Source organism: Citrobacter sp. CK188, from assembly GCF_030333525.1.
Taxonomy (GTDB): Bacteria; Pseudomonadota; Gammaproteobacteria; order Enterobacterales; family Enterobacteriaceae; genus Citrobacter_B; species Citrobacter_B koseri.
This window is the reverse complement of sequence record NZ_JAOWFU010000029.1, coordinates 403,551-862,936: the sequence shown is the minus strand read 5'-3', so window position 1 is coordinate 862,936 and position 459,386 is coordinate 403,551. Positions and strand designations below refer to the sequence as shown.

Below are 459,386 nucleotides of genomic sequence, written 5' to 3'. Positions count from 1 at the left end.
GCGCAAATCGCCAGGGCGTTTAACGGTTTTAGCGATAAGCTGTCCGTGGTAATGGTACAGCTACGCGATGCCAGCGCCTCGGTGAAAATGGCCGCGCAGGAGATTGCCGCCGGTAACCGCGACCTTTCAGGCCGTACCGAGCAGGCCGCCTCCAGCCTGCGTGAAACCGCCAGCGCCGTTGAGCAAATCACCGCGTCGGTCGCCCAGTCCACGGAATCTGCCGCCGAAGCCAACGATCAGGCGCAAAAAGCCTCACAGGCCGCCACGCGCGGCGGCGACGTGGTCTCGCAGGCAATCACGACAATGCAATCCATTGAAGGGGCATCGGCGAAAATCGGCGATATCACCAGCGTGATCGACGGCATTGCGTTCCAGACCAATATTCTGGCGCTGAATGCTTCGGTCGAAGCCGCCCGGGCGGGAGAGCAAGGCCGCGGGTTTGCCGTTGTCGCGGGTGAAGTGCGCAACCTTGCCAGCCGCAGCGCGCAGGCGGCAAAAGAGATTAAATCGTTGATCGACTCCACAACCACCAGCGTCGCGACAGGTTCACGTTATGTTCATCTGGCCGGAGAAAGTATGCAGGAGATCCTGTCCAGCATCGGCCATGTCTCCGGCATCATGCATGAAATCAGCATCGCCACCAGTGAGCAGATGAAAGGCATTCAGGAAATAAATCACTCCGTGAACCACCTTGATCGCATGGTGCAACAGAACGCTGAACTGGTGGTGCAGTCTGCCGCTGCCGCAGGCGCCTTGCAGAGCCAGGCAGGCGAGCTGGCTGAAACTGCCGGGCATTTCCGAATTTAATCTTATAAGGGCGTGTTTTTGTCGAAAGTTACCACGCCCTTTCAATGATTTTCAGGCATTTTGTCATTTTTGTTTAATGGTTATGCCATTTTTTGATCAAAATCAGCATCCGTGAGCTCACCCTTTGGTGTTATGCAGTGAGTGAAATGTGAACAACATCACGCAGCACTTCCACAAGGGAGTACGTTGTTTTCAAGAACGGGGTGAAAAATGGCATTAGTGAAAGCAAGTTTGAAATTGTTTGGTGGGGATACGGTGATAGTGCGTTGTTCTGAACGCTGCCACATCCATTTAATGAGCGAGAAAAAACACGTCAAAGACACGCAGACCGATATTTTAAGCGTGCAGAACCGTGATAATGCCTGGCTGACCGTACCGTACACCGGTGTCTGGAACGTGCTGATCGACAGCCACAGCCAGTCACTGGAACACTCCATCAGTTATATCGCAGCCTGATGTTTTTGCCCCTGGATTCAGGGGCAACGCTCAGGCAAATCCGGGGTTGAATCCCCTTTCCGGCTGATTCTCGCCTAACAAGCCTCTGACTTTCGCCACCAGATCGTTCAGACAATCGTCCCGCATCCCCAGTCTGGCAAGCTCCTGTTCCAGCGAGAACAGATATTGCGCGTTGGTGCCCAACGGCCCACTGGCGGCAGCGATCAGCGGCGCGATAATCTGAGCGCGAGTATCCGACTCATACAGCGGGTGCCGCGGGTCCATAATAAACACCAGCGCATTGACCGTCCGGCCATCATCCAGCGCCAGCTGGCACCAGGTGGGAAGATAGCAGCCGGTAATCATTTCCCGCTTCCACAGCAGCGTCAGCTCCTGCTCCAGCGCGCTCTCCGGCAGTTTATAAGCCACGCCAGTAGTTCGCCCGCCCTCTTTCAGCGCCAGCATCCGTCCGGGCTGGCACACCGTTCCACGCCCTGCCGTCAGACGCAGACAAAACGCCCGGTGCCAGCCGACCAGCGTACCGGTACAGGACTCGTCAAATTCTAACGCCGGATTCCACATCAACGATCCATAACCGAAGATCCACACCGGTCCATCATCGGGCCTACAGGCAAGCGTCGCCGCCAGTGAAGCGGCCCGTTGTTCTGCTGACCAAAGTAGTGATTCTTCAATAGCGCCAAACGCCGTTTTACAATCGGCATTCAGTAAAAAATCACGCGTTAACACCTTACACCTCCGCCACTGCAAACTTCCCTGCAACACTTTTTTGACGCCTTCCGGGCATTTTAACTGCTCATTTTGAAACCACTAACAGGACAATATGCAATTCAATCGCCGCTTGCAAGGCAACAGACGCTCAACGCGCATCATTTGCCTGGTCTGGCACGAAGACGATCAGCGCTTTTTATGCCACTTATCATCATCCCCTTTTTGGTAATCATTTTTGACGGCAGCCCAGGCAACCTTATGCGCGGTCTCCTCCCGGCTGGCGTCGTCACGTCTGTCCGCTTTATCTTTATATTGTTCCCAGGCGCTATTAAACGCCTCTTTATAGATATCCTGCGCGTGCGCAGGCAGCACATTCTGAACGCTTTCCGGCAAATCGCTTTTCGTTTTATAAGGCATTGCTGACTCCTCTTTTTGCTGTAAACCTTTAGTGTGGTCAACAATGTTTTGTCTCGCCAGTCGGGTGCTATTTTACTTTTTATTTGTCACTAACCCACTGTTATTCATATACTCTCTAAACAAGACGTACTTTTTTATTCACTCTGCGGGGAAAAATAGCCCATGCCGTAAAATTACGTAAAAACACAATGATGAAGCCGCGATTTCTGTTATTTTTTACAATCTTTAATACATTTATAATTAAAAACACCTGCGGAGATGGAGAATCATAATGACACACGCACATGAGGCGGTGAAAACCCGCCACAAGGAGACCTCGCTTATTTTCCCGGTTCTGGCACTGGTGGTGCTGTTCTTATGGGGAAGCAGTCAGTCACTACCAGTGGTCATCGGTATTAATATACTTGCCCTTATTGGTATTTTAAGCAGCGCTTTCAGCGTTGTCCGCCATGCGGATGTATTAGCGCACCGACTCGGCGAACCTTACGGTTCCCTTATCTTAAGTCTTTCTGTCGTTATTCTGGAAGTGAGTTTAATTTCCGCATTGATGGCCACCGGCGACGCCGCGCCAACGCTGATGCGCGATACGCTCTATTCAATCATCATGATTGTAACTGGCGGACTGGTCGGTTTTTCTCTGCTGCTTGGCGGTCGTAAATTCGCCACGCAATATATGAACCTGTTTGGCATTAAACAGTATTTAATTGCCCTGTTTCCGCTGGCGATTATCGTGCTGGTCTTCCCTATGGCGTTGCCAGGGGCGAATTTTACTACGGCTCAGGCGCTGTTAGTGGCGCTTATTTCCGCCGCGATGTACGGCGTTTTCCTGCTGATTCAGACGAAAACGCACCAGAGTTTATTCGTTTACGAGCATGAAGATGAAAGTGATGACGATGACCCGCACCACGGCAAACCGTCCGCGCACAGCAACATCTGGCACGCTGTATGGCTGATCGTACATCTGATTGCCGTTATCGCCGTGACGAAAATGAACGCCAATCCGCTGGAGACACTGTTAACCGAACTGAATGCGCCAGTGGCATTTACCGGTTTCCTCGTGGCCTTGCTGATCCTCTCCCCTGAAGGACTGGGCGCGCTGAAAGCGGTGTTGAATAACCAGGTACAGCGAGCCATGAACCTGTTCTTTGGTTCGGTACTGGCAACCATCTCTCTGACCGTACCGGTGGTGACGCTGATTGCATGGGCCACCGGAAATGACCTGCTCTTCGGTTTGGGCGCCCCGGAGATGGTGGTAATGGTGGCCTCGCTGGTGCTGTGCCACATTTCCTTCTCGACCGGGCGAACCAATGTGTTGAACGGCGCGGCGCATCTGGCTCTGTTTATCGCTTACCTGATGACCATTTTTGCCTGACGGACAAAAAAGCCCGGTAGCGTTTACGCTTACCGGGCTTACGAAACCGCGTTTATTGTAGGCCGGATACGGCGTCAGACGCCATCCGGCACACATCATTCCCGCTTAGTGTTCGGTATCCAGCTCACCGAAGCTTTTCACCAGATCGTCAATCGCTTTAATTTGCTTCAGGAACGGTTCCAGCTTCGCTAACGGCAGCGCGGACGGACCATCACATTTCGCATGCTCCGGGTCCGGGTGCGCTTCAATGAACAGACCGGCCAGGCCTACCGCCATACCGGCGCGCGCCAGTTCGGTAACCTGCGCGCGACGACCGCCGGACGCGGCGCCAAACGGGTCGCGGCACTGCAACGCATGAGTGACGTCGAAAATAACAGGCGAGTTACCGGAAACTTTCTTCATCACGCTAAAGCCCAGCATATCAACAACCAGGTTGTCGTAGCCGAAGTTCGCACCGCGATCGCACAGGATCACTTTATCGTTGCCGCCTTCGTGGAATTTGTCCACGATATTGCCCATCTGACCAGGGCTGACGAACTGCGGTTTTTTCACGTTAATGACCGCGCCGGTTTTTGCCATCGCTTCCACCAGGTCGGTCTGGCGAGCGAGGAATGCCGGAAGCTGAATGACATCCACCACGTCAGCGACAGGCTGCGCCTGACTGGCTTCATGAACGTCGGTGATCACTTTCACACCAAACGTTTGTTTCAGTTCCTGGAAAATCTTCATCCCTTCTTCCAGACCCGGGCCACGGTAAGAGTGAATAGAGGAACGGTTGGCTTTATCAAAAGAGGCTTTGAACACATAAGGAATACCCAGCTTCTGGGTCACGGTTACGTAGTGTTCACAGATACGCATCGCCAGATCGCGTGATTCCAGCACGTTCATACCGCCAAACAGCACAAACGGCAGGTCATTTGCCACGTTGATGTCGCCAATGCTAACCACTTTTTGTTTCATAGGATCGCCTTAACCATGGGTAAAATGTCGATTAATTAATGCAAAACAATTTGCTTGTGCGCAATGGTATTAATCTGCGCACGAATCATTTCGCTGATCGGGTCTTCTGGACACTGTTCAACAAAATAACTTAAATCCGTCAACGCAACATGTTCACACTCCAGTTGCGCATAAATCAGGCCCCGGTCGCGGATCTCGTAAGGGTCTTCCGGGTTAAATTGCAGTAACGCTTCGCTGGCGCGCAACGCCAGTTCCATTTGCCGCTCTTCCATCAAGGAAGATTTCAGCGTATCCAGCAACTTGCGAATGACCTCAGCGTTATCCGCCTCATCCAGATCTTCGTTAAACAGTTCAGCGACCGGGCTAATATTGCCCTTCAGCCAGACTTCCAGCGTATGCTCATCGAGCGTTTCGCCGTTAAATGGGTTGATCAGCCACATTTCCCCCTCCAGCGATTCAATACGCAGAATCAACTGGGTCGGGAAAATGACCGGCACCAATGGGAGACCCAGCCGGTGAGCCAGCCACAATAAGATTGCGCCTAACGATACCGCGCTCCCCTGGCGGTTTTTCAGAACCTGATCGAGCCATAATGCATCAGAAAGACGGTAGACGCCGTGGGTATCTCTGAACCCCCACTCGCCATAAAAAAGTGCCAGCAATTTTTCCAGTTGCTCATCCTGAGACAGGAGCTGGCTAATTTCTTCATGCGCCAGACTGGCCAGACGTTCCAGTTCGTCATAGACCGCTTGCGTCGGAAAATCCAGGCGGATCGATTCCGATGCCAGGATCATCCCATCGCACAGTGGCGCTTTATTAAATTCGAAATCAGCTAACGACCTCATGACTTACCCCAGTAACGGTATTTTTGTGGTGGCGAGTTTAATGATGATGTACAGCACCACCAGCGCCAGCGGGAAGGCGATAACGCGCGCCTGCTGACTGCGCGCCTGACGATAATCAAGCGCAATAAAACCCAAAACGATGTAGATGATAACGCCAAACAACTTCTCAGTCAGCCATGTCCCCTGTTCGGTGAATGGCAGGATGTGCGTTTTTATGATCAACCCCGCTCCGCTAAGCAGCAAAACGGTGTCAATAATCGGCGGGACAACCCGCGTCCAGCGTGCGGATGCCAGCGCATGGCGAGTATAGCGCCACCAGAAACGCAGCACGAACAGGCTAACGGAAAGCGTAACGCTGGTCAGATGGATGCCCAGCAGCAGCGTAAATGTATTCATGGCGCGATCCGCCCAAGCGTGATTCGTTCGTTGTCGCCATAATCACGGCAGGTCTCAACCTGAACATACCCTGCCTGCGCCAACGCGGTTCTGACCGCCGCCCCTTGCTGCCAGCCGTGCTCCAGCAACAGATACCCCCCCGGCGCCAGCGCATGGCGCGCCTGCGCGATAATGTGCGTGATATCCGCCATGCCGTTATCGTCTGCGACCAGCGCCGACAGCGGTTCAAAACGCACATCGCCCTGCGCGAGATGGGGGTCATGCGCATCAATATACGGAGGGTTGCTGACGATCATGTCAAATTGCTGCCCCGGCAACGCCGCAAACCAGTCGCTTTGCAGTATGCGAACATTGTGAATCGCCAGATGTTGCGCATTACGGCCAGCCAGCGCCACGGCGTCCGGCATACGGTCTACCGCCGTGACCTCGCAGTCCGGTCGCTCTGTCGCCAGCGCCAGCGCAATCGCGCCGGTTCCGGTGCCGAGGTCGAGAATTCGACACGGCGAATCAGGCAGACGCGCCAGCGCCTGCTCGACCAGACATTCGGTGTCCGGGCGCGGAATCAGCGTAGCGGGCGAGACAAACAGCGGCAGTGACCAGAACTCGCGCATGCCAGTCAGGTGTGCGATCGGTTCGCCGCGCTGACGACGCGCCAGCAACTGCGCCAGTTGCTCACACTGCGTGTCGGTCAGTGCCGTTTCGCCAAATGCCAGAATAAAGGTGCGCGCCTTACCGGTAACGTGGCCCAGCAAAATCTCGGCATCACGTCGGGGGCTTTCACTCTCCTGTAAGCGGCTTATCGCCTCACGCAACCAGTGCTGGTAATCCATTATTCCTGCTCGGACAACGCCGCCAGTTGGTCGGCCTGATGTTCCTGAACAATCGGCTCAATGAGCATGTCCAGTTTCCCCTCCATCGCCTCATCCAGACGGTAGAGGGTCAGGTTAATACGATGATCCGTCACGCGACCCTGCGGGAAGTTATAGGTACGGTTGCGATCGCTGCGGTCGCCGCTGCCTAACAGGTTACGCCGGGTTGAGGCTTCAGCCTGCTGACGCTTCGCCGTTTCTGCGGCATGGATGCGCGCCCCAAGCACCGACAGCGCCTTCGCTTTGTTTTTATGCTGTGAACGTTCGTCCTGGCACTCCACCACAATACCGGTCGGTAAGTGCGTAATACGAATTGCGGAGTCGGTGGTGTTAACGTGCTGACCGCCCGCGCCCGAAGAGCGGAAGGTGTCGATACGTAAATCAGCCGGGTTAATATCCGGCAGTTCGGCCTCCGGCAGTTCCGGCATAACGGCGACGGTACAGGCGGACGTGTGGATACGCCCCTGCGATTCGGTCGCCGGAACGCGCTGAACGCGATGGCCGCCGGACTCAAACTTGAGTCGCCCGTAAACGCCATCGCCGCTGATTTTGGCGATGATCTCTTTATAGCCGCCATGCTCGCCTTCACTGGCGCTCATGATCTCTACTCGCCAGCGACGCGCTTCAGCGTAACGGCTGTACATGCGGAACAGATCGCCTGCGAACAGCGCGGCTTCATCGCCGCCTGTTCCGGCGCGCACTTCGAGGAAAGCGTTACGTTCGTCATCGGGATCTTTTGGCAGCAGCAGAACCTGCAACTGTTGCTCCAGTTGTTCACCTTTTTCTTTGGCTTCGCGCAGTTCATCCTGCGCCATCTCGCGCATTTCAGGATCGTCAAGCATCATCTGTGCCGTTTCGATATCATCCTGAACCTGTTGCCAGTCCGTAAAACAGCGAGAAACATCGCTTAATTGCGCATACTCACGCGACAGCGCGCGAAAGCGTTCCTGGTCTGCGATGGTTCCCGCATCACCCAACAGCGCCTGAACTTCTTCATGGCGTTCGTGCAGGGCTTCCAGTTTGGCAACGATAGAAGGCTTCATAGGCGTAAATACACCCTGTAAAAAATAGATTGGTGTGCTGCTACTCCAGCCCGAGGCTGTCGCGCAGAATATTCAGGCGTTCGTCATCCCCGTCACGGGCAGCCTGTTGAAGAGATTTAGTTGGTGCATGGATCAGGCGGTTGGTCAGTTTCCATGCCAGATCCTGCAAAATGGCTTGCGCGTCGCCGCCCTGTTCAAGGGCTGCCAACGCTTTAACTGTCAGTTCATCGCGTATGTGCTCTGATTGACTACGGTATTCGCGGATGGTCTCGCTGGCGCTTTGCGAGCGCAGCCAGGCCATAAATTCGCTGGCTTCCTGCGCGACAATCGTTTCGGCCTCCACTGCCGCCGCTTTACGCTGCGCCAGGTTATGCGAAATGATGCTTTGCAGGTCATCAACGCTGTACAGATAGGCATTCGCCAGTTTACCGACTTCCGGCTCCACGTCGCGCGGCACGGCAATGTCCACCAACAGCATCGGCTGGTTACGGCGGCTTTTTAATGCGCGCTCCACCATCCCTTTGCCGATAATCGGCAACGGACTTGCGGTTGAGCTGATAATAATATCGGCTTCCCGCAGACGTTCGTCGATGTCGCTCAACGAAATAACCTCGGCTCCCACTTCATCCGCCAGCACTTGCGCGCGTTCGCGGGTGCGGTTGGCGATGATCATTTTCTGTACTTTATGTTCACGCAGATGGCGCGCGACCAGTTCAATGGTTTCACCCGCCCCGACCAGCAACACCGTCACCGTGGAGAGGGATTCGAAAATCTGACGCGCCAGCGTACAGGCGGCAAAAGCAACGGACACGGCGCTGGCGCCGATGTCTGTTTCGGTGCGTACGCGTTTGGCGACGGAAAACGATTTCTGGAACATGCGTTCCAGCGCGCTGGCATGCAGATGGCCTTTTTGCGAATCCGCAAACGCTTTTTTCACCTGACCGAGAATTTGCGGTTCGCCCAGCACCAGCGAGTCCAGCCCGCTGGCGACGCGCATCAGATGGCTGACGGCGTCGTTGTCCTGGTGCCAGTAGAGGCTATTGCGCAGGTCGTCTTCATTGAGATTATGGTAATCACATAACCAACGAATCAGCGCCTCTTGCAGGTTATCCTGTTCTTCAACGCTGAGATACAGCTCAGTACGGTTGCACGTCGACAACACCACGCCGCCCTGCACCATCGGCTGCGCAAGCAGGCTGTCCAACGCCTGATCGAGCGTATCTGGCGAAAACGTTACGCGTTCTCGCAGCGATACAGGTGCCGTTTTATGGTTAATACCGAGCGCTAAAAGGGTCATGTGTGCGGGAATAGTACCAGCGTTGATAAGGTTAGACTGGGTGCATCATACAGGATGCTCGTGGTCAATAAAAGAGACAGCCTCCTTTTGGAGTAATAGCTTACTGTTTAAATTAAGATAACGTGAACGTAGACGATGTACCCGGTCAGCGCTAGCATTAAGGGTTATAACTGCAACCAACCGACGGGTTCAGTTTGTCGGCCTGATAAGCATAGCGCCATCAGGCAATTATCGCACCGTATTACAAGGATTCGTCATCACTATGACCCTGCCTGATTTTCGCCTGATCCGCCTGCTCCCGCTGGCTAGCCTGGTCCTCACCGCCTGTACGATCAATGCGCCGAAAGGTCCTGGCAAAAGTCCCGACTCCCCTCAGTGGCGTCAGCATCAGCAGGACGTGCGCAAGTTGAATCAGTATCAGACGCGTGGCGCGTTTGCTTATATCTCCGACGATCAGAAAGTGTATGCCCGCTTCTTCTGGCAGCAAACCGGTCAGGATCGCTACCGTCTGCTGTTGACCAATCCGCTGGGCAGCACCGAACTGGAGCTGAACGCCCAGCCGGGCAATGTGCAACTGGTCGATAATAAAGGGCAGCGTTACACCGCCGACGACGCCGAAGAGATGATCGGCAAGCTGACCGGGATGCCCATTCCGCTTAACAGCTTACGCCAGTGGATTCTCGGTCTGCCGGGCGACGCCACCGATTACACCCTCGACGACCAGTACCGCCTGAGCGAAGTGAACTACCGTCAGGACGGTAAAAACTGGAAAGTGGTATACAGCGGATACGACAGTAAAACGCAGCCCGCCATGCCGGCAAATATGGAACTCTCTGACGGCAGTCAGCGCATCAAACTGAAGATGGATAACTGGATTGTAAAATGATGACCCACTGGCCATCTCCGGCAAAACTGAATCTGTTTTTATACATCACCGGACAGCGTGCGGACGGTTATCACACATTGCAAACGCTGTTCCAGTTTCTTGATTACGGCGACACGATCGGCATTACGCCGCGCGGCGACGGCGAAATTCATCTTTTGACGCCTGTCGAGGGCGTCGAAAATGACGACAATCTGATCGTCCGCGCGGCGCGGTTGCTGATGAAGACAGCGTCCGCCCACGGGCGTTTGCCCGCAGGCAGCGGCGCGGATATCAGCATCGAGAAACGTTTGCCCATGGGCGGCGGTCTGGGTGGCGGCTCGTCCAATGCGGCGACCGTTCTGGTGGCGCTGAATCATCTCTGGCAGTGCGGATTATCGGTCGATGAACTGGCGGAAACAAGCTTAACGCTGGGCGCAGACGTCCCGGTGTTTGTCCGTGGACATGCGGCCTTCGCCGAGGGCGTGGGTGAAATCCTGACGCCGGTAGACCCGCCGGAGAAGTGGTATCTGGTTGCCCACCCTGGAGTAAGCATCCCCACGCCGGTTATTTTCAAGGACCCCGAATTACCGCGCAACACGCCAAAAAGGTCAATAGAAACGTTATTAAAATGTGAATTCGGCAATGATTGCGAGGTTATCGCAAGAAAACGTTTTCGCGAGGTTGATGCGGCGCTTTCCTGGCTGTTAGAATACGCGCCGTCGCGCCTGACTGGTACAGGGGCCTGTGTCTTTGCTGAATTCGATACAGAATCCGCTGCTCGTCAGGTGCTTAAGCAAGCCCCGGAATGGCTCAATGCGTTTGTGGCGAAGGGTGTCAACCTCTCTCCATTGCAAAAAGCCATGCTTTAAGCCGGGCAAGCTGAGTTTCGGTGACAACGTCACCCTGTTCCAGACGTTGCATCGCGCTCTTTAATACACCGCCTGGATAGGATATTGCCTGGCCCGCACAGTTTTCGGCAGATTCTATCCACCAATGGACGCATGCCTGAGGTTCTTCTCGTGCCTGATATGAAGCTTTTTGCTGGTAACGCCACCCCGGAACTAGCACAACGTATTGCCAACCGCCTGTACACTTCTCTCGGCGACGCCGCTGTAGGTCGCTTTAGCGACGGCGAAGTCAGCGTACAAATTAACGAAAATGTACGCGGTGGTGATATTTTCATCATCCAGTCCACTTGTGCCCCTACTAACGACAACCTGATGGAATTGGTTGTTATGGTCGATGCGCTGCGCCGTGCTTCCGCAGGCCGTATCACCGCCGTTATCCCTTACTTTGGCTATGCGCGTCAGGACCGTCGTGTACGTTCCGCTCGTGTACCGATTACCGCAAAAGTCGTCGCTGACTTCCTGTCCAGCGTTGGCGTTGACCGCGTTCTCACTGTTGACCTGCATGCTGAACAGATCCAGGGCTTCTTTGACGTTCCGGTTGATAACGTATTCGGTAGCCCAATTCTGTTAGAAGATATGCTGCAACTGAACCTGGATAACCCGATTGTGGTTTCTCCAGATATCGGTGGCGTTGTGCGTGCCCGCGCTATCGCTAAGCTGCTGAACGATACCGATATGGCGATCATCGACAAACGCCGTCCGCGCGCTAACGTTTCTCAGGTGATGCACATCATCGGTGACGTTGCCGGCCGCGACTGCGTACTGGTTGATGATATGATCGATACCGGTGGTACGCTGTGCAAAGCAGCAGAAGCACTGAAAGAACGTGGTGCCAAACGCGTATTCGCCTACGCGACTCACCCGATTTTCTCAGGCAATGCGGCAAACAACCTGCGCAATTCTGTGATTGATGAAGTCGTTGTCTGTGACACCATTCCACTGACCGACGAAATTAAAGCACTGCCGAACGTGCGCACGTTGACACTGTCGGGTATGCTGGCCGAAGCGATTCGTCGTATCAGCAACGAAGAATCCATTTCAGCTATGTTCGAACATTAATCGAACCCGGCTAAAAAACCCGCTGCGGCGGGTTTTTTTGTCTGTAACTCTTATTTGTATGACCAATGCCTCCTTCACCTGCCATTTAGTTGACAGATGATGCGCTCATGGATGAAACATTATTGTGAACAGAATATTTTCCTCACATGTGATGCCTTTCCGCGCCCTCATCGACGCTTGCTGGAAAGAAAAATATACCGCCTCACGGTTCACCCGTGATGTGATTGCCGGGGTAACCGTCGGGATCATCGCTATCCCGCTGGCGATGGCGCTGGCAATTGGCAGTGGTGTTGCACCGCAGTACGGTCTTTATACGTCCGCTGTGGCGGGGATTGTTATTGCCTTAACCGGCGGGTCGCGCTTCAGCGTCTCCGGCCCGACCGCCGCATTTGTCGTTATTCTCTACCCGGTATCGCAACAATTCGGGCTGGCAGGTCTGCTGGTCGCCACCCTCATGTCCGGGGTGTTCCTGATCCTCTTCGGCCTCGCGCGTTTTGGTCGTCTGATCGAATACATTCCCGTATCGGTCACGTTAGGTTTTACATCAGGGATCGGCATCACCATCGGGACAATGCAGATTAAAGATTTTCTCGGTCTGCAAATGGCCCATGTGCCGGAGCATTACCTACAAAAAGTCGGGGCGCTGGTTATGGCGTTGCCGACCATTAATCCGGGCGATGCCGCTATTGGCGTGGTGACGCTCGGTATGCTGATTTTCTGGCCGCGTCTGGGGATTCGTCTGCCAGGCCATCTTCCGGCGCTGCTGGCAGGCTGCGCCGTTATGGCCGTGGTTAATCTGCTGGGTGGTCATGTGGCGACGATTGGTTCACAGTTCCACTATGTGCTGGCCGATGGTTCGCAGGGCAACGGCATTCCTCAGTTGTTGCCGCAGCTGGTATTGCCGTGGAATCTCCCGGATTCAGATTTCACGCTAAGCTGGGATTCATTGCGGGCGTTATTGCCAGCCGCTTTCTCGATGGCGATGCTGGGGGCGATTGAATCCCTGCTGTGCGCGGTCGTGCTCGACGGCATGACGGGCACCAAACACAAAGCAAACAGCGAACTGATCGGCCAGGGGCTGGGGAATATTGTGGCGCCGTTCTTTGGCGGGATCACCGCGACGGCGGCGATCGCCCGTTCTGCGGCAAACGTGCGCGCAGGCGCGACCTCGCCCATTTCCGCCGTTATCCACGCAATTCTGGTCATCCTCGCCCTCCTCGCGCTGGCTCCCCTGCTGTCATGGCTGCCGCTTTCCGCCATGGCCGCGCTGCTGCTGATGGTTGCGTGGAACATGAGTGAAGCCCATAAGGTGGTCGATTTACTGCGACATGCGCCCAAAGATGACATCATCGTGATGATGATGTGTATGTCGCTGACGGTGCTTTTCGATATGGTGATTGCGATCAGCGTCGGGATTGTCCTGGCTTCCCTGCTGTTTATGCGCCGTATTGCCCGTATGACGCGCCTCGCGGCGGTAAACATCACGGTTCCCGATGATGTGCTGGTATTACGCGTTATCGGGCCGCTCTTTTTCGCCGCCGCGGAAGGGTTATTTACCGACCTCGAATCACGCATTGAGGGTAAACGCATTGTGGTGCTGAAGTGGGACGCCGTTCCGGTGCTGGATGCCGGTGGTCTGGACGCCTTCCAGCGCTTTGTGAAGCGTTTGCCGGAAGGCTGTGAACTGCGCGTCAGTAACGTGGAATTCCAGCCGCTGCGTACCATGGCCCGCGCCGGTATCAAACCCATTCCGGGTCGTCTGGCATTCTTCCCGAACAAAGATGCCGCGCTGGCGGATATCTAATCCCGACTGCCGGTCTGTATCTCAACAGACCGGCAAGTTTTCTTATTGAAAACTGGTTTTCTGCGTCTGGCTTGTTATTATCGTTTTCCTGATATTTGTTAGCGATAACCGATATGAAACCAACCTCTCCGTTTGTTTTTCGTGAAATAACGCGGGACGATATTCCTGCCGTACAGTCCTTTATTATTCGGCATCTTAATCTTTATTTTAATGCCGGAAGAGCATTACCCACTGCGAGTGACGACGTATTCGACCTCCAGGGAAATTATCTTGAGCGGGAAAGAAACCAATTGTTCGGCGTCTGGAATGAACAACAGCAGATAATTGGGACGCTGGCGATATGTCAGTACGATGACAGAATAGAGATGTTGCACGGTCGTTATAATTTACCGGAGACAGCTGAGATTTGTCGCTGCTATGTCGATCAGCATTATCGCAGGCAAGGTATTGGCAGCCAACTGGTCTCGCTGGCTGAACAATTTTGCGAGCAGCAACACTATAAAATATTATATTTGCACACCCATCATTTTTTACCCGGCGGGTATCAATTCTGGCGGCGAAATCTGTTTAACGTCTTCATGGATGTGGGCGACGAGTGGCAGATCGTGCATATGGAAAAACCGTGTAAATATATTGTTACCAGCGACAATATTGATAACATTCACTGTTTATAATAACGCCTTCTTTCTCATCGCGATTAATTGATCAACGTCAATCAATTCTCATTTGCCTTTCCGTTATTACTTGCGGTTGCAATAATCACCACTCCAACAAAAACACAACCATTTGAATTTAAATTAATTAATATAAAAATCACCATAAAGTATGATGTTTTTGTTCTTTTTTCATACGGTTGACGAGGTTATTGATTGCCGATACAGTCGCCAGTGACAGTATTCATAACACAGCCGTTGTTTTGAAAGGAATATGGTGCGGATTATTTTAATCTCATTCCATAGCTGCCCCCGCAACTGTAGGCGGATACCGAATATCTGCGTGTGGTTATTGTAACCACCGGTCACTGTAAAGATTTGCTTTATGGGAAGGCCGATATTCTGATTACCGTGAGCCAGGAGACCTGCTGTCAGGGTTGTACACATTGAGTGGACGGGATGGTCCATGGGATGATTTATTTGGCATAAATACCATTATGAATTGATGAGCCTGATGAGCCTATTCCTGCTGAGATTTTGCATTCTCATAATTTCATCATTCAATGTCATCTATCGTCATGTACCTGTCCCGATATATGGAACCAAATAAACCATGACCAGACGTTCAGATTCTGGCATGTACAGGACGATAACAATGTACGCAGACTTTACTTTACCTCATAAAAAATACCTTCTGGCTGTGGCTGGCGCAGCGTTATTATTCACATCAGGATTGACTCATGCGGCAAAAACAGTCTATCCGTTGACGATTAAAAACTGCGGCCGTGATATTACCTTCAATAAAGCCCCGGAACGCGTTGCCACGGTCGGGCAAAACAGCACTGAAATTCTTTATTCCCTGGGGCTGGCCGAGCGCGTTGTCGGCACATCGCTGTGGTTCGGTCCCGTCCCGGATGCTTACAAAGCGGCAAATGAAAAAGTGGCCGTGATTGCGCAGAACATCCCCAGCTTTGAAGGAATTATTGCCAAAAAACCGGATTTGGTCGCCAGTTAGTTTGAATGGCAAATTGGACCTGCCGGAACCGTCGCCTCTTACGAGCAGTTTAGCGAGTTGAACGTGCCGGTATATACCGCGCCTGCGGACTGCGCTAAAGACAACGAAGACGGTGGAGACGGTGTACGTAAAGGCATGTTTGATATTGCTATGGTTTATCAGGAAGTCTCCGATCTGGCGAAAATTTTTGACGTGCAGGACAAAGGCGATGAATTGATCGCCAGTCTGAAGGCCCGTGAAGCTGCCGCCAAAAATAAAATTGCCGGAATGGATAAGAACGTCTCCGCCGTATTCTGGTTTTCCAGCGCCGACCTGCAACTGGACCCCTATGTGGCCGGGAAATTTGGCCCTGCCGCATGGATCGCCCAAACGCTGGGGGTGAAAAATGTGATTGATTCTGCTGAAGAGTGGCCAACCGTTGGCTGGGAAACCATCGCGAAAGCCAGCCCGTCCGTCATTGTTCTCGGTGAAATGAGCCGTCGTCGTTTCCCGGCAGATGACTGGCATGTCAAACTGGAATATCTCAAGTCCGACCCCGTGACTAAACTCATCCCCGCCGTGAAGGAGAACCATCTGCCGGTGGTGGATGTGCAAACAATGAACGCCGGCATCAGAACGATAGATGGCGTCGAAAAACTCGCAGATGCGTTGGTTGAATACGGTCTGGCACATCCGAAAACGGCTCAATAATCTTTATGTCGCGCTATGTCTTACCGGGCATAGCGCGCCTCTGGCATTCAGGATTACAGGTAGATGATGAGCGAAACTCGCAGGACGCGTCGCGCTGTCGGCCAGTTAACGATAAGAATCGGGGGACACGCCCTTTGGGTCAGCGTGCTGATGTGCTGCGTTCTACTGGCGGGGATCTCCATTGGCGAGACGTTTATCCCCTGGCAGCATGTCATCCATACGCTTTCTAACCAGTTCTTTGATACGCGCTATGCCGTTGATGCGCTGGATGCGGGCATTATCTGGAACTATCGCCTGACGCGGGCGTTGGTTTCTGCCTGTTGTGGCGCATGTCTGGCGGTTTCCGGCGTCGTATTGCAGTCATTGCTACGAAACGCGCTGGCAGAGCCTTATCTACTGGGGATCTCTGCCGGCGCCTCGACCGGCGCTGTTCTGATCGCCTTAACAGGGATTGGCGCTGGGATCGTCAGCATGTCGCTTGGGGCTTTTATTGGGGCGTTAACGGCTTTTCTTTTCGTGGCGTTACTGGCGATCGCCGCCGGGGGGAGACAGGGAAGCGCCACCACACAAATCATCCTGGCCGGGATCGCCAGTTCACAGTTATTTAATGCCCTCACCTCGCTAATCATCACTCGTTCAGCGAATGCAGAACAGGCTCGTGGGATTATGTTCTGGCTGCTGGGCAATCTGAGCGGCGTTCGCTGGCCAGATGTCGTTTTGGCCGTCCCTACCGCGCTGGTCGGTGTGGCGTTATGTTTTTGTTACGCCCGTCATCTGGATGCGTTTTCGTTTGGCGCAGAGTCCGCAGCGTCACTTGGCATCCCGGTAAAACGCACGCGCGGAGTCCTGATTGCCGCCGTTACCGGGATGACGGCAATTATGGTCTCCATTGTCGGGGCGATTGGTTTTGTCGGCCTGGTGATCCCTCATGTAGCCCGCCTGCTGGTGGGTAATCAACACCATCGATTGCTGCCGGTCAGCGCCATGATCGGCGCCATTTTTCTCATTATCGCCGACGTAATCTCCAGGACATTACTTCCCGGGCAGGTGTTACCCATCGGGGTGATTACGGCGCTTGTAGGCGCACCTGCGTTTTCCATCATTTTGATCAGAGGAAACCAGACAAAATGACGGTAAATTCTGCTCTCACCGCTCCACGCTATCCTTCTGCAACAGTCCGAAGCCTGGTGCAGGCGCAGCAACTGCACTGGGAAGTAAAAGGCAAAGCCATCGTCAGCGACGTCTCTTTTCACGTCGCGCCCGGTGAGTTTGTCGGCATTATCGGCCCCAATGGCTCAGGCAAAACATCACTGATCTCATTGCTTGCCGGTTTACTGAAACCCTCGTCAGGCAGCGTAACGCTGGAGAATAAAAATATCCGCCATTACTCGCGCCGCCATTTAGCGCAAAAAGTGGCGCTGGTGGAACAACAAGCGGAAACCAGTGAACGTCTCACCGCATTGCAGGCTGTCTCTCTGGGGCGCACCCCGTGGTTGAGTCTGCTCTCGCCCTGGTCTAAACAAGATGACGATATTGTCCAGACCATGCTGGAGAAGGTAGATCTACAGCGCGTACAAAATCGCTGCTGGAATACCTTTTCTGGCGGGGAAAAACAGCGTCTGCATATCGCCCGGGCCCTGGCGCAGCAACCGAAAGTGCTGCTGATGGATGAACCCACGAACCATCTCGACATTCAACATCAGATAGGTCTGCTTAATCTGGTGAAACGCCAGAAGCTCACCGTCATTGCGGCTCTGCACGACCTGAACCATGCCGCCATGTTCTGCGACCGCATTCTCGTAATGAAAGCGGGTCAACTGGCAATGCAGGGCAGCCCTGCAACCATTTTTACGCCTGAAAACCTCAGCCAGTGGTTTGGCATTAATGCCATCGTTGAGCAGGCGCCGGATGGATTGAGCTGCTTCATCCGCTACCAACGACCGGAATAAACACCTAAGGGAGAACCCATGAAATTGATTAAGCAAAGCCTGAGCATGTTATGTCTGTTAGCGCTGACCACCACGGCTTTCGCTCAGACCCACGAAGTGCTGATGAAAAACAGAGGCGCGGGCGGCCCGATGGTATATGAACCGGATTATCTGGCGATTCAGCCAGGCGACACCGTGAAGTTTATTCGCAAGCATAAGAGCCATAACGCTGCGTCAATCGCAGAGCTTTCGCCAGCAGGCTACCCCGGATTTATCGGCAAGATTGATGAGGAAATTGAGGTCAAGTACGACAAACCTGGATTTTACGGTATTAAATGCACCCCGCATTACGCGCAAGGGATGGTGATGCTCATTAAAGTGGGTGATGCAACCCTGCCTGACAGCTATCGAACCTTTAAGGCGCCGGGGATCGCGGATAAGCGTTTCCAGGACATTTATACACGCATTGAGAAACAGTAATCCAGATACGCGAAAATGGTGAGGGGCGCACGGTGGCGGATAAAAAGCAGAGCAATGAAGACGTTCAGGTACAGCGGCGAGAATGCCTGTGTAAACTCACAAAATTTGTCGGGGCTGCGGGTGTCACCGCCGCCGTCTGGCCGCTCATCTCCGCACTGGGGCCGGATGATAAAACCGTAGCGGAAAACGAACCTGTCGATGTCTCTCTCGCCGGGGTTGCCGTCGGTCAGACGGTGAAAAGAGTCTGGCAGGGAAAGCTTATCCTTATTCATCACCGTACCCCGGAGGAAATTCGCTCAGCGCAGCAGGCGGATGTCCATCGTTTTATCGATCCGCAGGCTGACGGCGAACGTATCAAGACAGAGTATCCGCAGTGGCTGGTCATTCAAGGTTACTGCCCCCACGCAGGCTGTGTGCCCAATGCCAAACCCGGTGGGCAAGGCTGGGTATGCCCTTGTCATGGCTCGGAGTTTGACACTTCAGGGCGCGTCACGCGGGGGCCCGCTACGGCGAATCTCGCAATCCCCGATTACGCGTTTCATCCCGATGGCCTGACGGTGCGTATCGGCGCGAAGGAAGTCTGAAATGGCGGCAGAACATCTATCCATACCCCGACGAGAGCGAGTGTGGCGTATTCCCTTCCCTCGTACGGTCGCAGGCGTCTGGGTTTTTGCCGTCGGGATCATTCTGCTGGTGATGCTCGGAGTACAAATCCTTTCTGGTCTCGTTCTGGCGATGTTTTATGTACCCACGGAAGGGCTGGCCTTTGATTCAATCATTCATATTATGCGATCCGTGAGACACGGCGAACTGGTGCGCAACGCGCATTCTATTGGCGCATCGCTATTTTTCTTCGCCTGTTACCTGCACATCTTCCGCGCCATGTATTACAACGTGTACCGAAAGCCTTATCTCAAAATGTGGATGATAAGCGTGACGTTATACGTGTTACTGATGATCACCGCATTTCTGGGATATAGCCTGATTTGGGGGCAAAAAAGCTACTGGGCCGCCACCGTTATTACCGGATTCACTCGTGCGATCCCGTGGGTGGGAGATACGTTGTATTCGTTTTTAGTCGGCGGGTATGCTCCAGGAACACCCACATTAGGCCGGTTTTATGTGCTTCATTTTATTATCCCCTTCGTCATTGTCGGGGGAACGATATGGCATATCCGCACCGTGCAGTCCGCATTTGCGCAGGCAATGAAAAAGACATTTACGCAGAGCGAGTCCCGGAAACTGTTTTTCGATTATAAAATCACCGACAGTGATGCCATCAAGCTCACTCTTTTCATGATGCTGTTCGCCTGGTTTTTATTCTTTGCCCCGCACTATCTCAGCAGCGCCGATAATTTTATCCCGGCAGATCCCACCGTAACGCCCGCTGTCGTGGCGCCTGAGTGGTATTTTTTGCCGTTCTTTTCCATTTTGCGCTGCTTCCCAAACGAACTTCTCGGGATAGTCGCCATGTGTGCTTCAGTGCTGATTTTTTATTTTCTCCCCTGGCTCGACACTTCACGCGCCCGCTTTCGCAATTACAGCAAGCTCGTTAAATGTGGTTTTTGGCTCTGGGTTGCTAATGCATTCTTTTTAGGATGGCTGGGTTCAAAAGCGCTGGTCGGCCCCGACCTGCCTGACGGTTTCAGTAATGAAGAGGGCTGGATACGCGCGGCATCGCAACTTTCAACGCTGGTTTACTTCGGATGGTTTGTCATCGTACTGCCCTGCCGACGTTTTCTGGAAAAGCAGGATTAACCGCCATGAAGGGATTAGTAAGATATAGCGTTTTATGGCTGTGCATTCTGGGCGCCAGCGCTGTCTGTGCGCAAGAGACGCCACCTCGCCAGGCGTGGAGTTTTAGCGGCATAACGGGCCACTATGATAAAGAACAACTGCGGCGCGGTTTACAGGTCTACGAAGAGAAATGCCGCGCCTGCCACGGGATGGTTCATCTTAATTTTCGCACCCTGACAAAGCCAGGCGGGCCCGAACTCTCGCTCACAGAGGCAAAGCGTCTTGCCAGCGGTTACGTCTTTCCCGACATTCAGGATGATGGTCAACCCGGCGAGCGGGAAGGCAATCTCAATGATACGTTTGTCTCACCCTACCTTAACGATCAGGAAGCAAGATATCTTAATAATGGCGCCCTTCCCGTCGATTTAACCTATATCGTTCGCGCCAGAACATACGACCGGGGGTTCCCGCAATTTCTGTTCGATGCCTTCTTGCCCTATACCGATCAGGGGGCGGATTACGTCTATGCCCTGTTGACCGGTTATCTGCCTGACGACCCGGAAATGAAGGCAAACCGATACGCTCCCGGCGGCATAATTAACATGCCGAAGCCGTTGTCTGATGGGGAGATCAACTGGTCAGAAAAGGACGATATACCAGAAACCGAAGAGCAGTACGCGCGGGACGTTACGGCTTTTCTGGCATGGGCTGCCGATCCGGCGCTTGAACAGCGAAAGCATCAGGGCCATTACGTAATGAGTTATCTGGTCATTATGCTGGCATTGCTGCTGATTTTACGCCGATTAAAGAGACGCTCGTCAGAAAAAACGAGTGAGAATGGTTAAGACAATGACCAGTCAGTTCAACGCTGACTGGTCTTAAACCGACGCGATACCTTAGCTGTGACGGCGATTGTCGTTACGGCGGCAACGTTTGTCGTAGTGGCGAACCCACCAGTAACGATCGCTCACCTGTTCATGCCCACCAACGCGGGCGCCTGCCAGCCAGAGAATGGCACCGACAAAGATGCTCAGCACCGCACCATGTGCAAAAAATTGTGGCAGGTTAAACTGCGGTAACTGGTTTAAAATAGAATAACCAACACCAACCACCATGACCACTAACCCCAACCCCATGAGCACGTTACCGAGTAACGAAGCGTTTTTGCGTTTCATATGTCACCTCCGGAACTTTTGGGTTGTTTCAGGGAATACCCCTAATCCTTATGTGTAAAGTATAGACAACACTGTGCTTTATGAGTGCGTGGGCGATCACAATTACAACCTGTTATTCAACAAAACTTTACAAATAACCCTATGAACAGCTTGACTTTCCAATAGTTCAAACAGGCAATTATTCAGCTTCCGGCGCAATCCACGCTGTTTTTTGTCAAGCGCGGCCGCAGACAGTAAACTACGCGCCAGTTATGGACACACTCAGGACAAAAAACGTGACGATTAAATTGATTGTCGGCCTGGCGAACCCCGGCGCAGAATACGCGGCGACACGCCATAATGCGGGCGCATGGTACGTCGATTTACTGGCAGAGCGACTACGCGCGCCTCTGCGTGAAGAGCCGAAATTCTTCGGTTACACCTCCAGAGTGACCCTCGAAGGGGAAGATGTTCGCCTGCTGGTGCCGACCACGTTTATGAATCTGAGCGGTAAAGCCGTCGGCGCGATGGCCAGTTTTTACCGCATCATGCCCGATGAGATTCTGGTTGCCCACGACGAACTGGATCTCCCCCCTGGCGTCGCGAAATTTAAGTTAGGCGGCGGACACGGTGGTCATAATGGCCTGAAAGACATCATCAACAAACTGGGTAATAACCCTAACTTTCATCGCTTACGTGTCGGAATTGGTCATCCGGGCGATAAAAATAAAGTTGTCGGTTTTGTTCTGGGTAAACCGCCGATGTCGGAACAAAAGTTAATTGACGACGCCATTGACGAAGCGGCGCGTTGTACTGAAGTCTGGTTCAAAGAAGGGTTAACCAAAGCGACGAACCGATTACATGCCTTTAAAGCACAATAAGCAGTGATGTGCGGCATTTTTGCCGCGCGCTGTGTATAATAGGCAAAGTTGTTTACTTTTCTACAATCTGTTTTCTACAACAGGTTGATTATCAAGATATTAAGGTGATTTAAATCATGGGATTCAAATGCGGTATCGTTGGTTTGCCCAACGTCGGGAAATCCACCCTGTTCAACGCCCTGACTAAAGCCGGTATTGAAGCGGCAAACTTCCCGTTCTGCACCATCGAGCCAAATACCGGTGTAGTGCCGATGCCCGATCCGCGTCTGGACAAACTGGCTGAGATTGTCAAGCCGCAGCGCATTCTCCCTACCACTATGGAGTTCGTCGACATTGCCGGTCTGGTAAAAGGCGCGTCGAAAGGCGAAGGCCTGGGTAACCAGTTCCTGACAAACATCCGTGAAACCGAAGCGATTGGTCACGTAGTACGCTGCTTTGAAAACGACAACATCATCCACGTTGCGGGGAAAGTAAACCCGGCGGAAGATATTGACGTTATCAACACCGAGCTGGCGCTGTCCGACCTTGATACCTGTGAACGCGCCATTCACCGCGTGCAGAAGAAAGCCAAAGGTGGCGATAAAGACGCGAAAGCTGAGCTGGCCGCGCTGGAAAAATGCCTGCCGCACCTGGAAAACGCCGGCATGCTGCGCTCACTGGATCTGACAGACGAAGATAAAGCGGCGATCCGCTATCTGAGCTTCCTGACGCTGAAGCCGACCATGTATATCGCTAACGTCAACGAAGATGGCTTCGAAAATAACCCGTACCTGGATCAGGTTCGCGCCATTGCCGATGCAGAAGGCTCTGTCGTGGTTCCGGTTTGTGCCGCTATCGAGGCCGACATCGCAGAACTCGACGATGCTGACCGTGACGAGTTTATGGCTGAGCTGGGTATTGAAGAACCGGGTCTCAACCGCGTTATTCGTGCGGGCTACAAGCTGCTGAATCTGCAAACTTATTTTACCGCTGGTGTGAAAGAAGTACGCGCGTGGACGATTCCTGTCGGCGCAACCGCACCGCAGGCTGCGGGTAAAATTCACACTGATTTTGAGAAAGGCTTTATTCGTGCGCAGACCATCGCTTTCGACGACTTCATCACGTACAAAGGTGAACAAGGCGCGAAAGAAGCCGGTAAGATGCGTGCGGAAGGCAAAGACTACATCGTTAAAGACGGCGATGTGATGAACTTCTTGTTCAACGTCTAATTGTTGCCTTATGAGGTTTCAATAAACCTCGTAAAGTCCACAAAAACCCATAAAATCCACGCAATTGCGTGGATTTTTTATTTAAAGCGTATCCGTTGATATCATGGAAGCGCGATCGGAACTGAGTATAGCGGTGGTATAATCTGAATAGCCACCCATTTTGTAGACGCCTTAAGTGGTTGTAGTTATAAATTATCCTTTGTATGAGGCTTCTTGTCCGCAATGACAGGCGGAAGTCGGCTAAAAACGATATTACATGTTATTTGATCATATCCAGAATGTCTTGAGCCTTTTGAAATAGCTCGTCATAAGTGACAATCTCAACGTTTGTCATACTATTTCTGAATAGCTCAAATGATTTGTATTGACTATTATTTTTAAGCTCCGACTCAAGTGTACCAATAACAATTAAGCATTTAGGATTGAATGCCGAAAATGAATCACCTCCGTTACCTTCACTTAGTTTGAAATATTCCTTCATTAATTGGTCTTTATAATTTAACACCTGAACAAACGCCCCAGATAGTTCTTCGCTAATTGAATAGGCATTAGTTCTATATCTTCTCCCCAGTAATATCGTCTTTGGGGTCTTTATTTCGACCAATACTATATTTCCAGTCAGCCTGCTTGCGTAGATAAAATCGACAAGATTACCACCCGAATTGTTTATCGATTTTCCACCAACATAGCATTTACTGCCTAACTGAAACATACTTTGTGGAAATATCTGTGATAATACAGCAGGACATTTTTGTAGAAGAGTTTGCCAGAATTCCTCGGATGCATTTTCACGATTTACTTTCCAGACACCTATTGCTTCCTCTAAAGAGATTTCGACCTGCTCATCCAGCTTGACCTCTGCTACACACTTAGAGGCAGACACTATTTCTGATATTTTATTTAAATGTTCTTTCCTGGCCTTTCTTAGCCACTCAGTCGAATATATTTCCGGCTGTCTGTCAATAATCGCATGATGATTCGGGCACAACAGAAGATAGTTTTCTATTTGAAATAGTTGGTCTGCATTTTTAGAAGGGTTGTGTCTTGGTCCGTGAGAGTGAATGGCTTCAATCGAAGCTATTTCACCAATAAATGATGAATCCTGAAGCATGAGGTTTTGATCACAACCTGGAAACGAGCATCGATAGCCGCTCAATATAGCTACCTGCCGCTTCACGCTAGCGGAGAGATAACGTCTTATCTTTCTCTCAAAGGTTACTTGTTCCGCCTCAAATTCCATTAGCACAACCTCAACTTTCGCAGTGTATTTTATTTATCCTGAGCACATCTTGCAGATGCGTACAGCATATTCGAGTATCTTTACCTGCATCATACGATTTTGTCAGTAGATTTCCACTCACCGTTTTTGAGTGAAGATTCTCCGCAATGAGCATAAATCTGCCCGAAACGGGTATTCATGAACGGAAGCTTTACTCGTCATTGACCCATCTTCGTGAAAGAGACACCTTTCACGAATAACAAAAATCCACGCTCTGGCGTGGATTTTTTTCATAACGCTGCACTTCACATTAATAACCAGCCGCTGACTGCCAGGGCGGGCAATCTCACCCGACTACCCCTGCTCTGCCGCTATTAAATAGGGCGCAATGCTCGCTAATTTCTCCCGGGTTTCCGTCAGTTCGCGTTCCGGCATAGATTGCGCGATGATTCCCGCCCCCGCCTGTATCCAGCTGCGCAGGCTGTCCTGAAATACGGAACGCAGAACTAGCGCCGCATCAAAGCGCGTATCGTCCAGCAGCAGGATTGCGCCGGAATAAAGCTCTCGCGGCGTCTTCTCAATTTGCATAATCGCGTTCAGAGCAGCATTTTTAGGGATACCTGAGGCGGTAATCGACGGAAACAGCACGGTAAACGCATCCCAGGCATCCTTGTTTTCCGCAAGCTGACCGCTCACGCCAGACCCCAGATGCTGAACGCTGCCGCGCTGGCGAACCGACATTAAATCTTCAACCACCACGCTGCCCGGCTGGCAAACGGCCTCCAGTTCAGCAATAGCTTCTTTGACCGAAAGGATATGCTCAAGCACCTCTTTACTGTCGTGCAGCAGTTCTGCCTCTTTCGCCTTATTATGCTCCGGGTTTCCCATGCGATCGCGGGTGCCCGCAAGCGGTTCAGTGACCACTTTATTGCCCGTCACTGACATCACCAGTTCCGGGCTAAAGCCCAGCGCTTCGCGTCCTTCCTGACGGAACATAAACGACCGCACAGGTGTATTTGCCTGCCGCCCGTATAACAGCGTGGCGGGCATATCAATCCGCGATGGCAGGGGAATGGCGCGCGAGACAATCACTTTGACATACTCGCCACGGCGGATCTCCGCAACGGCGCGCGCAACCTGTTGTTTATACGCCTCGCCATTGAGGGCGGTATCCACCGCCAGTGGTGCGTTCTGCGTCGTTGTACTGGCCTCTTTTACCCACTCGCACAAACGTCGGCACCCGTCGGCGGAGTCCGCATAAACGGTGACATTTCCCTTTTCAAAAATAAGTTCTTCACGGGGAACGGTTAACGTCAGCAGCGGCCACTCCCCGGCGTCAAAGGTAATCCCCCGCGCATGCGCCGCAAAGTTGAACCCGACCTGTCCATATACCCGACGTCCTTTCACCTGAGGATGCGCCATAAAACGACGCGCGCAGTCGGCAATGGAATCCACCGCCCATTGTTGCTCCCCGGTATCATCAATAAATGTCGCCTGCGTTCCGTCGGCATTAATGTGCAACCGTGCCTGGCACCCTTTGCCTAAATACCAACAGGGTTGACGCTCATAGACATAACACTCTTCTTCTGCGAACTGGCGTAAAACGCCAGAAATCGTCGGCAGCCATTGTTCCTCTGGTAACGCCAGGTGTAGAAATTCACTGATTTTCATCCCTTACCTCTCTGTGTTATTCCCGGATCAATCAATTGCGCTGGTCATCAGTTCTCTTGCCGAATGCAGCCGGATATAAGCAACCCACGCCGCCAGCAACGTGAATGCCCCGGCAAACAGGAAGCAGGCCGCATAGCCAAAATGTTGAGCAACAACGCCGCCGATAACGCCTGCCAGAATGGCGATTGCCGCGTCAGTACATTGAAAGAGGGTGAAGTCGACACCGGCCTGCAAAGGCGATGAAAGCGACATCAGCGTGGCGTAAAGACAGACCAGCGCGCAGGCCAGCGAAATGGACTGGACAATGACCAGACACTGGAGAATCGGCAGCAGCAGATGACCCGGCGCCATCATGAGCGTCATCACCACCGCCAGCAGCGCGATCCCCTGGACGCCATAAGCCGTCAACAGCGCTCTGCCGGGTGAGGTGTATTTCATCAGCAATCCGCCAGCCAGCGTTCCTGCTATGCCCGCTGCAATATTGCCGCCGCTAAACAGCGCGCCCAACGCGGACATGCTCAACCCATGATCCAACAACAGCGGCGCCAGGAGAGGCAGCACAAACCGCATGCCTGAATTCAGCATCAATACCAGCAGTAAGCCCAGGCGTGCCTGTTTCCTCCTTAGCGCATAACCTAACGCCGGAACATGCGGGATAGTCGCTGTTCGCGTCGGCTCCGTAATGCGCCACAGCGGGAGTGACAGCGCCATAATCAGCACCGCCATCATCAGCATGGCGACAGGCCAGCCGGATGCTGCCGACAGCATCAGAAACACCCCGCCGCCGCACATCATTCCCAGATAGCTGCCGCCAACCTGCACGCTGTTTCCCCAGCCGTAACCCGCGCGGGTCAGTTGATCGACGCAAAAGCCGTCGCTGGCGATATCAATGGTGGAGGCGACCGTGCCTGCCACCATAAACAGAACAAATAACGCGACGATTTGCGTATCGGGAAATCCCCCTTCTCGCCCAAACCAGCCAATCGCTGCGGCAATCATCAGGATCGCCGCTAGCGCGACCTGACCACGCAGGATTAACATCCGCGAACGGCGTTCCTGGCTACCGGGCGGAAGCCGCCAGCGCTCGATCCACGGCGCCCAAATAAACTTCAGCGCCCAGGGCAGCATGAACAGGGTTGTCGCACCGGCAAGCGCCAGCGAGCCGCCAGCAGCGCGCACCAGCGCGGGTAAGGACTGCATAGACAGCGCCGATACCAGGCTCTGCGTCACATAGACGCCGGCAATAGCAAAAATCACCCGCCCGGTCGTCAACGTCAGCGGTTTCACATTCGACTGAACATCACTCATGCACCCACTCTCCAGACGCGGAAACCTCTTCGTCGCGCCACACGCGCGCGGCCATTTGCGCCTGCCACAGCGCCTGATAACGTCCATGACGGGAGATCAATTGCGCATGAGTACCCTGCTCCACCACCTGTCCCTCTTCCATCACCAGAATGTTTCCGGCCCCGGCGATGGTGGATAAACGGTGAGCGATGATAATCACCGTCCGGTTGTGAACCAGGTTATCGATCGCTTTTTGCACCGCCAGCTCGCTTTCAATATCCAGCGCGGCGGTCGGTTCATCGAGAATGACGACCGGCGCGTTTTTCAATAACGCTCTGGCAATGGAAATCCGCTGGCGCTCGCCGCCCGATAGCTGGCCGCCCATCTCCCCCATTGGCGTCAGCCAGCCTTGCGGAAGACGGGAAATAAACTCAAGGCACTGCGCCGCGCGGGCGGCCTCTTCCACCTCCTGTCGCGTCGCCTGTGGGCGCGCGATACGGATATTCGCCAGCAGCGTGTCATCAAACAGCCAGACATCCTGGAAAACAACAGAAATCAGGCTATTGAGCTGTTCCGGCGTCAGGCGGCGAATATCGACGCCGCCAATAGAAATCTGCCCTTGCTGCGGATCGGCATAACGCATTAACAGTTTAGTGACCGTGGTTTTGCCTGCGCCGGAGGCACCCACCAGCGCGCTCATACTGGCTGCCGGGAACGTCAAAGAAACATGATTAAGCGCGTGGCCGTCGCCTTCTTCGTAGCGATAGCTGACGTTGTCAAAGCGGATATCATAACGTTCCGGCATCTCGCTTTGCGCTGCGACGGGAAGCGGCGCTACCGCCATAAACTGCTCAATCCGTTGCAGGGCGCTGGCGATCAGTTCCACAACCGAGGTGTAGCTGATAAACATCGCCATCGGTTCTGCAAAGCGCATAATCATCGCGACGGCGGCAATCAGAAAGGCGAGGTTCAGAGTGCCCGTCACCACCCAGACGATCCCGGATAACACCACCACCTGTAGGCCCAACTCCACGACGCTGGCGATCAGCATCGTCGCGCCAGCGCCCTGACGGTGAGTGCGGGTCTGTAAGTTTTCCAGCGCATTGAAATGCGCCAGCAGCGCCCGGCTTTTATCGGCATCGCTGCCGCAGGTGCGCAATACCATCATCCCCTGAGCAAATTCAACGATATCGCCGCTCAGACGCTGGTGCGCTTCCCCCAGCGTCTGCATTTGTCGCCGCATCGCCGGGCGGCGCCAGTAATAAAACGGCACCAGCAGAGGGAAGATCAGCAACATCACCAGCCCCAGCCGCCAGTCTATCCACAATGTCGCCAGCGACGCCGTCAGCGGCGTGACAATGGTGAGCAGCAAAATATTGGCTATCGCAATAACATAATTAAGGTTTTCATCCACGCTGCCCAGCAGCAAGGCGTTCATTTCGCCCGCCCTGCCGCGCTGGAGCTTCTCCAGCGGCACGCGGCGTAACTGCTCGCCAAGTCGCAGGCGCAACTCATGGGTGGCCTGCGCCAGATGACCACGGTATTCAAAGCCCAGGCCATACCAGCGTAGCGCCAGCGTCACAATCGCGGCAACGCTGAAGGCCATAGCCCAGTTAAGAAGTTGCGGCGCGTCTCCCCGTAACAGCGCATCAATGATTGGATAAAGACAGGCAAAAGCGATCCCCTGCATGAATGCCGCCAGCAACAGCGCCAGCATACTGCGCCGCAGCATCCTGGCCTGACTGCCAACGCTGGAGATAAGCTGGCGCCAGATGACGCGCCAGGCCAGGTTATCCGCAGGATTATTGTCTTTCATTTTCCACCACCTCTTCCTGTGTTCCACCCGGCACCCAATGCTGCGCCTGCTGATAGTGTTGCCAGAGCCGTTGATACAGGCCGCCCTGCGCCAACAGTTGCGTATGGTTCCCCATTTCCCTGAGCTGTCCGTCGGAAAACAGCAATATCACATCGGCCTGAGTCACCATTGAGAGACGATGCGCGACCATGATGACCGTCCGGCCGCGCATGGCCGCCGCGAGCGCTTTGATAAGCGCCGCTTCGTTTTCCGGGTCAGCAAACGCCGTCGCCTCATCAAGCACCAGGATGGGGCGATCCTGCAAAAGCGCCCGGGCGATAGTGATGCGCTGCCGCTGGCCGCCGGAGAGAAATACCCCGCGCTCCCCGACTCGCGTGTTGTAACCTTCTGGCAGCGCGCTAATAAAATCATGGGCCTGCGCCACTCTGGCCGCCGCTATTACCGCCTCCAGCGGCGTATCCGGCGCGCCCAGACGAATGTTATTGGCTATCGTGTCGGCAAAAAGGAAGTTGTCCTGAAACACAAACGAGAGTTGCTTCATCAGGGTGTCCGTCTGCATATCACGCAGATCCACGCCGCCAATACGGATATGGCCTTTGTCCGGGTCGGCATAACGCAGCAGCAAGCGCGCCACGGTGCTTTTTCCGGCGCCGCTTGGCCCGACCAGCGCCACAATTTGCCCGGCAGGCACATGAAAGCTCACCTCCTGCAACGCGGCGCCAGTACGCGCTTGCGGATAATGAAAGCTCACCTGCTCAAAGGTAATGCTCGCCTCTTGCGGCTGCTGGTCAGACTGCGGCAGCGATAACTCCGGCATCGCGAGAACCTGATAAATACGCTGAATGCTTAAACGCGTTTGCGCGACCAGGTTATTGAGCATCATCATTGGCATTACGGCTTCGGCCATTCCGCTGCCCAGCAGTAAAACGGCCACCCACGCGATAAAATCGAGACTGCCATAGTGCAACAGGCCGTATCCCGACCAGATCAGGACAAACAGGGTCGGGAGAGGATTCAGAATCGAGAAGGAAAAACGCGCTGAAAAACCGGCTTTGCGATACCAGGTTTTGAGCACATCGACCCACTCTTCAAGGGCGCGTTGATAGCGCAAAAAACTGGTGCTGCCGCTATCAAACGTTCTCACCACGGGCATGGCCTGCACGAACTCAATAACCGCCGCACTGACCTGCTCGCGCGCCTTATGATAACGCTGAGCCATATCTTCCGAACGCTGGCGGGCGAGCACGAGAACAACCGATCCAAACGCCAGTACCCCCAGCGTCGCGATTGCCAGCCGCCAGTCCAGCCAGAACAAGATAACGATTGTCGCCAGCGGCATGATGATCGCGCGGGCATAGAGCGGCGTGCTGTCAGCCACAAAGATATGTAACGACTTCACGTCATCCAGCATCACTTTCGCCACTGACCCGCTACCCATTTGCTGTAACACACCAGGCGGAAGCTGCAATGCTTTACGGGCTAACCTGCTGCGCAGAATGTTCTCCAGATGAAAAGCCGCGTAATGAGAGGTGTTGAACGCCTGTAAGCGCAGAACAAAAGTTAAGACCACGCAGCCGATCACGCCGCCCAGCGGCCAGGCCGGAATAGCGTCAGGCGTCGCGCGAATGTCACGCAGGCTCCACGCCAGAAAAAGGAGCGCCCCCAGGCTGGTTAATGCCGCCAGCCCCGCCAGCGCCATAGCTAAAATAACCTTCCTGCGAACCGGTGTAATCACCTGCCAGAGAGGAAATCGGGACAGCGATTCAGTATTGGATGATTGAGATGACATGGGAGTAACTGAATTTCCTGATGAATTTTTACGGACGCCAAAAACGACAATTCAGGGTGGCGTTCTGAGAATTAATGTGAATAATAACCATTATCAATAACTCATCTACCCCATTCGGTTCTATTTATACCCTAAATAGTTCGAGTTGCAGGAAGGCGGCAAGCGAGGGAAGCCCCAGGAGCTTACAGAAGTAAGTGACTGGGGTGAGTGAGCGTAGCCAACGCACATGCAACTTGAAATATGACGGGTATATGCCCGCATTGGTCTAAGCCACAGGGAGATAACCAGGTCATGACGGAGTCACCGCAAACGCAATCTGAAATCTCTATTCACCAGTTGGTGGTCGGGAAACCTGCAAACGATGGCAATATTCCTGCTCAGTGTGAACTGCTGCGCTGTTCGTTGCAGGAAGGTATGGATATTTTGCTCTGGAGGGGCCATTTTGCGCGGCCTGAGACGTTGCAGCTACACGACGATCTGGGCAGGATTAACTTCTCGTGCATCCTGGAAGGCACATCGCGCTTTGCGATTCAGGGACTCAGGCGCCGCACCGACTGGGAGCTTGCGCGCAATCGCCATTACATTACCCATACGCCAGACTGCCGCGGCAGCGCCTCCTATTGTGGCCGATTCGAGAGCATTACCCTCTCCTTCAGCCCTGAAACCCTCGCGCTGTGGGTGCCGGATATTAGCGCGGTCATTAAGAATAAGATCGACTCCCACTGCTGTTGCCAGCAGCAGCGTTGTAATGCTGAAACCCACTTAACGGCTCAGGCCTTGCGTCACGCGCTGATGCGCATGCACGGCGGCTTCAGCCATGAACAAAAGCCGTCAACGCTATGGTTGCAGGGGCAAAGTCTGGTCATGCTCAGTCTGGTGCTGGATGAACATCGCGAAGACGCCAGTTGCCTCTCCTGCCACTTCAACCCGATGGAACGCCAGAAACTGCTGCGAGCGAAGGATCTGCTGCTGGCTGATCTGACGCAAGCGCCGGGCGTCGCGGAGCTGGCCAGAGAGTCCGGTCTGAGCGTTCTCAAAATTAAGCGAGGCTTCCGCGTTCTGTTCAACAACAGCGTCTATGGCCTGTTTCAGGCTGAACGAATGCAGGAAGCCAGAAGACGCCTGGCCAACGGCAATACCTCCGTCATGACGGTGGCGGCCGATCTGGGCTATGCCAACGCCAGCCATTTTTCTGCCGCCTTCCAGAAACAGTTTGGCGTAACCCCTTCGACCTTTAAACGCGTGATGTAACCGGGGTCGCGCCCCCCTAAACTCCTCCCTGACAGAGGCCCGGATACCCCATCCGGGCCTCTGTTCTTTCCGCCTGTTACCAACCCGAAACGGGCATAAATAAACCCGTTTCGGGTAGCATCCAATTGTTAATAATTATTATTCTCATATGAGCAATGTTTTTCGGTAAGACGTGCCATCAGGAGGAAGAATGATTTCTGGCGCACCATCTCAGGATTCGCTGTTACCGGACAACCGCCACGCGGCTGATTACCAACAATTACGCGAGCGGCTTATACAGGAACTGAATTTAACGCCGCAGCAGTTACATGACGAAAGCAACCTGATCCAGGCCGGCCTGGATTCAATAAGATTGATGAGATGGTTACACTGGTTTCGTAAAAATGGCTACCGCCTTACCCTTCGCGAGCTGTATGCCGCCCCCACGCTGGCGGCATGGAACCAGTTAATGCTCAGCCGGTCGCCGGAGAACGCGGAAGAAGAAACGCCGCCCGACGAATCATCCTGGCCGAACATGACCGAAAGTACCCCCTTCCCATTGACGCCGGTACAGCACGCCTACCTGACGGGCCGCATGCCGGGGCAGACGCTTGGCGGCGTGGGTTGCCACCTGTATCAGGAGTTTGAAGGCCATTGTCTGACGGCGTCGCAGCTGGAGCAGGCCATCACGACCTTGCTGCAACGCCACCCAATGCTGCATATCGCCTTTCGCCCCGACGGGCAGCAGGTCTGGCTACCGCAACCTTACTGGAACGGCGTCACCGTTCATGATTTACGCCATAACGACGCTGAAAGCCGCCAGGCCTATCTGGACGCACTGCGCCAGCGCCTGAGCCACCGTCTTTTACGCGTGGAGATCGGCGAAACGTTTGATTTTCAGCTGACGCTCTTGCCGGACAATCGCCACCGCCTCCATGTCAATATTGACCTGCTGATTATGGATGCCTCCAGCTTTACGCTTTTCTTCGATGAGCTTAACGCCTTGCTGGCCGGAGAATCGCTGTCGGCTATCGACACCCGCTATGATTTCCGCTCGTATTTGCTGCACCAGCAGAAGATCAATCAACCACTGAGAGACGACGCGCGCACTTACTGGCTGGCGAAAGCATCGACGCTTCCCCCTGCGCCCGTCTTGCCGCTGGCCTGCGAACCCGCCACGCTGCGTGAAGTCCGTAATACCCGACGCCGCATGATTGTCCCGGCAACACGCTGGCACGCCTTTAGCAACCGGGCCGGCGAATATGGCGTGACGCCAACAATGGCGCTGGCGACCTGTTTTTCTGCCGTGCTGGCTCGCTGGGGCGGCCTGACGCGTCTGCTGCTTAACATCACCTTATTCGACCGCCAGCCGCTGCACCCGGCGGTTGGCGCGATGCTTGCCGACTTCACCAATATTCTTCTGCTGGATACCGCCTGCGACGGCGATACCGTCAGCAACCTGGCGCGTAAAAACCAGCTCACGTTTACGGAGGACTGGGAGCATCGCCACTGGTCCGGCGTCGAATTACTCCGTGAACTCAAACGCCAGCAGCGCTACCCCCACGGCGCCCCGGTGGTATTTACCAGCAATCTGGGGCGTTCCCTCTACAGCAGCCGCGCAGAATCGCCGTTGGGCGAGCCGGAATGGGGCATCTCGCAAACGCCGCAGGTCTGGATAGATCATCTGGCGTTCGAGCATCACGGCGAGGTCTGGCTACAATGGGACAGCAACGACGCGCTGTTCCCTCCGGCGTTAGTCGAAACATTGTTCGACGCCTACTGCCAGTTGATTAACCAACTCTGCGATGACGAAAGCGCCTGGCAAAAGCCGTTCGCAGATATGATGCCCGCCAGCCAGCGCGCGATACGCGAACGGATCAACGCCACCGGCGCCCCCATTCCCGAAGGTTTGCTGCATGAAGGCATTTTCCGTATCGCTCTGCAACAGCCGCAGGCGCTGGCGGTAACGGACATGCGTTATCAGTGGAATTATCATGAGCTGACAGACTATGCCCGCCGTTGCGCAGGCAGGTTAATCGAGTGCGGGGTTCAGCCCGGCGATAATGTGGCTATCACGATGTCGAAAGGCGCAGGACAACTTGTTGCGGTTCTGGCCGTCCTGCTGGCCGGGGCGGTTTACGTTCCGGTTTCGCTGGACCAGCCTGCCGCACGGCGCGAGAAAATCTACACTGACGCCAGCGTCCGGCTGGTGCTCATTTGCCAGCACGACGCCAGCGCCGGGTCAGACGATATTCCCGTCCTTGCCTGGCAGCAGGCCATTGAGGCGGAGCCGATCGTCAACCCGGTGGTACGCGCCCCCACGCAACCGGCCTACATAATCTACACCTCCGGCTCTACCGGCACGCCGAAAGGGGTAGTCATTTCTCACCAGGGAGCGCTCAACACCTGTTGCGATATCAATACCCGCTATCAGGTTGGCCCACATGACAGGGTGCTGGCCCTCTCCGCCCTGCATTTTGATTTATCGGTTTACGACATTTTTGGCGTACTGCGCGCGGGCGGCGCGCTGGTGATGGTGATGGAAAATCAACGGCGCGATCCTCACGCATGGTGTGAGCTGATCCAGCGCCATCAGGTCACGCTCTGGAACAGCGTCCCGGCGCTGTTCGATATGCTGCTGACCTGGTGTGAAGGTTTCGCCGACGCCACGCCGGAAAACCTGCGCGCAGTGATGCTTTCCGGCGACTGGATCGGGCTTGACCTCCCCGCCCGTTATCGGGCCTTCCGGCCACAAGGACAATTTATCGCGATGGGCGGCGCCACCGAGGCGTCTATCTGGTCTAACGCCTGCGAAATTCACGACGTCCCCGCCCACTGGCGCTCCATCCCTTACGGTTTTCCGCTAACCAACCAACGCTACCGGGTGGTGGATGAACGGGGCCGGGACTGCCCTGACTGGGTGCCGGGTGAATTATGGATTGGCGGCATCGGGGTCGCGGAAGGCTATTTCAACGATCCCCTGCGCAGCGAGCAGCAATTTTTGACGCTCCCGGACGAGCGCTGGTATCGCACCGGCGATCTCGGCTGCTACTGGCCAGACGGCACAATAGAGTTCCTCGGTCGTCGCGACAAGCAGGTCAAAGTCGGAGGATATCGCATCGAGCTGGGCGAAATCGAAAGCGCGCTCAGCCAGCTGGCGGGGGTGAAACAAGCAACCGTTCTGGCGATCGGCGAAAAAGAAAAAACGCTGGCGGCATACGTTGTTCCTCAGGGCGAGGCTTTTTGCGTTACCGATCATCGGGACCCGGCACTGCCGCAGGTGTGGCACACGCTTGCGGGAACGTTGCCCTGTTGCGCCATCTCGCCAGAGATCTCCGCAGAACAGGTAGCCGATTTCCTTCAGCATCGCCTGTTAAAACTGAAGCCGGGTCACACCGCTGGCGCCGATCCTCTCCCCCTGATGAACTCACTCGCTATCCAGCCGCGCTGGCAGGCCGTGGTGGAACGCTGGTTAGCATTTCTGGTGACACAACAGCGACTGAAGCCCGCTGCTGAAGGTTATCAGGTCTGCGCTGGTGAAGAACGCGAGAATGAGCACCCGCATTTCAGCGGACATGACTTAACGTTATCGCAAATTCTTCGCGGCGCCCGCGACGAACTGTCGTTACTGAACGACGCGCAGTGGTCGCCGGAAAGCCTGGCCTTCAACCATCCGGCCAGCGCCCCGTATATTCAGGAACTGGCGACAATTTGCCAACAGCTTGCACAGCGCTTACAGCGCCCGGTACGCCTGCTTGAGGTGGGAACCCGCACCGGCCGCGCCGCAGAATCGCTGTTAGCACAGCTCAACGCCGGACAGATTGAGTATGTCGGGCTTGAGCAGAGCCAGGAGATGCTGCTGAGCGCCCGGCAGAGGCTCGCCCCCTGGCCTGGCGCCCGTCTGTCCCTCTGGAATGCAGACACGCTGGCGGCGCACGCTCACTCGGCGGACATTATCTGGCTTAATAACGCCCTGCATCGTCTGCTGCCGGAAGATCCCGGGCTCCTTGCAACATTACAATAGCTTGCCGTTCCCGGCGCGCTGCTCTACGTGATGGAGTTTCGCCAGTTAACGCCGTCCGCCTTGCTCAGCACGCTTCTGTTAACCGATGGGCAGCCGGAGGCCTTGCTGCATAACAGCGCCGACTGGGCGGCATTATTTAGCGCAGCCGCCTTCAATTGTCAGCATGGCGATGAGGTCGCGGGGTTACAACGCTTCCTCTTACAATGCCCTGACAGGCAGGTGCGCCGCGATCCCCGTCAACTTCAGGCCGCCCTCGCCGGGCGCCTGCCGGGGTGGATGGTGCCGCAACGGATCGTTTTCCTCGACGCCTTACCGCTGACGGCTAACGGGAAGATTGACTATCAGGCGCTGAAGCGTCGTCATACCCCTGAAGCGGAAAACCCGGCCGAAGCGGATTTACCCCAGGGCGACATTGAAAAACAGGTTGCCGCCCTCTGGCAGCAACTCTTATCGACTGGCAATGTCACCAGAGAAACCGACTTCTTCCAGCAAGGCGGCGATAGCCTGCTGGCGACCCGTCTGACCGGGCAACTTCATCAGGCAGGTTATGAAGCGCAATTAAGCGACCTGTTTAATCATCCCCGGCTGGCGGATTTTGCCGCCACGCTGCGGAAAACCGACGTCCCGGTCGAACAACCATTCGTCCACTCCCCTGAAGATCGCTACCAGCCCTTTGCGCTTACCGACGTGCAGCAGGCTTACCTGGTGGGACGTCAGCCAGGCTTTGCCCTGGGCGGCGTCGGCTCACATTTCTTTGTTGAATTTGAAATTGCCGATCTGGATCTCACCCGGCTGGAGACGGTCTGGAACCGATTAATCGCCCGCCACGATATGCTGCGCGCCGTCGTGCGTGATGGACAGCAACAGGTGCTCGAACAGACGCCCCCCTGGGTGATACCCGCACACACCCTCCATACGCCTGAAGAGGCGTTGCGGGTACGCGAAAAACTGGCGCATCAGGTACTCAACCCCGAAGTGTGGCCGGTATTCGATCTCCAGGTCGGATACGTGGACGGGATGCCCGCCCGCCTGTGGCTGTGTCTGGATAACCTGTTGCTTGACGGTCTGAGCATGCAGATCCTGCTGGCGGAGCTGGAGCACGGCTACCGCTACCCGCAACAGCTGCTTCCGCCGCTGCCCGTCACCTTCAGGGATTATCTGCAACAGCCCTCGCTACAGTCGCCCAATCCAGATTCTCTGGCATGGTGGCAGGCGCAGCTTGATGATATTCCTCCGGCGCCTGCGTTGCCGCTGCGATGCTTGCCTCAGGAGGTTGAAACACCGCGCTTCGCCCGCCTGAACGGCGCGCTGGACAGCACGCGCTGGCATCGGCTGAAAAAACGGGCGGCTGACGCCCATCTCACCCCGTCGGCCGTGCTGTTATCGGTGTGGTCAACGGTTCTCTCTGCATGGAGTGCGCAGCCTGAGTTCACGCTTAACCTTACGCTTTTCGACAGGCGACCGCTGCACCCGCAAATCAACCAGATTCTGGGCGATTTCACCTCGCTGATGTTGCTGAGCTGGCATCCCGGCGAAAGCTGGCTGCACAGCGCACAGTCACTACAGCAGCGGCTGAGCCAGAACCTCAACCACCGCGATGTGTCAGCTATCCGCGTGATGCGTCAACTGGCGCAACGGCAAAACGTGCCTGCCGTTCCGATGCCCGTCGTCTTTACCAGCGCGCTGGGCTTTGAGCAGGATAACTTCCTCGCCCGGCGTAATCTGCTCAAACCGGTCTGGGGCATCTCCCAGACGCCGCAGGTCTGGCTCGATCACCAGGTTTATGAATCCGAAGGCGAACTGCGCTTTAACTGGGATTTTGTCGCCGCGCTGTTTCCTGCCGGGCAGGTGGAGCGCCAGTTTGAACAGTATTGCGCATTGCTAAACCGAATGGCCGAGGATGAAAGCGGCTGGCAACTGCCGCTCGCCGCGCTGGTGCCTCCCGTTAAACACGCAGGGCAATGCGCAGAGCGCTCACCGCGCGTATGCCCTGAGCACTCTCAGCCACACATTGCGGCGGACGAGAGCACCGTCAGCCTGATTTGCGACGCCTTCCGCGAGGTGGTTGGCGAGTCTGTCACACCCGCAGAAAACTTCTTTGAGGCGGGCGCAACGTCGCTGAATCTGGTGCAACTGCATGTTTTGTTACAACGTCACGAATTTTCCACCCTGACGTTGCTTGACCTCTTCACCCACCCTTCTCCTGCCGCCCTGGCCGATTATCTGGCCGGCGTCGCCACGGTGGAGAAAACAAAACGTCCTCGCCCTGTTCGCCGTCGTCAGCGGCGGATATAGCGCGAAGCAAACTGATTTTCCCCGGAACGCCATCGCGAACGCATGGCGTTCCATTGACTTTGTGAATCTTAGGAAACGGGACCGATTATGGATAACTTGCGCTTCTCTTCTGCGCCGACAGCAGATTCCATTGATGCATCGATCGCTCAACACTACCCGGACTGCGAACCTGTCGCGGTTATCGGCTACGCCTGCCATTTTCCTGAATCGCCGGATGGCGAAACGTTCTGGCAAAATCTGCTGGAAGGTCGTGAATGCAGCCGACGTTTTACGCGCGAAGAGCTTCTGGCCGTGGGTCTGGATGCCGCCATCATTGACGATCCTCATTATGTCAATATCGGTACGGTGTTAGACAACGCCGACTGCTTCGACGCCACCCTGTTTGGCTATTCGCGACAGGAAGCGGAGTCGATGGACCCGCAGCAGCGCCTGTTTTTGCAGGCGGTCTGGCATGCGCTGGAACATGCCGGTTATGCCCCCGGCGCCGTCCCCCATAAGACCGGCGTTTTCGCCTCTTCCCGGATGAGTACCTACCCCGGTCGCGAAGCATTGAACGTGACAGAAGTCGCGCAGGTAAAGGGTCTGCAATCTCTGATGGGCAATGATAAAGACTATATTGCCACCCGCGCCGCGTACAAACTCAACCTGCACGGCCCGGCGTTATCGGTACAGACCGCCTGCTCCAGTTCGCTGGTTGCCGTGCATCTGGCCTGTGAAAGCCTGCGCGCAGGCGAATCCGATATGGCGGTTGCCGGCGGCGTGGCGCTCTCTTTCCCCCAGCAGGCGGGCTACCGCTACCAGCCCGGAATGATTTTCTCTCCTGACGGTCACTGTCGTCCCTTTGACGCCTCGGCTGAGGGCACCTGGGCCGGTAACGGTCTCGGCTGCGTGGTACTGCGTCGCCTGAGAGACGCGCTGCTGTCAGGCGATCCGATTATCTCGGTGATCCTCTCCAGCGCGGTCAATAACGACGGCAACAGAAAGGTCGGCTATACCGCCCCTTCCGTCGCAGGGCAACAGGCGGTCATCGAAGAGGCGTTAATGCTGGCGGCCATCGACGACAGGCAGGTAGGTTACATTGAAACCCACGGCACCGGCACACCGCTGGGCGACGCGATTGAAATTGAAGCGTTACGCAACGTCTATGCGCCTCGCCCGCAGGATCAGCGCTGTGCGCTCGGTTCCGTGAAAAGTAATATGGGGCATCTGGATACCGCGGCGGGCATTGCCGGACTGCTGAAAACCGTTCTGGCAGTCAGTCGCGGGCAAATTCCACCCTTACTGAATTTTCACACCCCCAACCCGGCGCTGAAGCTTGAAGAGAGCCCCTTTACCATACCGGTGTCGGCGCAGGCGTGGCAGGACGAAATGCGCTATGCGGGCGTCTCCTCCTTTGGTATTGGCGGCACCAACTGCCATATGATCGTCGCCTCGCTGCCCGACGCGCTCAACGCGCGCCTCCCCAATACGGATGGCGGCAGAAAAAGTACCGCGCTGCTGCTCAGCGCCGCCAGCGACAGCGCGTTGCGGCGGCTGGCGACGGATTATGCCGGGGCGCTGAGGGAGAATGCGGATGCCAGCTCTCTGGCCTTCACGGCCCTGCACGCGCGCCGTCTCGATCTTCCCTTCCGCCTGGCGGCGCCATTAAACCGTGAAACTGCTGCGGCGCTCAGCGCCTGGGCCGGTGAGAAATCGGGGGCGCTGGTTTACAGCGGCCACGGCGCCAGCGGCAAGCAGGTGTGGCTGTTTACCGGCCAGGGCTCGCACTGGCGCACTATGGGTCAGACAATGTACCAGCATTCAACGGCGTTTGCCGACACGCTGGATCGCTGTTTTTCCGCCTGTAGCGAAATGCTCACGCCGTCACTGCGCGAAGCGATGTTTAACCCCGATTCGGCGCAGCTGGACAATATGGCCTGGGCGCAGCCAGCGATTGTCGCGTTTGAAATCGCGATGGCGGCGCACTGGCGCGCTGAAGGACTGAAGCCAGACTTCGCCATTGGGCATTCCGTCGGTGAGTTTGCCGCTGCCGTTGTCTGCGGACACTATACGATTGAACAGGTCATGCCACTGGTTTGTCGGCGCGGCGCGCTAATGCAGCAGTGCGCAAGCGGCGCGATGGTGGCGGTATTTGCAGACGAAGACACGCTGATGCCGCTGGCTCGCCAGTTTGAGCTGGATCTCGCCGCCAACAACGGTACGCAACATACGGTATTTTCCGGGCCGGAAGCCCGTCTCGCGGTATTTTGCGCCACGCTCTCGCAGCATGACATTAACTATCGTCGCCTGAGCGTAACCGGTGCGGCGCACTCCGCTTTACTGGAACCGATACTCGATCGGTTCCAGGACGCCTGCGCGGGGCTGCACGCGGAGCCGGGGCAAATACCGATTATTTCCACGCTCACCGCCGACGTCATTGATGAGTCAACGCTCAACCAGGCGGATTACTGGCGCCGACACATGCGCCAGCCGGTGCGTTTTATCCAGAGTATTCAGGTGGCGCATCAGCTCGGCGCCCGCGTTTTTCTGGAGATGGGGCCCGATGCCCAGTTGGTTGCTTCCGGGCAGCGCGAATACCGCGATAACGCATACTGGATAGCCAGCGCCCGGCGTAACAAAGAGGCGAGCGATGTCCTCAATCAGGCTCTGCTCCAGCTTTACGCTGCCGGCGTCGCCTTACCGTGGGCCGACCTGCTGGCGGGCGATGGACAACGTATCGCTGCGCCATGTTATCCGTTTGATACTGAGCGTTACTGGAAAGAGCGCGTCTCCCCGGCCTGCGAGCCTGCCGACGCAGCGCTGTCTGCCGGGCTGGAGGTGGCGAGTCGCGCCGCGACAGCGCTCGATCTCCCCCGCCTGGAGGCGCTTAAACAGTGCGCCACGCGACTGCACGCCATCTACGTCGATCAACTGGTACAACGCTGTACCGGCGATGCCATTGAAAACGGCGTGGACGCCATGACCATCATGCGCCGTGGACGTCTGCTGCCCCGCTACCAGCAGCTACTCCAGCGCCTGCTGAATAACTGCGTGGTCGACGGCGATTACCGCTGCACCGACGGGCGATACGTCCGCGCCCGCCCCATTGAACATCAACAGCGGGAATCACTGCTGACGGAACTTGCCGGTTATTGTGAAGGTTTTCAGGCTATTCCCGACACCATCGCCCGTGCCGGCGATCGGTTATATGACATGATGAGCGGCGCGGAAGAACCGGTGGCGATTATCTTCCCGCAAAGCGCCTCCGACGGCGTGGAAGTGCTGTATCAGGAATTCAGCTTTGGCCGCTATTTCAACCAAATCGCCGCCGGGGTATTACGCGGCATTGTCCAGACGCGTCAGCCCCGCCAGCCGTTGCGTATTCTTGAAGTTGGCGGCGGAACCGGCGGCACCACCGCGTGGCTGCTGCCGGAACTCAACGGTGTTCCGGCGCTGGAGTACCACTTCACCGATATCTCAGCGCTGTTCACCCGCCGCGCCCAGCAGAAATTCGCCGACTATGATTTTGTGAAGTATAGCGAGCTGGATCTCGAAAAAGAGGCGCAGTCTCAGGGTTTCCAGCCACAGTCTTACGATCTCATTGTGGCGGCGAACGTGATTCACGCCACCCGCCATATTGGCCGCACGCTCGATAATCTGCGCCCCCTGCTCAAGCCGGGCGGGCGCCTGCTGATGCGCGAAATCACCCAGCCAATGCGTCTGTTTGACTTCGTTTTCGGCCCGCTGGTTCTTCCGCTACAGGATCTCGACGCCCGCGAAGGTGAGTTATTCCTCACCACCGCTCAGTGGCAGCAACAGTGCCGCCACGCCGGATTCAGCAAAGTGGCATGGCTACCGCAGGATGGCAGCCCGACCGCGGGGATGAGCGAACATATCATTCTCGCCACGCTGCCCGGTCAGGCGGTTAGCGCCGTAACATTCACCGCGCCATCAGAACCCGTGTTGGGGCAGGCGCTGACGGATAACGGTGATTATCTCGCCGACTGGTCTGATTGCGCAGGTCAGCCCGAACGGTTTAATGCCCGCTGGCAGGAGGCCTGGCGTCTGCTCTCACAGCGTCATGGCGACGCTCTGCCTGTGGAACCGCCCCCCGTCGCCGCCCCGGAGTGGCTGGGGGAGGTTCGCTTAAGCTGGCAAAACGAAGCCTTTTCCCGCGGTCAGATGCGCGTTGAAGCCCGTCATCCTGCTGGCGAGTGGCTGCCGCTATCGCCCGCCGCGCCTCTTCCTGCGCCGCAGACGCATTATCAATGGCGCTGGACGCCCCTCAACGTCGCCAGCGTTGACCATCCGCTTACCTTCAGCTTTAGCACCGGTACGCTTGCGCGCAGCGACGAGCTGGCGCAATACGACATCATTCACGATCCGCACGCCTCTTCGCGACTGATGATTGTTGAGGAGAGCGAGGATACGCTGGCCTTAGCGGAGAAAGTGATAGCGGCGCTCACCGCCAGCGCAGCCGGATTGATTGTGGTCACCCGCCGCGCGTGGCGAGTCGAGGAAAATGAGGCACTCTCTGCGTCCCATCACGCGCTATGGGCCTTGCTTCGCGTCGCGGCCAACGAACAGCCGGAACGGTTGATTGCCGCCATCGATCTCGCCGAAAACACCCCGTGGGAAACGCTGCATCAAGGGTTGAGCGCAGTCTCACTATCACAGCGCTGGCTCGCCGCACGGGGTGACACCCTTTGGCTCCCTTCACTGGCGCCCAATACGGGATGCGCCGCTGAATTACCGGCAAACGTGTTTATCGGCGATAACCGCTGGCATCTGGTGACCGGTGCGTTTGGCGGATTAGGCCGCCTTGCCGTGAACTGGCTCAGAGAAAAAGGGGCGCGACGCATCGCCCTGCTGGCGCCGCGCGTGGATGAGTCATGGCTACGCGACGTGGAGGGCGGGCAGACGCGCGTCTGCCGTTGTGATGTGGGCGATGCCGGGCAACTGGCCACGGTTCTTGACGATCTGGCGGCCAACGGCGGCATTGCCGGAGCGATTCATGCCGCTGGCGTATTGGCTGACGCGCCCTTGCAGGAGCTTGACGACCACCAGCTGGCCACCGTTTTCGCGGTAAAAGCGCAGGCGGCAAGCCAGCTGTTGCAAACCCTGCGCAACCACGACGGACGCTATCTTATTCTCTACTCTTCCGCTGCCGCCACCCTCGGCGCGCCGGGTCAGAGCGCCCATGCGCTGGCCTGCGGCTATCTGGACGGGCTGGCCCAGCAGTTTTCCCCCCTTGATGCGCCGAAAACGCTCTCTGTCGCCTGGGGCGCATGGGGAGAAAGCGGCCGGGCGGCCACGCCGGAAATGCTGGCGACGCTCGCCAGCCGTGGTATGGGCGCGTTAAGCGATGCCGAAGGCTGCTGGCACCTGGAACAGGCGGTGATGCGCGGTGCCCCGTGGCGACTGGCGATGCGCGTTTTTACCGACAAAATGCCCCCGTTACAACAGGCTCTGTTTAACATCAGCGCCACAGAAAAAGCCGCAACGCCTGTCATTCCTCCTGCTGATGACAACGCCTTTAACGGCAGCCTGAGCGATGAAACAGCGGTGATGGAATGGCTGAAAAAGCGGATTGCGGTTCAGCTAAGGCTGAGCGATCCAGCGTCGCTGCGCCCAAACCAGGATCTGTTGCAACTCGGCATGGACTCGCTGCTCTTCCTTGAACTCAGTAGCGATATTCAGCACTACCTGGGCGTACGCATCAATGCGGAACGGGCGTGGCAGGATCTGTCTCCTCATGGAATCACGCAGCTTATCTGTTCTAAGCCAGAGACGACGCCTGCCGCTTCGCAGCCGGAAGTGTTGCAGCACGACGCCGACGAGCGTTATGCGCCCTTCCCTTTGACGCCCATTCAGCACGCCTACTGGCTGGGGCGAACCCACCTCATTGGCTATGGCGGCGTCGCCTGTCACGTCCTGTTTGAGTGGGATAAACGCCACGATGAGTTCGATCTCGCCATACTGGAGAAAGCATGGAACCAGCTCATCGCACGCCACGATATGTTGCGCATGGTGGTTGATGCCGACGGGCAGCAGCGAGTCCTGGCGACAACGCCGGAGTATCACATCCAGCGTGACGATCTGCGCGCGCTTTCCCCGGAAGAACAGCGCATCGCGCTGGAAAAACGGCGGCATGAACTGAGCTATCGCGTTTTGCCTGCCGACCAGTGGCCTCTCTTTGAGCTGGTGGTCAGCGAAATCGACGATTGCCATTACCGCCTGCATATGAACCTCGACCTTTTGCAGTTTGATGTGCAGAGTTTTAAAGTCATGATGGACGATCTGGCGCAGGTCTGGCGCGGTGAAACGCTGGCGCCGCTCGCTATTACCTTCCGTGATTATGTGATGGCTGAACAGGCGCGCCGACAGACATCGGCATGGCACGATGCCTGGGATTACTGGCAGGAAAAACTGCCGCAGCTCCCCTTAGCGCCAGAGCTGCCGGTGGTTGAGACGCCCCCGGAAACGCCACACTTCACCACCTTCAAATCGACGATCGGCAAGACAGAATGGCAGACCGTGAAACAGCGCTGGCAGCAGCAAGGCGTCACACCGTCTGCCGCGCTGCTCACGCTGTTTGCCGCCACCCTTGAGCGCTGGAGCCGCACCACGGCATTTACGCTGAACCTGACGTTCTTCAATCGCCAGCCGATCCATCCGCAAATCAACCAGTTGATTGGTGATTTTACCTCCGTCACGCTGGTTGATTTTAACTTCTCAGCGCCGGTGACGTTGCAAGAGCAGATGCAACAGACCCAACAGCGCCTCTGGCAAAACATGGCGCACAGTGAAATGAACGGTGTTGAGGTGATCCGTGAGCTGGGCCGCCTGCGCGGGTCACAACGTCAACCGCTGATGCCGGTGGTGTTTACCAGTATGCTGGGGATGACGCTGGAAGGCATGACTATCGATCAGGCGATGAGCCATCTGTTCGGCGAACCCTGCTATGTGTTCACGCAAACGCCGCAGGTCTGGCTGGATCATCAGGTCATGGAGAGCGACGGCGAGTTGATGTTTAGCTGGTACTGCATGGACAACGTGCTGGAACCCGGCGCTGCCGGGGCGATGTTTAATGACTATTGCGCCATCCTGCAAGCCGTCATCGCTGACTCTGAAAGCCTGAAGACTCTCGCCAGCGGCATCGCCGGGCACATTCCCCGCCGACGCTGGCCGCTGAACGCGCAGGCGGACTACGACCTGCGGGATATTGAGCAGGCGATGCTCGAATACCCCGGCATCCGGCAGGCCAGAGCGGAAATAACCGAACAGGGCGCGTTAACGCTGGATATCGTGATGGCCGACGATCCGTCGCCATCAGCGGCGACGCCTGATGAGCACGAACTTACCCAACTGGCGCTGCCGTTGCCTGAGCAGGCGCAGCTTGATGAGCTGGAGGCGACCTGGCGCTGGCTGGAGGCGCGTGCGCTACAGGGGATCGCGGCTACGCTAAATCGTCACGGCCTGTTTACCACGCCGGAGATCGCCCATCGCTTTAGCGCAATAGTACAGGCGCTGTCCGCGCAAGCGTCTCACCAGCGTCTGCTGCGCCAGTGGCTACAGTGTCTGACGGAAAGAGCGTGGTTAATCCGCGAAGGTGAAGGCTGGCGCTGCCGCGTTCCGCTCAGCGAGATTCCTGAGCCTCAGGAAGCGTGCCCGCCAAGCCAATGGAGCCAGGCGCTGGCGCAGTATCTGGAAACCTGCATCGCCCGGCACGACGCCCTCTTCTCCGGGCAGTGTTCACCGCTGGAATTGCTGTTCAACGAGCAGCATCGCGTGACCGACGCGCTGTATCGCGACAACCCCGCCAGCGCCTGTCTGAATCGCTATACCGCGCAGATCGCCGCCTTGTGCGGCGCAGAACGGATTCTGGAGGTTGGCGCCGGAACCGCAGCCACTACCGCGCCGGTGCTGAAGGCCACGCGGAATACGCGACAGTCGTACCACTTCACGGACGTCTCCGCACAGTTCCTCAATGACGCCAGAGCCCGTTTCCATGATGAATCGCGGGTGTCTTATGCCTTGTTCGACATCAACCAGCCGCTGGATTTCACCGCCCACCCGGAAGCGGGTTACGACCTGATCGTTGCCGTCAATGTGCTCCACGACGCCAGCCATGTCGTCCAGACGTTGCGCAGATTAAAACTGTTGCTGAAAGCCGGCGGACGTTTGCTGATCGTTGAAGCGACGGAGCGAAACAGCGTATTCCAGCTGGCGAGCGTGGGCTTTATTGAGGGATTAAGCGGATACCGCGATTTCCGCCGCCGGGATGAGAAACCGATGCTCACCCGCTCCGCATGGCAGGAGGTTCTCGTTCAGGCCGGGTTTGCAAACGAGCTGGCGTGGCCCGCGCAGGAATCGTCGCCGCTGCGCCAGCATCTGCTGGTGGCGCGTTCGCCTGGCGTAAATCGCCCGGATAAAGAAGCCGTGAGCCGCTATTTACAGCAGCGCTTTGGCACCGGTCTGCCCGTTTTACAGATCCGGCAAAGAGAAGCGTTATTTACGCCGCTGCATGCCCCGTCTGATGCGCTGATTGAGCCAGCCAAACCCACGCCAGTTGCCGGGGGGAATCCGGCGCTGGAAAAACAGGTGGCTGAACTCTGGCAATCGCTGCTGTCTCGCCCCGTGGCAAGGCATCACGACTTTTTCGAACTGGGCGGCGACAGCCTGATGGCGACAAGGATGGTCGCGCAGCTAAACCGGAGAGGGATTGCCAGGGCTAACCTTCAGGATCTGTTCAGCCATTCGACGCTGAGCGACTTCTGCGCCCATCTACAGGCGGCTACGTCAGGAGAGGACAACCCGATTCCCCTTTGCCAGGGCGACGGCGACGAAACCCTGTTCGTCTTCCACGCTTCGGACGGCGATATCAGCGCCTGGCTGCCGCTCGCCAGCGCGCTGAACAGGCGCGTTTTCGGCCTGCAAGCAAAATCGCCGCTGCGCTTTGCCACGCTCGACCAGATGATCGATGAGTATGTCGGGTGCATCCGTCGCCAGCAGCCTCACGGCCCTTATGTGCTGGCAGGTTGGTCGTATGGCGCGTTTCTTGCGGCGGGCGCCGCACAGCGCCTGTACGCCAAAGGCGAGCAGGTTCGGATCGCGTTAATCGATCCCGTGTGCCGACAGGATTTCTGTTGCGAAAACCGGGCGGCCCTGCTGCGCCTGTTAGCCGAAGGACAAACGCCTCTGGCGCTGCCCGAACATTTCGACCAGCAGACGCCCGACAGCCAGCTTGCCGACTTTATCAGCCTCGCTAAAACGGCCGGTATGGTGTCGCAAAACCTGACGCTGCAAGCGGCAGAAACGTGGCTCGATAACATCGCGCATCTGCTGCGTTTACTGACTGGGCATACGCCGGGCGAAAGCGTTCCGGTCCCCTGTCTCATGGTGTATGCCGCCGGGAGACCCGCGCGCTGGACGCCAGCAGAAACCGAGTGGCAGGGCTGGATAAACAACGCCGACGACGCTGTGATTGAAGCCAGCCACTGGCAAATCATGATGGAAGCCCCCCACGTTCAGGCTTGTGCGCAACACATTACGCGCTGGCTTTGCGCAACCTCAACGCAACCGGAGAACACGTTATGATGCCGTCCGCCTCCCCAAAACAACGCGTACTGATTGTGGGCGCCAAATTTGGCGAAATGTACCTGAATGCCTTTATGCAGCCCCCGGAGGGGCTGGAACTGGTTGGCCTGCTGGCGCAGGGAAGCGCCCGCTCAAGAGAGCTGGCCCATGCGTTTGGCATTCCGCTGTATACCTCGCCGGAACAGATAACCGGGATGCCGGATATCGCCTGTATTGTCGTGCGTTCGACCGTCGCCGGAGGAACCGGTACGCAGCTTGCCAGACACTTTCTGGCGCGCGGCGTACACGTCATTCAGGAGCATCCCCTCCACCCGGATGACATCAGTTCCTTACAAACGCTGGCGCAGGAACAGGGCTGCTGCTATTGGATAAACACGTTTTATCCGCATACGCGCGCAGGACGTACATGGCTTCGCGATGCGCAGCAGGTGCGTCGCTGTCTGGCTAAGACGCCGCCGGTAGTCCACGCCACCACCAGCCGACAGTTGCTCTACTCCACGCTGGATTTGTTGTTGCTGGCTCTGGGCGTTGATGCCGCCGCCGTGGAGTGCGACGTGGTTGGCAGCTTTAGCGATTTTCACTGTCTGAGACTCTTCTGGCCGGAGGGAGAAGCCTGTCTGCTGCTTCAGCGCTATCTCGATCCTGACGATCCAGATATGCATAGCCTTATCATGCACCGCCTGCTGCTGGGCTGGCCGGAAGGTCATCTTTCGCTGGAGGCGAGCTACGGCCCCGTCATCTGGTCATCCAGCCTGTTTGTCGCAGACCATCAGGAGAACGCCCACAGTCTCTACCGCAGACCGGAGATCCTGCGCGATCCGCCGGGTCTGACGCGCAGCGCGGCGCCTCTGAGCTGGCGCGACTGCTGCGAAACCGTCGGGCCGGAGGGCGTCAGCTGGTTGCTACACCAGTTGCGCAGCCATCTGGCGGGCGAACATCCACCAGCGGCCTGCCAAAGCGTACATCAGATCGCGTTATCACGTTTATGGCAGCAGATTTTACGTAAGACCGGCAATGCGGAGATCAGACGCCTGACGCCGCCGCACCACGACCGGTTAGCCGGTTTCTGCAACGATGATGATAAGGAGGCGCTGTGACGCAACCTGCAATGTGCATCCCGCTGTGGCCCGCCCGGAGCGGCAATACTGCGCATCTGGTCATGTGCCCTTTCGCTGGCGGCAGCAGTAGCGCGTTTCGCCACTGGCAAGCTGAGCAACTGGCTGATTGCGCGCTTTCTCTGGTGACCTGGCCGGGGCGCGATCGCCTTCGCCATCTGGAACCGCTCAGAAGCATTACGCAACTGGCGGCACTGCTGGCGAACGAGCTGGAAGCATCCGTATCGCCTGACACGCCGCTTTTACTCGTCGGGCACAGCATGGGAGCGCAGGTGGCGTTTGAAACCTGCCGACTTCTGGAGCAACGGGGGCATGCGCCGCAAGGACTGATTATTTCCGGGTGCCATGCCCCGCATCTGCATTCTGAACGCCAGCTCAGCCATCGCGATGATGCCGACTTTATCGCTGAACTGATAGACATTGGCGGATGTTCTCCTGAACTGCGGGAAAACCAGGAATTAATATCGCTGTTTCTTCCTCTTCTGCGCGCTGATTTTTACGCCACCGAGAGCTATCACTACGACTCGCCCGACGTCTGTCCGCCGCTGCGCACGCCTGCGCTGTTATTGTGCGGCAGCCACGATCGCGAAGCCTCCTGGCAGCAGGTCGATGCCTGGCGTCAGTGGCTGAGCCACGTTACAGGCCCGGTGGTGATTGACGGCGATCATTTCTATCCCATTCAACAAGCCCGGTCCTTTTTTACGCAGATTGTCCGCCATTTTCCCCACGCATTTTCTGCAATGACCGCGTTGCAAAAACAGCCCAGTACTTCAGAAAGGTGACGCATGAATTCTTCCTTTGAATCTCTGATTGAACAGTATCCCTTACCCATTGCCGAACAGTTGCGCCACTGGGCGGCCCGTTATGCCTCGCGAATTGCCGTCGTTGATGCAAAGGGATCGTTAACCTACAGCGCGCTTGATGCACGGGTCGACGAACTTGCCGCAGGTCTGTCATCACTGGGTTTGCGTTCGGGGGAGCATGTGATTGTGCAGCTTCCCAACGACAACGCGTTTGTTACCCTGCTGTTCGCCTTGTTAAGACTGGGCGTTATCCCCGTGCTGGCGATGCCCTCCCAACGGGCGCTGGATATCGACGCGCTGATTGAGCTGGCGCAACCCGTCGCTTACGTTATTCACGGGGAAAACCACGCAGAGCTGGCCCGACAGATGGCGCACAAACACGCCTGCTTGCGTCATGTTCTGGTCGCTGGAGAGACCGTGAGCGACGATTTTACGCCGCTCTTCTCCCTTCACGGTGAGCGACAGGCATGGCCGCAGCCTGATGTTTCCGCCACCGCGTTGTTGTTGCTCTCAGGCGGCACAACCGGCACGCCCAAACTCATCCCGCGCCGACATGCCGACTATAGCTATAACTTCAGCGCTTCTGCTGAACTGTGCGGCATCAGCCAACAGAGCGTGTATCTCGCCGTCCTCCCGGTGGCGCATAACTTTCCGCTGGCCTGCCCCGGCATTCTGGGAACGCTTGCCTGCGGCGGAAAAGTGGTGCTGACCGACAGCGCCAGCTGTGATGAGGTGATGCCTTTAATCGCGCAGGAAGGGGTGACTCACGTCGCCCTGGTTCCGGCGCTGGCGCAATTATGGGTGCAGGCCAGGGAGTGGGAAGACAGCGACCTTTCGTCGCTGCGCGTCATTCAGGCAGGCGGCGCCCGGCTCGACCCGACGCTTGCTGAGCAGGTTATCGCCACCTTTGACTGTACCCTGCAACAGGTCTTCGGTATGGCGGAAGGCCTGCTCTGTTTTACCCGGCTGGACGATCCGCATGCCACCATTCTCCACAGCCAGGGTCGACCGTTGTCCCCTCTGGATGAAATCCGCATCGTTGATCAAGACGAGAACGACGTCGCGCCGGGCGAAACCGGGCAATTGTTAACGCGCGGCCCTTATACCATTTCAGGCTATTACCGCGCCCCTGCTCACAACGCGCAGGCCTTTACCGCGCAAGGGTTTTACCGCACAGGCGACAATGTCAGGCTGGATGAGGCGGGGAACCTGCACGTTGAGGGACGCATAAAAGAGCAGATCAACCGCGCCGGAGAAAAAATAGCCGCGGCTGAAGTGGAATCGGCACTGATGCGTTTAGCGGAAGTGCAAGATTGCGCGGTGGTCGCCGCGCCGGACACGCTGCTTGGCGAGCGGATTTGCGCGTTTATCATCGCGCAGCAGGTGCCAACTGACTATCAGCAGTTGCGTCAACAACTGACCCGTATGGGGCTCAGCGCGTGGAAAATTCCTGACCAAATCGAGTTTCTGGACCACTGGCCGCTCACCGCCGTCGGCAAGATAGACAAAAAACGCCTGACGGCTCTCGCCGTCGACCGTTATCGCCATTCTGCCCAATAAGCGCAAACCGACCCGAAACAGGTTGAAATAAACCCGTTTCGGGTAGCACCACTATTAGAAATAGTTATCATTTTCAATTCACCATTGTCGGTATTTTTGGCGTTTCGCCGTCTTACAGGGACTCACAACAATGAAAATGACACGGCTTTATCCTCTGGCCTTGGGGGGATTATTGCTCCCCGCCATTGCTAATGCCCAGACTTCACAGCAAGACGAAAGCACGCTGGTGGTTACCGCCAGTAAACAATCTTCCCGCTCGGCATCAGCCAACAACGTCTCGTCTACCGTTGTCAGCGCACCGGAATTAAGCGACGCCGGCGTTACCGCCAGCGACAAACTCCCCAGAGTGTTGCCCGGGCTTAATATTGAAAATAGCGGCAACATGCTTTTTTCGACGATCTCGCTACGCGGCGTCTCTTCGGCGCAGGACTTCTATAACCCCGCCGTCACCCTGTATGTCGATGGCGTCCCTCAGCTTTCCATCAACACCATCCAGGCGCTTACCGATGTGCAAAGCGTGGAGTTGCTGCGAGGCCCACAGGGAACGTTATATGGCAAAAGCGCTCAGGGCGGGATCATCAACATCGTCACCCAGCAGCCGGACAGCACGCCGCGTGGCTATATTGAAGGCGGCGTCAGCAGTCGCGACAGTTATCGAAGTAAGTTCAACCTGAGCGGCCCCATTCAGGATGGCCTGCTGTACGGCAGCGTCACCCTGTTACGCCAGGTTGATGACGGCGACATGATTAACCCCGCGACGGGAAGCGATGATTTAGGCGGCACCCGCGCCAGCATAGGGAATGTGAAACTGCGTCTGGCGCCGGACGACCAGCCCTGGGAAATGGGCTTTGCTGCCTCACGCGAATGTACCCGCGCCACCCAGGACGCCTATGTGGGATGGAATGATATTAAGGGCCGTAAGCTGTCGATCAGCGATGGTTCACCAGACCCGTACATGCGGCGCTGCACTGACAGCCAGACCCTGAGTGGGAAATACACCACCGATGACTGGGTTTTCAACCTGATCAGCGCCTGGCAGCAGCAGCATTATTCGCGCACCTTCCCTTCCGGTTCATTAATCGTCAATATGCCTCAGCGCTGGAATCAGGATGTGCAGGAACTGCGCGCCGCAACCCTGGGCGATGCGCGTACCGTTGATATGGTGTTTGGGCTGTACCGGCAGAACACCCGCGAGAAGTTAAATTCAGCCTACGACATGCCGACAATGCCTTATTTAAGCAGTACCGGCTATACCACCGCTGAAACGCTGGCCGCATACAGTGACCTGACCTGGCATTTAACCGATCGTTTTGATATCGGCGGCGGCGTGCGCTTCTCGCATGATAAATCCAGTACACAATATCACGGCAGCATGCTCGGTAATCCGTTTGGCGACCAGGGTAAGAGCAATGACGATCAGGTGCTCGGGCAGCTATCCGCAGGCTATATGCTGACCGACGACTGGAGAGTGTATACCCGTATAGCCCAGGGATATAAACCTTCCGGGTACAACATCGTGCCTACTGCGGGTCTTGATGCCAAACCGTTCGTCGCCGAGAAATCCATCAACTATGAACTTGGCACCCGCTACGAAACCGCTGACGTCACGCTGCAAGCCGCGACGTTTTATACCCACACCAAAGACATGCAGCTCTACTCTGGCCCGGTCGGGATGCAGACATTAAGCAATGCGGGTAAAGCCGACGCCACCGGCGTTGAGCTTGAAGCAAAATGGCGGTTTGCGCCGGGCTGGTCATGGGATATCAATGGCAACGTGATCCGTTCCGAATTCACCAATGACAGTGAGTTGTATCACGGCAACCGGGTGCCGTTCGTACCACGTTATGGCGCGGGAAGCAGCGTGAACGGCGTGATTGATACGCGCTATGGCGCACTGATGCCCCGACTGGCGGTTAATCTGGTCGGGCCGCATTATTTCGATGGCGACAACCAGTTGCGGCAAGGCACCTATGCCACCCTGGACAGCAGCCTGGGCTGGCAGGCGACTGAACGGATGAACATTTCCGTCTATGTCGATAACCTGTTCGACCGTCGTTACCGTACCTATGGCTACATGAACGGCAGCAGCGCCGTCGCGCAGGTCAATATGGGTCGCACCGTCGGTATCAATACGCGAATTGATTTCTTCTGATCCTTTAAATAAACAGGGATGCCGTGACGGCATCCCTGATGCGCTTATCCCGCCCAGGTTATCAATTGCCACATCCCCCCTGCCTCTTTGTCTATGATGTACGTTTAAGAGGATGCTATGGGTGTACAGAAATCTTCGCCTGAAAAGGTAGTATTGGAAGGTGTTATCCCTGGAACATCCCGTCTATCGCCCCCTCATTTGCGATGCAAATAACAATTGATCTTTACCCATTCAAGCTAAACCTGATTACTCAGTAAAACCAGGCAATGTCTTTTCCTTGTTTCGAAAACGATTTCCTTAAATGTGCGCTTATGGTGACTAAAAACTACACTTGTACTTAAATTTAAGTGTACACTTTTTACGAAAACGTTTTCGATAAATAACGGCAGGAGATGAGTATGAGCTGGAGTGGACGTGCAATACGCTCGACGATTGATAAAAGCGGTGAACTTGTGCTGTCTCTGGAGCAGGTCGAACTGACCGAACCGGGCGACGATGAGGTGATCGTCAGGATCGAGGCGACCCCGGTTAACCCCAGCGACAGCGGCATGCTGTTAGGCCCGGCGGATCTATCTGATATTCGGGAATTCGACAGCCGTGTCACGATGACTGTCCCATCAGAACGTCTGGCGGCTATCGCTGGCCGCCTGGGACAACCCATGCCTGTTGGAAACGAAGGCGCGGGTACCGTCGTGGCCGCAGGGAAAAATGCACAAGCCTTTATCGGTAAACGTGTCGGGATGTCCGGTGGTGGTATGTACGCCGATTACCGCAGGACAGATATGCACAATCTGATTGTGCTGCCCGAGGGCGTGGAAGCAGCCGATGGCGCCTCTATTTTTATTAATCCACTCACCGCACTCGGTTTTGTGGAGACGGCACTTCGGGAAGGCCATAAAGCGCTTGTTCATACCGCAGCGGCATCGAATCTTGGTCAGATGCTACAGCGCATCTGTCTGGCCGATGGTATTCCGTTAATCAATATCGTGCGCACCACTGAGCAGGAAAAAATCCTGCGCGAACTGGGTGCGACTTATGTGCTCAACAGCAAAGAGCCTGATTTTGCTGCCCGGTTGACCGATGCGATTGAAGAGACCGGCGCGACCGTTGCTTTTGATGCCATCGGCGGCGGCAAACTGGGTATTGAAATTATAAATGCTATGGAGCGCGCGGCCGCCCGCAAAACCGCAGCCTATAGCCGCTACGGTTCCACTCTCTTTAAGCAGCTGTATATCTATGGCGGGCTGGACAGTGCCCCGACAGTCCTCGATCGTGGCGGGCTCGGCTATGCCTGGAGCATATCGGGATGGCTGCTGTTTAACTATCTCAACACGGTTTCCCCGGCGGTTCTTCAGCGACTGCGCCAGCGGATCGTCGATGAACTGACGACCACCTTCGCCAGCCGCTACACGCGGACCATCGGCCTGGCCGATCTGCTTGATCCTGATGTCTTACGCGCGCTTGAACGCAAAGCGACGGGCGAAAAATTCCTGATTGATCCGCGAGTGGGCTGAATGCCCACCTGTGAAAAAACCACTTTAACCAGAATAAGCCTTCTCATGAGGCATGGAGAATCCGCATGACAAATTTAGTGAAAATTATCCGGTTCCACGAAAAAGGAAGCGCAGATGTTTTACGTATCGATGAGCTCACTCTACCAGAACCAGGTCCGGGTGAAGTTCGCCTGCGGGTAAAAGCCATTGGGCTGAACCGCGCCGAGGTGATGTTCCGCGAAGGGCAATATTTCCTGGAACCTACTCTACCATCAAACATTGGTTATGAAGCCTCCGGGATTGTCGAGGCGGTTGGCTCGGGCGTGGATGCCGGGCTTATCGGGAAAATCCGCTCCACAGTTCCTGCTTTCCCACTTAATCAATACGGCGTGTATGGCGAAGTCGCTATCGTGCCCGCCGAGGCGCTCGCCGCGTATCCTGAGCGCTTATCATTCGAGGAAGGAACAAGTATCTGGATGCAGTACATCACAACCTACGGGGCGCTGGTGCATAACGGCCATGTCACCAAGGGCGATTACGTCGTGCTGACAGCAGCAACCAGCTCCATTGGGATCGCGGCAATTCAGATTGTTAAAGCAGAGGGTGGGATTGTCATCGCGACCACGCGCGGCGCCGACAAACGGGATGAACTGCTTGCTGCCGGGGCGGATCACGTTATCGTGACTAGCGAAGAAGACGTTGCAACCCGAATTATGGAAATCACCCAAGGCGCTGGCGCGCGGATCATTTTTGATAGCGTAGCTGGTTCCGGTCTGGCCGAACTGGCGCGCGCGACGGCCAAAGATGGCCTGATCATGATTTACGGTAACCTTGCGCCGGAACCGACACCGTTCCCGATTTATGAATCCTGGGGTCAGGGAGCGCAGGGTAAGCCATTCAAAATGATGGGCTATACCATGTTCTCAATTACCGGCGACCCGGTCGCGCTCAAAAACGCGGAACTCTACATTTTCGAGAAGCTGGAGAGCGGGCAGCTGAAACCGCGCATCGACCGCACCTTCCCGCTTTCCGAAATCGCCAATGCACACCGCTATATGGAAAAAGGTCAGCAAATCGGGAAAATTGTTGTCGTGATTTGAGGTTGAGCCTTCGTAAAAGGAGGTTGCGAATCAGCTTATCTGCACTTCGCTGATTTGGGCGCGCTGATTCCCAAATTATTTCCATAGACAAATAAAGCCACCTGTATCTCAGGTGGCTTTATTATTATTCGATTTCCGTTACCCGGATTAATTTTCGGTTCAGGAATTCCCCCATCCCGATTTCCGATAACTCGCGCCCGAAGCCGGAGTTTTTCACACCGCCAAACGGCAGGCCCGGAGAGTCAGCAAAACAGGAGTTGATATAAACCATCCCGGAGTCAATATGCGACGCAATGCGCTGCGCGTTTTTCGTATCAGCATCAAAAACGTAACCGCCCAGGCCGTAAGGCGTCGCGTTTGCCAGACGAATCGCCTCTTCTTCGCTGTCGACAACATAAAAAGAGAGTACCGGTCCAAAGGCTTCCTGAGTATAGAGTGGGTTAGCCTCAGTAATATCCGTAATAATGGTCGGTTCAAGATAGAAACCCGGACGGTCGACTCTGTTGCCACCAAAAACAATGTTTGCCCCTGCCGCTTTCGCCTCTTCAATCTGTTTCAGCAACCCCTGCAACGCACGTTCGCTTACCAGCGGGCCGAGCAGCGTCGACGCATCCTCAGGATCGCCAACGTTGATTGCCGCAAACTTCTCTTTGAGCGCCTCCAGCATGCGTTCGCCACGCTCACGGCCAATCACAATGACGCGCTTAATATTGACGCAACCCTGCCCCGAGTTCCAGGTACGCCCCATCACAACCTGCTCTACAGCATGATCCAGCGGCGCGCCAGGCATAATAATCGCCGGATCGCTACCGCCCAGTTCAAGAATGACCTTCTTCAGATTTCTCCCGGCACGTTCGCCAACGGACGTTCCCGCCCGCTCGCTGCCCGTCAGCGCGACCCCGCGCACCCGGAAGTCGTCAATCAGGCTGGCAATCTGATCGATACTGCAAAACAGGTTGGTGTACGCCCCTTCCGGCGCGCCAGCTTCCTCAAACAACCGTGCGAACGCCAGTGCACACTGTGGGACGTTTTCCGCGTGTTTGAGCATAACGACATTACCGGCGATGAGCTGCGGCGCCGCCACGCGCACCAGCTGGTAATAAGGGAAGTTCCAGGGTTCGATCGCCAGGATAACCCCGATAGGTTCGGAGAGTAACGTCGCGCCTGGCTCGCCTGGAATAGCCTGTGCCGCGAGCAAACGCTCACCGTTGGTGGCATAGTAGTCGAGAATATCCGCGACTAAATCAATTTCCATATAGCCAAAGCGCGTCACTTTCCCCATTTCAAGCGTCGGGTAGGTCACATACTCATCGCGTTTCTCACGCAGGATTTTTGCCGCCTTGCCGACAATCGCAGCACGCTCAGCCACAGACCGTAAACGCCAGTCGTCGCGATAAAGCGCGTCGGCTTTTTCCAGAGCGGAAAAGACCTCAGCATCGGTCTGCAACGGGAAAGTTTTGAGTAATTCACCTGTTGCCGGGTTAATACTTTGAAAGCTCATAAAAGGCTCCTGATGATAAATGCATAAGAGAAAATATAGGGGAACGGCGAGCCTGGGCAAACCGCATCATTTTCCCCTGTTCGTTTTATATTTAACGAAAACGTTTTCGTAAAGAATTAAAAATAACGTCATCGTGTTCAGGCAACAGGGGCCTGAACGAACCGTACACAACCCGCGATCGGCGCGTGCCATTTAACAGCATACCGGGTATAAATTTCGGCCTGCGGGGAAAACTCTCCAGGGTTATCGAGCGTGCCGGCCTTAACCAGTAACATGCCGGGCATATTTGTCGCTTCGGTTACCACTGGCGAGCCGCATTCCCGGCAGAAGTGGCGGTGTGACGGCAGTCCGCTGTCGCCTGTATCGGTAAAGCATGCCGTTACTCCCTGCTGTTCATAATCACTTTTTTCCACCAGAAGGTTAACCGAGAATGCACTTCCGCTCGCTTTCTGACAATGGGTACAATGACAAACCACCACCGAGCGGGGCGGTGTTTTCATTCTGTAGCGGACGGCACTACACAGGCATCCTCCTTCCACCAACGTCATGTTCTTTCTCCTTTGTTAATTTTATCGAAAACGTTTTCGATAATTAAGTAGACAATACCCTGACCGCGTGTGGCCGTCAAGGCAGGGAAATTGGCAGGTTATGCTTTCTGGAAAAATTCACTACCGTGCGAGGAGCGCAGGATCAGCTCGGGCGACCACACCTCCTGTAGTGTTTCGACCGGTTTACCGTTCATGTGCGCCAGAAGCAACTGGACCATTCGCTGGCCCGCTTCCTGGGTTGGCGCGGAAAAGGTGGTTAACGGCGGATTCAGGTAAGGTCCGAGCGGGTGGTTGTCGCAACCAATAATTGCCACATCGGTACCGGGGCGCTTTCCGGTTTCCACAATGGCCTGCATCGCGCCGCTGGCAATCAAATCGTGGCCGCACATGATCGCCGTTGGCGGATTTTTCATCGCCAGCAGCTTTCTGGCACCCGCTAATCCGCCTGTTTCGGACAGCTCCCCGTCAACAATCAGAGCAGGATCAAAAGACAGATTTGCGGCATCCAGCGCCGCCATGTAGCCTGCCCGCAAGTGGTGGCTGAGCATGAGGTAGTCTGGAGTATTGAGAAGCCCGATGCGGCGGTGCCCCAGGCCGATAAAGCGCGCGGTGCCGTTGCGCCCGGCAACAGTGCGGTCAATATCAACGAACGGGAAAGGATTGCCCGTTTCACTTCGTCCGAGAGTGGCAAATGGCACGCTGCGATCCTGCAAAAACTGGATTCTGGCATCCTCTTTACGCGTTCTGCCAAACATCACCGCATCAACACGCTGTTGTTCAACCAGGCGTCTGAAGCTGTCTATCTCCGATTCAATGCTTCTTCCGGTGACAATAACCAACTGATAAGGCGTTTTTTCCAGTTCCTGGTCGATTCCGGCCATTAGATCGAGAAAAAAAGGTTGTGCAAAGTGGGCCTGAGGATACGAAAGCACAAACCCGATGGTTTCCGACGTTCCGCTGCGCAAACGCCGTCCCGCCGGATCGGGCGAGAAGCCCAGTTCAGACGCGGCGGCAAGCACGCGTTGCTTCGTGGCTTTACTCACATCCTCCCGGCCATTCAGCGCCTTGGATACCGTAGAGACGGACAACCCGAGGTGCTGTGCCAGTTTTACGATATTGATCCTTTGCTTCATCCCATGCCACCAGAATTGATTGATTTATCGAAAACGATTTCGATTAAATATAACAGATTGGCTTTTTTAAAACTATCAGGATGCCCTGTCCCCACATCATTAGTACCGTGCGGACATTAGCAATGTCCCCTCCTGGCACAACACAGTCAGTCTAAAGCGCCGTCAGGTCTGCCATAATCGTACAGCAGACCTTATACCTGAAAGCCCATTCCGAACCGCATTCTGGACGTTCTAGCGCAACAGTATCTTACCCAGCAGATAAGTTGTTGCCTGTCCGCCGATGTGGACTCGATCCCCCACTCGCTGGCAGCGTAAATCTCCGCCACGTTCGGCGCCCTGGCGCGCCAGCATCTGCGTTTTTTTCAGTTTTTCAGCCCAGTATGGAATTAGCATGCTATGTGCTGAACCTGTAACGGGGTCTTCCGGTACGGCTTCTCCCGGGCAAAAGAAACGGCTGACAAAATCGTATTTTTCTTCGCCGGGTGCGGTTATGCAAACCATTTTCCCCAGAGGGAGCATGGCATTAATGTTCGGGCGTAGCGCTTCTACCTGCCGTTGATTATCCAGCACGACCATGTAATCACGCGCCACGCGCACTTCTTTGCATTCCGTGATGCCCAACGTTTCCAGCAATAAGGACGGCGGCACGACGGGCTCGGTTTCCCAGGCAGGAAAATCAAGCGTCAACCACTCGCCGCTGCGTGCTACTGTCAATGGGCCAACAAACCGGGTATCAAAATGGATAGTCGCACCCGGGTAATCAAGATGTTCAAAGATGACGTGCGCAGCAGCAAGTGTGGCATGCCCACACAGATTTATTTCCCCCTGAGTGGTAAACCAGCGCAACTCGAAGCCGTTTTCATTTGGGACAAAAAAAGCCGTTTCTGACTGGTTATGCTGTTTGGACATTTTCAATAATGTCTCATCAGGCAACCACTCGGTGAGCGGACACACGGCTGCGGCATTGCCGCCAAAAGTAGCCGTGCTAAAGGCATCAACCATGTAAAAATCAATTTGTTGCATAGCGCAAACCTCGAATCATTCTTTGAGCCCCCCCACTCTACCATGCCTCGACAACGCGCAATCTCGTATTTTTCATCGTTTGATGTTCGGCTTCGGCGCCATTCCGTTGCTGGCGCTGTATCCCAATACCAGACGACATTTAAACAATGTCGCAACACCCCATTGACCTTCAAGTGAACTTTAAACTTATACTTTGAAAAAGGCCAATGGGCCGGGACACCCGTCTGACATTGTCGAAGAGGAAGTGAGATGCAAACGATTCTGGGGGCAAGCGGACAGATTGCCCGGGAACTTGCTCGCGAGTTAACGCATTCTTACAGTGCTGAACTGAGGCTTGTAAGCCGTAATCCACAGAAGGTAAATGACAGCGATAGCCTTATGCCCGCTGATTTACTGGATGCCCGTCAGACACTGGAAGCGGTTAAAGGAAGCCGCATTGTCTATTTTGCGGCGGGTCTGCCGCCGGATGCCGACCTCTGGGAACAGCAGTTTCCGGTAATGCTGCAAAACGCGCTGAACGCGTGTCGGACAGTGGGGGCAAGTTTTGTTTATTTTGACAATACTTATATGTACCCACAGGACAGCAGATTGCAGACCGAGGAAACGCTGTTCCTGCCGTCAGGGCGCAAAGGGCGGGTTCGGGCCCTGATGGCAAACAAAGTGCTGGAGGAGATGCGCCGGGGCGACATCCCTGTGCTTATCGGGCGCGCGCCCGAGTTTTATGGGCCGGGGAAAACCCAGAGTTTTACCAATGCCTTAATTTTAGACAGACTTAAAGCAGGGAAAAAGCCACGCGTGCCATTACGTGACGACACGTTACGTACGCTCATATGGACTCCCGATGCCAGTCGGGCTTTAGCGCGCCTTGGCAACACCCCTGATGCCTTCGGTCAGACGTGGCACCTGCCCTGTTGCGATGAACGGCTCACCTATGCGCAGTTTGTTTCTCTGGCCTGTAACGTGTTCGGGAAAGAAACGTCATGGTCTGTCCTGAGCAAATTCGCCTTGTTCGCCGCCGGTATCTTTTCCAAAGGCCCACGGGAACTCCGGGAGCTCCTGCCCCGCTATCAACATGATAACCTGTTTGATTCATCAAAATTTAAGCGGCGATTCCCGGACTTTCAGATAACAACGTACCGTCAGGGACTGGAAACCCTTTACCGTGAATGGAAAGCGCCACTCACCGTAAAGAAAGACAAATAAACAACCACGCAGGTAGTATCGCTAATCAACCCCTGACATTAAACAGGTAGAATCAGATGAAACTCATTGAGATAACAGAAGCTGGCGGCCCTGAAGTTCTGAAGGTAAGCCAGGGAAAAATGCCGGAATGTGGCGAGAACGATGTCCTGATCTCAGTTAAAGCGGCCGGCGTGAATCGCCCGGATATTATGCAGAGAGAGGGAAAATATCCCATGCCAGAGGGTGTTACGCCGGTTCCCGGGCTGGAAGTCGCGGGTATCGTACACACAATCGGGAAAAACGTTGTTCACTTTTCAGTTGGCGATCGCGTCTGTGCGCTCACCAATGGCGGGGGATATGCAGAATTTTGCGCCGTTCCGGCAGGTCAGGTATTGCCGGTCCCACAAAATTTAAGTTTTACAGAAGCAGCAGCGCTCCCGGAAACATTCTTTACGGTATGGGCCAATCTTTTTTCGTTGGGAAAAGTGAGAAAAGAGGATGTTGTTTTGATCCACGGTGGCGCAAGCGGCATAGGGACGACCGCGCTGGCGTTGTGTAATGCCATGAATATTAAAGCGTTCAGCACCGTCGGAAGTGACGATAAAATTCCGTTCCTGCAACAATATGGGGAAATCATTAACTACAAAACCCATGATTTTGAAGAAGAAATCCGCAGCAGAACCGACGGAAAAGGCGTTGATGTTATTCTTGATATTGTCGGCGCCGCTTATTTTAACAAGAACCTTCGCCTTCTTAAAAAGGATGGTCGGCTCGTACTGATTGGATTTATGGGGGGCAGGATGGTTAAGGAATTCGATATCCAGGAACTGATCCTTAAAAGAGCGGTGGTAACCGGTTCAACGATGAGGAGCCGGGACGCTGCTGAAAAGGAAGAAATCGCCCAACAGCTCATACAAAAAGTATGGCCTTTAATCGAAGCCGGAAAGTGTAAACCCGTCATTCACCAGACAGTTAAATTTGAGGATGTCCGTCAGGCACATACATTACTGGATGCCGGAACTCATATCGGTAAAGTTATCCTTACCCTTGAATAAGCGCAAAGGGCGGGAGCATCCCCTGTCCCGCCCTGCACAATTATACAATCCTCAGCGGGCCAGCCCCTGGTAACCGGGTTATCAGATTTGCGCCCATTAACGTTGCCGGCGTGTAGGCCCCTCCTGCAATCCGGTTCATCATCAGGTGCTCAACCACCGCTAACGACCCCATAATGGTCAGGGTATAACCATTCGGTGTACGGATACGGGCAGTTTTTTTGTCGCCACGGGCATTGATGGCCTCTCCCCACACAAAAGAGGGCGTCTGTTCACGCTTTATTTCTCCGGGGCCTTTCACCGTTCGGGATATATAAGCCTTGAGGAGCTTCTGCACCCACGCCAGTCGCAGCAATGGCCTGATGTAGTTTGCTCTCCGGGCCTGGGAAATCATGCGCGTCGACCCCGGCACAAAGACCTGAATGTCTGGAATACCTGTCGTGTAATACGCCGTGGACACGTCCCCCCAGGGGATTGTCATCGCGTCCTTCTCGCCATCGCCGAAGTCAATACGGCGAACTTCATAAGCAAGCGGCACGGTAATGATCTTCCCTCCTCGCCGAATTTTTCCGCCCTGCGCCAGCCCCTCGATCGCCGTTTTCGCCGTACCCGGAGAAAAAACAGAGCGTGAATCGAATCCCAGGTTAAGGCGGATCGCATCCGGCAGGGCCTCCTTCAGGGCGGCCGCCACGCAGTCCGTAGGAATAACGTCAAACCCGACGCCGGGGCACAATACAACACCGGCATCCCGGGCACGGGTATTCAGCAGTTGTGCCGCCTCGAACACGTCAATCTCCCCTGTAATATCAAGATAATGGGTTCGGGTTTGCAGGCAGGCCTCCATCAAAGGCGCCGCAGTGGCGGAGAACGGCCCCGCACAATTTAATACCAGAGCACACCCTTCGAGCTGTCTGAGCAGTTCAGCCGGGTTATCAAGGGCGAAGGCGTGAGCCTCAAGCCCGAGATTGCGAGCCAGAAAGTCTACCGTTTCTTGCCTGCGCCCCGCCAGAACTGGCCTGAATCCTCGCCGTACGGCCTCACGGGCAATCATTTCTCCGGTATAACCGTTCGCGCCATAGATCATCCAGCGCGGAAATTCTGGATGGGAATGTTGCTCATTCATTGCATTGACCCCTTTAATAAATAAATTGCCAGGCTTACGTCACAGCATAACCTTAAAGTTAACTTCAAGGTCAATATACCCGTCATACTTCACGTTGCATGTACATTGGTTGTGCCATAACGGTGACAGTTCAAATCTGAGCCAGGAGGCATAACGTAATGATTAAATTCACCAGCGAATGATAAAGCCAATACCATTACTTTTATTCCGCCTTATTTTTATTCGTCATTGATTGTCAGACGGCAAGATAACGATTAAAATAGTTTCTATCGCATTCACCCTTCGTTGAATCCTTCTCATTACATCTTCAGAGAAATCGTCAGTCATGATTATCAGACCAGAGCAACATTGGTTTTTTCGATTATTTGATTGGCATGGCTCGGTATTGTCAAAAATAACATTTCGGTTATTTTTAAACCTTGTCATGTCAGCTATCGCAATTATCATTTATCAATGGTATGAGCAACTGGGCATCCACTTAACCGTTGCCCCTTTTAGCCTGCTGGGGATCGCAATCGCTATCTTTCTCGGCTTTCGCAACAGCGCCAGCTACAGCCGTTTCGTTGAGGCACGGGGACTGTGGGGAACCTTACTGATTGCCGAGCGTTCCATCATCCGTCAGTTAAAAAATTTGTTGCCGAATGACGTTGAGCTACATAAAAGAATTTCAGGTTATCTGATTGCCCTTTGCTGGAGCCTGAAACATGAATTACGCAAAACCGACGCCGGATATGATATGTACCGAATTCTGCCCCGGCATATTCTTACCCAGGTCATGTTCAGCCCGATGAAAACCAACCGGATATTATTATTGATCGGCGATGAAATGGCAGCATTGCGTGAACAAGGCAAGCTGAGCGATATTACATTTGGCCTCATCGATAATAAAATAGATGAAATCGCCCACGTTATTGGCGGCTGTGAACGAATTGCAAATACCCCGGTGCCGTTTGCTTATACATTAATACTCCAGCGAACCGTTTATCTTTTTTGTACCCTTCTTCCTTTTGCGCTGGTTGGCGACCTGCATTACATGACGCCATTCGTGTCCGTTTTTATTTCCTATACCTTTTTATCCTGGGATTCCCTGGCGGAAGAACTTGAAGATCCCTTTGGCACATCGGCTAACGATTTACCGCTTAACGCGATTTGCAACACCATTGAGCGCAATCTGAAAGAGATGACCGGGCAACAGCCCCTGCCGGAGCCGCATCAGCCCGATCGCTACTTCAATCTGACCTGAGTCCATTGCCCGCTACCCACCAATGTACGACAGGTTCTGCGTAATGCCGGTGTTCCCCTGATGCAAAAAATGCGTCTGTTTTTTATGCGTCAGCGCATCGGCAATACGCATCTTAAGGGCATCCTGCTGCGTATCGTCTTGCAGCACGTCTCGTAAATCGACCCCGCCATCACCAAAAAGACATAAATGCAGTTTGCCGATGGAAGAGACGCGCAGCCGGTTGCAACTGGCGCAGAACGTTTTTTCATAGGGCATGATCAGGCCGATTTCGCCTGCAAAGTCCGGGTGGCAAAAGACCTGTGCCGGGCCATCACTGCGCTGGCGAATCTGGCGCACCCAGCCGCGTCGCAGCAGTTCATCACGCAGCACCGCGCCCGAAATATGATGGCGTTGAAACAGCTCGTTGCCCTCACCCGTTTCCATCAGTTCGATAAAGCGCAACTGAATGCGGCGAGGCTTAATCCAGGCCAGAAACGTGTCCAGTTGATGATGATTCACATCGCGCATCAGAACCGTATTCACCTTGACCTTTTCAAAACCGGCGGCAAACGCCGCATCAATACCGTTCATCACTTCCTGAAATTTATCCTGCCCGGTGATGGCATAAAACTGGCGAGCGTCCAGACTGTCCACGCTGACGTTGATGGCGGTTAATCCGGCCTCACGCCAGCGCGCGACGTCACGCGCCAGGCGATAGCCATTGGTCGTTATCGCAATCTGGCGAATCGCCGCATTTTCACGCACCGCCGCGATAATATCGATAAAGTCGCGGCGTAAGGAGGGTTCCCCGCCGGTAAGACGGACTTTTTCCGTACCCAACGCGGAGAACGCGCGGGTGACGCGGCGAACTTCATCCACCGACAAGAATGACTTGTTGCTCACGCCGCCGGGTTTGTACCCGTCCGGCAGACAGTAGGTACAACGAAAATTGCACACATCGGTAACGGACAGACGTAAATAGGTGAATTTACGCTGCCATGAGTCCATAAGCGGTTGCATAGATAACCTCGGGAGACAACGAACAGGCAGGCCACATCACGCTGATGTGGCCTGAGACAGGAAGTAAGACGTGTTAGTGGGTTTTCATCCCCGCCGCCAGCATCAGCAGCTTAAACCCGGATGCGACGACGGCCAGCGCCATAACGCTTGCCGCCCAGATGATGACCATCCAGCCCACCCTTTTCCACCAGGCGCGTGGGGCGGTATCCGCAGGTTTAGCGTGCTCTGTGTCTGATAGTGAAGCCATTAATGATACCCCTCATCAGGATTAATTTTTCCGCGAAAGACGTAGTAACTCCAGCAGGTGTACATCAGAATCACCGGGATAATCAGTAGCCCGCCCACCAGCATAAAGCCCTGGCTTTGCGGCGGTGACGCGGCCTGCCAGATAGAGATCGACGGCGGAATGATATTGGGCCAGATGCTGATGCCCAGCCCGCTGAATCCCAGGAAAATCAGTCCAAGGGTCAGCATAAACGGCCCATAGCTCGCTTTGCGGTTATAGGCGGAACGCACAATTCCCCAGCAGCAAACCAGCACTAACAGCGGGACAGGCGCAAACCAGATGATCTCTGGCAGGCTGAACCAGCGTTGAGCAATCGCCGGATGCGTCAACGGCGTCCACAGGCTGATAATGACGATGATCGCCAGCAGCAGCAGCGTCAGGATAATCGCCTTCTCCGACATGCTTCGGTGCAGCGGGCCTTCCGTTTTCATGATAAGCCAGGTGCAGCCCAGTAACGCATAGGCCACCACCAGCCCCACGCCGCAGAACAGCGGGAAAGGCGCCAGCCAGTCCATCGTCGAGCCGCTGAACGCCCGTCCGGTTACCTGCAAGCCGTTAACCAGCGTTCCCACGGCGACGCCCTGGCTGAAGGTTGCCAGCACAGAACCGCCGATAAAGGCTTTATCCCAAAGCGGACGGTGTTCCGGCGTCGCTTTAAAGCGAAATTCAAACGCCACGCCCCGGAAAATCAGCCCCAGCAGCATGGCGGTTAGCGGCACGCTGAGCGCATCGACAATCACCGCATAAGCCAACGGAAACGCGCCATATAACGCCGCGCCGCCCAGCACCATCCAGGTTTCATTGCCATCCCAGACGGGGGCCACGGTATTCATCATCATGTCGCGCTCTTTCTCGTTCTTATTGAACGGAAAAAGAATGCCGATCCCCAGATCAAAGCCGTCCATCACGATGTACATCAACGTTGCGAAGACAATGATGACGAACCAGATTATTGACAGGTCGATGCCCATTTTATTCTCCCCTGCGTGTGTTCATGGGTTCGCTCACCGCCGATAACGGACGCGCTGGCGTACCCCCCTGAGCGATATCATGCGCATGCTCGCGCACTGGCCCCTTTTTGATCAGCCGCACCAGGTAGAGGTAGCCCACCCCAAAGACGGACGAATAGACGAGGATGAACGCCAGCAGGCTGACGGACATGTGCATGTCGCCGTGTGCGGAAACAACATCACGCGTGCGCTGCAAACCGTAGACCACCCACGGCTGGCGGCCAATCTCGGTGGTAAACCAGCCCGCCAGAATAGCGATTAACCCCGATGGCCCCATGCAGAATACGAACCACAGGAAAGGACGACACTGATACAACCGGCCACGCCAGCGCAGCCACGCGCTCGCCACGCCGGTCAGGATCATCAGCATCCCCAGTCCCGCCATTATCCTGAACGACCAGAAAATGATGGTTGAGTTCGGGCGATCCTCTTTCGGGAACGACTTCAGCGCGGGCACTTGTTTGTCGAGGCTGTGCGTCAGAATCAGGCTTCCCAGATAAGGGATTTCAAGGCTGTACTTCGTTTTTTCCGCGTCCATATCCGGTACGCCAAACAGAACCAACGGCGTGGCTTCGCCTGGCGGGTTTTCCCAGTGCCCTTCAATCGCCGCAATTTTCGCCGGCTGATGTTCCAGCGTATTGAGACCGTGCGCATCGCCAATCACCGCCTGAACCGGTGCGACAAACAGCGCCATCCACAACGCCATCGAAAACATCTTTCTGATCGCGGGCGTGTCGTTTCCTTTCAGCAAATGCCAGGCCGCCGACGCGCCGACGAAGAAAGCGCTCGCCAGAAACGCCGCCGTGGACATATGCAATAAACGGTACGGGAACGACGGGTTAAAGACGATGGCCATCCAGTCCACCGGCACGACAACGCCGTTCTCAATCGCGTAACCCTGCGGCGTTTGCATCCAGCTATTGGAAGAGAGGATCCAGAACGTTGAAAACAAGGTTCCCAGCGCAACCATACAGGTCGCGAAGAAATGTAGCCCCGGCCCGACGCGCTTCCAGCCGAACAGCATCACGCCCAGAAAGCCCGCCTCAAGGAAGAATGCCGTCAGAACTTCATACGTCAGCAACGGACCGGTGATACTTCCGGCAAATTGTGAAAAGCCGCTCCAGTTAGTCCCGAACTGGTAAGCCATGACCAGGCCTGAGACCACCCCCATCCCAAAATTGACGGCAAAGATCTTTGACCAAAAATGATAAAGGTCGCGATACGTTTCATTTTTGGTTTTGAGCCATAGCCCTTCAAGGACGGCGAGAAAACTTGCCAGGCCAATTGTTATTGCGGGAAAAAGAATGTGAAAAGATACGGTAAAGGCAAATTGTATCCTCGCAAGGTGAAAAGCATCTATTCCAAACATAATTCCCCCCACGGAGTCGACATTGACTGATTTATTTTGTACAACGCTTTCATTTCCAGCCTTTTTCTTTGATTAATAGCGATTTTCTGAATATTTCAGAGCAGGTGAATCTAATAATTTTCGGCGTGTTTAATTAGTCTCAAACAATTATTCAAAAAGTTCAAATAGGTTAAATTTAATAAGTGATAGATAACATTTATTATGATAATGATAAAATCCTGTTATAATTTCTTTAAATCGACAGCGCAGACGCCGCATAATCCGGGCAAACCCCGCGAATTAACTGGGTTCCACCATCTGTTATATAAAGTTTTATATAACGAATAATAAAAGATGTTGCTGTTATCTCCCGGATAGAGACAACTGTTTGTATTTATTAACCATCACCATTACCCATTTTTTAAATAAGGTTAATGGCTTTTCAAATGGATATTTGTCCGGCTGGCTTTTATTTATATAACGCGCAGCCGCTAAACGTAATTGTTAAATACACTGGAATAACCCTACCTGTTATGTAGCTATTTCAGGATGCCAATGTGACCAGAATAGTCAGGAGTTCATATGAATAAGAAAAGACGTTCAGTTCCCGGAGTCAGACACTATGACGGTCCTGCTGGCGGCTGGGGCGCGTTAAAAGCAACGGCCATTGCCGTTCGTACACAAATGGACGCGCTTGAAGCACCCGTTACCCTGTTACGCACAAATCAGCCAGACGGCTTTGACTGCCCGGGATGCGCATGGCCGGATAAAGAACATAAATCAACGTTTCAGTTTTGCGAAAACGGTGCGAAGGCCGTCACGTGGGAAGCGACAAGCAAGCGCGTCACACCGGCGTTTCTGGCCAAAAATACCGTCAGCGCGCTGCTGAAGAAAACAGATTTCGAACTTGAAGGGTATGGTCGCCTGACTCATCCGCTGGCCTATCACAAAGAAAGCGACACATTTCGCCCTGTCGAATGGGAACAGGCCTTTGCCCGCATCGGCGAAGTGCTTCGCGGCCTCTCCCCTGAACAGGTGGAATTTTACACGTCCGGTCGCGCCTCCAACGAAGCAGCATATCTGTTCCAGCTTTTTGCGCGCGAATACGGCAGCAACAATTTTCCCGACTGTTCCAATATGTGCCACGAAGCCACCAGCGTAGGCCTGCCGCGCTCAATTGGCATCGGTAAAGGAACCGTATCGCTGGATGATTTTGAAAAGACGGAACTGGTGATCGCTATCGGCCATAACCCAGGGACAAACCATCCCCGCATGATGGGGACGCTGCACGAGCTTGCGCGCCGCGACGTGCCGATTATCGTCTTTAACCCGCTGCGAGAAAGAGCGCTGGAACGCTTTGCCGACCCGCAGAGCATCATCGAAATGGCGACCTACAGCTCAACCGACATCGCCTCAACCTATTTCCAGGTCAGGGCTGGCGGTGATGCCGCCGCGCTGAAAGGCATTGCCAAACATGTGTTGCAGCTGGAAGCCGAGCGTGGCGATGTTCTGGATCGCGAGTTTATCGCCGCCCATACGCTGGGCTTTGACGATTTTGCCGCAGATATTGCTGCAACCTCCTGGGAATCCATTGAGCGCGAATCAGGTTTAAACCGTGAGCAACTGGAAAAAGTCGCGGAAGCCTACGCCAGGTCCAACGCCACCATCATCACCTACGGCATGGGCATTACCCAGCATAACAAAGGGACGGCGAACGTGCGTCTGATTGCCGACCTGCTGTTAATGCGCGGCAATATTGGCAAACCCGGCGCAGGTATTTGCCCGCTTCGCGGACACTCCAACGTTCAGGGGAACCGCACCGTCGGCATTACCGAGAAACCGGCGCCAGAATTCCTCGAACGGTTAAGCGACGTTTTCGGGTTTGTTCCCCCGTCGAAACACGGACACGACGCCGTACAGGCGACGCAGGCCATGATCGACGGGCGCGCCAGGGCGCTGATCTGCCTGGGCGGTAACTTTGCCGTGGCAATGCCCGATCACGAACAGGGGTTCCCGGCAATGCACGGGCTGGACTTGAGCGTCCACATCGGCACCAAACTGAACCGAACGCATCTGCTGGTCGGGAAAGAGACGTTCATCTTCCCCTGCCTCGGGCGCACCGAACTGGATATTCAGCGTACCGGCAGACAATCCATCACGGTAGAAGATTCTATGTCGATGGTGCATGCCTCCTCCGGCAAACTGAAACCGGCGTCGCCGTTATTGCGTTCGGAACCAGCCATTATTGCCGGAATGGCGAAAGCCACGCTGACAAACAGCAAAATCGGCTGGATGGAGCTGGTTGCTGATTACGATCTCATCCGCGAACTGATTGAACAAACCATTCCCGGTTTCGACAATTACAACGATCGTATCCGGGTGCCTGGCGGTTTCCGTATGCCACTGCCGCCGACCGAACGCGTCTGGCCGACATCGACGGGCAAAGCTATGTTCTCCGTATTCCACGGCGTTAACGAGAACGTGACCGGCGAAGGTGAAAATACGCTGCGTCTGATTACCCTGCGAAGTCACGATCAGTACAACACCACCATTTACGCGATGGACGATCGTTATCGCGGCGTATTTGGCCGTCGTGACATTATCTTTATGAACGAAGGCGATATGGAGCAGTTAGGGCTCGAACATGGCGATCGCGTCGATATCCGAACGGCCCTGCCTGACAGCGATCTCTGCCTGGAAGATATCACCGTCGTGGCCTACAGCATTGCGGCAGGTTCTGTCGGCGCCTATTATCCTGAGGCCAATGTTCTGGTTCCGCTCAATTATATTGATAAAGAGAGCGGTACGCCTTCTTATAAATCCGTACCGGTAAATATCACCTTGCGCTCAAAAGAAATTCGCGCGCTGTAAAATTCGCCCCTTATTCATGACGTTCTGCTGAATAAGGGGATTTATTTTTCAGCCACTGACGCGCAGAAACGGTATTGTTACGCCGCAATTCGGTTACAAAATTTATACATTCATGCAATAATGTGAACCCATGTCGTAGCGCAAACGGCTGCCGGAGCCTCTTCTTTGCCCCCAACAGACCGTCTGCCGAAGAGATGAATGATGGACATAAAACAACTCAAATATTTAATCGCGCTGGATCAGACCCGTCACTTTGGTAAGGCCGCATCGCAGTGTAATATCACGCAACCCACCCTCTCCATGCGCATTCGCAATCTGGAGGAGGAGCTTGGTCTGGTGCTTATCGTTCGCGGGCAACGCTTTGAAGGCTTTACCCCGGAAGGCGAACGTATTCTGGCATGGGCAAAATCCCTACTGGCCGCGCACGATGGCTTACAGGCCGAGGCCGCGCTCTGCAAAGGACAGGTTGTCGGCGTGCTCCGTCTGGGTATGGTGCCGCTCGCCAGCGTCGATCCTATGCTGTTTATTCGCGAATTAACCCCCAAATACCCGGAACTGCAATTTAGTCTCTATTCCATGACCTCGGAGCAAATTGCCGAAGGCGTAAACAGCAACCAGTTGGAGCTGGGAATATGTTATCTGAATAACATTGATGTCAGTCCGTTTGATGTTATCCCGTTAGCGAAAACCCGGATGGGTCTGCTGCACGACACGCGCCATTTCAAAATAGAAAATGAGAGCCTCTCCTGGAACGATCTCATTAATTTCCCGCTGGGTTTTCTGACCAAAGGTATGCATTACAGAGAGCACATGGATATGAGTTTTAAATCAGCCGGAATCTCGCCTAAGCATATTTTCGAAAGCGATTCGACATTCCAGATTATTCAGGCCGTACAGCGTGGCATATGTTGCGCCATTATGCCGCTCAATAATGGGCTGGAGAATTTAAACAGTAATTTTCATATTACGCCGATCGTCAATTCCAACATTGAAGCCCCTGTCGGCCTGATCATGCGTAAGCAAGCGCCGGTTTCCTCGCTCGCGCTGCGCTGCTTTACGGACGCGCGCGACATCTACGCCGCCCACAACCCACAGCATTCGTAATACCCGCAATCCGCGCCTTTGCGTGGATTGCTTACACAAGCCATCCATCTTCATCATTGCAGGATTCGCACATGCCGTTTCTGTGCCGGTTTTTTTCCTTTACGGCATTTAAAAACAGTAATAATTCACGATCGGTTCTTAAGCGGAATTTCGTCATTAACGCGTTTCGATGCGCCAGCACCGTTTTCTGACCGATCGCCATTTTGTAAGCAATCTGCTTTGACGTCATCCCCGCATAAAGAAAGGCAGCGAGCTGGTTTTGTTGCCCGGTAAGCGTCTTATGCGGGCAATACCCGCAGTGGTGTACGGCATGGGGCGTTTTTGCCTGCTGTAAAGAAAACCAATGCTGCTTAATCACTTTACTGATCTTACTGACGCTTGCATTGAGCGGAATAAACACGATGTTTCCTATACAGGAGGGAATTTCTCCTCGCGCGGGAATATGTTTTTTATCCACCAGGCCAATCATCAGGCGTGGCGCACGAAATCGCATTTCAGCATGACAAATATACTGTTCACCGGGGTGCAGAATCAGAATTAAGATATCGGCACAGGCGGCGTTTGCGTAGTCATAGTCGTTAAAGGTGAGCGTGGTCCGATTCAGGTTCGGTGGAAATATTTCGCACAATAACGCGCGCAATCCGTATTGATAAAAACGATCCTGACATCTGATGACAATATTCATGTATACGCGGCTCCGGGTAATAATTACTGATAGCTCAATGAAACCGTCACAACCGAATCAATGGTTCCCGGTGAGACCTGCCCTTGTTCACTGTAGAGCCGGGCGCGTAAATTCCAGGTGTAACGCTGTGCGACAATTTCACTGGTCAGAACCTGACCGTCGCCCAGCGGTCGGCCGTCCGCCGCCTGCAACTGTATCGCGACAGGGGTAGCGGTTCCCAGATTGCGATACATATCATCGCGATGCATGTCATCAGCGTTGCCGTTAAACTGAATCATCACGCCGGTTGTGCCTTCCGGGCAATGTTCAATGCTGAAATCAAAACTGACCCACGGCGTCGTTGACCCTGCGGTATACATTGATGAGGCCGTTACCGGACTCCCCGCCGTTAAATCAACGGTTTTAGTGATGCTGTCGCTGCTCACCTGACACGGCGCGGCTTTCACATTCCCTTTGATGTTTAATGCGATCGGATCGCCCTGACCCCATACCTGACCAGTAAGCAGCATCAGGGCCAGCAGCCAGCGTTTTCTTCCAGGCATACTTTTTCCTTGGGTTATTGGTAGGTAATATTCAACGTGGCGGTGGCATTCGCGCTGCCCGGCTTCACCTGGCTTTTGGTCTGGTAATAACGCGCCACCAGCGGAAATGTCTCCTGCCCGCCTGCGGATTTTTTCAGTACGATGCGGTTATTCAGTTGCAGCGGCACATCGTTATAAACTATCTGGACTCCCACGCCGCCTGCCGTTTCGGGGCTACCCTGCCCGGTCAGCGCCAGAACGCTGGCGTCAGCCGGCGCATCAGGGTTTTGCGTTCCCGCCAGTTCAACATTGATATTCGCCCCCGGATCGCAGTTCAGCCCCAGATTTTGCGTATCGCTGTGCGACAGCACGGCTCCGGGCTGGCCGGTGAACTCAGCGGCATTAATATCACCGAGCTGAAAATTAAGAATCTGGCTGGAAAACGAACATGCGAGCGCCGTCACCTGGGTATCGGCGCCCATTGAAATCTGCATAAAAGAATGATCCGGCGTACCAAACCATCCCTGTGCAATCACTCCCGGCGTCAAATATCCCGATTGGATCGTTGCTGTTTTAATCAGCATCACGTCATAGTTACCGAGGTTATAGATATAGCTGGCGCCATTTGACGGCAGCACAAAATCCCCTGCGGGAATGGATAGCCTGATTCCCACCCCCTTCAGATTGGTGTTGTAAACATGATTTATCGGCGAAGGCGTCGCTGACAGGTAATTGATCGCATAAGCGCCGTTGCAATAGACGGCACCGCCAGGCGCCGTGACCAACAGTTTGGCATACCCGGAGACCCTGGCGCGGGCGATTTCTGCCCCTACCGGCGCATCTCGCTGCACGACAATATTCCCCATTGAGACGGTATTAAATAATGTCGTATTAACGGTACAGTCATCGGCAACGCTGAACCCTGAAAAAAGCATCAGTAAACTGAATAAGAGATAAGTTCGTTTCATTGTCAGATTCTCACGAGAGGTCAGCCCACTTAGCGGCAAAGAGAGCCGGTCACGCTAACGCCGCTGTAGTTCTCGGCTGCGGTTAATGAATAATTTGCCGTGCAGCGCTGCTCGCCGTCACGTCCCCAGACCACATTCAGCGTCCCTTCCGGCGGCATGCCGCTTAAATAGACCTGCCCCTCGTCACCAACAATAAATTGTTGTTCTTGCGCGCCTTTTAACGTCACCATCGCCCCAAATGGCACCGTCGAACCGTGGGGTCTGGTCAACGTCAACAGCACGCGCAGCCCAACATTAGCGACATAGTCCGCCCTCACGACCGCGCCACGGGTCGGCACAACGGTTTTGTTGGTGAGCGCCAGTTCAACATCGTCCGCAACGGATGCCGTATCCAGGCCGATATCATTTTTGCGATACGGTGAAACATTGGCGGAAACGGTGTAGCCACGAAAATCAGTTCGTACGCCGCTCTGGTTTTTAATCCCGACCCCCGATGCGCCAGGCGCGCCAATCAGCACGTTGGTTTCCCCCAAAGGCTGAGAGAACGTTACGCCATCGGCATATGCCAGCACGCCCCCCGCGAGAGCGTAATTCACGCGCTGCGAGTGGCGATCGTAACGATACCCCCCGCTAACATCGGCGTAAGTACCCTTATAATCCGCGCTCAGACTACCGGTATACCCTACGTCATCCGTGCCGTAACCTTGCTGAATATTCCAGTTCAGCGCGTTGCCAGCCAGCGCCGTTCCACTCAGCCCTGCGCTATGAGTCGCGCCCTTCCCGCTGCTGGCATTCATGCCATAACTGGCCCAGGTATTGCTCATAAAGCGATCCAGCAGAATGCTGATATTCAGCGCCAGCTGTTGGTCTTTATCATAACGATCGCCGCTGCCGTTTTTACTCAGCGTCCAGGCGACGCTATAGCTCACGCCGTTCCAGGCATTGTGATACCCCACGCTCCACGACTGCATCGGTTTTCCGGTATGCCAGTAGTCCTCCTGTACCGCGCTTAACGCCAACGATCCGCCGCCTGAGCCCAGGGACTGGTTGACGTTGGCTTCCATACGGTTACGTCGTTTCGTTATCTGCCCGGAACTACCGCCATACGTATCGAAAGTGTCCTGCATACCGTAGTAACCGCGCGTTGAATATCGGTAACCCGCAATCGAAAAGTTTGTTCCTGTCGCGACGCTATTTTTGCTATAGCGCACACGCCAGGATTGCCCCTGAGTCTTGCTGCCATCAGCGGGTTGCGCCCATGACTGGATTACGTCGGCAGAAAGCGCGCCAATCGTTCCCAGATTTTTACCGACGCCGGACGCTATAGCCCGATAGTTACGGGAAGTCTGGACGCCGCCATAAAGCGTGAAACCGCCCGGCAAACCATAAATCGCGGTTCCCTGGCCGAAATCGGTTTGTTCCACACGACTGTCGCTGGAGCGATAGCGCCCGCCGGTTAACGCATATTTGAACCGGCCTTCACGCTGTAACACCGGTAATGATGCGAACGGGACGGTGAAGTGCTGCTCACTGCCATCCGCCTCTTTAACCGTGACCTCCAGATCGCCGGCGCCTCCCGTGGGGAACATGTCGGTAATGTCAAACGCGCCAGGGGCCACGTAACTTTGGTAGATTTGGTAGCCATTTTGCCGGATGACGATCTGCGCATTGGTGCGGGCAATACCGCGCACCACGGGCGCATATCCCTTCAGCGAATCGGGCAGCATGTCGTCATCTGACGCAAGCTGGCCGCCACGAAACGGTATACTGTCAAAAACATCCGCAGGAGAGGCGCTGTCTCCCAGCACCAGTTGCGCTTTCAGCGGGACGATATTGCGCTGGACATAGGTATAAATCGAATCCCAGTCCTCATCGCCCTGACCGCTGCGCCGCCAGGTGGTGTAATTGCGCAAACGCCACGGGCCGATATTTATTCCGGGGCGTAAATTAGCGTACTGGCTATTACTGTTATCACCGCTCAGACTGTAGTTAAGCATCGCGGCGGTAATGCCCTCATCCCAGAGTTCCGGCGCGACATCCCCCCGCGCTCTGGCAGATAACGCCGCCTGCGGAATACTTAACAACAGCTTTTGCGTCGAAAACTGGAACTCACTTGAAGCCTGTGGAATAGCGGACAAATCGGCGCAATCCCCTTTGCCCTGCACACCCGGATACTGCGCGATGTTAACGCCATAGCGTTGCAACATTTCCCCCGACAGGCAGGGCTCAAGCACATCCTCACCAGAAGGCGTTGGTGTTTTATTGAATGCGATATCCTGCGTGTCCAGAAACTGCCCGTTGAGGATAATATCGACATGGTAAGTGCCCTGTGCCTGCCCTCCCATTTCAAAACCAGAAAGATCGATATTCTCGCTACCGGATGGTATATGCTCCAGTAGCGCCGGATTAAAGTAATCCCGACCCAGAACCTCATTCAGCACGCTGAATATTCCCAGGGAGATAAACAATACAAGCCTGGCCGGATACGGATTAATTATATATTTGGCTATCATCATTAACGTAATTCCGACCCGTCGCTACTTAAACAGAACCGCTGTACTCCTCGCTGATTCCACCGTAATCATTAATAATCCTGAATTTCACGCTTCCGCCATTTCCGCCCGAAGGCAGTGCAAAACGGGCGGTACTCCCCGGCGCCACAAACGTTACATTGTCAACTTTCTTACCGGATACGTTAATTTCATTGAAATTAACGTAATAAGGCGTGGGGTTATTTACCTGAATAAACGCCCCGCTCCGGCTCCAGCTTAACTTTCCGAGCTGCGCTTCAGGCGTTGACTTGCTTAGCAACGCAGGCCGATAAATCAGTTTTATTCGTGTTTTAACCGCAATCTGTAACGTATTATCCTTACGTTGGGCCGACGGTATCGATTTAATATTCAGCCAAAACAGGGACTCTTTATCCTCAGGCAGATTTCCCGCCCGAATAATACGCATTACGTTTTGCTGCCCGTTATCAAGTCGGTAAAGCGGCGGTGTAATAATAAAAGGGGCTTTGCCCTTACCGTCATTTTGCGTTTCGATCCACGACTGAATTAAATACGGAATATTATCGGGATTACTGACGCTTAATGACGCTTCTTTTTTACCGCCATCGTAAATAACCCGTGTTCCGCCAATGGAAACACCAGCATTCACACTGGAAACGCCGATAACAAACAGCGCCAACGCGGTGGCGCAAACACGTAATACTTTCATGGTAAACCTCTGAGAGGGCCGGTTATCGGCCCCCCAACAACATATGCTCGTCAGTTATAGTTAACGGTGAAGTTTGCTACGGCGTTCACGACGCCCGGCACAACAGGCACGCTGGTGGCGACATAGGCGGCGTAGAAATCCAGTTGGTTGTCAACCATATCTAACAGTGAATAGGAATAGCCATTGATCTGATTAAGGCCTAAAGGCGATCTGTCTGCCGTCATCAGTCGAATGGCCACCCCGCTTGCCGAACCGGGATCGGCGGAAAGCGCCAACAGATCGGTATTACCCGAATGATTAACGCCATCAAATTTCACCCGCGCGGACGTGACGGAAGAGGGGCAGTTAATCAGACGCAAGGTAAATTTGGTCGTTGACGCTTCATCCCCTGCGTTGGTAAACGCTGTTTTATAGACACTTCCCATATCAACGGTCATTGTATTATTGGCGCCAATATCTACGGTACAGGCGGTATCAAGAACCTGACCCACAAATTTGACCGTGCCGTCATACGCTATCGCATGTGATATTGACAAAATGGCCGCAGCGGAAAGCGCCATTGCTATCATATTTTTTTTCATCATCGCTATCCTTAACACCTGTTTATTTATCGCGTTACGACATAATGTCCATACATTTTCTGCTCTGGAAATGGGCTGTCGGGAAACGCTTATTTTTAGCTATCATCGTAAAGACAAGGAGATAAATAACATGCGATTTCCCCTTCATCATTCGGGCCGCATCACGTCAGCGGTTTGAATCCTGAATCAAGGCGCGATGTCAATTAAGTTCTCCTTAATTTAAATTTTCATATAAATGCACATATTTGCTCAAGTGATTTTTTGGTGTAATTTTACACCTTGTTCTGGATTCACTTATTTTTAGTCTGTCACCATAATTATTAGCTCAAGCAAGACGTTACGCTATTACAGAGACTATTATATGGGAGGACAGATCATGCCTGAAACCAAAATAGCTATTGAATCAAGTATGTATAAGGCTCTGCCTCTGAAGCCAATTGAACATGTAGAAAAACTGATTGCGCACCTGAAGCCACACGCAAACACACGAGAAACAAAATGCAGACAAATTATTAACAACGAAAATAATAGACCACATCAATGTTATTTATTGCTGAAGGGAACCATTGGGGTTTTCAGAGCACGGGACGGCTTCATGCTTAACTCAGAAGTCGCCCCCTTTATTTTTGGCCTCAGCAATCAACTGGTTGATGCTGAATATTTGCTGATGCGCAGTGAGGAGTGCTCTGAGATCGCCTTTATTCCACTGGAGAAAGTTAACGACGTTATAGCAAATGAGAATCTTTGGGAAAGTCTGGCGAAGGTGCTTATCTACACCGCCGGTCGGGTGTACGACCACTGTACGCGCATTTCAGCGCCGACATCCTATGATATTATTCGCGCTCAGTTGTATGAATTAATGCGCGAGTCTAATGAATTCAGGCAAAATATAACTGCCGCAAATTATATTCAGTCAAGAACATTTCTGTCGCGCAGCAGCGTGATGAAGATACTGGCCGATTTAAAAAAAGGCGGCTACATCGTGACCGATCGTGGTGTTCTGAAGCAAATTCAGCAGAATATTCCCCTGAAATACTAGCTATGCTCAACACGCATTAACGCAGAGCCACTAAAATAGAATGACAATGACAGTGACCGGATAACACCTACCATGCCCCTGGATTCTTCCTTTAATCAACTGAAGCAGCCTTCGCCCTATGCAATTGCGCTGCTCAACGCACTCACGTCAGAACAGGATTTCAAACGGTATCCTCGCGGAAGTCGCTTTGTCTTCGTCCAGGGGGGCGAGCACCAGTGCCTGTTTTTCCGCACGGGCGTCGTAAGCATTGAGAACATCGAAAATAGTCTGTTGCTGGGGATAGCTTCTGCCCCGGTCTCCCTGGGGTTCACCAGCGCCCTGTCGGATAAACTGCTGATTCGCGCGCTCGAAGAGTGCGAAGCGGCGACAATTCCCCTGGATGACGTGATGGAAACCATTGAGCGCAAGCACCTGTGGGAGATCATGGCAAAGCATATGATCATCGTCACCAATAAATTGTTTATCCAGAATGAAATGGCGACAGCGCCGACCGCTTACGATCTGCTGTGCTACCAGTTGCAGGCGCTAAGCCAGGAGCCGGAAAGCATCCGCTCTCAGATGGCGGCCTACCAGTATATTCTTGAACGTACCCGCCTTTCGCGCAGCAGCGTGATGAAAATGCTGTCAGCGCTGAAAAAAGGCGGCTATATCGAACTGGAACAGGGCAAATTAATCGCAATTAATCACCTCCCTTCTCGTTTCTAACCCCCCGTTTTTTACGCTTAAAGCGGCGGCATTCGTTGGTCGGGATCGCAATTCTGACGATTACCTCGCCTTTGCGTTCCATAATGAAACATGATTAAGCATAAATGTTCCGTTGATGAAACATGTTATGGCCGAATTTTCTTTTCCGCTCACTGTTGCACAATAAGGTTATCGGCAGTGAGTGGTAGCCGTGTCATGGTACACAACCGATACCCCTACAGCAGAAGATGCGGAGCAAAATAATGAAAAAGCTGATTAACCGTGTAGAAGAGGTACTGAACGAACAACTCGCTGGTCTGGCAAAAGCGTACCCGACGCTGACGCTGCATCAGGACCCGGTTTACGTTACCCGGTCAGATGCGCCAGTGGCAGGAAAAGTGGCGCTGCTTTCCGGCGGCGGCAGCGGGCATGAACCCATGCACTGCGGCTATATTGGGCCAGGCATGCTCTCCGGCGCCTGCCCGGGCGAAATTTTCACCTCACCGACGCCAGACAAAATGTTTGAGTGCGCCATGCACATTGACGGCGGCGAAGGCGTCTTACTGATCATTAAGAATTACACCGGCGACATCCTGAATTTTGAAACCGCCACGGAGCTGCTGCACGACAGCGGCGTAAAAGTCACCACCGTTGTGGTAGATGATGATGTAGCGGTCAAAGACAGCCTTTATACCGCCGGTCGTCGCGGCGTCGCCAATACGGTATTAATTGAAAAACTGGTGGGCGCGGCCGCAGAACGCGGTGACACGCTGGAAGCCTGCGCGGAGCTTGGCCGTAAGCTGAATAATCAGGGGCATTCAATCGGCATCGCGCTCAATGCCTGTACCGTGCCTGCGGCGGGCAAACCGTCCTTCACATTGCAGGATAACGAAATGGAGTTTGGCGTGGGAATTCACGGCGAACCCGGCATTGACCGTCGCCCCTTCTCTTCTCTCGATCAAACTGTCGATGAAATGTTTGACACGCTACTGGAAAACGGCGCATACAGCCGCACGCTGCGTCACTGGGATCATCATCAGGGAAGCTGGCAGGAAGATAAGCAAAGCAAACAGCCGTTGCAGCGTGGCGATCGCGTCATTGCGCTGGTCAACAATCTCGGCGCCACGCCGCTGTCTGAACTGTTCGGCGTCTATAACCGGCTTGAAAGCCGCTGTCAGGAAACCGGCATTACCATTGAACGCAACCTGATCGGCTCTTACTGTACCTCTCTGGATATGACCGGCTTTTCCATCACCCTGCTAAAAGTGGACGATGAAACGCTCGCGCTCTGGGACGCGCCGGTTCACACGCCTGCGCTCAACTGGGGCAAATAAGGAGATTATGTATGTCACTCAACAGAACACACATTGTTAACTGGCTCTACCGCTGCGGTGAGATTTTCACCAAAGAGAGTGATTATCTGACGGGTCTGGACAGAGAGATTGGCGACGCCGACCACGGGCTGAATATGCATCGCGGCTTCAGTAAAGTCGTCGAAAAATTACCCGCGATTGCGGATAAAGACATCGGCTTCATCCTGAAGAACACAGGGATGGTGCTGCTCTCCAGCGTCGGCGGCGCCAGCGGCCCGCTGTTCGGCACGTTCTTCATTCGCGCCGCCCAGGTGACACAGGCACACCAGAGCCTGACGCTCGACGAGCTGTACCAGATGATGCGGGAAGGCGCGGAAGGCGTGACCAGCCGAGGTAAAGCAGAGCCTGGCGATAAAACCATGTGTGACGTCTGGGGGCCGGTTGTGGAGTCGCTGCGCCAGTCATGCGAACAGCACCTGTCGGTGCAGGCGGCGCTGGATGCCGCCAGCGCCCAGGCCGAAGCGGCGGCGCAGAGCACCATCACCATGCAGGCCCGCAAAGGGCGCGCCAGCTATCTTGGCGAGCGCAGCATCGGCCATCAGGACCCGGGCGCAACCTCCGTGATGTTCATGATGCAAATGCTGGCGGCAGCGGCAAAAGAGTAAGGATAACGCGATGGTAAACCTGGTCATTGTTTCGCACAGCGCCCTGTTGGGTGAAGGCGTCGGGCAGTTAGCCCGGCAGATGTTAATCGGCGATGGTTGTAAACTCGCGATTGCAGCCGGTATCGACGACCCACAAAATCCGATTGGCACCGATCCGCTCAAGGTGATGGAAGCCATCGAATCCGTGGCTGATGCGGACCATATCCTGGTCATGATGGATATGGGCAGCGCATTATTGAGCGCCGAAACCGCCCTGGATTTGCTCGACCCGGCGATTGCGGCGAAAGTCCGCTTATGCGCGGCGCCGCTGGTAGAAGGCACGCTGGCGGCGACGGTCAGCGCGGCAATGGGCGCCGGTATTGATAAAGTCATCAATGACGCCATGAGCGCGCTGGATGCCAAGCGTGAACAACTGGGTTTACCGTCACCCACTCAAACCGGGGGCGTCGCCACAAAACCAGCATTTCAGGATAACGACGCCCACTCCATTTCTGTTGTGGTGAAAAATCCAAACGGGCTGCATGTTCGTCCGGCATCACGGCTGGTCTCCACGTTGTCGGGGTTTCGGGCCGACATGCTGCTGGAGAAAAATGGCAAATGCGTGACGCCGGACAGCCTGAATCAGATAGCGTTATTACAGGTGCGCTGCAACGATACTCTGCGCCTGATCGCCAAAGGAGAACAGGCCGACGAGGCGCTGGCGGCGTTCAAACAGCTGGCGGCGGAAAACTTTGGCGAGTCCGTGGAAGAGACGCCTGCCAGCAGCACGGCGCGTCAGCTCCCCGCGCAGGTCTCCGGCGTGGTGTTCTGCTATTCCCCCGCTGCACCGGACGTCGCAAATCCGACGACCGTCAATTTGCCGGAAGAGCAGCAGCGCCTGCAAACGGCGATTCGTCAGACGCTGGACGATCTCAACGCGCTGACCACGCTGGCGGAAGATAAATACTCCGCCGATCTGGCGGCGATTTTTTCCGGGCATCACACGCTGCTGGATGACCCCGAGCTGTACGAGATGGCGTGTGAGGTGATGCGTGATAAATCATGTCGGGCGGAAACGGCGTGGCGCAGCGTGCTGGACGATCTCCGCGATCAGTACCGACAGCTCGACGACGCCTATTTGCAGGCCCGCTATATCGATATCGACGATATTCTCCATCGGACGCTGAGGCACCTGAGCGGAATAAACGCGCGCTTGCCGGTATTCACGCGCCCGACAATCGTGGCGGCAGAAAATATCTTCCCGTCCACCGTGTTGCAGTTCGACCCACAGACGGTTAAAGGGATCTGCCTGAGCGCAGGCAGCAATGAATCACATTCGGCAATCATCGCCCGTGAAATGGGGATCGGCTGGCTTTGTCAGCAAGGGGAAGCGGTATATGCCCTGAGCACCGGCGAGTCGATTACGCTGGATCTCGCGGCACAGCGCATTCTCTTTTCTGACTGACCGCTCTCCCATCGCGCGTCCTCTTCTGAGGGCGCGCTGTCGCATCACCGCGCTCATCCCCACGCTTCAACCGGCGATAACGGGAAATGTTTACCAGTTCCCAAAATAGCGGTTCGATCACGCGCACATGACAATCCTGGACTAAGGTTTTGTCATGGTTCATGCCGCTGACTGCGGCACGCCGTTAAGGAGAATATTGATGATAACACCTGCGCTTCGCCATTCCGGCACGCTCTCTTTCGCCATAAAACTGACCGTTGCAAGCACCCTGCTGACATTCGCGTCGCTCTCGGCGCATGCTGAGGAACAGCCAGCCAGTCCTCCGCAGCCCCCGGATATTCTGCTGGGGCCGCTGTTTAATGACGTGCAGAGCGCCAAACTGTTCCCCGACCAGAAAACGTTCGCCGATGCCGTGCCTAACAGCGATCCGCTGATGATCCTCGCGGATTACCGGATGCAACGAAACCAGTCAGGCTTCGATTTGCGTCACTTTGTTGATGTGAACTTTACGCTGCCCAAAGAAGGGGAAAAATACGTTCCGCCGGAAGGGCAGTCGCTGCGTGAACATATTGACGGCCTGTGGCCCGTGTTGACCCGCACAACGGAGAGCGCCGGAAAATGGGATTCGTTATTGCCGCTGCCGGAACCGTATGTGGTGCCTGGCGGACGTTTCCGGGAAGTCTATTATTGGGATAGTTATTTTACCATGCTGGGACTTGCCGAAAGCGATCACTGGGATAAGGTCGCCGATATGGTGGCGAATTTCGGCTATGAACTGGATTCCTGGGGGCATATCCCCAACGGCAACCGTACCTACTATCTGAGCCGCTCGCAGCCGCCTTTCTTCGCATTTATGGTGGAATTGCTGGCGCAGCATGAGGGCGACGACGCCCTGAAAAAATACCTGCCGCAGTTGCAAAAAGAGTATGCCTACTGGATGGAGGGCGTGGAGAATCTCCAGCCCGGCGAGCAGAATAAGCGCGTGGTGAAACTGGATGACGGCACCGTCCTGAACCGCTACTGGGATGACCGGGACACGCCGCGACCGGAGTCGTGGATGGAAGATATCACCACCGCGAAAAGCAACCCGAACCGCCCGGCAACCGAGATTTATCGCGACCTGCGATCTGCCGCCGCATCGGGCTGGGATTTCAGCTCGCGCTGGATGGACGACCCGAATCAGCTGAGCACCATTCGCACCACCAGCATCGTCCCTGTCGATCTCAACGCCCTGCTGTATAAACTGGAGAAAATGCTGGCGCGCGCCAGCAAAGCGGCAGGCGATGACGCCAACGCAAACCAGTATGAAGCGCTCGCCAGCGCCCGTCAGAAAGGCATTGAAACGCACCTGTGGAACAATCAGGAAGGCTGGTATGCCGACTACGATCTGAAGAGCAAAAAGGTGCGTAACCAACTGACGGCGGCCACGCTGTTCCCGCTGTATGTCAACGCGGCGGCGAAAGATCGCGCCAGCAAAGTGGCTGCCGCGACCCAGGCGCACCTGTTGCAGCCTGGCGGACTGTCCACCACCTCGGTGAAAAGCGGGCAGCAATGGGACGCCCCCAATGGCTGGGCGCCGTTACAGTGGGTGGCGACCGAGGGGTTGCAGAATTACGGGCAGGACAACGTCGCGATGGATGTCACCTGGCGCTTCCTCACCAACGTTCAGCATACCTACGACCGTGAACAAAAGCTGGTTGAGAAATATGACGTCAGCAGTACGGGAACCGGCGGCGGCGGTGGAGAATACCCTCTTCAGGATGGTTTCGGCTGGACCAACGGCGTGACGTTAAAAATGCTCGACCTGATCTGTCCAAAAGAGAAACCGTGCGACAGCGTACCGGCCACTCGCCCCGCAGCGCCAGGCGCTTCCCAGCCTGCGCCGCAAAAACAGGTTGAAACCACGCCGTAATGTGACCCGACCATCATGCTGACAAAAATCCGCGCGCCGTCGCGGATTTTTCTTCCTGGCAATGCCGCGCGTTCATCTCTGCCCCTCATAGCTCTTAAGGGTTAGACCCCCTTTTCATCGGTGAGAATTTGATACTGAACAAGTTTTTTAACGTTATATATGCAAACATATAGCGATTTTTTAACCATTCAGGATGAAAACAATGCCGCTCACAAGACGGAGATTCGCTCAGGCAATGGCCTCTGCGCTGCTGTTTCGCCACCTCCCTGGCATTGCGCAGACACCGCTGACGTTTGCTATTGGCCGCCCGCCGGAAGGCAATATTATTCGCCGCGTGGTGAGCGCCGGTGCGCCCGCCGATGTGTTACTGCTGGCCGTCGCGCCGGAAAAGCTGGTGGGTTTCTCCTCTTTTGATTTCTCGCGCCAGGCGGCGATTCCCTTCCCCGAGTCCATTCGGGCGTTGCCCAAACTGGGCAGGCTGGCGGGGCGCGCCAGCACGTTGTCTCTGGAAGGACTGCTGGCCCTGCATCCCGATCTGGTAGTGGATTGCGGCAACGCCGATGAAACCTGGCTTTCGCAGGCGCGCCAGGTCAGCGCTCAGACCCGGATTCCGTGGCTGCTGATTAACGGTGAACTGCGGCAAACGCCGGAACAACTGCAAGCCGCAGGACAAGCGCTGGGAATGGAGGCGCGTACTGCCGCTCAGGCGGCGCTGGCTCAGCGCTTCATTGCGCAAGCGCTCGCGTTTTCCCACACGCCTGCTGCCGGTATTCGTTTTTATGCGGCGCGAGGCGCCCGAGGTCTGGAGACAGGATTACAGGGATCGCTGCATACGGAAGCGGCAGAGTTGCTGGGATTACACAACGTAGCGCGAATCCCCGGACGAAGCGGACTGGCCCAGGTCTCTATGGAAAACTTACTCACCTGGCAGCCCGACATCATTCTGGTACAGGATGCCGCCACGGCGCACTACCTGCGTCACGACCCCGTCTGGCAAGGCGTTAAGGCGGTTGCGGACAAGCGCATTCTTTTCCTGAGCGGTCTGCCGTTTGGCTGGCTGGATGCGCCGCCGGGCATTAACCGTTTACTCGGGCTGCGCCGGTTGCATGCCTGGCTGGACCCGAACGTTAATCAACATTTTAAAGACGACATGGTGCGTTATGCGCGCCTGTTCTGGCATACGTCGCTGACTGACGAACAGTATCAACAGTGGGCGATCATCTGATGAGAACGACCACCCTTTCTGTCCTGATGCTGGGGATTGCCCTTCTCTGTATTGCCTTTGCCACTGTATCGGGCGCTTATCACCTCGATGCCCGGCAGGTGCTGGCGATGATCTTCAGCCATGACACGGTGCCGACACAGGATCAAATCGTGTTCTGGCAGATCCGCCTCCCCCGCATTCTCGCCGCGCTGCTGCTGGGCGCTGCGCTGGCGGGCGCGGGCACGACGTATCAGGGGATGTTTCGCAATCCGCTGGTCTCCCCGGATATTCTCGGCGTTGCCGCCGGAGCGGGTTTAGGCGCATGTACGGCGATTTTGCTGGGCCTGCCGATTTTGTTTATCCAGCTCTACGCGTTCGGCGGCGGTCTGCTGGTGGTTGCTGGCGTCTGGCTGATTACCCGTCGGGTGACGCGTCACGACCCCGTATTAACCCTTGTGCTGGTGGGTATCGCGCTCGGTACGCTGTGCGGCGCGGGAATTTCCCTGATAAAAACGCTGGCCGATCCCTATACCCAGTTGCCCTCCATCACCTTCTGGTTACTCGGCGGGCTCTCTACCATCACGCTGCATGATCTTTGCTTCTCGGCGCCGCTGATTCTGTTCGGCGCCATCCCTTTGCTGCTACTGCGCTGGCGTATGAATTTACTGACGCTTTCAGATGATGAAGCCCGTTCCCTGGGCATCAACGTTACCCGCCTTCGGCTCGCGCTGATTGTCTGCGCGACGCTCATCACCGCCAGCACGGTGGCGATTGCCGGGATTATCGGCTGGATAGGGTTAGTCGTGCCGCATATCGGCAGGTTGCTCACCGGCAATAACCACCAGCAGTTGCTTCCTGTCTCAATGGCCGCTGGCGCCATTTTACTGCTGCTGACCGACACGCTCGCGCGCGCAATCAGCAGTACGGAGATTCCGCTGGGGATCCTCACCGCATTTATCGGCGCCCCTTTCTTTTTGCTGCTTCTGCTGCGCGGAGGACGCCAATGACACGACTGACGGTTCGCCACGCCAACCTGGGATACGCCCGACGCCCGGTTTTGCGCGACGTCTCTTTTACCGTACCGGCGGGAGAAATTTGCTGTTTACTCGGCGCAAACGGCAGCGGCAAGACCACGCTGATGCGCACCATTCTTGGCGTTCTCCCCTTGATCAGCGGCGACATCCTGCTTGATGGCGTGGCGGTGCGGCGTTTTTCAGACCGGGAGCGCGCCAGCGCCATTGCCTGGGTGCCACAGGCGCACGACGGCGCGTTCGCCTTCACCGCTCTGGATATGGTGATGATGGGGCTGACGCCGAAAATGGCGGCATTCGCCGTTCCCGGCGCCAGGGAGCGAGAGATTGCCCACCAGCAGCTCGCCGCGCTTGAAATCGTCCATCTGGCGCACCGACGCTGGAACACCCTGAGCGGCGGAGAGCGTCAACTGGTGCTGATCGCCCGCGCTCTGGCGCAACGCCCTCGCCTGCTACTGCTGGATGAACCCGCCTCCAGCCTCGACTTTGGTCACCAGATCCGCCTGCTCGACACGCTGGTGACACTGAAAAAAACGGGGATGGCGCTACTGATGTCAACACATCATCCGCTCCATGCCAGGGCGATAGCCGACAGCGTCGTGCGCGTGGAGTCCGATGGCCAGGTATCGCAAGGCGCGCCAGAGCGCCAGCTCACTGCCGACAATCTGGCCGCGCTTTATCGGGTCTCGCCCACACAAATCCACCGCCATCTTTTTGGCGATCAGCAATAAGGGACAGCCATGCTCATTGATGACATTGATTTTGCAGACCTCTACCGCCAGCAACTGTTGCAGGCGAAACGAACGGAAAAAACGCCCGACCATTGGGATAAACGGGCAGAGAAAATGGCAGAAAACTGCGCGTCGCCGACGGACACCTACCTGCAACAGCTGATGGAGAAAATGGATTTGCAGGGCGTGAACTCGCTGTTTGATATGGGCTGTGGCCCGGGCACCGTCTCGCTGGCGTTAGCGGGCAAAATACCGCATATCTGCGGCGTGGATTACAGCCCCGGAATGCTGCGCGTTGCCGCCCGTCGTGCGACAGAGCAACGAGCAACCCATGTTCACTGGGTGCAACGCGCCTGGGAAGATGACTGGAGCGATCTTCCGCGCTGCGATATCGCCGTGGCCTCCCGCTCAACGCTCGTTGCGGATATGCGCCAGGCGATGACAAAACTCAACAACCAGGCGCGGCTGCGCGTCTATACCACGCACCTGGTCAGTTCCTCTTTTGTTTCCCCCACTATCCAGCGCGCGTTGGGTCGCGAGGTTATCGAGCTGCCTAACTATATTTATGCCCTCAATGTCCTGTACCAGATGGGGATCTGCGCCCATGTCGATTTTATCCGTGGGCAGAACTGCCAGCAGGACAACAGCACCTGGGAACGCTTTGCTGAGAACGTTCGCTGGAGCATGGGCGACATCAGCGATGAAGAGCGTGAGCGTCTGTACCGCTGGTATCAACAGCAGGATGCCAGCGCCCTTGCCCCGGCCAGCCGGGACTGGGCGCTGATCTGGTGGGACAGCATTCCACAAAAGGCGCTGAAATGATCTATTTCTCACACGCACAGACGGACGCATTGCTGCTGGAGGATATTCAGGGAGGCGACCTGACCACACGCGCTCTGGGCATCGGCAATCTGCCAGGCCGCATGACCTTCCGCCATCGCCAGGGCGGCTGCGTGAGCGGCATTGCCGTAGCCAGACAAATGTTGCAGTCACTGGGGCTGACCGTCCTGGAGCAGATGAACGACGGCGAGCGCGCCGCAGCCGGTCAACAATTGATCAGCGTCAGCGGGAATGCGGCGGCGCTGCATCAGGGCTGGAAGGCCGTACAAAACGTACTGGAGTGGAGCTGCGGCGTTTCACACTATCTCGACAGCATGCTTCACATCCTGCATAGCCGTTACCCCGACGGGCAAATAGCCTGCACGCGTAAAGCCATTCCCGGCACCCGGCTGTTAGCCGCACAGGCGGTGCTCGCCGCAGGCGGAATCATTCACCGCGCCGGGTGCGCGGAAACCGTGCTGCTGTTTGCAAATCACCGCCGCTTTCTCGCCCCCGGTAACGACTGGGCCGGGGCCATTTCGCAGTTGCGCCGTCATGCCCCGGAAAAAAAGATCGTCGTCGAAGCAGACACCCCAGAGGAAGCCCTTGAAGCGCTCCGCGCAGGCCCCGACGTTTTGCAACTCGACAAATTTACCCCACATCAGGCGGCGGAGGTGGCCCGGACGGCGCCTTCACTGGCCCCCCATTGCACGCTGGCGCTGACTGGCGGCATCAACCTCGCCACTCTGGCGAGTTATCTCGACTGTGGTATCAGGCTCTTTATTACATCCGCACCGTACTACGCACCACCGATGGATATCAACGTCATCCTGAACCCGGACGAAAGTGACATATAACATTGATAAATGGAATAAAAACAATGAAATTCACTCAGAGTTGTCTTTACACGGCATTATCGGTAGCTTTTGCGCATAATGCGTTTGCTGGGCAAGAAAGCGACACCATGACCGTCTGGTCGAGCCCCGCCTCTGCGGCGACCACCACGGTGCTTGGTCAACAAACCATGCAGGATCTGGATAAGCAGAATGTGGCGCAGGCATTAAGCGTCATCCCCGGCGTGGCGTTGCAAAAATCAGGCAACCGCAACGAACAGCAGGTCAAAGTTCGCGGTTTTGACAGCCGCCAGGTTCCGATCTTTTTCGACGGCGTGCCGGTTTACATCCCTTACGACGGCAACCTCGACTTAGGGCGCTTCCTCACCTCGGACATTGCCTCCGTTGAGGTGTCCAAAGGCTACTCATCGCTGTTGCAAGGCCCTAACCAGATGGGCGGCGCAATCAACATCACCACCAAAAAACCGACAAAACCTCTCGAAGGGAGCATCGGTTATCGCCAGGGATGGAGCCGGAGCAAAGATAACGCCCACGATATGCACGCCTCGTTTGGCGCCAGTAATGAGCTGGGTTATCTGCAAGTCAGCGGTAGCCAGTTGAAGCAGGATTTCCTGGGTCTGCCGCACGGGGTGGACAACGCCATTGCAGGCAGCAACGGGAAGATGATCAACTCGTCGGCAGATGATAAACGGGGCATTGTTAAGCTGGGCTTCACGCCGCGCGAAAATGACGAGTACACCCTGACCTATATCAACCAGGACGGTGAAAAGGACAACCCGCCATACGCAGGCACCAGCAGCCAGAAGTCGCGCTACTGGCAGTGGCCGCAATACGATAAAGAGAGTTATTACTATCAGGGCACCACGCATCTGGGCGATCGCTTCACGCTGAAAAGCCGGCTTTATCGCGACACCTTTGAAAACACGCTGATGATGTACAACTCCCTTGCCGACCTGAAAAACAAGAAAGGCAGCTATAGCCACTATTCCGATTACAGCGATGGCGCAGGGTTACAACTCGCCGCCGAAATGCGTGAAAACGATCTGCTCTCGTTCGCCGTTAACTGGAAAGATGACGTCCACCGTGAAAAAGGCGCGCCGCATGCGGCATACGATCGCTATGAAGATCGCACCTGGTCGTTAGCCAGCGAATACCAGTGGGCCGCCGCCGATAATGTGGATGTCGTGGCCGGTATTAGCTATGACTGGCGTGACAGTCTGGAAGGGATGAAACACGAAAAAGACGGCAGCGTAACCCACTACGACGACAACAACCAGTCAGCGTTTAACTGGCAGGTCATGACCAAATACCACTTCGCAAACGAGGACACGCTGGCGCTCTCTTACTCTGACCGGACGCGTTTCCCGACGCTCAAAGAGCGGTATACCACGTCGAAACCGGCGTATAACCAGGTGGCTATCGTCAACCCGCAGTTAAAACCCGAACGCGCCCGCAGCGTGGATCTGACCTGGAACGGTTCGCTGACCCGCGACTGGGGATTCGAGGTCAGCGTGTACTATAACCGTGTGACCGACGCAATCCTGTCGCACAACATTGATGTCGATACGATCCAGAACCGCAATAGCGGCCGGGTGGATTACACCGGTCTGGATGCCGGAATCAAAGGCAATGTGTCTGAAATGCTGGATGTCGGGCTGAGCTATGGGCTGATCCACGCGGACGTCAAGCGTGATGAAATCGGTGAAATCACCGATTTGCCAACGCAGACGCTCACCGCATGGATGACGCTCAAACCGTGGGAACCGCTGAGTGTTACGCTGTCAGAAGAGGCGCGTTCCTCCAGCTACAGCAATTCAGACGGTTCACAGAAAGCGGGCGGATTTGCCATTACCCATATCCGTGCGGATTATGCGGTGGGCTACGGTTTTAGCGTCAATGCGTCCGTGAACAACCTGTTCGATACGAAGTATGCCTACAGCGAAGGGTTTATCGAGGAAGGCCGTAATTTCTGGGCCGGGGTGGAATATAAGTTCTGATTGTTCCGCCGAATGAAAACGAACCCGGCCTGCGCAATTGCAGGCCGGGTTGCTATCAGAAGCTGTAGCTGGCACCAACCTGAACGGTGCGGTCGCGACCAATCCAGCAGTTGTTGTCGTCGTAACAGCTAAACGTCTCTTTGTTGGTAATATTCTGCGCGCTGGCCTTCAGCGTCACCCCGCTCAACGATGGGATCGCCTCTCCCAGACGGTAAGAGACGGCCATATCATACTGCGTCGTACCGCCGAGTTTGCCTTTATCGTTAGCTGGCGAGATCTCCATCGGCCCGGTATAACGGACGCCCGCGCCAACGTTCAGCCCGCGCAGCGGCGTATTATCAAAGGTGTAATCGCCCCACAGGTTAAACGCGTTTTCCGGCACCTGAGTCGGACGTTTGCCTTCATACGTCTCATCTTCCGTGTTGATCGCATGGGTATAGGCATAGTTGGCGATCAGCGTGACGTTATCCGCCGGACGGCTGACAATCGACAGTTCGGCCCCTTTTGACTCAATCTCGCCGGTCTGACGGTAATCCCAGGTTGGCGTGGCGGAAAGCACATTTTTCTGGCGGATATTAAACACCGATGCGGTAAAGGTGGTCGCGTATTCCGCCAGCAGGTATTTCACCCCGCCCTCAACCTGCTTGCTGGTGGTCGGCTTCACCTCTTTCGAGGTCAGTGTCCCTTGCGGCGAGATCGGCTTAAAGCCTTCGGAATAGCTGATAAATGGAGAGATCCCATTTTCAAACGCATATAACGCACCGAAACGTTTGGTGACGCGATCCTGTGAAATCCAGGTTTTATCGCCGTTTTGCAGATAGTCGGTCGTGGCGGAACGATAGTCATCGTAACGCACGCTCGCCAGCAGGTTCAGGCCGCCAAACGCAATCTGATCCTGAAGATAATAACCATTCTGCTGATAAGAGAGACGGTTATTCTGCGCAGTACTCAGCCCTAAATCGTCGGTATGAATCTGACGATAGTTCGGGTGGCGCATGTCGATCCCCGGCGTGCTGCTGGCATAGCGGTAGAAGTAATGGCTGTCGAGCTTCTGGTAATCGAAGCCTGCCAGCAGATGGTGCTGCCAGTCGCCTGACACTACCGTTTTCGTAACCTGGTTGTCGATGTTAAAACTTTTCAGGTCTTCATCGGTCGTGTAGGCAAACCGGTTCAACTCCCAGACCGGATTCCCCGTATTTCCGGTGGAGTAGACGCTGCGCTGGTGGGTATCCACATCAAAGTAGCGCGCTTTCTGATTGAAGCCCCAGCCGCTGTCAAACTGGTGTTCAAAGCTGTAACCCAGCATCCATTGACGCTGCTTAAAGCCGCTCCACTCATCTCCGGCAAAATCACGACGCCCCGAATACTCTGAACGCAGATAAGAAATGGGCAGCGGGTTGGAAGGCGACAGCGACGGTGTATTCTGCGCCAGCGCATCAATCGTCAGACGCGTTTTGTTGTCCGGTTGCCAGGTAACGGACGGGGCAACCAGATAGTTTTCATAGCGGGAGGTATGCGGTTGATCATCCCCTTCCGTCGCTTTGCCGAGTAAACGGTAGTTCCAGTCGCTGTCGCTGATTTGCCCGGTTGAATCCAGATAACCCTCTTTCAGATTACGGGTGCCGGTGTTGAAGCCCACTTCCGTTTTCTGTTCCGCCTGCGGTTTTTTACTCTGGATGTTTACCAGTCCACCCGGCGAGCCATTGCCGTACAGCACCGAGGCCGGGCCTTTCAGAATATCCACGCTTTCAATCAGCAGCGGATCAATACGCGCTTTGGTATTCCCGGTCACGTTGTACGGCAGTTGCAGACCGTTGTAATACTCCTGATCCACCGTAAAACCGCGAATCTTATATTCGCTCATATAGGAGGTATTACCGCGAACTTCCGTTGACACGCCCGGCGCGTAGCGCAGAATTTCATTCACCGAGTTGGCGTGGCGTTGCTCAATCTCCTGCCTGTCGATGGTGTTGATCACCTGCGGCGTTTTGCTTTCCGGCACGGCGGATTTGGTGGCGCTGTTGGTCCAGGCCGGAAGAAGGCTCTCCTGCCCGGCGGCGGTGACCACAATGGTCGACTCTTTTGCCTCTTCAGCATAAGACGGGACCGTCAGGGCTAAGGTGATACATCCAGAGAGCGCGCGTAATGTGAAACGATGAGTTGTTTTCATGAGCAAATTATTATATGTGAAATGGAATGACAATTATTCTCATTTTTATTCACAAATCAAGCCAGCTTTCGCCGTTAATCCGGCCAGGCGTTGCTCAGGAATACAGATTGTTCTGACGTCTGTTGAATCCCCGTAAACGTGCCGGGAAGACGCCTCCCCTGACACGTTCACGACTGATAATGCGCCAGAGCGATAATGGGCATCAAGTGAACGGAAAACACGCCAGGGTAGCATGTCGCCGATTTACGCCCTCATCCCCACATCCGCTCAGTTCATTTAATTGCGCCGCAGAAGGCGAAAAACGCCGAGCACAACAATCGCCCCGACGACGGCCACCAGGAAACTGTGAAGATTGAACCCGCTGATGCTGCCGCCGATACCAAACATGGTTGCCAGCCAGCCGCCGACAACCGCACCAACGATACCGAGAATACAGGTCAGTATAAAACCACCGCCATCGCGACCCGGCATAATCAGCTTAGCGATAACACCTGCAATCAGACCAAAAATAATCCAGGCAATAATTCCCATATTCAGGCCCTCTTTCCAGTGAAAGCATGCGCAAGACGTTCTTGCGCCAGTCCCTTAAGTATAGGCAAATCAACCGGCCATGCTTTTCATCCTGCGACGTTATGCGCTGGCGTTGATAAAAATTTCACCCATTTGTCTTAAGTTCCGTCATGCCATGCCGATAACCAAACGATAATCTGTCAGGCATCCAGGAGTCATTACGCGTGAGTCACTACAGTGAGCAGTTCCTGAAGCAAAACCCGTTGGCGGTATTAGGCGTACTCAAAGATTTAAACAAGAGCCAGGTGCCGCTACGCATCTCCTGGGCCGGGGGGCAGTTCATCAGTAAGATTCTGGACGTTAACGCGGAAAAACTGGTGATGGATTTCGGCAGTCAGGACTATGAAAACATCGCCGTTCAGCGCGCCAGACAGATAACCATTACCGCAGAAACGCAGGGCGCGAAAGTGGAGTTCACGCTGGATCAGCTCACCCGCGGCGAATACCAGCAGCTTCCGGCATTTATTACCGCGCTGCCGCCCGAGCTGTGGTTCGTTCAGCGCCGGGAGTATTTCCGTATTTCCGCGCCTTTGCATCCCCCCTACTACTGCCAGGCGAAAATGCCGGACGACAACACGCTACGTTTTCGCTTGTTCGATCTCTCGTTGGGCGGCATGGGCGCATTGCTGGAAGCGACAAAACCCGCCGGATTAACCGAAGGCATGCGCTTTTCGCAAATTGAGCTGAACATGGGGCAATGGGGCGTTTTCCACTTTGACGCCCAGCTTATTTCCATCAGCGAACGCAGAGTGATTGACGGGAAAAATGAAACGATTACCACTCCCCGCCTGAGCTTTCGTTTTCTCAACGTCAGCCCGGCGGTGGAGCGGGAATTACAGCGGATTATTTTCTCTCTTGAACGGGAAGCGCGGGAAAAATCCAATAAGGTGCGTGAATAACCCCCGTGCGGGTTACATCGCATCCAGCGCTTGCTGGAGTTTCCAGATATAACGCGGCGCCTGTGGCGCAGGATGATTTTTGGCAACGTGCTCGAAAAACTCATCCGCGCTCAGATCGTTGATTTTCTCAATCGCTTTTTTGCGATCGGAAGAGAACGTGCGCAGCAGCGCGCCCGCGCCATTGGCATAAGAGACCACCAGCGCGTACTGCATCACCTGCGGATCGTTAATACCGGCCAGCGACCCGTGTTCCAGAATACTCAGGTACGCCGTCCCCATTGAGATATTCCGCTCCGGGTTTTTCAGTTCGCTGGTCGACGGTTCGCCGCTCCAGCCCATATGACGATAAACATCGCGCCCGGACGTCGAGGCCTTCAGTTGCATTAACCCAACCGCCCCGGATTTACTGACCACCGTCGGATTACCGCCCGATTCAATCGCGATGATCGCGGTAATCAGACGCGGGCTGACGCCCCAGGCTTCCCCGGCTTTTTCACTTATCGGCATCCACTGCATTGCCCGTTTAACCGGGACTTCGGCGTTCCAGGGCGGATTCTTGTAATCCTGCTTTGAACTACAGCCCGCCAGCAATACAACCAAAAAAGCAAACCATCTCAATTTCACGTCATCTATCCTTATAGCCGGAATTCGCCGCTGCGAGTGACAACGACATGCTCAATCGGCATGATATACATTTGGTTTTAGATGTCAGCAAGGAATTGCCATGTCCCTGTTTCACTTAATCGCCCCATCGGGTTACTGCATCAATCAGCAAGCGGCTTTACGCGGCGTACAACGGCTTATCGAATCCGGCCACCAGGTGGATAACGCCGCCGTCATTGGCCGCCGTGACCAGCGTTTTGCCGGTTCAGACGCCGAGCGTCTGGCGGATGTTAACGGCCTCGCCCGCCTGATGACGCCCGATACCATTGTGATGCCGGTTCGCGGTGGTTACGGCGCCAGTCGTCTGCTGGAGAGCATTGACTGGCAGGCGCTCATCGCACGGCAACAGGCGAACCCGCTGCTGATCTGCGGCCACAGCGATTTTACGGTGATTCAGTCCGCCCTGCTGGCGCTGGGCAAGGTGATAACGTTTAGCGGCCCCATGCTGGCGGCGAATTTCGGCGCGGAGGAGATGAACACCTTCACCGAGCGCCATTTCTGGCGGGCCTTGTGCAACGCGCAGTTCACGGTGGAGTGGCAAGGTAACGGCCCGACATGTGAAACGGAAGGTACGCTGTGGGGCGGCAATCTGGCCATGCTTATTTCCCTTATCGGCACCCCGTGGATGCCCGCCATTGAAAATGGCGTACTGGTGCTGGAGGATATTAACGAGCATCCTTTCCGCGTTGAGCGAATGCTTCTGCAACTGTATCACGCGGGGATTCTGGCCCGGCAGAACGCGCTGATATTGGGCAGTTTCAGCGGTAGCGCGCCGAATGATTACGATGCCGGTTACGATCTTGACGCGGTTTACGCGTTTCTGCGTTCCCGTCTCTCCATCCCCGTCGTGACCGGTCTGGATTTTGGTCATGAGCAACGCACCGTTACGCTGCCGCTCGGCGCCCACGCGGTGCTAAAGAATGGCGAAAATGGCAGCCAACTCACACTCTCCGGCCATCCTGTCCTCAAATCATAAAAAAAGCCGTCGCCTGGGCTAAGTAAAACGCTGTTTCTGTCGTTATTATGTTAGGGTTTATTATTAGAAACAGCGTAATTCAGGAGTAACATAACGTTGGATGCCGCAGCCATTATTAGTCTTTTCATTTTGGGTTCAGTCCTCGTAACCTGTAGTATCTTATTAAGTTCATTCTCATCTCGTCTTGGCATCCCTATTCTGGTTATCTTTCTCGCGATTGGCATGCTCGCGGGTGTTGATGGCGTTGGCGGTATCCCGTTTGATAATTATCCTTTCGCGTACATGGTGAGTAACCTCGCGCTGGCAATTATTCTGCTGGATGGCGGGATGCGTACCCAGGCCAGCTCCTTTCGCGTCGCCCTGGGCCCGGCGCTCTCGCTCGCGACGGTAGGGGTACTGATTACCTCCGGTCTCACCGGCATGATGGCCGCCTGGCTCTTTCATTTGAATCTCATCGAAGGGTTGCTGATTGGCGCCATTGTCGGTTCAACGGATGCGGCTGCCGTTTTTTCTCTGCTGGGCGGTAAAGGGCTTAACGAACGCGTCGGTTCGACACTGGAAATCGAATCCGGGAGTAACGACCCGATGGCGGTTTTCCTGACCATCACGCTGATAGAGATGATTCAGAAACATGAGACCGGCCTGAGCTGGCTTTTCGTGCTCGATATCATCCAGCAGTTTGGACTGGGGATCATGCTGGGGTTAGGCGGCGGATATCTGCTTCAGCAAATGATTAACCGGATTGCCTTGCCCACCGGGTTATATCCGCTGCTGGCGCTGAGCGGGGGAATTCTCGTTTTCGCCGTAACCACCGCGCTGGAAGGCAGCGGCATTCTGGCCGTTTACCTGTGTGGATTCCTGCTGGGCAACCGCCCTATCCGCAACCGGTTTGGCATCCTGCAAAACTTTGACGGCCTGGCCTGGCTGGCGCAAATCGCCATGTTCCTCGTGCTGGGACTGCTCGTTACGCCATCCGATCTGCTGCCTATCGCCGTTCCGGCGCTGGTGCTGTCGGTCTGGATGATTCTGGTGGCTCGCCCACTCTCCGTTTTCGCGGGCCTGCTGCCGTTTCGGGGCTTTAATCTGCGTGAGCGGATCTTCATCAGTTGGGTGGGGCTGCGTGGCGCCGTACCCATTATCCTGGCGGTTTTCCCGATGATGGCCGGGCTGGAGAATGCCCGACTGTTTTTTAATGTCGCATTCTTTGTGGTGCTGATATCGCTGCTGTTCCAGGGAACGTCCCTGACCTGGGCGGCCAAAAAAGCCAAAGTGGTGGTGCCTCCCGTCGGCTGGCCGGTTTCGCGTATCGGGCTGGATATTCACCCGGAAAACCCCTGGGAGCAGTTTGTCTACCAGTTGAGTGAAGATAAGTGGTGCGTCGGCGCCGCGCTGCGCGATCTGCACATGCCGCAGGAGACCCGCATCGCCGCCCTGTTCCGCGACAACGTGCTGTTCCATCCGACCGGAAGCACCCGTTTACGCGAAGGCGACGTTCTGTGCGTTATTGGACGTGAGCGCGACCTTCCGGCGCTGGGAAAACTGTTCAGCCAGTCGCCGCCGGTCGCGCTGGATCAGCGTTTTTTCGGCGATTTTATTCTCGAAGCCAATGCGAAATTTGCTGACGTCGCCCTGATTTACGGTCTGGACGAGGGAACGGAATATCGCGATAAACAGCAGACGCTGGGGGAAATCGTACAGCAGTTGCTGGGTGCCGCGCCGGTTGTGGGCGACCAGGTGGAGTTTGCCGGCATGATCTGGACGGTCGCAGAGAAAGAAGACAACGCCGTGCGTAAGGTCGGGGTTCGCGTCGCGGGGGATGAAATGGAATAATGGAAACGCTGCCGGATGGCGGCGTTGACACGCCTTATCCGGCCTACACTCTGCCCTCTGTAGGCCGGATAAGCACTGGCGCCATCCTACGGCGCCACAAAAAAAGTTACGCTGTCACAACCGAAACACGCGGCGCCAGCGCGCACATCAGTTCATACCCCACCGTTCCCGCCGCAGAGGCGACATCATCAATCTTGATCTCTTTCCCCCACAGTTCCACAGACGTACCGATACCCGCCTGCGGGCACGGCGTCAGATCCACCGCCAGCATATCCATCGACACGGTGCCAACCGTTCCGGTACGCACACCGTCCACCAGCACTGGCGTGCCGTTTGGCGCATGACGGGGATAACCATCCGCGTAGCCCGCCGCCACAATCCCGATGCGCTGCTCCTGGGTCGCGGTATAGCGTCCGCCATACCCGACCCGATCGCCCGCTTTCAGCGTCTGTACGCCAATAATCTGGCTACTCAGGGTCATAACCGGTTTCAGCCCGGTATTGGCGATATCCCGCCACTGCCCTGACGGCGATGCGCCATACAGAATAATTCCGGGTCGCACCCAGTCGAAATGGGCTTCAGGATGCCACAGCGTAGCCGCTGAATTCGACAGCGAGCGACGGCATTCAAGCCCTTCCGTCGCATGGGCGATTTTCGTCATCGCCTGGTCGATCCCTTCCGGGTGCTCAGCATCGGCAAAGTGCGACATTAACGTCATTTCGCCCACATTCGGCAGCGCCCGCAGTTGCTGCCAGACGGTCTGTACCCGCTCGGGTAAAAAACCCAGCCGGTTCATGCCGCTATTCACTTTGAGATAAACATCCAGCGGCGCGTTCAGGCGCGCGTTTTGCAACACTTTGAGCTGCCAGTTGCTGTGTATGCAGGTCGTCAGACGGTATGTGTCATATATGGCCAGCTCGTCGGCATGGAAGAACCCTTCCAGCATTAAGATCGGCCCTTTCCATCCCCGCTCTCGCAGCGTAATCGCCTCTTCGAGATTGAGCATGGCAAAGCCGTCGGTCGCCCCCAACGCCGTCCAGATACGCTCGATACCATGTCCGTAGGCATTGGCTTTCACCACCGACCAGACGCGAGCGTCCGGGGCGGCCTGGCGCACAATGCCAAGATTTTGTTTCATCGCCTGCAGGTCAAGGCTGGCCAGTATAGGGCGGGTCATCTCGCTTCCTTATTAGTTATGCGCGCCATGAAGATGCCGGGGTCGTGACGGCGTAAAGCCAGGGCTGTACCGCGCTACGCTCAGGTCGTCATAAGGAATAGCAGGTGTACGACCTGAAAGAATATCGCTCAGTAATTGCCCTGAACCGCAGGCCATTGTCCAGCCCAGCGTCCCATGCCCGGTATTCAGCCACAGGTTTTTGAAGCGCGTCCGTCCGATCACCGGCGTACCATCCGGGGTCATTGGCCGCAGCCCGGTCCAGAACGTGGCTTGTTCCACATGCCCTCCGCGCGGGAAGAGATCGCGTACGACCATCTCCAGCGTTTCACGACGCGGTTGTAATAATTCAGTGTTAAAGCCGACAATTTCCGCCATTCCCCCCACGCGAATACGCTTATCAAAACGGGTAATGGCGATTTTGTAGGTTTCATCAAGGATAGTCGAAACTGGCGCGCCATCGTCCTGTGCGACCGGAATCGTCAGCGAATAACCTTTAAGCGGATAGACCGGAATATCGACGATCCCTTTGAGCATCGCCGTCGAGTAAGAGCCAAACGCCATCACGTAAGCATCGGCTTTGATGATGTCATCCCCGCACTTCACGCCGTAAATTTGTTCACCTTCGTACAGCAGTTTTTCCACCGGCGTGTTGAAGCGAAACGTCACGCCCGCCTGTTCCGCCATCTGCGCCAGGCGCTGAGTGAACAGCTGGCAATCTCCGGTTTCATCATTGGGCAAACGCAGGCCGCCGGTCAGTTTGTGCGCCACTTCCGCCAGCGCAGGTTCAACCTCCGCCAGACGGCTGGATTCCAGTAGCTGATACGGTACGCCGGCATCTTCCAGAACGGCGATATCGCGGGTGGCGTTCTCATACTGTTGCGCGGTACGGAATAACTGCAATGTTCCGCCCTGACGCCCTTCATACTGAATGCCGGTTGAGGCGCGCAGCGCTTTCAGGCAATCACGGCTGTACTCCGCCAGACGCACCATGCGCCCTTTGTTCTCCATGTAATGGCGGGTGTCGCAGTTACGCAACATTTGCCACATCCACTTCAACTGAAACTGCGTCCCGTCCAGGCGAACAGCCAGCGGCGCATGGCGCTGGAACATCCACTTGATGGCCTTCAGCGGCACACCCGGCGCCGCCCACGGCGCGGCATAGCCCGGAGAAATTTGTCCGGCGTTCGCCGCGCTGGTTTCCAGCGCCGGGCCAGGTTCACGATCGATGACGGTGACGTCATGCCCAGCCTGACACAGATACCAGGCGCTGGTTACGCCAACGACGCCACTTCCCAGTATGACAACTCGCATAGCCACTCCGTTAACAGTAAAAGAACAATCTTCTAATTACATCTTGATAACTCAGTTGAAAATATTATTCAACATATGGCTTTTTTATGGTGACGCACCTCACATCTGCCTCTGTTGTCAGGGATCTCTCTGCTTTGGCATCTCCTGCTGCGCGTCATTTTTATCCAGCATAAAATATTGCAGCCATGCCATTTTCTGGCGTGCCGGCGCTGCGAAATCGCAAAGAAAAATTTTCTTCATCAGCACGTTTTTTAACACGGTGTTCTATGCTTGAAATGAGGTGCTCCAGACAGAGAGTGCCGCCAACAATGAGGGTGCGCGAATGGCTACGATTGATTCTATGAACAAGGACAGCACACGTTTGAGCGATGGACCCGACTGGACGTTTGATCTGCTGGATGTCTATCTGGCGGAGATTGACCGCGTCGCGAAACTCTACAAACTGGATACCTACCCGCACCAAATCGAGGTGATCACCTCTGAGCAGATGATGGATGCCTATTCCAGCGTCGGGATGCCGATCAACTATCCTCACTGGTCGTTTGGCAAAAAATTCATTGAAACCGAGCGCCTGTATAAGCATGGTCAGCAAGGGCTAGCCTATGAAATCGTCATTAACTCCAACCCGTGTATCGCTTATCTGATGGAAGAGAACACCATTACTATGCAGGCGCTGGTGATGGCGCACGCGTGCTATGGACATAACTCTTTCTTCAAGAATAACTACCTGTTCCGCAGCTGGACCGACGCCAGTTCGATTGTCGATTACCTGATCTTTGCCCGTAATTACATTACCGAATGCGAAGAACGCTATGGCGTGGACGAAGTTGAAAAGCTGCTGGATTCCTGCCATGCGCTGATGAACTATGGCGTCGATCGCTACAAACGCCCGCAAAAAATTTCGTTGCAGGAGGAGAAAGCCCGACAGAAAAGTCGCGAAGAGTATCTGCAAAGCCAGGTGAATATGCTGTGGCGTACTCTGCCGAAGAAAGAGGAAGAGAAAGCCGTCGCCGAAACACGGCGTTACCCGTCTGAACCGCAGGAAAACCTGCTCTACTTTATGGAAAAGAACGCGCCGTTGCTGGAGTCATGGCAGCGCGAGATCCTGCGCATCGTGCGCAAGGTCAGCCAGTATTTCTATCCGCAAAAACAGACGCAGGTGATGAACGAAGGCTGGGCGACGTTCTGGCACTACACCATCCTGAATCATCTTTACGATGAAGGTAAAGTGACCGAGCGCTTTATGCTGGAGTTTTTACACAGCCACACCAATGTGGTGTTCCAGCCGCCGTACAACAGCCCGTGGTATAGCGGAATTAACCCTTATGCGCTTGGCTTCGCGATGTTCCAGGACATCAAACGCATTTGCCAGTCGCCAACGGAAGAAGACAAATACTGGTTCCCGGATATCGCCGGTTCAGACTGGCTGGAAACCCTGCATTTCGCGATGCGTGATTTTAAAGACGAGAGCTTTATCAGCCAGTTCCTGTCGCCGAAAGTGATGCGTGATTTCCGTTTCTTTACCGTGCTGGACGACGACCGGCACAATTATCTGGAAATTTCGGCCATTCACAATGAGGAAGGTTATCGCGAGATCCGCAATCGGCTTTCGTCACAGTACAACCTGAGCAATCTGGAGCCGAATATTCAGATCTGGAATGTGGATTTACGCGGCGATCGCTCTTTGACGCTACGCTATATTCCTCACAACCGCGCGCCGCTGGACAAGGGACGTAAAGAGGTGCTGAAACATGTGCATCGCCTGTGGGGGTTTGATGTCATGCTGGAGCAGCAGAATGAGGATGGCAGCGTTGAGCTGCTGGAGCGGTGCCCGCCGAGAATGAACAGCCTGTAGTTTAATTGCCGGATGGCGGTGTAAACACCTTATCCGGCCTACAAACAGCACACCACCGTAGGCCGGATAAGCGGAGCGCCATCCGGCGCAAACAAACAGCACACCGCCGTAGGCCGGATAAGCGAAGCGCCATCCGGCGCGAACAAACAGCACATCACCGTAGGCCGGATAAGCGGAGCGCCATCCGGTACAAACAAACAGCACACCACCGTAGGCCGGATAAGCGAAGCGCCATCCGACGCAAACAAACAGCACATCACCGTAGGCCGGATAAGCGAAGCGCCATCCGGCACAAACAATCAGCACATCACCGTAGGCCGGATAAGCAAAGCGCCATCCGGCGCAAACAAACAGCACACCACCGTAGGCCGGATAAGCAAAGCGCCATCCGGCGCAAACAAACAGCACAACCGCCGTAGACCGGATAAGCGAAGCGCCATCCGGCGTATAACGATTAGCGGCCCTGAATGGCCAAATCGCCGGGCAAATTCTTCTGCATACGATGCCAAATCTCACCGCTGTCATGACCGTAACGGCGTACCGTTTCGTACACCTGGTCATGCGCGCCCTGCTCGCAAAGCGATGACAGCTTATGGTAGAAACCGAGCGCCAGGCTCCGGGCTTCCGGGTTGGCGAAATAGTGACGGCCAATGCGGGTATACAGCCCTTTCATCCCGTTCAGGATCAGACCGTAAATCGGATTACCGGAGGCAAACGCCAGACCGCGGAAAATGTTGTAATCCAGCTCCGCGAACGCATCGGCGTAGTCGGCCACTTCATTCGCCGTCGCCAGTACCTCCTGCGCCTTATCAGGATGCTGACGAAACGCGGTGCGGATAAAAATCGTGGAGATATTGGTTCGCACCGACAGCAGATTATCAATCAGTTGCGGCACGCTTTCATGATCAAGACGCGCGAGCGTTTCAAGAATATTCAGCCCGGACGTTTCCCAGAAATTGTTCACCTTTGTCGGTTTGCCGTGTTGAATCGTCAACCAGCCGTCTCGCGCCAGGCGCTGCAATACTTCGCGTAACGTGGTGCGCGTCACTCCGATAAGTTCGGAGAGTTCACGTTCGGCAGGCAAAATAGTGCCAGGTGGGAAGCGGTTATTCCAGATACTTTCAATGATGTACTCTTCCGCGAAACCCGCCGGGCTCTGCGCCTTAATGACCATAGTGAGATTTCCATTACACAGCAAAACATAGTTACACTCATCATACCAGACGGGTTTCATGGCTGATAGCGGACAGGATGAAGAAAAAGGGGATCAAGGCTTCATTTTCTGGATAACGCCGCGCCATCACGTTAAGGACTTGCCTGCTTTTACCCTGGCCGCTAAGCTTTGCGCCTAAACATAAAAACATGATTCTCACATTTACAGGTAAGGGAAACTGCCATGGAGCTCTCCTGGGGTCGCGCATTCTGGCGCAACTTTCTGGGCCAGTCGCCTGACTGGTATAAACTTGCATTAATCGCTTTTTTAATTGCTAATCCACTGATTTTCTTCATCAACCCATTTGTAGCGGGCTGGCTGCTGGTCGCTGAATTTATTTTCACGCTGGCGATGGCGCTGAAGTGCTATCCCCTGCTGCCAGGCGGATTACTGGCGATTGAAGCGGTCATCATTGGGATGACCAGCGCAGCGCATGTGCGCGAAGAGGTTGCCGCCAACCTCGAAGTGCTGCTACTGCTGATGTTCATGGTCGCAGGCATCTACTTTATGAAGCAGTTGCTGCTGTTCATTTTTACCCGCCTGCTGCTTAGCATTCGTTCCAAGATGCTGCTGTCGCTCGCATTTTGTATGGCTGCCGCCTTCCTGTCCGCTTTCCTTGATGCCCTGACCGTTGTCGCGGTGGTCATCAGCGTCGCGGTCGGCTTTTATGGCATTTATCATCGCGTCGCCTCTGCGCGCGGCGAAGAGAACGATCTCCAGGATGACGACCACCTCGACCAGAACAGTAAAGCGGTGCTGGAGCAGTTTCGCGGTTTCTTGCGCAGCCTGATGATGCATGCGGGCGTAGGCACCGCGCTGGGCGGCGTCATGACGATGGTTGGCGAACCGCAGAACCTGATTATCGCCAAAGCGGCGGGCTGGCATTTCGGCGACTTTTTCCTGCGCATGTCGCCGGTGACGGTTCCGGTGCTAATTTGCGGGCTGTTCACCTGCGTGCTGGTCGAGAAACTGCGCTGGTTTGGCTATGGTGAAACGCTGCCGGAGAAAGTGCGTCATATTTTGCAGGAGTTCGACGATCAAAGCCGTCAACGTCGTACACGCCAGGACAAACTCAATCTGTTTGTACAGGCGATTATCGGCGTCTGGCTGGTGACGGCGCTGGCGCTGCATCTGGCGGAAGTGGGCTTGATTGGTCTGTCGGTCATTATTCTGGCCACGTCACTCACCGGCGTCACCGATGAACACGCGATTGGCAAAGCATTTACTGAGTCCTTGCCGTTTACCGCGCTGTTGACGGTTTTCTTCTCCATCGTGGCGGTCATTATCGATCAGCATCTTTTCGCCCCGATCATCCAGTTCGTTTTACAGGCTTCCGAACATGCGCAGTTAACGCTGTTCTACCTCTTCAATGGCCTGCTGTCGTCCATTTCCGATAACGTGTTCGTCGGGACGATTTACATCAATGAGGCCAAAGCGGCTATGGAAAGCGGCGCAATCAGCATGAAACAGTACGAACTGCTGGCGGTAGCGATCAACACCGGCACCAATTTGCCGTCCGTAGCGACGCCAAACGGCCAGGCGGCATTTTTGTTCCTGCTCACCTCTGCGCTGGCGCCGCTGATTCGTCTCTCTTATGGCCGTATGGTCTGGATGGCGTTGCCATACACGCTGGTGCTCACCCTCGTTGGTTTACTCTGCGTCGAGTTTACCCTCACCCCCATCACGGAGTGGATGACGCAATCTGGCTGGTTAGCTACATTCTCATAACATCAAACCGGGCAAATCACTGCCCGGTTTGACTTTTTGCATGATAATTATCCGATTATACTTTATTTCATTTCCCACTACTGGCGCATAAATTGAATTGGTTTACACTGCGGTGTCTACGCATGTTGCAGGGAAATAATTATGTTGCGATTTTTAAACCAGTGCTCACGGGGTCGGGGCGCGTGGTTACTGATGGCGTTAACTGCCTTTGCGCTCGAAATGGTAGCGCTGTGGTTCCAGCACGTCATGCTGCTCAAACCTTGCGTGCTATGTATTTACGAACGTAGCGCGTTATTCGGTGTGATGGGCGCGGGTCTGGTTGGCGCTGTCGCCCCTAAAACGCCGCTGCGTTATGTGGCGATAGCGATCTGGATTTACAGCGCCTGGCGCGGGTTGCAGTTGGCTTATGAACACACGATGATCCAGCTTCATCCTTCGCCGTTCATGACCTGTGATTTTGCTGCGCGCTTCCCGACGTGGCTGCCGCTGGATAAATGGCTGCCGCAGGTCTTCCTGGCTTCCGGCGACTGCGCCGAGCGTCAGTGGTCGTTTTTAACCCTGGAGATGCCGCAGTGGCTGTTGGGGATTTTTGCGGCGTATCTGGCGATCGCGATCCTGGTGTTGATTGCTCAACCGTTTAAGCCGAAAAGACGCGATCTCTTTAGTCGATAACAGAACGCTCCTTCGGGAGCGTTTTTTTTCACCTGACGGCGTTGCTTCCGGGCATCTATAAGATGTATATTAAATACATCTTATAGATGCCCCCCACAAGGAGACGCCTTATGTCCCATTTACGCATCCCGGCAAACTGGAAAATTAAACGTTCCACTCCCTTCTTCACCAAAGAGAATGTGCCAGCCGCACTGCTCTCCCACCATAACACCGCTGCGGGTGTCTTTGGGCAACTCTGCGTGATGGAAGGCACGGTCATTTACTACGGTTTCGCTAACGAAGACGCCAAAGAACCTGAACTCAAAGTGGTCATTAACGCCGGTCAGTTTGCGACCAGCCCGCCGCAATACTGGCACCGCATCGAATTAAGCGACGATGCGCAATTCAATATCAATTTCTGGGTTGAAGACGACAACCACGGCGATGAAATGTATCAGGCGAAAAAAGCGTAATTAACGCTTGCTGAACAATGGGCGGTTCAGTCCGCCCATGAAGGTTTGTTTAAGATGTGATCCTGCCAGTCCCGCACTTCAGATTCTTTCACCGCAATATGGCGCACAGAAATACGCTCGCCGTGCATCGCCGCTTTCGACCCGGTCAACAACGGGTGCCAGCCCGGCAGCCCCTTTCCTTCCGCTAACAAGCGATAGGCGCAGGTCATCGGCAACCATTCAAAGGTTGGCAGATTATCGCGGGTGAGTTTAATGCAGTCTGGCTCGTACTCGAACCGACGTTCATAGTTACGACACTGGCAGGTTTTGATATTCAACTGGCGACACGCCACGTTGGTGAAATAGATTTCGTCGGTGTCTTCATCCATCAGTTTGTGCAGGCAACACTGGCCGCATCCATCACACAACGACTCCCACTCGGCATCGGTCATGTCATCCAGGGTTTTACTTTGCCAGAAAGGTATGTCGCTCATCAGGGTATCCGCCATTGCTGTAAAGCTGCACCTTATAACCAGTCTGGCACGCTGATGCAAGTTTTGCCGCCCGAAAAGGCGGCAAGCAGAGATTACAGGACGCGCGTCGTCAGCGTTTGACCGTTAAAACTGACTTCCAGCTCGTCGCCGCTTTGCAACGGGCCAACGCCTTCCGGTGTGCCGGTCAGGATCACGTCTCCCGCTTTGAGCGTGAAGAAACGGCTCATATAGGCGACGAGCGGCACGATGTGGTGGATCATCTCCGCCGTCGAGCCTTGCTGACGGATTTCGCCATTCACTTTCAACCCGAGCGCGGTATTTTGCGGATCGCCATGAAACTCCGAAACCGGAATAAAACCTGACAGCGGGCAGGAATTATCAAACCCTTTTGCTTTTTCCCAGGGCTGACCGGCTTTTTTCATTTTGCCCTGAATATCCCGCAGCGTCAGATCGAGCGCCACGCCATAACCGGCAATCGCCTTGCGGACATGGTCTTCCGTCGCCTGGCGCAGAGTCGAGCCAATCAATATCGCCAGTTCGACTTCATGGTGAACGGCGCCCATGTCCGTCGGAATCGCCAGCGGCTGGCGCAGATCGCACAGCGCCGTTTCCGGTTTAATAAAAAGAACGGGTTCATCCGGCGTTGCGCTACCCATCTCCTTAATATGCTTTGCGTAGTTACTGCCTACACAAACCACTTTACTTACCGGGTAATCAAGCAGAGCACCTTGCCAGTTGTGATGTTGATACATTATTTTCCCCTAACGTAATCGTGGATTTCAGGAACTGCATCGACAGGGCATTCGCGTTGCCGGATACAGTTTAACTTTTAGCGTCTGGTTTATTTTCGCCCGGCGCAGAAAGATGTTGTTTGAGTAAATCTTCCGGCGGTGGCGGCAGTTGTAAATAATACCCCTGGTCGGTTAACGCTTGTTTTACTTTCTCCAGGTCGGCATTCACTAATTTCTTACGCCCATCCAACGGCAGAATCATTGCCAGCGTTGGCTGCCCGAATCCCTTCATCAGATCTTCAGGAACCCGTGAGAAATCGTCTTTTTTTTCGACGTATAAATAGGTCTGGTCGCGTTTGCTACTTCGATAGATCACACAAAACATACTTTTACTCTGAATTAACGGGATGGTGACTTGCCTCAATATAATACTGACTATAACATGCCTTCTAGTCTTCGGAATATCGCCCCGCATTGGGGATGATAAATAGCAAATTGAGTAAGGCCAGGATGTCAAACACGCCAATCGAGCTTAAAGGCAGTAGCTTCACCTTATCAGTGGTTCATTTGCACGAAGCTGAACCCAAGGTTATTCGTCAGGCGTTGGAAGACAAAATCGCTCAGGCACCTGCTTTTTTAAAACATGCTCCCGTGGTCATTAACGTCAGCGGCCTTGAAAGTCCAGTAAACTGGCCTGCGCTGCAAGAGGTGGTGACGTCTACCGGTCTGCGTATTATCGGCGTTAGCGGCTGCAAAGACGCGGCGCTAAAAGCGGAAATTGACGAGATGGGTCTTCCTTTACTGACTGAAGGTAAAGAGAAAGTCGCTCGTTCCGCCCCGGTCGAAGCCCCGGCACCGAGCGCGCCGCCGCAAAATGTTACCCCCATCACAAAAACGCGATTAATTGACGTACCGGTTCGTTCCGGTCAGCGCATTTATGCTCCACAATGTGATCTAATTGTTACAAGTCACGTCAGCGCTGGCGCAGAGTTAATCGCAGACGGTAATATCCACGTTTATGGCATGATGCGGGGCCGTGCGCTGGCAGGCGCCAGCGGCGATCGGGAAGCGCAAATTTTTTGTACCCATCTGACGGCAGAACTGGTGTCTATCGCAGGTGTTTATTGGCTGAGTGATAAAATCCCGGCAGAATTTTATGGCAAAGCGGCGCGTCTGCGGTTAGCAGATAACGCTTTGGCAGTTCAACCGTTGAATTGATCCCTTTTTAACAAGGAATTTCTATGGCACGCATTATTGTAGTTACTTCGGGTAAAGGGGGCGTTGGCAAGACCACCTCCAGCGCGGCCATCGCTACTGGTTTGGCCCAGAAGGGAAAGAAAACTGTCGTTATCGATTTCGATATCGGTCTGCGTAACCTCGACCTGATCATGGGATGTGAGCGTCGTGTCGTTTACGATTTCGTGAACGTGATTCAGGGCGATGCGACGCTAAACCAGGCGTTAATCAAAGATAAGCGCACTGAGAATCTCTTTATTCTTCCGGCATCGCAAACCCGCGATAAAGACGCGCTAACCCGTGAGGGCGTAGCAAAAGTTCTCGATGACCTGAAGACAATGGATTTCGACTTTATCGTCTGCGACTCTCCGGCGGGCATTGAAACCGGCGCGCTGATGGCGCTCTATTTTGCCGATGAAGCGATTATCACCACTAACCCGGAAGTCTCCTCAGTACGTGACTCTGACCGTATTCTGGGCATTCTGGCGTCAAAATCCCGTCGTGCTGAAAACGGCGAAGACCCGATTAAAGAGCATCTGCTGCTGACGCGTTACAACCCAGGCCGCGTTAACAGAGGCGATATGCTCAGCATGGAAGACGTGCTGGAAATCCTGCGCATCAAACTCGTGGGGGTTATCCCGGAAGATCAGTCAGTCCTGCGCGCATCCAACCAGGGAGAGCCGGTTATTCTCGACATCACTGCTGATGCGGGTAAAGCCTATGCAGATACCGTAGAACGTCTGTTGGGAGAAGAACGTCCTTTCCGCTTCATTGAAGAAGAGAAGAAAGGTTTCCTCAAACGCCTGTTCGGAGGATAAGTTATGGCATTACTGGATTTTTTTCTCTCGCGGAAAAAGAGTACAGCCAACATCGCTAAAGAGCGACTGCAAATCATTGTTGCGGAGCGCCGTCGCAGCGACGCCGAGCCGCATTATTTACCGCAGTTGAGAAAAGATATTCTCGAAGTCATCTGCAAGTATGTGCAAATTGATCCAGAAATGGTCACCGTACAGCTTGAGCAAAAAGACGGCGATATTTCAATTCTCGAGCTTAACGTGACATTACCGGAAGCCGAAGAGTCCAGATAATCTCTTTTCGGATAACGCAACGCGATAAAAAGGCAGAGTATTCTGCCTTTTATTTGCTGCTGTGCCATAAACAATAACGCGGCGGTGCTTATTCCAGGCTGAACTTCGGGTAACGCTCCTGAAAATAGCGGCGCAGAAATTCAACCGTAATGCGAATTTTTGCCGACGAGGAAAGACGGGAAGCAGAGACCGCCCAGATATTGGCAGGCTGATAATATTCCGGCAGAACCTGCACAAGATGGCCGCTGGCAATGTTATCGCAGACATCCCACCACGACCGCAACGCAATGCCCTGCCCGTCCAGACACCATTGATGCACAATCTCACCGTGGTTGGAGGACAGTGACCCTGTCACTTTAATCGAATATTCCCGTTCTTTTGTGCGTAACTGCCAGATTCCAAAGGGATGGTCACGCTCTTTAATCACCAGACACGGAAAGGCTGCCAGATCGCTGAGCTGCTTCGGCGTGCCGTGCTGCGCCAGAAACGCCGGCGATGCGCATAAAATACGGTAATTGGTTCCAAGCTTATGCGCGATTAAATTAGAGGCAATCTCATCACCAATACGAATATCGAGATCGACCCCTTCATTCACCAGATCCACCAGCCTGTCCTCAACGTCAAACCGCAACTCCAGCTGTGGATACTGCTTCGCCAGCGCCGACAGCGCGGGCGCAACAATCCGCCGACCGAAGCCAAAACTGCTGATAATACGCAGCATACCTTGTGGGACTTGCCGCACGTCAGACAGCTCATCCATCATCTGATCCACATCCTGCAAAATGCGCTGTGCCCATTCGTAAATACGCTCGCCCTCTTCCGTGATCGTCACCCGCCGGGTCGTTCGGTGGAGCAGCACCACGTTCAGCGTCTGCTCCAGCAACGCCACCCGTTTGCTGATAAACGCCGGCGAAACGCCCAGCTCTTCCGCAACCGTGCTAAAACCCGCACGCCGGGCAACCCGCATAAAGACGCGTAAATCATTCAGGAGAGGCAGATTATTCATGATCTGTGTTTTATGTTTCACCAGTTGGAAGGATTAACTCTCAATCAGTCAATTATAGGATAAGGGGTAAGTCAATTTTGACTACTGATAAGTGAGAGCTGGTATGAAGAAAACCTGTCGTATTGCCGCTATTCCCGGAGACGGTATTGGTAAAGAAGTCCTGCCTGAAGGTATTCGCGTATTGCAGACCGCCGCCGAACGCTGGGATCTCTCGCTCAGCTTTGAGCCGATTGAGTGGGCCAGCTGCGAATATTATGCGCATCACGGTACGATGATGCCTGACGACTGGCATGCGCAGCTAAAATCGTTTGATGCGATCTATTTCGGCGCCGTCGGCTGGCCGGATACCGTCCCGGACCATGTTTCATTGTGGGGATCGCTGCTGAAATTCCGCCGCGAATTTGACCAGTACGTTAACCTGCGTCCGGTACGTCTGTTTCCCGGCGTTCCCTGCCCGCTGGCCGGAAAAAAAGCGGGAGATATTGATTTCTACGTCGTGCGCGAAAACACCGAAGGGGAATACTCCTCGCTGGGCGGGCGCGTTAATGCCGGAACCGAGCACGAAGTGGTGATTCAGGAGTCGGTATTTACCCGGCGCGGAGTGGATCGCATTCTGCGCTACGCCTTTGAGCTGGCGCAAAGCCGACCGCGCAAAACGCTGACGTCCGCCACCAAATCCAACGGACTGGCCATCAGTATGCCTTTCTGGGATGAACGCGTTGAAGCAATGGCGCAGCACTACCCGGAGATTCGTTGGGATAAGCAGCATATCGACATTCTGTGCGCCCGCTTTGTCATGCAGCCGGAGCGCTTTGACGTGGTTGTCGCCTCAAATCTGTTTGGCGATATACTGTCCGATCTTGGCCCGGCCTGTACCGGCACCATCGGCATTGCGCCTTCCGCAAACCTGAACCCGGAACGCACATTCCCGTCGCTGTTTGAACCGGTACACGGCTCTGCGCCGGATATATACGGTAAGAATATCGCCAACCCTGTTGCCACCATCTGGGCGGGCGCCATGATGCTGGATTTCCTCGGCAATGGCGATACGCGCTACCGGGAGGCACATGACGGTATTCTCGCGGCCATTGAACAGGTTATCGCCGACGGCCCGAAAACACCGGATCTGAAAGGCGCCGCCTCCACCCGGCAGATGGCGGAGGCTATCTGTCAGGCGCTGCGCTAATGACGGAGCGGCCGGATAGCGGCCATCATCCGTATTACAGCGGATATTCCTGCAACAGATTCCGCAGTTTTTCCGCCATCAGTTCCGCACGCCAGCCGGAGATGAGTTCCGGCTGTGTGGCCTGCGGTTTTAACTTCCAGTGCCAGTTAAGCAACTGGTTGATTTGCCGACGCGACGCCAGCAATTCCGCACTGACGTTGTGCGTCGCGCTAACGTCCGCCACCAGCGCTTTGATGGCTTTAAACGCCTTGCGATAGCCTGGCATATCCATCAGGTTCAGCAAGGGTTCCGGCAGCGTCTCTTCCGGCAGCGCCTGCGCCTTCTCCACTAACGCGATCAGCGTCTTACCGTGAAAACGAATTTCGCTGCCAGAAAGCCCCAGGCTGTCCAGTTCGCCCAGACTCCCCGGCATATAACGCGCCACCGCCCACAGGTGCTCTTCGCGCACCACAAAGTTGACCGCCAGATCGCGCTCACGCGCCTTGCGCAGTCGCCAGTCGGCCAACAGTTGCAGGCAGGCCAGTTGACGGGTACGCAACTGCCACGCATTGGTGATGTCACGCCAGGCCTCTTCCGGCGCCAGAATTTCCTGACGACGCTGCTGCATCAGACGGCACTCATCCAGCGCCGCAGGCAGCCAGCCGGATGCTTCGGTTTCGACCATCAGTTTTTTGGTGATCGGTAACAAATACCAGACGTCCGCTGCCGCATACTCGCACTGACGTTCGGTTAACGGTCTTGCCAGCCAGTCGGTACGGGACTCGCTTTTATCCAGCGCGACGCCCGTAAACTCCTCGACCATCGCGGCAAAACCCCAGGACAAGGGGCGGCCGCAAAATGCGGCAAGGATCTGCGTGTCGATCAGTGGTTGCGGCAGCTCTCCGAAGGTGTTGAGAAAAACCTCCAGATCTTCGCTGCCCGCATGCAAAAATTTGGTTATCGCGGTATCACGCAACACGGCGCGCAGAGGCGACCAGTCGGTAATGCCGTGAGGATCAATCAGGGCGACATGCTCGCCATCAAACAGCTGGATAAGCCCAAGTTGCGGGTAATAGGTGCGCGTACGGACAAACTCCGTATCAAGGGCAATCGCCGGAAATGCCCGAACCGCTTCACATAACGTCGCCAGCGCGTCGTCCGTAGTGATCATTTGGTAATTCAAATCATATTCTCTTTAGTTTGCGCCAAAAAAAACGCCGGCTTAACCGGCGTCTGGCGACTTGCTTAAAGCTCAGGCTTTATTGTCTACTTTGCCACGCGCTTCGTCACGTAATTCTCGTCGTAAAATTTTTCCGACGTTCGATTTAGGCAGTTCGTCGCGAAACTCCACCAGCTTCGGCACTTTATACCCCGTCAACTGGCGACGACAGAAGGTAATCAATGCCTCGTCGGTCAACGCCGGGTCTTTCTTCACGACAAAGATTTTCACGCTTTCACCGCTGCTACCCGAAGGTACGCCGACTGCCGCCACTTCCTGAACGCCAGGATGCTGCATCACCACGTCTTCAATTTCATTAGGATAGACGTTAAAGCCGGAAACCAGAATCATATCTTTTTTGCGATCGACGATGCGCAGGAACCCTTCGTCATCAATCACCGCGATATCCCCCGTGTAAAGCCAGCCGTCTTTGACGATTTCATCCGTCGCGTCCGGGCGCTGCCAGTATCCCAGCATCACCTGCGGCCCCTTCACGCACAGCTCGCCAGGCTCGCCTGTCGGCACCTCGTTGCCCTCGTCATCCACCAGTTTTACATCGGTAGAGGGAACGGGCAGCCCGATACTGCCGCTGTGATAATCGATATCATGCGGGTTCACGCTGACCAACGGCGCGCACTCGGTCAGACCGTAGCCTTCAAGCAAATATTGTCCGGTCAGTTTCACCCAACGTTCTGCAACCGCATGCTGTACCGGCATACCGCCGCCAGCAGAAAGGTGCAACGTAGAGAAGTCCAGTTGCTGGAATTCTTTGTTGTTCAGCAAGGCGTTAAACAGGGTGTTAACGCCGGTCATCGCGGTAAACGGATATTTCGCCAGCTCTTTCACCATGCCCGGAATGTCGCGCGGGTTAGTGATGAGCAGGTTTTGCCCGCCCAGTTCAATAAACAGCAGGCAGTTCATGGTCAACGCGAAAATGTGATACAGCGGCAACGCCGTCACCACCAGCTCTTTCCCCTCATGCAGCAACGGCCCGTAGGTGCCTTTTACCTGCTCCAGGTTTGCCAGCATGTTGCGGTGCGTCAGCATCGCGCCTTTCGCTACGCCGGTTGTACCGCCCGTGTATTGCAGGAACGCCAGATCTTCGGTGACCAGCTCAGGCTTCACGTACTGCATCCGATAACCTGCGTGTAGCGCGCGGCGAAAAGAGATCGCGTCCGGCAGGTGATATTTCGGCACCAGACGCTTAATGTATTTCACGACAAAGTTAACCAGCGTACCTTTCGCGGTAGAAAGCTGGTCGCCCATGCGCGTCAGAATTACGTGCTGTACGGACGTTTTATCGACCACTTTTTCCAGCGTGTGGGCAAAGTTAGAGACGATCACGATAGCCGCCGCCCCGCTGTCATTGAGCTGATGCTCAAGCTCACGCGGCGTATACAGCGGGTTGACATTCACGACGATCATCCCGGCGCGCAAAATACCAAACAGCGCGACCGGGTATTGCAGCAGATTCGGCATCATTAGCGCGACACGGTCGCCTTTTTTGAGGCCCAGCCCTTCCTGCAAATAGGCCGCGAATGCCCGGCTGCGCTCTTCCAGTTTGCGGAAGGTCATCACCTCCCCCATATTGACGAACGCAGGCTGGTCGGCGTAACGCACGACGGCATGTTCAAATAATTCAACCAGGGATTGATAACGGTCAGGATTGATCTCCGCCGGGACATCAGCGGGATATCGGTTAAGCCAAACCTTCTTCAAAGCATCACCTCTAAAATGAGTGTTCGTCGTCATCGCAACCCCAGTTAATAAACAAGTCGTTAACATAATATTAACTCAGCGTACCAGTTTATTAATCACTCAACGAAAAGGTTGCGAAGCGCGTCACTATTTATTTTTCTTATGTCCGTATTAATGCAGAAACAGCGGACCAGCCGCTGTTTCTTTTACTGATAAAACAAGGGGTTATTCAGTTACGATCGTTTGAACCTGTGCGGGGCCTGGGTTATACCATCCCCAACCGCCATAGCCGTACGGCCAGCCTCGTCCACCGTAGAACCAGGGATCGATCGGCTGTGGCGGCATGACGATCTGCTGAGTAAGGTGCCAGCGTTTATAGCCCGTTGCCTGCATCAGCATAAACTTATACGGCGTACTGCCGACCTTACCGTCCACCGTGCCGGTAATCGGCCCGACGACCGTCACCAGTTGCCCACGGAAGTCTACCGGGTCAAGGAAGCCGTTCACGTCGGCATAAATCCGCCCTCGCGAAGCCTCACCGAGGATCGGACGCGCGCCGTTATCAAGCGGCACGCTGGCGATTTCCAGCCGCGTTTTTCCCTGCTGGTTTTGCACATCCACCACTTTACCGCCAAAACGCGCTTCCTGGCCGACGTACAGCTGCGGCGCATTCATAACCCGCACCAGATCCTGCTGCGGCGTGGGACTGGAACCTTTGATGGCATCCGGGACGGTAACGCAGCCACTCAGCGTTAACGCGACCACTCCCGCCAGAATTCCTTTCATTACCTGTTGTTGAACCGCCATAGTGCGACTCCTTTTTTCTCAGCACATATTCTCGTCATACTTCAAACTGCCTGTGTGTAACAGCTACGTTCAAATTATTCAGGGTGATAATACTGAGATTCATTCTTTGCCCGGAAGTTTCTTCCACGCGACGTTGTTACGTAAATAAACCGGTTCGGCCTGTTCAACCGCGACGGTTTTCCCCGCTGCCAGCATCTGACTGGCGAGAGGCAGCATATCCTCCGCCGCCGGAAGCAGAACGTCGCCATCGCGCAAAGCCAGACCGCTGTCTTTACCCAGATCGGGCCATGCAGGCCAGCCTGTGCCAACAGTAGCCCACTCCCCGGAAAGCTGCTTCAACCGTTCGCTAACCAGCCCGGGATTTAACACGGCCTCGGTCTCTTCCCCGTGCCAGACGCCATTTTCATCACGCTGGTATTCCGCCCAGTAGACTTCGCCCATACGTGCGTCAATCGCCGCCAGCACGCGCGTCGCGCCGCTTTTACGCCAGGCGCCCTGCGCCATTGTCGCCAGCGTTGAAACGCCAGTCATCGGCAGGTTCGCGCCCAGCGCCAGCCCCTGCGCAATGCCAATGCCAATACGCACGCCGGTAAAACTGCCGGGGCCGCGACCAAACGCCAGCGCGTCGATATCGGTAAGCGTAATGCTGTTGGCGGCCAGGATATCCTGCACCATCGGCAAAATACGTTGGGTATGTTCTCGTGGGCAAAGCTCAAAATGAGCGTTGATATTACCGTCATTCCACAGGGCAACGGAACACGCTTCTGTGGCGGTATCGATAGCCAGAATTCGCATGGGTCTTCGTGCTTAAATCAATAAAATGGCGCGCATCTTACCATACTCCGTAACAAATTACTCGGCCGTTGGTATGGCGAGAAATCTGACGGCGCGGGCGATGTCCCGGGTGCGCGGCGTGGGCGGCAGGCTCGCCAGGAAGGTGGCGCCATACGGCCGCATCACCAGCCGGTTATCACAAATCACCAACACCCCACGATCGTCGGAATCGCGAATCAGACGCCCCACCCCTTGTTTCAGCGTGATGACCGCGTCGGGTAGCTGCACTTCATCAAACGGATCGCCGCCGCGCAAACGACAATCCTCCATCCGCGCTTTCAGCAAGGGATCGTCAGGAGAGGTAAAAGGTAATTTATCGATAATCACCAGCGACAGCGTATCGCCGCGCACATCCACCCCTTCCCAGAAGCTGCTGGTTGCGACCAGTAGCGCATTACCGGCGCTGACGAACTGTTGCAGCAGTTGACCTTTGCTGGTTTCGCCCTGCAACAGGACGGGCAGCGTCATGGTGGCGCGGAACTGTTCCGCCAGATCGCGCATCATGGCATGCGACGTACACAGCATAAAGCAGCGGCCATTGTTGGCTTCGATGATCGGTCTTAACATTGCCGCCAGCTGTCGGGCAGAGCCCGGCTGGTTAGTTTGCGGCAGGTTACGCGGCACGCACAACAGCGCCTGGCGGGTATAGTCGAACGGACTGGGCAACAGCATCGATTCGGCCTGTTCAATGCCCAGCCGCGCCGTAAAGTGATGGAGATCGTCGTTCACCGACAGCGTGGCAGAGGTAAAAATCCAACTGCCGGGTTTCTGCGCCATCACCTCTTTGAATTTATCCGCGACCGTAAGCGGAGTGAGCGCCAGCGTGAAATGGCGCGACGTGCATTCGTACCAGTAGCTGTACCCTGGCTGGTTGATCTCTTTTAAGCGCTTCAGGCGCGCACGATACAAGGTCGCACGCTCGAAAGCGGCATCCAGCAATGCGGAACGCCCCAGAGACAGTTTTGCCACGTCGTAGCAAAGCTCAAGCGTATCGTCGAGCAGCAATAGCGCGCGCTGTACCCGTGGGTCGGCCAGCAGCTCACGTAAATTTCCGCGATAGCCCGGCTCGCCCAGTTGCAGGCGAAAATCCTGCGCGCTCTGCGCCAGTCGGTCGGCGCATTTCTGCAACTGCTGGGTGTCTTTCAATTCCGTGCGGTAGGCGATGGTAAAATCTTTCGCCAGGTCGAGGAGCTGTCGGCTGGAGAGCGACTGGCCGAAATACTGGCTGGCGATATCAGGAAGCTGGTGGGCCTCATCGAAGATCATCACCTCCGCCTCCGGGATCAGTTCGCCAAACCCACTCTCTTTAACCACCATATCCGCGAGGAAAAGATGGTGGTTGACGACAACCACATCGGCGTCCATCGCCTTTTTACGCGCTTTAACCACAAAACAGTCTTTATACAGCGGGCAGTCGCTGCCCAGACAGTTGTCATTGGTGCTGGTGACCAGCGGCCACGCCTGCGAGTCTTCCGCTACGCTGACGCAGGTACTGATGTCGCCGTCATCGGTCTGATTCGACCACGACCGCAGCAAAATCACATCGCTTAAAATTTGTACCGGCAAATCGCCGCCCGCCAGCGCTTGCTGTTCGAGACGTTCCAGACAAAGATAGTTAGAGCGCCCTTTCAACAGCGCCAGTTTACCGGTGAATTTGAGGGCGTTTGAGACGGTGGGAAGATCGCGACTGTAGAGCTGATCCTGCAACGCTTTCGATCCCGTCGAGATGATCACTTTTTTTCCGGCGCGTAACGCCGGCGCGAGGTAGGCATAGGTTTTGCCTGTCCCCGTCCCGGCTTCGACAACAAGCGGTTGTGATTTTTCAATAGCATGCGTGACGGCAACGGCCATCTGCCGCTGTGGTTCGCGCGGTTTAAATCCCGGTATCGCTTTAGCCAACTGACCGTCTGCTGCAAAATCGTCCGTCACACTACCCCCTGTTGATTTGAACAGGGATTATGTCAGGACGCCGTCGCTTACGCCAGTTGAAGAGGTGACGGCAACGCAACATTATGGCAGTCTTGCCGCGTCGAACGGAAAGTTAACGAGGAATGATTTATGACTATCATACGTATTGATGCCGAAGATCGTTGGTCTGATGTAGTAATCCATAACAACACGCTTTATTACACCGGTGTACCGGAAAACCTCGACGCCGATGCGTTTGAACAGACCGCCAACACGCTGGCGCAAATTGATGCGGCGCTGGAAAAACAGGGCACCCGTAAGTCACGTATTCTTGATGCCACTATTTTCCTGGCCGATAAAAGCGATTTTGCCGCCATGAATAAAGCCTGGGACGCGTGGGTCGTTGCCGGTCACGCGCCGGTACGTTGCACGGTGCAAACCGGGCTGATGAACCCGAAATACAGAGTTGAGATCAAGATTATCGCCGCAGTGTAACGCGACGTTATTCGTCCTCATCCTCAAAACGCGCCACGATCCGCTCGCCGGTGTGGGTGGCGCGCAGTTCATCCGCCACCTGCGCGATTGCCTGTCCGCTGCTCATTCCTTGCGACATCAGTTCCTGAATGCGCTCTACCGCTTTTTGTTGCTGCTCGTGGCTGAGTGAAGGTAAACCTGCAAACATTGTTAACTCCTGCTAAATTGTCTGCGCTAATTATTTCATGCTACCCGGCACATAGCCAGTAGACCAGGACCGATGAAGACATTATCACCCGCTGTTATTATTTTACCGTGGCGCCCGGACGCCGCCGAGTACTATTTTGCCCCGCTGAGCCATCAGCCCTGGGCCATGCTGCTGCATTCCGGTCATGCTGAACATCCGCATAATCGTTTTGATATTCTGGTGGCCGACCCCGTGGCAACGCTGTCAACACACGGCGAAGAGACCCGCGTGCGCGATAAGCATGGCACGACCACGACCGCCGACGATCCCATGACCGTGTTGCAGGCGGCGCTGGCGTCTGCGGGCATCCAGCCGCCATATGACCCCAATCTGCCGTTTCAGGGCGGCGCGCTGGGGCTGTTAGGTTACGACCTTGGCCGCCGTTTTGAATCCCTGCCCACGCTCGCACAGCGCGATATCACCCTGCCGGATATGGCGATCGGCATTTACGACTGGGCCTTAGTCGTCGATCATCGCAGACAGACCGTCTCTCTGCTGAGCCATACCGATGTTCACGCTCGCCTTGAGTGGCTGGCGCGCCAGCAGGCGCCGGTGCGAAAGCCCTTCGCGTTGACCTCCGCATGGCAATCAAACATGACCCGCGCGCAGTACGGTGAAAAATTCCGCCAGGTGCAGAGCTGGCTGCACAGCGGCGACTGTTATCAGGTTAACCTCGCCCAGCGTTTTCAGGCTGACTATCAGGGAGACGAATGGCTGGCCTTCGTGCGGCTTAATCACGCTAACCGCGCCCCGTTCAGCGCGTTTTTGCGCCTGGAGGACGGTGCGATTCTGAGTCTTTCTCCCGAGCGCTTTATTCAGTCCGAAGAGGGCCACATTCAGACTCGCCCAATCAAAGGCACCCTTCCCCGGCTGGACGACCCGCAGGCGGATCGCCAGCAGGCGTTAACGCTCGCGATGTCGGCAAAAGACCGCGCAGAAAACCTGATGATTGTCGATTTGATGCGTAACGACGTCGGCCGCGTTGCCGTTCCGGGGTCGGTCAAGGTTCCCGAGTTGTTTGTGGTTGAACCCTTCCCGGCGGTACATCATCTTGTCAGTACCATTACCGCCCGTTTGCCCGATAATTTACATGCCACCGATCTGCTGCGCGCCGCTTTTCCTGGCGGTTCGATTACCGGCGCGCCAAAAGTCCGGGCGATGGAGATCATTGACGCGCTGGAGCCGCACAGACGCAACGCCTGGTGCGGCAGCATCGGCTACCTGAGTTTTTGCGGCAACATGGACACCAGCATCACGATCCGCACGCTTACCGCTGTAGACGGGCATCTCTATTGCTCTGCGGGCGGCGGCATCGTAGCGGACAGCCAGGAGGACGCGGAATATCAGGAGACGTTTGATAAAGTGAATCGAATTTTGCAGCAACTGGAGAACTGAGTCGTGGAAAACAGCAGCCTGACCCTTGATGATTTTTTATCACGCTTTCAACTTTTGCGCCCGCAGGTGAATGGTGAGACGTTAAACCATCGTCAGGCTGCCGTGCTGATCCCGGTGGTTCGCCGCGCCCGGCCGGGTCTATTGCTGACTCAGCGTTCAGCGCGCCTGCGCAAACACGCCGGTCAGGTCGCGTTCCCCGGCGGCGCCGTTGACAGCAGCGATGCGTCGCTGATTGCCGCTGCGCTGCGTGAAGCGCAGGAAGAGGTGGCGATCCCGCCGGAATCCGTCGAAGTGATTGGCGTGCTGCCGCCCGTAGACAGCGTCACGGGTTTTCAGGTTACGCCGGTGGTCGGCATTATTCCCCCGAATCTGCATTATCACGCCAGCGAAGATGAGGTGGCCTCTGTTTTTGAGATGCCGCTTTCAGAAGCTCTGCGTCTGGGGCGTTATCATCCGCTGGATATTTATCGACGCGGCGATTCACATCGCGTATGGCTTTCGTGGTATGAGCATTATTTCGTCTGGGGAATGACCGCCGGAATAATTCGTGAGCTGGCGCTGCAAATTGGCGTGAGACCCTGACTATACTTATCTTTACACGCGCAGAACACAACTTGAGATTCCCGTCCCAACATTAGTAAATACGTGGTTATCCATTAGTTTAATTCATGTGAATAGTTAAGCCGATCGCCGCGTTCCCTCTTACACTATGCGCAGTTATTACATCGTAACCGGGAAGCCCGGTCACCCTGTCAGGAGTATTATCGTGATTAGTCTATTCGACATGTTTAAGGTGGGGATTGGTCCCTCATCCTCCCATACTGTAGGGCCTATGAAGGCGGGTAAACAGTTCGTCGATGACCTGGTCGAAAAAGGATTACTGGATAGCGTTACCCGTGTCGCCGTCGACGTGTATGGTTCACTGTCGCTCACGGGTAAAGGTCACCACACCGATATCGCCATTATTATGGGTCTGGCGGGTAACGAACCTGCCACCGTGGATATTGACAGCATCCCTGGTTTTATTCGCGACGTTGAAGCGCGCGGTCGCCTGTTACTGGCGCAGGGCCAGCACGAAGTGGATTTTCCCCAGGATAACGGGATGCGTTTTCACAATGGCAACCTGCCATTGCATGAAAATGGAATGCAGATCCACGCGTACAATGGCGAAACCGTCATTTATAGCAAAACGTATTATTCCATCGGCGGCGGCTTTATTGTCGATGAAGAGCATTTTGGTCAGGACGCAGCCAATGAGGTCAGCGTCCCTTATCCGTTTAAATCGGCGACCGAAATGCTGGAATATTGCAACAGCACCGGTCTGTCGCTCTCCGGGATGGTGATGCAGAACGAACTGGCGCTGCACAGCAAAAAGGAAATCGAAGAGTATTTCGCCAACGTCTGGCAGACCATGCAGGCGTGTATCGATCGCGGGATGAATACCGAAGGGGTTCTGCCGGGGCCGCTGCGCGTTCCGCGTCGTGCTTCCGCACTGCGTCGCATGCTGGTTTCCAGCGATAAACTGTCCAGCGACCCGATGAACGTCATTGACTGGGTCAATATGTTTGCGCTGGCGGTAAACGAAGAAAACGCCGCGGGCGGGCGTGTCGTTACGGCGCCGACCAACGGCGCTTGCGGGATCGTGCCTGCGGTGCTGGCTTACTATGACCACTTCATTGAACCCGTCAGCCCGGATATCTACACCCGTTACTTCCTGGCCGCAGGCGCTATCGGCGCGCTGTACAAGATGAACGCCTCGATTTCCGGCGCCGAAGTCGGCTGCCAGGGAGAAGTCGGCGTCGCCTGCTCAATGGCGGCGGCAGGACTGGCGGAGCTGCTTGGGGCCAGCCCGGAGCAGGTGTGCGTCGCCGCGGAAATCGGCATGGAGCACAACCTGGGGCTGACCTGTGACCCGGTTGCCGGTCAGGTTCAGGTGCCGTGTATCGAGCGTAACGCGATTGCTTCGGTGAAAGCGATCAACGCAGCGCGTATGGCAATGCGCCGTACCAGCGCCCCGCGCGTCTCGCTGGATAAAGTCATTGAGACCATGTACGAAACCGGCAAGGACATGAACGCGAAATACCGCGAAACATCACGCGGCGGACTGGCGATTAAAGTCCAGTGTGATTAACAAAACATAGCCTGCCACTTCGCCCATCTCCCACTGATGGGCGAATTTTTCTCATCAATCTCGTCTGCGGTAAATTTCCCCACTACACTTGCTGTGTTGCAATTGGCTTTTGTGACCAACGGCTTATCAGGCGGCCCGCATGCAAACAGCACAACGGATCATTAAAAATTATCGCCGCAATCGTTTCATCGTCTGTACGGTCTGTGCGCTGATCACGCTTATCCTCACATTGAGTATCCGATTTATTTCGGAGCGAAATATAAATCAGCACCGCACCGAAACGTTCGCCGCTCACGCCGTAGAGACGCTGGATGAAGTGCTCCGCCCTCTACAGGCCGGGCGCGATCTCCTGCTGCCCCTGGTAGGACAACCCTGCCCGGCCGCGCATTTTCCCCTGCGTAAGCAGGTCGCCAGACTGCAAACCGTGCGTTCCATTGGTCTGGTTCAGAACGGTATTCTCTACTGCTCCAGTATCTTTGGCTCACGCGACGTGCCGATTCACCAGCTACAACCCGATCTGCCCGCGCCAAATAACCTGTTGCTGCTGTCTACCGATCAGTCCCTGCTCAAAGACAGCCCGATTCTGATTCAGTGGTATCCGTCATCACCTGATGGCAAAAACGGGCTCTTTGAGATCGTCAATATTGATCTTCTGGCGATGATGCTGCTTGAACCGCAACAGCCGCAGATCGCCAGCGCAAGCCTGACGGTCGGCAACCGCCACTTGCTCTATGGTCAGGGGGTGGTGGAGGCGCTACCCGCCCTGAACGGTGAAAAACGTTATCAGCGCGCGTCCCAGCACTTCCCCTTCACCATCAGCGTGACGGGGCCCGGCGCTGGCGAGCTGGCACTACGCCACCTGCCGACGCAGCTGCCACTGGCGGTGATGCTGAGTTTACTGGTGGGATACCTTGCCTGGCTGGCAACGGCCAGCAGAATGAGTTTTTCATGGGAGATCAATCTTGCCCTTGCCGCCCGTGAATTTGAACTGTTTTGCCAGCCGCTGTTAAATGCCCGTACGCAGCAATGCGTAGGGGTTGAGATCCTGCTGCGCTGGAATAACCCGCGACAGGGAGGGATTTCTCCCGATGTTTTTATTCCTATCGCTGAAGAACACAACCTGATCGCCCCCCTTACCCGCTATGTCATTGCGGAAACCATTCGGCAGCGGCATTTCTTCCCGATAAACAGCCAGTTCCATATCGGCATCAACGTTGCGGCCAGCCATTTTCGTCATGGCATGCTATTAAAAGATCTCAATCATTACTGGTTCAGCGCCCATCCTGTTCAGCAACTTGTGCTTGAGCTGACGGAACGGGACGCCTTACTGGACGTCGATTATCGGCTGATGCGTGAACTTCACCGCAAAGGGGTGAAGCTCGCCATTGATGACTTTGGCACCGGCAACAGCTCGCTGTCATGGCTGGAGAAATTGCGCCCGGACGTGCTGAAGATCGACAAATCATTTACCGCGGCGATCGGTACTGATGCGGTGAACTCCACGGTGACCGATATCATCATCGCACTGGGGCAAAGGCTGAATATTGAACTGGTAGCGGAAGGCGTTGAAACGCGAGAGCAGGCGCAATATTTGCGGGGACACGGCGTTCAGGCGTTGCAGGGATTTCTGTTCGCAAGACCTATGCCGCTTCACGATTTTCCTCAGTGGCTGGCGGGTAGCGCACCGCCGCCCGCCCGGCATAACGGACACATGACGCCCGTTATGCCGTTTCGTTAGATCCCGGTTTTACCGGGGAACGGCGCTTATTCGTCTTCGTGGTGAGCAGGTTGTTCTTTAACAATACGAACCAAATCAACACGGTAGTCGTTCGCTTCGACAATCGTGATATGAAGCGGCGCAACGTCGATAACATCGCCCACCTGCGGGATATGACCGTTTACGGCGATAACCAATCCAGCGACGGTGGCGATGTCTTCCTCGTCGTTCACCAGGTTATCGACATCCAGCGCCTGTTGCAGGGCATGCAGATCCGTTCCCCCCTTCACCAGCCAGCCGCCCGCTTCGGTAATGATCTCAGGCGTTTCGTCGGCATCCGGGAACTCACCGGCAATCGCTTCCAGCACGTCCAGCGGCGTAACCAGCCCCTGCACGACGCCAAACTCGTTGGTGACGATGACGAAGCTGCCGCGAGCGCGACGCAGGACGCCCAGCAGATTAATCGGGTCCAGCGTTTCCGGGACGACAATCGCTGGTGATTCTGAAGCAATCGCGGCCACATCCACGCCCTCTTCCAGCGCCACCAGCAGTTCTTTCGCACGAACAATACCGATGATCTCATCCAGTTCGCCGCGACACACCGGGAACAGGCTGTGCGGAGAAGAGAGTAACTGTTCGCGGATTTCATCCACGCTCAGGTCAGCATCCACCCAGCTGATTTCACCGCGAGGCGTCATGATGCCGCGCAGCGAACGGGACGCCAGGGTCAGCACGCCGTTGATCATATAACGCTCTTCTTCAGCAAACGCGCCTTCAGGTACAGGCACCGTCGCCGGGCTGTCAGACTCGTGCTGCGCGCTCGCCTGACGTTTACCGCCCATCAGTCGCAGGATGGCGTCTGCGGTGCGTGCACGTAGCGGTAACGTTGACTGATGGCGAATAAAGTTACGACGCGCAATCTGGTTGAACAATTCGATGACGATTGAGAAACCGATAGCAGCGTACAGATACCCTTTCGGAATATGGAAGCCAAAACCTTCCGCCACCAGGCTCAGACCGATCATCAACAGGAAGCTCAGACAGAGCACTACAACCGTCGGATGCTGGTTGACGAAACGGGTAAGCGGCTTAGACGCCAGCAGCATCACCGCCATCGCAATCACCACGGCAGCCATCATCACCGGCAGATGGTTAACCATACCCACGGCGGTAATCACCGCGTCAAGGGAGAAGACGGCATCAAGGATAACGATCTGCGTTACCACGACCCAGAAACTCGCATAGCCTTTGCCGTGCCCCGAGTCATGCTCGCGGTTTTCCAGGCGCTCATGCAGCTCCGTCGTGGCCTTAAACAGGAGGAAGAGACCCCCGATGAGCATGATCAGATCGCGCCCTGAGAAGGTGAGATCCCAGACGGTAAAGAGCGGTTTCGTTAAGGTCACCATCCACGAAATGATGGACAGCAGGACCAGGCGCATCACCAGCGCCAGCGACAAACCGATAAGACGCGCCTTATCACGCTGCTTTGGCGGCAGCTTGTCAGCCAGAATCGCGATAAAGACCAGGTTATCAATACCCAGAACAATTTCGAGGATAACAAGCGTGAGCAAACCCGCCCAGATTGAGGGGTCCATTAAGAATTCCATGACAAGCTCCTGCTTAAGGAATAGCGAACAGGCGAGAAAGCAATATGCGAATTAAGGTTGCGGCCAAAAGAGCCAGACAGACAGGCCTGATACGGCCTCAAAGTGAAATGACGTCGGTGACGATCCATACGGCGGGCTACTGCCCTATACTCCTTACTAATTAAACGGAAGCTAAACATAACAGAGACAATGTCTTTTTGGCAAAGATTTACCTTCCTTTGCAATGAGATGTTACAGGGATATTTTACACTACGAAATTTCTCTGATGTGAAAGCTAAATTGCGGATCTTCATCACATAAAATATTTTTTTCGCTATCTAAAATAATTCCCGGAAATAACTGTTTTTTCATTATAACCCTTATCTGAATCGATTCGAGTGCGGACGGCGATTCAAAATACATCTGTCACGTTGATGTGTTAACGATAATAAAGGAGGTAGCAAGTGACCATTGCTATTGTTATAGGCACACATGGTTGGGCTGCAGAGCAGTTACTTAAAACAGCAGAAATGCTGTTAGGCGAGCAGGAAAACGTCGGCTGGATCGATTTCGTTCCAGGCGAAAATGCCGAAACGCTGATTGAAAAGTACAACGCTCAGTTGGCAAAACTCGATACCAGCAAAGGCGTGCTGTTTCTCGTTGATACATGGGGAGGCAGTCCATTTAATGCTGCCAGCCGTATTGTCGTCGACAAAGAGCACTATGAAGTCATTGCTGGCGTCAATATTCCGATGCTGGTGGAAACGTTCATGGCCCGCGATGACAATCCGAGCTTTGACGAATTAGTCGCTCTGGCGGTAGAAACCGGCCGTGAAGGCGTGAAAGCGCTGAAAGCGAAACCGGTTGAAAAAGCCGCTCCGGCGCCGGTTGCTGCGCCAAAAGCGGCGGCGCCCGCTAAACCAATGGGACCCAACGATTACATGGTAATCGGTCTCGCCCGTATCGATGACCGTTTGATTCACGGCCAGGTCGCCACCCGCTGGACCAAAGAGACCAACGTCACCCGCATCATCGTCGTGAGTGATGAAGTTGCGGCGGACACCGTACGTAAAACGCTGTTAACACAGGTGGCACCTCCGGGCGTAACGGCGCATGTGGTAGACGTTGCCAAGATGATTCGTGTCTACAACAACCCGAAATACGCAGGCGAACGTGTGATGCTGCTGTTCACCAACCCTACCGATGTGGAACGTATCGTTGAAGGCGGCGTGAAAGTGACTTCCGTAAACATTGGCGGTATGGCTTTCCGTCAGGGTAAAACGCAGGTTAATAACGCCGTTTCCGTCGACGAGACCGATATCGACGCCTTTAAAAAGCTCAACGAACGCGGTATCGAGCTTGAGGTTCGTAAAGTTTCCACCGATCAGAAACTGAAAATGATGGATTTGATTGCCAAAGTGGCGAAATAACCACCCGGCATTTAATTAGCATTCACACTTAAGTCTGTATAGCAATAGGAGAAGTACAATGGAGATTACCACTCTTCAGATTGTGCTGGTGTTCATCGTCGCATGTATCGCGGGTATGGAGTCGGTACTTGATGAATTTCAGTTCCACCGTCCATTGGTGGCCTGTACGCTAATCGGTGCCGTTCTTGGGGACATGAAAACCGGTATTATCATCGGTGGTACCCTGGAAATGATCGCGCTTGGCTGGATGAACATCGGTGCTGCCGTTGCGCCTGATGCCGCGCTGGCTTCCATTATTTCAACCGTGCTGGTTATCGCCGGTCATCAAGGCATTGGCGCAGGTATCGCGCTGGCGATTCCACTGGCGGCCGCAGGTCAGGTGCTGACCATCATCGTACGTACCATCACCGTGGCATTCCAGCACGCGGCGGATAAAGCGGCCGATAGCGGCAACCTGACGGCGCTGTCCTGGATCCACGTATCCTCCCTGTTCCTACAGGCAATGCGTATCGCGATTCCGGCGGTTATCGTGGCGATTTCTGTCGGCACCAGTGAAGTTCAGGGCATGCTGAATGCGATCCCGGAAGTCGTGACCAGCGGTCTGAACATCGCCGGCGGCATGATCGTGGTTGTCGGTTACGCAATGGTCATCAACATGATGCGCGCGGGCTATCTGATGCCGTTCTTCTACCTCGGCTTCGTCACTGCGGCATTCACTAACTTCAACCTGGTTGCTCTGGGCGTAATTGGCGCGGTAATGGCCATCCTCTACATCCAGCTGAGCCCGAAATATAACCGCGTAGCCGGTGCGCCAGCTCAGGCTGCTGGTAACAACGATCTCGATAACGAACTGGACTAACAGGTGAACGAAATGGTTGATATGACTAAAACTACCACTGAGAAAAAACTCACTCCGAGTGATATTCGTGGCGTGTTCATCCGTTCTAACCTGTTCCAGGGGTCATGGAACTTCGAACGTATGCAGGCGCTGGGCTTCTGCTTCTCCATGGTGCCGGCGATCAAACGCCTGTACCCGGAAAACAACGACGCGCGTAAACAGGCGATCAGACGTCACCTGGAGTTCTTCAACACCCATCCTTACGTTGCCGCTCCGGTACTGGGCGTTACGCTGGCGATGGAAGAACAGCGCGCCAACGGCGCGGAGATCGACGATGGTGCCATCAACGGTATCAAAGTTGGTCTGATGGGGCCGCTGGCAGGCGTGGGCGACCCGATCTTCTGGGGTACTGTTCGTCCGGTATTCGCCGCGCTGGGCGCGGGTATCGCGATGAGCGGCAGCCTGCTGGGGCCGTTGCTGTTCTTTATTCTGTTTAACCTGGTGCGTCTGGCGACCCGTTACTACGGCGTGGCTTACGGCTACCGTAAAGGCGTCGATATCGTTAAGGATATGGGCGGCGGCTTCCTGCAAAAACTGACTGAGGGGGCGTCAATCCTCGGCCTGTTTGTCATGGGAGCGCTGGTTAACAAGTGGACGCACGTCAATATTCCGCTGGTGGTATCACGCATCACTGACCAGACGGGTAAAGAAAACGTCACCACCGTGCAGACCATTCTCGATCAGTTGATGCCGGGTCTGGTTCCGCTGCTGCTGACCTTCGCCTGCATGTGGCTGTTGCGTAAGAAAGTGAACCCGCTGTGGATCATCGTTGGCTTCTTCGTCATCGGTATCGCCGGTTACGCGTGCGGCCTGCTGGGTCTGTAATTCTGTTGTACACTACCGGGGCCCTTTGGCCCCGGTTTTTTATCTGGAGGATTAATGACTGTCACGGACCTGGTGCTGGTTCTTTTTATTGTCGCGTTACTGGCTTACGCCATCTACGATCAGTTCATCATGCCCCGCCGTAACGGCCCCACTCTGCTTGCAGTGCCTCTGCTGCGTCGTGGTCGTGTTGATAGCGTTATCTTCGTCGGCCTGGTCGCCATTCTTATCTACAACAACGTTACCAGTCACGGCGCGCAAATTACCACATGGTTATTATGTGCACTGGCGCTGATGGGGTTTTATATTTTTTGGGTTCGCGCCCCCAGGATCATCTTCAAACAGAAAGGTTTTTTCTTCGCCAATGTCTGGATAGAATATAACCGTATTAAAGAGATGAATTTATCGGAAGATGGCGTACTGGTGATGCAATTAGAACAACGGCGCCTGCTTATTCGCGTACGAAATATCGACGATCTGGAAAGAATATATAAGCTTCTTGTTTCATCTCAATGAGTTACAGATATAGCCTGAACTATGTTTTAAGTATATTCGCGATCAAAAAAACATAGCTAAGGCTATATTCATCCCGCCTGATTTGTTATTTATTTTAACGTTTTATTGATAATTAAATCTAAATGAAAATCGTTTTCAATTAGAAGTCAAATAATATTTCTCCATTGTTGTTTTATATTCTCAAAATATGTTAATGTTGCGCCGTCATTTGGGGAGTAGCCGATTTCCAGACTCAGGAAATGTACGTGTCAACATACTCGTTGAAAAACGTGGCGCGTACGGACTGATATCACTCTATTTTCAGTCAGGCGAGACCATATGCACATCAACTGCTATGCATAGCTTATGAACGCCATGTTCAGGTATGCATGTTCGCTGGGGGCAGTGATGTGTTTTATGGAACCCCGGTCAGGACGCTGTTATGAATATCACCGCAACTGTTCTTCTCGCTTTCGGCATGTCAATGGATGCTTTCGCGGCATCGATTGGTAAAGGCGCCACGCTACACAAACCTAAATTCTCCGAAGCCCTGCGCACCGGCCTTATTTTCGGCGCGGTTGAAACGCTCACCCCGCTGATCGGCTGGGGGCTGGGTATGCTGGCCAGTAAATTCGTGCTGGAATGGAATCACTGGGTTGCGTTCATCCTGCTGGTGTTTCTGGGGATTCGTATGATTATCGAAGGCGTTCGTGGCGGTAATGACGAAGATGACGAGCCGTTACGCCGCCACAGTTTTTGGCTGCTGGTCACTACCGCTATCGCCACCAGCCTGGATGCAATGGCCGTTGGCGTCGGTCTGGCGTTCTTGCAGGTGAACATTATTGCGACCGCGCTGGCTATCGGCTGTGCCACGTTAATCATGTCCACGCTGGGCATTATGGTGGGGCGCTTTATCGGCCCGCTGCTCGGCAAACGGGCGGAAATTCTTGGCGGGGCTGTACTTATCGGTATCGGCGCCCAGATCCTCTGGACACACTTCCACGGTTAACGCTCACGTTGCCAGATGTGAAGGCTGAAATCCGTCTGGCAATCAAACTGCTGGCAAGCCGCCAGCCGCTCCCATACGTCAGGTTTTGCACGCCAGGCGAAAGGCGTCATCTGGAGCAAAGCAACGGCCTCATTACCGCGCAACCGCATCTCATACCCTAACGCCATGCTTTGCTGCAACGTAAACCCTTCAAGCTGCTCAGTATGCGGGGCATGTAAGCGCACTTCATCATAGATCAGCCCTTTTAGCGCCATCAGATGGCGCGGCCCCGGCGTAGCGGTGATTACCCAACCACCCGGTTTTACCACTCGCGCTAACTCTTCAGCCTTACAGGGGGCATAAATCCTGACAATCGCATCCATAGAGGCGTCGGCGAAAGGCAGACGATGGCTTGACGCCACACAAAACGTCACCTGCGGATAACGTTTCGCCGCCGCTTTAATGGCGACTTTCGCGACATCCAGACCAAATGTGGTGCCTGACGCCAGCGTTTCGGCGAAGGCATGTGTGTAATACCCTTCACCGCAGCCGATATCCAGAATCGACGTTGCATTCTCGTCCAGCCGTTCGGCAAGTATCCTGACGATGGCATCGCGCAACGGCTGATAATGCCCGGCATCAAGGAATGCCCGACGCGCCTGCATCATTTCGGCGCTGTCGCCCGGGTCCCGTGACCGTTTATGCTGCACGGGCAACAGGTTGACGTATCCCTCTTTCGCCACATCAAACTGATGCCGTTGTGGGCAGATAAAACTGTTTTTCACCTGCGCAAGTGGCTGATGACAAAGGGGACAAGAAAACGACATGACAACTCCGGCCGGTAATTTTAGGGCGCAAGTGTAACGCGAATTGCGCCCTGGGAAAATAACTTACAGCGAGGGGGACGACAGGCGGTTGCCGTGCATCACTAACAGGTGGTCGGAGTCGGCGGGCATACCGTCCGGTTTAACGTTTTCCAGGCGCAGAACATCGCCCATAATCTGGCTGAACACCGGCGCCGACACCGCGCCGCCATAGTAAGAGCCGTTTTGCGGATTGTTAATCACAACCACCAGCGCAAACTGCGGATCGCTGGCCGGAGCCACGCCCGCCGTATAGGCCACGTATTTATCGACATACTTACCGTCATCGCCGATTTTCTTCGCCGTACCGGTTTTTACCGCCACGCGATAATCTCTGACTGCGGCTTTGGTTCCTCCCCCGCCGGGGAGCGCGACGCTCTCCATCATATGCTCAACCTGATGCACCAGTTCGGCGGGCATCACACGCGTCCCCACAACGGGCGGATCAATACGCGTAATGGAAAGCGGTCGGTAGATCCCAAAACTGCCGATGGTGGCATATACGTGCGCCAGCTGGAGCGGCGTCACCATCAGACCGTACCCGAAGGCAAACGTCGCCCGATCCAGATCGCTCCAGTAACGACGCTGCGGCAGTAAGCCGCTGCTCTCCCCGGTGAGCCCCAGTCCCGTAGACTGCCCAAAGCCAAAGCCTTTATACGTATCCAGCAGTCGTTGAACCGGCATAGCGAGCGAGAGACGCGACACGCCGGTATCACTCGATTTTTGCAGGATTCCGGTCAAACTCAGCTCCGGGTAATACCCCACGTCACGAATCCGGTGGCCGTCAAGATTGAACGGATGCGTATCAATCACGCTGTCGGGCTGGACAATGCCCTGCTGAAGCGCCGTCATGATCACCAGCGGCTTGACCGTGGAACCCGGTTCAAAGGTATCGCTGATGGCACGGTTGCGAAAATCATCCAGCACGGCGCCTTCCCGGTTATTCGGATTAAAGTCCGGGAAGCTTGCCATCGACAGAATTTCCCCCGTCGCGATGTTGACCAGTACCGCCGCGCCGGACTCCGCTTTGTTCCAGGTGACGGCGTTATCCAGCGCATCCTCCGTCACTGTCTGTAGGCGTTCATCAATACTGAGCTGAAGCTCATGCGCCGGCACAGGATTTGTTTCAGTTATATTCTCGATGACATGACCAAACTTATCTTTGCGAACAAGGCGGGAACCGGGTTTCCCCGTCAGTTGGGTATTAAAACTTTTCTCAATCCCCTCAATCCCCTGCCCGTCAATGTTGGTAAAGCCAATCAGGTTAGCCGCCACATGCCCTGCCGGATAAAAACGCCGGGACTCTTCACGCAGGTTAATGCCAGGAAGATTGAGCTTATCGATCCATTCGGCCTGCTGCGGCGAAATCTGGCGCGCCAGATAGATAAACCGCCCGGCTGGATTACTGTTTACCCGCTCAGCCAGCGTAGCCAGTGAAAGATGCAGCGTCTGCGCCAGCGCCTGCCAGCGTTGGTTATACCCCACGCCGCCTTTACTGACGATCGTCTTCGGGTCGGCCCAGACCGCATTGACCGGCACGCTAACGGCTAACGGACGCCCTTCTCTGTCGGTAATCATGCCGCGTGGCGACGCCGTGGTGACCTCACGTAACGAACGCCTGTCCTCTTGTTTAACCAGATTTGTCGGCGTGATGATCTGTAACCACGCCACGCGTCCCAGCAATAACCCCATGCTCAGCAAAATCGCCACGCACAGCAGAACAAAACGGATGGGAGCAAAATTACGCACGGCGCCGTCGCTTTTCTTTTTCACCTGGTCTCCAGCAAGGTCATTTTTCAGGTGATTGATTTAACGGGAATTGACGAGGGAAAGCGGGAAAAACAATGCTACGAACATCGCGGCTTTGCAACAAAGCGCTAACAGAAGTGTATTCAGAAATATTTTGAAGGAACCTGAATTAAAAAGCCCCGCACTGGCGAGGCTTTATATCTGAGGTTGATGCGCCTTGGCGCTTCAAATCAGTGGTGTCGATCAGATAGCTGTTACGTTAACAGCAGCCGGACCTTTCTGGCCGTCCTGAATTTCGAACTCAACGTTCTGGCCTTCAGCCAGAGTTTTGAAGCCGTTACCCTGGATAGCGGAGAAGTGTACGAACACATCTTTGCTGCCATCAGCCGGAGTAATGAAGCCAAAACCTTTAGACTCGTTGAACCACTTAACTTGACCTTTAATCTTTGCCATTTGCAAAATTCCTTAGAGTGTTTTCTTCGCCCGCAGGCATAACATAGATAAAACTGAGACATTACTGCTTGAGGCACTAATATAAGGTTCGGCAGAGAAGCGGTATTCAACGTCAACGTGTTTACTCAGGACTTCTTTACTGAAAATGCCACACATAAACAGAACTGTACCTCGTTTAACCCAAAACGTGTTATCACATACAACGTTAATTATGGCAAGCCATTTTTAAACGTGTCTCGATCAGTCGCACAAATCCAGAGAGATATCAAAGATCAACTGCACAGTTATGCGGCACAGTTCCCGACGATATATTCTCGCTTCTCCAGGCGCCTTTCGACAGGCTTACGCCCGTACAGCGGCTTTTCTACCATAGCTCAATAACTTCGGTTGTTCCAGGTCATGCGTTGATCTTATCGATACGGTAAACAGATATCACTTTTTATGCTTTGTAATGCATAAATTGTCACAACGCAAAAAAACCAATATTGTTTAAAAATGCGAAGTATTCGACCATTTTTCATCCGTTTCACTGATAGCCAATACGTGCTTTGGTCGTGCACCAAAATAATGAAAGAATGATGACAATGCACAAAAAAAGTGAGAGAAACGTTTCGCTATTAATAAAAACGATCGCTATCACAAAAGCGACATAATCACATTATTAGCGTATGGATAAATATATTTAAGGAGAGATTAAGTTAAAGCATTAAATGATCAATGAAATAACAGACCTGGTATACACAGGGTTACATTAATGAAAACAGGATGGGCCTGCCTGAAGGAATGGCTGGCAGACGCGCATCCTGTCTCTGCTTGTCGTTACCGTTCAGCGACCAGACGGATGATATCGTCATCCTCTTCCTGAGGTTTCGCTTCAGACTCGGCCTCAGCGACTTTTTCAGGCTCGTTAGCTTCGCACAGACGGCGTAGCAAGGCATTTTGCCGCTTTTGCTGATCCAGCAGCGCTTCAAGCAGCTCAATCTGCTCATTTGTTCTTGAACTTGCCCGGTTCACAAAAAACCACAGGACCAGCCCGACAATCAGAACCACCACCGATACAATCAAAGACGTAAAAGTCAGTACGCCAGAATTCAGAACTTCGTTCATGTTACCACCTCAATGTAGACGCCGTATTTTACCACTGCTACACGGGAAGGTAATCAACTGTTGTAAAAATGCTATCACCAGGGGATAAATTTATTGATGGCACAAATTCCGTTGAAAAATTGTACATCCTGATCGCACATTATGTTGAACACCTGCGCCCACAGCAGCAGACATACCAACGCAACAATAATCAGGATTACCCACCGAAACTTTTTCACTCCGCTCTCCGCATCCACATCTTATGCCATCAAATTACCACGCGTTATCTAAACCGGAACTAACTGGAGCGACATTATATACTTTTAGGAATGATACACTTGTTTCAGTGGGCGTTCAGGCTACCCTTATTCTAACCAAAAAAAGAAAAGAGGTAGTAATGCGTTTGATCATTCGCGCGATTGTTTTGATTGCTCTGGTATGGATTGGTTTATTGCTCAGTGGCTATGGGGTTCTGATTGGCAGCAAGGAGAACGCCGCCGGTCTGGGTCTGCAATGTCAATATCTGACCGCTCGCGGCACCAGTACAGCGCAATATGTCCATACTGACAGCGGCATCATTGGTCTGTCAGACTGTCCTGTATTCAGAAAAAGCGCCGTGGTGGTCGATAACGGCTAATCTGGCATCACATTCATTCATCTGCATAAATATCAGGCATAACGTGGTTATGCCTTTTTAATGCGTTTTTTAGCAGGAGAAACCTCTCTCCCGCCCCTTTTCAGGGCAATAAAAAAGCCAGCAGGTATCTTCTACCGGCTGGCTTCTGAACGCCTCAGGGCACGCTCACCTCAGAATGGATAGTCGTTGTAACCCATCTGCTCAGAGATTTTACGCGCTGCCGTGTGCAGCATAGCGACATACTCATGCAGACGTTCTTCGGAGAAACGCAGCGTCGGGAACGAAATGCTCAGACCGGCGATCACCACGCCAAAACGGTCGAACACAGGCACGCCAATACAGCGCAGACCTTCTTCCTGCTCTTCGTTATCTTCGCCGTACCCCTGCTCGCGCACCTGATCCAGCATCGGCAGTAACGCCTCGGTGCTGGTAATCGTGCGCGCGGTGCTACGTTTGTACTCCACGCCATCCAGTATCTGTTTGACTTCATCACGGTCGCGCCATGCCAGCAGCACTTTACCGATTGCGGTGCTGTACAGCGGGTTACGGCGGCCAATGCGGGAATACATGCGCAAATTGTACATGGAGTCGATTTTATGAATGTAGACAATGCTGTCTTCATCCAGCGCACCGAGGTGAATTGTCTCTTTGGTCAGACGGGAAATTTCACGCATCTGAATATCAGCGCTACGGATCAGATCAACGTTTTGCAGCGCACGGGCGCCCAGCTCAAACAATTTCAGGGTCAGCGAATATTTTTCAGATTCACCTTCCTGCGCGACATAACCCAGCGTTTTCATCGTTTGTAAAAAGCGATAAACGGTGCTTTTTGACATCATGACACGTTGCGACAGCTCGGTGATCCCTATTTCGCGCTCTTCACCCAGCGCTTGCAGAATGCCAAAAACCTTCAGCACAGAAGAAACAGAATCAGGTTGTTTATCCAGATCTGCGATAGCCATTTATCACCTCATTGCGAGTGTTTTATAAAAATCAGAACCGGTTTTTATTATAATTTCACGTCATGGCGGTCGCAATCCATCTTTGCTTACTTAGTTACAAATCTGCGACATAACCCCGCGATATCAATGCTAAAATCATTACTCTGATCATAATCCCCCGAAAGACATTGACTCTCTATGGACAAAATCCAGGCCGATGGCCTGCCATTACCCCAGCGTTACGGCGCCATTTTAACCATCATTATTGGTATCTCGATGGCCGTGCTGGATGGCGCAATCGCGAATGTCGCGCTCCCTACCATTGCAACCGATCTCCAGGCGTCCGCCGCCCGATCGATCTGGGTTGTTAACGCCTACCAAATCGCGATCGTGGTTTCTCTCTTATCGCTCTCATTTCTGGGAGACATGTTCGGCTATCGACGCATCTATAAATACGGCCTGGTCATTTTCCTGTTTTCGTCACTGTTCTGCGCGCTGTCGGACTCCCTGGAAATGCTGACGCTTGCGCGCGTCGCGCAGGGGTTTGGCGGCGCCGCGCTGATGAGCGTGAACACGGCGCTGATCCGGCTTATCTATCCGCAACGCCACCTTGGGCGCGGAATGGGCATCAACTCCTTCATCGTCGCGGTGTCTTCGGCTGCGGGGCCGACCATTGCGGCAGCAATCCTGTCGATAGCGTCATGGAAATGGCTGTTCCTGATTAACGTTCCGTTAGGCATTATCGCATTACTGCTGGCTATGCGTTTCTTACCCCCAAACAGCGCTCGCAGCGCCAAACCGCGCTTCGACTTGCCCAGCGCAGTGATGAACGCCTTAACCTTCGGCTTGCTGATCACCGCTCTCAGCGGATTCGCACAGGGGCAGCCTTTAACGCTGATTGGCACAGAACTGTCAGTTATGCTTGTCGTCGGTTTCTTCTTCATTCGCCGCCAGCTCTCACTCCCGGTGCCTTTGTTACCGATTGACTTACTGCGTATTCCGCTCTTTTCTCTGTCGATCTGCACCAGTATTTGCTCTTTCTGCGCGCAGATGCTGGCGATGGTTTCCCTTCCCTTCTATCTGCAAACGGTATTGGGGCGTAGCGAAGTCGAGACCGGGTTATTGCTGACGCCCTGGCCGCTGGCGACAATGGTGATGGCGCCGCTGGCGGGCTATTTAATTGAACGGGTTCATGCCGGGCTGCTGGGCGCGTCAGGACTGATAATTATGGCCACAGGACTTTTTGCGCTGATGCTGCTACCAGCCTCGCCGTCAGATATCAGTATCATCTGGCCGATGATCCTTTGCGGAGCCGGTTTTGGCTTATTCCAGTCGCCCAATAACCACACGATTATCACCTCTGCGCCACGCGATCGCAGCGGAGGGGCCAGCGGGATGCTGGGCACGGCACGTCTTCTGGGCCAGAGTACCGGCGCGGCGCTGGTTGCGCTCATGTTGAATCAGTTTGCGGACAACGGTACGCATATTTCCCTGATGACGGCGGGCATCCTGGCGACCGTAGCCGCCATTATCAGCGGTTTGCGCATCACTCAACCCCGCTCCGTGGCGTAAAAAAAAGCGCATCATCTGATGCGCTTTTTTAGAATGCCAGGCATACCGCCTTACTTCAGGTACTCGCCGCTACGCAGCGCTTCAATACGCTTATCCAGCGGCGGGTGAGTCATGAACAACTCGCTCAGTGACTTCGACTTGCCGTTGATGCAGAACGCCATCATGCTGTTGGCTTCCTGCGGCTCATAGCTGGTTTTCAGGCGCTGCAATGCGGCAATCATCTTTTCACGGCCGACAAGCTTCGCAGAACCGGCGTCCGCATGGAATTCACGGTGACGTGAGAACCACATGGTGATAATGCTTGCCAGTATTCCGAACACCAGTTCAAGAACCATCGCCACCGCGAAATAGATCATTGGGTTGCCGTTGCTGCTTTCACCCTCATCACGGTTTCCACCGAGGAAGCCCGCGGCGATCTGCGCGATAATACGCGAGATGAAGATCACAAAGGTGTTCACAACCCCCTGAATCAGCGTCATGGTGACCATATCGCCATTAGCGATGTGGCTGATCTCATGCGCGATAACGGCTTCGGCTTCATCCGGGCTCATGTTTTGCAGCAAGCCGGTGCTCACCGCAACCAGCGACGCATCACGGCGCGCGCCGGTCGCAAACGCGTTGATATCCGGCGCATGATAGATAGCCACCTGCGGCATAGCGATTCCGGCCTGACGCGCCTGCGTCGCCACCGTGTTCATCAGCCAGCGTTCTCTTTCATTACGCGGTTGCTCAATGACTTCCCCACCCACGGACTTTAACGCCATCCATTTGGACATCAGCAGCGAAATGAAGGAACCACCAAAACCAAACAGCAGCGCCATAATCAGCAAGCCTTGTACGCTGCTTGACTGTATCCCTGTCAGGCTCAGCACCAGCCCGAAAACGACCATCACGGCCAGGTTCGTCAGCAGGAAGAGCGCGATTCGCATCATAATTTTCTTTTAACCTCAACTTAACAAAACGCACTATGCGATACCCACATCGTATGGGTCTTGTGGCTATTTTCAAGCATCTGCGGGCTGTAAGTCACCAGAAAGACACAACTTTACATTTTGTTGCATAAGACTGACGGCTTAATGCGCTTGTTAAAAAAACAGGCACAATTTCTTGTGCCTGCTTGACGCTATTTGCTGGTTGCGGGTTGCTCCGCGGGCTTCTCTTTCTCAAGATGCGCCAGATCCAGCGCTATCCGTACCGTTTCATCCAGATACGGATCCGGCTCTTTATAATCCTTCGGCAGATCGTCCAGTTTCTTCAGAAGCGGCTTGCCTTCACGTTTAAACCGATCGTTGATACGCGCCAGACGCAGAGCATCGTCTTCGTTATTCTCTTTTTCGCGCTGGGCGAAATTGAGAGAGGCGATATTGCGCTTATCTTTCATCGCGTTAAAACGGGCAATGTCCTTCAGGATGTACTGGAACTCAGGATCGTTCGCGATGCGCGCGTTATGCTCTTTCAGCAGTTCCGGGCCAAACGGCGTTAAATCATCTGACTTCACGTACGTTGCCGCATCAATGCTGTCCCACGGCAAGGCGTTGTCTTCAAACTTCTCGCCGGTTTCCGTCTCTTCATTCCCCGTCGGCATGACGATATCCGGCGTGACGCCTTTACGCTGCGTGCTGCCGCCGTTAACACGGTAGAATTTCTGAATGGTGTACTGCACGGAGCCCAGCGCAGGCCATTCAGGACGCAGCATCTGATCATAAATACGGTTCAGAGAGCGGTACTGCTGTACGGTGCCTTTACCGAAAGTCGGTTCACCGACAATCAATGCGCGCCCGTAATCCTGCATCGCCGCGGCAAAAATCTCCGACGCGGATGCGCTGAAGCGATCGACCAGTACCACCAGCGGGCCTTTGTAATACACCACGCCATCGGTATCGGCGTCTTCACGCACTTTACCGTTGTTGTCACGAACCTGAACAACCGGGCCAGACGGGATAAACAGACCGGACAGCGAAACCGCTTCGGTCAGCGCGCCGCCGCCGTTGGTGCGCAGATCGATAACAATGCTGCTCACGTTCTGTTTTTCCAGTTTCTGTAGCTGGACTTTGACGTCATCCGTCAGCCCCACATAGAACCCCGGAATATCCAGCACGCCGACTTTCTCTTTACCGACCGTTTTCACCGTCATTTTAACAGCGCGGTCTTCAAGACGAATGCGTTCGCGCGTCAGCGTAATGGTTCGCGTTTTCGTGCCCTTACCGGCAGGCAGAATTTCAAGACGAACTTTGCTGCCTTTTGGCCCTTTGATCAGCGCCACCACGTCATCAAGACGCCAGCCGATCACATCAACCATTCCTTTCCCCGTCTGGCCTACGCCTACAATGCGATCGCCTACGCTTATCGCCTTGCTTTTCGCCGCCGGGCCGCCGGCAACCATCGAGTTGATGACCGTGTAGTCATCGTCCATTTGCAGAACCGCGCCGATACCTTCCAGAGACAGGCTCATTTCAGTATTGAACTGTTCGGTATTTCGCGGAGAAAGGTAGTTGGTATGCGGGTCGATTTCGCGCGCAAATGCGGTCATCGCCAGTGAGAACACGTCTTCACTGTTGGTTTGCGCCAGACGGCGAATCGCAGATTTGTAACGACGCGTCAGCGTTTCGCGAATTTCTTTATCGTTCTTGCCCGTCAGCTTCAGGCTAAGTTCGTCGAATTTCACCTTGCCATCCCACAACGCGTTCAGCTCAGCCTCATTTTTCGGCCAGGGCGCTTTGCTGCGGTCAAGGTTAAACGTGTCGTTACCGGTGAAATCCATCGGGCGTTCCAGCACGCTTAACGCGTACTGATAACGTTCGAAACGGCGTTTTTGCGCCAGGTTATAGAGGTCATAGAAGACATCCAGTTTACCTGTACGCAGCTCATCGCCGAGGACAGTTTTGCTTTTCGCAAACTGTTCCACATCACTCGCCAGCAGCACATTGTGGCTGTAGTCGAGCAGATTAAGATAGCGATCGAAAATCTTTGCCGAAAACGCCTGATCCAGGTTGAACTGACGATAGTGGGAACGTGTAAAGCGCGAAGTCACGCGCTCACTCACGGTCGCATGCTGCGTTTCTTCCTTCAGAACGGGAATTTGATCGGCGCGCGTAATGTCATCGACGGCGAAGGACTGGCCTGCTATTGCAAGCAAGCCAGCTAACGCGGTAAGCCTAAAAAAAGTGTTCATGCCAGGCCTGGCCTCCGTTTCAGAACACCAGGTGTTCTGCGCGTACAATCAAAGACATACCCGAATTCAGCTGCACACGGACGCCATCTTTGGTGACTTCTAATACGGTGGCATCCATCGCATTGTTGCCTGCTTTCACCTTCAGTGACTGCCCTACCGTCAGCGCTGAAATATCAGACACCGGGGTATGCTGTTCTTCGCGTGGTGCGCGTGGTGCTTTAGCCGCCGGTTTTTCAGCGCGAGGAGTACGCGGAGTCGTCTCTTTACGACGTGGCGCAGGACGCGGTTTACGCTCACGGCGCGGAGCGTCTTCTTTTTCGCCTGCCGCAGCGGCAGCTTCGCGTTTTTTCGCCTGCTGTTCCGCACGTTGCGCCTGGACGCGTGCTTTCGCTTCTTCAAGCTGCTTACGCGCATGTTCAACGTGCTGCTCATCCAGCTCACCGCAAGGGTTGCCGTCGAGATCGACACGCGTTGCGCCCGGCTTAACGCCGTACAGGTAACGCCAGCTTGAAGTATAAAGACGTAAAGCGGAACGAAGTTGTGTCTTGCTGAGGTTCATTTCGCCCTCAACACGCTCTACCAGATCCTGAAAAATGCCAATTTTCAGCGGGCGCGCTTCGCCTTCCGCACTAAAACACTGTGGAAAACGTTCGGCCAGAAACGCGATAACTTCTTTACTGCTATTCAACTTAGGTTGATTTTCCATGAAATTTCCTGATTACAACGGACGTAGCCAACAAGCCGCAGGCATGAACAGGCGTCATTATAATGACGCCATCAGTAATTGCTACGTTATCCGTTGATTATCCTGCAACGGTCGCAAAGAATTTTTTGTAATCCGTCGTTGCAAGCACGGTTTCAAGCCGCGCGACAAGCTCACGCAGGCCTTGCTCATCCTCTTCGGTAAAGCGGCCAAATACCGTGCTATCAATGTCCAGCACGCCGATTATCTGATTGTCTACCGTCAGAGGCAGCACAATTTCAGCATTGCTGGCGCTATCGCAGGCGATGTGTCCGTCAAACGCATGAACGTCCTCAATGCGCTGCACCTGGTTCTGCGCGACCGCCGTACCACAGACGCCGCGTCCAACCGGGATCCGCACACAGGCGAGTTTCCCCTGGAACGGCCCCAGCACCAGCGTGTCGTTTTCCAGCAGATAGAACCCCGCCCAGTTGACGCCCGAAAGGCGCTCAAACAGCAGCGCGCTGGTATTTGCCAGGGTAGCGAGAAAACTGGTTTCACCTGCCATTACTGCCTGAAAGTCGCGGTTAAGATCCGCGTATAGCTCTGTTTTGCTCATTATATAGTCACTTAGTTGTCTTACTCTAAAACTACAGCCTATTAAAATAAGCATTAAATGCGTTAATGCTCAAGATCATTCCCGTCATGAGTTAAGATTACATTAATCTAACACTTTGATTCACGATACATGGCCCTGAACACCCCGCGACTCACGCCAACAAAGAGAATAACGGTCTGGTCTATCAGTGAAGCGTTGCCCCGCGCCCATTATCAGCGCTGCCCCCAATGCGACATGCTGTTTAGCCTGCCGAAAATGCAATCGCACCAGAGCGCATATTGCCCGCGTTGCCAGGCCAAAATTCGCGATGGACGCGACTGGTCACTGACGCGTCTGGCAGCGCTGGCCGTTACGATGCTGCTGCTGATGCCCTTTGCCTGGGGCGAGCCGCTATTGCGTATCTGGCTGTTAGGGGTGCGTATTGACGCCAATGTGATGCAGGGCATCTGGCAGATGACCAGGCAAGGCGATCCGCTTACGGCCGCCATGGTGCTCTTCTGCGTGGCGGGCGCGCCGTTAATTCTGGTCACCGCCATCGCTTATCTATGGTTCGGTAATATTCTCGGCATGAATCTGCGTCCGGTATTGCTGATGCTGGAGAGGCTCAAAGAGTGGGTGATGCTCGACATTTATCTGGTCGGTATCGGGGTCGCCTCGATCAAAGTGCAGGATTACGCCTTCCTGCAACCCGGCCTGGGGCTTTACGCCTTTGTGGCGCTGGTGATCCTCAGTATTCTGACGCTGTCGCATCTCAATGTGGAGCAACTCTGGGAGCGCTTTTACCCACAACGCCCCGCCCGACGCCCGGACGAAAAACTTCGCGTCTGTCTCGGATGCCACTTCACCGGTTATCCTGACTCACGGGGACGTTGCCCCCGTTGCCATATCCCGCTACGCCTGCGCAGAAATCAGAGCATACAGAAATGCTGGGCGGCGCTGCTGGCCTCTGTCGTCCTGCTGCTGCCCGCAAACCTGATGCCGATATCCATTATTTACGTGAATGGCGGGCGTCAGGAGGACACGATTTTATCGGGCATTATGTCGCTGGCGAACAGCAATATCGCCGTGGCGGCCGTGGTCTTTATCGCCAGTATTCTGGTGCCATTTACCAAAGTTATTGTGATGTTTACACTGCTGCTCAGCATCCATTTCAAATGTGAGCAAGGGCTGCGTACGCGCATCCTGCTGCTGCGGATGGTGACCTGGATCGGCCGTTGGTCCATGCTGGATCTCTTTGTTATTTCGTTAACGATGTCGCTGATTAATCGCGATCAGATACTCGCTTTTACTATGGGACCGGCTGCGTTTTATTTCGGCGCAGCGGTAATATTGACTATTCTTGCAGTGGAATGGCTGGATAGCCGCTTACTTTGGGATGCACATGAGTCAGGAAACGCCTGCTTCGCCGACTGAAGCGCAGATAAAAACAAAACGTCGTATTTCTCCTTTCTGGCTGCTGCCGTTTATCGCGTTGATGATCGCAGGCTGGCTGATTTGGGGAAGTTATGAAGATCGCGGCAACACCGTGACGATCGACTTTATGTCGGCGGATGGCATTGTTCCGGGGCGGACGCCTGTGCGCTACCAGGGCGTTGAAGTGGGTACGGTGCAGGACATCAGCCTGAGTAAAGACCTGCGCAAGATAGAAGTGCGCGTCAGTATTAAGTCAAACATGAAAGATGCCTTGCGCGAGGAGACCCAGTTCTGGCTGGTGACACCAAAAGCGTCGCTGGCGGGCGTTTCGGGTCTGGACGCGCTGGTCGGCGGGAACTATATCGGCATGATGCCCGGCAAAGGGGCCGAGAAAGATCACTTTGTCGCGCTTGATACCCAGCCGAAATACCGTCTGGACAACGGCGACCTGATGATCCATCTTCACGCGCCTGACCTTGGCTCTCTTAACAGCGGGTCGCTGGTCTATTTCCGCAAAATTCCGGTGGGTCGGGTATATGACTATGCCATCAATCCCAACAAACAGGGCGTCACCATTGACGTACTGATTGAGCGTCGGTTCACCAGCCTGGTGAAAAAAGGCAGCCGTTTCTGGAATGTCTCCGGCGTCAATGCGGATGTCAGCCTTAGCGGCGCGAAGGTGAAGCTGGAGAGTCTGGCGGCGTTGGTAAATGGCGCAATCGCGTTTGACTCGCCCGACGATTCGCAACCTGCAACCGCAGATGACGCATTTGGCCTCTACGAAGATTTAGCCCATAGCCAGCGCGGCGTCATCGTCAAACTTGAACTTCCCGGCGGCGACGGCCTGAAAGCCGACTCCACGCCGCTGATGTATCAGGGGCTTGAAGTGGGCGAGCTCACCAAATTAACGCTCAACCCCGGCGGGAAAGTTACGGGCGAAATGACGGTTGACCCCAGCGTGGTAACACTCCTGCGTGATAAGACGCGTATTGAGCTGCGCAGTCCAAAGCTGTCGCTGAGCGATGCCAGTATCAGTTCGCTTTTGACCGGCAAAACGTTTGAACTGGTGCCAGGCGAAGGCGAACCGCGCAGTGAATTCGTCGTGGTGCCTGGCGAAGAAGCCCTGCTCCATGAACCAAATGCGCTGACGTTAACCCTGACCGCCCCGGAAAGCTACGGTATCGACGCCGGTCAACCGCTGGTTCTGCATGGCGTGCAGGTGGGCCAGGTCATTGAACGTAAGTTATCCAGTAAAGGCGTTGCGTTCACGGTGGCTATCGATCCGCAACATCGCGCCCTGATTCAGGGTGACAGCAAATTTGTGGTCAACAGTCGCGTGGATATCAAAGTCGGTCTCGACGGCGTGGAGTTTCTCGGCGCCAGCGCCAGCGAGTGGGTGAGCGGCGGCATTCGTATTTTGCCCGGCACAAAAGGCGAAATGAAATCCAGCTACCCGCTGTACGCCAATCTGGAAAAGGCCGTGGAAAACAGCCTCAGCGACCTCCCCACGACCACGGTGAGCCTCACTGCTGAAACGCTCCCGGATGTACAAACGGGGTCAGTGGTGCTGTACCGTAAGTTTGAGGTAGGTGAAGTAATCACCGTGCGCCCACGCGCTAACGCCTTTGATATCGATCTGCATATCAAACCGGAATACCGCAACCTGTTAACCAGCAACAGCGTATTCTGGGCGGAAGGCGGGGCGAAGGTACAGCTTAACGGCAGCGGCCTGACCGTGCAGGCCTCTCCCCTGTCGCGTGCGCTGAAGGGCGCTATCAGTTTCGATAACCTGAGCGGCGCAAGCGCCAGCCAGCGTAAAGGCGACAAACGAATACTCTACGCCTCGGAAACCGCCGCCCGCGCGGTGGGTGGGCAAATCACCCTGCACGCCTTTGACGCCGGTAAACTCGCGGCGGGTATGCCGATTCGTTATCTCGGCATCGACATCGGCCAGATCCAGACGCTGGAGCTGATTACCGCGCGCAATGAAGTTCAGGCGAAAGCGGTGCTCTACCCGGAGTATGTCCAGACCTTTGCCCGAAGCGGTACGCGTTTCTCGGTGATCACGCCGCAAATCTCCGCCGCGGGCGTGGAGCATCTCGATACGATTTTGCAGCCCTACATTAACGTGGAGCCCGGACGCGGCAACCCGCGTCGTGATTTCGAATTGCAGGAAGCAACCATTTCCGACTCGCGCTATCTCGATGGTCTGAGCATCGTCGTGGAAGCTCCTGAGGCAGGTTCGCTGAACATCGGCACGCCAGTGCTGTTCAGAGGTATCGAAGTGGGCACGGTAACGGGCATGACGCTGGGTTCGCTGTCTGACCGCGTGATGATTGCCATGCGCATCAGCCAGCGTTATCAGCATCTGGTGCGTAATAACTCCGTCTTCTGGCTGGCCTCCGGCTACAGTCTGGACTTTGGCCTGACCGGCGGCGTGGTGAAAACCGGCACCTTCAATCAATTCATTCGCGGTGGCATCGCGTTTGCAACCCCGCCAGGGACGCCGCTGGCGCCGAAAGCACAGGCGGGTAAACACTTCCTGCTGCTGGAAAGCGAACCGAAAGAGTGGCGCGAATGGGGCACCGCCCTGCCACGTTAACTCCCCCGCTCCGGCGTGCTCGCGCCGGAGCATTTATGCTACACTGCGCGCCTGTTTTATTGCCGGTGGTACCCAAGTGGCTCAACACGCTGTTTATTTCCCTGATGCCTTTCTGACGCAAATGCGCGAAGCAATGCCTTCGACACTCTCTTTTGACGATTTCCTCGCCGCCTGCCAGCGCCCGTTACGTCGCAGCATTCGCGTGAATACGCTAAAAATTTCTGTGACCGACTTTCTTGCCCTGACGGCGCCCTATGGCTGGTCGCTGACGCCTGTTCCCTGGTGCGAGGAAGGTTTCTGGATCGAACGCGATGATGAAGAGTCGTTGCCGCTGGGCAGCACCGCCGAACATCTGAGCGGCCTGTTTTATATTCAGGAAGCCAGCTCAATGTTGCCGGTCGCCGCGCTGTTTGCTGAAGGGAATACGCCGGAACGCATTATGGATGTTGCTGCCGCGCCGGGTTCGAAAACCACCCAGATCGCCGCGCGGATGAATAATCAGGGCGCCATTCTGGCGAATGAATTCTCCGCCAGCCGGGTCAAAGTGCTGCACGCCAACATCAGCCGCTGTGGGATCAGTAATGTTGCCCTGACCCATTTTGATGGCCGCGTCTTCGGCGCCGCGCTCCCGGAGACATTCGACGCTATCTTGCTGGACGCGCCCTGTTCAGGTGAAGGCGTGGTGCGCAAAGATCCCGACGCGCTTAAAAACTGGTCTGTCGAAAGCAACCTGGATATTGCCGCCACACAGCGGGAACTTATCGACAGCGCATTTCACGCGCTGCGCCCTGGCGGTACGCTGGTCTACTCCACCTGCACGCTAAATCGCGAGGAGAATGAGTCCGTCTGCTTGTGGCTGAAAGAGACCTACCCGGAAGCGGTTGAATTTTTGCCTTTAGGCGATCTGTTCCCGGAGGCGGAGCGCGCGCTGACGGCAGAGGGTTTTTTACACGTTTTCCCGCAGATTTACGACTGCGAAGGTTTCTTTGTCGCTCGTTTGCGTAAAACCGCAGCCATTCCCCCGCTTCCCGCGCCTGGCTATAAGGTCGGCAAGTTTCCGTTCGCGCCGATGAAGGGGCGTGAGGCGACGCAAATCACTCAGGCGGCTAACGCCAGTGGACTTCAGTGGGGAGAAAACCTGCACCTCTGGCAGCGAGATAAAGAGGTGTGGTTATTCCCGGCAGAGATTGAAGCGCTGATCGGAAAAGTCCGCTTTTCCCGCCTGGGCATAAAACTGGCGGAAAGCCATAATAAAGGTTATCGCTGGCAGCATGAAGCGGTGATCGCCCTCGCCGATCCACATCATGCCAACGCATTCGAGCTGTCTCATCAGGAGGCGGAAGAGTGGTATCGGGGGCGGGATGTCTACCCGCAAACCGCGCCGTCTGCCGATGATGTGCTGGTCACATTCCAGCATCAGCCCATTGGGCTGGCGAAACGGATTGGTTCCCGGTTGAAGAACAGTTACCCACGCGAACTGGTTCGCGATGGCAAACTCTTTACCGGTAACGACTGAAAGCGGTCAAAAATAGCGCACTTTTTTACTGGCGCTTTTGCTGAAGTTGGCTACGCTGAAATTTGGGCGATCAAACTGGTCGTACCACAATCAGCGAACTAACGGAGAGCACGATGATGAAAACCAGTGTGCGCATTGGCGCTTTTGAAATCGACGATGCCGAGTTACATGGCGAATCGCCGGGGGACCGAACGTTAAGCATTCCCTGTAAATCCGACCCAGATTTATGTATGCAACTGGATGCCTGGGATGATGAAACCAGCATTCCCGCCATTTTAAACGGAGAGCACTCTGTTCTATTCCGCACCCGTTACGATCGTAAGTCCGATGCCTGGGTCATGCGTCTTGCCTGACTCAAAAAGAACCCGTCGCCAGACGGGTTATTTATTTCGCCCTTTCCCCCTTGCGACAACCTCTCCTACACTATCGATACGGCAGGACAATTTGAGGATGGAATGTTCGCACTGGTACTTTTTGTTTGCTACCTGGACGGCGGCTGTGAGGACATTGTGGTGGATATCTACAATACTGAACAGCAGTGCCTGTATTCGATGGACGACCAGCGGATTCGTCACGGCGGCTGTTTTCCGGTCGAAGACTTTATTGACGGCTTCTGGCTACCCGCTCGCCAGTACAGTGATTTTTAATTACTGAAGTTGAACCAACGTCAGTTCCCCGCCAAATACCGCGCCAGTATCAATATAGTGCAAATTATCGATATCAACGCGATGACGCAGCGGCGTATGACCAAACCAGAAGTGATCGGCCCCGGCAATGCCGTTTCCCTGACCCGCATGCCGCTCGCTCAACCGGGAACGACGCCATAGCACCTGGTGTAAATCCACCTCTTTTTGCCAGGCATAGACCTGATGCGGATAATCAGCATGCGCCACAACATGCATGCCGTTCTGGCAGTGCAATTCCAGAATCCAGGGTAAACGCTGACAGTCGTCGAGCGCCTTTCTCGCCAGGCGCTGCTGGTTTGCCGACAATGCGGCATACCAGTCGCCGCCGTTCATAAACCATAACGACAACTGCGAGGCGGCCAGCGCGTCTAACGCCATCTGCTCGTGATTCCCTCTGACGGCAACCACCCACCGTTTGTGCAGAAGTTCCAGACACCGCAAGCTGTCAGGCCCACGGTCGATCACATCCCCCACCGACACCAGCAGATCCTGCCACGGATCAAACCGACACTGTCGTAGTTTCTCCATCAACTGCGAAAAACAGCCGTGGAGGTCGCCGACAATCCAGACATGCCGCCACTGACTCCCCTCAATTTTCTGATAGACGTTTTCCGGCTGTTTCATTGGTTCACCATCAGTAAAAATGAACCTGACATACTTAACCATAGCAGGAAATCTTCAGTCGCAGGCCCCCCCTCCTGAGACCATTAATCATTTTTATAGCAATAATTTAATCTGCAATAATTCTTGTTGATTTCAATAAAATCATATAAATGCCAACTTATGTAAAAGTGTAATGATAATTATTTTTATTATCATTTTCATGCATTATCTTATTGACTTTGCTTTTTTTAACAAAGGAAGTTCGATAATGCGTATTAAACCTCTCGCTTCACTTGTCTTATCTTGTCTGGGCGCCACAAGTTTTAATGTTTTTGCAGAAGATGTCATGGTCGTCACCGCATCGGGATACGAGAAAAAGATCACCAATGCGGCAGCCAGTGTTTCTGTTATTTCACAACAAGAATTACAGACCAATAAATATAATGATCTTGGCGATGCTCTCAGGGCCGTTGAGGGAGTGGACGTTGAAAGCAGTACCGGAAAAACAGGGGGGCTTGAAATAAGTATTCGTGGGATGCCTGCCAGTTATACCCTTATTCTTATTGACGGTATTCGTCAGAATGGAACATCGGATGTAACACCGAATGGCTTTTCTGCAATGAATACCAGTTTTATGCCCCCACTTTCAGCCATTGAACGTATAGAGGTTATACGCGGGCCCATGTCTACGCTTTATGGGTCAGACGCCATTGGCGGCGTGGTGAATATTATTACCAAAAAAAGCACCGATAAGTGGAGCACGGCCATCAATACGGGAGTGAACCTACAGGAAAGTAATAAATGGGGAAACAGCACAACCGCAAATTTCTGGTCAAGTGGTCCCCTGATTCCTGGCTCGCTGGATATGCAGGTTCGTGGAAGCACAACCCAGCGACAAGGCTCCAGCATTACATCACTGAGCGACACCGCAGAAACACGCGTTCCTTATCCCACTGAGTCGCAAAACTACAACATCGGCGCGAGATTTGACTGGAAAGCCAGCGCAAACAATACGCTATGGATGGATCTCGACACATCCAGACAGCGTTATGATAACAGCGACGGTCAGCTTGGTAGCCTCACGGGCGGATATGATAAAACGCTCCGCTATGAGCGCAATAAAGTGACGTTAGGACATGACACCGCCTTAACGTTTGGTACATGGAAATCGTCTCTTAACTGGAATGAGACAGAAAACAAAGGACGGCAGCTGGTTTCCTCCGCTCTGACGCCCGATCAAGCCTGGAGAGCGGGTGACGATCGTGAACTGAAAAATACCAATGTTATTCTCAACTCGGTGCTTCTCACGCCGCTGGGAGAATCACATTTACTGACGGTGGGTGGCGAATACTGGGACGCACGAATGAAAGATGGCGTCGTTCTGGCCAGTTCAGGTGAAAAGTTCCATCAAAAAAGCTGGGCGACTTACCTTGAAGATGAGTGGCATATCCTGGATTCTCTGGCGTTTACCGTAGGGAGTCGCTATGAACATAACGACGTATTCGGCGGTCATTTCAGTCCTCGTGGCTATCTGGTCTGGGATATGACAGATGAATGGACGCTCAAAGGGGGAATCACAACCGGTTATAAAGCGCCTTCTCTTAGCCAGTTACATAACGGCATCAGCGGTGTTTCTGGTCAAGGAACAATCAATACCGTCGGTAATCCAGATTTAAAACCTGAAGAAAGCACCAGTTATGAAACCGGACTTTATTACGATAATGGCAATGGGTTCAATGCCAATATAACCGGATTCTACACTGAATATCGCAATAAAATTGTTTCTTATTCGATTGATGACAATACCAGTAGCTATACCAATAGCGGAAAAGCACGTACCGATGGTGTCGAATTTGCAACATCGTTCCCGCTCTGGTTGGATAATTTGAGTCTGTCGCTCAACTATACCTATACTCAGAGCAAACAGAAAGATGGAGATAATAAAGGCGCACCACTCAGCTATACACCAAAACATATGGCAAATGCCCGCGTTAACTGGCAGGCGACAGATGATTTAAATGCCTGGCTTAGCGCCCGCTATCGCGGTAAAGCGCCCCGCTTTACTCAGACCTATGACAATCTCAGTGCGGTACAGCAGAAAGTGTATGATGACAAAGGCGCAAATCTAAAAGCATGGACAGTGCTGGATATGGGATTATCTTATAAACTGACTAAAGATTTAACCCTGAATACCGCCGTCAATAACGTGCTGGATAAAGACTTTAGCGACGTCAAATTATATCAATCTGGCCGTTCCAGCACCTATGCCGGTGATTATTTCCAGACTGCGCAGTCAACGACCGGATACGTTATTCCTGGTCGCAACTACTGGATGTCTTTAAACTATCAGTTCTAATAATACAGCAAGCGTCCATACACTCCGTATGCGGCGCTTGCTTATCTTTTTGTGAGTATAAACAGCCCAAAAACACACGGATATTAATTAATAAATATCTACCCTCACAATATGAATTACCCAATAAAATCAATCTGATTATCATTATCGCACATCTTGAAAAGATTCCAGGCATTAAAAAATAGAGAATAGTCACTGAACAACCCCACTCTTCAGTGTGGTATCGCTGAGGCATTCTTTGTTGCGACGCAATTCACAACCAGGAAACCTCGCCGTCATCACCGTTGATTTCATTGATGTAAATCAATTCCCTTCATGCGTAGTTACGCAAAAGTAACAGTGATGTGAATTAGTTGCGAGAAGCACCTTATGTCGATAAAGAACTTTACAGGCAAAACAGTGATAAAAAACATCCGTTTTTCATACAGTTTGCTGAAACAAATAGAACAAGTGATGGCAAAAGAAAAAACCAGCAATTTTTCTGCATGGGTAAAAGAAGCATGTCGTGAAAAAGCCCTGAATTCCAGTACGCCCAAAGACGTAAATAGAAACAAAAATTAACTCTTTATAGCTACGACCAAAATGAAAAGATGCTTATTTATTAGTAAATACACCTTTATCCTGATATCTATTGGGAATGTTATCTATTTCATTTTGAATTATCACGCATTAGACGCGGTATTGATCATACTGTTTTATGTCGCTCTGATTTTTACCCCCGTCATCCTCATCCTGCGAGCCTTCTGTGCGCAGCATGAGTAACTCATCGAGCATGATTCATAAACGTTCATCCATGTAAACCTGGCTTCACACGGCACTCTGACGCACAAAAATTAACATACCAATCAAAAAACCCTGGACGCACTCGGTACAGAGTATGTTATGGTTTGGACAGGATATGGAAAATTCGAGTAACTTTCGTGTGTTTTCGGGTTAGTATCTGAAAACACACTTCAAAACAAACAGATAAAAAGAGACCGAATACGATTCCTGTATTCGGTCCAGGGAAATGGCTCTTGGGAGAGAGCCGTGCGCTAAAAGTTGGCATTAATGCAGGCTAAGTCGCCTTGCCCTTTAAGAATAGATGACGACGCCAGGTTTTCCAGTCCACGACGAAAGTGGCCGGTAAAAAACGACCGTTGCCAGCCGCAACAACGAAAAAACCGCAAGTTCCTCTGCATGAGGCTTGCGGTTTTTTATTGGAAATCAGAAAGATACTTCTGGTAATTAGCAGAGCTTTTCCGCGCGTTCAATAAACGGCGCCAGGCTCATTTTTTCACCCGGTTTTGCCGGATCGTCAATCTGAATGACGGTGATAGCCTGCGCGTTGGTTTTGCCGCTTGCAACTTGCTGCTCTGCAACATCGTTCAGCGGGTATTGCACCAGCGTGCTCGGGTTGATGACATACAGGGCATGGCCCGGTCGGCAAGTCAGCATCACCTCTTCGCGGTTAAACGCCCACTTGTCTTTACCCACTTCAAAGCGGCTCACGGTGATAACCTGAGGCGCCGCCAGCGCAGCACCTGAACTTGCCAACAATAGCAGAGAGAGAATCATTTTTTTCATGAGTTTTGCCAGTCCATCAGAAGGGTTCCAGGGTTGCGAACAGGCTGACAATCGCCAGCACAACGGCTCCAATTCCCCATTCAATCTGAGTCATCCAGATAAACCAGAGATTCGCGCGGCGATTTTCCTGCCGCATACGTGGTACGAGAACATACCGGTTCGTTAGCGCAATTGCCACCATTAGCAGGACAAGGACACATTTTAACAAAAGAAACTGCCCGTACGCGGTATGCCAGGGGGCGGAAAACCCCGTAATAAAAAGCACATTTGCGATGCCGGTGCACAATACGCCCGCGACAAACAGATGACCATAGCGGGAGAAACGCATCATTGTTTCGATGGCCTGTTGTCGCCAGCGACCTTGCGCCATGCGCATACAGTAGATAACCGGCAGCAGGCCGCCAAACCAGGCCGCAGCGCACACCAGATGAGTCGCATGGTTAATCTGCTGTACCGCGCCCACCACGCCATCATTCAGCGTGGCGTGGCCAACGCCTGCCAGTAACATAAACTGGGCAATCATCAGGATGAACAGCAGACGCGGTAAATTTCTCGGCACAACCAGCGTCATGACCAACGTGACAAGCGCGAGAATAATCTGCCACAGCCATACGCCGCCAAATTGAGTCTGTAAAACCGCGCCCCATATCGAAACCGAGATCATGTCCTGCCAGCCCGCCCCCATTAGTCCACCCTGGATCGCCAGCATCAGCGTCGCGCTGACAAAGCTCCACACGGCAGCGTGCTGTTGCAGGCGCAGAAAGCGGCGCATCATCAGGCGACGAACAGAAATCGGCGCCAGCCACGCGCCATATAACGCGCAGCCAAACACCAGCATCATGGCGCTAAAATGGATAAAGCGAAGCGCTACCCAGGTAAACGTCAGCATGATTACTTCACGCTAAAGGTGTATTGCCCTTTTGTCTTATGACCGTCAACCGACACCACATGCCAGTTAACCGTATAGGTTCCGGGATTAAGCGTCTGATCCAGAGGAATAATGAGCTGTTTCGCATCCTGCTCATTGCGCTTCGCAGGCCGCGTTTTGATGCTTTCCTGCTTTGGCCCGGTCAGCGTCGCCCCGCTGAAGCCAGGCTCAATGCCTTCGGAGAAATTCAGCGTCAATGCCTGCGGCGCGGCAGTCACCTCAGCGTCAGCCGCCGGGTATTGATGCGTCAGATGCGCATGTGCCCAGGCCGCAGGCGCCGCCAGCGTTGAGGCGAGGAAAAGGAGAGCATAGCGCAAAGAAGGTGCAGTAGAAGCCATATCAATTATTCCTTTTTGTTATGTCTGATTTACAGAGAATAACCTTCTATAATGGTCGAGTCGAGAATCATCATTTCCGGCTTGCCATTGAGGCGCACTCTTAGTAACTTTTGCGCGCCATTGATGATAAGGAGAAGCGTATGCAAACGAACCTGGCTCAACTTGAACAAGCTGACATGGATAAGATCAACGTTGACCTGGCCGCAGCCGGTGTGGCGTTTAAAGAGCGTTACAATATGCCCGTCGTGGCAGAAGTCGTTGAGCGTGAACAGCCAGAACACCTGCGCGAATGGTTTCGTGAACGTCTGATTGCCCACCGTCTGGCGTCGGTTTCCCTGTCACGCTTACCTTACGAACCGAAAGTTAAATAAACTTATATAGCGTTACACTTCCTTACACATGAGTTGCTACAGTATAAGTACATTCTTAAACTAAGATTTAAGGATGATTGTAGACACTATGAAAAGGAAATCATTATGTCACACTGGAAAATCGCGGCGGCGCAGTATGAACCACCTCGCGCCACGCTGGCAGAACATGTCGCGCACCATCTGCAATTTGTTGAGATTGCTGCCAGCCAGCAATGCGAACTCCTGGTATTCCCTTCCCTGTCGTTAACCGGATGCAACGATACGGCGCAGGCGCTCCCTGTCCCGCCCGATGAGTCCTTATTACAGCCGCTTGCTTATGCGGCATCCGCGTACCGCATGACGATTATCGCCGGGCTGCCGGTTGAGCATAACGGCCAGTTAGTCAGAGGCATTGCCATTTTCGCCCCCTGGGTGACATCGCCGCTGATCTTTCATCAAAGCCACGGTGCCTGCGTGGCCCGCCACCGGAAAACGATAAGCGTGATGGATGAGCAGCCGGAAGGCATTGATATCGATCCCGCCTTTTCGTTATTCACCACCAGCCAGTGCGTCAGCGAACATGATTTATTTACCTCCACCTCCCGGCTGCAACGTTTTTCGCATCGCTTCGCCATTGCCGTGTTGATGGCAAACGCCGGAGGCAGCAGCGCGCTATGGGATGAAAGCGGCCAGCTCATTGTCCGCGCGGACAGCGGTTCTCTGTTGTTAACAGGTCAGCATACGACACGGGGTTGGCAAGGCGATATCATTCCATTACGCTAGGTGTTTTCGGTCGGGAGCACCCCATGTTGCGAGTTATAGATACGGAAACCTGCGGACTACAGGGCGGGATTGTTGAGATTGCCTCTGTCGATGTGGTGGCGGGGAGAATTGTCAATCCAATGAGCCATCTGGTTCGTCCCGACCGCCCCATCAGCCCGCAGGCGATGGCGATTCACCGTATCAGTGAATCGATGGTTGCCGATAAACCCTGGATCGAAGATATCATTCCGCTCTATCACGGAAGCGAATGGTATGTCGCGCATAACGCCAGTTTCGACCGGCGTGTGCTGCCAGAGATGCCGGGAGAGTGGATTTGTACCATGAAGCTATCCCGCCGGTTATGGCCGGGGATCAAATACAGCAACATGGCGCTCTACAAATCCCGTAAGCTAAGCGTGCAAACACCGCCCGGCCTTCATCATCACCGCGCATTGTATGACTGCTATATCACGGCGGCATTGCTGATCGATATTATGAACACGTCAGGCTGGACGGCGGAACAAATGGTCGACATTACCGGACGCCCGGCCCTGTTAACGACATTTACGTTTGGCAAATATCGCGGCAAAGCCGTTTCTGAAGTCGCCGAGCGCGATCCGGGCTATCTGCGCTGGTTATTTAATAACCTTGACAACATGAGCCCGGAGCTGCGTTTAACGCTTAAACACTATCTGAGCGACGCCTGAGCGCCTGCCTGCCCTGGCAACGTGCCCTGAGCGAGACCAATCAGAAAAGCGAATTCCAGCGCCACTCCCTCATACGCTTTAAAACGCCCGGACTTCCCGCCATGCCCGGAATCCATATCCGTACACAGCAACAGCAGGTGGTCATCCGTTTTCAGTTCGCGCAGTTTAGCGACCCATTTGGCGGGTTCCCAGTATTGCACCTGCGAATCATGTAACCCGGTGGTAACCAGAAGATGCGGATAGTCCTGCGCGGTAACGTTGTCGTACGGACTGTAGCTTTTCATATACGCGTAGTATTCCGCATCCTGCGGATTTCCCCACTCTTCGAACTCTCCCGTGGTTAAAGGGATAGATTCATCAAGCATTGTCGTCAGGACGTCAACAAACGGCACCTGCGCGATGACGCCATGAAAAAGTTCAGGACGTTCGTTAATCGCGACGCCCATCAACATGCCGCCCGCGCTGCCACCCATGCCATAGCAAAATGAAGGCGAGCCGTAGCCCAGTTTCAGCAACGCGTCGCAGGCATCAAGATAGTCATTAAACGTATTTTTCTTTTTCAGAAACTTACCGTCTTCATACCACTGATGACCTAACTCACCGCCGCCGCGAACATGCACGATGGCGTAAACAAACCCGCGATCCAGCAAACTTAACCGACTGCTGCTGAAATCGGCATCCATGCTGGCGCCATAGGAACCGTAGCCGTAGACAAGCAGCGGATTTTGCCCCTTGCGGAAATGTTTTCGATGGTAAACCAGCGAAACCGGAACCTCTACGCCATCCCGGGCGACAATCCACAGGTGCTCGCTCTGATAATTCACAGCGTCAAATCCCGGCACATCCGTTTGTTTGAGCACGCGCCGCTCGCCGGTATCCATGTCCAGCTCAAACAAGGTGTCCGGCGTCGTCATCGATGAATAACCATAACGCAAGCGGGACGTTTCCGGTTCAGGGTTATAGGCAAGCCAGGTGACGTAGGCCGGATCGTCGAACGCAATCCCCGTTACTTCACGCGTTTTACGGTTAATCTGCCGCAGGCTGGTCAAACCACGCTGGCGTTCTTCCACCACCAGCCAGTCGGTAAAAAGGGTAAACCCTTCCAGCATGATGCTCTCGCGCGGCGCAATCAGCTCTTCCCAGGCATTTTCATCACGTACCCGGCTGCGATACAGACCAAAGTTTTTTCCGTGGCGATTGGAACGCAGATAAAACTTATGCTGGTAATGATCGAGACTGTATTCATGATCTTTACGCCGTGGTAAAAACGAGAAGGGTTCCGCATCGGCCAGTTCAGCATCCAGCAACAGCACTTCACTGGTGGTCGCACTGGCGAGATGGATCACCACATAATGCTGAGAGGTGGTTTTGTGCAAACTGACGTAAAAAGCGTCGTCCTTTTCTTCATAGACCAGTTGATCCTGCGTGGCCGGCGTACCCACGGTATGACGCCATACCTGGTAAGGCAGCAACGTGGTGCCGTGTTTACGCACGTAGTAAAGCGTCAACGAATCATTCGCCCAGACAAACTCTGGCGCCACGTTATCCAGCAGTTCCGGGTACCAGTTACCGCTTTCAAGATTACGAAAACGCAGCCCATACTGACGACGGGAAAGATAATCTTCCGCCAGCGCCATGATGGTGTTGTCCGGCGTAATGGCCATTCCACCGAGAGTATAAAACTCGCTGTGGGCCGCTCGCTGATTCGCATCCAGCAATAAATCCCACGCATCCAACTCTTCACTTCGCGCCGGCTGGCGCGGGTAAATAGCATATTCACACCCTGGCTCATAAATCTGCCGGTAGCGATAACCATTTTTGACGTAAGGCGCGGAAACATCTCTGGGCGGAATGCGATCGATAATCTCTTTCAGCACGCGATCCTGTAACGCCTGCTGTGACGCCATGACCTGATGTCCATAGGCGTTTTCCTGATGCAGATAGTCAAGGACATCAGGCTGCGAGCGGGAGTCGTCTCGCAGCCAATAATAGTTATCGACACGGGTGTCGCCATGCAGCGTCATGGTGTGCGGAATACGGGTGGCTTTTGGTAGCATGTCTTTGTTCTTTTGTCTTTAAACACCCTATAAGGGTGGCAAAAGTCACGCACGATGCAAGCGAAACATGCTATGCAGGGGATTACGTTAGCCTGGCAGAGCCTGCTTTTGCTGTTGCAGATCCTGCTCGATGCCGTCCCGCACATCCTGAGGAATTTTCAGCGCATCGCCCAACGCATTCAGATAACTGCGCTCCATAAAATGGTCGATATCAATGGCGGCACAGCTCAGGAAGTAGATTTCCAGCGCCTCTTCCTCATTACGGATGCCTTGCGCCAGACGCTGCGGATCGAGCGGCTGTTCAATCGCCCGTTCGATAAGCACACGTCCCTGCTCCTCCACCCCAGCTTCACGCAACTGGCGTTCGATGGCTGCACGCTCCTGGCTATCGATATGCCCGTCGCTTTTCGCCGCAAACACCAGGGCGAGGAGCAACCGCTCGGTTCGTTGGTCCAGCGGCGAACTCTGCGCGCCGAATTGCGGCTCATCCTGATGCGCAGCACGTACCCTCTCTTTGTATTTGTTCCATAAGACGGTGCCTGCCACCGCGCCGCCGCCAACCAACAGGGCGCTGGTGCCATATTTAGTCAGTAACTTACGGGAAGATTTATTGGCGACCAGTAAACCGGCCAGACCGCCTAACGCGCCGGGAACCAGCAGTTTACTCAGCCCTTGTTCGCCTGAAGAAGATGCAGAGGCTCCGTTTTGCCCGAGAAGAGATTGTAATTGGTTTAGCCAGTTAGCCATTTTACCCCTCAAATACAAACGATGAATCGTCAAAGCGTACTTGAGGGGATGTCAGGAAGTGTCTAATTCAGCAAAAGATGCGCAAATTTGCCATTAGCGGGGCTGGTATTCCGCGGTTCCGGCTTTGCAATCAACCTTTACCAGATAATGAAGATCGGCACTTTTCCCGCGAACAGTCAGAGGAACCATCCAGTTACCCTCTTTGCCGGTAATATCCTGAGTGTTGACCCACACTACCGGATTCGCCTGTCCGACCTTTTTTTGGTCATCAGCCCAACGTACGATACGGTTTTGTTGATAATCGCGCTTCACGCTGGCGGCGATCCCATCAGCGTTCAGCCCTTCACAGGTCGGGAATTTCACCGATTTGCTGGCCGTATCGGCAGCGAAGACCGATACGCTGGCGGACAACAACAGCAGGCTCAACAGCGCTCCTCTTTTTTTATTCATACTTTTTCTCCTTATATCTCCTTCGTCTTTCAGGCTGCATGTTTGCAACGCGAAATCCACGGGCATAGCACAATGATTCAGGAAAAAGCATGGTACAAAACGTCAGGAGCGCAAGTCAGACTCAGGCCGCTTGCGTGTCATCCTCCGCCGTCGCATCGCTTTTAACCACCTGCGGCGACGGTAATTTGCCGGTTTTCAGGATCGTGCTCAATACGTCTTTTTGTTCAGCCAGCCACAGAGAAAGCGCTTCGCGCTGTTCGTCTTCCATCGCTACCGGAGACTGCTCAAGCCATGTGTCGAGCAGGTCTGCCGTATCAAGCATTTTGTCATACGCATCGGCGTCCTTTTTGCTGGTAAACGACATTTTTTCCTCACCTTCCCGAATGACCACGTATTTAACTTCAACCGCCATTTTTGCAGCCTCTCAATTACCTGTAATTATGTACAGTATATTACTTTTCAGTAATGAAATCAACCTGGCAATAAAGACAGACGCAAACGTTTTCGTATATACTGCGCCCAGTTAAATCAGGGGATATATTTTATGACGTTATTAGGCACCGCGCTGCGTCCGGCGGCTACGCGCGTAATGTTATTGGGTTCAGGCGAACTGGGAAAAGAAGTGGCGATCGAATGCCAACGCCTGGGTGTGGAAGTTATCGCGGTGGATCGTTACCCGGATGCGCCAGCGATGCACGTCGCCCACCGCTCACACGTCATCAATATGCTGGATGGCGAAGCGCTGCGCCGCGTGGTTGAACGCGAAAAGCCGCATTTCATTGTGCCGGAAATTGAAGCTATCGCGACGGACATGCTGGTAGAGCTGGAGCAGGAAGGACTGAATGTGGTGCCTTGCGCCCGGGCGACGCAACTGACGATGAACCGTGAAGGCATCCGTCGTCTGGCGGCAGAAGAGCTGGCGTTGCCGACCTCTTCTTTCCGTTTTGCCGACAGCGAAGAACGCTTTCGCGAGGCGGTGGCAGAGATCGGTTTTCCCTGCATTGTGAAGCCAGTGATGAGTTCTTCCGGTAAAGGACAGAGTTTCATCCGCAGCGCCGACCAACTGTCGCAGGCATGGGAATATGCCCAACAGGGCGGCCGCGCTGGCGCAGGGCGCGTGATTGTCGAAGGCGTGGTTAAATTCGATTTTGAAATCACTCTGCTGACCGTCAGCGCCATAGATGGCGTCCATTTTTGCGCCCCTGTCGGCCATCGTCAGGAAGACGGCGATTATCGTGAATCCTGGCAACCGCAGCAGATGAGCGATCTGGCGCTGGCGCGCGCGCAGGAGATCGCCCGCAAGGTTGTTCTGGCGTTAGGCGGCTATGGGTTATTTGGCGTCGAGCTTTTTGTCTGCGGCGATGAGGTAGTCTTCAGCGAAGTCTCCCCGCGACCGCATGATACCGGCATGGTGACGTTGATTTCGCAAGATCTGTCAGAGTTTGCCCTGCACGTTCGCGCTTTCCTCGGCCTGCCCGTGGGCGAAATTCGTCAGTATGGCCCTGCCGCGTCCGCCGTTATTTTACCGACGCTCACCAGCCAGAATGTAACGTTTGATAATGTACAAGCGGCCGTCGGAGCGGGTTTACAGGTGCGGTTCTTCGGCAAGCCGGACATCGACGGAACTCGTCGGTTAGGCGTCGCGCTGGCGACAGCGGAACGCGTCGAAGAGGCCGTTGAGCGTGCAAAACACGCGGCGGCGCAGGTGAAAGTCGCGGGGTAAAAAAATGCCGGATGGCGCTGCGCTTATCCGGCCTACAACCCTATAAAACGTAGGCCCGGTAAGCGTCAGCGCCACCGGGCATTTGAGCTTACTGTTTCGCGCCTTCTACCGCTTCGCGAGCCAGTTTCGTGATGCGATCGTAGTCCCCCGCTTCCAGCGCGTCAGCCGGAACCAGCCAGGAACCCCCGATACACAGAACGCTTTTCAGCGCCAGGTAGTCACGGTAGTTCGCCGGAGAGATACCGCCAGTCGGGCAAAAGCGTACCTGAGAGAACGGACCTGCGATCGCCTGCAACGCTTTGGTGCCGCCGTTAGCTTCCGCCGGGAAGAATTTGAACTCTTTCAGGCCGTAGTCCATACCCAGCATCAGTTCGGAAACAGTGCTGATACCTGGAATCAGCGGAATGGTGCCTTCGGTCGCCGCTTTCAGCAGAGGCTCCGTCAGGCCCGGGCTGATAGCAAACTGCGCGCCCGCTTCCGTCACTTCCGCCAGCTGTTGTGCGTTCAGAACCGTACCCGCACCGATGATCGCTTCCGGCACTTCTTTCGCGATAGCGCGGATGGCATCCATCGCACACGCGGTACGTAAAGTCACTTCCAGAACGCGCACACCGCCTGCAACCAGCGCTTTTGCCATCGGCACCGCGTGTTCCAGTTTGTTCACCACGATCACCGGTACAACCGGGCCTGTGGTCAGGATTGCTTCTGCACTTGTTTTCCAGTTTTTCATCAGAGTTTTCTCTCGCCTGAGTACAAAATTTGTCGTCTTAAAACGTCATACAGGTTGCGCCCTGCTCGGCGCCGGACAGTTTTTCACGCAACGCGCTGAACATCTCACGGCCTGTACCGATGCGCGATGCGCTCAGGTCAGGAATGTGAGGCTGGCGAGCAGCAAGTTCCGCATCATCAACCAGCAGCGTCAGTTCGCCTGTCTGTCCATTCACACGAATAATGTCGCCATCGCGTACTTTCGCCAGTAGCCCGCCATCATAGGCTTCCGGGGTTACATGGATTGCTGAAGGCACTTTACCTGAAGCACCGGAAAGCCGTCCATCGGTAACTAACGCAATTTTGAAACAACGGTCCAATAATACACCAAGTGGCGGCATGAGTTTATGTAATTCTGGCATTCCGTTCGCTTTTGGTCCCTGATGGCGCACAACCACCACGCAATCGCGGTCAAGCAGACCCGCTTCAAAAGCCGGTAAAACATCATGCTGACTTTCAAAAACAACCGCTGGCGCTTCAATAATTTGATTTTCAACCGGCACCGCAGACGTTTTCATGACCGCGCGGCCAAGGTTGCCGCTCAGCACTTTCGTTCCGCCGTGGTGGGAGAACGGCTTATCAAAGGTGGCAATCACATTGCTGTCCAGGGATTTCGCCACCCCTTCGCGCCAGTCCAGCTCGCCGTTGTTCAGCCACGGTTCGAAGGTATAGCGAGACAGACCAAAACCCGCCACGGTATTCACATCTTCATGCAACAGTCCCGCATTCAGCAGTTCACGCATCAGTGCCGGTACGCCGCCTGCCGCCTGGAAGTGGTTAATATCTGCCGGGCCATTCGGATACAGACGCGCCATCAACGGTACGATTTCCGACAGATCGGAGAAATCATCCCAGTTAATCAGGATACCTGCCGCCCGCGCCATCGCGACGAGGTGCATGGTGTGGTTAGTTGAACCGCCGGTTGCCAGCAGCGCCACAATGCCGTTCACGACCACTTTTTCATCAATCATCTTACCGATCGGCATCCATTCGTTGCCGTTACCGGTCAGGCGCGTCACCTGGCGCGCGGCGGCAGCGGTCAGCGCTTCACGCAACGGCGCGTCCGGGTGAACAAAGGATGAGCCGGGCAACTGCATCCCCATGAACTCCACCACCATCTGGTTGGTGTTGGCGGTGCCGTAGAACGTACAGGTGCCTGGCGCGTGGTAAGAGGCCGCCTCAGATTCCAGCAGCGCCATGCGATCGACCTTCCCTTCCGCATATAACTGGCGGATACGCACTTTTTCTTTATTAGGCAGACCGCTTGCCATCGGGCCGGAAGGCACAAAAACAGACGGCAGGTGGCCAAATGACAGCGCCGCCATCGCCAGACCGGGGACGATTTTGTCACACACGCCAAGGAACAGCGCGCCATCAAACATATTGTGAGACAGCCCCACCGCCGCCGACATTGCGATCACTTCGCGGCTCAGCAGAGAAAGCTCCATACCGTCCTGCCCCTGCGTCACGCCATCACACATCGCAGGAACGCCGCCAGCGACCTGGCCTACCGCATTCGCAGAATGCAGCGCTTTGCGGATGATCTCGGGATAGTGCTCATACGGCTGATGAGCGGAAAGCATGTCGTTGTAAGAGGTGATGATCCCGATATTGTTACGCAACATGCTCTTCAGTGACGCTTTGTCGTCAGGCTGGCAGGCGGCAAAGCCGTGCGCCAGGTTACCGCATGCCAGCTGCGAGCGATGAACAGTGGATGTTCTCGCTTGTTCAATACGGGCGAGGTAGGCAGAACGTGTCTCACGCGAGCGTTCGACAATGCGCTTTGTTACGCGTAACAAATCTGGATTCATAGAGGCTCCTGAAATTTATTTGTCTGTGCCGCCGATTAACAAAGAGTTTCAGTAAGGTTAAATATTGCTGAATCGCTTGTTATATGGCGCACTGGGGCAAAATCACTTCCGGCAGTGTAATAAAAAAAGCCCCGCGGGTGAATCCACGCGAGGCTTAAAAGTGCAAAAATTGTTCTACAATCTGTGTTAGATCATGTTACCGGTAAAATAACACCTATGGGCTAGATGGAATTTTACTCAAACTCATTCCAGGAACGGCCATCACGGGTGATCATCGCCACCGAAGCGACCGGCCCCCAGGTCCCTGCCTGATACGGTTTTGGCGCATCATTATCCATTTCCCAGGCTTCAGTGATGGAGTCCACCCACTTCCAGGCCTCTTCAACTTCATCACGACGCACGAACAGCGCCTGAATACCGCGCATGGTTTCCAGCAACAGACGCTCGTAAGCATCCGCCAGATGCGTTTGATTGAAGGTTTCGGAATAGCTCAGATCCAGTTTGGTGATCTGCAAATTATGCTTGTGGTCCAGACCCGGCACTTTGTTAAGCACCTGGATATCCACACCTTCATCAGGTTGCAGACGGATGGTCAGTTTGTTCTGCGGCAGATCCTGCCAGGACTCTTTGAACAGGTTCAGCTCAGGCGTCTTGAAGTAGACGACAACCTCAGAGCATTTGGTCGGCAGACGTTTACCGGTGCGCAGGTAGAACGGTACGCCCGCCCAGCGCCAGTTGTCGATGTCCACGCGAATCGCCACAAAGGTCTCGGTGTTGCTGCTCTTGTTCGCTCCCTCTTCTTCGAGGTAGCCCGGTACTTTTTTGCCCTGAGCAAAACCGGTGGTGTATTGCCCGCGAACCGTTTTCTCGCGCACGTTAGAGCGATCGATGCGGCGCAGCGACTTCAGCACTTTCACTTTCTCATCGCGGATGCTGTCGGCCGTCAGATCGGACGGCGGCGACATCGCAATCATGCACAGAATTTGCAGCAGGTGGTTCTGGATCATGTCGCGCATCTGGCCCGCCTGGTCGAAGTAGCCCCAGCGACCTTCAATGCCCACCTCTTCCGCAACGGTAATTTCCACATGATCAATCGTGCGGTTGTCCCAGTTATTCACGAACAGCGAGTTGGCAAAACGCAGCGCCAGCAGGTTAAGAACGGTCTCTTTGCCCAGATAGTGGTCGATACGGTAAACCTGGCACTCTTCAAAGTACTCGCCTACCTGATCGTTGATTTCACGCGAGGTCGCCAGCGAGGTGCCCAGCGGTTTTTCCATTACCACGCGAGCCGGTTTAGCGTTCAGCTTCGCTTCACCCAGACCTTTACAGATGGCGCCAAAGGTGCTCGGCGGCATCGCAAAATAGTTAATGGTGGTGCGCGATTTTTGATCCAGCATGGCCCCCAGACGACCGAACGCCTCAGTGTCGTTAACGTCCAGATTGCAAAAATCCAGACGGCCGCTCAGGGTATCCCACAAGCCTTCATCAATCTTTTCTTTCATGAAGGTTTCGAGCGCTTCGCGAACCACTTTGGTATAGGCATCTTTGTCCCAGTCCGCGCGACCCACCCCGATAATACGGGTATCCGGGTTAATCTGACCGGCTTTCTCCAGTTGATACAGGGAAGGCAGCAATTTTCGGCGCGCCAGGTCGCCTTTCGCGCCGAAAATGACCAGGTCACATGCCTGGGCTGTTTGCGTTACCGCCATGTCATTCTCCTCAGTTAAATATCCTGGTGCTTTTGCCAGGGTATAGTTGTAATTTTATTACAATGCACTGTACTGCTTTTACGTGAATCCCGAAACTGTAAACGCTTATCCACCCGTGCGATTCGGGCGATCTTCGGTTTTCCCGCGGTAAATAGCCGTAAAACAGATAAAAAAATTGTCGTTTTCGTACATGTGACAGACAGCTAAAATCAGACACCGATCATGTAATGAAAAAAAACAACAACTATTCTATCCATTTTGCCCCCTTCCCGGATGCTCAGGGGTAATATCTAACAAAATCGCATCTCGATTTCCCACATCATTGAAATCGTTATTAACTGTGAGCTTTTCTACATCATGAATATGCTAGAAAAAATCCAGTCTCAACTGGAACATTTGAGCAAGTCAGAACGTAAAGTAGCCGATGTTATCGTTGCCTCCCCCGACCGCGCGATTCATTCAAGTATTGCTACGCTGGCCCAGGAAGCGAACGTCAGTGAGCCTACCGTGAACCGTTTTTGCCGCAGCATGGATACGCGCGGCTTCCCTGATTTTAAACTGCATCTGGCACAAAGTCTGGCGAATGGTACCCCTTATGTTAATCGCAATGTGGATGAAGATGACAGCGTTGAGTCCTATACGGGGAAAATCTTCGAGTCTGCGATGGCCAGTCTGGACCACGTTCGCCAGTCGCTGGATAAATCTGCGATAAACCGTGCCGTCGATTTGCTCACCCAGGCGAAGAAAATCGCCTTTTTTGGCCTGGGTTCCTCTGCGGCCGTGGCGCACGACGCCATGAACAAGTTTTTTCGCTTCAATGTGCCGGTGATCTACTCCGACGACATTGTCCTGCAACGTATGAGTTGTATGAATTGTAGCGATGATGACGTGGTCGTGCTCATTTCCCACACCGGCCGAACCAAAAGTCTGGTGGAACTGGCGCAGCTGGCGCGCGAAAACGATGCGATGGTGATTGCGCTAACCTCTGCCGGAACGCCGCTGGCACGAGAAGCAACGCTGGCAATTACCCTTGATGTGCCGGAAGATACTGACATTTATATGCCCATGATCTCTCGACTTGCTCAACTGACCGTGATAGATGTGCTGGCAACAGGATTTACTTTGCGTCGTGGGGCAAAATTCAGAGATAACTTGAAGCGTGTCAAGGAAGCGCTCAAGGAATCGCGTTTTGATAAAGAATTACTCATCAAGAGTAATGACAGCTAAAAGCAATAACAATGTTCTATCCTTTTCGTCATTCGGATACGTTCATTTTTAACCGTTAAGGTCTCAGAACGACCGGATCAATGTTCACGCAACACCAAGTTGTTTCAGTCAACGGAGTATTACATGTCCAGAAGGCTTCGCAGAACCAAAATCGTTACCACGTTAGGCCCGGCAACTGACCGCGATAACAACCTTGAAAAGATTATCGCTGCTGGCGCGAACGTCGTACGTATGAACTTCTCTCACGGCACGCCGGAAGATCACAAAGTGCGCGCGGATAAAGTTCGTGAGATTGCCGCCAAACTGGGGCGTCATGTGGCGATTCTGGGTGACCTCCAGGGGCCAAAAATTCGTGTATCCACCTTTAAAGAAGGCAAAGTTTTCCTCAATATCGGCGATAAGTTCCTTCTTGATGCCAACCTGGGCAAAGGCGAAGGCGACAAAGATAAAGTCGGTATTGATTATAAAGGCCTGCCTGCTGACGTCGTGCCTGGCGACATCCTGCTGCTTGATGATGGTCGCGTACAGCTAAAAGTGCTGGAAGTTCAGGGCATGAAAGTCTTCACCGAAGTGACCGTCGGCGGCCCGCTCTCTAACAATAAAGGAATCAACAAGCTGGGCGGCGGTCTCTCCGCCGAAGCACTGACCGAGAAAGATAAAGCGGATATCGTTACCGCAGCGCAGATTGGCGTGGATTATCTGGCGGTCTCCTTCCCGCGCTGCGGCGAAGATCTGAATTATGCACGTCGCCTGGCGCGCGATGCAGGTTGCGATGCCAAAATCGTCGCGAAAGTAGAACGCGCGGAAGCCGTCTGCGACCAGAACGCAATGGACGACATTATTCTTGCATCAGACGTGGTGATGGTTGCGCGTGGCGACCTCGGCGTTGAGATTGGCGATCCTGAACTGGTCGGGATTCAAAAAGCGCTGATTCGCCGCGCTCGTCAGTTGAATCGTGCGGTGATTACCGCCACGCAGATGATGGAATCGATGATCACCAACCCAATGCCAACCCGCGCGGAAGTGATGGACGTGGCGAACGCCGTGCTGGACGGCACCGACGCCGTCATGCTGTCGGCGGAAACGGCGGCAGGACAATACCCGGCAGAAACCGTTGCGGCAATGGCGCGCGTTTGCCTGGGCGCAGAAAAGATCCCGAGCATCAATGTCTCTAAACACCGTCTGGATGTCCAGTTCGACAACGTTGAAGAAGCGATCGCAATGTCCGCCATGTATGCGGCGAACCACCTGAAAGGGGTAACGGCGATTATCTCCATGACCGAATCCGGTCGTACGGCGCTGATGACTTCGCGTATCAGTTCCGGCCTGCCGATTTTCGCCATGTCCCGCCATGAACGCACGCTGAACCTGACCTCTCTTTACCGTGGCGTTACGCCGGTTCACTTTGACAGCGCGGCGGACGGCGTTGTTGCGGCAAGCGAAGCGGTTAACCTGCTGCGCGATAAAGGCTATCTGGTTTCGGGCGATCTGGTTATCGTGACCCAGGGCGACGTGATGAGCACCATCGGCTCCACCAATACCACACGTATCCTGACCGTCGAGTAATCGTTGGTGATGAGCCTGATGGCGCCTCGCTTATCAGGCTTACAGGCCGGGTAACAAAAAAGCCTCTCTGACGAGAGGCTTTTTTTATTTGATGGGATACCACTCTTTGCGCTTATACGGCTGAATTTCACCCGGTTTGCGGGTCTTGAGCAGTTTCAGAATCCAGGTATATTGCTCAGGATGCGGTCTGACAAAAATCTCCACCTCTTCGTTCATCCGTCTGGCGATAGTGTGGTCATCCGCAGTCAGAAGATCGTCCATCGGCGGTCGCACCAGGATGGTCAGACGGTGCGTTTTACCATCATAAACCGGGAAAAGCGGCACCACGCGAGCACGACACACCTTCATTAACCGGCCAATGGCTGGCAGCGTCGCTTTGTAGGTTGCGAAGAAATCAACAAACTCACTGTGTTCCGGGCCATGATCCTGATCCGGCAGATAGTATCCCCAGTAGCCCTGACGGACAGACTGGATAAACGGCTTGATGCCATCATTGCGCGCATGCAGACGGCCGCCAAAACGACGACGGACCGTGTTCCAGACATAGTCAAATACCGGGTTGCCCTGGTTATGGAACATCGCCGCCATTTTCTGCCCCTGGGACGCCATCAGCATCGCGGGAATATCCACGCCCCACCCGTGCGGCACCAGAAAGATCACCTTTTCATTATTCCGCCGCAGCTCATCAATGATCTCCAGCCCCTGCCAGTCGACGCGCTTTTGCAGTTTTTCAGGCCCACGAATTGCCAGCTCAGCCATCATGGTCATCGCCTGTGGCGCGGTCGCAAACATTCTGTCGACGATAGCTTCACGCTCTGCTTCGCTGTACTCAGGAAAACACAGAGATAAGTTGATCAGCGCGCGACGCCGGGCGCTTTTCCCCAGACGTCCGGCAAAACGTCCCAGCTTCGCCAGTAAAGGATCGCGAAACGACGCGGGCGTTAATGCAATACCCGCCATTGCGGCCACGCCCAGCCAGGCACCCCAATAGCGTGGATGACGAAAAGATTTCTCAAACTCAGGGATGTACTCAATGTTATTTTTTTTCGTTTCCATGCTTTTCCAGTGTTTGATGCCACGAAAAGTAAATCTGTTGATAGTGTAGCGGCGCGCTGTGCGCCACACAAAATAAAAAAGCCGGTACGCATCGCGTACCGGCTCCATAAGCGTATTTATTAATCGAAGCGCAACTGCGGCAGGACTTCTTTAACCTGCGCCAGATAAGCACGGCGGTCAGAACCTGTCAGCCCTTCGGTACGCGGCAGTTTTGCCGTCAGCGGGTTAACAGCCTGCTGGTTAATCCAGACTTCATAGTGCAGATGCGGCCCGGTAGAACGCCCGGTATTGCCTGACAGCGCGATACGATCGCCACGTTTCACTTTCTGCCCAGGTTTCACCAGCAGCTTACGCAGGTGCATATAACGCGTGGTGTAAGTACGGCCGTGACGGATAGCGACATAATAACCTGCCGCGCCGCTGCGTTTCGCTACCACGACCTCGCCGTCACCAACCGACAGCACGGGCGTACCTTGCGGCATCGCAAAATCGACGCCTTTATGCGGCGCAACGCGACCGGTCACCGGGTTCAGACGACGCGGATTAAAGTTTGACGAAATGCGGAACTGCTTCGCCGTCGGGAAGCGCAGGAATCCTTTCGCAAGCCCTGTACCGTTTCGGTCATAGAACTTACCGTCCTCCGCGCGAATCGCGTAATAATCTTTTCCATCTGAACGCAGACGCACGCCCAGAAGCTGGCTCTGTTCACGTTTACCATCCAGCATTTCACGCGACATCAACACAGAGAACTCATCGCCTTTTTTCAGCTTACGGAAGTCCATCTGCCACTGCATCGCTTTAATGACGGCGCTGACTTCTGCGCTGGTCAAACCGGCGTCTTTCGCACTGGCGACAAAGCTTCCGCCAACTGTGCCTTTCATCAGGCTATTGACCCAGTCGCCCTGCTGCATTTCGCTGCTCATTTTGAAACCCGTTCCGCTACGATCGTAGGTACGCGTTTCGCGGCGTGAGACTTCCCAGGTCAGGCGTTGCAAATCGCCGTCTGGCGTCAACGTCCAGGAGATCTGCTGGCCGATTTTCAGATTACGGAGTTCCTTATCCGCAGCGGCCAGTCGGCTGATATCGCCCATATCAATGCCATACTGATTCAAAATGCTGCTCAGCGTATCGCCGGTGGAGACAACATATTCATGCACGCCCACTTCGCCAGACGTTTTGTCGTCCAGCTCATCCTGTGGGATCGCTTCATCTTCCTGCGCAGCCTGATCAATCGGTTCGCTGGCTTCAGGCAACAGCGAACGAATTTCACTCTTTTCCAGTTCGATGGTTTTGACGATGGGCGCAGAGTCAGGGTGGTAAACGTAAGGCCGCCATACCGCGACGGCCAGTGTCAGAACAGTAAGCGACCCCAGCATAACGCGGTGGGGTCGGGGCAGATTATTAAATGCCAGGGCGACAGAGCGGGCTATCTGTTGCACGTATTCACTTCCTCATTAATCTCCTTTCAGGCAGCTCGCATACTGGTTGGCTAATTGATTCAGAAACGCTGAATAGCTTGTTTTACCCAGTTTAATGTTCGTTCCGAGGGGATCCAACGTTCCCATTCGAACGGATGTCCCTCTCGCAACGGCTTCAACGACCGCTGGCCTGAACTGTGGCTCAGCAAAAACGCAGGTTGCTTTTTGCTCAACCAACTGTGTTCTTATTTCATGTAAACGCTGCGCACCAGGTTGAATCTCAGGGTTCACGGTAAAGTGACCAAGCGGAGTTAGCCCATAATGTTTTTCGTAGTAGCCGTAGGCGTCATGAAAAACGAAGTACCCTTTCCCCTTGAGCGGTGCGAGCTCGTTACCTACCTGCTTATCGGTTGCGGCTAATTGTGCCTCAAAATCCTTCAGGTTGGCGTCAAGTTTGGCTCGACTTTGCGGCATAAGTTCCACTAATTTTTCATGGATTGCAACCGCTGAAGCCCGCGCTATCTCTGGGGAAAGCCAAAGATGCATGTTGTAATCACCATGATGGTGATGTGCGTCACCTTTTTCACCGTGCGCATGCCCGTGCTCGTGATCGTCATCGTCGTCATCAGCGCCTTTCATGAGTAACGGTTTCACGTCGGCGAGCTGCGCAATCGTTACCTGTTTTCCGTCAGGAATGTTCTTTACTGACTTTTCCATGAACGCTTCCATCTCAGGGCCGATCCAGACAACTAAGTCCGCGCCCTGTAAGCGTTTTACGTCAGACGGACGCAGTGAATAATCATGCTCAGACGCCCCATCCGGCAATAAAACCTGGGTGTCCGTAACGCCATCGGCAATGGCGGAAGCGATGAAACCTAAGGGCTTGAGAGAGGCGACAACGGCGGCATTTGCGGCCTGTGTTGCACCACCCCATAGCGCAGCGGATAATGCTGCGAAAAGAAGCGTATTTTTATGTAACATAATGCGACTAATCATCGTAATGAATGTGAGAAATGTGATATTATAACATTCTATGACTTCTGCAAGCCTAAAATTGACATGACGACTTTGGTTTCACTGGAAAATGTTTCGGTCTCTTTCGGTCAACGCCGCGTCCTTTCTGACGTGTCGCTTGAACTCAGACCAGGAAAAATTTTGACGCTGCTCGGCCCAAACGGCGCCGGGAAGTCTACGCTGGTACGCGTAGTATTAGGGCTGGTAGCGCCTGATGAAGGGCTGATCAAGCGCAACGGTCAGTTGCGTATTGGCTACGTCCCACAAAAACTGTATCTCGACACCACGCTGCCGCTGACGGTAAGCCGCTTTTTACGCTTACGCCCCGGTACGCAAAAAACCGACATTCTTCCTGCCCTGAAACGCGTTCAGGCCGGGCACCTCATTGACGCCCCCATGCAAAAGCTGTCCGGCGGTGAAACCCAGCGCGTTTTGTTAGCCCGCGCGCTGCTGAATCAACCACAGCTGCTGGTGCTGGATGAGCCGACTCAGGGCGTGGATGTCAATGGTCAGGTCGCCCTGTACGATCTCATTGACCAGCTGCGGCGCGAGCTGGATTGCGCGGTGCTGATGGTCTCGCACGACCTGCACCTGGTGATGGCGAAAACGGATGAGGTGCTGTGTCTGAATCACCACATCTGTTGCTCCGGCACCCCTGAAATCGTTTCCATGCATCCTGAATTCATCTCTATGTTCGGGCCGCGCGGCGCAGAACAGTTGGGGATTTACCGTCATCATCATAATCATCGCCACGATTTACAAGGTCGTATCGTACTGCGCCGGGGAAATGGACACTCATGATTGAACTGTTATTGCCTGGCTGGTTAGCCGGGATCATGCTGGCCTGCGCCGCTGGCCCGCTGGGCTCGTTCGTGGTCTGGCGTCGAATGTCCTATTTTGGCGATACGCTGGCGCACGCCTCGCTGCTGGGGGTCGCTTTTGGGTTGCTGCTGGACATCAACCCGTTCTATGCGGTGATTGCCGTTACGCTGATGCTGGCAGCCGGTCTGGTGTGGCTGGAGAAACGCCCTCACCTCGCTATCGACACGCTTCTCGGCATTATGGCGCACAGTGCCCTGTCGTTAGGTCTTGTGGTCGTCAGCCTGATGTCCAACATTCGCGTGGACTTGATGGCTTATCTGTTTGGCGACCTGCTGGCCGTGACGCCGGAAGACCTGATTTTCATCGCCATCGGCGTGGTTATCGTGCTGGCGATCCTCTTCTGGCAGTGGCGTAATCTGCTGTCGATGACCATTAGCCCGGATCTGGCTTTTGTCGATGGCGTGAAGTTACAGCGCGTTAAGCTCCTGCTGATGCTGGTCACCGCATTGACTATCGGCGTGGCGATGAAGTTCGTTGGCGCGTTGATCATCACCTCATTGCTGATTATTCCTGCCGCCACGGCGCGTCGCTTTGCCCGCACCCCGGAGCAGATGGCGGGTGTCGCAGTAGGAATGGGTATGATAGCGGTTACAGGAGGTCTGACGTTTTCTGCGTTTTACGACACGCCGGCAGGCCCGTCAGTGGTGCTGTGTGCCGCGCTGCTGTTTATCTTCAGCATGATGAAAAAGCAGGCGAGCTAAGCGTGTGTTTCCCGGTGGCGCTCCGCTTACCGGGCCTACGTTCACAGGCAGGCCGGATAAGGCGCAGCCGCCATCCGGCCTAACGCACATAAGTTAAGGCATTTCCGGCGGCGTTATTCCAAAATGATTCCACGCCCGCACTGTCGCCATTCGCCCGCGCGGGGTTCGTTGCAAAAAGCCCTGCTGAATCAAATACGGTTCCAGTACGTCCTCAATCGTTTCACGCTCTTCGCCAATGGCTGCGGCCAGGTTATCGAGACCGACGGGGCCGCCAAAGAATTTATCAATTACGGCCAGCAGCAGCTTGCGGTCCATATAGTCAAACCCTTCCGCATCGACATTCAGCATATCCAGCGCCTGAGCGGCGATATCCGCAGAGATGGCGCCGTTATGTTTCACTTCGGCAAAATCACGTACGCGACGCAACAGGCGGTTGGCGATACGTGGCGTACCGCGAGCGCGCCGGGCAACCTCCAGCGCACCTTCATCGCTCATTTCCAGCCCCATAAACCGCGCGCTGCGCCCGACGATGTGTTGCAGGTCAGGCACCTGATAAAACTCCAGACGCTGAACAATACCGAAACGGTCACGCAGCGGCGACGTCAATGACCCGGCTCGCGTGGTGGCGCCAATCAGCGTAAAAGGCGGCAGATCGATTTTTATCGAACGCGCAGCAGGCCCTTCGCCAATCATAATGTCCAGCTGATAATCTTCCATCGCCGGATACAACACCTCTTCCACCACCGGTGATAAACGGTGGATCTCATCGATAAACAGCACATCATGAGGTTCAAGGTTGGTCAGCATCGCCGCCAGATCGCCCGCCTTTTCCAGCACCGGGCCAGACGTGGTGCGCAGGTTCACGCCCATTTCATTGGCGACAATGTTAGCCAGCGTCGTTTTCCCCAGTCCCGGCGGGCCAAAGATCAGCAGGTGATCGAGCGCGTCGCCGCGCAGCTTCGCCGCCTGGATAAAGATCTCCATTTGCGAACGCACCTGAGGCTGACCAATGTACTCTTCCAGCAACTTCGGGCGAATGGCGCGATCGGCAACCTCTTCCACCTGGGTTCCACCTGCTGAAATCAGGCGATCTGCTTCTATCATCCTTTACCTCATAACGCGGCGCGGAGTGCTTCGCGAATCAATGTTTCACTGCTGGCGTCAGGGCGGGCAATTTTGCTCACCATGCGGCTGGCTTCCTGTGGTTTATAGCCCAGCGCCACCAGCGCAGCAACCGCTTCTTGCTCCGCATCATCCGTTGCCGGACTTGCCGGAGAGGTCAGCACCAGGTCGGCGGCCGGCGTAAAGAGGTCACCGTGCAGGCCCTTGAAGCGATCTTTCATTTCAACGATCAGGCGTTCTGCGGTTTTCTTACCAATACCCGGCAGTTTCACCAACGCGGCGGGTTCCTCGCGCTCAACGGCATTCACAAACTGCTGAGCCGACATCCCGGAGAGGATCGCCAGCGCGAGTTTCGGCCCGACGCCGTTCGTTTTGATCAGTTCTTTAAACAGGGTTCGCTCCTGTTTGTTGTTAAACCCGTACAGCAATTGCGCATCTTCACGCACCACAAAATGGGTGAATACGGTCGCTTCTTTTCCAGATTCCGGGAGCTCATAAAAACAGGTCATCGGCATATGGACTTCATAGCCTACGCCGCCCACCTCAAGTAATACCAGCGGGGGTTGTTTTTCCAGAATAATGCCTCTGAGTCTGCCTATCACATTGCGCTCCTGCGTTGGGGCCGAAAAAGTAAAGTGGTATCATAAAAAAAGGCTGGATAGATATCCAGCCTCATTTGTCATTATCGTAGCCGCCCACGCGCCAGATTGAGCCGCGAGTCACTCATTTGCATCGCGTTCTGGCTAACGTGGCAGTGGGTGATGGCGATAGCCAGCGCATCCGCCGCATCCGCCTGGGGATTTGCCGGGAGTTTCAACAACGTGCGCACCATGTGCTGTACCTGGCTTTTCTCCGCGCTGCCGATCCCGACAACGGTTTGCTTCACCTGACGGGCGGCATACTCAAACACCGGAAGATCCTGGTTTACCGCCGCGACAATCGCCACGCCGCGCGCCTGACCCAGCTTAAGCGCGGAGTCCGCGTTCTTCGCCATAAACACCTGTTCAATCGCGAAATAGTCCGGCTGGAACTGGGTGATGATTTCCGTCACGCCCGCATAAATCAGCTTCAGACGAGACGGTAAATCATCCACTTTCGTGCGGATACACCCGCTGCCCAGGTAAGTCAGTTGCCTGCCCACCTGACGAATCACGCCATAACCCGTGACGCGTGAACCCGGGTCGATACCGAGAATAATAGACATCACGCGCCTCCGATTAGAACGGAATTAAACCACGTCATTATAACGTAGCCGCAACCTCATCAGAGATCTCACCGTTATGGTAAACTTCCTGCACGTCGTCGCAGTCTTCCAGCATATCGATCAGACGCATCAGTTTCGGCGCGGTTTCCACATCCATATCCGCTTTGGTGGACGGGATCATGGACACTTCAGCATTGTCCGCTTTCAGACCCGCAGCTTCCAGCGCGTCGCGCACTTTGCCCATCTCTTCCCATGCGGTGTAGACGTCAATCGCACCGTCATCAAAGGTCACAACGTCTTCCGCACCGGCTTCCAGCGCGGCTTCCATGATGGTGTCTTCGTCGCCCTGTTCGAAGGAGATCACCCCTTTTTTGCTGAACAGGTAAGCCACGGAACCGTCAGTACCCAGGTTGCCGCCGCATTTGCTGAAAGCGTGACGCACTTCCGCAACGGTACGGTTACGGTTGTCAGACAGGCACTCAACCATCACAGCCGTGCCGCCAGGACCGTAACCTTCATAGATGATGGTTTCCATGTTCGCATCATCATCGCCGCCGACGCCGCGCGCAATCGCACGATTCAGCGTATCGCGGGTCATGTTGTTCGACAGCGCTTTATCGACTGCCGCACGCAGACGCGGGTTAGCGTCCGGGTCGCCGCCGCCCAGTTTGGCCGCCGTCACCAACTCACGAATGATTTTGGTGAAAATTTTACCGCGTTTAGCATCCTGCGCTGCTTTACGGTGTCTGGTGTTGGCCCATTTACTATGACCTGCCATAAATAATATCTCCAAAAAGCGCGCCTTCTCAGGCGACGTTAATTACAAACTCTTCAATCGCCTGCCGGTTACTCCACGACTTGGTTAACTGCGCGGCTTCGTCCGCATTAACCCAACGATAGGTCAGATGTTCGGTGAACACGATCTCTCGTTCAGAGGGAAGTGCCAGGCAAAACCAGGATTCAGTATTACGCTCAATTCCCGGCGCGTAGCGATGACGTAAATGTGAAAAAATCTCAAATTCCACCGTGCGCTGACAGTCAATTAAGGTCAGTTGCTCTGCTGCAACATCTATTGTGACCTCTTCCTTTACTTCGCGCATAGCGGCTTGCGACGCGGTTTCGCCCTCTTCCAGACTGCCGGTAACCGACTGCCAGAAATCAGGATCGTCGCGTCGCTGTAACATCAGCACTCTCCCGGTGTCCTTTGCATAAATCACGACTAACACCGAGACAGGCTGTTTGTATGCCATATCAGTTATTCTCGGCCTTCTTAACGACATCAATACCCAGCTCAGCCAGCGCTGCCGGGTTCGCGAAACTTGGCGCTTCAGTCATCAGACAGGCAGCGGCAGTCGTTTTCGGGAAGGCGATAACGTCACGGATATTGTCGGTGCCGGTCAGCAGCATAGTCAGACGGTCCAGACCAAACGCCAGACCCGCATGCGGCGGCGTACCGTATTTCAGCGCATCCAGCAGGAAGCCGAATTTCTCACGCTGTTCCTGTTCATTAATGCCCAGAATACCAAACACGGTCTGCTGCATGTCGCCACTGTGGATACGCACGGAACCACCACCGACTTCATAACCGTTGATCACCATATCGTAGGCGTTAGCAACCGCGTTTTCCGGTGCGGCTTTCAGCTCGGCGGCGGTCAGGTCTTTCGGTGAGGTGAACGGATGGTGCATCGCCGTCAGGCCGCCTTCGCCGTCATCTTCAAACATCGGGAAGTCGATAACCCACAGCGGCGCCCATTTGGCTTCGTCGGTCAGGTTCAGATCTTTACCCACTTTCAGACGCAGCGCGCCCAGCGCATCGGCAACCACTTTTTTGTTGTCGGCGCCGAAGAAAATCATATCGCCGTCTTGCGCAGCGGTACGATCCAGAATCGCTTCCACGATTTCCGCGTTAAGGAATTTCGCTACCGGGCTGTTGATGCCTTCCAGACCTTTCGCGCGTTCGGTGACTTTAATATAAGCCAGCCCTTTCGCGCCGTAGATCTTAATGAAATTGCCGTAGTCGTCGATCTGCTTACGGCTTAAGCTTGCGCCACCCGGCACGCGCAGGGCCGCTACGCGACCTTTCGGATCGTTAGCCGGGCCGGCAAAGACGGCGAACTCTACTGATTTCAGCAGGTCGGCAACGTCCACCAGCTCCATCGGGTTACGCAGGTCCGGTTTATCGGAACCGTAACGGCGTTCGGCTTCGGCGAAGGTCATGATCGGGAAGTCGCCCAGATCCACACCTTTCACTTCCTGCCACAGATGGCGTACCAGCGCTTCCATCACTTCACGCACCTGCGGCGCGGTCATGAAGGAGGTCTCGACGTCGATCTGGGTAAATTCAGGCTGACGGTCAGCACGTAAATCTTCATCACGGAAGCATTTTACGATCTGATAGTAGCGGTCAAAACCGGACATCATCAGCAGCTGTTTGAACAACTGCGGAGACTGCGGCAGCGCGTAGAATTTACCTTTATGGACGCGTGAAGGCACCAGGTAGTCACGCGCGCCTTCCGGCGTCGCTTTGGTCAACATCGGGGTTTCGATGTCGAGGAAGCCGTGGTCGTCCATAAAACGACGCACCAGGCTGGTGATTTTGGCACGGGTTTTCAGGCGTTGAGCCATTTCCGGGCGACGCAGATCCAGATAACGGTATTTCAGACGCGCTTCTTCGGTATTGACGTGATTAGAGTCAAGCGGCAGAGAATCTGCACGGTTGATGATCGTCAAATCGGACGCCAGTACTTCGATTTCGCCCGTCGCCATGTCGGCGTTGACGTTTTTCTCGTCACGCGCACGCACGGTGCCGGTCACCTGGATGCAGAACTCATTACGCAGTTCAGAAGCCAGCTTTAACGCATCCGCACGATCCGGATCAAAGAAGACCTGTACGATACCTTCGCGGTCGCGCATATCGATAAAGATCAGGCTACCAAGATCACGACGACGGTTGACCCAACCACACAGAGTCACCTGCTGCCCCACGTGGGACAGACGTAGCTGTCCGCAATATTCTGTACGCATGAGATATCCCTTAACTTAGCCGCTGGCGGATTGTTGCCTGCTTTACAGGCGACGTTGTCGCAGCTTTAGCTGAATGTCACAACTGAATGAAAAAAGGCGGCTATTATACTGGAAATTCTGCCGCACGATAAGTCCGATACTGACTGTACGCGTGTTTGCTACGCGGTTATTGCGTATTCTCACAAAAATTAACAATATTTGTCGTCACTTTCCTTCGGGAACGCGCTTAAGGTGTAGCGGAATCATCTATTTTACAGGAGTCATCATGCTGGAACTGAACGCCGCAACCACTGCCCTGGTCGTTATTGATTTACAGGAAGGGATCTTACCTTTCGCTGGCGGCCCCCATGCGGCAAGCGATGTTGTCGCCCGCGCAGCGAAACTGGCCGCAAAATTTCGGGCAAACGGCTCGCCGGTGGTGATGGTTCGCGTCGGCTGGTCCGACGATTATGCCGACGCGTTAAAGCAACCCGTCGATGCCCGGGCGCCAGCCAACGCGCTGCCGGAAAACTGGTGGCGTTATCCGGCGGCGCTCGGTAAAGGTGACAGTGACCTGGAAGTCACCAAGCGTCAATGGGGCGCGTTCTATGGCACCGATCTTGAGTTACAATTACGCCGCCGGGGAGTCGACACCATCGTGCTGTGCGGCATCTCCACCAATATCGGCGTAGAATCCACCGCGCGTAACGCCTGGGAGCTGGGTTTTGGTCTGGTGATCGCCGAAGATGCCTGTAGCGCCGCCAGCACGGAACAGCATCAAAGCAGCATGACACATATTTTCCCGCGTATCGCCAGAGTGCGCAGCGTGGAGGAGATCCTTAACGCGTTATGATCTACATCGGATTACCACAATGGTCGCATCCTAAATGGGTGCGTCTGGGTATCACCAGTCTTGAAGAGTATGCCCGCCACTTTAACTGTGTGGAGGGCAACACCACCCTGTATGCGCTGCCGAAAGCAGAAATTGTCGAACGCTGGCATGCGCAAACAACGGACGATTTTCGCTTCTGCTTTAAGTTCCCCGCAACGATTTCGCATCAGGCCGCGCTGCGTAACTGCGACGATCTTGTGCAGGAATTTTTTACCCGCATGTCGCCGCTGGAGGCAAGAATTGGTCAGTACTGGCTGCAACTTCCCGCGACGTTTTCACCGCGCGACCTCCCTGCGCTCTGGCGCTTTCTTGACGCGTTGCCAAAGGCATTCACCTATGGCGTCGAAGTGCGCCATCCCGTGTTTTTCGCCAAAGGCGAGGAAGAACAACAGCTCAATCGCGGCCTGGTTGAACGCGGGGTGAATCGGGTGATCCTCGACAGCCGCCCGGTGCACGCCGCTCATCCTCATAACCAGGCCATTCGCGAAGCGCAACGCAAAAAACCTAAAGTGCCGGTCCATGCCATCGTGACCGCGAAGCATCCGTTGATCAGGTTCATCGGCAGCGACAATATGGTGCAAAATCAGACATTTTTTGCCGACTGGCTGGCGAAACTCCCGCTGTGGGAAACGACCTCTACGCCGTATCTTTTTCTACACACGCCAGATATCGCGCAGGCTCCCGAGTTAGTGAATACATTATGGGGAGATTTACGCGCGGCCTTGCCCGGCATTGGAACCGCACCGTCTATTCCACAGCAATCTTCTCTTTTCTGAAATTGCCACCTATCATAGACAGTGCCATCAGGCATTTTAAAGGGAGTTTGTATGGTAAGCGCGCTATATACCGTATTAGGTGCGTTGTTGTTGATGAAGTTCTCTTTTGATGTTGTCCGACTACGGATGCTGTATCGCGTTGCCTACGGTGACGGCGGTTTTAGCGAACTGCAAAGCGCCATCCGCATTCACGGTAATGCGGTGGAATATATTCCTATCGCTGTCGCGCTGCTGCTGTTTATGGAAATGAACGGCGCCGAAACATGGATGGTGCATATCTGCGGGATTATTTTAATCGCTGGTCGGCTGATGCATTATTACGGTTTCCACCACCGTCTGTTTCGCTGGCGGCGTTCCGGGATGAGTGCGACCTGGTGCGCCTTGTTGCTGATGGTGCTGGCGAATCTTTGGTATATGCCCTGGGAGTTGGTTTTCTCCTTGCATTAGCGCACAATACGCCACTTTATTTTTCCCGGATTTTTACGTTATGTCTCACCGCGACACGCTTTTTTCTGCGCCTATCGCCAGTCTGGGCGACTGGACCTTTGATGAACGGGTAGCTGAAGTCTTCCCGGATATGATCCAGCGCTCTGTTCCCGGCTACTCCAATATCATCTCCATGATTGGCATGCTGGCCGAACGCTTCGTACAACCCAATACGCAGGTCTACGATTTAGGCTGTTCACTGGGCGCTGCGACGCTCTCGGTGCGTCGTAATATTCATCATGCTAACTGTAAAATCATCGCCGTCGACAACTCCCCGGCGATGATTGAACGCTGCCGCCGTCATATCGACGCTTACAAAGCCCCGACCCCGGTTGAGATTGTGGAAGGCGATATTCGCGACATCAGCATCGAGAACGCCTCAATGGTGGTGCTGAATTTTACCCTGCAATTCCTTGAGCCGCTTGAGCGCCAGGCCTTGCTGGATAAGATTTATCAGGGTCTGAATCCGGGCGGCGCGCTGGTGCTGTCGGAAAAGTTCAGCTTTGAAGACACAACGGTTGGCGAATTGCTGTTCAATATGCACCATGACTTTAAACGCGCCAACGGCTACAGCGAACTGGAGATCAGCCAGAAGCGCAGTATGCTGGAAAACGTCATGCTGACCGACTCGGTTGAAACCCACAAAGCGCGTCTGCATCAGGCCGGTTTCGAGCATAGCGAACTGTGGTTCCAGTGCTTCAACTTTGGTTCGCTGGTGGCGCTGAAGTCCGGGGTGCCCGCATGATCGAGTTCGGTAGCTTTTATCAGCTGATTGCCAAAAGCCCGCTTTCTCACTGGCTGGAAACCCTGCCTGCGCAAATCGCGACCTGGCAGCGCGATCAGCATGGTCTGTTTAAGCAATGGTCGAACGCGGTGGAGTTCCTGCCGGAATTAACGCCGTACCGTCTGGATTTATTGCACAGCGTCACTGCCGAAAGCGAAACGCCGTTGAGCGAAGGCCAGCTTAAGCGTATCGACACCCTGCTGCGAAACCTGATGCCGTGGCGTAAAGGCCCGTTCTCTCTGTATGGCATCAATATTGATACCGAATGGCGTTCCGACTGGAAATGGGATCGCGTTTTGCCGCACCTGTCCGATCTGACCGGCCGCACCATTCTGGATGTCGGCTGCGGCAGCGGATATCACATGTGGCGCATGATTGGCGCGGGCGCGCATCTTGCCGTGGGAATCGACCCGACGCAGTTGTTCCTGTGTCAGTTTGAAGCGGTACGAAAATTGTTGGGCAACGACCAGCGCGCGCATCTGTTGCCGCTGGGCATCGAGCAGCTTCCGGCGCTGAATGCGTTTGATACCGTCTTTTCAATGGGCGTGCTTTACCACCGTCGTTCTCCGCTGGAACATCTCTGGCAGTTGAAAGATCAACTGGTGAAAGACGGCGAACTGGTGCTGGAAACCCTGGTGGTGGAAGGCGATGAAAACACCGTGCTGGTGCCAGGCGACCGCTATGCGCAGATGCGCAACGTCTACTTTATCCCTTCCGCGCTGGCGCTGAAAAACTGGCTGGAGAAATGTGGTTTTGTCGATGTGCGGATTGCCGATGTCTGCGTGACCTCCACCGAGGAGCAGCGTCGCACCGGGTGGATGGTCACCGAGTCGCTGGCTGATTTCCTCGATCCGAATGACAACAGTAAAACCGTCGAAGGTTACCCTGCCCCGCTGCGCGCGGTGCTAATTGCGCGCAAGCCGTAGTCTTTTTGCCAGAAAGCATATTTTCTCCAAAATAGTTCAAGTTGCAGCAAGGCGGCAACGCAGTAAGTTCCCGGGAGCGTAGATAACTACGTGACCGGGGCGAGCGAGGCAGCCAACGCCGCTGCGGCTTGAAATATGAAGGAGAAAAAAAGGCCCCTGTTGAAATGGCAGGGGCCTGGTACGAGCAAGCATCATATTGGGCGACATGATGCAACGGTAAAAATCAATTGGCCTGATGGCGCACAATGACTCCTTTCATTTCAGCAACCGCCGCCCCGTCTACCGCATAGCGCGAATACTCGTCCGCTTGTGCGTCAGTTGACATGGACAATCCATGATTGCGATAACGCATTGGTGAGGCTTGCCACGCTCCAGCGGAGCTGTGCACTTCCTGCACCCCGGCATCAAGGAAACGTTGCAGATTCTCTGAACGTACCCCTGCTCCGGCCATAATGATTGGAGCATCGCCCTGCGCAATAAGTTCCATAATTATTGGCAAACCGTGCACCGCATCTGATTTTTGCCCTGAAGTGAGCACTCTGGCGACACCCAAATCCGCGAGATTCTTCAGTGCATTGAATGGATTAGCGCACATATCAAACGCGCGATGAAAGGTGACGGCCAGCGGCCCGGCGGCGGCCATTATTTTCTCCATTCGCGCGAGATCCACATTGCCATCGACATCCAGCACGCCAGTAACCAGACCGGGAAATCCCAGTTCTCTGACGGTACGCACATCCTCAAGCATTGCGGCAAATTCACCATCGGTATAACAGAAGTCGCCGCCGCGAGGACGAATAATGGGATGCACCGCAATCGCAACATGCTGGCGAACCGTGCGCAGCACACCCAACGACGGCGTCAGTCCCCCCTCTTTCGGCGCCGCGCACAATTCAATGCGATCCGCGCCATTTTGCTGCGCGGTGAGCGCACATTCCATGCTGTAACAACAGATCTCCAGTAACGCCATGTTCACTCCTTTTTAGCGTTTTCGCGCGTCACGTCAGTCGGCTGACTGTTCGCTTGCCACAATGGCCTCAATTGACCAGGGATGAAATTTAATGGTCATCTTGCCGTCGGTCACGGCCAGCGTCGGGTTCGGCAGACGCTCGCGCGCCCCTTTCGGCGAACTGGTTTTCACGACAATGCCCGGCTGGCTCAGCCCCTCGTCGGACAACAGCGCCAGTGCCCGCGCGTTCAGGCTCTCCGGCTCGCCAGGGAGGACAATTTCGATATGTTCCCAGCCTTCATGCGGGTAGCGTTTTTCACCCGGCCACGGCAATTCAACAATCGAAAACCGCCAGTGTTCGACGCAAACAGGCTCATGTAATTTGAACAGGCAGATCGGCCTGCCGTTGATGATATTTTCCGACAGCAGCGCGCCGCACTGTTCAAATCCGCGACGCCAGCGCTCAGCGGTCGCATTCTGGTGGCAGCGCAAAGAAATGTGATCGGCTTCAAGCGGTGCGAAATCCAGACCGAGGCGAGTGGAAAGTTCTCTGAACGCCAGAGTGAATCGCGGTAAATCTGCGGAAATATCATGCAGTTCGTCAATAGTCTGCCAGTTCGCCATAATCAAAACTCTTATCGGTGTACAAAGTCGCTAATTTACTCTGTTGTGCATCGCCAACCAACCGCTGATTTCTTTGAATATAAAATGAATGCTTATGCATAATTTTATTGCGCATATTTCCAGCGATACGGCGCGCGCGCAATGCTGACGCCAACGGGCATTTGCAGTATACTCCCGCCCTAAATTCTTAAACTGGCGCGGACTCAGTTAATCCGCGTCTTACACGTAAGGTATTCCGGTGAATATTCAGGCTCTTCTCTCAGAAAAAGTTAGTCAGGCCATGATTGCAGCAGGCGCGCCTGCAAATTGCGAACCGCAGGTTCGTCAGTCAGCAAAAGTACAGTTCGGCGACTATCAGGCCAACGGCATGATGGCAGTTGCTAAAAAACTGGGTATGGCGCCGCGACAACTTGCAGAGCAGGTGCTGACTCATCTGGATCTCAACGGCATCGCCAGCAAGGTTGAAATCGCAGGTCCTGGCTTTATCAATATTTTCCTCGACCCGGCATTTCTTGCTGAACATGTTCAACAGGCGCTGGCTTCTGAGCGTCTGGGCGTGGCTAAACCTGCGAAACAGACCGTGGTTATCGACTACTCCGCGCCTAACGTCGCGAAAGAGATGCATGTCGGCCACCTGCGCTCCACCATCATCGGCGATGCCGCCGTGCGCACGCTGGAGTTCCTCGGCCATCACGTTATCCGCGCTAACCACGTCGGCGACTGGGGAACACAGTTCGGTATGCTTATCGCCTGGCTGGAAAAACAGCAGCAGGAAAACGCAGGTGAAATGGCGCTGGCCGACCTCGAAGGTTTCTACCGTGATGCGAAAAAACATTACGATGAAGACGAAGCGTTCGCCGAGCGCGCACGTAACTACGTGGTGAAACTACAGGGCGGCGACCCGTACTTCCTCGACATGTGGCGCAAGCTGGTCGACATCACCATGACGCAGAACCAGATCACCTACAATCGCCTGAACGTTACGTTAACCCGTGACGATGTGATGGGTGAAAGCCTGTATAACCCGATGCTGCCTGGCATCGTCGCCGACCTGAAAGCTCAGGGTCTGGCGGTTGAAAGCGAAGGCGCAACCGTTGTTTTCCTTGATGAATATAAAAACAAGGAAGGCGAACCGATGGGCGTGATCATTCAGAAGAAAGATGGCGGCTATCTCTACACCACCACCGACATCGCCTGCGCGAAATACCGCTATGAAACGCTGCATGCGGATCGCGTGCTGTACTACATCGACTCCCGCCAGCATCAGCACCTGATGCAAGCATGGACCATCGTACGCAAAGCCGGTTACGTGCCGGATTCCGTGCCGCTGGAACACCATATGTTCGGCATGATGCTCGGTAAAGACGGCAAGCCGTTCAAAACCCGCGCGGGCGGTACGGTGAAGCTGGCCGATCTGCTGGATGAAGCGCTGGAACGCGCACGCCGTCTGGTGGCCGGGAAGAACCCGGATATGCCTGCCGACGAGCTGGAAAAACTGGCCAACGCGGTTGGTATCGGCGCGGTGAAATATGCGGATCTCTCCAAAAACCGCACTACTGACTACATCTTCGACTGGGACAACATGCTGGCGTTCGAAGGCAACACCGCGCCATATATGCAGTATGCCTATACCCGCGTGCTGTCCGTGTTCCGTAAAGCGGAGATTGACGAGAGCGCCCTGTCCAGCGCGCCGGTCGTTATCCGTGAAGATCGCGAAGCCCAGCTGGCTGCGCGCCTGTTGCAGTTCGAAGAAACGCTGACCGTGGTCGCGCGTGAAGGTACGCCGCATGTGATGTGCGCCTACCTGTATGACGTTGCCGGTTTGTTCTCTGGCTTCTACGAGCACTGCCCGATCCTCAGCGCGGAAAACGAAGAGGTTCGTAACAGCCGTCTGAAACTGGCGCAACTGACCGCGAAAACGCTGAAACTGGGTCTGGATACGCTGGGTATTGAGACCGTAGAACGGATGTAATCACATCGGGTGATGTGAAAACCCGCGCTATGTCGCGGGTTTTTTATTTTCCCGAATGACCGCCCTCGTAGGCCTGATAAGCGAAGCGCCATCAGGCGGTAAGGCGCACCTTGCCGGATGGCGGCGTAAACGCCTTATCCAGCCTACGAGAAACGGCTACGTTAACTGTAATTTGTAACGACTCACAAGGAATGACACATTTCCGTAGAGAGATGGAACATCTTTTGTCTGTCATGCCGGTGACGCCTCCGTATTATTAGGCGGCGAATTTATCGGGTGTGGACAATGACGTTTAAAGATTTTGCTGCGGAAGAAAAACTCTTTCTGAGACGCGTGATAGTGGCCTTTGGCCTGGTGGTTGTCTGCTTTGGCGTCCTGATTGTCAATCTCTACGATTTACAAATCCGTCAGCATCAGTATTACACGACCCGTTCAAACGAAAATGACATCAAAATGCTGCCCGTCGCCCCGACGCGCGGCATCATCTACGATCGCAACGGTATTCCGCTGGTGCGTAATATCACCTGGTATGATATTTCCGTCACCCCATACAAAATTGCCGACATGGACGCGCTGTTACGTCAGCTTACCCCTCTCGTGGATCTCACGCCTGATGATATTGCGGCCTTTCACCATGCGTTGAAATCAGGCAGCCGCTATCGCCCGGTGGTATTGAAAAACGCGCTGTCGGACGTCGAAATTGCCCGCTTTTCCGTTAACCAGTTCCATTTCAACGGCGTGACGATCAACAGTTATGAAGACCGTCAGTACCCCTACGGCGCGGAGCTGGCGCATGTGCTCGGTTACGTGTCGAAGATTAACGACAGCGACCTGAAAGCGCTGGATGAAAAAGGTCTGGCTGAAAACTATTCCGCCGATCACAACATCGGTAAGCAGGGCATTGAACGCTATTACGAAAATGATCTGCACGGCAAAACGGGCTACCGGGAGGTCGAAGTGGATAACCACGGACGCATCGTGCGCCTGTTAAAAAATGTCCCGCCCGTTGCCGGTAAAGACATCCACCTGACGCTGGATTTACATCTACAGGAATATATAGAAAGCCTGCTTACCGGTCAGCGCGCGGCAGTGCTGGTCGAAGATCCCCACGACGGTTCAGTGCTGGCGATGGTCTCCACGCCCAGCTATGATCCAAACCCGTTTGTGAAGGGCATCAGCCATCAGGATTACGGCAGGTTACTGCATGATAAAGATCTGCCATTGATTAACCGCGTCACCCAGGGGCTATACCCGCCCGCCTCCACGGTGAAACCTTATATCGCGATGTCTGCGCTGTTAAACGGCGTTATCACGCCGCAAACCACCTTCTTCGGCGCGCCGACCTGGACGCTCCCCGGCACACAACGCCATTACCGCGACTGGAAAAAAACCGGCCACGGTATGCTGGATGTCACCAAAGCGATTGAAGAATCCGCCGACACCTTTTTCTATCAGGTCGCCTGGATGATGGGGATCGATCGCATTAACACCATGCTCGGTCAATTTGGTTACGGTAAGCCCACCGGTATCGATCTGGATGAAGAGTATAACGGCCTGCTACCCAGCCGCGAGTGGAAAGAGAGAGTACATAAAAAAGCCTGGTATCAGGGGGATACGATTTCAGTCGGTATCGGCCAGGGGTACTGGATTGCCACACCGATCCAGATGGTGAAAGCGATAGTAGCGCTGATCAACAACGGGAAAGTGATCGCCCCTCACCTGCTTCAGAGTAAAGTGTCCGGCAAGGCCGTCATGCCCTGGCAGGCGCCTCAGACGGAAACGCAGATTGCCGATGCCGCCTCGCCTTATTGGGGGCTGGTGCGACAGGCGATGTTTGGTATGGCGAATGCGCCGAACGGCACCGGTTATAAATTCTTCCACACCGCACCCTACGGTATTGCGGCCAAAAGCGGCACTTCGCAAGTGTTCAGTCTGAAAGAAAACCAGACCTATAATGCGAAAATGATCCCCATCCGTCTGCGCGACCATGTGTTTTACACCGCTTTCGCGCCGTATAAAAACCCGAAAGTCGCGGTGGCGTTGATTCTGGAAAACGGCGGCAGCGACGGCGTGACCGCCGCGCCGGTGATGCGGCAAATCATGGATCACCTTTTTGCGCCGCAATAACAGCACATGCCGGATGGCGGCGTAAACGCCTTATCCGGCCTACGGTGAATATACCGGCTAACATGCCGGATGGCGGCGTAAACGCCTTATCGGGCCTACGGTGAATATACCGGCCAACATGCCGGATGGCGGCGTAAACGCCTTATCCGGCCTACAAACTGCGTCGAACCGTAGGCCCGATAAGCGCAGCGCCATCGGGCGTCCCTCTCAAAAATACTTACGCAAATACTCCGTCAGACACAGTATCGCCATCGCCTGCCCGTACGGCATCGATGTCAGCGGAATGTCGCGATAGAAATCCAGATCGTGCCCCATTCCCGTGCCAAAGGACGTTTGCAGCAACTCGCCTTCCGGCGAAATGTGTTTCACGATACCGCGAATCGCGCTTTCAGCCGTCTGCGCATATTCCGCCCCAACATAGCGTTTACGCACCGCTTTCAGAATGCCGTAGGCGAACCCCGCCGTTGCCGAGGCCTCCAGATAGGAATCAGGATCGTCCAGCAGGGTATGCCATAGCCCACTCTCATCCTGACAATTTGCCAGCGCGGCGATCTGCGCGTTCAGAACCTGAATCAGATAGCGGCGAACCGCGTTCTTCTCCGGCAAATCGACCAGTTCCAGGAAATCTGGAATCACGATGGTAAGCCAACTGTTACCCCGCGCCCAACGAGCCCTGGCAAAGTTATGATGACCATCATAGCTCCAGCCGTGGAACCACAGACCGGTCTCTTTATCCATCAGATTCTGTACGTGCAGCAGGAACTGATAAATTGCCTCTTCCACATATTCCGGGCGGTTGAGCAGTTTGCCAATCTTCGCCAGCGGCATCACCGTCATCATCAGCGTGTCATCCCACATCTGCTGATGGTTTTCTTCCGCCAGCGTCATGTGCTGCATACCGCCATGATCGGTGCGCGGCATCTCATTCATCGCCCACTCCGCCCAGGACTCAAGCCAGGGCAGATACGCCGGGTTACGCGTCTCTTCATAGCGATACGCCAGCGTCAAAAACGGCGCCATCGTGTTAACGTTTTTGGTGGTCGCGCCTTCGGCGAAACGCTCGGCAAACCAGTTATCGATAATGTCGCGCATTTTCTCATCACCGGTCTGTTGATAATACTGATGCATACCGTACAGACCGACGCCATGCGTCCACTCCCAGCCTGCCCAGCCTTTGGTATCAATCACCCGGCCATCGTCCAGGCGCAGCAGAAATTGTCCGCTCTCATCCCTGATATTGACCAGATTGTTCGTCACCGTCTGAATCAAGGCTTGCAGCGCTTCCCGGGAGATAAATCGCGCCGGCTGACGTAATAATGGGCTGTGTTTGACGGGCCAAACTTTCATATCCTTAACCTCTGTTCAATGTCGAATTCAGCGCAGCGCCCTGTTGAAGCGAAGGCGCCGCAGGTTTATTACGGTTCAGATAACCAATATTGTTGTTACCCCACAGTGATTCATACGGCATACCGGAGAGCATCTCGACGGTCGCACGCGCCTGCGGCGTGATGGCTTCCGGCATCACCCGGCCCGACTCACGCATTTTGGCGGTCTCTTCACGCAGGGTGCCGTGCGTTTGCAAATTCAGTTTGAAACGCAAAGAAACCAGGAAACCAAAGGCCAGCACGGACAGCGTGCCGCAGCTCAGAATCAGCAGAATGGTATGACTGACCGCTTCAGGCTGTATGCTCTGCCCTGATACAAAACCAGACATCTGCATCACAATCCCGACCAGCATGACGGCCCCGGCCTGAGAGGCTTTACGGGTCAGCGTCATGATGCCCGCGAAGATCCCTTCCCGCCGTTGACCGGTAATCACCTCATCAACATCGGCAATATAGGTGTAGGTATTCCACGGCACATAGTTGATCCCGCCGCGACCAAGCCCCGCCAGCGCTGAGATCAGCAGCAGCAGCGAATAAACATCGCTTAAGCCCGCATAATAAAGAACGGCATAAGAGAGAGAACTCAGACCAAAGAGCACCACGACCATCCGGTATGACGGCGCAGGCCCGAAGCGAATGCACAGCGGGATCATGGCAATCACCGCAATGAACTGGAAGATAGCCATCGTACCGAGCAAATTCGACGCCAGTGAGGCTTCCTGCATCAGGACAAAAACAACATACCAGGTAAAGACGGCGTTAAAGACGTCCTGTGCGATATATCCCCCAAGATACATCCCCAGATGCTGGCGGAAAATCTTGATGCGCAGCGTCGAGCTCAGCTCAACAAACAAACGGCTCATACTCTGGCTGAACGTCAGGCTTTTCTTCTCTTCTTCCGCGCGCAGCGCCGCCTCCGTCCACTCTTCGCGCGGGCGCTCCCAGGTAAAGAACCACACAAAAGTCAGCATCAGCGCGCACAGCACCGAGAACACCAGGCTGGCATAGAAAAAAGAAATGGGGTTGTCTTTACCAAAGGCAGTCAGCAGGATACCCGGCAGGAACGAGGCCAGAATCGCAGACATCTGCGCCATTGAGATACGCGCCCCGGAGAACCGGGTCTTCTGTTTGAAGTCATCGGTCATTTCCGGCACCAGCGTCTCGTAAGGGACAAGAATCATGGTGTAGACAATGTCGAACAGCAGATAAGTCAGCAGGTAGTACCAGAATCCCATATCGCCAACCCACATGAGCGAGTAGCTAAAGACGCATGGAATACCAAGCAGAATAAAGAACTTACGACGGCCAAAGCGTCTGCCGAACCAGGTCGAACCGAAGTTATCGGTCAGAAAGCCCATCAGCGGGCTGACGACCGCATCCAGAACCCTCGCGGCAGCGAAAATGAATGTCGCCTCAATCGGCGTAAGGCCACAGAAGGTCGTGTAGAAATAGAGTAACCATGCGGCGGTTAATGCAGTGGTTCCTGCGCCCAGAAAATCGCCCGAACCATAGGCTAAATAATTCGCCAATCCAATTTTACGTGTTTTCATGCCGTTAACCCTGCAAATTGTTGGGAGACCCCCGGCATATTGGCTTCGCCAAAGGGAGTTTTTACACGGCCACAGTAAAAGCTAACAGAAAGTGAAACCTTTTCATTTTTGCCACACCATCAGATGAGATGGCAAAAATACAAAGAGTCTGGCAACGCGCGTCACCGATTTATAAAACAGCGTTTCTATTGAATCAAAAGATGGGGTCAAAATTGTGAGACAGCCAGCACGTTGTCTGCTGGCTGCTGTTGGCGCGGGGAGTTAACGATAGTTTACAATCACCTGATTACGCTGCACTTTTAATGCGGGAATCAGTCGCCCGCCGCCCGGCACCTCCCACACGAAGCGCAACGGTTCAGCGGCAGGCACATTCGCGAACCCGTGGGTGGTTCCGCTCTGTCCGTCCAGCTCCACGCAACGGGACTGTGAACACAAACGCGCCCGAAGCCCCGCCGGCGTCGGGCCATTCAGTTCATAGCGCCAGGCGACCAGCGTCATTAAACCGGACACCGGCTGGCCTGACGACAATGGAGCAGACGACGCCGACACCCCACGATGGTTCAGGGTAATGCCGATACTGCTGGCCTGCCACGCCCCTTCTCCGGCGGCCTGCACCGCCAGCGGAAATAACAATAAGCCGAGTAATTTACGCATTATTTCCCTCCAATTGTCGCCGTCATACGGATGTTGCGATTGTCAGAAAGCTCCATGTTCGACAACACCACCAGCTGCGGCAAACTCCGGCGTAAAAAGCGCGACAGCAGCGGGCGTAGCGCGTGGTTCACCAGCAGAACCGGCGGCGCGCCCAGCATTTCCTGACGGGACAGCGCCTCCTGGGTTTGCGCCAACAAGCGATCGGCCAGCCCCGGTTCAAGGCCGCCACCGCCCTGTAACGCCTGCAACAGCAGGCGCTCCAGCGGAGTATCCAGCCCAATCACCTGCACTTCGTCATTGCCCGGGAACCACTGCTGCGTAATCGCCCTGCCCAGCGCCACACGCACCACGGCGGTTAATTCATGCGGATCGCTTTGCAACGGCGCATGTTCCGCCAGCGTTTCCAGAATCGTGCGCATATCACGGATCGGCACTTTTTCATCCAGCAGGTTCTGCAACACTTTATGCAGGGTCGTGAGCGTTACAACGCCAGGCACCAAATCTTCCGTCAGCTTTGGCATCTCTTGTGATACGCGATCCAGCAGTTGCTGCGCCTCCTGGCGACCAAACAACTCTGCGGCAAACTGACCAATCAAGTGGTTAAGATGCGTCGCCACGACGGTACTGGCTTCCACCACGGTGAAGCCCTGAATCTGCGCCTGCTCTTTCAGCGCGCTTTCGATCCAGATGGCGTCCAGGCCAAAAGCGGGATCGACAGTCTGTTCGCCCGGCAGCGTTCCCGCCGCCGTGCCTGGGTTAATCGCCAGCCAGCGTCCCGGATAGGCGTCGCCGCTGCCAATTTCTACCCCTTTCATCAGAATGCGATAGCGCGCTGGCTGTAAGTCCATATTGTCGCGAATGTGTACCACTGGCGGCAGGAAGCCCATATCCTGGGCGAACTTTTTACGAATACTGCGGATTCGCCCGAGCAGTTCGCCGTCCTGCTGGAAATCCACCATCGGGATCAGGCGGTAGCCCACCTCCATGCCCAGCGAATCTTCAAGCTGTACATCGTTCCAGGTGGCTTCAACTACTGAATTATTTTCCGGCATCTTGACGGCCTGCGGCTCTGCCGGTGGTTTTTGTTCACGCCCGCGCAGCCACCAGGCAAGGCCCAATAGCGCCGCCGTAAACATCAGGAACACCAGGTTTGGCATCCCCGGCACCAGGCCAAGCAGGCCGAGAACCGATGCGCTAAGCAGCATCACACTCGGGTTGCTGAACAGTTGCCCCACCATCTGTTCGCCCACATCCTGGTCGGTGCTTACGCGGGTGACGATAACGCCCGCCGCCGTAGAGATCACCAGCGCCGGAATTTGCGCCACCAGGCCGTCGCCGATCGTCAGCAGGGTGTAACTTTCCGCCGCGTGCCCCATGTCCATCCCGTGTTGCAGAACCCCCACCAGCAGGCCGCCCACGATGTTAATGACCATGATTAAGATACCGGCGATGGCATCCCCGCGCACAAACTTACTCGCACCGTCCATTGACCCGTAGAAATCCGCTTCCTGCGTCACTTCAGCACGACGTTTTTTCGCTTCATCTTCGCCAATCAGACCAGCGTTCAGGTCGGCGTCGATCGCCATCTGTTTACCGGGCATCCCGTCCAGCACGAAACGTGCGCCCACTTCCGCGATACGCCCGGCGCCCTTGGTGATAACCATAAAGTTGATGATGACGAGAATGACGAACACCACAATACCGATCGCAAAGTTGCCGCCGACCAGGAAGTGACCAAACGCCTCGACCACTTTCCCCGCCGCCGCTGCACCGGTATGCCCTTCCATCAGGATGATACGGGTTGACGCCACGTTCAGCGCCAGGCGCAACAGCGTGGTGAAAAGCAATATTGTCGGGAATGCGGCAAATTCCAGCGTGCGCTGGGTGAACATCGCCACCAACAGCACCATGATCGACAGCGCGATATTAAAGGTGAACAGCAGGTCGAGGATGAAGGCGGGCAGCGGCAGCACCATCATCGACAAAATCAGCAGGATGAGGATCGGTCCGGCAAGAATTTGCCATTGCGTGGATTTCAGGTTGCTGGGCAGGCGCAGCATCGCGACCAGATTAGCCATCAGTATTCTTCTCGTTCATAAAATCCAGTGCTTCAGGCACAGGAAGATTTTCAGGTTGTGGAGGACGTTGTCCACCGGCAAGACGCCAGCGTTTGAGCTGCCATACCCATGCCAGCACTTCTGCCACTGCGGCATAGAGCTGGCCGGGGATTTGCTGACCAATTTCAGCATGCCGATACAAGGCGCGCGCCAGCGGGGGCGCTTCTAAGGTCGGCACCCGATGTTCCGCGCCGATTTCGCGAATGCGCAGCGCCACCAGTCCCGCGCCTTTGGCGACCACTTTTGGCGCACTCATTTTGTTTTCGTCGTACTGCAACGCAACCGAGTAATGCGTCGGGTTAGTCACGATGACATCCGCTTTAGGCACATCTTCCATCATGCGCCGCTGCGCAGCCGCACGCTGCATCTGGCGAATTTTCCCTTTGATGTGCGGATCGCCTTCACTCTCTTTAAATTCATCGCGAATATCTTTACGCGACATCCGCAGTTTCTTCAGGTGGCTGAAGATCTGGAAGACGACGTCAAACGCCACCATCGGAATCACGCCCAGCACAACCAGAAGCGCGCACAGCCCGACTAAATCAAGCGCGTTGCCCATCGCCGTAACCGGAGATTCCGCCATCAGGCGCATCATCTCCGGCCAGTGATGCCAGAGATAAAATCCCGCCACGCTTCCCACCAGCGTCGATTTCAGGATTGCTTTCAGCAGTTCCGCGCCGGTCTGGGCGGAGAACATGCGTTTAATCCCCGATAGCGGATTCAGTTTTGAAAATTTGGGTTGCAGTGATTTACCGCTGAAAATCAGGCCGCCGAGCATGACCGGCGAGATCAGCGCGACCAGCACAACGCCGGTGATGAGCGGCAGCAACGCAATCATCGCCTCTTTAATCAGCAAAATAATCTGCCCGAGGATCAAATTGGGGTCGTTCACCATGCTGTGATCGAAACGCAGCCCAGCCGACAACATCCCCGCCAGGCGACGCGCCAGCGACTCACCGCCGATCCAGATAATGCAAACGCCCACCAGCAAAATCAGCAGTGAGGTCAACTCCTTCGATCGGGGGACTTGCCCTTCCTCCCGCGCTTTTTCAAGTCGGTGGGGTGTGGGGGCTTCTGTTTTGTCGTCGTCGCTCTCTTCTGCCACTGCATACGCCTGCTGCCATTACGTTGCATCGATCATGCCAGAACACGCCGCAGTCAATAGGCGGAATAGCCCCCATAACGCCCTCTTTTTGTCTTGTTTGTCAGCAAGCGGATTTTCTCTGCCGGTCAGGCGTCTTATTTTCGGAATAAGGGAAGTGGGATCACATTTCATTGACATAAAATACAATGAGCATTTATATAAACCTGTATTACGGAGGTTAATTTCGCCTTCTGTCATCAAGATTAAAGAAGTCTTTAAAATATATTACCTGGTTTTCATTTCTTCAATTTATCTTTTCACCAGAGAAAAAATACTTTATTACAATATTTATGCACAGAAAGCAGGCGACACTGACGGTATAATAGCCTTCATTGATTCACAGAATATATTTTAAATTCACACATATAGATATAATTTAATATTGACCCCGTTTTCTATTTGCAATAAATTCACCCCATCTGAAACTGAACAATTTCATATCATGGATATCACCGTTAAGGAACTATAGCTATGAACGCAAGAGGACATATTATATCAGGCGCGCTGCTGGCACTGGCGTCAACGGGAACCTTCGCCGCCGAACTGAATGCCGGTACGATTCACTTCACAGGACAAATTATCGAACCCAGTTGTGAGATTCAGGGCGATGATGGAACGAACAGCACCGTGCCATTAGGTACTTACCCCACCTCGCTTTTTTCCACTCCAGGAACTGAATCAACGCTTGCCCCCTTTTCCATTGTATTAGTGGATTGCCCACTTAAAAGCGATGGTCTGCCCGCCGTTCAGTTAACGTTTAACGGGACAACCGCCCTGACAGGTTCTTCGACATTACTGGATGTCAGTAAAATCACTACCGCCGGAGATACGGCGGCAACAGGGGTCGGTATTGCCGTTAGCCCGGAAAATAAAGACACGCAACTCATTACAATGGATGGTGGAGAAGGACAGGTGTTTATCGAATTACCCACTCTGACGGGCGACTCTGTTCAGGCGAATTTCAATGCCCGTTATAAATCATTCGCGCAAACCGTCACTGCGGGCCCGGCCGATGCGGACATGACCGTAAATATACTTTATCGTTAATAACCTGACTTTACTCATTGATAAAATCCATAGCATCTTCTGGCATTAACAGATTTATTTCAGGAAGGCGAATCTGATAATAGTCCGAAAATGGACCCGGACTATTATCTCCCCCGCTTTTATATGTCCACTTAATATAAGTTAAGGTTATGCGTACTGTATCTCAGGTTTTATTATGCCTCCCTGTAATATTAACATCATTTAGCCATGCCGCTGGAATTCAGGTTGGCCGCACGCGCATTATCTATGACGCAGGGAAAAAAGAGGTCGCCCTTCCGCTGGTCAATAAAGAGAAGGAACTGCCGTGGCTGATCCAGTCATGGTCCGATACCGGCGACGGTAAAACGCGTGGGCCTTTTATTGTCACGCCGCCACTGTTCCGTCTTGACCCGCAGAAAGAACAAAGCCTGCGTATTGCCTGGAATGGAACCGCGCTTCCCACAGACCGGGAATCCCTGTTCTACATGAATGTGCGCACAATTCCCGGTACGGCCAAAGAAGACGATGATAAAAACGTGTTGCGTCTGATTTACAAAACGCGTCTGAAATTGTTCTGGCGTCCGAAGGGCTTGCAAGATACGCCCACCGAGACCTGCAAGAACCTGCATTTTGTTCGTCACGGCGAAATGTTAACGGTGGTCAATGAAGGCGCGTTTCACAGCATCTTTGACAGTCTGCTGCTCGGCAACACCAGACTTGAGAAAGCCGATATGGTCACTCCCAGGTCCAGCGTGCAAATCCCGGTGCCGAAAAGCGCCTCGGGAAACACCGTTAGCTGGCGTTGCATTACGGATTACGGCAACGCCTCTGACAAATATACCGTCACTCTGGCTCGGGATTAAACCACCTTATGGCTTTTGGCCCACCTCTTTTACGTCAGCGACTCACCCCGCTGGTGCGTTGCCTTGGCGGTATGTTGCTGGTCTCTTCCTGTGTCGCGAACGCGCGCGAGTATCGCTTTTCGCCTTCTGCGCTGGAGGGGAATATGCTGACGCAGCAGGATATCGATCTTTCCTTATTTTCTAAATCCAGTGCGCAATTGCCCGGCGTCTACGCTTCCCGGGTTATGATTAACGATGTGCGCCTGGATGATGCGGATATCCTACCTCGGCACGCCTGGCGGCGAACTGACGCCGCAGCTCACGCCGGATATGCTAAGAAAATGGGGCGTGGCGGTCGATAAATATCCTGAATTAGCCGCACTCAATGCGGCGAAGCCACTGCCTGAACCGTTGAGCGCGTATATCCCACAGGCGCTGGCAACGCTTGATTTCTCCGTTATGACGCTGCGCCTTAGCATCCCGCAGGCCGCCATTGCCGGCACGGGTAAAGGCTATATTGATCCGTCACGCTGGGATGACGGCGTCCCCGTCGCCTTTGTCGACTACGCCTTTTCCGGTTCACAAAACCAGGACGACACGCAAAACAGCACCACTAACCAGTACCTGAATATGCGCAGCGGCACCAATATCGGCGGCTGGCGGCTGCGCAATTACGCCACCTGGAGCGACACTGACGGCAGCCATCACTGGGAGACCATCAACACCTATTTGCAGCACGATATTGACGCCCTGAAAGCGCAGTTTACCGGGGGAGAAAGCAACACCCGGGGCGACGTTTTTGACAGTCTGCAATACCGTGGCGTCAATATCGCCTCTGATGAAGAGATGCTGCCTTACAGCCAGCGCGGCTACGCGCCGGTGATTCGCGGCATCGCCAGCTCCAACGCCGAAGTGTCGGTACGTCAGAACGGTTATCTCATCTATCAGCAAAACGTCGCGCCCGGCGCATTTGAAATTAACGACCTTTATTCCACGACCAACAGCGGCGATCTGGAAGTCACGGTAAAAGAGGCCGATGGCACAGAGCGCCACTTTACCCAGCCTTATTCCAGCGTCGCCGTGATGCAGCGCCCTGGGCATATGAAATATGAAGTTACTGCGGGTCGCTATCGCGCAGACAGCGGGAGCGAACAAAATGAACCGGACTTCGTGCAGGGTAGCCTCATTTATGGCCTGAACAATAGCGTCACGCTGTTCGGCGGCGTGACTGCCGCGCAGGATTATCAGGCGATGAACAGCGGGGCTGGCCTCTCCCTTGGCATCGTCGGGTCGCTTTCCGCCGATGTGACGCTGGCGAAAACCCGGCTTGATGATGACACTCAGCACACCGGCCAGTCTTATCGCCTGCTCTACTCCGGGAAAATTGACACCACGGAGACGAACTTTACGCTGGCCAGCTATCGCTACTCTACCCGTGGTTATTACAGTTTCGCCGACGCGAATCAAAAGTACGACGATCATGAAGATGATCTGCTGTTTCGCTTTAACAAACGCAACCGGATTCAGGCCAGCATAAGCCAGAACGTGTCCGGCGCCAGCCTTTACCTGAACGGTTATCAGCAGGATTACTGGGGCACCACCTACAAAGAGCGCAGTATTTCGGCGGGCCTGAATACCACGATTAAAAATATCAGCATCCACCTTGCTTATACCTACAGCAAAAGTAACGGCGAAGAGAGCGACCAGATGATCGCCTTCGGCTTCAGCGTGCCGTTAAGTCAGTGGCTACCGGGAGCCTGGAGCAGCTACAACATCAGCAATAACAAGCATGGCTACACCCAGCAAAATATCGGGTTAAACGGTACGCTGCTGGACGATGAACGCCTGAATTACGCCTTCCAGCAGAGCCATTCCAACCATGACGGCGCAGACACCAGCAGCGTATACGGTAGCTATCGCTCACAATATGCCAACCTCAATGCGGGTTACTACACCTCCTCTGACGATACGCAGCGCTTGAGTTACGGCGTCAGCGGTGCGATTGTCGCCCATCCACACGGTGTCACGCTGGCTCAGCCTTTAGGCAGTCAGTTTGCTATCGTCAACGCCAACGGCGCATCGGGCGTACGCTTCCAAAACCAGCGCGGCATTCAGACTGACTGGCAGGGCAACGCCATCATCCCGTCATTAAGCCCCTATCAGGAAAACCGGATTCGCGTCGACACCAGCAGCCTGCCGGAGGACGTTGATACCAGTGAAACCGCCGTGACGGTGATTCCTTCGCGCAATGCCGCCGTTTCCGCCGCTTTTGATGCGCATGTCGGTTATCGCACGCTCATAAAATTAACTCGCCCGAATGGCATGGCGGTGCCTTTTGGCGCGATGGCGACGGTCGACGCCCTCGCCATCAGCGGCATCGTGGATGATACGGGTACGCTTTACCTGGCCGGGGTCGCCGACGACGTTCAGTTAAGCGTCAAATGGGGAAATTCACAGGATCAACAATGCACAGCCCACATCACGCTGAATCGCGAACACCACGCGGTCAGCCCGACCGGCATCCATTACCTCAGCGCGACTTGTCAGCAGGAACCGCAAAATGTTAAGTAAAATGGGAAAATACGCACGTCTTTCATTGTCCGCAGCAGGTCTTTGCCTGATGGCGTCCGCAACAGCCCAGGCCGCGACCATTCTGCGTGACTGCTTTACCGCGCCACAGTATTACAGCGTCACGTTCAGCAACGAAATCAACGCAAACGACAACACGGCCAACAATATTGTTAAATTTGATGAGCATATTGTCGGGAACGGCGTTGAAATGGCGGCAAACTGCACATGCCCTGGCAATGTGTTTGAATCAACGGCAATAATGGAATTGACGCTGGCCGGAAGCCCGCTTAATGCCGGTATCGCCGGGTACGGTTATCTGACTGAAAACATAGATATTGATGTTGCAGGTTATAGCGATGCCGTTAATTCTCTGGACGGTACCGGCCTGATTCAGATCAACATTAACCAGTATCCGACGCCGGTGTCGTCGATGGGGAAAGTGATCGAGTCAATGAAACCCACCGAAGGTTCCGCCAGCGTCTGTAGCGACAGCACCCATCCTGGCGCGCCCGCCCCCGCGAAGCGAACGTTCAGATGGAATGTTATCGCCGCCACGTTTTATATCAAAAAGCCCATTCTCGGTATCGAAGTCATTCCCCCAACGATACTCGTGCAAAACTACGCCTGTCTCTATTTTGGCTCAGGAAGCTGCGACGCTGGCAGCGCACAGCACGTATCAAATATCTGGCTGAGTGGCTCACTCTCTGCCCCGCTGAGCTGTACGATTAATGCCGGAAGCACCATTGAGGTTGATCTGGGGAAAATAGTGAGTAAACAGTTTGTCACCAGGGGTCAGCCTCCCGAAGGCTACGCCCTGAAAAACGTTGATATCTCTTACCACTGCGACGGCAACGCCGTGGGAAATACCGACAGAATCAAGCTAACGCTCAGCGCCGACCAGGGGGTTGTAGACAGCAGCGATCCCCTGATAGCCAAAATGCTCGGCAGAGACGACCTGGGAGTGAGAATTTTTAGTGAGGACAACCAAAATGTTGCGCTGGACGGCACCTTTGAATTTCCGGTGACGATGGATGAGCAAGGTAACGGCGCGGTACACATCAAAGCCGCACCGGTGAGCACGACCAGCGCAACGCCAGCGCCCGGCGAATTTGAGGGCAATGTGACGGTAAAAATGGATCTGCGCTAAACGTTCCTCAGGTTGTCGGCACAACCTGAGGATACCTTACCGCATCAGAACCCGAGGCTATCCAGCAGGTCATCCACCTGATCCTGGCTGGCGACAACGCCGGCTTTGGTGGTGTCGACCTGTGGGCCATTGAGCAGGCTTTCATTCTCGCGTTTCGGACGTGAATTTTGCTCAGGGATGTTTTCCAGCAATACCATCAGCAGCTGACGCTCAATCTCCTGGATCACATCCATCATGCGCTTGATAACCTGACCGGTGAGATCCTGGAAATCCTGCGCCATCATGATGTCCAGCAGTTGCGCATTGGTGAAGCTGGTATGCCCCGGCACATCACCGAGGAATTTACGCGTATCCGTAACCAGTTCGCGGGCGTCGGCGAGTTCAATCGGGTTTTCGAACCACTCATCCCAGCGTTTGGTCAGCGCTTTTGCGCCCTTCTCCATTTCATCCTGGTGTGGCTGAGAGGCTTCAACGCTGTTCAGCGCACGTTCCGCCGCCTGCGCCGTCATCTGTACAACATAGTCCAGACGATCGCGCGCGTCAGGAATCGCTTCCGCCGCTTCTGCTATCGCCTGATCCAGCCCCAGTTCACGCAGGCTGTCACGCAGCATTCGGGTCAGACTGCCGATGCGCGCAATGATGTCCCCTGCTGAATGCTCATCAACAGGTTTAATTTGTGGTTGCATCATACTCAGACCCTCACATGCCCAGTTTCTCAAAGATTTTGTTGAGTTTCTCTTCCAGCGTCGCCGCAGTGAACGGTTTCACCACATAGCCGCTGGCACCCGCCTGCGCAGCCGCGATAATGTTCTCTTTCTTCGCTTCTGCGGTCACCATCAGCACCGGCAATGACGCCATTGCACCATCAGCACGAATCGTTTTCAGCAGTTCCAGACCGTCCATGTTGGGCATGTTCCAGTCAGAAATTACGAAGTCAAAGCCGCTTGCCTGCAATTTGTTCAGTGCGTCAACGCCATCTTCGGCCTCTTCGACGTTATTGAAACCCAGCTCTTTTAGCAGGTTGCGCACGATGCGACGCATGGTGGAAAAGTCATCCACAACCAGAAATCTGAGCTCTTTGTCCGCCATAAAAAAATACTCCTCGTTAAATACGTATTGCCTGTCCGGCACTGATTTTCGCCAGCATCTGCTGGCTTACCTGGCTAAGATCGACCACTTCGCTCACGCCACCCATATTGATGGCCTCGCGCGGCATGCCGAACACCACACAACTTGCTTCGTTTTGCGCGATAGTCCAGGCGCCAGCCTGGTGCATCGCTAACATTCCGGCCGCGCCATCGTTGCCCATGCCGGTAAGGATGACCCCTACCGCATTGCGCCCCGCATGTTTCGCGACCGAATGAAACAGCACATCCACTGACGGGCGATGGCGGTTAACCGGCGGCCCGTCATGAATTTTGATTTGATAGTTCGCCCCGCTGCGCGTCAGCTCCATATGCTTGTCGCCGGGGGCGATGTAGGCATGGCCTGGCAACACGCGTTCGCCGTCTTCCGCCTCTTTCACGCTAATCTGGCAGAGCTTATTTAACCGCTCGGCAAACGAACGGGTAAAACCGGGCGGCATATGCTGGGTGATGATCACCGCCGGACTGGAAAGCGGCAGCGGTTGCAGCACATGACGTATGGCTTCGGTTCCCCCCGTCGAGGCGCCAATCGCGATCAGTTTTTCAGAACTGAGCAGCGGCCCCGCTTTTAGCGTCACAGGCGCAGCCATCGGCTTATGCGCTGCCAGGCGAGCGCGTGACGCGGTGCGGACTTTCTCTGCGATCATCTCGCTGTACGCCAGCATCCCCTCGCGAATGCCCAACTGGGGCTTGGTGACAAAATCAATCGCCCCCAGTTCCAGCGCGCGCAGCGTCACCTCTGAACCTTTCCCGGTCAGAGAGGAGACCATAACCACCGGCATCGGACGCAGGCGCATCAGTTTCTCAAGAAAATCGAGACCGTCCATGCGCGGCATTTCCACATCCAGCGTCAGCACATCGGGGTTATATTTTTTGATTAAATCCCTGGCAACCAGCGGATCGGGCGCCGTCGCCACCATTTCCATATCGCTATGGCTGTTAATAATTTCGGTCATGATTTGGCGCATCAGCGCTGAATCGTCAACCGACAACACCCTGATTTTACTCATGCTTTGTCCTTACTTAGCGCATACACCGTCTGTCCGCGCAGGCTAAAGTCGCGCACGAGGTTGCTAAAGTTTTCTGAGTGACCCGCAAACAGCAGTCCGTCAGGCTTAAGGAGTGGAACAAAACGACGCAGAATGTCCTGCTGCGTTGTTTTATCAAAATAGATCATGACGTTACGGCAAAATATCGCGTCGAATGGCCCGGGAACGTTGTACTGTTTATCCAGCAGGTTGAGGGTGGAAAACTCAACGTAATTAGCCAGTTCCTGTCGCACGCGCACCAGCCCTTCATGCGGGCCTGTACCGCGCATGAAATAACGCTGCAACTGTTGTGGCGACAGCGTTTTCAACTCGTCCTGACGGTAAATCCCGCTTCTCGCCTTTTCCAGTACTTCGGTGTCGATATCGCTGGCGAAAACTTTCCAGCGCCCCGGCGCCATCCCTAAGGCATCCGCCAGCGTAATGGCGATGCTGTAGGGTTCCTCTCCGGTAGAGGCCGCCGCGCTCCACACACGGTATTCCCCGTTGCGGCGACGCGCGTGATCCGCCAGTACCGGGAAGTGATGCGCTTCACGGAAGAAGGCCGTCAGGTTAGTGGTCAATGAGTTAATAAAAGCCTGCCACTCAGCGCTGTTCTGGTTGGCTTCCAGCATGCTGAGATAACGGCCGAAATCATCCAGCCCCAGCGTTCTCAGGCGACGAACCAGGCGGTTGTAAACCATATCCCGCTTGTGGTCCGCCAGCACGATTCCCGCGCGCTGGTAGATTAATTGACATATCCGACGAAAATGCGCGTCAGACAGCGCGAGGCGCTGTGTCATCTGTAACAATAATGACGTTTGCCCGGTGGGCAGCGATGATGTCATAGCGCCTTCTCAATCACATTCAGGATACAACGGGTACCGCCTGCGGCGGCGCCGACTCTTGTTGTGTTACGACTTGCTCTTCAAGCTTAAATACCGCGACACGGGCAGAGAGATGGTCTGCCTGGTTCGCTAACTGATCGGTGGCGGCGGCAGCTTCTTCGACAAGCGCGGCGTTTTGTTGCGTCACCTGATCCATCTGGCTGACGGCTTGCGCCACCTGCTCAATTCCTCTGCGCTGTTCATCGGAGGCCGAGGCGATTTCGCCCATGATGTCGTTCACCTGGGTTACCGAGCTGACGATCTCCGTCATGGTATTCGCGGCGGTGTCCACCAGTTGCGATCCCTGATGCACACGGTTTACGGACTCCTCAATCAACCCTTTAATCTCTTTGGCCGCCTGTGCGCTGCGGCTCGCCAGGTTACGCACTTCGCCTGCGACAACGGCAAAACCGCGCCCCTGCTCACCGGCCCGCGCCGCTTCGACCGCCGCATTCAGCGCCAGAATATTGGTCTGAAACGCAATGCTGTCGATAACGCCGATGATGTCGCCAATTTTCTGCGAACTGGCAGCAATATCCTGCATTGTGCTGGCCATACGCGAAGCCTGGTCGCCGCCTTTTTTCGCGGTATCCGCCGCGCTTTTCGCCAGACCGGAGGCCTGACGGGCGTTATCGGCGTTCTGCCCGACCGTTGCCGTTAGCTGCTCCATACTGGCTGCGGTTTGCGCCAGCGACGCCGCCTGCTGTTCGGTACGTGACGACAGATCGTTATTGCCCATCGCGATTTCCGAAATGCCGGTATGCATCGCTAAACTGCCCTGCCGCACGTCGCTGACCGTTTCGCGCAGCGCCTGCTGCATGGCCTTCAGGCTGGCGAAAATAGCGGAAATCTCGTTGCGCCCATACACGGCGATCGGCCGCGCTAGGTTTCCGTCCGCAATGCTGTCAAAATGGCTGCCGATAATCGCCAACGGCTGAACAATCATTTTGCGTGACCAGAACAGCGCCCCGGTGGTTAACAACGCCGCGACGATCACCATCGTGATAAAAATGATCGCCGAGCGGTGATAATTGTCTTTCCCCTGTTCGCTGGCCGTCTCCAGAACATGGTTGATATTCTGCTGCCAGGTAGTGACGTTGGCGTCAAAGGCGTCCTGCGATGCCTGTACCGGCGCGGTCAGAAAATCCGACAGCTGGTTGCTTTCAAGCCAGGTGGCCTGATGCTCCAGATCGCTATACCACTGCGTATAACTCTTTTCCGTGGCGGCCTGTAACGCTTTCCCCTCTTCCGTATTCGCCTCTGTCGCCATAAAACCTTTAAACACAACGCCGGACTGCGCCAGGCTTTCCCGGGCGGTGGTCATCAGCTGTTTGATATCCTCGGGCGGATAGCTCAGCGCGGTTAACGTCCCGGCTTTATTCAGCGCGGTACTGGCCTGTAATAAAACGGCGCGTGTTTGCGCCAATGCTGCGCGTTGCTGATTACTCTGCTCGACCTGGTTCAGACTCTGAAAACCATCGCGAAATGCCCAAAAGGACAAGCCATTACTGCCAATCTGCAAAACACCGCAGAGGATCAAGATTAAAAACAGCGTGGTCGAGATTCGAATACGATTAAACATCAACGCTCCCATTAGGCGGCAAAGGCCACGATTAAAAGACGATCAAAATGTTTCCCAGTGAGTATCTTGTTCAGTTGCAAGCTGGCGCGGTTGCGCTGTACGCGGCGCCGCTGCGGTTGTATTCAGGTCTGTTTTTACGGTTAATGAACGAGATGCCAGACGAAACGCGGATACCGCCATCGTTAAACGGCTGGCCTGCTCTTCCAGCGCGGCCGCTGCGGCCGCCGACTCCTGCACCAGCGAGGCGTTCTGCTGCGTGACGCGATCCATCTCAGAGACGGCCAGCGCCACCTGATCGATCCCACGGCTTTGCTCATCGGAAGCCGACGCGATTTCACCCATGATGTCCGTCACGCGGGTCACGGCGTTGACAATGTCTCTCATCGTTTCACCGGCGCTTTCCACCAGCACGGAGCCGGTATCCACCCGCGAAACGGAATCTTCAATGAGCGCTTTGATCTCTTTCGCCGCCTGCGCGCTGCGGCTTGCCAGGTTACGCACTTCCCCTGCCACCACCGCAAACCCGCGCCCTTGCTCCCCGGCGCGCGCGGCTTCAACCGCAGCGTTCAGCGCCAGAATATTGGTCTGGAATGCAATGCCGTCGATAACGCTGATGATGTCGGCGATTTTCTTCGAGCTGTCGGCAATTTCATGCATGGTGTTGACCACGCCATCCACCACTTTCCCACCGTGTTGCGCAGTGTCGGAGGCGCTTTGCGCCAGGTGCGACGCCTGACGGGCGTTGTCGGCGTTCTGTTTCACCGTCGCGGTGAGCTGTTCCATGCTGGCAGCCGTTTCTTCCAGCGCCGACGCCTGCTGCTCGGTGCGGGAGGAAAGATCGGTGTTGCCCGTAGCGATTTCGCTGGTGCCGGAATAGATGGCGTCAGACCCTTCACGTACCTGAGTCACCGTCTCTATCAGCGAACGCTGCATATGATCAACGGTTCCCGCCAGTTCGCCGATCTCATTGCGCCCGGAGACGGTCAGCGTATTGGTCAGGTTGCCGCTGGCGATGTCACGAATATGGGCAATCACTCGCGCCAGCGGATTCAGCAAGGTATGACGAATGCCGTACCACACCACAACCAGAATCAGCACCAGGACAACCGCCAGAATACCCAATTGCCACTGGGCAAAATGGTAGTCACGCGCGCTCTCATCAAACGCCTTGCTGTACAGTTTTTCGCTCACGCCAGCGTATTTGCCCAGCGCTTCGCCAAGTGCGTTCTGCATCCCCTGGGTTGGCTGCGCGAAGTAGGCATCCATGTTGCCGTTTTCGAGGAACTGAACCAGTTCCGCCAGCGCCGCATGGTATTGCTGGTATTTTTCATCCACATTGCCGCTGGCTTCCGCCATCTCCGGCAGCGGATTGATATTTTTGAAGTTGGCATAATGCGTTGCCGCCTGCTCCAGCGTGCTTTTGGCGTTTTTCAGCAGGTCGTTTTTCGCGCTGCTCTGCTGATTAGAGGCATCCATCATCATGCGGGCCGAAGAACGGCTCAGGTTAATACGCGTTTGCAGCATGAGATCCCATGTCGAGGTCAGTTCGCTCTGCTGCTGGCGTAAATCATTTGAAATAACAAAACTTTGCTGGTTCTGCTGTAATGACGAAAACAACAGACCACCGGAAACAAGCTGTAGCAGTGCGAAAACCCCCAGCACCATCATCAGCATTGTGACAACGCGGATACGGTTAAACATAAGGCACCTTCCTGAAAACGAGTTATCAACGTTATCGGCACCAGAGAAGAGAACTTTACATTTGCGAAAAGGAAATAGAAGCAGGAAGCGCGATTGGCGGATCGCGGCTGGCGGTTTTGGGGCGGCAACCAGACATTGACAGAAAAACATCATTATTATCATTATATTAACATTCATCACCTTCCTGGACAGTTTGCATTTTGCCGACAAAAACGATTCTTATGTGACTCTGATCACATAAGCACAGCCGTCAGAACACAACAAAATGAATAAATAATAAAAAATAGTTGTATCCCCCTGCGCTTTAATTCAATTTATATGATGAATATTTCAGTGCGACTCAATAAATAAAACAAAAGCGTTACTGACAACAACATGTTAAATCCAGCCAGAGGGCTTTTCAGTGGCAAGTGCAAACAAACTCACGTTATTTATCGTGATCTTCATGCTGGCAGGCATCCTGTCAGGCGCGGTGATTCACTCTTACGCGTCACAGGAGGCGATCGCCGCCTGGTCCGATAACATCACGCTCCTCACCGATATTTTCTTACGGCTCATTAAAATGGTGATTGCCCCGCTGGTTTTCAGCACGCTAACCGTGGGCATCATGCGTCTGGGCGAAACCGCCACTATCGGCCGCGTTGGCGGTAAAGCGATGGTCTGGTTTATCAGTTCTTCCGTGTTGTCCATTCTGGTGGGGCTGTTTATCGTGACGATTGAGCATCCGGGCAGCGGTCTGAATCTGGCAATTCCGGCAGAATCGGTCGACACCGGGCTTGCAGTGGGCGGCATGAGCTTAAAAGGATTCCTGTCGCACACCATTCCGACCAGCATTGCCGGGGCGATGGCCAATAATGAAATTTTGCAGATCGTCGTGTTTTCCATGTTCTTCGGTATTGGCGGCGCGTCGCTTGGCGAGAAATTCAACGCGCCGCTGGTCGCCGCCCTGGATGTGGTTTCACATATTATGCTGAAAGTGACCGGCTACGTGATGTACGTTGCGCCGCTGGCCATTTTTGCCGCGATCTCCTCGGTGATCGCCACCCAGGGGTTGGGGATTCTGCTTAACTACGCGTCGTTTATCGGCGGCTACTATGTGGCGATCCTGCTGACCTGCCTGGTGCTGTTGGCCGTGGGCTATATGGTGCTGAAAAAAGAGGTGTTCCGGTTAGTCAGCATGTTGAAAGATCCGGTGCTGGTCGCCTTTACTACCAGCAGCTCTGAAGCCGCTTACCCGAAAACGCTGGAACAACTGACGAAGTTTGGCTGCTCACGTAACATCGTGTCGTTTGTGCTGCCTATTGGTTACTCCTTTAACCTCGTCGGCTCAATGGTGTACTGCTCTTTCGCGTCGATGTTTATCGCGCAGGCTTATAATATTCATCTCTCTTTTGCGGAAATTACGGTGCTGATGCTGACGCTGATGCTGGCGTCAAAAGGAATTGCAGGCGTACCGCGTTCTGCGCTGGTGGTGCTGGCCGCCACGATTCCGAGCTTCAATATTCCTGTGGCGGGCATTTTGTTGCTGATGGGGATTGACCATTTTCTTGATATGGGACGTTCCGCCATTAACGTGTTAGGAAACGGGATTGCCACCGCGATGCTGGCGCAGAATGAAGGTTTGCTGGAAGAGGACGCGGAAGAACGCGTTCCGCAGCAGTTAGTAGGGTAATGTATTTGCCGGATGGCGCTTCGCTTATCCGGCCTACACATGACTCATCGCCGTATATAGGCCGGATAAGGTGTTTACACCGCCATCCGGCACAGGCAGTCAACGGTTATGCAACGTGGGAAGCAGCGATATCAAGCAGCGCCATCTCATCGCTGTTCAGCAGTTTCTCAATGTTCACCAGGATCAACATACGTTCGCCAAGCGCGCCCAGACCGGTCAGATATTCCGTAGACAGGGTAACGGCAAACTCCGGCGCCGGACGAATTTGCTCCGCCGTCAGCGACAGCACGTCAGACACGCCGTCCACCACAATCCCTACCACGCGTTGTCCCAGATTCAACACGATGACCACCGTGTTATCGTTATACTCAACGTCGCCCTGGCAGAACTTCACGCGCAGATCGACAATCGGCACAATCACGCCGCGCAGGTTCGTCACCCCTTTAATAAAAGAAGGCGTGTTGGCGATGCGCGTGACCTGATCGTAGCCACGGATCTCCTGCACTTTCAGGATGTCGATACCGTACTCTTCATCTCCCAGTGTAAATACCAGGAATTCCTGACCTGACGGCTCGCCGGCCAGTTTGGTTACATTACTCATACCGGTCATATAATTACCTTTCTCACTCAATCAGGCGGCTGTGATCGCCATACGTTGTTCACGGTTTAAACCCTGCAATGCGGAGACATCAACGATCAGCGCCACGCTGCCGTCGCCCAGAATCGTCGCCGCAGAAATGCCAGGCACCTTGCGATAGTTGCTTTCCAGGTTTTTCACTACCACCTGGTGCTGTCCAATAAGCTGATCAACCAGCAGTGCGTAACGGCGACCGCCGCTTTGCAGGATCACCACAATGCCCTGCGTGGCTTCAGTTTTGGCGCCAACGACATCAAAGACTTTCCACAGTTCCACCAGCGGCAGATACTCGCCGCGCACTTCCAGTACGCGCTCGCCTCCGGCCAGCGGGTGCAGATCGTCTTCACGCGGTTGCAGCGATTCCATTACCGCATTCAGCGGCAGAATGAACACTTCGCCCGCCACGCGGACGGACATCCCGTCCAGAATAGCCAGCGTCAGCGGCAGCAGAATGCGAATGGTGGTGCCCGTCCCCTGCTTCGACTGGATTTCAACGTGGCCGCCCATCTCCTGGATGTTACGTTTCACCACGTCCATGCCCACGCCGCGACCGGAAACATCCGTCACCTGCTCGGCGGTGGAGAAGCCCGGCGCAAAAATCAACATGCCCACTTCTTCATCGGTCATGTTTTCGTTGACCGCCATCCCCTGAGAGACAGCTTTCGCCAGAATGCGCTCGCGGTTCAGCCCCGCACCGTCATCGGTCACTTCAATGCAGATATTGCCGCCCTGGTGTTCAGCGGAGAGGATCAGATTACCGATCGCATTCTTCCCGGCTTCAAGGCGTGTTTCCGGCATCTCGATACCGTGATCGAGGCTGTTGCGCACCAGGTGGGTTAATGGGTCGATAATGCGTTCAATCAGACTTTTATCCAGTTCCGTCGAGCTGCCGACGAGGGTCAGTTCGACCTGTTTACCCAGCTTACCTGCCAGGTCGCGCACCAGACGCGGGAAGCGGCTGAAGACATACTCCATCGGCATCATACGAATCGACATCACCGACTCTTGCAGATCGCGGGCGTTACGTTGTAACTGACCCATGCTGGTGATGAGATCGCCATGATTAACCGGGTCCAGTTCATTAGAACGCTGGGCCAGCATTGACTGAGTAATCACCAGTTCGCCGACCAGGTTGATCAACTGGTCTACTTTCTCAACCGCCACGCGAATACTGGTCGACTCTCGCTCACGGGCCGGCTTTTCACGCTCGGCGCGCCCGGACTGCGGTTCGCTGGCGGCGGCTTTGGCAACAGGTACCACTGCGGTCGGTTGCGGCGTTGTTGCCACGGCAACAGGCTCTTCGACCTGCGCGACCGGGGCTGAGGAGACCGTCTCAAAGGCTATCTGATCGGCTTCAATCACAAAGCAGAGCACCGCAATGATGTCATCTTCCGCAATCGTGCCGTCGAGGGTCGCGGACAGCGAATCCTCGCCTTTCACCACATCCGTTAAGGTGGCCAGGTTGCCCAACTCTTCTTCAAGCAGATCGACTTCATTGGCTTTCAGGCGCGAAAGAACCACGCGCAGTTTGCTCTCTTCCGCGCTGTTTTCCTGTGCGACCGCCTCTTCCTGTATCGCCGTACCGTCGACGACGCTCAGTTTGGCAGCGTTAACCACCGCCGGAGCGGTTTCCCCTTTCGCCTCGAGCGCTAACTGACGTAACGCGTTGCAGATATATTCGAAGCTTGCGGCATCCGGCTCTTCCGAGCTTTTATAGGCGTCGAGCTGTTCCTGCATAATATCTTTCGTTTCCAAAAACAGGTTGATAATGTCGGTATTGAGCTGCATCTCACCGCGCCGGGCTTCATCCAGCAGGTTTTCCATCAAGTGGGTTGTTTCCTGCAAAACGGTAAAGCCGAAAGTACCTGCGCCGCCTTTAATGGAGTGCGCCGCACGAAAAATGGCATTCAGTTGCTCAGAGTCCGGGGCTTCAGGCGCCAAATCAAGCAGGTGCTGCTCCATGTCAGCCAACAGCTCGTCAGCTTCATCAAAAAATGTCTGATAAAAATCGCTAATATCCATGCTCACGCTATCACCTCGGATTGGCTGGTGGCGATGTGGGAACGCTTACCGGCGGGAGTGCCGCTGGCTGTTGTAAGACACTTACCGGCTCATTCTGGCTTTCAGCGTTTTCATGCAAAATGGCCTCTTCTGCCTGCTTGTTCAACACCAGCAGACTTATACGGCGGTTGATGGCGTCATCAGGACCGCGATCGCTCAGACGCATCGTGGCGGCCATGCCTACCACCCGTAATACTTTTCCATCATCCAGACCGCCAACCACCAGCTCGCGACGCGAAGCATTGGCGCGGTCGGCCGACAATTCCCAGTTGCTGTATCCCCGTTCGCCGCTGGCGTACGGGAAATCATCCGTATGACCGGAAAGGCTGATGCGGTTAGGAATACCGTTCAACACCGGCGCAATACCACGCAGAATGTCACGCATGTAAGGTTCAACCTCCGCGCTGCCCGTCTTAAACATCGGGCGATTCTGGCTGTCGATAATCTGAATGCGCAACCCTTCCTGAACCAGGTCAATCTTCAGGTGCGGCCGCAATGCGCGCAGTTTGGGATCGGACTCAATCAGCTGATCCAGGTCGCCGCGCAATTTGCTCAGACGGCTCTGCTCCATACGCCTTTTCAGTTCATCAATATTGGGTTGCTTGTTCACTTCACCCTGCTGCTGGGTGTAGTCCTCGCCGCCGCCGGGGATCGGACTTTCACTGTTCGCGATGCGATGTCCGCCCGTTATCGCTGTTGCCAGCGGCGTACGGAAATATTCGGCAATTTGAATCAATTCTTTAGGACTGGAGATAGAAATCAGCCACATGACGAGGAAAAAAGCCATCATCGCCGTCATAAAGTCGGCGTAAGCAATTTTCCAGGAGCCATGCGCCCCGCCGTGACCCTTATGTTTCCGCCGTTTTACGACGATAATTGGATGGGGCTGATTCTTCATGCTTCCTCGGTCGTCGTCTGCTGCTGGTTCGGGTTTCTCACTGCGCGTACGTGCTCTTCCAGCTCAATGAACGAAGGACGTTCGCTGGAATACAATGTTTTACGACCAAATTCGACGGCGATCGGCGGCGCATAACCGTTCAGGTTAGAAAGCAGTGTGATTTTTACGCACTGCATCATTTTGGTGGTTTCAGCGCTCTTTTGACGCAGCACGCTGGCGAGTGGCGAGATAAACCCATAGGCCAATAAAATCCCGAGGAATGTCCCCACCATCGCATGGGCGATCAGCGCCCCCAGTTCAGCCGCCGGACGATCGGCGGAAGCCAGCGCATGGACAACCCCCATGACCGCCGCAACGATACCAAATGCCGGTAATGAATCGCCCATCAGCGCCAGGCTGTTGGCAGGAACTTCCGCCTCGCTTTCGTGGGTTTCAATTTCCTCATCCATCAGCGCCTCAATTTCAAAGGTATTCATGTTGCCGCTGATGATCAGGCGCAGATAATCGACGATAAAATCAAGCATGATCGCGTCGGCCAGAATACGCGGATAGCTGGCAAAAATTTCACTCTCTTTCGGGTTTTCAATGTCACGTTCCAGCGAGAACATCCCCTGCTGGCGCGATTTGGCCATCAGGCGATAGAGCAACGCCAGCAAATCCATGTACATCGCTTTTGTGTATTTCGAACGACGAAACAGTAACGGGATCGCCTTTAACGTCCCTTTGATCGCTTTGCCGTTGTTACCGACAATGAATGCCCCGATCCCCGCACCACCGATGATGACGAATTCAGCCGGTTGATAGAGTGCTCCAAGGTGTCCGCCGGTCATCATGTAACCACCGAAAACTGTACCGAGAACTACCAGGTAACCTAATAAGATAAGCACGACATCATCCTTCCGCTGTTGACTAAAACAGGATGTACAGTCGGGCGAATAACACGTCGGCAAGGCAAAAAAAAGCAGCGGTAATTACTTACCGCTGCTGGAGTGTTTGTCCACACCGTATCGGTTAAACAGCCTGTTCGATCTGTTCATCCAGCAGTTGTGGAATAATATCGGCAGCATTTTGGGAAAGTTTACGTCTTTTTACTGCGCGGGACGGCGGCTGGCACAAACTACAGGCAAAACTCCCCGCAGGCTGATGCGCATGGGTAATAAAATTCCCGCCACAGCAATTACAGGTCGATAATTCAAGCAGCCCGCTTTCCACGAAACGCACCAGCGTCCATGCGCGCGTTAACGCCAACAATGGCCCGTCTTCCGCCTGCGGGCACTGTTCCAGATACAGACGGTACGCTTTAATGACCGCATCCACACCGCTGCACAGACCGGTTTTGAGTAAGAACTGCCAGGCGTTGCAAAACATGGAGGCATGAATGTTTTGCTCCCATGTCATAAACCAGTCCGTTGAAAAAGGAAGCATACCTTTTGGCGGAGGACTGCCGCGTAACTCTTTGTATAATTTGATGAGGCGACCACGACTTAACTGCGTTTCGCTTTCCAGCATTTGCAAACGGGCGCCCAAAGAGATCAATTCCATCGCTAACTGGATATCGCGAGCTTCCTGAACAATGCTTTTTTCACTCATCATCAAGCCCTTTTCTTACGCGCCGCATCATCGGCCTGATTCACATCGTGTAACAGGCGTGTTGAAAGCATGATACCGGTATGAATTTGCTGAAGATCGTCAACGCGAGAATCCTGGGTCAGCTGGGTAACTGTCTGGTGGTTGTCAAAACGGAAATGACATACCAGCTGGTTCGTTTCGGCCAGTTTAACCATTTGTGGAAGAGTCAGAGTACCCAACGTGTTCGCCATCTCTTCACTGATACCAAGGCGGAACATCGCGGATGCTTTGTCCTGAACGATCAGACGCTGTGCAAGGAGTAAATATGACAGATTGATGTCATAAATGTGTTTCAGCAACTCGGATGTATGCATTGTTCCCATCCAGAATAACCAACTTTATTTTTATGCGGTGTAACCGCACCCCGTGATGTCGCCGGGAATCCCCGGTAAAAAAAGCAAAAAGGTCAAATGCATAGCCACGCCCAGGCACCGATGCATACAGTAAAACCCCCCTTAATGGGGTGTCAGGTTTTTACACGTTTACATGATTTATTACAAAATGCCTAAGATTTTTCCTAATTCGACGCAACTCTACTCGTCAGCACGAACACATACAACGGAGCCGGGCTGCGAATTTGAGAAATATGTGATCCAGATCACATAAACCATCCAAATACTTAACATAAATCCATCAGTTGAACTTTTATTTTGATTATTTTTTAGCCTTTCGTTCAGTTTTTCTATTCCAGATACACGAATATGTGCGTAAATAATCACTCATGCGTTATGTTTAGCACCGTTAAAATAACATCTGAAAATATCCCCCTTCCTGAATATTCCTGTCGGGGACGTAAAATAATTTAATCGTTTCTAAACAACCACTTAAATATTAAGCAGGGTTAACCAATAGACGGTATCTATGATGCATAACAAGTTAATTTTTGTTACATCGTAATTAACATTTTGTTTTCATAATTGGTCGATTTAAGTTAAAGCGCGTAATAACGTTTACAATGTGCGTTATGCCACTATTCCATTTATAAGAATAATTAATGAATTATTATGATAACCTTCACACTATCGTCACAGGAAAACATTGCAGAATTCGACTAAACAGAGTAAAGCTGAAGAAGAAACCTCATATTCTTGCAATAAGGAGCGAGTTATGAGCTATACGCATATTCTTGTCGCCGTCGCCGTTACCCCCGAAAGTCAGCAGCTGTTAGCGAAAGCTGTCTCCATTGCTCGTCCCGTCAATGCCCGCATTAGCCTGATTACCCTCGCCTCTGATCCAGAGCTGTATAATCAATTCGCCGCCCCCATGCTGGAAGATTTGCGGGAGGTGATGCATGAAGAGACGCAGGATTTTCTCGACAAACTGAGTGTGAAGGCAGACTACCCGATTGAACAAACGTTCATTACTTACGGGGAGTTAAGCGCGCATATTCTGGATGTGTGTCGTAAGCAGCAGGTGGATTTGGTCATTTGCGGCAATCATAATCACAGCTTCTTTTCGCGAGCGTCCTGCTCAGCGAAAAGTGTCGTTAGCGCCAGTGAAGTTGATGTATTGCTGGTCCCGCTTGCCGGTGATTAGCGGGCGTCAGGCAAGCTTTGGGAAGGTGGCGACCTTATTGCGATGCAGCGTTTCAGCGCTACGTGGCGCGACATCCTTTAGGTCGCGAATAAACCGTTGCTGCCAGTGATTAATATCATTTTTAATAATCGTCTCAAGCATTTCCGCGTGGCGTGAAATGCGTTCGGCAAGCGGCATGGTCAACGCGCGGTGGAGCGCCACGGCCACATCATCCCGATCATAAGGGTTAACAATGAGCGCGGACGTCAACTCATTCGCCGCACCGGCAAACTGCGACAAAACGAGAACGCCGGGATTTGCCGGGTCCTGCGCGGCGACAAACTCTTTCGCGACCAGATTCATACCATCCCGCAGCGGGGTCACTAACCCGACATCCGAGTAGCGGAACACCTTCATCAGCAGCTTGCGATCAAAGTGCTGGTTAAGATAGTAGAGCGGCGTCCAGCCAAGCTGTCCATATTTACCGTTGATACGCCCTGCTTCCGTCTCCAGTTGGTGGCGGATATCCTGATAAGCCTGCACTTCACCACGCGAGGTCGGCGCTATCTGCGTATAGCGAATTTTCCCGTGGTGCTGGGGGTATTTCTCCAGCAGCGCTTCATACGCCTGGAAACGCTCCGGTAATCCTTTGGAGTAATCCAGACGCTCGACGGAAAAAATGTTTTGCACATTTTTCAGCTCCGCTTTTAGCTGCGCCAGTTTCGGCGGCAACGGCCCGGAAGCCTGTTGTGCGATCTCGTCAGGTTCAATGCCAATAGGATAGACCTCAGTGCGGAAGGATTTTCCCCATGCCGAGTGGCTCTTACTGCCGCGCGTGGTTACTCTGGTCTGGCTTGACAGACTGTCCAGAAACGCCAGGCGGTCGTTTTCCGTCTGGAATCCCAGTAAGTCAAAATCACACAGTTGTTCCAGCAGCGTATCGTGCGGCGGCAAGGCATTGAAAATTTCCGGCGTCGGGAAAGGAATATGCAAGAAAAAGCCGATGCGATTATTCACGCCCCGCTTGCGCAATTCACTGGCAAACGGCAATAAATGATAGTCATGAACCCAGATAATATCGTCATCTTTCAGTAAGGGCAGCAGCTTATCCGCCAGCAGCGCATTCACCCGTGAATACCCTTCCCACGCGGGGCGCTGGAACTGCACCAGATCGAGTCGATAATGGAAGGCAGGCCATAAGACCGCATTCGAAAACTGGCAATAATATTCCTCGTAGTCCTGCTCGCTCAGATTAAAAGACGCCCAGGTCATATTGCCTCGTGTGACCTTTTTTAACGGCTTATCCTCGTTGCCCGTCTCGCCACTCCAGCCGAACCACAATCCGCCCGCCGCTTTCAACGCGCCCAGTACGCCAACTGCCAGGCCACCCGCGCCGCCTTTATTATCCGGGGGAGCAATTCGATTAGATACTACGACTAAACGACCCATAGCCATCTCTCCTGTCATTCATTAATTTTTTTTCTTGTTGTGGATTGTTAATTTCTTCCAGCCAGCGCCAGACCTCAGGAACGCCTGCCAGACGTCCTGTTGCCCGGGTCGCCCCGGCACCCACTTTGACTGAAATCCCTCCCAAATTATTGACGACGTCAAAGCCCGCCTCATCCGTCAAGTCATCGCCCACAAAGACAGGGATACGCCCTGCAAATGGCGCTTCTTGCATAAACGCGGCAATGGCCTCCCCTTTGTTCGCGCCTTTCGGTTTAATCTCCACCACGCATTTACCCGGCTGAAGCGCAAGCTGCGGCCATTTCTGCGTAATGTGCTGCGCCAGCGCCAGCAACGTCGCCTCATGCTGCGGCGCCTGCCGGTAATGCAGCGCAAAGGCCATGCCTTTCGCTTCCAGTTCCGCCCCTGGAAGATTTCCCAGCGCGGCGTGCAGCTGCGCGCTGACATCGCGTGCTATCGCCTGCGGAAGGCGCACGATATGGGTATTACCATTGATGTCACGGCGTTCCGCCCCATGCACCCCGGCGAGGGGAAAGCAAAAGGGGGCTGAGAGCGCATCAAGTTCAGCCATTGAGCGCCCTGAAATCAATGCCAGCGCCCCTGCGTTATGCGTCGAGAGGCGGTGTAACAGCTGGAGAATATTGTGCGGCACCACCACCTGATCCGGGTGTGGTTTAATCTCCGCCAGCGTCCCATCAAGATCGAAAAAATAAGCATAGTTTGCGGACAGTTCGGGGGATACGGTTAACGGTTCTGCCACCCTGTTCTCCTCCTTAATCATCGTTTTTGAGGCGCGCGGATCGGCCCCATTAGCCATGTAAGTATAGACAGTGTGACGCTGCTCGCCATTTAGAAAGACAATAGCCAGCCGGGGTAGCGGCTGGCTATCGGGAGGAGCTAAACTGAATAGTTACGGTTTATTTCATTAAACGGTGCGCTTCGCCTTTTGTTTGTAACGGTCGAAGATTACCGCTGCCAGCAGGATTAAGCCGCGCACGACGTACTGTGCAAAGGGGGAAATGTTCAGCAGGTTCATGGCGTTTTCCACCGTCCCCAGGATCAACACCCCCGCGACCACATATGAGATTTTTCCGATGCCGCCCTTGAGGGAGACACCACCTAATACGCAGGCTGAAATCACAATCAGTTCATAACCAATGGAGGTCATTGGCTGGCCGCTGGTCATACGCGACGCCAGGATAATCCCCGCCGCCGCCGACACCAGCCCGGAGAGAACGAAGATAATGATCTTCGTGCGTACTACCGGCACCCCGGCCAGACGCGCCGCTTCTTCATTCCCGCCAATCGCCAGCGTATTGCGGCCAAACGTGGTTTTATTCAGCAATAAACCAAAGATAACCAGGCACCCTACCGTTAACCAGATCGGCGCAGGCAGCCCAAACCAGTTGGCATACCCGAGGGTGAAGAAGCGCTCATCTTCAATCCCTACCGCTTTACCGTCAGAGATGATATAGGCCAGACCACGAACAATCTGCATCGTGGCGAGCGTGGTAATCAGGGCGTTGATCTTTAAACGCGCGATAACAAAACCGTTCACCAGTCCACAGAGTATGCCCAGCAGCAGCCCGGCAGCCACACCAATCCACAGGCTTTCGGTCATATTGATGACCACGGCGGTGGTGACGCCGGCACAGGCAATTACCGAGGCGACGGAGAGGTCAAAATCGCCGGACGCCAGACAAAACAGCATCCCGCACGCCACCATACCCGACATCGAAATCGCCAGCCCGAGCCCCTTCATGTTGATGAATGTGGCAAAGTTAGGCACAAAGATCGCACACGCCAGGAACAGGACGGCGAACACCACCAGCATGCCGTATTGATCCCAGATACGCCCGAAGCTAAACGGCGACTTAGGTGCGCCAGAACCGGATGTAGTTACAGAAGACATCTTACTCTCCTTTACTCAGGCGACAGCCTGGCTGACTTTAGGCATAGCAAGGCTCAGGGCCTGCCGTTCATCCGCCTGTTCGTGAAGTAATTCACCGGCGATCTCACCTTCACGCATCACCACAATACGGTCGGCAACACCAAGAACTTCCGGCAGATCGCTGGAGGCAAACAGCACGGCCACACCGCGCGCCGCCAGCGCGTAAATAACGTTGTAGATCTCGTGTTTTGCGCCGACATCGATACCGCGCGTCGGCTCATCAAGCAAAATGACCTTCATCTCTTCCGATAACCAGCGTCCCAGAATCGCCTTCTGTTGATTCCCCCCGGAGAGATTCATAATGAGTTGCTCAGCACCTGGCGTTTTTATATTGAGGGAGCGAATATGGTGTTCGGCATTGCTCTCTTCCCAACCGTTATTGATCAGGCACCCGCCCAGCACATGCTTACGTCGGGCGCTGATGTTGATATTGTCGCGAACCGAATGCACAGGAATGATCCCCTCCGCTTTGCGATCTTCCGGGCACAGCATCATGCCCGCCGCAATCGCGTGCGCCGGTTTGCGGATATCAATGGGCTGCTCATCAATGAACACCTGCCCTCCGGTGATGCGCGTTCCGCCGAACAGCCCTTTCATTAATTCACTGCGCCCGGCGCCAACCAGACCAAACAGTCCGACAATTTCGCCGCTGCGTACGGATAAGCTGACAGGCGCGCGAACGCCCGGCGCTTTCACCTCTTGCAGCCGCAGCCGCTCTGCGCCACAGGCGCGAGGCTGCCAGCCGTAGATATCGCCGAGATCGCGCCCAACCATCGCCTGAACCAGCGCGTCATGGTTAACCTGCTGCATATCGGTAAACGTTTTAACGTAGCGGCCATCTTTAAACACGGTAATGGCATCGCTCAGTGCAAAGATCTCTTCCATACGGTGCGACACATACAGAATGACGCGCCCTTCTTTGCGCAGTTCGCGAATTACCCGGAACAGGTTCTCGATCTCCCTGGCGGAGAGCGAGCTGGTCGGTTCATCGAAAGCGATAATTTTGGCGTTACGCGCTAACGCTTTCGCAATCTCTACCATTTGCCACTGGCCAATCGAGAGGTATTTCAGCGGGGTATCCGGGGAGATATCCATCCCCAGATGTTGTAACTGAAGACCGGCTTCGTAGTTGAGCAGCGTCCGGTTAACAATCCCCCCCTTATGCGGGAGCTGGCCGAGATAGATATTCTCCGCAACGGTCATTTCCGGCACGAGGTGCAGTTCCTGGTAAATAATGGCGACACCGGCATTCAGTGCAGCCGTGGTGTCGGCAAAGGTCATCTCTTGCCCACGGATCGCCAGCGATCCCGTGGTTGGCGCATAGTTGCCGCTGAGAATTTTTAAGAGTGTGGACTTCCCGGCGCCATTTTCGCCCATCAGCGCATGCACCTGACCGGCATAACAGTCAAAACTGATATCCGTCAGCGCCTTAACGCCAGGGAACGTTTTCCCGATGCCGCGAAATGAGAGATATGGGGTGGGCTGTTGCATAACGTCTCCGTGAGTCAGGATTTTGCCGGATGACGGCGTTGCCTTATCCGGCCTACTGAATACGCAATTCGCAGGCCGGATAAGCCGTTTTCGCGTCGCCATCCGGCATTTGTGTTACTTGCCGCCTAAACCTTTTTTCGCCAGTTCTTCTTTGAAGTTGTCACGGGTGATCAGCACCACGTCGGTCACTTCAGTGAATTTTGGCGGTTCCGCATCTTTGGTTACCCAGTTGTAGAGCATTTCACTGGATTTATAGCCGTGTACGTCCGGGCTGGGCAGCAACGAGCCGTAGAATCCTGTCGCCTGCGCTTTTGACAGTTCGCTGATCGCATCCACACCGTTAATGCCGATGCCGATAACGTCCGCCGCCTTAAAGCCCTGACCTTCGGTGGCGCGCACGCCGCCCAGCACGGTGTTATCATTCATGCCGACAATCAGCCAGTGTTTCACTTCAGGGTGTTGAACCAGCATAGAGTTAGCGGCATCGAATGCGCCGGGAATATCATTGGATTTCGTTGGAACCTGATAGATCTGTTTTTCCGGGAAGCCCGCAGCTTTCAGCGCTTCCATCGAGCCGGATGTGCGGCGACGCGCGGTATCCAGTTCATTAGCGGTAATCGCCATCACCGCCGTTTCCTTTACATCCCAGCCGCGGTTTTGCATCTCCTTATACAGCTCCTGCCCCTGGCGCTCGCCAATTTTCGTGGCCGCCATCATCACCAGCGGTACGGTGTCCATTGGCTTACCTTTCGCGTTGACGAACTGATCGTCCACAGCGATTACCTTCATGTCATACCCACGCGCTTTTGCAACGATCGCTGAACCCAGTTTCGGGTCCGGGGTACAAATAACGAAGCCTTTTGCCCCACTCGCCGCCAGGCTGTCGATGGCGTTCAGGGTTTTCTCACCGTCCGGCACCGCAATTTTAATGACCTCAAAACCCAGATCTTTCCCGGCTTTATCGGCAAATTTCCATTCTGTCTGGAACCAGGGTTCCTCCGGTTGTTTCACCAGAAAACCGAGCTTCATGGTTTCCGCGATAGCGGATTGTGACATAACGGCAGCCAGACCGATGGCTGCCAGCGCTTTAGTAAATTTGTGCATGGTTAACTCCAGCTTTAGCGTTCTTTTATGTAGGGTAAAATCGAACGATTCTTTGTAATTTAGCCGTAAAACAAGGTATTACCTTAAAAGCCAAGGATTGATACCCGTGCTGGTGTTAGTTGTAGCGGGAAATTGATTCTCCATAGGAGAGCGGCATCACACCGCAGAATTACAGTAATTGCGTACATAAATTCAGCGGAAAATGACATAAAAAAAGAAGGTTTTGTCAGACAAATAAAAAAGGGGTAGCAGATTAGTCCATAACATCAGCCAGCAAATCCTTGTCCCCGAATGCAGGCGCATCCGGGGAAATATGCTTTACCAGGCATAGTAAATATGATCGGCATGATCGCGAACAGAAGCGTCATCCCCTGACAGACGAGCAGCCAGCATCAGCGCAAAATCAAAAATATGCCCTAACCCTTTGCCGCTCAAGAGATTGCCATCTTCCACGACCGGCGCATCAACATATTCACCGTCAGTCACATTTTCCCATAGGTCGCCAGAGCAAACGTAACGGCGCCCTTTCAGCAGACCATTGCCCCCCAGCACCCGCGCTGCGGCGGAGCAGACCGGACAGATCAATTTACCCGCAGCGTCATGGCGGGAAACGAAGTCGATCACCTGCGCGCTGGCGGCCAGATTAGCGCTCCCCTGCGGGCCGCCGGGCAAGACGATGGCGTCATACAACGTGTCCAGACGCCCGGCGAGGGTGTTGTCCGCAACCATTGGAATATCGTGATAACTCACTACCGCGCGAGATTCCGCGCAGGCCAGCGTTTCAACATCAATATTCAGGCGACGCAGAATATCAATAGTGACCACGGCTTCTGCTTCTTCGAATCCTGGCGCCAGCAGGACAGCGACCTTTTTCATTTACGACTCCTCGCTTTACTCGTGTTAATCACACCGAAATGACGAATTGTTCATTCGGTTATATTTAAAATAATGGGCAAAAATGATCTGGCGCAAAAAACGTTGTCGATAATTTCGGCCAGAACTGTTTCGCCCGCTAATTATTCGATCCTAACACGCCGGTGTATTTTCTTTTGTGATATGAAACATCATTTCAAAAAATAAATATCAATTTAAAATCACGTAAAATCAATCATGTATATCAACATCCGTTATATTCTTACATTCTCCGTCAGCGATATACCTTCAGCAAACTGTAAAAAAATATAAACATTTGGATTTAAGGATTTTCTTATAGCCGTACTGGCGCTATGCTTATTTTCGATCGGCAACGGAATCAGCTTTTTGATCACATAAAGGACCGGCAGAACGGATTTATTCTGCTAACAGTATTCATTGCGCATACATGAGTAACGCGCATCACCCTTTCTGGAAATAAGGATATTGATATGGCGACAGCTGGAATGGTTCATAAGCTCAACACCCAAATGAACCTTGAGTTTTACGCATCTAACCTCTACCTCCACCTGAGCGACTGGTGTTTTGACCACAGTCTGACCGGCACGGCGACCTTTCTTCGTACCCAGGCGCAGGGAAACGTGACCCAGATGATGCGCATGTTCAATTTTATGAAGAACGCAGGCGCCAACCCCATCGTGAGAGCCATTGATGTTCCCGGCGAAGAGTTAACCTGTCTTGAAGAGTTATTTCAAAAAACGCTGGATGAGTATCAGCAACGCGCCAGTACGCTCTCACGCTTAACCGACGAAGCCAAAGCAATGAATGACGCGCCAACGCTCAACTTTCTCCACGACCTGGAAAAAGATCAGCAGCAGGATGGCGTTCTGTTACAGACGATTCTCGATGAAGTTCGCAGCGCAAAACGCGCGGGATTGTGTATGGTGCAAACGGACAAACACTTACTCAACGTCGTCAACTATCAACACCACTAACCGCTATATTGCCACGGCGTTACGCCTCCCGTGCCGGGAGGCTGTTACGCAGTCGCTTTACTTTAGTGCGCTTCGTCCTGCGGCGTGAATTTCAGTTCAATCAACGCAATCGCCTTTTGAATGGCCCGCATAGTAACCGGGTCCGCAGCGGCAGGGTGGCTGGTAAAATCGATGTTTTTCAACTGGCTGGACATCTTCTCCCGAACTTCAACCGGGGCAATAACGTCAATAACATCCAGAATCTGTTTGATAACTAACTGGCAGGCAACAACGTCAGAGACCAGTTCCTGATCGGCGTTCAGTGGTTGGGACATAGTAAGCTCCTTATAGAAAGGCCGCCATAGTACCCATTCAGGAGAAGAAACGGTAGCAAAGCAAACGCGGTAAGCCGGATAAACGCCGCGTTATCCGGCTGGCATGACAGATTAACCGAGAAGGTCGCGAACGAACGCTTCGATCTCTTTATCCTGGCAATTGTCAAAGAAACACTGCTGGAAACGTGGGCCGGAGACCGCCGTTTTCACCAGTTCAGGATCGATAGCGCGCAGCGTATCCAGATAGTTTTCTTTCACCACCGCCGCTTTCACCTGGTTCAGAATGCCCGCGTTACGCACCTGCGGTTCTTTACGTTCTGGTGGATACCCTTCCCCGTTACGGCCGGTGAATGCTTTTTCAAAGATGAAACGCACATTCAACTCCGCCCCCCAGCCAAAGCCTTTTGCGAATGGCAGAGAAAGCGCATTACCGTTGTTAATCTGCGCAAACAGGAACGCATCCGCCGGGTCGATGCAGTAGCCGCACACCACGCCCGGATGAATATTCAGCGACATCAGCGCGCCCTGCCCGGTGCCGCAACCCGTCACAACAAAATCCACCGCTTTGGCGTTAAGCAGAATGCTGGCCATAATACCAAGGTGGATATAAGTCAGATGATGGTCGTTTTCATCGCTCATCCCGACGTTGAAAACAGGGAATCCCTTTTCATCCGCTACCGCTTTAAGCTCGCGATGAATGGTGGCATTTTTAGCTGCCTGGCTGTTTTCCATCATCAGTGCAATTTTCATTCTGTCTTCTCCTGAATGCGTCGCGGGAACCCCCGCCGTGAGTCGTTGACGTATACGTCACATTACTATCTCGCAAACATACTTTCAAATTTAGTGAAAAATGGTTTTAAAAAATTAAGATGTGCTCACACTTTTCCCGTATCGCACAAAGAGCCGGTGTCGTTGGGATTAATCATGGGCAATTCTTAAGCTATTCAGGCCATTGAATGTCTACTGTTCAAGATAGGATGTGCTGTCACCGGATTCTCAGAGCGATATTATGAAAACCTTTATCCTTGGCCTCTCACTCATAGCCCTGACGGGATGTACCCTCACCAAGCAAGCGCAGGTCAGTGAAACCAACCCGACAAGCGGGATTGTCCGCCTCAGTTATAACCAGGCGATGATGCAAACAGCGCGCGCGGATGATTATGTTGCGCACGGTACGGCGACACGCGAATGTCAGCAGATGGGATACGCCAACGCCATCGCATTTGGTCAGCCAGTGTCAACCTGTAGCGTTTATGCCGGTTCGCTGTGTATGAACACCAGAATCACGCTGTCTTATCAGTGTCAGGGCGTAGCCATCCAGCCAATATCCGCTGGCGGATATTAATATCTTTAGCCAGCATGACGCTGCTGGCTTTAATTATTCTCATTGCATATTTTTATATTTAATAGCGTTAATGCGTTTTATTCCCATTCGCATTTTTAATAATTAAATTTATTATTTTACCTTTTGCAAATAATTAAATAACAAATTATAGTGACGCCACATCAACGTATAATGATTCTTTGTGGAGCGGAACCATGCTGAAAACAGAAATGATCGACAAACTGAATGAGCAAATGAACCTTGAATTATATTCTTCTCTGCTCTACCAACAGATGAGCGCATGGTGCAGCTACCATAGCTTTGAAGGGGCGGCAGCGTTCCTGCGTCGTCACGCGCAGGAAGAGATGACGCATATGCAGCGTCTGTTCGATTATCTGACCGATACCGGTAGCTTACCGTGCATCAATACGATCTCTTCGCCTGCTGCCGAATATGCTTCACTGGATGAACTGTTCCGCGCCACCTACGAACACGAACAATTAATTACGCAGAAAATTAATGAACTGGCGCATGCCGCGATGACCAACCAGGATTATCCGACATTCAACTTCCTGCAATGGTATGTCGCTGAACAGCATGAAGAAGAGAAGTTATTTAAATCTATTATTGATAAATTAACGCTGGCAGGGAAAAGCGGTGAAGGTCTGTACTTCATCGATAAAGAACTGTCTACGCTTGATACCCAAAACTAAAATTAAACGGTGAGGCCCCCTCACCGTTTACGCTCAATGACGGCAGATCTTGCTTTCGTGCGTAGAGAAGCCGTCATCCTTCGCAATAAACTTACCCTTCGCCGCCAGAAACGCCACCAGCTCCGCCGCCGTCATATCAGCAGCCGAACAGGTATGAAAACGCGCCTGTTCACCAAAACGCGCCGTAATCGCCGCTTCCAGGCTGGCATTCGAATACTGCTCGCCTGACTCAATCATCATATTCAGCACTTCGTGGCCGTGAATAGAATCCATACATCCTCCTCAATAAAGCCTGTAGCCTACCGGGAGCCGGCGAATACCGCTTTGCGCTAACGCAGGTTTACATGCACAGCCGATGCAATCGTGGTGGCGCATGCCTTCATGCCAATTTTCGTAAACAATGGTATACACATGTTGTAACGGTCATTTGACGAAAATAATGTTATGCCTTACCCTGCGCCGCAGATATAACCGTTGATTATCTCTGGGACAGAGGAAAGCGTGAAAAATAGAACTCTGGGTAGTGTTTTTATCGTGGCGGGCACCACTATCGGCGCCGGTATGCTGGCGATGCCGTTGGCCGCCGCTGGCGTTGGTTTCAGCGTCACACTGGCGTTATTGATTGGGTTATGGGCATTGATGTGCTACACCGCGCTGTTGCTCCTGGAAGTATATCAACACGTTCCGGCAGATACCGGGTTAGGAACGTTGGCAAAACGCTACCTCGGACGTTATGGGCAATGGATCACCGGCTTTAGCATGATGTTTCTGATGTATGCGCTCACAGCGGCCTATATCAGCGGGGCTGGCGAACTGCTGGCCTCAAGCATCAGCGACTGGACGGGCGCCGATATGTCTCCGGCGATGGGCGTTTTGCTGTTCACCGTGGTTGCCGGCGGCGTCGTGTGCGTCGGAACCTCGCTGGTCGATCTGTTCAACCGCTTTCTCTTCAGCGCCAAAATTATCTTCCTGATCGCCATGCTGGCGCTGCTGATGCCGCATATTCATAAAGTGAATCTGCTTACGCTGCCGCTGCAACAGGGTCTGGCGTTATCAGCAATTCCGGTCATTTTTACGTCGTTCGGTTTTCACGGCAGCGTACCCAGCATCGTCAGCTATATGAACGGTAATATTCGCAAACTGCGATGGGTATTTATCACCGGTAGCGCAATCCCGCTGGTGGCATACATTTTCTGGCAGCTTGCCACGCTCGGCAGTATCAACTCCTCTACCTTTATGGGTTTGCTGGCCGATCATGCCGGGTTAAATGGCCTGTTGCAGGCCTTGCGTGAGGTGGTTGCCTCGCCGCACGTTGAACTGGCGGTGCATCTGTTTGCCGACCTGGCGCTGGCGACATCGTTTTTGGGTGTGGCACTGGGATTATTTGATTATCTGGCAGATCTGTTCCAGCGACGCAACACCGTCGCCGGGCGTCTGCAAACCGGCGCGATTACCTTCCTGCCGCCACTGGCATTCGCACTCTTTTACCCGCGCGGCTTTGTGATGGCGCTGGGATACGCTGGCGTCGCGCTGGCGGTACTGGCGTTGCTGATCCCTTCCCTGCTCGCGTGGCAAAGCAGGAAGCATAATCCGCAGGCAACGTATCGCGTAGCGGGCGGCGTTCCGGCATTAGCCCTCGGCTTTACCTGTGGGATAGTGGTGATCGGCGTACAGTTCTGTATCGCCGCCGGGCTGCTGCCTGAAGTGGGATAAAACAAAAGGGGCGCTAAGCCCCTTTTTTGTGTTTAGTGCAGACAGCACTGTTTATATTTTTTACCGCTGCCGCAGGGGCAAGGATCGTTGCGCCCTACCTTTACTTCCGCCCTTACCGGCACCTGCACCGGCGTTTCCTGCGGGTGCGCCATCCAGTACGCGTGTAAATCCAGGGCCGCCAGACGAATCGCGTTAACGCTCTCTTCAAACGCTTCTGGTGACATTTTTTCAACCACGGCGAAGTTCTCTTCCGTACCGTGCAGCGCAATGGCTTTCAGCGCGGGTTGTAGCGTATCCGGTAAGGTGGACCAGTCAGAGAGTGTGACCCCGCGCATATAGCCAAAGCACCACTCTTCCACGATGGTCAGCTCATGACCTTCGACTTCACGCAGACCGAACAGCGGCTCAAACTGTTCCGGGAACTCATTAAGCCTGTCTGACGTATCCGCCATATGCTGAAACGCCAGTTCCATAAAACGCGTCATCTCCTTTTCAGAGGACCAGCGCGGAACATACTGCGCCCCACCCCATACCGCGACCAGCCATTGCTCTGGCTCAATCTCATACGGCGAACTGAGTACAGCCGTCAGTAAACCATCCAACTCTGACACATCCAGAATCGCGTGATCGGTATTGTACTTTGTCAGTACATCATCCAGCCATTCCAGCTCGCTTTCGTTTAACGGTCCTGTTTTCATAACGCTTTTCCTCAGTGAAATACTCTCGCCCGCAATTATCTTACATGGCTGACGAAGTAAGGGATACTTATTGGGGAAGGAATGGCAGACAAGATCATCAGCGAACAGATGACAGACACAAAAAAACCACCCGGAGGTGGTTTTACGACACTGCTTATTGCTTTGATTATTCTTGTCTTTCCCATGGTACCCGGAGTGGGACTTGAACCCACACAGCGCGAACGCCGAGGGATTTTAAATCCCTTGTGTCTACCGATTCCACCATCCGGGCTCGGGAAGAAAGTGGAGGCGCGTTCCGGAGTCGAACCGGACTAGACGGATTTGCAATCCGCTACATAACCGCTTTGCTAACGCGCCATATTCTTCAGGCTTTTCAGCCAGACACCCGCTATTGCCGATGTCTTTAAACTGGAGCGGGAAACGAGACTCGAACTCGCGACCCCGACCTTGGCAAGGTCGTGCTCTACCAACTGAGCTATTCCCGCATCATCAAGTAACTTTGTTAATCACTTGATTTTGTTATCGTCTGGTAACCTGCGCCGCCGTTCGATGCGTTGCATTCTACTTACCTGACGCAACGAGTCAACGATATTTTTCGCCACCCACGATCGTTTGCTGAAATTTGCGGCGAAACGATCACTGATCAAGCAAATCCCCGCGTGCAGCGCTCAAATACTGGAACATAGACCACAGCGTCAGCACGGCAGCAACGAAGAAAAGCGCGATCCCGGCATATTCCACCCAAATGTTTGGACGCCACAGCAGCCACGCCAGCGCCGCCATTTGCGAGGTGGTTTTCACTTTGCCGATCCAGGAGACCGCCACGCTGCTGCGTTTGCCCAGCTCGGCCATCCATTCACGCAGCGCGGAAATAATAATTTCACGCGCAATCATGGTCGCGGCAGGCAGCGTCACCCACCAGCTGTGATAATGCTCCGTCACCAGCACCATGGCGATCGCCACCAGCACCTTATCCGCCACCGGATCAAGGAACGCGCCAAAACGCGTGCTCTGGTTCCAGCGACGCGCCAGAAAACCGTCGAACCAGTCGGTCACGGCGGCGATACAGAAGATTAGCGCAGTAACGAAGGGAGCCCATGTAAATGGCAGATAAAACACCAATACAAAGAATGGGATCAGAATGACGCGAAACAGCGTGAGCAACGTAGGGATATTAAATTGCATAGTGACGGGTAACTATCTGTTGTCAGAGAAATTACCCCTATGTTGCTACAGAGACCTCAATGTTTCAACGAGTAGAAGATCTTTTCTGCCAGACCTTGCGAAATACCCGGCACTTTTGCAATTTCCTCAACACTCGCGTTACGTAGTCCTTGCAAACCGCCCATATATTTCAACAGCATTTGTCGACGTTTTGGCCCGACGCCTTCGATAGTTTCCAGCGTGCTGGTGTTTTTCACCTTCGCCCGTTTTTTGCGGTGCCCGCTGATGGCGTGATCGTGCGATTCATCGCGGATATGCTGAATAACGTGCAGCGCAGGCGAATCCGGCGGCAGGCTAAAGCCCTCCCCTTCGGGTTCAAAGAACAACGTCTCCAGACCGGCTTTACGATCGGCGCCTTTAGCAACGCCCAACAATAAAGGATGATTTTTATCCCACGGCACATCCAGTTCAGCAAAAACGGTCTTCGCCTGACCAAGCTGGCCTTTACCGCCATCAATCAGAATAACGTCAGGAATCTTACTTTCTTCAATCGCCTTGCCATAGCGTCGGCGCAGAACCTGATTCATCGCCGCATAATCATCGCCCGGCGTAATTCCGGTAATGTTGTAGCGACGATACTCCGCACGCAGCGGCCCGTTAGCGTCAAAAACCACGCAGGAGGCCACCGTCTGTTCTCCCATCGTGTGGCTGATGTCAAAACACTCCATCCGCTTCACCGCAGGCAGCTTCAGCACGCTTGCCAGCGCGGTCAGACGATGCGTGATCGTCGATTGCTGCGACAGTTTGCTGATCAGCGCCGTCGCGGCATTGGTTCGCGCCAGCTTCAGGTAACGAGCGCGATCGCCGCGCGGTTTGGTCTGCACATTAATACGCCGCCCGGCCAGTTCGGACAAAGAATCCGCCAGCAGCGTTTTATCGCTCAGGTTGAAATCCAGCAGGATCTCTCCTGGCAGCGTGCGCATCTGGCTGCCTTGCAGATAGAACTGGCCGACGAACGTTTCCACCACTTCGCCCAGTTCCGTCCCGTTCGGCACTTTCGGGAAATAGCTACGGCTGCCCAGCACCTTGCCCTGGCGGATAAAAAGCACATGCACACAGGCCATACCCGCATCGAACGCCACGCCGATAACGTCCAGATCGTCGCCAGTATTGGAGACAAACTGTTTCTCAGTAACGCGGCGCACAGCCTGAATTTGGTCGCGTATGCGCGCGGCCTCTTCAAATTCCAGATTCTGGCTGGCTTTTTCCATTCGGGCGATCAATTGGGTCAGAACCTGATCGTCTTTCCCGGATAAAAACAGCCGAACGTACTCCACCTGCTGCGCATACTCATCTTCACTCACCAGTCCTTCTACGCACGGCCCGAGGCAGCGGCCAATCTGATATTGCAGACAAGGACGCGAGCGGTTGCGGTAGACGCTGTTTTCGCACTGACGAATGGGAAAGACTTTTTGCAGCAGGGCCAGGGTTTCACGCACGGCATACCCGTTCGGGAACGGGCCAAAGTATTCACCTTTGGCATGTTTCGCCCCGCGATGCATTGCCAGGCGTGGATGAGTGTCACCGCTGAGAAAGATGAAAGGATAGGATTTATCATCGCGCAATAACACGTTATAGCGCGGTTGATACAATTTGATGTAGTTGTGTTCGAGCAATAGCGCTTCGGTCTCGGTGTGCGTCACCGTGACATCAATTTGCTGAATTTGCGCAACCAATGCTTCGGTTTTTCGCGAAGCAAGGTTGCTGCGGAAATAGCTGGAAAGCCGTTTTTTCAGGTCTTTCGCTTTACCGACATAAATAACCGTACCACCGGCATCATACATACGATAAACGCCGGGTTGGCTGGTCACGGTTTTTAAAAATGCTTTCGCATCAAACAGAACACTCACTAGCTTGTTAACGTCTCCGCATTACACAGGCCGTGGCGAATTGCCAGGTGAGTCAACTCAACATCACCATGAATGTTTAGTTTACTGAACATTCTGTAGCGATAGCTGTTCACCGTTTTAGGACTGAGATTCAGTTGTTCCGAGATCTCATTAACCTTCTGGCCCCTGGTGATCATCAGCATAATCTGCAACTCGCGTTCAGACAAACTGGCAAAAGGCGTTTCTGTTTTCTCAGGCTCAATCTGGCTCAGCGCCATCTGTTGAGCGATATCTGAAGCAATATAACGCTGCCCGGAAAAAACCGAACGAATCGCGCTGACCACTTCCTGAGGCGCAGCGCCTTTACTCAGATACCCTGCGGCTCCGGCCTGCATGACTTTCGCCGGTAACGGGTTTTCCGTATGGATCGTCAGCATGATCACTTTAATATCAGCGCTTGAGCGGGCAATTTTGCGCGTCGCCTCAAGACCGCCGATTCCGGGCATGTTCATGTCCATCAGCACAACGTCGACGGCGTTCGCGCGGCACCACTTTACGGCGTCCTCGCCACAACAGGCTTCACCGACAACCTTTATGCCCTTTATATCTTCCAGAATGCGTCGTATCCCTGCGCGCACCAGTTCGTGGTCATCAACAAGAAGAACGTTGATCAAAGGAATATCTCCAGAATAGGGATAACGCTACTGATAGTTAATCGACCCTATATTAGCGGGTTTTATCTCAACTTTGAAACGTAAAAAACGTGGGGCATTCGATTTTGCTCTCGTTTTTGGAAATTAGATTGTACGCTTCGTGGAAACTCCCACAGCTAACGGGCTTTTTTTACCCTCTATTTCTGCATAATAGTTTCAGAATAGTGACAAAAAATTCACTCATTTCCGTCGAAATGCTAAATAGGCAAGCAAGTTTGTAACAATAATTAACGCGTGAAATACGCGAGGTAAACAAAAAAATGAGGAAAATATATGCCTCGCAAGGCGTTGTTTATTTTAATGGCGCTGGTTTGATTTGCGATCAAAAAACAACCACTGCTATTTTTGGCGCAGCTTATGGTATACTCCGCCGCCTTAACATTTGCCATCGCACTTTTTCACTGAAACATAACGAGGAAAATAAATGAGTACGCCTGATTTTTCCACTGCCGAGAATAATCAAGAACTGGCCAATGAAGTCACCTGCCTGAAAGCCATGTTGACCCTGATGCTACAGGCAATGGGGCAAGCCGACGCAGGGCGCGTGATTCTTAAGATGGAAAAACAGATCGCGCAGATTGAAGATGAAACGCAGGCCGCGGTATTTTCCAGCACTGTTAAGCAAATTAAACAAGCTTACCGCCAGTAACAGGAAACCGGCTGAGAGTGAAACTTTCAGCCGGTTTTGCGTCTGGCACGCAGAACATTCGTTTTTTCAGATCAGGCCCGTCGCGGCCGCATAGCAGGCAATCTGCGTTTTATTCGGCGCGTTAAACTTTTTCTGCATGTTTTTCTGATGAAAGTTAACGGTGTTCTCTGAGATTGACAGAATCATCGCGATCTCTGATGACGTCTTTCCTTCTGCCGTCCACTTCAGGATCTCTTTCTCTCGCTTACTGAAGCGCATTTCTGGCGTCATCACCATTTCATCCTCCAGCCGCGTCAGCGCCGACAGGCTCTCACGCACCAGCAGTTGCAACCGGAGTTCAATTTCATCATGTGCAAACGGTGCATGGCGGGCGTTCGCCCGGGAGACAGAGAGGAAGCCCAGCGCCCGATTCGGCAGCATCAGGCATTGCGTCGCCCCCCGGCGTAGACCGTGCGCGCGCGCCGCGTCCCATAGCGACTGCGCTTCGCTAAATAAGGCATCATTCCATGCCAGATGCCCCTGGCGGAAATTTTCCGGCTTTAATACCGGATCAATAGAGAAATAGTTTTCAGACTGATAATGCGCCACCCACGCTTGCGGGTACGTAGTGTGAACGGAGATTTTTGGCCGCGTAAACGGGACGGGATGGCGAACGCACAGCGCATAATAATCATATTCAAGCTGCTGTGTCTGATGTTGTAATTCAGTGTAGACATCTTCTGCCGTCGCCATTTCCTGAAAGCGTACCAGCATACTCCGTCGCCAGGTGAAGAAATCATTTTCCTGCATACTAAACGGTAACACCCCTGAGATTGATAATCATTATAATGTTTAAAACAAGCTAACACATAAATGAAGTTTATATGTAGAAAATATCGGTCAGATGGCGAATTACTTGAGGTGTGTTTCATCCGGCGGGAGAACACAAAGGGATTACGGCTATAATCAGGCGGGTATTATTGATATTTATTTAAATACACTCGCCCAAAACGGGATTATTTCAGGCGAGTGCGCGAAAACACTTATTGCATCAGGAACTTCTCAAGAAACTGACGCGTGCGTGGTTGCTGAGGATTGGCAAATAACGGTTTGGCCGCGCCCTGCTCCACAATGCGCCCCTGATCCATAAATATCACCCGGTCAGCCACGTCGCGCGCAAAGCTCATTTCATGCGTCACGATAACCATCGTGCGCTTTTCCTGCGCCAGCTGGCGTATCGTACTGAGCACCTCCCCCACCAGCTCAGGGTCGAGCGCGGAAGTCGGTTCATCAAACAAAATCACCTCCGGGCGCATCGCCAGCGCGCGGGCAATCGCCACACGCTGCTGCTGCCCACCGGACAGGCGACGCGGATAGCTGGTCTCTTTCCCGGCCAGTCCTACCTTCGCCAGCAGTTCCCGCGCTAATGCCGTTGCTTCGGCTTTGGGCTCGCCTTTCACAATCACCGGCCCTTCAATGATGTTCTCCAGTACGATACGGTGCGGAAACAGATTAAAGTTCTGGAATACGAACCCCACATGCTGACGCAACTGCCGAATTAGCCCTTTTTGCTTGCTTAATGAGCTTGCGGTATCAATGGTAATGTCGCCCACTTTGATGGTGCCCGCCTCAGGCTGCTCCAGCAAATTAATGCTGCGCAGCAGCGTTGTTTTACCGGAACCGCTGGGGCCGATAATCGCCACCACCTCACCAGGTTTCACCTCCAGGTCGATGCCGTGCAACACCGTCTGACCGTGGAACTTTTTCACCAGGTTTTTAACTTCAATCGCACTCATTTTGGATCTCTCTCCTGGCGGTTAAGCTGCTCTTCAAAATAGTTTTGCAGCGCGGAAAGTACCGTCGCCATCACCCAGTAGATCAGCGATGCCGCCAGATACATGGTGAAGACTTCCAGCGTACGCGAGGTAATCAGTTGCGCCTGACGGAACAGTTCCGGCACCTGAATCGTCGCGGCCAGGGAGGTATCTTTCACCAGGCTGATGAAACTGTTGCTCAGCGGCGGCAACGCCACGCGGGCGGCCTGCGGCAAAATCGCGCGACGCAGCGTTTGCCACGGCGTCATACCGATACTTGCCGCGGCTTCCCACTGACCTTTGTCGATAGAAGAGATCGCCGCACGCAGCGTTTCCGAAGTGTAGGCTGCGGTATTCAGCGACAGGCCAATCATCGCCGCCGGGATCGGATCCAGCTCAATGCCAAACTGCGGCAGGCCGTAGTAGATCATAAAAAGCTGGGCAATCAACGGCGTACCGCGAAAAATGGAGATATAAAAACGCGCCAGCCAGCGGACAGGCAGCAGGGGCGACATGCGCATCAGCGCGAGAATGAAGCCCAGCAGCAGGCCGAAAAACATCCCGCCAATACTCAGCTGTAGCGTAAACACCGCACCTTTAAGCAGATACGGCAGCGAGTCAATCACCAGTTGGATACTTTCTTGCATGAGTGTTTTTCTACCCGGAAGTTACACGTGAGGATGGTAGGCAAACAGCGCTGGCGCCCCACCGGTATGAATAAAGAGAATCGGGCCTTCATCTTTGAAGCGCTTCTGGCTGATGCCATCGATCAGGCCCGCCATCGCTTTCCCCGTATAGACCGGGTCAAGCAGAATGCCTTCCAGGCGCGCCAGCAGCTTCACGGCCTCCATCCCCTCTTCATTCGGCGTTCCGTATCCCGGCGCGAAATAGTCGTCCCACAGCAGGATGTCCGCCGAGGCGGTCAGTTCCAGCTCTTTAGCAATCGCTTGTTGCAGCGTAACCACTTTGGGCTTCTGATCGATAACCTTGCGCGACACGGTCACGCCGATCAACTCAACATCTGGCATCAGTTGTTCCAGACCTACCGCCAGCCCGGCGTGCGTACCGGCGCTTCCCGACGCCACCACCACGGAGGACAGCTGTACCGCACCCTCGCACTGTTGGGCGATTTCCAGCGCGCTTTCCACGTATCCCATTGCGCCTAATGGGCTGGAGCCGCCGACCGGAATCACATACGGCCTGAACCCCTGCGCCTCAATACGGGTCGCCAGTTCCTGTAACTGGGCGTCAGGATCGGTCAGCGCGTCGCACATCTCAATTTGCGTGTTAAAAAGATCCAGCAGCAGACGATTGCCGTTGGTCAGGTAGTTTTCCGCCGTCGTACCGATAGGATTTTCCAGTAACGCAACGCAGTGTAATCCCAGTTTTGCCGCTACCGCCGCCGTCTGGCGAACGTGGTTCGACTGGATGGCGCCCGCCGTAATCAGCGTATCCGCGCCTTCACGCAGCGCATCGGCAGCCAGAAATTCAAGCTTGCGCAGTTTATTCCCGCCCATCGCCATCGGCGTTACGTCATCGCGTTTAATGAAAATGTCGCGACCCAGATAATCAGATAAACGCGGCAGGTATTCGAGTGGCGTTGGCGCGCCAATAAATTCCAGGCGTGGGAACCGCGTTAAATTATGCAGTGGCATAAAGCCTCCGGTATTCATTGTTGTGATGTTCTTTTTATTATGCACGTTCAAACGGATGAAATAAAAAAGGCGCCGTATTAAAGCGCCTTTTTTTGCAATTATGACGATTATTTAGTCACATCTGCGCCAAACCATTTCTCAGACAGCGCTTTCAGCGTGCCGTCTTTCTGCATATCGGCAATGGCGCCATCTACCGCTTTCAGCAGATCTTCATTGCCTTTACGCAGCGCCACACCGGCTTCCTGACGGGAGAACGCTTCGCCGGTAACGGCCAGCGTGTCTTTGGTTTTCTTCACCAGATCCAATGCGGCCAGGCGATCCACCAGAATAGCGTCAATACGGCCTACGCGCAGATCCTGGTATTTCGTCGGATCGTCATCATAGGTGCGAATGTCTACACCCTGTACGTTCTGGCGCAACCACTCTTCGTAGTTTGTTCCCAGACCAACGCCGACTTTCTTACCTTTCAGGTCAGCCGCCGTTTTGATGCTGCCTTCATTGCCTTTTTTCACCAGCGCCTGAATACCAGAAATGGTATAAGGTGTTGAGAAGTCGTATTTTTTCTTACGTTCGTCGGAGATGGTGACCTGGTTGATAACCACATCAATACGTTTGGAATCCAGCGACGCCAGCATACCGTCCCATTTGGTCGGTTTCAGCGAGGCTTTTACGCCGAGGTGTTTCGCCAGTTCTTCTGCGAACTCCACTTCAAACCCGGTCAGTTTGCCGTCATCACCCTGGAAACTGAACGGCGGGTAAGTCCCTTCCAGGCCTACCAGCAGCGTGCCGCGCTCTTTTACTTTGTTTAACAGACCTTCATCTGCATAACTCTTCACGCTCATCCCGGCGACAAGTGCAACTGCCATCACACCCATCAGAGCCTGACGTCCCAGAAGTGCTAATTTCATAGTTACCCCGAATGTTGTCATTAATGACCGTAGTGTAGAGGGTTTGCTGCTAATCACAAACACTACTCCGCTACATGTTATTCCTTTTTAATATATATCAGAAGTAGCCATCCGGGATGATTTCTGCATCTGTCCGGCATGCGTATGCGTTTTATACTGTTCGTACTTACGCAGCGCGATCCGATAGTTATTGGTGCTGGTTTCGGGTAACCACGGGGCCAGGTTTTCATCAAGAAAACCTTCCTGTAGCAGGTCGTGAGAGATGTTCTGTTCGGTGAGATGGTTGCCCAGGCGACGCAGGCGTACGACATATTCACGCACGGTGCCGTGGCTCATTTCGGTTTGCTCAAACAAAAATTGTTTAAAACCGATGATGTCAAAGAAGTCACTCTGCTCTTTGCAGTGCAGATCGCCGCAGAAACGGCACAGCGCCGACCACTCCTTCTGCTCCTCCTGCCATTGTGCGTCGTCCATCAGCGTATCCAGGCGGGAAATCGCGATTTTATTGACAATCTGCCCCCGGCGAACCAACGTGATCCTGTCGAGCAATTTATGGCAATGAGCGCAATGCGTCTGGCTGTGTTTAAAGTCTTTGAGGTAGCGGCTTAGTGGCCGTCTTTTAGATTGCTGCACCGTCATGAGAACTCCTGGTAGTCAATACGTTGTGCGGCACTATTAAGGGGCGACGACGATCGCCCTTTATAACTTACCCAGCTTGGTGCGTAGACGTTTGATGGCCTGGCTGTGCAACTGGCTTACCCGTGACTCGCCGACTTCCAGCACCGCGCCAATCTCCTTCAGATTGAGCTCTTCCTGGTAATACAGCGTCAACACCAGCTGCTCGCGTTCTGGCAACGATTCAATCGCATCCATCACACGCTGGCGTAAATTGCTCTCAAGGAGCTGTTGTAACGGGTTTTCCTGCTGGTGTTCTTCCGTCACCAGCTCAATGCTATCGCCATGCTCTTCCCGCCACTCGTCATAAGAGAAGAGTTGGCTGTTATTGGTATCAAGCAACATCTGACGATACTCTTCCACAGGAATCGCCAGCCGCTCCGCCACCTCAGTTTCCGTCGCGTTGCGCCCTAATTCCTGCTCCAGTTGCCCCATCGCCTGCGCCACTTCGCGAGCATTGCGCCGGACGCTACGCGGCACCCAGTCACGGCTGCGTAGTTCATCCAGCATCGCTCCACGAATACGCTGCACTGCGTAAGTGGTAAATGCCGTTCCTTGCAGAGCGTCATATCGGTCAACTGCATTCAATAACCCGATACCGCCCGCTTGTAGCAGATCGTCCAGTTCCACGCTCGCCGGCAAACGCACCTGCAGGCGCAATGCTTCGTGACGCACCAGCGGTACATAACGCTGCCACAGCGAGTGTTTATCCATTACACCTTCAGCGGTATACAGTGAATTCACGATAAACAGCCCTGCGTTAGTTGAGTTATCGGCATGATTATCCGATTCTGGAGGGGTTTTAATCGGGTGAATAGTGGGTGAAATGAGGGGTTATTTGGGGGTTACCGTTATTTATAACCCCCAATTCCCCTCAGGGGATCTAAAAATCAGGCAACGCGCTCGGCAAAAATCTCATCAGTTTTCAACGCTGATGAGTCACTACTCACATTTTCGCTCACTCCTTTTAACAATGAAGCAATTTCTACCTGTACCTCTTTCTCAAGGCCAGGATAGAGAGGCAAACAAAGGACTTCATCTGCACGTAATTGCGCAATTTTAAGTTTATCTTGTCTGGCGCTCTCCAGCGCACGATACATTGGGAAGCTACTAATTAATGGGTAGAAATAACGACGGGGCATAATATTGTGGGACTTTAATAAATCATAAACCCCATCTCGCGAAACAGGAAACGCATCCGAAACCATAATTGGGCAATAAGCATGATTCCATGCAATATTATCCGGCGGGATCAGCAGTGAGATACCAGGAATATCAGCCAGGAGTGTTTTATAGTTATCAAACAGCGCCGCGCGCTCAGCTAATGCTTTATCGATATGGCGAAGTTGCAATAAACCAAACGCTGACTGAACTTCATTCATTTTGCCATTTATGCCAGGTGCCACAACGGTGGTTTCCCCGGCAAAACCAAAGTTTTTCAAATAATCAATGCGTTGTTTCGTTTTTTTATCATGGCAGATAATCGCGCCGCCTTCTATCGTATTGAATACTTTTGTGGCATGGAAACTCAAGACAGATAAGTCGCCTTCGCGCAAAATGGTTGTCCCTTCCCGCTTAACACCAAAAGCGTGCGCTGCATCGTAAATCACTTTCAGACCATAAATATCAGCAATCTGCTGAATATGCGCTGTGTCACAGGGGATGCCATAACAATGGACAGGCAAAATAGCGGTAGTTTGCGGCGTGATTGCCTCTTCAATTTTCCGTGGGTCCATATTACAGGTGACAGGGTCAATATCGACAAAAACCGGTTTTAAGCCATTCCACAGTAGCGAATGCGACGTTGCCACAAAGGAATACGGCGTGGTAATCACTTCACCTGTGATGCGTAACGCCTGAAACGCAGTTAGCAACGCCAGCGTACCGTTTGCAAACAGGCACAAATGTTCAACGCCGAGATATTCCGCCAGCGCCTCTTCAAGTTGCTGGTGAAATGGACCTGCATTGGTTAATTGTTTGTTTTGCCATATTTCTTCCAGATAAGGAATAAACTCATCAAGAGGTGGCAATAAAGGACTGGTAACAAAAATGTTCTTATCCATAATTTCTCCGCCCGCACCGATAAACGAAAGCGCATCGCACCGCATTAAATTAACTGATACTGCCCCAATAACACTTTCACCTCAGAGGGGGAGCAGTTCATTAGCACATCAATAATTGACAATCCGGCATGGAATTTACCCCCACCCTGAGGGTAATGAACATCATCCATTTTAATAAATGACAGTTTCATCCCCTGAGCGACAAATTCATCAGAATGATAAAGATGCTGCCCACCAGGACTATTGATATAATGGTCTCCACCGAGAGTTCGGCAAATGTTCATCACCTTCCCGCTTGCAGTTTCATCACGTGAATAATTCAAATCACTCGCCATGTGAAGTGACACTTCAATGCCAAGCCAGGCAAATATCTCTTTAAACGCATACTGGCAAAGCGTGGGAATCTGGCGCTGCTCGGCGGTCAACACCTTCTCAACAATACTAAAAACTGGTTCAAAATATGGCCTTTTATGATACGCCTGATGAACTGTTTTCAGCACCTTAGCAACATTAACGTCAAAGCTTAACGTATTTATTTTTTTGAAAGATGAAGCGCCCGGCACAGCAACGGTAAAGCGCTGAGGAGAGTTCCCCATCAAAATAGTATTACGATTAATGTAGCCCTGACGGATATAATTTACGTCATCATAAATTACAAACTGATCGACCGCATTAATCAGTTGAAAATATCCCAGGTAAGGGAATAGATAGGGCTGCATAATGCCGATTTTCATTGTGCACCTTTTCTGGGGACAAAATAGTAAACGGTTTCCAGTAGCCCTTCCGTATAGTGACGCAGGTAGATGTCGTAGTCCTCACGATAACCCAGCACCTGTTCAGGCAAGGTTCTGAAATCATCAGGTTTGTGATAGCAACAGACGGCAAGCAGTGGATGCTGTTGACGGATAATCCGTTTTGCTCCCTCCAGAGCCTGTGACTCAAAACCTTCGATATCCATTTTGATGAACGTCACTCGCCCTTTTAACACATCGTCAAGGGCCACCATTTCAACATCGATCCCCCCGTCTTCGCTCGCATGCGAAGTCGACCCCGAGGAAGAAAAACTCAGCTTCTGCTGGCTGTGCGAGACGCCACAGGGATAAACATAAACATTTTCCCTGCCCTGCATCGCCTGTTGAATACTCTGCGCCTGGCGCGGTTCTGGTTCAAAGATACATACTGTGTTATAGCTGGGAAATCGACGCATAAACTCAACGGAAGTGGCGCCGTCAAAACTACCGCAATCAATAAAATGTTCGGCATATTCGCCAATAAAGGGCAGATCGAAGTACTGATCGTTCAGGCAAATATTATACTGCGCAAGAAACTGTAGCTTGTTGGTAAGCCTGAAGTTGATGATATCGTCAAAAGTGCGCTTTGAAATATCATCCGCAAGGAGCGCACGGATACGCTCATAGGCTTCACGGTTCTCGGCGTAGTCGCGCACAAATTCGGGTTGATGATACCAGGTCGGCTTGCTTAACAGGTGGCTGAAATAGCGATAAAAGCTGAAGTAATCGATCTGTTTATGTCCCGCTGCCGACAGCGTTCGCCATGCCGATACCGGGCGGCCATCCATAATCGAAGAAACAATCAACGCGTCCGAAGAAACCTGACTTAGAGAGATAATCGGAAACCCGTCAATCTGAGTTTGCGTTGTTTTATTATCAATGATGCCCTCAACGTTAAATACCTTAGCCATTTCAATGCCATAACTCGTCAGCCCAAAGATATAACGAGGTGAGGCTTTCTCGATAAACGCATGGCAAAAATCGGCAATTTGCTCGTCAGTCAACATAACAGGCTCTCTTAGCGCAAATAAAACTCAACGGCATCAACATCCAGAACGAGCACATCTTTCAGCGTTCGGACATCCATCCGCTCAGGAAAATAGTTATCAATAAACAAACTGTTTGGCTGTATATATTCTGACTTTCGCTCTCCAGAAGTCAGATGGATGACCTCATCGAAAAGGTTCAACGCAACCCCTGCGCACATAAGTGTTTCTTCAGGTTTTTGCGCATGGCGAGTAATCAGCGTAATGGCTTTTCCCTGCGCCCGACTCTGGTATAAAAACGCCATGACGGCAGGTACCGCAAAACCATCGATAATGAGGGTGTCGTCAAGATCGACATAGATTCGCTGATAGTTGAGTTCACTTCGCGTTCGGGACACAATGGTCCGATCAACGATACCGACACTCATTTCCGGGAGAGCGATAACATCGCGTCCCATAAAGTCATGAATAGCCATAAGCGGTAAATTCACCCCTCTGGCACGCTGAAAAACCATTGCGCCAGCAATCCTGCAGGCCACCTCCAGAAGTTTCCATTTCCCTGTTCTGTCGCGTTTTAGCTGTACAAACCAAGGGCCACGAAGCACCAGTCGCGCATTTATCGTTTCGACAATGTCGGTTATTTCATCGTCAAGAACGACCTCTCGTGAACGCATGCTGATACCCGCCCGAACACGTTCACGGGTACGAGGCCCAGCCCAAATCAAACGGCGGTTTCGGTCAGTGAAACAGTCGACGGTGATCTCCTCTCCCGGCAGATATTCCACCACGATCGCCTGCGCGACGGATTCAATCGCCTGTTCCAGAGACAGGCGGTTATTTACTCGCTGTACACCATTTCCCCCCTGTCCACAGTCTGGTTTTACGATCGCCGGCCAGTCGTCAATTGTTGCAAGATCGCAGTATCGATGAGGGACCCAGTGGCAATCGTCAAATAGGGCATAGGTAGCGCTTTTATAACGTAGCGTCTCCGTTACCTGACGATCGCCATTAACCAAAAAGTAGTGCTGCCGGGGTTCATTAAGTTGTGCAAGTTTTAACGCGACAGAATCATGCGTAGCGAAAACGACATCAATCTGCTTCTCTTTCACCAGTCGCAGAAATTGCGCGTCGAAGTCGTCAGCATGAATATTGGGCATATCACCGGCATAATCGGGAAAACGAAACTCCCCGTGATCGCTTACGCTCGATGCCCCCAGCAGCAGACCAATATGGACGGAATAGCGCAGCGCGCTATAAATCTCACCCGCATTCTCTGCACCGCAAGGGAAAATAAGGACATTAATTTTTTTCATCAGAACCTTCCCCGGTATATGAGAGATACGCAATCACAAAATCTGCAAGAGATTGCATTTCATCCAGCCCATAACGATGGTCCACAGGCAACGGTAGGATGTGTCTGATGTAACGGTGTTCAATCGAATCGACACTCACTCTTTGCAAGGCATCAAGCCAGTAAACAGGAATAAAAATTCGGCGCTGACGAAGCGCTTCGCGCAGATTTTCATTTTCAGTCAGTAGTGGGTAGCAAAGCGGGCCGCATTCTGGCCTGGCAGGTAAATTTAGCGCATTGATACAGGCAAGACGCTGATACAGGTACTGGTAATTTTCAAGGCGTCGCTGCTCACAGGCTTGATAATCGATCCCAGCTAATAAACGATGAGTCAGCATAGACATGCCTTCCCCCGGTAGTTCCTCCAGCGTTTGCTCTGCCTGTCGGTAGGCGGTGTAGCCAGCCTCTGCGCCCTGCGCCAGGCGAATAAGAAGATGCTCAGTGCGCTGAAGAGAACCTGATTCCCCTGTCGGAGGGATATCCACCGGTATTGCACCAGCCAGCATCCCGCCATCGGGAACGCCGAAAAATTTCCTGGGTGAGTAGATCGTTGCCAGACCGGGTTGCGGCGCGGAGAAAAAGGCCTGAGAGTGATCCCAGACGATCTGCTGTGGATTAAACCGTTCCATGAGCGACTGAGCCAGGTTATCGACGAGGCCAAAATAGTTAACCGCAAGCACCCAGTCACCGTTTTCTGGCTGAAGATCGTCCGCAGGAGCAAACGCGGCGTCCAGAGAATAAAAACGTACGGGAATACCTAACGTTTCGGCAGGCGATAACATTGCATTGCAGATCCAGCGCGGCATCCAGAGTGCTGAAGGTTGCCCTTTTTTCAATAGAGCATAAAAGGCCGCACGCGCAGAACTGAAACACTGTGCATCAGAATACAACGTCTGGCTTATTAACGCCGTTTCGAGGGGGAAATATCCACCTATAGCATCAGTCAATGTGTTATTCACTCTCTTCCCCCACCAGCCCTACATAACCTCTTCGCCGTAAATGCCTCACTCACACCAGTTCGCCCATTATGTATCGCTATTAATCACCACTGGCGCAGGCGGCAACCCCTGACAATAACGCTGCCAGATAATCTCCAGCGCCCGCTCGAAATAAATGGCTTCTCGCACCTGAGATACACTCTTCTCTTTCAGGCGAGAGCGCAGCGACTGGCGCAACTCAGCCAACGCATGGGTTTGTTCAGACAACAAAACCGCCTTAGCGATGTACTGTTCTTTGTCAACGGCCACAAAATCCTGCAGCCCACAAAAATTCAGCCCGGCACTGCACTGCCTGGAAGCGATGGTGTCCCCGGCAATAGTTAATGTAGGAACACCCATCCAGATCGCATGCCAGGTCGTCGTCCCCCCGGTATAAGGAAAGGTATCCAGCAAAACATCAATGTCGTTATGTAATGCCAGATACTCATGCAGCGACATCTTTTGCCTGAATAGCAACCGTTCCTCATTAATGCCCTGCTCCTTAAACAACATTCTGAAATGGTTAACCATATTGCTGTCAGACATATAGCCAATAAGCAAACGAGCCTCAGGTATGCTGTGCAAGATCTTGCTCCAGACGCGAACAACCTCATCATTGATTTTTTTCGGGCGGTTAAAGCTGGCAAAAGTGATAAAGCCATTTTTCAGCGCAGGCAATGGACCAACATCAGGGCTCTCTTTATTCGGATGGAACTGCTGAACCGCTGGAAGATAAATTAATTTTTCAACAAAGGCAGGATCCAGAACGCCCGGTTCCGCAAAACGACTATCAATAAGGTAATAATCTACCGTCGCCATTCCCGTGGTTCCGGGATAACCGATCCAGGAAAGTTGGACAGGTGCTGGTTTTAACGCAAAAGCCGGCAAACGGTTATAACCAGTGTGCCCGGAGAGATCGACAAGGATATCAATTCCATCCCTTTTAACCTGCTCAGCAAATTCGAGGTGGCTTAGATGTGTGACTTTTGACCATACGCAGGCACTTTCCATCAGTCGCTCGGTTACCTCATCCTGTAGTGGGGAGTTCTGGTAACCGTATATTTCAAAGCGATCGCGATCCAGAGAATACCAGACCGGCGCGAGGAAATTCGTCACCGGGTGGCGGCCAAAATCTCCAGAAACAAATCCGATACGTAAGCGAGATTTCTCTTCGCGCGTATGAGTAATAGTAAACGGCTGTTTACTCGCCCAACGCTCAGCGGCCTGGCCAAACTGCTTATGTTCTTCCAGCAGCTCCTGCGCTGTAAGCTCTGTGCTGTGCGTCAGCCCAAACAGCAAGCTGGTGAAGGCATTAAAATTACCCGGATCCAGCTCGACTACGCGGCGTAAATAAGGGATCGCCTCGCTCATTTTTGACTGATCACCAAGGATCGTTCCCAGATTCTCAATAATGCCCGCAGAACGCGGTTCTATCTCTATTGCTTTACGCAAACACATTTCCGCCAGCGTATATTCCATCATTTCACGGTAAAGAGAACTGAGAAGATCCCATGCCGCAGCATACCCAGGTTCGGCGCGCAAGATCGCCCGTGCCAGACGCCCTGCTTGCCAACGCCAGTTTTTACGATAAAAAATAGCGGAGAGCTCATAAAAAATACGCCAGCTACTCGACTGCAACGAGAGCAACGACATACTGGCTTTCAGCCCGGCGTCATAATCGGAAGTACGCAAATAGAAATTCGCCAGAAGATAGTGCACATGGACATTATCTGGTCTCTGTGCAACCAACCGTTCAATGCTCGCACGCGCCTGCTGGAATCTGCCTTCCTGCATTAACTTTTCTAGCTGTCGATGAAAAGCCTCTTCCACCGGGGCCAGAGCCGGCATGGATGTCTTTTTCTTGCCCGGCGTTGCCCTGGCGGAAGGTAAAAATCCGCCGTTGGCCTCCGTACCGGAATAAAGAATCAGCGAGAAAACAAGGGGCCAGGTTTCTTCAGCCGGAAAATGGCCGATAAGCTGCTGCAAAAAAGCCCGCCAGGCTTTGGGAGCAGCCGCCACCATCCCCTTCTTAACCAGACTAAACAAGATTTGCGCATTCTGCGCCGTTACCACCGGCGTCGGAGCAGACATCGCCGACAATTCTTCGTCATTCAGTTCTACAGTTTCATGCCAGCGGTTAATGGCATATTTACCTCTTGTCGCCGCCACCCACTGTGCCGGCGCAGCCTGGCAGGTATCGTAAACGCTCTTATCCAGAGAGAAATGTAAGTCAGGCAACCCTTTCAAAAAAAGAGCCGACAGTGACTGGCTGATATCCTCCCGCCATGCTTTATCCTCTAAGTCGGGCTGACGAACGTTATAAACGAGCTGTTCGAAAGTGAGGCTTGCGGGCCAGCCGTCGCCGAGAACATCAAGGAGAGCCAGCGTAGCGATATCATCCGTAGAGACAGGCGTTTCGCTATTTGCGGTTAACGTGTTGAGAATCCTTCCTTGCAGAGACTGACGGCGAAAACTTCCTGCCCAACGCAGATCTTTCAGTTTCGTCAGGTCCGGCAACACAGACACCGTTTGCGCATTGTCGCTATGGGTCAACAGGCTAAAACGCGTGCCGCGATTCACTGCGAAATCAAGATACTGTTGGATCAGAATTTTGTTATTGAGTGGACTGAGCACATTGTGTAGATGTTGGATCTTTTCATCATAATGCGCCGCAAGCTCTGTCCATGGTAGTAAGTCGCCGACATAAGCCAAGCCAAAAGTCTCGATCACACCCGCAAATTCAAGCAAGTAACGGTACTCGTTTGGTGTTTGCAGAAGGCTATGGCTAATCAGCAAATCTGATAATGTATCGCTACTTTTTAAAAATGCAGCCTCCCCGGTGACGCCGTTTAGCTTTAACCAGCTTAACATTGCCCGGGAACTGGCGATTTGCGTTTCGATATCATTCGCCAGACTGCTATGAATTTGTACCGCGTCGCGAATAATCTCGTTTATTTTTGCACCAGGATGGCATTCCCATTCAATGGCAATACAACCCTGAGGGCTTAAATGCTGTTGGCAAAACGCAAGGAGTTGGTCGCGAATATCATTACTCAACCAACTAAAGCTGCCATGAATAATAATATAATCATATTCACCGATATCCTGGCTGAGTAAGTCATCAAGAGAAAGTGAAAAAAGTGCCAGGTTATCCGGCGCACTGCCCAGTAGAGCCTGTTGCGAAGAAAGAGAGTTTTCGCTCTCAAGCTCCACGCCGACAAAGCGCGAGTTGGGATACATCAGCGCCTGCGAATACAGTGTATAACCTTCCCCTGCGCCCAGTTCAAGCACTCTGGCGGTATCAAGGACAGGCGTTGTCACGCCATACAAATGGTTAACAGCCCTGATATGGCCCGGGGTGGAATAGCAAATGCTGTAGCTCTTATCTGACTCTGTAGGCAATCCCAAAATTAATGCTCCCGCCGGTAATCTCTTTACAGTAATGACCAGATTTACAGTACAGGAGTGGGATATTTTTAATGGCGTAAGAAGAGACTTAATTTTTGCTTTATTCGTGGTATCTGCGCGGGAATAAAAAAACCAGTCCGAAGACTGGTTTTATAAAGAGGCTGGTCCGTGCGATTAACGCAGCAGGGACAGAACAGTCTGCGGAACCTGGTTTGCCTGAGACAGTACAGAAGTACCAGCCTGCTGCAGGATCTGCGCGCGGCTCATATTGGAAACTTCAGTTGCGTAGTCAGCATCCTGAATACGAGACTGTGCAGCAGACAGGTTGGTTACGGTGTTGTTCAGGTTAGAGATGGTGGATTCGAAACGGTTCTGAATCGCACCCAGGTCAGAACGCTGAGTATCAACAGCTTTCAGTGCAGTATCGATAGAGGACAGCACGTCAGTAGCCAGAACGTCGAAACCTTTGGTGGTAACGCTACGCGTTTCACCTGAAGCCAGACCCGTAGTAACACCAGAAGTACCGGTTGAATCAAATTTGTTCCAACCGCTGTTGCCATTAATGGTGATGTCGATTTTCTGGGTGTCGTTAGCGCCAACCTGGATAGAGATAGTTGTAGCAGAGCTAGTACCTGCCAGGATTTTGATGCCGTTGAACTGGCTCTGGCTGGCAACACGGTTGATTTCGTCCAGACGCTGGTTAACTTCAGACTGAATGGAGTCGATGTCAGAACCAGAGTTGGTGCCGTTCTGAGCCTGAACAGCCAGCTCACGGATACGCTGCAGGTTGTTGTTGATTTCGTTCAGAGAACCTTCAGCAGTCTGAGCAATGGAGATACCGTCGTTAGCGTTACGCGCAGCCTGAGTCAGGCCTTTGATGTTAGAAGTGAAACGGTTAGAAATCGCCTGACCAGCAGCATCGTCTTTAGCGCTGTTGATGCGCAGACCAGAGGACAGACGCTCGATAGCCGTGCCCAGAGCAGACTGAGATTTGTTCAGGTTGTTCTGAGTGGTCAGTGACATCAGGTTAGTATTGATAACTGCCATAATTTAATTCCTTCAAAAATGGGTTCTAAGTTCGGTGCCGAACACTCACGGCGTCTCTCACCGTCAACAAGGGTATCGGCGCAACTTCACAGTACTTTAGAAATAAACGACAAAAACTTTTAACTAATTATTTTTAAAGGGAATTAAATGCAGTTTTCACATTTTTTAGAATCAAGAACACGATTGTTTTGTATAAAAATAAAACAAAAACAATCCCTCTATATGCCCTTCTCACCCCGCCCTTTTCTGCCGATTATTTTTTTACGGTCAATGTAAACTTTCACCAAAAGTTGCCGATACAGAGAGCTGTACACCCAAGACTTTAAGGAAAAAAGACATGCCTACTATTAGTAACCTGGGGGTTGGCTCTAATCTGGATCTGACGACGCTCTACAACCAATTGGAAGCTGCTGAAAAAACAAAATTAACATCAATTACAACTCAGCAGACAAACTATAACGCCCAGTTGAGCGCGTACGGTAAGTTACAAAGCGCATTAACCAATCTGCAGACTGCTACTGCGGCATTGGGTAAAACAACAACCTGGAACTCGACAACCGTTAGCAGCACTAACACGGCATTCACTGCCACAACAACCAGTGAAGCTACTGCCGGAAGCTACACAGTCAACGTGAGTCAGGTTGCCAAAGCACAGGTATTGATGTCCGGCAAGATTGACAGCAACACAACAAAACTGGGCGAAACAACGACGAACGGTACGCGCACGATTACGATTACGCAGCCGGGAACCAAAGATCCTTTAGAAATTACATTGTCGGATTCCGACACCAGCCTGAACGGTATTGCGAAAGCCATTAATAATTCCAATGGTAACGTCTCCGCCACGGTAATGAAGGCTTCTGACGGCGACTATCGTCTGATGCTGACATCAAAAACGACGGGTACGGACTCAGACATGACCGTAACGGTAACCGGTGACGACACGCTCCAGCAGGTTATCGGTCACGATGCTTCAACAAATGCGCTAACCGAGCAGACCGCATCGCAGAACGCAAAACTGACAGTGAACGGCGTCGAACTTGAACGTTCAAGTAATATCATTTCTGATGCGCTGCCAGGCGTCACGTTGACGTTGAAGAATAAAAGCACCGCCGACGAAACGCTGGAATTAACCCGTGCAACAGAAGAGAACAGCAAAGCAATAAATGACTGGGTAACAGCCTATAATGCGCTACAGTCAACCATCGCCAGCGTGACGAAGTACGTCAAAGTTGAGCAGGGCAAAGACCAGTCAGCAACTAACGGTGCGTTAATGGGCGACACCAACGTGCGTTCCATTCAATCGCAATTACGCAGTCTGCTGACGGATGTACAAGGCGGCGCTTACGCCATTATATCTCAACTGGGTATTACTCAGGATCCGGTGACCGGCGCCGACGGTTCGACAGGTAACCTGAAAATAGACAGCACTAAGCTAACGAAAGCATTAACTGATAACCCACAGGCGGTTCAGGAATACTTTATCGGCGATGGCAAAACGACAGGTTTTGCTACAGAAATGAACAATATGTTGACCAAAATGCTGGATACCTCCGTCGATCAATCCGGGGTTATTAAAAACGCGCAGGATGGCATCAACAAAACGCTCAAGACATTAGAACAGCGCTATGACGCGATGGAAGCCTCCATAGAAGCAACTATGGCGCGCTACAAAGCACAGTTCACCTCACTGGATAAGTTGATCAGTCAGATGAACAATACTGCAAACTACCTGACACAGCAGTTTAGCTCATCCAGCAGTTAAGGAACTGATATGTATAGTAAAAGTGGTGTTCTTTCCTACCAAAAAGTCGGGGTGGAAAGTGCGGTAATGAGTGCCGACCCACACCAACTGATTGTTATGCTTTTTGACGGAGCACTAAGCGCTCTCGTCAGGGCACGACTATTCCTGGAGCAGGGAGAACTGTTATCGAAAGGTGAAGCGCTGTCAAAAGCGATCAATATTATTGATAACGGCCTCAAGGCGGGACTCAACATGGACGTTGAAGGAGACCTTTCCCGCAATCTGGCATCACTTTACGATTACATGATACGTCGTTTGTTACTGGCCAACTTACATAACGACGTCGAAGCTATCATTGAAGTAGAGGGATTGCTAACCAATATCGCTGATGCCTGGAAACAGATTGGCTCACCGGTTTCACCCGTTCAGGATACCCTTTGATGACTAACTTCATCCCGTCACTTACCGACTGGCATGCCCTGCATGCCCTTAGTATCACAATGTTGGATCTCGCTCATTCAGGGAAATGGGATGAACTGATTGAGCAGGAGATGAATTATGTGCAACTGGTAGAAGGTATTGCACGTAACCCCATCTCTCCCGGCAATACATTTCTGATAAACCAGGCAAAAGAGATCCTGAATGCCGTACTCCGTAACGAGGCTGAGTTAAAAACGCTGTTGCAGCATCGTATGGAAGAGCTACGTCAGCTTATAGACCAGACCGGAAAACAGCAGTCCGTCTCCACGACATACGGGAACCTGGCGGGAAATATTCTGTTCCCCAGTAACCTGAATCAATAATTTTTATCCACCTGTGAAAAATCATCCATACTCCAGAAGTTGGCCTGACGGCTTCTGGAGCACGGAAGATGAAAAACCCCACGCTATTGCAGTACTTCCACTGGTATTACCCTGACGGCGGCAAGCTCTGGCCAGAACTGGCTGAGCGCGCTGGCGGCCTCAATGATATCGGCATTAATATGGTCTGGTTACCGCCCGCCTATAAAGGCGCGTCCGGCGGATATTCCGTAGGTTATGATTCGTATGACCTGTTTGATCTGGGTGAGTTTGATCAGAAAGGATCTGTCGCCACAAAATATGGCGACAAAGCGCAGCTGCTGGCCGCCATTGAGGCGCTAAAACAAAATGACATTGCGGTTTTGCTCGACGTGGTCGTCAACCACAAAATGGGCGCGGATGAAAAAGAGGCCATTCGCGTACAGCGGGTCAATGAAGATGATCGCACGCAAATCGATGACGAGATCATCGAATGTGAAGGCTGGACGCGTTACACCTTCCCTGCCCGCGCCGGTCAATATTCGCAGTTTATCTGGGATTTCAAATGCTTCAGCGGTATTGATCACATCGAAAACCCGGACGAAGACGGCATCTTTAAGATCGTCAACGACTACACTGGCGACGGCTGGAACGACCAGGTCGATGATGAAATGGGTAATTTCGACTATCTGATGGGCGAAAACATCGACTTTCGCAACCATGCGGTCACCGAGGAGATCAAATACTGGGCGCGTTGGGTCATGGCGCAAACCCATTGCGACGGTTTCCGCCTGGATGCGGTCAAACACATTCCGGCCTGGTTTTATAAAGAGTGGATAGAACACGTCCAGGAAGTGGCGCCAAAGCCGCTGTTCATTGTGGCGGAGTACTGGTCTCATGAAGTGGACAAGCTACAAGCCTATATCGATCAGGTGGATGGAAAAACCATGCTGTTCGACGCGCCGCTACAGATGAACTTCCACGAAGCCTCTCGTCAAGGGCGTGATTACGATATGAGCCAGATTTTCACCGACACGCTGGTGGAAGCCGATCCTTTCCATGCCGTAACGCTCGTAGCAAATCACGATACCCAACCGTTACAGGCGCTTGAAGCGCCCGTTGAAGCCTGGTTTAAGCCGCTGGCCTATGCGTTGATCCTGTTGCGGGAGAACGGCGTACCGTCAGTGTTCTACCCTGATCTCTACGGCGCACATTACGAAGATACGGGTGGCGACGGCGAAACCTACACCATTGATATGCCCGTTATCGAACAGCTCGATCAACTGATTCTCGCGCGCCAGCGTTTTGCCCACGGCATCCAGACGCTCTTTTTCGACCACCCCAACTGCGTTGCCTTTAGCCGTAGCGGTACAGACGACGATCCTGGCTGCGTGGTCGTACTTTCCAACGGCGATGACGGCGAGAAGACCATTACGTTAGGTGAAAATTACGCCAACAAGACCTGGCGTGATTTTTTAGGCAATCGGGAAGAGCGCGTAACCACCGATGAACAGGGTGAAGCCACGTTCACCTGCAACGGCGGCTGCGTCAGCGTATGGGTCATTGAAGATGTGCTGTAAGAACAGGAGAGAACACCGGCCGGGTAAGCGTTAGCGCCCCCGGCATCAACATGATTACCGCCAGCGTTTACCGAAAATGTTTACGGTAACTGACTCGCGAGCGGATGTTTCGATAAATAGTCGGCGCATTCGGTCGTGGGTCGGTCCACGCGTTGCAGCGTCATACCATCATATTCCAGCGTGTTCCCTTCGCGCTCAATCTCATAGAGTTCGCGCTTCACCGTAACGTTGGTTAAATCACCGGAAAGCAGCGTCAGTTTACCCGGCAAGGCAATCACCCGCTGCCACTGACGGCAATCCAGGGTATCCCCCTCTTTGGTCACCACCAGACTGGCTATCGCCTCAGGGCTCACCAGTTTGCGCTGAGGGCCTTTTGACTGCCAGTATCCTTCCAGACCGGCTGGCGCTGGCGTCTTCACCACATCGTTATAATTCTGTACCTCTGCACACCCGGTAAGGACCAGAAATGCGCCAACGATCGCTATTTTTTTCATCATTCATCCTGCATGCGAAGAAAACAGGATTGTGGCATTAAAGCCCTGATGTCGCCAGCCTTTCAGGGCCAACAAGTAATATTGATCCAGTCGATATTACTTCTTATTAGTAGTAGGCAAAAAATCTGATCGGTGTACTATCCGCTCTTCTTTTATTTTCCTTCTGAGTTCAAAGGCTCACCAAATCCACATTTTCTTTTTCTAATTCATGCGGATACCTTCATTTTTTGACGGTTTTCCATCTGCATTTTATATCACGTAATTGCGTTTATTTTCATGCAATTAACACTTAGTTTTGGAGAACGCTTTTTGTTCATCGGCACCCTGCTGGAAATTTTTTATAGAGCGTGCATACAGCCACATCATAAATTATCGCGGCCTGTTTTCTGTCTACGGCACTCACAAATGATAACCCCTATAACCCCTAAAAGTATTGACATTAAATTGGCTTAGGGTTACTATAACCCCATCAAGACAACACAGAGAGCCGGAGGATGGATAGCAGGAATGCAATAGCAATGATAGAAGCCGATGGGTGGTATCTGGTGAGAGTAAAAGGCAGTCATCACCAGTTCAAACACCCAACGAAGAAAGGGCTGGTAACGGTGAAACATCCACAAAAGGACATACCGTTACCAACACTGAAAAGCATCAAAAAACAGGCGGGGCTTTAAGCCCCACCTACTGGAGGTTTTAATGTTATATCCCATTGCTATTGATAAAGGCGATTCATCCTTCGGCGTTCGCGTACCGGATATTCCCGGCTGTTTTTCTGGTGGAGATAACTACCAGGACGCAATCGAGAGTGTACGTGAAGCGATCGACGCACATATAGAATTACTGGTGGAAGATGGCGAAGCAGTACCTGAAGCCACCAGTGTGGAAAACTGGCTGGACGATCCTGACTATGCTGGTGTGGTATGGGCGCTGGTGGATGTGGATGTTACGCGATTGATGGGGAAAGCTGAAAAAATCAATGTTACTCTTCCCTCTTTACTGATCCGACGTATCGACCAGTTTGTCGCTGCACACCCTGAGTACGGTAGCCGCTCCGGCTTTCTGTCCCGTGTGGCGGCTGATAAGGTGATAGGACGAGAAAAACGATAAGCCTCGCAAGAGGCTTTATGCGTAGTAAATCCAGTATAAAATAAGGACATCTTCTCAATGACTGCCCCTTTCTTGTTAAGCGTTATAATCCCTTGCTACAACTGCCAGGATTATATTTATGAATGCTTGCAATCTGTATACAGCCAAATCGATGATAGTGTTGAAATCATTGTAATCAATGATGGTTCAACAGATAATTCTCTTAAAGAGATAGAACTATTTATAAACAAAAGCAAAAAGAACACTATTAAATTAATCACTCAAATAAACCAAGGGGTATCCGCTGCCAGAAACACAGGTATCGACGCATCTTCCGGGAAATATTTGGCATTTCTGGACGGAGATGACCTTTGGGACTCATCCTTCTGGGAAAAAATCAGACCGACACTAGAACTTAATGATGTTGATTTAGTTGAGTTTAACGCGAACAGATTTTACGATGGATGTAAGGAAAAAATAACACCTGTATCAATCGTATCAGCAAACGAACTTTTAACAATAAATTCAGTAAGTGACTTGCGAGAAACATTTTTAAAAAGCGAATGGTTCCCTTGGGCCAGAGTTTACAAAAGGTTTCTATTCGATACATTGCGATTTCCAGTTGGCAGACATTACGAAGATATAGCCCTAATACCAAAGACATATCTTTCATCAAAAATGGTCAAACGTATGACCGATGTGCTTGTTTTATATCGAGTCAGACAGGAAAGTATAACTAACACCCCAAAGAAAGGTGATATCGATGACATAGTATACGCTTTGGGGGTTTTTAACGAATTACTTAACACAAAATGTAAGGGCGAGATTGAAACTATAGCCCCCTCTGTCCACTTGACATTTAGTCTGGCAAGAAGAATAAGTTCAAGTGTTCATGGCTATTGCTCCTTTAACAAAGATCAAATTCACGATATAAAGAAAGCGATCAATCCATTTCTAAGCACACAAAAAACGAGCAAGAAAATTAAATTCTTTTTTATTCGAGAATATTGCCTTATAAAAAAAATCAAATATAAGTTTAGAGCTTATCGGGCAAAAGCATAAAAACGCGCTGCCTATGATTGGCAGCTTTTCTAACAGCATCCGACATATCCCCAGGCCCAAAACGCATAATGACCCCGTGCGCCAATATCTCATCAGGCTGGTTGTTCATACCACTTAATATCCAGTGCGTCATCTGGAGCGATGCGATTAATTAATACGCGATACTTTTTCCACTCAACCAAAAGAGCAGATTCTTCTTCTGTTGCAATACCAAGATCAACAGCATCCTGTAAAGGTGCAATTTTTGATGATGCCAGAGCCAGAAGGCTCTCTTTCTGCTGTGTAGCCTGAGCTACCAGTGCCAGTTTTTCTGCCTCTGCATCATGCACCCATGCTTTACCATCCCACTTAACATACGAGCTATCCGGGGCAACTGAAACAACACCATCAGGCAGATTGCCCAGCTTGTTAATTGCGATGGCCTGCCCTGTGTGGATGTCGTAAACGGTTTTTCCTCGGTGGTCTTCGACAAGCCCCCATTTACCTGTTTGATCGTCGAACACGGCAACAAAGCCATCCGGCGCATCAGGCGGGGCAATATTAGTGCAATATGCAGGTAAACCCGTATGCGCCGGGATGAAGCCATCACTTTTACCGATAAATTCGTTTGTATCTGCGGAAAGATTATAGATGGTAATAATCCGGTCTGAATCAGTCATTTTAAACGCCATTATGCAAGCCTCACGATGTAGTTAAATGCGGTGTTTTTTACTGTGTTTTCTGCGTTACCTGCTGCGGAAACTGTAATTGCGTGGCTATGCGCTCCCAGAGTAACGTTATGAGAGTGAGCACCGATGCCTACTGTATGAGAGTGAGCACCGATACCTACTGTATGGGAATGAGCTCCAGAAGAAGATGTCGTTGTAGTGTCGGTATTAATGCCCATTTCCCAGGCACCATTAGCAGGCGCGGTCTTCCATTCAAATTTTGGACCTTTGAATGTATGGGTGTGCGCCCCCGTACTGTTGGTAGTTTTCGTACCATAGTCAAAAGACGACGATGTTTTAGTACCGTAATCGAATGACGTTGTTGCTTTTGTCCCGAGATCAGTATTTGCAGCAGATGCGGGGTGGTTATGCGACTTAATACCATCTTGCTCCAGAGACAGCACTGCACGACCACTGGCAGGTTTACCCTTGATGGTTTGCCCACGCATATCGGGAATAACGCCTGATGGATACGCAGCGCCAAGTAACGGATACGCATTTTTATCAAACGCTTGCCCCTGCATTAAGACATAACCAAAAGGTGTAGAATCAGAAGGCCACGCAATTGGCGCACCAACAGGAAAAGAATCATTCGGTGCCCACGGTGTCCAGTTGCCCGTAGAATATTTACTACGCGAATAACTCCGGGAAGTGTTGTAAACATAATAAATCTGTGTCACTCCGGCACTCTTCAGCACAACAAGAGAACCGGCGTTATTTTCCGGGTAATGCAATGCTGCGCTGGTATTGGCATTCGCACTCTGCACATACAGACCCGGCGTCTGGTAGTTATCCAGATTCTGGTTGGCACCAATATCAATACATTGCCCGTTAAAAATATCCTGTGACGTGACGTTAATGTCACCAGTCAGCGGATGATTATTAACTTTTCGACCAGACGGCACACGACCATTGGCATTATCATTCGCCTCTTTTACTGCGGCCGGAGTTGCTGCCTGAGTATCGCTGGTGCTGTTCGTCGCGCTGTTAAGCTGGACAAGCCCTTTTTGTTTTGTCGTCGCATCAACAACGCCGATCGATTCCCGTGACTCCTTCTGTGCTGCTGCCCCCCGCGCTTTAATTTCTTTCAGGTTCTGGTCAATGCGCAGAAACAGCCCGTCTCCCGTCGCAACATCTAAAGTGATATTTGATGTGTCGGATACAGCCAGGCGAAACTGCATATTCACACTGACACCACCTACCGGCTTATCGATCGTCGGGCAGTTCGCCACAGCATAAAGCTCACCGGCATCAGTCAGCAGCCCCACTTCCCGGACAGTAAAGCCTCCTGCGTCCGTTGGCAGCACGATTTTAGCCATTAACTGGTTTGACTGGTCGGGAGAAACAACCAGTTCGGCAATACTGCCCCGGTATGTTTCATTCACCAGCCGGGTTTGCGCCGGGTTGGGCTTAACCAGTTTGCCGTTGCCGTCACCCACCACAAACCAGGACAGAACGATAACAGTGCCGCTGGCCAGCGCTTCCGCTTCCAGCTCTTTACCACGGTTTGTGATAATAGAATAGTAATCAGCCATGTGTTTCCTCGGCAAAAATATCTACATCGATATGTGCTGTCGTCGCACCCGAAATATAAAACGAACCATCCATACCTATATTTGCGATCACATCAATCCGGCTCAGGTAGCTGCGCAGGTTTTTTGCCCGGTCCGTCAGTTGCCGGATCTGGTAATAAAGGGCATCGCTCACCCCCTGATTGCTGTGAACTTCAACCCTGAACGTGTACGGTGCCGCGCGCGGTGTATCCTCCCACCACTCCACAACCGTGGTCGGAAGATTTATGGCGCCCAGCGAGCGGCGAACCGCTCCCGCTGTCCCCCTGTGCTGGTGAACGTAGGGAGCGTCTTTTATCACCTGGCGTTTCTGCGCCTCTGTCCAGCTGTCATCCCAGAAATCAACGGCACTTTCCCACGCAAGCCACGGAAGAAGATGCGCAGGACAGTCGTCAGCATTCTTCACCTTGCGCACCATGTCGGTATCCAGCGCAGTAATCTGTTCTGTTGTGGCCTGTTCCTGTGCTCTTTCTCCCCCGGAAGCGCCGGGCGGCAGCAGGGAACGAAATTTATCAGCCATTGCCGTTTCCCTCTTCTCGCGTAACGTTAATCGCGGTACACCACGGTGCCTTACCGGCTTCAGCCTCCAGATCTGCGACCGGGGAAATCAGTTTCACCCTGACAACACCGGACTGTTGCAGCGCGGCATAGATTGCTGAAAGCGGGACGACGGCTTTTATTCGGTGAGAAAGGATGGTGTAGGCCCGCAAAACATCAGTCGCATTCTTCAGAACAGTCTGCGCGTCAGGGCCGTCCGGTATTTCAAGTTCGGCAGTCACTGCATACCTGACGATCTCCGCACTTTTAACGGTCACAAAGTCAGTCAGCGGCCGGACTTCATCAGCGCTCAGATTGCTCCTGACAGCATCCAGCAATGTTTCCCCCGCCGTGCCGTCTCCTGTTCGCGACAGAACGTACACATCCACTTCACCGGGACGGTTGTGTGTCTCCGGGCCACAGGCATCCGCGTCCAGCACATCGGTGTCCACTGATTTGGCATGAAAGCGGTAAGCGTTTCGCGCACCGGCGGTGTTAAGCTGCGCCCAGGAAAGCTGGATACGCTCACGAAAGGCATTGTCATCCTCCAGAACCGGGTCCACGGGAGGAACGGCATTCGGATCGCCTGGTTCAATAACAAGCCGTTTAACATTGAATGCCGCCCCAAGTTGATCAAGATCGTCATTTTTGGCGCTGGCCAGGAATACTGCCCGGATTGCGTCATTGACACGCTGAAAAGCCAGCGTTAACTGGTAGGCTGTCACCTCTCCTTGTTTGTATGCCGGATCAGACTCCACCAGCGCATCAAACTCACTGTCCAGCTCCCGCAGCCGCGACAGCCAGCGGGAAAAAATCTCCGAGGCATCCGGCACCACAATGGCATCCGGTACGGCCAGTTCGGACAGGTTGATCACGTCATAGCTGCTTGCCATAAATGGGTATGCCTCCGGTGCTCATCGGTAAATTGGTTTCCTTGTTGATCCCCTCGATATCCAGCACAAAGCCGGACTCACCTTCAGGAAAAGAGACAAGTACGCGCGTCACCTTCAGCCTGGTTTCCCAGCGGGCCAGCGCTGTAGCTGATGCAGCGATTATCCGCAGACGCGTCAGGTCATCCCGGGGGTTATCTACCAGCGAAAAGAGATCGCTGCCGTAGTCTCGTACCAGAACGCGGCTTCCGACAGGAGTGGTCAGTATGTCGCTGACGGACTGGCGCAAATGGTCAGCGCCAGACAGGCGTTTTCCTGTCCGGTTGTTTACACCGTTCATGATTAAATTCCGTTATGGAACCGCCTGGCGGCGGGAGGGTTAACCGAAATAATCCGGGCCGTTCTTATCCTTGCTTCCGGATTTTTTCGCAGATTTTACGGGCCTGCGGATATCAACGACCAGGTTATACGTGTAACTGAACCCTGCGGGCGTCAGTGAAAAAACGAGTGATTCAACAACCCAGCTGCGATCTTCGCGGGAACCGAAGCCGGATGTCGTCACTCCGGCTTCGGCAGTTAGCGGAACATGCTTCGGTCGGCAGGGGCCTGTCACCGTCATTTTCTGTTCATTCCGCCCGGCCTGTGTCTTTCTGGCTTTTGCCTGCTGTTCGGCGGTGTTCTTCTCTGCCTGGGTATACGGGTTAGTCATTGCCGGGCCGTCATGTTCAACGGAGACCGTTTTTGTTTTTCCATCCGCTTCGTCGTAGTAACGAACACCGATTTTCTTTTCAGCCTTTCCCCCGCTGCCAGTGGCTTTTCCCGTGGAGCTGCCGCGCTGTCCTTCACTGTAGGTCCAGTTCGACACTTCATCCGGTGTGATAGTGATCCCTCCGGTTTGTTTCCCGGAAACCGTAGCCGTTGCCCCCTGCTGTAAAAAAAGCCAGTAACCGCCAGCCGGTTTACTCACCGCATTGTAAGTACGGGCGAGACGGGACAGCAGATTCGCGTCGGATTCAGCAACCTGATCAATATGATCGATATGTATATCAGCAAGCCCGGCGGCAACTTTCGGGATAAGGCCATTATCCCTCGCAACCGTTTTGACAAGATCGGCCAGTCGCAGATTATCCCAGCTCCGCGTTTTCTGGCCTGTCACATCACCCGGTTGCTTCTGCGCATTCATCGGTGCAGCGGTTGCATAAATCTCGATTCGTCTTGGCGGCCCACTGCTGGCGACACCGCTGACAACAAACCAGCCCTTGTCCACCAGATGATTGTTAAAGCCCAGCGCCGCCTGCAGCCTGGCCCCCTTCGTCGGGAGGGCCAGCGTTTCAGACAGTAATGTAATTTTCAGTTCATCCGCTTTCGCGGTGGCGCCACTATAATCCGTCAGCGTCAGCTCCGCCAGGCTCTGCTGCAGCGCGCGGGTAATATCCTTTCCTTCTGCCTTAATACTGAATGCCGGAGCATATTCAGGCGATGTAATCTGATTAGCCATATTAATCCCACAAACTAAAAGGCGAATCCTCAACGGGCAGCACCAGATCAGGCAGGGTGATAAGCAGGCCGGAAGAGTAAACCGCCCCGTAATCCGCCAGCCCCTGATTTACTTCCAGAACCTGTGTTACTGAATAAGAGAGGTTTTCAGTGCCATAATGCAAAGCGCAAATGGCATCCAGGACATCACCGTCACGGGTTTGATATATCGTCGGCATAATGTTTTAACGTCATGGTCCAGTTTTTATTACGATGGCCCCCACCGGGCAGAAAGCGGTTCGTTGTATCCGAAAAGTCAGTCACTACCCACCACCCGAGCACATCCCCTTCACCGCTGACCAGTTGCCGGGGTCTGGCCATGTCAGCAAGATCAAAAAGGTCATTTACCGCATCCACGCCTTTTCGAAAAAAAGCGTGTGCCTGTCCTTCAAGTTTTACAGTCCGCCCGGGCTTGCCGGTGTACTGGAGCAGGTCCTGGTTCCCTATCCGTTCCTGCTCACTCCACCGCCAACTGGCTTCGCGTGTAAGCTGGTTATATGCGGTGGTATCAATCGAAAAGGCAAAATCCCCCAGCATCATCATGACACTGGCCTGCCGGGCGCCGCGCTGCGCGCCCGCCTGCCGCTGACCGGATTCTTCAATCAATGGAATGATTTCACTCACCAGATAAGCCCTCCATCAGTCAGGCTGTTATCACCGTTAAATGCAAAATTATTTTTGGTTACGGCTGACACCTCATCGGCAATGGCTTTCTCATCCTGGCCCGGTGCCGCATTGATTTCGAACCGGTACTCAAATTTCCGGTTGTCGGTGATCTGCCGGGATGGCTGTTTATCCAGGCTGTCTATCCTCTGCAGCAACGCGTCCCAGTATCCGGCATCACTGGTTGCCCGCGCCGGATCACCGGATACATCAGGTCTCCTGGCGGATGGTAGCGAGTACCTGCCCGGATCGCTGGTGCTGCCATGTCCCCCGTTGTCCGACGGTTCAGGCACACCAGCCACGGGTAACTGAAACTTATCCCAGGCGCTGGTATTCTCCCGGGTATCACCAGCCTGGGATGCCCGCTCACGATTCTGTTGCAGGGCGGCATCCCAGTTCAGAAGCGTCCCGCTGCTGTCAGGAGTAAGGTACTTATCCAGTGATTTATTGAAGGTTTCATCGTCGTCTTTGATAAATCCCCTGGTGCCGATATACGCATTTTTCACTTCATCGGGCAGATTCGGGTTGTCAGCCAGCGTCTGCTCAAACCACTCTCCCTGTCCCTTTCTCTGAGCGGTCATTCGTGCGATATCAACCGATCCGGTCATCGCCAGAGATTTAAGCACCTCCTTCTGGTCAGAAGAACTGTCGGGCAGCAGCCACGAAAGCTTTTTAGCCAGCGCATAAATAATTTTGCCGACAAAAACGACGCCCTGACCGAAAGACAGGACGCCCGGATACAGATCATTACGCAGAAAAGTAACAATGCGTTTTATCCCGCCGCCTTTAAACCAGTCGGCAAGATCATCCGTCAGGCGCCGTACATCCGGGGCCAGCTCATTACCCAGTTGCCCGGATATTTCAGCAACGGCGGAGGAGAATACAGTACGCAGGTTACTGATGGCCTGATGCCCTGCAATCGCACCCTCGGCCCCTTCTTTTGTGACGAGGTTATAGCGGCGCTGCTCATCCATCAGTTCGCGGTAACTTCTGCCGGACTGTTTGATGAGCATCAGCAGTTTGCTGGCTTCTCCCCCGAAAAGGGAATCCAGCGCAAAGGAGGCTTTTGACTCATCCTCCAGGCTGAGCGCGCGCTCAACAATTTTATTGAACTGCGCCATATCACTAAGTCCGGCAAAATCACCGGCTTTGAAGCCCAGCGTTTCAAAAGCATCCTGCAGCGAACCCTGCTTACCGTTCTGCTTATACTCACCGGCTTTATGCAGATACTCTTCGAACAGATCGCCAATATTTTCCCCGTTCATATCGTACTGTTTTGCCAGCGTGTCCCAGGCATTAAACGTGGTGACATCCACACCGTAGCTTTTTGCCACATTCGCACGCTGGGCGGTTTCTGCGTTGGTGGCTGCCGGAGCGATAAGCGTACCAAGCGCGGAGGCCACCACACCGCCGCCGCCAATCGCCAGCCCCGGCCCGACCATCCCACCCAGTTGCCCGGCGATCCCCAGCCCGCGCCGGAACAACCCCTTGCCAGCGCTCTTGAATGACTGTATGCGCTGCGCTTTCTGCAACTGTGCATTCAGTTTCTGCTGTTCAGTCTCTGTTTTCCTGATCTCCCTGGACACTTCCGAATAACGCCGTTTAAGATCTCCCAGACTTTCCCCCGCCAGCTTTGCGCGTTTAATCTCCGCAGCCAGCTTTGTCTGGTCCTTTGTCAGCCGTTCAGACTGCCTGCCGATATCCTTCAGGCTTTTCTGCAGGCCGTTTGCTGAACGGCTCCAGGAACTGTCGATGTTACCGCCGAAAGTAATAACGGCCTTAAGGTTCTGGCTTATTCCGGCCACGGTTCATTACCTCCAGTTCATCAGTCAGAAAATCGGTAAAAGTGCTGAACGGCATATCAAGATAATCCGCCATCGGAAAATGCAGACGCCGCCCAAGAAACCTTACAGCCCGGAGAAGTCCTCTTTCGGTCGCTTCGCGGGCGGGAGCATAAAAACGTTAAATGTGTCCAGCAGTTGTGCATAATCCGCCGCTGTCAGTTGCCAGATATCCCGTTCGCTGAGGTTGCAGAGCAGAGCGATCATGCGGGCTTCTTTTTCTTCTTCATTGCCACGATCCTTTGCATGAGCGATACGGTCACGAACAAGTGGCTCACGCATTGTCACTTCATCAAGTACCGCGCCCCCCTCAAGCGTGACGGGGGAGAACAGTTTGATTACACGGGTTTCACCGGGAATACTCATAAATAACTCCATAAAAAAACGGCCCGCAGGCCGTTATTGTGAAAAGGGGAATCAAAGGCGAACTTTTGCGGCCAGGCCGGACAGGACATCCACACCATTGACACGGCGCGCAAAACGCTCGGTATCAATGGCAAAAAGCTCCCGGCCCTCCAGCGACTGCCGGTAATAATTCACGGCAATATCCACCGTAACGGCATTTTCAGACAGGTTCTCTTTTCCACGGGCATCCGGTGTGACGGTCTGGACAAAACCTTCAATTTCCTCAACCGTCCCCCGCGCTGTACCATTGCCCAGATACCCCTGATAGGCCGTAAACCGGGAACGGCTGCCGCTGACAAAACCGAAGCTGGCAAGCATGTCAGCATCGATGCCATAAAATTTGACCTGGCAGGTCAGCGCCTCCATACCGTCATCCACCGGAGTGGGAGCGTCCTGGGCGCCGGTACGCAGATCTGTTTTAACAACAGCCAGAGACGGCGGCGTAAATTCATGCGCCCCCTGGATACGAATCCCCTGCTGGAAGAAAGTCCAGACGCGTAATGTATTTTTATCGCTCATGCTGCAAGCATCTCCTCAAGCGCATAGTTGTTGTTCACCCGGACACGCAGGCTGATGAGTTCAGTCGGCGATTTCGGCCCGAAATCGTAGTTGATGTACAGGACACCCGCAGCCATGCTTTCTGCGGTGTTCAGCTCTTCATCCAGCCAGGCCCGCCCGCCGAAAATGGCCCTCATTCCCACAAGCTGGCGCATATAAGCATTGATGGTGCCGATAATGTCGTCCGCGTTCTCACGATCAAGAGGGCGGTCCACATACTCCAGCATGGCTTCCTGGATGCTGTCCTCAATCACATCCGCTGTACGTCGGACGGATTCAAAACGCCATTGTGGATCGGTCGCGCACAGCCGGTTCCCCCAGTGTTTAAACCCGGCACGGCGGATAATGGTGGAAACGTTCTGCATATTGAGCAGGTTGGCATCACAGTTCTCTTCGCCAAGAATAAATTCATCCACCTGTTCAACGCCCAGGATGTTGTAGATCTCCTGGTTGGATTTACTCCACCACCAGCCTTTTTCGTAATCGATTCTGGCGCGCAACCCGGCGGCAAAGGCAGAATAAGGACGGTACACCAGCTGGCCGTCAGCGTTACTGACCTGGACGCGCGGTCGCAGCAATTCTGTCCGTGCGCCATAGGACTGGCGGCGCTGCACCACTTCCTGCAGGGTTGCGCCGGAAGCACAGTCCACATAAGCGATCGCCCGGAGTTTTCCGGCGACGGTCTCCAGCGCTTTCCCCGCCGCATCGTCTTCACTGAAACCTGGCGCAATCACAATACGCGGCTGATACGTGGTGACAGATTTCGCTGATGACAGCAGCCCGATCCCCTTCAGGACTGCCGCGCGCTGTTTAGTTTCCTCACTCTCCTGCGCAACACGCACAACCACCGTCAGCGCATTACGCTGATCGTTGATATCGGTCAGGGCCTGTTTCAGCGTCCCGTTATCACCGAGGCGGGATAACAGCGTGGTCCCGACGACCGCCACAGGCGTGTTGAGCGGAAAAGGTTCATCCTCGCCGCCGGATAGCTGGAGGATGAATGGCGAAACAAGCCCGCCTCCGGCGCCTGCTGCCTTTACCTTTCCCCCTTCAGCCTCATTGACGACCCCGGCCACCTCTGCGGGTGTGGCGGTAATGACACCATTTTCATCGCAGCCCAGCGTGATCTTCAGGGTAAGCGACTCCGGGTCCCAGACCGCAGATGTCCCGACGGCAACCGGATTTTCTGCATCCGTCTGTCCGGCCACCGCTTCAACATTGATAATATTCCCCCCCCGCCCCTTCAGGGTTGCGGTGAAGTCGAGAACGTTATCCAGAATCGGCGTGCCGGATGACCCCGAAGCCGCTGTTCCGTCAGACGCGTCCGGGGCGGTTCCCACAAGGCCAATGATGGCCGTCTGAATAGTCGTGACAGCAACGGTTCCCGGTGTCAGTTCAATTGTTTCAACACCATGTAACTGAGCCATGTTTTATCTCCAGGCATAAAAAAACCTGCCGAAGCAGGTCACATTTTCTGATTAGTTTTTCCCGTGGTCCCGCCGCTGTCGCCGGGGTGATCATGGTCGTTAAAGGTCTCGCGGATTTTGCTCATACTGCCGGCTTTATCAGTGATCTCCTTCGTGGCACCGATATTTCCGCTCACATTCGTGTCGGCGTTGATCTGCGTTTTACCCTGGACAGTGAGGGTGTCAGTGATTTCAACCGGGCCATCCAGCGTCCCTTTCCCGACGATTGTGTATGTGCCGCCCGCTGCCAGGGTGATCGTCAGGGCATGCGCCGCACGGTCGTACCGGATCTCAGTACCGTCTCCGTAGCGGGTGATATGCTCACTTTCGCTACCTCCCGGTACTGGCATCGCGCCGGTATTCCAGCCCGGATACACCCGCCCGTTGTTCAGCTCACCGGCCTCAGACAGCACCGTGACCGCATCCCCCACCGCATACGGATTGGAGTCCGCACGGTTAGCGCCCGCAAAGCCCTGACAGAGCGGCAGCCAGGCGGTAACGATATCGCCCAAATCGACCCGGCATTTCGGGATACCGTCATGCTTCACTGAATGGATGACACCGCGCCGCACGATGTTCGCCAGCCTGCGCTGTAAGTCACCCTCAATATCACTCATCAGGTTTTGCCTCGTAAATCAGCCGGTAATCGTCCACATGCGCGCGCCCAATATCCGGTGCCTTACCGAGCCAGACAGCTTTAAGCGGAGCATTCAGCTGCGCAAACGGATCTGCACCGAAGGCCGCTGACTGTGTGTAAGAAATACGCCAGACAAGATAGTCATCCATGCGCGGATCAAATTCATCGCGCCCGGCATCAATGAAAACGGCGGGTTCAGGATAATTCAGACCGAACTGCTGTCCGTCGATCCACTGGGTAATATCAGCCGCCGCCGTGCGCAGGAAAATTTCTGGCTTGCTGACGCCTGAAGCGGCGGGGTCCACCACCACAAAGAGATCGCAGGAAAGCACCACGTTCAGTTGCCCTTCGTTTCCCCCGCCCTGCTCCCAGCCGTTAATGGTGAGCCAGACAGCGGGCGTGACCAGGCCGGAAAAGCGCGGTACATTTTTTTCCGGGTAGGCATCAGCATCCCGGACCCATTCAATTTTTTTCAGCGCACCGATCACGGCGTCGTGATACTGCGCCAGCAGGAGTGGCTCCGCCATCGTTCATTACCTCAGACAGAAATACGGGCTTTCACACGCCCGCGCAGATCGGTTTCAAAGTGATGCATAAAAATCTCCATCGCTTCTGCAAAGGCGTTATCCTCGATGTAGTTCAGCATCGGTTCGTAGATATCAATTTCAGCCTCATGGGTGCGGCGGGTCTGCGGGTCACGAATCACCACCGTCCGGCGGTTTTCCCGTCGGGAGCGTGCAACCTCGCCATTCTCAAACGTGCGTGCCGACAGCAGACGGCCTTTCGGCGTGAATCCCGCGTTATCGGCCTGCCGCCTGGCTTTAATGAATCGCCCGGTATTTTTGTCCCTGCGCGTGTGATGAGGTCTGATCCTGCCGGAAATACGCCCTTTGAGATCCTTCACTTTTATGGCGTTGAGACCAAACCAGAGACGAAAATTATCGAGGCGGGAACCGCGATCCAGACGGAATGAAAGCAACCGGCGACGCACCAGATTAATGCTTCTGGGAGCCAGGCCATCTTTCAGATCGGCCATTGCCTTTTTCCGTAATGTGGCCGCTGTCCGCTTTAATGCCCTGGAATATGCCGCGCGAAATTGTTTCTGGGTTGCCCCAATGCTTTCCGCTATTCCCCAGATAGCATCCACATCAATATCGACAGGTAAATCCCGCCGCAACCGTGATCCCCGCGCCATATCAGCTCCACTTCGTTATTTCGGGCTGGGGCTTACCCGGCTCCCCGTATGCCAGGGTAACCCGTGTTCGCCCTTCTTCATCAGCACCGACATGAGTGACACGCCAGGGTAAATTGTTAATCAGGACCCGGTCGTGCTTTGACAGTCCGGCAATATCTGCGGTCATGGCGCTGAAGGCCGGGACATGGTTCTGGATTTCTCCGCCTCCCGGCACGCTGACAGGCGCGTCCGGCGATTCGAAAATCACCGTGACGGGCCGCTGCTCATCACCGACAGAAATAATGGCCGGAACCTCTTCGGCAAATGCCCGGTCTATCCGGGCATCCGCTCTCGCCAGACGTTCACGGAAGCGGTTCATCAGTAGCCAAGCCGTACAGGAACAAACTCGTCATCAGCAGCAGCCTCAGCCCAGGCCGTACCCGCCAGAGGGTTCGGCGCAGCCTCCTCACCCGCTTCCGCAGTCAGTTTACCGTCTGCCAGATACAGTTTCTGACCAACAGTGACCACTTCAGCCGCCTTTGGCAGTACGAATACGCCTGTGGTATGCAGTACGCCCCACAATCCTGCCGGGATATCATCGTGAGCTACGCCCACCAGCGCCCCTGAAAGTACGGCTTCACCTGAATGAATATCTGCCGCACCGATATTATGAAAATCAAGAGTGTTGCCGTCCTGCTGATAGTTCTTCGCCATTTTTCTCTCCGGATGAAAAGGAGCAGCACACGCTGCTCCGTAATAAAAAAACCGTCAGAATACGGTCGTTTATTTTTTGGTGACTTTAACCATGCCGCGCCAGTCAAGCGGCGCCACCCCCGCATCGATGCGCACCTTGAATGCGGCACCGTCCACGGTGAAGCCCTGCTGCTGCTCAAGATACGGGGTATCAATACCATCCAGATACGCCACCTCAATGGTGTCGCGCCCCTGCGCAGCGGTCAGGTAATAATCCGTCGGGCTGCTGTCATCCAGGCGGGCCTCAGAGGCCACCGTCACAAAGTTCTGGATCGGGTTAACGATACCGCTGTTCGCGTCCGCGCCCGGTACACTTGCGGATTTAATCAGCTGGTTAGCCCGGGACTCAATTGCCACTGGCGTCAGCATGTAGGCAGGACGAATGTTCAGACGGCGATCGCCGGATTTTTGTAGCAGCATCGCTTTACGCGCAGTATCCAGCCCTTCGATACTCAGATCAGCCGCCACTAGGTTGCCGTGATCGGCGTGGAACAACGGCTTGCCGTCCGACATTTTCGGGTTGCTGGTCAGTACTGCCCACACCAGATCGCCCACGGTGGCGCGCGCGGCAAGCCCCATTGCCTGCGGGATACGCGTCAGCATATCCAGGTCGTCGTTGATGATAGTCTGGCGGTCAATGCTGAAAAGCTCACCATAGGTGGCCAGTGCAATCGGCTCACCGCGATCTTTAATGGTGACATATTTATATTCCGCCCCGGCACGAACCTTACGCAGCGATGCAAGTGATTCCAGACCGACGCGGTGCGCGGTTTTGAAATCGGTCAGCGTGCCTTTACGGGTCCACTGTTCAAATGTCTCGCTGGCCTCATCCCAGCCCAGCAGTGCTGCCTTGTGCGCCACATCCATCAGGATATTGCCGAAATCGCTGCTGCTGTGGGTGAACGCCAGCCCGACCATCGCCTGCGCTGTACCGGCACCTGAAATACCAATGCCGCGATCCACCAGCGAGGCGCGCGCCAGCTCACGCAGGGTATAACCGTTATAAGCGTTATCCTTCTCAGCCTGCGCATAGCCCGCGCGGTTCATTACCGCAGCACGGATGGAATCACCGACAAGATTGCCGTTACCGGCATAAAGATGAATGGCGCCCGGGCCCGCACTCGGGGTTGTCCCTGCGGCCAGCGCCTGCAGCAGTTTGTCACGGGCCTTTTCAGCCGTGCAGGAAAAGTCGGCAAGGCATTCAGCCTTCAGCGTCGCGAAGGTCGGGAACGCCTCAAACACAGCGGAAACCGTATTTACGCGTTCCGCGTTCGCCGTCTGCATCTGCTGCTGTAGTTGCTGAGCCAGCGCGGTGATATCGATGTTTGTCATCTGCGGCGCGGGCTGTTGTGGTGCCTGCTGGGTCTGGGTTGCCTGCACTGGTGCGGGCTGCTGAACCGGAGCAGGCGGCTGATTCACAGGGGCTTCGGCACGCGGCGTAAAAAGGGTCTTAATCTGTTCAGGCATATTCTGGTAATCCTTCAGTTTATTTTCATTCACACAGGCCGCAGCCTGCAGTTCAGGTTCAAGCGTGTCGGCGAAGCCTTTTTCCACCGCTTCAGCGCCGTTGAGCCAGGTTTCAGCTTTCAGCATTGCTTCCAGTTCTTCCTGTCCAAGCCCGGTCTTGTTCATGTAGGCGCTGAGCATCAGCGCTTCATTACGATCCAGCCAGTCGGCATAATCCCGCATATCGTCAGAATCCCCGGCGATACCACCCCACGGTTTATGCACCATAAGCCAGGCGTTTTCCGGCATATGCACCGTGGCGCCAGGCAAACAGACAATCATCGAAGCCATACTGGCCGCCACACCGTCCACCCAGATATCCACTTTCGCTTTCAGCCGCGCCAGGGTGTTATAGATCGCAAACCCCTGCATCACATCGCCACCGGGACTGTGAATATGCAAATCCACTGCGCTGGCGTCGAAAACACCGGCCTCCTTACAGTCCGTGACAAACTGCTGGGCGGTGATCCCCCAGCCGCCGATCACGTCATAAAGGAAAATCTCCACGCGCCCGGCGGCCAGCGCGCGGATCTCATACCAGCACTGGCCATTTGCGGCATCAACGCCCGCCAGGCTGGCGCGGGGGTTAATCATCATCTTCCGGCGGCTGCCCGGTTTGTTTTGCGGTTGCATCAGGCATAGCTCCTTTGTCGTTGGCGGCATCTGAATCAAACACCAGCCCGTGTTTACGGTTAAATTCGGTTTCGCGCATTCGCTGGCGTTTGACCTCCTGGGGAGACTGACCACGGGCGCGTATCCATTCTGCTTCGGTTCCCGCGCCGCCACGGACAATCCCCTTCCAGGCGTTGGCCTCTTTCACCGGATCGATCCACGGCATCACCGGACCGAGATAGGTCGCGTTGAACAGCGTCTGGCGGTCTACATCTGACGGGATATCCATCGTGAGCAGCGCCATCGCCAGCCAAGCGCGATATACCGGGCGACTGTGCTGACCGACAAACCACTGCTGCAGGACGTTGTAGCCTTCCTGCCCCTCCACCAGTTCCTGCCGCTGGGCACTGTAAGTGCCGTTATAGTCACGGGCGATGCTGGAATAGGTGCCCCGGCTGCCAGCGGCGACGGCACGCAGCTGACCGTTGCGGAATTCATGGAGATGAACGTTCGGGCGGTTTGACTCAACCATCCCGAGATCTTCACCCGGCGCCAGATCGTCAAAAATCATGCCCGGCGCGATATCGAAATGACGGTATTTTTTCTCTGGCCCTTTCCAGTCGTCATCCCCTGGAAAACTGGCCGCATCCCCGCGTTTGATATAAAAGCCCAGAGCGGCAGCGATGCGGGCGGCCACACGTTCGCTCTCTTCGTAGTCCTTGATATCGCTCAGACGTTTAATCACGCCGTGCAACAGGCTGACGCCGCGCAACTGGTGCAGGCGTCGCCGCTGCGCAAGATGCAGCATGTTTTCTGCCGAAACGGTTTTAAGCTCTGCGCTGAAACGGGCCATGTTCGCCGGGTGATATTTATAGACGCGGTATCCCGTCGGCCTGCCCCAGGAATTGACGATAATGCCCTGCCGCACCTGCTGCCCGGCGACGCTGTTGAGATTCATCGGCACAAAATCGGCTTCAAGAAGTTCAAGCGAAAACGGCACGCTGGTTGAATGGGTCAACCCCGCTACCGGCCCGCGCACCAGCTGGGTAAAAATTTCACCGTCACGCAGCGCAGAGCGCAGGGCCAGCCGCTCGGCTTCCGGTCGCGTGAACATGCCTGTCACCTCCGGGCGCACCGACCATTCTGACCAGAGCGCGGATATCCTGGCCGCAAAATCTTCATGCAGCTTGCCATCCAGCCCCAGCGGCTGCGGCTCCACCTGAATCCCCTGCGCACCGATTACCCGCTCTTCCAGTTTGTCCAGCAGGCCAATGACGATGTCGTGATCTTCATCCAGCGCCCTTGCCTGCTCGCGCAGCGACACACCAGCGGCAAAGACAGCCGTATCCGCAGAACGGCTTTCCCGCTTTCCTTTATGAAGGCGCGACGGCTGCGCGGCTTCATACGCCTGCAGCAGCATTCTGTTTCGCGCACGCGCAACCGCCCACCCTGGCGCAATGGCGCCAAGTGCTCTGTCAAAAATGCCCATGTGAAGCCTTAAAGAAAGTTAGCGAGTTTGAAAGAACCGCTGCGACGACTCACGGTTTCCCAGCGTTTTTCCCAGTATTCTAGCTCTTTACGCAGCGCTACCGGATCATGGTTAGTAATGGCGCGCCCGTTCACACCAGTGAAAGACACGCTTTTACCATCAAGGGAGTCACGGTAAGCCTGGCGAACCGTAACCAGCATCTGCTGAATTTCTGTTTTCGTCACAGCCAGCCTCCGTTTTCGCTGACACCCAGCCAGCCGCCAGACAGCGTGCTGGCCTGTTCAGTTTCTGAAACCGGAGACGAACGTGCAGGCACCGCTTTTTTCACAGCAATCTCCCTGGGGCGTTCCCCGTCAATAATGTTTGAATTGATATCCTGAGCAGCCGCCCAGGCTGGCGGTTGTTCCCAGTCACGGATTTTTTCGTAGCCGCGCAGGATCGCGACAGCGTGGGCATAACAGAAAAGGTCAAAGGCTTCGTTATTGCCTTTTCCCGGCTTACGCCATTTTCCGTCTGTCCCACGTTCTTCGTAGGTCAGTTCCTCGTAGAACCATTCCCCGAGCCAGTCAGGAAAATGGATATACCCTGCCCCGGGCGTTTCACGCTCAAGGTTATTACTGAGCTGGTCTTTAAGCAGGTCGGTCTGCAACAGATAAACCGGAACCTCGCCGCGCGCATCCGCCCGGCGATCGCTTCGGTCAGTGTTATCGGGATGGGTTCTGGTAATGATTTTCTGACGTTTCGTGCTGTCCCCTTTAATCAGGTAAACCCGTTTACCCAGACCATCACGGCGACACTGACGCCAGAATTTATAGGCGTTATCCGTGACACCATCTTCCCCGCCACTGTCGACCGCCATTGCCAGTACAGGCATCCGCTGCGAAGGACTGGACTGGAGCGGATACGTTTTTTCCAGCACATCCGTGATCAGCAGCTTCCAGTCTTCAGGATAGGAGCCTGGATGCAGTGGCTGAGTTTCGCCATTTTCATCACAGCGCAGGGACTGGCGGATGTTATAGCGATCCACCAGCCAGCGTTCCCCGTTTTCACCGTAACCAATGATCTGGACCACAAAGCGGCGTTTCTTCCCGCCCTGCACGTCAACTGACGCCAGCAGGAAACGGACTTTGGGCGGCACCAGCCGTTTGCCGTAATCTTCAGCCCGCTGCATCAGCACATCGGCGCGTCTCTGCTCACTGGCCGCGCGCGGCAGGTACGGCAGCCCCCAGTCGGTGTTAATCACCGCGCGCAGGGTCTCTTCACTGCCGGTTGCTTCATAGTCCTGCTCCGCCGTCAGCAGCTTGTAGACCAGCTGGGACCAGGTCTGATAAGCCGCTGCCGGACCTTCCATCCAGAACGACGCGATACGCGAACGGCGACCTTCCCCCGTAATATTGCCTTCCCTGTCGATCACCAGGCCCTCACGTAACCAGACGCCCTTTCCGTTAAGTTCCCGCTTTTTATCGGCGGTAATAATGCCGTTACAATGCGGGCACTCAATATGCGCGGCTTCACTGGCTTTCACCGGATCAGGTGTTTCCCGGTAGCCTGTCATTGCCTCCATTGCAGGTTGAAAGTATTCCCCGCAGTGTGGGCATGGCCAGTACCAGCGGCGGCGATCGCCGCGATTGTATAAAGCCAGAATTCCGGTGGTTGGCGGAGCTTCATGCGGCGATTTACGCCGCCACTTGGTATTGGTGATTTCCCTGCCCGGAGAGCTTTCGACCAGTGTCATCCCCGCAGACATAAAGGTGGTGGTACGTTTGGAGGCAAGGGTAAAGCCATCGCCCTCGCCATCAATATCTTCAGGGAAGCGATCGTAATCTGTCAGCGCCACGCATTTAAAATCTGACGAGGACATGATGTTGATGGAAGGCCAGCCAATCTTCAGGTAGTTCCCGGCAAGGAAGGTCCTGTCATGCACGTTGTTGTCGTTGCGTAACGGGCTCAGCCGCTTTGCCACTTCCGGGCTGACACGAAATGTTCTGGCAAGACGTTTTTTGGAGTGTTCACGCGCTTTCTCTTCCGTCATCTGAACAATGAGCATATCCGACGGATCACAGACAATGTTGTACACCACCCATCCATCAATCAGACCGATTGTCTTACCTGTTCGGGCCGGGCCAACAAAAATGACAGCATCATATTCACGCGATGCCAGGCAGTTCATGGGTTCCACGACATAGGGGGCAAGGTCCGGGTCCCATTTAACATAGTTACCCACACCAACCGGGACATGCATGTATTTATGTACGGCCTCGGCAACAGGCATTCGACGTGGCGCCCTGATGATCCCGGCAGTGTTTTTTCTGACCTCCGCCGCCGTGGCCTGTCGCATGGCTTACTCCTCTTCTGACGAACTGTCCTCCTGTTCCGGCGTATCTGCCTGTTCAACCTTCAGGGCAATCTGATCCCGCAGATCATCAATTACTTTTTGCACCCTGACCACAGCAGCAGGTGTCATCGCGCAATCGCGCTCCAGAATATCCGGCAGCGTTTCCAGTACCTGAACGACGGCTTTCACCATCGAGGAAAATTCGCGGGTAACTGCCGATGCCGGAATAAGTTCACCTGTTTCCTGCTGGAACTTAAGGCGTTCACGTTCAGACTGAAACCACGCTTTGCGATCGGGTGGCAGCATCTTATCGACGTCCACCAGTTCCGGTGTTGTTGTTCGGCCCAGCAGTTCCCGGAGAATATCCAGAACGGAATAAAGTTTGAGACGGGAATTACTGCCGGGAGCAGGTTCGACATTATTCAGCCTGCTGGCGACCGTCTGACGATGCAGATCGGTAAGCGCCGCCAGCTGGTTAATATTAAGGCGGAGATTTTTCAGCTCGTTATCCATGATGATGAACAAAAATTAATCATTTCGACATCGTGAATAATTTCACGACTGAAATATCAACAGGTTAAGGGAATGATGATGATGCCGATAAAATGCAAAAAACCAGCCGTTTTCCGCGTGTCCTCGCCCCCTCGGTGCTCAGAATCACCGGAAGGACCCACTGAAATGATAATGATTATCAATTAATAAGGTATAAAAAAGGCCGCCTAAGCGACCTGATGAGTAAGGGAGAATTTATATGAGTTTGATCTTAACTGCGTAACCTTCGAGACCAGTCATGGTTTCTCTGGGAGTAAACTCAATTTCAGAAACTTCTTTGCCCGTTTTTTTTCTCAATTCAGCAATCTTTTTAGAGATAAGGGCGGAAATTTCTGCTTCTGCTTTTAGCTTTTGTTCCTCTAAACTCATATTGACCTCTTCTGGTTTTTCAAAAGTATGAACATGCCAGTAAAGTGGTTGATAGCATAAGTTTTCAACACTAACTTATTATAAATTATAATCTATTTTCCAGCCATTCTCTCAAGTGTAAAGGAGCATGAGAGCTACATAAAAGCTTTTCAGTGAATACACTGAACCCTGTCAAAACAGTTAGAACATCATGTATGATGAATTCATTCCAGAACTATATTCAATTATTGTTTTTCAATAACCTGATTCAGTTTAAACGTCTCATTTTTATTGCACATCAACAACAATTCAGTGCACAACAACCGTCGGTCTGATAATTATCGAGAAGCAACAAACAGTGCCTTACAACGAGGACAGATTAATGTTCTACCTTGGTTAATCTTTACTACTGACTGTCGAGATTTATGTCCGCACTCCGGACAGATTACAGTGATATTTGATGAATTACTGAATAATTTTATTACTTTATTTAAGAATGACATAGGAAATACCTGCCCCAATGAATATGTTTCAGCATATCATCAATTGTCTAAAAAACACTCAAACAAAGAGCTATTGAACATCGGGAGGTGTATGGTTGTGATCCCCTCCCTAAAAAAGGAGTTACCACTCATGACATACTCCAGTGGGCTCAGGCAATTCAAAGAACGTCCAGTCGAAGTCAAATGTCCGGAATGTTCACGCATAACGAATCAGAAATCCAGACAGTTGCGCAGAGATAAGCCATTGAAATGCTCTTACTGCGGACACATCTTCCTGCCATCCGAATGTTCATGCATAGGTGGATAACCGACTAATTAGAAAGAGAAAATTAACATTTAGAGTGCAAACGCTTTTTAAAATGAGTAACTGATTATGAGCCACAAAAATGAAAAAATTATAGAAGGATATGTGATTGAAACTTTACTCCGTGGAGAGATATCACATCCCGTATGCATCCATCGGGTGAAATTTACTAATGGTAAGTTTGCTTTGATTCGCAGTGTAGGAAATGTCTGTTTTGTTGCCGGTGCATCCATCAGACGAGAAAAGTCATACTGGTCTATTCATAATACAAAAATCAGGCTTCTTCCGTTTGAATACATTAGTGAAACTGAGTCTAAAAGACGCTTTCAGGAGGGATAGGACGAATCATTTTTCTCAACCCAGTTTCCTTTGCTGTCCTTCACAACCTCAATAAACTCTTCGGTCGGAGACGGTGAACCACCTTCGTCCTCCCACTCACTTAAGGATTGTTGCCACTCTTCCTGTGTCAGAACTTTTCCTGTTACAGAACTTCGTAGATAAATCGTCATAACCAATCTCAGCCCAATAAAATGTCTTTCTTAACTATCATTATAGGTGAAATACGGGGTTACCTCTTTTCCTTGTACCACGACACCACCTCTGTCCATAATCTTACAGAGGCGAATAAGCAGAACAATCAGTTACATCAATTTCCTTGCTGCTTCCAGTATCTCCTCAGAAGATAGTTCACGGTCAGTAGCCACATTTACAATTTGGTGATCGCCAGTCAGAGATGGGAACCCCGCAGACATAACAGTCAAATGCGCTTTTTCACCATTAGGGTAATCCCGCAATATTGTTGTTATGGCCGGCATAACCTCTACGACAGCAGCAGGTTCTGCATTAAAAAATACTATTACTTTTTTCATAAGGTTATCCAGATTAGTGGCGAAAACCATGCTGATTACACAAGATAAAAAGGCCCCCGTAGCGGAGCCTTAATTTACTTCCGAAAATCCAGAGTAGCCTGTCCGGAATTGATGTATGAAACAATGTTATCAAATGTAATCATTGGTGATTTACAAAAAATACATTTCGCTCCGGACGGATTTTTGTCAGTAACATCAAACACGGATGTCCTGAATTGTGACCCATGGCAGCATGGACACCTGAAGTGAATATAGTTAGAGATAATTGCCGCCTTAAAGTGCCACAACATTTACAGCTGACGGGCCTTTTGGTCCTTGCTCGACGGAAAATTCGACTTCCTGATTTTCATTAAGAGTACGGAAATCTTCACTTTGAATTGCAGAGAAATGCACAAAAACATCCTTGCTACCGTCTTTTGGTGTTATAAATCCAAAGCCTTTTTCAGGATTGAACCATTTGACCAGACCAGTGATTTTATTTGACATAATTAATACCTTTTTGAGTAAGCCCTTAGACATGATGGTCTGAATAAAATTTATCAGAGAGAAAAAAACCTAAAGAAATCTCAAGAGATATTAAGAATGAGAGGTATTACAATAACTGCTTCAGATAATTTTGTATCAAACCGCACATTCATTAACGCATGGTTAACCATGCTTAGCAAGCATTAGTTTTGTAAAGAAATTCTTAGTCTCTTTCTGCATCATTTGAATGGTAAAAATAACAGAACTGGATTTATAAATAAACTCTGTCATGCTGATCCAAACCTTTATCTGTCACCCTAAGTTTTCAAGGGATTTAGGCTCATGGAAGAGTCAATTTTTTAAGCCGTGTAGATCACGACACTAATAGTGTTAGCATATCAATAGATAACGTCAATATCGACGTAAATCAGCACATTCGCCAACCGCTCCAGTCAGTGCAAACCATGATACATAGTGATACTAAGATAAATGTCCGGAAATGAAGGCGAGCTATTTCTTATCGAAACGTGTATGGTTGCAGCCTTATAAAAACAGGAAGCAAACTATGTCCGGACGTAAAGATACAAAAAATCGTCGTAATCACCTTGTAAAATGTTCCTGTCCTGCCTGCTCAAAAGATTCAGAACATAGCTTTATGAGAGTTCAAAAAGGGACACAACTCATCTGCCCATACTGCAGCACGTTGTTCCAGTCAGCCTTAGTTCCTTCTTTATCACGGTAAAACCCTGCCTGGGTGGTAATGCTTTTCTTACGTTAGTTAGCCCCGCCGCTTACGGGGTCATCGCCAGGACAACATACATTCTCGCCAACACCTGAGTCAAAAATACTAACAACTTGTTTATGTTATTTCCCCTGGAAACTGTTTAATGGTGTAGTATGGAAGGCTAGTATCATTAACCACAAGGAAATAAAATGTACTTCCATGAGGTCATATCATCAAAAATAAAATCTATTGGTTACTACCCTTCAGAGAAAATACTGGAGATAGCGTTTGTAGATTCAGGTACTTATCAATACATTAGAGTGTCGAAAAAAACTTACAATTCCTTTGTGACGGCAAAATCCAAAGGTCGATTCTTTGATGGCGTAATTAATAGCAAATATCTTTGCCGAAAAACAAGGTAAGCCAACACAAAGGATGCCCGACTCATCACCGTCCTGCTCTCTACTTACATATTAAAATGGAAGAAACCGATACATCGGGATGTTTCACACTTTCTCGTTCTCACTATATCGCGGAGGAATATGACCGGATATGGACAATAGTTAAACAGCTAGAAATCAGCCGTCATCCAATATGTTTTCTCTGCTTTAGTGCTTAATTTCTTTTACTCCCTGTTTGCAGTTGAACTGTACTGCTTTGTTGTGCGCCAGAATGTCTTTCTTCGTATACCGATCCATTACTTCAATATCATGCTCAGTAAGGTAGATGACGCGTACCCAGTCACAGGCCGTGTCCGTTACTTCAGGTTTTGCGGGTAAAGTTCTCACGCAACTCGCGGTCAACATCGTCATCAGGAAGATGATTAACAGTCTGCTGTACATCCCTGGCTCCTTTTGTTGTCTCTACCCGGCGTTCTGCAACTGCTTCAGTAGCTGCCGCGCGTTCTTCTGTGCGTTGAATTCCCGCTTTGGTTTCCGCTTTGCTGGTGCCGCGCGCGTGACCGAAACCAAATGCGCCTGCAATTGCGGCCAGCACAGCAACAACCAGGCCGATAATCATCTCCAGCGTCATATAACCACCCGCTCCTTTACCCAGCCATAAACAAACGTCTCGTTCGCGCTGCGCTGTTCTGCCAGTTCGAGATAACGTTGACCCTGACTGCAATTCAGGGCGCGGAGCATAACCAGTTCGCCCTCTTTCCCGCGACGAGAAAGATAGCTTTTCAGCGCGCTGATAGTTCGTGGACCGATAAAGCCATCTGCAATCAGATCGGGATAAAGTGAGCCCTGAATGTTGAACACGTTCAGCCAGCGCTGAAACCATTTGGTCTGAACCGATGGGCCCATGTTTACGCCCGTGCCGCAGAGTTCGGCGGCGATGGCTGGTGACACCTCGGAAACAAGGTCGAAGCCTGGGCCCGTCCAGTAGTCAGCCGTCAGAATATCCAGCGCCTGCTGGCGGGTGAGGTTCCGCATATCTCCGGTGTACCCGTGGGCCCGAGCTACCGCTTGCGTAATTCCCCAGTTTGTTGGCCCGCCTTTATCGTCAGGATGATTAACGTAACCCCCTTCTTTACCGAGAATGGCGTCAAAAATTTCGTCTTTAGTCATTAGTGCCTCAGATGATCAACCAGACGTGCAACGTTGCCTCTTACGGCCACCAGCACGGAAAGGAAAATGATGTTGGCCCCAATCGTGGCCCATGAGGAATGAGGGTAAATGCCGCACAGATAGGCCAGTGGCACAGTGCTGTATGTGACTGTAATAAGCCACGCCAGACGCGATACCCACGGACGATGCCGGGAATCACCCCGGCGGTAAAACATCAGGGTTATTACCACCCCTGCGCAGAGTAGCGCGTTAACAGTTGCTGACAGGTCATTTAGTACCACCTGAACCTCCCCGGCGCGTTATCAGCGCCACCAGCGAGCCGACATCCTGATTATTCAGGAACGTCAGTATTTTGACGGCTAATGCAGAAACGATTACTGCGCCGATGGCGTCCAGAGGTTTATCGTTGTAACCCGTCCAGGTCGCCAGTTTTGAACCCACCAGCCCGGAGCATAGAATTCCAGCGATATACGACACGACGAAATACGCCAGGCGGCGGGTTGCGCTCAAATCTGCGGCGGTAGCAATGTAAAATACAGCCCCTGCAAATGCGCCGAACACCACACCGTAATCAGTTCCGGTCAACAGCCCATAGACACTAGCCCCCGTCAGGGCGCCGCCGGCTAACCCGGTGCCGGAAATCGGATCGGACATTGGTCCCCCTCATTGCTGTGAATCCTCTCAGAAAACTTGAGGGGAAATAAAAAAGGCCACCGGATGGCAGCCTTCATAAAAGATGTCTGGAATGAATCAGGAAAAATCGGCGATATGACAGGGGTACTGATGCAATGCACCTCGCGAATACCCCTGTCGTATCGCCGGAAAGCAAAAGCCCCGACTGGCGGGGCTCTCGTCATAATCAAATTGTCGCTTCTCATCGCTGCCATTGTGGCGCAGCTCTGCCAAGCATGAATGGATTATCTAACTTTCTGGGTAGAATTCAATGTAAGTAACCGAAAATAGCACTAAAAGCTAAAATGACAATTTCTAATCATCCAAAAGCTTCCGGGCTGACAGATAAACCTTCGCTCTGAAAATCTGCAAACACCACTTAACCCGCTCCCTCGCCTTTTCGGGAGTTAACCACGGCGCTATTGCCCGCAACTCTCTTGTAATATCAGAGATTTTTTTTCGCGTGGTGTAATACTGAAGACCAACGACATATACCGGATCATTGACATCAAGCGCCAGCAGCACGGATTGCTCAACAAAATCAACATCATCATTATGCAAAGCTTCATCAATTACGCTGGTGGCTGGCTGGGGCCATAGAATGGTGTGAGCGCGATTCAGTGCCTGCTGCCCCTTAAATCCCTCACTGCGGGCCTGGTTCAGCGCAGCCGTAAAACGCTCCAGCGCTTTATCTGACCAGCGACCTCCCCTCAGTACATTCCAGCATTCATGTCCCCTGGGCATGCGTGGGGCAGTTCCCCCGCTCACACCTTCCCCCCATATCGTTAACAGTGATTTGATCCATGCCGACTGAATCCCGGTAAGGAGAGTACATTTCCCCAGCCAGCTTTTGCGGGGTGCCGATGCTGCTTTTTCCAGCGCTGCGCGGTGTGAACGTTTTTGACGTGGCGTCATAGTTTTTTTCTCCTTTATGCCAGCACGCCAAGCGCGAACGCCCGGTCCAGCACATTTTTCAACATTTCAAGCTGAGAACCGTATTTACGTTCAAACTTGACCGGATCGTTATGCAGTTCTGTGTGATGTTCACGGCACAGCGGAAGGGTAAAGCTGTCATGGGCTTTTGTTCCCATTCCTCCCTGCCCGTGCCCGATAAGATGATGGGGATCGTCTGATGGCATTCCGCAGCATTCGCACGGCTGGGTCTTCACCCACTGAACATATTCAGGATTTACCCAGCGAATACGTTTTGGCCGCTTCATAAGGGTTTGCGGGGATTCTGGATCAACGGTCAGCGTCACAGCAGGCTCTGTCGCCGGTATTACCGGAATAACGTCACCCGGCAGCAATTCCAGGCGTTTTTCCAGAATGCTGGTGGCCGGAACCGAAGGGACGATCTCGCTTTCCTTATAGACTGACCGCAACGGTTCGTTCGGCAGTGCCAGAGCGCGGCTCGCCATCCCTTCCGGTATCGCTACGGCGACGCCGGAATACACGGCCCACCAGCACAATTCAGCAAGTGAAAGCTCTCTGTCTTTACCACACCTTAGCGCCGCTAATACGTTATCAATCACCCACTCGATCAGGTTCTTGCGGGCCAGCGCCGAAAGTTGCTCCGTTGCCTGCTCCCGCAGCTGGTTATCACAATGCCAGCAGACACGTATTGCCCCCGGCTCGTGTCGCATATTGACCAGCTCGCTGTGGTGATACTCTGAATGCGGCCACTGGCAATGGCTTACCCGACGTCGTAACCATTCCTCCAGCGCCGTAATTCCTCCAGCAGCACGGATCACCCGTTCATCAGTAAAAAACGGCACCAGCCCGCTGTCTTCTGCCAGTGGCTGGCGAGCATCAGGGATTTTCCCGGATGGCCAGCGCGTCATATACTCTGGCGGCTTTTCTATCAGCACCCGACCATGATGAAACAAACCGAGCAACTCACTGCCTGGCTTCAGCATTATCAGCCCCATTTCACGAACGATTACGGGTTTGAGCAGCGCGCGCATTCAATAATCTCCCGGATGATTATTTGCCCCTTTTCTCCCCATATTTTTGTGACGCGCCCGTCCCACACGCGGCTGTCGTCGTCAAATATCGCGTCAAGTAACGCCTTTTCGAGATTGTCCTTGTCTGGTTTCTGCTGGTGCGGTTTCCCGCTCATTTCGGCGCGGCGCTTCCTGCTCCAGCTAGCGGGCATGGGAAGTATGAATGTGACGTGATAACCCGACTCAGGCAGTGAGACCTTGTTCAGCCTGACTTCATCGCAGAACGCACGATAGCGAAGCACCGGCGGGCGTTTCTGCCATTTATCCCGCTGAGTCATTCTGGGTTTACCGAGCGGCGTAATGTCGTAGACGTGCATAATCACCCCCACATCCGCGAGCGATACGATTTTTTAGTGCGCGCCGGGCTGGCGTTTTCAGTCAGTAATGCACTGACAATCCAAAAACATGGATCAGAGTCCAGACTTCTCTCTGTTTTAATACCCTTTGCCCGGTATCGTTCCACCAGCTCGTCGGCCTGCTCGGTGGTCAGCCCGTGATGAGTGAACCAGCTCCGTTTCATGCCACCTCCCGAATGAGCGGCAACAGAAATGCGCTGGCGTTGGGTAACGTCAGTGAGGATCGTATTTTGAAGTGGTTTTGCGCCATCGTTTTCTCCGTGGCGCAGCAGGTATAGGTTGTTCAGGCCTATGACGGGAGTGTAACAGAATTCAGAGAAACGCGATAACCAGCGCGTTCCAGCATCTGGGTAAAGAGACTCGGCGTTCCGATAATCTCATCGTCCTTTAGCGGCATGAAAGACACCATGTTACCGCGCCGGTACATCAGCGCACGTTCACATTCAGGAAATGAGTGCAGCCTGGCAACGATAACCCCATCGTGACATCTGATAACTGCATAGCCTTTTTTTGGTAATTCTTCTAATACTTCCACCGAAAATCCCTCCCGAAAACCAGGGCAATAACCAAACGCTCAGATATCAATAAAACCAGTCGTCGGCGCTTTCCCAGGTCTCCTGAAGAATCTCCTCAATGCATTGCTTATCCCCTTTATCCCCCCCCAGAATACTCAGACCGTCAGCTCCGGCGCGACGAACTGTTAGTTTCACATCTTCATAGCTCTGACTGAGTCTGCGTAACAGTTCAGCTTCTAGTGCTGGCACTGCGCCATCAGGAAGTTTCTTAGTACGATCAATGGTTAATTCAATTTGCATAATGGCCTCCCATCGCATTTACTGTATATTCATACAGTACACCTATAAATCAGAATGATCAACGATTTAAGAGCACAAAACGTTAACTCGGGGGCGCAATATTTTTGTGTAAAAACCACCGCAGTGGCTCTTGATAAAAGAAAACCCGCATCAGCGGGTTAGTTCTCCAGTTCTCGTCTATATGTTCATAAGCAATATATCCGGCGTATCATCCAACTCTCCGATCAATGGCTCATGTGGTCAGTCTCGTATCGCTGGAGCATCTGAACTGACCTTTACAATTCACCTCTATTGAGAACGTAATTTATTTTTTACGTTCTCAATTGGAGTTATACGTTCCCTTGTACTATTTTCGCCCCTCATAGCCGTCCATATAAGTGGCAGAAATCGCATCTCCCATAACCTTTAGTTCTTTCGGTGAGGGCGTACTGCTGTCGGTGTAGGTTCTGCCCGCAAATTTTTCTTCTGACCGAATAGATTTCAGAAACTCCTCGCTGCGGAACTGACTAACCCGTTGCAGCGCTTCCTCCCGTGACACACCTGCTGCTCTGTCTTTTGCCCCCATCTCCTGGAACTGCCTGAAGAATGGCACCATCATCCTGATGCTATCGGCTTTTTTGACATAAAAATTTGGGTTAAACCCATCATCCGCTGCGTAAACATACTGTCGGGCATGGCGCTCTGCACTTGTCTTCGGAGTGCAGGCAGTGGTCATCAGCATAGCGGCCAGCGTGGTACATAACATAACGGTAGAGATTTTTTTCACAGGGTGCTCCTTGTCTGAAAACACTGTCTCATCAGTGAGTTGTGGTCTGCGTCTATCATACACCTGTCATTTTCCTGGCGCTATTGACACCCAAAATATCCCGGCGTAGCATAAATTATGCTGTATATATATCAATGTGTTTATATACAGCATAATTGTATTTTTTAACCGTCAAAGAGGAAATATTTATGTCTGATTCAGTTACAGTTTCTTATTACAAAGATGGCCTGCCCTATAATGCTAAAGGTGAAGTTATTATTACTATTACAGGGAAACCGCCCGAAGGGACTGGTGGTGGTGGTTCGGTCTCCACCGGAAACTACGGTGGAGCAACATCACAGATTGGTCACTCTCTGGCCAAATGGTCGACTAAAAACCTTCAGAAAACAAAAGCCGCCCAAGCGAAGCGAGAGCTAGAATTCAGGCAGATCGTAGAGAAAGCCAAAACATCTCTGGCAGCAATGACAAATAAACTAAACGCAATCACTGCTCAGGCCGTAGCCGCAGCACACAGTGGCCCGTCTGCTGTCGATCTGGCTCACAATAATAACGCAGCTATGGAAGCAGAAGCGAAACGCCTGGCACTTGCTAAGGCAGAGGCAAAGGCACGAGAAGACGCTCGTAAAGCCGAAGAAGCATTAAAAATAGCTCAACAGAAACATGAGGAGGAGGCTAAACAACTCGCAGAAACAGAACGGAAACTAAAACTGGCAGAAGAGGAAGAAAAACGAATTGCAGCCCTAAGCCAAGAAGCAAAAGATGTTGAATATGCCAAAAAAAATCTTGAAGATTCTAAGTCTAAACTAGCATCAGAAGACCAGAACATCTCATCTCTCCGCAAAAAAAATGATTCATACAAAATCTCATTGAATAATGAGAACAAACAGATCACATCCAAACGCGCTGAACTTGAAAAATTACAAAGTGAATTACTTCAGGCAGTAGAAACCTCAAAAAAACTTCAGCATTTAGCAAATGACCCAAACCAAAGTCGCTTATTTTTTAATGCAAGATCAAATATAGTTAGAATATCTAATTTAAAGGATAAAAAGGAATCTGAAATATCAAGCTCAGAGAAACGCATTAATCAACTGAATAATGAATTAAAAAACACTCAAAAATCTTTGGATCAGGCTTTAGCTCGGCGGAATCAAAATTTAAAAGAAATTAGTAGTAATGAGTTAAAGTTAAAAGTCGCCAATGAAAAGCTATCACAGGCATTAATAAAAGATGCTATTGATACCACCGTTGGTTTCTTTAAAGATATAACTGAGAAATATGGTAAAAAATACTCAGACCTCGCCAAAAACCTAGCAGAGAAAGCGAAAGGAAAGAAAATTGGCAACGTAAATGAGGCTTTTGCGGCTTACGAGAAATATAAAAATGTACTTGACAAAAAATTCGGAGCAAAAGACAGAGAGGCAATTATTAACGCTCTAAAATCAGCAGATTATGCTGATTTGGCAAAGCATCTTAACCAGTTTGCCAAGTATCTAAAAATTACAGGCCGCGTTTCTGCCGGGTATGATATCTATTCAGATATTCAGAATGCTTTGAAAACAGGCCAATGGAAACCTCTCTTCCTTACTCTAGAAAAAATTTCCTTCGATGCCGGGGTCGCTTATATTGTGGCTATCATGTTTAGTATTATAGCCACAACATCTATCGGTATTTTTGGGGTCGCGATTGTAACGGGAATTATCTGTGCATTTGTTGACAAAAATGATTTAGAGCTTTTGAATAATTCATTGGGCCTATAACCCCCCTTAGTTACCATAATTACGAATAGTAACTAATACAACACCTAGCAGTCCAACAGGGATTGCTAGGATATAGCAAATGCAAAAGAACACTGCTTCTAAAGCCGGTTTTGCTTGTGTTTCTTGAAAGAAACCACTGTGCCAAAATTCTTTTGTTGTAAATTTAAGAAATAAATTCTCTATAGTAACCTTTGAAAAGGGGTACAGAAAAAAACTTACTGCACAAAATAGTAATAAATAAAAAGATAGTGCGCTATCAGGGTTATTAAACCAGTCGTAAAGTGACATAAACAAAGGCAGGACACCCCATACAATATTTTTTAAATAATATCTGAATGTCATATCGTAATTTAACCTCAATGTTTTGTATTAGTGTAATTACTAAAGTATGCCTACGAAACCAATTTAACGTAACCAGAATACCTGTATCTCATCGTTCTATCAATCAAACAACCGTTAGGCCATTTGATTGATAGAATTTACCATGATTTATTCCATGACTCTTCGTTTTATTGATGATGTGTCTGCCACGCCTTCAGCATAGCATCGCGGATGTTCCATTAAAGGGGTCTGAAGCCCAATCATTAATGCGATGATCATTCCCTCCCTTACCTCCCCGTATGTGGAGTCTCCGTTAATAATGGTAATACCAGCGGCTTTGCACCCTTTGTTTCCAGCAGTTCATCAATCGCACGTACAGCATCAGCGATGATGTAATCCATACATCCGCCATTTGAGTATTTGAGGTGGCGCTGTAACACGTCGCGAACGTGGCTTAGCCGCTCGGTTGTAAGCGGACCATTTGCAGGATGGTTCACACCAAGGCCTGTTAGTTTTTTATCGTTTGTCATGACTTAGTCCTTAACGAAAATGATCCAGTGGGTTTTGTCGTTCTTCCCGGTACGCTGGCCAATTGCTGGTTTCTCGTCGGTCAGCGCCAGAATCGGGCTTACCGGGATCTGCGTTTCATTCCATTTGAATATGAGAACTCCGTGTGGCCGCAGTACGCGAAAAGCTTCTTTGAATCCGGCTCGCAGGTCAGAACGCCACGTTTTTTTTGTTCAGTCGCCCGTATTTTTTACCCATCCATGCAGACTGACCAACGCGCTCCAGGTGCGGCGGATCAAACACTACAACAGGAAACGACTCATCGGCGAACGGTAGCGCCCGGAAATCAGCAATCAGCTCGGGGCTGATAACAAGGCGGCGACCATCACAAAGGGTGTGCTGCTCGGCGCGGATATCAGTAAACACTGCGCGGGTGTCGCGCTTGTTGAACCAGAACATGCGCGACCCGCAGCACATATCAAGAATTGTTGCCGTGTCTGTCATGCTGCTGGCTCCTCAAACAGCACTTCACCGTCCAGTCCACCAACCTGATACAGAATCGAACCGTCCTCCCGATACTCCATCTTGTTAATCGGGTCGATACTGTCCAGCAGCAGGCGACGGCGAGTATTCTCGGCAAAGTGACGGCGCCCCGTTTCCTTGTGGTAAAACTCATTCTTGCCGACCACCCACATTCTTTCCGTTTCATGCAATTTTTTACGCTTCGGACCGTCTTTGGTGATCACAATGCCTGTGTGAGTTTTCGTTATGCTCATGCCCGTGCGCTCCCGAAAATTTTGTGGATCTGATAGCCCTGCCAGTTCTGGCGACAAACATCGGTTATAAGCAGCGACTGTGGCGCGGGCTGATTTTGCTCAGGCAACCTGACTTTTGTCTGCCAGCGCTGAACAAGCCGGTACAGCGGCTTTCCTAGTTTACCGACATTCTTCAAAACACCAATACGGATCAGGCGCCCGGTAATTGCGTGAGTATGTTTGTTACTCCATCCCATCTGGCGCCCAAGCTTCAGGACTGAGGCGATTTTGTTTGTTTCAAGGAACGCGATCACCGCCAGTTGGTCTTTACTTCTCAGGGTTACTTTTTCCATGTGGTCACCTCCGAGCCATACGCAGGCATTCTTCGCGCCGCTGCGCGATACGGGCCACTTCGACAGAATTGCTGGCAATAGCCAACATGTCGGTATAAACCGTTGCCGCGCGGCGCCACAGCCCACGGGACTCCAGATTTCTGGCGATGCTTTCAACTGCCTGCGTTTTTACGGGATCGCTCTTTTCTTCCATGAACGGCAACGTTACGTCAGGTATTACCGCGCCGGGCGCCACGTCATAGACGTACTGTGTACCATTGTGACTGCGGGTTATCGTCCCGCTGACAGTCAGCGCACGCAGGAAACGCCCTGCCGTTCCGGCGGCAATATCCAGCGCTTCACAGACATCACGCAATACACACCCGGGAATGTGACGAACAACTACCGCCACTTGGTCTTTTTGTGAAAGTTCTTTAGTCATTGGTCAAAACTCGTTTAGTTGATTAAGCCTGCCGCTTTGCGGCGTCTGTATTCCTCCATCAGCAATTGTGCCGGTGTTGGCCCTTCCGGATGGTGCGGCGCCGCCAGCTGGCGACGAATTGGCGGGATGGACAGGCCATTGCTGACATGTTTTGTCCACTTCGTGAGTAATTTTTCTGCCAGTTTTTTCAGCTCCCCCTCTGTCATCTGGCGTTCAACGCCAGTCCTGCGCATTTCGACGCAAATGTGGTACAGCACTGGCTGCGGCCACGGATATTTGTCGCTGCCGGAATAACGGTATGATTCGTTACGCCAGCGCTTGTATTCAGCCATCACCCGGTCTGACGTGAGGCTGAACGGGTTAGCCCCGCTCTCAGAAACCAGCGAAACGAACTCAGCAAGATCCGGCGGCCAGGTGTTCCCGACTGCGCAACGCTCCATGCACTGCTGGCAGACCAGTTTGATCTGGCTTTCAGTCATCGAGCCGATCTGAGCAATCCAGATAGCCGAAGGCTCCGTTCCGTTCTTCTGCGTCCAGCGGTTCGAAAATATCTCCCCCATGACTTCCCATAGCCGCCACGCCGTCTCTGTCGCCAGCAAGTCGGTTTTTACGTTCCCATTCTGCTCTGGCTTCTCGTATCTGCTGTACAGCTCGTGATGGTGCAGATCCTGTTCGTAATCCCGCATTGTTTTCCCCTCCGGTTGCTGGTTTGATTTGTGTGCTGGCCCGGCCTAAATGCCGTGCAAATTTCTGCTCCCACTGCACCTGGTGGAACACCTTCCCTTCGGCTTGCCAGTAAGTAATAAAACTGTTCAGTTCCGCTGGAAGGTTAATTCCCGGCTTTAACGGCATGCCCCATAGTTCAGCCATCCGCTTAAAATCCTGTGAAGGTGTCCAGGACGGATGCATGGCAAATTTTCCGAATGACTGAACATTGCCAAATACAATCCCTGGCTGGTTCGGATAGTCCGGCGAAACTGGTTCGACCACTTTACTATGTGTAGGGTTTAGATCTTTATGGTTCCTTGGTAGATTCCCGATCCCGTTTTTGGGTGTCTTTGAAGGAAAAAACGGGTGTCTTTGGTCATTTTTAAGGCAACCGTTTTTGGGTGACTTACCGTTAAGAACCCCGTTTTCGGGTGGCTTTAAAGGCTCCCGATTTTGGGTGTGTTCAGAATCAACAACGCTTTCTTCGACACCTAATAATTTGTATACGGGTATCTGTTTAGTTCGCCCCTTTCGTTCCCCGGTGTCGGCAATAAGTCCGATTTCGATCAAATGCCGTAAACCAGCCTGCACGGTTTTTTTGTCCAGTTCCGTTGCCTCTGCAAGTGCAGCAACAGATGGATATGCACATAAGTCAGCCCCGCACATATCTGCCAGCCAGGTAAGGATCGCCTTACTGGAAGATTTTCCGGTTTTAACTTTTTTGGCCCATCGCATTGCATCAATGCTCATGTAGCCTCCCCGTGTATAGCCTGCTCATTGGTAAAAACTCGTTAAAAAATTTGCGGCGCTACGGCGCTGATACTCGCCAGTAGTGGTCCCGCCGCATCTGCTGGCAGCATGTTGAATAACGCGATCGCCGCTTCGCGAATCTCTTTTTCAAGCTTGTGCAACGGCGCGCCGAGCAGTTTGGCCTGGTGTGCCTCGCTGCATTCTTTTACTGCACAGGCCACCAGCTCAGTTTCCGTTTTCCCCTGCCGTAAGCCGTGCGTTCTGGCAATTTCAATCGGCATAGCAGAAGCAATCGCGGACGCCAGTTGCATAACGTAAGCCGTGTATTTGCCGGAGTTATTTTCATTCTTGAGATAGCGGAACAGGTTCTGCTTGTTCACAGTGATCCCGCGACCGCCCTGCTTGCTCCAGTGTTCAGCCACCAGTTGCGCAATCTTTTCCTGAGCCTGCCCGGGTAATGTCGATTCCCATTCCCTGACTGCTTCACGGATCGCGCGGTGCCGGATAGTGTCACGCCGCTGCGGTTTATATTGATTTTCAGATTTCAGCGGAATGGCTACCCGCTGGTTATGATGCTCATACATTACGGAATGCATCGTTAAGCTCCCTGTAGAGGTATCCCGTCAGTTGGGTTTGGATAGAGATCTGGGCGGAGTTCATGCGGCGTAATTCCAGTAACGTTGTAGATCTGCAAAACTCGCGATGAAGGTACCGAGCCTTTACTTTTCCACTGGCTTACAGCCATACCGCTGACACCTATTGCAAAGGCTAATTTGTTGGCGGAGCCTGCAATTCGAATTGCGTTATCAAGAGCCGTCATGTTTTTTCTCCTTGTTAAGATAGAGATAATAAATCATAGGTTTATATATAATGCAAATATTTAATTTATTGTGAGCATAAACCAAACATTTACAATAACTGCATGAGACAGAATGAAGAGTTTGATAACCAACTAGTTGCTCGCTTAGAAGAGATCACTCAAAGAGGCATCAGCAAGGCTGAGATGGCCAGAATCGCAGGGGTCACACCCCAAGCGGTTAACGGGTGGTTTAAAAAGGGAGTGATAAGCAAGAAGTCTGCAATAGCTATTGCGGCCGCCGCTAACGTGTCTGTAACTTGGTTATTGGGTGAAAAAGTTGCTGAGGATTCAGGTCTAAAACCTAATGAGACTAAAATGCTTAACCTCTTCAGGCAGCTTCCAGAGTCGGAGCAGGAAAAAATGATAGATCTCTTTGCTCTTCGGCTTAAAGAAATCGACGAATATGTTGAGAAGTATTTACGCGGACGATTTAAATCAAACGATTAGTTAGTGTGTAGCAAACACGCTTAATGAAACCGGCTTTTGCCGGTTTTTTTGTGCCCACTCCCATCTAAAACTTCTGACTCATCCAGTTCTACCCCGCCAAATCTAAAGTTTACATTTAATATAAATTCAATATTGACACAAAACATAAACCAGTGCTTTAATCACTATCAAGCAAAGACATTCATCAAGGCAGGACGCCCACGTAGTAGCTGCCGGTGGCATACGAAGCACCGGATGAGATGACGAATATTATGCGCAGCAGGTTCCACCGTTCCGTCGGCCAGACGCAAAAGGCAAAGAAGAGGAATGACCATGATTGATTTCGCACGCAAGCCAGCACGGCAGCAGGCCGTTCTGCTTAACCGTATTGAAGTAATAATCCGCCTTATCTGTTACACCCTGGCTCAGAAAGGCGACCCGTCTGTAGACCAGCAGACCGCATCACGCCCGTAAACGAGTTTTGACCAATGGCTGTTTCCAGCCTGATGCTCAGTGCACGGGGCATCGTGATGGTAATACCGCCATCGTAACCAACAGGAGACGAAGACCTGTTCGGTTAATTTGAGAAAATCTTCTTTGCCCGTCCCGTGGCGGGCTCTTTTTCGGAGGTTTTTATGTCAGCGAACGAACTGGCATTGAGATTCAGCACAGCACCTGCAGAGCAACTGATTGGTGTTTTGCCTGTCCGCGAAGTCAAAGAAGCCCTGCGTGATGAAGTGGAAGATGACGTTCTGGGCGAGGCCTGGACAGAACATAACTTTGAAATGGAAGCGATTGGGGAACAGCTCGATGAGACTGCTCAATTGGCCAGAAAATTTGAACTGGCTGCCGAAGCATTTGCCACCGCAATCAAACTGGCGCTGACGCTTCCACACAGTGAGGCAACCCCTGTTCTGCAGAATACCCTCAGAGATAATCCCGGTTACGGTCGCGAACCGACTAAGGATGCGTAATGGAATTTGGAATGAAGCGTGTTGTGGCATCTGTTCAGGCCGTGGCGATCCTTAAAAGGATTTACAACGGCAAACCAGTAACCATCGCATCTATCAGTAAAGAATCCAGGCTGTCTGTCTCATACCTGGAGCAGATTTTTTCAAGGCTTCGCGGCAGCAACATTGTTACCAGCCAGCGTGGCCCCGGCGGTGGATACCATCTGAAAAAGATGAATCCCAGCGTTGCTGATGTCGTTCGCGCCGTGACGCGCACGCCGGATTCGTTCGAACCCGTGCTGAATGCCCTGGAGTGGGTTCCCGTCGCGCAGCTGTCGCAGGGAAAATCCCCGGCCCCATAAAGCACAAAACCCGCGCAAGGCGGGTTAAGTACCCGGTTAGCCGACCAAAGCTTCCCGGAACGAGTTTTGACCAATGACCACTACCACAGGCGGCAATCATCAGCTGCCGGGTATCTTACAACCTTAAGGAGCCCGAACGCAATGAACACATATGCGTATCTCATTAAAGCAAAAGCCAAAGCGGCAGACGCTAAAAACCTCTTTTGCTGGTTCTCTGCAAAATCCGACTCACGCGCTGAACGCGAAATCCTCAATATTCTGGAAGACTCCGGGATTGAAGTCGGTCGTGGTGCTGACCACCAGTTGCCGATTCGTACTAACTGGTTTGTTGTTGACGATCTGCCAGAAGAAGGAAAGCTGGATGACACCTGGTGTGACCGTTACGAACTCGGCGAGGATGGGGTTAGCTGGAAAAAAATTGTATCCGACAATACGGGCGACGCAGACGAAACCACAGCATCGGACGCTCCGCAAGATGATAAGCCCAATGCAGAACCATCGAAGGGCGAAGAATCCAGCGAGCAGGTAAACGATGCAGCATCCGAAGAAGAAGTCGGGAGCATCCAGCAAGACCAGGGTGCAAGCGAAGAAAGCAACAATCGCACTGAAACCCCGGAATTAACCGTTGTTGCGACAATGCCCTTCCGTCACCGCGTTCTCGCCCAATTTATTGCCGATGGTGAGTATCTCTATCACGTCGATGCCGGGCAGAAAAAAGACATTTTGCGCCTTGAAATGGACACTGATAATTCGTATGTCCAGAACCTTTTGCTGGCGGCTGAAAACGTTGAACAATTTAAAAAAGCGCTTGAATCCGACATTCATAAAGTAGTGAATGCCGTTAAAAAGGTATTTCCTCTTGATGGCAAAACGCCAGAACTGGCAACCGTTATCCAGTTTTTTAATGCCTGGTTTAATACAGAACATATTGATCGCGTACTTCTCACGAAGGAATGGGTTAACGGCAATCGCGTCTCCTGCATCCAGAGAACATCCAGCGGAGCTAGCGCTGGTGGCGGAAACAGAACTGATCGTAGCCCTGAGTACATCCATACCTTCGAAACGATGGATTACGAAATTGCGGCGGCCACGCTGCCGATGGATTTTGATATTTACAATATTCCGCTATCCATTTATCGCCGTTCTAAAGAGATCATCACTAAAAAAGAGAGCCCGTGGAAAGAGTGGTCTGCCGCACTTCGCGCGACTCCCGGCATTCTGGATTTTTCCCGTGCCGCAATTTTTGCGTTAATTCGTGACGCGGGTGCACACATCCATAATTTTCCAGATCGCATGCGTGGTTATATCAATGCCAATCTGACGGAAAAAAACCACGAAAAACCAACAGAGGAAACTCTGGCCGCCGCGCGACAGATTAACTCAGTCGCAGTAACCCTGGATGCAGTTAAGGATGCGATTAACGGCCAGAAAGAAACGCCAGTCCCTGATGGCGTGGGCGAAGAATATGCCTTTGTTGGTAAAAAACTCATCACTGAAGCCCTGTCTCGTACTGAGCAACCGAGCATCGAAAACCTCGGCAATGGTGTCTATTCCATCGACAGCCTGGTTAACACCCCACCAGCACAGCCATTATCTGTTGTTGACTATGTCCGCCAGCTCTCTGCTGAAGAAAAACTGAATGCGGATAACATAGAGGAGACCGCCAGCGATGTGCAGATGGAAGAAACTGGTAACGATGAAGCCAAAGCTGGTACTGAAATGTCGCAGAGCGAAGCAGCAACTCAGTCAGATGAAGGCAGTGATACAGATGGTTCGCAAACAGATCCCCTGAATAATGGACCCGCTCACCAAATTGCAGTTCAAAAACCAGACAAACTTTATTCCCACTTAATGGTGGATCTGGAAACGATGGGCAATAAACCCGATGCGCCAGTCGTTTCCGTTGGCGCCGTATTTTTTGACCCGGCAACCGGCGATACCGGCGCGGAATTCTACAAAGTCGTCAGTCTGGAATCTGCTATGGCATGGGGTGGCGTACCAGATGCATCAACGATCGTCTGGTGGATGAAGCAGTCAGCTGAAGCGCGCTCTGCGATCGTTATGGATGATACAATTCAGCTTGATGACGCCCTCTTCCAGCTTAATGACTTCATCGCAGAAAATGCTGCAAACGGTCCATCGTTAATGCAGGTCTGGGGCAATGGTGCCTCATTCGACAATGTCATTCTCCGCCAGTCTTATGACCGAACCGGCATCGACTGCCCCTGGATGTTCTGGAATGACCGGGACGTTCGGACAATGGTCGAGCTAGGTAAAGCCGTGGGTATTAATCCGCGCTATGACATTAAGTTTGAAGGTGACATGCACAACGCATTGTCCGATGCCCGACACCAGGTCAAATACGTATCCGCCATCTGGCAGCGACTGACTGCAAACTGATTTTTCAATATCAATCTTCGCCAGCTGCGCTGCGTATTATGCAGCTGGCTATCGAGAGCGATGGCTATGAGTGAACAAAGTCTGATACCTCTGCGGGACTGGAAAGCTCGCAGGTTACACTTTCCCATAACAATGCCATGCCTGGTGAAGCACGGGAAGCTGGGATATATACAACCACGGCCAATAAAAATTGGAAATCGTTGGTGTATTGATGAACGGGCTATTTATATCGGCCCCGGAGCAACAGGAATAGAACCTGAAATTCACAGTGACGACGACGAAATTTTGCGGGAGATACTAAGCGATGTCGCCAAGGCCACGAAAAAATAATGTATCAATCTCCGGGTTATATGCCCGGTTCGATCGCCGCACCGCAAAAACCTATTATCAATACAAAAATCCTTTAACAGGGAAGTTTCACGGTCTGGGAACAGACAGGGAAAAAGCAGAAAAAATAGCCACAACAGCAAACCAAAGAATTGCAGTGGCTGAGGCAGAGCATTATTTACGCCAGATAGATGAAACCCCTAAAGCAGTAGTACAGCGAGGAATTAGTCTTAAAGCATGGATTGAACGATATCTGAAAATACAGAGACAAAGCCTGGATACAGGTTCCCTTTCCGAAAAACGATACAAAGAAAAAAAACGCATGGCCGAATTACTTTCCAGGCGACTGGGTTCTCGTCCGATGAAGAGTCTGGAGGTGAAAGATTTTGCCGTTCTGTTGGATGAGTTTTTGGATGCTGGCCATGCCAGTAGCGCGCTTTGTAATCGCGTTGTATGGGTGGATATTTTTCTTGAGGCTCAGCATGCCGGTGAAGTACCTCCGGGCTGGAATCCTCCTAACGCAACTAAAAAACCATCTGTTAAGGTGAGACGTGCGCGCCTGTCACTTGATGAGTGGAAAAAAATTCTGGATAAGATCCCGGCAGATCATTATGCGCATAACGCGATGCTTCTTGCACTCGTTACGGGTCAGCGCCGGGAAGATATCGCTAATATGAAATTCTCCGACATCAGGAACGGATACTTACACATTGAGCAAATCAAGACAGGTTCCCGTATAGCTTTACCTCTGAATTTACGTTGTGATGCCATCGGCATGACACTTGAGGATGTGATCCGAAAATGCCGGGATCGTTTTGTCAGTCCCTACCTGCTGCACGGGAAAAGAAAAACCGCTGCAAAACACGTTTCGCTTACATTGCTTACGAAAGAATTTGCAACGGCGCGTGATGCTGCTGGCGTCATTCCGCCTGAAGGCAAAACCCCGACGACATTTCATGAGCAACGATCATTATCAGAGCGCCTTTATCGTGCCCAGGGCATCGATACAAAAATTCTGTTGGGCCATAAAACGCAATCAACAACTGACAGATATAACGACGATCGCGGGAAGGAGTGGACCAAACTGGCTATTTGATTTCAGGTTGTGCCGCGCTGTATGGACTGCACGATTATTTTGATGAGGGTCATAAAAAAGGAGGGTATTTTGGAGAAAAGTTTTGGAGAGGTTTTGGAGAAGAAAAAAAAGTTATATATTCCAGGCCGTTAAATCCACATACACCTTCTGAGTTCAGAGGCTAAGAAAGCATGTCATGGCAACAATTCAAACAAGCCTGGTTAGTTAAATTCTGGGCGCCTGTTCCTGCGGTCATCGCAGCAGGTATTCTCTCCACTTATTATTTCGGTATCACCGGTACGTTCTGGGCTGTTACGGGCGAATTCACCCGCTGGGGTGGACAAATCCTCCAGCTGTTTGGCGTTCATGCTGAAGAGTGGGGTTACTACAAGCTGATCCATCTGGAAGGTTCCCCTCTTACCCGCATCGACGGGATGATGATCCTCGGCATGTTCGGCGGCTGCTTTGCCGCGGCACTGTGGGCCAACAACGTTAAATTACGTATGCCGCGCAGCCGTATCCGCATTATGCAGGCGATTATCGGCGGGATGATTGCCGGTTTTGGCGCGCGCATGGCGATGGGTTGCAATCTGGCGGCCTTCTTCACCGGCATTCCACAGTTTTCTCTTCATGCCTGGTTCTTTGCGCTGGCAACCGCCATCGGTTCCTGGTTCGGCGCACGCTTCACGCTACTGCCCATATTCCGTATCCCGGTCAAAATGCAGAAAGTCTCCGCTGCCTCGCCGCTGACGCAGAAGCCGGATCAGGCGCGCCGCCGTTTCCGTCTGGGGATGCTGGTCTTTATCGGCATGATCGGCTGGGCGCTGCTGACGGCGATGAACCAGCCAAAACTGGGGCTGGCCATGCTGTTCGGCGTGGGTTTTGGTCTGCTGATTGAACGTGCGCAAATTTGTTTCACCTCGGCCTTCCGTGACCTGTGGATCACCGGTCGCACCCATATGGCGAAAGCCATCATCTTCGGGATGGCGGTGAGCGCTATCGGAATTTTCAGCTACGTGCAGTTAGGCGTGGAAGCGAAGATTATGTGGGCTGGCCCGAACGCCGTTATCGGTGGTCTGCTGTTTGGTTTTGGCATCGTGCTGGCGGGCGGGTGTGAAACCGGCTGGATGTACCGCGCAGTGGAAGGTCAGGTGCACTACTGGTGGGTAGGTCTCGGCAACGTTATCGGCTCCACTATTCTGGCATATTACTGGGATGATTTTGCCCCGGCGCTGGCAACCCGTTGGGACAAAGTGAATCTGCTCGACACCTTCGGCCCGCTGGGCGGCCTGCTGGTCACTTATCTGCTGTTGTTTACCGCGCTGATGCTGATAATCGGCTGGGAAAAACGTTTCTTCCGTCGCTCCGGGTTAACCCCTGCTAAGGAATCCGCATGAAAAATATCGTTCCTGATTACCGTCTTGATATGGTTGGCGAGCCCTGCCCTTACCCGGCCGTCGCCACGCTGGAAGCGATGCCGCAGTTAAAAAAGGGAGAAATTCTGGAAGTGGTGAGCGACTGCCCGCAATCCATCAATAATATTCCGCTGGATGCGCGCAATCACGGCTATACGGTGCTGGATATTCAGCAGGATGGCCCAACGATTCGCTATCTGATTCAGAAGTAATCATTTGCCGGATGACGGCGCAAGCGCCTTATCCGGCCTGTATGATGCATTCAGCAGGTCTGGCTACACCTGCATCGACATCATATGACCATGTATTTTTCATAAACGACAAAGATCGTCCAAGAGCGCACCAAATAACAGATGGTTAGAGTCGTCGAAAACATCAGTCGTCTAAGTTCACCTTAGAGCGAGTGCTGTTTTATGTCCCACCCATGCCCCATCACATCGCCGGACAATCATCAAACTCTCCCGCCTTACACTTTCATACACCGCATATAACGGGGATTATTTAACTCGCAGCAAGTCAGTGAATCTCGTTGTATATCGAGGTGAGAGCATCTCACGTTTCATCTGCCATTGCTGTTGTATGCCCTGCCCGGCGAAGTAGAGCGTCCCTTTTCCATCCTTCGCATTGAGATGATCTAACACTTCCATCAATCTCTCGCTACCTGCGCGCGGCGCGTTATCATCAAACAGGTTGAGTTGTGCCACCCCCTGGCTGAAGAAGTCGCCGAGCATAACGCCTGCCTTCTGGTAACGGTGTCCATCTTTCCAGACAGCATCCAGGCATCGCGTGGCCGCGCCGATAATGTCCCGGCTGTCCTGCGTCGGGGTCAGAAGCTTCACGGAGGCGCTGTTGCCGTAATACGGTTCGTTCAGTGCAAACGGGCTTGTCTTCACGAACGCGGAGATAAACCGGCAATATTGATGCTCGCCGCGCAGCTTCTCCGCCGCCCGGCTGGCGTAACTGCAAATCGCCTGGCGCATCTCTTCGTAAGCAGTGATACGACCACTGAAGGAGCGTGAGCAGACGATCTCCTGCTTTACTGGTGCAAACTCTTCCAGTTCCAGACACGGCTCACCACGCAGCTCGCGTACCGTTCTTTCGAGCACAACATTGAAATGCTTCCTGATAAAACGAATATCTGTGTCAGCCAGGTCAAGAGCAGTTTTGATGCCCATCGACTCCAGCTTTTTACTGATACGGCGCCCAACTCCCCAGACCTCATCCACCGGAAGCAAAGCCATCAATTTCCTCTGCCTTTCCAGATTAGACAGATCCACCACTCCTCCGGTCTGTCGCTGCCACTGTTTCGCAGCGTGATTGGCCAGCTTGGCCAGGGTTTTAGTCTGGGCTATGCCGACGCCGACGGTGAGGTGCGTCCTGCGCAGAACCGTCTCGCGAATTTCGCGGCCAAAGTCAGTAAGATCGCGACAATTACGAACACCAGTTAGATCGCAAAAAGCCTCGTCTATGCTGTAAATTTCGACGCGAGGACTCATTTCTTCCAGCGTTGTCATTACGCGATTCGACATATCAGCATAAAGCTCATAGTTACTGGAGAACGCGACGATGCCGTGACGGCGAAAAGTCTCTTTTTGTTTGAAATAGGGCTCACCCATTTTCACAAAAGGCTTCGCTTCAGCCGAACGCGCAATAACACAGCCATCGTTGTTAGAGAGAACGACTACCGGCCTTCCTTTGAGGTCTGGCCTGAATACCGTTTCACAGCTCGCATAGAAGCTGTTCACATCCACGAGCGCAAACATACTCAGCCAGCAGACTTCACGATGTATGTTACGACGCCGAAAACCTCCAGATTGTCTTCACTCCCAATCATGATTGGTTTATACACGGAGTTCTCAGGCTTGAGCATGACAGCAGGATGTAGCAACAGGCGCTTAACTGTGAACTCACCATCGACCGCTGCAATGACAATGTCTCCATGTCCTGCTTTTCGTGAACTGTCGACTACCAACAAATCGCCTTCGCCGATTCCAGCATCACGCATAGAATCTCCTGTGGACTTCACGAAATACGTCGCGCTTGGGTGCCGCACCAGCAATTCGTTAAGGTCTATACGCGACTCAACATAGTCCTGAGCTGGCGAAGGAAACCCGCATGGCACAAGGTCACTAAACATCGGTAACGATACTATCTGGCGTAGTTCTATAGGCGTGAAAAACTGCATGATAATCACCTCAACCAATACTGATCATATATACAGTATTGTTGTATCGACAGCAGCGATCAAGCCCCTTACAGGAGGTGAAACAGTAAGTGACTGGCGGGAGGTGAAATTTAGTTTTATGGGGGATTAGTCAGGTGGGGAGTCAGCACCTGGCAACTCGCACTATCGAACGATCGCCAGCTGGCCGCATCAGGGTCTTGCATACGCTCTGGTGCGGCAACTTCTCAGGAACCAGATTGCGTTATGTCCTTCGTTGAAATGTCTTTTTTCAAAACCAACTCCATTGCCTCAACCTTTTTCGAAAGGGCCTGTATAGCAAGCAGGGCATCAAGAAGAAGAGCGTTATTATCAAGACTGTAGCGCTCAGTGTCTTCCTGCGTATCTGGATTTCTGTCAATATTCAGATGAACGTACTGCGGGTCGATCTCCATAATTTCCTGAGCGATAACCCCACGACGTACATTTCTGTTTTTGTCTGCTTTAAAAACAAAACTGACGGGTCTCATCCTGTTGATATTATCCAGAGAGACTGCCGGGTCCATGTCTTTTACATCGTCTTTGAAATGAATATCAGAAGTTCCTGTTAACGCCAGAGTTCCCCCGGATTGCGGAAACATAACGCCAAAAGAATATGCTCCCCCGACATACTTGTAATAGTACAAATCGTTACTGTTGATGTATGCCAGACGACAGCGTACAGTGCCTCCGAGGGAATAAATTTCCATCTGGCCGTAGCCGTCACTGTTTGAAATCAATCTCAGTTGAGATGAGTAATTTCCACCGCCGATGGATAATCTTTTATCAAATGTGACGCCGTCTGCATCAAGAAGAGGGACGACATTCCCCGAAGTACCTGTATTTTTTGTAGCACTGGTCCCCAGCCCAAGACCTGTTCGGGCACCTTCGGCATCGGTTGCGCCGGTGCCTCCCTGATTAATGGGCACAGCACCATTGGTTTTCGTTGCTACCGTGTTGACCATGTACGGCCATGACGGGCCAGAAAATTGCGAACCGTCAGGCAGCGTAACGGTGATATTTCCGTTCACACTGAATAACTGCTGCCAGTTCTGCTTGTCGTAGTTCAGCCCACGCAGGGCTTCAGCGCTCTGAGCCACCAGCGCGGCGGTAACCATATTCAGGGCTACACGCGGGACAGCAGACCAGGCGGCGCCTGACTGAGTCGGCCCGGTGTAGTTGCTGACCAGCGTTAACGAGGTATTGCTGTTAACCGTCTTAACGGGAAGCGTGTACGGAACCCCGCCGACGGTAACAACGATAAAATCACCTGCTGCCAGTTCAGTAGTAAAGGCAGTTCCGCTGCCAGTTACAGTGGCAGAATTATTCGTCAGGGTTAATGTTCCTGCGGACATAATGACCTCTTTCAGATAATAAAAAACCCGCCTAAGCGGGTTAATAAATGGCCGGGATGCAGGGAATATCTATTCCCGTCAGACGTCGGTTTACAACTGAGTAATTCTGGTCCCAAACTGTCACCTGGCGGCCTCTTGCACATCGCACAACATTACCGCTTCTGACCAGCCCTGCCCACTTCAGACGCGACCATCCCTCCGCTCTGATGCTCTGAAATCCGTATCTGCCGAGCATGATCATGTTGTCACCGATGTCGGTATTATTCCACGATGGGGCGTATTTATTCCCGAGGTAGACAAATGGTCTGCTTGTCGTTGAAAACACACACTGCCCCTGTGCGTTAATGATATTCAGACCTGTGCCGGGTGTTGGCCCGATACCACTTGCGAATATGGCAACACGCATGGTGACTGTTGCAGCCACATTATCACCGTCCCGTTCCTGATAGGCCGTGATAACGTTACCGTCAAACTCAATCGTGACCCCTGCCGCACTCCATTTCGCGAAAACAACATAATTCGATCGCGGTATAGATGTTGTGGGCGTAGTCCATGAACCGGTGAACGTAATATCGCCGCGCCACACACAAAACCCGGCTTTCGTGTTGTTAGTGATAGCGGTGAAATCAGTGCTGTTGCTGATGAGCAGCCCCGCACTTCCCGTTGAAATGGGTAATATTTCCCAGACAGTGGCTGCAAATGTTCTCTGCACATGACTGATACTATCGCTCCACCAGATATTTTGCGCCAGCGTATTACCCGACACGGTACACGAATCCAGCATCATAATAGTTGGTATAAGATTGGTGCCGTAGTATTCCATATCCACGGTGTTCTTCGGTGCGACAAACACATCGCTGCCCGCTGTTTTGGGGATGGTTATCGACTGAGAAACATCCCACGCATCAGCAACAGACAGCAGGTAGGAAGGGCAGCGCATCCCTGCTGTAATCTCCATGCGCGGCCCGCCGTCGTTCAAATCAATCAGTAATCCTGAAGGCATAAATCACCATGTCCCAAGCCTGATCATCCCGCCGCCAGGAATGTTTACTGTCACACCATTCCCATCCACGACCACAGTGTTATTCGCACCGTTAAATGCAAACTGACCGCTGGTCGCATACAGTTTTCCATGGAACTCACAGTCACCGTTTTTCCACAGACGCCAGCCGCGCGTCCCGGCGATAAAATTTGAAGACTGAAGGCTGTCCGTTATTTTGGCAAAATCTATAGAAGCATCCTGAATAAGTACGCTACGGATAAACACCTGGCCGTTGTAAACGAAGAAAGCCGCCTGCCAGTTCCCCGGATTGTTACCGGAATAAACACCAAACTGATCGGCTGCTACCACCACAGTGGACTTGTACGAACTGCCATCCGGCTCAATGGACATGCCGAAACCTGCACTGTACTTCACTCCGTTTCTTATGATGCCCAGGTTAGTGACATAGGACGCCTTTGCTGAACCATCGATGTTAACTTCAGCAGTCATCTTCTGATTCACTGCGGCGACAAGGCTGCCGTTGGGGCCAATTTGCGCCTGTACATAATCAGAAAGACCAGCGTACGCGCCAGTAAGATCTACAACCGTTTCTTTAACTGTCAGTACATCAGCGCGAACTTCGCCAAGTTGCTGGAACTGATGTTCAACAGTTCCGTGGTTCGCCAGCGAATTCGACATGATGCCTTCCAGGTTAGTGTCGACACCTTCCTGAACATTTTTAAACGCATCTGATTCTCGGATCTGCTCATCAATGATTTCTATCATCCCCGGGATATCAGATGACGCCTGACCGGACGCCTCAACGAATTCAGATACCCCGAAAGCATTCCTGGTACGGACATAAACGTAATACGTTTTATCTGCCTGTAGACCATGAAGCGTCCACTGGTTAGAGCGCCCGAGGAACTGAGCCTGGTCTTCAATTTCTGCCGGATTGACGATCTGATTTTGCCCGGAGTACCAGAATTCAAACGAGGTGTCTGTCGTTGCCGTAATGCGCATAACAGGAACCAGGTCAGCAGAGAACAGGCCAGGCGTCCAGATAACACTGGATGGCGCAGGTGGTGCACCGATGACCATGCTGATTTTCGTCTCAGCGCCTTTCATTCCGTTTTCATTGCGACCGCGAACGCCAAGTGTGTATCCACCGGCGTTCAGACCAAAGAACTCATAGCGGAACTGATCTGTCTCGTACTGGGCAACCACTTTTCCGTCATCGGCGTACACGTATAACTCAAACACCAGCTTTTTGGTGGTAGTTGCTGTCTCCCATGTAGCAGTGACCTGGACAGTCTCAGAGTTTGTGTTGATGATGCGCAGGTTCTCCACGTTCGGTACGCGGTAACCGTTCAGCGTATCGTTGGGAACTTCAAACACTGCGCCTTCATCCACAATGGCCTGTTTGTTCGGATCATGTTGTGATGCGGTGATGCTGTAGACAGAATTGTTATCCGTCTCTGCAACACTCAGGATGCGGAATAGCCTGGTAGAAACGCTGCTGGTAGAGATGGCAAACACAGTACCGTCACGAACCCATGCTGGAGTCGTTTTCAACGTCACTATATTGTCAGCAATGCTGCCAATCTCATACTTAACGAATTTGCCGTCACTGCCCATGATCGACATGGTGTCGCCTTCCGATATCAGAGACGAATCAACCGCATCAACGGTAATTTTGTTACCCGCATGCGACATAATGCGGCCACCAAGACGCGCACCAGCATAGTTGTTGTCCATGATTTCAACAATGTCACCCGGCGTGAAGTGGATGGCATCGCGCGCCATCTGGAAAGACAGTCTGCTGCTTTCACGCTTTGCTGTTTCCAGCAGCCATTTCCCTGCTCGCCATGCCTGACCGCGTGAGGTACAGCCAAACGCCTCCAGAGTGGTTTCGTTGTAGTTTCCGCGGGCGATCATCTCATCGTCGGAAACATACTCTTTTACCTGCTCCCAGCCGTTATCCGGGTCAGTCCAGGACACAACAACGGCATTGTATTTCTCTGAACGTTTCACGGAGCTACGCTTGAACTCGCCATCAACCACGTTAGCATTCGTGATTGTCGCAATCGGATCCTGCGGCGCGTCAAGCATGACAGACAGTCGCATCCCGTCCCACAGCGCTATACCCCGAAACATGCTCGCTATCTTGTCGAGAATGTCACGCGCACTCGCTTGCTCGGTAATATAGGCATTCAGCGTCATCCTTGGTTCCTGCCCGCCGTAGCCATCATTAACAAGCTGATCGCAATACTGTGAGAGGACGTACAACGCACCGTCATCTACATCGATATAACCGGCACGTTTCGCCAGGCCAAAACGCGTATTCTTCGCCAGTTCACGGAACAGCCACGCCGGGTTGTTAGTCCACGCTTTTTTGAATCCGCCAGTCCACAACCCCGAGTAAGTTCTGGCAATCGGATCGTAGTTGTCAGGAACGTCCACAATCAGGCCGCGAAGATGGTATGTGCGACTAGGGGTATCGGTGTACTGGTCACGGTCAATAACCGCACCCGCAATAGCGGAGAACGGATAGTTCAGGTTATCGTCGGTGATCTCGCTGTAGCTGTTCCAGATGGTGCCGTTTGACAGCAAATCACTGGTGCTGTCCGGCGTAATTCGACGCACACGGATATCGAACGGTTTAGTTTCCGGCGCGTCAATCAGGTGTGCTTCAAGATATTCACCTGAGATTTTGCCTGTAATGGTGACGGTCTTTACTATTGCAAACCCGCCCGCTCCAGATCTGGTCTCCAGAACCAGAGTGACTGAAGTGTTCTTCTGGTTTCCTTTGGTGTCCTGCTCTACCAGTCCGGTGACACCAACGTTAAAACGAACGCGGGTTACATCCTGATCCGTAATAGTGCGTACCAGAGGTGTATCGTAGGTGACTTCCGTATTAACGATGGTTGTTGCTTCGATTGCAGAGAAGCCGTTAATCGGTAACTGACTCTCTGAGCCAGGCCGCCATGCCACACTGACGCCATTCACACTGACGTTTCCGTTTGCATCGGTAACAGACGTTTTGTTCAGTTTGAATGAAGAAAGGTGTTCCTGGTCTACCGGCCCGTATATTGGACCTTCCGAAATAAGATCGAGCACCCTGTAAAATTGTTTTGATTTGAGGTTATCGTCGATGAGTTTCGGGGTTGATGCTTTACCGCCGCCTGAAGACATAGCGCCACCTTAGCTAATTGATTCTGTCCAGTCCTGGTTGTTACTTGTGTCAATACCGAGAGAAATGACGTTCGAGCCGACTTCCATTTCCCCAAGGAGGATTGGCACCGGGCGCCCTTGCCCGACACGGTTTTCCGCACTGGTAAATGAGTTATTCGTTAGCGTGTTTGTCTCAGCCGCTTCCGCTGACGTTTTAGTTTTCATGTTGCGGGACATGTAGACCGAGTACGCAATTGAAGCCACGCTGACGGCAACCGCAATCCATGCCGCAGCAGCGGCAGTGAGAGCTCCTTCAACTACCGGCACAAACAGGACTACAGAACCATCTTTCAGGTAGCGATCCAGATGCCATTGCATAGCCGATGCCTCAACATCCTCGCCCGCTATTCGGAGCCGAAGTTTTGTATTGAGGAATGCTTTTTTGAATTCGTGATTCTGGGCAAGAAGCAGACGCAGTCCCTGCGCCGGCGTGTCTACGTTCAGAGAGATTTGGCGGTAAAATCGGCGTAAATTGCCCGCAAATTTAAAGATGAGCACTGTTCATGTCTCCATATGGAATGCATCTGCTTAACGTATGCCGGGCGCATTGGTTCTCTCCGGCTAAGGTGTCCGGCGTGGTCGTGGTGAAGCACCATGTTTTCTTCGAGGAGGATCATTGCGTGGCAAGGGTCAGCGCCGGGGAATGGTTGCCTGATGATGACATCGCCAGGTTGCGCTTCGCCAGGCGATACCTGGCGAAAACCATTGAGCGGCATGTTGTTCAGATAGAGATTTTCACCTCGTAACCACCACCCGTTAGTTCTCTCAAAATCAGGAAGGTTAATACCGCACAGGTGATACGCATCCCTGAAAAGGGTGTAGCAGTCCATGACGCCATGTTCGAACCTGCGGCCCAGAAGGAATGGGACGTACCTGAATTTAAGGAGCCGTCCACCACACGCCAGCCACCACGGAAGCCCTGTAACCTCTTGCATCTGACGATCAGCGCCAGACAGGAAAGGTACGTTTTGTGGGTGCGAGTGAAAGACCGCCGTCACCTCTCCTGCTTCCTCGGCCACCAGCCAGTCATCATCACTGATGCGGAAATGCTTGCCCGGTTCGGGGTGCGCGTTCCGACAGCGGAACAGCCGATCGCCATCAAGGATTAAGCCGCACACTTCATCCTGCGACGACGCCGCATAATCGAGTAATTCTTGCATCAGGAAACCTTCTGAGAGCCGGGGAAGCTGCTGATTGGCATGGGTTCAGGTCGCGGATAACGGAAGCGGCAGCCGCTACGACGGTGAGAGCACTTGTCTTTCGCCGGATCCGTGGTTGGATTGTCGCGCTCATCTGCAACAGGCGGCCCGTCATATCCACACCCGACGCCGCGATACTGCCACTGGCACACGTCGGCGAGAATGGTACGAGCCGGGATAATGGCGTTGTCGCAGTCAATCGGTGTCGCCAGCGTGTAGGTCACCTGCTCGAACGTCTCTTCCGTCATCTCTTCAACGACGTAGCGGGAAACTGCTTCCTGCGTCGGATCGGCATCAGGGTTGCCGTTCGGAAAATTCACCGCGTCCAGGTATTTCACAGGAACCTGTCTTCGGGTGATGACCACTCCCAGCATGTCATCAAAGTCATGGTTGATACCCGTCAATAAGCCGGTAACGTTCGCCACCGCCATTGACGGGCGGGCATATGTGCCTTCGTTCTTTGACTCGAATCCTTCCACTGCTATCGGGTACGCCTGGTACTGGTTACCTTTCCAGATAACATTGCCGTAATAGCCGTTTGTGCCGGAATGGAACCGGATAAGGTCGCCACCAAAGGGTTGCAGGTCAGCTTCGAACAAATCGATGAATGCTCCTACTCCGGCGTCTACGCTGTCGATAATCAAATTTGCTGGTATGTCGCGCACGGCAAACTCCCATAAAAAAAGCCGCTCGGAGGCGGCTACTGATCATTTGTCAGGATGTTACTGATCTACATACCTGGTTATGGTTGATGCTCAGCCCGCCAGTGGCGTGGCACTGGCGAACTCAGGCAAAGAGGGATGGCTGATTACCTCTGGATAAGGAAATAAAATGGAACAACCAAACAGTTTAGCTGTTCAGTTAGGCGCTTTCGATACTATGCTTCGCGCTATTTTGCACGTAGTTGGTGATGATCAATTGAGTGGTATTAAAAAGGAGCTTGAAAGAACCTGGGATTATCTTGAGAAAAACAATCCAAAACCTGCCGCAGCATCGCAGTTTAAAGCTTCAAGAGAAATGGCTATTGGAATGATTGAGCATGAGCTGCAAGTGCGTTCTGCAAAATAGATTCAAGATTAGTATCTTTCCCTTCCCGCTTCTGAATGCCAAGTCGGATTTGGCAATTAAAAGAGGAAGTGCCATTTTTCTCCTCTGAACACAATTGGATAAAACTATCACGAACGGATTCGGCAACAGCTTTGGCCTTTTCCGTTCGTTTATCATCTTCCCACGTCGATACCCCTTCAAGTTCGCGAGAAAGGGTTTTTGCTGCTGCTTCAATTACATGATCAGGTAGTTCGGTAAATTTCATAATAATCCCCTTATCGTGGCACCTGTTCAAACGTGGCCGTCAGTTCAAACAGCGGCCCGGTCTTTGTCATATTCCAGGAGCGGCAGACATAAAGCTTCTGTACTCCCGTATCGGATGGCGTCCAGTAGAACGCTTCTACCGCCATTCGAGCCTTGAGAAATGCCTCAGCATCCTTTGCCGGGTTGCTACGGCAAGCTCCGATGACGCCGCGAAAGGTGAGCGAGTATTTATCCATTAACGGATGGATACCCTTCACCTGTCGCTGTTCGTAACCGTCACCGAGTTTAACGACGGCTACGTTCGGCGTTCGCTCAACGGAGTAGGCTTTCTGCGGTGTCCATGTGAATATTTCTGGCATGGTTAAACCTTTTAAATTTCTTTTGGCGCATTTACGCATGTTAGAATTAGTGCAACTTTTCAAGCCATCAGGAGATTAAAAATGGCTGCACCAACCCATGAGCAACTTAATGGCCTTGCTGTAAAAACAGTACTCAGCTACGTAATCGCAACGCTCAACGAAGATCAAAAGCAAGCTCTTATGAGGCTTGCGGGAACTCGCTCAATGAATTTTGATGAACTTGAAAGCGACTCAACATCAAAGGAAGAACTTCGAGCGGCAGCTGAGACCGTCAACGACATCATTGAAGAGATAGTCAAAACAGGATGTGGTCAGGGTTGAATAATAAAGCGGCTTTTAGCCGCTTATTTTTTCCTGCCCTGTAATAGCCCGCCCGGTCTCGTACTTTGGTCCACCATCATCTTCAGCATGTCGTTGCTCCATGCCTTTCGCAGCCTTGCGATATCATCATCACCAATTCCGCCTGTGGTGTTTATCGTCAGATTCATAACCGGATTGAAGGAGCTACCACCCGCCTTATCAGCCGATATCACCTTCCCTGACTGGTTCGGAATGAACATCTGCTGACCACCAGCAGTCTGGAAGATTTCAGAACGACCATCCTCGTTGACTCGATAGGAGTTGCCAGCAGATACCGTTCCGCCGTAGCGACGACCGCCGCTATATCCAACGCTAGCAATGCTTGATATCAGGGAGCCACCCGCAGCTGCGACTTGAGCCATTGCAGCCATATTCCACGGGAACGGCCCGGATGCCATCGCATTAGAGATAGCCAGTTGAAGGTTTAACGCCGCCTGAGCAGTGGCAAACCCCTTACTGATCGCGAAAAGCGCCCTATATGCTGTGTTGTTCTTGCCTTTGCTGTTGGCAATAATGGTAGCCAACCCGTCGAATCCCTGAGAAATTCCATTGAGCATGGTATTAACCACATCAACCTGCCTCTGGGCTTCCGTTCTGGCTATATTAATGCGCTCATTTGCAGCTTGTTGCTGAATCGCTGTTTTAGCATCCTCGTAAAGTTGGGCATTTTCTTTGTCAATGGCTTGATATTTTGCCAGAGCAGCAAGCTTTTGCTGCTCTTCCAGGTCGATTTGGGCCAGAAGATCAATAGAGTTACCAGTCTGAGCGTCTGGCATTACTTTGTATGCAGCTATCTCTTGCTGAGCAAACTTTTTACCTTGCTCTGCCTGTTGGCGCATCTTAACCGCATTGGCTGCATCCCATTCAGCCGCTGCATATTTTCTTATTTCAGCTACTTGTTCTTTCGTAGCGCTACTATTTAAAGACTGCTCAGCCCTCAAGATGGCTTGTTCACGAGATAGCTCTTGCGTGGTGGTTGCAGCAAGACCTGCTCTTTGTTTGTAGTCTGCAATTTTCTGCGCATTTGACTGCATTGCTGTGGCAGCTTTTGACGCTTCAGACGTGGCGTCTTTAGTTTCCTTTTTGCCTTTCTGCTGAGCTTGCTGGGCGTCGTATTCAGCAGCAGCCCTTTCCCTCGCCAGTCTGACATCAGCTTCAGTTCCACCAAGTTTTCTGATGTCCTGCTCAGCCTTCAACTGCGCACGCTTACGATCGTTAAGCTCGCTCTGGAGTGTCACTTGATCTTGCAGTTTATCAAGGTAGTCCTGAACGTCTTTCGGACGCTCTACCATCAAACTGCTGGAGTTGAATTTCTCCTTCGCTTTGGCGGCGAAATTGATCATATCGCCAAGCTTGCCCATCATACCGGCGGTGATACCTGCTTCCTCACCATCCCGGCGAAGCAGATCAATCCCTTGCCTCATCGTGCCATTAAGCGTGGCGCGTCCAATGTTAATAGCGTTCTGCGTCTGGCTAAGGCGATTCTGAGCGCGTTCAAGTACGAGAGTTTTAATCGCTAAATTATCCTGGGCGCCACCTAATGCTTCAGCGGCCTGACGTCCTCGAGTAGTGTTCGTTCCCCAGTTAGCGATCTCCCTTTCTTGCCTCTGAACGGCGGCAGTAGCGTCGTTAAATTCTTTCTGTGCGTCGGCTACAGCATCGCTTAGCTCAGGCAGATTCTGGCTCAATTTGCCAATGGTTGCCGCCAGTTCGGTATGCGACATAGTCTGGAACTTAGCGCTCAGTTCATTGACGCTATCCGCCAGGTTATTGGCATCGTCTCTGGCCTCTTTAGCTCGCTGAGAGAAATATAGAATCGCACTGGCCGCGAGCATGGCTGCACCACCAGCCCCACCTATCAATCTTAAAGCCCTGCTTGCCAGACCAGCCCCGGATGATGCTGCCGCTTGAGCTGCGTTACTTGCTACTAATGCTCGATTGTAATTTGCAACAGCAGCAGTAGCCGCTACCCTGGCGACAGACAAGCGTTGCTCGGCAGCGGCGGCATTTGTCGCACTAACCGCTGTCTGCTTCATCATCTCCGCAAGGCGGATCTCGTCCAGCGCCCGTTCTTTTGCGACAGCGGCTGCGCGGAGGTCGGCGGCAGCTTTATTTGCAACGGCTTGCGCCGCCTGCATTTCAGCAGCAGATTGATTTCGTGCAGCTACGGCAGCCTTTACCTTCGCAGCAGTAGCCATTGTCAGCGCACCAACATAACGGCTACCCATAACAGCAGCGGCGGCGGTCAGGATGGCACTAAGAGCGCCGATGTTCTCACTGACGCTGATCACGGCATCGTTGAAAATCGCTGTACCGGTTTTTACCGTGGAGTTTTCACCAAAGAACTTGGTGATGTTGTTCCCGGCAACCTGCAACGCCTGACTGATAGTTGTCGTGGTATTGGCGAACTCATTGCCGATCGTCACCCCTTGTGAAAGTAATCCGTTAACCACAACATCAGTAGTTAACTTCCCGGCAGCGGCCATCTGGCGTAACTCTCCAATACCAACGCCCATGGAGTCAGCGAGAGCAACCATCAGCCTGGAACCCTGTTCAGCAACAGAGTTAAACTCCTCCCCTCTCAAAACTCCCGAGGCGATACCTTGAGATAGCTGAATGATTGCGTTCTCAGCCTCTTGTGCTGTAGCGCCGGACACAACAAAGCCCTGGTTGATAATAGTTGTTAGCTTAGCCAGATCCTCCGCAGAGGTATTATATTGCCGGGTTCCTCGCTCAAGGCGTGCATACAAAGTAGCGGTCGCATCAAGGCTGGCTCTGGTTTGCTGCGTGATATTAAATACGCGCTCCGTCACATCCAGCAATTGCTCGTTCGGACGAATAGCGTTAGCCAGTTTGTTGTTGAGCGTTGTCCAGGCGTCGGCATACTGAGAGACCTGTTGAACCGACAGGATAGCCATCAGAGAAGTGGCAACCCGGCTCAAAGATCCGAATGAGGAAGTGAGAGATGATGCAGCCTTATCAGCCCGCTTGAAACCGCCTTCCATGCCGTCTGTTACGTCACGAACCTGTTTGTCAGCTCTCAGCAACTGAGCAGTATCCGCCTTTATCACATATTCAATATCGCCGACGTTCTGGGTCATTTCACTTTCTCCTGGCATAAAAAAACCCGCCGAAGCGGGTGTTTTTCTATTTTCTTAACTTACTTATGTCGTAAGCAATTGGTTATGTCATTGGCTTTCTCGTTTAAAACAGCAACGACACTTTCTGGGCTAGCCGCATCCCATGAACCTACATCAAAGAAACCGTTATTCGATATCGCGCCACTATCATTTTGAACTTGCTGAATGTTTGAAAAATTGAACATTACATGATCTGGTCGCTGATTAATTTCCCCTGTATATCTAACGGTTCTTTTTATACCAAGACTCGCAGTTAAATATTCACCAGTACCGGCAAAGATAATTCCATCTTTTGTTTCAGCCTGAATAACAGAACCACCATGAACACTTGATTGCGTCTGAACGTTATAGTAGTTACCCGTGTATGTTCCACTAAAACTCTTTGATGCGTCCGTTAACTGCACTTGGTTATTAGTAACATTACTCAGAACGCATGACTTCAGCGCGTCAGCCGATGAAACTGATATGTCTTTTTTTACTTCATAAGACTTTATATATTCATAGCCGTTTTTTTGAGCAAACGTTACGCCTTGGGTTGCACTAATTGCCGCAGACCTTTGATATGAAACACAACCACTCACTGCGCTTGCTAACAACGCAACAAAAATAAATTTTTTCATTTTCAATTCCTTCCTGACTATTATTTCCCACTTTTCGCTGCATCAGCATACGCTTGTGCGGTTTTCTGTGTTGACTCAAGAATATCGTCAGTTAGAGTCTGTTGCCCCCACTTAGTTACCTTCCCATCGACGAAAGTTACTGTAAGTCGGTCTGTCGCTAATTGTTCATTATCAACGATTGTGTAACCGTAAAGAGCTTTATTCCAGTAGATCCACCGCTCTCTTTCCTGGTTTACGTCAGTCCTGCGAGGCTGTCCCATTACTTGCATAACATCTGATTTAGACATGCCTAGTGACAGTTTCAGTGAGCGCTGGTTGTAATCAATAGTATCAACTTTTGGCGCACAAGCTGTTGTCACTATAGACGCTACCCCAATAAGGCCAGCTAAAATAAGTCTTTTCATATCCCTATTCCCATCAGTATAGAATCGGACTAATCCTAGCAGGGATTTGCGTAACGACAAAACCCGCAGTTAAGCGGGTTTGATGTGCACTTCGATCAGGCTGATTTGGTTGGAAGGTCGTTTCGAACCTCTGGTTTTTTGTCGCAGGTAGTGCTGGAGAAATTATTCTTTGATACCCACTGCCAGTTGAACGGGTATCCAGCGCGATACTGAGTCTGGTTGGCTACTTTGCGAACTCCGTATATCTGTACGATGGTGTCCTGCCCGCCGAACATTGCCACACCTTCACAGATCGGCTCCTGTTTCTCCATGATTCCTGCGCAACCAGCGAGGAGTGCAACGCAGATCACAATAATTGGTAGTTTTTTCATTCCTTTATCCCTCTACGCCATTTTAGGCATTATCCTATAGCTATAAAGAAATTGAGTAAATGACAACCACATCCTCAATATTTGTGGCTTTTCAAAAGCTCAATGATCAGTTTTCCGCGCCATTGCGGACTCTCTAATGGCCGTCAGTTCCCTGACGGCTTCTTTTTTCAGGCGATCCCTGGCAAATACATCTGCACTTCATCAGCAACCCTTTCGCGCGCTGCATGGAGTAGCTTTTTGCGCCCACCAACTCCCCACCGGGCCATCTGACTGGCACACTGGCTAATCGCTTTGGTTTCGGTGTTAATCACATGGTCTATTTTGTTGAGGCGAGACATGGCATTAATGCCGAGGCGAACTACTGTTCTGAAAACCTCGTATACCTCAATTTCAAATTCGGGCTTAATCCAGGCCGCGTAGCGAATAGCCAGAAGCTCAACGCCCCATGCCCCACTTTGATCACCGCCTTTTATTACCCTAAGCGGTTGATTTTGTTCCGAAGCACTTTTTAGTGCTTTGGATTTGAGGGCTTTTACGAAACGTTTGATCTGGGCGCTGCGGAGAAAGACGCTGGGTCTTTGTGACTCGGTGGCTTCGCCGTTGGCTACTGCCGCAGCATGAAGATCGTTGAGACTGTATCGCCCTTCGTTATCGACACGAACGGATACGCCGTTTACAGATACGGTTGGATAGTGCATGAGGTTTACCTATAGAAAGTGAGCCTGTCACACAGAGATAGCCGCCCCAGAGTACAACTAACTCTCAGGCTCGCTTTCTGTAGGCTCTAGGATTATAACGTGCGCGTGTGAAGCGCGTTGGGTTTATTGCAGCTATAAAAAAGCCCCGCTTTAGCGAGGCTGGTTGTGTTGTTCCGAAGGTGATTAATGCGGCCCGTTCCGTTGCGCGTCGATCTCCAGCATCTGTTCTGCCCAGTCCATGACTTCGTCGTATTTCTCCTGAGTCGGAACTCTGGCTTTCTCTTTATGCGGAAATTTGGCGTTCATGGCGGCGCGGAAGCTGGTCATTGTCATGTTCCAGGCATCTGCCTCGCTCATGCCTAAGTGCGCCACAGCGGTGTAGACGAATGACCGGACATCGAATTTGTCGCTGTATTCGCCTTTCTTTCCTTCGAATTCTTCCGGTGGCTGGTCGCCCATTACGCCATGAAGCATCAGATGTCGGGCAAGCTGGATAACATCCTCGATAGGAATGGCCCCCGGCTTAAACAGCAGTCGTCCTGCCGAGTTCACCGAGTACGAACCAATCACCTCTGCAACGTCATCCTCCGAGCAATGGCGAACTACGCTGGCAGCTGACGCTGCCATTTCAGCAAAACAACGAGCGTTGACAGCCTTCAGAGTCTGAATATCAGCGATGCGGTGTTTCGGATAATGGCCTGCATGAACCTTCACGAAAGCATCAACAATCTGTTCCGGTGAGCCGATGCGCGACATAGCGAGGAATGACGGATTGAGAAATATCTCTTTGCTACCGGCCCGAATGACAGCCTGGCCGATATCGGTTATTGCTTTCATGAAACCTCTCAAAGAAAAAGGGGCTTCCGCCCCTCATGCTTACTCTGCGTTGACGATAACCGTCGCCGCGCCAGACGTCAGACTGCCAGCGGTGGTCGAAGTGATCTGACAGGTATAAGCCCCGGCATCATCTTCTGTAACACTCGCTTTGGTGTAAGTGGCAGACGTGGAGCCGCTGATATCTTCACCATCATGCTTCCACTGGTATGTCAGCACTGAACCATCAGAAACCATTGCGGATACTGACAGATTCAGCGCATCACCAACGGTCAGCGTACGATTCTGCGGTTGAGCGGTGATAGTAATGACTGCACCAACGTCGCGCACGTCCACACTACCAGCACTGGATGCCTCAATAGACCAGGTGGCAACGTCATCGTGCGGCGCTTCATCGCCCCATGAAGTCACCATGAACGGGCCCTCGGTGATATCGTTCGGTGAGATGATTTTTAACCACACGTAAGGCTGGTTGCTGGTTTCTGCTGGCGGGTTGTAAACGTGACGCTTCAGCGCGTTCTGTGCGTATACATCCTCTTTGCGGGTAACGCCGTCACCAGAGAATGAAATGTTCTTGTAGGTAACGAGGTTTTCCTGAGTAAATGCAGCGCTCATGTCGCCTGTTGCGTCTGCGGTTTCCCACTCAGCATTTACGGTTTTGCCGCGCATCATGCCTAAACGATTGTATGCGCTGGCGGCTGGTTGTACTTCCGGGCAACCAATCGCGTAATAAACGACGACATCGCGCCCGGTGAATGCACCTGATTCGCATCCGGCCATAATTAATTATCTCCGTGTTATCGGGAAATGATGGTTTGAAAGGAAATATCGAAGAGGTAACGACCTTCTTCGGTTTGGATGGCGGTGATGCCGCCGATTGGCTGCATCGAGATGATGCACTCAGTTTTGTAGTCGTCGATCATCGCCTGGCGGATGGCGTCGGCGCGGTCTTCAACCTGGTTAATATTGCTGTCGTTCTGGCCTGACAGGAGGAGGATGCGGAAATAATCACGGGTTATCGCCTCTTCTGGCTTGCCGCCGCCGTTCTGCTGGATGACAAGGTATCTCTCCCACTCTGTATTCTCCAGCTCATTCCAGAAACGCTTCTGAACGCGATAACCAACATCAAAGCCATGCGACTGCAACCACGCTCTCAACGCGTCATACACTTCGCTACGTGTCATACTTTGTACCCTTGCTTGATGATGGCCTTTATCTCGTTGAGACCGTCACGCTCAAAGCCTTTAGTCAGGAATTCTGGTTCAGCGTCCGGGTCCCAATAGTTACCTTTTCCTGTGCCGCCACCGAATTCTTTTCCAGCGCGAGTTTTTCCGAAGTGTTCACGCGGCTGGCCTTTTAGCTTCCCGGACATACCATGAACGGCGGCAGCGTATGCAGCCGTGTACCCGACCTTTCCCTGCATCCCACCTGGCATTGGTTCAAGCTTTCTGTACTGGCTGTTGATAAGAGTGGATGTGTCAATGGGAGTAAGTAGTGCTGCGTGAGACGATCCTACAATCATGACCTCGGTCAGCACTCTTTCTGTGCGTGGCCCGGCAATTTCTGCCAGCACCTTGCGGGTGTTCATCTGAACACGCTTGATACCTTTAACGGGCATGATTACCTCACGTCATAACCTTATAATCGGGTTCCTCACCAAATGGTGACATATCCCATTCAGTCACCGCTTTGATGACATTGGCACCAGCCTTCAGCGGATCGGCCTGCGCCGTTGTGTCACCTCTTGCGATGTACCAGTCGCGCTTCGGCATGGTTGCATCGACGCCGTTACGCTTAAGCTCAGTGAAGAAAATCAGGTTCGTGGTGAACTCTTTCCCGCTGGCATCTACCGCAACTTCATTGTTTGCCGTCCAGGTGCAGTCAATCAGGTAGGGAGTTCCGTTTGTCCAGGTGCTGTTCCAGTCGTCGTAGACGCGCGGATAGATTGTCGCAACGTTGGTGTAACTCCAGCGCGCTGTTTCAGACATTGCCATCCTCCCACCGGATCACCTCCGGTTTCTCCGCTGCAACTTTCCGGCACAACAGATACCAGTCACCGTTGCTTTTGACATAGCCGGTAACGCGCTTACCACTGTCGGTCATCACCCAGACTTTGACGAACGGCTCAGGCAATCGCTGCTTAACCGATACCCATGCCATTACTTACTCCCGCACATGCAGCCACCTCGGCCAATCCAGATACCAGCAAACGCTGTATTGGTCGGGTCTGGAGGGATGAGGTCATTAGCACAGCCGTGTTTGTCAGCGCCACGCAACAGTGCCAGCGCCCCTTTCCAGCGGTCGGTGAACGACTGATACCGGAATGAACGCGATGCACCATTGGGTGCTGTCTGTGAACTGATGTATTTATCACCCTGCCCTAGCCCCATAAGCGCCAGCAGGTAGAACTGAATCAGAAGCGCCGTCGATGCCGGATAATGCGCATCAAGACATTCCTGAATGCTGTTGGCCTGGTCGACGAGAGCCTGAAGAACAAAACCGGGAATGGTAATTCCCTGGCCCTCCAGATACTCTTTGGCCTGTTCCAGCGTCACCATAACTATTCCAGCCCTGATAATTTATTGAGTTGAAGGTCGCAAAGCGCGCGAAGATGCTTGAGGAGAATCAATCGTTCCACGCTCGACGAGTCTTTAACCAGTTCGGTGGTGCTGGATATCGCAAGACTGATCTCGTTGGCGACGCTCAACGATGAAATCTCAGCAAACTGCGTGTAAGGCAATGGTTGCTTCATATCTTCTGGGATCATGTTATGCACCTTATTAGCCCCGCCGGAGCGGGGCATAAAAAAACCGCCTTAGCGGCGGCGGTTATTCAGCAGGGAACAGTTTTTCGAGTTCGCCTTCCGGCAATAGCTCTCCGAGTTTTTCAGCTCCGAGATTGCCTTTAAACTCGATACCCAGCTCAGTCAGGCGCGAGGCGATAATCTCTTTTCGGGATTTCACATCCGTACCTGCATCTGGCGTCGCCGGGGTTAGCGCAGCATCAGAGAGTTTCATAACATGAGGCTTCAGCGCAGGATGCAGTTTTTCAATTTCAACCACATCACCGACGTTCACTCCATGCCACGCCCTGGTTACCTGGTATTTAGCCATGCTGTTCTCCTTATGCCAGATTCGCGCCGTACAGCACGCCAGAACGACCTTCGTCATCACGTTTAATCTGCAAACCTTCAGCAGACATGATCTGGAAGTTGTAGTTGCTCTGAGGCATAGGACGCGGCAGCGGCACAACACCAACGGCCATGCCAACCAGCGGGGAAATCACATCTTTACGGCGCTCATAAGCCAGGAACTCGTTACCGCTCAGCGCATAAGTCTGGCGGATGTCTTTCACCGGAATAAACTTGCGAATAGCATCCAGAACCGAACCGCTGATGATCGCGTTTGTACCGTCACCCACCTCAATAGTGTATGGCCTGGACAGGTTCGCCATGATATCAGGAGACAGCCACAAAACGTCATAGGCTGTAACCTGGTTGGCGCGGGCAGTCACGCCAAATGCACCGGTCGGACCGAAGAATGCCAGTGCCTGCGCAGGTGTTGCTGTTGTCAGATCGATGTTCGCGCCACCTGCGCCAGAGCCAAGGTTGATTTTGGCGGTGTTGCGGTGGTTGCGAAGACCCTGTGCCGGGTAGTTCTGAACCTGAATTGTCGGATTACCATCCAGATAACCAGTCACGCGGCGTTTATGGAACTTACGGGTTTTTGCTGTCTGCGAATCCAGCACCAGATCAATGCCGACGGTATTCAGTCCTGCGGCAAGACGCCAGTTAACACCGAAGCCAGCGGTATAAATCGGAACCGGGTCACCATCACTACCGTAATCAGTGTGGTCAAAGGAATACGGCGCCTGACCGTCAAGACTCACAGAGACATCATCAGCAATATCGCCAATCGTGTTGTAAAGTTTGGCAGTCTTGCCGATCGGCAGAACGGTTTGCACAGCCATCAGGTCGTTGACAATTTCCATGCCGATCACCTGATCGCGAGACTGGACGATTTCGCGGTCAATTTCAGCCCAGAACTCACGACCAAGGCCATCACCGGCCAGCGCATTGGCCGCCAGCGTTTCTGCATCCATCGCGCCACGGTACTGGTTAACCATGATGTTATGCGCGGTATCCCAGATGTTGCGCTGCGCCCACAGAGAGTTCCAGTGAAGGCGCAGGCGGCTATTCGTGGCAAGCGTTTCTTTAGTGAAGTACATTCATATTCTCCTTTTACTCGCCGCCGCCAGTTGCCGGGGCTACAGTGCCTACGCGGAAGCGCACGCGGATAAAGTCGGTAGCGCCGGCAGCGATAGTTGCATCGTCCTGGCTATAGCCAAGAACGGTGTCGGTGTCAGAGTCGGCAATCGCCCCCTGACCATTTGCGCCCAACTTGATCGGGGCGTCTTTGGCGTAAGTGCCCGCAGGACACAGGATTGCCAGTTCGCGGCCTTCTTCCACGTAGTTACCAGATGTGGAGTGACCAGCAGGGATAGAGTCAGTAATACCCAGCCCTTCGCTGAATGCAGGGTCGAGCACATACAGGCGACCAACCGTTGTTGCGGCTACTGCAAACTCATTGTCACCGTTGATGGTAACGAAAGTTCCCGGCAATGACGCGGCGGCCACTTTACGGGTTTCGGTCTTGTGCAGAGACTGACCGTCGATATTAACGCGACGATAACGTGCCATTAGTCTGGCTCCTTATTTGAAGTATTCGTCAGGGTTCGGCGCACCGGTTTCTTTCTGCTGTTGTGCAGAGTTGGTGCCAAGCGGCGCGGATTCACCGATTGTTTTAAACATCGCGTCCAGCGCTTCACCTGACAGCGCATTAGCGACAATCTCGCCGTGAACTTTTGCCACTGCTTCACGCTTGGTTTTCTCTTCGGCACGAGAGTTAGCAGTCAGCGTTTCAGTGAGCTTGTCCTGGTTGGCCTGTAGGCCGACGATCGCGTCCTTAATCGGATTCAGGGCTTCGGCGAAGTTGGCGGCCAGACCTTTACCGATTTCGCTGATCAGCTCTTGTTTCTCTTCAGTGGTTAAAGGCATGTCGCCCTCCATTTTGTGGTTTGGTGCAGGCTGTTCCTGCTGTGTGAAAAATGATTTGAGCTTGTTGACGACAGCAACCCATGAGCTCTGGCGCTGAACCTCTGTCCCGGTATCGTCAAAGACAATCTTTCCGCCTTCAGACTTGTATCCGTAAACCTTCGGATCGCCATTATTGAGGATGATTACGGCCTGTGAGTCGGTGAAATCTGCCACCCACGCATATTCTTTCTCGCCGGGAGCGAATTTATCTTTCGCAGCCTTCTCCAGTCGCCGCTCTCGCTCGCGATAGGTTTCGCCAACCAGCGCGCCGGAATTAGCCTTCAGTGGCGTGGCAAGGTCGGCGTTCACCATCATCCCGACACCCTGCTCGGGCGTTGCTGCACCAACCTCATCCAGAAGAATTGCGTCATGATCCATCGCGTGAATTTTTGCAACCCATTTAGCCCCCTGAGCTTTTTGTTCTTCGTTCGCCTCCAGTTCTTCCAGGAATACGGCAACACTGGTATGAATTGGCGGTACATCCTCGCCTTTCTCCAGCGATTCGAGCCGTTCAAGGAGGCGTTTGCCGTCATCAGTACGCCCGGCTACCTCAACGTCGATCCATTTTTCGACATAGACCCGATTGCCTGACTTCTTGACGTTTTTGTTCCATGCGCCGACATACCCCACATTCAACCCTTCCGGGCTGAAAGCAGAAACAAACTTACCGTTGGCCTGTGGATGCCCCAGCGGCGCCAGCGTCCCCTCAAGCCCTGTATAGTGCTGGTCAATCTCGCTAGCCGGATAAAGACCGCCATTCATAACCACGTTTGCCGGGAGGGTATAGGAAGGAACAACCCAGTGCTCACGCCCGTTGTGTTGTTCTCGCCGGATAGTCTTACTGTTCACCTTGGAGGTGACGTTCACTTGTATTGGCATGAGTTAACCCTTCGCCCACTGGTAGCCACGGGCTTTCATTGTGTTAAATGTTTTCTGAGCTTTATCGATGATGGTGTCGCTTAGCGGCTTGCCGTTTTCATCGACCAGTACCGCGATCGTGGAGCATTTGCAGTTCACGCTGTTTGCATCCTTAGCCCACCACTCCCGCTGTTCTTCTGCGGTGTACAGGTGAGCGTGGCGCGCGGCATGCGTGCTACGGGTCGTCGGGCTGAGCGCTGATATGTGCATCTGCTTTGTACGGATGCCATATTGCTCTCTGGCTTCGTCGTCCTCGTCCAGGCGAGCGCGACGCAAAGCCGTGGTAATCTCCGTCCGGGCAATACGATTAGCCCGGCGAGACTCAATCCCCGTCTGCTCAGTGATGCGCTTCGCTATCTCCAGCGGGTTCTGTCCGCGCCCCAGCCCATCAGTCAGTATCCGCGCCATATCGGCTTTCACAGTGGCGCTGAGGTTCTTCATTTCCTCAAAGGTGCGAGCGCGAACCAGAATCAGTCTGCGACGGTACGGCTCACTCAGGAGGATTGCCGATACGCTTTCCTGTCCTGCCGCGTACACGGCAGACTGCTGTGACAGATTGGCGAACTCCTGCGCCGTGCCGCGTTGATACGCCGGGTTGACGTAATCAGCCCAGAACCAGAACCCCGTCTCGTTATCTGCACCCAAAATCTCATCCACCAGCAATGAGGCATTGCTGAGTAGCATTGATAACTGTGTGGAATCGAGGTCGAAGGTATAACGCTGGTTTACTGATGGTGATGCAGGAATGCGGTCGAGAATGTCCTTGTAGGCTTTGCCAATGCGTTTCATTCGCCTGGCGAACTCGTTCATTGCTCCGCGCTCAAGGCGGTCAGCGCCTGTCGGATCTTTAAGGTTTCCGGGTAGTATCGGTGACTTCGCTTTCTTCTTCTTCGTCATCATCTACCTCTGGAAGTGGTTCGGGTGAACCCTCATACCCGGCCGCTACACGAATCTCTTCACCAGTAAACACCTGCTCGCCTGTCGCCAGCGATGCGCTGTTTATTTGCGACATCTTCTGCGCGGCATCCAGTTTTTCACTGTCGCTTTGCGCGTTGAGGTCGTCCCATATGACTGTTTTCTGCCCAACCGGGTCGATGATTCCGAGGTCAATCAACTTGTCACAGAAGTCCTCAATCTCGAATGACAGGTCGCCACGGCGAGACTGGCAGCGAGTATTGAAGTATTTCTGGTCTTCAGTGCTGGAACGCTCAGCCTGCTGATTACCAACAAGGATGCGCGTCGGGATGTCCACGCCAGCAGCAGCCGTCTGGAGGTTAACGTCGTAGGTTGCCGTTGGGTCTGCCACGGTAGTGACAAGCGGCGTAACTGTCGCCCCCTGAGTGGTCATTAGCACGTCGTTACCACGGTTAATCTCCCCGGCGACTTCGTTGAATTTTTCCTGTAATTCATTGATGTTCACGCCATACAGCGACGCCAGATTATTGAAGTCGATTTCCTTTTCGAAGTTAACGTTGAGTTGGCGCGCGGCGTTTTTCAGGAATGACTCACCGGAACCGCCTTCCACCTTCTCCAGGCTGACAAAGGCGTTATAAGCCGGCTCAAGAAATCCAATCGCATCATCGGTATAATCACCAAGGATGAAAACGCGACCAGGGTGGATATCGACACGGCGAGAGGAACCATTGGGTAGAATTTCTGTGTACTGCCACATCTTCGGCTGGCCGTAGTTCTTTGAAACCAGTCCGTCATGCCATTCGCTGACTTTCAGCGAGCCAGCCCATGAAATGCTTACTTTCTCCAGACCTCGCCCTTTCGTTGGCTCAAGATTCCACGCTTTATTGTCGCGGATATGAAGGAGAATCCCTGCGTATCGACCAACAAGACGCCGCCGATCGGCATCAAGGAACGCGCGCCACAGTCGATTGGTGAAAACCTGTTTAGCTTTGGACTCCCACTGTGTCTCCTTGCGAGTTTCATCTGACTTCTCACCCTCAATGATTTCAGGGTTTGACTGCCAGCATTTGCCAACAAGCTTTTCGACAGCGCCGTGAGCGATACCGCCACGCCGGTAGAGTTTATACAGATCGTCGAAGGTTAATTCTTCTTTGAATCCGTATTCCGCCCAAGCACAATTCCTTTTTGCATCCAATCCAAGGCTTGGGGTAAGCAGGGCCATTCTTGAGCGAGCAAGCCTAGCGTCATTTATTGCATGGTTCACGGCCATCTGTAATTTGCTCATGTAGATGCTCCGTGATTATTGTGAAACCCGCTTAATTCGTTAGCTAAGATTCTGGCTTTAACTGCGTCTTCAATATTTGAGAAATACCCAAGATGCTTGCTTTTTCCGTTAACCATTATCATTGCCCGCCACTTTTGGCAGTCATTACGCCAGTGAACGCCGTTATGCCCGCTCTTGTTATTGCGGTGTAAGCTCTGATTCCTCTGGTTCTCTTTCCTCGACGCAATTCTCAGGTTGGATATTCTGTTGTCAGACCTGATGTGATTAATATGATCAATATCCTCGGCGGGGTAATAACCATGACAGAACAGCCATGCCAGACGATGAGCGCGGTGAATTGTTCCGCCAAAGTTTATTTTTAAATATCCTTGTTCAGATATTGTCCCAGCGACCTTTCCGGCCTTCGTCGAGTTAAATAAATTCCATCCACGATCAGTGGAAAAATGATCTCTCGGACGCACTTTCCAGACAAACAATCCAGTTTCTGGGTTGTAGTCAAGCGCATCCTTAAAAAAGGATGTGTTTTTGTTCATGTCGTGTCCGTCAGATTAAAGCAGGCGCTTAGGTATCATCATGCCAACCCCCTGCTGTTTACGTTTGATATGTCCATCAAGGGAATAGCGGACTGCGTCCCAGGTATGCTCATCCCCGTCAGCCAGTTTAGGCAACACCTCGCCAGTGATGCGGTCCGTTTTGTACGACCACATGCGGGCCTCGCGCGCCACGTTCTTGCAGCGTGGGTGGATAATGATTTCGTCGAAGCCACGAAGATGTGCGATCCCGTCCTCAACGCTCCCCTGCCATTTCTCGGCGGCTGAGATGTTGAACCCTTGCCGCTTGAGGTAGCTGATCGTCTCGGGTCGTGCTGAGTCTGCCTTGATGGGCCAGTCACGCGCGCCAGGAATCGTGTCGTACAGTTCTGGCATGTGGTCCAGTTCGGTATGAACGCCGTAGGCCTCATACTCAACATAGAGCCTGTTATGCAGGATGAAAGAGCGGGTTAACGTGTTCGGGTCTTTGGCGAAACCGAAGTCGGCACCGAAGAACAGACGCTCCGCTTCTTTCCAGAGGTTATCTGAGAACTCAGCGACACGATATTTACCGGCCAGCACCTGCTTATCTGAGTTTTCGAGATAAGCACCCTCCCATACCCATGCGTAGGTTGCAGGGTCGAGGCGGCGCTGATCGTTCTGTCGCACGGTCTCCAGCACATCGGGAAACCACGGATTATCCGTGTAATTCATTTCGACCGTTATGCAGTCTTCCCCTGCCTCTTTGCGAAACCTTTTGTCAGTTGCGCTACCGTCTCGTTCCGGGTTCCATGTTACCCATATTTCAGAGCCGGGCTCACGCACTGTAGGATCAAGCTTCTGCCATGCGGTTTCACTGACAGTCTCTGCCTCATCAACCCAGCAGAGTAAGATGCGCGCTTTCGACTTAATGCTGTCAAGGTTATGACGGAGACCGCAAAACACATAACTTACTCTACGGTCAATTGTGCGGATGTATTTTTCGCCAATATCAAAATTAGCTGACAGCCACGGAACAGCACGAATCGCCTGCTTCACCTCCTCCATACTGGATTCTTCCAGGGAGTTCATGAATTCGCGGGCGCAGAGAATGACGCCAGACTCTCCTTTGCTTGATGCCTGATATGCGATAACCGCAGTCATCATGGCGAACGTTCGTGTTTTAGCACTTCCGCGCCCCCCATGAGAACAGCGATAACGCTTGTTCGTGGCAATGAATAGCGGCGCTAACTTTGCCGGGATTGGCAATTGAACGGCGTCATTCATGCTTTGGCTCAACGGGTAGTAGCTGGATGATGGTCGGCTTCGGCGACATGGTTCCGTCGGATGAGGTGTGATCGATAATCTGTTTATCCAGTCCAACCAGCTTGGCCTTACCCATCGTTGCCGCTACAGCAGCTGAAGATTGTGGCGTTTCTGCGTTTAAGGCTTTCTGCCTGGCCTCTTCTAGCTCAGCTAATAGGGAATCAACAGTTACGTTATGGCGCTGCTTTATCTCTCCCTGAAGTTCTTTTACCCTTAGTGCTACCTTAGCGTTATCCAGAAGTTTGCTGGCGTTTACGTGCACTGCTTCCGGCTTCATCCTGTCAGCAGCATACGCCGTCCGATAAGCCTCAGAAGCATTACCCGTTTCGATGTATGCCTGACAGAAAGCCTCTTGCTTTGGTGTCAGACCTGCCATATTGGAATATTCCACTGGTTAGTTGATATCGGGCCCGTAGGCGCACATAAAACAAACTCTGCTTTATCGAGCCTTCTTAGTGAAAAGCTCTGTAAAACACTCTCGATTTCTTCTACCCCCGCATCGAGACGGCGAGCAATGAGGGATAAACCAGCGAACCGTCGCCGAAAAACCCGGTATGCATCGTTATTGATTATCTCCACACACTCACGCTAAGGAGAGGCCCGTCAGCCAGCGGTCATGGTTAATGTGGGGATACTGCGACGATACAGCGCGTGGGGTGAATTCTTGTCGCAGCGGTCGCCACCATCTCACGATGTTGCTATGCCACTTCTCGTCTATTCCGAGCCGCCAAGATGTGATCACCATCCTTGCGGGGTTACACAAATCATTTCATGCACTGAGTGCTGATGTAGTCCTGCATGCCGCGAATCATTTTGTCAGCGGTTGCGATTCCGTCCCGGTGATCGAAATAATTCCGTCGAGCGTCTGGAGTAAGTTCGGGGGCTCCTGCATCATCCACGCCGGTGGCGGAGGTGGTTTTGGGCACTCCGGGGCAGGTTGCGGAGACGCGCAGCCGCTTAGCGCCAGAATCGACATCCCGACGCAAATCACTAATGGTCTTTTTCGCATCGGCCAACTCCTTCGTGTATTTGGCATCCAGCGCAGCAACATCACGCTGGCGGGTCTGCATGTCTTTGATGGTGGCGTTCGCCAGGCTGAGTTTCTCAGTGGCTTTATCGCGCTGGTCTTTGTAGGTGATGGCGTTATCGCGGTAGTGGTTAACAGCCCAGCCAAGAGATACGATGATGCAGACGACAAAAGCGATGATGATTGCGGTTAACCCGCTCATTTCTGGCTCCAGGTACAAACCTCATACTCAACATCGCGACGATTCATCAGGCCTTTCCACTTCTTACCACCGGCATACACCCAACGCTTTAATTCTTCGCATGCCGCTGCGTATTCTTTGGCATTGAGTTTTTTCAGCAGTGTTGAGTTGATGGCCGCAGAAGCGCCAACGTTGTACGCGAAAGAGTAAATCGCTGCTCGTTGAGTTTCAGTAGTCGGCACTTTGATATGTGGATCAACCTGCGCGGCAATACGCGTTAAATCTTTCCGGGTTAGTGCATCGCATTCCTTATCGGTATATCGCTTTCCGGGGATTATGTCGGATCCAGTGTGTCCATCGCAGACAGTCAGCACTCCGACAACATCTCGGTAGGCCACATATTCTCGACCTTCAAGACCATCTTTACCTGACAGCATGACTGTTGCGATCGCAATCGCACCGCCACCAATGGAGGCAGCAATTTTATTTCGCAGGGTGCTGTTCATCAGATTTCCTTCGGGGCTTTCTGTCCGAGATCGGCGAGAACTTTGGCTGTAGCAGATGGGTTGCTTGAATCAGTCTTGTTCAGAATGTCCTGCAGTATCTTCGTGCGCTTCATTTGCTCACGCTTATTGAGCCTGTATGTCAGGACGCCGAGGATGATGCTGAAAGCGACGCCAATGATGAAGCCCCAGTCCTGCAATGACAGGCTGGCAAAGAAAGCCGCAAGACCAGCGCTGCCGTATGTCGCGTTGCTGTATCTTTCGTCCATCTTCATAGTCTCTCTCCTCGCGGTAAATGCGGGAGCTGTGTGTTGTAAGGTAAGGCTTCACGGGCTGGATTTTCAACAAAGCACGTAGTGATTGATTCCCGTGAGCCTGAAATAAAAAGCCAGCGACAGGCTGGCAATGTGAGGGTGTGGCAATGTCAGCTCTGCGGCTGAAGATACCCTGGCTGGGTTTTTGGTGGGCCGTGAAGGATTCGAACCTGTCTACCCTTCCCTTATGAGGGGATCGCTCATACCAAATGAGCTTCCGGCCCGGAAACGAAAAAGCCCAAGGCGTTAACCTCGGGCTTGAATTCTGTTGGTGTTTTTATATCACCTCGCTCTTTCGCCTTCGACGTCCGAGCATATACGAATTATGCATCTTCAAAACTTGTTTTCAAGTCTTTTTTGCAATTTTCTTTATTTTCGATGCCAAGTTCTGCAATTAACGTGAAGAAGACAGCAGAATTGAACAACTCAATGCACCAACGAACGCGATCTATACATTGCTTTTCAGTCAGAAAGGGAGCGTGATGGTACTGCATCCAACGCGCCATATCGTTAATGGTCTTGCGCCAGGTGTAATAATCCTTTCCGATCTCGTAGACGATGCTGTTTTTGGCGAAGGATTTTAGGATTACCCGTTCCATGAACTCAGCCTCTTCCTCATCACTGGCTTTCTCCATTAGGTCAGAAAGTGACTTCTTAGGCCAAATGATAGCTTTTGCCTGAGTGATGAGTTGGTCACCGGAATATCCCATCTTGCGCAGTCCTGCCAGCACCGTAGTGATCCGCTCCTGCTGTTCGCCAGTCCAGCCAGTCAGAATCATCGACCACATTCCAGCGCTGTCAGTAAGATGCTCCGTTCCGCTCCCGCCAAACTCTCGGCCCCACATACCAAGAAGTGAGCGAACCCAGCGGCTTTGCGCAGGGGTGAGACGGCGGTATTTCCCAAGGTACGAACGGCGAGGAACCTTAGCCAATTCTGACCATGCAATATTTTGGTCTGCGCGTTTCATGCGGCTTCTCCTGCGGTCTGTTTTGTTTTTTGCTGTTGCTGGCTGTGCTTTGCTACTGGCGGCAACATGGCGCGCTTAACGCTTTCGGTCTGGTAACGTTCAACATCGGCCCTGGTCATAAATCTATCCCCCACCGTTTCCACGCCGCCTTTGTTCTGGCTTTCGTCCTCATGGCGAACCGATGGGCCTTTATGGCTTTGCTGGCTGAATAATTGGCATACACCCAAAGAATTCGGAATGCCGCGCATATCCATACAGCGCCAAACAGAATGCAACTAATCAGACCAATAAACGCGAGGATATGAATTGTTAATTCAGACGGTGTCATGCGGCCTCCTGACGACGAACTCGGCGCTTCTCTAGTTGACGTGCTTTGCGTGTGAAGATGGATTTGATGCGCCGAAGGTATGGGATATCGAACCGGCGCGGCTCGTTATCTGCTTCCAGTCGCTCGACGCGTTCCAGACCAATACGCTCAATAAGGCGGATTCGGTATTCAACAGCGTTGCCACTCAACTGTCGGTTACAGCGAGTACAGGCCGAGTGGACGTTAAAAACGTTGAATTTTAGATGCGATGCCGCGCCGCGCGAACGGTAGTGACTCGCGTCTATGGCGCTGCCGGTCAGGTAGTTACTTTTTCCTGTTAGCGGGCTTCCGCAACTGACGCAGGGCTTTCCTTCATCACGGATTCGGATGTAACGGTTAAACGCCGCCTGAGCTTCTTTATCCCACTGTGATTTAGACTTGAGAGCATCCTTTCTGACCTTGAGAGAGCGCCGTTCCTGTTGAGTTTCCTGCTTGCGTTTGCGCTCTGCTGCCAGTTTCTTCTTAGCCAACAGCAACTGGCTGTACTCGAAGCCGTGCTCAGGACAGCACCACCAGACGTTGCCGTAGGTAGCAGTGAATTTGGTCTTGCAGATTTTGCAGCTGCGGCGGGTTGGTTTACGCATTGCGATCACCCCACTGCTTAGCCCATTCAATTTCAATACGGGATTTGTTGCTGAATTTGACGTTCTGCTGAGTGCCGAACCAGTAGATAGCCTCGATGACTTCTACCATCTGACGCACAGTCATCTTGCTGGTACGCTGTCCGAACATCACAATGCCGCCATCCAGACCAGGAGCCATTCTTTGCTCCTGTTTCTTGGATTTGGCGACCATTGCGGTTATCAAATCTTTCCAGTCGTCTGAGTCGTATTTGTTGCCGAACCAGAGAACCTGATCGGAGAGGTCTTTCAGCAGCGGCCAAAGCTTCCTGTTTTGCTGGAGCGTGCGGGTCATCTCTTTGATATCAAGAATCAGCGGGCGCTTATCGTCGACAGGCAGATCACGGATGAAGTTGATGGCGTTCTGCTTAACGGATTCGTTTACGAGGTGAAATTGCTGTTTCATACGCCACCTCCGGGAGGTAACGCAGAATGCAGAAAATCGCAGGTGCCAGAAAGCATCTGTGGAAAGGTGAAGAGTTCAGATTGTGGTCGCATTTAAGTCCCCTTAAATGCGCAGAAGTCCGTCAGGGTTGTTCAGGCCGCTGACGGATTAATTATGGCTCAGTGATAACTGATTATCAAATGTTGCGTGACGTTGATTTAGTAATATGCACCAACGGGCATCGCTATCATCTCCGATACAAAAATGCCGAACCGCTTAGCCGTACCCTGGATGATTTCACCTGGTGTGTTAGCGCCGCCACGGAAGGTTTCTTCCTGACCTGTTACCACATCTTTGTAGGTAAGGGTGATGATGTAGCGGAAGGTTGGTGGGTTGTGGCGATGAGTCGGGCGGGATGGAACAGGTTTTGTTACTGGCTCGCCAACCTCCCGATCAAGGATATCCAGCACCCAGCGACGGAATTCTTTGGCAACTGGTGTGCGGGCGAACATAGCAATTAGGTGAGCACCGCGAAGGGAGAAAACTCTAACCTCTTTCGCTGATGATCCATTCCCAAAACCCTTGACACTCAAATTGAGGGTCAAGGTCATATCGTCACGGAATTCGTCTGAGTTACGGTCATAAATCTGAGTAACTGCATCAGATTTTTTATAGCCAAGCGCCTGCGCTATCTCGACAGCAGTGAGCCAGATTTGATTGTTGCGCTTTACTGGAGTGAACTTTGTATCATGGAATGCAAGTTTGGTAGTCATTGTGATAGCTCCAATTGGTTTGGATTATCACCACGCTGAGGCTAATCAGTTGGTGGTGAACTGTGCAGGATTAGCCTTACCGGTCACAATGAAACCCGGCGCACCGAAGTGCTCCCACACAGCCCACCATAATGCGAATGTGACTGTGCTTAGCGCATAAAAAAACCGCTAACGCGGCTATGCGTCATTGTGATATCCGGGAGGCTAATCCCGACGCCAGATTTTGCTGGCGTGCAGGAAATATAGCCCCGGATATCAGGCTATGTCAATGTGGATCAGTTTTCAGTCGATGGCGTAGGCCAGCGCTTACCTCACCCCCATATAACCATTGCGGCCACAGCAAACGCCACACCAACAATCATGAACGCAGTAGGCCAGTCCATCACTTCACCCTGAATCGTTGTTTAGTTAGTCTGCTTCCCATATCCATTTCTTCTCGAAAAGCCACTTTCTTTTCCTCAATACGGTTCCGCATCCCCTCTTGCGGTGCTGCTGACAGCGGAGGTAACGGCATCCATAGATACACTTCATCAACGCTTAATGATGTTCCATCATGCAGATCGAGCCAACTATCGCTAACTTGTCCCGCCACGTACTCACCATGCCGTGATACCGCTGAAATGTAAGCGCCTTCCTCCGGCATCCGTTCGCTTACCGGAATCCATTTATCCGGCGTTGTAGTGAGTTCGCTGACTGGTGGCTGTGGAGCTGCCGCAATCATGAGTTCATAAATCTCACCAACACTGCCAGTTTTATTGTCACTCATTGCTGAGCTAATCATTTCCGTTGTCGGCTCAACCGGCACAGCCACCCAGCCAACTGGCAACTTGTAAGGCTGGCTTACAGGTTCATCGTTCTGAGCATCACGCAGAGCGTAAAAGACTTTATTACGCAATTCGTTGAACTCGTCTGTGTGTGTACCACTGGTGATGTAGGGTGGCGTCATCCAACTAAGAATTGCAGACAGTTCATTCGCTGTCAGGGTGATGGGCACCGACCCGGCATTATTTTGCAAAGAATTCAGTTCTGGAGCGCTCTGGATGCCGGGCAGCGACTGCATATCGGCATTACCTTTCCACCCTTCCCACATAGCCGCCATCATCATGAACCAGACGTTTCCGCAGCCAGCCTTTTTGTTATCAAAGAACCAGTCGGCAAACTCTCGGCTCATGCCGTTCTGCTCTGCCATTTCATAGCGATTATCCATTGCTCTTCTCCTGGTTAAGCATGGCGGCGCGGCACTCATCAACAGCCTGACACAGCTTGGTTCGGTGATGTCCAGCCATAGTACCCTTGTTCCAGTCATGCCCCATTGTCATGCTGTAAGCATGGTGGAGAAGGCGCTTGAAGCACTCTGGCACAGTTACCGGCGCTGGTTGCGGCAACATGGCTTTGAATGCTTCGATATTGGCGTCATGCTCTGCGCGTTCTTCCGGCGTCATAGCGTCAATTTCAGCGTAATAGTCGGCGCGACGTTGCAGAGCAGTCAGCAAAGTTTCTGTTTTGCAGCCCTTGCCAATAATAAGACCTGGCTTTAACTCAACAGCGCACGGAAGAGTTGCAGGAGCTACCGGCGCTGGCGGGGCGTGGCGATAGAGCTTAATCACTCTGCGAGGGTCTGCGTGAGGCGTAATTGGATTCACGGTGAACAGGTATCCTAAGCCGTCTTTTTCAACATCTCTCAATTCCTGCTCATCAGTCCACGCCACAGGTTCCGACTTCCTCCCTGCTAACAATTCATCAATCGCTTTCACAGCGTCAGACATTGCGTAACCAAGATTGCCGCCGTCACTTTGTGCTGCTGCTTTGCCCAAGATTTCACGAATGCGGTGCAGGCGGTAATTTGAGAGAGGGCCGTGTGCCGGGTGGTTGTTAGTTGTCATAATTTACCCCATGATTTCGGTTTTTTATGCCCAGGTGCAAGCGCATGCATCTTGTTGCGACTTAACTTCCAGCCATAGCTACGGATTAGCGCAGCGCATTCTGCGTAAGACTCTCCGGTTGCGCTGATCATTTCTTGACGGCACCAACGACCAACTGGGTCGATGTTATTTACGCATTGTTCGCAGTCGCAATAGGCGTTAATGGAATATCCTGATGCAATAGCCATCACGCCCCCTCAACCTTTGCATAAACGATAACGCCATCGTCTGGACGCGGGCGCGGCAAAAAGATACCAGGACGAGGCCACAGCGCAATAAAACGAGACTCGCTGCGTTCAAGCCGATGAAAGGCTGACTCGCTCATAACCCCTACAGGGCGTAGTTTTATTTCATCCTCAAGCGATGCCAGCGCTATTTCGGCAAGGCGCAAATCCATCTGTGCGTTAGGGCTTTCGCTGAATTCCTGCGCCGCTTCCTGCATCAGTTCTAATCTCGCTTGCGCCCGCTTTATTAATTGTTCTCTGGTAATAGTGGTCATGGGTTAGTCCTCACCCTGGATAGAATTCTTACGGTTTGAACGACACACCAGCGCCCAAAAATTCATTTCGCAAATCAGCGCCGCTAACACCTCAGCCCGGCGACGCCCTCCTAATTTATTGGACTTCCCAACAGAGCGTTTACGCTGACGAATTACCTTTCTTGCGTGCGCTGCCTGCACTTCATCACGGCGCTGTTTTGATGCATAAACGCCCTTCGCGGGTACTTTCCGCGCCTGTTTTTGATAGGCAGTTAACAGGTCGTGTACGTCTGTGAATTTAGGCATTCTTATTCCCCCTTACCGATGCCAGCGGCGGCAACTTCTTTCGCCAGCTCATGCCCTGACTTCACTAACTCACTGATTTTTGTTTCTACCGTTGATTTCATGCTGACGCCCTCCCCCAAACCATCAAAACCCGCTTCATCGCCGCGCTGTTGCGGCACTCCTGAAATATCCCGTTGGTGCAGCTTCGAGCAGTACCATCCTGCTCTTCCGGGGTCGCAAGTCGGTATGTGACAGTGCGCCAGACTTTGCTGAGCCGGATGACCACCCTCTTCTTCTCAAGCTCAAGAGCGTTCTTGGTTATGCAACTCAGTGATATTCCGTATTCGCTTGCAACATCCCTTGCGGTGAAAGTCCGGTGCGTTTCGAGATAACGCAGAATTGCCTGTTTGCCTTTCATCAGAAGCCCCCTTTCTTTTTCGGCTGCTGCTCGCGCCCGCGGCGTTCTGCGGCGGCGGCCTGCTGGTCTGTGTCGTAAATTGCCCCGTTGATCTGATTGCAATAAACCGTACCGGTACTGCCGTGGCGGTTGAGTCGCAGGATTAACTCGGTTTCTCCAGGCGGCACGCTGTCATCGAAAGCACCTTCCCGGTGGATGCCAACCCAGTAGTCGCAGTCCTGCTCAATCTGTCCTGTGTCGCGGGAATCGCTCGGTAACGGGCGTTTATTCACTCGCTTCTCCAGTTCGCGGTTGAGTTGAGTCAGTAGCACGACGACGCAGCCAAGCTCTTTGGCGAGGTTCTTCAACCCTTTGGTGATCATCCCGTAGGCCAGGTCATTACGATCGGCTTTTTCGGCGGTCATCAGCGTCAAGTAGTCAACCAGAATCATGCCTACGCAGCCTTTCTCGCGCTTAATTCGACGGCATTCGGTAACGATATGCGCCAAGGACAGGCCCGGAGTGTCGTCGATGTACAGCATGTCGATTTCACTTAGCCGGCCGGCTGTGGCGATCGCCTTCTTAAAGTCGCCGTCGTAGTCGCCCTGGTACTGGTCATCGGCGTCATCCGTAGCGGGCATGTAAAAAATGCTCGGGTTAATGCCTGACTTCTGACCAACCAGCTTTTCGAGGATCTGGTCGCCAGGCATTTCGAGACTGAACATCAGTGCTGGCTTTTTCTCACGAACCGCGCAGTTGATCGCCATCTGCCCGTACAGCGTTGTCTTGCCCATCTTTGGCCTTGCGCCAATCACGAACAGAGAGCCTTTAACCAGACCTTTCGGCGCCAGCAGCCGGTCGAGTGACGGGATACCGGTACTCATGCCGCGCTGTTCGCCTGAAGGGTCAAACCGTTTCTCCAGATCCGCTACCCAGTCATCCATAACCTCGCCGAAAGACCGCAACCCACGACGACTTCCGGTTTTTGAATGGTCTGCGAGCTGGGTGAAAATACCCTGAATGGCCTCGTACTTCTGCGTAGCGCTCATGCCGTTGCGGGAATACAGCAGTTCAGTAGCTTCGGTCAGGCGGTTGATACCGTAGCGCTCCATTGCGGCTTCCCGGACTGATGCTGCGTAAGCCACGATGTTTGCAGCGCTGGGAGTGTTCTTGGCTATCTCCGCCAAGTAAGCAAAGCCACCTACCTGCTCCGCGAGCCCTTTGCCTTCAAGCGCGTCGAACAATGTCAGACCATCGACTGGCTTGTTGTCGCGGAACATCTGGCGCATCTCGGCAAAGATCAGCTGGTGAGGTCGGCTGTAGAACGACTCAGGCTTGAGCATCGCCAGAACCTTCTGGACTCGCTCGCTGTTGTCATCATCCAGCAGCAGGCCACCGATAACGCTCTGCTCTGCTTCGAGGTTTTGCGGTACAGCCATGAATTCAGCGGTCATCACGATCCCCCTCGCGCACTTCGATGTAGAGCTTTTCGGTCAGGAACTTATCGAATTTCATGCGGCGCCAGGTCTTCCCGGATTTCTGGTCTGGTCGGTCTTCAAGCATCCAGCGGCAGTTCTGAGCGATGTAGCGCAGATAGCTTCTGAAACCGTCCATATCCATCGGCTTGCCGTCCAGGTTGCGGGCAATCTTGTTAGCCTTACCCCAGAAGGTGCGGATCAGATTGCGTCGCTCATCAGTGAGGCATCTCCATCCCCGGGCTTCAGGCAGTTCGTCTTTCAGGCATTGCCATACTTCATCGCATGACAAACGGGACTTTTTCTCTTCAGCGGGTTTCTGGTCATTTGCGACATACTTACTACCGTTAGGTAGTAAGTTATTTAATATATTTTTATCTGTGGACACTGGCTGGACATCGGCTGGACACTCCACCTCCACAGGCATTGATATAACTGCGTTTGCGCTGGACACCGGCTGGACATCGGCTGGACAAAAATTTGACTGATATTCGTCATATTTGACCACTTTTAGAACAGTAAAACGGTTGTTCGATTTGGTGGTGATCATTCCCAGGTTCTGGAATTTACGGAGCAGTGATTTAACGCGATCAGCAGACAATCCCGTTTCCATTGCCAGTGTGTTACGCCCGGTAATGAACTCTCCGCGTTCGCAGATCACATCTCCGACATCCGTGGATACCAGTGTCTGTTCGTGATTGGCGCGCAGGAGCAGGTGAACCCATAAATGAGCCGCCTCAGCATCCTTGTAGAACGGCACATCCATAATTTTACGGTGCAGCAAGGCAAACCCCTTACCGTCATTCGTGCGCGGTTTCTGGAGCCTTCTGGCCTCTCTGGCTTCGGCTAAATTAGATACGTTACCCACGGCCACTCTCCTTACGTTTCAGTTCTTCCAGGATGGCGCGCATCTTCTCTGCCACAATCGGATTAACCGAGCGGATGAAGCGATCGCGGGTTATGTTTTTATGTACAGCGGTATGGTAATAGCGTGGATTTTTTGCCATTATTCCTCCTGCAATGAGTGCACACGATTTGCATCTGAAGGCCAGCTCTGTTGACGCAGACTGGCTTTCGCCATTTTTGAAACTGTCATGCTTCGAAATCCCCTTTCACCTCATCCCGGTTAGAAATCAGGATCGCCAGCAGCAGCGACATGTTCGGCAGCAGATTTTCCCGCCACCGACTCACCGTCGATTTGTTGACGCCAGCTACCTGGGCAATTGTCGTTGTGCCCATCTCGGCGATCTGGCGATGTAGCCAGCTCTCTATCCTCCGGGCCTCCACGTTGTTGCGTGTTGTTGATGTTTCCATTTGTGATAATTCCATTGTTAAAAAGGTTTATTGGCTGATTTCTCAGCCAGTTAAATTGGGTTCCAGATTGTTAAAGAGCGATGAGCTGTTACGCAGCTCAGGCGATGGAACCCGGATGCGGGAAAATTGCCGGGAGATCTGGACGGAACTCGTAAGCCTTAATCTCCCCATCAACCGCATTAACAAGGTCGGGTACGTGGACTGGCGAAATTCGCTTCTTGCCGTTCAACCAGTCACAGATCGTTGATTGGGCCTTCCCACAACGTTTCGCCAGTTCTTTCTGGCTGCCAGCGATGGCAATCGCTTTTTCTACTGCGGGGTTTTTCATAATCACCTCAGCTATCAATTTAAAGCGATTATGGTTATCACTTTGGTGAATGTCAATCGCCTATGCGATTTTTTGCTAAATAATCGCTCCAGCGATAGGATTAAAGAAAGTATTTCTAAGGGGTGTGTATGGAATTCTCTGAGCGCTTGGCTCATGCGATGTCTTCCGCAGGCTATACGCAGGGTAGGCTTGCAAAAGCTGTAGGGATGGCGCAATCCAGCGTTAATAAGCTATTGAATGGTGCGAGCAGCTCACGCAAAACTGTAGAAATCGCATCGGTTCTTGGCGTGCGTCCGGAATGGCTGTCTACTGGTGAAGGTGAAATGTATGCCGGTAGCGCAAATGAATCCCCTACGCTATACCAGGTTAAAAAGCCAAACAGTGGGATCTATCGCGTGGATGTTCTCGACGTTAAAGCCAGTGCGGGCCCGGGTTCCTTAGTTACCAGCGATTTCATTGAAACCATCAGAGCTATCGAATACACATCTGAACAAGCGCGAGCGCTGTTTGGCAACCGCCCTGCTGAAAATATAAAGGTCATTACAGTTAGCGGCGACAGCATGGATGGCACGATTTCACCGGGAGACCAGATCTTTGTTGATATCGGAGTCACTGCATTCGACAGCGATGGTGTTTATGTCTTTGCTTTTGGTAAGACATTGCACGTTAAGCGGCTACAGATGCAGCGTGACCGCCTGGCTGTAATCTCCGACAACCCTATTTATGAGAAATGGTATGTTGAGCCAGGTGATGAAGACCAATTCTATGTGATGGCAAGAGTGCTTTTACGACAGTCAATAGAGTATAAAAGATTCGCATAGCCCGGTAACCGGGCTTAGCACCTCCACCCCTCTTTAATCATCTTTTCACGAAGTTCTTCAATCCGCTCGTAATCCTTTCTTTTCTTCAAGATCACAACTAACTGGGAGAATCCATAATGTGATGGCGGATAAAATTCACTGGGATACTTATTTCCAGTTAACGATTCGTATTCTTCCACCCTTTTGTCATGAGCATGACGCAAAGCCGGGAACGCCAATTCAGATAGAGCAATCATTTGCTCGCATAAATGCTCGGCCCTTGCGAGGTTATCGCCCTCTCCCCTCAGCTTGTAAAATTTCTTGATATCCTCCTGAAGCCCAAAGTGAACTTGAACGATCTGCTCTGGACTTAGCCAGCGGAGCTTATCAACCCATTCTTTATGGTCCATACGTATCTCCCTCCAAAAAATCAGCATACCACGTAAATAAATTTCAATAAAAATCGCTTTAACAATCATGCAATTATCGCTTTATCGATGATAAATATCGTTTTGGCGATTGACTCATATAATCGCTTTAGCTATTGTTAGCCCATCGAAACGAAACATCGACAGCTGAGCGAAGTTAGCCAGCGGCGGACAGCAAGTCGCCTGCTTCTTTAACAATTCGGAAATTTGCTCTGCAAACCGGACGGACATTGCGCAGTGCGATCGCTCCCTGCGACATCAAGGATGGTGCTACAGGCGAGGCAAGACATACGCCAGCATAGCGATCAAAGCGGAGGGCATAACGATTTGCAGAGGAAATTATCAACCAAGAGGAGGAATAGAGATGAAGCACTAAAACGGACAGACCGCACCTTGATGCCTTATCAGGCAGCGTGACGACGGCGTTTATACGGTCGGGTTCCCACGGCGGCGTAGTGAGGGAAAGGAAGCGTAAAGCATCACTGAGTAACCGGTTAGCGCCCGGTTAACGCGTAAGCAGCTTCAAATGTGACCGGGTGACCGGCGCTGGCCACTGCGAGAGTGTGGCGAAGTATCAAGCAGGAATGTTTTGGGGTGAGTGCAGAAGCAAACCTTCTCGGCGAAGGCGCTTGGCAATGAGTACGCGACCGGAGTTAGTCGCCCGGCTGTGCTCACCACCAAAGCATTTCTACAAATTCGCGGCAATCAGCAGCTAACGAATGAGGGTTAAGCCATGTCTGCATGTTTCGCAGTTGTTCTTAACGGCAACACCGAGATCAAATATTTCCCGTTCCATGATGCACGTAGCGCTGACAAAGCTGAGGTTATGGCGGACGAATGGCGCTACCAGGTGATCGACGCCATTGGTGCTGAAGAGTCGGTTCGCTTCCACTTACGTGTAGTCCGTCCGAAGGCCGTCTTCAAGCTTATGTCTGGAGCAATGATTGAATGTGACCTGGGCGACATTGATATCGACCCAGCAGTTAGCTTGGATATCGACTGTCACCTGTCCGCATTCGGGTACAACCGTAACGTTGGATATTGTGGCAACTGGGATTTGGATGGTGCTGAAGTCATCGAGTTCATCGCATAAACGGCGCTACAAAACGCGTTTCTCCCGCATCAGCGGGTAACGACAGAGGGTAAGTCAATGATTCGTCTTAACAACGAAATTAAAAATCAGCTATGCCATAACCTGCTTCTCGCATCCCCATTGTTTGAGAAAGCGAAAACTGCGGTTAATGAGAGGGCGAAAATTGTTGAAGAAATTCGACAGGCATTGCTCAAGCAGGAAAACACTAGTGATGAGCAAATAACCAAGGCTCGGGAAGATTTCAAAGATAACTCCTTCATCAGAATGCAGGTCGGCGCTAAAACTGCAATTTTAAAGGCCATTATCAATGGTGAGTATCACGAATTAGCCAGGAACGGTTTGGATCATCGCTATCGCCACCGTGGAAAACATATTGGTAAGCACGATCTTGAAAGCGACCTGTTCTTCGGGGCTTCCTTCGCGCCGGTAGTTGAATCGGGTTTCGTTCCTGAAAGTTACATCACGCTGAAGAAGGTTGGAAAATTACACGACCGACTCACTGAATCGACGGTAACCATCAACGTTCTTTACGATGAAGTTGATGCCTTCAAATTGCAGGTTAAGGGCGCTCTAACCAAAGTCTCAACTGTTAAAAAACTGGCTGAGATGTGGCCTGAGGCAGTGCCATATTTGCCTGAGGTGGAACGCCGTGAAGCTACCAGCACCGCACTTGCCATTCCCGTTGAAACGCTAAACGCCCTATGCGGCATACCTAAGAATGAATGACCCGCTCCGGCGGGTTTTTTATCGGCCATACATAGGCAGATTTTCGAGTCTGCCCATTTATGACAACCGGCGGCCATCCACCGCCAAAATTCTCGGAATGCGCAAGCGCAGAAGTCCTATTCGTTCCGTCAGCCGAACGTCATCGGCATCACAAGGAAATAACCATGACACAGAAAACTATCATTACCTACAAAGGCTTTAACAAAGATTTGCAGTGCCGGAATTACCAGTTTTCGATCGGAGAAACCTACCATCACGAAGGAAAAGTAGAGGCTTGTGGTTCTGGTTTTCATGCCTGTGAATGTCCTTTCGATGTTTTTGGTTATTATCCGCCAGCAGACAGCCGCTATGCGGAAACAATCTCTTTTGGTGTTACTGACCGTGAAGAGGAAGGCGACACCAAAATCGCCAGCGCCAGCATTACCATTAAGGCTGAATTAACGCTTCCGCAGTTCATCCAGCGCGGCATCGAATGGATCTGGAGCAAGATTGACAAGTCGCTTGAACAGCAGATCATGACTGGCGACTGGTCAGCGGCAACCAACACTGGCGACTGGTCAGCGGCAACCAACACTGGCAACCGGTCAGCGGCAACCAACACTGGCTACCAGTCAGCGGCAACCAACACTGGCAACCGGTCAGCGGCAACCAACACTGGCTACCAGTCAGCGGCAACCAACACTGGCTACCAGTCAGCGGCAACCAACACTGGCTACCAGTCAGCGGCAACCAACACTGGCGACTGGTCAGCGGCAACCAACACTGGCTACCAGTCAGCGGCAACCAACACTGGCGACTGGTCAGCGGCAACCAACACTGGCTACCAGTCAGCGGCAACCAACACTGGCTACCAGTCAGCGGCAACCAACACTGGCTACCAGTCAGCGGCAGAAGTTTCTGGATCACACTCCGTAGCTGTATCACTCGGCATTGAAGGTAAAGCGCGAGCATCTGAAAACGGTGCAATTGTGCTCTGCTATCGCGATGAAGATGGCGAGTTAATTCATATCCGCGCCGGCATGGTTGGTGAGAACGGTATCAAGGCCGGAAAGTGGTATCAGCTAAGCGCTGATAACGAGTTTGTCGAGGTTGAAGATGAGTAACAAAACAGTCACCCACAACGGCAAGCAGTACACCGCCAAAAAGCTCAACGATAACGAGTGGCAGCTGACCTCCGTCGATAAACCCCGCGAGAAAATCACAATGAACCGCTGGCAGATGGATTTAGCCGGTTTATTGCAGCAGGTGGAGGGTAAATCATGATTTCACACTACGGAACGACACCAATGATTCGCCAGTGTGTAATGCCCGGCATGATGGCAATGCATGAAGGCCGCACCTATCGCGTCTCAGCAGTCATTCAGGAGCGCAAATGGGTTTACCTGCACACCGATGCAGAAATAATCCGCCTCAGTGACTGCGTGATTGACGTACTTCTGGACGGTCACGGCAACCCTATCCAGCACTAACCACCCTATTCAACCGATCGGCCTGGCTAAAAGCGGGCGGGATCTGCACATCCAAATTTCAGGAGTCAATCATGTCTCTGGCTAGAACAGTGAAAGAGAGTCAATTGCAGCGAAGACTCAGCACACAGAAAGCTCTCTGGTATCGCTATAAAGGTGATCGCGATGGAATGAGAGCGCATCTGAACTTGTCGAGAATCGAGGTTCTTAATCAGCGTTATTTCTTGGGCGGATGCCCGTTCTAAAAAGGTAAACATCATGAAATTCGAAAAAGCCATGAGAAAGAAAGCCAAGCTACGGCTGGCACTTACCGGGCCGAGTGGTTCAGGAAAAACTTATAGCGCGCTGATGATCTGCAAAAGCATGGGTGGAAAAACAGCGGTGATTGATACCGAAAAAGGAAGCGCATCACTCTACTCAAATGACTTTGATTTCGATGTGCTGGAGCTTGATCCTCCTTTCAGCCCTGAGCGCTTTATTGAAGCCATTGGAGCAGCAGAAGAAGCCGGTTATGACAATCTCATTATCGACTCAATCTCGCATGAATGGAGCGGTGTTGGTGGTTGCCTTGATGATCTAGACACTATTGCCAAAACAAAGTTTAAGGGAAACACCCACGCAGCATGGAGCGCATTAACTCCACGTCATCGCAAGTTTCTTGACGCCATCCTTCGTGTTAATTGCCACTTGGTGGCCACCATGCGTAGCAAAACAGAAACTGCACAACAGGAAGGAAGCAAAAAAGTTGTGAAGTTGGGGATGAAGACAGAGCAGCGAGATGGAGTTGAATATGAATTTACCACCGTTCTCGACATCAACCACGAAACACATACGGCTACGGCATCAAAAGATCGTACTGGTCTGTTCTCAAATGCTGATTACACGGTACTGGACGAGACCGTTGGTAAGCGACTGATGGGGTGGCTAAATGATGGCCGTTCTAAAGCAGAAATAGACCTTGCTCACTTTGTAGCCACAGCAGAATCAGCTCCTTCTTTCGAACAACTGAAAGCGGCCTGGGCGGAGGCTTTCAGGACATTACGAGACACGCCAGAGCAGGCGAAAGCACAGGAAGTATATGAGGCCAGAAAGGCAGAATTAACCGGCAATGAACAGGTGGCATAAATGGCTAGCAAAGGCGTAAACAAAGTGATCCTCGTCGGCAACCTCGGGCAAGACCCCGAGGTTCGCTATCTACCAAATGGTGGCGCGGTAGCCAATATCACATTGGCAACTTCGGAATCATGGCGAGATAAAGCAACCGGAGAGATGAAAGAGCAGACCGAATGGCACCGGGTGGTGCTGTTTGGCAAGTTGGCTGAAGTAGCCAGCGAATATCTGCGTAAAGGTTCTCAGGTCTATATAGAAGGTCAGCTACGCACACGGAAATGGACCGATCAATCCGGCGTAGAGAAGTACACCACTGAGGTGCTGGTTAACGTCGGCGGAACCATGAAAATGCTTGGCGGAAAACAAGTAGAAGGAAAGCCAGCAGGCAGTAGCCCGCAGCAGCAACTAGCGCAACGACAACCGGCACAGCAGCACAACGAGCCACCTATGGATTTTGACGACGATATCCCTTTTTAAGGAATGATATGAACCACTTAATGATTGACCTCGAAACGATGGGTAACGGACCGTACTCGCCGATCATCTCCATTGGTGCTGTATTCTTCGATCCGAATACCGGGGAAATTGGTACTGATTTCCAGGTTAACGTATCGCTTGAATCATCAATGCGGTTCCGTGCCCGGCCTGATGCCTCAACAATCCTGTGGTGGATGGAACAAGGAGAGGATGCTCGCAAGGCATTAACCACTGACACGCAGGACCTTTCTACTGCTCTTTCTTGGCTCTCTGATTTCATCTCCAAACATGCAAAGCCGAAATTTGTTCAGGTATGGGGTAATGGTGCTTCTTTCGACTGCGTAATCCTTCGCAACAGCTACGCACTAACCGGTCAGGAAGTGCCGTGGAAGTGGTGGAGTGACCGAGATGTGCGCACCGTCGTGGAGATGGGGAAAGTAATCGGCATCGACCCTAAACGAGATATTCCATTCGAAGGAACCCGCCACAGCGCACTGGATGATGCCATCCACCAAGCCAAATACGTTTCAGCCATCTGGCAGAAGCTGACTAAATAAACCCACGGAGTTAAATCATGTCATCACCTCTTCAGGGGGCGGTATATCTGCGCCCGCCAGTCAGTTCCGGCACCAAAGAAGAGGTGCTGGAACGGTGCTTTAAAGCTATCGCCAATGACGATTATCAGACCACAGGCATGGATGAACGCCTGCTGCGACTCTACGAAAAGAAAGTCTGGAATGACAACTTCGAAGCTTCTTTCAGACCGGGATTGATGGTAGTCGGGCCTGTTCAATCTCACTACACCGACGATCGCATGCGTAATTATCGCGGTCGATTCGGTCACACCAGGAGTGACTGATGAAAGACTGGAGTCAGAACGAACTGGTGCTCCTGTGGCGCCACACAAACGCAGAAGTCGCAGAGATGACAGGTCGGAGTATCGAAGAGGTCGGTGATAAGTGGCTGCAAACCAATGTTGAGCGTAATGGCTGGGATGTTAACGATCCAGAGCGGGAGGATGCATGACAGCGAGATACTCACTTCTGTATGTCGATCCGCCCTGGTCTTACGGCAACACCATCAGCAACGGAGCCGCCGCCGACCACTATTCCACCATGAAGCTGATCGACCTCAAGCGCCTGCCAGTGTGGGAACTTGCTGCCGAAAACGCGGTGCTGGCGATGTGGTACACCGGCACGCATAACCAGGAGGCTATCGAACTGGCCGAGGCCTGGGGTTTTACCGTTCGCACGATGAAGGGCTTTACCTGGGTGAAGCTGAATCAGAATGCGGAACTGCGCATCAACAAGGCGCTGGCCGAGGGTGAAATCACCGACTTTTACGACTTCCTCGATCTGCTTAACGCCGAGACGCGCATGAACGGCGGAAACCACAGCCGGGCCAATACCGAAGACCTGATGATTGCTACCCGCGGCGCCGGGCTGGAACGAAAGCACGCCGGGATTAAGCAAGTGGTATACAGCCCGCTCGGAGCGCACAGCGAAAAGCCGTGGGAAGTGCGCCACCGGCTGGAGTTGCTTTACGGAGATGTGCCGCGGATTGAGCTGTTTAGCCGTAGCGCAGCGCCGGGCTGGGATCACTGGGGAAATCAATGCGCCACCGCCTCGGTTGAATTACTACCCGGCTGCGCCATCGACGTAGTGAAGACGGAGGCTGCATGACACCAGAAGAACAAGAAAACATCCTCCGCGCCCAGGCTCGTCGCTGCGCAGAAGAGCTAACCAAAGCGATGAGCACAAAGCCTAAACCGAAGTGGAACGCTGTATGCCCCCCCATCCTTCGCAAGCACTACGAGAAGGTAAAGCCGATGGGCGTCAGTCTGGTGAAATTTGTCAGTGTTATTGGCCGGATGCATGGCCGGTATGGAGTGGAATCATGAGTGAAGCAGCAATGATTATTGTCCCAACGGATATCAGCACCATGGTTCGTGAGGTTGAGGTTGCCTATAGCCGATATCTCACTGAATTTCGCATTCCATCCGATCACAAAATCGTTGTGAATTATTCGGCAGGAAAAGACAGCACCACTACTCTGGCGATTGCTCATGCACTATTTGGTGACCGCGTACAAGGTGTGATGGCTGATACCGATAACGAGCACGAACTGACAGTTGAATACGCCAGAACCATCCATGAACAGATCGGATGTAAACCAGTGCGGTTCGCAAAACGAATCTACACAGAGGACGACTTTGCTAAGCGCCGCGCATACTTGAAAAAGAACTGGCCTAAACGTCAGGTCATCCGCATGGGGGCATACCGTGGAATAGTAATGCCTTCATTGGCGCGATCCGATACCAAATTCGGCCATGCGTGGCTGCGCACTGCTGAACGGTGGAGGATTGAATTTGAGACTCCTCTAGATGCCGCGCTATCCGTAATGCATCCATCTGGAAACAGCTTTCTGGACATGGCTCTACTCCACGGGAAATTCCCGATGCTTCGCGACAGGTTTTGTACTGATGAACTGAAAATTCAGGCAGCATATGACCAGTTCATGCAGCCAATGTTGGACGACGGCGATGTTGTTGTTCAGTGGTCTGGTGTAAGGGCTGATGAATCATCAAAGCGCGCAGGATATGAGCGTTTCGCCCGCGATATGAGGGATGAAGATTATTTATATAACTTCCTGCCAATTCACCAATGGAATGCCACCGACGTTTTTGCGCTTCACAAATACATGGGCATCAAGCCGAACCCGCTTTATACACAGGGTGCCGCACGTGTTGGCTGCATGAACTGCGTGCTCTGCACCAAAGAAGAAATAGCAGAGACAGCAGCCCGCTGGCCTGAGCACATCGAAAAGCACAAGGAATGGGAACTAAAAGTTCGCCTTACCTCCCGCTGGGTGCACTGGATGAGTGTTGGTGAAATAAGCCAACGCTGGATGAAATCATTCGATCTTCCTCTTGGCCGTTCGGTACAACTATACGGTCTGACACCAGATATCCAGCATATCGACTGGTCAGGGTTCTATGGCCCGCGTGCAAACCTGAATGCACCAGGTGTAGATGACGTTGTTGAGTGGGCAAAAACAGGACGGGGGGGCAAAGTTTACGACTTGGTAAAAGCCAGTCTCGACACAGCAGTTTGCTCTTCCCGTTACGGTTTATGTGAATAAGGAAATTTCCGCATGAAAACACTATTCACCAGGTCGCTAAAGCGGCCTTTTTTATTGCTGGCGTTCACCTTCAACCGAATTAACCGACAGTTCATGGAGTGAGTATGGAAGAGAAACGTTTTACGCCGGGTCCGTGGGAAGTTGTTGATGATGACCATCATGAACTTGGAACTGATTCAAGCGTACTGATTGAGTCGACATCCCGCGGAATAACCTTGGCAATTATTGGCCCAGGAGATTCGACGACATACACAGAAGATATGGTTAATGCGCAATTAATCGCCGCGGCTCCTGAATTACTAGAAGCTTTGCAGTTATCACTTACCGCCATGAATGAAATGGGTGACATCCTAAACTTTCACGACATGGCAGACGCAGAAACAGTTGAGAGGCTCACACCCGCATTTGAAATGGCTCGTTCGTCTATCAGCAAAGCACTCGGTAAGGAGTGACCATGGCCGACATCATCGATATCGCAGCAGAGACTGAAGAGCTTCAGCGTAACGCTGCCCTTTCCGCCCACCGCATCAACCACAACGCCGTATCAGCTGAGCGTTGTGAAGAATGCGACGAACCAATTCCAGAGCCGCGGCGCGCTGCCGTTCCCGGCTGCCAGACCTGCGCGGAATGCCAGGGTGTTATCGAAATGAAGAATAAGCAGAGGGGGCTGTAATGCAGCAGGCAATTTTAGACATGTGCTGCGGGTCTCGCATGTTCTGGTTTGACAAGCAGGACGAGCGTGCAGTCTTCAGTGATATCCGCGCCGAGCAGCATGAGCTTTGCGACGGTCGCCAGCTGGTTATCAGCCCTGACCTAATTGCCGATTTCCGCGCCCTCCCTTTTGGCGATAACACTTTCCCTGTCGTCGTGTTCGATCCGCCGCACCTCGAGCGTGTCGGTGATAATGCATGGATGGGGAAAAAGTACGGCCGGCTCAACAAAGAAACATGGCGCGACGATTTGCGTGCAGGCTTCGCCGAAGCGTTCAGGGTGTTGTGGCCACACGGTGTGCTCATCTTCAAATGGAACGAAACGCAGATCCCGGTAAGCAATATCCTGGCGCTTACCGACGAGAAGCCGGTCATCTGGCAGCGCACCGGCAAGTCAGACAAAACTCACTGGGTGATCTTCGTCAAAGGTGGTCCCAATGTTCAGGATAATCCAGAGGGTTAATTCACATGATTGAGAATTTTTCGGAAGGGGAAAAGCGCTGGCGCCTAACGATGATCGAGCGCCTTCCAAGGGAGAGCGGCAAAAACAGGAAAGGTAAGTTCATCTGCGAATGCGGAAATGAGACCGTCGCAGTTATCAGCAGGGTTAAATCTGGCCTTACTAAATCTTGCGGTTGCCTGAGCCGGGAGGTTTCCGTCAGGCTCAGGACTAAGCATGGCCAGCATGGTTCTGAAACTTATGGAACGTGGTGCGCAATGCTGTCTCGGTGCGAAAACCCCAGCAATGTAAATTACAAAAATTACGGAGGTCGTGGGATTACTGTTTGTGACCGCTGGCATGAATTCAGCGAGTTCTTTGCTGATATGGGTGAAAGACCACGCGGAATGACCATCGATAGGATTGACAATAATCTTGGGTATTTCCCCGGGAACTGTCGATGGGCCACTAAGTCTGATCAGACCAAGAATCAGAGGAAAAGGAGTGGCTGCACATCAAATTGCAAAGGGGTTAGCCTTACCAAGCATGGTCGATGGGAGGCGCACATCTCAATTGATGGGAAAAGAACCTCTCTTGGAAGATTCGACACCGAGGAGGAGGCGTCCGCCGCTCATCAATTAGCCCGAGCTAAAAGAGATGAGAAACATGAAGAGTCGGATTTCTAGCCTACCGATTTCTGATGATTATTACTCTGATCGCCACGGCGCGCCCTGCAAAATCCTCCGCGCTACCCACGAAGTAATCCACTACATCCGCAACGGCCGCACCTGCATCGCCAGCATAGGCCGCTTTCAGCATGAATTCGAGCCGCTGACCAAAGCACAGGCTGAGCGGCTCGCCGAAGAAATAGAAACAGCAGAACACCTGAAGAAGCTGCGCGCCCAGCGTGCGGCATGAGGAGAAACAATGCCTAATCACGTAACAAATCGTCTGACAATCACAGGTGACGAGAAGTCTTTGTCTGAACTTTTTAATGCCTGCTTCCGAAAACAAAAACGTGAGGTTCCTGATTTCTGGCACGAGAAAGCAAATGATGTAGAAGCTGATGAAAAAAGTCGTAAAGAGTGGTCTGAACGCATCGCTGATCTCGAAGCTAAAGAGCCGTTTGATGTGTTCGACTTCAACAGAATTATTCCAGCGCCTGCATTTATTTTCACTGGAGACGCTCTAACAGGCGGGAGCCGGGAAGGGTCAACTGGCCGTAATTGGTACGAATTTAATTCTAAGCGATGGGGTACGAAGTGGAACGCCTACGACATGTCTATTGTCGAGCACACCGACTCAAAACTGGTCATTAAATTCGATACAGCTTGGAGCATTCCCGAGCCAATTATCAATGAATTAGTTACTTGGTTCCCTGAGTTAATGTTCTTCCATGAGTTTTATGACGAGGGTGGCTGGTTCTTTGGCGATCGAACATATCAGGCTGGTGCGTTAGCAATAGACCGCTATATCAACGGAGATGACCGTAAAAAACATAGCGAACTTGAAAAACGCCTTTCCATTGAACTGAAAGGATGGGACCCAGATTCTGACGAAGACTACAAATGACGCAACTGATAGCCAGTTATGAGCTGGCTATTGGGTGCGAAAGCGCCACCTCGTGATCCCTTTTGCCCGGCCCTGCGCCGGGTTCTTTTTTGCCTGGAGAAACCCATGAGCGAAATGACCTTAATCGTGCCCAATGACTGGGTAACCGAAGAAAAGCTCGTCGAGATTACCGGCCTTCGCCCTGGCACTATCGAGCGGGCCCGCAAAAAATGCTGGATGGTAGGACGGGAATACCTTCACGTCTCACCGGACGGCGTGCCGAAGAAAAACAGTGAATGCATGTATAACCGCAAGGCTGTCGACCAGTGGGTTGAGAGCATGTCAAAGAAACAGCCGGGTGCGCGCCAATGAAGATCCGTTTATGCTTAGCGGGCTCTTGGACGTCAGGAGGGAATAATGGCTAAGTCAGCATACCCAACAGGCGTGGAGAACCATGGCGGTACGCTCCGCATATGGTTCATCTATAAAGGCAGCCGGGTGCGTGAAAGTCTCGGCGTGCCAGATACACCAAAAAACAGGAAGATCGCTGGCGAACTGCGCGCGTCGGTGTGCTTCGCGATAAAGACCGGCAACTTCAATTACGCCGCCCAGTTCCCGGACTCACCGAACCTGAGAAGATTTGGGGTGGAGAGCAAGGAAATCACCGTGCTGGAGCTGGCGAATAAATGGCTTGAATTGAAACGCATGGAGATCAGCACCAATGCGATGTCTCGCTATTCATCTATAGCGCGCAACATGGTGCCAAGGATCGGCGGGGACAGGCTGGTATCTGCGGTGACGCAGGAAGACCTACTGTTTATAAGAAAGGAATTGCTGACCGGTTATCACACGCTGAAAATCGGGCAGAAAACGCCGGTTAAAGGCCGCTCAGTAAGAACGGTCAACAACTACATGAAGATCATGGGCGGGATGTTTAAGTTTGCCTCTGACAGCGGGTATGTCCGGGTAAACCCGTTCACCGGGATCGCCATGCTTAAGCGGTCACGATGCGAACCCGACCCGCTGACGCGCGAGGAGTTTGTCAGGATGATTAGCGCCTGCGCCCACCAGCAGCTGAAAAACATGTGGTCGCTGGCCGTTTACACCGGTGTGCGCCACGGCGAACTCGTGTCGCTGGCTTGGGAAGATATCGACCTGAACGCGGGCACGATGATGATCCGCCGGAACCACACGTTAACGAAGGAGTTCACCCTTCCGAAAACTGAGGCCGGCACGGACCGCATCATTAATCTTATTCAGCCAGCCATCGATGTGTTGAAGAACCAGGCTGAAATGACCAGGCTGAGCAAGCAATATCAGGTTGAGGTGAAACTGCGTGAATACGGTCGTACTGATGTGCATCCATGCACGTTCGTGTTCAACCCGCAGATCGTATCGCGTAATGGCCGGGCCGGGCATCATTATGCAGTGGGGTCGATCAACCAGTCTTGGGAGGCAGCAATGCGACGCGCCGGGATTCGCTATCGCAGAGCATATCAGTCCAGACACACATATGCATGCTGGTCGTTAGCTGCTGGCGCCAACCCGAACTTCATCGCAAAGCAAATGGGCCACACCGACGCTCAGATGGTTTATCGGGTATACGGATCATGGATGGCTGAAAATAACCAGGACCAGGTACTCATCCTCAACCAGAAATTGAGTGAATTTGCCCCATCCATGCCCCACGCAGTAGGATCGGATGGGTATTAACTATAAATATCATTAGGTTATGTAACCTAAACTTGCATGGACATCACTTCCTGGTACGCCGACATTAGTTTGTTGCGCACCTGAATGCCCATCTGCATTGAGACAGACGCTTTTTGCATATCGGTCATCACATCATTAAGCGCAATGCCTGGCTCACCCAGAGTAAATTTTTCTGCCTGTACGCGCGCGGTGGTTTGCGTATCACTGATGCGATTCAGTGCCGCATGCAGTTGACCGGCAAAACTTACGGTTGGTTGCGGCAGCGCGTCTTGCGCCCGTGCGGACATCGCCGTTGCCTGTAGCTGGCTGATGACCCCTTCAATCCCCTGTATTGCTGACATGCTAATCCCCTGGATGATTTTTTACACAGCAGAGATTACCAGTTTGTCAATAAGATAAAGGCGCTAAATAGCGATAAAAAACCTCGGTTTTTGGCGCATAGAAAAATTCGAAACCGCAAATAATGAGACCGTCAATTTTTCGAGTTTGCTGACCCGGGAGTGAGTCTTGTTCCACTTTGCAAAAAACGCCGTCCACGATCAGTCACGAGGTGCGAGATGAGTGCGACTGCATCGACTGCAACCCAACCTAAACCTCTCGAGTGGCTTAATCGCCTGCGCGCGAATCCCAGAATTCCTCTGATTGTGGCGGGATCAGCCGCCGTTGCCATCATCGTTGCTATGGTTTTGTGGGCGAAAGCGCCAGATTATCGCACGCTGTTCAGCAACCTTTCCGATCAGGATGGCGGGGCCATTGTCACGCAGCTGACCCAGATGAACATCCCTTACCGCTTCACCGAAGGAAGCGGTGCGATTGAAGTGCCTGCCGATAAAGTGCATGAGCTTCGCCTGCGCCTGGCGCAACAGGGATTGCCAAAAGGCGGCGCTGTCGGCTTCGAGTTGTTAGACCAGGAAAAATTCGGCATCAGCCAGTTCAGCGAGCAGGTCAATTACCAGCGCGCGCTGGAAGGCGAGCTGGCCCGCACTATCGAAACCCTGGGGCCGGTAAAACGCGCCCGTGTCCACCTGGCGATGCCAAAACCTTCTCTGTTCGTGCGCGAGCAGAAATCCCCTTCCGCTTCCGTAACGGTCAATCTTGAACCAGGCCGCGCGCTGGATGAAGGGCAAATCAGCGCGGTGGTGCATCTGGTATCCAGCGCCGTTGCGGGTCTGCCGCCAGGTAACGTCACGCTGGTCGATCAGGGCGGTCATCTGTTGACTCAGTCCAATACCAGCAGCCGCGATCTGAACGACGCGCAGTTGAAATACGCCAGCGATGTGGAAGGACGCATTCAGCGCCGTATCGAATCGATTCTTTCGCCAATCGTCGGCAACGGCAACGTCCATGCTCAGGTTACTGCGCAGCTGGATTTTGCCAACAAAGAGCAGACGGAAGAGCAATACCGTCCGAACGGCGACGCATCGCAGGCCGTGCTGCGCTCACGCCAGCTTAATGAAAGCGAGCAAATCGGCTCCGGCTATCCGGGCGGCGTACCGGGTGCGCTGTCGAATCAGCCTGCGCCAGCGAATGCTGCGCCGATCAGCACACCGCCTGCTAATCAGCAAAACGCGCAGAACACGCAGACGACCAACAATGCGAACAGCAATGTGCCGCGCAATACGCAGCGCAACGAAACCAGTAACTATGAAGTGGATCGCACCATTCGCCACACCAAACTGAACGTGGGCGATGTGCAGCGACTCTCCGTGGCGGTCGTGGTGAACTACCGCGCCCTGCCGGACGGCAAACCGCTGCCGTTAACCACGGAACAGATGAAGCAGATCGAAGATCTGACCCGCGAAGCGATGGGCTTCTCCGACAAACGCGGCGATACCCTTAACGTGGTGAACTCACCGTTTACCGCAACGGACGACCTGGGCGGCGAGCTGCCATTCTGGAAACAGCAAGCCTTTATTGAGCAGTTGATCTCCGCAGGTCGCTGGCTCCTGGTTCTGCTGGTTGCCTGGATTCTGTGGCGCAAAGCGGTTCGACCGCAGCTTGCTCGCCGCGCTGAAGAGACGAAAGCCGCGCAGGAACAGGCGCAGGTTCGTCAGGAAACCGAAGAAGCGGTAGAAGTTCGCCTCAGCAAAGACGAACAGACCCAGCAGCGCCGGGCGAACCAGCGTCTGGGCGCAGAAGTGATGAGCCAGCGTATTCGCGAAATGTCAGATAACGATCCGCGCGTCGTGGCGCTGGTCATTCGCCAGTGGATGAATAACGATCATGAGCAATAAACTTACCGGCACCGATAAAAGCGTCATCCTGCTGATGACCATTGGCGAAGACCGTGCGGCAGAGGTGTTTAAGCACCTCTCCACGCGCGAAGTGCAAACCCTGAGTTCGGCAATGGCGAACGTGCGCCAGATTTCCAACAAACAGCTGACCGATGTGCTGGCGGAATTTGAGCAAGAAGCCGAACAGTTTGCCGCACTCAACATCAACGCCAACGAATACCTGCGTTCCGTGCTGGTTAAAGCGCTGGGTGAAGAGCGTGCCGCCAGTCTGCTGGAAGATATCCTCGAAACGCGGGATACCGCCAGCGGCATTGAAACGCTCAACTTTATGGAGCCGCAAAGCGCCGCCGACCTTATCCGCGACGAACACCCGCAGATTATCGCCACCATCCTGGTGCATCTCAAACGCGGCCAGGCCGCCGATATTCTGGCGCTGTTCGACGAACGTCTGCGCCACGATGTCATGCTGCGTATCGCGACCTTCGGCGGCGTACAGCCAGCCGCACTGGCGGAACTGACCGAAGTGTTGAATGGTCTGCTCGACGGTCAGAACCTCAAGCGCAGCAAAATGGGCGGCGTGAGAACCGCGGCAGAAATCATCAACCTGATGAAAACCCAGCAGGAAGAGGCGGTTATCAGCGCCGTACGCGAATTCGACGGCGAGCTGGCGCAGAAAATTATCGACGAAATGTTCCTGTTCGAAAATCTGGTGGAAGTCGACGATCGCAGCATCCAGCGTCTGTTGCAGGAAGTGGATTCCGAGTCGTTGCTGATCGCCCTGAAAGGCGCCGAGCCGCCGCTACGCGAGAAATTCCTGCGCAACATGTCGCAGCGTGCTGCCGATATTCTGCGCGACGACCTCGCCAACCGTGGCCCGGTACGTCTGTCTCAGGTGGAGAACGAACAGAAAGCCATTCTGCTTATTGTGCGTCGTCTGGCGGAAACCGGCGAAATGGTAATCGGCAGCGGCGAGGATACCTATGTCTAACGAATTGCCGTGGCAGATCTGGACACCGGACGATCTCGTCCCTCCCCTGGCCGAGTTTGTGCCAATGGAGCACCGCGACGAACCGATAGCCATCGATGACGAACCGGAGCTGAGTGCCGAACAGCAGCTTGAGCAGCAACTGGCGCAGCTGAAAATGCAGGCGCACGAGCAAGGGTATAACGCGGGCCTCGCCGAAGGCCGCCAGAAAGGCCACGAACAGGGCTATCAGGAAGGATTAGCGCAAGGGCTGGAGCAAGGCCAGACGCAGGCGCGCGCTCAACAGGCGCCGCTGAATGCCCGAATGCAGCAACTGGTCAGCGAGTTTCAGAATACGCTGGACGCGCTGGACAGCGTGATTGCCTCGCGCCTGATGCAAATGGCGCTGGAAGCCGCTCGCCAGGTGATCGGCCAGACGCCAGCGGTGGACAACTCCGCACTCATTAAACAGATCCAGCAATTGTTGCAACAGGAACCGTTGTTCAGCGGGAAACCGCAATTACGCGTTCACCCGGATGATTTACAGCGCGTCGAAGAGATGCTCGGGGCCACGCTCAGCCTGCACGGCTGGCGTTTGCGCGGCGATCCCACGCTGCATCATGGCGGCTGTAAAGTGTCCGCCGATGAAGGCGATCTGGACGCCAGCGTCGCCACGCGTTGGCAAGAACTCTGCCGCCTGGCGGCTCCCGGAGTCGTCTGATGACTACGCGCCTGACCCGCTGGCTGAATACGCTGGATAACTTCGAAGCCAAAATGGCGCAGCTCCCGGCGGTGCGTCGCTACGGGCGGCTGACCCGCGCCACCGGTCTGGTGCTGGAAGCCACTGGCTTGCAGCTGCCGCTCGGCGCGACCTGCGTCATTGAACGGCAGGACGGGACGGAAACACGCGAAGTGGAAAGCGAAGTCGTCGGCTTTAATGGCCAGCGGCTGTTTTTAATGCCGCTGGAAGAGGTCGAAGGCATTCTTCCCGGCGCACGCGTTTACGCAAAAAATATTGCCGGAGAAGGTCTGCAAAGCGGAAAACAGCTGCCGCTCGGCCCTGCCCTGCTGGGGCGCGTGCTGGACGGCGGCGGCAAGCCGCTGGATGGTCTTCCCGCGCCAGACACCACGGAAACCGGCGCGTTAATCACTCAACCATTCAACCCCTTGCAGCGAACGCCTATTGAGCATGTGCTGGATACCGGCGTCCGCCCCATCAACGCGCTGCTTACCGTCGGACGCGGACAGCGTATGGGGCTGTTTGCCGGTTCCGGCGTGGGTAAAAGCGTTCTGCTCGGCATGATGGCGCGCTATACCCGCGCGGACGTTATCGTCGTCGGGCTGATTGGCGAACGTGGCCGCGAAGTTAAAGATTTTATCGAAAACATTCTGGGCGCTGACGGGCGCGCGCGTTCGGTGGTGATTGCCGCGCCTGCGGACGTCTCGCCACTGCTGCGAATGCAGGGAGCGGCCTATGCCACGCGTATTGCCGAGGATTTCCGCGATCGCGGGCAGCACGTACTGCTGATCATGGACTCCCTGACCCGCTACGCGATGGCGCAGCGTGAGATTGCGCTGGCGATCGGCGAACCGCCTGCGACCAAGGGGTATCCGCCTTCGGTCTTCGCAAAATTACCTGCGCTGGTGGAACGTGCGGGGAACGGCATTCACGGCGGCGGCTCCATCACCGCGTTTTATACGGTATTGACCGAAGGCGACGATCAGCAGGACCCAATCGCCGACTCGGCGCGTGCGATCCTGGATGGACACATTGTGTTATCCCGTCGTCTGGCCGAAGCCGGTCACTACCCGGCCATTGATATTGAAGCGTCGATCAGCCGTGCAATGACGTCGCTGATCACCGAGCAACACTATGCACGCGTACGGAATTTCAAACAGTTGCTGTCCAGTTTCCAGCGTAACCGCGATTTGGTGAGCGTCGGCGCGTATGCCAAAGGCAGCGATCCCATGCTGGATAAAGCCATCGCGCTGTGGCCGCAGCTGGAGGCGTTTTTGCAACAAGGTATTTTCGAACGAGCCGACTGGGAAGATTCTCTCCAGGCGCTGGAACTGATTTTCCCGACGGTGTGATGAAGCAGGAGGGCATAGGTCATGGCACAACATGGTGCGCTGGCGACATTAAAAGATCTGGCCGAGAAAGAAGTGGATGATGCCGCTCTCTTATTAGGGGAAATGCGACGCGGATTCCAGCAGGCGGAAGAACAACTGAAAATGCTGATTGATTATCAGCATGAGTATCGCAACAATCTCAATGCCGATATGGGCCAGGGGATTGCCAGCAACCGCTGGATTAACTATCAGCAATTTATTCAGACGCTGGAGAAGGCCATTGAGCAGCATCGCCAGCAGCTGACGCAGTGGACACAAAAAGTGGACGTGGCGCTGAACAGCTGGCGTGAAAAGAAACAACGGCTTCAGGCCTGGCAGACCTTACAGGACAGACAAAGTGCGGCAGCGTTATTGGCTGAAAACCGCCTGGATCAGAAAAAAATGGATGAATTTGCTCAGCGTGCTGCAATGAGGAAAACCGAATGATCACCTTGCCCCAACTGATCACGACCGACACAGACGTAACGACAGGCCTTCAGGCCGGTAAAACAGCCGATTCAGCCCAGGATTTTCTGGCGCTGTTAGCCGGTGCTTTGGGTGCAGGCGACGCGCAGGGTAAAGATGCCCCGCTTTCGCTTGCCGATCTCCAGGCGGCAGGCGGCAAACTGCAAAAAGGATTGCTGCAAAAAAATGCCGATACGCCGCAGACGACACCGCTGGCCGATCTTCTGGCGCGCCAGGATCTGCTGACGGATGACGCCACAGCAGACCTGACCGAGGCACAGCAGTTGCTGTCCACGCTGACGCCTTCGCTGAAAAGCAACGCCCTGAACGCGTTAAGTAAGACTGCCCGGCAGGACGACAACGCACCGGCGCTGAGCGATGAAGACCTCGCGAATCTGAGCGCGCTCTTCGCCATGTTACCGGGCCAGCCAGCGCTGACGCCAACCACGCGAACCGCGTCGGCTGAAGGCGCACTCTCCGCCCCGGCATCGCTGCGTGGCGATACGCGCGCCGCTATGCAGGATGCAGTTGCCGGGCTGACGACTGGCGAGCTGAAAAAAGGGAAAGTCGATGCCGCGCCTGACGTCACCGCAAACTCAGCAAGCAACCAGCCGGTAACGCCGCTGGTCGCCGCCGCTGCCGCTAAAGCCGACATGGAAAGCACGCCTTCTCCGGTCACGACCATTGGCGCCATGACCACGCCTGGCGGTATGACGACGCAGACGCAACCCGCGCCTGTCGCAGCCGCCCCGGTGCTCAGCGCGCCGCTGGGCAGCCATGAGTGGCAGCAGTCATTAAGCCAGCATGTGACGCTGTTTACCCGCCAGGGGCAGCAGAGCGCGGAACTGCGTCTGCACCCGGAGGAACTGGGGCAGATTCAAATCTCCCTCAAAATGGATGATAACCAGGCGCAACTGCAAATGGTGTCAGCGCATAGCCACGTTCGCGCCGCGCTGGAAGCCGCGTTACCCGTACTGCGTACCCAACTGGCGGAAAACGGCATCCAGCTGGGACAAAGCAGTATCAGCAGTGAAAGTTTCGCCGGACAGCAGCAGTCGTCATCCCAGCAGCAGCACGCTTCCCGCGCACAGGGACAAGAGGCTTTTGCCGCCGAAGATGACATCGCACTGACGACGCCGGGCTCGCTCCAGGCTGCCGCTCGCGGCGATGGCGCGGTGGATATCTTCGCCTAACGCCAGAGGTAGCATGATTATCCGCGTCTTTTCCACGCTTTGCCGTGGACAGGACACGGGATAATCAGCCAATAAGCTGTACCGAAACAGGAAGCCCGTATCTGATGACTGACTCCGCGATTAACAGAAAGAGCAAACGCTCAATTTGGATCCCTTTGCTGGTGTTGATTACTCTTGCCGCCTGCGCAACCGCCGGCTATAGCTACTGGCGGATGCAGGAGCACCCGACCGCCAGCGCTACCGCGGCCCCGCCACCGCCGCCAGCGCCCGTATTTTTCGCGCTGGATACGTTTACCGTCAATCTGGGCGATGCCGATCGCGTGCTGTATATCGGGATTACGCTGCGCCTGAAGGACGAAGTGACGCGCGCGCGTCTGAGCGAATATCTGCCAGAAGTGCGCAGCCGTCTGTTACTGCTGTTTTCGCGTCAGGATGCCACTGCGCTTTCGACAGAAGCCGGGAAGCAGACGCTGATCGCGGCAATCAAAGAAACGCTCTCTACTCCGCTCGTTGCTGGACAACCGAAACAGGAAGTCACCGACGTTCTTTATACAGCTTTCATTCTGCGGTAAAGACATGGGCGATAGTATTCTTTCTCAGGCTGAAATCGATGCGCTGCTCAACGGCGACAGCGAGGCCAAAGACGAACCCACCCCTGGCGGCGTGGGCGACAATGATATTCGTCCTTATGATCCCAATACACAGCGTCGCGTGGTGCGCGAGCGCCTACAGGCGCTGGAGATCATTAACGAACGTTTCGCGCGTCAATTCCGTATGGGGCTGTTTAACCTGCTGCGTCGCAGCCCGGATATTACCGTGGGCGCGATCCGCATTCAGCCATATCACGAATTTGCGCGTAATTTACCCGTACCGACCAACCTGAACCTGATCCATCTGAAGCCGCTGCGCGGTACGGGTCTGGTGGTGTTCTCGCCGAGTCTGGTGTTTATCGCCGTGGATAACCTGTTTGGCGGCGACGGGCGTTTTCCGACCAAAGTGGAAGGTCGTGAGTTTACGCATACCGAACAGCGCGTTATCAACCGCATGCTGAAGCTGGCGCTTGAAGGCTACAGCGACGCGTGGAAAGCGATCAACCCGCTGGAAGTGGAGTACGTTCGCTCTGAGATGCAGGTGAAATTCACCAATATCACCACCTCTCCGAACGACATTGTGGTGAACACACCGTTCCACGTCGAAATTGGCAACCTGACAGGCGAGTTCAACATCTGCCTGCCTTTCAGCATGATTGAGCCGCTGCGGGAGCTGTTGGTGAACCCGCCGCTGGAAAACTCGCGTCATGAAGATCAGAACTGGCGCGACAATCTGGTGCGTCAGGTTCAGCATTCAGAGCTGGAGCTGGTGGCGAACTTTGCGGACATCCCGCTGCGCCTTTCCCAGATATTAAAGCTGAAACCCGGCGACGTGCTGCCGATTGAAAAACCCGACCGCATTATTGCTCATGTGGACGGCGTACCTGTACTGACCAGCCAGTATGGCACCGTGAACGGTCAGTATGCGTTGCGCGTAGAGCATTTGATCAACCCGATTTTGAATTCGCTGAATGAGGAACAGCCCAAATGAGTGACATGAATAATCCGTCCGATGAGAATACCGGCGCATTGGACGATCTGTGGGCTGACGCGTTAAACGAGCAAAAAACAACGACCAGCAAAAGCGCGGCCGATGCCGTCTTCCAGCAGTTGGGCGGCGGCGACGTCAGTGGAAACCTACAGGATATCGATTTAATCATGGATATTCCGGTCAAGCTGACCGTGGAGCTGGGTCGCACGCGCATGACCATCAAGGAGCTGCTGCGCCTGACGCAGGGTTCAGTGGTCGCACTGGACGGACTGGCAGGCGAGCCGTTGGATATTCTGATTAACGGCTACCTGATTGCCCAGGGTGAAGTCGTGGTGGTCGCCGATAAATACGGCGTGCGCATCACGGATATCATCACGCCGTCTGAACGTATGCGTCGTCTGAGCCGTTGAGCATGAAAACCCAGGCTACCGTTTCACAGCCCTCTGCCGTATCAGGCTCGCCGTTAGTTCAGGTGAGCGGCGCGCTGTTTGGGATCATCGTGTTGATTCTGGTCGCAGCCTGGGTCATTAAACGCCTGGGTTTTGCGCCCAAAGGCGCCGGTACGCGAGGGTTGAAAGTGTCAGCCAGCACCTCGCTGGGCCCGCGTGAGCGCGTGGTCATTGTCGATGTTGAAGACGCTCGGCTGGTACTGGGCGTCACGGCCACGCACGTCAATGTGTTGCATACCCTCCCCCCTGCGCCTGTCGTTGCAGAAGAAAAACCGGCCGCCCCTGCGGATTTCCAGGCCATGATGAAGAGTTTGTTGAAGCGTTCCGGGAGATCCTGATGCGCCGTTTGTTATCCCTCACGCTGATGGCTTTGTGGTTTATCAGCCCTGCCGCGTTCGCACAATTACCCGGACTGGTCAGCCAACCGCTACCCGGCGGCGGGCAAAGCTGGTCCCTGCCGGTACAGACGCTGGTCTTTATTACGTCACTGACGTTCCTGCCCGCCATTTTGCTGATGATGACCAGCTTTACCCGCATCATTATCGTCTTCGGCTTGCTGCGAAACGCGCTGGGAACGCCCTCTGCGCCGCCAAACCAGGTGCTTCTCGGGCTGGCGCTGTTCTTGACGTTTTTTATTATGTCGCCGGTTATCGACAAAATTTACGTGGATGCCTGGCAGCCTTTCAGCGAAGAAAAGATTTCCATGCAGGAAGCGCTGGAAAAAGGCGCTCAGCCGCTGCGGGAGTTTATGCTGCGGCAGACCCGTGAGGCTGACCTGGGCCTGTTCGCGCGTCTGGCAAACAGCGGCCCGCTACAGGGGCCGGAAGCCGTGCCGATGCGAATTTTGCTCCCGGCCTACGTCACCAGCGAGTTAAAAACCGCTTTTCAGATCGGTTTTACGATTTTCATCCCCTTCCTGATTATCGATCTGGTTATCGCCAGCGTGTTGATGGCGCTCGGGATGATGATGGTGCCGCCAGCCACCATTGCGCTACCGTTTAAGCTTATGCTTTTTGTCCTGGTCGACGGCTGGCAGTTGCTCGTTGGCTCTCTTGCCCAAAGTTTTTACAGTTAGAGGCGCAAAATGACACCCGAATCGGTCATGATGATAGGCACGGAGGCAATGAAGGTCGCGCTTGCGCTTGCCGCGCCTCTGCTGCTGGTTGCGCTGTTTACCGGCCTTATCATCAGTATTTTACAGGCCGCCACCCAGATCAACGAAATGACGCTGTCATTTATCCCGAAAATTGTGGCGGTATTTACGGCGATTATTGTGGCGGGCCCCTGGATGCTTAACCTGCTGCTGGATTACGTGCGTACGCTGTTCAGTAACTTGCCGTATATCATCGGATAAGACGCGATGTTGCAGGTCACAAGCGATCAATGGTTATACTGGCTTAACCTCTACTTCTGGCCGCTGTTACGTGTACTGGCGCTGATCTCTACCGCGCCGATCCTCAGTGAACGTACGGTTCCCAAACGGGTAAAGCTGGGGCTGGGGTTTATGATCACTCTCATTATCGCCCCTTCACTCCCGGCGAATAATGTGCCTGTTTTTTCCACCGAAGCCTTATGGCTCGCCATGCAGCAAATCATGATCGGCATTGCGCTAGGGTTTACCATGCAGTTTGCCTTTGCTGCGGTGCGTACGGCGGGGGAATTCATCGGTCTGCAAATGGGTCTCTCTTTCGCCACGTTTGTTGACCCGGGCAGCCGCCTCAATATGCCGGTACTCGCCAGAATCCTCGACATGCTCGCCATGCTGCTGTTTCTTACGTTTAACGGCCATCTGTGGCTGATCTCGCTGCTGGTAGACACCTTCCATACGCTGCCTATCGGCGGCGACCCGGTCAACAGCAATGCGTTTCTGGCGCTTGCCCGGGCAGGCGGACTGATCTTCCTCAACGGACTCATGTTAGCCTTGCCGGTCATTACGTTACTGCTCACACTCAACCTGTCGCTCGGGCTATTAAACCGTATGGCTCCGCAGTTATCCGTATTTGTTATTGGCTTCCCGTTAACCTTATCCGTCGGCATTTTGTTAATAACCGCGCTCATGCCATTAATTGCCCCTTTCTGTGAACACTTATTCGGTGAAATTTTCAATTTGCTTGCTGATATCGTTAGCGAAATGCCGACAACCAATAACCCATGATTTTTATCCTGTCTTACTAAGGATTTTCCTAAATTTAAAATCTAAAAACATCTACCAGGATATATCTGCTGCGCTTTATTTGTTTTTACCTTACTCACATAACATAACATTTACTTTACTTTGAGAAGATTCCTGGCAAATTATACGTAACTTTACGGGATAGTAAGTTCGCCTGAAAACAGCGAAAGCGTCATCTTAGGTCACTATTATTGTTCCGTTGGGTTGTGATGAGATATTCAGGTAAGGGGAATTATCGTTACGCATTGAGTGAGGGTATGCCATGTCAACGATTATTATGGATTTATGCAGTTACACCCGGCTAGGTTTGACCGGGTATCTGGTAAGCAGAGGGGTGAAAAAAAGGGAAATCAACGACATTGAGACCGTTGACGAACTCGCCATCGCTTGTGACTCACAGCAGCCTTCTGTGGTGTTTATTAATGAGGACTGTTTCATCCATGATCCATCTAACAGTCAGCAAATAAAGCAGATCATTAATCAGCATCCCAACACGTTATTTATTGTTTTTATGGCAATTGCTAATGTGCATTTTGATGAATACTTATTAGTAAGAAAAAACTTATTGATTAGTTCAAAATCAATTAAGCCCGATTCTCTGGATGATATTCTTGGCGATATTCTGAAAAAAGAGACGGATATTGTAGGAGTAGTAAATTTACCTACGTTATCTTTAAGCCGTACTGAATCCAGTATATTGCGAATGTGGATGGATGGACAGGGAACAATACAGATTTCAGATCAAATGAATATCAAGGCAAAGACGGTGTCATCCCACAAAGGGAATATTAAACGGAAGATAAAAACGCATAATAAACAGGTTATCTATCATGTCGTGCGGCTGACGGATAACGTGACAAACGGAATTTTTGTTAACATGCGATGAGGCCCCCTGACTGGTGGATATTCCACCAGTCAGGGTAAAAGCGACAAAATCACATTACTCTGTTTTTTCCACAAAGATCCCATCCTGATGGCCTGACTCATTGAAGAACCAGATACCGAGCGGGTAGTCTTCCAGCGAAACCAGGTACATCGTACCTTCACTAAACTCTTCAACCGCCAATACCACGCCTGGCCGACGAGGGCCGCCGTCTGTTTTGACTGTTACCCGATCATTCACCTTCATCAATTATCCTCCTGTGGCTTTGTGCCAGTGTAGAACAAATTCCTTTTTCTGGCAGCGTCTGCCGCGCGTGATTGCTGGTTTTCTCAACGGTCTATACTTACAGATGCCACGGTTAAATGAGGTACTGAAGATGAAAACCGCGAAAGAGTACAGCGAAACGGCCAAGCGCGAAGTCAGCGTTGATGTTGACGCCCTGCTCGCGGCGATCAATGAAATCAGCGAGAGCGAAATTCATCGCAGCGCTGATGATCCTGAGAAAGTCAGTGTGGATGGCCGCGATTATCATACATGGCATGAATTAGCGGATGCGTTTGAACTCGATATTCATGATTTTAGCGTCACGGAAATCAATCGCTGATCTGGGGTGAAAAAAATCCCGGCTCTCAGAGCCGGGATCAAACTTGCTTATGCAAGAAGCACTTGAAAATTCGTTACACCAGAAAATCTGATGTGCGTTTTACCTTATCTGCAATTTTTTTGTATGACAAGCAAATATTTCTCGCAGAAATGATTAATACAGCTAATGGTTCAGCGTGTATCAGGCGACGGCGCGGGATGGTCGTCACGGACACAAACCTGATTGCGCCCGGCCTGTTTTGCCAGATACAACCGGCGATCCGCCAGCGACTGCAACTGTTCAAAATCGTAGTCTCCGTTCTCCTGCGCCCCGCTTACGCCCAGCGATGCGCTAATGCGCAGGGTCGTGCCTTTTGCGATCAGGATTTCTTTGTCGTTCACGCGCTGGCGTATCCGCTCTGCGATCTGTGCTGCCTGCACCAGCGTCGTCCCCGGTAAGACAATACAGAACTCTTCGCCGCCTACGCGCCCGGCAAGGTCATGCGAACGTATTGTGCCGCTAATAAGCCCGGCGGCATGGGAGAGCACCCGATCTCCCGCCTGATGGCCGAAACGGTCATTGACGCTCTTAAAGTGATCCAAATCGATCTGAATAACGGAAAACGGCTGTCGCTGCTCGTGGCAGCGCTGTATCAGTACGCGCGCCCTCTCAAACAATGCGCCACGGTTATACAGCCGCGTCAAAGGATCGTGCCAGGCCTGCCATTGCAGGGAACTTTGCAGCACAAACATATTGCTGACCATCTTGCGGATAACAACCCATGAGATGAGCAACATCATCGTGAAAAGCGCCCACAGGAGACCAAGCGCAATACTGATACTGCCAAAAGCCCCCTGCACGCCTTCTCTCAGGGTATGAACACGCAAAAGCACGCCATCGAAATGATCCAGCCTTTCCCAACTGATATAGCGGCTGCCCATACGGATACCGCCATGCGTATCATGTTCGATGTCATTCGCGAGCAACGCCAGTTCAAGGTCATCAAAGGTATTAACCTGACGCTTTTCCGGCGTTGAGGTCGCCAGTAGCCTGAGCTGATAGTCGTAGAGCTGGTACTCCCCTTCAGAATCTTTTTCGACCGCATCCTCCAGGAAACGCTTCATGGATGACACCGGAATATCCATTGCCAGCACGCCATACCAGTGTCTTTCGTTATCCAGCGACAGGCTCACGGTGACCTTTTGTTGCACTTCGCCGCCCGGCACCGGCGAGCTAAACCAGCGCACGCCGCGCGCTGAATTTTGTCGTTGGGATTGCCCGCTGAACCAGGGTTGGATCACATACTGGTAATAGCGGGACATAATGTCGCCGCCATTGGTTGTGGGTTCAGTTGAGACATAAAAGCCTGAACGCGAAACATACATTGTCCGCTGCGCCAGCATGGTAGAAGAATGCGCCAGCCGTAACAAATACCCCAGTTCCAGCGCGGCGCTTAACTCGTTTGCCAGCGCATCGTTATCCCGCGTGAGAAGCGTTGTACGGTTAACAAACGCGTCAGAGACGCCGTTAAGCGGTAACGTTCGCCGTCTGTCTAGCTCCAGTTGCCAGAAACTTTTGCCGCGCAGTTGCGCAAATTGCGCCACCGCATCGTGCAGGTCGGCAAAATCGAGCGGCGTGACCAGCGCTTCATACATACCGTTGCGCAGAAACAAGAGTTTATCCACGCTGAATTGCAGCTGTCTGTCCAGCACATTAGCGACGTTTTCCAGATGGTTACGTTGACTGGCCCGGTATGCCGACTCCAGCACGACCACTTCACGCCAGGTCAGCAATGTTGAACAAATCATCACAACCAGAAAACAGATATTTACGACATGGCCTGGCCCAAAGCGTCGTGCTAACGTTCTCAGCCAGCTCCAGTTTCCTGGCGTTGTTTCATGCGGCACCTGACGGCTCCCTACTTTTATTCCTGAACTATGTGTCGCGACTCAACGGCTATTTTCTGGGGTAACAAAACGCCCGGCATTAACCGGGCGTTCCTTTATCAGACATCTTCCCGCAACCGCCTGCCATCACCGGGCATAAGTTCATTCTCGTGGAATGCTTCCCGTTTGACGCCAAAACCGTCATACCAACGGCACTCCACCATGCCGCTGGAATAACCGGTTACGATCATGCGTGGACCACCTTCTTTTGCGATAACTTCCTCACTGACAAAAAAGACCATACCTGCCTCCTGTATCCAGTGAAACTTTTTCACCTTAGACGACGATGGCCTTTTTTGCATAATCCGGCGAGGCATAAATTAGTGCGAACCACCGCGAACGTTGGCAACAGTTTTTACCAGCCCTACCACCACGCTGCCGATGATGAAACCGAGCACCAGATTAATCAACATGGGAAGCGTGAGCGCAATAAGACCATTCTGCTGCTGAGCAAAATGGTCGATCGCGTGGTGTAATGGCGCGATGCCGTGCACCACGATCCCGCCCCCCACCAGGAACATCGCGAGTGTGCCGACAATGGACAGCGCCTTCATAAGCCAGGGCGCCGTAACCAGTAGCCCTTTGCCCACCGCCTGAGCCAGTACGCTGCGTTTTTCCGCCAGCCAGTACCCCATGTCGTCCAGTTTTACGATAAGTCCCACCAGACCATAAACGCCAATCGTCACCACCAGCGAGATACCGGACAACACCAGAACCTGATTGAGCAACGGCGCATCCGCGACAATTCCCAGCGTAATCGCGACGATCTCCGCAGAAAGGATAAAGTCGGTGCGCACGGCCCCTTTCACTTTCTCCTTCTCAAACGTGAGAGGATCTTGTGCGGCGATCGCGGCCAGACGCTGCTGACGCGCCTCCGGGCTCTCTTTGTGCTTTCGGGCCTCAAGCGTGTGTAAAACTTTCTCTACGCCTTCAAAACAGAGAAAAGCGCCCCCAATCATCAACAACGGTGTAATCGCCCACGGGATAAAAGCGCTGATCAGCAGCGCCAGAGGCACCAGGATGACCTTGTTGATCAACGACCCTTTCGCCACGCTCCAGACGACCGGCAGTTCGCGGTTCGCCCGCACGCCCGTCACCTGCTGCGCGTTTAGCGACAGATCATCACCCAATACGCCTGCCGTTTTTTTCGCGGCCAGTTTTCCCATCATCGAGATATCATCCAACAGCGTGGCGATATCATCGAGCAACGTCAGCAAACTACTTCCTGCCAAAATAAATCCCTCAATATTTTTCTTTTGAAGAGGTAAGTATGAAGTAAAAAACGTAATGCCGAAACGGGTAGCAATCGTCAACAAAAATTTAACAAAAGAGTGCAATTATAACGCTCGCCAGCGCGATAGTTTTGACGTTTACTATGTTGCACCTTTTTATTTCCGCCGTGAGGGATTATGCGTTTCAGGCAGTTACTACCACTTTTTAGCGCACTCTTCGCGCTGTATATCATTTGGGGTTCCACGTACTTCGTTATTCGTATTGGCGTTGAGAGTTGGCCGCCGCTGATGATGGCGGGCGTCCGTTTTCTGTCTGCGGGGATTTTGTTAACAACATTCTTACTTCTTCGTGGGCATAAACTGCCCCCTTTGCGTCAATTACTCAATGCCGCGCTGATTGGCATTCTGCTGCTGGCGGTGGGGAACGGTCTGGTTACCGTAGCGGAACATCAGGATGTACCGTCCGGCATCGCCGCCGTGGTGGTCGCGACGGTCCCACTCTTCACGCTGTGCTTCAGCCATTTCTTTGGCATTAAAACGCGAAAACTGGAGTGGACAGGCATCGCCATCGGCCTGGCGGGGATCATCATGCTCAATAGCGGCGGAAATTTGAGCGGCAACCCCTGGGGCGCGCTGTTGATCCTGATTGGCTCGATGAGCTGGGCATTCGGCTCCGTGTTCGGCGCCCGCATCGCGTTGCCGACAGGCATGATGGCCGGAGCGATTGAAATGCTGGCTGCCGGTGTTGTGCTGATGTTCGCTTCCTTTATCGCCGGGGAAAAGCTGACGACGATGCCGACGCTCTCCGGCTTCATGGCGGTAGGTTATCTGGCGCTATTCGGTTCCATTATCGCCATTAATGCCTATATGTATTTGATCCGTAATGTCAGCCCGGCGCTGGCGACCAGTTACGCCTACGTCAACCCGGTAGTGGCGGTGTTGCTGGGAACAGGTCTGGGGGGAGAAAGCCTTTCTTCCGTCGAGTGGCTGGCATTAGGGGTAATTGTTTTCGCTGTCGTCCTGGTGACGCTGGGGAAATATTTGTTTCCCGCCAGACCCGCGACCGCAGCGAGCGAATCGGAAAAATCACTCCAGTAAATGAATACCCTGCGTGTCGATCTGCGCGGTGGGGCCACCGCCGCAGATCCACTCTTCAAGCCGTTCCGCCAGTGCGGCGTCGCTGAGTTTCAACCGGCCACGCAAAGCACACTCCCAGACAATCAGCACACGCCAGCCAAGCTCGCGAAGCCTCAGCATGTCTCGCCGATCGCGCTCCACATTTTTACCGATTTTGTTCAGCCAGAACTCGGTACGCGTGGCGGGAACTTTGAACAGGTAGCAGTCATGATGATGCCAGAAACAGCCGTGCGTGAAGATAACGCAGCGATACTCATCCACGACAAAATCCGGGCGTCCGGGCAACGTGGCGTCCTGCACATGAAACGCCATCCCCTGCTCCTGCAACAGACTGGCAAGGCGTTTTTCTATCGCCGTATCGCGCGTGGCTATCGCCCGCATATTCTTGCTGCGCGTCGCCTTATCGTGTACGTCCGCCATGCTGGCTCTCTTTCTGGCGCAATGTAACGGCCTGTTTAATTCTCGACTCCAGCAGTTTTGCTACTGCGGCAAATGCCGGAACCACGACGGAGTTACCAAACTGACGGTAGGCCTGGGTGTCTGAAACGGGAATGCGGAACTGATATCCCTGCGGCGATTCAAATCCCATTAACCGCGCGCACTCTCTGGGCGTTAACCGGCGTGGACGGTGCTGCTGATTCACCGGATCGTCGAAATTCGCCTCTCCTGCGGCCATATCCCAGCCACGGTCAATCAGTATCTCCGCGCCATCTTTATAGTAACGCGCCGACAATGTGCGCGTTACGCTGCCGGGATTCGCAGGATAGACCATCCCATAGCCAAAACCGTTACCCCGGGCCTGATGCTTTTTCGCGTAGCGGTACAAATACTTCCACAATACCGGCGTCAGCACATATTTCGCTTCAACCGCCGGTTCAAGCAGCTCCGCCAGCGTAATGCGCTGCTGCGGATAGCGGGTGGCAATATCCCGCAGCGTAAAATCGGTTTTCAGATTAAGATCGCGGCGGAATCCCACCAGCACAATCCTCTCCCGATGCTGGGGTAAAAAATGGCGGCCATCAATAATTTTCGGATCGTCCGGCCCGTTATCCGCAGCATCAGCGACGTCATACCCCAGTTCGTCAAGCGTTTGCATAATGATGCGAAACGTTTTTCCCTGGTCGTGGCTTTTCAGGTTTTTGACGTTTTCGAGCACAAAAATCGCCGGGCGTCGGGCGTCAATAACCCGCACGACATCGAAAAAGAGCGTCCCCTGCGTATCGCAGGCGAAACCATGCGCCCGTCCCATCGCGTTTTTCTTTGATACCCCTGCCAGAGAGAATGGCTGGCAGGGAAAACCGGCCAGTAGAACATCGTGCTCCGGTATGTGCTGGCGAATATGCTCCGCTGCTTCGCTATCGCTCACGCCGTCACGGTGGCTCAGCGTAATATCGCGAATATCTTCATTGAAATGATGCCGTTGCGGATCGCAGTAATAATTGGCTTTATAGGTGCGTACCGCGTGTTTATTCCATTCGCTGGTAAACACGCACTGCCCGCCTATCGCTTCAAAGCCACGGCGAATTCCGCCGATCCCGGCGAAGAGATCGACAAAACGAAAGGCATAATGCGGATGGTGTGCCGGAGGCGTTGGCAACAATGTCCTGAGGTGCGTATATTCGCTCTCGCTCAGACGATGCCACGCCGTTGCGTTCGCCACGACGCGTTTAAAAATAGCCGGGCTCCAGTGGTTCTCCCCAACGCCATTCAGATGCGCCACCAGCGTTTTCACATCATAGATTTCCAGCAGTTTGCCCAGCAGCGCCTGTACGGCAGCCCCGGCATTGTCCGTCATCAGATCCTGGAAACCTGTTACTGAAAGATTTTCCTGCATACATTTAACCGGCGAAATTGATATTCGACAGGTTAACACAAAATGAACGCGTTTACGTTTTGGGTATGGTTGCTACTTATCGCAGCTAAAAGCCTGAATTACCGTCTGATCCAACGAGTCGTACTCCCCCCTTAGCTCCGCGCTTAGCTTCGCCATCCAGGTCACCAGGAAGTCGGCGTTATGCTCTGCCAGCAGCTTTCCCCGCGCGGTTTGCATGGTTTGCGGCAAGGTCAGAAGTTTTGTCTGAAAATGGTCGAGGGCGAATTGCTTATCGTTAAGCGGGCGACGTTGCGCGAAGGGATCTTCAGCATCAAATAGCGAAACGCCCAGCCCGCCGGAAACGGCAAACACGCGCGCCAGACCGATTGCGCCCAGTGCTTCAAGCCGGTCGGCATCCTGCACAATCTTCGCCTCGCTGGTCATTGGCGCAATGTGGGCGCTAAAACTGTGCGCCTCAATCGCATGACTGACTGCCGCTAATTTCTCTTCAGGATACGCAGGGAAATCGTTCATTAATATGCGACGTGCCGCGTCAGCGGCCAGCACGGATGAACGATGGCGATCGGGATGATTTTTCGGCAGGCTGACGATATCGTGGAAATAACACGCGGTCAGCACAACAAGCCAGTCAACATCCTCATCCGTCGACAGCTTTTGTGCCGTTCCCCAGACGCGACGAAAATGAAAAATGTCATGGGCGCTATCCTGCTCGTGGTGATTTTTGCCCAACCACGCTTCGAACTGCGATTGCCAGTAGTGTAAATCCACGCTGCCTCCTCTGAATCAGAAAGCAACATTAGCAATATTCCGCCTTGTCTTCACGCTCAATGATTACGAAAGGAGGTATCAGACAAGTTGATGAAGGCAATAAATGGAATAAAAAGAAAATCAGAACGACGTTAAAATAGCGTTAATTACGATAAAACATTCACAAAATAAATTCTAAAAACGCAAACCATAATTTATTAAAAGAAAAACATAACACAGTTAAATATAAAGCAATAAATACATATTAAATTATTTATAACCACACCAAAAGAAACAATTAGAAATATTTTAAATACATTTGTTACATGTAATATTTAAAAAAGAATGAACTTCCTGGAATAGTATTCAACAGTGATCTTCAGGATTCGATCACTTATTCATATCAATTATTATTATAGGGAATACATAATGAAAAGAAAAGTTCTGGCGATGCTTGTCCCTGCTCTATTAATTGCAGGCGCTGCAAATGCGGCTGAAGTGTATAATAAAGACGGCAATAAACTGGACCTGTACGGTAAAGTTGATGGCCTGCGTTATTTCTCTGACGATGCAGGCAGCGACGGCGACATGTCCTATGCCCGTCTGGGTTTTAAAGGCGAAACGCAAATTGCCGAGCAGTTAACCGGTTATGGTCAGTGGGAATACAACATTCAGGCCAACGGTACTGAAGGTGATAAAGGTGACGCCTGGACTCGTCTCGGCTTCGCTGGTTTAGGTTTTGGTCAAAACGGTACTTTCGATTACGGTCGTAACTACGGCGTGGTTTACGACGTAGAAGCCTGGACCGATATGCTGCCAGAATTCGGCGGCGATACTTACACTCAGACTGACGTTTATATGTTAGGCCGTACTAACGGCGTAGCAACCTACCGTAATAACGGCTTCTTTGGTCTGGTTGATGGTCTGAACTTTGCGCTCCAGTATCAGGGTAATAATGAAAATGGAGGTGCTGACTTTGGCCAGGAAGGTTCCGGCAACAGTACTAATCGCAATCTGGCCAAAGAAAATGGTGACGGCTTCGGTATGTCCACCTCCTACGACTTCGACTTCGGTTTAAGCCTGGGTGCGGCATACGCCAATTCCGATCGTACCAATGCTCAGGTAGGTAGTGGTCTGGGTGACAGTGCTCATGGCAACACAATGGCGGGTGGTGAAACCGCCGAAGCCTGGACCGTTGGTGCAAAATACGACGCCTACAATGTTTATCTCGCCGCCATGTACGCTGAAACCCGTAATATGACTTACTATGGAACAAGCGATAGCCGCATTGGAGGCGGTATCGCCAACAAAACGCAGAACTTTGAAGTTGTTGCACAGTATCAGTTTGATTTCGGTCTGCGCCCGTCTATTGCCTACCTGCAATCTAAAGGCAAAGATTTAGGTGGTCAGGATACCGATAGCCGTGGCAACTGGCGTTACACCGATAAAGATCTGGTGAAATATGTTGATGTGGGTATGACCTATTACTTCAACAAAAATATGTCCACCTATGTTGATTATAAAATCAACCTGCTGGATGAAGACGATAGCTTCTACGCAGACAACGGTATCGCAACCGATGATATCGTAGCCGTCGGTCTGGTTTACCAGTTCTAATATTCATTAGACACTGCACTAAGCCCGCATAATGGAATAATTTCATGATGCGGGCTTTTTATTATCACGCGCGCCCTTTAGACCAATATGCCATAAAGTTAATCGCTTTGTGCTCGACGCCACGCTCGCCAATTAAATGGCGGCGCAGCAGTTTGACGACGGTGGACTCTGCGGCCACCCATCCATAAAACGCCGTGCTGCTGGTCGTGGCCTTATCCCAGAGAAGCTCCCCTTCGGCTTCTTCTTTCACCGTATCCACCGTATCGGGATGGCGACTTTCGGGTACTCTGGCATGCGTTTTCACGGCCTGAATCAGGCATTCACCGTGCTTCGCCGCTGCGGGGTTACGCGGCAACCAAAAAATGTCGGCGAACTTAAACTCGCTTAAATTCGCGCAGTCGCCCTGTTCAGGAACTTCAAAGAACGCCTGAACCTGTGGCGGATTGGTCTGTCTCGCCAGCATCTCAAGGATGCCGCGCGCGGCGGGGAGCGCCGTCTCATCAGCGATGATTAACGCATTCCGCAGTCCCTGGGGAGGCGTCCATTCATAGCCGCCGCTGTCTTCAGCATACGCCGCGTCAGGCGCCACCATCTGAATGGCGTCGCCAGGTCTGGCGTTAATCGCCCATGCCGAAGCCGGTCCTTCTGTACCATGATTGATAAATTCCACGGTGACCTCCTGGCGAGCAGGATCGACATGTCGCAGCGTATAGGTACGGATAACCGGGCGCTTCTCTTTTGGCATCCCCAGTACAAGCTGATACCAGTGCCCTTCGGCAGGCAACGACGGCGGCGTCCCGTCTTCAGACGGAAACAACATCTTAATGCGCTGATCCGGCGAGTCGCATTTCATCTGCGCCACCTCCTGCCCGCTGAAAACCAGGCTCAGCAGCGAAGGGGAAACCTCCGTCTTACGCGCCAGTTGAACGTTGAACAGGCGGTAGCCCTGAACTCCAGCCATAACTTTTCCTTACGCTTAAATCGCGGAATGACGTGAACGGTAGCGGCTGCGCCAGATAAAGCCAGACACCACGGTAAATAACACAGCGACGAAAAAAGCCGCCACAATCAGCGCCGCTGCGGCGCCGGTTTTCGACACCAGCGGCACCAGCAATGCGCAAAGCCCATAGCCAAGCGTGTGGCTGGTCGCGATCCAGCCCGCGCCCGCGCCGTCTGTCAGCTTATCATTCAGTAAAAGCTGATAAGCGGGTGTTGCCAGAGCAGCCCCAAACGACAGCACCGCACAGCCGAGGTAAAACAACCATAGCTGTTCAGCGAGCATTATCGCCAGGCCACAAATCATCAGCGCTCCGGCACTCAAAAGCAGCGCCATCGGCGTCAGGCGCTGCGGGCGGAGCACCCCGAACTGTGCGATAAGCGCAGCAACTGCGGCCAGCCCCAACAACCACGCCACCTGGTGGCTAATAGCGGCGGTATCCGTGGCGAACTGGCGAGTAAGGGCGGGCGAAAGACCAAGCTGCATCATGCTCACCGCCGCAGCTAATAACAGCGCGCAAAGCAGATAAGGCAGGCAATCCAGCCTCAGGCTGGCGCTCTTACGCTCCGCTGCGGGCTGCGGTGGCGTGCCAGGCAACCGCAGCAGCATCACCAGCGCCAGCAATGGCGCTGCCATCAGCAGCCCCATCGGCGCCAGAGGGTGAATTACCAGCATCGCCGCCGCGCACAACGGCCCGAATAGTCTGCCGCAGCTCAAGCCGGAGCTAATGGTTGCCAGAGCGACCATGCGATTCCCTTCCCCCGCTCTCTGCAATGCCCAGACCTGACAGGCTGGCACCATCGCCGACACGGTAAGTCCGTAGGCGATCCGCGCGATGATTAATATTCCCAGCCCCACCGCTGTTGTTACGGCGCCGGTCGCCATCAGCATGCTTCCCAGCCCAAGCAGAGTAAAGCTTGCGCCGTATCCCCCCAGTGCCCACAGCACCACAGGCTTACTGCCCACACGGGCAATTTGCTTTCCCCACCACGGGGAAGACGGCAGGAACAGCATTGAGCCAAGCATCAGCAAAGCCGCCCAAATCGACAGGCTCAGGTTTGTCTGAATCACCAGTACAGGGATCGCGACCAGCAGGCCGTTTTGCCCGACACCGAGTAACCCCGCGCTGAACGCAAGCGGCCAGCAGGACAATGGTTTTTGCGGCGTTTCCGCGCTCTCAAGAGACGTCACGATGTTGCAATTCCATGTATTAATTGTGTTTATTTGTAAAATTAATTCTACCGATTCTAACAATTGTTATTGATAATGAGAAACCTTATCGGCAAAATTCGCATTATCATAACGAGTGGGATCTGTTTGATTATGACTTTGCCAACTAAAACGTCAGCCCTGGATGTGGCTGCGCAGTGCTTCCTGAATTCCCTGGTTCGTGAAACCAAAGACTGGCGGCTGACGGAATACCAGCCAACCGAATTGATCATCCCGCTGGGCGAACAGCAGGCGCTCCATTTCAGAGTGGCTTATTTTTCCCCAACCCAGCATCACCGCTTTGAATTTCCGGCGCGTCTGGTCACAGCGTCCGGCAGTCACCCCGTCGATTTCGCCACCCTCTCCCGGCTTATTGTTGATAAGCTCCAGCACCAACTCTTGCTGCCCGCGACCAGTTGCGAAACCTTCCACCAGCGCGTGATGGAAAGCCACGCCCATACGCAGCAGGCGATTGATGCCCGCCATGACTGGGCAGCCCTGCGTGAAAAAGCGTTGAACTTTGGCGAGGCGGAGCAGGCTCTGCTGGTCGGGCACGCCTTCCACCCTGCGCCTAAGTCTCATGAACCGTTTAACCAGCAGGAGGCCGAACGCTACCTACCGGACTTCGCGCCCCACTTCCCGCTGCGGTGGTTTGCGGTGGACAAAACGCAGATCGCCGGTGAAAGCCTGCACCTCAACCTGCAACAGCGGTTGACGCGATTTGCCGCAGAGAATGCGCCGCAGTTACTCAATGAATTAAGCGACAATCAATGGCTATTCCCACTGCACCCGTGGCAGGGGGAGTATCTGTTGCAGCAGGAGTGGTGCCAGGAGCTTGTCGCTAAAGGACTGATTAAAGATTTAGGCGAGGCCGGCGCGCCGTGGCTACCGACCACCTCTTCCCGCTCGCTCTACTGCGCCACCAGCCGCGACATGATCAAATTCTCCCTGAGCGTGCGCCTGACCAACTCCGTCCGTACCCTGTCAGTGAAAGAAGTGAAGCGTGGAATGCGCCTGGCGCGCCTGGCGCAAACCGACGACTGGCAGACGCTACAGGCTCGCTTCCCGACTTTCCGGGTGATGCAGGAAGACGGCTGGGCCGGGCTGCGCGATCTCCACGGCAACATCATGCAGGAAAGCCTGTTTGCCCTGCGTGAAAACCTGCTGGTGGATCAGCCGCAAAGCCAGACTAACGTACTGGTCTCCCTGACCCAGGCCGCACCGGATGGCGGTGATTCGCTGCTGGTTGCGGCGGTAAAACGCCTGAGCGATCGCCTCGGCATCACTGCGCAACAGGCCGCCCACGCATGGGTCGATGCTTACTGTCAGCAGGTGCTGAAGCCGCTGTTTACGGCTGAAGCGGATTACGGCCTGGTGCTGCTGGCGCATCAGCAAAATATTCTGGTTCAGATGCTTGGGGATCTGCCGGTCGGGCTTATCTACCGTGACTGCCAGGGCAGCGCGTTTATGCCTCACGCGGCAGGCTGGCTCGACACCATTGGCGAGGCGCAGGCGGAAAACGTCTTCACCCGTGAGCAGTTGCTGCGCTACTTCCCTTATTACCTGCTGGTTAACTCCACTTTTGCCGTGACCGCCGCGCTGGGCGCCGCCGGGCTGGACAGTGAAGCGAATCTGATGGCTCGCGTACGAACCTTGCTGGCTGAAGTGCGTGATCAGGTGACTCATAAAACCTGTCTCAACTACGTGCTGGAAAATCCGTACTGGAACGTAAAAGGTAACTTTTTCTGTTATCTGAACGACCACAACGAGAACACCATCGTCGATCCCTCGGTGATCTACTTCGATTTCGCCAACCCGCTGCTGGCTCAGGAGGGCTAAATGTCTAAGGCAAACATCGTTCACAGCGGATATGGACTACGCTGTGAAAAACTCGACAAGCCTCTGAATCTTAGCTGGGGGCTGGACAATAGCGCGGTGCTGCGCTGGCCGGGGCCTCTGCCGACAGGGTGGCTGCGCGACGCGCTGGATCAGATATTTATCGCCGCACCGCAACTTTCAGCGGTGGTTCTCCCCTGGGCCGAATGGCGCGAGGAGCCACAGGCGCTGACGCTTTTCGGGCAGGTAAAAAGCGACATCATCCATCGCGCCGCCTTCTGGCAGTTACCGCTATGGCTGAGTTCTCCGGCAAACCGGGCCTCCGGCGAAATGGTTTTTGATGCAGAGCGTGAGATTTATTTCCCGCTGCGCCCGCCCCGTCCGCAGGGCGAGGTTTATCGCCGTTACGATCCACGCGTTCGCAAGACGCTGAGTTTCCGCGTTGCCGATCCCGTTCTTGATGCAGAACGTTTCACCCGCTGGATGAACGATCCGCGCGTTGAGTATTTCTGGGAGCAAAGCGGCTCGCTGGAGGTACAGACCGCCTATCTGGAGCGCCAGCTCACCGGTAAACATGCGTTCCCGCTGATCGGCTGCTTTGACGATCGGCCGTTTAGCTATTTCGAAATCTACTGGGCGGCGGAAGACCGCATTGGCCGCCACTATTCATGGCAACCCTTTGACCGTGGCCTGCATCTGCTGGTTGGTGAACAGCAATGGCGCGGAGCCCACTACGTGCAAAGCTGGCTGCGCGGGCTGACGCATTACCTGCTGCTGGATGAGCCCCGCACGCAGCGCACCGTACTTGAGCCACGCGCCGATAACCAGCGCCTGTTCCGCCACCTTGAGCCTGCGGGATACCGGACAATTAAAGAGTTCGACTTCCCACACAAGCGCTCGCGCATGGTGATGGCGGATCGCCATCACTTCTTCACGGAGGTCGGTCTGTAATGAATCACAAGGATTGGGATTTTGTTAACCGCCAGTTGGTGGCAAAAATGCTGGCCGAGCTGGAGTATGAGCAGGTTTTCCACGCGGAATCTCAGGGCGATGGCCGCTACTGCATTAACCTGCCGGGCGCGCAATGGCGCTTCAGCGCTGAACGCGGCATCTGGGGCTGGCTGTGGATTGATGCTCAAACGCTGCGCTGCGCGGACGAGCCCGTTCTGGCGCAAACGCTACTGATGCAGCTAAAGCCGGTGCTGTCGATGAGCGATGCCACCGTTGCTGAGCATATGCAGGATTTGTATGCCACGCTGCTGGGCGACCTGCAACTGCTGAAGGCACGTCGCGGGCTGAGCGCCAGTGACCTGATTGATCTTGATGCCGACCGCCTGCAATGCCTGCTAAGCGGCCATCCTAAATTCGCTTTTAATAAAGGCCGTCGGGGCTGGGGCAAAGAGGCGCTGGAGCGATATGCGCCAGAGTACGCCAACACCTTCAGACTGCACTGGCTGGCGGTAAAACGTGAGCATATGGTCTGGCGCTGCGACAGCGAGCTGGATATTCAGCAGTTGTTGGCGGCCGCGATGGACCCGCAGGAGTTTGCCCGCTTCAATCAGGTCTGGCAGGAAAACGGGCTGGATAACGACTGGCTGCCACTGCCGGTACATCCGTGGCAGTGGCAGCAAAAAATCGCCCTCGACTTCATCGCCGATCTTGCCGAAGGCAGGATGGTTTCTCTCGGCGAGTTTGGCGACTTGTGGCTCGCCCAGCAGTCGCTGCGCACCCTGACCAACACCAGTCGCCAGGGCGGGCTGGATATCAAGCTGCCGCTGACCATCTACAACACCTCCTGCTACCGGGGGATTCCGGGCAAATACATCGCCGCCGGGCCGCTGGCCTCACGCTGGCTGCAACAGGTTTTTGCGACCGACGCCACGCTTAAGCAAAGCGGCGCGGTGATCCTCGGTGAACCGGCGGCGGGCTATGTGTCCCATGAAGGCTATGCCGCGCTTGCCCAGGCCCCCTACCGCTACCAGGAGATGCTCGGCGTTATCTGGCGTGAGAATCCGTGTCGCTGGCTGAAGCCGGACGAAAGTCCGATTCTGATGGCGACACTGATGGAGTGCGATGAAAACAATCAGCCGCTGATAGGTGCATATATCGACCGCTCCGGGCTGGACGCTGAAACCTGGCTCACGCAGCTGTTCCGGGTGGTAGTGGTTCCGCTGTATCACCTGCTCTGCCGCTACGGCGTCGCGCTTATCGCCCACGGACAAAATATAACGCTCGCCATGAAAGAGGGCGTACCGCAGCGCGTGCTGTTGAAAGACTTCCAGGGCGATATGCGGCTGGTGAAAGATGCGTTCCCGGAGATGGACTCCCTGCCTCAGGAGGTGCGGGACGTCACCGCTCGCCTGAGCGCCGACTACTTAATTCATGATTTGCAGACCGGCCACTTCGTGACGGTTCTGCGCTTTGTTTCGCCGCTGATGGCTCGCCTTGGCGTACCGGAGAGGCGTTTTTATCAACTGCTGGCAGCAGTGTTGAGTGATTACATGCAGGAACATCCACAAATGTCAGCGCGCTTTGCGCTTTTCTCACTCTTCAAGCCACAAATTATTCGCGTAGTGCTGAACCCGGTAAAACTGACCTGGCCCGACCAGGACGGCGGCAGCCGCATGTTGCCGAATTACCTTGAGGATCTGCAAAACCCGCTGTGGCTGGCAACCAGGGACTGAATCATGACAAACACTGTAGATTTTATTGGCGTAGGCATCGGCCCGTTCAACCTGAGCATCGCGGCGCTGTCTCATCAGGCCGAAGGATTAAGCAGCCGCTTCTTTGACGGCCGCCCGCATTTTGCCTGGCATCCCGGCATGCTGGTGCCGGACTGCCATATGCAGACCATGTTCCTGAAAGATCTGGTTAGCGCCGTGGCTCCCACAAGCCCGTACAGCTTTGTTAACTATCTGGTGAAGCGCAAAAAATTCTACCGCTTCCTGACCACCGAACTGCGTACCGTGTCCCGCGATGAGTTTTCCGATTACCTGCGCTGGGCCGCCGAAGGGATGAACAATCTGCATTTCAATCATACCGTTGAAAGTATTGATTTCGACGAGAGACGCCAGCGGTTTGTGGTGCAGACCAGCCAGGGCGAAAGCGTTGCCCGCAATATCTGCCTTGGCATTGGCAAGCAACCGCACCTGCCGCCTTGCGTAAAAACGGCGACGCAAACCTGCTTCCACGCCAGTGAAATGAGCCTGCGCCAGCCAGACCTCGGCGGCAAGCGAGTCACCGTGGTTGGCGGCGGGCAAAGCGGCGCCGACCTGTTCCTCAATGCGCTGCGCGGAGAATGGGGCGACGTTGCAGAGATCAGTTGGGTCTCGCGCCGTAATAACTTTAACGCGCTGGATGAGGCGGCGTTCGCCAACGAATACTTCACGCCTGAGTACGTTTCAGGCTTCGTCGGTCTGAATGAAAGCGCGCGCCAGAAGATGCTCGACGAGCAGAAAATGACCTCCGACGGCATCACGGCCGACTCGCTACTGACCATCTATCGCGAGTTGTATCACCGCTTCGAGGTACTAAGGCAACCGCGTAACGCCCGTCTGCTGCCAAGCCGCTCGGTCACCGGGCTGGAAAGTCGCGGCCAGAGCTGGCAACTGCTGCTGGAGCATCATCTGGATAACGGCTATGACACTCTGGAAAGCGACGTGGTGATTTTCGCAACCGGCTACCGTCCCGCGCTGCCGCAGATACTTTCACCGCTAATGTCGCGAATCGCCATGCGCGATGAGTGCAATTTCAAAGTACGCGACGACTTCACCCTGGAGTGGAACGGCCCGAAAGAGAACAACATCTTCGCGGTCAACGCCAGTATGCAAACCCACGGCATCGCCGAACCACAGCTCAGCCTGATGGCCTGGCGCTCCGCCCGTATTCTTAATCGCGCGCTGGGGCGTGATTTATTCGATCTCAGTATGCCGCCCGCCCTGATTCAATGGCGCAGCGGCAGCCGGGAAAAACCGCAGCCGGAGGCTGCTTCTTTAACTCGCTACACAGCATCTTTGGGCTGATTTTTTCCGCCCGTGTGAAGGAATAATGATGATAAGCAAAAAGTATACGCTTTGGGCTCTCAACCCACTGCTTCTCGCCATGATGGCGCCAGCAGTCGCTCAACAAACCGATGATGAAACGCTCGTGGTGTCTGCCAACCGCAGCAATCGCACCGTTGCGGAGATGGCGCAAACCACCTGGGTTATCGAAAACGCCGAACTGGAACAGCAGATTCAGGGCGGCAAAGAGCTGAAAGACGCGCTGGCTCAGCTGATCCCTGGCCTTGACGTCAGCAGCCAGAGCCGCACCAACTACGGTATGAACGTGCGTGGCCGCCCGCTGGTCGTGCTGGTTGACGGCGTGCGTCTCAACTCTTCACGCACCGACAGCCGACAGCTGGACTCTATCGATCCTTTCAATATCGATCATATTGAAGTGATCTCCGGCGCGACGGCCCTGTACGGCGGCGGCAGTACCGGTGGTCTGATCAACATCGTGACCAAAAAAGGCCAGCCGGAAACCCAGATGGAGTTTGAGGCTGGCACCAAAAGCGGCTTTAACAGCAGTAAAGATCACGATGAGCGCATTGCCAGCGCCATCTCCGGCGGCAATGACCATATCTCCGGGCGTGTTTCAGTGGCGTACCAGAAGTTTGGCGGCTGGTTTGACGGTAACGGCGATGCCACCCTGCTCGATAACACCCAGACCGGCCTACAGTATTCCGATCGCCTGGACATCATGGGCACCGGTACGCTGAACATCGATGAAACCCAGCAGCTTCAGCTGATCACGCAGTACTATAAAAGCCAGGGCGACGACGATTACGGGCTGAATCTTGGGAAAGATTTCTCCGCCATTAGCGGGGCCAGCACGCCATACGTCAGTAAGGGGCTGAATTCCGACCGTATTCCCGGCACCGAGCGTCATCTGATCAGCCTACAGTACTCCAACAGCGATTTCTTTGGTCAGGAGCTGGTCGGCCAGGTTTACTACCGCGATGAGTCGCTGCTGTTCTACCCGTTCCCGACTGTAAATGCGAACAAACAGGCGACGGCTTTCTCCTCGTCACAGCAGGACACCGACCAGTACGGCATGAAACTGACGCTGAACAGCAAACCGCTGGACGGCTGGCAAATCACCTACGGGCTGGATGCCGACCACGAGCGCTTTACCTCCAACCAGATGTTCTTCGATCTGGCCCAGGCAAGCGCTTCCGGGGGGCTGAACAACCAGAAGATTTACACCACCGGGCGTTACCCGTCGTATGACATCACCAACCTGGCGGCCTTCCTGCAATCAAGCTATGACATCAATGATATCTTTACCCTCAGCGGCGGCGTACGCTATCAGTACACTGAGAACAAGATTGATGATTTCATCGGCTACGCGCAGCAACAGCAGATTGCCGCCGGGAAGGCGACATCCGCCGACGCCATTCCGGGCGGCTCGGTCGATTACGACAACTTCCTGTTCAACGCCGGTCTGCTGATGCACATCACCGAACGCCAGCAGGCATGGCTCAACTTCTCCCAGGGCGTGGAGCTACCGGACCCGGGTAAATACTACGGTCGCGGCACCTATGGCGCAGCGGTGAACGGTCACCTTCCTCTGACCAACAGCGTGAACGTCGGCGACAGCAAGCTGGAAGGCGTGAAGGTCGATTCTTATGAGCTGGGCTGGCGCTTTACCGGCGACAACCTGCGCACCCAAATCGCGGCCTACTACTCGATTTCCGATAAGAGCGTGGTGGCGAATAAAGATCTGACCATCAGCGTGGTGGACGACAAACGCCGCATTTACGGCGTGGAAGGCGCGGTGGACTACCTGATTCCAGATACCGACTGGAGTACCGGTGCAAACTTCAACGTGCTGAAAACCGAGTCGAAAGTGAACGGTAGCTGGCAGAAATATGACGTGAAGGTGGCAAGCCCATCGAAAGCGACAGCCTACATTGGCTGGGCGCCGGACCCGTGGAGCCTGCGCGTACAGAGCACCACTTCCTTCGATGTGAGCGATGCAGAAGGCTACAGCATTGATGGCTATACCACCGTCGATTTGCTCGGCAGCTATCAGCTTCCGGTGGGTAAACTCAGCTTCAGCGTTGAGAACCTCTTCGACCGTGACTACACCACCGTCTGGGGGCAGCGCGCGCCGCTGTACTACAGCCCAGGTTACGGCCCCGCTTCCCTGTATGACTACAAAGGACGCGGCCGCACCTTTGGTCTGAACTACTCAGTTCTGTTCTAAACCGCCCTCCTTGCCCGGCACATGCCGGGCAAATTCACCGAATGTCAATACGCAATCAATAGCATTGAACTATTTTTGAAAATTCAACAATAGGCCGCATCCTTTTATTTTTAATAAACAGGCGATCGCAACATGGGATAATAATCTAAAAGGACATTGTATTTTAGAGAGATGGTATGTCAGAAGGAGTTTCGAAAAAATCCAGATATGAAATCATTGCTATCCTGAGAGAAGAATTCAGGGTTAAGTCTAAACTGGATTTTAGTTTTAACGATCTGAGCTGGCAATCAGATTTACGAAAAGTTGACAGTTCATCTTTTTATATCGATCTCCCTCCCTCTTTTCAGCCTTCGTTATCTGAAAACGGCGATGTCTGTTTTCAGATCCACAGTAAACTTGGCAGGATTGAGTTTGCCACCGCGCAGATAAATACTGAGCACAATAGCCCGGATAACGTTTTCCGCTTTGCCATTCCTGAGAACATAAACATACTGCAACGGCGATCGTCCCCCCGACTTAAGACAAGAGAGAGTTATCAATTCTGTTGTTCTGGTCGTTATAAAAATGGCGTTACTTTTAAACATACGTTAAATGATGTCTCTGACGGCGGGTGTTCTTTCATATCCACCCAATCTCAACTTAAATTTATGCGTAAAGATAATGTGTTAGAAAATGTTGAGATGAGCTTTGGTGAATATGGCAGCGTAATGACTAACTTAAAAATTATCAGCGTAACAGAACTCCATAGCGAAAAATCGTATGAAGAAGCAGATTCCCGCATCTCTTGTATGTTTCAGCATAAAAGTGACGATTATAAACATTACATAGAGAATGTTATCGTCAAGTTAATTATTGACAATAAAATTAAAAATAAGATTTTTTTAGTTTAACGGACTGGGAAAACATTGAGTAATTTATTATTTTACACTGATGATAATCTCATTGGGCAATCAATCCTGCATTACATGGTGGACAATGAGATAAATATTACCACTCTGGGCTATCAGGAGATCGCCGGGAGAACCTGTGCCCCTCAGTCGGGTACGATTATTATCAATGTCATTCATAAGGATATCTCTGCGGCCAGAACGGTCGCCTTACTCAATAGATTACGAATGTATCTCACGCACTGCACGCTGCTCGTTCTGATTGTAAAAAGCGACCTCGCCAGCTTATGCCGTGAACTTCTCGATCTTGAAAATGTATTGATTCTGACGGAAAACGCGTCTTGCTCCGATCTCTCGGCCATCTTCAAACATCCTTTAACGGCCCGCGAATATCAGCGCTTATACACCCGGCGAAAACTCACTACCAGGGAGCAGCAGGTGCTGGCGCTAATGATTGCCAACCATAACAATAAACAAATAGCAGAGCTTCTCAATATTGACTATAAAACAGCCCACACTCACAGAGCGAGTATTATGAGAAAGTTAGGCATGAATAACTCGCAAGTGATGAACAAAAGAATCGTCAATATGTTTCGATGCTAAACATATTAAATGTGCAGATGACCAATCAAAAACCGATAATTAATTGTTAACCAGCCCCCTGTCAATCATTTTCACCGACAAAAATATCACTTATATTAATACCACCTCCTCCCACCGTTGACCTGATTTCTGACGAGATATAATGGACGCACTTATGTTTTTCAATCATAATTTGTCACGTAGCGATATATCCGTTCGATATGTCTTCCAAAAAATGTTTTCACCTCTCGGGGCGCTTGTCGCCGTTGAGTGCCTGAGCCGCTTTGACCATATCCCTGTTTCTCCAGAAGAGTTATTTCGTTATGCCAATGCGGACTTACGGGAAAGTATCTTTATGGAACAACTGGCGTTAATAGAAAAACATAAAGCGTGGTTTATAAAAAACAATGTTTCTGCCACGATTAACGTTGACGACCATATACTTAGCGTCCTGCTACGGCCAGAAGTGAAAGCGAAAGTCAAAGCACTGGGCTGCGTTCACTTTGAAATCACGGAAAACTCTAACGAACTGTTGAATAACTCTCTCGCCGCCTGGTGTGATTCCCACAGCACCCCACTCTGGCTCGATGACTTTGGCGCTGGCTACGCGGGAATTAACGCGATTCGCGGCTATCATTTTGATTATGTCAAAATCGACAGAAACTTCTTCTGGCATTTAATGCAAAAAGAGTCTGGTCGGCCATTGATGGATGCGCTGGTCACTTTCCTTTCCCGTAACCAACATAATGTGATTATTGAAGGCGTCGAAAGCGAAGCGCATAAGAAATGGTTGCAGGGTATGGAGTGGTTTGCCATTCAGGGGCATTACTGGAAAGAAGTCAGTATTGAACAACTGGTCAAAGAAGAGATTACTGTTTAAAAAAGAGAAAAAAATGCCGGAAGACTCCGGCATCAAAACCAACCTTCACACGCAAGAAATCAGTTATACACTAACTCCCAGGTTGCCCAACTGGTCAACGGGCCACTGGTCGCTTTCTCCGGCGCTGGCGTAACGTAACCGATGTAATAAGTAAACACACCGCCGCTTACCGCTTTTTCCACCAAAGGCACCCGGTTTTGCTGCGGGTCAGCCGGAACAATTTTATTGCTTTTATCCAGCGTATTATTGTCGTTGGTCGACAGCGCCAGAAAAATATGGCTGGCCCCATCCGCTCGTGTATTCGCCAGATAACCGGCATTTTCGTTGCCGACGGTATTGACCGTGAATCCATCAATCCAGCGCACACTTACCGTGCTGATCTCATCGTTATTCGCAGCGCCACCATCATGACGTAACTGACAGTTCGACAATTCCAGGGTGAAGGATTGCGGTTTCATAAATGCGCCCGCGCCACGGGCATGTACTTCCGCCAGGCTTACCGGAGCCAGCCAGACGCTACCGCTGCCCGCATTGTTGCCCCCGTTGAGCGCCACGCTACAGGAGATATCCGTTACTCGCCCTGCGAAGTCCACCCGTCCGCGATCGTAATTGGTTTCAAATCCCCACGCTGAAGAGGCGACAAGCATTCCGCTCATCAGGGTCAACTGAGTGAGTCGTCTGATATTTTTATACTGTGCTGAATCACGCATACCCACCTCCCGAATTAATCGTACGTCAGGTTAAAGATCATGTGCGACTCCACCTCACCGGTACTTGTGGTCGATGCGTATTGATAGAAGCGTGCACGATAAGGCAATGTAATGTAACGGGTTTCCTGGGTCTGCAAGGTGCCGATATTATATTTCTTGCTAAATTCCAGCGGGGTGCCATCTTTCAGTACCTGGACGCCAATCCCTTTCGCCGCAGCGTTTCCGCTTTTTTCGTTGATGAGCACGCCCTGAGCGGCAGTGGTGCTTGTCGCCAGGTTGCCGGAAAATGTCGTATGGATATTGGCGAAACCGGATTCACTTACGCCGCCGCTGCACTGCAACTGGATATTAAAATCTTTGCCTCCCGCCGTGGTGCCAACGCCATTCAGATCGCTGCGCTTAATCGTACCGATATCAACGTTCATATTCTTACCGCTTAACACGGTACAGGAGGGCGAGACGACGGTGATGGCATTGGCGCTGAGGAACGTTTCAAGGATCGGGTTACTGCCGTTTTCCCAGTCATAAGAGGTATATTTCCCCGCCGCCAGGGTGCCACTGCCGGTCACGTTCGCAGTTTTAATCACTTCCAGCGTAAAGCGGGAGCCTTCCAGTGAATAATTGGTCTGCCTGTTGACATAGGAGGAGTAGACATCCGGGTAGACAATATTGACCGTTGCGCCACCGCGACTAAAACGCAAGCCGATGCCGTCTACGTTTGTCGAATAAATTTTATTCCCCAGGTCGGTGGCTCCGGGCACGACAATTTTCGCCGCAAAACGGTTAGTACCGGCTGAACAGCTATAGCTTGCTCCACCCGACGCCGACATTGTCCAGTCACGGGACACAATCACTGAGCCCACCGGCAGATCCGGCGGAACAACCACTCGCCCGATGGCCATGTCTAATGTCACCGTCGGCTGTGAAAGGCGCGAGCAGAAAGCCCATGCCGACGTTGTCCCCAGCGCCATTAATCCAATAAAAAGCGTCAGTCTTTTACTCAGCGACATAGCGTTTCCTTTGTTTTTGCCTGACTCAGATCCACCGTACATTGCCCGCCATTCCACTTAACCGTGGCCTTTGACGCGCTGGCGTCGCTGATAAACATCATGCTGCCCTGCCCCACAACACCGATCTCTTTTCCGCTCGGGTCAAAAATCGTGGCGGCAAACGGCAACGGCAGGCCATTCGCCTGGCGCGCCTGCACCGTGATGTTGTTTTGCACTGTGGTATTGAAGGCAACTTTGACTACGCTCCCCTCCCACGGCACAACCTGCGCCACGGTACGATCGAAAGCGATATCGTCATTACTGCCTTTCGGGTCAATTTCCACGGCGTTAATCCGGTAAGGCCGCAGATACGGCAGAATGGCGTAGCCGTTGCTGTCAATGCGGGTCCCCGGCGAACCTGGCAACATGGCGCCTGCGGCATCTTTCGCTTCGATCAGCGCCATCGTGGTGCCGCTTTCCGGCGAGAACACCACGCCATGCTGATGGGCAATCAGCGTCCCGCTGGCGCCAACGCCGCTCTGACGATACCCTTCGCCCTGGCTATAACTGCCGTTCAGCGTAGTCCACGGGGTACGATAGCTGCCGTTCAGCGCCACATCGTGCTGGCCTCCAGTCGCGGTGGTGGTCGATACGCCGTAGTTGAGGTTGTTTTCACTGCCCAGCGAGCCGTTGACGCCAATCTGCGAACTGGCGAAGTGCGAGTTGTTGAACGAGGTATTTGACGTCAGATTCGCGGTGCGATTCTCGCCGAACCACAGCGGGTAGCTAAAGTTGAGCGAAACGCGATCGTCGCGACGATGACCGGAGCTGTCCGGCGTATAGACGCGCTGAGCGCTGACCGACCATGAGAGGCGACCGAACATATTGTTATAGCTGAGCTGATACTGCTTCTCCGTGCCTGAACGGTTCCAGTAATCCGAAACCCGACCGCTTAAGTAGAAACCGCCCCAGCCGTCCGGCAGGTTCTGGTTTACGGTAAAGGTCATGCTGTTTTTCTGTCGCCACACGGTGTAGTTGCTGTTGTGGTTCTTTTCCTGATCGACGGCGTACAGCGCGTCGTTCAGGTTGTAGTAGCCTTTGGTGGAGTAACGATACGCCGCCAGGACAATACTGGTCTGCGTTTCGGTGAACATACGGTTAAAGGTGGCGCGGTAGCTCTGACCATGCTCGTCAAGGGTATCGCTCTTCAACCGCGAATGGGTGACATCGAATGACAAGGCGCCGACGCCGGTGTTCATCCCGGTCCCCAGCAGGAATGCCTGATAGTCATCAAAACCGGTCACGCCAGCATAGCCGGTGAACAGGTTATTTAAGCCCTGTTGCCAGGTCGCCTGGTAGAGCATCGGTTTATTGCGCAGCGAACTATCATCAACCTTACCGGCAGAGAGCGCATAGCGGGTCATCCCCGGACGCAGTAATTGCGCTACCGAGGCATAAGGCACGCTGAACACCTGTACCGAGCCATCGGCTTCTTTTACTGAAACCTCAAGGTCGCTGCCATAGCCGGAGGGGTAAACATCCTGTAACGTAAACGGTCCCGGCGGCACGGTGGTCTGATAGATAATATTGTTGCCCTGACGTACCGTCACCAGCGCGTTACTTTGCGCCACGCCGCGAATTTCCGGGGCGTAGGAACGCATACCGTCCGGGAACATATTGTCATCGGTCGCCAGATTTACCCCTCGCAGGCCGATGGTGTCGAAAAACTCACCGTTGGTAAAAATCTGCCCACCGCTGACAATCGAGTTAATTTGCGGAATCGGACGTTGCAGGTAGGTCTGGTTGCTGTTCCAGTGCGCCTTCCCCTGCTGTTGTTGCCAGTTCAGGTTACCAATGTGTTTGAGCAGCCAGCCGTCCCAGGAAAGACCCGCGTTAACGCCAAGATAGGCGCTGCTGTTATCTGACCCGTTGGCCGATGACGTGTGGCTGTTCCAGGCGTTCGCCATCCAGCCTAAATTCAGCGCCGCAACGCCTTTATCCCAGAACTCCGGGCTGACAAAATTCTTAAAGCGCTGATCTTCGTAGATTTGCGGTACGGAAATATCCAGCCTCAGAGAGGACTGGATCAGGTTGTCGCTGACATTTTCTTCGTTACGCCACTCTTGCAGTCGTCCGCAATAGCCCTCTTTCGCGCTAAGCTGTGGGTTAAATTTTTCTGGCGAGATACCGTATTGCATCAGCATCGCTTTGGTGTAGCAGACGCCCATTTTGCCGTCTTTTCCACGGGTGATATTCAGGTCGTAGCGGCCTTTCCACTCACCATTGGTATACACATCAAGTGAGTAAACGCCCTCAGAGATAGCGCTCGTGGAAAAGCGCGACAGATCGACCTTTTCGCGACTGCCAACAATAAAGCCATCGTTAAACTGATAAACCGTTCCTGGGTTTTCCTGGCCGCTTGAAAATGGCGGAAAGCAGTACAGTGCAATCGCAATTGCCGTACTTAATCTTTCCGGGCGGATTGACCTCTGCTTCATGATCGTTTCCCTTATTTAACGGCAACTTTCACTGCGACATCTGCGCCATAGTCATTAATGTTGTTAACAGTCAGGGTCTCGCCTTTGTTCACTGTCGAGGAAAGCGCGATAGTCTGACTGGACTGTGGGGCAAACATCACCGTTTTGCTGTTCAGCGCTTTGCCGCCGTCACGAGAGATACGGCTTACGGTGATATAAAAAGGCGTGGGATTGTTGACGGACAGGCTGCTGCCGTTGGCGGAAAGCACCAACTTTTCCGCCGCCGCATCACGGTTGCCTAATCCATTCGGACGATAGATAAACTTAAAGCGAGAACGAATCGCCAGTTGCAGAATATTCTGCCCTTCATTTTTCTGGTTAGCCTCTACCGGCGGAATTTCCAGAAGGTTCAGCCACCACAATGTCTCTTTATCTTTAGCGAGCCCTGCATTGCTGCCGAGCTTAATACGCAGAGTCTGACCGCTTTTAGCGTCAACGCGGGAAATAGGTGGTGTAATAATAAATGGCGTAGTAATCGTATCCGGCGTTGCATCGGCATTACCGTTATCCAGCCAGGCTTGTGCCAGTGCCGGACGATCTGCGGTATTAGAGAGCTGCACCGTTATTTCTTTTTCATTTCCTGGATAAATAAAGCGGGTGCCATTAACAATAATGTTATTAGCATTAGCCGCAAAACTAAAAATGAAACAGAAAAAAAGGGCAATAAGCTTCATGCTGACCTCTGAATAAAAAATAAGCGGCAGCAGCGGCCGCTTTATTATTGTTTTATACCGCCCCGGCGCGAGGCGGTTTTATCTCTCAGCCGATATTACTGGTAGGTAATTTCGTAAGTCGCATAGCTATTGACCACACCGGTTGTCACGCTGTCAGGCGTACTGGTGGCATAACCAACATAGTAAGTGAAACGCGCGCCATCCTGAACGGCAGTCGCGTCGCCAGTCGCTTTCGGTTGAGCGGTATCACCAGGGATGATTTTATTGGTCAGCGCGGTGGCATTATCGGTAGACAGAACCAGCTGGATATCCTTCGCGCCAGCCGCTTCCGTATTGGCCAGGTAGCCCTGTTGTTTGCCGGAAGCGCCCGCCAGCAGGTTGCCGCCGGTCCAGTTCACACCCAGTTTGCTCACTTCATCTTGTTTCGTACCATCAGCCGCCTGGCAGTTAGAAACATCGATGGTGAAAGATTTTGGTTTCAGATAGGTATCCGCAGCCGCAGCTTTAACTTCCGTTAACGTTACCGGAGACAGATAAACATTAGCATCGCTGCCCTGGCCGTTTACGGAAACAGTACAAGATACGTCGGTAACTTTACCGAAGAAATTAACCTGACCGCCGCCGACATTAGTATCAGCAGCATTTGCCGCAGCCATGCCAAAAAATGCAGTCGCGATTGCAGCAGAGAGAAGAACCTTTTTCATTGCCATTTCCTTGTCAGAGTGAATTAAGTATCAATGAGCAAACAGTGAGTTCACACAAAAATCAGAAGCGATATGCGATTCTTACTTGTGCGACTGTTAATAGAAACTTCGACTGACCGGAAGCTGCTATATTTAAGGTATCAAAAACGAACTCGATAAAAACTCGTTGATGCTGTCGGCGTCAAAGAATGCTATTTCGGAGTCAAATATACATTTTTTCATATCTTGATTGAGGCCGTTTAACAGGATTACACCTATTAATCCTCACCTGAAAAATAGAAAAATCCACTCAATGGCATATTGCTATCTTAAAACTTCTACAATTTCTCTCTGTACTGCCTGTCAGTGCTTCACCAATATTGCCAAATAAGATCACCGGTTAAATTCGCGGCGAACCCGGCAAAGAGAAGCCGTAATTCTCCGGTCATAAAACGGAAAGCCAGAGGTTTGTTGCCGATCGCAAAGCGTAAGTGTTCCCCGACGCTGAATCGTCCTGTTCTGGAAAAATCGGAGGAGGATGATGGCGAGAAGCATACCCGGTGAATATACCAACACTATACCAAGTGTGACGGGGGTCGTTGAAAGGGAGTGAACTAAGTGCTTGAATAGTGGCGGAGAGAGGGGGATTTGAACCCCCGGTAGAGTTGCCCCTACTCCGGTTTTCGAGACCGGTCCGTTCAGCCGCTCCGGCATCTCTCCGTTCTGGTGGTTGCCATGATGCCAGGTAATTTGGCATTTTAACAGACCCTGTTCCTGCAATTTTGTTCAAGTGACGAGTTTGCGAGCAAAACGATGATTAAGTGGCCCTGGAAAGTACACGAAACAGACCAGAATGCGGCCTTGCCGTGGGATGACGCCCTGGCAATTCCCCTTCTGGTCAACCTGACCGCGCAAGAGCAAGCCAGATTAATTGCGCTGGCCGAGCGTTTTTTACAGCAAAAAAGGTTGGTCGCTCTTCAGGGATTTGAACTGGATGCGTTGAAAAGCGCGCGTATTGCGCTGCTTTTTTGTCTCCCGGTGCTGGAGCTGGGCATCGAATGGCTCGATGGCTTCCATGAAGTGCTAATCTACCCTGTGCCTTTTGTTGTGGATGATGAATGGGAAGATGATATTGGTCTGGTGCATAACCAGCGCGTTGTCCAGTCCGGGCAAAGCTGGCAGCAAGGCCCAATAATTCTGAACTGGCTTGATATCCAGGACTCCTTCGATGCGTCCGGCTTCAATCTGATTATCCATGAAGTGGCGCATAAACTTGATATGCGCAATGGCGACCGGGCCAGCGGCATCCCGTTGATTCCTCTGCGCGAAGTGGCCAGTTGGGAGCACGATCTCCACGCGGCCATGAACAATATTCAGGATGAAATTGATCTTGTGGGCGAAACCGCATCCAGCATTGATGCTTACGCAGCAACCGACCCTGCTGAATGCTTTGCGGTTCTGTCAGAATACTTCTTCAGCGCCCCGGAACTGTTCGCCCCGCGTTTCCCGGCATTGTGGCAACGTTTTTGTCAGTTTTATCGCCAGGCCCCCTTACTGCGACTGCGTGATAACCCAGAAGAGGACAATATACCGACATCACACGTCCATTAAATCGCGGTTTTGAAGATTAATTAACCAATTGAAATGACGTGCGAATTTTACTGTTGACACGTTACAGAGCGGTCAGTATTATTCGCCTCGTTCACACGATTCCTCTGTAGTTCAGTCGGTAGAACGGCGGACTGTTAATCCGTATGTCACTGGTTCGAGTCCAGTCAGAGGAGCCAAATTTAAAGAAGCCCGCTTTTTAGCGGGCTTCTTGCTTTATATCTGATAATCAATGACCGCCTCATCCGACTCCATCACCTGCCGCTTAATATCTTCGACAGACAGCCCCGCATTACACAACTCAATAAACCGCCAGACGTAGTTGCGCTGTAACTGTCCGCGCTTCAGCCCCAGCCAGACGGTATTGGCATCAAATAAATGTCGGGTATCAAGACGCGTCAGCGCCCCCTCTTCCTGCTCGCCGCTGGATTGCTCGGCGACCAATCCAATCCCCAGCCCCAGAGCAACGTACGTTTTGATCACATCAGAATCCTGAGCGCTCAGGACAATATCCGGCAACAACCCTTTGCGGGAGAAGGCTTCATCAATACGGGAGCGCCCTGTAATGCCCTGGCGATAAGTGATTAGCGGCCAGTGCGCGATCGCTTCCAGCGTCAGTGGCGAGGTCTGCACCAGGGGATGATCGCGAGGTACTAATAAACTGTGGTGCCAGCGAAACCAGGGAAAGGCCACCAGCAACGGATCATTACTCAGACGCTCACTGGCAATGCCGATATCCGCGCCACCGTTTTGCAACAGCCCCTCTATCTCCTGCGGCGTGCCCTGAATAAGCTCCAGTCGGACTTCCGGGAAAATCTCGCGAAAGGCTTTGATCACTTCCGGCAAGCTATATCGCGCCTGGGTGTGCGTCGTGGCAATGGTCAGTACGCCAGATGTATCATTGGTGAACAGGTCGGCCAGTCTGCGAACATTGCTGGCCTCATTCAGAATGCGCTCGGCGATGACCAGCAGCGCCTTACCCGGTTCTGTCATCCCGAGCAGGCGCTTGCCGCGCCGGATAAAAATTTCAATACCGAGCTCATCTTCAAGCTCGCGAATATGCCGACTCACTCCCGACTGAGAGGTATAAAGCATATTGGCGACTTCAGTCAGGTTGTAATCCTGACGGGCCGCCTCGCGGATGATTTTAAGTTGCTGGAAATTCACGCTTCGCTCCGAAGACATCAGACATGACGCTATTGTTAAAGTCTGAAGCCCGGCATAACAAATAATAAAAACCTGCATCTTATACCGCGATGGAATAACGCTTAGCTCACCAGCAGAAGCTCACGGTTTTCCAGCATAGGGCGGCTCACCAGCGACATCAGGATCTCTTTCACTGCCTGTGCCTGCGGCGTCAGACTCCCCCTCGCCGACATATTCAGCGACAGCGGTAAACTCATCGACGGCGTGGTGATACGCGCCATCCAGCCATTTGCCGCGCCGCTTAACGATCGGGCTGCCGACTCCGGTAACACCGTCACCCCCATCCCACTGGCGATAGCCGCTGTTAATGTCGCGATGGATTCGATTTCACCAATCACTTTTGCGGTCAATCGGCGTAAGGAAAAGGCTTCATCCACACGCGAACGAACGGCGCTATAGTCGCGAGGAAGGAAAAGGTTCATCTCCGCAACCGCCGTTAAATCCACGCTCGGCCCAGGGCAATCCCGGGTTCCCACCAGAAAAAGATCTTCTTTCAGCAGCGGCTGGCTGGTAATACCGGCCACCGGAGAACGCTCGTAAAGAACCGCCATATCAAGTTGGCCGCTGAGTAATTTATCATTCAGCACCACCCCGCTGTTTTCATGCAGGTAGACCAACACCTCTGGCAATTCCGCCCGCACGGCCTGTAGCAGCGGCATCGTCACCGACGAGGCAGCCGTTCCCGGCGCCAGACCAATAGACACCTGCCCCCTCAGCGTTTGCCCGACGTTATTAACCGCCAGCTGTGCCTGTTCACACTGACGCAAAATCGTTCGCGCATGGGTATACAGGATTTTTCCTGCTTCAGTCGGCGTCACGCCGCGCTTTGTCCGAATCAACAATTGCTGATCCAGTTCCCCTTCCAGCGTAGCGACCTGCTGGCTGAGTGCGGGTTGCGCAATGTGTAATACTTCCGCGGCCTGCGTCAGGCTACCGATGTCGACGATTTTCACAAAGTATTTCAGTCGTCTGAAGTTCATTTTGCCTCCTGTCAGGAATACCAGTCATGATACTGGCTGTCATGTTATGAAGGATTTTGCAAAAGGCTTGCCAGTTTCTGGCCGACGCTGATTTTTATGCTAACCTGCTGTCAAATAAGAGAATGTGATTACAAGACAACGTTTTTAACGTTAACAACAGTTTCCGATCTGCCCCATAAGAGGTACGTTTGCACCAGAATGGCGCAAAATAGCGGCCGAATGAAAGATCATCGCTTTGTTGATTTTGTCAGCAAACGAACGCGCAATCGCATTTCACCCTTTGACAATGATCGTGGGCGTCGTTAATATGCGCCCCGTTCACACGATTCCTCTGTAGTTCAGTCGGTAGAACGGCGGACTGTTAATCCGTATGTCACTGGTTCGAGTCCAGTCAGAGGAGCCAAATTTAGAAAAGCCCGCTTTTTAGCGGGCTTTTTGCTTTTCTGTACTCCGAACAACCACAATCAGGTATACGTTCCAGCCGCTTACCGTTTCTGGCCGTCATATTGACGACGTTCTGGCGAGCAATACAATAATAAACAAACCGCCAATACCCGCCGTAATAATGCCGACAGGCAGTTCCTGCGAAGTCAGCAACGTTCGGCTGACAATATCGCCGCCGCACAACAGCACAGCCCCCCAGACACCACAAAGAGGCAGTAAAAGCAGATGTTTAACGCCAGAAAAGTACCGACACAGATGTGGCACCATCAGCCCGACAAAGCCGATCACTCCTGTCAGTGCCACTAAGAAAGAGGTCGCCAGCGCGCAGCACAGGAAAATTTCCATCCGCAGGCGGCTGACGTTAATCCCCAGCGATAACGCCGTCTGCTCACCAGCCAGCATGCCATCCAGCGCACGCCATCGCAGCAGAATAAAAGCGCTCAGTAATATCAGGCTCAGTAAGGCGAAAGGCAGATTGCCCCAACTGGCTAATCCCAGGCCGCCCAGTGACCAGAACAGCACGGAACTGGCGGCACGTTGATCGCCAGAAAAAATGAAATAGCTGGTTAACGCGCCAAACAGAAAGGAGATAGCAAGCCCACTGATAATTAACTGCTCAGCCCCGCGTTGCTTTTTGAAGTGGAACAGTAACATCACCGCCATAGCGGAGCAGATCCCACCAACAAATGCCGATACGGGGAGCGTCAGCGTGCCAAGCTGATTGCCGAATCGGGTAATGACCAGCACCGCGCCCGCCGATGCGCCCGATGACAGCCCAAATAAAAATGGATCGGCAAGATCATTACGTGTGGTGGTCTGCAACAACGCGCCCACTATCGCCAGCCCTGCCCCTGTAAGTACAGAGAGGAGCGTCCTCGGCACGCGTAAGTCAATCACAATTCTGCTGACCATATCCGATACCGGCACATCTGCAATCCCCATCGCTCCCAGCACCTGCAACAGCGATAACGAAACAGCGCCTTTGGCAATACTGAGTAACATTAATCCTGCCAGTACCACCACCGCGCTCCACATCGCCCAGTGGTAACGGTACGAAGTAAAACTCATTGTGCAGCCGTCTGATACATGGCCCGAGCCAGTTTTTCTACTGCTTTGACATTCGCAGGGCCTGGCGTCAGTTCAGCATATTGCAGCTTCAGATAACGTTGGTGTTTCACCGCTGGCGTGAGTTTCATCAACGGGTGATTTTCCAGGAAGTGACGAAGCTCATCAGCCCCACTTCCCGTTTGATAATCCAGCAGAATGATAAAGTCCGGCTCAGTGGCAGCCACACTTTCCCAGGAAGTTGTGCCCCAACTGATATCCAGCGCCTCCATCGCATTTTTACCACCAGCCGCTTCAATAATGGCGTCAGGCATCGCGTATTTCCCGCTGGTAAAAGGTTTATCCTCTCCCGAATCATAAACAAACACGCTTAATGGTCGGGTTCCTTTCGGCGGTTTGGGCAGCGCCTCCAGCGTCTTTTTCCAGCGATTAACCAGCGCCCGAGCGTCATCTTGCTTACCAAAAATCTTCCCCAGCGTCAGTACGTCATTATAAAGTAGATCCATACTGGCTTTACGCTTATGCGCGGCAGTAAAGACGCAACTTTCGCTCAGAACAAAAGTCTTGATGCCATATTTGATTGAGTGAAGAAGGCGTCACTTCACCCCCTACTTTCATGCCATAATTCCAGCCTGCGAAAAAGAAATCTGGATTAACCGCCAGCAATGTTTCCAGAGAGGGATATTTTGGTGCCAGTTCAGGGATCGACCCCATTGCTTTTTTAAATTCCGGCGTCATTTTGTACCACCCGCTGATACCGGTCAGACCGACGATACGATCCTGTAAATTCAGAGCGAACGCCATTTCAGACATATTAAGGTCATTAATAATCGCTCGCTTTGGCGGTTCCGTGAACGTCACGGGTGTTCCACAACTCTCTATGGTGACAGGAAAATCCGCAGCCTCTACTGCCGATACCGACAAAATAGCAACCATGCCTGCAAGCAATTTTTTCATCACAATCCTCAGATATTTATTATGCATAGCCAGGAACTTCAAAAATACGTAACGCTTTCCCCGTATCAGGGTGTGGTACGGTAAAGCAGGTCAACCCAAAAACGGGATAAAGGTTTTCAGACACCAGCACACGCTCCGGTGTGTCGCAGAGCACCATTCTTCCCTGCGACAGAAGAAGAACGCGGTCAGCAAAAGATTCAATCAGCGACAGATCGTGCAATACCGCCACCACCGTTATCCCCTTGTTTTTCACCAACGAAAGCAGTTCCACCCGACCGGAGGGATCCAGATGGTTGGTTGGCTCATCAAGCAGCACCAGGCTCGGCATCTGAGCTAACACCCGCGCCAGCGCCGCCCGCTGCCTTTCTCCGCCAGAAAGCGCAGACAGCGACCGCTTTCGCAACGCCAGTAATCCCGTCTCTTTAATGGCCTTCGTCACGATGGCATCATGCCTGTCGCGTAGTGCATCCCGGGCGTGCGGGATACGCCCCAGCGCCACATAATCCTCAAGAGCCAGCCTCAGATCGGGCGTATCATTTTGCGCCAGAACGGCGATCTGCTTTGCCCGCTGCTGCCGCGACAGCGCCGAAACAGACCGGCCCAGTAGTTGAATATCGCCCTTCTGAAGGGGGAGTTCCTGACTTATTGCCCTCAGTAAAGACGTTTTACCGCTGCCGTTAGGCCCAATAACAGCCAGGCATTTCCCTTCCTCAACCTCAAAGCGAATTGCACAAAGCAGTTCTCCGCCTCCGGGTCGCTGTAGCGACGCAATATTGACGCTTAGAGCACTCGCCGGGTTATCACTGGATGCGACGAATTGCACAATACTTAACCTCTTCCATGATCGAACCATTAATTGGATATGTTATATCATAACAATTAACGTTAACAACCCTGAGATACAAGGCGATTTCAACCGGGGCTCCGTACTATTTTTCATTTTGTCTGCGCGTGACGGATAAAATCATTTTCTCTTTCCGTCTGTCGCGGTAGTCTCATAAAGGCCGTTAATATGTCGGCAGCAATATGAGTAATCATTTCTCCATACTAATAACTAAAAAAACAGCACAGACAGGATAACTATGGATTCCACCCTCACCTCCACGCGTCCCCAGGATGAGACGCCTTCGCTTAATCGCGCGCGCCGCGCCGCATTAGGAAGCTTCGCTGGCGCAGTCGTCGACTGGTACGATTTTCTGCTCTATGGCATCACCGCTGCCCTGGTGTTTAATCGTGAATTCTTCCCGCAAATCAGCCCGGCGATGGGCACACTCGCGGCGTTTGCCACCTTCGGCGTTGGCTTTCTGTTTCGCCCGCTGGGGGGTGTGATCTTCGGCCACTTCGGCGATCGTCTGGGCCGCAAGCGTATGCTGATGCTGACCGTATGGATGATGGGTATCGCTACCGCACTGATTGGCATCCTCCCTTCTTTCGCCACTATAGGCTGGTGGGCGCCGGTACTACTGGTGATATTACGGGCTGTCCAGGGTTTTGCCGTCGGTGGCGAATGGGGTGGCGCGGCATTGCTGTCGGTTGAAAGCGCGCCGGAGAACAAAAAAGCGTTTTACAGCAGCGGCGTTCAGGTGGGTTATGGCGTAGGGCTGCTGCTCTCGACCGGTCTGGTCTCGCTGATCAGCACGCTGACGACCGATGAACAGTTTCTGAGTTGGGGCTGGCGCATCCCATTCTTGTTTAGCATTATTCTGGTGCTTGGCGCCTTATGGGTGCGCAATGGCATGGAAGAGTCCGCCGAATTTGAACAGCAAAAACAGGAAACACCACCGGCGAAAAAACGCTTGCCGGTCATGGAGGCGTTGAGCCGTCACCCTGGCGCATTTCTGAAAATCATCGGCCTGCGCCTGTGCGAGCTGCTGACGATGTATATCGTCACCGCGTTCGCCCTGAACTACTCCACCCAAAATCTGGGGCTTCCGCGTGAGCTTTTTCTGAATATCGGTCTGCTGGTGGGGGGACTAAGCTGCCTGACGATCCCCTGCTTTGCCTGGCTTGCGGACCGCTTCGGTCGTCGGCGTGTCTATATTACAGGTGCCTTAATCGGTACGCTCAGCGCATTCCCGTTTTTTATGGCGCTTGAAGCCCAGTCAATCTTCTGGATTGTGTTCTTCTCCATCATGCTGGCCAATATTGCTCATGATATGGTGGTCTGCGTACAGCAGCCGATGTTTACCGGCATGTTCGGTGCAGGTTATCGCTACAGCGGTGCCGGAGTCGGTTACCAGGTCGCCAGCGTCGTGGGCGGCGGGTTCACTCCCTTTATCGCCGCCGCACTGGTCACCTTCTCCGATGGGAACTGGCACAGCGTTGCCATTTACCTGCTGGCAGGCTGCCTGATCTCTGCCGTTACGGCGCTGTTGATGAAAAATAAACCACACGTCTAATCCCTGTACGGGGGCCGTCTGGCCTCCGTCTGTTCTTACGCAACGTCTGACTTTTGTTTCACATTCCTGTGACATACTATCGGGAGAGCAGTACACCTGTGGAACAAGGAGACAGACATGAATAATAAGGGTGCCGGCCTGACCCCGTCTCAGGCGCTGGATAAACTGGACGAACTCTACGAGCAAGCGGTTCAGGCTCTGCGTAACGCAATTGGTAAGTATGTTGAAAACGGGGAGCTTCCAGACATTACAGCCCGAAATAATGGCCTTTTTGTTTACCCATCGCTTTCCGTCTCCTGGAGCGGCAATGCGACGAATCCCCCCAAGACCCGCGCCTATGGCCGCTTTACCCATGCTGGCTGCTACACCACAACCATCACCCGTCCTGCGCTGTTTCGCCCTTACCTTGAAGAGCAATTAACGCTGCTGTATCAGGATTATGACGCGCATATTGCGGTTGAACCGTCCCATCATGAAATTCCGTATCCTTATGTCATTGACGGTTCCGAGCTGTCGCTTGACCGCTCCATGAGCGCCGGATTGACGCGCTTTTTCCCCACCACTGAACTGGCGCAGATTGGCGACGAGACCGCAGACGGTTTGTTCCACCCCGGTGAGTTTTATCCGCTCTCTCACTTCGACGCGCGCCGTGTCGATTTCTCGCTGGCGCGACTGCGTCACTACACGGGGACGCCAGTTGAACATTTTCAGCCCTTTGTTCTGTTTACCAACTACACCCGCTATGTAGACGAATTTGTGCGCTGGGGATGCAGCCAGATTCTGGACCCGGACAGTCCCTATATCGCACTTTCCTGTGCTGGCGGGATCTGGATCACCGCAGAAACCGAGGCTCCCGAAGAAGCCATCTCCGATCTGGCGTGGAAAAAACACCAGATGCCAGCCTGGCACCTGATTACGGCTGACGGCCAGGGGATTACGCTGGTGAATATTGGCGTCGGGCCGTCAAACGCCAAGACTATTTGCGATCATCTGGCGGTACTGCGCCCGGACGTCTGGCTGATGATTGGTCACTGCGGCGGCCTGCGTGAAAGCCAGGCGATTGGCGACTATGTGCTGGCGCACGCCTACTTACGTGACGATCATGTGCTCGATGCCGTACTGCCGCCCGATATTCCCATCCCCAGCATCGCAGAAGTTCAGCGCGCACTGTATGACGCCACAAAAATGGTGAGCGGTATGCCTGGCGAAGAGGTTAAGCAGCGGCTGCGTACCGGTACGGTCGTCACCACCGATGATCGTAACTGGGAGTTACGCTACTCCGCCTCCGCATTGCGTTTCAACCTGAGCCGCGCCGTCGCCATTGATATGGAAAGCGCCACAATTGCCGCCCAGGGCTATCGCTTCCGTGTACCTTACGGCACGCTATTGTGCGTTTCCGACAAACCGTTGCACGGTGAGATTAAACTTCCCGGCCAGGCTAACCGTTTTTATGAAGGTGCGATTTCGGAGCACCTGCAAATCGGCATTCGCGCCATTGATCTGTTACGCGCAGAAGGCGATCGCCTGCACTCACGTAAACTGCGCACATTCAACGAACCGCCGTTCCGTTAAGGCATGAAGGTGTCTATGAGCAACCCAACTCCCCTTTCCGCCCTGCGTAATCTCCTGATTGCACAGGGGCTGGATGGCATGATCGTTCCTCGCGCCGATGCTCATCAAAGCGAGGACTGCACGCCACACGATAATAAACTGGCCTGGTTAACGGGCTTTAGCGGTTCTGCCGGACTGGCGTTAGTGCTTCGCGACCGCGCATTGCTGTTTGTGGATGGCCGCTACCAGGTTCAGGCCCGCGCCGAAGTCGATCGTAATGATTTTGAAATTCATCACCTGCATAACGAGCCGCTTGCGGAGTATTTGCAGGAACAGGTTGCCTCCGGCGCACGTATTGCCTTCGAACCTCTGCTGATGGTCAACAGCCAGTTTGAGACACTCTCAGCCACCCACTGCGAACTGGTGGCGTTAGACAGCGATCCGTTCGACGTTGTATGGCAAAACCGCCCCGCCGCCCCCTGCGGCATCATCCGGGAAATGCCCGTTGAAATCAGCGGTGAACGCAGCACGCAGAAACGCGCGCGCATTCTCGACGAACTGGCAAAACAGCAGGCGGATTACCTGCCGATCACCCTGCCGGATAATATCGCCTGGATGCTGAACGTGCGCGGCAGCGACCTCAACATGGTGCCTGTTCCTTTCTCGTTTGCGTTATTGCACCGCACGGGCGAACTGGAATGGTTTGTTGATGAAAAGAAAACTCAGCAGTTACCTGCAAGTTTGCTCAGCACGCTGACCATTTCCCCGCCGGGTGAGTTCCTTGCACGCTGTCAGCAACGCGCGGCCGGAAAGCGTTTCCTGGTTGATAAAGATTTCGCCCCGGTCGCCCTGCGCTTCGCTATTGAGCAGCATGGCGGTGACGTCATCTGGTCAGCAGATCCGATTACGCTGATGAAAGCGCACAAGAACGAAACCGAGCTGGCAGGATACCGCGAATGCCATGAGCAGGACGGCGCCGCCTGGGTTAATTTCCTCGCCTGGCTGGCGCACGAAGTGCCGCTGCGTGAAGCCGCAGGCAATCCAATAACGGAGCTGGAAGCCCAGGAAAAACAGCGGGCTTATCGCCAGCAACAACCGGGATTTCTTGAGCAGAGCTTTAACACCATTTCTGCATCGGCAGGCAATGCCGCCATGTGCCACTATCATTCAAGCGAGAAAACAAACGCGCCAGTCACAACCCAGGAGATGTACCTGAACGATTCGGGCGGTCAATATCAGAATGGTACGACAGACACGACCCGTACCCTCGCATTTGGGCCGCAGGAGCCGCAGCGTCGGTTACACTACACCGCTGTGTTGAAGGGCTTTTTGTCGCTGATTACCCTGCAATTCCCCAGCGGAACTCAGGGACACCAGCTTGACGCCTTTACCCGCCGGGCGCTTTGGGATCTTGGTCTGGATTACGATCACGGTGCGGGACACGGCGTAGGCCATCAGCTATTGATTCATGAGCAGCCACACCGTATCGCCAAAAAAGTGAACCCCTGGCCGCTGGTGGCGGGCAACATCATTACGATAGAGCCGGGCTATTACCTCGCCGGACAATACGGTATCCGCATTGAAAATCAGGTCGAAATTATCGAAAGCCGTCCTGGTTTCTGCAAATTCTCCACACTGACGCAGGTGCCGATCGACTTAAGTCTCGTGGAATTGCATCTGCTTAGCGAGGCAGAAAAACTGTGGATTGATGAGTACCATCAGCAGGTAAGAGAAACATTATCCCCTCGCGTAGAAAGCAACGCCCGCCCGTGGCTGTTCGCCGCTACCGCTCCCATACGGGTGCGCGCAAATTAACCCTGTATGCTGAAAACCAAAAGCCCGCTAAAAGTGGGCTTTTTGGGTAGAGGGTCGGGTTTGTGCCAGGAGCGGACATTGCTAAGTTCCCGCTGGAGTATTTCTCAAGACCGAGTCATGGGAAAGAACATCGATGATCCTCGAAACACATTCATCACTGGATAATCTGCTCGAGTCTAGAATGAGGTGTTCTCTGTTCCATGGTTCATAAGTCAAATCAGTGACATCTTTCCAGGCAGGGTTAACCCCTCTACTTCAGACACTCTGGTTTCTACTCGTTTACGATGTTCTATCTTATCGGAGCATATAATCTCAATTTCTAAAAAGCCGGTTCTTGCAGATAAAGCGATTTCTCGATAGGCATCACGGATTAACGCCAGTAGGTTGACTGAGTCAGTGATTACTGTTGCTCCTAATAGCAGATTCTCCCTGGCGAGTGAGTAAGCAACAAAATAACCGGCAGGGCCCATTTCACGGTCACCTTCTTCGGCTTTGAGTATGGCTTGCTCAATCGTGTCAATTCGCAAGTAAAATGCGCTTAACTGCTTTGCCAAAGCCTGAGCGATCGTGCTCTTCCCGCTGCCAGGCAAGCCACTGAAGATGATTAGCATAACGTGTCCTTTAAATGATGAAACCCTGCAGTATTAAAACACAGCAGGCCTTAGATTGTGGGGTTTCGCATCGCAGCGATATGACAAGTGAAGAGTATTACTGCTCATGTTAATACCAGGCGCATCCGCTCCTCGCTCTTAGCTGACATGATTGATCGGGAAAATCTTCCGCACATATCTCCCGACTGTAACTATAAAGCACAGGTTTAAGCTCAGAAAATTTTGGTTTATTAAGTATGGATAAATGCGTAACTTGTTGATTTATACTAAGTGTAATATTGCGGATACACCAGCACGGAAAGTTAACGTGTTGACAATAAATTCGGTATCGAAAACCGTGTTAGGTACAACTCTACCGAGGTTCAAATTCCTATCTCTCCGCTATTATTCAAGAAGTTACCCTTCCTGTTGATAGTGACACATACCGTTGAGAAAAAATGGGAAAAACCAGTGAGAAAAAATAGCGCCAGAGTAATGACTGACGCTACAGTGTTAATCACATTTTTATGTTCAGGGTTGAGCTTATTTTTACCTTTCTGTCGTATACGAGAACCTGAGATTCATGGATGTTATTTGGTCTTTTCTTGTACTTCTTTTTCAGCAGCTTCAACATCACGATACCAGCGAGGATGATGTTTCTTAGCCCACCGTCGACTGACTTTTCCTTCGATCATGCCGGTGATGGAGCCTTTCACCCAGAACGCCATATACATATGAATCAAAATAGCGTGGATCAGCACGATAGCCGCAGTTGCGTGAATCAATAAACTCCAGCGAACGACGACGATTGGAAAATAATGGGTAAAGTAAGGTCGCCAGATAATGACACCCGTCACCAGTAGTACAAAGATCAGGCTCATGATGCTCCAGAACATCATTTTCTGTCCGGCATTATATTTCCCGACATCCGCGACTTTATGTTCATTTCCTTTCAGTACCTCGACAATACCTTTAATCCATGGAATATCTTGTTTATCAGGGATATTGTGATGGACAAAACGGACGAACATAAACATCAGTACGACGAAGATCAGCACGCCAAAGAAGGGATGCAATATCCTTCCCATCTGCGGTGTACCAAAGGTTTCGGTCAACCATTGCAGAGTAGGGAAGAACAGAGCGATACCAGAAAGCGCTACCAGAAAGAAACTGATTACTACTGTCCAGTGACAGGCACGATCAATGAACTTCGTTCTCAGGATCATTTTGCTTTTACTCATGAGCGTTTTCCTCATCATCTGTCTCTTTGTTGGGCCCAATCCCTACATAGTGGTAAATCAGCCCAGCAAAGGTAGCGATAAATCCAGCAGCGGAAAGCGGTTTGAGGATCCCTTTCCATAGATTCACCGGGGTAGCAATATGCGGATCGTTCGGTAAGTTATGGTAAAGTTCCGGCTGATCGGCATGGTGCAAGACATACATCACATGAGTACCGCCCACACCTTGCGGGTTGTACACACCCGCGTTGGTGTATCCGCGTTTTTTTAGTTGTGTTGCACGGGTTTCCGCTACGTTCAGCATCTCTTTCTTGGTGCCAAACTGGATGGCACCTGTCGGGCAGGTTTTCACACAGGCTGGTTCCTGGCCGACGCTGATCCTGTCCACACAGAGCGTGCATTTATAGACACGATTATCTTCAGGGTTCAGCCGTGGGACATTAAACGGGCAACCGGCAATACAGTAACCACAACCGATACAGTGCTCAGACTGGAAATCGACGATACCGTTGGCGTACTGGATGATTGCTCCTGCAGACGGACATGCTTTAAGACAGCCAGGATCCGCGCAGTGCATGCAGCCATCTTTGCGGATCAACCATTCCAGCTTCTCATTCTGGGTGGTTTCGCTAAAACGCATCACAGTCCAGGATTTGGCACTGAGATCTGTAGGGTTGTCATATACACCGTTGCAATATCCGACGTCATCGCGGATGTCGTTCCATTCGGAGCAGGCTACCTGACAGCCTTTGCAGCCAATACAGGTCGTGACATCAATGAGTTTTGCCACTTCGGCACGAAAATCCCGTGCATGCGGCGGTGGAGTAATATTGTTGGTTGCAGAGCGTTTAATAATATCTTGTGATTGCATAGCCATTAGATCCTCCCTTACGCTCGCTCAATGTTAACCAGGAATGCTTTGTATTCTGGTGTTTGTGAGTTGGCGTCGCCGACGGATGGCGTCAGCGTGTTAGCGAGGAACCCTTTGCGTGTAGCCCCTTCAAATCCCCAGTGGCATGGGATCCCAATTGTATCCACCTGCCTGCCGTCAATTGTCAGCGTTTGCAGGCGTTTGGTTACAACGGCTTTCGCTTTGATAAAACCACGTTTGGACATGACCTTCACTGTGTCGCCTGCCGTAATCCCCTTCTTGCTCGCCAGCGCTTCGCCAATTTCGACGAACTGATCAGGTTGGGCGATGGCGTTCAGAAGAGCATGTTTAGTCCAGTGACGGAATAGCTCGGTAATCGAGTAAGTGGTCGCGACGTATGGGAAAATGTCAGATTTGCCCATATTAGCGATATCTCCAGGGTAGATGCGCGCAACCGGACTGGAAACAACATCCGGATGAAGCGGGTTGGTACCAATAGGTGATTCAATGGGTTCGTAATGTTCCGGGAATGGCCCGTCGTTCATTTTGTCGAGAGAAAACAGACGTGCGACACCTTCCGGATTCATGATAAAGGGCCCAACGTTACTGCCCGGAGCGGCCTGACTGTAGTCCGCCACATCCATTCCGGTCCATTTATTACCGTCCCAGTGTAGAAGGGCCCGTTTGACATCCCATGGCTTGCCGGCAGGGTCAGCTGAGGCGCGGTTGTAGAGAATTCGGCGATTTGCCGGCCAGGACCATGCCCAACCTGGCGTACAGCCCAGACCATACGGATCGCTGTTATCGCGATTGGCCATTTGGTTACCTTGCTCGGTCCAGCTTCCACAGTAGACCCAACAGAAGCTGCTGGTCGAGCCATCATCACGAAGCTGAGCAAAGCTGCTCAATTGTTGACCTTTCTTCGCGATCAATTGCCCTTTATCATCGTAGAGGTCTGCCAGCGCTATTCCGTTGGCTTCGCGGGCAATTTCTTCCGGATGTGGGTCATACGGGTCTTTATAGTTCCAGTTAATGCTCATAAGAGGTTCTGGATTCGCACCGCCTTCCTGTTGGTATAGCTCACGCAGACGCATAAACAGACGGCCGAGAATTTTGCCATCATGCAACGCCTCACCCGGCGGTTCGGCCGCTGCCCAATGCCACTGTAACCATCGTCCAGAGTTAGCAATTGAACCGTTCTCTTCTGCAAAACAGGATGACGGCAGGCGGAACACTTCTGTCTGGATATCTTCCGGTTTAACCTCGTTCATTTCGCCGTGGTGCTGCCAGAAGTTAGATGATTCGGTAACCAGTGGATCGATAACCACCATATACTTCAGCTTCGAAAGTGCGCGGGACGATTTGTTTTTATCGGGAAATGCAGCCAGTGGATTGAAACCCTGAACGATGTAGCCGTTTATTTTGCCTTCCAGCATCAGCTCGGCCTGAGTCATCACGTCATAAAGACGATCCCATTTAGGCAGCCAGTCATAACCCCAGCTATTTTCCGCAGTTGCATGATCACCCCAGAAGCTTTTCATCATGCTGACAAAGAACTTCGGCGTATTCTGCCAGTAGTTCACTTCATTTACGCCCAACGCAGGTGGGGTAATTTGCGAGATATAGGTCTGATAGTCCGGCTGTTTTTCGGAAGGCAGCGGCATATACCCGGGGAGGTTGGTCGACAGCAGGCCAAGGTCAGTATAGCCCTGAATGTTTGAGTGGCCACGCAGGGCGTTTACGCCACCGCCAGCCATACCAATATTGCCCAACAGCAGTTGCAGCATTCCGGCCGCACGAATGATCTGCGCCCCGGCAGAATGGTGTGTCCAGCCCAACGCGTACAGAATAGTCGCGGTGCGGTCAGGTACGCTGGTGCTGGCGAGAATGTCGCAAATACGATTGAAGTCCTCCACCGATGTTCCGCACAGGCGACTCACCATTTCCGGGGTGTAACGATCGACATGAGTTTTGAGTAAATTCCAGACACAGCGGGGATGACTCAGCGTTTCATCACGCAGGGCATTTTCCTGCTCATCAAGCTGATAGAACCAACTCGATTTATCATATTGCCGTTTTTTAGGGTCATAGCCGCTGAATAATCCGTCATTGAACTGATAGTCTTCGCGGATCAGTAGAGCAGCATTGGTGTAATGGAGTACGTATTCGTACTGTACGCGCTTGTGTTTCAGCAGATACCGAATGACACCCAGCAGGAACGCGGTATCCGAACCCGCACGGATCGGTGCATAGAGATCGGCAACAGCGGCGCTACGGTTAAAACGTGGGTCGACCACCACAACGGTGGCGTCATTTTTGGTCTGTGCTTCAACCACCCATTTAAAACCAACCGGGTGAGCTTCAGCCGCGTTGCCGCCCATAATCAGCACCACGTTGGCGTTTTTAATATCCACCCAGTTGTTGGTCATTGCGCCACGACCAAACGTTGGTGCCAGCGCAGAAACGGTTGGACCATGGCACAGACGAGCCTGGCAGTCGATGGCGACCATCCCCAGGCTACGGGTAAATTTGTCGTCGAGGATACCGGTTTCATTGCTGGCTGCCGAAGAACACAGCATGCCTGTGGTCGTCCAGCGATTGACGGTCACACCCTGCGCGTTTTTCTCGATGAAATTAGCATCGCGATCATCCTTCATTAACCGCGCGATACGGTTGATGGCATCATCCCAACTGATACGTTCCCATTTATCAGAACCAGGGGCGCGATATTCGGGATACTGCAGGCGTGTTTCACTGTGAATATAATCCAACACGCCAGCACCTTTCGGACACAAAGAACCGCGGCTGACCGGATGATCAGGATCACCTTCAATGTGGTAGATGCTTTCTTTGACGTTTTTAGCTGTATCGCCAAGACTGTACATCAGCATGCCGCAACCTACTGAGCAATAAGTACAGTTATTACGAGTCTCTTTTGCTTTTAAGAGTTTGTACTGACGTGTTTCCGCATGAACGGAAAAAGATGATAAGAATCCGAGAGATGCAACAGTTGTTCCTGCCATACCACCCGCGCAGATTCGAAAGAACTGCCTCCGGCTGAGCTCCATTTTTTCTCCAGCTTAAACTTAAGACATGAAAAAGTTCAGTTATTGTAAGGTTAAATCGAATGATAAACCATTAACTTTTAGTGGTTATTGACATGATGAAATATTGTTTTTTTGATCTCGAGGGGGATTGCCAGGTAAAGAGTTGAACTGATATCTGATGATGGAGAAGCGCTAGAAGGGTTGGCGCTGGATGGTGTCGAACTATTGGGCATCGTGACATACTTCATCAACCGTAGGAGTAATGATAATTGCCCGGTGATCTGACATCGATTCGCGTCGGGATAATACCCCCGGTTTTACCGCAACAATACCTCGCATAAAAAACCAGCATAACAGGCTGGTTCTTAAGGGGAATTTTGGTCGGCACGAGAAGATTTGAACCTCCGCCTCCTGGCACCCTATAATGGAGCTGAAGGCTGCTATGTGCCAGAAGCGGACATCGATAATGTCTGGACTACATCAATTATCGGGAAGCAGTTCACTATCAGCAAAACCGTTGTCACTTTGCGCTGTCCGACCGGACGTCTCATGAAAAACGGAGATGAAATTCGTTGCACTGAAACATCTCAGAGCAGGCTGATATGTAGTGTTACCTTCTCATTAAGTTAAAAAAGACATAACAGTAACCCTGATTATGAAACTAAAAAATCCACGCCTTTAATGAACCGGGCAGTTCTGTTAACATAGGATTGCCCAGAGGAGGGAAATCACATGCGAACGCTGACTGAAAAGAAACGAACTGACATCCTGAACGCCGCCACTACAGTCTTTCTCGAGCAGGGGTATGAACGCGCCTCCATGGATGGTGTGGCCAGAGCCGCAGAGTGCTCCAAGGCCACGCTCTATAATTATTTTTCTTCTAAGGAAATGCTCCTTGACGCCGTCGTCAGGGCTTATGGCACTAACTTTCTGACGCGCGCCGCCGATGAAATTTGCAGTCAGGAGAACCGCCATCTTCCCCTGTCTGAAAGGTTGCAACGTTTTGGCGAGGGAATGCTGGGAACCATGACATCGGACTGGAAGGGGCTTCAGCTGTATCGCATGGTTGTGGGCGAGGCAGGCCATTCACGTATCGGCGATATTTTTTATGAATCCGGTGTCAGGGAAAGTATGAACGCTCTTGCGACGCTGATGGAGCAGCATATTGAGGACGGCGACCTTATCCCCTTCCGACCGGATTTGAGGGCAAAACAGTTTTCTGCGCTGGTTAAAGCTGAGGCTGACGAGCTTTTCCTGCTGCACGATATGCCTGTGTATACGCGCGAAGATATCGCCGTAATGGTAAAAAATGCCGTAGACCTGTTTTTATCGGGCGCATCACTACGCTGACAAACTAAAGAGTGGAGTATTGTTCGCGATATCGGTTGACTATTTCTAACATTTAAATAAACTGATACGTACAGTTTATTTATGAAAGGGTTATGTCAATGCTTAATCGTTACATTATGGTGGCAAGTCTCATTGTGGGCTCGCTTTTGCTCAGCGGCTGCGTTTCTTTATTCTGAGGATATGACATGCGTCTTGTTTACAGTCTCTTCACTGGCATTATGATATTGATGCTTACCGGGTGTCTGTCCATCGGCAGCCACATCTGACCCTGCCAGCCCGCGTTCCGGCGGGCTTTTTTCTGACGCTTCCTGCATGCAGTTATAATGACAACCCCGAAAACATGAGTAATAAACAGAATCCTGATGGACGGAGCCACCAGAACCTCTGCAACAAACATTGTCATTACCGAGTCCTGACCGGCACCCGGGCGCGCTCCGCGTGTTTAGTCCCGGGCCAGACTTTCAGACGCCGGATTTGGGTTATTTCTTTTATATTTATGATGAGATGCCACTGCTTAATCACTACAGTCACAGTAATAGAGGAAAATAAATCAGCTTACTTGTTTCACTCCGATGCCTTCAGAAGGCAGCCCCGTAATTTCCGCACAATTTTTCCATCCGTGAACCCGGTCCGATGATGAGTATGTTTTCACCAGAGGGTGACGCCGTTTAGTACCAGCAGCACCAGCGCACACAGAGTATCCACAACGAGGCATTCCACCATGAGAAATACCCGCAGCAGCCCTGGTGAAGCCCGCCACACCCTGACAGCATAGTATACGGCCCGACGCCGCCCCAGTCGATGCAGGCGAAACAATTCCCACAGGTTACCGGCAGTTCTCAGCAAACCGCATGCAACGCTTATCAGCATGGCTCCGTACACGAACCATTGCTGCGTTGGCATGATTTCCAGCGCCCCGGCTATCTGCCAGCTATTCATCAGCCGGGCTGAATGTCAAATGTGATGAGGGTGTCGCCGGCAATAAAATGCGCGCCAGGGCAGCATTGATAAGCAGTACATTCATGCTTTTGTTCCCGCTGCAAACCGCCAAAGAAAATCATCCGTTTTGCGCCTGACTTCTTTTCGAAGTTGCGCCATATCCTGCTGAACGCCAGCCATTATGCTCCGCAGTTCCTCTGTCTGTGTCAGAAAGGCGCAGCTCATCGCACCGGAGGGCTGGCAGCGCAGTTCTCCGCGAACCATCGCCCTATCTATAACGCTCCGCGCATAATCTTCTGCTGGTGAAAAGGCGCCCCGCCCCCGGCTTTCAGGGCCACCACTGGCTTCGCCATATTTCTGCAGCGTCAGCATCAGTCTTATAAGTCTGCGCCGCAACGACAGCCCAGAATAGCGGAGTGGCAGACACCCTATAAAATCGGCACGTTCAGTGCTCACTTCCCGTATGGTCTCCGGCATCTTCTCCCTCAGTGCTGCCGTGGGCACCTGAAGTGCACGAATATTGTAAGTCCTGCCTGACAAAAAAAATTCTGGGTTGATGTACAGCATTCTTCATTCCTCAGGTGAAAGTCACACACACGAAACTAAACATTTTCTTGACAGAGTCAGCATAAACCACATTAACTATACCGTACAGTTTATTTTAATTGGAAAGTAATCGGAGAATATTTATGGTCTGCCTGACAAAAAAGCTGTCCCATACGTTTATACTGACCGTCATCATTGCCACCGCGGGGTGTTCGTCCACATCACCGGTAAAATATTCCGGCATTGAGGCCACGTCCAGGATGACGCCCAACACTGCTGACGACAGCGACCGGATCCCCTTCCGCTACGCTGCTCCGGTTGACTGGAGTAAATACCGCAACATCACCATTGCTCCAGTTGATATCTATGGCGGGAGCGACGCACAGTTTAATGACCTGTCTCAGGAAGACCGACGCAATCTCGCAGACTATATGCAAAAGAAGTTTGCCGAAGTTCTGGGAGAGAAGTTTACTGTCAATAAAAACGCCGGAAGCGCCCCTTCTCTCAGGCTTCAGTTGACACTGACCGGCGCGGACACGACGCCGCAGGTTGTGGGCACTTTTACAAAATTCGACCTGGCCGGAGGTCCTTATAACATCGTTCAGTCCGTGCGTGGCGGGCGAGGACTGATGAGTGGGTACGTCAATTATGTCGTTGAGGTGAAAGATGCCGCGACCGGTGAACTTCTGCTGGCCTATGTGGCAGAGCAGTATCCCAACGCCATGAACGTAGGTGCAACGTTTGGCTCAATGAGCGCGGCAGAGACAGGAGTGGACAAAGGCGCGGAGCAGCTTCTGGAAAAGCTACACTAAGGCAGGCGGTAATAAGAACATTTTTGCCTGTGAGGACAAGTGTCCATCAGTGTAGCAAATGCTACACTGATGGAAGTCGGCTCTTCGCTCAAAGCAGCTTCTTAGACACTCGCATATGGGCTGCCTGGTACAGCAAACATTGCAACGCGGGGTATTTGTTGGAACTTTGTGTTGATTGATCGCTATGGACGTCAATCAGCCTCGAGTAAAAAGATGTGAATACCGATCAGATACGCTAAAACATACCCCCGGCCCACAGGTGACTGGGGGTTAATAATAATGCCTGCGGCTAACCTGGCGGACTCATGCCGTTATTTTTTGGCGGTGATTTTCGTCACTGAGCCTGTCTGAACTTTATCCCCGATCGAGCCATACATAGACACCAGATAAACTGCGCCATCAGGCCCGGCGGTCAGGTTGTTTGGCGTATCATCCACCGGGATATTAGCGACCAGTTTACCGTCCTTGTTCAGCACTGCTACGGTTCCGCCTGCACGCGTGGCGGCGAAAACCTGCGATGTCACCGGATCCCAGACGACAGATACTCCCCCGGCACCAATATAGGTATCCGCAAGTACCTTACCATCCGCATCAAGAACCACGACATTGTTCGTCTCTTGGGACGCGACATACAGACGGCCAGTCTGCGGATCGCGAGCGATGTCGGTTGCGCCCTGCGCCTGAGGTACTTTCACCGCCGTACTCTTGCCGGTTTTGAGATCAATCCAGCCTACCCATGGCGTATCGCGGCTGACGCCGTAGAGCTTGCCGCCAGCGCTATCGAGGGTAAGATCGGTACTGTTAAACAGGTTTTTGCCACGCTCCACCACAAACTCCAGCTGACCGATGTGCTCCAGCGTTTTGGTGTCATACACTTCGACAAAACCGGTCAGCGCCGCGCTGACATAGGCCCGATTGTTGGCTTCATCAATAACCACATCGCGTGGATGCGAGACCGATCCCTCCGGGAAAACCTTCACGACGGAAAGCGTTTTTGCGTCATAGACGGTCACCGTCTCGGCAAGGGTGTTCGTCGTCCAGACCTGATTATAGGCATTATCAACACCGACGCCGAAGACACCAATCTGCTCACCCTTTTTGTCTTTAGGCAGTGTTGCCTCCGCTTCGACAGCCAGGGTTCTGGCATTCAGTCTCATTAGGCGGCTACCATCCTTCGGGCCGCGTGCAGAAGTCACGAACAGCTTTCCGTCAGCCGACACTGCCGACTGGTAAGCCCGCTCACCGACGGACGTTGTTTGCAGCCTGAAAGCCTCCGTGTTTTTTGGCGGGACAATCTGGGACAATTTCAACATGACCTGCGAAACGCTCGCGGGGTTTTGCGTAATAACAGTGAGTGGATGAAGGCCTGTTGCGGCATCGGCCGGAACGGTCAACGGAATATTGAGGTTTCCCTTCTCGTCGGCGGTCAGTGGTTTCGGTGTCAGGACTTCAGCACCATTGAGAATGGTGACGGTCGTGCCCGCCTGCAAGCTCTTAATGGCTATAACCGTTTTATCTCCGGGCTTGACGGGAACTTCCCGTGACCCGGCACGGATGCTACCAGGAAAGGTCGTGGTGGCGGCTGTCCATTGGCTATCGGCGTATGCCGTTGTGGCGGTTGACATCGCAATAGCTGAGGCCAACAGCATTGACCAGACTGAAATTCTTCTCATCTTCTCTCCATAAATTGTATTGATGCTGCATCTCAACGCAGCCACAGGGTTTTCCCACGCGATGAGTCTTATCTTCCGCCATGAGAACCAGATCTTGTTTTAAGCGCGTTCAACATAGCACACTGATGCAAATAGTTATCATTACTGTATCGCGGGGAAACGTGGTGGGGGTTTTGGGTAGGGGGGGCAGGAGGGGCACCTTAAGATTCAACCATTAGAAATGTTAGCTGCGAAAAAACGATGTAGTATTATGTATATTAAACTTAATATTCTGTGACAGCTTGTAATAAAAATGGAGTATTCACTCTGAATAACGCTTGGGCTTTTAAAATTAAAAGATGAAAAATGAGTAATAAGAATATTAAAAGCTACTGTCGTGATTGTTGCAAAAAACTAATTATCAGGAAGATGGAACATCAATTTTTGCTTTCTATCCGTATAGGGCGAGAAGGTCCGCTTGTCGCTCATAGCAGACTGTTCACTTACGTCAGACTGTTTTGCGTCAAAACGGACGCTACGATTAACCATTTTCTGCCTCTGGCGATCTTAATCGGCTCATAATTCGAGCCGATTAAGATACATGATTACACCGTCGGGATGGTGCCGCCATCTATCACATATTCGGTGCCGGTGATGGTGGCAGCATGAGATGACGCGAGGAAAGCAATGAGCTTCGCCACCTCAATGGGCTTTGACGGACGACCAAGAGGAATACCCCCGAGTGCATTCATGATGATTTGCTTACCGCCTTCGTAATCCGTTCCCGCCTGCTTCGCCAGTCGCTCTGCCATCGCTACCGAAGCTTCGGTTTCGATCCAGCCGGGCGCAACACGAACCACACGGACCCCCTTCGGGGATACCTCTTTCGACAGGCTCTTGCTGTACGCCGACAGCGCAGCTTTTGCCGCCGCATAACCGGTGGTCGATTCCGGTAACGGCAGTTCACGCTGGATAGAGGTGACGTGAATGATAACCCCGCTGCCCTGCGCCAGCATCCCTGGCAGCAGCGCACGATCTAAGCGTACCGCTGGCAGCAGATTAAGGTTGAGTTCCTGCTGCCACTCCGTTTCGCCCAGTGCTGCAAAACCACCTCCAGGTGAGGTAGAACCGCCCGCAACATGGATGATGGCGTCGACACCGCCCAGATGCTTCTGAACGGCTTCAGCTACTGAAGCACACCCGTTGACCGTGGTCAGGTCCGCCGCCACGAAGGCGTCGGCGATACATTCTGTGGGCGTATGACGCGCGGTGGTTAACACCCTGGCACCCAGTTGCTTTAATAATCCAACGACCGCTTTGCCGACGCCTTTGGTGCCGGCAGTAACCAGTATGCGTTTGTCCTGAAAATCAAGATCTAACGACATCAGATAATCTCCAGTGTGTTGATCTTGCCGCCGACCAGGCCGAAAGCATGCTTAAGCACTATCGGGCTGCCGGGAAAATTACCGACGACGTTTGAGGTGACTGTCACCCGGTGGCCTTCGGTGAGGAACTGAACCGGCTCAACGCTGTAGTCAAACGCGGCCTGTGCGGCACGTTGCCATGCCTCGATCGCTGCGTGTCCCTTATGCGTTTTACCTTCGTCTGTCACGACAGCATCGGCGGTAAAACAGTGCTTAACGTTGGCAATATCTGCTCCGTTGCTGATCGCAAAATAGTCAGAAATAGCGTGCGGTAGGGCTAATGACATGGCGCTTTACTCCCGTTGTTTACAGTACAGGAATTTTCAACATAGACTGTGAAATTGACAAGTACGCACGAAAAAGTGAGCAACTGAATTATGAGTAAGTTATACACTCCAGAATCTGCCGCAAGCGGCGTGGAGCATGTGCTGCGACTGCTGGAAGGTCGCTGGAAATTAATTATTCTTTTTCATCTGTTCGATGGAAAGGTACAGCGCTATTCTGATTTTGAAAAACTGATCCCGGGTATTTCACAGAAGATGCTGGCTCAGCAACTGCGACAACTGGAAGCCGACGGCATCGTATCACGCACGGTGTACCCTCAGGTGCCGCCGAAAGTGGAATATCGCCTGACCGAGTGGGGGCAAGAACTGTGCCCGGCCCTTGATGCAATGCTGAAATGGGCGGAAAAACGCGAGGATTAGTTGTCACCAGGGCCTTTTTGTCGTGAGCGAAAATCACTGATATCTGGTTTTCGCTCAAATCGGACATGGTTATGCCGAACCTCTTGTCCGGCGTACACCGGGGGCAATGACGATATATTTGGATGGGTTACATCTGGAATGACGTGTAAATACCTGCGTACCATTCCCGTAGCATTAAACTGCCTGAGTCATCACCGATTTAAACTGCGCATGCCACATGTCGTAAAATTTTCCCCGACGGCTTATCAGCGCAGTGAAGTCCCCATTTTCGATGACCTCTCCAGCAGACATCACGATAATCCTGTCGAACTCTTTTATATTACCGAGCCTGTGCGTCACTGCGATCACGGTTGTGTTCAGGGCCAGAATATCATTAAACAGCCGGTGCTCAGTTTCAGGATCGAGTGATGAAGAGAACTCATCAAAAATAAACAGATTGGCCTTTCGGTATAGCGCCCGTGCAATCGCGAGCCGCTGCCACTGCCCTATAGAGAGTTCATCGCCGCCGAACTGCTTGCCCAGCCGGGTATGCTGGTCATACGGAAATCCTACCTTTTTCAGCAATTCATCAACCGCTGGCGACGGGGTTTCTGCATCATAATTATTCAGGGCAATGTTTTCGCCCACCGTGAACTCGTATTTTCCGTAATCCTGAAACACGGTGGCTATCTGGTTCCGGTAACTTTCAATATCCAACCTGTCGAGCGGCACGCCTGACACAGACACCGCCCCCTCACTGAAGGCGTACATACGCAGGATCATTTTAATCAGAGTTGTTTTTCCGCTGCCGTTCTCACCGAGAATAACGACCTTTTCACCGGGGGCAATTTCAAGGTTAACCCCATTCAGGGCTGGATGATTACGCCCCTCATACTGAAACCGAAGTTTGTGAATGCTGAGGGCAAAAGGTGTTTCGGCGGGTAAGGTAAGGTGCCCGTTTTTCACCGGTTCAATCTTATCCGTCATAAACGCATGGTAGCGGGTGAAAAAACTGCTCATGCTGACGAGATTCGAACCATAATTGGCTATCTCGTCGAGGTGCGATTTCATCATCACAATGGACTGAAACACCATCACCAGCGCGCTCACGGCAATATCACTGGTGCGTAAGTTGTTTAAAAAAAGAGTTACCCCGACGAACAGCATAGTCAGGCTCAGCATCATGGCTGGCACAGGCGTGATTAGCGCGCGGATGCGCTGTTTGTGCATGCGATTATAGGTATTGCGAGCGGACGCATTGAATTTAGTCAGCAGATATTTACCAAGACCGTAAAGCCGGATCTCCTGCAAAAAACTCTTGTCCATACTGACGCCATATACGTAGCGCATCGCAATCGCATCTTTAGACGTGAAGAATAAATCCCGCACGTATCTCTGCTGGATATGCATATTGATGGCAATCATCGGTATGGCGGAAAGCGCACAAATGGCCGCCCCTGCTCCTGAATAGTTGATCAGAACCAGCAGCAGACTGCCGGCCATGACGATTGCCCGGATAACGTAAATGATACAGATGATGAAATTAAGCGGTCGATACGCCGCTTCTTTTTTCAAATATTCCAGTTGCTCGTAACGCTCCTTATTATCAAACAGGCTCAGGGAAAAGGAGTCGTTCATACGGCACATAATCTTAGCGCTGAAGTGATTGGTCGAAATCTCCGTGACATCCCCCTGAACAAGATTGACCAGAGGCTGCATAAGCTGCATGCCAAGGAGTGAAACACACCAGACCGCAACGTTCAGCATCAGATCGCCGTCGGTGGTTTGCACTGCATGCAGCGTGTTGATTATTTGGCCGGTCATAAAGATGTTGAGGGCCGGTATCAGCCCCTGAAGCAACACAACGACGATAAGTGCGGTAATACGAAGTGGGCATGACGCAAAGACGTACCTGATAGCCAGTAGCACTGACGACCTCCCTTGTTGCAGTAGCCATAGATCGTGTGAGTCGCAGATCATGATAGATGAGAATGGCACTCAATTGCATTAATGGAATGTAACAGTGAACTGGGTTGTGAAGTAGACGTTCTCTCCCATCTCTGGCCATCGGCCAAATGCAATCGCGACTTCCCCTCCCCCAACGGCCCCCTGGTCTGATGGACATTTATCACCCAAACTTAAGCCAAAGACATGGTCTGCGTGGGCATTGTGCTTTACACTGCGCGCTGTAAAAACTGAGTAGATAAACGATTAACCAGGCGGTAAGGCGATGAACGGAACAATCACAACGTGGTTTAAAGATAAAGGTTTTGGATTTATCAAAGATGAAAACGGTGATAATCGCTATTTTCATGTGATTAAGGTTGCCAACCCTGAGCTGATTAAGAAAGACGCGGCGGTGATTTTTGAACCCACCACCAATAACAAAGGCTTGTCCGCTTATGCTGTGAAAGTCATCCCGGAAAGCAAATACATCTATATCGCGGGCGAGCGCCTGAAGCTCACGTCGATCAAGTCTTATCTGGTTTACAGCGAAGAAGTGCCAGCCGATACTCGAATTGATAAAGAAAACGCGGTGCTGTCTGTGGGCGTGCTGATGAGTAGTATCAGACCCAAATCAGCCGCAAAGCCCGGTGAAATGCGCTCGCTGAGAAAACTGGCAATCACCACCTTCCAGGGAACGACGTTAATCTTCTCGGAAGATGAGATAGACATAGAGGCCACGGTGAAACTGCTCAAGTAATTCATCTGAATCCCGTGCCGGAATACTGCGCCATTCATAAACAGAATTCCGGCTCGCGTGCGCCAGGTACAGACGCAAAAATTACGGGTATAATCACATACATTATTCAACGGTTTCAGAAACGAAGATGACAAAACTCACCTTACAAGAGCAGATGCTAAAAGCGGGATTAGTAACCAGTAAAAAAATGGCCAAAGTTCAGAGAACGGCTAAAAAATCACGAGTTCAGGCGCGTGAAGCAAGAGAGGCAGTGGAAGAAAATAAAAAAGCGCAACTTGAGCGTGATAAACAGCTAAGCGAGCAACAAAAACAAGCGGCTTTATCTAAAGAATATAAAGCGCAGGTGAAGCAACTTATTGAAATGAATAGAATCAGCATTTCAAAAGGCGATATTGGTTTTAACTTCACAGATAATAACTTAATTAAAAAAATAGATGTGGATAAGGCGACGCAAGCCCAGTTGATTAATGGTCGCCTCGCCATTGCGCGTTTGGTTGTTGATAACGGTGGGGAATGTGAATACGCGATTATCCCCGCAAGCGTGGCCGATAAAATTGCACAGCGAGATGCTAACAGTATCGTCTTAAATAGTGCGCTTAGTCAGGAAGAGCAGGACGAAGAAGATCCGTATGCTGATTTTAAAGTGCCTGATGATTTGATGTGGTAATCAACGTTTGTCGATCAGCGTCCGGCGTGCCGGGCACTGAAAGAACTGAATGCCGATGACGGAAAGCAAAAAGCCCGCTAAAAAGCGGGCTTTTCTAAATTTGGCTCCTCTGACTGGACTCGAACCAGTGACATACGGATTAACAGTCCGCCGTTCTACCGACTGAACTACAGAGGAATCGTGTGAACGGGGCGCATATTAACGACGCTCACGATCATTGTCAAAGCCTGAATGCACAAACACGTTCGTTTGCCGAAATATTCTTCATTTCGTTGGAGATTCAGGCTGAACGGGCGATTTTATACGCTCTTCACGCTCAGGACGCGGGTATTTCCATAGCCAACGACCGCTGACCATACGCCAGTAAAACAGTGCGGCGCGCACCGCCCAGTCAAAGAACATCCCCAGCCAGACCCCGACAACGCCCCAGCCAAGCACGATCCCCAGCGTATAACCCGCAACCACGCGGCAGCCCCACATCCCCAGCATCGAAACCCACATTGCAAAACGTGCGTCCCGCGCCCCTTTAAACCCTGAGGGCAACACCCAGGACGCAGACCAAATCGGCATAAACGCCGCGTTCAGCCAAATCAGAACCACGACAACATCTTTTACATCCTGATCGTGGGTATAAAACGAGGCCATCAGTCCCGCAAACGGCGCGCTTAACCATGCAATCGCGGTCAGTCCAATGGTAGATAGCCAGAACACATGACGAAGCTGAATCTCTGCCTGGGAAATCTGACCATTCCCCAGCCGTCGGCCAGTGATGATTGTCGATGCAGAACCCAGCGCGTTTCCGGGCAGGTTGATCAGCGCGGCAATTGAAAAAGCGATGAAGTTACCGGCAATAACGCTGGTCCCCATCCCCGCCACGAACATCTGCGTTAACAATTTCCCACCGTTGAACAAAACAGATTCGATGCTCGCAGGGATACCAATCCCCATCACTTCCCAGATAATGGTGAAGTTCAGCGGCTTAAAATAGCTCTTCAACGTAATGCGCAATGCCGGGTTAAAACCAATCATCAACACCCAGATAATGGCGACGGCTCCGATATAGCGAGAGATGGTCAACCCGAGTCCCGCCCCGACAAAACCCAGCCCCTGCCAGGAAAAAACGCCATAAATCAGGACGCTGCTGATCATGATGTTAAGAATATTCATGCCGCCATTGATCAACAGCGGAATTTTGGTATTTCCGGCTCCACGCAATGCGCCACTGCCAATCAGGGCGATGGCCGCAGCGGGATAGCTGATCACCGTCAGTTCCAGGTATGTCAGCGCCAGAGCCTTCACCTCGGAAGACGCCTCCCCGGCCACGACATCAATAATTTGTTCGCCAAAATAGTGAATAACCGCCGCCAGCACGATGGCAAAAAGCGTCATGATCACCAGTGACTGTCTCGCGGCGGCCCTGGCGCGACGACGATCGCGTTTTCCCAGGCTAAACGCCACAACCACGGTCGTCCCAAGATCGATAGCAGCAAAAAACGCCATAATGACCATGTTGAAGCTATCGGCAAGCCCTACCCCGGCCATCGCCTCTTTACCCAACCAACTGACCAGAAAGGTGCTCAGCACCCCCATTAGCAGTACGCAGGTATTTTCCAGAAAGATAGGCACGGCAAGCGGGGTGATTTCACGCCAGAAAAGAACCTTATAACTCTTACGTTTGGCATACCAGGGCGTACGAGAGACGGCCTGGCGTAAGGCTGCGGAGACGTTCAAAGTGGACCTTAATGAAGAAAGTTGAAACCTCATTTCAAATAATGAGGGAGAATCCAAAAAGCTGCAAAGTTTTTTCCCTGTAAAATGTCTGCAATTGCAACAAACTGTTGAGAGAAGCAGCAATTGAACCGTCACCAGGGAAATGAGGTTTGACAAAAGATTTTTCGCCGCTAAGATAAGCCTCCACAACGATTCCTCTGTAGTTCAGTCGGTAGAACGGCGGACTGTTAATCCGTATGTCACTGGTTCGAGTCCAGTCAGAGGAGCCAGATTTTAGTCTCGAGATATCTCAGTGAGTCTTGAGGCGTTTTAAAAGCAGCAGTTAAATTGAACCGGTCGTCCTGATAAGGATTGCCGGTTTTTTTGACGCCTGTCGTTTTTGGACAATCCCACAGACCTCTCCTGCCCCCTTCCCACTTGTTCTCATTTGTCTACTTTTTTTCTTTATGAAATATGTTATGTTATAACATATCCATTATAATGTAATGCCAACCTATGAAACTTAAGCCTTCTTTGATAGCTCTCGCAGTAGCAGTAAATACTTCGCCTCTGGCCTATGCAGCAGATGAAACCATCGTCGTCACCGGCAGTGACGTATCCGACTATTCCGCCGAATCCGACTCGGCACGTCTTTCATCCGGTTCAGCCTCACGTCTCGGTTTGACCGATAAGCAAACGCCACGCCACACTGAAACCATCAGCGCCAGAACCATTACGGCTAAGGGCAAACGCACGCTCACCGAGGTTGTTGAGACCGCCCCGGGCATGTCCGGCACCAGCTCACCTACGCTCTCAAACAGCGTTTCACTGCGCGGCTTCTCCGGCGTTTCCTGGCTGCTAAACGGCGTGGCTGTACCCGGTAGCACCATTCAAATCGCCGACCCGGTTCATTATGAAAACGTGGACATCCTGTATGGCACAGGCTCCGTTTTAAATGGTCTGAGTTCTGCCGGTGGCAGCGTCAACCTGATATCACGTAAAGCAACCTTTGGTCGACAGCCAGTGGAAGCTGACTATAGCTGGTCAAGCTATAACAGCCATCGCGCCCACATCGGCGCGGGCGGTACGCTTGTTGAGGGTATAGCTGCTGGCCGCGTGGATGTAAGCGCATCAAATACCGGCACTCAGGTTGATAAAGAGCGCAGTCGCCCGAAGCGCATCAGCGCACAGCTCCTGCTGACGCCGACCGATAACACACAGGTCACTTTTGACATCGATCGTAGCTTAACGGATATGCGCAATCCCTATTTCGGGACGCCTGTCATCAACGGCAACGTTGATCGCGACTTGCGCCATGTAAACTACAACAACATTCAGGATGCGCATATCCGCAGCCAGGCAACCTCATTCCAGTCAACCCAGTCCTGGTATGCAACGCCTGATGTAACCTTTGATAACCAGTTCTATTATTACAAAGGATTCCGCGAATGGCAGAACGTTGAACGCTATTACCCGTCAAACAAAGCGGGCTATGTTACCCGTGATTCTTATGGCGATCTTGCTCATGATGACAAGCTGACGGGCAACCGTACTATGGTCACCTGGGATCACCCGATTGCATCATTCGCCAACCGCGTGACTGCGGGTGTCGATTTTTCAAAACGCGAATTCCAGTACTATTCTAACGGCTTCCCGGGCGGCGAAGATGTTCTGTTGACCAACCCCGCCTCCAATGACTTTCGCACCGGTGCGGGTGGCAAGATGCGCTCACCTGTTCGTCACATCACTCAGAACCAGTATGCCTTGCTGCTGGAAGACAATCTGAATATCACTGATGCTGTCGCCCTGTTAAGCCAGTTGCGCTATACCAACCTGGACATGCACTGGAATTACCAGCAGGACAATAAAACCATCAATCATAGCTATAGCTTTATGAGCGTTGGTATTGGGCCGAGCTGGGCCATTAACGAAAACTGGACGGTATATGCCAACTATTCCACAGGTAAAGAGCCCGGCAGCGATATCTTCTTTATCAGCCCTGAACAAACGTCCCTGCCACTTACAGAAGTTCAGCAATATGAAGCCGGTGTAAAAGGGACATTCGACCACGGTGAAATGAAGCTGGCCGTTTACGATCTCCAGAAAAAAAATCTTTATCAGCAATCGGCTGTCCAGGCCGGTGTATGGAATGCGGTTGGCAAGCAGACTTCGCGCGGCATTGAGTTCAGCGGATTGATTAAACCGCTGGATAGCGTCACGCTGGCGGGTAATGTGGCTTATACCCATGCGCGCTTTGACAATTTCAAACAAGGTACGCAGGACCTTTCCGGCAATCAGCCGCGCTATATCCCGGAGTGGACGGTTAACCTTTCTGGCCGTTATATGCCGATTAGCAAACTGGGGCTGGGCGCGCAGGTCCACTATGTTGGCAGTAGCTATAACGATGATGCCAACAAAAACAAAATGGGCGATTACACGACTGTCGACCTGAACGCCGATTATGAAGTGATTAAGGACGTTACCGTAGGCACCCGCGTGCGTAACCTGACGGATCGCTTCTACACCTGGCAGCGTACTTATACAGGGCAGGAAATGATTGCGCCAGGTCGAACTTACGAAGCCTATGTCAACATGCGCTTCTGATGAAACGCCTGGCCTCCCTCGCGTTGCTGGCAACCTTCGCCAGCTTTGCGCATCCCGTTACGTTGCAGAATTGCGGAAGATCCTGGACGTTTGAGCACGTACCACAGCGGACAATCGTCTATATGCCGACCGCAATGGAAAACATGCTCGCATTACATCTGGGAGATTCCGTGATCAGTGCTGTCGGTTATCGGCCAGATGAAGATACCGCGCCCTCCCCCTGGTATAAACCGCTAAAAGCACGTCTCGACAGTTCGCCCTGGTCGGGAGAGGCCTTGCTGAGTTCCCGACCAGATTTTATCTATTCCGGCAGCTATTACTGGTTTAACAGCCCGGAGACCGCCGGTCGTGAAAGGATGGCTGAATGGGGAATTGGAAGCTGGCTCATTGAAGGGATGTGCAATGGCCTGCAAAGTGGCCCTCCTGCGCCTGTAACCTTCGACAGCATCTACGACGAGTTGCGTAATATTGCGCGCATATATGGCGTGGAGCCGCGCGCAGAAGCGCTTATCAATGAACTGAAGCAACAGGTCGCTGCTGACAGCCGCATAAAACTGCCACGCAGAACGCTTATGTGGTGGTATTCCGGTACGGCAACACCTTATGTGGCGGGCGGTTATGGCGCTTCTGAGCTGTTAACCAAAACCATCGGCAGTAAAAACATTTTTGATAACAGTGCTGAACTGTGGCCCGCCATGAGCTGGGAGGTCATTGCCGAACGGGACCCTGACTACCTGATCCTGGGCGATCTGCAAAGGGGGGGAGATGGCGACAGCGCCCGAAGCAAAATCGATTTTCTTGAACGTAATCCCCTCACCGCAGGCATGAAGGCGGTTAAAGCAAAACGTTACATCATTTTACCTGGCTATGACATGGACGCATCTGCGCGTTCAGTTCTGGCCCTTCACCGACTAGTCACACAAATACACGCTAAGGAACAACATGACCTTTCCAGCCCGCGAATTACTGAAAAACTGGGACGAACAACAAAGCGCCTACATCGCTCACCGTGAAGAACGCTATAACGCCGCGCTGGATGTTCTGGCAATGCTATATGGCGAAGAATTCCATGTGGTGGATCTGGCCTGTGGTCCAGGCTCATTCAGCATGCGTCTTCTGAATCGCTTTCCGGCGATAAGAGTAACGGCTATTGACCTCGACCCGCTTCTGCTTACGCTGGCCAAAGAAGCCTTATCTGAATACAGTGACCGTATTCAGTTCTTCAGCGGCGATATTGCAACAGCGGATTGCTTTGCCGCTATTACCGACAAACCGCAGGCCGTTGTTTCCAGCACGGCCATCCACTGGCTGCTGCCGGAACAGCAGGTCGCGCTTTATCGCAACATCTTTAACCTGCTGGATGAACATGGCTTATTCATGAACGCCGATCATCAGCGATTTGATAGTTGCAATCCATGCCAGAAACGGATTGCCCAGCTTCATGACGAAGATACGCAGAAAAAAGCCTGGACAGCGGGAGTGCAGGACTGGGATAGCTGGTTTGCATCGGCCACCCGTCATCATGAGCTGGCTGATTTGATGGACGCGCGCACCGCTATCTTTAAAGACCGCCCGACACCGCTGCCCACCACGGTCGAATTCCAGCTCGCCGCCCTGCGCCAGGCGGGTTTTAGCGAAACGGGTACTCTCTGGCAATTCCTGGATGATTATGTGATCGCTGGCTGGAAATAATCATGCTGCGTTCTCCTGCTTTTCGCCTTTCCATGCTGTTTCCGGCCCTGATGCTGGCGTTTTGCATTGCCATTATGTATGGCCCGGTGACTTTTTCCATGAAGGACGTGGCAAATGCCATACTGGCAGGCTACTGGCATAGCGATACAGCGGGAACGCTTCATCAGCGGATCGTATGGTCTCTGCGTATGCCGCGCACCCTGCTTGCTGCGCTGGCGGGCGCCGCATTAGCGCTGGCCGGAACGGTGCTCCAGTCGTTGACACGCAATCCTCTTGCCGACCCCTGGGTGTTGGGGATCTCATCCGGCGCAGGGTTTGGCGCGGTACTGGTCATTGCGCTTGGTCTCAGTGCGGGCTGGGCCGCTGTACCTGCCGGAGCGTTCTGCGGCGCGATGCTGGCTTTCGCACTGGTGCTTTTCATGGCGCGGAAATCGCTATCCGGCCAGTCCAGCCGTTTTATCCTGACCGGCGTCGCCGTGACACAGCTTCTCTCCGCCGCCACATCATTAACCACGCTCTGGAAAACGGATGCAGACACCACGCGAGGGGTGATGTTCTGGCTGCTGGGAAGCTTTGCACAGGCATCCTGGCTTCAGGTACTGCTTTGCGCACTGGTGCTGTTGCCGATATTTCTGCTCTGCTGGTGGCGGGCAATAGAGCTGGATGTGCTCACGTTCGGCAATGTGACGGCGGCGTCGCTTGGTGTGGACGTTGGCGCAATCAGGCTCGCCCTGTATTGTTTATTGACCTTATTGACTGCGGTCATTGTGGCATGTTGCGGAGCAATAGGTTTTATTGGGCTGACCGTGCCTCATATCGCCCGTATATTCATTGGTCATCGCCATCGTTCTCTGCTGCCGGCATCCATGCTGTGCGGCGCGACTTTTACCGTTCTGGCTGATACGCTTGCCCGAACGCTGTTTGCGCCCCGTGAATTACCCGTCGGCATCCTGACGGCGATGCTCGGGGTTCCGGTATTTCTGTTCCTGATTTCACGGACTTCCCGATAAAATACTGACGAAGGCGATCCCTGGCAGAAAGCCCGCTTTTTAGCGGGCTTTCTGCCATTTATCCGTGACGAGCGCCACCGCAAACGCTCAGATAAGCATTTCCGGCCTGAACAGCGCGCTCAGATTCATTGTCTTGCCCGACACAATAAACTCCCCCTTCCCTGTATAGTGAATCGTCTCAGGGTGTTCCGGTGATGTGGCCACATGCGCCTTCACGACCTCGAAAATGAAAAAATTGTAGCGTTCCACCAGCACATCATCATACAAACAGCACTCAAAATTCGCATAACATTGCTGGATCAGCGGGGCATCAACCTCATCGGCTTCCTGTGCCGTAAGATTAAATTCGGCAAACTTATCGATGTCAGCGCCAGACGTGTTGCCGATTCGCACGACCGTCTCGGCCAAATCCGTCAGCGGAACGTTGATCACGCATTCCCGGCTATGACGGATCATCTCAAAACTGTGGTTGCCGCCCGAAATCATCAGCCCGACCAGCGAGGGAGAAAATTCCAGAACGGTATGCCAGCCCAGCGTCATGATATTGGTCTTTCCGTTCCATTTGGATGACACCAACACAACCGGGCCCGGTTCTAAATACCGGCGAACCTGACTGACCGGATAATCAACTTTAGTGATAGCTAAGCTCATAAGATGACTCCTGTTAAAGTGTTCCACAAAAACAGGCCACACTGCTGCGGCAATACCTGAGCAGTCCTCGCACTACAGCATACTCTCTCTCGTCATATCGCAAAAAATTAACCATACTAATAAAATGGTTTTATGACCGTAATCAGGGTTCCGCGATTCACCTCTGGCAGGCATGACCGTCTGACCTACACTTTTAACAATAGAATTTCAGGCCAACCACAACAACTCAGTGCAGAGGACATTATGGTATCTCTACCTTTTACCCGCTCACTGCGGTTTACGACGGGCACCGAGCTGGAACTCCAGTTAATCGACAGAAACGATACCAGGCTGGTGGATAAAGCGGATATCGTGCTGGCCGATATGGCGCACACTCAGCAAATAAAGCATGAGCTAACCAAGTCAATGATTGAACTGAACAGCTCAGTACACTCTTCGGTGTTTAAACTGCATGAAGAATTATCTTTATTAGCCTGTAACGTCAGGGAAGTCGCCAGAAAACACGGCTGCGATGTTACCGGCGGCGGCCGCCATTTAGATGGCGACTGGCGAGAACAGGTGATTAGCGATTTACAACGTCATCAAAATCTGGCCGTACGCTATGGCTACATCACCAAAATGGCCTGCGTATTTGGGCAGCATATTCATATTGGCGTTCAGGATGGCGATGACGCCATTTATCTGTGTCATGCGCTTATTCCCTACCTGCCCCATTTAGTTGCACTCAGCGCCTCTTCGCCGTGGCTGGATGGCGTGGATACCTCTTTTTCAAGTTCCCGCTTTACCGGGCAGAACGCCTTTCTGAACAGTGAACTGATTGAAAACATCTATAACTGGGACGAGTTCGTCGTATTTTATAACGAGATGGTCGATGTCGGGATCATTAAAAGTATCAAAGATATTTACTGGTACGTCAGGCCACAGCCTGCTCTGGGCACAATTGAAATCAGAATATGCGATATGCCGCTGACAATATTTCATGCCGCAATGCTCACAGGCTATAGCAAAATACTGGCTCAGTATCTGTTAGCCAACCGGACGAATATCGTCAAAAAACATCATGCTATTGAAAAATACAATATCTTTAACGCCCGGCGCGATGGCTTACAGGCCAGCTACGTCAACACGTTAACCAGGCAGCGTCAGTCGCTGGCGAGTCAGATATTGCAGACCGTAGAGAACCTGTCATTACGCACCCACAGTGATGAGGATAAGTACGTTCTGCAATATATTGCCCGGTATGTCAAAAAGGGCATCAATGATTCAGACAGAATACGCAGTATGATTAAACGCGCGGTGGACTTAAACACCGTCATGGAACGTATGCGAAAAATGCTGTTATCAGCGCCAAAGAATTATAAAAAATGATGCATACCAGGGCCGAAAATGGTTATTCGGCCCTTTTATCAGGCAACTGTAGTAATACGTTCCCGAGCGTTACGTTTTGCCTTCTCGCTTAAGGGGTCGGAGACACCATCTCGTCCAGAATGCTACAGACCTGTTTCCCGCTCATATTCCGATACCCGCATTCTTTTATTTTCGGAATTCGTTTAGGCAATCCCTTCGCTATTGATTCCGCCTGCTCTCAGCGTCAAGTGCACTTGCCTCGCTTATCACGTTACGCTTTCTGTGGCACTAAATGATTAACCCTCCTAACTAATTGGGTATCTATTAGCAATTTCTCTAACTGAAATGGATGATAATCATGGGATGGGACACAAGAAGCGCCGGAAACGGGGCAAAACATCACGCCGAACCGGGGCCAACGAATAACTGTGCATCGTATGCGCGCAAGGCCATAAAGGCAGGGGGCGTGATCGTAACAAACACGCAAAACGCCAAAGATTACGGCCCAATGCTGGAGTCTGCGGGGTTTAGAAAAATATCTTCAACGCAATCCCCCAGAGCTGGCGACGTGGTAGTGATTCAGCCTTACGCGGGAGGACACGCCGCCGGTCACATGTCTATTTACGACGGCCAGGATTGGTATTCAGACTTTAAACAGCGGGATTTTTGGGGCGGTCCTGGATACCGTTCGTCAAAGCCAGCGCATCAAATGTACAGGAAGGATTGATGAAAGCCCTTTATGTTGTTCTCATGATATTTGCAATTACCGCGTGCAGCTCAGGACGCGATAACGCAGAACGGCGTGTTTCAGATTTCTACACTTACTATCTAAACGTGTTTGCAAATAGTGAAGGGAAAATAAAGCCTGCGCCTGAAAAGATGGATGAATATATTTCGAAGGATACGCTAGCCCAACTAAATATTATCTCTCATATTTATGAGCAGGAGATTATCGACACCGATTACTATACATATGCGCAAGATTATTCAGCAGATTGGATCCCCTTATTGAAAGTTGGAAAAGCTAAAAACTGTTTTGGTGGTGAATACGTCGATGTTTGGTTGGGTCGACAAAACAATCAGACGTATCAAATTGGAGTCTACCTAAAAAGAGAGGGCGGCAAGTGGAAAATATACAGAGTAAAGAATGTTACCGCCGGTTATGAGCATTACATATTTGACGCGCACGCCATTGAGAAAGCGAAGCAACATGCTGCAACCACCAATTAAATAGGGAGATTATGACGGCCGCTAAATTAATCCCAATTCGCGGCCGTCCTTAACAGTCATTATGCTTTTCTTTCGTCCTCAGGTGGATTCAACAACGTCAGCGCTACAGAATGTTTTATGATTCAGCCGTCGTTTAAGGATATAAGAGCCCACTCCCGCCAGCGTCAGTCGCTGGCGGGTCAGATATTGCAGACCGTAGAGAACCTGTCATTACGCACCCACAGTGATGAGGATAAGTACGTTCTGCAATATATTACCCGGTATGTCAAAAAGGGCATCAATGATTCAGACAGAATACGCAGTATGATTAAACGCGCGGTGGACTTAAACACCGTCATGGAACGTATGCGAAAAATGCTGCTATCAGCACCAAAGAATTATAAAAAATGATGCACGCCAGGGCCGAAAATGGTTATTCGGCCCTTTTATCAGGCAATTGTAGTAATACGTTCCCGAGCGTTACATTTTGCCTTCTCGCTTAAGGGGCCGGAGACATCATCTCGTCCAGAATGCTACTGACCTGTTTCATCACCCTTCCCGCTTCGGTAAGCCCGTTCTTTTCCTGTTCCTTCACCCACTCAGACTGAATCTCCTGGTATCGGGTGGCGGCTTTCCATTGCGCAACGTCTTCAGAGTGCAGGACCCTGACCGTCGCACCGCTTTTTTCCAGATCGGCGACTTGTGTGGTGAAACTTTTATCCATTACGGAACCCAGGGATTGATAAGCAACGTCAGCGGCCCGTTGAATCGCCGCCCGATCGTCGCGGGAAAGGTTATCCCAGGTATTTTTATTCATCACCAGCAGGTAAACATGCCCAAGCCAGAGATCCCGCGAAACCAGCACATCAGGCGCGAATCGCTGAGCATTTAACGCATAGCCGCTATCCACATTCAACATTAATCCGTCGAGACTTCCGCTTTGTAAGGCCTTGTAGGTTTCATCTCCCCAGGGCATGGTCACAGCTTTAGCGCCGACATTTTTCAGAAACCCCTGGTGCCAGAAACTGGCGGAGCGCCACGTTCCCCCCTTAAGTCCTTCAGGATTACTCAGCGCGGTAGTGCTAAAAAAAGCCAGCGGATAGCCGGTCGCAATGAAAACATTCACCACATTTTCTTTCTTGAGTTCTGCCGAAAAATCCGGGATATCCGCATAAACGCGGCGAAAGAAAGCAACCTGCTTTTCCCCGGCAGGGCCGACGGGGAAGCTTTTAAAGATTTGCTGCAATGGTAATGCCTTAGCCGCATATTCAGGTACAACAACGGCCATATCCGCTTTGTCCCCCTTTCCCGCCAGAGCCAGAGCCGTATAACCATCACTTAGCTCACCTCCCCAGTGCGCCTCTACCTTCAGGCGACCACGCGACTCTTTTTCGATTGCGGGGAAAAATACGTCATTGATAAAACGAGTGCGCATTCCACCCAGCGGTTCATGGTCGCTGTAGATTAGGGTTTGCGCAGCCGAAGCTGCACCGGGAAACATTAGCATCGCAAACAGAACGGCGATGCATTTTCGTCCTGGTATAGTGGTGAGCATTTCTCTTATCCTTTTGAGAATCATGATGATCGCAGTCGCTGATGAAGCTTAAACAACGGGTTCAGACAGCCAGCGCTGCCCTTCGGTTTTCATCTGCTGTTCGAGCGCACTACCGCGCGTTGCGAATACACGCGTGACCGGAAATCCGCTTTTTTCCAGCAGGTATGCCAGCGCGGCGTATTCTCGCGGGTATTTTGCTACCGCGCTTTGATCAATATCGACCACGCCCAGCGGGAAGGTAAAACTCCCCATGTCATAAATGCTCTGGCGTCTGAAGAGCTTCCACACGCCATCGCGTTTTTCTGCCATATCGTAAAAGCGATTATGGGTCACCATCCCCAGATTCAGCTTCACATTCTCGCCGATGATCATGGCATTGGTTTCTACAATGGCGCGGTTGACGCTGCTATTGAAGGTCACTACCGGCGTGCCAATCAAATGCTTGGTGCGGATATCAGAGGCGCCCATACGCATTGAGCCGTCAACAAAATCGCTCGCCAGCCCTTCAAACCAGGTTATCTCAATGGTGCCATCCGGGTGAAACAGCCCGCGAAGTTGCTCCCATTCGCCCAGATCGCGATGCATCCAGCCAGTGAGAAGATCGGTAATTTGCTGACGATCCGCCAGGTGATTGTGCATAATTTTTACTCCAGCCAGTTAAGTGGATTCAGTTTCCTCGCCATTAACGTTAAAATCCAATAGATAAATCTTACAGATTATTCAGTTTAGATGAATGATGAGGCCATCGTATGGATCTGCGCCACTTACGCTATTTTCTTGCCGTTGCACAAGAAGGACACTTTGGCCGCGCCGCCGAAAAACTCAATATTGTTCCTCCCGCGCTGAGCATGCAGATCAAGGCGCTGGAAGAAGAGTTAGGCGGCCCGCTGTTTATTCGTACCAGCCGGAAAGTTGAGTTAACCGAAGCGGGAAAATTGTTGCAGACCGAAGCGCAACGCACGCTTGAGCAGGCGGAACATGCCCGTCTGACAGTACAACGGTCGATGCGCGGAGAAACGGGTCTTGTGCGCGTTGGCTTTGCTGGCAACGCGGTGTTCAGCGGCAAATTGACAGAAGATCTGCGCGCCTTTCGCCAGGCCTATCCCGATGCGGAACTGGTTGTGTGCGAAATCGCACCGTTGCTACAAGCGGATGCCATTTTGAGCGGCCAGCTCGACATTGGTTACACACCCGATCACCATAACGTACGCCAGCCAGAATTAGCGGCTGAAAAAATAGGCCTCTGGGGCCGGATGGTCGCCATCGCCGACGATCATCCGCTGGCTTGTGAAACCCATTTGACGGTAGATATGCTGGCTGAAGAGCCCCTCATTTTCTACGACACCCACCGTGCGGATGAGCCGCTTTATATGATGCTCACAGAGATTATGGGTCATGTTCCGCACGTCGCCCATTGCACCTCCAGCACGCTCAGCGTACTGGCTCTGGCCGCCGCCGGGCAAGGGCTGGCGCTGGTGCCTGAACCGCTGATGCACATCGCCATTCCCGGCCTGGTCTATCGCCCTCTCGACGCGCCGGAATTATCGGCCAATCTGATGCTGCTCAGCAGAAAGAACGACAATAACGGCGCGGTAAAGGCTTTTCTGGAGATTGCGCGGAGAAACGTCAGAACCCCGTCAGACCCGCGCTGATATTTGTCGGCATCCCGGAGCGGCGCTCCAGCGCCTCGTTGACGCGATGAATGTCAACGCCGTCGCCCTTCATAAAAGTACGCATCACCGGCGTGATCGGCAGCGGTACTTTTTTGTCAGATTCAAATTCAGTGCGATTACGCGATAACGGCTCATGCACTTCAATCCAGCGACTGCCGTCCGCTTCGACGGTGGTTTTCACCGGTTGATCGATAATCTGCACGCGAGTGCCCACCGGTACATTGTCAAACAGGTATTTGATGTCATCGTTACGCAACCGGATGCACCCCTGGCTCACGCGCAGCCCAATACCGAAGTTCGCATTTGTGCCATGAATGGCATACAGCTTACCGATATAAATTGCATACAGCCCCATCGGGTTATCCGGCCCGGCGGGGACAAACGCGGGCAGACTTTCGCCTCGTTTAGCATATTCACGTCGGGTATTCGCCGTCGGCGTCCAGCTCGGCGCCTCCTGCTTACGCTCTACCGCAGTCACCCAGTTACGTGGGGTTTCTCGCCCCGCCTCGCCAATGCCAATCGGCAGGACATCAACGGTATCGCCCCCTTTCGGATAGTAGTAAAGACGCATTTCCGCCACGTTAACCACAATGCCTTCACGCACGGTATCCGGCAAAATAAGCTGCTGCGGCACCACCAGCGTCGAACCGGACTTCGGCAAAAAGACGTCCACATCGGGATTCGCTTCGAGCATATTGCTCAGCCCTTGTCCGTACTGCGCCGCAAACGCTTCCAGCGGTTGAGTATTATTGTCCGGGACGGTTATCGTCAGCGGGTTACCGACCAGAAGACTCCCTTCTGGCGGTAGTGGATAACTTACCGCCAGCGCGCTCTGGCTTGCGAACAGCAGAATAAAAGAACAAAACAATTTCACACGAGGCACCATTTCCCTTTCCTCAAATCGCAGCAGATGTCGGTTAATTATAGCTTTTTTATCGCCTTTCCGACGTTAACAGCGAATGAGCGCCACCGAAGGGAAACGATACGGCTTATCTTTATTTACCATCCGGCAGGACAATATTACTTGCCGCCAGTTGCCCCATATTGCGGTACATCGCGCAGGCAGCTTCAACGATGGGCATTGCCAGCGCTGCGCCGCTGCCTTCGCCGAGACGCATTCCCATATGCAGATACGGCTCCAGCTCCAGGTGCTCCAGCGCAATCCGCGCCCCCTTCTCTGCTGAGAAATGCGACGGAATCAGATACGGTTTAATTTCCGGCGCAATCTGACACGCCGCCAGCGCCGCAGAATAGGAGAGAAAACCATCCAGCACAACCGGCAATCCACATGACGCGGCGCCCAGCATCACGCCCGCCATACCGACCAGGTCAAAACCGCCCACCTTCGCCAGCACCTCAACGCCATCACGCGGATCGGGCCGGTTCACCGCAATGGCGCGGCGCACAACCTCAACTTTATTGCCAATTCTGGAGAGCGGAAGATTCGCGCCAATCCCCACCACATCTTCGGCATCGCTACCGGTCAGTACACTCACAATCGCCGCCGCAGGGGTGGTATTCGCCATTCCCAGTTCGCCAACGCCAAACAGCGTCACGCCGCTTTGCGCCAGTTCGCGGGTGTAGCGCATCACTTCCAGCAGCAGTTCTTCGGCCTGAACGCGGCTCATCGCCGGGCCTGTCGCAATATTCCCGCACCCACGCGCCACGCGCATATTCACCACGCCGGGGATCGGGTCGGCATCAATCCCGACGTCAATCACATGGACTTTTGCCCCGGCCTGAGCAGCCAGTACGCAAACACCGGTTGTTCCCTGCGTCATGTTGGCCGCCTGAATGGCGGTGACAACTTTCGGCGAGACCGCAACCCCTTCATCCCACACGCCATGATCGGCGCACATCACCAGCATCGCCTTCTTACCGACATGCGGAGTGCCGTTGAGACCGGGCATCCCCGCTAACTGTACGGCCAGCGCTTCCAGGCGCCCGAGGCTGCCCGGCGGTTTGAGCAAGCCGTCGATGTGCTGCCGGGCGTGCGCCATTGCGTCGCTGTCCGGTTTGGGAATGTCACGGAGTAAAGAGGTTAACGTCTGCATAAGGGTTCTCATCGTGTTGGCTGGCTCACAGCAGAGCCAGCAGGAAGATCAACTCGCCAAGTTCAATCGCCGCACCCAGCGTATCGCCGGTTTGCCCACCCAATGTGCGTTTTAATAATTGTCCAAGAATAAAAATTGCCGCCAGAGTGATCACCAGCGCAGCGACCCCGCGCATCCCCGGCATGAGTATCGCCGCGAGAATAGCGGTTAATCCCAGCGTAACGCAGGTTTGTCGCCCGGTAACTTTGCCGATAAACACGTTGCCCAGCCCTTCTTCACGGGCATAGCGATGACGATACATCAGCAATACGGCGACACCGCGCCCCGCCGCGCAGGCCATCGCCAGCGCCGCCAGCATCGGCGTGCCTCTCAGCGCCAGTTCGCTAATCACCAGCACTTTCGCCAGCAGGACAAAAATCAACGCCAGCCCGCCGTGGGTGCCCAGGCGGCTGTCACGCATAATTTCCAGCATCCGCTCCCGGCGGCGGGCGGAAAAAATACCGTCACAGGTATCCGCCAGACCGTCGAGGTGAAAACCGCCGGTCAGCAGCGCCAGCGTCAAAACGCAAAACAGGGCCGCCAGTGGAATGCCGCACCAGGACTGAAGCGCCACAAACACCAGGCCGCCAATCGCGCCCAGCAGCATGCCGATTAGCGGGAATGTCACAATACCGCGGGAATACTCCTCAAAATCCAGCCCCTGAGACCAACGGGTCGGAACAGGCAAACGCGAAATAAAAGCGAGCATCGCCCAGAACAACTTACTCATTTAATTTTGACTCCAATACCCGATACCACCAGCCAGACCTCATCCGCCGCCGCAGCCAGACGCTGATTGACGCGCCCGGCGATGTCGCGAAAATGTCGCGCCAGACGATTTTCCGGGACAATGCCCATGCCCACCTCATTGGTCACCAGAACCACCTGAGCCGGACAGCGCTGACAGGCGTCGATCAACGCGCGAATTTCGTCTTCAATCGCCTGCTCCATCGCCGCGTAATCCCAGTTGTCCGGGTCCGTATCGCCACCCATCGCGAACAATAAATTGGTCACCATGGTCGTGATACACTCCAGCAGAATGGCCTCTTCGGGGGCGTTATCTGGCGTAATCAGCGCATCAAGATGCCGCCAGCATTCCGCTGTTCGCCAGTGCGGCGGTCTGCCATCCCGATGGTGCTGAATTCGCGCCGCCATCTCCTCATCAAAAATCTGCGACGTGGCGATGTACAGTACCTGCGGCGAATCCGCGATTAACGCCTCCGCATGGCGGCTTTTCCCGCTGCGCGCGCCGCCAGTCACCAGAATCATCATACGGGCTCCCGGTGCTGTTGCATGATGGTATAAATTTTCTCAATATCGATGTGTTGTCGCATCGCATCCGCCAGCAGATCAAACTGCTGCGATTTATATTGCGCGTAATGGAAGGCGTGATCCAGCGGCGTCAGCCCCTTACGCACGCGCAGGCCATTGACCAGCGCCCGCGTGAACGCATCACTGTCGAACAAGCCATGAAGATAGGTGCCAAAGACCAGTCCGTCGTCCGTTACCGCGCCGTCAGCGATAGCGTTTTCGCCTTTGCGTAATGTCATGGCTGGCTGGCATTGTGCATTCAGTGTCGTCTCGCCCATATGAATTTCATACCCGCGCACCGCCAGGCCAGACGCCGCCGCCAGCCATCCCGGCAGCGCAGAGGCCATCTGCCCTTCAACCTGCGTGGTGGTTTTATCCTGCGCGAAATGCGTGACGGTATTAAGCAGCCCAAGACCGGGGAGCGTGCCCAGCCCGGACTCCACCTCATCAATAATGGTGTCGCCCAGCATCTGATAGCCGCCACAGATGCCTGCCACCGGTACGCCCTGACGATGCGCCTGCAACACGCCATGCGCCATTGCGCTTTCACGCAGCCAGACCAGATCGCCAAGCGTATTTTTGCTGCCCGGCAGAATTATCAGGTCCGCGCCCGCCAGTTCTTCAGGATGGCGCACATAGCGCACGCGAACATCCGGCTGCGCCGCCAGCGCGTTGAAATCGGTGAAATTCGAGATATGCGGCACCTGAACAACGGCAATGTCGATATCACGCCTATCGGTACGCAGGTATTTGCCTTTTTGCAGCGCCACGCCATCCTCATCTTCAAGATCGACCTCCAGCCAGGGCATCACGCCCAGAACCGGCACGCCGGTCAGCGCTTCAATTTGTTCAATGCCGGAGTAGAGCAGCGTCACATCGCCGCGAAACTTATTGATGATCACCCCTTTCACTCTGGCGCGTTCACTATCATGCAGCAGCGCCAGCGTACCGTAGATAGAGGCAAAAACGCCGCCGCGATCGATATCCGCCACCAGAATGACCGGGCATTGCGCCATTTCCGCCATCCCCATATTGACGATGTCGCGGTCACGCAGGTTTATTTCCGCCGGGCTACCGGCGCCCTCCAGCACCAGAACGTCATATTCTTGCGCCAGGCTATTGTAAACCGTGAGGATCTGCTCACGCAGACGCGGCTTATATTCATGGTAGCTAACCGCGTCCATATCGGTGGCGACTTTGCCCATCAACACCACCTGCGCTTTCCGATCGCTGGTCGGTTTTAGCAGGACCGGATTCATCCGCACATCCGGCGCAATCCCCGCCGCTTCCGCCTGGAAAATCTGCGCGCGTCCCATCTCTTTGCCGTCCGGCGTGATGCCGGAATTCAGCGCCATATTCTGTGATTTAAACGGCGCCGTGCGCAGGCCATCCTGATAAAAGATGCGGCACAGCCCCGCCACCAGCACACTTTTACCTACATCTGATGCCGTTCCCTGCAACATTACTGCCTGCGTCATGACGCCTCCTTCAGCGCGTTCTCTCGCATACGCCCAAAAAATTCTTCTTCCGTTTTACACAGCGGCAACCCCAGTTGCGCATGCAGTTTGACCAGCCACGGTTGCGTCAGCCCGGCTTGTTCGATCAGTTCAGTGCGTGCAAACACCTCCCCCGGCTCACCGTATGCCAGTACCTCGCCACGGCGCAGCACATAAACGGCATCGCTGACTTCATAAATGAGATCAATATCATGGCTGGAAATAACCACATGATTCCCCTGCGCCACAATCCGCTTGATGATCGCGATCATCTGCGTGCGCCCGGCAGGATCAAGCCCGGCAGTGGGTTCATCCAGCAGCAGGTAGCGGGCCTGCAACACCATCGCGCCCGCAATCGCCACGCGTTTTTTTTGCCCGTGGCTTAAACACTGGATCGGCTGATGACGGAAATGCTGTGCATCAACCAGGGTCAACGCATCGTCCACGCGGCGGGCAATCTCATCCTCAGCCACGCCTAGATTTCGCAGACTAAAAGCGATATCGCTGTCGATATCGGTATAAAAAATTTGTTGATCGGGGTCCTGAAAAACGGTTGCCACCTGTTGGCGCAGCGCCAGCAGCCCGCGCTTACTGTAATCCAGCGCTTTTCCCTGCCACAAAACCTCGCCTTTTTGCGGGCGCAGTAAACCGCTCAGGTTCATAAATAGCGTCGATTTTCCGCAGCCGTTCGCGCCCACCAGCCCGGTAACCGCATGGGGGGAGAAATCCAGCGTTAGCCCCTTGAGCACCTGCTCATCCTGATAGCGAAACCAGAGACCGGAGGTGGCAAGCATACGAATCCTTACAGGTGAAAATCACCCTGATACAGTTTGATATCAAGCACGGTGGTCATTTGCTGATAGCGGATAAGCACACGCGTAAACAGCAAACCCACCAGCATTGCCAGAGAACGATAGCCTTTCGGCAAACTACGATAGCCAAAACGCAGCGTTTGCGCGCGATGAATGGCCAGCGCTTCGTCTAACAGGATAAAAATAAAGCGCCATGTCAGCAGGATCTGCTCGGTCAGCAGCCGTGGCACATGCGCGCGCTTAAGCAAAATAATCAGTTGCGGAAACGGCAGATTCAACACCAGCCAGAACGTCGCCGCCAGCGCGCTTAGGCTGCGCCAGAAGGTTTCATTGGCGGTATTCAACCCTGACGAAGTCACCCCCAGCCAGTAATCGCCAACCGGAACGCTTGCCAGTAACAAGAGAGGATCGCGGCTCACGCTGAATAAAATCGTCACCACGCCCACGCTTAAAAAGCCAAACGGTATCGCCATCCAGCGACACCAGCGCCAGAACGAAATCCGCAGCAGCCAGCAGCTCAGCCCGGCGATGAGCGCCAGTTCAATACCCTGCCCCAAAGGAGGCAGGGTAAAGGCCAGAATCATCATCAGCAACCAGAGCAAAAACTTACGCACCGGCGTAACATGAAGCCAGCGGCTCTGGTAGCTGAGTCGATCAAGCCCGGTCATCACGGCGCTGTCTGCCTTTGCTGTAACCGAGAATATAGAAAATCACCGCCGCGCCAAGCGAACCTTGCAGCGTAAACAGCAGGCTTTCAATTTCACCGCTGGCCGGTTCATACAATGGCTGGAACCACGGTTCATAGTGCGGCGCCACCACCTGGATCTGGCTTTCCGCTTCGCCGTCAGAGCCACCGAACTCACCGCCATGATCGATAAAAAACGGCAGGATCACCAGGGCAATCACCATAGCTAACAATATCAGCGTCTTTTTCATCTTAATGTCCTTGTGCAGTAATCAACCGGCGTTTGGTCAACTGGTCGTAAATCATGACGGTCAGCAGCCCCTCCGCGATCGCAATGGGGATCTGCGTCAGGCAGAAAATCCCCATAAATTTAATCACTGACCCCATTGCCCCTGCCTGCGGGTCCGGGAACGCCACCCCAAGCTGTACCGACGTCACGAAGTACGTCACCAGATCCGCCAGCATGGCGCAAAGAAAGACGCCAACATCGCGGCGCAGCCCGGCGCGGCAGGCCATTTGCCATACCAGATACCCGACAACGGGGCCGATAACCGCCATCGACATCCCGTTCGCACCCAGCGTGGTCAGGCCGCCATGCGCCAGCAGCAGCGCCTGAAACAGCAGCACAATCGCCCCGAGGATCGCCACAACGCCTGGGCCAAATAAAATCACCGCAAGCCCTACCCCTGTCGGGTGCGAGCAACTACCTGTAACAGAAGGAATTTTCAGCGCCGACAGCACGAAGATAAACGCCCCGCACAATGCCAGCAGCACCTTCTGGTTGTTATCTTCCTGCACGATACGGCGCAGGCGCACCAGTCCGTACCACAGGCACGGTAAAAACAGCACCCACCAGGCCAGCGCCCACATCGGCGGCAGGAATCCCTCCATGATATGCATGGCGAACGCCTGCTCCGGGACAACCATCAGCAATAACGCCGCAGCTAACCCGCTGAAAGACAGCTGTTTTAGCTGTTGTTCAAGTTTCATTCTGCATACTCCCACTGTTTGTTGACCAGAATGGTCGAAAAATAGGGCAGCGGCTGCTCGTCGCTGACCTCATTCAGGTGACGCCAGCACTGCTCACCGGGCAGCGTGGCTTCCGCCATCATCAGGGCGCACTCCAGCAAACCTTCCTGTTGCAGCAATGCTTTAATACGCGCGAAACGACCGTAGACTTTCATCAGTACCAGACTGTCATGCTGCCTTAACGCCTGCTGAATTGTCTCTTCCGCCGCGGTGCAGGAGATCACCGCCAGCGATTGTTGTTCCATCGCCAGCGGCGTTTTTGCGCGGGCGGCAATGGCGGCAAACGAGGTGACGCCAGGAACGATTTCCAGCCACGCCGGGTTGCCGATCCGCTGGAGTAAAAAGACCCAGGTGCTGAACAGCATGGCATCGCCGAGGGTGATGAACCCCACCTGTTTACCCGCCTCCACTTCCTGAACCAGCGCTGCGGCTACCTCATTCCAGACGGCTTCTTTTTCCGCGCTGTCAGCGCTCATTGGAAAGTGGCAGCAGCGGACTTCCGTCTGCTCACCCAGATATTCACGCACAATAGAGAGCGCCAGACTGTCGCCGCCTTTGCGCCCTGCCGGAGCGTAAAGGATATCGAGCGAGCCAAGTATTCGCGCCGCGCGCACGGTGATCAGATCGGCTGCGCCCGGCCCGGTGCTTAACGCATACAGCTTTCCACTCATGCCGCTTCCTCCATGGCCGTATTCAGCGCCTGTTGCAGATGCGCCACGAACATGGCGCGTACCGCCGGATTCTCCCCCAGACCGCTCAGCCACGGCGTCGCCGGGATGCCTGCGGCGTTGAACTGCGTTTTCCAGGAGTCCTCTTCATCGGAAGCCATATCGTTAATGGCATGATCGCCGGCGACAAGCATCAGCGGCATCAGATGCACCGCCGTTACGCCTTCCTGACGTAAGCTCCCGATGAGAATATCCACCTCCGGGTAACTCTCAACCGCTCCCACACGCGCCGGAAAACGCTGCGCTGTCATCATATGGTCCAGACACGCATAGGCCGCAAACGCGTGGTGGCTGGCGCCGTGCCCCATAAACACCACTTTTTCCGTCGCGCCAAGCGTCGGCATCTGCTGCTGTAAAGCCTGCATCAGCTGCGCGTAATCGGTATGGCTGCTCAACAGCGGCACGCCGAGCGTAAGACGGGTAAATAACGGGCGCAGGGTCTGAACTTCACGCACAATTTTTTCGTATTCGTCGCCGTTAATAATGTGCAGGGACTGAATCGCCACATCCTGATACCCCTGTTCAGCAAGCTTCTGCAATGCCTGAAGCGGCGTATCGATTTCAATGCCGTCACGCTGTTTGAGCTTGCGGATAATCATCCCGGAGGTGAACGCGCGAAACAGATCGCGATCCGGGCAGCTGGCTGCCAGATCGCGTTCGCAGGCCACAATGTTCTTCTCACAGGTGTCGTGATAGCTGGTGCCAAAACTCACCACCAGAAGCGCTTTTTTCATCTCTTACTCCTTAAGCAGCGGCCAGCCAGCGCGCCAAACGCTGCGCAAATGCGGCCTGACTTTCCAGTAACTCATCACCCGTTACAAGCGTTGCCGGGCGGGTAATCACGATGCAGGGGATACCGGCATCCAGACAGGGTTGAACTTTTTCCTGATAACCGCCCTCCGCCCCCGATGCTTTTGTCACCACGACATCGGCCTGGCACTGACGATAAAACGCCGCGTTAAATTCAGCGCTGAACGGCCCGCACAGGGCGAAAATCTCACCAACGCCAAATCCCAGGTCGGCACATTGCTGAATGACCTCAGGAACAGGTAAGACGCGGGCCAGCAGTTTTTTGTGCGGCAACCCGGCTCGCCAGGTCGCCAGATCTTTACTTCCGGTCGTTAACAGAACGCGTTCGCCAAAGCGCTGCGCCACATCGCAGGCCTCAGCAATCGTGTGGACATGGTGCAACAGCGGGTGCGTAAGCTCGCTGAGCTGTTCCGGGCGCTGGTAGCGGCTCAGCAACACCCCCGCGCGTTCACAGGCGTGCATAATGTTGCGGCTGACGACCTCGGCATACGGGTGCGACGCATCAATGACCCAACGCGTGCGGTGCGCTTTCAGCCAGGCCACCATCTCCTCTGGCTCCAGACGTCCGCAGCGGATCTGACCTTTAATGTCGCCAGCCAGCTGCTTTCCTGTCGGCGTGGCAACCGACAGGGTGTATGCCACCTTTGCTGCATCCAGTTGCTGACACAGCATCCGGGCATCGCTGGTGCCGCCCATAACCAGCACGTCGCCGTAACTCACAGTACGTAACCTCGCGGCGTGATCATCAGACCATCCTGTACGTAAGTGGCTTTGTTGCCGACAATCACCAGGCTGGTCATATCGACAGGCTCAAAATCCATATCGCCGAGCGTGGTCAGCCATTTTTCCTGCTTTTTACGCCCGGCCGACTTCACCACGCCAACCGGCGTTTGCGCGTTTTTGCTGGCGGACAGCAGTTCAAAAGCACGCGCCAGATGGCCTTCACGGCCACGGCTGCGCGGGTTATAGAAACAGATCACGAAGTCTGCTTCTCCGGCGGCGATAATCCGTTTTTCGATGACCGGCCACGGCGTCAGGAGATCGCTCAGGCTGATATGACAGAAATCGTGCATCAACGGCGCGCCCAGCAGGGAGGCCGCCGCGATACTGGCGGTCATGCCGGGGATCAGCCGCACTTCAACGTCCAGCTTCTGTTTGCTGACCAGTTCCAGCACCAGCCCCGCCATGCCATAAATCCCCGCGTCGCCGCTGCTGATCAGCGCCACATTGTGTCCGGCCTGCGCCAGTTCAATCGCCGCCTGACAGCGTTCGATCTCTTTGCACATTCCGGTTTTGATCACCTGCTTGTCGCCGGTAAAGGCTTTTACCAGATGGGTGTACGTTTTATAACCAACGACAATTTCCGCCGCCTGTAAGGCTTCTACGGCTTCCATCGTCATCATTGCCTGCGAGCCAGGGCCAATTCCAATTACGCTTAACATCAGTGTGAAACTCCCAAAGTAATAGTGACGCCCTGTTCGCGCAGGGTTTCGCCAGACAGTTTTCCGTGACTTAACAGCCAGGCCGCCGGGCCGGATACGCTGCCCACACCGACGGTTTGCCGCACAAATCTGGAGGCCGGGAAGCGATGTTCATGCTCACGCAACGCGTCAGCGGTAAAGGTTTCGAAGGGAACGCGACAGCAGGAGGCAAGCTGGATTAATCCCTGCTCATCTTTTTTGAGCGAGACGCTGCCAATCGCTTTCAACGCCAGCGGATCAAATTTCTGCGCCTCCAGCTGTCGCGCCAGCAGCGCTGCCAGCAGCGGGAACGGCGTGTCGCGGCGACAGCCGATTCCGGCGACCACCCGCTGCGGCACCAGCTTCCAGTGTCGGACGGGTATTTCTGGCAATTCATTGCGCAAAGTGATGCAAATCAGCGCATCAAGCTCGGGAAGTTGATGCAGGTCGGTCACGGTGATGAACCCGCGTCGATCGCAGTGACTGACATCGTCTGCCAGCTCCTCATCCCACCACAGCCCGACGCGCTGGTGGCTGACCAGCATCTGGTTGACGATTTTTACCGCCGAGCGGAAATCGGTCATCCGGGCATTGAGCTGAAATGCCAGCGTATCAAGCGCCGCCATATCGTTAACGTCAGTCGCCGTCGTGATAACCGGATCGGCGCCGAGCATGCCCGCCAGATAGCGGGTCAGCGCATTGGCGCCCCCCGCATGACCAGAGAGCAGGCTGATCACATGCTGGCCTCGCTCGTCGATCACCACCACCGCCGGGTCGCTGAATTTGTCGTTTACCAGCGGCGCCAGCACGCGTACCGCGATGCCGGTCGCACCGATAAAAATCAGCGCCGAATAGTTAGCAAACGCATCGCGGGCCGATTGTGCAAATCCGCCTTCGAAGGGCATAAACCCGTCTTCCAGCAGTTTCTCACTGGTAAAGCAGGTTAACGGCAGCATCGCCGCCAGCCGCTTCGCAAGCTGTACGCCGCCGGGCGTCAGACAAAACAGGGCTATAGATTCAGGCTTTACGGTATTCATGGCTAAAGTCCGCCGCATAGAGTTTTGAGTAGTGATACTCATCCCCCAGGAAATTCCCGACCAGAATGAGCGCCGTTTTACGGATACCCGCCTCACGTACTTTGTCGCCGATATCCGCCAGCGTGCCGCGCACGGTCTGGCTTTCCGGCCAGGTCGCTTTGTAGATAACCGCCACCGGCGTGGTGGTCGGATAGCCGCCTTCAATCAGCCGCTCGGCAACCCGGTGAATACGCTGCACGGAGAGATAAATCGCCATTGACGTCTGGTGGCTGGCGAAGGACTCCAGTTGTTCACGTTCCGGCACCGGAGTACGCCCTTCCAGGCGGGTAATGATGAGGCTTTGCGAAACTTCCGGGACGGTATACTCCACCCCCAGCTCCGCAGCAGCGCCGAGAAACGCGCTGACGCCCGGCACTACCTGCCAGTCGATGCCGCGCCGGGTAAGTTCTTCGCCCTGCTCACGCACGGAGCCGTACAGCGACACATCGCCCGTTTGCAGGCGTACGACCGTTTTTCCGGCTTTCACGCCCGCTTCCATCAGATCCAGAATTTGCTCCAGATGCAGTTCGGCGCTGTCGTGGCACTCAGCACCTGGCGGGCAATAGTCCAGCAGCTCAGTATTAATCAGCGATCCGGCATAAATAACGACCTGCGCCTGCTGCAACAGGCGATAACCTTTAAGCGTGATCAGTTCACGATCGCCCGGACCTGCGCCGACAAACCATACACAGCGGGGATCAAATGTCTCAGACATGGTTCTCTTCCTTCTGACAGGCGATAACAAAAACAGGATTATTCGGTTTGAAATAGTGGCCATTGCCGAGGGGAGTGAGTGACGACACCTGCACTTGCAGGCAATCCACCTCATGGATGCCAATCTGTGTCAGATATTCCAGCGCAGTATTCAGGTTTTCCTGAAGGATAAAGGTCATCACCAGACGGCCGCCGGGATGCAATTGCCGCATAGCCCAGTCAATCAGCGTCGTCAGATGGCCGCCGCTCCCGCCCATAAACACCGCATCCGCTTTTTCGGTCATCGTCATCGGCGCTTCACCCGGCAGAATGTCGATATTGCCGCAGGCAAAATGCTGGCGGTTTTCATCCAGCAACCGCAGGGCTGCCGGGTTACGTTCAATCGCCGTAACGTGCAGCGAAGGGTGCTGTAACGCCGCCTCTATCGACACACTCCCGGTCCCGGCGCCTACGTCAATCAGATGGCTGGCACGGTGCAAATCAAGTTTTGAGAGCGCGAGCGCGCGAACCGCTTCTTTGGTCATCGGCACGTTCTCGCCACGTAGAAAAAGCTCATCTTTCATCAAGGATCACCACTGCGTTCATGTCATAGTCGGCATTGACTTCACTGACGCGCAGCCAGTGAATCCGCTCGTTTTCCATTGCCAGGTTTTCGCCTATCACCATCCAGCGATGCCCCTTGTCGCGCGCCATTAACTGCGTCGCAATTTCTCGCGGCCCGCAGCGGGCATCCGTCACCATCGCGACCTTGCGATGACGCGCCAGCTCATCAAAACAGACGCTGCGACCGTGGCTGCTGGTCAGCCACATATCGTTCATATCGATACCCGATTGCGCGCACAGATATTGCACTGCGCTGATACCGGGAATAATGCGCACCCGCTCAATGCCAAAATGGGCCACCATGCGCGTCCCGATGCCGTAAAACAGCGGATCGCCGGACGCCAGCACCACGATGCGTTTGTCCTGCTGCCCGGCAATCCAGTTGAGCAATTCCGCAATATTGGCGCCCAGAACAAACTGTTCGCCGGTGAACGCAGGAAACTGCAATAAATGACGCTTTCCTCCCACCAGCACATCGGCATCCGCCACGACTTCGCGTGCCGCTGGCGTCATCAAATGCAGCCCTGCCGGCCCCATGCCCACTACCGTTAGCATTGCATCTCCTCCACAATCTCTTCGATTGGACGATTGCTACCGAGGATCTGGTTATCAAAAGAGAACATGATGGCGTCGCAGGTAGGTGGCGTTTTCGTGAAGCGCAGCATCTGCATCACGCGCATACAGATGCGTTGCGCAAGATGGTTGTAAATATGTTGAAAACCGTATGCTTCAATGTGTTCCATTGCCGCTTCGGTGGTGTCGCAGTCGCTGACCCGGGTCAGTAACTCAAGCGGCGCGCCAAGCAGCGCCAGATGCGCCACCAGGGTTTCCATGCGGGCATCTGCGATGTGGCTGTGAGTGTGGAAAATCCCCGCGGCTATTTTAATCAACTTACCGGGATGGCCGATCAACACGATATGGCGATATCCCAGACGTACCGCTTCTTCAATCATGTAGCCGACGAAATTGCTCATGGTGACGACAACCTGCGTGTCGATCCCCATCTGTTCGCGCACAAAACGCTCGCCGTGGTTTCCCGGCACCAGCACAACGCGTTCCAGACCGGCGGCGCGTTTGATTTCCAGCTCCAGCGACAGCGAGCGTTTCCAGCTTTCCTCCGACATCGGAGTGACAATGCCGGTGGTTCCAATGATCGAAATACCGCCCAGAATACCGAGGCGCGCGTTATAGGTTTTCTGCGCCCGTTCTTCCCCCTCCGGGGCAAAAATTTCAATATCCGCTCCCCGCGCCGGGCCTATCGCTTCGCGTACTACAGACTCAATGGTATGGCGCGGAGTACGATTAATCGCCGCGCTGCCCACCGGCAGTCCAATTCCCTTACGCGTCACGGTTCCCACACCTTCTCCGCCCTGCAACGTAATCTCGCCGCTATCGTTCAGCGTTACGCGGGCAAAAATCAGCATTCCGTGCGTGGCATCGACATCATCGCCGCCGTCCTTACGGATCGCGGCAATCGCCTGCCGCCCTTCGATGTGCGGCGACTCGACGTTCAGGCACAATGTCACCCCGGACGGCGTAACGATGGAGACCTGATAAATCAGATGCTGGCGTAACACCATCAACGCGGCGACCTTTGCCGCAGCGGTCGCGCACGATCCGGTGGTATACCCTTTTCGCAACGCTTTGCCGTTGTGCCAGACAGGCGCGTCGAAGGATTGATCGCTCATCGCGCCCCCTGCAAGTAATAGAGCATGGCGTTTACGATCGCGGCGGCGACGTTGCTTCCTCCTTTACGCCCCAGCGCCGCGATAGCTGGCAACGCGCTTTTCGTCAGCGCATTTTTAGACTCCGCCGCCCCGACGAACCCGACCGGTACGCCTACCACGCCGCTCACAGCAACGTCATGCTCAAGCAACCGGAACAGCGCCGTCGGCGCATTGCCGAACACAAACACCTTTTCACTCTCTTCCGTCACGGCGATATCCACCGCCGCCATTGATCGGGTAATCCCCTGCGCTTTTGCTTCCGCCACAACTCGCGGATCGCTGATATAGCAACGGCATTCACCGCCAAACGTCGCCAGCAATGTTTTATTGATGCCGGAAAGCGCCATTGTGGTATCGGTATAGATAATGGATGGGCGACTCAGCGCCGCGCAGAGTCGCTCCAGCGCGTCATCGGAAAACCAGAGAATATCCAGCCAGTCAAAGTCGGCGGTGGTGTGAATCACCCGCTTGATGATCGCTTCGTGAAGCGGGCTGGCAAACTGATACTCCGGGCGTGTCTCGCGAATGATCTCGCCAATGATGTCGAAACTTTTGGCCTCAATCGCCTGGGGCTGCTGAATATATTGCATCGTCTGTTATCCTCAGGCTGCGCCAACCAGCAGGCACCGTACGGCGATAAACAGCGCCAGTGCCAGGGTCGAGGCTACCCACATCAATCGAATCGTTCGGGAAATGTCATCTACTGAAATGCCGCGCTGCGCGTCGCCTATCCAGGGTTTTTCAACACGCTCGCCAAAGTAGTCATTCGGGCCGCCAAGACGAATACCCAGCGCACCAGCAACAGAGGCTTCTGACCACGCGCAGTTAGGACTGCTGTGGTTGTAGCGATCCCGCCAGCCGATATGCAGGGCGCGATAGCCGTCGTAACGACACAACGTCGCGGCAATGCTCAGCAGCAGCCAGCTCAGACGCGCCGGGATAACGTTCGCAATATCATCCAGACGGGCGCTGACCATACCAATGGCGCGATATTTTTCGTGTTTATAGCCAACCATTGAATCGAGGGTATTTACGGCTTTGTACGCCATTGCCAGCGGCGCGCCGCCCAAAAAGAGGAAAAAAAGCGGGGCGATGATGCCATCTACGGTGTTCTCGGCGACCGTTTCCACCACGGCACGATTAACCTGTTCAGGCTGTAACTGTGAGGTATCCCGTCCGACAATCCATGACAGCTTCTCGCGGCTTTCAGCTAAATCGCCCGCCCGCAGCGGGCGTTCAACATCGCGGGCAGCATTCGCAAGACAGCGGCCAGCCAGCACGGTAAAAATCATCCAGATCTCTACCAGCCAGCCAAACAAGGGATGGATCTCGCTCGCCAGCGCCAGCACGCCCCAGGAAACCGCCCACGTCATGCCGACCACCACCAGCCACATCACCGCTCCGCCAATGCGCAGCGATCTGTCGCTATGGCAGTAACGCCGCACAACACGTTGAGTTGCTGAAATTAAATTGCCAATCCAGCGTACCGGATGCGGCCAGTTCTGCGGATCGCCAATAACGAAATCAAGAAGCCAGGCGATACACCACGCAAGCACGGTCATAGCGCCTCCCTTCCTGCCGCCAGCCAGTGGTTCAGCATTGCAGGGCGTTGTGCGAAATGAACGTGAAGGTAGCTTGCGAAGGTATTTCCCACCTGCCAGCCGCCAGACCATTCCTGCAATGTCTTACCATCGCGGACTTTACGGCACGCCATCACCGCCGGGTTTTCCGGGAGAAAATCAGAATAGTGGAACTCATGTCCACGCAGCACTTCGCCTGCCGCCGCCAGCAGCGTTTGCTCTCTGGCCTGCGCTTCGCAGTAGCCGAAGCGGGTCAACCGTTTCCCCATTTTGCTGTGCCCCGGAATCACATCCACCATCCGGTGAATCTCTCCACTGGCGTCCTCCAGGGTACTGCCGAGGTACATCAGCCCGCCGCACTCTGCGTAAATCGCCACGCCGCGCTGATGGGCGGCGCGCATTTGCGCCAGCATTGGGGTGTTCGCCGCCAGCGCGGCGGCGTGTAGCTCGGGGTATCCGCCTCCCAGCCAGATCATCTGGCATTCCGGCAGCGTGCTGTCATGCAGTGGACTGAAACGCGTCATCGTTACGCCGGTACGTTCCAGCAGTTTGATGTTATCGGGATAGTAAAAGTTAAACGCTTCGTCATCCGCGATGGCAACGGTAAGTCCTTTTCCCGCCTGCGGGTCGGGTAACGCCGGCCACTCGCCAGCAGGCAGCGCGGTTAGCTGACTCAGGGAAAGAAGCGCATCAATGTCCAGCGTTCGTTCAAGCGTATCGGCAAAATCCTGCCACGGCTGTTGATTAACGACGGACTCACGCGCGGTAATCAGCCCCAGATGACGCTCCGGCAACGCCACGCCTTCCACTCCGGGAACATAGCCAAGCACCGGTAGCGAACAATAGCGTTCAATCGCCGTTTTCAGGAGTTGGTAGTGAGTTTCGCTATTAACGCGATTAACAATCACGCCAGCGATATTGAGGTCAGGATCAAAGTGCTGAAATCCCATTACCGTTGCGGCAATGGAGGTAGAAACGGCTTTACCGTCCACCAGTAAAATCACGGGGCAGCCCAGCTGTTTCGCCATCGCCGCCGTACTACAGTAGTTAGGGTCGGTGCCATAGCCGTCATAGAGTCCCATCACGCCTTCGATCACCGCGACGTCCGCCTGCTGCATGTGTTCACAAAACAGCGCGTTAAGCACGGGCTCCGGGAGCATAAAGCTGTCGAGGTTACGGGACGCACTGCCGCATACTGCCGTATGCCAGCCGGTATCGAGATAATCAGGGCCGACTTTGCATGGCTGAACACGCATTCCACGTCTTTTCAGCAGACTCAGCAGACCAAGCGTGACGGTGGTTTTACCACAGCCGCTTCCGGTTCCTGCGAGAATAAATGCGTGAAGCTTTGCCGCCATACCCTGATCCTGTTCAGGGTGGTAGAGGTATTGTTTAGCTGCGTATTACCCCAGTCTTTCGACTGTACGCTACTGAGCAACCCACTTCCCACCGAAGTTGTTGGTAAATACCGACAGGCAGGTCTTCTGGCTTAGCGTCCTCCTCGCCCGTCCTTCCCAATCTTGCGATCAGTGGTCTTACGGGGTCGTCAGCATCACAGCAGCGGGGGCTGCGGGGGATTCTCACCCCCTTCCCTGACACAAATGTGCCAAACCTGTCGGCTGATGTTATGAGCATCACTTTCTCGCTCATAACGACAATTAAATTTTAATTACCTGTTACTCGCCATTATGCCAACGCAATGGTGTAATGACGCCTGTTTTGAATGAAACACTGCGCAAAAGAATAATGAAACCTATTCATAATGACACTGTATCTCATCACAAAAATAAAAACTGGCTCAGTTTATCCTTCAGATAACATTATTTTGTTGCGCTATGACAATTTATTGCTCTGCTATAGTTTTTTTCATTTTATAATGACTGACATACAATACGATATCAAAAATCGGCAATAGCAAAATATTGCTATTTATGCGGACTCGGCGGACGAATTATCATTTATTTGCTGACGGAAAGCCTGTGGCGTGATCTGATAGGTCTGACGGAACACTTTGCAAAAATAACTGGTTTGAGAAAAGCCTAAATTACGTGCAATGCTGGCGATACTCCAGTCACTGTGACAAAGCAGCTCTCTGGCGCTGGCCATGCGCTGTTGGTTTACCCAGGCATTAAAACCGATTCCCTGATATTTCTTGAATAACTTACTAAAGTAGTACGGGCTGAGGTAGACGTGAGAAGCGACATCTTCAAGGCGAAGATCGTCCGATAAATGCGCGTCAATGTAGCGTAACGCTTTCTTCATTTTGCTGTCGTGGGGATTGGGCCCACGTTGCGAACGAGCAGGTTCCGCTTGCGGCGGATTGTCTTTGATAACAACAAAATTAAGTTGTTTTTTAAGGCAATTTTCCACAATCAGCTTCAGCAGATCCGCAGAGGCTATCACCCGCGCGTAGTCCATTTCGGGGACGTTTCGGAACTCATTCAACAGTTCAGGATCGGCCTGCCAGCGATCATCGACATTAAGAATATCAACCAGTCCGACATCATCGCTTAAACGTACCTGACCGCATAACACAAACCCCACCAGATGACCGGCAATCACCAAAGGAATGGAGAAATCGGTTAGCCCGGCATGGCAACGATAAATACAGGGCTGATCTGATTTTGACGCTTCCAGCCCCCCGCAGCGATCGCTCATACGGCAACGAATACTGTGTTGAGGATGTTGACGCATTAGCTGACAAAAAGGCGTGAAATTGAATAACTCAGAAATTTCATCACCGTGAATATTGACAACCACGACCGCCAGACTGGTGGCTTGTGCAAAATCCTGTGCGATTTTATTAATGAGTTCTGAGTTCAGGGCACTCGCAGAAATCATGATAAAACCCCTCAGTTAATTTATTGTTGCAAATAGAACATTTATTTCACATTTACCTTTCATCATCACCATACTGTATTAGTGATAAAAAAGTATAAGGGACAATAACAAAAGTCTCCCATCCGTGGGAGACGTTTTGACCAGTTCGTGAAACCAGATCACGAAATGATTTTACGTGTTTCAAAAATACATACATCCTGTCGTGTTAACGTCCATTTTCCTCCAGCTTACAGGTATTGCACGGTAAATTTTTACCAATCAGGTAGCGATAAACCGCAGCTCCGGCGCAAGCTCCGACAATCGGCGCAATAATCGGCACAATAAAATAAGGAATATCGCGCCCACCGGTCATGGCAATGTCTCCCCAACCGGCAAACCACGCGAATAATTTTGGACCAAAATCACGCGCCGGATTCATCGCAAACCCCGTAAGCGGCCCGGTAGATGCCCCGATAACGGCAACCAAAATACCGATAAGCAAAGGTGCCAGCGGCCCTTTAGGAACCCCATTGCCATCATCGGTCAGCGCCATGATCATCCCCATCAGAATCGAGGTAATGACCACTTCGACCAGCGCCGCCTGCCATACGCTCAGCGCGGCTGCCGGGTAGGTACTGAAAATACTGGTAAGTTGCAGACTCTCCACGCTGCCGCGCACCATATGGTTCGCCGCTTCAAACTCGGTAAATAAACTACCGTAGAGCAGATAGGCCAACAGCGCGCCGCTGAACGCTCCGGCAACCTGAGCGATGGAATAAGGCAAGACCTTTCGCCCAGGGAAACAGGCAAACAACCACAGCGCAATGGTAATCGCCGGGTTCAGGTGCGCGCCCGATATCCCGGCCGTGAGATAAACGGCAAGCGAGATCCCAAGCCCCCAAATGATGCAGATCTCCCATAATCCCAGACTCGCACCCGCAACCTTTAATGCACTCAGGCAACCGATACCAAAGAACAAAAACAGCCCGGTGCCCAAAAACTCGGCAATACATTGTGCTTTTAGTGAATCGTTCATTGTGACACCTTCTAAGCAGAGTTCGTGTCTTTACCAGCACAACGCCGTACTGGCAGTAGAGTACAACGAGCATCACTATAAAAAGCGGCACCTGTAAATTGTTGGCAATCTGCCGTTAACCTGCCCCGAAAAATCGTGTTGCTATAGCAAAATATTGCTCTCTGTTTATTCTCCAGGGCAATAATGGAGCGTACTCTAACGAATAAAATGCCAGATTAGGGATAATAAAAAATTGCGATCACCAGATATTCGTTTTCAAACAAATATCACAATTCCATTTTTCGCGTAGCAAAAGTTATTTATTTTGTCACCCTGTAAAATGTAAAAATGGAATAGCGAAAACGAAATAATCATATCAAAAACAACACGGCCAACCTTTAAATTCAACGAGTTATAAAAAATCACAGCAATTTAGTGCTATTGACCACCCATTATTTTTTCATTCTCTTTTTAAAGTCAGCCATTCTTTTTCCTCGCTTCTTTTTATAGTCATCAACATCGGGACAACCCAGGCGAGGTCTTTATGCAACAAGAAGCATTAGGAATGGTAGAAACCAAAGGCTTAACCGCAGCCATAGAGGCCGCAGACGCAATGGTGAAGTCAGCCAATGTGATGTTAGTCGGCTACGAAAAAATTGGCTCCGGGCTGGTAACGGTCATCGTTCGCGGTGACGTTGGCGCAGTAAAAGCGGCAACCGATGCGGGCGCCGCTGCCGCACGCAACGTGGGAGAAGTGAAAGCCGTACACGTTATTCCACGCCCTCATACCGATGTAGAAAAAATCTTACCGAAGGGAATTAGCCAATGAGCAGCAATGAACTGGTGGAACAGATCATGGCGCAGGTGATTGCCCGTGTGGCAACACCAGAACAAACGGCCATTCCTGAAGAAACCCACCCAATACGAGAGACGGCTATGGCAGAGAAAAGTTGCAGTTTAACGGAATTTGTCGGCACCGCGATTGGCGACACCGTCGGTCTGGTGATCGCAAATGTGGACAGTGCCTTACTGGAAGCGATGAAGCTGGAAAAGCGCTACCGCTCCATCGGAATCCTTGGCGCGCGAACTGGCGCAGGCCCGCACATTATGGCCGCCGATGAAGCAGTAAAAGCGACCAATACCGAAGTGGTCAGCATTGAGCTTCCCCGCGATACCAAAGGCGGCGCAGGCCACGGTTCGCTAATTATTTTAGGCGGCAATGATGTTTCGGACGTGAAACGTGGCATTGAAGTTGCGCTGAAAGAACTCGACCGGACGTTCGGCGACGTATACGCCAATGAAGCCGGACATATCGAGCTGCAATACACCGCCCGCGCCAGCTATGCGCTTGAAAAAGCCTTTGGCGCGCCAGTTGGCCGCGCCTGCGGCGTGATTGTCGGCGCCCCCGCCTCTGTTGGCGTGCTGATGGCGGATACCGCGCTGAAATCCGCCAATGTTGAGGTCGTGGCTTACAGCTCTCCGGCACACGGCACCAGCTTCAGTAACGAAGCCATTCTGGTGATTTCCGGGGATTCCGGCGCGGTGCGTCAGGCGGTTATTTCAGCCCGTGAAATCGGCAAAACCGTTCTGTCCACCCTCGGCGCGACGCCGAAAAACGATCGTCCGTCCTACATCTGATATCCGTGAGGCTGATTCATGAGATCGAAAAGATTTGAAGCACTGGCGAAACGCCCTGTGAATCAGGACGGCTTCGTTAAGGAGTGGATCGAAGAAGGCTTCATTGCGATGGAAAGCCCGAACGACCCCAAACCGTCGATTAAAATCGTTAACGGCGCGGTCACCGAGCTGGACGGCAAAGCCGCCAGCGAATTTGACCTGATCGACCACTTTATCGCCCGTTACGGTATTAACCTGGCGCGCGCGGAAGAAGTGATGGCGATGGACTCGGTCAAACTCGCCAATATGCTGTGCGATCCAAACGTCAAACGCAGCGACATCGTTCCGCTCACCACGGCGATGACGCCAGCAAAAATCGTTGAAGTCGTCTCGCACATGAACGTGGTAGAGATGATGATGGCGATGCAAAAAATGCGCGCCCGCCGCACGCCTTCTCAGCAGGCGCATGTCACCAACGTGAAAGACAACCCGGTTCAGATTGCCGCCGATGCCGCAGAAGGCGCGTGGCGTGGGTTTGATGAGCAAGAGACAACGGTTGCGGTTGCGCGCTACGCCCCGTTCAATGCTATCGCTCTGCTGGTGGGTTCCCAGGTCGGTCGCCCAGGCGTATTAACGCAGTGTTCACTGGAAGAAGCCACCGAACTGAAGCTCGGTATGCTGGGCCACACCTGCTACGCCGAAACCATTTCCGTCTATGGTACTGAACCGGTCTTTACCGATGGCGACGATACTCCCTGGTCAAAAGGCTTCCTCGCCTCTTCCTATGCCTCTCGCGGCCTGAAAATGCGCTTTACCTCGGGGTCGGGTTCCGAGGTACAGATGGGCTATGCTGAAGGCAAATCAATGCTCTATCTGGAAGCCCGCTGTATCTATATCACCAAAGCCGCAGGCGTTCAGGGTCTACAGAACGGTTCTGTCAGCTGCATCGGCGTTCCTTCCGCCGTACCGTCAGGCATTCGCGCCGTACTGGCGGAAAACCTGATCTGCTCCGCGCTGGATCTGGAATGCGCCTCCAGTAACGACCAGACCTTCACCCACTCCGATATGCGCCGTACCGCGCGTCTGCTGATGCAGTTCCTGCCGGGTACTGACTTCATCTCCTCGGGTTATTCCGCCGTACCGAACTACGACAACATGTTTGCCGGTTCAAACGAAGATGCGGAGGACTTCGACGACTACAACGTTATCCAGCGTGACCTGAAAGTGGACGGTGGTCTGCGTCCGGTTCGCGAAGAAGACGTTATCGCCATCCGTAATAAAGCCGCGCGCGCGCTGCAAGCCGTGTTTGCCGGAATGGGGCTGCCGCCGATTACCGATGAAGAGGTTGAAGCCGCAACCTACGCTCACGGCTCGAAAGATATGCCTGAACGTAACATCGTCGAAGACATCAAGTTCGCGCAAGAGATCATCAACAAAAACCGTAACGGTCTGGAAGTGGTGAAAGCCCTTGCAAAAGGCGGTTTCACCGACGTCGCGCAAGACATGCTCAACATCCAGAAAGCCAAGTTAACCGGAGACTATCTGCATACCTCCGCCATTATCGTCGGCGACGGGCAGGTGCTCTCTGCGGTGAATGACGTCAACGATTATGCCGGTCCGGCAACAGGTTATCGCCTGCAAGGCGAACGCTGGGAAGAGATTAAAAACATCCCTGGCGCACTCGATCCCAACGAACTTGGCTAAGGGGTGAAAAATGGAAATTAATGAAAAGCTGCTGCGCCAGATAATCGAAGACGTGCTGTCCGAAATGCAAACCAGCGATAAGCCCGTCTCCTTTCGCGCACCGACAGCATCAACTTCGTCGCAAACCGCAGCACCGCAAGGCGACGGTTTTCTAACGGAAATTGGCGAGGCCAGACAAGGTACGCAGCAGGATGAAGTGATCATTGCCGTGGGCCCGGCATTTGGCCTGTCGCAGACCGTGAATATCGTCGGCTTGCCGCACAAAAATATCCTGCGTGAAGTGATCGCCGGTATTGAAGAAGAAGGCATTAAAGCCCGCGTGATCCGCTGCTTTAAATCCTCTGACGTGGCGTTCGTCGCCGTTGAAGGCAACCGCCTCAGCGGCTCCGGCATTTCAATCGGCATTCAGTCAAAAGGCACTACCGTTATCCATCAGCAAGGGCTGCCGCCGCTCTCCAATCTGGAGTTATTCCCTCAGGCGCCGCTGCTGACGCTGGAAACGTATCGTCAGATTGGCAAGAACGCCGCGCGCTATGCGAAGCGTGAGTCACCACAACCGGTTCCGACCTTAAATGACCAAATGGCGCGCCCGAAGTACCAGGCGAAATCCGCCATTCTGCACATTAAAGAGACGAAGTATGTCGTGACGGGCAAAAACCCGCAGGAACTGCGCGTGGCGCTTTAACAAAGGATACCTCCATGAATACCGACGCAATTGAATCGATGGTTCGGGACGTGTTGAGCCGCATGAACAGCTTGCAGGGCAACGCACCTGCTCCGGCCACAGCAAGCGCATCAACGCATACCGCAAAAGTGACGGATTATCCGCTGGCGAATAAACATCCAGAATGGGTAAAAACCGCCACCAATAAAACGCTGGATGAATTCACGCTGGAAAACGTCCTCAGCGACAAAGTGACCGCACAGGATATGCGTATCACGCCGGATACGCTGCGCATTCAGGCGGCTATCGCCAGAGATGCCGGACGTGACCGCCTGGCGATGAACTTTGAGCGCGCAGCGGAACTGACCGCCGTACCGGACGATCGAATCCTTGAAATTTACAACGCCCTGCGTCCATACCGTTCGACGAAAGAAGAGCTGATGGCTATCGCAGACGATCTGGAAAATCGCTATCAGGCGAAGATTTGCGCAGCTTTCGTGCGTGAAGCGGCAACGTTATACGTCGAGCGTAAAAAACTCAAAGGTGACGATTAATTTTAGGGAAATACGATGCGATACATAGCTGGCATTGATATTGGCAACTCATCAACAGAAGTCGCGCTGGCGCGGCTGGATGAGGCTGGCGCACTGACCATTACCGGCAGCGCGCTGGCAGAAACCACCGGAATTAAAGGCACATTACGAAATGTGTTTGGTATTCAGGATGCGCTTACGCTTGCGGCAAAAAACGCAGGCATCAATGTCAGCGATATTTCGCTTATCCGCATCAACGAAGCCACACCGGTCATTGGCGATGTCGCGATGGAAACCATCACGGAAACCATCATTACCGAGTCCACAATGATCGGCCACAACCCTAAAACCCCAGGGGGGGTCGGTCTGGGTGTGGGAGTGACCATTACGCCGCAAGAGTTATTAACCCGTCCGGCGGATATGCCTTATATCCTGGTCGTGTCATCGGCGTTCGACTTCGCCGATGTCGCCACCATGATTAACGCCTCCGTACGCGCCGGATATCAACTCACCGGCGTCATTTTGCAGCAAGACGACGGCGTCCTGGTCAGCAACCGTCTGGAACAGCCTTTACCGATCGTCGATGAAGTGCTCTATATCGACCGGATTCCGCTGGGCATGCTGGCCGCTATTGAGGTTGCCGTACCAGGGAAAGTGATTGAAACGCTCTCTAACCCTTACGGTATTGCCACGGTTTTCGGCCTTAATGCCGAAGAAACCAAAAATATCGTCCCTATGGCGCGCGCGCTGATTGGCAATCGCTCCGCCGTTGTCGTGAAAACGCCGTCAGGGGATGTCAAAGCGCGCGCCATTCCCGCCGGGAATCTGGAACTGCTTTCTCAGGGACGCACGCTCCGTGTAGATGTTGCCGCCGGTGCTGAAGCCATCATGAAAGCGGTGGGCGAATGCCGCAAGCTGGACAACGTGACCGGCGAAGCCGGCACCAATATTGGCGGCATGCTGGAACATGTACGCCAGACCATGGCGGAACTGACCAATAAGCCCAGCAACGAGATCTTCATTCAGGATTTGCTGGCTGTCGATACTTCCGTTCCGGTGAACGTTACCGGCGGGCTGGCTGGCGAATTTTCTCTGGAGCAGGCCGTGGGCATCGCCTCAATGGTGAAATCCGACCGTCTGCAAATGGCGATGATCGCCCGCGAAATCAAACAGAAGCTGAGTGTTGACGTTCAGGTTGGCGGTGCTGAGGCTGAAGCGGCGATTTTAGGCGCGTTGACGACTCCCGGCACCACGCGTCCGCTGGCGATTCTCGATTTGGGCGCAGGTTCGACAGATGCCTCCATCATCAATCCCAAAGGGGAGATCATTGCCACCCACCTCGCAGGGGCTGGCGATATGGTCACGATGATTATTGCCCGTGAACTGGGTCTGGATGACCGCTATCTGGCAGAAGAGATTAAAAAGTATCCGCTCGCGAAGGTGGAAAGCCTTTTTCATCTGCGTCACGAAGATGGCAGCGTCCAGTTTTTCCCCACCCCGCTGCCGCCAGCCGTATTTGCCCGCGTATGTGTGGTGAAGCCTGATGAACTGGTTCCATTACCCGGCGATTTAGCGCTGGAAAAAGTACGCGCCATTCGCCGCAGCGCCAAAGAGCGGGTTTTCGTCACTAACGCCCTGCGCGCGCTGCGTCAGGTCAGCCCGACCGGCAACATTCGTGACATTCCTTTTGTCGTGCTGGTTGGCGGATCGTCTCTGGATTTCGAGATCCCGCAACTCGTCACCGATGCGCTGGCGCACTATCGCCTGGTGGCCGGTCGCGGAAACATTCGCGGCACAGAAGGCCCGAGAAATGCGGTCGCGACCGGGCTGATTCTCTCCTGGCATAAGGAGTTCGCGCATGGACAGTAACGCCAGTGCCCCGGCTATCGTTATTTCGACCATCAATGACGGTATCACGGTCTGGAAAGAGGTGCTTCTCGGTATTGAAGAAGAAGGTATCCCCTTTGTTATCCAGACGCAGACTGACGGTGACGTGACCCATTGTGCCTGGCAGGCGGCGCGTCGGTCTCCGCTACTCGTCGGCATAGCCTGCGACAAAGAAAAGCTGGTTGTGCATTACAAGAATTTACCCGCATCAGCGCCGCTTTTTACGCTGATGTATCACCAGGACAGCCATGCCCGGCGAAGTGCTGGTAACAACGCGGCAAGGTTAGTCAAAGGGATCCCCTTTCGGGATCTGAATACCTAAGCAACAGGAGAATCGCAGTATGAACAACGCACTGGGACTGGTTGAAACAAAAGGGTTAGTCGGCGCTATCGAAGCCGCTGACGCCATGGTGAAGTCCGCCAACGTGCAACTGGTGGGCTATGAAAAAATCGGCTCCGGCCTGGTCACCGTTATGGTTCGCGGTGATGTTGGCGCGGTTAAAGCGGCAGTCGATGCGGGAAGCGCCGCAGCAAGCGCCGTGGGCGAGGTGAAATCTTGCCACGTCATTCCACGTCCGCACAGCGACGTTGAGGCCATTTTACCCAAGTCAGCCTAAACGGCCGCAACCAAGGAGCACAGC

General features: G+C 53.1%; 471 protein-coding genes, 8 tRNA genes, 5 pseudogenes and 2 riboswitches (1 of these 486 only partly in view). Of the genes and pseudogenes, 198 read left to right on the top strand and 286 right to left on the bottom strand.

Going from position 1 to position 459,386, the window contains the following annotated elements; translation table 11 throughout:
• Positions 1–807, top strand: the final stretch of a protein-coding gene (locus OGV67_RS09575; protein WP_115614750.1) for a methyl-accepting chemotaxis protein. 978 nt of this gene lie to the left of the window's left edge; the window shows 807 of its 1,785 coding nt (coding positions 979–1,785); its start codon lies beyond the left edge, outside the window; the stop codon is at positions 805–807.
• A 210-nt stretch (positions 808–1,017) separates the two neighbouring features.
• The gene (locus tag OGV67_RS09570) at positions 1,018–1,263 is read left to right on the top strand and encodes a DUF1883 domain-containing protein (protein ID WP_012132167.1); all 246 of its coding nucleotides are present in this window, start codon (positions 1,018–1,020) and stop codon (positions 1,261–1,263) included.
• A 30-nt stretch (positions 1,264–1,293) separates the two neighbouring features.
• Here the strand turns inward: OGV67_RS09570 and OGV67_RS09565 are convergent, their stop codons facing one another.
• Entirely contained in the window at positions 1,294–1,989 is a 696-nt protein-coding gene (locus tag OGV67_RS09565) for a gamma-glutamylcyclotransferase (protein WP_286465449.1), read from the bottom strand.
• 168 nt (positions 1,990–2,157) lie between these two features.
• Positions 2,158–2,388 carry a putative cation transport regulator ChaB gene (gene chaB, locus OGV67_RS09560; protein ID WP_012132165.1) on the bottom strand — a complete coding sequence of 77 codons (231 nt, stop codon included), beginning with the start codon at positions 2,386–2,388 and terminating at the stop codon, positions 2,158–2,160.
• A 271-nt stretch (positions 2,389–2,659) separates the two neighbouring features.
• On the opposite strand from chaB, the gene chaA reads away from it, so the two are divergent.
• Positions 2,660–3,760, top strand: a complete 1,101-nt coding sequence (gene chaA / locus OGV67_RS09555; protein WP_012132163.1) for a sodium-potassium/proton antiporter ChaA — start codon at positions 2,660–2,662, stop codon at positions 3,758–3,760.
• Between the two features lie 105 nt (positions 3,761–3,865).
• On the opposite strand, the gene kdsA is transcribed toward chaA, so the two are convergent.
• The 6 genes from kdsA to hemA are packed head-to-tail and all read right to left on the bottom strand — an operon-like array spanning position 3,866 to position 9,170.
• Positions 3,866–4,720 carry a 3-deoxy-8-phosphooctulonate synthase gene (kdsA, locus tag OGV67_RS09550; protein ID WP_012132162.1) on the bottom strand — a complete coding sequence of 285 codons (855 nt, stop codon included), beginning with the start codon at positions 4,718–4,720 and terminating at the stop codon, positions 3,866–3,868.
• A 35-nt stretch (positions 4,721–4,755) separates the two neighbouring features.
• Positions 4,756–5,565: an invasion regulator SirB1 gene (gene sirB1, locus OGV67_RS09545; protein ID WP_012132161.1), complete on the bottom strand. Its 810-nt coding sequence runs from the start codon at positions 5,563–5,565 to the stop codon at positions 4,756–4,758.
• Positions 5,566–5,568: 3 nt separating this feature from the next.
• Positions 5,569–5,961: an invasion regulator SirB2 gene (gene sirB2 / locus OGV67_RS09540; RefSeq protein WP_012132160.1), complete on the bottom strand. Its 393-nt coding sequence runs from the start codon at positions 5,959–5,961 to the stop codon at positions 5,569–5,571.
• Entirely contained in the window at positions 5,958–6,791 is an 834-nt protein-coding gene (gene prmC, locus OGV67_RS09535; RefSeq protein WP_115614749.1) for a peptide chain release factor N(5)-glutamine methyltransferase, read from the bottom strand. Before prmC ends, sirB2 begins: the two co-directional genes overlap by 4 nt.
• Positions 6,791–7,873, bottom strand: coding sequence for a peptide chain release factor 1 (gene prfA, locus OGV67_RS09530; RefSeq protein ID WP_012132158.1), 1,083 nt, complete (start codon positions 7,871–7,873; stop codon positions 6,791–6,793). Before prfA ends, prmC begins: the two co-directional genes overlap by 1 nt.
• Before the next feature lie 40 nt (positions 7,874–7,913).
• Positions 7,914–9,170 carry a glutamyl-tRNA reductase gene (hemA, locus tag OGV67_RS09525; RefSeq protein ID WP_047463424.1) on the bottom strand — a complete coding sequence of 419 codons (1,257 nt, stop codon included), beginning with the start codon at positions 9,168–9,170 and terminating at the stop codon, positions 7,914–7,916.
• 262 nt (positions 9,171–9,432) lie between these two features.
• Here hemA and lolB point away from each other — a divergent pair, with 262 nt between their 5' ends.
• From lolB to OGV67_RS09465, 12 genes and pseudogenes are all read left to right on the top strand, one after another.
• A complete protein-coding gene (lolB, locus tag OGV67_RS09520) occupies positions 9,433–10,056 on the top strand; it encodes a lipoprotein insertase outer membrane protein LolB (protein ID WP_058669240.1) in 624 nt (207 codons plus the stop codon).
• A complete protein-coding gene (gene ispE, locus OGV67_RS09515; RefSeq protein WP_058669241.1) occupies positions 10,053–10,904 on the top strand; it encodes a 4-(cytidine 5'-diphospho)-2-C-methyl-D-erythritol kinase in 852 nt (283 codons plus the stop codon). Before lolB ends, ispE begins: the two co-directional genes overlap by 4 nt.
• Before the next feature lie 150 nt (positions 10,905–11,054).
• On the top strand, positions 11,055–12,002 hold the full coding sequence (gene prs, locus OGV67_RS09510) for a ribose-phosphate diphosphokinase (protein WP_001518537.1): 948 nt from the start codon (positions 11,055–11,057) through the stop codon (positions 12,000–12,002).
• Positions 12,003–12,126: 124 nt separating this feature from the next.
• Positions 12,127–13,806, top strand: a complete 1,680-nt coding sequence (dauA, locus tag OGV67_RS09505; protein ID WP_024130291.1) for a C4-dicarboxylic acid transporter DauA — start codon at positions 12,127–12,129, stop codon at positions 13,804–13,806.
• 113 nt (positions 13,807–13,919) lie between these two features.
• The gene (locus OGV67_RS09500; RefSeq protein ID WP_012132153.1) at positions 13,920–14,480 is read left to right on the top strand and encodes a GNAT family N-acetyltransferase; all 561 of its coding nucleotides are present in this window, start codon (positions 13,920–13,922) and stop codon (positions 14,478–14,480) included.
• 200 nt (positions 14,481–14,680) lie between these two features.
• Positions 14,681–14,906: riboswitch (cobalamin riboswitch) on the top strand.
• 190 nt (positions 14,907–15,096) lie between these two features.
• A pseudogene (locus OGV67_RS09495) lies at positions 15,097–16,164 on the top strand (ABC transporter substrate-binding protein).
• A gap of 66 nt (positions 16,165–16,230) precedes the next feature.
• Positions 16,231–17,295, top strand: a complete 1,065-nt coding sequence (locus OGV67_RS09490) for a FecCD family ABC transporter permease (protein ID WP_353654559.1) — start codon at positions 16,231–16,233, stop codon at positions 17,293–17,295.
• The gene (locus tag OGV67_RS09485) at positions 17,292–18,113 is read left to right on the top strand and encodes an ABC transporter ATP-binding protein (protein ID WP_115181578.1); all 822 of its coding nucleotides are present in this window, start codon (positions 17,292–17,294) and stop codon (positions 18,111–18,113) included. The genes OGV67_RS09490 and OGV67_RS09485 overlap by 4 nt, the downstream gene beginning before the upstream one ends.
• A gap of 18 nt (positions 18,114–18,131) precedes the next feature.
• Positions 18,132–18,572 carry a pseudoazurin gene (locus OGV67_RS09480; RefSeq protein WP_049010130.1) on the top strand — a complete coding sequence of 147 codons (441 nt, stop codon included), beginning with the start codon at positions 18,132–18,134 and terminating at the stop codon, positions 18,570–18,572.
• 32 nt (positions 18,573–18,604) lie between these two features.
• Positions 18,605–19,156, top strand: a complete 552-nt coding sequence (gene petA / locus OGV67_RS09475; RefSeq protein WP_110494182.1) for a ubiquinol-cytochrome c reductase iron-sulfur subunit — start codon at positions 18,605–18,607, stop codon at positions 19,154–19,156.
• 1 nt (position 19,157) lies between these two features.
• Positions 19,158–20,330 (top strand): cytochrome b, encoded by a 1,173-nt coding sequence (locus OGV67_RS09470; protein WP_012132146.1) that lies wholly within the window; start codon positions 19,158–19,160, stop codon positions 20,328–20,330.
• 5 nt (positions 20,331–20,335) lie between these two features.
• Positions 20,336–21,154, top strand: a complete 819-nt coding sequence (locus tag OGV67_RS09465; RefSeq protein ID WP_115614748.1) for a cytochrome c1 — start codon at positions 20,336–20,338, stop codon at positions 21,152–21,154.
• A gap of 51 nt (positions 21,155–21,205) precedes the next feature.
• On the opposite strand, the gene ychH is transcribed toward OGV67_RS09465, so the two are convergent.
• Positions 21,206–21,484, bottom strand: coding sequence for a stress-induced protein YchH (gene ychH, locus OGV67_RS09460; protein WP_012132144.1), 279 nt, complete (start codon positions 21,482–21,484; stop codon positions 21,206–21,208).
• Positions 21,485–21,759: 275 nt separating this feature from the next.
• Here ychH and pth point away from each other — a divergent pair, with 275 nt between their 5' ends.
• On the top strand, positions 21,760–22,344 hold the full coding sequence (gene pth / locus OGV67_RS09455) for an aminoacyl-tRNA hydrolase (RefSeq protein WP_181898480.1): 585 nt from the start codon (positions 21,760–21,762) through the stop codon (positions 22,342–22,344).
• A gap of 116 nt (positions 22,345–22,460) precedes the next feature.
• Positions 22,461–23,552, top strand: a complete 1,092-nt coding sequence (gene ychF, locus OGV67_RS09450; protein ID WP_012132142.1) for a redox-regulated ATPase YchF — start codon at positions 22,461–22,463, stop codon at positions 23,550–23,552.
• Positions 23,553–23,811: 259 nt separating this feature from the next.
• Here ychF and OGV67_RS09445 read toward each other — a convergent pair whose 3' ends face one another.
• The 5 genes from OGV67_RS09445 to ybtP all read right to left on the bottom strand — a co-directional run bounded on the left by OGV67_RS09445 (position 23,812) and on the right by ybtP (position 31,244).
• Positions 23,812–24,792, bottom strand: coding sequence for a Shedu immune nuclease family protein (locus tag OGV67_RS09445; RefSeq protein ID WP_115614747.1), 981 nt, complete (start codon positions 24,790–24,792; stop codon positions 23,812–23,814).
• Between the two features lie 333 nt (positions 24,793–25,125).
• Positions 25,126–26,442 (bottom strand): yersiniabactin biosynthesis salicylate synthase Irp9/YbtS, encoded by a 1,317-nt coding sequence (ybtS, locus tag OGV67_RS09440; protein ID WP_115614746.1) that lies wholly within the window; start codon positions 26,440–26,442, stop codon positions 25,126–25,128.
• Positions 26,443–26,469: 27 nt separating this feature from the next.
• Positions 26,470–27,750: a yersiniabactin-associated zinc MFS transporter YbtX gene (gene ybtX, locus OGV67_RS09435; protein WP_130028828.1), complete on the bottom strand. Its 1,281-nt coding sequence runs from the start codon at positions 27,748–27,750 to the stop codon at positions 26,470–26,472.
• Complete coding sequence (gene ybtQ / locus OGV67_RS09430; protein WP_047066781.1) at positions 27,743–29,545, bottom strand: yersiniabactin ABC transporter ATP-binding/permease protein YbtQ; 1,803 nt, start codon at positions 29,543–29,545, stop codon at positions 27,743–27,745. Before ybtQ ends, ybtX begins: the two co-directional genes overlap by 8 nt.
• Entirely contained in the window at positions 29,532–31,244 is a 1,713-nt protein-coding gene (gene ybtP, locus OGV67_RS09425) for a yersiniabactin ABC transporter ATP-binding/permease protein YbtP (protein WP_047066780.1), read from the bottom strand. Before ybtP ends, ybtQ begins: the two co-directional genes overlap by 14 nt.
• 381 nt (positions 31,245–31,625) lie before the next feature.
• On the opposite strand from ybtP, the gene ybtA reads away from it, so the two are divergent.
• From ybtA to OGV67_RS09380, 9 genes and pseudogenes are all read left to right on the top strand, one after another.
• Positions 31,626–32,585 (top strand): yersiniabactin transcriptional regulator YbtA, encoded by a 960-nt coding sequence (ybtA, locus tag OGV67_RS09420; RefSeq protein ID WP_047051938.1) that lies wholly within the window; start codon positions 31,626–31,628, stop codon positions 32,583–32,585.
• Positions 32,586–32,775: 190 nt separating this feature from the next.
• Positions 32,776–38,883: pseudogene (gene irp2, locus OGV67_RS09415) on the top strand (yersiniabactin non-ribosomal peptide synthetase HMWP2).
• Between the two features lie 87 nt (positions 38,884–38,970).
• Positions 38,971–48,462: a yersiniabactin polyketide synthase HMWP1 gene (irp1, locus tag OGV67_RS09410; protein WP_286465444.1), complete on the top strand. Its 9,492-nt coding sequence runs from the start codon at positions 38,971–38,973 to the stop codon at positions 48,460–48,462.
• Positions 48,459–49,559, top strand: a complete 1,101-nt coding sequence (gene ybtU, locus OGV67_RS09405) for a yersiniabactin biosynthesis oxidoreductase YbtU (protein ID WP_039109375.1) — start codon at positions 48,459–48,461, stop codon at positions 49,557–49,559. Before irp1 ends, ybtU begins: the two co-directional genes overlap by 4 nt.
• A complete protein-coding gene (ybtT, locus tag OGV67_RS09400) occupies positions 49,556–50,359 on the top strand; it encodes a yersiniabactin biosynthesis thioesterase YbtT (protein ID WP_039109373.1) in 804 nt (267 codons plus the stop codon). The genes ybtU and ybtT overlap by 4 nt, the downstream gene beginning before the upstream one ends.
• Before the next feature lie 3 nt (positions 50,360–50,362).
• Positions 50,363–51,940 carry a yersiniabactin biosynthesis salycil-AMP ligase YbtE gene (ybtE, locus tag OGV67_RS09395; RefSeq protein ID WP_117072083.1) on the top strand — a complete coding sequence of 526 codons (1,578 nt, stop codon included), beginning with the start codon at positions 50,363–50,365 and terminating at the stop codon, positions 51,938–51,940.
• 130 nt (positions 51,941–52,070) lie between these two features.
• Positions 52,071–54,092 carry a siderophore yersiniabactin receptor FyuA gene (gene fyuA, locus OGV67_RS09390; protein ID WP_016239270.1) on the top strand — a complete coding sequence of 674 codons (2,022 nt, stop codon included), beginning with the start codon at positions 52,071–52,073 and terminating at the stop codon, positions 54,090–54,092.
• 398 nt (positions 54,093–54,490) lie between these two features.
• A complete protein-coding gene (locus OGV67_RS09385; RefSeq protein ID WP_115614277.1) occupies positions 54,491–55,606 on the top strand; it encodes a zinc-binding dehydrogenase in 1,116 nt (371 codons plus the stop codon).
• 65 nt (positions 55,607–55,671) lie between these two features.
• Positions 55,672–56,685, top strand: coding sequence for a zinc-dependent alcohol dehydrogenase family protein (locus tag OGV67_RS09380; RefSeq protein ID WP_115614276.1), 1,014 nt, complete (start codon positions 55,672–55,674; stop codon positions 56,683–56,685).
• Positions 56,686–56,809: 124 nt separating this feature from the next.
• Here OGV67_RS09380 and OGV67_RS09375 read toward each other — a convergent pair whose 3' ends face one another.
• From OGV67_RS09375 to OGV67_RS09360, 4 genes are all read right to left on the bottom strand, one after another.
• Entirely contained in the window at positions 56,810–58,186 is a 1,377-nt protein-coding gene (locus tag OGV67_RS09375; RefSeq protein WP_200003612.1) for an NAD-dependent succinate-semialdehyde dehydrogenase, read from the bottom strand.
• A 137-nt stretch (positions 58,187–58,323) separates the two neighbouring features.
• Positions 58,324–58,734, bottom strand: coding sequence for a GFA family protein (locus OGV67_RS09370; RefSeq protein WP_115614275.1), 411 nt, complete (start codon positions 58,732–58,734; stop codon positions 58,324–58,326).
• Positions 58,735–58,832: 98 nt separating this feature from the next.
• A complete protein-coding gene (locus tag OGV67_RS09365) occupies positions 58,833–59,867 on the bottom strand; it encodes a LacI family DNA-binding transcriptional regulator (RefSeq protein WP_197982111.1) in 1,035 nt (344 codons plus the stop codon).
• Between the two features lie 231 nt (positions 59,868–60,098).
• A complete protein-coding gene (locus tag OGV67_RS09360; protein WP_115614274.1) occupies positions 60,099–60,890 on the bottom strand; it encodes a PhzF family phenazine biosynthesis protein in 792 nt (263 codons plus the stop codon).
• A gap of 249 nt (positions 60,891–61,139) precedes the next feature.
• On the opposite strand from OGV67_RS09360, the gene OGV67_RS09355 reads away from it, so the two are divergent.
• Positions 61,140–62,093, top strand: coding sequence for an NAD-dependent epimerase/dehydratase family protein (locus tag OGV67_RS09355; RefSeq protein ID WP_071258505.1), 954 nt, complete (start codon positions 61,140–61,142; stop codon positions 62,091–62,093).
• Positions 62,094–62,149: 56 nt separating this feature from the next.
• Positions 62,150–63,127, top strand: coding sequence for an NAD(P)H-quinone oxidoreductase (locus OGV67_RS09350; RefSeq protein ID WP_115614273.1), 978 nt, complete (start codon positions 62,150–62,152; stop codon positions 63,125–63,127).
• Positions 63,128–63,167: 40 nt separating this feature from the next.
• Here OGV67_RS09350 and OGV67_RS09345 read toward each other — a convergent pair whose 3' ends face one another.
• Positions 63,168–64,247: a saccharopine dehydrogenase family protein gene (locus OGV67_RS09345; protein ID WP_115614272.1), complete on the bottom strand. Its 1,080-nt coding sequence runs from the start codon at positions 64,245–64,247 to the stop codon at positions 63,168–63,170.
• A 325-nt stretch (positions 64,248–64,572) separates the two neighbouring features.
• Here OGV67_RS09345 and OGV67_RS09340 point away from each other — a divergent pair, with 325 nt between their 5' ends.
• Positions 64,573–65,490, top strand: a complete 918-nt coding sequence (locus OGV67_RS09340; protein ID WP_024130281.1) for a bestrophin family protein — start codon at positions 64,573–64,575, stop codon at positions 65,488–65,490.
• Positions 65,491–65,502: 12 nt separating this feature from the next.
• On the opposite strand, the gene moaA is transcribed toward OGV67_RS09340, so the two are convergent.
• From moaA to OGV67_RS09320, 4 genes are all read right to left on the bottom strand, one after another.
• Positions 65,503–66,489, bottom strand: a complete 987-nt coding sequence (gene moaA, locus OGV67_RS09335) for a GTP 3',8-cyclase MoaA (protein WP_115614271.1) — start codon at positions 66,487–66,489, stop codon at positions 65,503–65,505.
• Positions 66,490–66,562: 73 nt separating this feature from the next.
• The gene (locus OGV67_RS09330; RefSeq protein WP_072271878.1) at positions 66,563–66,736 is read right to left on the bottom strand and encodes a DUF2474 domain-containing protein; all 174 of its coding nucleotides are present in this window, start codon (positions 66,734–66,736) and stop codon (positions 66,563–66,565) included.
• The gene (cydB, locus tag OGV67_RS09325) at positions 66,736–67,746 is read right to left on the bottom strand and encodes a cytochrome d ubiquinol oxidase subunit II (RefSeq protein WP_047463333.1); all 1,011 of its coding nucleotides are present in this window, start codon (positions 67,744–67,746) and stop codon (positions 66,736–66,738) included. Before cydB ends, OGV67_RS09330 begins: the two co-directional genes overlap by 1 nt.
• A 1-nt stretch (position 67,747) precedes the next feature.
• Positions 67,748–69,154, bottom strand: coding sequence for a cytochrome ubiquinol oxidase subunit I (locus tag OGV67_RS09320; protein WP_286465431.1), 1,407 nt, complete (start codon positions 69,152–69,154; stop codon positions 67,748–67,750).
• Between the two features lie 561 nt (positions 69,155–69,715).
• Here OGV67_RS09320 and OGV67_RS09315 point away from each other — a divergent pair.
• Together OGV67_RS09315 and OGV67_RS09310 are read left to right on the top strand one after the other, a co-directional pair.
• Positions 69,716–72,004, top strand: a complete 2,289-nt coding sequence (locus tag OGV67_RS09315) for an FdhF/YdeP family oxidoreductase (RefSeq protein WP_012132117.1) — start codon at positions 69,716–69,718, stop codon at positions 72,002–72,004.
• Between the two features lie 201 nt (positions 72,005–72,205).
• Positions 72,206–73,108, top strand: coding sequence for a LysR family transcriptional regulator (locus OGV67_RS09310; RefSeq protein ID WP_199976318.1), 903 nt, complete (start codon positions 72,206–72,208; stop codon positions 73,106–73,108).
• A 31-nt stretch (positions 73,109–73,139) separates the two neighbouring features.
• Here the strand turns inward: OGV67_RS09310 and OGV67_RS09305 are convergent, their stop codons facing one another.
• From OGV67_RS09305 to OGV67_RS09280, 6 genes are all read right to left on the bottom strand, one after another.
• Entirely contained in the window at positions 73,140–73,565 is a 426-nt protein-coding gene (locus OGV67_RS09305) for a helix-turn-helix domain-containing protein (RefSeq protein ID WP_181899676.1), read from the bottom strand.
• Positions 73,566–73,816: 251 nt separating this feature from the next.
• Complete coding sequence (locus OGV67_RS09300) at positions 73,817–74,335, bottom strand: fimbrial protein (RefSeq protein ID WP_049008900.1); 519 nt, start codon at positions 74,333–74,335, stop codon at positions 73,817–73,819.
• A gap of 14 nt (positions 74,336–74,349) precedes the next feature.
• Positions 74,350–75,282, bottom strand: coding sequence for a fimbrial protein (locus OGV67_RS09295; RefSeq protein WP_115614269.1), 933 nt, complete (start codon positions 75,280–75,282; stop codon positions 74,350–74,352).
• A 29-nt stretch (positions 75,283–75,311) separates the two neighbouring features.
• Positions 75,312–77,798 (bottom strand): fimbria/pilus outer membrane usher protein, encoded by a 2,487-nt coding sequence (locus OGV67_RS09290; RefSeq protein WP_200003609.1) that lies wholly within the window; start codon positions 77,796–77,798, stop codon positions 75,312–75,314.
• A gap of 25 nt (positions 77,799–77,823) precedes the next feature.
• Positions 77,824–78,501, bottom strand: a complete 678-nt coding sequence (locus tag OGV67_RS09285; protein ID WP_115614268.1) for a fimbrial biogenesis chaperone — start codon at positions 78,499–78,501, stop codon at positions 77,824–77,826.
• Positions 78,502–78,551: 50 nt separating this feature from the next.
• Positions 78,552–79,082, bottom strand: coding sequence for a fimbrial protein (locus OGV67_RS09280; protein WP_165383403.1), 531 nt, complete (start codon positions 79,080–79,082; stop codon positions 78,552–78,554).
• 376 nt (positions 79,083–79,458) lie between these two features.
• Here OGV67_RS09280 and OGV67_RS09275 point away from each other — a divergent pair, with 376 nt between their 5' ends.
• The 12 genes from OGV67_RS09275 to OGV67_RS09220 all read left to right on the top strand — a co-directional run bounded on the left by OGV67_RS09275 (position 79,459) and on the right by OGV67_RS09220 (position 92,775).
• Positions 79,459–80,121, top strand: a complete 663-nt coding sequence (locus OGV67_RS09275) for a winged helix-turn-helix transcriptional regulator (protein ID WP_024130277.1) — start codon at positions 79,459–79,461, stop codon at positions 80,119–80,121.
• Between the two features lie 72 nt (positions 80,122–80,193).
• A complete protein-coding gene (locus OGV67_RS09270) occupies positions 80,194–80,826 on the top strand; it encodes a winged helix-turn-helix transcriptional regulator (protein WP_012132105.1) in 633 nt (210 codons plus the stop codon).
• 242 nt (positions 80,827–81,068) lie between these two features.
• Positions 81,069–82,139, top strand: a complete 1,071-nt coding sequence (gene dhaK, locus OGV67_RS09265; protein WP_047463312.1) for a dihydroxyacetone kinase subunit DhaK — start codon at positions 81,069–81,071, stop codon at positions 82,137–82,139.
• Positions 82,140–82,150: 11 nt separating this feature from the next.
• A complete protein-coding gene (gene dhaL / locus OGV67_RS09260) occupies positions 82,151–82,783 on the top strand; it encodes a dihydroxyacetone kinase subunit DhaL (RefSeq protein WP_012132103.1) in 633 nt (210 codons plus the stop codon).
• Between the two features lie 10 nt (positions 82,784–82,793).
• Positions 82,794–84,227: a dihydroxyacetone kinase phosphoryl donor subunit DhaM gene (gene dhaM, locus OGV67_RS09255; protein ID WP_115614266.1), complete on the top strand. Its 1,434-nt coding sequence runs from the start codon at positions 82,794–82,796 to the stop codon at positions 84,225–84,227.
• 199 nt (positions 84,228–84,426) lie between these two features.
• On the top strand, positions 84,427–86,139 hold the full coding sequence (locus tag OGV67_RS09250) for an alpha,alpha-trehalase (protein ID WP_115614265.1): 1,713 nt from the start codon (positions 84,427–84,429) through the stop codon (positions 86,137–86,139).
• A gap of 202 nt (positions 86,140–86,341) precedes the next feature.
• The gene (locus tag OGV67_RS09245) at positions 86,342–87,364 is read left to right on the top strand and encodes an ABC transporter substrate-binding protein (protein WP_110494157.1); all 1,023 of its coding nucleotides are present in this window, start codon (positions 86,342–86,344) and stop codon (positions 87,362–87,364) included.
• Between the two features lie 26 nt (positions 87,365–87,390).
• A complete protein-coding gene (locus OGV67_RS09240) occupies positions 87,391–88,350 on the top strand; it encodes a FecCD family ABC transporter permease (RefSeq protein WP_374189567.1) in 960 nt (319 codons plus the stop codon).
• The gene (locus OGV67_RS09235) at positions 88,347–89,105 is read left to right on the top strand and encodes an ABC transporter ATP-binding protein (RefSeq protein ID WP_115614264.1); all 759 of its coding nucleotides are present in this window, start codon (positions 88,347–88,349) and stop codon (positions 89,103–89,105) included. Before OGV67_RS09240 ends, OGV67_RS09235 begins: the two co-directional genes overlap by 4 nt.
• A gap of 9 nt (positions 89,106–89,114) precedes the next feature.
• On the top strand, positions 89,115–89,927 hold the full coding sequence (locus tag OGV67_RS09230) for a class I SAM-dependent methyltransferase (RefSeq protein ID WP_115614263.1): 813 nt from the start codon (positions 89,115–89,117) through the stop codon (positions 89,925–89,927).
• Positions 89,924–90,781, top strand: a complete 858-nt coding sequence (gene modD, locus OGV67_RS09225; protein WP_012132096.1) for a ModD protein — start codon at positions 89,924–89,926, stop codon at positions 90,779–90,781. Before OGV67_RS09230 ends, modD begins: the two co-directional genes overlap by 4 nt.
• 23 nt (positions 90,782–90,804) lie before the next feature.
• Positions 90,805–92,775, top strand: a complete 1,971-nt coding sequence (locus tag OGV67_RS09220) for a TonB-dependent receptor plug domain-containing protein (protein WP_115614262.1) — start codon at positions 90,805–90,807, stop codon at positions 92,773–92,775.
• A gap of 55 nt (positions 92,776–92,830) precedes the next feature.
• On the opposite strand, the gene OGV67_RS09215 is transcribed toward OGV67_RS09220, so the two are convergent.
• The gene (locus OGV67_RS09215; RefSeq protein WP_115614261.1) at positions 92,831–94,945 is read right to left on the bottom strand and encodes a TonB-dependent siderophore receptor; all 2,115 of its coding nucleotides are present in this window, start codon (positions 94,943–94,945) and stop codon (positions 92,831–92,833) included.
• Between the two features lie 276 nt (positions 94,946–95,221).
• Complete coding sequence (locus tag OGV67_RS09210) at positions 95,222–95,476, bottom strand: GlsB/YeaQ/YmgE family stress response membrane protein (RefSeq protein ID WP_012132092.1); 255 nt, start codon at positions 95,474–95,476, stop codon at positions 95,222–95,224.
• 203 nt (positions 95,477–95,679) lie between these two features.
• Between OGV67_RS09210 and ycgR the strand changes: the two genes are divergently transcribed.
• Positions 95,680–96,414 (top strand): flagellar brake protein YcgR, encoded by a 735-nt coding sequence (ycgR, locus tag OGV67_RS09205; RefSeq protein ID WP_047463290.1) that lies wholly within the window; start codon positions 95,680–95,682, stop codon positions 96,412–96,414.
• A gap of 12 nt (positions 96,415–96,426) precedes the next feature.
• Here ycgR and emtA read toward each other — a convergent pair whose 3' ends face one another.
• Complete coding sequence (gene emtA, locus OGV67_RS09200; protein ID WP_012132090.1) at positions 96,427–97,038, bottom strand: membrane-bound lytic murein transglycosylase EmtA; 612 nt, start codon at positions 97,036–97,038, stop codon at positions 96,427–96,429.
• Between the two features lie 100 nt (positions 97,039–97,138).
• On the opposite strand from emtA, the gene ldcA reads away from it, so the two are divergent.
• Both ldcA and OGV67_RS09190 read left to right on the top strand, forming a co-directional pair.
• Complete coding sequence (gene ldcA, locus OGV67_RS09195) at positions 97,139–98,053, top strand: muramoyltetrapeptide carboxypeptidase (RefSeq protein ID WP_115614260.1); 915 nt, start codon at positions 97,139–97,141, stop codon at positions 98,051–98,053.
• Positions 98,054–98,149: 96 nt separating this feature from the next.
• Positions 98,150–99,883 (top strand): potassium/proton antiporter, encoded by a 1,734-nt coding sequence (locus tag OGV67_RS09190; protein ID WP_047463283.1) that lies wholly within the window; start codon positions 98,150–98,152, stop codon positions 99,881–99,883.
• Positions 99,884–99,989: 106 nt separating this feature from the next.
• Here OGV67_RS09190 and dadX read toward each other — a convergent pair whose 3' ends face one another.
• Positions 99,990–101,060 carry a catabolic alanine racemase DadX gene (dadX, locus tag OGV67_RS09185; RefSeq protein WP_115614258.1) on the bottom strand — a complete coding sequence of 357 codons (1,071 nt, stop codon included), beginning with the start codon at positions 101,058–101,060 and terminating at the stop codon, positions 99,990–99,992.
• Positions 101,061–101,072: 12 nt separating this feature from the next.
• Positions 101,073–102,371 (bottom strand): D-amino acid dehydrogenase, encoded by a 1,299-nt coding sequence (locus tag OGV67_RS09180; RefSeq protein ID WP_012132085.1) that lies wholly within the window; start codon positions 102,369–102,371, stop codon positions 101,073–101,075.
• 322 nt (positions 102,372–102,693) lie between these two features.
• Between OGV67_RS09180 and OGV67_RS09175 the strand changes: the two genes are divergently transcribed.
• Positions 102,694–104,226: a SpoVR family protein gene (locus OGV67_RS09175; RefSeq protein ID WP_024130273.1), complete on the top strand. Its 1,533-nt coding sequence runs from the start codon at positions 102,694–102,696 to the stop codon at positions 104,224–104,226.
• Between the two features lie 454 nt (positions 104,227–104,680).
• Here OGV67_RS09175 and fadR read toward each other — a convergent pair whose 3' ends face one another.
• Positions 104,681–105,400, bottom strand: a complete 720-nt coding sequence (gene fadR / locus OGV67_RS09170; protein WP_024130272.1) for a fatty acid metabolism transcriptional regulator FadR — start codon at positions 105,398–105,400, stop codon at positions 104,681–104,683.
• Positions 105,401–105,622: 222 nt separating this feature from the next.
• Here fadR and nhaB point away from each other — a divergent pair, with 222 nt between their 5' ends.
• The 3 genes from nhaB (at position 105,623) to OGV67_RS09155 (ending at position 108,291) form a co-directional block, all read left to right on the top strand.
• Positions 105,623–107,167: a Na(+)/H(+) antiporter NhaB gene (gene nhaB, locus OGV67_RS09165; RefSeq protein ID WP_012132080.1), complete on the top strand. Its 1,545-nt coding sequence runs from the start codon at positions 105,623–105,625 to the stop codon at positions 107,165–107,167.
• A 141-nt stretch (positions 107,168–107,308) separates the two neighbouring features.
• Complete coding sequence (gene dsbB / locus OGV67_RS09160) at positions 107,309–107,839, top strand: disulfide bond formation protein DsbB (protein WP_024130271.1); 531 nt, start codon at positions 107,309–107,311, stop codon at positions 107,837–107,839.
• A gap of 110 nt (positions 107,840–107,949) precedes the next feature.
• Positions 107,950–108,291, top strand: a complete 342-nt coding sequence (locus OGV67_RS09155; protein ID WP_115614257.1) for a TehB family protein — start codon at positions 107,950–107,952, stop codon at positions 108,289–108,291.
• A gap of 26 nt (positions 108,292–108,317) precedes the next feature.
• Here OGV67_RS09155 and ycgN read toward each other — a convergent pair whose 3' ends face one another.
• The 3 genes from ycgN to OGV67_RS09140 form a co-directional block, all read right to left on the bottom strand.
• On the bottom strand, positions 108,318–108,764 hold the full coding sequence (gene ycgN, locus OGV67_RS09150) for a cysteine cluster protein YcgN (protein WP_047464034.1): 447 nt from the start codon (positions 108,762–108,764) through the stop codon (positions 108,318–108,320).
• A gap of 92 nt (positions 108,765–108,856) precedes the next feature.
• Positions 108,857–109,516, bottom strand: coding sequence for a fumarylacetoacetate hydrolase family protein (locus OGV67_RS09145; RefSeq protein WP_049008376.1), 660 nt, complete (start codon positions 109,514–109,516; stop codon positions 108,857–108,859).
• 70 nt (positions 109,517–109,586) lie between these two features.
• Complete coding sequence (locus OGV67_RS09140; RefSeq protein WP_024130270.1) at positions 109,587–109,880, bottom strand: YcgL domain-containing protein; 294 nt, start codon at positions 109,878–109,880, stop codon at positions 109,587–109,589.
• Between the two features lie 125 nt (positions 109,881–110,005).
• On the opposite strand from OGV67_RS09140, the gene minC reads away from it, so the two are divergent.
• Genes minC through minE form a run of 3 tightly spaced genes read left to right on the top strand, consistent with a single transcriptional unit; the run spans position 110,006 to position 111,819 of the window.
• Entirely contained in the window at positions 110,006–110,713 is a 708-nt protein-coding gene (gene minC / locus OGV67_RS09135; protein WP_047463264.1) for a septum site-determining protein MinC, read from the top strand.
• A gap of 23 nt (positions 110,714–110,736) precedes the next feature.
• The gene (minD, locus tag OGV67_RS09130) at positions 110,737–111,549 is read left to right on the top strand and encodes a septum site-determining protein MinD (RefSeq protein ID WP_047463261.1); all 813 of its coding nucleotides are present in this window, start codon (positions 110,737–110,739) and stop codon (positions 111,547–111,549) included.
• Between the two features lie 3 nt (positions 111,550–111,552).
• Positions 111,553–111,819 (top strand): cell division topological specificity factor MinE, encoded by a 267-nt coding sequence (gene minE / locus OGV67_RS09125; RefSeq protein WP_003859937.1) that lies wholly within the window; start codon positions 111,553–111,555, stop codon positions 111,817–111,819.
• Between the two features lie 88 nt (positions 111,820–111,907).
• Here the strand turns inward: minE and OGV67_RS09120 are convergent, their stop codons facing one another.
• Positions 111,908–112,825: a LysR substrate-binding domain-containing protein gene (locus tag OGV67_RS09120; protein WP_115614256.1), complete on the bottom strand. Its 918-nt coding sequence runs from the start codon at positions 112,823–112,825 to the stop codon at positions 111,908–111,910.
• Positions 112,826–112,928: 103 nt separating this feature from the next.
• Here OGV67_RS09120 and OGV67_RS09115 point away from each other — a divergent pair, with 103 nt between their 5' ends.
• A complete protein-coding gene (locus OGV67_RS09115; RefSeq protein ID WP_104868558.1) occupies positions 112,929–114,011 on the top strand; it encodes a tartrate dehydrogenase in 1,083 nt (360 codons plus the stop codon).
• Between the two features lie 34 nt (positions 114,012–114,045).
• On the opposite strand, the gene rnd is transcribed toward OGV67_RS09115, so the two are convergent.
• The 5 genes from rnd to yoaA all read right to left on the bottom strand — a co-directional run bounded on the left by rnd (position 114,046) and on the right by yoaA (position 120,477).
• On the bottom strand, positions 114,046–115,173 hold the full coding sequence (gene rnd, locus OGV67_RS09110) for a ribonuclease D (protein WP_077956910.1): 1,128 nt from the start codon (positions 115,171–115,173) through the stop codon (positions 114,046–114,048).
• Positions 115,174–115,242: 69 nt separating this feature from the next.
• On the bottom strand, positions 115,243–116,928 hold the full coding sequence (gene fadD / locus OGV67_RS09105) for a long-chain-fatty-acid--CoA ligase FadD (protein ID WP_080750364.1): 1,686 nt from the start codon (positions 116,926–116,928) through the stop codon (positions 115,243–115,245).
• Positions 116,929–117,132: 204 nt separating this feature from the next.
• The gene (locus OGV67_RS09100) at positions 117,133–117,714 is read right to left on the bottom strand and encodes a Slp family lipoprotein (protein ID WP_047463245.1); all 582 of its coding nucleotides are present in this window, start codon (positions 117,712–117,714) and stop codon (positions 117,133–117,135) included.
• 99 nt (positions 117,715–117,813) lie between these two features.
• Positions 117,814–118,509 carry a tRNA (adenosine(37)-N6)-threonylcarbamoyltransferase complex dimerization subunit type 1 TsaB gene (gene tsaB, locus OGV67_RS09095; protein WP_047463242.1) on the bottom strand — a complete coding sequence of 232 codons (696 nt, stop codon included), beginning with the start codon at positions 118,507–118,509 and terminating at the stop codon, positions 117,814–117,816.
• Between the two features lie 57 nt (positions 118,510–118,566).
• Positions 118,567–120,477 (bottom strand): DNA repair helicase YoaA, encoded by a 1,911-nt coding sequence (yoaA, locus tag OGV67_RS09090; protein ID WP_115614255.1) that lies wholly within the window; start codon positions 120,475–120,477, stop codon positions 118,567–118,569.
• 129 nt (positions 120,478–120,606) lie between these two features.
• On the opposite strand from yoaA, the gene OGV67_RS09085 reads away from it, so the two are divergent.
• Positions 120,607–120,951 (top strand): RidA family protein, encoded by a 345-nt coding sequence (locus tag OGV67_RS09085; RefSeq protein ID WP_115614254.1) that lies wholly within the window; start codon positions 120,607–120,609, stop codon positions 120,949–120,951.
• Positions 120,952–120,958: 7 nt separating this feature from the next.
• Here OGV67_RS09085 and OGV67_RS09080 read toward each other — a convergent pair whose 3' ends face one another.
• The gene (locus OGV67_RS09080; protein WP_012132063.1) at positions 120,959–121,138 is read right to left on the bottom strand and encodes a YoaH family protein; all 180 of its coding nucleotides are present in this window, start codon (positions 121,136–121,138) and stop codon (positions 120,959–120,961) included.
• Positions 121,139–121,210: 72 nt separating this feature from the next.
• Between OGV67_RS09080 and pabB the strand changes: the two genes are divergently transcribed.
• The 4 genes from pabB (at position 121,211) to pdeD (ending at position 126,441) form a co-directional block, all read left to right on the top strand.
• Positions 121,211–122,572 carry an aminodeoxychorismate synthase component 1 gene (pabB, locus tag OGV67_RS09075; RefSeq protein WP_115614253.1) on the top strand — a complete coding sequence of 454 codons (1,362 nt, stop codon included), beginning with the start codon at positions 121,211–121,213 and terminating at the stop codon, positions 122,570–122,572.
• Positions 122,573–122,575: 3 nt separating this feature from the next.
• Complete coding sequence (locus tag OGV67_RS09070; protein ID WP_047463238.1) at positions 122,576–123,154, top strand: CoA pyrophosphatase; 579 nt, start codon at positions 122,576–122,578, stop codon at positions 123,152–123,154.
• 184 nt (positions 123,155–123,338) lie between these two features.
• A complete protein-coding gene (gene sdaA / locus OGV67_RS09065; RefSeq protein WP_024130267.1) occupies positions 123,339–124,703 on the top strand; it encodes an L-serine ammonia-lyase in 1,365 nt (454 codons plus the stop codon).
• A 139-nt stretch (positions 124,704–124,842) separates the two neighbouring features.
• Positions 124,843–126,441, top strand: a complete 1,599-nt coding sequence (pdeD, locus tag OGV67_RS09060) for a cyclic di-3',5'-guanosine monophosphate phosphodiesterase PdeD (protein ID WP_286465422.1) — start codon at positions 124,843–124,845, stop codon at positions 126,439–126,441.
• Positions 126,442–126,467: 26 nt separating this feature from the next.
• On the opposite strand, the gene yoaE is transcribed toward pdeD, so the two are convergent.
• Positions 126,468–128,027 (bottom strand): CNNM family cation transport protein YoaE, encoded by a 1,560-nt coding sequence (yoaE, locus tag OGV67_RS09055; protein ID WP_047463233.1) that lies wholly within the window; start codon positions 128,025–128,027, stop codon positions 126,468–126,470.
• Complete coding sequence (locus OGV67_RS22155) at positions 128,015–128,155, bottom strand: protein YoaL (protein ID WP_371320444.1); 141 nt, start codon at positions 128,153–128,155, stop codon at positions 128,015–128,017. Before OGV67_RS22155 ends, yoaE begins: the two co-directional genes overlap by 13 nt.
• A gap of 315 nt (positions 128,156–128,470) precedes the next feature.
• Here OGV67_RS22155 and manX point away from each other — a divergent pair, with 315 nt between their 5' ends.
• The 5 genes from manX to mntP all read left to right on the top strand — a co-directional run bounded on the left by manX (position 128,471) and on the right by mntP (position 132,660).
• Positions 128,471–129,436 (top strand): PTS mannose transporter subunit IIAB, encoded by a 966-nt coding sequence (gene manX, locus OGV67_RS09050; RefSeq protein WP_047463231.1) that lies wholly within the window; start codon positions 128,471–128,473, stop codon positions 129,434–129,436.
• Between the two features lie 58 nt (positions 129,437–129,494).
• Positions 129,495–130,295: a PTS mannose transporter subunit IIC gene (manY, locus tag OGV67_RS09045; RefSeq protein ID WP_012132054.1), complete on the top strand. Its 801-nt coding sequence runs from the start codon at positions 129,495–129,497 to the stop codon at positions 130,293–130,295.
• A 12-nt stretch (positions 130,296–130,307) separates the two neighbouring features.
• On the top strand, positions 130,308–131,159 hold the full coding sequence (manZ, locus tag OGV67_RS09040; RefSeq protein ID WP_012132053.1) for a PTS mannose transporter subunit IID: 852 nt from the start codon (positions 130,308–130,310) through the stop codon (positions 131,157–131,159).
• A 54-nt stretch (positions 131,160–131,213) separates the two neighbouring features.
• Complete coding sequence (locus OGV67_RS09035) at positions 131,214–131,672, top strand: DUF986 family protein (protein ID WP_012132052.1); 459 nt, start codon at positions 131,214–131,216, stop codon at positions 131,670–131,672.
• A gap of 421 nt (positions 131,673–132,093) precedes the next feature.
• Positions 132,094–132,660, top strand: a complete 567-nt coding sequence (gene mntP, locus OGV67_RS09030) for a manganese efflux pump MntP (RefSeq protein ID WP_012132050.1) — start codon at positions 132,094–132,096, stop codon at positions 132,658–132,660.
• Here mntP and rlmA read toward each other — a convergent pair.
• From rlmA to mgrB, 6 genes are all read right to left on the bottom strand, one after another.
• Positions 132,657–133,466, bottom strand: a complete 810-nt coding sequence (gene rlmA, locus OGV67_RS09025; RefSeq protein ID WP_012132049.1) for a 23S rRNA (guanine(745)-N(1))-methyltransferase — start codon at positions 133,464–133,466, stop codon at positions 132,657–132,659. The two genes, mntP and rlmA, sit on opposite strands and share 4 nt — an antisense overlap.
• Positions 133,467–133,529: 63 nt before the next feature.
• Positions 133,530–135,275, bottom strand: coding sequence for a peptidoglycan DD-transpeptidase FtsI2/PBP3(PARA) (ftsI2, locus tag OGV67_RS09020; RefSeq protein WP_115614251.1), 1,746 nt, complete (start codon positions 135,273–135,275; stop codon positions 133,530–133,532).
• Between the two features lie 219 nt (positions 135,276–135,494).
• Positions 135,495–135,704, bottom strand: coding sequence for a transcription antiterminator/RNA stability regulator CspE (cspE, locus tag OGV67_RS09015; protein ID WP_001062678.1), 210 nt, complete (start codon positions 135,702–135,704; stop codon positions 135,495–135,497).
• Positions 135,705–135,716: 12 nt separating this feature from the next.
• Positions 135,717–135,860 carry a DUF2627 domain-containing protein gene (locus OGV67_RS09010; RefSeq protein WP_001537930.1) on the bottom strand — a complete coding sequence of 48 codons (144 nt, stop codon included), beginning with the start codon at positions 135,858–135,860 and terminating at the stop codon, positions 135,717–135,719.
• Between the two features lie 663 nt (positions 135,861–136,523).
• A complete protein-coding gene (locus OGV67_RS09005) occupies positions 136,524–136,811 on the bottom strand; it encodes a YebO family protein (RefSeq protein WP_012132046.1) in 288 nt (95 codons plus the stop codon).
• Positions 136,812–136,885: 74 nt separating this feature from the next.
• A complete protein-coding gene (mgrB, locus tag OGV67_RS09000; RefSeq protein ID WP_024130265.1) occupies positions 136,886–137,029 on the bottom strand; it encodes a PhoP/PhoQ regulatory lipoprotein MgrB in 144 nt (47 codons plus the stop codon).
• Positions 137,030–137,187: 158 nt separating this feature from the next.
• Between mgrB and OGV67_RS08995 the strand changes: the two genes are divergently transcribed.
• On the top strand, positions 137,188–137,427 hold the full coding sequence (locus tag OGV67_RS08995; RefSeq protein WP_024130264.1) for a YobH family protein: 240 nt from the start codon (positions 137,188–137,190) through the stop codon (positions 137,425–137,427).
• Between the two features lie 170 nt (positions 137,428–137,597).
• Here the strand turns inward: OGV67_RS08995 and kdgR are convergent, their stop codons facing one another.
• Positions 137,598–138,389: a DNA-binding transcriptional regulator KdgR gene (gene kdgR / locus OGV67_RS08990; protein ID WP_012132042.1), complete on the bottom strand. Its 792-nt coding sequence runs from the start codon at positions 138,387–138,389 to the stop codon at positions 137,598–137,600.
• Positions 138,390–138,566: 177 nt separating this feature from the next.
• Between kdgR and OGV67_RS08985 the strand changes: the two genes are divergently transcribed.
• Positions 138,567–139,940: an MFS transporter gene (locus tag OGV67_RS08985; RefSeq protein ID WP_200003608.1), complete on the top strand. Its 1,374-nt coding sequence runs from the start codon at positions 138,567–138,569 to the stop codon at positions 139,938–139,940.
• Positions 139,941–139,990: 50 nt separating this feature from the next.
• On the opposite strand, the gene htpX is transcribed toward OGV67_RS08985, so the two are convergent.
• The 4 genes from htpX to msrC all read right to left on the bottom strand — a co-directional run bounded on the left by htpX (position 139,991) and on the right by msrC (position 144,413).
• A complete protein-coding gene (htpX, locus tag OGV67_RS08980) occupies positions 139,991–140,872 on the bottom strand; it encodes a protease HtpX (RefSeq protein ID WP_012132039.1) in 882 nt (293 codons plus the stop codon).
• Positions 140,873–141,063: 191 nt separating this feature from the next.
• Positions 141,064–143,112, bottom strand: a complete 2,049-nt coding sequence (gene prc, locus OGV67_RS08975; protein ID WP_012132038.1) for a carboxy terminal-processing peptidase — start codon at positions 143,110–143,112, stop codon at positions 141,064–141,066.
• Between the two features lie 19 nt (positions 143,113–143,131).
• Entirely contained in the window at positions 143,132–143,818 is a 687-nt protein-coding gene (gene proQ, locus OGV67_RS08970) for an RNA chaperone ProQ (protein WP_012132037.1), read from the bottom strand.
• A gap of 97 nt (positions 143,819–143,915) precedes the next feature.
• The gene (gene msrC, locus OGV67_RS08965) at positions 143,916–144,413 is read right to left on the bottom strand and encodes a free L-methionine (R)-S-oxide reductase MsrC (protein ID WP_012132036.1); all 498 of its coding nucleotides are present in this window, start codon (positions 144,411–144,413) and stop codon (positions 143,916–143,918) included.
• Between the two features lie 129 nt (positions 144,414–144,542).
• Here msrC and yebS point away from each other — a divergent pair, with 129 nt between their 5' ends.
• The 5 genes from yebS (at position 144,543) to OGV67_RS08940 (ending at position 150,591) form a co-directional block, all read left to right on the top strand.
• Positions 144,543–145,826 carry a membrane integrity lipid transport subunit YebS gene (gene yebS, locus OGV67_RS08960; protein WP_024130263.1) on the top strand — a complete coding sequence of 428 codons (1,284 nt, stop codon included), beginning with the start codon at positions 144,543–144,545 and terminating at the stop codon, positions 145,824–145,826.
• Positions 145,795–148,428, top strand: coding sequence for a PqiB family protein (locus tag OGV67_RS08955; RefSeq protein ID WP_115609228.1), 2,634 nt, complete (start codon positions 145,795–145,797; stop codon positions 148,426–148,428). Before yebS ends, OGV67_RS08955 begins: the two co-directional genes overlap by 32 nt.
• 76 nt (positions 148,429–148,504) lie before the next feature.
• Positions 148,505–149,944 carry a 16S rRNA (cytosine(1407)-C(5))-methyltransferase RsmF gene (rsmF, locus tag OGV67_RS08950; protein WP_115181545.1) on the top strand — a complete coding sequence of 480 codons (1,440 nt, stop codon included), beginning with the start codon at positions 148,505–148,507 and terminating at the stop codon, positions 149,942–149,944.
• Positions 149,945–150,060: 116 nt separating this feature from the next.
• The gene (locus tag OGV67_RS08945; protein ID WP_024130262.1) at positions 150,061–150,297 is read left to right on the top strand and encodes a YebV family protein; all 237 of its coding nucleotides are present in this window, start codon (positions 150,061–150,063) and stop codon (positions 150,295–150,297) included.
• 102 nt (positions 150,298–150,399) lie between these two features.
• The gene (locus OGV67_RS08940) at positions 150,400–150,591 is read left to right on the top strand and encodes a YdfD/YebW family protein (RefSeq protein WP_012132031.1); all 192 of its coding nucleotides are present in this window, start codon (positions 150,400–150,402) and stop codon (positions 150,589–150,591) included.
• On the opposite strand, the gene pphA is transcribed toward OGV67_RS08940, so the two are convergent.
• Positions 150,592–151,254 (bottom strand): protein-serine/threonine phosphatase, encoded by a 663-nt coding sequence (pphA, locus tag OGV67_RS08935; protein ID WP_047464032.1) that lies wholly within the window; start codon positions 151,252–151,254, stop codon positions 150,592–150,594.
• A 247-nt stretch (positions 151,255–151,501) separates the two neighbouring features.
• Between pphA and OGV67_RS08930 the strand changes: the two genes are divergently transcribed.
• Positions 151,502–153,589, top strand: a complete 2,088-nt coding sequence (locus OGV67_RS08930) for a TonB-dependent receptor (RefSeq protein ID WP_115614250.1) — start codon at positions 151,502–151,504, stop codon at positions 153,587–153,589.
• 369 nt (positions 153,590–153,958) lie between these two features.
• Entirely contained in the window at positions 153,959–154,150 is a 192-nt protein-coding gene (locus tag OGV67_RS08925) for a YlcI/YnfO family protein (RefSeq protein WP_012132027.1), read from the top strand.
• Between the two features lie 666 nt (positions 154,151–154,816).
• Here the strand turns inward: OGV67_RS08925 and OGV67_RS08920 are convergent.
• The 3 genes from OGV67_RS08920 to yobA are packed head-to-tail and all read right to left on the bottom strand — an operon-like array spanning position 154,817 to position 156,421.
• Complete coding sequence (locus OGV67_RS08920) at positions 154,817–155,155, bottom strand: YebY family protein (RefSeq protein WP_012132024.1); 339 nt, start codon at positions 155,153–155,155, stop codon at positions 154,817–154,819.
• Between the two features lie 16 nt (positions 155,156–155,171).
• Complete coding sequence (copD, locus tag OGV67_RS08915) at positions 155,172–156,047, bottom strand: copper homeostasis membrane protein CopD (protein ID WP_286465512.1); 876 nt, start codon at positions 156,045–156,047, stop codon at positions 155,172–155,174.
• A complete protein-coding gene (yobA, locus tag OGV67_RS08910) occupies positions 156,047–156,421 on the bottom strand; it encodes a CopC domain-containing protein YobA (RefSeq protein WP_012132022.1) in 375 nt (124 codons plus the stop codon). The genes copD and yobA overlap by 1 nt, the downstream gene beginning before the upstream one ends.
• A 140-nt stretch (positions 156,422–156,561) precedes the next feature.
• Here yobA and OGV67_RS08905 point away from each other — a divergent pair, with 140 nt between their 5' ends.
• The 3 genes from OGV67_RS08905 (at position 156,562) to exoX (ending at position 158,240) form a co-directional block, all read left to right on the top strand.
• Positions 156,562–156,792, top strand: coding sequence for a DNA polymerase III subunit theta (locus tag OGV67_RS08905; RefSeq protein ID WP_024130259.1), 231 nt, complete (start codon positions 156,562–156,564; stop codon positions 156,790–156,792).
• A gap of 105 nt (positions 156,793–156,897) precedes the next feature.
• Positions 156,898–157,554: a carbon-nitrogen hydrolase family protein gene (locus OGV67_RS08900; protein WP_024130258.1), complete on the top strand. Its 657-nt coding sequence runs from the start codon at positions 156,898–156,900 to the stop codon at positions 157,552–157,554.
• A gap of 23 nt (positions 157,555–157,577) precedes the next feature.
• Complete coding sequence (gene exoX / locus OGV67_RS08895; protein WP_012132019.1) at positions 157,578–158,240, top strand: exodeoxyribonuclease X; 663 nt, start codon at positions 157,578–157,580, stop codon at positions 158,238–158,240.
• On the opposite strand, the gene ptrB is transcribed toward exoX, so the two are convergent.
• The 4 genes from ptrB to yebG form a co-directional block, all read right to left on the bottom strand.
• A complete protein-coding gene (gene ptrB, locus OGV67_RS08890) occupies positions 158,222–160,297 on the bottom strand; it encodes an oligopeptidase B (protein ID WP_286465419.1) in 2,076 nt (691 codons plus the stop codon). The two genes, exoX and ptrB, sit on opposite strands and share 19 nt — an antisense overlap.
• An 87-nt stretch (positions 160,298–160,384) precedes the next feature.
• Positions 160,385–161,044: a tellurite resistance TerB family protein gene (locus tag OGV67_RS08885; RefSeq protein WP_115614248.1), complete on the bottom strand. Its 660-nt coding sequence runs from the start codon at positions 161,042–161,044 to the stop codon at positions 160,385–160,387.
• Positions 161,045–161,137: 93 nt separating this feature from the next.
• Positions 161,138–161,494 (bottom strand): protein YebF, encoded by a 357-nt coding sequence (gene yebF, locus OGV67_RS08880; RefSeq protein ID WP_024130257.1) that lies wholly within the window; start codon positions 161,492–161,494, stop codon positions 161,138–161,140.
• A gap of 121 nt (positions 161,495–161,615) precedes the next feature.
• Entirely contained in the window at positions 161,616–161,906 is a 291-nt protein-coding gene (gene yebG / locus OGV67_RS08875; RefSeq protein ID WP_058669278.1) for a DNA damage-inducible protein YebG, read from the bottom strand.
• A gap of 132 nt (positions 161,907–162,038) precedes the next feature.
• Here yebG and purT point away from each other — a divergent pair, with 132 nt between their 5' ends.
• Positions 162,039–163,217 (top strand): formate-dependent phosphoribosylglycinamide formyltransferase, encoded by a 1,179-nt coding sequence (purT, locus tag OGV67_RS08870; RefSeq protein ID WP_047463189.1) that lies wholly within the window; start codon positions 162,039–162,041, stop codon positions 163,215–163,217.
• 88 nt (positions 163,218–163,305) lie between these two features.
• On the opposite strand, the gene kdgA is transcribed toward purT, so the two are convergent.
• From kdgA to zwf, 3 genes are all read right to left on the bottom strand, one after another.
• Entirely contained in the window at positions 163,306–163,947 is a 642-nt protein-coding gene (kdgA, locus tag OGV67_RS08865) for a bifunctional 4-hydroxy-2-oxoglutarate aldolase/2-dehydro-3-deoxy-phosphogluconate aldolase (protein WP_012132013.1), read from the bottom strand.
• Positions 163,948–163,984: 37 nt separating this feature from the next.
• On the bottom strand, positions 163,985–165,796 hold the full coding sequence (gene edd, locus OGV67_RS08860) for a phosphogluconate dehydratase (protein ID WP_049008840.1): 1,812 nt from the start codon (positions 165,794–165,796) through the stop codon (positions 163,985–163,987).
• A 233-nt stretch (positions 165,797–166,029) separates the two neighbouring features.
• The gene (zwf, locus tag OGV67_RS08855; RefSeq protein WP_012132010.1) at positions 166,030–167,505 is read right to left on the bottom strand and encodes a glucose-6-phosphate dehydrogenase; all 1,476 of its coding nucleotides are present in this window, start codon (positions 167,503–167,505) and stop codon (positions 166,030–166,032) included.
• Between the two features lie 357 nt (positions 167,506–167,862).
• On the opposite strand from zwf, the gene hexR reads away from it, so the two are divergent.
• The gene (hexR, locus tag OGV67_RS08850; RefSeq protein WP_012132008.1) at positions 167,863–168,732 is read left to right on the top strand and encodes a DNA-binding transcriptional regulator HexR; all 870 of its coding nucleotides are present in this window, start codon (positions 167,863–167,865) and stop codon (positions 168,730–168,732) included.
• Positions 168,733–168,855: 123 nt separating this feature from the next.
• On the top strand, positions 168,856–170,298 hold the full coding sequence (gene pyk, locus OGV67_RS08845) for a pyruvate kinase (RefSeq protein ID WP_012132007.1): 1,443 nt from the start codon (positions 168,856–168,858) through the stop codon (positions 170,296–170,298).
• A gap of 84 nt (positions 170,299–170,382) precedes the next feature.
• On the opposite strand, the gene lpxM is transcribed toward pyk, so the two are convergent.
• The 3 genes from lpxM to znuA form a co-directional block, all read right to left on the bottom strand.
• Entirely contained in the window at positions 170,383–171,354 is a 972-nt protein-coding gene (lpxM, locus tag OGV67_RS08840; RefSeq protein ID WP_058669451.1) for a lauroyl-Kdo(2)-lipid IV(A) myristoyltransferase, read from the bottom strand.
• A 119-nt stretch (positions 171,355–171,473) separates the two neighbouring features.
• Positions 171,474–172,793 carry a murein DD-endopeptidase MepM gene (gene mepM / locus OGV67_RS08835; RefSeq protein WP_024130255.1) on the bottom strand — a complete coding sequence of 440 codons (1,320 nt, stop codon included), beginning with the start codon at positions 172,791–172,793 and terminating at the stop codon, positions 171,474–171,476.
• Positions 172,794–172,808: 15 nt separating this feature from the next.
• Entirely contained in the window at positions 172,809–173,753 is a 945-nt protein-coding gene (znuA, locus tag OGV67_RS08830) for a zinc ABC transporter substrate-binding protein ZnuA (RefSeq protein ID WP_147294110.1), read from the bottom strand.
• A 78-nt stretch (positions 173,754–173,831) separates the two neighbouring features.
• Between znuA and znuC the strand changes: the two genes are divergently transcribed.
• Positions 173,832–174,587: a zinc ABC transporter ATP-binding protein ZnuC gene (znuC, locus tag OGV67_RS08825; protein ID WP_012132002.1), complete on the top strand. Its 756-nt coding sequence runs from the start codon at positions 173,832–173,834 to the stop codon at positions 174,585–174,587.
• On the top strand, positions 174,584–175,369 hold the full coding sequence (gene znuB, locus OGV67_RS08820; protein ID WP_012132001.1) for a zinc ABC transporter permease subunit ZnuB: 786 nt from the start codon (positions 174,584–174,586) through the stop codon (positions 175,367–175,369). Before znuC ends, znuB begins: the two co-directional genes overlap by 4 nt.
• A gap of 93 nt (positions 175,370–175,462) precedes the next feature.
• Here the strand turns inward: znuB and ruvB are convergent, their stop codons facing one another.
• The 6 genes from ruvB to aspS all read right to left on the bottom strand — a co-directional run bounded on the left by ruvB (position 175,463) and on the right by aspS (position 180,719).
• The gene (gene ruvB, locus OGV67_RS08815) at positions 175,463–176,473 is read right to left on the bottom strand and encodes a Holliday junction branch migration DNA helicase RuvB (RefSeq protein WP_012131998.1); all 1,011 of its coding nucleotides are present in this window, start codon (positions 176,471–176,473) and stop codon (positions 175,463–175,465) included.
• An 8-nt stretch (positions 176,474–176,481) separates the two neighbouring features.
• Complete coding sequence (ruvA, locus tag OGV67_RS08810; RefSeq protein WP_012131997.1) at positions 176,482–177,093, bottom strand: Holliday junction branch migration protein RuvA; 612 nt, start codon at positions 177,091–177,093, stop codon at positions 176,482–176,484.
• Positions 177,094–177,173: 80 nt separating this feature from the next.
• Positions 177,174–177,695: a crossover junction endodeoxyribonuclease RuvC gene (gene ruvC / locus OGV67_RS08805; RefSeq protein WP_012131995.1), complete on the bottom strand. Its 522-nt coding sequence runs from the start codon at positions 177,693–177,695 to the stop codon at positions 177,174–177,176.
• A 37-nt stretch (positions 177,696–177,732) separates the two neighbouring features.
• The gene (locus tag OGV67_RS08800) at positions 177,733–178,473 is read right to left on the bottom strand and encodes a YebC/PmpR family DNA-binding transcriptional regulator (RefSeq protein WP_115609222.1); all 741 of its coding nucleotides are present in this window, start codon (positions 178,471–178,473) and stop codon (positions 177,733–177,735) included.
• Positions 178,474–178,501: 28 nt separating this feature from the next.
• Complete coding sequence (gene nudB, locus OGV67_RS08795; RefSeq protein ID WP_012131993.1) at positions 178,502–178,945, bottom strand: dihydroneopterin triphosphate diphosphatase; 444 nt, start codon at positions 178,943–178,945, stop codon at positions 178,502–178,504.
• 1 nt (position 178,946) lies between these two features.
• Entirely contained in the window at positions 178,947–180,719 is a 1,773-nt protein-coding gene (aspS, locus tag OGV67_RS08790; protein WP_012131992.1) for an aspartate--tRNA ligase, read from the bottom strand.
• 265 nt (positions 180,720–180,984) lie between these two features.
• On the opposite strand from aspS, the gene OGV67_RS08785 reads away from it, so the two are divergent.
• From OGV67_RS08785 to cmoB, 5 genes are read left to right on the top strand one after another with little or no spacing between them, the layout of a single operon-like run.
• On the top strand, positions 180,985–181,551 hold the full coding sequence (locus tag OGV67_RS08785) for a hydrolase (RefSeq protein ID WP_012131991.1): 567 nt from the start codon (positions 180,985–180,987) through the stop codon (positions 181,549–181,551).
• Entirely contained in the window at positions 181,548–182,366 is an 819-nt protein-coding gene (locus OGV67_RS08780) for a DUF72 domain-containing protein (RefSeq protein WP_071258720.1), read from the top strand. Before OGV67_RS08785 ends, OGV67_RS08780 begins: the two co-directional genes overlap by 4 nt.
• 51 nt (positions 182,367–182,417) lie before the next feature.
• Positions 182,418–182,813, top strand: coding sequence for an MAPEG family protein (locus OGV67_RS08775; protein WP_012131989.1), 396 nt, complete (start codon positions 182,418–182,420; stop codon positions 182,811–182,813).
• 40 nt (positions 182,814–182,853) lie between these two features.
• The gene (cmoA, locus tag OGV67_RS08770) at positions 182,854–183,597 is read left to right on the top strand and encodes a carboxy-S-adenosyl-L-methionine synthase CmoA (RefSeq protein ID WP_049010371.1); all 744 of its coding nucleotides are present in this window, start codon (positions 182,854–182,856) and stop codon (positions 183,595–183,597) included.
• Positions 183,594–184,562: a tRNA 5-methoxyuridine(34)/uridine 5-oxyacetic acid(34) synthase CmoB gene (gene cmoB, locus OGV67_RS08765; RefSeq protein WP_286465414.1), complete on the top strand. Its 969-nt coding sequence runs from the start codon at positions 183,594–183,596 to the stop codon at positions 184,560–184,562. Before cmoA ends, cmoB begins: the two co-directional genes overlap by 4 nt.
• A gap of 223 nt (positions 184,563–184,785) precedes the next feature.
• Here cmoB and cutC read toward each other — a convergent pair whose 3' ends face one another.
• Complete coding sequence (cutC, locus tag OGV67_RS08760) at positions 184,786–185,532, bottom strand: copper homeostasis protein CutC (RefSeq protein WP_012131985.1); 747 nt, start codon at positions 185,530–185,532, stop codon at positions 184,786–184,788.
• 33 nt (positions 185,533–185,565) lie between these two features.
• A complete protein-coding gene (locus tag OGV67_RS08755; RefSeq protein WP_115614244.1) occupies positions 185,566–186,135 on the bottom strand; it encodes a VOC family protein in 570 nt (189 codons plus the stop codon).
• A 238-nt stretch (positions 186,136–186,373) separates the two neighbouring features.
• Between OGV67_RS08755 and argS the strand changes: the two genes are divergently transcribed.
• Entirely contained in the window at positions 186,374–188,107 is a 1,734-nt protein-coding gene (gene argS, locus OGV67_RS08750) for an arginine--tRNA ligase (protein WP_115181532.1), read from the top strand.
• A gap of 285 nt (positions 188,108–188,392) precedes the next feature.
• Positions 188,393–190,234, top strand: coding sequence for a peptidoglycan DD-transpeptidase MrdA2 (mrdA2, locus tag OGV67_RS08745; protein WP_115614243.1), 1,842 nt, complete (start codon positions 188,393–188,395; stop codon positions 190,232–190,234).
• A gap of 207 nt (positions 190,235–190,441) precedes the next feature.
• On the opposite strand, the gene bglB is transcribed toward mrdA2, so the two are convergent.
• From bglB to flhB, 5 genes are all read right to left on the bottom strand, one after another.
• Positions 190,442–191,581 carry a beta-galactosidase BglB gene (gene bglB / locus OGV67_RS08740; protein ID WP_115614242.1) on the bottom strand — a complete coding sequence of 380 codons (1,140 nt, stop codon included), beginning with the start codon at positions 191,579–191,581 and terminating at the stop codon, positions 190,442–190,444.
• 4 nt (positions 191,582–191,585) lie between these two features.
• On the bottom strand, positions 191,586–193,169 hold the full coding sequence (locus OGV67_RS08735; RefSeq protein ID WP_060815996.1) for an MFS transporter: 1,584 nt from the start codon (positions 193,167–193,169) through the stop codon (positions 191,586–191,588).
• 261 nt (positions 193,170–193,430) lie between these two features.
• Positions 193,431–193,823 carry a flagellar protein FlhE gene (flhE, locus tag OGV67_RS08730; RefSeq protein WP_012131977.1) on the bottom strand — a complete coding sequence of 131 codons (393 nt, stop codon included), beginning with the start codon at positions 193,821–193,823 and terminating at the stop codon, positions 193,431–193,433.
• On the bottom strand, positions 193,823–195,901 hold the full coding sequence (flhA, locus tag OGV67_RS08725) for a flagellar biosynthesis protein FlhA (RefSeq protein ID WP_012131976.1): 2,079 nt from the start codon (positions 195,899–195,901) through the stop codon (positions 193,823–193,825). The genes flhE and flhA overlap by 1 nt, the downstream gene beginning before the upstream one ends.
• Positions 195,894–197,045, bottom strand: coding sequence for a flagellar biosynthesis protein FlhB (gene flhB / locus OGV67_RS08720; protein WP_012131975.1), 1,152 nt, complete (start codon positions 197,043–197,045; stop codon positions 195,894–195,896). Before flhB ends, flhA begins: the two co-directional genes overlap by 8 nt.
• A 510-nt stretch (positions 197,046–197,555) precedes the next feature.
• On the opposite strand from flhB, the gene OGV67_RS08715 reads away from it, so the two are divergent.
• From OGV67_RS08715 to OGV67_RS08695, 5 genes are all read left to right on the top strand, one after another.
• Positions 197,556–198,131: a fimbrial protein gene (locus OGV67_RS08715; RefSeq protein ID WP_012131973.1), complete on the top strand. Its 576-nt coding sequence runs from the start codon at positions 197,556–197,558 to the stop codon at positions 198,129–198,131.
• 149 nt (positions 198,132–198,280) lie between these two features.
• On the top strand, positions 198,281–198,973 hold the full coding sequence (locus OGV67_RS08710; protein WP_115614240.1) for a fimbrial biogenesis chaperone: 693 nt from the start codon (positions 198,281–198,283) through the stop codon (positions 198,971–198,973).
• An 8-nt stretch (positions 198,974–198,981) separates the two neighbouring features.
• Entirely contained in the window at positions 198,982–199,314 is a 333-nt protein-coding gene (locus OGV67_RS08705) for a FimD/PapC N-terminal domain-containing protein (RefSeq protein WP_286465408.1), read from the top strand.
• Positions 199,220–201,523: a fimbria/pilus outer membrane usher protein gene (locus OGV67_RS08700; RefSeq protein WP_286465406.1), complete on the top strand. Its 2,304-nt coding sequence runs from the start codon at positions 199,220–199,222 to the stop codon at positions 201,521–201,523. The genes OGV67_RS08705 and OGV67_RS08700 overlap by 95 nt, the downstream gene beginning before the upstream one ends.
• Positions 201,513–202,670, top strand: coding sequence for a fimbrial protein (locus OGV67_RS08695; protein ID WP_220364077.1), 1,158 nt, complete (start codon positions 201,513–201,515; stop codon positions 202,668–202,670). The genes OGV67_RS08700 and OGV67_RS08695 overlap by 11 nt, the downstream gene beginning before the upstream one ends.
• Positions 202,671–202,714: 44 nt before the next feature.
• On the opposite strand, the gene cheZ is transcribed toward OGV67_RS08695, so the two are convergent.
• From cheZ to tar, 6 genes are read right to left on the bottom strand one after another with little or no spacing between them, the layout of a single operon-like run.
• A complete protein-coding gene (gene cheZ / locus OGV67_RS08690; protein ID WP_012131968.1) occupies positions 202,715–203,359 on the bottom strand; it encodes a protein phosphatase CheZ in 645 nt (214 codons plus the stop codon).
• Between the two features lie 10 nt (positions 203,360–203,369).
• A complete protein-coding gene (gene cheY / locus OGV67_RS08685; protein ID WP_012131967.1) occupies positions 203,370–203,759 on the bottom strand; it encodes a chemotaxis response regulator CheY in 390 nt (129 codons plus the stop codon).
• Positions 203,760–203,775: 16 nt separating this feature from the next.
• Entirely contained in the window at positions 203,776–204,825 is a 1,050-nt protein-coding gene (cheB, locus tag OGV67_RS08680; RefSeq protein WP_012131966.1) for a protein-glutamate methylesterase/protein glutamine deamidase, read from the bottom strand.
• Positions 204,822–205,688 carry a protein-glutamate O-methyltransferase CheR gene (gene cheR, locus OGV67_RS08675; RefSeq protein WP_047463139.1) on the bottom strand — a complete coding sequence of 289 codons (867 nt, stop codon included), beginning with the start codon at positions 205,686–205,688 and terminating at the stop codon, positions 204,822–204,824. The genes cheB and cheR overlap by 4 nt, the downstream gene beginning before the upstream one ends.
• 19 nt (positions 205,689–205,707) lie before the next feature.
• The gene (gene tap / locus OGV67_RS08670; RefSeq protein WP_115614238.1) at positions 205,708–207,309 is read right to left on the bottom strand and encodes a methyl-accepting chemotaxis protein IV; all 1,602 of its coding nucleotides are present in this window, start codon (positions 207,307–207,309) and stop codon (positions 205,708–205,710) included.
• Positions 207,310–207,351: 42 nt separating this feature from the next.
• Positions 207,352–209,010, bottom strand: a complete 1,659-nt coding sequence (gene tar, locus OGV67_RS08665; protein ID WP_104868531.1) for a methyl-accepting chemotaxis protein II — start codon at positions 209,008–209,010, stop codon at positions 207,352–207,354.
• Between the two features lie 403 nt (positions 209,011–209,413).
• On the opposite strand from tar, the gene OGV67_RS08660 reads away from it, so the two are divergent.
• Positions 209,414–210,682: a dicarboxylate/amino acid:cation symporter gene (locus OGV67_RS08660; RefSeq protein WP_047463133.1), complete on the top strand. Its 1,269-nt coding sequence runs from the start codon at positions 209,414–209,416 to the stop codon at positions 210,680–210,682.
• Between the two features lie 106 nt (positions 210,683–210,788).
• Here the strand turns inward: OGV67_RS08660 and cheW are convergent, their stop codons facing one another.
• The 6 genes from cheW to flhD all read right to left on the bottom strand — a co-directional run bounded on the left by cheW (position 210,789) and on the right by flhD (position 216,221).
• The gene (gene cheW, locus OGV67_RS08655) at positions 210,789–211,292 is read right to left on the bottom strand and encodes a chemotaxis protein CheW (protein WP_024130249.1); all 504 of its coding nucleotides are present in this window, start codon (positions 211,290–211,292) and stop codon (positions 210,789–210,791) included.
• 21 nt (positions 211,293–211,313) lie between these two features.
• A complete protein-coding gene (cheA, locus tag OGV67_RS08650; RefSeq protein WP_047463131.1) occupies positions 211,314–213,347 on the bottom strand; it encodes a chemotaxis protein CheA in 2,034 nt (677 codons plus the stop codon).
• Between the two features lie 4 nt (positions 213,348–213,351).
• Complete coding sequence (gene motB / locus OGV67_RS08645) at positions 213,352–214,278, bottom strand: flagellar motor protein MotB (protein WP_047463128.1); 927 nt, start codon at positions 214,276–214,278, stop codon at positions 213,352–213,354.
• Complete coding sequence (motA, locus tag OGV67_RS08640) at positions 214,275–215,165, bottom strand: flagellar motor stator protein MotA (protein WP_049010960.1); 891 nt, start codon at positions 215,163–215,165, stop codon at positions 214,275–214,277. Before motA ends, motB begins: the two co-directional genes overlap by 4 nt.
• Before the next feature lie 124 nt (positions 215,166–215,289).
• Positions 215,290–215,868, bottom strand: a complete 579-nt coding sequence (gene flhC, locus OGV67_RS08635) for a flagellar transcriptional regulator FlhC (RefSeq protein WP_024130246.1) — start codon at positions 215,866–215,868, stop codon at positions 215,290–215,292.
• Positions 215,869–215,870: 2 nt separating this feature from the next.
• Positions 215,871–216,221, bottom strand: a complete 351-nt coding sequence (gene flhD, locus OGV67_RS08630) for a flagellar transcriptional regulator FlhD (protein WP_024130245.1) — start codon at positions 216,219–216,221, stop codon at positions 215,871–215,873.
• A gap of 793 nt (positions 216,222–217,014) precedes the next feature.
• Between flhD and uspC the strand changes: the two genes are divergently transcribed.
• Complete coding sequence (uspC, locus tag OGV67_RS08625; protein ID WP_115614236.1) at positions 217,015–217,443, top strand: universal stress protein UspC; 429 nt, start codon at positions 217,015–217,017, stop codon at positions 217,441–217,443.
• A gap of 6 nt (positions 217,444–217,449) precedes the next feature.
• On the opposite strand, the gene otsA is transcribed toward uspC, so the two are convergent.
• The 6 genes from otsA to OGV67_RS08595 all read right to left on the bottom strand — a co-directional run bounded on the left by otsA (position 217,450) and on the right by OGV67_RS08595 (position 224,311).
• Positions 217,450–218,871: an alpha,alpha-trehalose-phosphate synthase gene (gene otsA, locus OGV67_RS08620; protein WP_024130244.1), complete on the bottom strand. Its 1,422-nt coding sequence runs from the start codon at positions 218,869–218,871 to the stop codon at positions 217,450–217,452.
• On the bottom strand, positions 218,846–219,649 hold the full coding sequence (gene otsB / locus OGV67_RS08615; RefSeq protein ID WP_024130243.1) for a trehalose-phosphatase: 804 nt from the start codon (positions 219,647–219,649) through the stop codon (positions 218,846–218,848). Before otsB ends, otsA begins: the two co-directional genes overlap by 26 nt.
• Before the next feature lie 165 nt (positions 219,650–219,814).
• Positions 219,815–220,801: an arabinose ABC transporter permease AraH gene (gene araH / locus OGV67_RS08610; RefSeq protein WP_024130242.1), complete on the bottom strand. Its 987-nt coding sequence runs from the start codon at positions 220,799–220,801 to the stop codon at positions 219,815–219,817.
• Between the two features lie 15 nt (positions 220,802–220,816).
• Positions 220,817–222,331 carry an arabinose ABC transporter ATP-binding protein AraG gene (araG, locus tag OGV67_RS08605; RefSeq protein ID WP_024130241.1) on the bottom strand — a complete coding sequence of 505 codons (1,515 nt, stop codon included), beginning with the start codon at positions 222,329–222,331 and terminating at the stop codon, positions 220,817–220,819.
• 114 nt (positions 222,332–222,445) lie between these two features.
• Positions 222,446–223,435, bottom strand: a complete 990-nt coding sequence (gene araF, locus OGV67_RS08600) for an arabinose ABC transporter substrate-binding protein AraF (RefSeq protein WP_012131947.1) — start codon at positions 223,433–223,435, stop codon at positions 222,446–222,448.
• 318 nt (positions 223,436–223,753) lie between these two features.
• Positions 223,754–224,311, bottom strand: a complete 558-nt coding sequence (locus OGV67_RS08595) for a DJ-1/PfpI family protein (RefSeq protein WP_012131946.1) — start codon at positions 224,309–224,311, stop codon at positions 223,754–223,756.
• Positions 224,312–224,799: 488 nt separating this feature from the next.
• Here OGV67_RS08595 and OGV67_RS08590 point away from each other — a divergent pair, with 488 nt between their 5' ends.
• Positions 224,800–225,303: a non-heme ferritin-like protein gene (locus OGV67_RS08590; RefSeq protein ID WP_012131943.1), complete on the top strand. Its 504-nt coding sequence runs from the start codon at positions 224,800–224,802 to the stop codon at positions 225,301–225,303.
• Positions 225,304–225,365: 62 nt separating this feature from the next.
• On the opposite strand, the gene yecJ is transcribed toward OGV67_RS08590, so the two are convergent.
• Together yecJ and OGV67_RS08580 are read right to left on the bottom strand one after the other, a co-directional pair.
• Positions 225,366–225,617 carry a DUF2766 family protein YecJ gene (gene yecJ, locus OGV67_RS08585; protein ID WP_012131942.1) on the bottom strand — a complete coding sequence of 84 codons (252 nt, stop codon included), beginning with the start codon at positions 225,615–225,617 and terminating at the stop codon, positions 225,366–225,368.
• Positions 225,618–225,728: 111 nt separating this feature from the next.
• Positions 225,729–226,367, bottom strand: coding sequence for an RpiB/LacA/LacB family sugar-phosphate isomerase (locus OGV67_RS08580; RefSeq protein WP_115614235.1), 639 nt, complete (start codon positions 226,365–226,367; stop codon positions 225,729–225,731).
• A 259-nt stretch (positions 226,368–226,626) separates the two neighbouring features.
• On the opposite strand from OGV67_RS08580, the gene OGV67_RS08575 reads away from it, so the two are divergent.
• A complete protein-coding gene (locus OGV67_RS08575; protein ID WP_047464021.1) occupies positions 226,627–226,962 on the top strand; it encodes a YecR-like family lipoprotein in 336 nt (111 codons plus the stop codon).
• A 194-nt stretch (positions 226,963–227,156) separates the two neighbouring features.
• Positions 227,157–227,654, top strand: a complete 498-nt coding sequence (gene ftnA / locus OGV67_RS08570) for a non-heme ferritin (RefSeq protein WP_012131939.1) — start codon at positions 227,157–227,159, stop codon at positions 227,652–227,654.
• Positions 227,655–227,687: 33 nt separating this feature from the next.
• On the opposite strand, the gene OGV67_RS08565 is transcribed toward ftnA, so the two are convergent.
• A complete protein-coding gene (locus OGV67_RS08565) occupies positions 227,688–227,927 on the bottom strand; it encodes a YecH family metal-binding protein (protein ID WP_012131938.1) in 240 nt (79 codons plus the stop codon).
• Positions 227,928–228,155: 228 nt separating this feature from the next.
• On the opposite strand from OGV67_RS08565, the gene tyrP reads away from it, so the two are divergent.
• Positions 228,156–229,367: a tyrosine transporter TyrP gene (gene tyrP, locus OGV67_RS08560; protein ID WP_286465403.1), complete on the top strand. Its 1,212-nt coding sequence runs from the start codon at positions 228,156–228,158 to the stop codon at positions 229,365–229,367.
• A 32-nt stretch (positions 229,368–229,399) separates the two neighbouring features.
• On the opposite strand, the gene OGV67_RS08555 is transcribed toward tyrP, so the two are convergent.
• The 7 genes from OGV67_RS08555 to uvrY form a co-directional block, all read right to left on the bottom strand.
• Complete coding sequence (locus OGV67_RS08555) at positions 229,400–230,065, bottom strand: YecA/YgfB family protein (protein ID WP_115614234.1); 666 nt, start codon at positions 230,063–230,065, stop codon at positions 229,400–229,402.
• 184 nt (positions 230,066–230,249) lie between these two features.
• A tRNA-Leu gene (locus OGV67_RS08550) sits at positions 230,250–230,336 on the bottom strand.
• A 12-nt stretch (positions 230,337–230,348) separates the two neighbouring features.
• Positions 230,349–230,422, bottom strand: a tRNA-Cys gene (locus OGV67_RS08545).
• A 52-nt stretch (positions 230,423–230,474) separates the two neighbouring features.
• A tRNA-Gly gene (locus tag OGV67_RS08540) sits at positions 230,475–230,550 on the bottom strand.
• A 151-nt stretch (positions 230,551–230,701) separates the two neighbouring features.
• Positions 230,702–231,250, bottom strand: coding sequence for a CDP-diacylglycerol--glycerol-3-phosphate 3-phosphatidyltransferase (gene pgsA / locus OGV67_RS08535; protein ID WP_012131934.1), 549 nt, complete (start codon positions 231,248–231,250; stop codon positions 230,702–230,704).
• 56 nt (positions 231,251–231,306) lie between these two features.
• Positions 231,307–233,139: an excinuclease ABC subunit UvrC gene (gene uvrC / locus OGV67_RS08530; protein WP_115614233.1), complete on the bottom strand. Its 1,833-nt coding sequence runs from the start codon at positions 233,137–233,139 to the stop codon at positions 231,307–231,309.
• Positions 233,139–233,792, bottom strand: coding sequence for a UvrY/SirA/GacA family response regulator transcription factor (gene uvrY, locus OGV67_RS08525; RefSeq protein ID WP_012131932.1), 654 nt, complete (start codon positions 233,790–233,792; stop codon positions 233,139–233,141). The genes uvrC and uvrY overlap by 1 nt, the downstream gene beginning before the upstream one ends.
• A 396-nt stretch (positions 233,793–234,188) precedes the next feature.
• Here uvrY and OGV67_RS22150 point away from each other — a divergent pair, with 396 nt between their 5' ends.
• Both OGV67_RS22150 and OGV67_RS08515 read left to right on the top strand, forming a co-directional pair.
• The gene (locus OGV67_RS22150) at positions 234,189–234,236 is read left to right on the top strand and encodes a hypothetical protein (protein ID WP_418222342.1); all 48 of its coding nucleotides are present in this window, start codon (positions 234,189–234,191) and stop codon (positions 234,234–234,236) included.
• 19 nt (positions 234,237–234,255) lie between these two features.
• A complete protein-coding gene (locus OGV67_RS08515) occupies positions 234,256–234,480 on the top strand; it encodes a DUF2594 family protein (RefSeq protein ID WP_012131931.1) in 225 nt (74 codons plus the stop codon).
• A 66-nt stretch (positions 234,481–234,546) separates the two neighbouring features.
• Here the strand turns inward: OGV67_RS08515 and sdiA are convergent, their stop codons facing one another.
• The 14 genes from sdiA to OGV67_RS08445 form a co-directional block, all read right to left on the bottom strand.
• Entirely contained in the window at positions 234,547–235,269 is a 723-nt protein-coding gene (gene sdiA / locus OGV67_RS08510; RefSeq protein ID WP_049011659.1) for a quorum-sensing transcriptional regulator SdiA, read from the bottom strand.
• Positions 235,270–235,502: 233 nt separating this feature from the next.
• A complete protein-coding gene (gene tcyN, locus OGV67_RS08505) occupies positions 235,503–236,255 on the bottom strand; it encodes an L-cystine ABC transporter ATP-binding protein TcyN (protein ID WP_286465400.1) in 753 nt (250 codons plus the stop codon).
• On the bottom strand, positions 236,252–236,920 hold the full coding sequence (gene tcyL, locus OGV67_RS08500) for a cystine ABC transporter permease (RefSeq protein WP_012131928.1): 669 nt from the start codon (positions 236,918–236,920) through the stop codon (positions 236,252–236,254). Before tcyL ends, tcyN begins: the two co-directional genes overlap by 4 nt.
• Positions 236,921–236,941: 21 nt before the next feature.
• Positions 236,942–237,928, bottom strand: coding sequence for a D-cysteine desulfhydrase (dcyD, locus tag OGV67_RS08495; protein ID WP_024130239.1), 987 nt, complete (start codon positions 237,926–237,928; stop codon positions 236,942–236,944).
• Between the two features lie 107 nt (positions 237,929–238,035).
• Positions 238,036–238,836: a cystine ABC transporter substrate-binding protein gene (tcyJ, locus tag OGV67_RS08490; protein WP_071258756.1), complete on the bottom strand. Its 801-nt coding sequence runs from the start codon at positions 238,834–238,836 to the stop codon at positions 238,036–238,038.
• An 87-nt stretch (positions 238,837–238,923) separates the two neighbouring features.
• Positions 238,924–239,475, bottom strand: coding sequence for a flagella biosynthesis regulatory protein FliZ (gene fliZ, locus OGV67_RS08485; protein WP_012131925.1), 552 nt, complete (start codon positions 239,473–239,475; stop codon positions 238,924–238,926).
• Between the two features lie 60 nt (positions 239,476–239,535).
• Entirely contained in the window at positions 239,536–240,255 is a 720-nt protein-coding gene (gene fliA / locus OGV67_RS08480; protein WP_024130237.1) for an RNA polymerase sigma factor FliA, read from the bottom strand.
• Between the two features lie 146 nt (positions 240,256–240,401).
• Entirely contained in the window at positions 240,402–241,574 is a 1,173-nt protein-coding gene (locus OGV67_RS08475; protein WP_052194516.1) for a DegT/DnrJ/EryC1/StrS family aminotransferase, read from the bottom strand.
• A 44-nt stretch (positions 241,575–241,618) separates the two neighbouring features.
• On the bottom strand, positions 241,619–242,308 hold the full coding sequence (locus tag OGV67_RS08470) for a WbqC family protein (protein ID WP_115614232.1): 690 nt from the start codon (positions 242,306–242,308) through the stop codon (positions 241,619–241,621).
• The gene (locus OGV67_RS08465) at positions 242,305–243,372 is read right to left on the bottom strand and encodes an FkbM family methyltransferase (RefSeq protein ID WP_115614231.1); all 1,068 of its coding nucleotides are present in this window, start codon (positions 243,370–243,372) and stop codon (positions 242,305–242,307) included. Before OGV67_RS08465 ends, OGV67_RS08470 begins: the two co-directional genes overlap by 4 nt.
• A gap of 11 nt (positions 243,373–243,383) precedes the next feature.
• Complete coding sequence (locus tag OGV67_RS08460) at positions 243,384–244,664, bottom strand: ATP-grasp domain-containing protein (protein ID WP_115614230.1); 1,281 nt, start codon at positions 244,662–244,664, stop codon at positions 243,384–243,386.
• On the bottom strand, positions 244,651–245,661 hold the full coding sequence (locus tag OGV67_RS08455) for a hypothetical protein (RefSeq protein WP_146209164.1): 1,011 nt from the start codon (positions 245,659–245,661) through the stop codon (positions 244,651–244,653). Before OGV67_RS08455 ends, OGV67_RS08460 begins: the two co-directional genes overlap by 14 nt.
• A 66-nt stretch (positions 245,662–245,727) precedes the next feature.
• On the bottom strand, positions 245,728–249,087 hold the full coding sequence (locus OGV67_RS08450; RefSeq protein WP_115614229.1) for an O-linked N-acetylglucosamine transferase family protein: 3,360 nt from the start codon (positions 249,085–249,087) through the stop codon (positions 245,728–245,730).
• 174 nt (positions 249,088–249,261) lie between these two features.
• Positions 249,262–250,134 carry a flagellin N-terminal helical domain-containing protein gene (locus tag OGV67_RS08445; RefSeq protein ID WP_071258764.1) on the bottom strand — a complete coding sequence of 291 codons (873 nt, stop codon included), beginning with the start codon at positions 250,132–250,134 and terminating at the stop codon, positions 249,262–249,264.
• Positions 250,135–250,471: 337 nt separating this feature from the next.
• Here OGV67_RS08445 and fliD point away from each other — a divergent pair, with 337 nt between their 5' ends.
• The 4 genes from fliD to amyA all read left to right on the top strand — a co-directional run bounded on the left by fliD (position 250,472) and on the right by amyA (position 254,237).
• Complete coding sequence (gene fliD / locus OGV67_RS08440; protein ID WP_012131916.1) at positions 250,472–251,899, top strand: flagellar filament capping protein FliD; 1,428 nt, start codon at positions 250,472–250,474, stop codon at positions 251,897–251,899.
• A 9-nt stretch (positions 251,900–251,908) separates the two neighbouring features.
• Positions 251,909–252,319: a flagellar export chaperone FliS gene (gene fliS / locus OGV67_RS08435; RefSeq protein ID WP_012131915.1), complete on the top strand. Its 411-nt coding sequence runs from the start codon at positions 251,909–251,911 to the stop codon at positions 252,317–252,319.
• Positions 252,319–252,681 (top strand): flagella biosynthesis regulatory protein FliT, encoded by a 363-nt coding sequence (gene fliT, locus OGV67_RS08430; protein ID WP_012131914.1) that lies wholly within the window; start codon positions 252,319–252,321, stop codon positions 252,679–252,681. The genes fliS and fliT overlap by 1 nt, the downstream gene beginning before the upstream one ends.
• Positions 252,682–252,749: 68 nt before the next feature.
• Positions 252,750–254,237 (top strand): alpha-amylase, encoded by a 1,488-nt coding sequence (gene amyA / locus OGV67_RS08425; protein ID WP_115181518.1) that lies wholly within the window; start codon positions 252,750–252,752, stop codon positions 254,235–254,237.
• A gap of 80 nt (positions 254,238–254,317) precedes the next feature.
• Here amyA and yedD read toward each other — a convergent pair whose 3' ends face one another.
• Entirely contained in the window at positions 254,318–254,731 is a 414-nt protein-coding gene (gene yedD / locus OGV67_RS08420) for a lipoprotein YedD (protein WP_047463076.1), read from the bottom strand.
• Positions 254,732–255,225: 494 nt separating this feature from the next.
• Here yedD and OGV67_RS08410 point away from each other — a divergent pair, with 494 nt between their 5' ends.
• Genes OGV67_RS08410 through OGV67_RS08400 form a run of 3 tightly spaced genes read left to right on the top strand, consistent with a single transcriptional unit; the run spans position 255,226 to position 256,879 of the window.
• Positions 255,226–255,405 (top strand): type II toxin-antitoxin system HicA family toxin, encoded by a 180-nt coding sequence (locus OGV67_RS08410; RefSeq protein WP_012906750.1) that lies wholly within the window; start codon positions 255,226–255,228, stop codon positions 255,403–255,405.
• A 22-nt stretch (positions 255,406–255,427) separates the two neighbouring features.
• The gene (locus OGV67_RS08405; RefSeq protein ID WP_047463070.1) at positions 255,428–255,838 is read left to right on the top strand and encodes a type II toxin-antitoxin system HicB family antitoxin; all 411 of its coding nucleotides are present in this window, start codon (positions 255,428–255,430) and stop codon (positions 255,836–255,838) included.
• Positions 255,839–255,895: 57 nt separating this feature from the next.
• Positions 255,896–256,879 carry a glycosyltransferase family 2 protein gene (locus OGV67_RS08400; RefSeq protein ID WP_286465396.1) on the top strand — a complete coding sequence of 328 codons (984 nt, stop codon included), beginning with the start codon at positions 255,896–255,898 and terminating at the stop codon, positions 256,877–256,879.
• A gap of 92 nt (positions 256,880–256,971) precedes the next feature.
• On the opposite strand, the gene OGV67_RS08395 is transcribed toward OGV67_RS08400, so the two are convergent.
• From OGV67_RS08395 to OGV67_RS22105, 24 genes are all read right to left on the bottom strand, one after another.
• A complete protein-coding gene (locus OGV67_RS08395) occupies positions 256,972–257,550 on the bottom strand; it encodes a tail fiber assembly protein (protein ID WP_286465394.1) in 579 nt (192 codons plus the stop codon).
• On the bottom strand, positions 257,550–259,121 hold the full coding sequence (locus OGV67_RS08390) for a phage tail-collar fiber domain-containing protein (RefSeq protein ID WP_286465392.1): 1,572 nt from the start codon (positions 259,119–259,121) through the stop codon (positions 257,550–257,552). The genes OGV67_RS08395 and OGV67_RS08390 overlap by 1 nt, the downstream gene beginning before the upstream one ends.
• Positions 259,114–259,677, bottom strand: coding sequence for a phage tail protein I (locus OGV67_RS08385; RefSeq protein ID WP_047463061.1), 564 nt, complete (start codon positions 259,675–259,677; stop codon positions 259,114–259,116). Before OGV67_RS08385 ends, OGV67_RS08390 begins: the two co-directional genes overlap by 8 nt.
• Positions 259,670–260,587: a baseplate assembly protein gene (locus OGV67_RS08380; RefSeq protein WP_286465390.1), complete on the bottom strand. Its 918-nt coding sequence runs from the start codon at positions 260,585–260,587 to the stop codon at positions 259,670–259,672. The genes OGV67_RS08385 and OGV67_RS08380 overlap by 8 nt, the downstream gene beginning before the upstream one ends.
• On the bottom strand, positions 260,571–260,924 hold the full coding sequence (locus OGV67_RS08375; RefSeq protein ID WP_058667554.1) for a GPW/gp25 family protein: 354 nt from the start codon (positions 260,922–260,924) through the stop codon (positions 260,571–260,573). The genes OGV67_RS08380 and OGV67_RS08375 overlap by 17 nt, the downstream gene beginning before the upstream one ends.
• 39 nt (positions 260,925–260,963) lie before the next feature.
• Positions 260,964–262,082 (bottom strand): contractile injection system protein, VgrG/Pvc8 family, encoded by a 1,119-nt coding sequence (locus tag OGV67_RS08370; protein WP_286465389.1) that lies wholly within the window; start codon positions 262,080–262,082, stop codon positions 260,964–260,966.
• A gap of 1 nt (position 262,083) precedes the next feature.
• Positions 262,084–262,299, bottom strand: coding sequence for a tail protein X (locus OGV67_RS08365; RefSeq protein ID WP_286465388.1), 216 nt, complete (start codon positions 262,297–262,299; stop codon positions 262,084–262,086).
• Entirely contained in the window at positions 262,274–262,744 is a 471-nt protein-coding gene (locus tag OGV67_RS08360) for a phage tail protein (RefSeq protein ID WP_115609192.1), read from the bottom strand. Before OGV67_RS08360 ends, OGV67_RS08365 begins: the two co-directional genes overlap by 26 nt.
• Positions 262,741–264,588, bottom strand: a complete 1,848-nt coding sequence (locus OGV67_RS08355; protein WP_286465384.1) for a hypothetical protein — start codon at positions 264,586–264,588, stop codon at positions 262,741–262,743. Before OGV67_RS08355 ends, OGV67_RS08360 begins: the two co-directional genes overlap by 4 nt.
• A 102-nt stretch (positions 264,589–264,690) precedes the next feature.
• The gene (locus tag OGV67_RS08350) at positions 264,691–264,990 is read right to left on the bottom strand and encodes a phage tail assembly protein (protein WP_286465382.1); all 300 of its coding nucleotides are present in this window, start codon (positions 264,988–264,990) and stop codon (positions 264,691–264,693) included.
• Between the two features lie 51 nt (positions 264,991–265,041).
• Positions 265,042–265,548: a phage major tail tube protein gene (locus OGV67_RS08345; RefSeq protein WP_286465380.1), complete on the bottom strand. Its 507-nt coding sequence runs from the start codon at positions 265,546–265,548 to the stop codon at positions 265,042–265,044.
• A complete protein-coding gene (locus OGV67_RS08340) occupies positions 265,545–267,014 on the bottom strand; it encodes a phage tail sheath family protein (protein ID WP_286465378.1) in 1,470 nt (489 codons plus the stop codon). Before OGV67_RS08340 ends, OGV67_RS08345 begins: the two co-directional genes overlap by 4 nt.
• A gap of 38 nt (positions 267,015–267,052) precedes the next feature.
• Positions 267,053–267,670 (bottom strand): phage baseplate assembly protein V, encoded by a 618-nt coding sequence (locus tag OGV67_RS08335; protein ID WP_115625639.1) that lies wholly within the window; start codon positions 267,668–267,670, stop codon positions 267,053–267,055.
• Positions 267,663–268,217, bottom strand: a complete 555-nt coding sequence (locus OGV67_RS08330) for a hypothetical protein (protein ID WP_114647470.1) — start codon at positions 268,215–268,217, stop codon at positions 267,663–267,665. The genes OGV67_RS08335 and OGV67_RS08330 overlap by 8 nt, the downstream gene beginning before the upstream one ends.
• Before the next feature lie 11 nt (positions 268,218–268,228).
• The gene (locus tag OGV67_RS08325; protein WP_058668923.1) at positions 268,229–268,885 is read right to left on the bottom strand and encodes a hypothetical protein; all 657 of its coding nucleotides are present in this window, start codon (positions 268,883–268,885) and stop codon (positions 268,229–268,231) included.
• Between the two features lies 1 nt (position 268,886).
• Positions 268,887–269,243: a head-tail joining protein gene (locus OGV67_RS08320; protein ID WP_058668920.1), complete on the bottom strand. Its 357-nt coding sequence runs from the start codon at positions 269,241–269,243 to the stop codon at positions 268,887–268,889.
• A complete protein-coding gene (locus OGV67_RS08315; RefSeq protein ID WP_286465376.1) occupies positions 269,243–269,578 on the bottom strand; it encodes a DUF2190 family protein in 336 nt (111 codons plus the stop codon). The genes OGV67_RS08320 and OGV67_RS08315 overlap by 1 nt, the downstream gene beginning before the upstream one ends.
• Positions 269,579–269,647: 69 nt before the next feature.
• The gene (locus tag OGV67_RS08310; protein WP_374189247.1) at positions 269,648–271,756 is read right to left on the bottom strand and encodes a ClpP-like prohead protease/major capsid protein fusion protein; all 2,109 of its coding nucleotides are present in this window, start codon (positions 271,754–271,756) and stop codon (positions 269,648–269,650) included.
• Complete coding sequence (locus OGV67_RS08305; protein ID WP_286465374.1) at positions 271,710–273,224, bottom strand: phage portal protein; 1,515 nt, start codon at positions 273,222–273,224, stop codon at positions 271,710–271,712. The genes OGV67_RS08310 and OGV67_RS08305 overlap by 47 nt, the downstream gene beginning before the upstream one ends.
• An 8-nt stretch (positions 273,225–273,232) precedes the next feature.
• Positions 273,233–273,448, bottom strand: a complete 216-nt coding sequence (locus OGV67_RS08300; RefSeq protein WP_047463010.1) for a hypothetical protein — start codon at positions 273,446–273,448, stop codon at positions 273,233–273,235.
• On the bottom strand, positions 273,445–275,562 hold the full coding sequence (locus OGV67_RS08295) for a phage terminase large subunit family protein (RefSeq protein WP_200022677.1): 2,118 nt from the start codon (positions 275,560–275,562) through the stop codon (positions 273,445–273,447). Before OGV67_RS08295 ends, OGV67_RS08300 begins: the two co-directional genes overlap by 4 nt.
• Positions 275,563–275,565: 3 nt before the next feature.
• Complete coding sequence (locus OGV67_RS08290; protein WP_286465510.1) at positions 275,566–276,072, bottom strand: DUF1441 family protein; 507 nt, start codon at positions 276,070–276,072, stop codon at positions 275,566–275,568.
• A 234-nt stretch (positions 276,073–276,306) separates the two neighbouring features.
• Positions 276,307–276,480: a GnsA/GnsB family addiction module toxin gene (locus OGV67_RS08285; RefSeq protein ID WP_114647475.1), complete on the bottom strand. Its 174-nt coding sequence runs from the start codon at positions 276,478–276,480 to the stop codon at positions 276,307–276,309.
• A gap of 317 nt (positions 276,481–276,797) precedes the next feature.
• Positions 276,798–276,962: a YnfU family zinc-binding protein gene (locus OGV67_RS22105; RefSeq protein ID WP_219936929.1), complete on the bottom strand. Its 165-nt coding sequence runs from the start codon at positions 276,960–276,962 to the stop codon at positions 276,798–276,800.
• Between the two features lie 91 nt (positions 276,963–277,053).
• Here OGV67_RS22105 and OGV67_RS22100 point away from each other — a divergent pair, with 91 nt between their 5' ends.
• Positions 277,054–277,269 carry a YnfU family zinc-binding protein gene (locus tag OGV67_RS22100; RefSeq protein WP_353622062.1) on the top strand — a complete coding sequence of 72 codons (216 nt, stop codon included), beginning with the start codon at positions 277,054–277,056 and terminating at the stop codon, positions 277,267–277,269.
• A 638-nt stretch (positions 277,270–277,907) separates the two neighbouring features.
• Here OGV67_RS22100 and OGV67_RS08280 read toward each other — a convergent pair.
• From OGV67_RS08280 to cspE (OGV67_RS08270), 3 genes are all read right to left on the bottom strand, one after another.
• Positions 277,908–278,135 (bottom strand): hypothetical protein, encoded by a 228-nt coding sequence (locus OGV67_RS08280; protein ID WP_219936925.1) that lies wholly within the window; start codon positions 278,133–278,135, stop codon positions 277,908–277,910.
• A gap of 74 nt (positions 278,136–278,209) precedes the next feature.
• A complete protein-coding gene (ymcF, locus tag OGV67_RS08275) occupies positions 278,210–278,425 on the bottom strand; it encodes a cold shock small protein YmcF (RefSeq protein WP_114647478.1) in 216 nt (71 codons plus the stop codon).
• Positions 278,409–278,621 (bottom strand): transcription antiterminator/RNA stability regulator CspE, encoded by a 213-nt coding sequence (gene cspE / locus OGV67_RS08270; protein ID WP_114647479.1) that lies wholly within the window; start codon positions 278,619–278,621, stop codon positions 278,409–278,411. Before cspE (OGV67_RS08270) ends, ymcF begins: the two co-directional genes overlap by 17 nt.
• A 478-nt stretch (positions 278,622–279,099) precedes the next feature.
• Between cspE (OGV67_RS08270) and OGV67_RS08265 the strand changes: the two genes are divergently transcribed.
• Complete coding sequence (locus tag OGV67_RS08265) at positions 279,100–279,342, top strand: YnfU family zinc-binding protein (protein ID WP_309137334.1); 243 nt, start codon at positions 279,100–279,102, stop codon at positions 279,340–279,342.
• A 191-nt stretch (positions 279,343–279,533) separates the two neighbouring features.
• Positions 279,534–279,746 (top strand): KTSC domain-containing protein, encoded by a 213-nt coding sequence (locus OGV67_RS08260; protein WP_114647480.1) that lies wholly within the window; start codon positions 279,534–279,536, stop codon positions 279,744–279,746.
• A 186-nt stretch (positions 279,747–279,932) separates the two neighbouring features.
• On the opposite strand, the gene OGV67_RS08255 is transcribed toward OGV67_RS08260, so the two are convergent.
• The 8 genes from OGV67_RS08255 to OGV67_RS08220 all read right to left on the bottom strand — a co-directional run bounded on the left by OGV67_RS08255 (position 279,933) and on the right by OGV67_RS08220 (position 283,887).
• A complete protein-coding gene (locus OGV67_RS08255) occupies positions 279,933–280,130 on the bottom strand; it encodes a hypothetical protein (RefSeq protein WP_258237892.1) in 198 nt (65 codons plus the stop codon).
• Positions 280,087–280,356 carry a hypothetical protein gene (locus OGV67_RS08250; protein ID WP_219936921.1) on the bottom strand — a complete coding sequence of 90 codons (270 nt, stop codon included), beginning with the start codon at positions 280,354–280,356 and terminating at the stop codon, positions 280,087–280,089. The genes OGV67_RS08255 and OGV67_RS08250 overlap by 44 nt, the downstream gene beginning before the upstream one ends.
• A complete protein-coding gene (locus tag OGV67_RS08245; protein WP_286465372.1) occupies positions 280,353–280,895 on the bottom strand; it encodes a glycoside hydrolase family 108 protein in 543 nt (180 codons plus the stop codon). Before OGV67_RS08245 ends, OGV67_RS08250 begins: the two co-directional genes overlap by 4 nt.
• Positions 280,895–281,176, bottom strand: coding sequence for a phage holin family protein (locus OGV67_RS08240; protein WP_286465370.1), 282 nt, complete (start codon positions 281,174–281,176; stop codon positions 280,895–280,897). Before OGV67_RS08240 ends, OGV67_RS08245 begins: the two co-directional genes overlap by 1 nt.
• Positions 281,163–281,549: a phage holin family protein gene (locus tag OGV67_RS08235; RefSeq protein WP_115609182.1), complete on the bottom strand. Its 387-nt coding sequence runs from the start codon at positions 281,547–281,549 to the stop codon at positions 281,163–281,165. Before OGV67_RS08235 ends, OGV67_RS08240 begins: the two co-directional genes overlap by 14 nt.
• Before the next feature lie 333 nt (positions 281,550–281,882).
• Positions 281,883–282,482 carry a hypothetical protein gene (locus tag OGV67_RS08230; protein WP_219936917.1) on the bottom strand — a complete coding sequence of 200 codons (600 nt, stop codon included), beginning with the start codon at positions 282,480–282,482 and terminating at the stop codon, positions 281,883–281,885.
• A gap of 14 nt (positions 282,483–282,496) precedes the next feature.
• Positions 282,497–283,531 (bottom strand): DUF968 domain-containing protein, encoded by a 1,035-nt coding sequence (locus OGV67_RS08225; protein WP_286465368.1) that lies wholly within the window; start codon positions 283,529–283,531, stop codon positions 282,497–282,499.
• Positions 283,507–283,887, bottom strand: a complete 381-nt coding sequence (locus OGV67_RS08220; protein WP_192466400.1) for a RusA family crossover junction endodeoxyribonuclease — start codon at positions 283,885–283,887, stop codon at positions 283,507–283,509. Before OGV67_RS08220 ends, OGV67_RS08225 begins: the two co-directional genes overlap by 25 nt.
• 179 nt (positions 283,888–284,066) lie before the next feature.
• On the opposite strand from OGV67_RS08220, the gene OGV67_RS08210 reads away from it, so the two are divergent.
• Positions 284,067–284,204, top strand: a complete 138-nt coding sequence (locus OGV67_RS08210) for a hypothetical protein (protein ID WP_275166053.1) — start codon at positions 284,067–284,069, stop codon at positions 284,202–284,204.
• A gap of 11 nt (positions 284,205–284,215) precedes the next feature.
• Here the strand turns inward: OGV67_RS08210 and OGV67_RS08205 are convergent, their stop codons facing one another.
• From OGV67_RS08205 to OGV67_RS08195, 3 genes are all read right to left on the bottom strand, one after another.
• A complete protein-coding gene (locus OGV67_RS08205; protein WP_047462969.1) occupies positions 284,216–284,461 on the bottom strand; it encodes a hypothetical protein in 246 nt (81 codons plus the stop codon).
• Positions 284,462–284,507: 46 nt separating this feature from the next.
• Positions 284,508–284,741 carry a DinI-like family protein gene (locus OGV67_RS08200; RefSeq protein ID WP_286465366.1) on the bottom strand — a complete coding sequence of 78 codons (234 nt, stop codon included), beginning with the start codon at positions 284,739–284,741 and terminating at the stop codon, positions 284,508–284,510.
• Positions 284,742–285,087: 346 nt separating this feature from the next.
• Complete coding sequence (locus OGV67_RS08195) at positions 285,088–285,486, bottom strand: Exc2 family lipoprotein (protein WP_275166052.1); 399 nt, start codon at positions 285,484–285,486, stop codon at positions 285,088–285,090.
• Between the two features lie 209 nt (positions 285,487–285,695).
• On the opposite strand from OGV67_RS08195, the gene OGV67_RS08190 reads away from it, so the two are divergent.
• The gene (locus OGV67_RS08190; protein ID WP_286465364.1) at positions 285,696–287,267 is read left to right on the top strand and encodes a colicin-like pore-forming protein; all 1,572 of its coding nucleotides are present in this window, start codon (positions 285,696–285,698) and stop codon (positions 287,265–287,267) included.
• 6 nt (positions 287,268–287,273) lie between these two features.
• Here the strand turns inward: OGV67_RS08190 and OGV67_RS22095 are convergent, their stop codons facing one another.
• The 10 genes and pseudogenes from OGV67_RS22095 to OGV67_RS08145 form a co-directional block, all read right to left on the bottom strand.
• On the bottom strand, positions 287,274–287,609 hold the full coding sequence (locus OGV67_RS22095; RefSeq protein WP_275166019.1) for a Cki family colicin immunity protein: 336 nt from the start codon (positions 287,607–287,609) through the stop codon (positions 287,274–287,276).
• 266 nt (positions 287,610–287,875) lie between these two features.
• Positions 287,876–288,118 (bottom strand): hypothetical protein, encoded by a 243-nt coding sequence (locus OGV67_RS08185; RefSeq protein WP_286465362.1) that lies wholly within the window; start codon positions 288,116–288,118, stop codon positions 287,876–287,878.
• Positions 288,119–288,121: 3 nt separating this feature from the next.
• Positions 288,122–288,599, bottom strand: a pseudogene (locus OGV67_RS08180) (class I SAM-dependent methyltransferase).
• A complete protein-coding gene (locus tag OGV67_RS08175) occupies positions 288,596–288,871 on the bottom strand; it encodes a hypothetical protein (protein WP_326999001.1) in 276 nt (91 codons plus the stop codon). Before OGV67_RS08175 ends, OGV67_RS08180 begins: the two are co-directional and overlap by 4 nt.
• Positions 288,868–289,203, bottom strand: coding sequence for a hypothetical protein (locus OGV67_RS08170; protein WP_286465359.1), 336 nt, complete (start codon positions 289,201–289,203; stop codon positions 288,868–288,870). The genes OGV67_RS08175 and OGV67_RS08170 overlap by 4 nt, the downstream gene beginning before the upstream one ends.
• Positions 289,204–289,207: 4 nt before the next feature.
• Positions 289,208–289,624: a PerC family transcriptional regulator gene (locus tag OGV67_RS08165; protein WP_047462940.1), complete on the bottom strand. Its 417-nt coding sequence runs from the start codon at positions 289,622–289,624 to the stop codon at positions 289,208–289,210.
• Between the two features lie 14 nt (positions 289,625–289,638).
• Entirely contained in the window at positions 289,639–290,103 is a 465-nt protein-coding gene (locus OGV67_RS08160) for a replication protein P (RefSeq protein WP_286465358.1), read from the bottom strand.
• Positions 290,096–291,082, bottom strand: a complete 987-nt coding sequence (locus tag OGV67_RS08155) for a DnaT-like ssDNA-binding domain-containing protein (RefSeq protein WP_286465356.1) — start codon at positions 291,080–291,082, stop codon at positions 290,096–290,098. Before OGV67_RS08155 ends, OGV67_RS08160 begins: the two co-directional genes overlap by 8 nt.
• Before the next feature lie 41 nt (positions 291,083–291,123).
• Entirely contained in the window at positions 291,124–291,678 is a 555-nt protein-coding gene (locus OGV67_RS08150) for a toxin YdaT family protein (protein ID WP_286465355.1), read from the bottom strand.
• A 2-nt stretch (positions 291,679–291,680) separates the two neighbouring features.
• Positions 291,681–291,902 (bottom strand): transcriptional regulator, encoded by a 222-nt coding sequence (locus OGV67_RS08145; RefSeq protein WP_286465354.1) that lies wholly within the window; start codon positions 291,900–291,902, stop codon positions 291,681–291,683.
• Between the two features lie 102 nt (positions 291,903–292,004).
• On the opposite strand from OGV67_RS08145, the gene OGV67_RS08140 reads away from it, so the two are divergent.
• The 8 genes and pseudogenes from OGV67_RS08140 (at position 292,005) to yedF (ending at position 299,108) form a co-directional block, all read left to right on the top strand.
• On the top strand, positions 292,005–292,388 hold the full coding sequence (locus OGV67_RS08140) for a helix-turn-helix domain-containing protein (RefSeq protein WP_286465352.1): 384 nt from the start codon (positions 292,005–292,007) through the stop codon (positions 292,386–292,388).
• Positions 292,389–292,700: 312 nt separating this feature from the next.
• Positions 292,701–292,841, top strand: a pseudogene (locus tag OGV67_RS08135) (hypothetical protein); the annotation flags it as partial.
• Between the two features lie 161 nt (positions 292,842–293,002).
• Complete coding sequence (locus OGV67_RS08130) at positions 293,003–293,341, top strand: hypothetical protein (RefSeq protein WP_275166025.1); 339 nt, start codon at positions 293,003–293,005, stop codon at positions 293,339–293,341.
• Positions 293,341–293,679, top strand: coding sequence for an RrF2 family transcriptional regulator (locus OGV67_RS08125; RefSeq protein WP_286465349.1), 339 nt, complete (start codon positions 293,341–293,343; stop codon positions 293,677–293,679). Before OGV67_RS08130 ends, OGV67_RS08125 begins: the two co-directional genes overlap by 1 nt.
• 141 nt (positions 293,680–293,820) lie before the next feature.
• Positions 293,821–296,079: a 3'-5' exonuclease gene (locus tag OGV67_RS08120; RefSeq protein WP_286465347.1), complete on the top strand. Its 2,259-nt coding sequence runs from the start codon at positions 293,821–293,823 to the stop codon at positions 296,077–296,079.
• Between the two features lie 304 nt (positions 296,080–296,383).
• A complete protein-coding gene (locus OGV67_RS08110) occupies positions 296,384–297,502 on the top strand; it encodes a phage integrase Arm DNA-binding domain-containing protein (protein ID WP_286465345.1) in 1,119 nt (372 codons plus the stop codon).
• 170 nt (positions 297,503–297,672) lie between these two features.
• On the top strand, positions 297,673–298,878 hold the full coding sequence (yedE, locus tag OGV67_RS08105; protein ID WP_115614228.1) for a selenium metabolism membrane protein YedE/FdhT: 1,206 nt from the start codon (positions 297,673–297,675) through the stop codon (positions 298,876–298,878).
• Complete coding sequence (yedF, locus tag OGV67_RS08100; protein ID WP_000790504.1) at positions 298,875–299,108, top strand: sulfurtransferase-like selenium metabolism protein YedF; 234 nt, start codon at positions 298,875–298,877, stop codon at positions 299,106–299,108. The genes yedE and yedF overlap by 4 nt, the downstream gene beginning before the upstream one ends.
• Before the next feature lie 285 nt (positions 299,109–299,393).
• Here yedF and OGV67_RS08095 read toward each other — a convergent pair whose 3' ends face one another.
• The 8 genes from OGV67_RS08095 to OGV67_RS08060 all read right to left on the bottom strand — a co-directional run bounded on the left by OGV67_RS08095 (position 299,394) and on the right by OGV67_RS08060 (position 308,531).
• Positions 299,394–300,659: a Y-family DNA polymerase gene (locus OGV67_RS08095; protein WP_286465343.1), complete on the bottom strand. Its 1,266-nt coding sequence runs from the start codon at positions 300,657–300,659 to the stop codon at positions 299,394–299,396.
• Positions 300,660–300,661: 2 nt separating this feature from the next.
• Positions 300,662–301,081 carry a translesion error-prone DNA polymerase V autoproteolytic subunit gene (locus tag OGV67_RS08090; RefSeq protein ID WP_286465342.1) on the bottom strand — a complete coding sequence of 140 codons (420 nt, stop codon included), beginning with the start codon at positions 301,079–301,081 and terminating at the stop codon, positions 300,662–300,664.
• Positions 301,082–301,305: 224 nt separating this feature from the next.
• Positions 301,306–302,451 carry a tail fiber domain-containing protein gene (locus OGV67_RS08085; RefSeq protein ID WP_286465341.1) on the bottom strand — a complete coding sequence of 382 codons (1,146 nt, stop codon included), beginning with the start codon at positions 302,449–302,451 and terminating at the stop codon, positions 301,306–301,308.
• 40 nt (positions 302,452–302,491) lie between these two features.
• Positions 302,492–303,454, bottom strand: coding sequence for a DUF6453 family protein (locus OGV67_RS08080; protein WP_286465340.1), 963 nt, complete (start codon positions 303,452–303,454; stop codon positions 302,492–302,494).
• 3 nt (positions 303,455–303,457) lie between these two features.
• On the bottom strand, positions 303,458–306,628 hold the full coding sequence (locus OGV67_RS08075) for a TipJ family phage tail tip protein (protein ID WP_286465339.1): 3,171 nt from the start codon (positions 306,626–306,628) through the stop codon (positions 303,458–303,460).
• A 9-nt stretch (positions 306,629–306,637) separates the two neighbouring features.
• Positions 306,638–307,165 (bottom strand): tail assembly protein, encoded by a 528-nt coding sequence (locus tag OGV67_RS08070; RefSeq protein ID WP_200030019.1) that lies wholly within the window; start codon positions 307,163–307,165, stop codon positions 306,638–306,640.
• On the bottom strand, positions 307,108–307,827 hold the full coding sequence (locus tag OGV67_RS08065) for a C40 family peptidase (RefSeq protein WP_286465336.1): 720 nt from the start codon (positions 307,825–307,827) through the stop codon (positions 307,108–307,110). The genes OGV67_RS08070 and OGV67_RS08065 overlap by 58 nt, the downstream gene beginning before the upstream one ends.
• The gene (locus OGV67_RS08060) at positions 307,827–308,531 is read right to left on the bottom strand and encodes a phage minor tail protein L (RefSeq protein ID WP_031608852.1); all 705 of its coding nucleotides are present in this window, start codon (positions 308,529–308,531) and stop codon (positions 307,827–307,829) included. The genes OGV67_RS08065 and OGV67_RS08060 overlap by 1 nt, the downstream gene beginning before the upstream one ends.
• Positions 308,532–308,697: 166 nt before the next feature.
• Between OGV67_RS08060 and OGV67_RS08055 the strand changes: the two genes are divergently transcribed.
• The gene (locus tag OGV67_RS08055; RefSeq protein WP_286465334.1) at positions 308,698–308,934 is read left to right on the top strand and encodes a hypothetical protein; all 237 of its coding nucleotides are present in this window, start codon (positions 308,698–308,700) and stop codon (positions 308,932–308,934) included.
• Here the strand turns inward: OGV67_RS08055 and OGV67_RS08050 are convergent.
• Both OGV67_RS08050 and OGV67_RS08045 read right to left on the bottom strand, forming a co-directional pair.
• A complete protein-coding gene (locus tag OGV67_RS08050; RefSeq protein ID WP_286465332.1) occupies positions 308,888–309,178 on the bottom strand; it encodes a hypothetical protein in 291 nt (96 codons plus the stop codon). The genes OGV67_RS08055 and OGV67_RS08050 overlap by 47 nt on opposite strands.
• 10 nt (positions 309,179–309,188) lie before the next feature.
• Positions 309,189–309,536 carry a phage tail protein gene (locus OGV67_RS08045; protein WP_286465331.1) on the bottom strand — a complete coding sequence of 116 codons (348 nt, stop codon included), beginning with the start codon at positions 309,534–309,536 and terminating at the stop codon, positions 309,189–309,191.
• Between the two features lie 81 nt (positions 309,537–309,617).
• Here OGV67_RS08045 and OGV67_RS08040 point away from each other — a divergent pair, with 81 nt between their 5' ends.
• Positions 309,618–309,857 carry a hypothetical protein gene (locus OGV67_RS08040; RefSeq protein ID WP_248129317.1) on the top strand — a complete coding sequence of 80 codons (240 nt, stop codon included), beginning with the start codon at positions 309,618–309,620 and terminating at the stop codon, positions 309,855–309,857.
• A 23-nt stretch (positions 309,858–309,880) separates the two neighbouring features.
• Here OGV67_RS08040 and OGV67_RS08035 read toward each other — a convergent pair whose 3' ends face one another.
• The 40 genes from OGV67_RS08035 to OGV67_RS07840 all read right to left on the bottom strand — a co-directional run bounded on the left by OGV67_RS08035 (position 309,881) and on the right by OGV67_RS07840 (position 337,348).
• Positions 309,881–312,997, bottom strand: coding sequence for a tape measure protein (locus OGV67_RS08035; protein ID WP_286465328.1), 3,117 nt, complete (start codon positions 312,995–312,997; stop codon positions 309,881–309,883).
• Positions 312,998–313,056: 59 nt separating this feature from the next.
• A complete protein-coding gene (locus OGV67_RS08030; protein WP_286465327.1) occupies positions 313,057–313,656 on the bottom strand; it encodes a hypothetical protein in 600 nt (199 codons plus the stop codon).
• Positions 313,657–313,676: 20 nt separating this feature from the next.
• Complete coding sequence (bamE, locus tag OGV67_RS08025; protein ID WP_200026777.1) at positions 313,677–314,060, bottom strand: outer membrane protein assembly factor BamE domain-containing protein; 384 nt, start codon at positions 314,058–314,060, stop codon at positions 313,677–313,679.
• A 95-nt stretch (positions 314,061–314,155) separates the two neighbouring features.
• Entirely contained in the window at positions 314,156–314,431 is a 276-nt protein-coding gene (cor, locus tag OGV67_RS08020; protein WP_286465325.1) for a phage exclusion lipoprotein Cor, read from the bottom strand.
• 167 nt (positions 314,432–314,598) lie between these two features.
• Complete coding sequence (locus tag OGV67_RS08015) at positions 314,599–315,129, bottom strand: KilA-N domain-containing protein (protein WP_198447790.1); 531 nt, start codon at positions 315,127–315,129, stop codon at positions 314,599–314,601.
• Between the two features lie 183 nt (positions 315,130–315,312).
• Positions 315,313–315,966, bottom strand: coding sequence for a DUF6246 family protein (locus OGV67_RS08010; RefSeq protein ID WP_286465324.1), 654 nt, complete (start codon positions 315,964–315,966; stop codon positions 315,313–315,315).
• A 39-nt stretch (positions 315,967–316,005) separates the two neighbouring features.
• The gene (locus tag OGV67_RS08005; protein WP_286465320.1) at positions 316,006–316,743 is read right to left on the bottom strand and encodes an immunoglobulin domain-containing protein; all 738 of its coding nucleotides are present in this window, start codon (positions 316,741–316,743) and stop codon (positions 316,006–316,008) included.
• 17 nt (positions 316,744–316,760) lie between these two features.
• Positions 316,761–317,147: a phage tail termination protein gene (locus tag OGV67_RS08000; RefSeq protein WP_286465317.1), complete on the bottom strand. Its 387-nt coding sequence runs from the start codon at positions 317,145–317,147 to the stop codon at positions 316,761–316,763.
• A complete protein-coding gene (locus tag OGV67_RS07995) occupies positions 317,144–317,581 on the bottom strand; it encodes a hypothetical protein (protein ID WP_286465316.1) in 438 nt (145 codons plus the stop codon). The genes OGV67_RS08000 and OGV67_RS07995 overlap by 4 nt, the downstream gene beginning before the upstream one ends.
• A gap of 7 nt (positions 317,582–317,588) precedes the next feature.
• Positions 317,589–317,951 carry a hypothetical protein gene (locus OGV67_RS07990; RefSeq protein ID WP_286465315.1) on the bottom strand — a complete coding sequence of 121 codons (363 nt, stop codon included), beginning with the start codon at positions 317,949–317,951 and terminating at the stop codon, positions 317,589–317,591.
• Positions 317,944–318,123, bottom strand: coding sequence for a hypothetical protein (locus OGV67_RS07985; protein WP_071697820.1), 180 nt, complete (start codon positions 318,121–318,123; stop codon positions 317,944–317,946). Before OGV67_RS07985 ends, OGV67_RS07990 begins: the two co-directional genes overlap by 8 nt.
• Complete coding sequence (locus OGV67_RS07980; RefSeq protein WP_286465311.1) at positions 318,123–318,521, bottom strand: DUF7370 family protein; 399 nt, start codon at positions 318,519–318,521, stop codon at positions 318,123–318,125. Before OGV67_RS07980 ends, OGV67_RS07985 begins: the two co-directional genes overlap by 1 nt.
• Positions 318,522–318,523: 2 nt before the next feature.
• Positions 318,524–318,730 (bottom strand): hypothetical protein, encoded by a 207-nt coding sequence (locus OGV67_RS07975; RefSeq protein ID WP_143194476.1) that lies wholly within the window; start codon positions 318,728–318,730, stop codon positions 318,524–318,526.
• 61 nt (positions 318,731–318,791) lie between these two features.
• A complete protein-coding gene (locus OGV67_RS07970; protein ID WP_286465307.1) occupies positions 318,792–319,076 on the bottom strand; it encodes a hypothetical protein in 285 nt (94 codons plus the stop codon).
• Between the two features lie 10 nt (positions 319,077–319,086).
• On the bottom strand, positions 319,087–320,190 hold the full coding sequence (locus OGV67_RS07965) for a major capsid protein (RefSeq protein WP_286465306.1): 1,104 nt from the start codon (positions 320,188–320,190) through the stop codon (positions 319,087–319,089).
• A gap of 13 nt (positions 320,191–320,203) precedes the next feature.
• Complete coding sequence (locus OGV67_RS07960; RefSeq protein ID WP_286465304.1) at positions 320,204–320,662, bottom strand: gp53 minor capsid family protein; 459 nt, start codon at positions 320,660–320,662, stop codon at positions 320,204–320,206.
• Positions 320,663–320,674: 12 nt separating this feature from the next.
• Positions 320,675–321,937: a hypothetical protein gene (locus OGV67_RS07955; RefSeq protein ID WP_286465303.1), complete on the bottom strand. Its 1,263-nt coding sequence runs from the start codon at positions 321,935–321,937 to the stop codon at positions 320,675–320,677.
• A 3-nt stretch (positions 321,938–321,940) separates the two neighbouring features.
• Positions 321,941–322,873 (bottom strand): phage minor head protein, encoded by a 933-nt coding sequence (locus tag OGV67_RS07950; protein WP_286465301.1) that lies wholly within the window; start codon positions 322,871–322,873, stop codon positions 321,941–321,943.
• Complete coding sequence (locus OGV67_RS07945) at positions 322,824–324,176, bottom strand: anti-CBASS protein Acb1 family protein (RefSeq protein ID WP_286465299.1); 1,353 nt, start codon at positions 324,174–324,176, stop codon at positions 322,824–322,826. Before OGV67_RS07945 ends, OGV67_RS07950 begins: the two co-directional genes overlap by 50 nt.
• A complete protein-coding gene (locus OGV67_RS07940; RefSeq protein ID WP_063815326.1) occupies positions 324,173–324,709 on the bottom strand; it encodes an HNH endonuclease in 537 nt (178 codons plus the stop codon). The genes OGV67_RS07945 and OGV67_RS07940 overlap by 4 nt, the downstream gene beginning before the upstream one ends.
• A 15-nt stretch (positions 324,710–324,724) precedes the next feature.
• Positions 324,725–325,972: a PBSX family phage terminase large subunit gene (locus OGV67_RS07935; protein WP_286465296.1), complete on the bottom strand. Its 1,248-nt coding sequence runs from the start codon at positions 325,970–325,972 to the stop codon at positions 324,725–324,727.
• On the bottom strand, positions 325,965–326,387 hold the full coding sequence (locus OGV67_RS07930; protein ID WP_115614626.1) for a terminase small subunit: 423 nt from the start codon (positions 326,385–326,387) through the stop codon (positions 325,965–325,967). Before OGV67_RS07930 ends, OGV67_RS07935 begins: the two co-directional genes overlap by 8 nt.
• Before the next feature lie 388 nt (positions 326,388–326,775).
• A complete protein-coding gene (locus tag OGV67_RS07925; RefSeq protein WP_286465292.1) occupies positions 326,776–327,240 on the bottom strand; it encodes a lysis protein in 465 nt (154 codons plus the stop codon).
• Positions 327,237–327,725, bottom strand: a complete 489-nt coding sequence (locus OGV67_RS07920; protein ID WP_286465289.1) for a lysozyme — start codon at positions 327,723–327,725, stop codon at positions 327,237–327,239. The genes OGV67_RS07925 and OGV67_RS07920 overlap by 4 nt, the downstream gene beginning before the upstream one ends.
• The gene (locus OGV67_RS07915; protein WP_048224292.1) at positions 327,725–327,997 is read right to left on the bottom strand and encodes a phage holin family protein; all 273 of its coding nucleotides are present in this window, start codon (positions 327,995–327,997) and stop codon (positions 327,725–327,727) included. Before OGV67_RS07915 ends, OGV67_RS07920 begins: the two co-directional genes overlap by 1 nt.
• A gap of 362 nt (positions 327,998–328,359) precedes the next feature.
• Positions 328,360–329,004, bottom strand: a complete 645-nt coding sequence (locus OGV67_RS07910) for a DUF1133 family protein (RefSeq protein ID WP_286449654.1) — start codon at positions 329,002–329,004, stop codon at positions 328,360–328,362.
• On the bottom strand, positions 329,001–329,123 hold the full coding sequence (locus tag OGV67_RS07905) for a PPVAKH motif-containing phage-derived small protein (RefSeq protein ID WP_286465286.1): 123 nt from the start codon (positions 329,121–329,123) through the stop codon (positions 329,001–329,003). Before OGV67_RS07905 ends, OGV67_RS07910 begins: the two co-directional genes overlap by 4 nt.
• 205 nt (positions 329,124–329,328) lie before the next feature.
• Positions 329,329–329,955 (bottom strand): recombination protein NinG, encoded by a 627-nt coding sequence (locus OGV67_RS07900; RefSeq protein ID WP_286465285.1) that lies wholly within the window; start codon positions 329,953–329,955, stop codon positions 329,329–329,331.
• A complete protein-coding gene (locus tag OGV67_RS07895; RefSeq protein WP_286465282.1) occupies positions 329,948–330,397 on the bottom strand; it encodes a recombination protein NinB in 450 nt (149 codons plus the stop codon). Before OGV67_RS07895 ends, OGV67_RS07900 begins: the two co-directional genes overlap by 8 nt.
• A 197-nt stretch (positions 330,398–330,594) precedes the next feature.
• Positions 330,595–331,149 carry a BRO family protein gene (locus OGV67_RS22090; protein ID WP_353654556.1) on the bottom strand — a complete coding sequence of 185 codons (555 nt, stop codon included), beginning with the start codon at positions 331,147–331,149 and terminating at the stop codon, positions 330,595–330,597.
• 382 nt (positions 331,150–331,531) lie between these two features.
• Positions 331,532–332,356, bottom strand: coding sequence for a DUF551 domain-containing protein (locus tag OGV67_RS07885; RefSeq protein WP_286465281.1), 825 nt, complete (start codon positions 332,354–332,356; stop codon positions 331,532–331,534).
• Complete coding sequence (locus OGV67_RS07880) at positions 332,349–333,032, bottom strand: hypothetical protein (protein ID WP_286465279.1); 684 nt, start codon at positions 333,030–333,032, stop codon at positions 332,349–332,351. Before OGV67_RS07880 ends, OGV67_RS07885 begins: the two co-directional genes overlap by 8 nt.
• Before the next feature lie 226 nt (positions 333,033–333,258).
• A complete protein-coding gene (locus OGV67_RS07875; protein WP_286465278.1) occupies positions 333,259–333,570 on the bottom strand; it encodes a hypothetical protein in 312 nt (103 codons plus the stop codon).
• 287 nt (positions 333,571–333,857) lie between these two features.
• Positions 333,858–334,013: a hypothetical protein gene (locus OGV67_RS07870; protein ID WP_286465516.1), complete on the bottom strand. Its 156-nt coding sequence runs from the start codon at positions 334,011–334,013 to the stop codon at positions 333,858–333,860.
• A complete protein-coding gene (locus OGV67_RS07865) occupies positions 333,953–334,252 on the bottom strand; it encodes a protein ren (RefSeq protein WP_286465276.1) in 300 nt (99 codons plus the stop codon). Before OGV67_RS07865 ends, OGV67_RS07870 begins: the two co-directional genes overlap by 61 nt.
• Positions 334,252–335,685, bottom strand: coding sequence for a DnaB-like helicase C-terminal domain-containing protein (locus OGV67_RS07860; protein ID WP_286465274.1), 1,434 nt, complete (start codon positions 335,683–335,685; stop codon positions 334,252–334,254). Before OGV67_RS07860 ends, OGV67_RS07865 begins: the two co-directional genes overlap by 1 nt.
• Entirely contained in the window at positions 335,675–336,574 is a 900-nt protein-coding gene (locus OGV67_RS07855; protein WP_286465272.1) for a DNA replication protein, read from the bottom strand. Before OGV67_RS07855 ends, OGV67_RS07860 begins: the two co-directional genes overlap by 11 nt.
• On the bottom strand, positions 336,567–336,713 hold the full coding sequence (locus OGV67_RS07850) for a hypothetical protein (protein WP_015571544.1): 147 nt from the start codon (positions 336,711–336,713) through the stop codon (positions 336,567–336,569). Before OGV67_RS07850 ends, OGV67_RS07855 begins: the two co-directional genes overlap by 8 nt.
• Before the next feature lie 85 nt (positions 336,714–336,798).
• Positions 336,799–337,020 carry a CII family transcriptional regulator gene (locus OGV67_RS07845; RefSeq protein ID WP_286449455.1) on the bottom strand — a complete coding sequence of 74 codons (222 nt, stop codon included), beginning with the start codon at positions 337,018–337,020 and terminating at the stop codon, positions 336,799–336,801.
• Positions 337,021–337,117: 97 nt separating this feature from the next.
• Positions 337,118–337,348, bottom strand: a complete 231-nt coding sequence (locus OGV67_RS07840; RefSeq protein ID WP_286465270.1) for a transcriptional regulator — start codon at positions 337,346–337,348, stop codon at positions 337,118–337,120.
• Positions 337,349–337,476: 128 nt separating this feature from the next.
• Between OGV67_RS07840 and OGV67_RS07835 the strand changes: the two genes are divergently transcribed.
• Positions 337,477–338,169 carry an XRE family transcriptional regulator gene (locus OGV67_RS07835; protein WP_286465269.1) on the top strand — a complete coding sequence of 231 codons (693 nt, stop codon included), beginning with the start codon at positions 337,477–337,479 and terminating at the stop codon, positions 338,167–338,169.
• A gap of 14 nt (positions 338,170–338,183) precedes the next feature.
• Here the strand turns inward: OGV67_RS07835 and OGV67_RS07830 are convergent, their stop codons facing one another.
• Positions 338,184–338,558, bottom strand: coding sequence for a hypothetical protein (locus tag OGV67_RS07830; protein WP_286465268.1), 375 nt, complete (start codon positions 338,556–338,558; stop codon positions 338,184–338,186).
• A gap of 751 nt (positions 338,559–339,309) precedes the next feature.
• On the opposite strand from OGV67_RS07830, the gene OGV67_RS07825 reads away from it, so the two are divergent.
• The 20 genes from OGV67_RS07825 to OGV67_RS07730 all read left to right on the top strand — a co-directional run bounded on the left by OGV67_RS07825 (position 339,310) and on the right by OGV67_RS07730 (position 351,002).
• The gene (locus OGV67_RS07825; protein ID WP_286465266.1) at positions 339,310–339,669 is read left to right on the top strand and encodes a hypothetical protein; all 360 of its coding nucleotides are present in this window, start codon (positions 339,310–339,312) and stop codon (positions 339,667–339,669) included.
• 57 nt (positions 339,670–339,726) lie between these two features.
• Complete coding sequence (locus tag OGV67_RS07820; RefSeq protein WP_286465264.1) at positions 339,727–340,395, top strand: Nmad5 family putative nucleotide modification protein; 669 nt, start codon at positions 339,727–339,729, stop codon at positions 340,393–340,395.
• A gap of 164 nt (positions 340,396–340,559) precedes the next feature.
• Complete coding sequence (locus tag OGV67_RS07815) at positions 340,560–341,498, top strand: DUF7666 domain-containing protein (protein ID WP_286465263.1); 939 nt, start codon at positions 340,560–340,562, stop codon at positions 341,496–341,498.
• The gene (locus OGV67_RS07810) at positions 341,491–341,658 is read left to right on the top strand and encodes a hypothetical protein (RefSeq protein ID WP_286465261.1); all 168 of its coding nucleotides are present in this window, start codon (positions 341,491–341,493) and stop codon (positions 341,656–341,658) included. Before OGV67_RS07815 ends, OGV67_RS07810 begins: the two co-directional genes overlap by 8 nt.
• A complete protein-coding gene (locus OGV67_RS07805; protein ID WP_200065104.1) occupies positions 341,655–341,864 on the top strand; it encodes a cell division protein FtsZ in 210 nt (69 codons plus the stop codon). Before OGV67_RS07810 ends, OGV67_RS07805 begins: the two co-directional genes overlap by 4 nt.
• Positions 341,865–342,119: 255 nt before the next feature.
• Entirely contained in the window at positions 342,120–342,986 is an 867-nt protein-coding gene (locus tag OGV67_RS07800) for an ATP-binding protein (RefSeq protein ID WP_286465258.1), read from the top strand.
• Positions 342,987–343,448 carry a single-stranded DNA-binding protein gene (locus OGV67_RS07795; RefSeq protein ID WP_286465255.1) on the top strand — a complete coding sequence of 154 codons (462 nt, stop codon included), beginning with the start codon at positions 342,987–342,989 and terminating at the stop codon, positions 343,446–343,448.
• 8 nt (positions 343,449–343,456) lie between these two features.
• Complete coding sequence (locus OGV67_RS07790) at positions 343,457–344,005, top strand: 3'-5' exonuclease (protein ID WP_286465253.1); 549 nt, start codon at positions 343,457–343,459, stop codon at positions 344,003–344,005.
• 17 nt (positions 344,006–344,022) lie between these two features.
• Positions 344,023–344,307 (top strand): hypothetical protein, encoded by a 285-nt coding sequence (locus OGV67_RS07785; RefSeq protein WP_286465252.1) that lies wholly within the window; start codon positions 344,023–344,025, stop codon positions 344,305–344,307.
• The gene (locus OGV67_RS07780; protein ID WP_286465249.1) at positions 344,307–344,474 is read left to right on the top strand and encodes a hypothetical protein; all 168 of its coding nucleotides are present in this window, start codon (positions 344,307–344,309) and stop codon (positions 344,472–344,474) included. The genes OGV67_RS07785 and OGV67_RS07780 overlap by 1 nt, the downstream gene beginning before the upstream one ends.
• Positions 344,471–345,130 (top strand): MT-A70 family methyltransferase, encoded by a 660-nt coding sequence (locus OGV67_RS07775; RefSeq protein WP_286465248.1) that lies wholly within the window; start codon positions 344,471–344,473, stop codon positions 345,128–345,130. The genes OGV67_RS07780 and OGV67_RS07775 overlap by 4 nt, the downstream gene beginning before the upstream one ends.
• Positions 345,127–345,348 (top strand): hypothetical protein, encoded by a 222-nt coding sequence (locus tag OGV67_RS07770; protein WP_286465246.1) that lies wholly within the window; start codon positions 345,127–345,129, stop codon positions 345,346–345,348. The genes OGV67_RS07775 and OGV67_RS07770 overlap by 4 nt, the downstream gene beginning before the upstream one ends.
• Positions 345,345–346,589: a phosphoadenosine phosphosulfate reductase domain-containing protein gene (locus OGV67_RS07765; protein ID WP_286465245.1), complete on the top strand. Its 1,245-nt coding sequence runs from the start codon at positions 345,345–345,347 to the stop codon at positions 346,587–346,589. Before OGV67_RS07770 ends, OGV67_RS07765 begins: the two co-directional genes overlap by 4 nt.
• A gap of 104 nt (positions 346,590–346,693) precedes the next feature.
• Positions 346,694–347,041, top strand: a complete 348-nt coding sequence (locus OGV67_RS07760) for an XkdD/Y8K6 family phage-associated protein (RefSeq protein ID WP_286465244.1) — start codon at positions 346,694–346,696, stop codon at positions 347,039–347,041.
• A 2-nt stretch (positions 347,042–347,043) separates the two neighbouring features.
• Positions 347,044–347,262 carry a TraR/DksA family transcriptional regulator gene (locus OGV67_RS07755; RefSeq protein WP_286465242.1) on the top strand — a complete coding sequence of 73 codons (219 nt, stop codon included), beginning with the start codon at positions 347,044–347,046 and terminating at the stop codon, positions 347,260–347,262.
• A complete protein-coding gene (locus tag OGV67_RS07750; RefSeq protein ID WP_286465240.1) occupies positions 347,262–347,762 on the top strand; it encodes a class I SAM-dependent methyltransferase in 501 nt (166 codons plus the stop codon). The genes OGV67_RS07755 and OGV67_RS07750 overlap by 1 nt, the downstream gene beginning before the upstream one ends.
• Before the next feature lie 642 nt (positions 347,763–348,404).
• Positions 348,405–348,656, top strand: coding sequence for a DUF4222 domain-containing protein (locus OGV67_RS07745; RefSeq protein ID WP_286465236.1), 252 nt, complete (start codon positions 348,405–348,407; stop codon positions 348,654–348,656).
• A gap of 9 nt (positions 348,657–348,665) precedes the next feature.
• Complete coding sequence (locus tag OGV67_RS07740) at positions 348,666–349,310, top strand: DUF1281 family ferredoxin-like fold protein (protein WP_286465233.1); 645 nt, start codon at positions 348,666–348,668, stop codon at positions 349,308–349,310.
• A 105-nt stretch (positions 349,311–349,415) separates the two neighbouring features.
• The gene (locus OGV67_RS07735) at positions 349,416–349,661 is read left to right on the top strand and encodes an excisionase family protein (RefSeq protein WP_014070846.1); all 246 of its coding nucleotides are present in this window, start codon (positions 349,416–349,418) and stop codon (positions 349,659–349,661) included.
• 45 nt (positions 349,662–349,706) lie between these two features.
• Complete coding sequence (locus tag OGV67_RS07730) at positions 349,707–351,002, top strand: tyrosine-type recombinase/integrase (RefSeq protein WP_286465230.1); 1,296 nt, start codon at positions 349,707–349,709, stop codon at positions 351,000–351,002.
• A gap of 26 nt (positions 351,003–351,028) precedes the next feature.
• Here the strand turns inward: OGV67_RS07730 and fliE are convergent, their stop codons facing one another.
• On the bottom strand, positions 351,029–351,343 hold the full coding sequence (gene fliE, locus OGV67_RS07725; RefSeq protein ID WP_012131910.1) for a flagellar hook-basal body complex protein FliE: 315 nt from the start codon (positions 351,341–351,343) through the stop codon (positions 351,029–351,031).
• Positions 351,344–351,559: 216 nt separating this feature from the next.
• On the opposite strand from fliE, the gene fliF reads away from it, so the two are divergent.
• The 14 genes from fliF to rcsA all read left to right on the top strand — a co-directional run bounded on the left by fliF (position 351,560) and on the right by rcsA (position 363,056).
• The gene (gene fliF, locus OGV67_RS07720) at positions 351,560–353,236 is read left to right on the top strand and encodes a flagellar basal-body MS-ring/collar protein FliF (protein ID WP_058669296.1); all 1,677 of its coding nucleotides are present in this window, start codon (positions 351,560–351,562) and stop codon (positions 353,234–353,236) included.
• Positions 353,226–354,224, top strand: coding sequence for a flagellar motor switch protein FliG (gene fliG / locus OGV67_RS07715; protein WP_012131907.1), 999 nt, complete (start codon positions 353,226–353,228; stop codon positions 354,222–354,224). Before fliF ends, fliG begins: the two co-directional genes overlap by 11 nt.
• On the top strand, positions 354,217–354,921 hold the full coding sequence (gene fliH, locus OGV67_RS07710) for a flagellar assembly protein FliH (RefSeq protein WP_071258771.1): 705 nt from the start codon (positions 354,217–354,219) through the stop codon (positions 354,919–354,921). The genes fliG and fliH overlap by 8 nt, the downstream gene beginning before the upstream one ends.
• The gene (gene fliI / locus OGV67_RS07705; RefSeq protein ID WP_012131905.1) at positions 354,921–356,291 is read left to right on the top strand and encodes a flagellar protein export ATPase FliI; all 1,371 of its coding nucleotides are present in this window, start codon (positions 354,921–354,923) and stop codon (positions 356,289–356,291) included. The genes fliH and fliI overlap by 1 nt, the downstream gene beginning before the upstream one ends.
• A gap of 21 nt (positions 356,292–356,312) precedes the next feature.
• Positions 356,313–356,756: a flagellar export protein FliJ gene (gene fliJ / locus OGV67_RS07700; RefSeq protein ID WP_012131904.1), complete on the top strand. Its 444-nt coding sequence runs from the start codon at positions 356,313–356,315 to the stop codon at positions 356,754–356,756.
• On the top strand, positions 356,753–357,967 hold the full coding sequence (gene fliK, locus OGV67_RS07695) for a flagellar hook length control protein FliK (protein ID WP_115614227.1): 1,215 nt from the start codon (positions 356,753–356,755) through the stop codon (positions 357,965–357,967). The genes fliJ and fliK overlap by 4 nt, the downstream gene beginning before the upstream one ends.
• Positions 357,968–358,071: 104 nt before the next feature.
• Positions 358,072–358,539, top strand: a complete 468-nt coding sequence (fliL, locus tag OGV67_RS07690) for a flagellar basal body-associated protein FliL (RefSeq protein WP_012131902.1) — start codon at positions 358,072–358,074, stop codon at positions 358,537–358,539.
• 4 nt (positions 358,540–358,543) lie between these two features.
• Positions 358,544–359,548: a flagellar motor switch protein FliM gene (fliM, locus tag OGV67_RS07685; protein WP_112001982.1), complete on the top strand. Its 1,005-nt coding sequence runs from the start codon at positions 358,544–358,546 to the stop codon at positions 359,546–359,548.
• Entirely contained in the window at positions 359,545–359,958 is a 414-nt protein-coding gene (fliN, locus tag OGV67_RS07680; RefSeq protein WP_012131900.1) for a flagellar motor switch protein FliN, read from the top strand. The genes fliM and fliN overlap by 4 nt, the downstream gene beginning before the upstream one ends.
• A 2-nt stretch (positions 359,959–359,960) precedes the next feature.
• Positions 359,961–360,335 carry a flagellar biosynthetic protein FliO gene (gene fliO, locus OGV67_RS07675; protein ID WP_058669300.1) on the top strand — a complete coding sequence of 125 codons (375 nt, stop codon included), beginning with the start codon at positions 359,961–359,963 and terminating at the stop codon, positions 360,333–360,335.
• Positions 360,335–361,072 (top strand): flagellar type III secretion system pore protein FliP, encoded by a 738-nt coding sequence (gene fliP / locus OGV67_RS07670; RefSeq protein ID WP_012131898.1) that lies wholly within the window; start codon positions 360,335–360,337, stop codon positions 361,070–361,072. Before fliO ends, fliP begins: the two co-directional genes overlap by 1 nt.
• Before the next feature lie 9 nt (positions 361,073–361,081).
• Complete coding sequence (gene fliQ, locus OGV67_RS07665; RefSeq protein WP_012131897.1) at positions 361,082–361,351, top strand: flagellar biosynthesis protein FliQ; 270 nt, start codon at positions 361,082–361,084, stop codon at positions 361,349–361,351.
• Between the two features lie 6 nt (positions 361,352–361,357).
• Positions 361,358–362,152 (top strand): flagellar biosynthetic protein FliR, encoded by a 795-nt coding sequence (gene fliR / locus OGV67_RS07660; RefSeq protein WP_012131896.1) that lies wholly within the window; start codon positions 361,358–361,360, stop codon positions 362,150–362,152.
• A 280-nt stretch (positions 362,153–362,432) separates the two neighbouring features.
• Positions 362,433–363,056: a transcriptional regulator RcsA gene (rcsA, locus tag OGV67_RS07655; RefSeq protein WP_202781242.1), complete on the top strand. Its 624-nt coding sequence runs from the start codon at positions 362,433–362,435 to the stop codon at positions 363,054–363,056.
• Between the two features lie 54 nt (positions 363,057–363,110).
• Here the strand turns inward: rcsA and dsrB are convergent, their stop codons facing one another.
• Positions 363,111–363,299 (bottom strand): protein DsrB, encoded by a 189-nt coding sequence (gene dsrB / locus OGV67_RS07650; RefSeq protein WP_012131894.1) that lies wholly within the window; start codon positions 363,297–363,299, stop codon positions 363,111–363,113.
• Between the two features lie 130 nt (positions 363,300–363,429).
• Here dsrB and yodD point away from each other — a divergent pair, with 130 nt between their 5' ends.
• Positions 363,430–363,657, top strand: a complete 228-nt coding sequence (gene yodD, locus OGV67_RS07645) for a YodD family peroxide/acid resistance protein (protein ID WP_024130232.1) — start codon at positions 363,430–363,432, stop codon at positions 363,655–363,657.
• A gap of 170 nt (positions 363,658–363,827) precedes the next feature.
• On the opposite strand, the gene dgcQ is transcribed toward yodD, so the two are convergent.
• The 3 genes from dgcQ to OGV67_RS07630 form a co-directional block, all read right to left on the bottom strand.
• Entirely contained in the window at positions 363,828–365,543 is a 1,716-nt protein-coding gene (gene dgcQ / locus OGV67_RS07640; protein WP_110494109.1) for a cellulose biosynthesis regulator diguanylate cyclase DgcQ, read from the bottom strand.
• Positions 365,544–365,641: 98 nt separating this feature from the next.
• Positions 365,642–365,824 carry a YodC family protein gene (locus OGV67_RS07635; RefSeq protein WP_024130230.1) on the bottom strand — a complete coding sequence of 61 codons (183 nt, stop codon included), beginning with the start codon at positions 365,822–365,824 and terminating at the stop codon, positions 365,642–365,644.
• Between the two features lie 78 nt (positions 365,825–365,902).
• Complete coding sequence (locus OGV67_RS07630) at positions 365,903–366,814, bottom strand: DUF808 domain-containing protein (RefSeq protein WP_112002100.1); 912 nt, start codon at positions 366,812–366,814, stop codon at positions 365,903–365,905.
• 177 nt (positions 366,815–366,991) lie between these two features.
• On the opposite strand from OGV67_RS07630, the gene yedA reads away from it, so the two are divergent.
• Positions 366,992–367,912, top strand: a complete 921-nt coding sequence (gene yedA / locus OGV67_RS07625) for a drug/metabolite exporter YedA (RefSeq protein ID WP_115614226.1) — start codon at positions 366,992–366,994, stop codon at positions 367,910–367,912.
• On the opposite strand, the gene OGV67_RS07620 is transcribed toward yedA, so the two are convergent.
• The 3 genes from OGV67_RS07620 to OGV67_RS07610 all read right to left on the bottom strand — a co-directional run bounded on the left by OGV67_RS07620 (position 367,901) and on the right by OGV67_RS07610 (position 370,553).
• Positions 367,901–368,371, bottom strand: a complete 471-nt coding sequence (locus OGV67_RS07620) for a very short patch repair endonuclease (protein ID WP_115614225.1) — start codon at positions 368,369–368,371, stop codon at positions 367,901–367,903. The genes yedA and OGV67_RS07620 overlap by 12 nt on opposite strands.
• Positions 368,352–369,785 carry a DNA cytosine methyltransferase gene (locus OGV67_RS07615; protein WP_071258789.1) on the bottom strand — a complete coding sequence of 478 codons (1,434 nt, stop codon included), beginning with the start codon at positions 369,783–369,785 and terminating at the stop codon, positions 368,352–368,354. Before OGV67_RS07615 ends, OGV67_RS07620 begins: the two co-directional genes overlap by 20 nt.
• A gap of 72 nt (positions 369,786–369,857) precedes the next feature.
• Positions 369,858–370,553: a phosphohydrolase gene (locus tag OGV67_RS07610; protein ID WP_115614224.1), complete on the bottom strand. Its 696-nt coding sequence runs from the start codon at positions 370,551–370,553 to the stop codon at positions 369,858–369,860.
• A gap of 408 nt (positions 370,554–370,961) precedes the next feature.
• Between OGV67_RS07610 and ompC the strand changes: the two genes are divergently transcribed.
• Positions 370,962–372,149, top strand: a complete 1,188-nt coding sequence (gene ompC, locus OGV67_RS07605) for a porin OmpC (protein WP_115614223.1) — start codon at positions 370,962–370,964, stop codon at positions 372,147–372,149.
• 64 nt (positions 372,150–372,213) lie between these two features.
• On the opposite strand, the gene OGV67_RS07600 is transcribed toward ompC, so the two are convergent.
• Together OGV67_RS07600 and OGV67_RS07595 are read right to left on the bottom strand one after the other, a co-directional pair.
• Positions 372,214–373,110: a siderophore-interacting protein gene (locus OGV67_RS07600; RefSeq protein ID WP_071258796.1), complete on the bottom strand. Its 897-nt coding sequence runs from the start codon at positions 373,108–373,110 to the stop codon at positions 372,214–372,216.
• A gap of 15 nt (positions 373,111–373,125) precedes the next feature.
• Positions 373,126–374,337, bottom strand: a complete 1,212-nt coding sequence (locus OGV67_RS07595) for an MFS transporter (protein WP_110494104.1) — start codon at positions 374,335–374,337, stop codon at positions 373,126–373,128.
• A 132-nt stretch (positions 374,338–374,469) separates the two neighbouring features.
• Here OGV67_RS07595 and iucA point away from each other — a divergent pair, with 132 nt between their 5' ends.
• The 8 genes from iucA (at position 374,470) to mrkJ (ending at position 384,789) form a co-directional block, all read left to right on the top strand.
• Complete coding sequence (iucA, locus tag OGV67_RS07590; RefSeq protein WP_047462875.1) at positions 374,470–376,194, top strand: aerobactin synthase IucA; 1,725 nt, start codon at positions 374,470–374,472, stop codon at positions 376,192–376,194.
• Complete coding sequence (gene iucB, locus OGV67_RS07585; protein WP_115614222.1) at positions 376,195–377,142, top strand: N(6)-hydroxylysine O-acetyltransferase IucB; 948 nt, start codon at positions 376,195–376,197, stop codon at positions 377,140–377,142.
• Positions 377,142–378,875 carry an NIS family aerobactin synthetase IucC gene (gene iucC / locus OGV67_RS07580; protein ID WP_115614221.1) on the top strand — a complete coding sequence of 578 codons (1,734 nt, stop codon included), beginning with the start codon at positions 377,142–377,144 and terminating at the stop codon, positions 378,873–378,875. Before iucB ends, iucC begins: the two co-directional genes overlap by 1 nt.
• 3 nt (positions 378,876–378,878) lie before the next feature.
• Positions 378,879–380,213 carry an NADPH-dependent L-lysine N(6)-monooxygenase gene (iucD, locus tag OGV67_RS07575; RefSeq protein WP_012131874.1) on the top strand — a complete coding sequence of 445 codons (1,335 nt, stop codon included), beginning with the start codon at positions 378,879–378,881 and terminating at the stop codon, positions 380,211–380,213.
• A gap of 25 nt (positions 380,214–380,238) precedes the next feature.
• Entirely contained in the window at positions 380,239–382,440 is a 2,202-nt protein-coding gene (iutA, locus tag OGV67_RS07570) for a ferric aerobactin receptor IutA (protein ID WP_012131873.1), read from the top strand.
• A gap of 176 nt (positions 382,441–382,616) precedes the next feature.
• Positions 382,617–383,330: a flagellar brake protein gene (locus OGV67_RS07565; protein ID WP_115614219.1), complete on the top strand. Its 714-nt coding sequence runs from the start codon at positions 382,617–382,619 to the stop codon at positions 383,328–383,330.
• Between the two features lie 15 nt (positions 383,331–383,345).
• Entirely contained in the window at positions 383,346–383,930 is a 585-nt protein-coding gene (locus OGV67_RS07560; RefSeq protein ID WP_024130227.1) for a helix-turn-helix domain-containing protein, read from the top strand.
• Between the two features lie 142 nt (positions 383,931–384,072).
• Positions 384,073–384,789, top strand: coding sequence for a cyclic-di-GMP phosphodiesterase MrkJ (gene mrkJ, locus OGV67_RS07555; protein WP_058669307.1), 717 nt, complete (start codon positions 384,073–384,075; stop codon positions 384,787–384,789).
• 59 nt (positions 384,790–384,848) lie between these two features.
• Here the strand turns inward: mrkJ and OGV67_RS07550 are convergent, their stop codons facing one another.
• The 6 genes from OGV67_RS07550 to OGV67_RS07525 all read right to left on the bottom strand — a co-directional run bounded on the left by OGV67_RS07550 (position 384,849) and on the right by OGV67_RS07525 (position 391,102).
• A complete protein-coding gene (locus OGV67_RS07550) occupies positions 384,849–385,499 on the bottom strand; it encodes a fimbrial protein (RefSeq protein WP_071258810.1) in 651 nt (216 codons plus the stop codon).
• Between the two features lie 14 nt (positions 385,500–385,513).
• Positions 385,514–386,509 carry a fimbrial protein gene (locus tag OGV67_RS07545; protein ID WP_047462854.1) on the bottom strand — a complete coding sequence of 332 codons (996 nt, stop codon included), beginning with the start codon at positions 386,507–386,509 and terminating at the stop codon, positions 385,514–385,516.
• Entirely contained in the window at positions 386,500–388,986 is a 2,487-nt protein-coding gene (locus OGV67_RS07540) for a fimbria/pilus outer membrane usher protein (protein WP_071258813.1), read from the bottom strand. Before OGV67_RS07540 ends, OGV67_RS07545 begins: the two co-directional genes overlap by 10 nt.
• An 11-nt stretch (positions 388,987–388,997) precedes the next feature.
• Positions 388,998–389,699, bottom strand: a complete 702-nt coding sequence (locus tag OGV67_RS07535; RefSeq protein ID WP_012131866.1) for a fimbrial biogenesis chaperone — start codon at positions 389,697–389,699, stop codon at positions 388,998–389,000.
• A 95-nt stretch (positions 389,700–389,794) separates the two neighbouring features.
• Complete coding sequence (locus OGV67_RS07530; RefSeq protein ID WP_071258816.1) at positions 389,795–390,403, bottom strand: fimbrial protein; 609 nt, start codon at positions 390,401–390,403, stop codon at positions 389,795–389,797.
• 609 nt (positions 390,404–391,012) lie between these two features.
• A tRNA-Ser gene (locus OGV67_RS07525) sits at positions 391,013–391,102 on the bottom strand.
• A 93-nt stretch (positions 391,103–391,195) separates the two neighbouring features.
• Here OGV67_RS07525 and mtfA point away from each other — a divergent pair.
• Both mtfA and OGV67_RS07515 read left to right on the top strand, forming a co-directional pair.
• A complete protein-coding gene (mtfA, locus tag OGV67_RS07520; protein WP_286465207.1) occupies positions 391,196–391,993 on the top strand; it encodes a DgsA anti-repressor MtfA in 798 nt (265 codons plus the stop codon).
• Between the two features lie 100 nt (positions 391,994–392,093).
• Positions 392,094–392,169 (top strand) — tRNA-Asn (locus tag OGV67_RS07515).
• A gap of 37 nt (positions 392,170–392,206) precedes the next feature.
• Here the strand turns inward: OGV67_RS07515 and cbl are convergent.
• Both cbl and nac read right to left on the bottom strand, forming a co-directional pair.
• Positions 392,207–393,157, bottom strand: a complete 951-nt coding sequence (cbl, locus tag OGV67_RS07510; protein WP_024130225.1) for an HTH-type transcriptional regulator Cbl — start codon at positions 393,155–393,157, stop codon at positions 392,207–392,209.
• A gap of 101 nt (positions 393,158–393,258) precedes the next feature.
• On the bottom strand, positions 393,259–394,176 hold the full coding sequence (nac, locus tag OGV67_RS07505; RefSeq protein WP_047462844.1) for a nitrogen assimilation transcriptional regulator NAC: 918 nt from the start codon (positions 394,174–394,176) through the stop codon (positions 393,259–393,261).
• Between the two features lie 327 nt (positions 394,177–394,503).
• On the opposite strand from nac, the gene OGV67_RS07500 reads away from it, so the two are divergent.
• Positions 394,504–394,579, top strand: a tRNA-Asn gene (locus tag OGV67_RS07500).
• Positions 394,580–394,677: 98 nt separating this feature from the next.
• Here the strand turns inward: OGV67_RS07500 and OGV67_RS07495 are convergent.
• From OGV67_RS07495 to OGV67_RS07485, 3 genes and pseudogenes are all read right to left on the bottom strand, one after another.
• Entirely contained in the window at positions 394,678–395,688 is a 1,011-nt protein-coding gene (locus OGV67_RS07495; RefSeq protein ID WP_071258819.1) for a FecCD family ABC transporter permease, read from the bottom strand.
• Positions 395,685–396,642 (bottom strand): annotated as a pseudogene (locus tag OGV67_RS07490) (ABC transporter substrate-binding protein). The gene OGV67_RS07495 and the pseudogene OGV67_RS07490 overlap by 4 nt, the downstream one beginning before the upstream one ends.
• Before the next feature lie 19 nt (positions 396,643–396,661).
• Positions 396,662–397,495: an ABC transporter ATP-binding protein gene (locus tag OGV67_RS07485; RefSeq protein ID WP_225622020.1), complete on the bottom strand. Its 834-nt coding sequence runs from the start codon at positions 397,493–397,495 to the stop codon at positions 396,662–396,664.
• Between the two features lie 229 nt (positions 397,496–397,724).
• Between OGV67_RS07485 and shiA the strand changes: the two genes are divergently transcribed.
• The 3 genes from shiA (at position 397,725) to OGV67_RS07470 (ending at position 402,407) form a co-directional block, all read left to right on the top strand.
• Complete coding sequence (gene shiA / locus OGV67_RS07480; protein WP_012131820.1) at positions 397,725–399,041, top strand: shikimate transporter; 1,317 nt, start codon at positions 397,725–397,727, stop codon at positions 399,039–399,041.
• Between the two features lie 117 nt (positions 399,042–399,158).
• Positions 399,159–400,613: an AMP nucleosidase gene (locus tag OGV67_RS07475; RefSeq protein WP_071258825.1), complete on the top strand. Its 1,455-nt coding sequence runs from the start codon at positions 399,159–399,161 to the stop codon at positions 400,611–400,613.
• 15 nt (positions 400,614–400,628) lie between these two features.
• A complete protein-coding gene (locus OGV67_RS07470) occupies positions 400,629–402,407 on the top strand; it encodes an aminopeptidase P family protein (RefSeq protein WP_071258828.1) in 1,779 nt (592 codons plus the stop codon).
• A gap of 212 nt (positions 402,408–402,619) precedes the next feature.
• On the opposite strand, the gene OGV67_RS07465 is transcribed toward OGV67_RS07470, so the two are convergent.
• The 4 genes from OGV67_RS07465 to fdnG form a co-directional block, all read right to left on the bottom strand.
• Positions 402,620–403,018: a P-loop nucleotide/nucleoside kinase family protein gene (locus OGV67_RS07465; protein ID WP_306685497.1), complete on the bottom strand. Its 399-nt coding sequence runs from the start codon at positions 403,016–403,018 to the stop codon at positions 402,620–402,622.
• 569 nt (positions 403,019–403,587) lie between these two features.
• Positions 403,588–404,238 (bottom strand): formate dehydrogenase-N subunit gamma, encoded by a 651-nt coding sequence (gene fdnI, locus OGV67_RS07460; RefSeq protein WP_058669333.1) that lies wholly within the window; start codon positions 404,236–404,238, stop codon positions 403,588–403,590.
• A complete protein-coding gene (fdxH, locus tag OGV67_RS07455) occupies positions 404,231–405,112 on the bottom strand; it encodes a formate dehydrogenase subunit beta (RefSeq protein ID WP_047462820.1) in 882 nt (293 codons plus the stop codon). The genes fdnI and fdxH overlap by 8 nt, the downstream gene beginning before the upstream one ends.
• 11 nt (positions 405,113–405,123) lie before the next feature.
• Positions 405,124–408,174: a formate dehydrogenase-N subunit alpha gene (fdnG, locus tag OGV67_RS07450; RefSeq protein WP_072025323.1), complete on the bottom strand. Its 3,051-nt coding sequence runs from the start codon at positions 408,172–408,174 to the stop codon at positions 405,124–405,126.
• 711 nt (positions 408,175–408,885) lie between these two features.
• Between fdnG and OGV67_RS07445 the strand changes: the two genes are divergently transcribed.
• The gene (locus OGV67_RS07445) at positions 408,886–409,503 is read left to right on the top strand and encodes a TetR/AcrR family transcriptional regulator (RefSeq protein WP_200064999.1); all 618 of its coding nucleotides are present in this window, start codon (positions 408,886–408,888) and stop codon (positions 409,501–409,503) included.
• Positions 409,504–410,523: 1,020 nt separating this feature from the next.
• Here OGV67_RS07445 and OGV67_RS07440 read toward each other — a convergent pair.
• A complete protein-coding gene (locus OGV67_RS07440) occupies positions 410,524–411,009 on the bottom strand; it encodes a hypothetical protein (RefSeq protein ID WP_286465203.1) in 486 nt (161 codons plus the stop codon).
• Positions 411,010–411,131: 122 nt separating this feature from the next.
• Between OGV67_RS07440 and OGV67_RS07435 the strand changes: the two genes are divergently transcribed.
• Positions 411,132–411,800: a DUF3313 domain-containing protein gene (locus OGV67_RS07435; RefSeq protein ID WP_286465201.1), complete on the top strand. Its 669-nt coding sequence runs from the start codon at positions 411,132–411,134 to the stop codon at positions 411,798–411,800.
• A 311-nt stretch (positions 411,801–412,111) separates the two neighbouring features.
• On the opposite strand, the gene OGV67_RS07430 is transcribed toward OGV67_RS07435, so the two are convergent.
• From OGV67_RS07430 to OGV67_RS07420, 3 genes are all read right to left on the bottom strand, one after another.
• A complete protein-coding gene (locus OGV67_RS07430) occupies positions 412,112–413,473 on the bottom strand; it encodes a YncE family protein (RefSeq protein WP_286465200.1) in 1,362 nt (453 codons plus the stop codon).
• 584 nt (positions 413,474–414,057) lie between these two features.
• A complete protein-coding gene (locus tag OGV67_RS07425; protein ID WP_058669334.1) occupies positions 414,058–414,837 on the bottom strand; it encodes an SDR family oxidoreductase in 780 nt (259 codons plus the stop codon).
• Positions 414,837–415,163: a nuclear transport factor 2 family protein gene (locus OGV67_RS07420; RefSeq protein WP_047462801.1), complete on the bottom strand. Its 327-nt coding sequence runs from the start codon at positions 415,161–415,163 to the stop codon at positions 414,837–414,839. The genes OGV67_RS07425 and OGV67_RS07420 overlap by 1 nt, the downstream gene beginning before the upstream one ends.
• Positions 415,164–415,253: 90 nt before the next feature.
• Here OGV67_RS07420 and OGV67_RS07415 point away from each other — a divergent pair, with 90 nt between their 5' ends.
• Positions 415,254–415,580 carry a winged helix-turn-helix transcriptional regulator gene (locus OGV67_RS07415; RefSeq protein ID WP_012131813.1) on the top strand — a complete coding sequence of 109 codons (327 nt, stop codon included), beginning with the start codon at positions 415,254–415,256 and terminating at the stop codon, positions 415,578–415,580.
• Positions 415,581–415,754: 174 nt separating this feature from the next.
• On the opposite strand, the gene OGV67_RS07410 is transcribed toward OGV67_RS07415, so the two are convergent.
• On the bottom strand, positions 415,755–417,488 hold the full coding sequence (locus OGV67_RS07410; protein ID WP_161799995.1) for an ABC transporter ATP-binding protein: 1,734 nt from the start codon (positions 417,486–417,488) through the stop codon (positions 415,755–415,757).
• 301 nt (positions 417,489–417,789) lie between these two features.
• On the opposite strand from OGV67_RS07410, the gene OGV67_RS07405 reads away from it, so the two are divergent.
• Both OGV67_RS07405 and OGV67_RS07400 read left to right on the top strand, forming a co-directional pair.
• A complete protein-coding gene (locus OGV67_RS07405) occupies positions 417,790–418,263 on the top strand; it encodes a cold-shock protein (protein ID WP_047462794.1) in 474 nt (157 codons plus the stop codon).
• Positions 418,264–418,390: 127 nt separating this feature from the next.
• Complete coding sequence (locus tag OGV67_RS07400; RefSeq protein WP_012131810.1) at positions 418,391–418,930, top strand: DUF2058 domain-containing protein; 540 nt, start codon at positions 418,391–418,393, stop codon at positions 418,928–418,930.
• Between the two features lie 101 nt (positions 418,931–419,031).
• On the opposite strand, the gene OGV67_RS07395 is transcribed toward OGV67_RS07400, so the two are convergent.
• The 3 genes from OGV67_RS07395 to OGV67_RS22080 form a co-directional block, all read right to left on the bottom strand.
• A tRNA-Asn gene (locus OGV67_RS07395) sits at positions 419,032–419,107 on the bottom strand.
• 87 nt (positions 419,108–419,194) lie between these two features.
• Positions 419,195–420,694, bottom strand: coding sequence for an EmmdR/YeeO family multidrug/toxin efflux MATE transporter (locus tag OGV67_RS07390; protein WP_060816098.1), 1,500 nt, complete (start codon positions 420,692–420,694; stop codon positions 419,195–419,197).
• 1 nt (position 420,695) lies between these two features.
• Positions 420,696–420,848, bottom strand: coding sequence for a DUF5951 family protein (locus OGV67_RS22080; RefSeq protein ID WP_153258860.1), 153 nt, complete (start codon positions 420,846–420,848; stop codon positions 420,696–420,698).
• Between the two features lie 6 nt (positions 420,849–420,854).
• Between OGV67_RS22080 and OGV67_RS07385 the strand changes: the two genes are divergently transcribed.
• The 5 genes from OGV67_RS07385 to OGV67_RS07365 all read left to right on the top strand — a co-directional run bounded on the left by OGV67_RS07385 (position 420,855) and on the right by OGV67_RS07365 (position 425,946).
• Positions 420,855–420,930 (top strand) — tRNA-Asn (locus tag OGV67_RS07385).
• Positions 420,931–421,156: 226 nt separating this feature from the next.
• A complete protein-coding gene (locus OGV67_RS07380; RefSeq protein WP_115614743.1) occupies positions 421,157–423,244 on the top strand; it encodes a TonB-dependent siderophore receptor in 2,088 nt (695 codons plus the stop codon).
• Positions 423,244–424,257 (top strand): ABC transporter substrate-binding protein, encoded by a 1,014-nt coding sequence (locus tag OGV67_RS07375; RefSeq protein ID WP_071258837.1) that lies wholly within the window; start codon positions 423,244–423,246, stop codon positions 424,255–424,257. Before OGV67_RS07380 ends, OGV67_RS07375 begins: the two co-directional genes overlap by 1 nt.
• On the top strand, positions 424,187–424,936 hold the full coding sequence (locus tag OGV67_RS07370) for a class I SAM-dependent methyltransferase (RefSeq protein WP_071258840.1): 750 nt from the start codon (positions 424,187–424,189) through the stop codon (positions 424,934–424,936). The genes OGV67_RS07375 and OGV67_RS07370 overlap by 71 nt, the downstream gene beginning before the upstream one ends.
• 32 nt (positions 424,937–424,968) lie before the next feature.
• On the top strand, positions 424,969–425,946 hold the full coding sequence (locus tag OGV67_RS07365; protein WP_172958466.1) for a FecCD family ABC transporter permease: 978 nt from the start codon (positions 424,969–424,971) through the stop codon (positions 425,944–425,946).
• A gap of 87 nt (positions 425,947–426,033) precedes the next feature.
• Here the strand turns inward: OGV67_RS07365 and OGV67_RS07360 are convergent, their stop codons facing one another.
• On the bottom strand, positions 426,034–426,597 hold the full coding sequence (locus tag OGV67_RS07360; RefSeq protein WP_071258844.1) for a flavin reductase family protein: 564 nt from the start codon (positions 426,595–426,597) through the stop codon (positions 426,034–426,036).
• Positions 426,598–426,840: 243 nt separating this feature from the next.
• Between OGV67_RS07360 and OGV67_RS07355 the strand changes: the two genes are divergently transcribed.
• The 4 genes from OGV67_RS07355 to OGV67_RS07340 all read left to right on the top strand — a co-directional run bounded on the left by OGV67_RS07355 (position 426,841) and on the right by OGV67_RS07340 (position 429,564).
• Positions 426,841–427,965 (top strand): YbdK family carboxylate-amine ligase, encoded by a 1,125-nt coding sequence (locus OGV67_RS07355; RefSeq protein WP_047462784.1) that lies wholly within the window; start codon positions 426,841–426,843, stop codon positions 427,963–427,965.
• A gap of 337 nt (positions 427,966–428,302) precedes the next feature.
• Positions 428,303–428,671, top strand: a complete 369-nt coding sequence (locus tag OGV67_RS07350; protein WP_200003427.1) for an NlpC/P60 family protein — start codon at positions 428,303–428,305, stop codon at positions 428,669–428,671.
• Positions 428,671–429,174: a YqhG/Tai3 family protein gene (locus OGV67_RS07345; protein WP_115614741.1), complete on the top strand. Its 504-nt coding sequence runs from the start codon at positions 428,671–428,673 to the stop codon at positions 429,172–429,174. Before OGV67_RS07350 ends, OGV67_RS07345 begins: the two co-directional genes overlap by 1 nt.
• A 117-nt stretch (positions 429,175–429,291) precedes the next feature.
• Positions 429,292–429,564 (top strand): hypothetical protein, encoded by a 273-nt coding sequence (locus OGV67_RS07340; protein ID WP_200003428.1) that lies wholly within the window; start codon positions 429,292–429,294, stop codon positions 429,562–429,564.
• 88 nt (positions 429,565–429,652) lie between these two features.
• On the opposite strand, the gene dctP is transcribed toward OGV67_RS07340, so the two are convergent.
• Together dctP and OGV67_RS07330 are read right to left on the bottom strand one after the other, a co-directional pair.
• Positions 429,653–430,708: a TRAP transporter substrate-binding protein DctP gene (gene dctP, locus OGV67_RS07335; protein ID WP_181821202.1), complete on the bottom strand. Its 1,056-nt coding sequence runs from the start codon at positions 430,706–430,708 to the stop codon at positions 429,653–429,655.
• 48 nt (positions 430,709–430,756) lie between these two features.
• Positions 430,757–431,347 carry a nuclear transport factor 2 family protein gene (locus OGV67_RS07330; protein ID WP_012131798.1) on the bottom strand — a complete coding sequence of 197 codons (591 nt, stop codon included), beginning with the start codon at positions 431,345–431,347 and terminating at the stop codon, positions 430,757–430,759.
• A 110-nt stretch (positions 431,348–431,457) separates the two neighbouring features.
• Between OGV67_RS07330 and OGV67_RS07325 the strand changes: the two genes are divergently transcribed.
• On the top strand, positions 431,458–432,360 hold the full coding sequence (locus OGV67_RS07325) for a LysR substrate-binding domain-containing protein (RefSeq protein ID WP_071258852.1): 903 nt from the start codon (positions 431,458–431,460) through the stop codon (positions 432,358–432,360).
• Here OGV67_RS07325 and ldtA read toward each other — a convergent pair.
• The 23 genes from ldtA to pduF all read right to left on the bottom strand — a co-directional run bounded on the left by ldtA (position 432,335) and on the right by pduF (position 452,361).
• On the bottom strand, positions 432,335–433,267 hold the full coding sequence (ldtA, locus tag OGV67_RS07320; protein WP_137675735.1) for a L,D-transpeptidase: 933 nt from the start codon (positions 433,265–433,267) through the stop codon (positions 432,335–432,337). The two genes, OGV67_RS07325 and ldtA, sit on opposite strands and share 26 nt — an antisense overlap.
• 109 nt (positions 433,268–433,376) lie before the next feature.
• The gene (cobT, locus tag OGV67_RS07315; RefSeq protein ID WP_047462767.1) at positions 433,377–434,435 is read right to left on the bottom strand and encodes a nicotinate-nucleotide--dimethylbenzimidazole phosphoribosyltransferase; all 1,059 of its coding nucleotides are present in this window, start codon (positions 434,433–434,435) and stop codon (positions 433,377–433,379) included.
• A 25-nt stretch (positions 434,436–434,460) separates the two neighbouring features.
• The gene (gene cobS, locus OGV67_RS07310; RefSeq protein WP_114848172.1) at positions 434,461–435,204 is read right to left on the bottom strand and encodes an adenosylcobinamide-GDP ribazoletransferase; all 744 of its coding nucleotides are present in this window, start codon (positions 435,202–435,204) and stop codon (positions 434,461–434,463) included.
• Positions 435,201–435,746 carry a bifunctional adenosylcobinamide kinase/adenosylcobinamide-phosphate guanylyltransferase gene (gene cobU / locus OGV67_RS07305; RefSeq protein ID WP_047462761.1) on the bottom strand — a complete coding sequence of 182 codons (546 nt, stop codon included), beginning with the start codon at positions 435,744–435,746 and terminating at the stop codon, positions 435,201–435,203. The genes cobS and cobU overlap by 4 nt, the downstream gene beginning before the upstream one ends.
• Positions 435,743–437,263, bottom strand: coding sequence for a cobyric acid synthase (locus OGV67_RS07300; protein WP_049007955.1), 1,521 nt, complete (start codon positions 437,261–437,263; stop codon positions 435,743–435,745). The genes cobU and OGV67_RS07300 overlap by 4 nt, the downstream gene beginning before the upstream one ends.
• Entirely contained in the window at positions 437,260–438,075 is an 816-nt protein-coding gene (locus tag OGV67_RS07295; RefSeq protein ID WP_012131791.1) for an energy-coupling factor ABC transporter ATP-binding protein, read from the bottom strand. The genes OGV67_RS07300 and OGV67_RS07295 overlap by 4 nt, the downstream gene beginning before the upstream one ends.
• Positions 438,076–438,083: 8 nt before the next feature.
• Complete coding sequence (locus OGV67_RS07290) at positions 438,084–438,761, bottom strand: energy-coupling factor ABC transporter transmembrane protein (RefSeq protein WP_012131790.1); 678 nt, start codon at positions 438,759–438,761, stop codon at positions 438,084–438,086.
• The gene (locus tag OGV67_RS07285; RefSeq protein ID WP_012131789.1) at positions 438,748–439,029 is read right to left on the bottom strand and encodes an energy-coupling factor ABC transporter substrate-binding protein; all 282 of its coding nucleotides are present in this window, start codon (positions 439,027–439,029) and stop codon (positions 438,748–438,750) included. The genes OGV67_RS07290 and OGV67_RS07285 overlap by 14 nt, the downstream gene beginning before the upstream one ends.
• Position 439,030: 1 nt before the next feature.
• Positions 439,031–439,768: a cobalt ECF transporter S component CbiM gene (cbiM, locus tag OGV67_RS07280; protein ID WP_012131788.1), complete on the bottom strand. Its 738-nt coding sequence runs from the start codon at positions 439,766–439,768 to the stop codon at positions 439,031–439,033.
• Positions 439,765–440,478, bottom strand: coding sequence for a cobalt-factor II C(20)-methyltransferase (locus tag OGV67_RS07275; RefSeq protein WP_012131787.1), 714 nt, complete (start codon positions 440,476–440,478; stop codon positions 439,765–439,767). The genes cbiM and OGV67_RS07275 overlap by 4 nt, the downstream gene beginning before the upstream one ends.
• A complete protein-coding gene (cbiK, locus tag OGV67_RS07270; RefSeq protein WP_115614740.1) occupies positions 440,475–441,269 on the bottom strand; it encodes a sirohydrochlorin cobaltochelatase in 795 nt (264 codons plus the stop codon). Before cbiK ends, OGV67_RS07275 begins: the two co-directional genes overlap by 4 nt.
• A 10-nt stretch (positions 441,270–441,279) precedes the next feature.
• Positions 441,280–442,065 (bottom strand): cobalt-precorrin-6A reductase, encoded by a 786-nt coding sequence (locus OGV67_RS07265; protein ID WP_012131785.1) that lies wholly within the window; start codon positions 442,063–442,065, stop codon positions 441,280–441,282.
• On the bottom strand, positions 442,062–442,787 hold the full coding sequence (locus tag OGV67_RS07260) for a precorrin-3B C(17)-methyltransferase (RefSeq protein WP_012131784.1): 726 nt from the start codon (positions 442,785–442,787) through the stop codon (positions 442,062–442,064). Before OGV67_RS07260 ends, OGV67_RS07265 begins: the two co-directional genes overlap by 4 nt.
• Positions 442,787–443,842 (bottom strand): cobalt-precorrin 5A hydrolase, encoded by a 1,056-nt coding sequence (gene cbiG, locus OGV67_RS07255; RefSeq protein ID WP_047462746.1) that lies wholly within the window; start codon positions 443,840–443,842, stop codon positions 442,787–442,789. The genes OGV67_RS07260 and cbiG overlap by 1 nt, the downstream gene beginning before the upstream one ends.
• Positions 443,823–444,596 (bottom strand): cobalt-precorrin-4 methyltransferase, encoded by a 774-nt coding sequence (locus OGV67_RS07250; RefSeq protein WP_012131782.1) that lies wholly within the window; start codon positions 444,594–444,596, stop codon positions 443,823–443,825. Before OGV67_RS07250 ends, cbiG begins: the two co-directional genes overlap by 20 nt.
• Complete coding sequence (locus tag OGV67_RS07245; protein WP_047462740.1) at positions 444,589–445,158, bottom strand: decarboxylating cobalt-precorrin-6B (C(15))-methyltransferase; 570 nt, start codon at positions 445,156–445,158, stop codon at positions 444,589–444,591. The genes OGV67_RS07250 and OGV67_RS07245 overlap by 8 nt, the downstream gene beginning before the upstream one ends.
• Positions 445,148–445,753 carry a cobalt-precorrin-7 (C(5))-methyltransferase gene (locus OGV67_RS07240; RefSeq protein ID WP_115614739.1) on the bottom strand — a complete coding sequence of 202 codons (606 nt, stop codon included), beginning with the start codon at positions 445,751–445,753 and terminating at the stop codon, positions 445,148–445,150. Before OGV67_RS07240 ends, OGV67_RS07245 begins: the two co-directional genes overlap by 11 nt.
• Positions 445,747–446,886 (bottom strand): cobalt-precorrin-5B (C(1))-methyltransferase CbiD, encoded by a 1,140-nt coding sequence (gene cbiD / locus OGV67_RS07235; RefSeq protein WP_286465194.1) that lies wholly within the window; start codon positions 446,884–446,886, stop codon positions 445,747–445,749. Before cbiD ends, OGV67_RS07240 begins: the two co-directional genes overlap by 7 nt.
• Positions 446,883–447,515: a cobalt-precorrin-8 methylmutase gene (locus tag OGV67_RS07230; RefSeq protein WP_047462734.1), complete on the bottom strand. Its 633-nt coding sequence runs from the start codon at positions 447,513–447,515 to the stop codon at positions 446,883–446,885. Before OGV67_RS07230 ends, cbiD begins: the two co-directional genes overlap by 4 nt.
• 12 nt (positions 447,516–447,527) lie before the next feature.
• Positions 447,528–448,487: an adenosylcobinamide-phosphate synthase CbiB gene (gene cbiB / locus OGV67_RS07225; RefSeq protein ID WP_115614738.1), complete on the bottom strand. Its 960-nt coding sequence runs from the start codon at positions 448,485–448,487 to the stop codon at positions 447,528–447,530.
• Complete coding sequence (locus tag OGV67_RS07220) at positions 448,484–449,863, bottom strand: cobyrinic acid a,c-diamide synthase CobB (protein ID WP_012131776.1); 1,380 nt, start codon at positions 449,861–449,863, stop codon at positions 448,484–448,486. Before OGV67_RS07220 ends, cbiB begins: the two co-directional genes overlap by 4 nt.
• A gap of 99 nt (positions 449,864–449,962) precedes the next feature.
• Positions 449,963–450,136: riboswitch (cobalamin riboswitch) on the bottom strand.
• Positions 450,137–450,434: 298 nt separating this feature from the next.
• Positions 450,435–451,346 carry a transcriptional regulator PocR gene (pocR, locus tag OGV67_RS07215; protein WP_012131773.1) on the bottom strand — a complete coding sequence of 304 codons (912 nt, stop codon included), beginning with the start codon at positions 451,344–451,346 and terminating at the stop codon, positions 450,435–450,437.
• Positions 451,347–451,551: 205 nt separating this feature from the next.
• Positions 451,552–452,361, bottom strand: coding sequence for a propanediol diffusion facilitator PduF (gene pduF / locus OGV67_RS07210; RefSeq protein WP_115614737.1), 810 nt, complete (start codon positions 452,359–452,361; stop codon positions 451,552–451,554).
• Positions 452,362–452,884: 523 nt separating this feature from the next.
• Between pduF and pduA the strand changes: the two genes are divergently transcribed.
• The 8 genes from pduA to pduJ are packed head-to-tail and all read left to right on the top strand — an operon-like array spanning position 452,885 to position 459,362.
• Positions 452,885–453,169 (top strand): propanediol utilization microcompartment protein PduA, encoded by a 285-nt coding sequence (gene pduA / locus OGV67_RS07205; RefSeq protein ID WP_001183618.1) that lies wholly within the window; start codon positions 452,885–452,887, stop codon positions 453,167–453,169.
• Positions 453,166–453,978 (top strand): propanediol utilization microcompartment protein PduB, encoded by an 813-nt coding sequence (gene pduB, locus OGV67_RS07200; RefSeq protein ID WP_115614736.1) that lies wholly within the window; start codon positions 453,166–453,168, stop codon positions 453,976–453,978. The genes pduA and pduB overlap by 4 nt, the downstream gene beginning before the upstream one ends.
• A gap of 18 nt (positions 453,979–453,996) precedes the next feature.
• Entirely contained in the window at positions 453,997–455,661 is a 1,665-nt protein-coding gene (gene pduC / locus OGV67_RS07195) for a propanediol dehydratase large subunit PduC (RefSeq protein WP_047462720.1), read from the top strand.
• Positions 455,662–455,671: 10 nt separating this feature from the next.
• Positions 455,672–456,346 carry a propanediol dehydratase medium subunit PduD gene (gene pduD / locus OGV67_RS07190; protein WP_058669353.1) on the top strand — a complete coding sequence of 225 codons (675 nt, stop codon included), beginning with the start codon at positions 455,672–455,674 and terminating at the stop codon, positions 456,344–456,346.
• 14 nt (positions 456,347–456,360) lie between these two features.
• A complete protein-coding gene (gene pduE, locus OGV67_RS07185; protein ID WP_112001951.1) occupies positions 456,361–456,879 on the top strand; it encodes a propanediol dehydratase small subunit PduE in 519 nt (172 codons plus the stop codon).
• A 15-nt stretch (positions 456,880–456,894) separates the two neighbouring features.
• Positions 456,895–458,727: a diol dehydratase reactivase subunit alpha gene (locus tag OGV67_RS07180; RefSeq protein WP_115614735.1), complete on the top strand. Its 1,833-nt coding sequence runs from the start codon at positions 456,895–456,897 to the stop codon at positions 458,725–458,727.
• Positions 458,717–459,067, top strand: coding sequence for a glycerol dehydratase reactivase beta/small subunit family protein (locus OGV67_RS07175; protein WP_012131766.1), 351 nt, complete (start codon positions 458,717–458,719; stop codon positions 459,065–459,067). The genes OGV67_RS07180 and OGV67_RS07175 overlap by 11 nt, the downstream gene beginning before the upstream one ends.
• A gap of 19 nt (positions 459,068–459,086) precedes the next feature.
• Positions 459,087–459,362, top strand: coding sequence for a propanediol utilization microcompartment protein PduJ (gene pduJ, locus OGV67_RS07170; RefSeq protein ID WP_004853788.1), 276 nt, complete (start codon positions 459,087–459,089; stop codon positions 459,360–459,362).
• Positions 459,363–459,386 lie beyond the last annotated feature (24 nt).

Bases quoted from the DNA above. Each gene is read 5' to 3' on its own strand.
- pyk (WP_012132007.1), top strand. From the start codon at position 168,856: ATGTCCAGAAGGCTTCGCAGAACCAAAATCGTTACCACGTTAGGCCCG.
- rlmA (WP_012132049.1), bottom strand. From the start codon at position 133,466: ATGTCGTTTTCTTGTCCCCTTTGTCATCAGCCACTTGCGCAGGTGAAA.
- OGV67_RS07785 (WP_286465252.1), top strand. From the start codon at position 344,023: ATGTCATCACCTCTTCAGGGGGCGGTATATCTGCGCCCGCCAGTCAGT.
- OGV67_RS08035 (WP_286465328.1), bottom strand. From the start codon at position 312,997: ATGACCCAGAACGTCGGCGATATTGAATATGTGATAAAGGCGGATACT.
- OGV67_RS07565 (WP_115614219.1), top strand. From the start codon at position 382,617: ATGTCAGAAGGAGTTTCGAAAAAATCCAGATATGAAATCATTGCTATC.
- OGV67_RS08050 (WP_286465332.1), bottom strand. From the start codon at position 309,178: ATGAAATTTACCGAACTACCTGATCATGTAATTGAAGCAGCAGCAAAA.
- fliR (WP_012131896.1), top strand. From the start codon at position 361,358: ATGTTGCAGGTCACAAGCGATCAATGGTTATACTGGCTTAACCTCTAC.
- iucD (WP_012131874.1), top strand. From the start codon at position 378,879: ATGACAAACACTGTAGATTTTATTGGCGTAGGCATCGGCCCGTTCAAC.
- OGV67_RS07735 (WP_014070846.1), top strand. From the start codon at position 349,416: ATGAGCGAAATGACCTTAATCGTGCCCAATGACTGGGTAACCGAAGAA.
- OGV67_RS07910 (WP_286449654.1), bottom strand. From the start codon at position 329,004: ATGAAACGCGCAGACCAAAATATTGCATGGTCAGAATTGGCTAAGGTT.
- OGV67_RS07915 (WP_048224292.1), bottom strand. From the start codon at position 327,997: ATGAAGATGGACGAAAGATACAGCAACGCGACATACGGCAGCGCTGGT.
- aspS (WP_012131992.1), bottom strand. From the start codon at position 180,719: ATGCGTACAGAATATTGCGGACAGCTACGTCTGTCCCACGTGGGGCAG.
- bglB (WP_115614242.1), bottom strand. From the start codon at position 191,581: ATGAAAGTTTGGCCCGTCAAACACAGCCCATTATTACGTCAGCCGGCG.
- OGV67_RS07950 (WP_286465301.1), bottom strand. From the start codon at position 322,873: ATGACGAAGAAGAAGAAAGCGAAGTCACCGATACTACCCGGAAACCTT.
- OGV67_RS09080 (WP_012132063.1), bottom strand. From the start codon at position 121,138: ATGTTTGCAGGTTTACCTTCACTCAGCCACGAGCAGCAACAAAAAGCG.
- OGV67_RS07930 (WP_115614626.1), bottom strand. From the start codon at position 326,387: ATGGCAGGTCTGACACCAAAGCAAGAGGCTTTCTGTCAGGCATACATC.
- exoX (WP_012132019.1), top strand. From the start codon at position 157,578: ATGTTGCGAGTTATAGATACGGAAACCTGCGGACTACAGGGCGGGATT.
- OGV67_RS07970 (WP_286465307.1), bottom strand. From the start codon at position 319,076: ATGGCTAAATACCAGGTAACCAGGGCGTGGCATGGAGTGAACGTCGGT.
- OGV67_RS08220 (WP_192466400.1), bottom strand. From the start codon at position 283,887: ATGCACGTCTACGACATTACGCCGCTCGGTAAACCCAGAATGACTCAG.
- OGV67_RS07840 (WP_286465270.1), bottom strand. From the start codon at position 337,348: ATGAAAAACCCCGCAGTAGAAAAAGCGATTGCCATCGCTGGCAGCCAG.
- fliG (WP_012131907.1), top strand. From the start codon at position 353,226: ATGAGCAATAAACTTACCGGCACCGATAAAAGCGTCATCCTGCTGATG.
- OGV67_RS07230 (WP_047462734.1), bottom strand. From the start codon at position 447,515: ATGCAATATATTCAGCAGCCCCAGGCGATTGAGGCCAAAAGTTTCGAC.
- proQ (WP_012132037.1), bottom strand. From the start codon at position 143,818: ATGGAAAATCAACCTAAGTTGAATAGCAGTAAAGAAGTTATCGCGTTT.
- OGV67_RS07435 (WP_286465201.1), top strand. From the start codon at position 411,132: ATGGTCTGCCTGACAAAAAAGCTGTCCCATACGTTTATACTGACCGTC.
- OGV67_RS08410 (WP_012906750.1), top strand. From the start codon at position 255,226: ATGGATAGCAGGAATGCAATAGCAATGATAGAAGCCGATGGGTGGTAT.
- OGV67_RS09275 (WP_024130277.1), top strand. From the start codon at position 79,459: ATGCCTGAAACCAAAATAGCTATTGAATCAAGTATGTATAAGGCTCTG.
- ychH (WP_012132144.1), bottom strand. From the start codon at position 21,484: ATGAAACGCAAAAACGCTTCGTTACTCGGTAACGTGCTCATGGGGTTG.
- OGV67_RS08075 (WP_286465339.1), bottom strand. From the start codon at position 306,628: ATGTCTTCAGGCGGCGGTAAAGCATCAACCCCGAAACTCATCGACGAT.
- OGV67_RS22155 (WP_371320444.1), bottom strand. From the start codon at position 128,155: ATGGATCGTCACCGACGTCATTTCACTTTGAGGCCGTATCAGGCCTGT.
- cbiM (WP_012131788.1), bottom strand. From the start codon at position 439,768: ATGAAACTTGAACAACAGCTAAAACAGCTGTCTTTCAGCGGGTTAGCT.
- OGV67_RS07390 (WP_060816098.1), bottom strand. From the start codon at position 420,694: ATGAGGTTTCAACTTTCTTCATTAAGGTCCACTTTGAACGTCTCCGCA.
- OGV67_RS08320 (WP_058668920.1), bottom strand. From the start codon at position 269,243: ATGAACCGCTTCCGTGAACGTCTGGCGAGAGCGGATGCCCGGATAGAC.
- OGV67_RS07445 (WP_200064999.1), top strand. From the start codon at position 408,886: ATGCGAACGCTGACTGAAAAGAAACGAACTGACATCCTGAACGCCGCC.
- OGV67_RS22090 (WP_353654556.1), bottom strand. From the start codon at position 331,149: ATGACTACCAAACTTGCATTCCATGATACAAAGTTCACTCCAGTAAAG.
- OGV67_RS07290 (WP_012131790.1), bottom strand. From the start codon at position 438,761: ATGACCGGGCTTGATCGACTCAGCTACCAGAGCCGCTGGCTTCATGTT.
- OGV67_RS08780 (WP_071258720.1), top strand. From the start codon at position 181,548: ATGATCTACATCGGATTACCACAATGGTCGCATCCTAAATGGGTGCGT.
- araH (WP_024130242.1), bottom strand. From the start codon at position 220,801: ATGTCTTCTGTAACTACATCCGGTTCTGGCGCACCTAAGTCGCCGTTT.
- yebG (WP_058669278.1), bottom strand. From the start codon at position 161,906: ATGGCGGTTGAAGTTAAATACGTGGTCATTCGGGAAGGTGAGGAAAAA.
- hemA (WP_047463424.1), bottom strand. From the start codon at position 9,170: ATGACCCTTTTAGCGCTCGGTATTAACCATAAAACGGCACCTGTATCG.
- pduJ (WP_004853788.1), top strand. From the start codon at position 459,087: ATGAACAACGCACTGGGACTGGTTGAAACAAAAGGGTTAGTCGGCGCT.
- OGV67_RS09280 (WP_165383403.1), bottom strand. From the start codon at position 79,082: ATGAAAAAAAATATGATAGCAATGGCGCTTTCCGCTGCGGCCATTTTG.
- OGV67_RS07875 (WP_286465278.1), bottom strand. From the start codon at position 333,570: ATGACCACTATTACCAGAGAACAATTAATAAAGCGGGCGCAAGCGAGA.
- OGV67_RS09310 (WP_199976318.1), top strand. From the start codon at position 72,206: ATGGACATAAAACAACTCAAATATTTAATCGCGCTGGATCAGACCCGT.
- fliM (WP_112001982.1), top strand. From the start codon at position 358,544: ATGGGCGATAGTATTCTTTCTCAGGCTGAAATCGATGCGCTGCTCAAC.
- OGV67_RS07495 (WP_071258819.1), bottom strand. From the start codon at position 395,688: ATGAGTTTTACTTCGTACCGTTACCACTGGGCGATGTGGAGCGCGGTG.
- OGV67_RS08900 (WP_024130258.1), top strand. From the start codon at position 156,898: ATGTCACACTGGAAAATCGCGGCGGCGCAGTATGAACCACCTCGCGCC.
- OGV67_RS08940 (WP_012132031.1), top strand. From the start codon at position 150,400: ATGTTCGCACTGGTACTTTTTGTTTGCTACCTGGACGGCGGCTGTGAG.
- OGV67_RS08145 (WP_286465354.1), bottom strand. From the start codon at position 291,902: ATGACGGCTCTTGATAACGCAATTCGAATTGCAGGCTCCGCCAACAAA.
- OGV67_RS08920 (WP_012132024.1), bottom strand. From the start codon at position 155,155: ATGAAAAAAATGATTCTCTCTCTGCTATTGTTGGCAAGTTCAGGTGCT.
- OGV67_RS07825 (WP_286465266.1), top strand. From the start codon at position 339,310: ATGTCTGCATGTTTCGCAGTTGTTCTTAACGGCAACACCGAGATCAAA.
- yedE (WP_115614228.1), top strand. From the start codon at position 297,673: ATGTCATGGCAACAATTCAAACAAGCCTGGTTAGTTAAATTCTGGGCG.
- OGV67_RS08235 (WP_115609182.1), bottom strand. From the start codon at position 281,549: ATGTCCGATCCGATTTCCGGCACCGGGTTAGCCGGCGGCGCCCTGACG.
- OGV67_RS08030 (WP_286465327.1), bottom strand. From the start codon at position 313,656: ATGAAAAAATTTATTTTTGTTGCGTTGTTAGCAAGCGCAGTGAGTGGT.
- OGV67_RS08200 (WP_286465366.1), bottom strand. From the start codon at position 284,741: ATGCAAATTGAATTAACCATTGATCGTACTAAGAAACTTCCTGATGGC.
- ldcA (WP_115614260.1), top strand. From the start codon at position 97,139: ATGTCCCTGTTTCACTTAATCGCCCCATCGGGTTACTGCATCAATCAG.
- OGV67_RS07545 (WP_047462854.1), bottom strand. From the start codon at position 386,509: ATGTCGCTGAGTAAAAGACTGACGCTTTTTATTGGATTAATGGCGCTG.
- OGV67_RS08110 (WP_286465345.1), top strand. From the start codon at position 296,384: ATGTCGCCAAGGCCACGAAAAAATAATGTATCAATCTCCGGGTTATAT.
- OGV67_RS08705 (WP_286465408.1), top strand. From the start codon at position 198,982: ATGGCTTTTGGCCCACCTCTTTTACGTCAGCGACTCACCCCGCTGGTG.
- ptrB (WP_286465419.1), bottom strand. From the start codon at position 160,297: ATGCTACCAAAAGCCACCCGTATTCCGCACACCATGACGCTGCATGGC.
- iucC (WP_115614221.1), top strand. From the start codon at position 377,142: ATGAATCACAAGGATTGGGATTTTGTTAACCGCCAGTTGGTGGCAAAA.
- OGV67_RS07330 (WP_012131798.1), bottom strand. From the start codon at position 431,347: ATGCACAATCACCTGGCGGATCGTCAGCAAATTACCGATCTTCTCACT.
- cspE (WP_114647479.1), bottom strand. From the start codon at position 278,621: ATGTCAAATAAAATCACTGGTCTGGTCAAATGGTTCAATCCTGAAAAA.
- OGV67_RS07940 (WP_063815326.1), bottom strand. From the start codon at position 324,709: ATGAACAAAAACACATCCTTTTTTAAGGATGCGCTTGACTACAACCCA.
- ybtA (WP_047051938.1), top strand. From the start codon at position 31,626: ATGACGGAGTCACCGCAAACGCAATCTGAAATCTCTATTCACCAGTTG.
- fliQ (WP_012131897.1), top strand. From the start codon at position 361,082: ATGACACCCGAATCGGTCATGATGATAGGCACGGAGGCAATGAAGGTC.
- prfA (WP_012132158.1), bottom strand. From the start codon at position 7,873: ATGAAGCCTTCTATCGTTGCCAAACTGGAAGCCCTGCACGAACGCCAT.
- OGV67_RS07250 (WP_012131782.1), bottom strand. From the start codon at position 444,596: ATGTCTGAGACATTTGATCCCCGCTGTGTATGGTTTGTCGGCGCAGGT.
- dhaM (WP_115614266.1), top strand. From the start codon at position 82,794: ATGGTAAACCTGGTCATTGTTTCGCACAGCGCCCTGTTGGGTGAAGGC.
- otsA (WP_024130244.1), bottom strand. From the start codon at position 218,871: ATGGGTCGTTTAGTCGTAGTATCTAATCGAATTGCTCCCCCGGATAAT.
- OGV67_RS09385 (WP_115614277.1), top strand. From the start codon at position 54,491: ATGAGCTGGAGTGGACGTGCAATACGCTCGACGATTGATAAAAGCGGT.
- fliJ (WP_012131904.1), top strand. From the start codon at position 356,313: ATGGCACAACATGGTGCGCTGGCGACATTAAAAGATCTGGCCGAGAAA.
- OGV67_RS08955 (WP_115609228.1), top strand. From the start codon at position 145,795: ATGAGTCAGGAAACGCCTGCTTCGCCGACTGAAGCGCAGATAAAAACA.
- OGV67_RS08330 (WP_114647470.1), bottom strand. From the start codon at position 268,217: ATGGCGGAGCCACTCCTGCTGGCGCAGTATCACGACGCCGTGATCGGT.
- OGV67_RS09470 (WP_012132146.1), top strand. From the start codon at position 19,158: ATGGCGGCAGAACATCTATCCATACCCCGACGAGAGCGAGTGTGGCGT.
- bamE (WP_200026777.1), bottom strand. From the start codon at position 314,060: ATGAAAAGACTTATTTTAGCTGGCCTTATTGGGGTAGCGTCTATAGTG.
- OGV67_RS07400 (WP_012131810.1), top strand. From the start codon at position 418,391: ATGACAAAACTCACCTTACAAGAGCAGATGCTAAAAGCGGGATTAGTA.
- yodD (WP_024130232.1), top strand. From the start codon at position 363,430: ATGAAAACCGCGAAAGAGTACAGCGAAACGGCCAAGCGCGAAGTCAGC.
- OGV67_RS07795 (WP_286465255.1), top strand. From the start codon at position 342,987: ATGGCTAGCAAAGGCGTAAACAAAGTGATCCTCGTCGGCAACCTCGGG.
- mtfA (WP_286465207.1), top strand. From the start codon at position 391,196: ATGATTAAGTGGCCCTGGAAAGTACACGAAACAGACCAGAATGCGGCC.
- sirB2 (WP_012132160.1), bottom strand. From the start codon at position 5,961: ATGAATACATTTACGCTGCTGCTGGGCATCCATCTGACCAGCGTTACG.
- OGV67_RS08225 (WP_286465368.1), bottom strand. From the start codon at position 283,531: ATGCGCGCGCTGCTCAAACCCGTAATCGTTCGTGAAATGGGGCTGATA.
- pduB (WP_115614736.1), top strand. From the start codon at position 453,166: ATGAGCAGCAATGAACTGGTGGAACAGATCATGGCGCAGGTGATTGCC.
- OGV67_RS08930 (WP_115614250.1), top strand. From the start codon at position 151,502: ATGCGTATTAAACCTCTCGCTTCACTTGTCTTATCTTGTCTGGGCGCC.
- OGV67_RS08165 (WP_047462940.1), bottom strand. From the start codon at position 289,624: ATGACTAAAGAACTTTCACAAAAAGACCAAGTGGCGGTAGTTGTTCGT.
- OGV67_RS08305 (WP_286465374.1), bottom strand. From the start codon at position 273,224: ATGGGCATTTTTGACAGAGCACTTGGCGCCATTGCGCCAGGGTGGGCG.
- OGV67_RS08465 (WP_115614231.1), bottom strand. From the start codon at position 243,372: ATGTTGACTGACGAGCAAATTGCCGATTTTTGCCATGCGTTTATCGAG.
- tap (WP_115614238.1), bottom strand. From the start codon at position 207,309: ATGTTTAATCGTATTCGAATCTCGACCACGCTGTTTTTAATCTTGATC.
- OGV67_RS09180 (WP_012132085.1), bottom strand. From the start codon at position 102,371: ATGCGAGTTGTCATACTGGGAAGTGGCGTCGTTGGCGTAACCAGCGCC.
- OGV67_RS08010 (WP_286465324.1), bottom strand. From the start codon at position 315,966: ATGAAAGCAATAACCGATATCGGCCAGGCTGTCATTCGGGCCGGTAGC.
- OGV67_RS07775 (WP_286465248.1), top strand. From the start codon at position 344,471: ATGACAGCGAGATACTCACTTCTGTATGTCGATCCGCCCTGGTCTTAC.
- OGV67_RS08985 (WP_200003608.1), top strand. From the start codon at position 138,567: ATGGACAAAATCCAGGCCGATGGCCTGCCATTACCCCAGCGTTACGGC.
- kdgR (WP_012132042.1), bottom strand. From the start codon at position 138,389: ATGGCTATCGCAGATCTGGATAAACAACCTGATTCTGTTTCTTCTGTG.
- OGV67_RS08590 (WP_012131943.1), top strand. From the start codon at position 224,800: ATGGCGACAGCTGGAATGGTTCATAAGCTCAACACCCAAATGAACCTT.
- ybtP (WP_047066780.1), bottom strand. From the start codon at position 31,244: ATGGCGCTGGCGGGGCTGGCGGCATTAACCAGCCTGGGGGCGCTCCTT.
- fliT (WP_012131914.1), top strand. From the start codon at position 252,319: ATGACTAACTTCATCCCGTCACTTACCGACTGGCATGCCCTGCATGCC.
- OGV67_RS08095 (WP_286465343.1), bottom strand. From the start codon at position 300,659: ATGTTTGCGCTCGTGGATGTGAACAGCTTCTATGCGAGCTGTGAAACG.
- OGV67_RS09290 (WP_200003609.1), bottom strand. From the start codon at position 77,798: ATGATGATAGCCAAATATATAATTAATCCGTATCCGGCCAGGCTTGTA.
- OGV67_RS08000 (WP_286465317.1), bottom strand. From the start codon at position 317,147: ATGACACGTAGCGAAGTGTATGACGCGTTGAGAGCGTGGTTGCAGTCG.
- tar (WP_104868531.1), bottom strand. From the start codon at position 209,010: ATGTTTAACCGTATCCGCGTTGTCACAATGCTGATGATGGTGCTGGGG.
- OGV67_RS08710 (WP_115614240.1), top strand. From the start codon at position 198,281: ATGCGTACTGTATCTCAGGTTTTATTATGCCTCCCTGTAATATTAACA.
- fdxH (WP_047462820.1), bottom strand. From the start codon at position 405,112: ATGGCTATGCAATCACAAGATATTATTAAACGCTCTGCAACCAACAAT.
- OGV67_RS07355 (WP_047462784.1), top strand. From the start codon at position 426,841: ATGGTATCTCTACCTTTTACCCGCTCACTGCGGTTTACGACGGGCACC.
- ybtX (WP_130028828.1), bottom strand. From the start codon at position 27,750: ATGAGTGATGTTCAGTCGAATGTGAAACCGCTGACGTTGACGACCGGG.
- OGV67_RS08925 (WP_012132027.1), top strand. From the start codon at position 153,959: ATGTCGATAAAGAACTTTACAGGCAAAACAGTGATAAAAAACATCCGT.
- OGV67_RS07955 (WP_286465303.1), bottom strand. From the start codon at position 321,937: ATGCCAATACAAGTGAACGTCACCTCCAAGGTGAACAGTAAGACTATC.
- prc (WP_012132038.1), bottom strand. From the start codon at position 143,112: ATGAACACTTTTTTTAGGCTTACCGCGTTAGCTGGCTTGCTTGCAATA.
- OGV67_RS08400 (WP_286465396.1), top strand. From the start codon at position 255,896: ATGACTGCCCCTTTCTTGTTAAGCGTTATAATCCCTTGCTACAACTGC.
- flhA (WP_012131976.1), bottom strand. From the start codon at position 195,901: ATGGCTAATCTGGTCGCGATGCTGCGCCTGCCCAGCAACCTGAAATCC.
- OGV67_RS07260 (WP_012131784.1), bottom strand. From the start codon at position 442,787: ATGTTAAGCGTAATTGGAATTGGCCCTGGCTCGCAGGCAATGATGACG.
- lpxM (WP_058669451.1), bottom strand. From the start codon at position 171,354: ATGGAAACGAAAAAAAATAACATTGAGTACATCCCTGAGTTTGAGAAA.
- OGV67_RS08315 (WP_286465376.1), bottom strand. From the start codon at position 269,578: ATGGCGAAGAACTATCAGCAGGACGGCAACACTCTTGATTTTCATAAT.
- chaB (WP_012132165.1), bottom strand. From the start codon at position 2,388: ATGCCTTATAAAACGAAAAGCGATTTGCCGGAAAGCGTTCAGAATGTG.
- OGV67_RS07990 (WP_286465315.1), bottom strand. From the start codon at position 317,951: ATGTCTGAAACAGCGCGCTGGAGTTACACCAACGTTGCGACAATCTAT.
- iucB (WP_115614222.1), top strand. From the start codon at position 376,195: ATGTCTAAGGCAAACATCGTTCACAGCGGATATGGACTACGCTGTGAA.
- fliL (WP_012131902.1), top strand. From the start codon at position 358,072: ATGACTGACTCCGCGATTAACAGAAAGAGCAAACGCTCAATTTGGATC.
- manY (WP_012132054.1), top strand. From the start codon at position 129,495: ATGGAGATTACCACTCTTCAGATTGTGCTGGTGTTCATCGTCGCATGT.
- dcyD (WP_024130239.1), bottom strand. From the start codon at position 237,928: ATGCCACTGCATAATTTAACGCGGTTCCCACGCCTGGAATTTATTGGC.
- edd (WP_049008840.1), bottom strand. From the start codon at position 165,796: ATGAATCCAGATTTGTTACGCGTAACAAAGCGCATTGTCGAACGCTCG.
- cobS (WP_114848172.1), bottom strand. From the start codon at position 435,204: ATGAGTAAGTTGTTCTGGGCGATGCTCGCTTTTATTTCGCGTTTGCCT.
- OGV67_RS08470 (WP_115614232.1), bottom strand. From the start codon at position 242,308: ATGAAAATCGGCATTATGCAGCCCTATCTATTCCCTTACCTGGGATAT.
- OGV67_RS08365 (WP_286465388.1), bottom strand. From the start codon at position 262,299: ATGCCGACGATATATCAAACCCGTGACGGTGATGTCCTGGATGCCATT.
- OGV67_RS08170 (WP_286465359.1), bottom strand. From the start codon at position 289,203: ATGGAAAAAGTAACCCTGAGAAGTAAAGACCAACTGGCGGTGATCGCG.
- OGV67_RS08395 (WP_286465394.1), bottom strand. From the start codon at position 257,550: ATGGCGTTTAAAATGACTGATTCAGACCGGATTATTACCATCTATAAT.
- OGV67_RS09285 (WP_115614268.1), bottom strand. From the start codon at position 78,501: ATGAAAGTATTACGTGTTTGCGCCACCGCGTTGGCGCTGTTTGTTATC.
- OGV67_RS07790 (WP_286465253.1), top strand. From the start codon at position 343,457: ATGAACCACTTAATGATTGACCTCGAAACGATGGGTAACGGACCGTAC.
- OGV67_RS07780 (WP_286465249.1), top strand. From the start codon at position 344,307: ATGAAAGACTGGAGTCAGAACGAACTGGTGCTCCTGTGGCGCCACACA.
- OGV67_RS08350 (WP_286465382.1), bottom strand. From the start codon at position 264,990: ATGAGTATTCCCGGTGAAACCCGTGTAATCAAACTGTTCTCCCCCGTC.
- OGV67_RS07345 (WP_115614741.1), top strand. From the start codon at position 428,671: ATGAAAGCCCTTTATGTTGTTCTCATGATATTTGCAATTACCGCGTGC.
- OGV67_RS09010 (WP_001537930.1), bottom strand. From the start codon at position 135,860: ATGTGTGGCATTTTCAGTAAAGAAGTCCTGAGTAAACACGTTGACGTT.
- OGV67_RS07620 (WP_115614225.1), bottom strand. From the start codon at position 368,371: ATGGCGGACGTACACGATAAGGCGACGCGCAGCAAGAATATGCGGGCG.
- mrkJ (WP_058669307.1), top strand. From the start codon at position 384,073: ATGGACGCACTTATGTTTTTCAATCATAATTTGTCACGTAGCGATATA.
- OGV67_RS09230 (WP_115614263.1), top strand. From the start codon at position 89,115: ATGCTCATTGATGACATTGATTTTGCAGACCTCTACCGCCAGCAACTG.
- minE (WP_003859937.1), top strand. From the start codon at position 111,553: ATGGCATTACTGGATTTTTTTCTCTCGCGGAAAAAGAGTACAGCCAAC.
- pabB (WP_115614253.1), top strand. From the start codon at position 121,211: ATGAAGACATTATCACCCGCTGTTATTATTTTACCGTGGCGCCCGGAC.
- OGV67_RS09485 (WP_115181578.1), top strand. From the start codon at position 17,292: ATGACGGTAAATTCTGCTCTCACCGCTCCACGCTATCCTTCTGCAACA.
- OGV67_RS09300 (WP_049008900.1), bottom strand. From the start codon at position 74,335: ATGCCTGGAAGAAAACGCTGGCTGCTGGCCCTGATGCTGCTTACTGGT.
- shiA (WP_012131820.1), top strand. From the start codon at position 397,725: ATGGATTCCACCCTCACCTCCACGCGTCCCCAGGATGAGACGCCTTCG.
- fliE (WP_012131910.1), bottom strand. From the start codon at position 351,343: ATGTCAGCAATACAGGGGATTGAAGGGGTCATCAGCCAGCTACAGGCA.
- OGV67_RS09345 (WP_115614272.1), bottom strand. From the start codon at position 64,247: ATGAATGAGCAACATTCCCATCCAGAATTTCCGCGCTGGATGATCTAT.
- cheR (WP_047463139.1), bottom strand. From the start codon at position 205,688: ATGACATCATCGCTGCCCACCGGGCAAACGTCATTATTGTTACAGATG.
- OGV67_RS07370 (WP_071258840.1), top strand. From the start codon at position 424,187: ATGACCTTTCCAGCCCGCGAATTACTGAAAAACTGGGACGAACAACAA.
- OGV67_RS08385 (WP_047463061.1), bottom strand. From the start codon at position 259,677: ATGGCTGATAAATTTCGTTCCCTGCTGCCGCCCGGCGCTTCCGGGGGA.
- fliK (WP_115614227.1), top strand. From the start codon at position 356,753: ATGATCACCTTGCCCCAACTGATCACGACCGACACAGACGTAACGACA.
- ymcF (WP_114647478.1), bottom strand. From the start codon at position 278,425: ATGTTGTGGCACTTTAAGGCGGCAATTATCTCTAACTATATTCACTTC.
- OGV67_RS07900 (WP_286465285.1), bottom strand. From the start codon at position 329,955: ATGCGTAAACCAACCCGCCGCAGCTGCAAAATCTGCAAGACCAAATTC.
- fliH (WP_071258771.1), top strand. From the start codon at position 354,217: ATGTCTAACGAATTGCCGTGGCAGATCTGGACACCGGACGATCTCGTC.
- OGV67_RS09360 (WP_115614274.1), bottom strand. From the start codon at position 60,890: ATGCAACAAATTGATTTTTACATGGTTGATGCCTTTAGCACGGCTACT.
- OGV67_RS07945 (WP_286465299.1), bottom strand. From the start codon at position 324,176: ATGAGCAAATTACAGATGGCCGTGAACCATGCAATAAATGACGCTAGG.
- yedD (WP_047463076.1), bottom strand. From the start codon at position 254,731: ATGAAAAAAATAGCGATCGTTGGCGCATTTCTGGTCCTTACCGGGTGT.
- yecJ (WP_012131942.1), bottom strand. From the start codon at position 225,617: ATGTCCCAACCACTGAACGCCGATCAGGAACTGGTCTCTGACGTTGTT.
- OGV67_RS09295 (WP_115614269.1), bottom strand. From the start codon at position 75,282: ATGAAACGAACTTATCTCTTATTCAGTTTACTGATGCTTTTTTCAGGG.
- mrdA2 (WP_115614243.1), top strand. From the start codon at position 188,393: ATGACGTTTAAAGATTTTGCTGCGGAAGAAAAACTCTTTCTGAGACGC.
- OGV67_RS08295 (WP_200022677.1), bottom strand. From the start codon at position 275,562: ATGCGACAGGCCACGGCGGCGGAGGTCAGAAAAAACACTGCCGGGATC.
- ftnA (WP_012131939.1), top strand. From the start codon at position 227,157: ATGCTGAAAACAGAAATGATCGACAAACTGAATGAGCAAATGAACCTT.
- OGV67_RS07550 (WP_071258810.1), bottom strand. From the start codon at position 385,499: ATGCGTGATTCAGCACAGTATAAAAATATCAGACGACTCACTCAGTTG.
- cobT (WP_047462767.1), bottom strand. From the start codon at position 434,435: ATGCAGACGTTAACCTCTTTACTCCGTGACATTCCCAAACCGGACAGC.
- OGV67_RS08775 (WP_012131989.1), top strand. From the start codon at position 182,418: ATGGTAAGCGCGCTATATACCGTATTAGGTGCGTTGTTGTTGATGAAG.
- iutA (WP_012131873.1), top strand. From the start codon at position 380,239: ATGATGATAAGCAAAAAGTATACGCTTTGGGCTCTCAACCCACTGCTT.
- OGV67_RS07425 (WP_058669334.1), bottom strand. From the start codon at position 414,837: ATGTCGTTAGATCTTGATTTTCAGGACAAACGCATACTGGTTACTGCC.
- OGV67_RS09570 (WP_012132167.1), top strand. From the start codon at position 1,018: ATGGCATTAGTGAAAGCAAGTTTGAAATTGTTTGGTGGGGATACGGTG.
- tcyL (WP_012131928.1), bottom strand. From the start codon at position 236,920: ATGCAAGAAAGTATCCAACTGGTGATTGACTCGCTGCCGTATCTGCTT.
- OGV67_RS07415 (WP_012131813.1), top strand. From the start codon at position 415,254: ATGAGTAAGTTATACACTCCAGAATCTGCCGCAAGCGGCGTGGAGCAT.
- OGV67_RS09145 (WP_049008376.1), bottom strand. From the start codon at position 109,516: ATGTATCAACATCACAACTGGCAAGGTGCTCTGCTTGATTACCCGGTA.
- chaA (WP_012132163.1), top strand. From the start codon at position 2,660: ATGACACACGCACATGAGGCGGTGAAAACCCGCCACAAGGAGACCTCG.
- OGV67_RS07300 (WP_049007955.1), bottom strand. From the start codon at position 437,263: ATGACGCAGGCAGTAATGTTGCAGGGAACGGCATCAGATGTAGGTAAA.
- OGV67_RS07770 (WP_286465246.1), top strand. From the start codon at position 345,127: ATGACACCAGAAGAACAAGAAAACATCCTCCGCGCCCAGGCTCGTCGC.
- irp1 (WP_286465444.1), top strand. From the start codon at position 38,971: ATGGATAACTTGCGCTTCTCTTCTGCGCCGACAGCAGATTCCATTGAT.
- OGV67_RS07380 (WP_115614743.1), top strand. From the start codon at position 421,157: ATGAAACTTAAGCCTTCTTTGATAGCTCTCGCAGTAGCAGTAAATACT.
- OGV67_RS08090 (WP_286465342.1), bottom strand. From the start codon at position 301,081: ATGCAGTTTTTCACGCCTATAGAACTACGCCAGATAGTATCGTTACCG.
- cutC (WP_012131985.1), bottom strand. From the start codon at position 185,532: ATGGCGTTACTGGAGATCTGTTGTTACAGCATGGAATGTGCGCTCACC.
- OGV67_RS07405 (WP_047462794.1), top strand. From the start codon at position 417,790: ATGAACGGAACAATCACAACGTGGTTTAAAGATAAAGGTTTTGGATTT.
- yebF (WP_024130257.1), bottom strand. From the start codon at position 161,494: ATGAATAAAAAAAGAGGAGCGCTGTTGAGCCTGCTGTTGTTGTCCGCC.
- sirB1 (WP_012132161.1), bottom strand. From the start codon at position 5,565: ATGAGGTCGTTAGCTGATTTCGAATTTAATAAAGCGCCACTGTGCGAT.
- OGV67_RS07730 (WP_286465230.1), top strand. From the start codon at position 349,707: ATGGCTAAGTCAGCATACCCAACAGGCGTGGAGAACCATGGCGGTACG.
- OGV67_RS08080 (WP_286465340.1), bottom strand. From the start codon at position 303,454: ATGCCTTCAGGATTACTGATTGATTTGAACGACGGCGGGCCGCGCATG.
- motB (WP_047463128.1), bottom strand. From the start codon at position 214,278: ATGAAGAATCAGCCCCATCCAATTATCGTCGTAAAACGGCGGAAACAT.
- ychF (WP_012132142.1), top strand. From the start codon at position 22,461: ATGGGATTCAAATGCGGTATCGTTGGTTTGCCCAACGTCGGGAAATCC.
- fliI (WP_012131905.1), top strand. From the start codon at position 354,921: ATGACTACGCGCCTGACCCGCTGGCTGAATACGCTGGATAACTTCGAA.
- OGV67_RS07375 (WP_071258837.1), top strand. From the start codon at position 423,244: ATGAAACGCCTGGCCTCCCTCGCGTTGCTGGCAACCTTCGCCAGCTTT.
- OGV67_RS08230 (WP_219936917.1), bottom strand. From the start codon at position 282,482: ATGACGCCACGTCAAAAACGTTCACACCGCGCAGCGCTGGAAAAAGCA.
- OGV67_RS09245 (WP_110494157.1), top strand. From the start codon at position 86,342: ATGCCGCTCACAAGACGGAGATTCGCTCAGGCAATGGCCTCTGCGCTG.
- znuA (WP_147294110.1), bottom strand. From the start codon at position 173,753: ATGTTACATAAAAATACGCTTCTTTTCGCAGCATTATCCGCTGCGCTA.
- ybtS (WP_115614746.1), bottom strand. From the start codon at position 26,442: ATGAAAATCAGTGAATTTCTACACCTGGCGTTACCAGAGGAACAATGG.
- OGV67_RS22095 (WP_275166019.1), bottom strand. From the start codon at position 287,609: ATGACATTCAGATATTATTTAAAAAATATTGTATGGGGTGTCCTGCCT.
- OGV67_RS09155 (WP_115614257.1), top strand. From the start codon at position 107,950: ATGTCCCATTTACGCATCCCGGCAAACTGGAAAATTAAACGTTCCACT.
- yebS (WP_024130263.1), top strand. From the start codon at position 144,543: ATGGCCCTGAACACCCCGCGACTCACGCCAACAAAGAGAATAACGGTC.
- dhaL (WP_012132103.1), top strand. From the start codon at position 82,151: ATGTCACTCAACAGAACACACATTGTTAACTGGCTCTACCGCTGCGGT.
- moaA (WP_115614271.1), bottom strand. From the start codon at position 66,489: ATGCAACCGCTTATGGACTCATGGCAGCGTAAATTCACCTATTTACGT.
- OGV67_RS08065 (WP_286465336.1), bottom strand. From the start codon at position 307,827: ATGCAAGAATTACTCGATTATGCGGCGTCGTCGCAGGATGAAGTGTGC.
- OGV67_RS09320 (WP_286465431.1), bottom strand. From the start codon at position 69,154: ATGTTTGGAATAGATGCTTTTCACCTTGCGAGGATACAATTTGCCTTT.
- OGV67_RS07830 (WP_286465268.1), bottom strand. From the start codon at position 338,558: ATGGACCATAAAGAATGGGTTGATAAGCTCCGCTGGCTAAGTCCAGAG.
- OGV67_RS07245 (WP_047462740.1), bottom strand. From the start codon at position 445,158: ATGAAAGATGAGCTTTTTCTACGTGGCGAGAACGTGCCGATGACCAAA.
- ycgN (WP_047464034.1), bottom strand. From the start codon at position 108,764: ATGAGCGACATACCTTTCTGGCAAAGTAAAACCCTGGATGACATGACC.
- OGV67_RS07810 (WP_286465261.1), top strand. From the start codon at position 341,491: ATGAGTAACAAAACAGTCACCCACAACGGCAAGCAGTACACCGCCAAA.
- cor (WP_286465325.1), bottom strand. From the start codon at position 314,431: ATGAAAAAACTACCAATTATTGTGATCTGCGTTGCACTCCTCGCTGGT.
- OGV67_RS08160 (WP_286465358.1), bottom strand. From the start codon at position 290,103: ATGACTGAAAGCCAGATCAAACTGGTCTGCCAGCAGTGCATGGAGCGT.
- OGV67_RS09140 (WP_024130270.1), bottom strand. From the start codon at position 109,880: ATGTTTTGTGTGATCTATCGAAGTAGCAAACGCGACCAGACCTATTTA.
- minC (WP_047463264.1), top strand. From the start codon at position 110,006: ATGTCAAACACGCCAATCGAGCTTAAAGGCAGTAGCTTCACCTTATCA.
- pduA (WP_001183618.1), top strand. From the start codon at position 452,885: ATGCAACAAGAAGCATTAGGAATGGTAGAAACCAAAGGCTTAACCGCA.
- OGV67_RS08285 (WP_114647475.1), bottom strand. From the start codon at position 276,480: ATGAGTTTAGAGGAACAAAAGCTAAAAGCAGAAGCAGAAATTTCCGCC.
- OGV67_RS22100 (WP_353622062.1), top strand. From the start codon at position 277,054: ATGGTTGTGATCCCCTCCCTAAAAAAGGAGTTACCACTCATGACATAC.
- OGV67_RS08370 (WP_286465389.1), bottom strand. From the start codon at position 262,082: ATGGCTAATCAGATTACATCGCCTGAATATGCTCCGGCATTCAGTATT.
- prmC (WP_115614749.1), bottom strand. From the start codon at position 6,791: ATGGATTACCAGCACTGGTTGCGTGAGGCGATAAGCCGCTTACAGGAG.
- OGV67_RS08290 (WP_286465510.1), bottom strand. From the start codon at position 276,072: ATGGATAACGAGCTGAAAAATCTCCGCCTTAATATTAACCAGCTGGCG.
- OGV67_RS08695 (WP_220364077.1), top strand. From the start codon at position 201,513: ATGTTAAGTAAAATGGGAAAATACGCACGTCTTTCATTGTCCGCAGCA.
- OGV67_RS07805 (WP_200065104.1), top strand. From the start codon at position 341,655: ATGATTTCACACTACGGAACGACACCAATGATTCGCCAGTGTGTAATG.
- OGV67_RS09350 (WP_115614273.1), top strand. From the start codon at position 62,150: ATGAAACTCATTGAGATAACAGAAGCTGGCGGCCCTGAAGTTCTGAAG.
- OGV67_RS08185 (WP_286465362.1), bottom strand. From the start codon at position 288,118: ATGACAAACGATAAAAAACTAACAGGCCTTGGTGTGAACCATCCTGCA.
- yobA (WP_012132022.1), bottom strand. From the start codon at position 156,421: ATGGCTTCTACTGCACCTTCTTTGCGCTATGCTCTCCTTTTCCTCGCC.
- znuC (WP_012132002.1), top strand. From the start codon at position 173,832: ATGACGACTTTGGTTTCACTGGAAAATGTTTCGGTCTCTTTCGGTCAA.
- fyuA (WP_016239270.1), top strand. From the start codon at position 52,071: ATGAAAATGACACGGCTTTATCCTCTGGCCTTGGGGGGATTATTGCTC.
- cbiD (WP_286465194.1), bottom strand. From the start codon at position 446,886: ATGAGCGATCAATCCTTCGACGCGCCTGTCTGGCACAACGGCAAAGCG.
- nudB (WP_012131993.1), bottom strand. From the start codon at position 178,945: ATGGCATACAAACAGCCTGTCTCGGTGTTAGTCGTGATTTATGCAAAG.
- OGV67_RS07885 (WP_286465281.1), bottom strand. From the start codon at position 332,356: ATGGATAATCGCTATGAAATGGCAGAGCAGAACGGCATGAGCCGAGAG.
- pduE (WP_112001951.1), top strand. From the start codon at position 456,361: ATGAATACCGACGCAATTGAATCGATGGTTCGGGACGTGTTGAGCCGC.
- OGV67_RS09005 (WP_012132046.1), bottom strand. From the start codon at position 136,811: ATGAACGAAGTTCTGAATTCTGGCGTACTGACTTTTACGTCTTTGATT.
- OGV67_RS08905 (WP_024130259.1), top strand. From the start codon at position 156,562: ATGCAAACGAACCTGGCTCAACTTGAACAAGCTGACATGGATAAGATC.
- OGV67_RS07220 (WP_012131776.1), bottom strand. From the start codon at position 449,863: ATGGCGGCAAAGCTTCACGCATTTATTCTCGCAGGAACCGGAAGCGGC.
- pduD (WP_058669353.1), top strand. From the start codon at position 455,672: ATGGAAATTAATGAAAAGCTGCTGCGCCAGATAATCGAAGACGTGCTG.
- OGV67_RS08335 (WP_115625639.1), bottom strand. From the start codon at position 267,670: ATGAGTGATATTGAGGGTGACTTACAGCGCAGGCTGGCGAACATCGTG.
- OGV67_RS07360 (WP_071258844.1), bottom strand. From the start codon at position 426,597: ATGAGCTTAGCTATCACTAAAGTTGATTATCCGGTCAGTCAGGTTCGC.
- cobU (WP_047462761.1), bottom strand. From the start codon at position 435,746: ATGATGATTCTGGTGACTGGCGGCGCGCGCAGCGGGAAAAGCCGCCAT.
- OGV67_RS07295 (WP_012131791.1), bottom strand. From the start codon at position 438,075: ATGCTTGCCACCTCCGGTCTCTGGTTTCGCTATCAGGATGAGCAGGTG.
- OGV67_RS07615 (WP_071258789.1), bottom strand. From the start codon at position 369,785: ATGCAGGAAAATCTTTCAGTAACAGGTTTCCAGGATCTGATGACGGAC.
- OGV67_RS08040 (WP_248129317.1), top strand. From the start codon at position 309,618: ATGGCTGCACCAACCCATGAGCAACTTAATGGCCTTGCTGTAAAAACA.
- fliP (WP_012131898.1), top strand. From the start codon at position 360,335: ATGCGCCGTTTGTTATCCCTCACGCTGATGGCTTTGTGGTTTATCAGC.
- OGV67_RS07975 (WP_143194476.1), bottom strand. From the start codon at position 318,730: ATGATCCCAGAAGATATGAAGCAACCATTGCCTTACACGCAGTTTGCT.
- OGV67_RS08150 (WP_286465355.1), bottom strand. From the start codon at position 291,678: ATGCATTCCGTAATGTATGAGCATCATAACCAGCGGGTAGCCATTCCG.
- ruvC (WP_012131995.1), bottom strand. From the start codon at position 177,695: ATGTCTATTATTCTCGGTATCGACCCGGGTTCACGCGTCACGGGTTAT.
- ompC (WP_115614223.1), top strand. From the start codon at position 370,962: ATGAAAAGAAAAGTTCTGGCGATGCTTGTCCCTGCTCTATTAATTGCA.
- OGV67_RS08735 (WP_060815996.1), bottom strand. From the start codon at position 193,169: ATGAAAACACGTAAAATTGGATTGGCGAATTATTTAGCCTATGGTTCG.
- OGV67_RS07965 (WP_286465306.1), bottom strand. From the start codon at position 320,190: ATGTACTTCACTAAAGAAACGCTTGCCACGAATAGCCGCCTGCGCCTT.
- fdnI (WP_058669333.1), bottom strand. From the start codon at position 404,238: ATGAGTAAAAGCAAAATGATCCTGAGAACGAAGTTCATTGATCGTGCC.
- OGV67_RS07465 (WP_306685497.1), bottom strand. From the start codon at position 403,018: ATGCTAATCATCTTCAGTGGCTTGCCTGGCAGCGGGAAGAGCACGATC.
- OGV67_RS08345 (WP_286465380.1), bottom strand. From the start codon at position 265,548: ATGAGCGATAAAAATACATTACGCGTCTGGACTTTCTTCCAGCAGGGG.
- OGV67_RS09035 (WP_012132052.1), top strand. From the start codon at position 131,214: ATGACTGTCACGGACCTGGTGCTGGTTCTTTTTATTGTCGCGTTACTG.
- pduF (WP_115614737.1), bottom strand. From the start codon at position 452,361: ATGAACGATTCACTAAAAGCACAATGTATTGCCGAGTTTTTGGGCACC.
- OGV67_RS08390 (WP_286465392.1), bottom strand. From the start codon at position 259,121: ATGGCTGATTACTATTCTATTATCACAAACCGTGGTAAAGAGCTGGAA.
- OGV67_RS07860 (WP_286465274.1), bottom strand. From the start codon at position 335,685: ATGACCGCTGAATTCATGGCTGTACCGCAAAACCTCGAAGCAGAGCAG.
- OGV67_RS07925 (WP_286465292.1), bottom strand. From the start codon at position 327,240: ATGAGCGGGTTAACCGCAATCATCATCGCTTTTGTCGTCTGCATCATC.
- OGV67_RS08245 (WP_286465372.1), bottom strand. From the start codon at position 280,895: ATGACTAAAGACGAAATTTTTGACGCCATTCTCGGTAAAGAAGGGGGT.
- OGV67_RS07485 (WP_225622020.1), bottom strand. From the start codon at position 397,495: ATGGTTCGATCATGGAAGAGGTTAAGTATTGTGCAATTCGTCGCATCC.
- OGV67_RS09480 (WP_049010130.1), top strand. From the start codon at position 18,132: ATGAAATTGATTAAGCAAAGCCTGAGCATGTTATGTCTGTTAGCGCTG.
- OGV67_RS08785 (WP_012131991.1), top strand. From the start codon at position 180,985: ATGCTGGAACTGAACGCCGCAACCACTGCCCTGGTCGTTATTGATTTA.
- dsbB (WP_024130271.1), top strand. From the start codon at position 107,309: ATGTTGCGATTTTTAAACCAGTGCTCACGGGGTCGGGGCGCGTGGTTA.
- OGV67_RS08580 (WP_115614235.1), bottom strand. From the start codon at position 226,367: ATGAAAATTGCACTGATGATGGAAAACAGCCAGGCAGCTAAAAATGCC.
- OGV67_RS07340 (WP_200003428.1), top strand. From the start codon at position 429,292: ATGATTCAGCCGTCGTTTAAGGATATAAGAGCCCACTCCCGCCAGCGT.
- OGV67_RS08700 (WP_286465406.1), top strand. From the start codon at position 199,220: ATGATGCGGATATCCTACCTCGGCACGCCTGGCGGCGAACTGACGCCG.
- OGV67_RS08380 (WP_286465390.1), bottom strand. From the start codon at position 260,587: ATGGCAAGCAGCTATGACGTGATCAACCTGTCCGAACTGGCCGTACCG.
- cheB (WP_012131966.1), bottom strand. From the start codon at position 204,825: ATGAGTAAAATCAGGGTGTTGTCGGTTGACGATTCAGCGCTGATGCGC.
- OGV67_RS08175 (WP_326999001.1), bottom strand. From the start codon at position 288,871: ATGAGCATAACGAAAACTCACACAGGCATTGTGATCACCAAAGACGGT.
- modD (WP_012132096.1), top strand. From the start codon at position 89,924: ATGATCTATTTCTCACACGCACAGACGGACGCATTGCTGCTGGAGGAT.
- sdiA (WP_049011659.1), bottom strand. From the start codon at position 235,269: ATGCAGGAAAATGATTTCTTCACCTGGCGACGGAGTATGCTGGTACGC.
- OGV67_RS07800 (WP_286465258.1), top strand. From the start codon at position 342,120: ATGAAATTCGAAAAAGCCATGAGAAAGAAAGCCAAGCTACGGCTGGCA.
- OGV67_RS08325 (WP_058668923.1), bottom strand. From the start codon at position 268,885: ATGGCGCGGGGATCACGGTTGCGGCGGGATTTACCTGTCGATATTGAT.
- OGV67_RS07845 (WP_286449455.1), bottom strand. From the start codon at position 337,020: ATGGAAACATCAACAACACGCAACAACGTGGAGGCCCGGAGGATAGAG.
- cmoA (WP_049010371.1), top strand. From the start codon at position 182,854: ATGTCTCACCGCGACACGCTTTTTTCTGCGCCTATCGCCAGTCTGGGC.
- OGV67_RS09235 (WP_115614264.1), top strand. From the start codon at position 88,347: ATGACACGACTGACGGTTCGCCACGCCAACCTGGGATACGCCCGACGC.
- OGV67_RS09115 (WP_104868558.1), top strand. From the start codon at position 112,929: ATGAAGAAAACCTGTCGTATTGCCGCTATTCCCGGAGACGGTATTGGT.
- minD (WP_047463261.1), top strand. From the start codon at position 110,737: ATGGCACGCATTATTGTAGTTACTTCGGGTAAAGGGGGCGTTGGCAAG.
- fliN (WP_012131900.1), top strand. From the start codon at position 359,545: ATGAGTGACATGAATAATCCGTCCGATGAGAATACCGGCGCATTGGAC.
- OGV67_RS22105 (WP_219936929.1), bottom strand. From the start codon at position 276,962: ATGTCATTCTTAAATAAAGTAATAAAATTATTCAGTAATTCATCAAAT.
- OGV67_RS08375 (WP_058667554.1), bottom strand. From the start codon at position 260,924: ATGAACGGTGTAAACAACCGGACAGGAAAACGCCTGTCTGGCGCTGAC.
- cheY (WP_012131967.1), bottom strand. From the start codon at position 203,759: ATGGCGGACAAAGAGCTCAGATTTCTGGTTGTGGATGACTTTTCCACC.
- OGV67_RS07985 (WP_071697820.1), bottom strand. From the start codon at position 318,123: ATGGCATGGGTATCGGTTAAGCAGCGATTGCCTGAGCCGTTCGTCAAA.
- OGV67_RS08190 (WP_286465364.1), top strand. From the start codon at position 285,696: ATGTCTGATTCAGTTACAGTTTCTTATTACAAAGATGGCCTGCCCTAT.
- hexR (WP_012132008.1), top strand. From the start codon at position 167,863: ATGAATATGCTAGAAAAAATCCAGTCTCAACTGGAACATTTGAGCAAG.
- cspE (WP_001062678.1), bottom strand. From the start codon at position 135,704: ATGGCAAAGATTAAAGGTCAAGTTAAGTGGTTCAACGAGTCTAAAGGT.
- OGV67_RS08280 (WP_219936925.1), bottom strand. From the start codon at position 278,135: ATGAAAAAAGTAATAGTATTTTTTAATGCAGAACCTGCTGCTGTCGTA.
- OGV67_RS07995 (WP_286465316.1), bottom strand. From the start codon at position 317,581: ATGCCCGTTAAAGGTATCAAGCGTGTTCAGATGAACACCCGCAAGGTG.
- OGV67_RS09315 (WP_012132117.1), top strand. From the start codon at position 69,716: ATGAATAAGAAAAGACGTTCAGTTCCCGGAGTCAGACACTATGACGGT.
- msrC (WP_012132036.1), bottom strand. From the start codon at position 144,413: ATGAGCAAAACAGAGCTATACGCGGATCTTAACCGCGACTTTCAGGCA.
- flhE (WP_012131977.1), bottom strand. From the start codon at position 193,823: ATGCGTAAATTACTCGGCTTATTGTTATTTCCGCTGGCGGTGCAGGCC.
- araG (WP_024130241.1), bottom strand. From the start codon at position 222,331: ATGCAACAGCCCACCCCATATCTCTCATTTCGCGGCATCGGGAAAACG.
- OGV67_RS09120 (WP_115614256.1), bottom strand. From the start codon at position 112,825: ATGAATAATCTGCCTCTCCTGAATGATTTACGCGTCTTTATGCGGGTT.
- fadR (WP_024130272.1), bottom strand. From the start codon at position 105,400: ATGGTCATTAAGGCGCAGAGCCCGGCGGGTTTCGCGGAAGAGTACATC.
- lolB (WP_058669240.1), top strand. From the start codon at position 9,433: ATGACCCTGCCTGATTTTCGCCTGATCCGCCTGCTCCCGCTGGCTAGC.
- OGV67_RS07365 (WP_172958466.1), top strand. From the start codon at position 424,969: ATGCTGTTTCCGGCCCTGATGCTGGCGTTTTGCATTGCCATTATGTAT.
- ybtQ (WP_047066781.1), bottom strand. From the start codon at position 29,545: ATGAAAGACAATAATCCTGCGGATAACCTGGCCTGGCGCGTCATCTGG.
- OGV67_RS08340 (WP_286465378.1), bottom strand. From the start codon at position 267,014: ATGGCTCAGTTACATGGTGTTGAAACAATTGAACTGACACCGGGAACC.
- OGV67_RS08155 (WP_286465356.1), bottom strand. From the start codon at position 291,082: ATGAGCATTGATGCAATGCGATGGGCCAAAAAAGTTAAAACCGGAAAA.
- cbiK (WP_115614740.1), bottom strand. From the start codon at position 441,269: ATGAAAAAAGCGCTTCTGGTGGTGAGTTTTGGCACCAGCTATCACGAC.
- OGV67_RS08005 (WP_286465320.1), bottom strand. From the start codon at position 316,743: ATGGCCGGATGCGAATCAGGTGCATTCACCGGGCGCGATGTCGTCGTT.
- dhaK (WP_047463312.1), top strand. From the start codon at position 81,069: ATGAAAAAGCTGATTAACCGTGTAGAAGAGGTACTGAACGAACAACTC.
- OGV67_RS08120 (WP_286465347.1), top strand. From the start codon at position 293,821: ATGAACACATATGCGTATCTCATTAAAGCAAAAGCCAAAGCGGCAGAC.
- OGV67_RS08250 (WP_219936921.1), bottom strand. From the start codon at position 280,356: ATGACGCTGGAGATGATTATCGGCCTGGTTGTTGCTGTGCTGGCCGCA.
- cbiG (WP_047462746.1), bottom strand. From the start codon at position 443,842: ATGAATACCGTAAAGCCTGAATCTATAGCCCTGTTTTGTCTGACGCCC.
- pdeD (WP_286465422.1), top strand. From the start codon at position 124,843: ATGCAAACAGCACAACGGATCATTAAAAATTATCGCCGCAATCGTTTC.
- yedF (WP_000790504.1), top strand. From the start codon at position 298,875: ATGAAAAATATCGTTCCTGATTACCGTCTTGATATGGTTGGCGAGCCC.
- yoaE (WP_047463233.1), bottom strand. From the start codon at position 128,027: ATGGAATTCTTAATGGACCCCTCAATCTGGGCGGGTTTGCTCACGCTT.
- OGV67_RS08595 (WP_012131946.1), bottom strand. From the start codon at position 224,311: ATGAAAAAGGTCGCTGTCCTGCTGGCGCCAGGATTCGAAGAAGCAGAA.
- pphA (WP_047464032.1), bottom strand. From the start codon at position 151,254: ATGAAACAGCCGGAAAACGTCTATCAGAAAATTGAGGGGAGTCAGTGG.
- OGV67_RS09270 (WP_012132105.1), top strand. From the start codon at position 80,194: ATGCCCCTGGATTCTTCCTTTAATCAACTGAAGCAGCCTTCGCCCTAT.
- OGV67_RS09220 (WP_115614262.1), top strand. From the start codon at position 90,805: ATGAAATTCACTCAGAGTTGTCTTTACACGGCATTATCGGTAGCTTTT.
- uspC (WP_115614236.1), top strand. From the start codon at position 217,015: ATGAGCTATACGCATATTCTTGTCGCCGTCGCCGTTACCCCCGAAAGT.
- flhC (WP_024130246.1), bottom strand. From the start codon at position 215,868: ATGAGTGAAAAAAGCATTGTTCAGGAAGCTCGCGATATCCAGTTAGCG.
- kdsA (WP_012132162.1), bottom strand. From the start codon at position 4,720: ATGAAACAAAAAGTGGTTAGCATTGGCGACATCAACGTGGCAAATGAC.
- OGV67_RS09445 (WP_115614747.1), bottom strand. From the start codon at position 24,792: ATGGAATTTGAGGCGGAACAAGTAACCTTTGAGAGAAAGATAAGACGT.
- OGV67_RS09500 (WP_012132153.1), top strand. From the start codon at position 13,920: ATGAAACCAACCTCTCCGTTTGTTTTTCGTGAAATAACGCGGGACGAT.
- OGV67_RS07755 (WP_286465242.1), top strand. From the start codon at position 347,044: ATGGCCGACATCATCGATATCGCAGCAGAGACTGAAGAGCTTCAGCGT.
- OGV67_RS07765 (WP_286465245.1), top strand. From the start codon at position 345,345: ATGAGTGAAGCAGCAATGATTATTGTCCCAACGGATATCAGCACCATG.
- fliS (WP_012131915.1), top strand. From the start codon at position 251,909: ATGTATAGTAAAAGTGGTGTTCTTTCCTACCAAAAAGTCGGGGTGGAA.
- ispE (WP_058669241.1), top strand. From the start codon at position 10,053: ATGATGACCCACTGGCCATCTCCGGCAAAACTGAATCTGTTTTTATAC.
- OGV67_RS08995 (WP_024130264.1), top strand. From the start codon at position 137,188: ATGCGTTTGATCATTCGCGCGATTGTTTTGATTGCTCTGGTATGGATT.
- htpX (WP_012132039.1), bottom strand. From the start codon at position 140,872: ATGATGCGAATCGCGCTCTTCCTGCTGACGAACCTGGCCGTGATGGTC.
- OGV67_RS09210 (WP_012132092.1), bottom strand. From the start codon at position 95,476: ATGGGAATTATTGCCTGGATTATTTTTGGTCTGATTGCAGGTGTTATC.
- OGV67_RS07960 (WP_286465304.1), bottom strand. From the start codon at position 320,662: ATGGCACGTTATCGTCGCGTTAATATCGACGGTCAGTCTCTGCACAAG.
- OGV67_RS08405 (WP_047463070.1), top strand. From the start codon at position 255,428: ATGTTATATCCCATTGCTATTGATAAAGGCGATTCATCCTTCGGCGTT.
- OGV67_RS08255 (WP_258237892.1), bottom strand. From the start codon at position 280,130: ATGTTGACCGCGAGTTGCGTGAGAACTTTACCCGCAAAACCTGAAGTA.
- ruvB (WP_012131998.1), bottom strand. From the start codon at position 176,473: ATGATAGAAGCAGATCGCCTGATTTCAGCAGGTGGAACCCAGGTGGAA.
- OGV67_RS07635 (WP_024130230.1), bottom strand. From the start codon at position 365,824: ATGGTCTTTTTTGTCAGTGAGGAAGTTATCGCAAAAGAAGGTGGTCCA.
- OGV67_RS09355 (WP_071258505.1), top strand. From the start codon at position 61,140: ATGCAAACGATTCTGGGGGCAAGCGGACAGATTGCCCGGGAACTTGCT.
- mntP (WP_012132050.1), top strand. From the start codon at position 132,094: ATGAATATCACCGCAACTGTTCTTCTCGCTTTCGGCATGTCAATGGAT.
- OGV67_RS07285 (WP_012131789.1), bottom strand. From the start codon at position 439,029: ATGAAAAAGACGCTGATATTGTTAGCTATGGTGATTGCCCTGGTGATC.
- OGV67_RS07820 (WP_286465264.1), top strand. From the start codon at position 339,727: ATGATTCGTCTTAACAACGAAATTAAAAATCAGCTATGCCATAACCTG.
- OGV67_RS08085 (WP_286465341.1), bottom strand. From the start codon at position 302,451: ATGTCCGCAGGAACATTAACCCTGACGAATAATTCTGCCACTGTAACT.
- ybtU (WP_039109375.1), top strand. From the start codon at position 48,459: ATGATGCCGTCCGCCTCCCCAAAACAACGCGTACTGATTGTGGGCGCC.
- OGV67_RS07895 (WP_286465282.1), bottom strand. From the start codon at position 330,397: ATGAAACAGCAATTTCACCTCGTAAACGAATCCGTTAAGCAGAACGCC.
- OGV67_RS09175 (WP_024130273.1), top strand. From the start codon at position 102,694: ATGGCTACGATTGATTCTATGAACAAGGACAGCACACGTTTGAGCGAT.
- araF (WP_012131947.1), bottom strand. From the start codon at position 223,435: ATGCACAAATTTACTAAAGCGCTGGCAGCCATCGGTCTGGCTGCCGTT.
- nac (WP_047462844.1), bottom strand. From the start codon at position 394,176: ATGAACTTCAGACGACTGAAATACTTTGTGAAAATCGTCGACATCGGT.
- OGV67_RS07475 (WP_071258825.1), top strand. From the start codon at position 399,159: ATGAATAATAAGGGTGCCGGCCTGACCCCGTCTCAGGCGCTGGATAAA.
- OGV67_RS09240 (WP_374189567.1), top strand. From the start codon at position 87,391: ATGCTGGGGATTGCCCTTCTCTGTATTGCCTTTGCCACTGTATCGGGC.
- cheZ (WP_012131968.1), bottom strand. From the start codon at position 203,359: ATGATGCAACCACAAATTAAACCTGTTGATGAGCATTCAGCAGGGGAC.
- OGV67_RS09085 (WP_115614254.1), top strand. From the start codon at position 120,607: ATGACTATCATACGTATTGATGCCGAAGATCGTTGGTCTGATGTAGTA.
- OGV67_RS09100 (WP_047463245.1), bottom strand. From the start codon at position 117,714: ATGGCGGTTCAACAACAGGTAATGAAAGGAATTCTGGCGGGAGTGGTC.
- OGV67_RS07750 (WP_286465240.1), top strand. From the start codon at position 347,262: ATGCAGCAGGCAATTTTAGACATGTGCTGCGGGTCTCGCATGTTCTGG.
- OGV67_RS09490 (WP_353654559.1), top strand. From the start codon at position 16,231: ATGAGCGAAACTCGCAGGACGCGTCGCGCTGTCGGCCAGTTAACGATA.
- OGV67_RS08885 (WP_115614248.1), bottom strand. From the start codon at position 161,044: ATGGCTAACTGGCTAAACCAATTACAATCTCTTCTCGGGCAAAACGGA.
- OGV67_RS07430 (WP_286465200.1), bottom strand. From the start codon at position 413,473: ATGAGAAGAATTTCAGTCTGGTCAATGCTGTTGGCCTCAGCTATTGCG.
- OGV67_RS08555 (WP_115614234.1), bottom strand. From the start codon at position 230,065: ATGAAAACAGGACCGTTAAACGAAAGCGAGCTGGAATGGCTGGATGAT.
- OGV67_RS07275 (WP_012131787.1), bottom strand. From the start codon at position 440,478: ATGAGTGGAAAGCTGTATGCGTTAAGCACCGGGCCGGGCGCAGCCGAT.
- fliF (WP_058669296.1), top strand. From the start codon at position 351,560: ATGAGTGCGACTGCATCGACTGCAACCCAACCTAAACCTCTCGAGTGG.
- OGV67_RS09380 (WP_115614276.1), top strand. From the start codon at position 55,672: ATGACAAATTTAGTGAAAATTATCCGGTTCCACGAAAAAGGAAGCGCA.
- OGV67_RS08475 (WP_052194516.1), bottom strand. From the start codon at position 241,574: ATGGATAAGAACATTTTTGTTACCAGTCCTTTATTGCCACCTCTTGAT.
- OGV67_RS08800 (WP_115609222.1), bottom strand. From the start codon at position 178,473: ATGGCAGGTCATAGTAAATGGGCCAACACCAGACACCGTAAAGCAGCG.
- OGV67_RS07865 (WP_286465276.1), bottom strand. From the start codon at position 334,252: ATGAAAGGCAAACAGGCAATTCTGCGTTATCTCGAAACGCACCGGACT.
- OGV67_RS08140 (WP_286465352.1), top strand. From the start codon at position 292,005: ATGAGACAGAATGAAGAGTTTGATAACCAACTAGTTGCTCGCTTAGAA.
- OGV67_RS08310 (WP_374189247.1), bottom strand. From the start codon at position 271,756: ATGCAACCGCAAAACAAACCGGGCAGCCGCCGGAAGATGATGATTAAC.
- OGV67_RS08565 (WP_012131938.1), bottom strand. From the start codon at position 227,927: ATGGATTCTATTCACGGCCACGAAGTGCTGAATATGATGATTGAGTCA.
- pduC (WP_047462720.1), top strand. From the start codon at position 453,997: ATGAGATCGAAAAGATTTGAAGCACTGGCGAAACGCCCTGTGAATCAG.
- OGV67_RS07600 (WP_071258796.1), bottom strand. From the start codon at position 373,110: ATGGCTGGAGTTCAGGGCTACCGCCTGTTCAACGTTCAACTGGCGCGT.
- OGV67_RS09465 (WP_115614748.1), top strand. From the start codon at position 20,336: ATGAAGGGATTAGTAAGATATAGCGTTTTATGGCTGTGCATTCTGGGC.
- rcsA (WP_202781242.1), top strand. From the start codon at position 362,433: ATGTCAACGATTATTATGGATTTATGCAGTTACACCCGGCTAGGTTTG.
- OGV67_RS08055 (WP_286465334.1), top strand. From the start codon at position 308,698: ATGGAACAACCAAACAGTTTAGCTGTTCAGTTAGGCGCTTTCGATACT.
- OGV67_RS08515 (WP_012131931.1), top strand. From the start codon at position 234,256: ATGAGTACGCCTGATTTTTCCACTGCCGAGAATAATCAAGAACTGGCC.
- pgsA (WP_012131934.1), bottom strand. From the start codon at position 231,250: ATGCAATTTAATATCCCTACGTTGCTCACGCTGTTTCGCGTCATTCTG.
- OGV67_RS08045 (WP_286465331.1), bottom strand. From the start codon at position 309,536: ATGCCAGAAATATTCACATGGACACCGCAGAAAGCCTACTCCGTTGAG.
- znuB (WP_012132001.1), top strand. From the start codon at position 174,584: ATGATTGAACTGTTATTGCCTGGCTGGTTAGCCGGGATCATGCTGGCC.
- yedA (WP_115614226.1), top strand. From the start codon at position 366,992: ATGCGTTTCAGGCAGTTACTACCACTTTTTAGCGCACTCTTCGCGCTG.
- OGV67_RS07420 (WP_047462801.1), bottom strand. From the start codon at position 415,163: ATGTCATTAGCCCTACCGCACGCTATTTCTGACTATTTTGCGATCAGC.
- OGV67_RS07760 (WP_286465244.1), top strand. From the start codon at position 346,694: ATGGAAGAGAAACGTTTTACGCCGGGTCCGTGGGAAGTTGTTGATGAT.
- OGV67_RS07920 (WP_286465289.1), bottom strand. From the start codon at position 327,725: ATGAACAGCACCCTGCGAAATAAAATTGCTGCCTCCATTGGTGGCGGT.
- tcyJ (WP_071258756.1), bottom strand. From the start codon at position 238,836: ATGAAATTAGCACTTCTGGGACGTCAGGCTCTGATGGGTGTGATGGCA.
- OGV67_RS07835 (WP_286465269.1), top strand. From the start codon at position 337,477: ATGGAATTCTCTGAGCGCTTGGCTCATGCGATGTCTTCCGCAGGCTAT.
- OGV67_RS08210 (WP_275166053.1), top strand. From the start codon at position 284,067: ATGAGTGAACCAGCTCCGTTTCATGCCACCTCCCGAATGAGCGGCAAC.
- OGV67_RS08015 (WP_198447790.1), bottom strand. From the start codon at position 315,129: ATGCACTATCCAACCGTATCTGTAAACGGCGTATCCGTTCGTGTCGAT.
- OGV67_RS08755 (WP_115614244.1), bottom strand. From the start codon at position 186,135: ATGGCGAACTGGCAGACTATTGACGAACTGCATGATATTTCCGCAGAT.
- zwf (WP_012132010.1), bottom strand. From the start codon at position 167,505: ATGGCGGTAACGCAAACAGCCCAGGCATGTGACCTGGTCATTTTCGGC.
- cydB (WP_047463333.1), bottom strand. From the start codon at position 67,746: ATGGGCATCGACCTGTCAATAATCTGGTTCGTCATCATTGTCTTCGCA.
- OGV67_RS09330 (WP_072271878.1), bottom strand. From the start codon at position 66,736: ATGGCTTCACTATCAGACACAGAGCACGCTAAACCTGCGGATACCGCC.
- OGV67_RS07815 (WP_286465263.1), top strand. From the start codon at position 340,560: ATGACACAGAAAACTATCATTACCTACAAAGGCTTTAACAAAGATTTG.
- OGV67_RS07745 (WP_286465236.1), top strand. From the start codon at position 348,405: ATGAAGAGTCGGATTTCTAGCCTACCGATTTCTGATGATTATTACTCT.
- OGV67_RS09250 (WP_115614265.1), top strand. From the start codon at position 84,427: ATGATAACACCTGCGCTTCGCCATTCCGGCACGCTCTCTTTCGCCATA.
- OGV67_RS08125 (WP_286465349.1), top strand. From the start codon at position 293,341: ATGGAATTTGGAATGAAGCGTGTTGTGGCATCTGTTCAGGCCGTGGCG.
- cheW (WP_024130249.1), bottom strand. From the start codon at position 211,292: ATGACCGGTATGAGTAATGTAACCAAACTGGCCGGCGAGCCGTCAGGT.
- OGV67_RS07180 (WP_115614735.1), top strand. From the start codon at position 456,895: ATGCGATACATAGCTGGCATTGATATTGGCAACTCATCAACAGAAGTC.
- cbiB (WP_115614738.1), bottom strand. From the start codon at position 448,487: ATGACCGTGCTTGCGTGGTGTATCGCCTGGCTTCTTGATTTCGTTATT.
- OGV67_RS08130 (WP_275166025.1), top strand. From the start codon at position 293,003: ATGTCAGCGAACGAACTGGCATTGAGATTCAGCACAGCACCTGCAGAG.
- OGV67_RS07880 (WP_286465279.1), bottom strand. From the start codon at position 333,032: ATGACAACTAACAACCACCCGGCACACGGCCCTCTCTCAAATTACCGC.
- OGV67_RS07175 (WP_012131766.1), top strand. From the start codon at position 458,717: ATGGACAGTAACGCCAGTGCCCCGGCTATCGTTATTTCGACCATCAAT.
- ldtA (WP_137675735.1), bottom strand. From the start codon at position 433,267: ATGGTGCCTCGTGTGAAATTGTTTTGTTCTTTTATTCTGCTGTTCGCA.
- amyA (WP_115181518.1), top strand. From the start codon at position 252,750: ATGAAAAACCCCACGCTATTGCAGTACTTCCACTGGTATTACCCTGAC.
- OGV67_RS08460 (WP_115614230.1), bottom strand. From the start codon at position 244,664: ATGAAAAAAATTAATGTCCTTATTTTCCCTTGCGGTGCAGAGAATGCG.
- purT (WP_047463189.1), top strand. From the start codon at position 162,039: ATGACGTTATTAGGCACCGCGCTGCGTCCGGCGGCTACGCGCGTAATG.
- kdgA (WP_012132013.1), bottom strand. From the start codon at position 163,947: ATGAAAAACTGGAAAACAAGTGCAGAAGCAATCCTGACCACAGGCCCG.
- OGV67_RS07540 (WP_071258813.1), bottom strand. From the start codon at position 388,986: ATGAAGCAGAGGTCAATCCGCCCGGAAAGATTAAGTACGGCAATTGCG.
- tcyN (WP_286465400.1), bottom strand. From the start codon at position 236,255: ATGAGTGCGATTGAAGTTAAAAACCTGGTGAAAAAGTTCCACGGTCAG.
- flhD (WP_024130245.1), bottom strand. From the start codon at position 216,221: ATGCATACATCCGAGTTGCTGAAACACATTTATGACATCAATCTGTCA.
- fliD (WP_012131916.1), top strand. From the start codon at position 250,472: ATGCCTACTATTAGTAACCTGGGGGTTGGCTCTAATCTGGATCTGACG.
- OGV67_RS08265 (WP_309137334.1), top strand. From the start codon at position 279,100: ATGAAGGCGAGCTATTTCTTATCGAAACGTGTATGGTTGCAGCCTTAT.
- fliZ (WP_012131925.1), bottom strand. From the start codon at position 239,475: ATGACGGTGCAGCAATCTAAAAGACGGCCACTAAGCCGCTACCTCAAA.
- dadX (WP_115614258.1), bottom strand. From the start codon at position 101,060: ATGACCCGCCCTATACTGGCCAGCCTTGACCTGCAGGCGATGAAACAA.
- OGV67_RS07350 (WP_200003427.1), top strand. From the start codon at position 428,303: ATGGGATGGGACACAAGAAGCGCCGGAAACGGGGCAAAACATCACGCC.
- OGV67_RS07530 (WP_071258816.1), bottom strand. From the start codon at position 390,403: ATGAAAAAGGTTCTTCTCTCTGCTGCAATCGCGACTGCATTTTTTGGC.
- OGV67_RS09340 (WP_024130281.1), top strand. From the start codon at position 64,573: ATGATTATCAGACCAGAGCAACATTGGTTTTTTCGATTATTTGATTGG.
- dctP (WP_181821202.1), bottom strand. From the start codon at position 430,708: ATGCTCACCACTATACCAGGACGAAAATGCATCGCCGTTCTGTTTGCG.
- OGV67_RS07535 (WP_012131866.1), bottom strand. From the start codon at position 389,699: ATGAAGCTTATTGCCCTTTTTTTCTGTTTCATTTTTAGTTTTGCGGCT.
- tsaB (WP_047463242.1), bottom strand. From the start codon at position 118,509: ATGCGAATTCTGGCTATCGATACCGCCACAGAAGCGTGTTCCGTTGCC.
- OGV67_RS09215 (WP_115614261.1), bottom strand. From the start codon at position 94,945: ATGAAAACAACTCATCGTTTCACATTACGCGCGCTCTCTGGATGTATC.
- fliO (WP_058669300.1), top strand. From the start codon at position 359,961: ATGAAAACCCAGGCTACCGTTTCACAGCCCTCTGCCGTATCAGGCTCG.
- OGV67_RS08575 (WP_047464021.1), top strand. From the start codon at position 226,627: ATGAAAACCTTTATCCTTGGCCTCTCACTCATAGCCCTGACGGGATGT.
- OGV67_RS07240 (WP_115614739.1), bottom strand. From the start codon at position 445,753: ATGCTAACGGTAGTGGGCATGGGGCCGGCAGGGCTGCATTTGATGACG.
- fdnG (WP_072025323.1), bottom strand. From the start codon at position 408,174: ATGGAGCTCAGCCGGAGGCAGTTCTTTCGAATCTGCGCGGGTGGTATG.
- OGV67_RS08445 (WP_071258764.1), bottom strand. From the start codon at position 250,134: ATGGCAGTTATCAATACTAACCTGATGTCACTGACCACTCAGAACAAC.
- OGV67_RS07935 (WP_286465296.1), bottom strand. From the start codon at position 325,972: ATGAATGACGCCGTTCAATTGCCAATCCCGGCAAAGTTAGCGCCGCTA.
- OGV67_RS07325 (WP_071258852.1), top strand. From the start codon at position 431,458: ATGGATCTGCGCCACTTACGCTATTTTCTTGCCGTTGCACAAGAAGGA.
- ybtE (WP_117072083.1), top strand. From the start codon at position 50,363: ATGAATTCTTCCTTTGAATCTCTGATTGAACAGTATCCCTTACCCATT.
- OGV67_RS07740 (WP_286465233.1), top strand. From the start codon at position 348,666: ATGCCTAATCACGTAACAAATCGTCTGACAATCACAGGTGACGAGAAG.
- OGV67_RS09375 (WP_200003612.1), bottom strand. From the start codon at position 58,186: ATGAGCTTTCAAAGTATTAACCCGGCAACAGGTGAATTACTCAAAACT.
- OGV67_RS09370 (WP_115614275.1), bottom strand. From the start codon at position 58,734: ATGACGTTGGTGGAAGGAGGATGCCTGTGTAGTGCCGTCCGCTACAGA.
- OGV67_RS07905 (WP_286465286.1), bottom strand. From the start codon at position 329,123: ATGACCAGGGCCGATGTTGAACGTTACCAGACCGAAAGCGTTAAGCGC.
- OGV67_RS07850 (WP_015571544.1), bottom strand. From the start codon at position 336,713: ATGGCAAAAAATCCACGCTATTACCATACCGCTGTACATAAAAACATA.
- OGV67_RS08945 (WP_024130262.1), top strand. From the start codon at position 150,061: ATGAAAACCAGTGTGCGCATTGGCGCTTTTGAAATCGACGATGCCGAG.
- OGV67_RS07470 (WP_071258828.1), top strand. From the start codon at position 400,629: ATGAGCAACCCAACTCCCCTTTCCGCCCTGCGTAATCTCCTGATTGCA.
- nhaB (WP_012132080.1), top strand. From the start codon at position 105,623: ATGGAGCTCTCCTGGGGTCGCGCATTCTGGCGCAACTTTCTGGGCCAG.
- OGV67_RS09365 (WP_197982111.1), bottom strand. From the start codon at position 59,867: ATGAAGCAAAGGATCAATATCGTAAAACTGGCACAGCACCTCGGGTTG.
- dsrB (WP_012131894.1), bottom strand. From the start codon at position 363,299: ATGAAGGTGAATGATCGGGTAACAGTCAAAACAGACGGCGGCCCTCGT.
- OGV67_RS08260 (WP_114647480.1), top strand. From the start codon at position 279,534: ATGTACTTCCATGAGGTCATATCATCAAAAATAAAATCTATTGGTTAC.
- OGV67_RS07980 (WP_286465311.1), bottom strand. From the start codon at position 318,521: ATGGTGACGCTGGAACAGGCCAAAGAGTATCTGGAGGGCCAGGGAATT.
- OGV67_RS08195 (WP_275166052.1), bottom strand. From the start codon at position 285,486: ATGTTATGTACCACGCTGGCCGCTATGCTGATGACCACTGCCTGCACT.
- cmoB (WP_286465414.1), top strand. From the start codon at position 183,594: ATGATCGAGTTCGGTAGCTTTTATCAGCTGATTGCCAAAAGCCCGCTT.
- iucA (WP_047462875.1), top strand. From the start codon at position 374,470: ATGACTTTGCCAACTAAAACGTCAGCCCTGGATGTGGCTGCGCAGTGC.
- OGV67_RS07440 (WP_286465203.1), bottom strand. From the start codon at position 411,009: ATGCTGTACATCAACCCAGAATTTTTTTTGTCAGGCAGGACTTACAAT.
- OGV67_RS08715 (WP_012131973.1), top strand. From the start codon at position 197,556: ATGAACGCAAGAGGACATATTATATCAGGCGCGCTGCTGGCACTGGCG.
- pocR (WP_012131773.1), bottom strand. From the start codon at position 451,346: ATGATTTCTGCGAGTGCCCTGAACTCAGAACTCATTAATAAAATCGCA.
- manZ (WP_012132053.1), top strand. From the start codon at position 130,308: ATGGTTGATATGACTAAAACTACCACTGAGAAAAAACTCACTCCGAGT.